Below are 461,373 nucleotides of genomic sequence, written 5' to 3'. Positions count from 1 at the left end.
GCGGCAGGCGGCAAGCTTGGCGGGTTTTCCGCTCCGGGCGGCGCAACCGCCAAGCAGCGGATGCTCGAACTGGAGGGTGTTCGCCTGACGCCGCCAGAACCGGCCCAGCAATCATTATTCTAGCCGCAGCTTCTGGCGCTCCCGGAAGCTGCCGTGTCTGGACGGATTGCATGGCGCGGGTGGCACCGGGCGAATAACGACACAGTTGTTACTCACCCCGATGCTGGATCTGATGCCAAACTCATTCGAGAGCAGCAGTGCCCATGGCTTTGGGGAACTGCGCTCGGTTTCGAGTGGAGATACCAAAGGAGGTCCATGTCATGACCCAGTCGACAAGCCAGACGGAGAGCCCCGCCATGCAGAAGCCGCCAGTGGTTTCGCCGCAGGAATGGGAGGCAGCCTGGCAGCAAATGCTGGTAAAGGAAAAAGCCCATTCGAGAGCCCGGGACGCACTGGCCGCCGAGCGCCGGCGCATGCCATGGCTGGCAGTGGAAAAGACCTACGAATTCGATGGCCCGAACGGGCGCGCCAGCCTGCTCGACCTGTTCGAGGGCCGGCGCCAGCTGATCGTCTACCGGGCCTTCCACGAACCCGGCGTATTCGGCTGGCCCGACCATGCCTGCCGCGGCTGCTCAATGGTGGCGGATCAGGTTGCCCATGTCGCGCATCTCAATGCGCGCGACACGACGCTTGTTTTCGCCTCGCGCGCGCCGCAGGCCGATATCACGCGGCTGAAGGCGAAGATGGGCTGGGCGAACATTCCCTGGGTTACCATCACCGACGATTTCGACGCCGATTTCGGTGTCGACGAGTGGCACGGCACCAATGTGTTCTACCGTGACGGCGAAAGGATCTTCCGTACCTATTTCATCAACAATCGCGGCGACGAGCAGATGGGCGGCACCTGGAACTATCTCGACATCACGCCGCTCGGACGCCAGGAAGTATGGGAGGATTCCCCGCAGGGCTATCCGCAAACGCCGGCCTACAAATGGTGGAACTGGCACGACAGCTATGAGGCCGGTGGCGAGCCCGACAAGAAATGGGTCGAGATTTCCGATGCCGGAGAGGCCGCGTTCCGCGAAAAATCGACCGGATGAACCCTCAAGCTACCCCAAGCCGCTGATCGACCCGCGCCATGAGCGCGGGTTTCTTCATCGCCGTTCGGCCTCGGTACCGACGCTGCAGATGCCGATCGGGCGCGAACTGGCAGCGGTTTGACTTCATCGGGAATCGGCGTAACTTCGCCGTCGTAATTGCATCGTCGCAGCTTCACGATCTGCCAAAGCACCGAGGCACAGATGTTGGGTGTTCCAAACGGCGAGGACGACAAGCCCGACTACGGTCCCTACCTGACGCGGTTGTGGCCATATATGATCGCGTTCATCGTTCTCGCGGCTGCCGCCATGTATCTTGGGCGGCTGATCGCCAGCTTCTAAGCCATATTCAACGTCATGCTGGCGTGTCCTTGCGCGAGCGAGCCCTCTGCCGCGCCACCATGGCTTCGCGCCAGACCGTGAATATCCCCGCCAGCGTAACGATGATCGATCCGAGGATCGTATTGTAGCTCAGGGTCTCCCCGAACACGGTCACGCCGATGATCGCGGCAAAGACGATCTGAAGATAGGTCAGCGGCTGCACCGCCACGGCGTCGAGAAGATCATAGGCTTTTATGAGCAGATAGTGACTGAGGGCGCCGGTGATACATATCGAGATCGTCCATGCCCAGTCCACCCATGGCATGGTGGTCCAGTAGAACGGGCCGACCAGGCTTATGGCTGCCGCGCCGGCGACGCCCGTATAGAAGAAGCTCGTCAGGGCGGAATCGTCGCGGCTCACCCTTCGCGTGGCGATGATGTAGAAGCCGTAGAGGAATACGCAGACGATCGGCACGATGAGCGTGATCTCGAACGATCCGCCCGAGGGGCTGAGGAGCAGGATGACGCCGGCAAAGCCGATGCAGATCGACAGCATTCGGCGCCATCCCACGCGCTCGCCAAGGAGCGGCACCGACAGCAGCGCCACCAGCAAGGGCGTTGCTGCCAGCAGCGCCTGCGTCCTGGCGAGGCCGACAAGCGCGAAGGAGGTGATGACGGCTGCCACCTGGATCGCAAGGACGGCGCCGCGCAACAGTTGCAGATAGGGATGTTTGGTGCGCATGGCCTGCGCCAGCGACCCGCTCTTGCTGACGGCGATGATGATGGCGAAAACGCCGAAGGCCCAGAATCGGATGGTCGCTATGAAGATCGGTGGATATGACGTGCCAAGATACTTCGATATCGCGTCCTGGATCGAGAAGATGACCAGAGCCAGCAACGCGAATACATAGCCATTATTCTTCAACGTCAATTTCGTCTCCCCGCCTCACGGCCCACCGTCTCGTCCGCGACTGCGCCGATCAGGCTGTAAACCACAGAAACCATAGATCGGCGATCCTCAAAAGAGCCCCTATGCCGACAATGTACCTGCCGGCAGCAACAGGCTTGCGCAGATCACCCATATATGAAATATCTTTTTAAATAAGAACAAATGGCCTGTTGGCCGAAGAAACCAATAGAGGAACGCATGGACGATACTTCATCACTTCCGCTCGAGGGCTTGCTCGTGCTTGACATGAGCCAGTTTCTGTCTGGCCCCTATGCCGCGCTGCGGCTGCTGGATCTCGGCGCCCGCATCATCAAGGTGGAGCGACCGGATGGCGGCGACCTTTCGCGGGGGCTCTACCTCAGCGACACGGAGATCGGCGGCGATTCCACGATTTTCCACGCGATCAATCGCGGCAAGGAAAGTATCGCCCTTGACATGAAGAACGAGGCCGACATGGCCGCGCTCAAGACGCTGATCGGGAAGGCGGATGTGGTGATACAGAATTTCCGGCCGGGAGTGATCCAGAGGCTCGGCCTCGGCTACGAACAGGTCAGGGAGATCAACCCGTCAATCGTCTATGCCAGCATCAGCGGCTATGGCGAAGAAGGGCCGTGGGTCATGCGGCCGGGCCAGGACCTGCTCGCGCAGGCCCGCTCGGGACTGATGTGGCTGAATGGCGACGACGGTCAGGGGCCGGTTCCCTTCGGTCTCGCCGTGGCCGACATGCTGGCAGGTGCAGCCACGGTGCAGGGCATACTCGCGGCTCTGGTGCGGAAGGGCATCAGCGGCAAGGGCAGCCATGTCGAAACAAGTCTGCTGGAGGCACTGGTCGACTTCCAGTTCGAAGTGCTCACCACCCATCTCAATGATGGAAGGCGCCTGCCGAAGCGATCGAATTTCCGCAGCGCTCACGCTTACCTGTCTGCGCCTTACGGCGTATATCCGACGCGGGACGGGTTCATCGCCATCGCCATGACGCCGATCTCGCGGCTCGCCGCGCTGTTGGAAATCGACGAGCTCACGCCCTTCGCGGATGATAAATCCTCCTGGTTCACGTCCCGCGACGAGATCAAGCGGATCATTGCCGAAAAGCTTGCGACGCGGACCACCGATGAATGGCTGCAGGTTCTCGAACCGGCGGATATCTGGTGCGCCTCGGTGCTGAACTGGGAACAGTTGATCTCCAGCGAAGGCTTCAAGGTATTGGACCTGCTTCAGACCGTAACGCGCGAAGACGGCGTTTCCATCCTGACGACGCGATCGCCCATCCGCGTGGATGGTCAGCGCGCCCGCACATCGACGGCGGCGCCGAGGGTCGGCGAGCACAGCCGCGCAATACGCGAGGAGTTTTCCCTATGAGCCCAGTAAAATTGAAGGGCATGACCTGGAGCCATCCGCGCGGCTACGATCCAATGATCGCGGCCGCGAGCGCCTGGATCGAACGCACGGGCGTCGAGATCAGCTGGTCGAAACGTTCATTGCAGGATTTCGAGAGCTATCCGGTCGAAGAACTGGCGAAAGCCTATGATCTGATCGTCATCGACCATCCCCATGTCGGGCAGATTACGGAGGAGGCCTGTCTCCATCCGCTCGATGTGCCGGGCCGGGAGAGCGAGCTGCAGCAGCTGGCGCGGGCCAGCGTCGGCAAATCCTTCATCAGTTACAATTGGCGCGGACGCCAATGGGCGCTGCCGATCGATGCCGCGGCGCAGGTGCAGGCATGGCGGCCCGATCTCCTTGCCGCTGCTCCGACGCAATGGCAGGATATCGTCGAGCTGGCCAGGCGGGGAGCGATCGTCTGGCCGCTGCGTCCGCCGCACGGGTTGATGAGCTTCTTCACTTTGGCCGCCAATCTCGGCACGCCGTGCAATAATGATGGGCAGGAGGAGATCATTGCGCCCGAACAAGGCGTGCAGGTGCTGGAATTGATGCGCGAACTTGCGGCCCTCGTCGATCCGGAGAATTTCCGGCTCGATCCGATCGGCGCGCTCGAACGGCTTGCCGCCGGGCAGAAAGAGGCCTGTGCACCGCTCATCTATGGCTATGTGAATTTTGCCATGGCCGGCTACCGCGCCAACATCGTCCGCTTCGCCGATATTCCGGCCGCGGGCAAGTCCGGCCCCGTTGGTTCTGCGCTTGGCGGCACCGGCATCGCCGTTTCGGCCTTCACGAAACATCGGCGCGAGGCCGAGGATTTCGCATTCTGGGTCGCGGGGGCGGAAGTCCAGGCCAACCTCTATCACGCAGCGGGCGGCCAGCCCGGACATGCCAGCGGCTGGGAAAGCGCTGCCGCCAATGCCACGACATCCGACTTCTATCTTTCGACACGGCGGACATTGGAGGCGGCCTGGCTGCGTCCGCGCCATGATGGCTATATGGATTTCCAGCAGAAGGCGTCGGAACTGATCAATGCGGCACTCATCGACGGCGGCGATCCCCGCCAGGTGATCGAGACGCTGAACAGCGAGTATCGGGCCAGCCTCAAGCGACTCCCTTAGGCGATCCGATGCCGAAGCCGGCCAGGCTTGACAATTGACCGGTGGTCTCGAGCAGCATGGCGATCGTCCGGTCTATGTCCGGCGCATCCGGCGCCAACAGGCTGATATAGGGGCAGGTCAGCGCCGCGATGACGCGGCCGTCGGAGGCAAGCACAGGCGCGGAAAGGTTATGCACGCCGGCAGTCTGCATGCTCGGCATCATTTCATAGCCGCGCTCGCGTATCTGCCCGAAGCGCGCCAGTAGCTCTGCCGGCAACGGCTTGTCTTCCTCTCCGCGGCGGTTTTCAGCGATCATCAGCCGTCGCTCTTCCGGCGTGGAGAAGGCGAGCAGCACATGTCCCGACCCGGTGTTGAACAGCCCGACATGCGACCCGACGCGGATGGAAATGCCCCAGTAATCCGGAGCTTCCTGCTGCGCCACGACCACCACCGAACCGCGATCGAAGACGGCCAGCTGGTTCGCCTGCCTCGATCGTTGAGCGAATTCGCGCATCAGCGGCATGGCATAGGCGACAAGCCGGCGCACCGGCGCATGCAATTGCGCAAGGCCGAAAAGTTTCAGCGTAAGCGCGTAGCGGTCACCGTCGGTGCGGGTCACGTAGCCGCGCCGCACGAGCCGATCCAGCATCCGGTAGAATTCGTTGGGCGTGCGCTGCAAGGCCTTGGCAATTTCGGTTTGCGTAAGGCTGCCGTCGATGCCGGCAAGAAGCTCCAGAATGTCCAGACCCTTGTCGAGGGCTGGTGCCCGATATCGCTCGTCTTCCTCTTCCATCACGGCTCCCCTTTCCCTCTTCATATACGAAAATTCATTTTACGAAGCCTTACTTGAGATTGACAATCACCGGAAAGGAATGTTTGTATATAAATGGATTTCTTATATATGAGAGTCACGGGCGACCTGGGCGCCGACGAACTGGGAGGTTCCAATGAAAAAACTGCTCTGCGGCGTTTGCGCCGGTGTTATCGCACTTACCCTGGCACAGGCCGGCAATGCCGCTGAACTGCCGGGCAAGTTTGACGGCGTCACGATCGACGCCAAGCTGATCGGCGGCCAGCAATATGAGAAGCTTTATGAGCGGATCGGGGAATGGGAGAAGCTGACCGGCGCCAAGGTCAACATCCTGTCGAAGAAGAACCATTTCGAGCTCGACAAGGAGATCAAGTCCGATATCGCCACGGGGAGCATTTCCTGGTGCGTCGGCTCCAACCACTCTTCGTTCGCGCCGCAATATCCTGACATCTATACGGACCTGACCCCGCTCGTTCCCGCCGAGGAACTGGCAGCTTTCGTGCCCAATCTCATCAAGGCTTCGACCCTCGACGGCAAGCTCGTCATGTTGCCGCGCGCCCAGTTCGACGTGTCCGCGCTCTATTACCAGAAGAGCCTCTATCAGGACGAGGAGAAGAAGACGGCGTTCAAGGCAAAATACGGTTACGACCTGACGCCGCCGGACACATGGGCGCAGGTCACCGACCAAGCCGAATTCTTCGCGGCGCCGCCGAATTTCTACGGCACGCAGTTTGCGGGCAAGGAAGAGGCCATCAATGGCCGCTTCTACGAAATGCTGGTCGCCGAGGGCGGTGAATATATCGATGGCGAAGGCAAGCCTTCGTTCAATTCGGAAGCCGGCGTGCGTGCGCTCGACTGGTTCGTGAAGCTCTACAAGGACAAGGTGGTTCCGGCCGGCACCACCAACTATCTCTGGGACGACCTCGGCCAGGGCTTCGCATCGGGATCGGTGGCGCTCAATCTGGACTGGCCGGGCTGGGCGACATTCTTCAACGACCCGAAATCCTCCAAGATCGCCGGCAATGTCGGCGTCAAGGTGCAGCCTGCCGGTTCATCGGGCAAGCGCACCGGCTGGTCCGGCTTCCATGGCTTCTCCGTCACCGAATCCTGCGCCAACAAGGAAGCCGCGGCTTCTCTCGTCTGGTGGCTGACCAACGAGGACAGTCAGAAGCTGGAATCCGCAGCCGGGCCGCTCCCGAGCCGCACCGCGGTCTGGGAGTATAATATCGAGGCTGCCAAGGGCGACGCCTACAAGACGGAAGTCCTGAACGCCTTCCAGGAAGCTTCGAAGAACGCATTTCCGGTACCGCCGCTCGCCGAGTGGATCGAGATTTCGAATGCCGTCTACCCCGAACTCCAGGCTGCGATCCTTGGCGACAAGACGTCCAAGGAAGCGCTCGACGCCGCAGCGACCAAGGCTACGGAAATCCTCGAGGATGCCGGTAAACTTTAAGCTTTCGGATGCACCGGCGCCGCGCCGGTGCATCCTTCATTATGATCAGGGCAATTCATGAAGTCCGTTAAGCTCTCGACGCCGGCGCTGCTGCTGTTACCGGCCTTCATCGTTCTGGCCGCTGTCATCATCGTGCCGCTCGTCTTCTCCCTCTATTCAAGCTTTACCCCCTTTCGCCTGACCAAGCCGGACTCCCTCTGGGTATTCATCGGCTTTCGCAACTATGTCGCCGTCCTCTCCAACTGGGAGTTCTGGATCGCGTTCGGGCGGACCGTGCTGCTCCTGACGATTGCGTTGAACGCCGAGATGTTCCTCGGGCTCGGCCTGGCGATGCTGGTCGAAAAGGCGACGCGCGGACAGCGGATACTGCGCACCATGATGATGTTCCCGATGATGTTCTCGCCGGTACTCGTGGGGTTCCAGTTCAAGTTCCTGTTCAATGACAATGTCGGCTTCGTCAACAATGCCCTGCAATCGCTGGGGCTGACCGATCGGGCAATTCCGTGGCTCATCGACGTCAACCTCGCCATGGTGTCGATCATCATCGCGGAAATCTGGTCGTCCACATCCGTCTTCGCCATATTGATCCTCGCGGGCTTGATGGCCATGCCAAAGGACCCGATCGAGGCCGCCAATGTGGATGGATGCACGCCGTGGCAGACATTTCGCTATGTGATCTGGCCCTATATCACGCCTTTCGCCCTCATCGCGATGACGATCCGCTCGCTGGACGTCGCCCGCGCCTATGACATCGTCAAGATCATGACCGATGGCGGGCCGGCGAAACGCACCGAACTGCTGTGGACGCTCATCGGCCGCACCGCCTATGGCGATGCGCGGATGGGAATGGCCAATGCCATGGCCTATGTCGCCATCCTCCTGTCCATCCTGTTCACGGTCTATTTCTTCAGAAAGCTCGCCGCCGCGCGCCAGCAAATAGGAGCGGAGTGGTAAAATGGACAATAATCAGCTTCACCGCGCCAAGAAGCGCCTGCTCGGCCTGGCTCATTTCGTCGGGCTGTTCATCGCCATGCTGATCATCTGCTTGCCGGGATTCTGGATCGTGCTCAGCTCGCTTCGTCCAACGGTCGAGATCATGGCGAAGCCGGCGATCTGGATCCCGCAGGACCTTTCGCTCGATGCCTACCGCGCAATGTTCTCCGGTGTCGGTGGCGGCGGGATTCCCGTCTGGAGCTACTTCCGCAACTCGCTGATCATCTCGATCACCTCGACGATCATCGCTCTCGCTATCGGCATTTCGGGCGGCTACGCCTTCGCCCGCTTCCGGTTCAAGGCGAAATCGGCGATATTCCTTGCCTTCATGCTGACGCGCGCCGTGCCTGGCATCGCGCTTTCATTGCCGCTGTTCATGCTCTTTGCGCGGACCGGCATAATCGACACGCATTTCGCGATGATCCTGACCTATGTCGCGCTCAATGTCCCGTTCACGATCTGGCTCATCGATGGCTTCTTCCGGCAGGTCCCGAAGGATCTGGCCGAGGCGGCGCAGATCGATGGATGCACGCGCTGGCAGGCATTCTGGCAGGTGGAGTTTCCATTGGCCGGCCCCGGCATAGCCTCGGCGGGCATCTTCGCGTTTCTTACCTCCTGGAACGAATATGCGCTGGCATCGCAGATCACGAGATCGGTCAATTCCAAGACATTGCCGGTCGGGCTGCTCGACTATACGGCGGAATTCACCATCGACTGGCGCGGCATGTGCGCCCTCGCCGTGGTCATGATCATTCCGGCCCTCACCCTCACATTCATCATTCAGAAACATCTCGTCGGCGGGCTTACCTTCGGCGCGGTCAAAGGTTGATCCATGGCTACCGTCACACTCAGGAAATTGATCAAGCGTTACGGCGTGCAGGAGGTCGTGCACGGCATCGACCTCGAAGTGAAGGACCGCGAATTCATCGCCCTCGTCGGCCCGTCGGGCTGCGGCAAATCCACGACATTGCGGATGATCGCCGGGCTTGAGGATATCAGCGACGGCACGATAGAAATCGGCGGCAAGACGGTGAACGACCTGCCGCCGCGCTCGCGCAACATCTCGATGGTGTTCCAGTCCTATGCGCTCTACCCGCACATGACCGTCGGCGAGAACATGGGCTTTTCCCTGAAGATCGCCGGTGTTCCGAAGGACGAAATCAAGACGAGGGTCGCCGAAGCCGCCACGGTTCTCGACCTCACGCCCTATCTGGATCGGCGCCCTTCGCAGCTCTCGGGCGGGCAGCGCCAGCGCGTCGCCATGGGCCGCGCCATCGTTCGAAATCCCGATGTCTTCCTGTTCGACGAGCCACTGTCGAATCTCGACGCCAAGCTGCGCTCGCAGGTACGCACGGAGATCAAGAAGCTCCACGCCAAGGTCAAGTCGACCATGATCTATGTGACGCATGATCAGGTCGAGGCCATGACCCTGTCCGACCGCATCGTCATCATGCGCGACGGCCATATCGAACAGGTCGGCACGCCCGACGAAGTGTTCCAGAACCCGCGTACGAAATTCGTCGCCGGCTTCATCGGTTCGCCGCCCATGAACCTCGACGACGCGCTCGTCGATCATGGGAAGCTCGTCTTCGGCAGCGGCCAGACGTTGCCGGTCCCCGCGCAGTTCCGGGACAGGCTTCGCAATGGACAGCGCGTCTGCTTCGGCATCCGCCCGGACGATGTCTACCCGACCGGGCACGGGCTTCATGCCGGCGCGGCCGAGGATGTCCACGAGATGGAACTGCCTGTCGTCATAACCGAGCCGCTTGGCAATGAGACGCTGCTCTTCGTCAATTTCAATAACAGGGAGTGGGTCTCGCGCATGTTGAACCCACGGCCGCTGCATCCCGGCGAAGCGGTGAAGCTCAGCTTCGACCTGTCGCAGGCCCATCTCTTCGACGCCGAGACCGGCCTGACGCTGGCGCAGAAGGGGGCCTAGGCGATGCAGCGGATGGGCATGGTCATCGGCCTGAAGCCGGACAAGATAGCGGAATACAAGCAGCTGCACGCGGCGGTCTGGCCCGAGATCCTCGCCCTCATAAGCAGCTGCAACATCCGCAACTACACGATTTTCCTGAAGGAGCCGGAGAACCTTCTTTTCGGCACATGGGAATATCACGGCACCGATTTTGCCGCCGACATGGCAAGGATGGCGGCCGATCCGCGCAACAAGGAATGGTGGGCGGTCTGCATGCCGTGCCAGGAACCGCTTCCGACGCGCGGGAGCGGCGAATGGTGGGCGATGATGGAAGAGGTGTTCCATCATGATTGACCTCGACCCACGCGATCTGCAGCAGTTCTGGCCCCGGCCATCGGCACCGCGTCCGATCGTCATCTTCGGCGCGGGCAGCATCGTCAATGACGCGCATCTTCCCGCATACCGGAATGGCGCGATGCCGGTTGCCGGCATCTATGATCCCGACATCGGCAAGGCGCGGGCGCTGGCGGATGCCTGGGGCGTAGCCGCCTATGGCTCGCTCGAGGAGGCAGCCGCGGTAACGAACGCTGTCTTTGATCTTGCAACGCCGCCGGGCCAGCATGCAAAGGTCCTCGCGGCACTGCCCGACAGGGCCTTCGCCCTCATACAGAAGCCGATGGGCAGCGACCTCGCCCAGGCAACCGAGATCCTTAAGCTGTGCCGACGGAAGCGCATCGCGGCCGCGATCAACTTCCAGCTGCGCTTCGCGCCGATGTCGCTCGCCTTGAAGGATGCGGTTCGCAAGGGCTATCTGGGCGAGGTCGTCGATTTCGACGCCTGGATCGCGCTCGACACGCCGTGGACCCTCTGGCCGTTCCTGAAAGGCCTGCCCCGCATCGAGATCGCCATGCACTCGATCCATTATCTCGACCTCGTTCGCGAACTTCTCGGCGATCCGGCCGGCATTCATGCCAAGTCCATCGGCCATCCCTCGCACGACGTGGCGCAGACCCGCACGAGCGCCATTCTCGACTACGGTACGGCGCGGCGCTGCTCGCTCTCGATTAATCACGACCATCGTTTCGGCCGCAAGTTCCAGGCATGCGAGTTCCGCATCTGCGGTACGGAGGGCGCCGCCTACCTGAAACTTGGCGTCAATCTCGACTACCCGCGCGGCGAGCCCGACATATTGCAGATATTCCCGAAAGGCGGATCCGACTGGATCGATGTGCCCCTGCATGGATCCTGGTTTCCCGATGCCTTCATGAGCCGCATGGCCAACCTGCAGCGCTTTGCGGCCGGCGAGGATGCCGCGCTCGTCAGTTCCGTCGAGGATGCCTGGCATACGATGGCGCTCGTCGAAGCGGCATACCAGTCATCCGCAGCGCCGGCGACGCCGCTTGCCGCCAAACCTCAGGATTGAAAATGGCAGAAGAGACCATCTATTTCGAAGATTATCGGCTGGGCGATGTTCGCCTGACGACGGGACGCACCATTACGGAGACGGATTTTGTCGTTCATGCCGGCCATACCGGCGATTTCTTCCCGCACCATATGGATGCCGAGTTCGCCAGGACCTTGCCCGGCGGACAGCGTATCGCCCATGGGACGATGATCTTCGCCATAGGTGTCGGCCTCACCGCTTCGCTGATCAATCCCGTTGCATTTTCCTATGGCTACGACCGCCTGCGATTTGTCCGGCCGGTGCATATAGGCGACACGATCAAGACCAGGGTGACGATCAGCGCCAAGGAGGACGATCCGAAACGGCCCCAGGCCGGGCGGGTCGTCGAGCGTTGCGAGGTCCTGAACCAGCGCGGCGAAGTCGTCCTGGCCGCGGATCACATCCTGATCGTCGAGCGCAAGCCACTCGCTGGCTAAGGGTCAGGCCAGCAGGCCGGCAATGGTAAAGCCGCCATCGACACTCAACGTCTGGCCTGTGATGAAGCCGGACTGGCTGCCATCGAGAAGAAACATCGCAGCGCCGGCTATGTCCTCCGGCATGCCATAGCGTCGTTGCGGCACGGTGTTCATCCAGGCCTCCCTCACCTCCGGCGTATGCACCACCTGCACCAGCGGCGTTTCGATGGGACCGGGGGCGATCGCATTGACCCTTATGCCGTGAGCTGCCCACTCGACGGCAAGGACCTTGGTCATGGTCAGGACACCGCCCTTCGAGGCGCCATAGGCCACGCGGCCGCGATTCCCCTTGATACCCGATACGGAGGCGATGTTGACGATCGAGCCGCCGCCATGGTGCCGCATCGCCTTGCCCGCTTCACGGCAGAGAAGAAAGCTGCCGACGAGATTGACGTCCACGATCTTGCGGAATGTCGCAAGGTCCGTTTCGAATGCCGGCACGTCGCGCGCGATGCCTGCCGAGTTGACCAGCCCGCTTATGCGCCCGAACGTCTCCCATCGCGCCACGCTTTCCACCACCGCTTCCTCGTCGGCGATGTCGATGCAGGCGGTCATTAACGCGGGGCCTGCACCGAGTTCGGCCCTGCATCGTTCGAGTGCCGCCTCGTCACGATCCACGATGACGACCCGCGCGCCGCGGCCGAGAACGGCCTCCACCACCGCCCTGCCTATGCCGGAAGCCCCGCCAGTTACAATGATCACCGAATCCCGATCCATAAGCACCTCCCGAAGCTCATTCGATCCATATAATGGACCATGCAATTCATATGAGTTCCAGTGGACTAGAGGATGAGCAGGTCGTCAAGCTGCATGGCCGTAGAATCGCGATATTTCTGGACATTTGGCGGAAGCACTCTGAGCCTGTCGATCCATATTGTGGAATCGATGTTGCGCGCTCGCAGGAGCGCCCTATCTGGCGGTCCGACTAGCAGCCGCGGCACGGCAATTCCTGAAGTTCGATGTTGCCAAGCCGCTTCTATTGGGGTGTTATTGAACGAGGGCATCTGGAGTTGCGCGCTGCAAGCAGAGCGCGCATTCGAAGAGGATGCTCGGATGGACCCTGCCCGCCGCATAGTCGTCGTTGCGTTCTCCCGGTCTGATTCAGGGGAACTCGTGCCGGACATGGATGCGATGAAATTCGAAACGGAAGCGCTCGCCCTCGAAGCGGCAAGAGAACTGGCGCCGCTTCACCTTGGCGTTGTCGCCTGGGCACGCAGTGCGTGCCGGCATCCGGGCGATTATGGCGCGCCGATGATCCTGTTCCAGTCGGGGGAAGTCCCACCGATCCTGTGATCAGCGGCCTTTCTTCCGGTACAGTATTTCGCCCTTGCCGGACACCGCATTGTCGCCGGCAAACTTGCCTGGTCTCGCGCCCAGCAAGGCGCGATCGGTGATCTTCTCGCTGATGAGATAGCGGTCCAGGAGGCCGGCAAACGGGCTGTCGGGCTCGCCGCATGGCAGGAATGTCGGCGAGAGGTGCTCCGGCTGCCGGTCGAAAAGCAACGTACCGCGCTTCATCAGATAGCCCGGCATGATTCCTGACCGGCCCAGGATGACGATGGTCCCGGCAATCATGCGATAGCCGGGATAATCGCCGCAGCCCTTGCACAGGGCGATCGTGCCGCGGCGCAGGCGATCTCCTGCATAGTCGCCGGCTTTGCCGCGAATGATGAGGACGCCGCCATCCATGCCGGTGATTTCCCCGGCAAGCGGCCCGCCGACATTATCGCCGGCATTGCCCCTTATCTCCACACGCCCGCCGGTCATGCCGGAACCCGCATGTCTGCCGACGCTTCCGTCGATATAGAGCGAGCCGCCGGTCATTGCCCGGGCAATCTGGTTTCCGGCATCGCCCACCAGCCGGATGGATCCGCCGGTCATGCCGGACGCGACCCCGTCAAAACGGGAATGACCGCCCTCGAAGATGATGTTGGCAGGATCGCTGCCGGTGATCTTGAACAGGTCTCCGACCGATGCGGGCCTGCGGCTGGTCCCGATGCGGAGTTTGGCGATCTCGTTCCTGGTCAGTTCTGCGAGCGTGCTCGGCGTCAGTATCGACAGGTCGAGGCGCTCTTCCGGCGGGTTGATCAGGGTGAAGGTCAAGGCTTTCATCAAAGCAGTTCCTTCAGATGATAGTGGAACTTGCCGAGCTTGCCGCCATAATTGCCGGCGCTTATGCGCAGCGCGCCTTTCTGCGGTCCAAGATCGATGACGGCTTTCAACCCGGCCCGCATCGCGGCGGCTACAGCGTCGCTGGTCTCGCCGTCGATGACGATCTCGAGCACCGCATTGATCTCCGGCGTCAGCGCGGATTTGACCACGCCGCGCAAGGTCGGTGCGAAGGCATCATTGGTGGATGCCATCATGCCCTTATATTTGCCGCCGACCTTCGAGCCCGACCGGACGATACCGCCCGGAAAGGGCATGATGGCGCCGGGCACCTTGCCGATCGCCGCAACGGCACGTTCGGCGGCTCGCAGGGCTTTCGTATTGTCCGCCGCAAGCAGAAGAAGATTGCCGCCGCCGACCGCTCCCTTGGTCAGGCCGGTCGTCGCCTCGCACAGGAATTCGCCATCCATGACCGGCACGCGCCAATAGTGCCTGCCGGCCAGTTTCTTCGAGATCTGCCAGCCATCGCCGAAATAGCGCAGTGAATTGCCCAGATCGAGGCGCGCCGGCGCCTCCAGCCCGGCAAAACATGCGCTGCCGGGCGATGTGAGGACGCATTGGCCGAGCCTGCTCTTCAGCTGTTTCTGCAATTCGTCCGTGCCCATGGCGAAGATCATCACCCGGCAGCCCGGGCGTCCATCCGGGGTGCGGGATGCGGGAATATCGACGTCGATGGCGGCCTCGCAGCCGCAGCCGATGACGGATGTGGCATAGCCGGTCATCGTGATCGCCGCCTGCCGCGCCCATTTCAGCGTCGGCGCCGTGATGATGATCGCCGTTGCCCGCATGCCGAAAGCTTCGGCAAAAGTATCGTCGATGGCGACGCCGTTCCGCATCAGCTGTTCCATGGGACCTCCATGAACGGCTCGTCGCGATCGATCGCCGAATCCGGGAAAGTGAACCATTCAAGCGGCAGGCCGTAGCGGTCCTCGTGATAGGCTTTCATCCGCTTGACCATGGCGCGGTCCGGCGGCGGGTTCAAACGGAGCGTTTTTCCCCAGCGATAGGCCGAAACCTTGCCGTTCTTCACGACAAGCTGGCCATTCTTGAACACAAGTGCCGCCTCGCGGAACATTTTTGCGATATCCTTGCCCCGGCGGTAGACCGCTATGTCGGCAATGGCTCCGGCGCCGAGATGGCCGCGATCCTTCAGACCGAGCAGCTTGGCCGGGGACGCGCGTGTCATGATGGCGATCTCTTCAAGACTGTATTCGCGCCGGATGGATGCAAGCGTCGTCATTTCAAGGGCAGCGACATTCAGTTCAACCGCTCTCGCATCGCGGGCCTCGCTGCTCATCAGCAGCTCGAATATCTCGGGATAGGCGGTGAACGGCGCGCCGTTCGGATGGTCGGTCGTGAAAAACACCTGCCAGGGATTGGCAATCAGCAGGAATAGTTCCAGGCCGACCGCCCATTGCAGCGTGCCGTAATAGTTGCGTTTGTAACTGTACGGCACGATGCCACCGCCGCCATTGCCATCACCATCGATGATCACCGATTTTTTCGGGCTGGCTTTGTCTATGGCCGAGAACTGGCGCATGACATCCGACGAGATCGTCACGGTCTGGCCGAACATCACCTGCCCCACATCGATGGTGACATTGGGGTTGGAATTGACCGATTCGGCGAGCCGCGCCGCCTCCGATGAAAATGCCCGCTTGCCCTGCGTGCCATAGCCGTAGAATTGCAGATGCGCCAGGTGCATCGGCACACCTTCCGTTGCCGCGATGGTCACATCGGCGGTATCGGCACTGCCGGCGAGGCCGAGATTGTTGGCGTGAACATGCAATGGATGCGGAATACCGAGCCGCGTGACCGAATGCTGCATCGACTTGACGATCTTGCGCGAGCTCAGCCCGTATTCCGGCACCTCATCGTCAAAGGAAAAGGCGCGGACGTTCTCCTTGAAAGCCGCAGCGGCGCCCGCATTGATCACCTTGACGCCGAGCGCCCGGGTCGAGCCGACCACCCAGGCGACATAATCGTCGATCATGGCTTCCGACTTGCCGTCACGCAGAAGCGAGAGCGTGAAATCATCATTGCCGAGGATGGCGAGCGTCGCCCGGTCGATGATCGGGATGTCGGCAAGTTCGAGGTGGGTGTGCAACGCCGTGTAGGGCGCCATTGCCGGCTCCACCACGGTCGTGAACCCCATCTGGGCGTAGAGACAGCCGGTTTGAAAGGTGGACCAGCCGGCGTTCGACAGCGGTGTCGCGGCCGGCCTCGGCAGATGCGCCTTGTGGTGCTCCGGCAGAAGCAGACGGGCGGTATTCACATTGCCGCCGCCAATATGCGAATGGATATCGATGGCGCCCGCCATGATGATGCAGCCGGAGACGTCGTGCGTCTGGTCCGCCGCTTCACCTTCGCGCGGGTCCACGATCACGCCATCCCTGATCCAGATGTCGCGTATGCCGGTCGCGCCATTGACCGGATCGACGACCTCGCCACCTGTCAGTCTTGTCAGCATATAAGGGTTCCCTTGCCGGGCATCGCCTCGGCCAGCTGCCGCAGGACGGCCGAGACACTCGGCAGCGGCGACGGTTCCGCCGCCCGTACCGCGGTGAATGTTCCCACCCTGCTGGAATAGCGCACGCCATCATGGTCCAGTCCCGCCTCGCCGACGGCAATGGTCACCGCGGCGCCTCGGGCAGGCCTTTCCGTCTTGTCCAGGGCGATCACGGCCGCGCTCCCCCTTTTGGGGGGATCTTCGCCGCCACGCGCGGACATCCAGACATGAACGTCAGCCTCTCGCTCACGTATCATGCGCTGGACGTCCCACCGGACCGGGTCATAGCTTGGGAGGCTATTGATGAAACCTGTGCGGGGTGGAAATCCTGTCATCCATAGTGACGTCAGCACCGTTCCCCAGGCATCGTCGTCGTCCGGCAGGAACAGGCTGCTGAGACGATGCCGACTGTTGAAATCGACGATCAGGTCTTGCAGCATGACGAGGCCGGCCTGGTCGAGCGAACCGCCGCTGAATACGAACACGGGGAATTGCGCCGAGGCCATGGCCTTCTTCAACCGCTCCACGTTCTGCAAAGGTGCCGCAACCATGCGGTCCTGCAACTCGGCGCGCAGTACGGCAAGAGTGGCGTTCAACGACAATCCCTCGCCCTTCAGGGGGACCGCCTTCACCACCGCCTTGCCACGCCGCGTCGGCCGGTCGCTTGCCGACACCTGGAACCAGCGCCGGGGCGCCTTGTCGCCGAGGTCGGGCGAAGAGCCCCCCCAACCCTTGAACAGTTCGGCATGGGCGGGGGCGATATCTCCGACCAGAACGATCAGGCTTGAGCGCCGCCGCACCTCGCCGGGCGTCGTGAACATGCCGCCATGGTCGGTGAACAGCGCGACCTCGCGCGCCACCGCATCACCGGAACGATGGTCATAGGCAGCGCCCAGCACAGCCGCCAGCGCGATCGCGCTGCGCGTACCATGCACATCCGCATCAAGGGAGAAAACGGGGCACCGGCTGGACGCCAGAAGCTTCGCAGCGGTCCGAACTGCATCCGCCAAAGGTACCGGCTGGCTGCCAATCCATGCAACCGACATATTCCGCAACTTTCTGGTGCCGATCCTGAGCTTATCTAATTTTTCTGCGTTGTGAACCCTGCGAGAACGCAAAATTTGCGGTCAGTCATCATATTTGAGATAGGCGAAGCGCTGATCCGTCGCCGGCGTTCCCTCCAGTGAGCCCTGCTCGCGGCCCGGCTGCCATTGCACGACGCTCTCGATCTTTGCCGCCAGCTCGAAATCCTTGTCGGTGATGCCCTTGGCCGCATGGTTCATCAAAAGCACCTCCACCCAGGCATAGGACGCCTTGATGTCGGGATGATGCCAGGCCGCCTCCGCCAGATGCCCGACCGTGTTGATGACCATCAATGTCGATTTCCAGCCATGGGTCTTGTATTTTCGCCTTATCCAGCCGTTCTCATAGCGCCAATGGGACAGTTCCTTCTCCAGCCTGGCGATTATCTCGTCGTCGGAATAGACGCGCTCCCTGCCTTTGTTCGACTTCGTTTCCTGATCCATTGCGACAATCCTCCACGCTTTCATTCAACGGCTTGCGCCGGGATTGAAAGACGATATCATAGTGCAGGGCCCGATTTTTGAGATTGTGTAATTTGCAAATGTCGGAATCCGTCACGATCGAAGTCCCGGCCCGTCTTCACCTCGGCTTCCTCGACATACCGGGCAGCGCCCCCGAGCCCGGCCGCGAGCGGTTTGGCAGTATCGGCCTGCCGATCACCGGCATCTCTACCCAGCTGAAAATTTCGCTGGGCTCGAGCGATCAGGTCGAAGGTGACGAGAGCGATCGAATTTCCCGGCATCTATCGGCTGTCCGTCATCATCTCGGCCTGAATGCCCGGCACAGGATCATCGTCCAACGCACCATTCCCCAGCATGTCGGCCTGGGCTCGGGCACGCAGCTTGCGCTTGCGGTTGCTGCCGGCATTCGCGTCCTGCACAATCTTCCGCTCGATCCCGTCAACGATGCGGGTCTGCTCGGTCGCGGCATGCGCTCGGGCATCGGCATCGCCGCCTTCCGAAGCGGCGGGCTGATCATCGATGCCGGCAAGAGCCCCGCGAGGGCAGCGCCGACGATCGTCGCCAGGCTACCTTTCCCCGAGGATTGGCGGGCGATCCTGGTATCCGATGCCACTACGCAAGGAATCCACGGCGAGGATGAAATCGAGGCGTTCAAGACATTGCCGCCTTTTCCGGCCGCCGCCGCTGCTTCGATCAGCCGCCATGTGCTGATGGGTGTCATGCCCGGCGTGGTCGAACGCGACATAACCCTCTTCGGGCATGCCATCCACGCCATTCAGACAGAGATCGGCAATTATTTCGCCCCGGCCCAGGGCGGCGTTTTTACGAGCAGGCAGGTGGAGGCGGCCATGGGCAGGCTGAGCCAGGCCGGGGCGGTCGGCGTCGGTCAAAGCTCGTGGGGGCCAACGGGCTTCGCCTTTGCCGCGTCCGAAAGCGAGGCGGAACGGATCGTCAATGCCTGCCGTGAGGCGACGGCTGGCGTAAACATTGAGATCGTCGCCGGCAAGAACAGCGGAGCGCACATCCTGCGCCCGGCTGCATCGGACAATTGCGAAGTACCGACCGAAAACATCTTCATTCGACAGGAGCAGATATCTTGAGCCGCAAAACAATCCTGCACATGCTGACACCCCTCCGGCAGATGAGCCCCTTCGATGTGAACATGGCGCTCGACGCGGGCTATGACGCGACCATACCCTATACCGGCGTTGAACTTTCGGATGTCGGCAATCTGGTCCAGGACGCCATCTTCTCGCGCCCGCCCGATGCCGGCGTCGCCACCGGCATATTCATTGCCGGCAAGGATGCGCTTCTTGCCCTGGACATGGTGGAGGCCGCCCGGAGCGCAATGGTGCCGCCCTTCGAAATTTCGGTCTTCGCAGACCCGGCAGGATCGTTCACAACGGCTGCAGCCATGGTCGCGAAGGTCGAAAAGGCCCTGGCCAAGCACCATGGCAGGGATCTACGCGATACCAATATCGCGATCTTCGGCGCTACCGGCGTGGTCGGCTATTGCACGGCGGTGATCACGGCGGAACACGGCGCCAATGTCACCCTTGTCGGCCATGACGGCGTCGAGAGGGTAAATTCCATCGCGGCGACGATAAAGCAGCGCTTCAACGTGACGGTCGAAACGGCGGACGGCTCCACCGAGGAGAACAAGCAGAAGGTGCTGGCGCAGGCGCAAGTGGTGCTGGCTGCGGCCAAGGCAGGCGTTCAGGTGATTTCCGCGGCTCAACTCGGCGAGGCCGGCAAGCTTCTCGTCGCAGCCGATGTGAATGCCGTTCCGCCCGCCGGCATCGAGGGGGTCAAGGTCAACGCCAATGGCGACCCCATCGATGCGACACGCGCCGTCGCCCTTGGTCCGCTTTCGATCGGCAATGTCAAATACAAGACCCAGGCCGGCCTCTTCCAACAGATGATCCAAGCGACGAAACCAGTCATCTTCGATTTTCGGGACGCATTCACCCTTGCTCGCGATCTCGCCAAGTAATGCGGTCTTAATCGCCGCGATTTCCGGACGTTCGCTCGCTGCGGCAGCGCGACGCGCGGGGCTGCGACCGCTGGTGGCCGATCTGTTCAACGATGCCGATACGCTTGCGCTGGCCGACCGGGCGGTAAAACTCTCCGGCAGCCTTGCAACGGGCATCGACGGGACGCAGTTGATCGAAAGCCTGAAGGCTCTCGCCGGCGCCGACAAGCCGCTCGTCATTCTCGGTTCAGGCTTCGAGCGCGATCCGGATATGATCGAGGCCATCTCGCGCGCTTTCCGCCTCGCGGGCAACAGTGCCGAGACGGTGCGCCTCGTCAAAGACCCGGCCAAGCTGGCGGATATCTGTGCCGAGCTTCGTATTCCGCATCCGGACATAAGGTTCGACCGACCGGACGATCCGGACCAATGGGTGCTCAAATCGGCCGGTGCCGCCGGCGGGTCCCATGTGCAGCGGGCCAGCACGCACGCGCTGGATATGGGCCGCTACTATCAACGCTTCGTGCGCGGAACCAACCTGTCCGCGCTGTTTCTCGCCAATGGCGAAACGGCCATCACCCTCGGCTTCAGCAGGCAATGGGTGTCACCATCCCGCTCAAGCCCCTATCGCTATGGCGGAGCGGTGCGGCTGCGGCACTACCGCCGGGACAATGCCGACCAGATCAAGGCCTGGCTGTCCGCGCTGACACGGCGCACCGGGCTGGTCGGCCTGTGCAGCGCCGATTTCATCACCCATGGCGCAACGCAGCACCTCATCGAAATCAATCCCCGGCCGGGCGCGACGCTCGACATATTCGACACGCCGGAGGCCCCCCTGATCGTCGAACATCTCAGGGCGTCGATGGGACATGCGGTGGCCAGACCCAGCTATCGCGGTTCCGCTGCTGCGGCGATCGCCTACACGAATGCCGATATCGGTGCGTTTCCGCACATCGACTGGCCCGATCTTACGGCAGATCACCAGATAGCCGGCACGGCACTCAAGGCCGGCGATCCGGTATGCACCGTCTTCGCCACGGCTGGCTCCGCCAGGGCCGCGATGAAAGCCGTCAAGGAACGGGTCGATCAGATTGCGGCCAATTGGAGAAGGGATTTCCCATGAGAGATGGTCACGCCTATCTCAACAAAAGTGCCGAGGATCTCGCTCGCGCGATGATCCGGGATGCCGACCGGCTGGGCATTTCGCATAGCCGCGGCGAATTGGGCGAGCATCTGATCGACGCGGGCGCGAAGGCGCCGGGCGGCATCGAAGCCGGGTTGCGGCTGATCGAAATCTGCATGGGCGGGCTCGGAACGGCGACCACCACGCTCGGAAGCGGAAAATGGCCCTATGGGGTAACCATATGTTCGTCGCAGCCGGTCCTTGCCTGTCTCGCCAGTCAATATGCTGGCTGGAACCTCTCGCACGAGAAATATTTCGCCATGGGATCAGGCCCGGTGCGCGCGCTGGCGAGAGTGGAACCTCTGTTCGACGAGATCGCCTACCGCGAGCCGGACGCGACCTCCTCCGTCGTGGTGCTCGAGACCTCCTCCCCTCCTCCCCGCGCCGTGGTGGAAAAGGTTGCGAAGGCAACCGACCTCGCTCCCGATGCGCTGACCTTCATCTACGCGCCGACGCAAAGCCTCACCGGCGCCGTGCAGATCATCGGCCGCGTGCTCGAAGTCGCCCTGCACAAGGCGCATGATCTCAAGTTTCCGCTCGAGAATATCGTCGATGGCGTCGGCCGCGCACCCATACCCGCCCCACATCCGGATTTCCTGCGGGCCATGGGGCGAACCAATGACGCCATCATCTATGGCGGTTCGGTACAACTCTTCGTCCGTGGCAGTTCCGACGACGCACGCGCGCTCGCCGAGAACCTGCCAAGCAGGACGTCGCGGGACTATGGGCAGCCCTTCGCGAAGATATTCGAAGAGTTCAAGGGAGACTTCTATGCCATCGACCCACACCTGTTCAGCCCCGCCGAAGTGATTGTAACGGCGATCGAAACCGGCGATACATTCCGCAACGGCGAAATCAACGAAGCCATGCTCGAACAATCCCTGGGTTGAGTGGAATGACCGGAACCATACTGATACTATCGGATCGACCGGACAAGCAGGTGAGGCAGTTGCGCGCTTCGCTACGCTCCCTCGGCTACAGTTCCGAGACGATGCCCATCGCCGATATCGGCTTCGATACCCGCCATCCTTCGGGAATCGCCATTCCGCGCTTCAATGGCGCTCTTCCGGCCGCAGTCATCGTGCGCTCGGTTTCTTCCGGCAGTTTCGAGGCGATCACCCGGCGGCTCGGCATTCTCCACGCACTCGGTCATCTCGGCGTGCCGGTCTGGAATTCGGCCAAGGCGATCGAGCGCTGCGTCGATAAATCCACCACGACGTTTCTCCTGGCGCAGGCGGGCCTGCCGACACCCGAGACTTTCGCCGTCGAAAGCCTGGCCAACGCCGCGGCCGTGGTGGAGCGGGAAGCGGTCAATGGCCCCCTCGTGCTCAAGCCGCTGTTCGGCTCGCAAGGGCGCGGCCTGCGATTGATCCGCAGCGTGGCGGATTTGCCGGCGCCGGACGAGGTCGACAATGTCTATTATCTCCAGCGCTTCGTCGCCCGGGCCGGTCCGTCCTATAGCGACTACAGGGTCTTCACCTGTGCAGGAGAGGTCCTCGGCATGATGACCCGCCATGCGGAGGGCTGGATCACCAATATCGCCAAGGGCGCCAAGCCCCAACCGGTGACCGGGACTATCAGGGACGAACTGGAACGGCTCGGACTTGCGGCATCGGCTGCGATAGGTACCGATTTCGCCGGCATCGACATCATCCCCGCAGCGGACGACCGGCTGCTGATCCTCGAAGTGAACAGCATGCCGGCCTGGACCGGCCTGCAATCGGTGGCGCCGGTCCGCATCGCCGATTGCATTGCCGCGGCGCTGGTCGGCCAGATCGAGCGCGAGCTCCACGAGAGGCCCGCGGCGTGACACCGACGCGGGAACAGATCCGCCGCGCCTATATCGACGCCTGCCATGACGAAATCGAAGCGCTGAAACCCGGCAATGTCCACCGCTTCGCCGATGGGCACGGGATGAGCGCCGCGCAGTTCTTCGACAGTGCGCAAATATCGGCCGGCGCTGTCAGCGACGCCGCGCAGCCCACCGGAAAAGGCATATTGTCGGCGGTGGATGCTACCCGGCAGAAGGTGGGTACGAACACCAATCTCGGCATCGTCCTGCTTTGCGTGCCGCTGGCCAGAGCCGCAGCGCTCGAAGGACGCGACCTGCGCCAGGGCCTGATGCGGACGCTCGACAAACTCGACGACAACGATGCCCGCGACGTCTTCGCCGCCATCGTGCTGGCCAAGCCTGGCGGCCTCGGCACTGCATCCGAACATGACGTGGCGGAACCACCTGTCGTGCCGCTTCTCGAAGCGATGCGTTCTGCTGCCGATCGCGACATGATCGCCCGGCAATATGCCAATGGCTTCGCCGATATTTTCGAGGGCGGTCTGGCGGCTCATGCCGACGCCGTCCTGAACGGCGAAGATGCCATGTGGCCGGCCGTCTTCGTCTACCTGCATTTTCTCTCGAGCTTCCCCGACAGCCACGTCATCCGCAAGCATGGCATCGCCGCGGCTGAAAGCATCATGCTCGAGGCCCGCGAAATCCAGGCGCGAATCCTGCAAATCGGCGACGGGCGTGAGCGGGAAAAACTGCTGCTCGCCTTCGATACGAGGCTGAAGGGGCAGGGCTTCAATCCCGGAACTTCGGCAGACCTTACCGTCGCCAGCCTTTTTGCATCGAAGCTCATCAAGCTCTTGCATAATGACGATGTAAGTGCTTGAATTTCGCCAGCGGATTGTCCGCTGCTATCTGGCCAACCGACCCATTGAACCGAGGGTGCTGTGAACAAGGATAGCTGTCCATCGAGCGTCGTGTCTCGAGGTACGGCGTCTTTGGACAAACACTTGGAAACGGTTAGGGAGGTATTTAGCTGTGGGTAAAATCAACAAGGTCATGGTTGGCGAGTCGCTTGTCGGCGACGGAAATGAAGTTGCGCATATCGATCTTCTCATCGGACCGCGCGGCAGCGCGGTTGAGACTGCTTTCTGCAATGCGTTGACGAACAACAAGGACGGTTTCACCTCCCTGCTTGCAGTCATCGCGCCTAATCTGGCCTGCAAACCCAATACCATCCTGTTCAACAAGGTCACCATCAAGGGGGCCAAGCAGGCGGTACAAATGTTCGGCCCGGCACAGCATGCCGTCGCCAAGGCCGTGCAGGACAGCGTCGCGGACGGAACCATTCCGGCCGATGAAGCAGATGACGTCTTCATCTGCGTCGGCGTCTTCATCCACTGGGAAGCAGACGACGACGCCAAGATACAGGACTTCAACTACCGGGCGACGAAGGAAGCTATCGAACGCGCCGTGTCGGGCAAGCCGACCGCCGCGGAGGCAACCGCCCAGAGAGACGCCGTCAAGCATCCATTCAGCGCTTAGACAAGAAACAACCCCGCACAGAGCGAACCCTCTGTGACATCGGATGGACTGTTGCGCCGGTTGGCAAAACGTCTGGGCATATGAAACAAACCAAGGAAGGCTTCATCGCCATCCTTGGTTAGCCCATGCTTACATTACCTGACATGAACGAGCGGATGATTTCGGCGGACAGCGAACCATTGTGAAGGGACGTCGAAACCAGTGCGGCATCGATGCCCATCGCCTCCAGCCGTTCCAGATCGGCCGGGCCGCGAATGCCGCCCGCCGCAATGATTTTTCGGCTTCCGGCGCGTTGCTTCACCGTATCCAGGCGATCGAAATCGGGACCGCCGCCGGCTCCGATGCGGCCAAGGGTCATGACGATCACCCGTGCCGGCCACCGCTCCGCATCGTCCAGAATCGCGGGCGGGCCAAGAAATTCGTCGCCGCGAAAATCCAGCGACAATACGAGACGCGGCTCCCGGTGCAATTGTTCCAGCACAGAGGCATTTTCCTGGGATTCGGAGCCGAGTACGGGCCAGAGACGGTCCGCCGCCAGCGCCGCTTCGAATTCGGACGATCGTGCGAAGCCGGCATCGATGAACACATCCACCATCTCCAGAAGGGGCTCGAGCAGATCGATCGTCCAGTTTTGCCGACCATGCTGGATCGCATCGAGATCGGCCACGTAGTAGGCGGGAAAGGGATAAAGCTGCCGCAGCCCCCGCGCCACGTCCATGGGATCGGCGCTACGGCTCAGAGGCGTGGCGATCGGCCGATAATTGTCGCGATCGCCCCTCAGCGCCGCCACGACAAGCCCGTCTTTAATGTCCAGTACCGGAATGATATGCACGAATGCCGAATCCAAGGAACGAAGTGCCCATGAAACGCCGATTTTCCACTGAAGGGAAGCCCTCCATCACCGGTTGGGACCTGGGCGGCGCCCATCTCAAGATGGCGCGGTGCGAGGCCGGGCAGATCACTTCCGCGCGGATCATCAAGACACCGCTGTGGCTCGGCCTGGACCAGGTGCGGGAGGCGGTGCGCGACCTCGCATCGCTGGCCCATGAGGGCCCGCATATCTTCACGATGACGGGAGAACTGTCCGATACTTTTGTATCACGCGACGAAGGCATCGCGCATTTGCTGGATTTCATCGCCGAGGAGTTTGGCTCAGACACATTGATCTATGCCGGCCGGGCCGGAATATGCGACCTTGAAACAGCCCGCTCCCTTGGAGAGGACATCGCATCGGCAAATTGGCATGCAACGGCGTCGCTTGCCGCCAGGCTGGCGGGGACGGGCCTGTTCGTCGACATGGGGTCCACGACGACCGATATTCTCGCCTTCAGCGAGGGCAAATTGCTGAATGACGGCTATTCCGATGCGGAGCGGCTCCTGTCGGGCGAGCTCGTCTATACGGGTTTTGCGCGCTCGGCGCTGATCGGCATCGCCAAGCTTGTTCCGGTGCGAGGCCATATGACGCCGCTGATGAACGAGTACTTCGCCAATACCGCCGATCTCGGGCGCGTGCTTGGCACGTTGGACGAAGCGGACGATCTCTATCCGTCAGCCGACAGGCGGCCCAAGACGATGGCAGGTTCCATCCAGCGTATTGCGCGGATGGTCGGCCTCGACAGCGATGCCCTGGAAGAGAAGGAATGGGTCGATATCGCGCGCTGGTTCAGCGAGTACCAGTTGCGGCTGATCCATGATGGCGCGTTTCGCGTGGCAAGGGCCATTTCCGCCAATGCCGCTGCGCCAATCGTCGGCGCCGGCATCGGAAGGCCGCAGATCCGGGCGCTCGCGAAGCGGATGGACCGGCCCTATGTCGATTTCGGCAGCTTGATACCGACGACGACCGAAGCCCGCGACGATGCCAGCAAGGCCGCGCCGGCAGCCGCAGCAGCATTGCTGGCCGTCTCACGGCTTACGGATCAACTGCCGCCATCGGCATCATGATTCACCGCCTGGCTCTTTGAATCGCGCTGATCCTGATAGTCCTTCACGCGCTGCATCAGCCATGTCCATGCCTTCAACTCGTCCGGACCCGCGGTCTTCTCTATTGCTATCGTGAGATAAGCGATCTCGGATTCGATCTTCTCCGGCGGCAGCATGTGGAGACGGCTTGCCAGAATGGCAAGCTCCAGCACCGCCGCCTTGGCGCGGTTGAGCCCACGAAAGGGAGCATGGGTTTCCTCGCGCACCACCTTGCAGAAGTGCCGCGGACGCATGCCGTCATCATCGACGGAGACAACCTGCAGCACGGCGTGGCTCAGCGCGGAGCGAAGACGCGGAACGGGGCAATCATCGACAGGAACAGTCGGCCAATCCTTCCGGCCCGTCAGGCAGCCGGCGAAGACCAGGACATCATCGGTATAGTTCACCACAGCGACGCCGGTCTCGGCGAGATTGTCGAGCGTCCGCGAGGGGCGAAACGGCGCGATGACCCAGCCGTTGCCCTCCTGGATTATCCCGAGCGGCGCAATATGCACGTCGCCCGCTCGGTTGACAGTCGTCACGATGGTCTCGCTGATATAGCTCAATTCGTGGTGTCTTTCCTGGCTTTCAATGTATGTCCTGCCTCTTTCAGCCTCAGCCGGTCCGCTTCCTTTTCCGGGGCGGCCGCTCCCCACTGCAGAGGTTCGTCTTGCGTATAGCGCTTGCCCAGCTTCCAGGCTGTTTCGGCTTTGGTGAGTTCCGAGCCAAGATAGAATGCGTGGCCGCCATCATTCTCAACGCCGAGATGCGGAAAGAGTTCAAATGCGTCCCGAGCCACCCTGTGCGTCTTGGCGTTGAAGACATGAATCCCGTCCGGCGCCGTCATGATGCGGTAATTGCCGTCGCGCACATCCGCCGCCAGCGCATCGATGTCATCCAGGCTATGCGGATATGGCTTGCGGTCGTGAACCTGCAAAAGGGCGCTGTCATAGCCACGCGGCAGCGCATTGTCGGCTTTGGCAGCATACATGATGCGCCGGGCCCGGTCATGTTCTTCCACCGTGCGGATCGTATGCGGGCTGACATTGACGACGAGGACATTCTCGATCGACAGTTCGGAGCAGATGCCCGTCAGCATCGCGGTCATACCCGACGAATCCGCATCGGTGAGCTCGGTGAGATTTCCGGTTCCCATCATCATCGGCACGTCAGGCCAGCGGCGGCGCGCCTCCAGAAACCGGCCCAATGACGCGGCGAAGCCGAAATGGATGGGGTCCAGCACCGGATCCGCGATGAAGCTGATCCCTGACTTCAGCGCGGCATCGATGGCGCGGCCGAGCGAATCCAGATCGCCGGCGAGCGCCGGGATCAGGATCGGGACAGCGCCGTGATCCAGCGCAATATCGATCGTCTCTTCGGTGAGGCTGAGCAGGTAGTCGGCGCCGGCGCGAGCTCCGACCCGCAATTCCTCGACATTGGCGGAATCGACACTGACGCTCAGCCCGTTGCCTTTCAGGGTTTGGACCGCCTCCGCGAGATGCGGGAACGGGGTATCCGGAAGACAGCCAATGTCGATGACGTCAGCCCCGGCGCGGGCGTAATGCAGCGCCCGCTCCGTCAAGGCCTCGACGGACATGGCCGACGCATCGACGATCTCCGCGAATATCCGCATATTGTGCCTCGTAAGGTCCACCGGCTTTCCCGCTCTTCCCAGGAACGCCGGCAGATCGGCAATTTCGTCGGGCCCGCGATCGAACGGAATGCCGAAATGCTGGCTCAGTCGGTCGAGATCGCCGCGAAACCGGCCCGGCAGGATGATGCGGTCGGCCGCCGGACCTTGCAGCCGGCGCAGAATGATCTCTTCGCTCATCAGCGCGGCGACTTTCACGCCGATGTCGACGATCTCATAGCTGAACGGCGGATCGGCCATCTCACCGAGCAGGCGCTCCAGCCGTGAACGGGCCAGATGTCCGGTCAGGAACAGGTAATGTTCAGCCATCCCCGGCGATCTCGCTGGACCGCCGCGCAATGGCGGCCCTCAGTTCTGCGATCGATTCAACCACCTCCGTGCGCTCGTACGTCTTCAGCCGTTCCGTATTCTCCAGGTCTATCGGCCGCGGATAGACTTTCACCATTCCGCCCGGCGCCCTCGTCATAAGTTCCGGCGCCGTGTCGCATGCGTAGACGATCGACGGCACCAGGCATTTTCCCGCCTGGGCATAGACATTGGTCGGCAGCGTGTCGGATATGCCGGCCACGCACTTGGCCACGGTGTTCGAAGTCGCGGGAGCGATGACGGCCGTGTGGTAGATGCCATTGTAGAACCCGCCGACCGGGACGGAGCTTGCGGTCTTGTCATGCAATACCCGCGTCGTCTCGGGAAAGTCGAGCTTCAGCTTGTACATGCGCAACACCTCGTCGGCGGCTTTCGATACGAACACGTCGCAATGTTCAAGCTCGCGGATCAGCTCGAAACTTTCGATGAAGAAGTGACCGGAACCGGTGAGCGCCCAGGCCCATCTGGGAGTATGCAAACGTGTCATGGAGCTTCCGCTGTTTCGGCCTGCCTGTCATGTATCATCACGCGGCCCGGAGCCGTTGCCAAGGGCAATGTCAACGATCGCGCCAGAGCGGGTCCGGCGATATGGAGCGTGATCGACGGATCGAGCATCCGCGGCAACATGTTGTCGACGATGCCCGCCGCGGCGAGGGCATCGACGCGGTCGAATGTGTCGTATTCGTCCGTCTGCTTCACCAGCAGCAATCCGGTCGCTCCGATCTCCCGGGCGAGCCAGGCGCTGAGGCTATCGGAAGTCACGTCCCAGCCGACGGGGATATCGCCTCGCCCGATTGCCATCAGCGAGGGCAGCCATACCGGAACGAGACCGCGCCGAAGCGTCTGGCGCATATCGTCCAATGTCCGCACTGGCTGCATCCGCTCATGACGCTCCGCCATGGCGATGCCGAGCTGGTCCATTGCAAGGATAGCCATCTCATGTGCGGCCGCATCCGAATAACCGAGTTTCGTCTGCGACGACCGCACCTGGTCGGCAAAGGGGCCACCGCCCGGGACGACGATGATCGGAAAGGTCGCGGTGACGAAAGCGTTCAGCCACAGCTGCATTTCGCCATGGCCTGCGGTACTGCCGCCGAGCTTCGCGACCAGCGGCGTCATGAGAACTTTCGGTCCATATAGGCTTGCGGCGTGTTGAGCCTCGAGCTTTTCATATCGTTCGTACGCTCGATCTCCACGCCCACGCCGCCCGGTCCAAGTTCGAGCTTTTCGGCGCGAACGACGACACGGGTCACGCGCGGGTTCTTCAGGATGAAGGTCGCGATCTGTTCGGCCAGGGTTTCGGCCAGTTCGACATGGCCTTCGGCGATGATGGCTCGTATGCCATCCATGATCAGATCGTACGACACCACATGGCGCATGTCTTCGGGATTGCGCGTCACACGCAAGACGTCAGCCGTGACGTCGAAGCGGACGTTCTGGGGCTTCCCATGTTCGAAACTATAGGCGCCTATGTTTACCGGCAGGACGAAATCGCGGACGAATATCTTGTCGGTGCCGAGGCCAGCTTCGGCGGGGTCCGGATAATACCCGCGGGCGGCGAGCAATTTGTAGTCCACGGTCGCCGGCCCGGTGCCTTCCGGCACATCGGGTATGAGGGCGCGTATCTTCGCAGTCGCTTCCGCGTCGATCGCGGCCTTGCGATCGAGATCGGAGCATAGCGCTCCCCTGAACCCGAGAAAGTCGGGTTCATAGGGCAGCAGGCGCGATACGTCCGGGGCTTCCAGCGAACCGGCCAGGCCGACCATTAGCCGGTGTTCATGGGCGCTCTTGACGAACCGGCCCGTCTGCTCCGGCGAAATATGCTTGAGCAACCGGCCCTTCGACTTGTCGGCAGTATCGACCATCACCCCGTGGAAGCCGCTCCCGGCGAGGCGCTCCAATATGTCGGCATCATATTGATGCCACTCGTCGGCAAACAAGACGGCAATCAATTTCCCGTGTGAGGACAGTGGCTTCAGCTGCTGCAGGCAGGCATTGAGCCGTGCCGACGCGACCAGGCCGATCTTGACGTAATCGACGCCGGCGGCGAGCAGTTCCCCGACCTTCCGGACGATGGCCTCGGGATCCATGGGAAGATCGCCACATGCCGCACTGACAGGACGCCGGCCGGACAGAAACGCCTTTACTTCCAATATCTTGGGCAATTCGACGGCGCCGAGCGCGCCATTGGCCGGCTCCTTCAGATCGATGATATCGGCACCGTTCTGGAAGGCAATCTCGGCCTCCCCGCGGTCCCTGACACTGGCCAGCATTTTCGTCATCAGCTTGCATCTCCACGGCGCAATAATTCAACGCTTTGCGTTAACGAAAAGCTGACATTGAGGGTTGAGATTGTCGCGACGTTGTTTAATAACACTATGGGCACCTCTGTTCTTAATCACCCGCCATTCTTGCGATGGCGGCGGGGACTATGGTCTGAACATGACGAGTACGGTGCCAAATACTCTCACTTTCCTATTCGGCTTTTTTTTGTTGTTCGTCAATGCGTCTCAGCCCCTGGCGCAGGAGGCAAACAACAATGCCGCAGCAAAGCCGGTCAAAGAAATCCGTATCGGCTATCTGAGGGCATATGAGCCTCAACTGGCGCTTTCGGTGCTGGATATTCCACCGCGCGACGAGGGCGTCGCGGGCGCGGACGTCGCCATCAAGGACAACAATACGACGGGTAAGTTCCTCGGGCAGCAGTTCCTGCTGGAAACCAGGGAAACCAAGTTCGACGAAGATGTGGTGCCCGCGTTCAAGGAGATGGTCGCAAAGGGCAGTCGCCTCATATTGACCGATATTTCCGCCAAACAACTGCTCTCCGTGGCTGACCTTGCCAAGGAATCGGGCGTGCTTCTCTTCAATGTGGGCGCTACTGACGACGCGCTGCGCGAGGAAGAGTGCCGCAGCAATATCTTCCACACCGCGCCGACCCGCAGCATGCTTGCCGACGGTCTCGCGCAATATCTCGTTTGGAAGCAATGGCGCAAATGGGTGCTCCTGTACGGTTCGCACGAGCGCGACAAGCTCTATGCCGAGGCGATACGCCGGGCCGCAGCCCGCTTCGGCGCGACGATCGTGGAAGAGCGAGAGTATGAAGATCGCGGCACGGCGAGGCGGACCGATAGCGGCGTCGTTCTCGTTCAACAGCAGATGCCGGTTTTCACGCAGAACCTCCCCGAGCACGAAGTCGTCATCGTCGCCGACGAAAGCGAAGTCTTCGGCAGCTATGTGCCCTACAGGACATGGACGCCCCGGCCCGTCGCCGGAACCTCGGGCCTTGTCGCATCGAGCTGGCATCCTGCGAGCGAGCAATGGGGCGGCGTCCAGATACAGAACCGCTTTGCCAAGACGACCGGGCGACGGATGCTGTCGAAGGACATGCAGGCATGGACTGCCGTGCGCATCATCGGCGAGGCCGCGACGAGGTCGCAGAGCGCCGAGCCGAAGGACATGGAGACCTATATAAAGTCCGACCAGTTCTCGATCGCCGCATTCAAGGGCCAGAAACTGAGCTTCCGCAACTGGAACTGGCAATTGCGCCAGCCGATCCTGGTCGGCGACGGCCATAGCGTCGTCTCGACCTCGCCGCAGGCAGGCTTCCTGCACCAGACGTCCGAACTCGATACTCTCGGCGTGGACCGGCCGGAGAGCAAGTGCCAGCTGAACTGATCAGAAAATAAATGGGAGGGAAAAATGCGACAACACATGTGCCTGCTCGCTGCGACCGCCGCGCTGCCGTTCCTCGTGCAGCCCGGATGGGCCAATATGGTCTATGTCTCGAATGAGAAAGGCAATTCGGTTACGGTCGTCGATTCCAAGACGATGGAAGTGGTGAAGACGATCGACGTCGGCCAGAGGCCACGCGGCATCACCATCTCTCCTGACGGCAAGACCGTCTATGTCTGTGCGAGCGACGACGACACCGTCGAGATGATCGATACGGCAAGCGGCGAGGTCGTCGGATCGCTTCCATCCGGCCCCGATCCCGAGCTTTTCGTGCTCTCGCCGGACGGAAAGCGGCTCTATATCGCCAATGAAGACGACAATCTCGTTACCGTGATCGATCTGGAGTCGAAATCGGTGCTTGCAGAGATTCCAGTCGGCGTCGAGCCGGAGGGCATGGGCGTGAGCCCGGACGGAAAGACGATCGTCAATACCTCCGAAACGACCAATATGGCGCATTTCATCGATGCTTCGACGCATGAGATCACCGACAATGTGCTCGTGGATTCGAGGCCGCGCTTTGCCGAATTCAAGCCGGATGGTTCCGAAGTATGGGTATCCGCGGAGATCGGCGGCACCGTATCGGTCATCGACAACAAGACCCGCGCCATCACCAAGAAGATCACGTTCGAGATACAGGGCCTGCGCGCCGAACAGATCCAGCCGGTCGGCGTCGCGATCACCTCTGACGGGAAGAAGGCCTATGTCGCGCTGGGGCCGGCAAACCGCGTCGCCGTGGTGAATACGGAAACCTACGAGGTCGAGAAATATATTCTCGTCGGCCAGCGCGTCTGGCAGCTCGGCTTTACCCCGGACGGCAAGTCGGTCATCAGCACCAACGGCCTGTCGAACGATATTACCTTCATCGACACGCAGACCGACGAGCCGATCAAGTCGGTAACGGTCGGCCAATTGCCTTGGGGCGTGACGGTCGCGCCAAACTAGCTCATAACAATGTTCAAAGGGAGGAATTAAATGTCGAATATCAAGACGATTGCACTGGCAGGTTTCCTTGGCCTGGCGCTCATGCCGGCGTTCGCGTTTGCGCAGGCCGACGATGATGACGATGACAATGCGGCCGGCGAAACCAAGGCCGCCGCGAAAGCAGATGCACCGGCCATCACCAGGGCAAGCAAGACCGTTCCCGAGCTGATCCTTGGTTCGAAGGACGACGAGTTCACGGTCAACCAGAAGGATTTCGAGCTCGTCGCCGGGCAAGGCTACCGTTGGAAGATCACGTCGGCCGCCGGTCTCGAATACAAGTTCATGACCGATCTTTTCCGCAATGTCTGGATGAACCAGATCGTCATCAACGATCTCGAGGTGCATATGAACGGCGCGCCGGCATGGCTGGAATTCGATTCGCCCGGCACCATCAATGTGCAGTTCACGGCGGTGCGTCCCGGAAAATATACCTGGTCGGTGCCGGACCTTGCCGACAAGGGCATGAAGGGCACGATCACCATCAAGTAAGGGCAATGGACATCAGGAAAGCATAGGCAGATGGGCGAGAGAGCCACGCTCAAGAACAATGTCGGCCAGATCGCGAACGACAGCCCGGTGGCGGCGCTGCGGCTGGCCGACGTGAACTATTCCTATGGTGCAAGGCGCGTGCTCCAGGACATTTCCTTCTCCATAGGTCCTGGACGCTTCGCGGCGCTTCTCGGGCTGAATGGAGCCGGGAAGACGACATTGTTCTCGCTCATCAGCCATTTGTTCGCGACGCCGAGCGGCAGCATCCAGGTCTTCGGCAACGATATCAACCGCAGGGCTGGAGAAGCCCTGCGCCACCTTGGCATCGTCTTCCAGGCAAGGACGCTCGACCTCGATCTGTCGGTGAACCAGAACCTTTCCTATCACGCCGCGCTGCACGGCATCCGTTCCGCCGATGCGAGGAAGCGCATCGAGGAACTGCTGCATTCGATCGACCTGCACGATCGCATCAACGACAAGGTGCGCAGCCTGTCGGGCGGCCAGATCCGCCGGGTCGAGATCATTCGCGCATTGTTGCACAGGCCATCGCTATTGCTGCTGGACGAGGCGACAGTCGGCCTCGATATCAAATCGCGGGCTGCAATCCTTGCCGATATAAGGCGCCTCGTCGAGGACACCGGCATCAGCGTATTATGGGCCACCCATCTGATCGACGAGATTGGCCAGGCCGATCAGGTCCTTGTCCTCAGCCAGGGCAGGCTCGTGGCGGACGGAACGGTGCAGGACATCGTGAACGAGGCCGGCGCGACGACGATCAATGAAGCGTTCTCGCGGCTGACGGGCGTTGTTCCTCTGAACCCAGGTAGCCGGCCATGACGAACGCGACCATATCCGCCGAAACCTATCAGCGTCATGGCTTCGGCCTGATGCAGTATCTCGTATGCCTGAAGGGCATTCTCGTCCGGGAGGGCCTCCGTTACCTGCACCAGCGCGAGCGGTTCGTTTCCTCGCTCGTGCGCCCGCTGCTGTGGCTCTTCATCTTTGCCGCCGGTTTCCGCCAGGTCCTTGGCGTGTCGATCATACCGCCATACCAGACCTATGTGCTTTATGAGGTATATATCACACCCGGACTGTGCGGGATGATCCTGCTGTTCAGCGGCATGCAATCCTCGCTCTCGATGGTCTACGACCGCGAGATGGGCAATATGCGCACGCTCCTGGTCAGCCCGTTTCCGCGCTGGTTCCTGCTTGTTTCCAAGCTTCTCGCCGGTGTCGTGGTTTCGATCGTCCAGGTCTACGCCTTTCTCTTGATCGCCTGGTTCTGGGGCGTCAAGGCGCCGGCCATCGGCTATCTGCTGATCCTGCCTGCGCTGTTCCTCGGCGGCATGATGCTCGGCGGCCTCGGCATGCTGCTCTCGTCGATGATCAAGCAGTTGGAGAATTTCGCCGGTGTCATGAACTTCGTGATCTTTCCGATGTATTTCGCCTCATCCGCTCTCTATCCCCTGTGGCGCGTGCAGGAGGCGAGCCCTCTTCTCTACAAGATCTGTCTTTTCAATCCGTTCACCTATGCCGTCGAACTCGTGCGATTCGCCTTCTACGGCCAGATCGAATGGGTATCGCTGGCCGTCGTTTGCGGATTCACCCTGCTTTTCATGGCTGGCGCGATCATCGCCTATGATCCGTCGCGCGGCCTGACGGTCCGAAAACAGGAAGGAGCACCGAATTGACCCGAACTCGCGCCATCGCGGCGAGTATTGTCGCCTATCTTGCCCTGTGCGGCACCGCATCCTCCGCCATACAGACGGATCCGACCTGGCCCTGCGTGCAACGCAAGGTGCCGGAATTGTCGGTCGCGCAAGTGTGGACCGGACCGGAACTTCCGGAATCCGCCGATGATTGGGACGACGATCCGCAGCTCCGGGCACTGGTGGATGAACTGGCGGCGCGGCGCAATCCGCTGGAAGACGCGCAACGAAAAATCGTCGAATTTGCCAAATCCCTGCCAAAAGATCAGGCAAATGCGAAACTTCTGCATCTGTTTCGAGGTGTTTTCGATACGCTCGACGGGCAGCGCAGGCAGATCATCTCCGGCATTGCGCGCTATGCCGACAAGCAGCGCGAGCTCGCCGATGATCTGCGCACCGAATCCTCGAAGATCGACGCCATGCGCGCCAAATCGGACGTTGATCCCGACGATCTCGACCGCGCCAATGAGCGGCTGACCTGGGAGACCCGCATCTTCGAGGAGCGGGTTCAGTCGCTGACCTATGTCTGCGAGGTACCGACGATCATCGAGCAGCGGCTCTACGGCCTGGCGAAGACCATCGAGCAATCGCTGCACAAAGACTAGACCGATCAGGCAGGCAGCGTGACCTTGCCGATGCGGCGATAGGTGAATTCCTCCGGCGCCCCGGCTTGCGTCGCATCGTCGATGAGCGCGGCCATGCGGGCATGGAGCGGCGACTTTATGCAGGCAGGATCGGTTGCGGCGGCATCGCCGGCGATCGCCATCGCCTGGCAGCGGCACCCGCCCCAGTCTATCTCGCGCCGGTCGCAGCTGCGGCACGTATCCGACATCCAGTCCGTTCCCCTGAAGGCGTTGAACGCCGGCGAATCCTGCCAGATCCGGCTCAGGCTCCAATCGCCGAACCGCTCGAACCGAAGGGTCTTTATCGTGGCGGCGGCGTGGCAGGGCAGAACCGTCCCGTCCGGCGCCACCATGAAGGCGTCCCTTGCCCAGCCACCCATGCACGGCTTCGGATAGACCGCGAAATAGTCGGGCGTCACGAAGTCGATCGCCATGATGCCCCGCAGCCGCTCCTTCGCATTCTCGACGATTTCGACCTGCCGTTCGACCGCCTCCCGGTCCGGCATGAGCGCCCGCCGGTTCAGCAGCGCCCAGCCCGCATATTGGACATTGGCGATTTCCAGGCGTTCGGCATCGAGGGAAAGCGCCAGCTCGATGAACTGGCCCACTTCCTCCATATTGTGCCGATGGATCGGCGCATTGATCGTCAGCGGCAGGCCGGCGGCACGAACGCGGCGCGCCGTATCGAGCTTCTTTTCATGTGCGCCCCGTGAATTGCCGATCTTCTCGGTCGTCGCCGCGACGGCGCCCTGGAAACTGAGCTGGATATGATCGAGACCGGCCTCCGCCAGTTCCTCGATGCGGCCTTCGGCAATGCCGACACCTGCCGTGATCAGGTTGGTATAGACGCCGCGGTCGGCAAGACAGGCCACGAGTTCCGCAAGATCCGTGCGCAATGTCGGCTCGCCGCCGGAGAGGTGCACCTGCAGGACGCCAAGCTCGGCCGCCTCGCTGAACAATGCGGTCCAGCCGGCGGTATCCAGCTCCATATTGGCTTTCAGAAGTTCCACCGGATTGGAGCAGTAGGCGCACTGCAACGGGCAGCGATGCGTCAGCTCTGCCAGCATTCCGATCGGCGGCAATACGGTACTTGTCATAGCGACACCAAAAACTTGTCGGACCATTCCTGCAGGAAACCGGTCACGTCAGGGGCAATCTCGTCTGCTTCCGCTGCATATTGCTCTGCCAGCACGGCAATCATCTCGCCGACGTCCCGATGCCCGTCGCAGAGCCGCAATATATCGAGACTTACCTCATTTGGCCAAAAAACCTTCTCGGGAGAGAGCAAGGCCCAGGCTGCGCGTATATTATCATATTGAAGCCGTACATGCGGCCGCAATCTCGGCCTCGACCGGGACGTGACAATGGCTCGGGCGCGGGCAGTGCCGGTCATCTCACCTCCGGCACGAAAGCGCCCGGCGGGACATGGCCATTCTCGCCATAGGCCTGCTGCAGCGCATCCAGCATGGCCCACAACACATCGCACTTGAAGACGAGGGCATCGATGACGCTCTGCTGCTTCTCGGCATTGTTCGCGTGTTTCATCACATAGGCGAGCGCAAAATCGGAATCCCGCGACGCCTGCTCCGGCCGCTTGTCGAAATAGGCGAGGATATCCCTGGTGACATAGTCATATTTCGCCAGCATCGCCGGAACGCGTTCGCCTATGATGACCGGCGAGAACAATTCGGTAAGCGAGGAGGCGACAGCCTCGAGGAAGGTGCGATTGACGCAAAAGTTTAGATAGGCACCGACAGCAAATCGCGTGGCCGGAAGAACGAGCCGCTCGCTTTTCACGACATCGATGTCGAGCCCAAGCCCGGTAGCAAGCTTCAGCCAGCGCGCGATGCCGCCATTCCAGCCATCATTGCCATCATGATCCTCGATGCGCTTGCGCCACTCCGCCCGGAACTCCGGATCTTCGGAGCGCATGATGATCGCCGCATCCTTGCGCGGGATGACCGACTGATAGGAATAGCGATTCAGCGCCCAGGCCTGCATCTGCCCCTTCGTCAGCGCACCGCTCATCATCTGATGGTGGAACGGATGACGATTATGATAGCGCGCGGCGCCGACGCTTCTCAGCACCTCTTCCAGTTGAGAGGGTGACAATCCTCCACGCGCGGCATCGCCGAACTCACTCAAAGCCAAACCTCCATGCCATCGAATGCAATTTTCCATCCCGCCTCGACGACCTGCGCATGCTCGGCCGAAGCGTCGTCGAGAACCGGATTGGTGTTGTTGATATGGACGAAGATCCTGTTGGCTATCGCAAGGTCCGACAGCGCGGCGATGGACCCGTCCGGGCCGCTCATGTGCACATGGCCCATGCGCGCTCCTGTCTTGGAGCCTATGCCGGCCTCGATCATCTCGTCGTCCGTATAGAGCGTTCCGTCGAAAAGCAGGCAATCCGCCCGCTGCAATCGCGCCTTGAGCTCGTCGTCCACACGGGCGCAACCGGGAATGTAGAATGCCGCCCTGTCGCCCTCATCGAGCGAGAGCCGCACCCCGACCGTATCGCCCTTTTCCGTGCCGAAACCCGTATCCGCCTTTGCCGCGTCCTCAAGGAACAGCGCCACCTTGCCCGGAACGTTGAAGGTTTCGACGACAAGGCCGGTCGGCGTCCCGGACGCGTCGAGCAGCTCGGTGACGGCGCCGATCTCGAGTTCGCGCCGCTGCACGACCGATGTGTCGAGGACGTTGAAGACGGAATTGGAGCGCAGCACGTCGAGGACGCGGCGGGTCGCATATAGCGCGAAAGGCTCCCGCTCCCGCAGGCTCAACAGGCCGGCGATGTGATCGACATCCGCATTGGTCAGAACAACGGCGCGTATGGGCGTCGACCGAAGCGGGCCATCGGGACGAGGTTGTATTTCCGGCGTTGCGGCAATCTGCTGCCTGATATCGGGTGAAGCGTTGAAGAGAACCCAGTCGGTGCCGTTCGCACTGGCCGCGAGACTGGACTGGGTACGGGGGCGAAATGCAGGATCGCCATTCCAAGCGCCGCGGCTGAGCCTGTAGTTGCAATTCCATTGGGGAAACCCGCCGCCAGCAGCGGAACCAATGATTTTCAAACGCAGCATGAGCTCATCTCCAGACGGCGAGCGTCTGCTATGCACTAGATCGCAGGTCGAGGCGAAACGCCCTGCGCGGGATACCACGCAGGGCGAGAGCCGGAGTCTATTTCTTTGCCTTCAGTTCAGCGGGCATGTAACGGGTGAGTTCCATACCAGCTGCAACCTGACACATGGTCGGCTTTGTCCAAGTCTTCTTCATGCGAGCCTCCTTCTACCAATGAATCACCGAGGTGATCCGCCATCATACGCCTCGTGGCGCAAGATCAAAATCACAAGGGTTTGTTCACCCTGGTGTCCTGCCCGGCTGCGATCCAGCCATCTGTACCCAGCGGATACCAGAACACGGCGGTGTAACCCCATTCGACTGCCCGCTTGGCCGCATTCCACGACATCCAGCAGTCCTTCATGCAATAGAACAGAACTTTTCGATCCTTGTTCCGTCCGAGATGCGCTTCAAGTCCATTGCGGAAATAGGTTTCCATCTCCTTGTTCAGAACCCCGTAGCCGACATTGGCGAGCCAGATGCTCCCCGGAATATCGCTGCGCACCTTCTCCTTCCACACGGTACCCACCGGCAGCTTGGCCGGTTTCGGATCATGCGGCAGGACGTCCACGAACAACGTTTCGCCCTTCTTCCACAAATCGATCGTCTCTTCGGTCGAGACGACCTTTGCCCCCTTCAGCGTAGCCGGAACCGGTGCCCGGTACGCCTCCATCCTGTATCCGTCAGGCTCGGCCGCTTTGTCGCTGCCCGCCAGTGCCGGACCGCCATTGAATGCGACCAGGAATAGTGCCGCAACAACATGATGCCTCGCGCATTCCCTCCCGCGCCTATTGTGTGATCGGCTTGTCATTTTCATCGATAAGCGGCACATGGAAGTCGAGCAGGATGCGATTGATCTCCTGCTGGTTCTCCCTGATGACCTTGTTCAACGTGCGTTTCCACTCCTGGTCCGAAGGGCGGACGCCCATGGTGATCCGGTAGATCATGTGGCCGCTCTTTTCCTTCGCCAGCGACACCACTGCCAGCTCAGGGTCCATCTTGTGTGCGTAATAGCCCGCCATCGGCCCCCAGAGGATGGCAACGTCTATCTCGCCCTTCAGAAGATCCTTGATCATGGCCTCGGCCATCGAGGGCGCCAGCCGCGTATCGACCATCAGCGGGTATGGCTGGACATTGCGCATATAGCCCACCTTGGCGAGATTGGCCGCGGGCGGGGTTCCGGCAACGACACCGATCCTCTTGTCCGCCAGTTTCCTGTCTTCAATGGTGGCCACATCGTCGAGACCCGCGCCCTTCTTGAAGATCATCACATAGGTCGAGCGGTAATAGGCATTGGTGTTCTGCACCAGCTCGTCGCCCTGCGCATAGCCCATGATGATATCGCAGCGGTTCGAGCGCAGCGTATTGCGCACGAAGCCGGTTGCCATCGGATACCAGGTGTAGCTGACCGACTTTCTTCCCGTCTTGGCGGCAACGAGATCCGCCAGTCTGTTCTCGAACCCGCCGCCGGACTGATCGGAGAAGGGCATGTTCGACGGATCGGCGCAGACGCGCAGCACATTGGGATCGACCAGTTCGCCGGCTGATCCGAGGCCCGCTCCCTGGGCCGACGCCGCGGTGGCTGCGGCAGCGGCCATCGCGGCCGCGAAAAGAGCGGAGAACAATGTCCTGGCGAGACTGTGCCGACGCGTCATTCTAGCCACCCATACATGATTTTTCCGCCTCTTTGGCGGCTTCCGGCTTGTCGGCATGCTTTGCCGGGCGGCCCCGCGGCAGATCGCCGACGGCGCGCGCGCGCAGATAGACGTAAAGATCGTCCATGTAGCAGTAGACGTTCTTGTTGTCGCCGAAGGCCGGCATCACCTTTTCATTGCCGCTGCTGAGGTTCTTGCGTCCCCCCGCGACGATCGACATGAAATCCGCATAGGGCATGTTCTTCAAGGATTCCGCCAATGCCGGCGCGAACGACGATCCCGCCCCATCGGCACCATGGCAGACATTGCATTCGGAGTTGAAACGCCGGTAACCGCTATAGGTATACCAGTCGACCGACCCGTCGCCGTCAATCTTGAATGTCGGGTTTCCTTCCTTGTCCGCATGCTTGCCATTGTCCTCGGACACCGCAGCAGCGGCTTCCTTGTCATCGGCCAGGACACTGCCTTGCGTAGCAAGCATGGCAATGGCCGCGGCTACGGCAAGTAGTCTTGTTCTGATCGGCATTCCGTATCCTCGCATTCCACCGTCAAGCAACGTTGAGCGATGCCAGTCCAGCGGTTGGTTTGATCGACATTTTCCCGGTGACACAAAGGGGCCCGGCATCAAAGCCGGGCGCCTTGTTCTCGCGCCTTCAGTTCCCGATCAATCGGGAACCGTGAATACGGTCAATTGACCGCCCAAGGCCGTATAGTCGGAAAGTCCGGCATAGCCACCGACGGCACCGAGACCGTCCGTGCCCTTTGTCAGGCCGGCGGCAAGACCAATTCCCGCCCATCCGCCAACGCCGGAAAGAACGGCAACATATTGCTTGCCCTTGTGCTCATAGGTCGTCACGTTGCCGATGATGCCGGAAGGAGTCTTGAACTTGTAGAGTTCCTTGCCGTCCTTATCGACCGCCTTGAGGTAGCCTTCAAGCGTGCCGTAGAACACGACATCGCCATCCGTCGCCAATGCCCCGGACCAGACCGAGAACTGCTCCGGCTTGGACCAGACGATTTCGCCTTTCGCCGCATCCCATGCGATGAAATTACCCATGCCGCCATGGCTGTTCGGTGCCGGGTACATGGAAAGCGTCGCGCCGATATAGGGCTGTCCTGCCGTATAGCTCACGCGATAAGGCTCGTAATCCATGCAGACATGGTTGGTCGGTACGTAGAAGAGCTTGGTCTTTGGCGAGAAGGTGGCAGGCTGCTGGTCCTTGGTGCCGAGAGCAGCAGGGCAGATGCCTGTCGTATTGACGTCTTCGCCCTGTTTCGCGGTCGAGTACTTGTCGACGACGGTAGGCCGGCCATAATCCTTGCTGCTCTTGTCCATGACGACCTCGGTCGCCCAGTTGACAGCAGGGTCATACTTCTTGGCAACAAGCAGCTCGCCGGTTTCACGATCGAGCGTATAGGCGAAGCCATTCCGGTCGAAGTGAACGAGGACAGCCCGATCTTTCCCGTCGATGGGAATATCGGCCAGGATCATCTCGTTGACGCCGTCATAATCCCACTCGTCGTGGGGCGTCATCTGATAGAGCCATTTCGCCTGACCGGTATCGGCATCGCGCGCCATGATGGTCATCGACCATTTGTTGTCACCGGGACGCTGGCTCGGGTTCCATGTGGACGGGTTACCCGTGCCATAATAGATCAGGTTGAGCTTCGCATCGTAGGAGTACCAACCCCAGGTTGTTCCGCCGCCGATCTTCCACTGGTCGCCTTCCCAGGTCTTGGTGCTGGAGTCCTTGCCGACCGGCTTGCCGAGTTCCGTGGTCTTTTCAGGATCGATCAGAGTCTCCTCGTCCGAACCCATGGACCATGCGCGCCAGGCCTGCTTGCCGTCCTTGATGTTGTAGGCGGTCAAAGCGCCGCGGACGCCGAATTCGCCGCCGGAGATACCGACGATGACCTTGTCCTTGACGACCATCGGGGCGGAAGTTCCCGATTCACCCTTGCTGCCGTCGGCTGCTTCGCCGTTTTTCACCGACCATACGGGCTTGCCTGTTTTCGCATCGAGAGCGACAAGCGTCGTATCGGCCTGGTAGAGGAAGATCTTGCCATCGCCATAGGCGACGCCGCGATTGACCGTATCGCAGCACATGATCGGAATGACGTTCGGATCCTGTTTCGGCTCGTACTTCCATAGAATCTTGCCGTCATTGTTCAGGTCAAGCGCATAGACCGTGTTCGGGTAGGGCGCATGAACATACATGATGTCGCCGATGATGAGCGGGCCGCCTTCATGGCCACGCAGCACGCCTGTAGAGAACGTCCAGGCGACCTGAAGATTCTTGACGTTATCCTTGTTGATCTTATTGAGCTTTGAGTAACGGGTATTCGCATAGTCGCCGGTCTGGATTGCCCAGTCCTTCGAATTCGAGATCAGAGCCTGCAGATCGTCATTGGCCAGTGCACCTCCCGCCAATGAGACCGACATGGTACAGACTGCCAGCGCTCGCATGAAATTCTTGTGTACACGCATTTTGAATCCTCCCTATGTTCACATCAATGAACCATCGGACGGAGCTGGTTTTAAAGCAGCGGTCCGCTCCATTAGCTCACGCAAATGGGGAAGTATTTCCGGCAGCGTGTCACGACCTAAGCCAGGCGCGCAGAGGGCACCGTTACTGCCCACCCCGCTTGGCCTACGAAGACTGTCACCACTCCCTTGACGGTAACGTCCTTGAAGCCGGAAACAAGATGACGATAGGAGAAAGATTTAGATTAGGCAAGCGTGTTTCTTACTTTATATTTTTCGCATTGCGAAATGTATTTGCTGCATTGCAGCATATTGCTGCTGGCCGAGTAAACATTTCGCAGCCTGCCTCGACAACATTAATTGATACTTGAGTGGCCGAAAATTCTTGCCATGTATTATTTGGGTTTGCTATTTATCTGGGAAATTTATGTCTCCTGCCCGGAGGACGCCGATGTCCCATCTTTCTCGTCTTGTCGCGCCGCTTGTGTTCGCAGTAGCAGCAATTCACACGGTTGCTCCGGCCAGTGCGGCCACTGATTATCCGACTTCGACACTGGCGGAATATGTCTATGGCTGCATGAAGGCCAACGGCGAAAACCGCGATATGCTTCAGCGGTGCTCCTGTTCGATCGACGTGATTTCGTCCGTCATCACCTACGATCATTATCTGGCTGCCGAAACCTACAAATCCATGGGCCTGGTCCCGGGCGAGAATGGCGTCCTCTTCCGGGAGAGCGCTCCGGCGAAGGCCTCGATCACCGAGCTCAAGCGCGCCCAGGCCGAAGCGGACATACGCTGCTTCTAGTGAGCCTTTCGAATCGGAAGTTCATCTGACACTGCTGCAATGCTGTCGTGAACTTCAGATTCGGATCACTAGCCTTTCGGGCCATTGATTCGCGCCTTCCGCTCAGAGGCTCGACGTTGCTACGGGCCATTCGTTCTCGAACTTCTTGCCTTCGGTATCCGCCGCCTCGACCTTGATATCCTCGCCCGGCTTCGCATCGAACTCGAAGCGAAAATTCGGGTCTTCGGAGATAGAAATCCCGCCTTCCATCGACATGATCAGCCGGTCTCCCTGAGACACGGTGAGCCCCTGGATGAAATGGGCCGGGATATAATACCGTGTCACCTGATCCATCTGCAGCCCGGAATTGTTCGGGTGCCTTATCATCAGCTGCATGTCGGTGACGCGCGTCATCGATGTGGACGACAGCGTCTTCGACGAGAATACCCGCAATTTCATCTTGCCGAGATTGGCCATGGCCTCGTCGGCATTCTTGGTGGCCGGCGCCGAACAGCCTCCGGACGCCTTCACGAAAGCCTGGGTCATGTGAAGCTTGCCATCCTCGGTCTCGGCGATGGCGCGGACATAGGAATAGGCGTTGACGCGCAGCCGCGTCGCCAGATGGGTCACGCCGGCATCGGGCCCGAACTTGAACACCGCCGCGACCGGCGCGGGATTCTCGTCGACGATCAGCGTGACAGCCTTGATTCGCTGGTCCTTGGCTGTGTTGAAGCGCAGGTCCACCGGCACGATCGCGGCGTCCTCGGCGCGCTTCGGCGCTTCGATACTGATAATTCCGCCGTCATTTCCGATAGGTCGCTGCCCGAAAACATCGCCTTTCAGCGAATTCCAGGTGGCATCGCCCGGACTGGACGTGTCTTCGGCGACTGATGGTTGGGAAACGAGGACACCAGCGACAGCCAAGGCCGCAATGATGATATCGCGGCGCTGCAGGATCATTTTCTCGAACATTCATGCCTCCACCAATAGGACTGGCGGTGCCCGGCTCTGCCCGTCATTGTAGCACTTATCCGGGCGGCGGCAATGGCATCATTGCCATTCAAGCTCCGCATAGGCGGCCGTCGCATTGCGCTGATTATAGTCGTCGAAGAGCTGCCAATTGCCGCGCTCGCTCTCGCCTGCTGTTTTCACTGCCTCCATCATCGGCACTCCTTCGCGGATCGCCTTGCGGACATCGCCGATCAGCACGTCGAAATAGCGCTTTTGCCGCTCGAGCGCGTCCGGCCAGGGCGACGGAACGGGCCCATGGCCCGGCACCGCCATGCTCGCCTCGATGGCCCGCAACATATCCAGCTGCCCGACCCATCCAAGCAGGGAACCGTCAAGCGTCGGCAAGTGCTCGGCAAAGCACAGGTCGCCGGTGAAAAGCACCTTGGTCTTCTGGTCGAATACGGTCAGGTCATTGTCCGTATGGGCCGGCTTCCAGGATTGAAGAGTAAGTTTACGCTTACCTACATCCAGTTCTTCGACGGCGGCCACGAGTCTTGTCGGCAGCACGATGCGGATATCCTGCATCAGCTCGGCGCCCATGCTGCTCCGATAGCTCTCCAGATAATAATCACCGCGGCTTTCGAGGGCCCGGCGCAAATTCCGGTGGCCGACGATCGTCACTTTTTCCGCGTCGAAAGCGCCATTGCCGAAGATATGATCCGGATGCATGTGGGTATTTATCAGATAGCGTATGGGCCTGTCGGTCCGGGCTCTGATGGCATCGATGAGCGCCCTGCCCTCGGCGACGCTGCCACCGCTGTCGATCACCGCGACGGCGTCCTCGCCGATGACGAAGCCGAGATTGCAGATCTCGCCGCGATTGCCGCCATTCATCATCGCCGGCACTCCCGCGAAGGCGAAGACGCCATCCGCAATCTGCTTGACCGGCAATGCGCCCGCCGCGCCTGTCTTCGCATATGCCGCTCCGGTCCCGCACAGGCTGCAGAACGCGGCGACCTTGAGGAAGTCTCTCCGGTTCGCCCGAATCATGATCCGGGCTCCGGTGCGAGGAATTGTTTGCGGAACGACCGCCGCAGATCGTCTCTCGCCTTCTCGTCGCGCTCGCGCCGCGGCACCGTGATATCGAACACGCCGACGACCTTCGCCGGGCGGGGCGACAGCACGATGATGCGGTCCGACAGCATGATGGCCTCGTCGAGATCATGGGTGACCATCAATGCCGTCGTCGGCCGTTCCGACCAGACCGACAGCAGCAGGTTCCGCAATTGCTGCGCCAGCGCCTGGTCCAGCGAGACGAAGGGCTCATCCAGCAAGAGCACGTCAGGCTCGATGGCGAGCGCCCTTGCAATCGCCACGCGGCGCGCCAGACCGAGCGAGAGCTCACCCGGATAAAACGAGCGCAGGTGGTCAAGGCCGAGGATTTCGAGCAACAGGTCGAGATTGGCATCCTTCCGATGCCCGGGCAGCGCCAGCCTTATATTCTGCTCGACGGACCGCCACGGCAGCAGCGTCGGCTCCTGGAACACGGCGCCGACGCGTGGATCAGGCCAGTTCGGCAGCCGCACCGAACCGCCATAGTCACCGTCAAGCCCCATGAGAATGCGAAGTATCGTGGTCTTGCCACAGCCCGACGGGCCAAAGATGCAGGCGAACCTGTTCTCCGGAACATCGAAATGCAGGTCGCGCAGGACGTCGATCCTTTCACCCGTGGCGGAGGAGAAGGATTTCTGCTCGACATGGACTTCAAGCCGCGCGGCGGCGCCAGCGTGTTGATGTGCGTTCAAGGGGTTGCACCACCATCAATTCGATTGAAAGCATCACAGCGACGAATGCCAATGTATAGGCGAGAATTGCCGCAACATCGAAGAGCTGGAAAAAGAGGTTGATCTGGAAGCCGACACCATTGGACCTGCCCATCAGTTCGACGACGAGCACGATCTTCCAGATGAGCGAAATGCCCGACCGAGACGCGGCGGCGATGTAGGGTTGCAGCTGCGGCATGAGAATGTGCCGGAACCGGTCGAAGCCGCCGAAGCGATAGACGCTGGCCATTTCGGCATAGCGCGGATCGAGCGCCCGGGCGCCTTCGCGCATGGTCACCGCGACATTCGGGATCTTGTTCAGCGCCACCGCGCCGATCGCGGCGGCTTCGTTGAGCCCGAACCAGATATAGGCGAGCACGATGATCACCAGCGCGGGAATATTGAGGAAGAGGATGAGCCAGGGATTGAAGAACTGGTCGGCCCGCCGGTGCATGCCGAGAAAAATGCCGATGGCAGCGCCGATGATCATGGCGAGGAGGAACGAAGCCGCCACCCGCCAAAGCGTTATGGCCAGATGGTAAGGCAGGTCGCCGCTGGCCATCTCGCCGAGGAACGTCTGCCACACCAGCAGCGGCGGCGGAAACGAGCGCGTCGGCCAGAGCGTGGCGCCGAGCTGCCATGCCACAAGCAGCGCCGCGAAGGACAGGAGCACCATCCAGATCGGCGCCGCGGCTTGCTCTCCCATCGACCGTCCCAGCGGCCGTCCCAGCGGTTTCTCCTCCGCCATCATTCGCGCGGCTCCCAGAATGTGCCCGGCGCCAGCGATACCGCATCTCCCACCAGCTTCTTGCCTCCGATCTTGGCGAGGACCGCGTAGAGCTTTACGGCATCGGCCTGTTCCTCGATCGTGTTTCGGGCCGGAATGCCTTCCCTGTAGCGGTCGCGCAGCTTGACGAGTTCGTCGCCTTCGGCCTTGACGATGGGGGCAAGGCGTTCCCATTCCGCATCCGAGGTCTTCAACAACGCTTTCGCATCCCGGCTCGCCGCGACGAAACCGGCAATGGCCTGCGGATGCGCCTCGGCCCATTTGTCGTGGAATATATAGCCGATGGCCGAGACTGCGCCCGTCGCGCCCAATGCCTGCGCGGCATCGCTGGTGCTGATCAGCCGGCGGAAACCCGATGCCTCCAGCCGCGCGCAGAAGTTCCAGAAATTCAGCACGGCGTCGAGTTCGTTCTGCCGTGCCTTCTCCGCCAGCAATGGCGGCGTGCCGTAGATGATTTCGTTCTCCTCCACCAGATCCAGCGACATGCTCCTGGCAAAGCCCTGGATAAGCAGCCAGCTCTTGTCGAGCGGCCCTCCTGCCACGCCCAGTTTCTTGCCTTTCAGATCGGCGAGACGCTTGATGGGCGATTCGTTGCGGACCATCATCGCTCCCACCGCGCTCGAATAGGGCACGAAGGTCAGATCCTCCCCCGAGGAACGCTGGCGGGAAACCCAGAGCCAGTCCGAAACGATGATATCGACAGCTCCGGCCATCATGGCGACATTGGTCGCATCCTCGCTGGCGAAGAACTGCACCTCCATGTCCAGGCCGTGCTTTTCATCCAGGCCATGATGCTTGATCGTATCGAGCTCCCAGTTGACCGTGCCGAATTTGAGCACCCCGATGCGCAGTTTTTCGGCGGCCTCCGCCGGTGCTGCTGCCATGGCGGCGATCAGCAGGACCAGCGCCAGCAGCCGCAAGACGATGCGGCGGCGCAACGGGACTGAAACCGCACCTGCCGCCATTTGGGCAACCATTTGGGCGCTCATAGGGTGATCTCGTTGGAGGGGAACTTGCATTTCCAGCGCGCCACCCGCAGCTTCGGGTGCTGATCCGCCCATTTTGCGATCTCGGCAGGCGCAAGGAACATGCAGTTGAGAAGATTCGACCTGTTTTCGAAGCGCAGGCGCTCTTCCCTGCAGCTGGAAGGATTGGAAATCAGACAGACGGTCAGGATGAGCTCAACGACATTCACTCGGCACCTCCAATCCCTATCTGTTCCATCCCTGCGCGCCATGTCCGGCATCGGAAAGGCGGGGGACGAAGTGTCGGTCGGATCTCTCACGGTGCCCAATGAGAAACGCATTCCCAAACTACGAGCACGCCAGCTTTTCGTCAATCATCGGGGCGGGGAAAACGCAAACGTGATGGTGCGACTTTATTTTCCGGGACGGGCAATTGACTTATGGTTTGGGGCAGGTAACGTTTTCACCGGTGATGCCAATGCATGGAGAATTGGCACCAGTCTTCGTCTAGGGCACCCTTGGCGAATATGAGGAAATGCCATGCGATACCCTGTAATACTGATTGGTTTGTCAGTTGCAGTCCTGTCGGTTGTTGGAGCCCGTGCGCAAGACGCGGGCGATGCAACGGCTGGTGCAACTGTGTTCAAGAAATGTACCGCCTGCCATGTGGCCGATACCGACAAGAACAAGGTCGGGCCGTCCCTGAAGGGGATTTTCGGCAGGACCGCCGGCACCCATCCCGGCTTCAATTATTCACCTGCGATGAAGGCAGCCGGTGCGGGCGGTCTCGTATGGGACGCGGCGTCGCTGCGTGACTATCTTCACAATCCCAAGGCCAAGGTGAAGGGCACGAAGATGGCGTTTCCGGGCATGAAGGACGAGACGGAAATCTCCAATCTCGAAGCCTACCTCAAACAATATTCGAACTAGCATTTCGGCCGCCGGTTGAACCGGCGGCACGAAGCCGCGTGCCGATAGCCTGGCGATATTACGGATTTTCACGCCATTTTATCGAGCAGCCGACGGAAGCGACCTGCTCTCGCGGCCCCTCTCCGGTCTCGGCTATCTGCAACATCGCCTCGAACAGGTCGCGGCGCAGCCCCGGCTGGTCCTTCTCCTTGCGCGAGGCATCGAGCCGGCCGCGATATTGCAGTTCTCCCCGGCTATTGAAGCAGAAGAAATCCGGCGTGCAGACGGCTCCATAGGCGCGGGCGACGGTCTGGTCCGCATCGTGGAGATAGGGAAACGGCAAGCGGTTGTCCTCGGCAAAGCGCCGCATGTTCTCATAGGAATCATCCGGATAGGCCTCGGCATCGTTGGAGTTGATGGCAACGAAGCCGATCCCGATGGGCGCGAGTTCCTCGGCGTCGCGCACAATGCGCTGGATGATCGCTTTGACATAGGGGCAGTGATTGCAGATGAAGGCGACGACCAGGCCCTTCGGCCCGGCCTGCTGCAGGATCGAATGGGCTTTTGCGTCCGTTCCCGTCAGAACCGCGTCCCTGGCCTTCCAGCCGAAATCACAAACTGGTGGTATCGCGGCCATGTCGCCTCCCTATGCTGCGCGCGCCTGCCGGGCGCTCTCGGCAGCCTGCCGTATCGCGCCGATATTAGCCGCATAGGCGGCCTTGCCGCTACCCTTGAAGATCGCCGACCCTGCGACGAGCACATTCGCGCCAGCTTCCGCGACGAGCGGCGCGGTCTCGGCGGTGATCCCGCCATCGACCTCGATATCGATCGGACGGGCGCCGATCAGGCTTTTCACCCGCCGGATCTTCTCGACGACCGACGGAATGAACGCCTGCCCGCCGAAGCCGGGATTGACGGTCATCAGCAGCACGAGATCGAGCCGGTCGAGCACATATTCGATGACGGATTCCGGCGTCGAGGGATTGAGCGAAACGCCGGCCTTCTTGCCGAGTTGCCGGATGGTCTGCAGGGAGCGGTCGAGATGCGGACCCGCCTCCGCATGGACGGTGATGATGTCGCAGCCTGCATCGGCGAATGCGGCGAGGTAATTATCCGCCGGGGCGATCATCAGATGGCAATCGAACACCGCGTCGGTGCGGTTTCGGACCGATTTGACGATCTGCGGCCCGAATGTGATGTTCGGCACGAAATGTCCGTCCATCACATCCAGATGCACCCAGTCCGCGCCGGCGGCGATGACGTCCTCGACCTCCTGGCCGAGCCTCGAGAAGTCGGCTGAAAGAACCGACGGTGCTATGAGCGTATCCCTGGTCATGACGATTGCTCCTCCTCCACCCGTGGCTGGGCAAACACGCGGCTGCCCTTGATGTCGTCGACGGTGATGCGCGACAGCGTATCCGCATCGATCGCGCCGCTGGAATTCTCGAACAGCCGGTTGGCCTGGCGCAGCCGCGCACGGTCGAGCGCATTGCGGATGGAGCGGGCATTGGCGAAATGCGGTTGCCGCCGCCGCTGTTCGATATAGTCGGCCATGATCCTGCGGCCTTCGTCGTCGAAATGATAATTCTGCTTCGACAACATGATTTCGGCGATCTGAAGCAATTCCTCCGGACTATAGTCGGGGAAATCGATGTGATGCGCAATCCGCGAGCGGAATCCCGGATTGCTGGCGAAAAACTTGTCCATCCGGTCGCTATAGCCCGCAAGGATGACGACGAGGTCCTCGCGCTGGTTCTCCATGACCTGCAGGAGAATCTCGATCGCCTCCTGGCCGTAGTCGCGTTCATTCTCCTGCCGGTGCAGGTAATAGGCCTCGTCGATGAACAGCACGCCGCCCATCGCCTTTTTGAGGATTTCCTTCGTTTTCGGCGCCGTATGCCCGATATACTGGCCGACGAGATCGTCGCGCGTCACCGAAACGAGATGACCCTTGCGGATATAGCCGAGCCGATGCAGCAGATCGGCCATCCGCAGCGCCACCGTGGTCTTGCCGGTGCCGGGATTGCCGCTGAAGCTCATATGCAGCGTCGGCGTCTCGTGGGCGAGGCCCATCCGCCGCCGCGCCCGTTCAACCAGCAGCAGGGCGGCGGTCTCCTTGATGCGCTGCTTGACCGGACGGAGCCCGATCAATTCGCGATCGAGCTCCTCCAGGACCTCCGCGACGCCGGAATCGACATATTCCGCACGCAGGTCAACGGTCTTCGGCACATCTTCCGCCACTGTGGCGATGGTGTCGGCGCCGATGTCAGCCATAGCGCTGCCCCGCCGGCTTGTCGGCTGCATAAGCGCGCGTCGTATAGCGGATCACGCGGCCCGGCGCCTCCTGGCGGGAAAGCTGGAAGCCAGGCTCCTCCGCCGGGCGGTTGACGATGAAGGACAGTTTCACCGACTCCCAGCCATGGCTGTTGTCGAAGGCCACCAGGCGGATATAGCAATGGCCATAGACCTTGCGGCATTCCTTCAGCTCCATGAGCAAGGCGGCCGCATCCGGATTGTCGAACATCGGATGGCCCCACATCTCCCAATAGGTGTTGCGGGGATGCGGGTCGTCGGTGAATTCGAGGCTGACCGCCCAGCCATTGTCGATGCAATACTGCGCCTGCCGCGCAATCTGCTCATCCGTCAGGTCCGGCAGAAATGAGAATGTTCCCTGGGTGATGCGCATGTCATTTCTCCTATTCGGCTGCTGTCGCGGTCGGAACGAAATCCGGCGAGTCGGTTGAGGTGTAGTTGAAGGTGACGTCCTTCCAGACTTCGAGCGCCTGCTGCAGCGGCTGGCAGTTGCGTGCTGCCGTCCGCAATATTTCCGGCCCCTCGCGCACGATGTCCCGGCCCTCGTTGCGGGCGAGGATCATACATTCGAGCGCTACCCGGTTGGCCGTCGCGCCGGCGGCAATGCCCATCGGATGGCCGATCGTGCCGCCCCCGAACTGCAGGACGACGTCCTCGCCCAGAAGATCGAGCAATTGATGCATCTGGCCGGCATGAATGCCGCCCGAGGCCACGGGCATCATCTTGTTCAGCGACCCCCAGTGCTGGTCGAAGAACACGCCGTTCTCCAGCCGCATCGGATTGAAGTCGTCGCGGCAGATGTCGTAATAGCCGCGCGTGGTGGCGGGATCGCCCTCCAGCTTGCCGACGACAGTCCCGGCATGGATGTGGTCCACGCCGGCGAGGCGCATCCATTTGGCGATGACGCGGAACGAGACGCCGTGCGACTTCTGCCTCGTATAGGTGGAATGACCCGCCCGGTGCAGATGCAGGATCATGTCGTTGCGCCTGGCCCATTTTGCCATGGACTGGATGGCGGTATAGCCGATGACGAGATCGATCATGACGATGTTCGAGCCCAGTTCCTTGGCGAAATCGGCGCGTTCATACATGTCTTCCATCGTGGCGGCGGTGACGTTCAGGTAGCTGCCCTTCACCTCGCCCGTTGCCGCCTGCGCCTTGTTCACGGCCTCCATGCAATAGAGGAAGCGCTCGCGCCAGTGCATGAAGGGCTGGGAGTTGATGTTCTCGTCGTCCTTGGTGAAGTCGAGGCCACCCTTGAGCGCCTCATAGACCACGCGGCCATAATTGCGCCCGGACAGGCCGAGCTTCGGCTTCACGGTTGCGCCGAGCAATGGCCGGCCGAACTTGTCGAGCCGTTCGCGTTCGACGACGATGCCGGTCGGCGGGCCCTGGAACGTTTTGACATAGGCCACCGGCAGGCGCATGTCCTCCAGCCGCAGCGCCTTCAGGGGCTTGAAGCCGAACACATTGCCGATGATCGACGCCGTCAGGTTGGAGATCGAGCCCGGCTCGAACAGGTCGAGGTCATAGGCGATATAGGCGAAGTATTGCCCTTCGCCATTGGGAACCGGATCGACCCTGTAGGCCTTGGCGCGGTACTTCTCCGTCGCGGTCAACCTGTCGGTCCAGACGACGGTCCAGGTCGCGGTAGAGGATTCGCCCGCAACTGCCGCCGCCGCTTCGATCGGGTCCACGCCGTCCTGCGGCGTGATGCGGAACAGGGCGATGATATCGGTGTCCTTCGGCTCGTAGTCGGGCTCCCAATAGCCCATCTTCTTGTATTCCATGACACCGGATCTGTAGCGTTCCTTCCCCGTCACTGTTTCTGATTTGTTTGACATTGTACGTCCTTTCTCGCTGATGGGGCTTCAGGCAGCCTTCGCTGCGGCAAATTGCGGGTCGAGCTTTCCTGCGGCGTATCGTTTCGCCATCTCGTCGAGGCCGAGAGGCCTGATCTTCGAGGCGTGGCCGGCCGAGCCGAAGCGTTCGAACCGATCGCGGCAAAGATCGCGCATGGCGTCGAGCGCCGGCTTCAGGAATTTGCGCGGGTCGAATTCCGCCGGATTCTCCAATGCGATCTTGCGGAACTGCCCCGTCATCGCCATCCGGCAGTCGGTGTCGATATTGACCTTGCGCACGCCATGGCGAATGCCGCGTTCGATCTCCTCGACGGGAACGCCATAGGTCTGCGGCATCTCGCCGCCAAACCGGTTGATGATGTCCTGCAAGGGCTGCGGCACCGATGACGAACCGTGCATGACGAGATGCGTGTTCGGCAGCTTGCGGTGGATCTCCTCGATGACGCCCATCGCCAGGATTTCGCCATCGGGGGCACGGGAGAATTTATAGGCGCCGTGCGACGTGCCGCAGGCGATCGCCAGGGCGTCGACATGCGTCCTCTGCACGAAATCCACCGCCTGGTCCGGATCGGTCAACAGCTGCTCATGGCTCAGCTTGCCGCTTGCACCATGACCATCCTCGGCTTCCGCCTCGCCGCTTTCGAGCGAGCCGAGCACGCCGAGCTCGCCTTCCACCGACACGCCCAGCCAATGGGCGATGGAGGTGACGCGCCGGGTGATCGCGACATTGTATTCGAAGGATGCGGGCGTCGCCGCGTCGGCCTCGAGCGAGCCGTCCATCATCACGGAGGTGAAGCCGTGACGGATGGCCGTCATGCAAGTGGCCTCGTCATTGCCGTGGTCCTGGTGCAGGCAGATCGGGATGGCTGGATACATCTCCACCAGCGCATCGATCATCCGGGCGAGCATGACGTCCTTGGCGTAGGACCGCGCACCGCGCGATGCCTGCAGGATGACCGGCGCATCACAGGCCGCCGCCGCTTCCATGACCGCGAGGCCCTGTTCCATGTTGTTGATGTTGAAGGCGGGGACGCCGTATCCATGCTCTGCCGCGTGGTCGAGCAATTGCCGCAATGTAATCCTGGCCATCCTCAATACTCCTTCTCGTTGATGAGCTTGCGCGCCGTGGCGACGATATGTTCGGGTGTGATTTCGAAATGCCGGTAGAGCTCGGGCGCCGGCGCGCTGGCGCCGAAACCCCGCATGCCGATGAAAGCGCCGCGCTCGCCGATCCAGCGATCCCAGCCGAGCCGGGCCGCGGCTTCGATGCCGATGCGCGGGGCCGCGGCGAGAACCGACCGCCGATAGGCGCCGGGCTGCGCTTCGAACAGTTCCCAGCACGGCATCGACACCACCGCGGCGGCGATGCGGTGCTGCGCCCGCAATATGTCCGCCGCGGTACAGGCGATCTCCACCTCGGAACCGGTCGCCAGCAGCGTGACCGCACGCGGTTCCGCCGTTTCCCGCAGGACGTAGGCGCCCCGCGCCGAGCGGCAATCCTCCGAATGTGCCTGCCGAAGCATGGGCAGGTTCTGGCGGGAAAGGACGATGACGCTCGGCCGGTCCCGCTGCTGCAGCGCCAGTTCCCAGCACTCCGCCGTCTCGATGATATCGGCCGGGCGGAACACGTTGAGATTGGGCGTTGCCCGCAGCATGGCCAGATGTTCGACAGGCTGGTGCGTCGGGCCATCCTCGCCGAGGCCGATGGAATCATGCGTCATGACATAGATCACCTGCTGGCCCATCAGGGCCGAGAGGCGCATCGCCCCGCGCGCATAATCGGCAAAGGCGAGGAATGTACCGCCATAGGGGATGAAGCCGCCATGCAGCGCCAGCCCGTTCATCGCTGCGGCCATGCCATGCTCGCGGATGCCGTAATGGACATAGCGGCCGGTGAAATCGTCCGGGGTGATGCTCATCATCCCCTTGGTCAGCGTCAGGTTCGAATGGGTCAGGTCGGCCGAGCCGCCAACCGTCAGCTCCGTCTGTTCGTTGACGACGCCCAGCACCATCTCGGATGCCTTGCGGGTTGCGACCTTCGTCGCATTCTCCGCATGGTGGCGGCGGAACTTCGCCAGTTCCTCGGCCAATGTCGGCGGAAGCTGCCGCTGCATCGTCTGCCGGAACTCCTCGCCCAGCGGCGATGCGCCTACCCGCACGCACCATTCGCGACGTTGATCGGCGCCGCGCCGCGCCACATCGCGCCAGGCCTCGACGATCTCCTCCGGAACGATGAAGGGCTCGTGCTGCCAGCCGATCGCCTGCCGTGCCGCCGCGATCTCGTCGGCGCCGAGCGGCGCACCATGGACCTTTTCGCTGCCCTGCAGGTTTGGCGCGCCCTTGCCGATCACCGTGCGGCAGGAAATGAGCGACGGGCGGCTTGTCGTCCGGGCGTTCGCGATGGCCTCGCCTATCGCCTCGTGATCGTGTCCGTCCACCTCCTGCACCTCGAAACCAGCCGCCTTGAACCGCTCGAGCTGGTCCGTCGAGGTCGACAGCGAGGTAGGACCGTCGATCGAGATGGAATTATTGTCCCAGAGCACGATCAGCTTCGACAGATTGAGATGGCCGGCAAGATCGATCGCCTCGTGGCTGATGCCTTCCTGCAGGCAGCCGTCGCCGGCAATCACATAGGTGAAATGATCGACGATCTCGGCGCCGAACCGGGCGGCCAGCATGCGCTCGGCAAGCGCCATGCCGACGGCGGTGGCAATGCCCTGCCCGAGCGGGCCGGTCGTCATCTCGATGCCCTGCGCGTGGCCGTATTCGGGATGTCCTGCCGTCCTCGCGCCCAGTTGGCGGAAGCGTTGCAGCTCCTCTATCGGCATGTCCGGGTAGCCGATGAGATAATGGATGGCGTATTGCAGCATCGAGCCGTGCCCGGCCGACAGGATGAAGCGGTCGCGGTCCGGCCATTGCGGATGCAGCGGGTCGAGCTTGATGAACCTGTTGAACAGCACCGCCGCGACGTCGGCCATGCCCATCGGCATGCCCGGATGGCCGGAATTGGCCTTCTGTACGCTGTCCATGGCCAGGGCGCGGATGGCATTGGCCATGTCGCGTTCCGCGACGCTCTCCCTGTCCGGGCTTTCCTTCAGCAAAGCTTGTGTCTGCATGGTCGTCTCCTCACGAGGCTCTGTTTTTGCGTTCGATCAGCTGCATGATCAGCGGCGTCAGGATGAGTTGCATCGCCAGGTCGAGCTTGTTTCCCGGTACGACGATCGAATTTGCCCGCGACATGAAAGAATCGTGGATCATCGAAAGCAGGTACGGGAAGTCGATGCCTCTCGGCCGGGCGAAGCGGATGACGAGCATCGATTCGTCAGGCGTCGGTATCCATCGCGCGATGAACGGGTTGGACGTATCGACGATCGGCACACGCTGGAAATTGATGTCGGTCAGCGTGAACTGCGGCGTGATGAAGCGCACATAGTCCGGCATGCGGCGCAGGATGACGTCCATCACGGCCTCGGTCGAATAGCCGCGCGTCGCGCGGTCGCGATGGATCTTCTGGATCCATTCGAGGTTGATGACCGGCACGACACCGATCTTGAGATCCGCATGGCGCGCGAGATCGATGCCGTCGGCAACCGCGCAGCCGTGCAGCCCCTCATAGAAGAGCAGCGTACTTGGCGGCAGGTCGCGCCATTCGGTGAAGGTGCCGGCCGGCGTGTCGTAGAGCCTGGCCTCCTCCTCGTCATGGACATAGGTGCGCGTCTTGCCGGTGCCCCTGCGGCCATATTCCTCGAACACCTCCTGGAGCTTCAGCAGTTCGTTGGCGTCGGCATTGAAATGGGTAAAGTTGGGATTTCCCTTCTTCTCCTCTTCGGCAACTTTCTCCTTCATGGCGTTGCGGTCATATTTGTGGAAGGCATCGCCTTCGATGAAGGCGGCTTCGATCTGTTCGCGGCGGAAAATCTGCTCGAATATGCGCTTGACCGACGTGGTGCCGGCGCCCGATGAACCGGTGATCGAGATGATCGGATGCTTTGTCGACATGATGCCCCCCTCAAACCCTGAACAGGCCGCGATTGCTGAAAAGCGGCGCCCGTTCTCCGATATTGCTGGGATCGGTGTGATAGCGTCCGATGCGCGCGACCTCCCGCGCGGCGCCGAAGACCAGCGGAACGCGCTGATGCATCGCATGCGGAACGATATCCAGTATCCTGTTGACGGTATCGGTCGCCGCTCCACCCGCCTGCTCGATCAGGAACGCGATCGGGTTGGCCTCGTAGACCAGCCGCAGCCGGCCCTCGCCATAGGTCTTGCGCTTGTCGCCGGGATAGAGGAACACACCGCCGCGCGTCAGGATGCGGTAGGCCTCGGCAACCAGCGAGGCAATCCAGCGCATGTTGAACTCGCGCCCGCGCGGCCCCTCGCTGCCCTTCAGGCAGTCGTCGATATAGAGCCGGACGGCCTCGTCCCAATGCCGGTAATTGGCGGCATTGATCGCAAATTCATGCGCCCTGCTTTCAATCGCGACGCTTTCATAGGCCTGGACGAAAGTGCCCAGCCGGCTCGAAAACACGAAGATATGCGTGCCGCTTCCAAGGGTGAGCACCAGGGCAAGCTGGGGCCCGTAGATGAAGAAGCCGGCGGCGAGCTGGTTGCTGCCCGACTGCAGGAACGAGGCGAGCGGGTCCTTCTCCGGGTCACCGACGACCGGCAGTATCGAGAAGATCGTGCCGATGGAGACGTTGGTGTCGATATTGGATGAACCGTCGAGGGGATCGATCGCCAGTGCCAGCCGCGCGTCGGTTGCAAGCACCGCCGGCGTCGGCAGTTCCTCCGAACCATAGAGGGCGACCGGCGCTTCGCGGACCGCCTGCAGGAACATGTCGTCGGCAAAGACGTCCAGCGCCTTCTGCGTGTCGCCATCGGCATTGACGGAGCCGCCGCCATTGGAGAAAGCCTTGCCGAGAGCGCCCTGATTGATGAACCCGCGGATTTTCACGGCCGTCAGGGCCAATTGGCGCACGACCGAGGAGACACTCACGCGCGAGGGGTCTTCATCCTTCGCATAGGAGCCGAGAAAGGCATCGAGCGTTGCCGTGGTCATCATCTTTCCTCCCGCACCCGGCGTGCGTGCCGGGCTTGCGAATAGAGGACCATCCACGCCGCAATAAGTAAAATTTATTTAATTTACTGATCCGGTAAAAAAATCTAAGCTCTATCCATGCGCAACCTCAACCTCAAGCAATTGCGGGCAGTTCAGGCGATCAAGCAGCACGGAACCATCGTCGCCGCCGCCAATGCACTCGGCCTGACCCCGCCGGCGGTGACCATCCAGCTCAAGCTTCTGGAGGAGGATGCGGAAATCGTGCTGTTCGACCGCACCAATGAAGGGCTGCGCCCGACGGCTGCGGGCCTTGCCTTTCTCGATGCCGCCCAGATGATCGAAGAGCGGCTGCGCCTGCTCAATGACGAGATCGACGCGCTGAAAGGCCTCCGGACCGGATCGCTGTCGCTTGGTGTCGTATCGACGGCGAAATATTTCGCGCCGCAGATGATGGCGACCTTCGCCAAGGATCATCCCGATATCGCGGTCAAGCTCATCATCGGCAACCGCGCCGAGATCATCGAGAGCCTGAAAAGCCATTCGGTCGATCTCGCGCTGATGGGCCGGCCGCCGCGCGACGTTCCGCTGCGGTCCGCCGTGTTCGGCGATCACCCCCTCGTCATGATCGCCGCTCCCGACCATCCCCTGGCCAGCAGCCGCGACATCACCAAGGAGCGTATTGCCCGCGAGAATTTCCTCATTCGCGAATCCGGCTCCGGCACGCGCATATCGCTCGAAATCTTCCTGAGCGAACTGCCGGGACGGCTCGACGATCTCGGCACGGAGATGTCGTCGAACGAGACGATAAAACAGGCCGTGATGGCAGGGCTCGGCGTCGCCTTCATCTCCGCCCATACGATCGCGCTGGAACTGGAGGTCGGCAGGCTGGTGATCCTCGACGTCATCGGCATGCCCATCCGCCGCCAGTGGTTTTCCGTCGTGCGCACGGACAGGACCATGTCGCCGGCGATGCAGGCCTTCCAGAATTTCCTGGCGAGGAAGGGAGCGCAGTGCCTGCCTTCGATCGACAGGCTCTATCCGTTCACGGGCACTTGAGCGGCATCAGCCGGCAAGCCGGCCCTTGAGCGTTCCCGCCCGCCTCGATCCTGCGCCGGCCTTCTTTTCCTGCAACAGATTCTGGGACTGCGACAAATTCTGGATGATCGGGCAATCCGGGCGATTGTCGCCATGGCAATGCGCCGCCAGATGGCGCAGCGTGTCCGCCATCTCCTGCAATTGCAGCATCTTCTCCTCCAGCTCGCGAACATGCCTGAGGGCGATGGTCTTCACGTCGGACGATGCCCGGCTGCGGTCGCGCCAGAGCATGAGCAATTGGCGGATATGGTCGATGGAGAAGCCGAGATCCCTGCCGCGCCGGATGAAGCGCAAGGTGTCGAGATCGTCACCGCCATAGACGCGGTAACCGGATTGCGTTCGATCGGCCGGCTCGATGAGGCCTATCGATTCGTAATGACGGATCATCTTGGCCGATACGCCGGAGGATGCAGCTGCCTCGCCAATATTCATGGACGCTCTCCTTTCGCCTCGTGCTCATATTTGTGCATTCCGGCCTGCATTACCAAGGGGCGCCCTTGAGTTTTCGACCGCGAGGCACTGGCGCGAGCGAAGGCGCGATGCCCATTGCATAAATTGCCGCCCGCACCTAAACCAGCTCTGTATATCGCGGCGGGAGACATGCAATGGAAAAGGCCAAATATCATACCCAGCTCGGCGGGCTGCCGGGGCAGACGGAGCTGCTGTCGAGCAAGGCGGTTTTCACCACCGCCTATGCCGTCATTCCGAGGACTGTCATGATGGACATCGTGACCAGCCTGCTGCCGCATTGGGACAATACCCGCGCATGGATACTTTCGCGGCCGCTCACCGGCTTTTCCGAGACATTCTCGCAATATCTCATGGAAGTCGGCCCCGGCGGCGGCAGCCAGCGGCCGGAACCGGACGCGAGGGCCGAGGCAGCGCTGTTCGTGGTCGACGGGCAATTGACCATCGAGACCGAAGGCCGCGCCCATGCCTTGCGGGCGGGTTCCTTCGCCTTCATACCGGCGGGCTCGTCCTGGACCGTGCACAATCCCGGTGCCGAGGCAGCGCGCTTCCATTGGGTCCGCAAGAAATTCGAGGCGGTCGACGGGCTGGAACCACCCCCGGCGGTCTTTGCCCATGAGGACGATGTCGCCCTGTCGCCCATGCCGGATACCGATGGGCGCTGGGGCACGACGCGATTCATCGATCCCGACGATGTGCGTTACGACATGCACCTCAATATCGTGACCTTCGAGCCCGGCGCCACCATTCCATTCATGGAAACCCATATCATGGAACACGGGCTCTATGTCCTCGAAGGCAAGGCCGTCTATCGCCTCAACCGCGACTGGGTGGAAGTCGAGGCCGGCGATTTCATGTGGCTGCGCGCCTTCTGCCCGCAGGCCTGCTATGCCGGTGGCCCCGGGCGCTTCCGCTACCTTCTGTACAAGGACGTCAACCGCCACCCCAGGCTGTGGTGATTGCATCACCGACGCCTTCAGGGCAGCGAAATCTCTGCAACGAGGCCGCCGCCGGGCCGATTGTAGATCCGCGCTTCACCGCCGATCACGGCGGCAAGCTGCTGCGCTATGGCCAGGCCGAGACCCGTGCCGCCGGTATCGCGGTTGCGCGAGCTCTCCAGCCGGAAGAACGGCTGCATGGCGGCGTGCAGCTTGTCGTCGGGAATGCCGGGGCCGCGATCCAGCACCAGGATGGCGATCGAGCCTGCGCCCCGGCGTTCGACGCTGATTTCGGCGGCGCCGGCGAATTTCAGGGCGTTGTCGATGAAATTGGTCAGGATGCGCCGTAGCGCGTGCGGCCTGGTCAGCGCCGTGCCGTGGACAAGACCGGCAACGGCGACGGCCTTGCCCATGTCCTGGTAGTCATAGGCGATACTGTCGATGAAGGATGCGAGATCGATACGCGCGGCCTTCTCGCCGCTGCCATGGGAGCTTCGCGCATAGGCGATGCCATCCTGCACCAGGCGCTCGATCTCGCGCAGGTCGCCGATCAGCTTTGTCTTCTCCGGCGTATCTTCGGCCATGTCGGCCCGCAGCCGCATCCGCGTGATCGGGGTCTGCAAGTCATGGGAGATCGCCGCCAGTATCTGCACGCGCTCTTCGAGGTAGTGGGCGATACGCTCGCGCATGGCGTTGAAGGCGCGGGCCGCATCAGCGACCTCGCTCGGGCCGGTCTCGCTCAGCGGCGAACTCTTCCTCTTCGGATCGAGGGCATCGGCCGCGGCGGCGAGAGTGCCAAGCGGGCGAACCGCCTGGCGCACCGCAAGCCATGTGCACAGAACCAGCAACAGCATCTGCGCGGCAAAGACATAGGGCAGCCACTCGGCCAGCGGCATGACACCGCGCGGCGTGACATCGATGGTCAGCGGCGAACCGTCGGAAAGCGTCAAATGCGCCTGCAACCGCTTTCCGTCACCCGGAATGGCTTCGACCCGCAGCGGGAACCTGTTGCCTGCCGCCTCTTCGATCCGCTCGGCGATCTCCGCGCCGCGGCCCGACATGTCGGGGACCCCCGGCAGGCCCGGCCCGAGGACGAGCTGGTAATTGCCGCGGCTCAGCCGGTCCAGCCAATCGGCTCGCTCATTGGCGGGCAGCCTGTCGATGACCGCAATCGACGTCGCAAGGTCGCTTTCCAGCGTCCCCAGCATGACCGCCTTGGCGGACATGTAGCGTTCGGCGAAGAGAATGCTGAACGACAGGCCATAGGCGACAGCCAGGCCCGCGAACAATATGAGGAAGAGCCGGGCGCGCAGCGAGCTTGGCCAATGGAAGGAACCGGGCCACTGGAAGGTGGGCCAATGCGAGACGCTTTCCCTCATGTCCGTGGCACCGAAATCTCGACCGGCACGGAAAACACATAGCCCTCCGCCCGCACCGTCTTGATATAGGTCGGCTCCCGCGCATCGTCGCCGAGACGCTGGCGCAGGCGGCTTACCAGCAGGTCGATCGACCGGTCGAACAGTTCGGCGTCGCGGCCCTGCGTGAGGTTCAATATCTGGTCACGATTGAGCACGCGCTGGGGATGATCGATGAAGACGCGCAACAGCCGGTATTCGGCGCCGCTGAGCGCGATCTCGGTGCCGTCCCTGTCGAGGAGGTGCCGGCCGACCGTATCGAGCCGCCAATTGCCGAATGTCAGCAACTGCCCCGCCTCGCTGATCTGCAGATTGGGCGGCAGCATGCGCGTGCGCCGCAGCACCGCCTTTATGCGCGCCAGCAGCTCGCGGGCCGCGAAGGGCTTCGGCAGGTAATCGTCGGCGCCCATTTCAAGGCCGATGATGCGGTCCATCTCGTCGTCGCGAGCGGTGAGCATGATGACGGGCGTCGCCTTGTGCCTGCCGGCGCGAAGCTCCCGGCAAAGCACCAGCCCGTCATCGCCCGGCATCATCACGTCGAGGACGATCAGGTCGACCGTGCCCGTTTCGAGGAAACTGCGCATCTGCCGGCCGTCGGCCGCGACCGTGGTGCGCAAACCGTTCTTCTTCAGGTAACTCGACACGAGCTCGCGAATTTCACGGTCGTCATCGACGATCAGTATGTGATCCACATGCTCCATTTTTCATCTTTCAGCAGTCCGAAGCTGGCCGTGCGGCCGGCGACATTAATTCCGTTTCAGCGCGCGCGAGTAAAGCGGTTTCTCCACCGCCGCCCCGGCTCAGAACTTCGCGACGTCGAGGATGGCCCGGGCGAAAGCCTGCGGCGCCTCCTGCGGCAGGTTATGGCCGATGCCGCCGGTCAATGTCCGGTGCTCATACTTGCCGGAGAACTTGCCCCTGTATGCCGAAGGCTGCGGATGCGGCGCGCCGTTGGCATCGCCCTCCAGGGTGATCGTCGGGATGGCGATGACCGGCGCCATTGCAAGCTGCTTCTCGTACTCGTCGAATTGCGCCTCGCCTTCCGCCAGGCCGAGCCGCCAGCGATAATTATGGATCGTGACCTCCACATGGTCCGGATTGTCGAATGCCGCCGCCGAGCGATCGAAGGTCTCGGCGTCGAACTTCCATGTCGGCGACGCGGTGCGCCAGATCAGCCTGGCGAAATCATGCGTATTGGCCTGGTAGCCAAGCCGGCCGCGCTCGGTTGCAAAGTAGAACTGATACCACCAGGACAGCTCCGCCGCCGGCGCGAGCGGCTTGCTGTTCGCCGCCTGGCTGCCGATGAGATAGCCGCTCACCGAAACCATCGCCTTGCAGCGCCCCGGCCACAGCGCGGCCATGATATTGACCGTCCGCGCGCCCCAATCATAACCGCCGAGTATCGCCTTATCGACGCCGAGCGCATCCATGAAGGCAATCATGTCGGCCGCCAATGCCGCCTGCTGGCCGTTGCGCGGCGTCTCGTCGGAGAGAAAGCGCGTCGTGCCATAGCCGCGAAGATAGGGGACAAGCACGCGGTAACCGGCATCGGCAAGCAGCGGCGCGACATCGACATAGCTGTAGATGTCGTAGGGCCAGCCGTGGACGAGCAGGACGACCGGACCATCGGCAGGGCCGGCTTCCGCATATCCGATGTCGAGAACGCCGGCCTTGACCTGCTTCAGCGCCGCGAAGGATTTATGGCCACCGGCTGCGGCCGGCGCGGCGGTGGATGATTGCGCATGTCCGATCGCGCTCATGCCGAACTCGGCGGCGGCGACGGTCATGGCGGCGATACCGAAAAAGCGGCGGCGCTGCGGGTTGAATTCGAGGGTCATCATTTCTCTCCATCTCGGTTGTCTGCTGACGCCGAGAAAGCCAGCCGCATGTATCGCCGGTGTGTCGTGTCCGATCCGCAATTGCATGCGGATGTAACGGGAAGCCACCTTGATACATTGCGATACAATTCGCCTGGTGCAGCGCATCAGGAGGAGTTGCATTACCCTGCGTGCTTCGTGGTTCGACGAGCACGCAGCAACACTTATCCCACTTTTTTGGATTAACCGGCTGTTTGGGGATGAATTTCATGGGTCAAAAAAATATTTTTGACGCCAGATGCCCTGCAAGCCACTGATTTCGCTTGCAGTGAGCGCGAAACGACCCGCCAAAATGCGGGGGGATAAATGGAAACTTATCCCACCACTTTGAAACCGGGTTATTTTGTACAAATCCTTTCCAGTGGGGGAGCAGCTTCCGGTGCTGTTTCGATTGCTGGGAAAGGGTGGCGTTGCCGGACGGTCGGAAGTGACAACCCCGATTGACCGGCAAACTGCAGAAGGAAACGGAGGTGGCGCTTCGTTTTCCGGGTTGTTGCGTCTGACAAACGTAACAATGGCAGGCAAAGACGTCGCGGGCGGTCTTCGGACCTCGACCCTGATACCACTACTGACGCGCTGAAGACCGCCCGTCTCCCCCTCATTTCAATGACCAGACGCGATTTTCGCGGGCGTGGTGAGGATTTTCTGTATTCAGCATCTGCACAAGGGATTGCACCCCACCTGCTTCATGCCAAACACCCACCTCCCTCATGCTGAGCTTGTCGAAGCACGCACTATGCTTTTGCAATGCTCCAAAGAAGGATCGCACAAACGTTGCTGCGTCCTTCGACAGGCTCAGGATGAGGGAGGGAGGGATTTGCAGGGTTCTAGTTCTGCAAGGTTTCAGACACAGCATGAGGGATGTAGTGGGTGGCCCGGAAATGCTTACGCCGTAGATTCCGGCATGGTTGCCAGCACCCGCACGGCGCCGTCGTCGATGACGTTCCGCATCGATCGCTTGGCGGCGCGGACATTGCCGTCCCGGATCGCATCGGCGATCGCCCGGTGGCGTGCCACCGTGTAATCATGCCTGTGGGCATTGGGTATGGGCGAGCTGATCGTGAAGGTCGTCACCAGCGCCACCTCGATCAGGGTGCTGATCGAGCGCATGAACGGATTCTGCGACGCATCGGCGATCGCCATGTGAAATTGCAGGTCGCTATCGACGAAATTCGACACGGACTGGCCGGCCTCCGCCATTTTCCCCACCCAGTGATAGAGCTTGTCCAGCTGCGGAGCGGTTCTGCGAAGGGCGGCGAGACCCGCCGCCTCCGGTTCGAGCGCCAGACGCATCTCCAGCAGGCTCATGAGGAATTCCGGCGTCGGCCCGGCCTCGAAATGCCATACCAGTATGTCCGGATCGAACAGGTTCCAATGCGACCTTTCCAGCACGCGGGTGCCGATCTTGGCGCGGGGCTGGATCAGCCCCTTGGCCGCCAGCGTCTTCAAGGCCTCGCGCAAGACGGTTCGCGAAACGCCGAACTGCTCGAACAATTCCGCGTCGCCCGGCAGGATGCTGTTCTCGGCATAGGCGCCGCTGACGATATTCAGCCCCAGCGCCCGCATGACGTGGCCGTGCTGGGTGTGCGACTGGCCGGCCGTGCGGAAATCGTAATTGCTGAGGTCGTGTCGTGGCAAATCATCCCCCAGTCGGCGCCGCGGATCGCCTGAGCGACAGGACCACCAGCACCCGCTGCAGTCCGATGAACGAGAAGAGCAGGACGCCGACGACGATCTTCGTCCACCAGCTGGAAAGGGTGCCGTCGAAGACGATATAGGTCTGGATAAGGCCCTGGATGATCACCCCGACAAAGGTGCCGGCGACATAGCCGACGCCGCCCGTCAGCAGCGTGCCGCCGATGACGACGGCTGCGATGGCATCGAGTTCGACACCGACCGTCGCGAGCGAATAGCCGGCCGACGTATAGAGGGAGAAGACGATGCCGGAGAGGCCGGAGAGGAAGCCGGACATGGCGTAGATGCCGATGGTCGTGCGCGCCACCGGCACGCCCATCAGTTCGGCGGAGCTGCGATTGCCGCCGATGGCATAGATGTAGGAGCCGAACTTGCTGAAATGCGCAATGATCATGCCGACCACGAACACGGCTACCATCAGGCAGCCGATGAAGGTCAGCCTGCCGCCGCCGGGCAGGCGGTAGAACACGCCCTGCAAGGCGGCATAGAAGGGATGGTCGATCGGAATGGAATCCGTCGTCATGACGAAGCACATGCCCCGGGCGAGAAACATGCCGGCGAGCGTGACGATGAAGGCAGGCACCTGCAGATAGTGGATGATGATGCCCATCGCCGCGCCGAAGGCGGTGGTGATGGCCAGCGCGACCGCAAAGGCAACGAGCGGATGAACGCCGTGCTGGGTGATGAGCACGGCGAGCAGGACCCCGGTGAAGGCAATGACCGAGCCGACGGAAAGATCGATGCCGCCGGAGAGGATGACGAAGGTCATGCCGACGGCGGCGATGCCGAGAAAGGCATTGTCGGTGAGGAGATTGCCCGCCACCCGCGTCGAGAACATCGCCGGGAACTGGATCAGGCAGGCGGCATAGGCGATCAGGCAGATCAGCAGCGTCGCATAGAGAGGCAGGAGGCGGGTATTCATTGCTGTCTTGTCCCTTTTGCGCGGAATTCCCCCTTGAGGAACGCCCATCCGCCCAGGGATGAGAACGACTGCGCCAAGAGGATGACGATGATCACGAGCGCCTTCAGGATGAGGTTGTATTCCGGCGGAAAGCCCGAGAGCAGGATGCCGGTATTCATGGCCTGGATGATGATCGCGCCGATGGCGGACATGATCAGCGAGAAGCGGCCACCGAACAGCGAGGTGCCGCCGATGACGACGGCGAGAATGGCGTCGAGCTCGAGCCAGAGGCCGGCATTGTTGGCGTCGGCGCCACGAATATCGGCCGCGATGATGATGCCGGCGAGCGCGGCGCAGACGCCGCAGAACCCGTAGATGACGAGCAGGAGCAGCTTGCTGTTCAGGCCCGCATAGCTGCTGGCGCTCCTGTTGACGCCGATGGATTCGATGAGCAGGCCGAGCGCGGTGCGCCGCACCAGCACGATCGTGACGGCGAGGAGGCAGGCGGCGATCAGGATGGGGACGGGTATGCCGAGAATGGCGCCGCTGCCGAAGAAGATCAGCCCGGGCTCGTTGAAGGTCACGATGGAACCTTCGGTGATGAGCTGGGCGATGCCGCGCCCGGTTACCATCAGGATCAATGTCGCCACGATGGGTTGCAGGTCGAAATACGCGACGAGGACCCCGTTCCACAGGCCGCACAGGAGGCCGACGCCGATGGCTGCGATGACGGCGACCGGCACCGGATATCCCGCTACCGTCATCGTGGCGGCCAGCGCGCCCGAAACCGCCATGACCGCGCCGACGGAAAGGTCCACGCCGCGGCTGGCGATGACCGCCGTCATGCCGATGGCGAGGATGATGATCGGCGCACCGCGGTTGAGCACGTCGACGAGGCTGCCATAGAGCCGCCCGTCCTGGAACCGGATCTCGAAGAAGCCGGGAAATGCCAGGTAGTTGAGAAACAGGATCAGGGCGAGCGAGCCGAGCTGCGGCGCTGCCCGCGCCGCCGCCGGAATGAACATGTTCTTCATGCGGGAACTTCTCCGGTTTCCGTCGCGATCATCTGCATGATGTTGGAAGTCGTGATCTCGTCGCCGGAAAGTTCGCCGAGATGCGTACGATCGCGCAGCACCACGACGCGATTGCTATAGGCCACGATCTCGTCGATTTCCGAGGAGATGACGAGGAGTGCGAGCCCCTTGTCGCAAAGCTCGTTGATGAGCGTGATGATTTCCGCATGCGCGCCGACATCGATGCCGCGCGTCGGCTCGTCGAGGATGAGGAAGCGCGGATTGGTGGCGAGCCAGCGGGCGAGGATCACCTTCTGCTGGTTGCCGCCCGAAAGCAGCTTGACGGGCTTTTCGATATCGGTGGTGCGGATGTCGAGCGCCTTGACGAAGCGGTCGGCCATGGCTGTCTGCTCGCGCTTCGGCAGGCGATTGAACCAGCCGCGGTGCGCCTGCAGCGCCAGCGCGATATTCTCGCGGATGGAGAGATCGCCGATGATGCCGTCGGATTTCCGGTCTTCCGGGCAGAGGCCGAAGCCGAGGGCGACCGCATCCTGCGGCGTGCGTATGCGAACCGCCCTGCCGTCGATCCAGGCTTCGCCCTTGTCGGCGGCGTCGATGCCGAACAGAAGCTTCGCCGTCTCGGTGCGGCCTGAGCCCAGGAGCCCGGCCATGCCGATGACCTCGCCCTCGCCAATGTCGAGGTCGAATGGAGCGATGCTCCGGCTGCGCCCGACGCCCTTGAAGGAGAGCTGCCTCTCCTCGGGCGGCGGCCGGTGGCGCCGGTCGCCATGGGTGGCCACGGCAAGCGTGCGGCCCAGCATCATCTTGACGAGATCGAGCTTCGGCAGTTCGGAAGTCGGCGCGCTGCCGGCGAGCTTGCCGTTGCGCAGCACGGTGACATGGTCGCAGACCTCGTAGACCTGATCGAGGAAATGCGTGATGAAGACGATGCCGAGGCCGCGGGCCTTCAGCCGCCGGATCATGGCGAACAGAATCTCGACCTCATGGCGGTCGAGGCTGGCGGTGGGCTCGTCAAGGATGAGGATACGGCCGGACATGTCGACCGCGCGGGCGATGGCGACCAGTTGCTGGATCGCAACGGAATAGCGCGACAGGTCCGATGCCACGTCGAGATGCAGGTCGTATTGCGCCAGTACCTCGCGCGCCCGCCGTTCCATCAGCCGCCGGTCGATGAAACCATATCGCGTCGGCTGGCGGCCGATGAACAGATTGTCGGCTACCGACATGTTGGGGAGCAGGTTCACTTCCTGGTAGACGGTGCCGATGCCGAGGCTTTGCGCATGATGCGTATCGCGCACGTGCACCGGCTGCCCGTCGAGGCTGATCACGCCCGCATCGGGCTGGTGTACGCCGGTAAGCACCTTGATCAGCGTCGATTTCCCGGCGCCATTTTCGCCGAGCAGCGCATGGACCTCGCCGGCCCTTATCGAAAAGTCGACGCCGTCGAGCGCCTTGAAACCGACGAAGGACTTGCCGATGCCTTCGACGGCGAGCACATTGGCTTTGTCCGTCATCACGCCCTCTCCCGCGAGCGAATTCCAAGAAAGGCCAGCCGCCCCGGAAAGGGCGGCCGGCGCGACGGGCTCTATCAGTAGCCGAGGCCCTTTTTCTCTTCGTAGACCTTCATCGGGTCGTCGGCCTGCGTGAAGAGTTTCGACTCGGTCTGGATCCATTTCGGCGGGGCCTTGCCGCTGTCCTTGAATTCCTTCAGCGCATCGAATGCGGGACCGGCCATATTGGGCGTCAGCTCGACCGTCGCATTGGCTTCGCCGTCGGCCATGGCCTTGAAGATATCCGGGACGGCATCGACCGAGACGACCAGAATATCCTTGCCCGGCTTCAGGCCAGCTTCCTTGATGGCCTGGATGGCGCCGACCGCCATGTCGTCATTATGGGCGTAGAGCGCGCAGATATCCTTGCCGCCATTCTCTGCCTTGAGGAAGCCTTCCATCACTTCCTTGCCCTTCGACCGGGTGAAATCACCTGTCTGGCTGCGGACGATCTTGATGTTCGAGGCAGAGGCAATGCCCTCTTCGAAGCCCTTCTTGCGATTGATCGCCGGGCTGGAGCCGACGGTGCCCTGGAGCTCCAGCACCTTGCAATCCTTGTCGGCGACGGTCTTGGCCAGCCATTCGCCCGCCACCTTGCCTTCATGCACGGTATCGGAGGTCACGGCCGTCAGATAGAGGCTGTCATCGGCGGTCTCGATCGTGCGATCGAGCAGGATGACCGGGATATCGGCTTCCTTCGCTTCCGCAAGCACCGTGTCCCAGCCGGTCGCGACGACCGGCGCTATGAAGATGGCATCGACGCCCTGAGCGATAAAGCCACGGATGGCCTTGATCTGATTTTCCTGCTTCTGCTGCGCATCGGCGATCTTGAAAGCGATACCGCGCTTTTCCGCCTCGATCTTCGACACGGATGTCTCCGCGGCGCGCCAGCCGGATTCCGAGCCGATCTGCGAAAAGCCGACCGTCAGGTCGGCAGCACTTGCCGTTCCGAAACCTGCCACTGCGAACACACTGGCAAGCAAAATTCTCTTCATGGAAATCATGATTTCTCCTCCCGAAAAACAATTCAATGCGAAAGATCCTCCCAGATCTGATTCAGTTATTATAATATAGTAATACAAATGGCAAGCGTGGTCAGAGACCTTTTCGCGCGGCGGTTGCAGCACACCCATGGGCCGATCAAGCGGACGGAGGAACCAGCCAGCCAAACGAAAATGGCCCGCTCGGAAGCGGGCCATTTTCTGGTCCAGTCGATGCTGTCGCTCAGCCCTTGACCCCGGACGAGATCATCACGGCCTGGGTCACCCTCTTCTGGAAGATCAGATAGGCGACGGCGACGGGCATCGCTCCGAGCAGTGCCACCGACATCAGGCGCGCATAGAACACGCCGAACGCGTCCTTGACCTGCGTGATGCCGACGGGAATCGTCATCATGTCTTCCGTCGTCACCGCGAGGAACGGCCAGAGGAACTGGTTCCAGGCCATGATGAAGGTGATGATGGCGAGCGCGGTCGTGATGCCCCAGTTCAGCGGCAGATAGATCTTGAACAGCAGCGTGTAGTCGCCGCCGCCATCCAGCACCACCGCCTCGCGCATCTCCTTCGGCACCGCGTCGAAGAACTGCTTGTAGACGATGATGACGACAGGGACGATGAGTTGCGGCAGGATGATGCCGGCCCACGTATTGATGAGGCCCATATCGTTCATCAGGATGAACTGGGTGACGACGAGGGCCTGCGACGGCACCATGAAGCTCGCCAGCACCACGCCATAGAGAATGCGCCGGCCCGGAAACCGCATCTGCGAGATGGCATAGGCGCACATCATGCCGGAGACGATCACCGTTACGGTGATGATGAGGGCGGTGCCGATCGAATTGATGTACCAGTTGACGAGATTGCTGTTCCAGAGGATGTCGACATAGGAGGAAAGGTTGAATTCGTCGGGCATGATGCCGGCGGCGTCGGACACCACGCGTTCTTCCGAACGAATGGACGTGATGAATGCCCAATAGAGCGGAAATATCCACAATGCCGCGGCGAGGAAGGTGCAGGCCGTCAGCACCGCGTTTTCGATTTTCCTGATCGATCTCATCGCCGTCCTCCCGCACGAAGCAGCTGGAACTGCAGGATCGACAGCATGGCGATGATGACGAACAGCACCAGCGCGATCGTCGAGGCATAGCCGCCATGGTTGAGCTGGAAGGCCTCGCGGTAGACCATCAGCAGCAGCACATAGGACGAATTGAACGGACCGCCGCTGCTGAGCAGGTAGACCTGGTCGAAGATCTTCAGCTGCAATATCAGCTGCAGCGTCAGCACCAGCGCCGTGACCGGCCAGAGCAGCGGCCAAGTCACCCTGGCGAACAATTGCCAGCGCGTGGCACCGTCGAGCTGCGCCGCCTCGTAATAATCCTTCGGGATATTGCGCAGGCCGGCGATGAACAGCAGGACGTTGAAGCCATTGGTCCACCAGATCGTCACCGCGGCGACAGTCGGCATGACCCAATAGGGATTCTTGAACACGGGAACAGGCTTGCCGGTGAAGAATTCGATCATCGGCTGCAACACGCCGAACTGGAAATCCAGCATCCATGTCCAGATCTGCGTGACCACCGACACCGGCAATATGTAGGGCAGGAAGAATATGGCCAGCGCCAGCGCCTGCAGCGGCCCGCGCAAACGGGTGATCATCAGCGCGATGCCGAGCGCCAGCGCCGTCGTCGGAACCACCGTCAGCAGCACGAAATAGCCATTGTTCTTCAGCGATGTCAGGAACAGCTTGTCGGATAGAAGCCGTACGAAATTGTCGAGCCCGATCCACTCGCCGGGGCCGATAAGCGGCGAATTGGTGAAACTCAACTGCACGAGCCGGATCGTCGGGTAAAGGAAGACCAGCGCGAATATCAGTACGAACGGTGCAACGAGCGAGACGGCAACCGCCACCTCCTTCCGCCGGTTTGTCAGCACAGCCACGTCAGAAACCTCCCAGTATGCCCAGTGTGCCCAGTATCGATGCGAGGGGCCGCGCGCGAACGCACGGCCCGACAGCCGCTTATTTCAGCCGATCCTGCAGATCCTGCTTTATCTGTTCCGCCGCCTGCATCGGCTCGGCATAGCCGTGGATGGCGGGAGAGATGACATTGATTGCCGCGTCATAGGCCGGCGATGCGACGCCGGCGATCGGCGAGCGCGGATCGTAGGAGGCATTGTTCGCCAGCGCCGAATAGGTGGCGTTCGGCTCCATCTTCTTGAACGCCTCGCCCTCGGCCACTTCCTTATAGGCCGGGATATGCCCGGCTTCAGCCCAGGCGAGCGAATTCTTCTCCATCCAGCCGATGACGGTCATGACCGCCTTGCGCTTTTCCGGCGACATCTTGTTGTTGGCGGGGATGGCGAAAGCGTGCGAATCCGCCCAGGAGGTCTGCGTGCCCATGAGGTTCGGAACTTGCACGGCGCCCCATTCATAGCCGAGCGTGCCCTTCTTCTCCATGTCGATCATGGTGGGCACTTCCCACACGCCATTCAGCGAGAAAGCCGATTTTCCGGCGGTGAACAGCGCGACCGAAGCCTCGTACTCCGCCTGTTCCGGCTGCCAGCCATTGCCGGCCCACCGGGTCATGACTTCGATCGCCTTGGCGGCCTTTTGCAGATTGTCGCCGGCCAGGACTTCCTTGCCCGTGATCAGCTCCCCGCCCTGCTGGCGCAGCAATGTATAGAAGACGCGGAAGGTGCCGCCATCGTCGCCCGTCGCGTAGGAAACCGGCGCTTCCGCGCCCTTCTCCTTCGCCAGCGCCAGCGCCTCTTCGAAATCCTGCAGATTGTTGATGCCGGTCAGCTTGCCATCGGCGTCGAGGAACTTCGTGTCCTTGAGATAGGACTTGTTGTAGTAGAGCACGATCGAGTGGATATCGAACGGTACCGCATGGAGCTTGCCGTCATCCGAGCTCGCGGCCTTGACCGAGGCAGGGAAGAAGCTTTCCTTGGTCACGCCGGCATTCTTCAGGTCCTCGTCGGTGATCTCGTCGAGCACGCCCTCCTCCAGGCCGAGCGGCATGCGCGACAGGTGATAGGTCATGACATCCGGCCCCTGCCCGACGGCAACGGAGGTGCGCACCTTCGTATAGAAGGGGATGCCCCATTCGAGCGTGGTGCCGGTGACCTTGATATCCGGGTGCTCCTCGTTGAAGCGGGTGATCAGCGCCTTCATGCGGACGCCATCGCCGCCGCTGAGGAAATCCCACCAGGTGACGTTTTCCACCGCCCAGGCCGGAATCGTCATGAGCGCCATCGCCGTGGCGGCAAGCAGAGTTTTGTATTGCATCAGAATTCCTCCATCATGTGAGGCCACCTCACTCCCGTCGGTGGCTATTGACCCAACTCCATGAAAGCGTCAGCGCAGCCGACGCCCATTCTCCGCAAAAACAAGGACGTCTTCCGGCGCCGCTCCGACCGCTATGGCCTTTCCATCGAGGCTGTTGCGGCGGCCGCGCATCTCGACGACGATGGGACGCCCGTCGGACAGGCGCGCATGCAGATAGGAAACGCCGCCGAGATCTTCCTCCATTTCAACTGTCGCCGGAATACCGCCATCGACCGGTTGCAGATGCTCGGGCCGCAGCCCGATCCTGATGCCGGTGCCGGCGGCAACCTCCGTGGTCACTCTTGCCGTCAGCTCCTGCCCTATTGCGTCGAGGCCGATGCGCAGCAGGCCGTCCTGCTGGCCGAGGGCCCGCCCGGCGAGAAAGTTCATGGCCGGCGATCCGATGAACCCGCCGACGAACTGATTGTCGGGATCGTCATAGAGCTCGAGCGGCCTGCCCGCCTGCTGCACCACGCCGCTCTTCAGGACGAAGATGCGATCCGCCAGCGTCATCGCCTCGACCTGATCATGGGTGACATAGATCATCGTCGCGCCGATCTGCTTGTGCAGCCTCGCAAGTTCCAGCCGCATCTGCACGCGCAGCTCGGCATCGAGGTTCGACAGCGGTTCGTCGAACAGGAACACCTTTGGCTGCCTGACGATGGCGCGGCCGATGGCGACGCGCTGGCGCTGCCCGCCCGACAATTCGGAAGGCCGTTTCTTCAGGTGGTCCTCGAGATGCAGGATGCGCGCCGCCTCCTGCACCATGTCGTTGATGCGCGCCTTCGGCGTCTTCTTCAATCGCAGGGAAAAGGCCATGTTCTCGAAGACGGTCAGATGCGGATAGAGCGCATAGGACTGGAACACCATGGCGACTTCGCGCCTGGCCGGTTCCACATGCGTGACGTCGCGGCCCTCGATGGAAATCGTGCCGCCGGTCGTATCCTCAAGCCCGGCGATCATGCGCAACAGCGTGGACTTGCCGCATCCCGAGGGTCCCACGAAAACGGCAAAGTCTCCGGTCGGAATTTCCATGCTGACATCGTGGATGACGTCGATGGGGCCGAAGCTCTTTTTCACATTGTTCAGAGTGATCCCCATGTCGCCGCCTCAATTCATCTTGAGGCGGAAGACATGATAGGAAAGCGGTGCGATGCTGCCCTTCAGATTGCCGTCCTCGACATCGACGCCCGCGCCCTGCCTTGGCACGACATGATCCGGCCGGTCGGGGCCATTGGTATCGTTGAGGCCGTAGCCTTCCATCGCATGATGCTCGAACAGCGCCGCCTTGGCAAAGCCGGTCAGGCTGACATCGAGCTCGGCCTTTTCGGTGAGATGCCTGTTGACGACGAAGAGCGTCAGGACGCCCTCGCCCCGGTCATGGACCGCGGCAATGTCGAGATAGGACACGTCATCGGCGACACGGCAATCATAGGTCGGCGCATCGACGGCGACGTTCAAGGCTTCGCCGCGCCCGTAGATCGAGGCGAACCGATAGGGATGATAGATCGTCTGGCGCCAGGCGGGACCGTTCTTCTCGGCGCGAATGGGGGCAATGACGTTCACCAGCTGCGCGATGCAGGCGATGCGCACGCGGTCCGAGCGGCGGATGAATTCATTCAGCAGGCCGGCGACGAACAGCGCGTCCTCGAAATTATAGGTTTCCTCCAGCAATGCCGGCGCCTCCGGCCAGTCCCATGTCCGCCAACGCTGGCTGTCCTCTTCGCGGATATGGTACCAGACGTTCCATTCGTCGAAGCAGATATGAACGTCGTTCTTCGCCCGCTTCTTCGACTTCACGTAGTCGATCGTGCCGGCAATGGTCTGGATATAACGGCCGGTCTCCTCGATCTTGCCGAAATAGTTCAGCGTGTCCTTGCTCTTGTTGCCGAAATATTTGTGCAGCGAGATGTAGTCGACATTCTCGTAGCACTCTTCGAGCACTTCGCGCTCCCATTCGGGATAGGTCGCCATGCCGTCATTGGAGCTGCCGCAGACGATCGCCTCGATATCGCGGTCGAAGCTCTTGAACGCCTTGGCCGTCTCATTGGCGAGGCGGCCATATTCGGTGGCGACCTTGTGGCCGATCTGCCAGGGGCCATCCATCTCGTTGCCGAGGCACCACATCTTGACCTGGTAGGGATCGGCCTTGCCATGCGACTGGCGCAGGTCGCTCCATGCCGTGCCCGACGGGAAATTGACATATTCGAGGAAGTTGCGCGCATCGTCGAGACCGCGCGAGCCGAGATTGACGGCCAGCATCATTTCGATGCCCGCCATCTTGGCCCAGTCGGCGAACTCGTTGACGCCGATCTGGTTGCTTTCCTTCGAGCGCCAGGCAAGGTCGAGGCGAACCGGGCGCTGGTCCCTCGGACCGATGCCGTCCTCCCAGCGATAGGCCGAGACGAAATTGCCGCCCGGATAGCGAATGGCCGGAATGCGCAGGTCCTGCACGAACTTCAGGACATCCTTGCGAAAGCCCTGTTCATCGGCCTGGGGATGGCCGGGTTCGTAGATCCCGCCATAGATGGCACGCCCCATATGCTCGATGAAGGCGGAGTAGAGCCGCTCATCGATATCGCTGATCTTGAAATCCCTATGGACGGCCGCGCGAGCCTTCATTCTGCTTCCTCCTATATCCACGAACACGATATAAATCGTATTTTTGGATATAGACAGGCCAGCCGGTGGCACTTGTCAATGGCTAGAATGTGCTGCAGCGCACAACGCAGCGCCGGCTTCCGAACTAGGGCCTTGTTTTCAAACGTAAAATAATATCCTGGTCGTAATTGCCAAAACCGCGGCCAAATATGTTGATGCCGCCGGGGTGGCGGCTATCCGCCTTGACCTCGACGCGCAACCGTATCGAGCGGTGCTCGTCAAGCGCGAGGTCGTCGGTGGTGACGTCGGATATCCTGTGGCCATCGACGAAGGTGCCCGTCGGGCCGACGGACCACGTCTTGAGCATTCCGTACTGCGATCCCTTCAGCTTCCACCAATCGGGCGTGTAGGTGCCCCTGCGGTCGCCATAATCGCCGGGCGAGGTCCAGACGCCGATCTCCCTGCCATTCACAGACAAGACGATATCGGATGGCCAGTTCGCCAGGGTTCCCGGAACCTCCGAGCTGACTTCCATAGCAATTTCAATGGCTTCTATACTATGACCGCGCAATTTCGCATTGTTGGGAAACTGATATTCGACAAAGCCGCTGGTGAACCAGAGCAGGCTCGTCTTCATGCGCTCCGGATCCATGAAGGTTTCCGGCACGTCGAGAAGCCCGATTATTCCATTCACCGAACAGATGCCGCAGGGGCCTGTCACCGCATTGTTGGTATAAAGACCCAGCGGCATCGCTACTTCCACGATATCCGACGACAGCGCGGGCCGGGTCGGATTGAACGTGACGACGAGTTCGTCATAGACCGCAAAGCACATCTTCTGGTTGCCCTTGCGCGCTTTCTGCATCTCGGTGCGGACAAGCCCCGCATTTTCCAGCACCTGGAGATGCGCCGAAACGGATGATTGCGGCAGGCCGGATGCCTTTGCCAGGTCATTGACGTTCATGCCCGGCAGCCTGGACAATTCCTTCAAAAGCCTGATGCGCGGCATCGATGAGACGCCCTTGATGACGGCCAGGTCTTTTTCGGGGTCTATTACGAGAAAGTTGGAGTCCATTTTGCGTACCGACTGATCCGAGATTTACGCTTCATATCGGATTTATCGATTCAGATAAACGGATATTATCGATTTCTGCTGCTCCGGGCCGGTCAAGCCACAATCTGATACAGTTTCGGCCATTTCCTGAAACATTCGGGATACGCCGCTCCTTCATAAGCCTCCGCACCGATGTCGCACCCCGCGACAGCAACCATGGAGCGTCTCATGAAATATTCCCGTACGGATATCAGTCGCAATCGTCTCGCCGGCCAGGCCCTTGCCATCGCATTGGGCGCGGTGTTTCTGGCCCCTGCCGCCTATGCGCAGGCCTCCGGCAGCGCAGCCGTCAGCGCCGGGACCAAGGCCGCCAGCGAAAGCATACGGCCTTTCAGGATCGAAGTTCCCCAGCCGCAGCTGGACGAGCTTCGCCGGCGGATCGCTGAAACGCGCTGGCCCGACAAGGAAACGGTGGGCGACCTGTCGCAAGGCATCCAGTTGTCGCGTGTCCAGGATCTGGTTCGCTATTGGGGCAGCGATTACGACTGGCGCAAGGCCGAAGCCCAGCTCAACGCCCTGCCGCAGTTCATCACCACCATCGACGGCGTGGACATCCAGTTCATTCACGTGCGATCCCGCCACCCCAATGCCCTTCCCGTCATACTCACCCACGGCTGGCCGGGATCGACATTCGAATTCATCAAGGCGATAGGACCGCTTACCGATCCGACGGCCTATGGCGGCCGCGCCGAGGATGCGTTCGACGTCGTAATTCCCTCCATCCCCGGCCATGGCTTTTCGCAGAAGCCCACCGGGCCCGGCTGGGGTCCCGACCGCGTCGCCGCTGCATGGGACGTGCTGATGCAGCGTCTTGGATACACGCATTATGTTTCGCAGGGCGGCGACCATGGCTCCGTCATTTCCGACGCGCTTGCGCGGCAGGCGCCGAAGGGGCTGCTGGGTATCCATCTCAACATGCCGGCGACGGTTCCGGGCGCGCTCATGAAGGCGATCAACAGCGGCGATCCCGCGCCGGCGACGTTGTCCGAGGCCGAGCGCGAGGCCTATCAATCGCTGAGCACGTTCTTCGGCAGGAACGCCGCCTACGGTGCAATGATGGTGACGAGGCCGCAGACCATCGGCTACTCCCTCGCCGACTCGCCCGCAGGCCTGGCCGCATGGATCTACGAGAAGTTCGCCCAGTGGAGCGACAGCGGCGGCGTCCCCGAGCGCGTTCTCTCCAGAGACGAGATGCTGAACGACATCACCCTGTACTGGCTGACGAATAGCGGGGCGTCATCGTCACGCTTCTACTGGGAGAACAACAAAAACAATTTCAGCGCCGACGCGCAGAAAACGAAGGACATCAAGGTTCCCGTCGCCATCACGGTCTTCCCCGGAGAAATCTATCGCGCTCCCGAGAGCTGGAGCAGGCAGGCCTATCCTTCGCTTCAATATTACCACCAGGTCGAAAAGGGCGGTCATTTCGCCGCCTGGGAACAGCCTGAACTTTTTGCCGGGGAGCTGAGAGAAGCCTTCAGGCCGCTGCGCCGATAAATCACCAACACAGACCAGCACCAACCATTCCGAAAGGACAAGACCATGAAACATATCCGCCATCTGGCAGCCCTGGTCCTCATCATGACCGCCGCCGCCTCGCTGCCTGCTTCGGCCGACCAGCCTCTGAAACGCACCGATCTGGTGCAGGGCGACATCGACATTCCCGGCCATGAGGCCGCACAGGTCCGTGTCGATTTCGCTCCGGGCGTGCTCGCACCGAAACACACCCATCCGGGCGAGGAGATCGCCTACGTTCTCAAGGGCACGATCGTCTATGAGCTCGAAGGCCGCGATCCGGTGACGCTTACCGAAGGGCAGTCGCTGTTCATTCCCTCCGGCGTTCCACATTCGGCGCGGAATATCGGCAAGGATACTGCCTCGGAACTCGCCACCTATATCGTCCGCAAGGGCGAGACGGTCTTCGTCCCCGTCAAATGAAAATGCGGGGTGGGACGCGGGAAAACCGCCCCCACCCTCACCTGAAGGCGAGATTGGGCAGCCAGAGCACCAGGCCGGGCACGAACAGCAGCACGGCGATAAGGGCGACGATGGCGGCAATGAACGGGATCGATTCGATTGAATATTCCTCGATCGAGACATTCATCAGCGAGCATACCGCGAACATCGCCGAACCGCTGGGCCAGGTCATGCCGCCGAGAGTGACGATCGACATCATCAATATGCCGAAATGGACGGGGTCCATGCCCAGCTGCACGATGATCGGCACGAATATCGGCGTCAGCAGCAGCACCATGACGGTGCTGTCGAGGGCGAGCCCCGCCACCAGCAGGAAGACCAGGATGACCAGCACGATCAGGTTCGGATCGCTGATCCCGGCCAGCATCCAGCCGGCGAGTTCCTGGGGCACCTGCATATAGATGGTGGCATAGCCGACCATGCCGCTCATCAGGATGATGAGCATGATCAGGCCGACATCCGAGGTGGCCTGCCCGAAACTCCGCCAGACCTCCTCCAGTGTCAGCTGGCGATGGGCGAAAAAGCCGATGACCAGCGCATAGACGACGGCCGCCGAACCCACCTCGGAAGGCGTGAACAACCCGCCCCGGATGGCCAGAACCAGCGCCACGGGAAACAGCAACGCCCATTTGGCATCCCAGCAGGCAGTTCCAAGCGCCCGCAAGGTCGGCCGCGTGCTGTCGGCGACGACATACTTGCGCTTCTTGGCAATGAGATAGGTCGTGAGCATCAGGACGGCCATCATCAGGAAGCCCGGGACTATGCCGGCGAGGAACAGCCGCCCGATCGAGACATTGCCGACGAAGCCGTAGAGGATCAGCCCGATCGACGGCGGAATGGTTGCGGTGATCAGCGAGCCGACGGCGATGGCCGCGGCCGAGAAACCCTTGCCATAGCCCTTCGCCACCATTGTCGGGCCAAGGATGCGCGCTTCCATGGCGGCATCGGCGACGGCGGAACCCGAGACGCCGCCCATGAGCGTCGACAGCACGATGGCGACCTGCGCCAGCCCGCCGGACATCCAGCCGACGGAAACCAGCGCCACCTTCAGGAGGCGCGAGGTGATGCCGCTTGCATTCATCAGGTGCCCGGCAAGCACGAAGAACGGCACGGCGAGCAGCGGAAAGCTCTGGCTCATCGAGGCGATCTTCTGGACGCCGATCGACATCGGCATGCCCGGCGTGGTCATGAAGAAGATGAAGCCGGCTATCCCCGTCGCGAAGGCAACAGGCATGCCGACGACCATCAGGATCACAAAGACGATTGTAATGAGCAGCATGATCAGAGTTCCAGCGTTGGGGCGGAGGCTTCGATTTCCGCAGGGGTGCGGTTGTAGATGAGCAGTTCCTCGCGCTGGCCGCGGAATGCCCGCACCATGTTATGGACGAGCGTCGCGCCCAGCAGTACGCATCCCACCGGCACCGCCACGGTGACCCAGGCATAGGAAAGCGTACTGTCGCCGAAAGTGCGCTCGCGATTGAGCCAGGTAAGCCTCCACCCTTCCAGCGCGAGAACCGCGAGAAAGGCGATGATGATCACCGCGCAGATCACTTCGAGCCAGAAGCGGCGCTGATAGCGGAGACGCGATACGAGCACCTCCATACCGAGATGCGACTTCTCCCGCATGGCCTTGTTGGCGCCAATGAAGCAGAGCCAGATGAACAGCAGCTGAGCCATATCGACCGACCAGATCAGCGGGTGGCCGAAGAAGCGCATGATGGCGGCAACGAAGACGAGGCCGGTAATGCCTGCGAGCAAGGCGAAGCAGATCGCCAACTCAAGTTGAACCAAGCGTTTGAGCATGATGTCCCCAGATCAAAGACGGCGGCCCGCAGAGGCCGATTTTCAATTGTTGGTTATCGCCTGCAGTTCCTGCCGCAGGGCGCCGTAGCCGAGCTTGTCGTAGACGACCGCGGTGGCCTCCTTGAAGGGCGTCACGTCGATCTCCTTGACCGTCATGCCGGCAGCGACCAGATCGGCCTCGATCTTGGCCAGCGAATCCTGCGTGCCGTGCGATGCGATGTCGCCGGCCTTCAACGCCTCTTCGCGCAGCATGGTCTGCAGCTCCGCCGGTAGGCTGTCGAACCACGGACCCGAGGTGACAAGGCCGGTGATGAGATTGATGTGGCCGGTTTTGGTCAGCACTTTCGTCACTTCAGGCAGCTTTGCGCCGAGACCCGCCGGCAGCTGTGCCTCGACCGAGTCGATAACCCGCTGTTCCAGCGCGGAATAGACTTCGGCAAACGGCATCGGCGTCGGTACCGCGCCCATTGCGGACACTGTTTCCACCCAGACCGGCGCGCCGGGGGTCCGCATGCGGTTGCCCGCAAGGTCGGCCGGCACCTTGACTTCCTTGCTGGTCCACAAATGCCTTTCGCCCTGCCACCAGTTGAACGACAGGACCTGGTGCCCGGACGCGTCGTGCAGTTTCTTGACCCAATCCTCGAACTTGTCCGAAACCACCACTTTACGGATGCCGTCATAGCCCGAGGCGAGATAGGGGGCGCCGAGGACGCCGAATTCGTTCACGAATGCCGCGAGCCGTCCGCCATCGACGATGACGGCGACCGGCGCACCGGCGCGGGCCTGCTCCAGTACGTCCTCGTCGGCGCCGAGCTGCGAGTTCGGAAACAGCTTGATTTCCATCGCGCCATTGGACGCCTTGGCGACATTGTCACGGAAGGCTTCAAGACCCTTGTATAGCGGGTCCGAAGTCGTCAGCGCCGTGTTTATGCTGAGCGTATAATCCGCAGCCAGCGCCGGCGATGCCAGCGAAATCGTGGCCGCCACGACCGCCCCTGTCCAGAATTTCGAAACAAAGCTCATTTTGTCCTCCCAAAAGCCATTGGCCCTCCAGCCTCTTTGCAAGACTAGTATGGTAGTATATGTAGTGTCAACATGACGGCGAATTTCAAACTTGCGGCTCTCACACCCGATACCACGCGTGCCCGGCAGACCAGTGTCGGCGGCCAGGTCTATGAGGTGGTGCGCAATGCGATCGTGCAGCTGCAGCTGCGGCCCGGCGATGCGGTTTCCGAATCGGAGATCGCGGCACAGCTCGGCGTCTCGCGCCAGCCGGTACGCGAAGCTTTCATCAAGCTGAGTGAGGCGGGCCTCGTCGAGATACGCCCGCAACGGGGAACATTTGTCCGTCTCATCTCCGTGCAGGAGGTCGAGAACGCCCAGTTCCTGCGCGAAGCCATCGAAGTGGCGGTTGTGCGCAAGGCCGCGCTGCAGGCATCGGCGGCCGGGATCGCCCAGCTTCGGGATATCATCGAGCAGCAGCGCAGGGCAGCCGCAAGGGGCGATCATTCGGGGTTTTTGCGGCTGGACGAAGCCTATCACCAGGCCATTGCCGGAAGCGTCAATTGCGATGACGCCTGGCGGGTCCTGGACAGCCTGAAGGCGCAGATGGACCGCGTGCGCTATCTGTCATTGCCCGAGGCAACACCCCTGGACGCCATCATCGACCAGCATGCGACGATCGTCGAGGCGCTCGAAACCGGATCGCCTGAGACGGCCGAATCCGCGATGCATATCCACCTTCGCGAGATACTTAAATCATTGCCGAAACTTGCGGCGGAAAACCGAAGTTTTTTTGCCGATTGATGCCTGGCTCGCAATGTGTGAGATGAAACGAGCTTCCGATGGCTGGAAGCTGCCGAGACCGTTGTGGAGGGCGCCGGCGGCTGATCGACAAGTGGCGCTTGCCGAATTATCTATTAAACATGAACAGGAAATCAGAAGAGACCGTGGCGGCGCGCATCAGCCGCCATCTGGCAGACCGCATCATCGCCGGTGAGATCGAGCCGGGGGCGCGGTTGCGGCAAGATCATATAGCCGAGGAGTTCGGCGCAAGCCACGTGCCGGTGCGCGAGGCGTTTCGGCGTCTGGAGGCGCAAGGGCTGGCCATCAGCGAACCGAGGCGTGGCGTCCGCGTTGCCGCTTTCGATCTTTCCGAGGTCAAGGAAGTTGCGGAAATGCGGGCCGCGCTCGAAGTGCTGGCATTGCGGCACGCCGCGCCGCATCTGACTTCAGCCATTCTCGATGCCGCCGAAGAAGCGACGAAGGCCGGTGATAATTCACGCGACGTCCGCTCCTGGGAGGCGGCCAACCGCCGTTTTCATCGCCTGATCCTCGAGCCCTGCCGGATGCCGCGTCTCATGGCAACGATCGACGACCTGCATGCGGCGAGCGCCCGTTTTCTCTTCGCTACCTGGCAATCCGACTGGGAGACGCGGACGGACCACGATCATCGCGCCATTCTGGCGGCGCTGCGCAAGGGCGATGTCGAAACCGCCTGTGCGACGCTTGCACGCCATGTCCAGTGGATTGGGCATCGTCCCATCACGCGGGGCGGCCGCAAGCGCGATGTTTTCGCGATTGTCGGATAGAATTATCTATATTCCGCTTGCAATTCATGCCCGCTTCTGGATTCATTATAGATATTATATAATTTTATCTATAAAACGAGGATCCGAATGCACCAAGCAGCCGCTGTCGACAAGCTCAATTTCCGATCATCCTTCAGGATCGCCGCCACCATCGTCATCGGGGTGGCCTTGATCACCGCCGCAGCGAAGATCCATGTCCCTTCCTGGCCCGTGCCGATGACGCTGCATACCCTGGCCGTCATGGCTATCGCGCTGGCCGTTGGGCCGCGTCTCGCCACGGCGACCTTTCTTGCCTATCTCGCCGCCGGTGCGGCGGGGCTGCCGGTCTTCTCCGGCACACCCGAGCGGGGCATCGGGCTCGCCTATATGGCCGGTCCGACAGGCGGCTATCTGCTCGGATATCTGGTGGCGAGCTGGCTGACCGGAACGCTGGCGCGCGGACGAAAGACGGTGGGCAACATCATGTCCATGCTGGCGGGCCTTGCCGTGACCTATGCCATCGGCCTTCCCTGGCTTGGTTTCTACGTGCCATTCGAGCGGATCATCGCGCTTGGCTTCACACCCTTCATCATCGGCGATCTGATCAATATTGCCGTGGTGGCTTTCGGTGCGGCGCTTGTTCCGGCCCGCCTTTCCAGGTTGATCGGCGAATGACGGCCTCAAGCCTCGCTATCGACCTGGTCGAGGATACCGCCGAACCATTGCGCGCGACCTGGACACCGGCTGATGCCCGCAGGATCTACGATCTGCCATTTCCGGAATTGCTCTACCGGGCGCAAACCGTCCACCGCCGCCATTTCGACCCGACCGAGATCGAGACTGCGACGCTGCTGTCCATCAAGACTGGCGGCTGTCCCGAGGATTGCGGTTATTGCTCCCAGAGCGCGCATTGGAAGACCGGCATCAAGGCAACCAAGCTGATGGAGGTCGAGCGCGTGCTGGCGGAAGCCCGCCGCGCCAAAGCCGGCGGCGCCACTCGATTCTGCATGGGGGCTGCCTGGCGCAGTCCCAGGGCTCGCGACATGGATGCGGTCTGCGCCATGATCGAGGGTGTCAGGGCGCTCGGCATGGACAGTTGCGTGACGCTCGGCAGCCTGACGCCCGGGCAGGCCGCGCAATTGGCGGAAGCCGGGCTCGATTTCTACAATCACAACATCGACACTTCGCGCGATTTCTACGCCGAGATCATCACGACGCGGACCATGGACGATCGGCTGCAGACGCTCGAACATGTTCGGGCCAGCGGCATCAAGGTCTGCTGCGGCGGCATCGTCGGCATGGGCGAGACGGTGGATGATCGTATAGCCATGCTGATCACGCTGGCCACACTGGAACGGCCTCCGGAAAGCGTGCCGCTCAACATGTGGAACGCCGTCGAAGGCACGCCTGTCATGGACAAGGCGAAGCCGGTCGAACCGATCGCCTTCGTGCGCCTCGTCGCGCTTGCCCGCATCCTGATGCCGCGCAGCGTCGTGCGCCTCTCGGCTGGAAGACATGCTATGAGCGACGAATTGCAGGCCCTGTGCTTCCTTGCCGGCGCAAGTTCGATCTTCACCGGCGAGACTTTGCTCACCACCGCCAATCCCGGCCGGGACAAGGATGCCGATCTGCTGGCGAAGCTCGGCATGCGTGCGGCTGCGATGCCCGCCGGAGGATCGGGCGAAGGTCGCGGTTCTCGGGCGGCTCCCAATGATCTAGCCGCTCGATAGCAACTCTCTGCGGAAGCCTCGGCCTCAGGCCTGCTCACGGACCTTGCCGATCAAGGGCAGTTCGGCAAGCGCTTCGCGCAGCGCAATCGCGTCCCACGGCATATGCTCGGTAATGCCGAGGCCAACCACAGCGACCTCCTTGGCGACGTCGGCCAGCAAGCGGACGATCTGCGGAAGGGTCATGCGGCCAGCCTGAATATCGTCATCCGTCGGCGCCGGTCGGCCGGGCTTCGCGAATGTCAGCGACCGGAACAAATTGGCGTCGAGGACATCGAGATCGAAATGCACCGCGACATGTTTCGCGCCGGTCGCGCGCAACCAGGCGAGCACCGGCTGGCTGTCGCCCGCCAGTTCTTCCGGCCCAACTCTCCGAATATCCATGCGCTCGGCGAGAGCGTTCTCGAATTCCTGCAATTCCGAAAACTTGTCCGGAAGCGGGCGCCAGCCCGCAATCAACGCGTTGCCGGGCTTGATCGGTAGCTTGACCGCGGAAAGAAATTCCGGGTCGCCCTGCCCCATCAGGCTGCCGAGCACATGGGCGTGGGAATTGGCAAAGACCTTGTCCGAGAACAGGTCGCTATGTGCGTCGATCCAGAGCACGGCGAGCTCACCGTCATACCGCTCGTTCAGATAGGCGAAGGGCGCCAGATCGACGCCGCAGTCGCCACCGAGCACGACGATCCGGTCCGGCCGGTGGTGATCGATGCGGCGGCGGGCGTCTCGGAACTGGCTCACCACCACGTCACGCGCCAGGATTCCGTCAATGACCTGCAAGGGCTCGCCGTCGGGCTCGGCCACGGTGACTTCCTCGACGGGTCCATCCGCCTCGGGCGCAAGCCAGGCCAGCATTCTCCCGCCGAACATGTAGGACGGATCGCCTCCGCCCTGCCATTGCGGAAAAAGCAGGCGAAGGGTTTTCTGGTGTTGCATTGGCTGTCACTCCGAGACGATTTTCGATTTGCAACAGGTGGTGATCGTCATCGCCGCGCGCCATGGCTTGGCGGCGACAAAGTTGCGTCCCGAAATCAGGCAACGCCCGTCATCGGCGTCTGGTACACGACGATCGGCGCATGGTATGGCACGCGCCCGTAGAGATCGACGATGTCATGATTGATCAGACGCACGCAGCCGGACGACACCGCCTTGCCGATCGACTGCCATTCGGGACTGCCGTGGAGCCGGTAGAGAGTGTCCTGCCTGTTCTGGAAGATGTAGAGGGCGCGCGCGCCGAGCGGATTGGACAGGCCCGGGTCCATGCCGCCATTGGCAACCGAATAACGTTCCAGTTCGGGCTGCCGGGCGATCATCTCGCCGGGCGGCTTCCACCGCGGCCAGGGCTGGCGCCAGTGGATATAGCCCTGGCCTTCCCAGGCGAACCCATCCCGTCCGATTCCGACGCCATAACGCATTGCGCTGCCGCCTTGTTCGACCAGATAGAGGAAGCGCCTCGGCGTATCGACGACGACCGTTCCCGGCGCCTCCCCGGTGGGGTCAATTACCCGCTGGCGCAGGAATTCCGGGTTCATCTTCTTGTACGGAACTGCCGGCACCAGATGGCCGCCATCCTCGAAGGCAGCATAGCGTGCCTCGAGTTCCGTAGTCTCCGGCGCAGCCGGCGTGGCAGCGGGTGACGGCGCGGCGCCGCTGTCGCCGGTCGTCATACATCCGCTCAAAAGCACGGGCGCGGTCAATGAGCCGGCGAGGAAACACCGGCGGGAAATCAAGCTCGGAGGATTCTGCATCTGGGTAGGTTCGCGATCCATATGTTTGACGCCGGCATGCCGGCTCTGCTCCAACATAAGCCTGTGAACCCGCCAGTCTTCCATAGGTGGATCGGTGATGCCCTGGATAACCGAAGGTTATGACCCCTAGTCGAAGACGCCGGGATCGCGCGAAATTCCCTTGATGGCCCGCAGTCTCGGAATGACGAAATCCGTAAATGCCCGCACCACCGGCCGCATGAATTTCGTCGACGGATAGGCAAGATATGCCTCGGTGGGCTTCAGCGCGTATTCCGGCAGGACGCGGACGAGATCACCCTGGTCAATCAATTCGGAAACGAGGTTTCTCTGAACCAGACCGACGCCCCGGCCGCGCAGGAGAGCGCTGATCATGACCTGTGCATTATTGGTCTTCAGAACCGGCCTGATAGCAACTTCTTCCATCGTCCTGTCCGCATGCACCAGCGTTACCGTATTTCGGGGCGACAAGGTCTTGGAGGTCGCAACGACATCCAGCTCGGAAAGTTGTTGCGGATCGTGGATGTCGCCAATTTTATCGAGATAGATCGGCGAGGCGACGAGAAAGCGCTGCACCCAGCCGACCTTGCGGGCGACGACCTCCTGGTCCTCGATCCTGCCGTAGCGGAGGGTGAGATCGAAATTGTCGTAGACCAGGTCGACAGTGCGGTCGTCCAGTGCGAGCTCGATCATGACAGCCGGGTGCTCGTCCTGGAAATCTGCCACCATCCCTTGCAGGTGCCTGGCGCCGATACAGGACGGCGCGTGAATGCGCAAATCACCCTCGATCTCTCCGGCATTGAGACGGACACCTTCAAGGGCGGCATCGATCGAGGCGATCGCGACACGGCTAGCCTCGTATAATTCGAGACCATGCACGGTTGGGCGCACGCTTTTGGACGATCGTTCCAGGAGCCGCGTGCGCAGATGCCGTTCGAGGTTCAAAAGGTGCTTGGTGACCGCGGGCTGCGAGACGCCGAGGTCGCGCGCGGCGCCGGTTATCGAGCCCTTCTCGACGGTGCGGATGAAGGCTTTCAGGGCGATGTTGATATCCATCGATAGCTCTCGGTTATGGTTTGGCCAGATCATAACTCACGGCAATTGTGGCGCGATGATGGACGGCCTTCCATGGTTCAGTCGCGCGGTGGTGCACGGTCGCTTTCGCCCGGCACCAGTTCGACCGCGAAACCGAACTCGCCGTGTGAAGCTGCCCGCCAGCCTTACGCCTTGTTTTCCGGCATCAGCGTTTCTTCCGGCAGGTCGTTCATGGCATCGGCAAATTTCCGCATAAGCCGTACCAGTTCCTCGACATCGTGCGCATCCCAGCTCTGGAAGGTCGAGCGGACGATCCTTTCCCGCGCCGTGTCGATCTTGTCGGTCATCGCCTTGCCCTTCGGCGTCACGATGGCTTCCGTCACGCGGCGGTCGGCTTCGCTCTGCCGGCGCGCGGCGAGCCCCAGGCTTTCCAGTTTTGCCACCTGGCGGCTGACCGTCGTGTAGTCGCGGCCGGACCGGTCGGCGAGTTCCACAATGCCTATGGGCCCGAGCCGCTCGATCCCGACCAGCAGCGGAAACAGCGCGCGGTCAAGCGCGATTCCGGCCTCCCGCACCATCTGCTCGTCGCGCTGCGGCCGGTTCATGACGCTGACGATATCGATCAGCGCACTGTGAAGCTGGCGGATCTGGTTGCTGCTAATATGTGTATTTTTCACATTTCTCATTGACTGCCCTGCCACTTTGCTATTATGTGCATCTTACACACAAGGAGATACAAATGACAAATGGTTTTGCGGCAGATGTGCTCATCTGCGGTGCGGGAGCGGCTGGCCTGACGCTGGGAATCGAACTTGCGCGACGCGGCGTGTCTTTTCGCCTGGTCGAGAAGAATGGCGAAGCTTTCGCCGGTTCGCGCGGCAAGGGCATCCAGCCCCGGACGCAGGAGATTTTCGAAGATCTCGGCATTCTCGACAGGATCGTTGCCGCCGGCGGTCTTTATCCTGCAGTGCGCGAGTATCGCGACGATGGCAGCTTTGCCGAGAAGCAAACCGGCGAGCACGCCGATCCCACACCGGCTGAGCCCTACCAAGCCGCGCTGATGATCCCGCAATTCCTCACGGAACGGATCATGCGCGCGCGGCTGGCCGAGCTCGGCCAAAGGGTGGAGTTTGGCCGTGAGCTGGTCGGCTTCGAGCAGGACGAGGACAGCGTCGCCGTACGCCTTTCGGGTCCGGATGGCGAGCAGACCTTGCGCGTCCGTTACCTTGTCGGGGCGGATGGGGGGCGCAGCTTCGTCCGCAATGCGCTCGGCATCGACTTTCCCGGCAAGACGCTGGGCGTGCGGGCAATCGTGGCGGATGTAACCCTGACCGGGCTCGATCGCGACGCCTGGCACCGTTTCAATGGCGGCGATAGCGACCGGATGGTCGCGATCTGCCCGCTTGCCGGCACCGACCTGTTCCAGATACAGGCACCCATTCCGCCCGAAGGCGAGGCCGATCTGTCGGCCGAGGGCCTCGAGCGGATGGTCGCCGAGCGGACGGGTCGCAGCGATGTGCGGGTCGGGTCGGTTTCCTGGGCGTCCGCCTATGCGATGAATGCCCGGCTTGCAGACCGCTACCGCGTCGGCCGCGTCTTCCTCGTCGGCGATGCAGCCCATATCCACCCGCCGACCGGCGGCCAGGGCCTGAACACCAGCGTGCAGGATGCCTATAATCTCGGCTGGAAACTCGCCGCCGCGCTCGGTGGTGCCGACGGGCGCCTGCTCGACACCTATGAGGCGGAGCGGCGGCCGATCGCGCAATCCGTGCTCGAACTTTCCACCCGGCTGCTCGGCACGGACAAGCAGGGCCAGATGCGCCGTGACCGCGAAGTGCGGCAGCTCGATATCGGCTATCCGGACTCGCTGCTGTCAAGACAGCTCGGCAAACGCAGCGGCATGTTGCAGCCCGGAGACCGGGCGCCCGACGCCCCGGTCGAGGGTGCCGCCGGCCAGGCAACGCGGCTGTTCCAGCTGTTCCAGGGGCCCCATTGGACGCTGCTCGTCGATGAAGCGGCCCGCGGGACGATCACGCCGCGTCCCGGCCTCCATGTGCATCACATCGGTCCGAAGGGCGATATCGTCGATAGCTGGGGCCATGTCGGCGACGCCTATGCACTCGAGCCGGGCGAATGTGCCCTGATCCGCCCGGATGGCTATGTCGGCGCGATCCTGATCCTTGGCGAAGACCGGACCGCGAATCTCGAAACCTATTTCGACCGCGTGGCCCTGTTTCAGCTCGAAAATGCTTCAAAATGAGCGCCGGCGCCAGTCTGAACGGCGTATCGGATCGGCTGGATTGGCAATTGATGCTGCCGCTGTTCGCCATTGTCGCGCTTTATGCGGCTGGCGTCGGGGCGGTGCTGCCTGTGCTGCCGTTCTATCTGCGTGCCATGGGTGCGAGCCCTCTGATCTTCGGCCTCGTCCTTGCCACGGAGGCGATCAGCCAATCCGCAGCCTCGCCCTTGCTCGGCCAGTTGTCCGACCGTTTCGGACGCAAAAGGGTGCTTCTGGCGAGCCAGTTCGTGGCGGTGGCGAGCCTGTTGCTGCTCGCCGTGGCGCAGAGCATCTTCATCGTCATGCTCGCCCGCTTTCTCTTCGGTCTCACCGCCGGCAACTTCTCGGCCGCAATCGCCTATGCAGCGGACAAGAGCACGGTGGCGACACGGCGTCAGGCGATCGGGATCGTCAATGCCGGCCTCGGTCTCGGAGCAATCGTCGGCGCCGGTCTTTCGAGCATCCTGTCGGAAATTTCACTGACCACGCCGATCTATCTGGCGCTGGCCCTGTCGATTTCCGGCATCATCGTCACCACCTTCTGGCTCAAAGGCGACACGGTAGTGCGGCCATCCGCCGGCGAGCCCGATCCTGCCAAGGTGTCGCTATGGGCGATAACCGCCTCTCCGGTAGTCCGCATTCTCCTCATCGTCATGCTGTGCCATTTCCTCGCCTTCGGCATGTATACGTCGCAGCTGCCGCTGTTCCTTGCCGACAAATTCGTCTGGAACGGCCATGCGCTGGGAGCGCGCGAGTTCAGCTACGTCATAGCAGCGGACGGCGCGATCAACGTCGTGGTCCAGCTTTTCCTGATACGATGGTTCGGCCGCGTCTTCTCGGAACACCAGCTGATCATCCTGATCTTTGCCCTCATCTGCACGGGCGTCATCAGCGCCGGGGTAGCCAATTCCGTCCCCGTGCTCGCCTTTGCCGTCCTCTGCATCAGCACGGGCGACGCTCTTGCAAAGCCAACCTATCTGGCGGCGCTCTCCCTCCACATTCCACCCGGCAGGCACGGGGCCGCCATGGGAGCCGGCCAGGCACTGGCCGCGGTAATGGATATTGCTTCGCCGGTTTTCGCCGGGTTCATCCTGGGATGGGGACTATATGGGGTTTGGATCGGTACGGTCGTGGCAATCGCCATCATCGGAGCCATTGTCGCGGCGACGCTCCTTCCCCGCCACGCCAGCCAGGCAAGTCAGCCTGGCTGAACCAGGCCGCTTGTCGAAGGCTCTCAGGCCGCCGCCTTCTGCCCTTCATACCGTTTGCCGGTTTCCGGATCGAACAGATGCAGGTCGCGCGGATCGACTTCGATGCCGATGGTTTCACCTTCCTTGACCGCCGTCGAGGCGGGAAGGGCAATGCTGATCTCGTGGCCGTCATTGCGCAGGGTCACGAGCCTCGTCTCACCGTGGAACTCGTTGCGCTCTACCCGGCCCCGATAGCCGCCGGCTTCGGTCAAGCGGAATGATCCCGGGCGGATGCCAACGGTTACGGCACCCGGCCTGACCGCAAAGGGCGCCTTGAACAGGACCGAAGAATCGCCAATTCCCTGCTCCGACGCCTGCAATTGCAGGAAGTTCATGGGCGGCGTACCGATGAAGCTGGCGGCGAACAGGGTGGCCGGAGCTTCGTAGATTTCTTCCGGCGTTCCCATCTGCTCGATGCGGCCATCCTTCATCAGGACGATCCGGTCGGCAAGTGTCATCGCTTCCAGCTGATCATGGGTGACATAGATGCTCGTCGTCTGCAATTCGCGATGCAGGCGGGCGATCTCGACCCGCAGGCTGCCGCGAAGCTTGGCGTCGAGATTGGACAGCGGCTCGTCGAACAGGAACACCTCCGGCGTCTTGATCATCGCACGCGCGATAGCCACACGCTGCTGCTGGCCACCCGAAAGCTCCGTCGGCTTGCGCGTCAGGTAGACGCCGAGGCCGAGCGCCTCGACCACCGGCGCGAGCCGCGCCTCGATGGCACTTTTGGCAATGCCGGCGCGCTCCAGGCCGAATACGATGTTCTCCCGCACGGTCATATGCGGATAAAGCGCGTAGTTCTGGAACACCATGGCTATGCCGCGATCACCGGGATCGCGGTCGTTCATGCGCTGGCCGCCGATCAGGAGATCGCCGCCGGTTATCTCCTCGAGCCCGGCAATCATGCGTAGCATCGTTGATTTTCCGCAACCTGAGGGGCCGAGGAAGACCACGAATTCATGATCGTCGATATCGAGGTTGAAGTCGCGCATCACCTCCACCGATCCGTAGACCTTGCGGATGCCTCGGCATTCGACTGTCGCCATCAGTGCACCTCCTCGTCCAGGATGATCTGCAGTTTCACATCCTCCGGACGTCCCTCGGCAGCGCGCTCGAAGGCCGCGATGGATTGTTCGAAGGCGAAGGTGCCGGAGATCAGCGGCTTCAGGTCGACCTTGCCCGCCGCGATAAGAGCGAGGGCGCGATCGAACACGTTGGCATAGCGGAACACGGTCTCGATGCGGCATTCGCGCGAGCAGGCAGCGGCAATGTCCATCGGCACCGGTTCAGGCGGCAGACCGACCAGGACCACCGTCCCGCCCGGCCGCACGACCTTGAAGAGATCGGCGACCGCAGCCGGCGCACCCGAGCATTCGAAGACGATATCCGCACCCCAGCCGCCAGTGGCGTCATTGACTGCATCGACAAGGCTTTGCTCTCGCAGATTGATGCCGGTTACGCCGTCATATGTCTCGGCCAGTTTCAGTTTTGGTGCGGAAACATCCGAGATCAGCACCCGCGAGCAGCCACCGGCCAGGGCAGCCAACGCCACCATGATGCCGATCGTTCCGCAGCCAGTCACCACGGCCGTGTCGCCAGGCGTGATCCGCGCGCGGGCAGCGGCCTGCATGCCAACGGCGAAGGGCTCGACCATCGCGCCTTCCGCGAAGGAGACGTTGTCCGGCAGTTTATAGGTGAAGCTGGCAGGATGGATCGTTTCCGGGCACAGCACGCCGTGCACGGGCGGCGTTGCCCAGAAAGTGACGGCCGGATCGACATTATAGAGGCCAAGGCGCGAGGCGCGCGACAATGGGTCGGGAATTCCCGGCTCCATGCAGACGCGGTCGCCCGGCTTGAGATCGGTGACGTTGGCGCCGACCTCGGTCACGGTGCCGGCAGCCTCGTGCCCCAGAACCATGGGTGCGTTGACCACGAAATCGCCGATGCGGCCATGGGTGTAATAATGTACGTCGCTGCCGCAGACGCCGACCGTATGGAGACGGATGCGGACGTCGTCCGCGCCCATATTCCGGGCCAGATCGATATCGCGCAATTTGAGTTCACCGACGCGCTCCAGGACAAGTGCTTTCATGGGATTCAACCTTGATTATTTTTCTTCGAGAATGCTGCATTGAGCCCGCCCGCCAGAACTCCAAGCAGAATGAGAGGTGGCAGCGACAGGAGAACGACGGCGGCGTTGAGAATGCCCCAGGGAACGTTCATTCCGAGCTGGGACATTTCGGATGCAATGATCGGCAGGGTCTTGGCCTTGGACGTGGTAAGCATCATGGCGAGAAGGAACTCGTTCCAGACCAGCACGAACGAAAAGGCGATGGCGCCGAAGACCTGGAAGCGCGCAATCGGCAGCGCGATGCGGAAGAACGTGCCGTATGGCCCCAATCCATCGACCCTCGCCGCCTCTTCGACCTGCAGGCTCACCCGCTCGAAGGCCGGCACCGAGAGCCAGATGGTGATCGAGGCGGTGACGATCAGATAGGTGATGATCAGCGAGACGCGCGTATCATAGAGGTCGAGGCCGAGCCAGATGACCAGCATCGGGATGGCGATCGCCACAGGCGGCAGAAAGCGCAGGGACAGCACGAAGAACTGCGCCTCGGCCGTCAGGCGGTTCTTGAACCTGGCGATGACATAGGCTGCCGGCACGCCAAGCACGGCGCCGAGCACCACGGCACTCGTGCAGATGACCAGCGAATTGGTGAGCGCCCGCGCGACCGAGCGTCGATTGAGCACATAGCTCATATTGTCCAGGACCGGCTGGAAGAACAGCTTCGGCGTGCTGACCAACAGGTCGGCATTGGTCTTGAAGGCGTTGAGCAGGGTCCACAGCAGCGGCAGGACGACGAAGGCGGCGGCCAGCACCAGCAGCAGCCTGAGCAGAAGCGTCGAGACTTTCATCGGTTCAGCCTCTTCCAGGTGACGGTGAATGTCACGACCGTCAACACCATCATGATGACCGCCATCGACGAGGCGTACGAGATCTTGCCGGATTCGATGAAGCCTTGCGAATAGGCGTACATGTCGAGCGTTTCCGTGGAGATACCGGGGCCGCCGCGGGTCATGACATAGACCAGGTCGAAGGAGCGCAGGCTTTCGATCGCCTTGACCAGAAGCAGGCTGATGAGCGGAGCCTTCAGCATAGGCAGCGTGACGAAGCGATGCACTTCCCAGCGTGCCGCGCGGTCGATCCGGGCGGCTTCCAAAGGTTGCGGCGGCAGCGATTCCAGCAGTTTGAGAATGATGACGGCGAAGAACAGGCCCCATTGCCAGACATCGACGAACGCCACCGCCAGCAGCGCGCCCCATGGCGTCGACAATATGTCAGGCGTGCTGCCGGTGAGTTCGCGTACCGGCCAGGTCAGCGCGCCATAGAGGGGATGAAACGAGAATTTCCAGACGAAGGCCGCGCAGACGCGCGGCAGCAGCACCGGGATTATGAAGAGCACGCAGAGAACGTTGCGCATTCTCGGCCCGGCCGCCTCGAACATGGCGATGGCGAGCACGATGCCTGTCACCATGGTGGCGGTGACGCTGAGGATCTCCCACTTGAACGATACCCAGAGCGCATTGAGGAAGCGCGCATCGGAAAACAGCACGACGTAATTGGCGAACCATACATAGTCGGCCTGCGGCTGCGCCAGCGTGCGGTTCTGCAGTGAGATATTGAAGGCATAGATCGTCGGCACGAGCGCCAGCACGATCAGGATGCCCAGGGTCGGACCGAGAAAAACATAGGGCAGCGAACGTCCGCGGCGCATGGTGGATCCTCAACTCAAGATATTTGGCGCGCCAATGGCGGCGCGCCATGTGTCACGGCTCGATTATGTCAGAGCTTGGCGGCAAAAGCCTCAAGTTCATTGAGCGTCGCCTTGATGTCCTTGCGGCTGCCGGTGATCAGCTCTTCCAGCATGATGCCCCATTGATTGCCCAGTTCCTGCCAGCGCGGGTCCTGCCAGAATGTCACCTGGGTCCGGCTGCCGGTCTGCGCCATGGCATCGGCGAGGTTCTGGCCGAATGTCGCGGCATATTCCTTGCTCTGATAGGTGCTGGTCCGGGTCAACTCGCCGGGCTGGCCGGCCGCCAGACGACGCGCTTCCTGTTCCTTGGAAGTCGCCCAGGCGATGAAGAGGCCGGCGCAGGCCTTCTCCTCGTCAGTCGGGTTGGCCTTTGCGGCGATGGCGAAGCCATGGGCATAGCCGGCGCCCGGCAGCGGCGTCGGCGGCACTGCGAAGGCGACCTTGTCCGCCACCTGGCTCTGCGCCTTGTCGACCGACATGCCGCCGAGCGGTGCGGATTCGATGATGATCGCGACCTTTCCGGCACGGAATGCACCGGTGGACTCGTCCCAGGAGCCGGTCTGCGTTCCGGGCGCGGAATATTTGAACAGGTCGAGATAGGCCTCGGTAGCCTTGACCGCCGCATCCGAATTGAACGCGGGTTTGCCGTCCTTGAACCACTCGCCGCCATTGGCCTTGAACAACGGCATCCAGCGCCAGACATTTGCGCCCGAACCGCGCTGTCCGCGCAGGGCCGTGCCGTAGATCCCGTTGTCGGGATCATGGAGTTTTTTCACTGCGGCGAGGTATTCGTCCCAGGTCTTCGGCGGCGCAATTCCAGCCTTCTCCAGAAGGTCGGTGCGATAGACCATCAGGTCGCCGCCACCTTGGATCGGGGCGAACCACTGCTTGCCCTCGTAGGTCGCAGCCGCCCGCATGCCGGCATCGAAATCGGCATAATCATATTCGACCGGATAAAAGCCGTCGAGCGGTACGATCCAGCCCGAGGACGCGAACAGCGCAAGGTTTGCCTCGTCGATATAGTAGACGTCGAAGCTGCCGACGGTGGACGCATCGGCCTGCGACTTCGCGCGGCGGTCGTTCTCGTTGAGATAGCTGATCTCGAAGCCGGCACCGGACAGTTCCTCGAATTCGTCGACATGCTGTTCGAGAAGTGTCAGCCCGTCACGCGGCTGGGCAAGGACGCGCAGATCGTCGCTGCATTGGGCCGCCGCAAAGGCGTTCGACGTCGCAAGTAATGCAATTGCCGCGCAACCGGCGCGAAGCTTGTTGAATGTCATCATATCCTCCCTCGGACGGTCTCCTGCCGTCAACAGGAGCAATTCTGCCCGGATACGCCCTTGAAACTAGCTTGCCCTTGAACCAGAAATGATACTATTTTGACATACATGACCATGATGGCAGCTTAGCAGATGTCAATTGCATCAGATTTTCCTCTGTCGGTAGCAGACACGTTCACCGCCACCCGGGAACAGATCGTCCTGCCCGGCGGCATGTCCTACCTCATCCGCCGCGACGACTATCCGAACCCGATCTGTATCTGGAACTATCATCCGGAGTGGGAAATCCACTTCATCCCCGACGCGCAGGGCTTCGCCTATGTCGGCGACTATATCGGTCCGTTCAAGCCAGGCCACCTGATGCTGACGGGCACCAATCTGCCGCATAACTGGATCACGCCGGGCGCGCCGCATCTGCCGGGGCGCGATCTGGTGCTGCAATTCGATGCCGAGGCGCTGATGGGCGTACGCGCGGTCTGTCCGGAATTCGACGTACTCCACCGCCTGAAGCCGCTTGCCGATCGCGGCATCGAGATCATGGGCCCGGCGGCATTCGATATCGGCAGCAAGATACTCGATCTTCACGCGCGAGAGGCCGGTGGCGGGCTCGGCCTGTTCATCGAAATCCTCAATGACATCGAGGCTGCTCCGCAAAAGCGGCTTCTGGCCAGTGAACATTTCATCTCGGTCTACAACCAGTTGGCCGACAGGCGCCACCGCAGGATCGACCACGCGATCCAGATCATGCAGTCTAGCCCCGGCGCGCAGATGCACGAAGTGGCGAAGCTGGTGGGCCTCGCGCCCTCGGCGTTCTCCCGTGCATTCCGCCGGCTCACGGGCATGAACTTTTCGGCTTACAGCCGCTCGGTGCGGGTCTGGCGCGCCCGCACATTGCTGGCGGAAACAGAAATGTCGATCACCGACATCTGTTTCGAGGCGGGCTTCAACAATCTCTCCAACTTCAACCGCTATTTCAGGACGGAAACCGGTCTGACGCCACGATCCTATCGGAACGCCGCCCGAATCCGCGCCCAGTCGATGATTGCGCCCGGCAGCAGGGCCAAGGCCAGTCTGAAGTCCTGACGATCCGTGCATTTCCCGAATACTCGCCCCAGTTCGCAAACATGGAGGCCCGCCGCCATTGACTCGCCGCCACGATATTACTATTAGTAACTTACTGTTAGTAACAAACCACGGAACGAGGTATCGAAGATCATGGCAAAGAGCATCTCCCCTATTCTCCTGATTGGCGGCACCGGCATGGTCGGCAGCAAGGTGGTCGAGCATATCCGCCGGCTTCACCCCGACCTTCCGCTTGCGATCGCGGCGCGCGATGCGGTGCGTGGCCGAGAGGTTGCTGAGCGAGCCGGCAATGCCGAATTCCTCACCGTCGACCTGACGAGGCCCGACCTTGGCCTTCCAGCAAGGCCGTTCGGTGCGGTTGTTGCGCTCGTCAAGGAAAACACGCTGAACCCGCTTCGGCTCGCCGAGGCCGCATCGATCCCCTATCTCAGCATGGCCGATGGCGCCTTCGAGATCGCACCGGCGGTGGCACGGCACATCTTGCGGCCGCCAACGGTGCCGATGCTGCTGGCTGGCCAATGGGCGTCAGGCGTCACCAGCCTTGCGACGCTCCATTACGCCCGGAAGTTCGAGCAGGTGCACTCCATCGAGGTGACGGTCATCATGGACCCCGATGAACCGGCTGGTCCCATGGCTACCAGCGACGTCGAACAGATCATGCTCAATTCGCCGCGCCCGCTGATGCTTCGCGAGGGCCGGTGGCAATGGGTGGCCGAGCCCCGATCAACCCGCAAGGTCGTTACCGCGGCGGGCGAAACGGTCGAAGTCCAGGCGATGTCGGTGCTTGATACGGTGGATCTTGCCGCCATTACCGACGCGCAGTCCGTCCGGTTCGACTTCGGATCGGCCATGACGGCGGCGAGGAAAGCCGGAGGCCCGGCCGCGCACGAAATGATCATCGTGATCGAAGGCGTGCTGAAGGATGGCCGGACCGGGCAGATGCGGGTGGATATAGAGACATCGCAAGGCGCTTCGGGGCTGACCGCACTCGGCGTGACGCTCGGGCTGGAGCGCCTGCTTGGCCTGGCGGGCGCACCGCCACTGGCACCAGGCCTCTATGTTCCCGAAAGCGTCATCGACCCGGCCTATGCGGTCAAGCGCGTTCTGGAGCTTGGCGGCAAATTGTCGGAGGCGCCGCTCCAGGAAACACGTTCCGCCGCATAGATCGCCATGGACCATCGGAAAAGCGGCTTTGCCGCTAGCCCTGTCGGCTGACCTCGACGACCAGCTTGCCGAAATGGTTGGCGTCGCGGAGCGCGTCATAGGCGAGGTTCGCCTCGTCGAAGCCGAAGACCTTGTCGATCTGTGGCCGGATGCCCGCCTTGACCAGCATTTGCAGGGCCGCGACCGGACCGACATAAATCCCCTGAAGCGTAATCCGCTTCTCAAGAATGGTGGCGGTGTCGATCTTGCCGTCGAACCCGGTCAGTACGCCCATCAGGGATATCCGGCCATCGAAACGGGTCGCCTTCAGGGTCTGGTTAAGCGTCTGCGGCCCTGAAACCTCGACGGCGAGGTCCGCACCCTTACCGTCGGTGAGCCGGAGCACTTCGTTTTCCCAATCCGGCCGCTGGCGGTAATTGATGATCTCGTCAGCACCGAGGGCACGAGCCCGCTCAAGCTTCTCATCCGAACTCGATGTGATGATCACACGGGCACCGGCCTTCTTCGCCAGTTGAAGCGCGAATATGGAAACGCCACCGGTTCCAAGCAGCAGCACCGTTTCGCCGGGCTGTACCGGCCGCCGTTCGAACAAAGCGGCCCACGCCGTCACGCCTGCACAAGGCAGGGTCGAGGCTTCCTCGAACGTCATCGAGTCCGGAATTCGAACGACGCCGGTTGCCGGCACGACGATGCTTTCGGCAAGGACGCCATCCACGCCGGGTGCACCCAGGCTGCCCGCCTTGCGCGCCTCGGTGATATTGCCCTCGACCCAACCCGGCATGAAGCCGATGACGACCCGGTCACCGACCGAAAGCGTCTCGACACCCTCTCCTACCGCCGAAATCACGCCAGAGCCGTCCGACACCGGAACGAAACCCTCAAATCGCTGCGCCACGATCAGGTCGCGGTAATTCAGCGAGGCGGCCCGTATATCGACCGCGACTTCGCCCTTGGCCGGATGGCGGCGCTCGCCCTCGCCGAGGGTTGCCCAGGGGTTATCATGTCCATTGATGATATAGCGCTTCATGACAGTCTCCTTTTCAGGCACCGCAAATAACATTATGCTTCCTGTATTATAAGTACGTACAAAGAGAGCATGTAGTATCATGATAGATAGTGTCACCAGACGCGAGCGACGCAAGGCAGGCCGGACCGGCTGTGCCGTGGAGGCGACGCTTTCGGTGATTGGCGGGATCTGGAAACCGGTGATCCTGTTCCATCTGCTCGAAGGCAAGCTGCGCTTCAACGCGCTTTGCCGCCTCGTTGCCGCCGCAACGCCAAGAATGATGACCTTGCAGCTGCGCGAACTCGAGGCAGACGGGGTTATCCGGCGCATTGTCCATCCAGAGGTTCCGCCAAAGGTTGAATATGAGCTGACGGATCTCGGCCGCACATTGGCTCCGGTGCTGCTCAGCATGCGCGATTGGGGCCAGCGAATACAGGCGGCCGATGGCGGATACCAGCCGACGCCCTGCTAGCTTCTGCCGACCCCTCGAACTCGATGCGCTCGGCCGCGGCTGGCCCCGTCTACGTTTCTGCTCCGATACGGAACTTAACACGCGATTAGCTTTCGTTGTACGGCAATGCTGATCACGCTCCAAGCTCATGAACAAAGTGCCACAAACTCCAGATCATGGGTTTTTCCGTGCAAAGCGGCCGTCAGCATGGGCTCAACCGAGAATTTTCCGCGCTCCGCCCGTTCGATCAGGCTGCGGAAATAGGCTGCCGGTGCTTTGATCGTTTCCGATCGCTGGAGCATGCAGGCGATTATGATCGCCGTGTTCTGATGCCCGAGCACCCCCAGGCTCTTTCCATAGGCTTTTGGCGAGATACCGAGATAGGCTTTGACCTGACCTGCAAGAGCGTAAAACTGCTGCCAGTTCGTAATCTCACGGAGCGAATAGTCGGCGATTTCGGGACAGGCTCTCATGACCGTATCGAGCGAAAACGCCTGATGCAGGGGCTTCTCCACCGGCGCTGGCTTGTCGTGGTTGGCATCGACATTTGCCGCAACGCTCAGCGGACGTTCTTTTATTTGAGATTCTGATTCGAGACTCTGTTGCTGCCGCTCATTCTGACGGTCATTGGTGCTCGGAATCCGATCATTGATGTTCTTTTCCAACAGGATAGTGACTTCGGCCTGCAGGGCCTCCAAGGCCTCCAGAATATGTTGGAGCTGTCCTATCTCGGCGCGGCGAGGGATTGCCTCGACAATGGCGCGAAGCCGGGCGTTCAACATGGTCCAGTCGCCGGCGAATGTCTCGCGGTGTGCGACATCGATGAGTTTGGCAATGTCGCGTCGATGCAGGCTTACACGCTCGCGCAGGAGCTTCAACGCCATCCGTTCGGCCTGGACTTTCGCAGCCGCGCGCTTGAACTCATCGGCCCGCGCGAGCAGCGGCGCCAGCGAGAACCCGAAGGCCTCGACGATCTCGCCTCCCCTGCCCTTGCGCGAATATCGTTTGCCATTGGGGCTGTCCTTGCGGGTAATCAGGCCAAGCTCGAGTAGCGCCGCGAGATGCCGGCGCAATGTTGCACCTGCCATGCCGTGCGCCCGGAGCGATAGTTGCGCATTGGACGGAAAGACGATCAACGGCTCCTTGGACGAGAGTTCGGTCTGGGGCAGGAAGGATAACAGAGCGCTGAGCACGGCCAGTGAACGATCGCTAACCTCCAACGCCTCCTTGCCTTCGCAGAGCCAACGATAGACCTGCCACTTGTCGACGGCGGTATCATCGGTATGTGCGCGCGCCTGCGCTTGTGCCTGGAGATGGCCAAGCGTCATCGTCCGCCGCCCAAAGGGCGTCGTTATATGACTTTCAAGCATCGTTCTTTCACCTTTCAATGAGGCAAAAGATATTCAACCACCGAAACGGTGCCATAAACTCTTGACAGTGATTCGAGGAAATGCGATTCTCAACTTGCTGAGAGATGAGAGAGGCTTCCACGACGGAAACGTTTGGGGGCCTTTTTCTTTTGCTGCGTTACTCCTTGGTATTCTGGGCCTGCCATTCAGCATAGATTTCATCCAGCTTGCCTGACAGAAATGTCCCGAAGCCGACCGTGGCTGCGGTTGCCTTGAGGGAAAGCGAATAGGCTTTCCCGGTGTTCTTGATCCTGGCCGTCAGCTTGCCGTCGCGCGTATGCCACTGGGTGACTTCGCTACTGCCCTTCGGCTGCTGTGCAAGCTTGGCCAGCATGAATGCGAAGCGATCATCCGATGCCAACGCCATGAACTGCTCGGAAGCGGCAGCTTTTCGCAGCCGGTCGAGATGCTGTTCATCGGCGATCTTTTCGGATAGCTCCATCCATTTGCGCCTGCCGATGGAAGGTGCCGGTCCAATCGCGCGCACAAGATCAGCGGGGATCGCCCGCGCCACCGATAGAAGCTTGGATAGCTCCGTCTTGTCGGTGTTGAGCGCCTGCATGATCACGTCGCGACCAAAGCCTTTCGCCTCGAGGCTGAGCGCGAACAAAGCGCGCTCGATGTAGGACAGGTCCTTGCGCGCCGTATTCTCGATACCCTGCGCGACGACTAGCTGTGCATCGGTGAGGGGCCGGACGACCGCACGCACTTTCCGCCCCAGCAGCCGAACGGCGATGAGGCGGCGGTGACCATAGGCCACCTGGTAGCGGCCATTGAGCTCCGGGTGCTGGCGCACGAGGATCGGAACCTCCTGCCCGTTCTCGGCGATCGATTGCACCAGCGGGTCGTCTTCCGTAACGGCTTCATCCAGCCTGTCGCGTACGAACGATATCTCGATCAGCTCCGGATCGAGTTCGACGACCGTATCGCCCGATTGAAGTGCTGCCTGCAGGTCGCGCGCTTCCTGGTCCAGCCGGTCGAGCGCCAGCCCCATCGTGCGAACGGGCCCGGCAAGAACGCGGCTGCGATCATTGGCCTCTTCGGCATCGAGCGAGTTGGCCGCGGCCAACTCTCGGCTTGTATCGGCAAAAATGCCGGTCAATTTATCGCGTCTGCTCATACCCTGCCCCACGCAATCTTCATGCTTTCGAGGATCTCGCCATTCACCGCATCCAGCGATTCGATCGCGCGGTCATAGGTCGTGCGGCGAACCTGGCCGCGTTCGATCTCGTAGAGTGTCTGTTTGGTCAGGCCGGCATCGGCGATGGCCGTCGATTTAACGACGGTCGCGGCCAGGACTTCTTCGCGGAACAGACTTCGCAGCAGGGCCACGATCTGCCCCTGCGGCCCATCGAACGGCTCGTGCCTTGTTATGACATAGCGAATGAAATCATGGTTCAGGTCGCCGCCGGCCTTCCTTACGACTGAAAGAAGATCGGAGGTCATCAGCAGGAACTGGCTCATCGATGCGACGTCCACCATTTGCGGATGAATGGTGATCAGCAGCGAAGTCGCTGCGCACACCGCGCCGAGTGTCAGATAGCCGAGTTGCGGCGGGCAATCGATGATGACGACATCATAGTCCGCCTCGACTTCGGCAATGGCCGAGCCGACGCGCTTGAAGAAAATCTCGCCCTGGGCCGTCTTTCGCTCGATGAGGGCGCGAGGCGTCTCATGCTCGAACTCCATGAGCTCCAGATTGCCCGGCACCAGGTCGAGCCCGGTAAAATAGGTCTTGCGGATAATGTCGCGCAGCGGGCGGCGTTTGTCATCGTAGCGAATGGCGCCATAAAGCGTGTCGCCTTCCGCCAGGTCGAATTCAGGCTGTACACCAAGCATCGATGTCAGCGAGGCCTGCGGGTCAAGATCGACGGCAAGCACGCGGTAGCCCTGCAACACCAGATATTGCGCCAGATAGATCGAGGTCGTCGTTTTCGCCGAGCCGCCTTTGAAGTTGGCGACGGCGATGGTCTGCAGCTTCTCGCCATGCTTGCGCCATGGCAGATAGGTGAGGGCGTCCTTGGGCTTGATCGCCGCCATGTGCTGGCGCAGTTCGTGGATCTGGCCGAGCGTGTAGGAACGCCGCCCGGTTTGGGAAATGTCGGGCGCAGGTCCCTTGCCGTCGAGCGATAGCTGGCGAAGATAACCATCCGATACGCCGACGAGCTGCGCCGCCTCCCCGGAGCTGAATGTCTTCAGCGCTTTCTCGGATGAAGGCGGGAACAGGCGCTCCCGCAGCAGCTGCAATTGCTTTGACAATTGCTTCGCATGATGGGAGATTTTGGCATCGGAAGTAATGCCGACAGCCGATACGTTTTTATTCTGCAACACCGATGTTTTCCTCTCGATGCGCTTTTTAAGCGACATAATCAAAAAAACCGTATTGAAACTGCCATGATTCGGGGCTTATGACAAATAACGCCCGACAGACAAGGGTTTCGCCGAAAAGTTGGCCGCGGCCAACTGGGTTAGGCGAGCTCCAATCGCCCTCACGGCGAGCCGCTGGCGGTGAAGCTGTCGGGCCACGAATCATGCTGGGGCCACTTCACTTATGCAACACACGGCCCTCCGTGGGGGATAAATGGAAACTTATCCCACCACTTTGAAACCGGGTTATTGTGATTCGGTCCTTTCCAGTGGGGGAGCAGCTTCCGGTGCTGTTTCGATTGCTGGGAAAGGATGGCGTTGCCGGGATATCGGAAGTGACAACCCCGATTGGCCAGCAAACTGCAGATGGAAACGGAGGTGGCGCTTCGTTTTCCGGGTTGTTGCGTCTGACAAGCGCAGCAACAGCAGGCAAAGACGTCGCGGGCGGTCTTCGGACCTCGACCCTGATACCACTACTGACGCGCTGAAGACCGCCCGTCTCCCCCCATTTTCAATGACCAGACGCGATTTCGCGGGCGTGGTGAGGGTTTTGCTTATTCTGCGTCTCCAACAAGGGATTGCACTCCACCTCCCTCATGCCGAGCTTGTCGAAGCACGCACTATCTTGATGCAACCAAAAAAGGGATTGCACCAACGTTGCTGCGTGGTTCGACATGATCCCCCATGTGGGCCCAGCCCAGCATGAGGGGAGGGGTACAGGGTGGCGGTTCTGGGAGGTTAAGCAGGGGACCTGGCTGGAAATAGTGCACCAGCGCCCGTCAACCACGCCATTGCGCCAATCCAACTCAATGAAGCAAACCTTCGTTTAGCTTCAAGATAGGGGGTTAGAGCGCAGGTGTGGGTGGTTGTACGACGGCAGGCGACGAGACATCGCCCGAACCCCCTTATAACCCTGACAGCTCAGATATTCAATCGCCGACTGGGCACCGCAATCGGCACCGCAATGTGTGCCGTAACGGCCGGGCCGGGCGCTTTGCTCCCTCGCCCGATCAGGCCGACGCTCCCCTTGAAAGAAATAGGGCGCTCGACCCGTGAGGGGAGCGCCCTATCGAACCCGGACGACCGCGCGCGCAGATCGCTCTGCCGCTGCACTATCGTCTTGTACGGGTGGAAGCCACAGATGGGAGCCGCCGGTTACACTTTCAAGAGGCGCTTTCACTATTGCCGTAAAGCGCCCGCGAGCGCTCCAGGTGTTTGAGGATGGCAGCCTCGGCGCCATCCGCATCGCCGGCCTGCAGGCGCTCGACGATTTCCTCATGTTCGACCAGCGTGAATTTCTCCTTGCCGGTCCAGATCAGCATGTGCACGTGAAACTGCTTCAGCCATGCCAGCATGGCCTCGCTGACGGCGACAAAGATGGGATTGCCGGAAATCTCCGCAATGCGGGTGTGGAATTCCATGTCGGCCGAGATGAACTCCTCGGCATTGCCGAGCGAACGGCGTTGCAGATCGATGATCTGGCGAAGGTCGGCGATATCCTGTTCCGTCGCGCGCTCGGCCGCTTCCCTTGCCATGCCACGCTCGAAGAAGATGCGCGCGCCTTTCAGGTATTCCAGCGAATCGGCGGACTGCATCAGCATGATCTTCGCGGTCAGATCGACCTGCCGCAGGATCGACTGCGCGGTCAGACGCAGCACTTTCGCCCGTTCGCCATGGGTGATGCTGACGAGCCCCTTGCCGGCCAGCGCCTGCATCGCCTCGCGGATCGCCGGGCGGCCAACGCCGAAGCGTTCCATCAGCACCCGCTCCGACGGCATTTCGTCGCCGGGCTTCAGTTCGCCGGAAGTGATCAGCCGTTCCAGCCGATCGAAGACTTCATCGGACAATTTTCGGCGGACGATCTGCTCGACGACTGAGGACATGGTTTCTCGCTGACTCATGGAAATCCTTCCTTAGCACCAACGGCGGCTTGCACAAAGTGCATCGATCTCGGCAGGCCGGCCAGATTTCTGTTGCACAGTTGGAATACTCATTATACCAGTGCGACAGACGACACCATGGCTAATTTGCCGTCGCGGGAGGAGTAGTTGACCACGATCACCCTGACCTACCGGATCGAGACGCCGGGAAGCATCGAGGCGATGGCCGCCAAGATTGCCAGCGATCAATCGACGGGAACCTTTGTGCCGGTGCCGGGCGAAACCGAGGCGCTGAAAGACCGGGTGGCGGCGAGGGTGATTGCAATCCGCCCCCTCGACGATCGTGAGTTGCCGACCTGGCCGGAGGCGCCTGCGGCGGGCGGCGTATTCCACCGGGCGGATGTCGATATCGCCTTTCCGATCGACGCGATCGGAACCGACCTCGCGGCCCTGATGACGATCGCCATAGGCGGTGTCTTCTCGATCAAGGGCATGACGGGCATCCGCATCGTCGGCATGAAACTGCCTGAGATCTTTGGCGAAGTTCATCCGGGCCCGCAATTCGGCATTGATGGAAGCCGCAGGCTGACCGGGGTCGAAGGTCGCCCGATCATCGGCACGATCGTCAAGCCTGCGCTCGGGCTGCGCCCGCATGAAACCGCCGAGTTGGTCGGAAGCCTGATCGAATCCGGCGTCGATTTCATCAAGGACGACGAGAAACTGATGAGCCCCGCCTATTCTCCGCTCGAGGATCGGGTGGCGGCTATCATGCCGCGCATTCTCGATCATGAGCAGAAGACCGGCAAGAAAGTCATGTATGCGTTCGGCATTTCGCATGCCGATCCTGACGAGATGATGCGCAATCATGACATTGTGCTCAAGGCTGGCGGCAATTGCGCCGTCGTCAACATCAATTCGATCGGCTTCGGCGGGATGAGCTTCCTGCGCAAGCGCTCGGGCCTCGTCCTGCATGCCCATCGCAATGGCTGGGATATCCTGACCCGCGATCCCGGTGCCGGTCTCGATTTCAGCGTCTACCAGCAGTTCTGGCGGCTGCTTGGCGTCGACCAGTTCCAGATCAACGGCATCGGCGTGAAATATTGGGAGCCGGACGAGAGCTTCGTCCGCTCCTTTGAGGCGATCAGCACGCCGCTGTTCAAGGCCGCGGATCGTCCCTTGCCGGTCGCCGGATCGGGCCAGTGGGGCGGGCAGGCGCCGGAAACCTATGAGCGCACGGGGCGGACGGTCGACCTGCTCTATCTCTGCGGCGGCGGTATCGTCAGCCATCCCTGCGGCCCGGCTGCCGGCGTGCGCGCGGTCCAGCAGGCATGGCAGGCCGCGGTCAAGGGCATAGCGCTGGAGGACTACGCCAGGGACCATCCGGAGCTTGCCGCATCGATCAAGAAGTTCGGCAAGGCGCAAGCATGATGGCCGAAACGCTGCTCAGTTATTATGGCGATGATTTCACCGGATCGACCGACGTCATGGAGGCGCTCGCTTCCAATGGCGTTGCGACGGTGCTTTTCCTCGGCATTCCGTCGCCGGCAATGCGCCAACGGTTCCGCGATTGCCGTGCGATCGGCATTGCCGGCACCAGCCGCAGCGAAACGCCGGAATGGATGCAGCAGCAGTTGACGCCCGTCTTCGAATGGCTCAAGGGCCTCGGCGCTGCGATCTGCCACTACAAGGTATGCTCGACCTTCGATTCGAGCCCCAAGGTCGGAAGCATCGGCACGGCCATCGAGATCGGCAAGTCCGTCTTCGAACAGGCTTGCGTGCCGGTCATTGTCGGCGCGCCGCAACTCGGGCGCTATACCAGCTTCGGCAATCTCTTCGCCACCTATCAGGGCAAAATGTTCCGCATCGACCGGCATCCGGTCATGAGCAGGCATCCTGTCACGCCGATGGACGAGGCCGATCTGATCGTCCATCTTGCCCGCCAGACCGGCCTGTCCATCGCGCTTGCAGACATCGCGACGCTGTCGTCGCCGGACGCGGCGTCCAGGATCGACGCGATGGCATCCGATGCCGGAATTCTGTTTTTCGACGTGGATTCGCCGCAGACGCAGGCGGCGGCCGGGGACCATTTGTGGCGACTGGCGCGCAAGGGCAGCCGTTTCACCGCCGGGTCGTCCGGCGTCGAATATGCCTTGCTGAATAGCTGGCGGCAGCAGGGCGTCATAGGCGAAAAGCAGCATTTCGCTTCGCCCGGAAAGGTGGAGCGGCTCGCCGTGGTGTCGGGCAGCGTTTCACCCACCACCGCGCGCCAGATCAGCGCCGCCACCGCGGACGGCTTCGACAGTGTCAGCCTTGATCCGGTGGAGCTCGTTTCCGGCGGCGAGGAAGCCGTGGCCAGGGCCGTCGATGACGGCATCCGTATCTTGAAGTCTGGCCGCAGCGTCATCCTCAATACGGCGCTCGGCCCCTCCGCCGATCGCGGTGCGGAGATCGACCGCATTCCCGGCGCGCGGCACAGGCTCGGCCGTTCGCTGGGCATGATCCTGCGCCAATTGGTGGAGCGGGAGAAGCTGCCCCGCGCGGTCATCGCCGGCGGCGACACATCGAGCCACGCGCTGCGGGAGCTTCGCGTCGAGGCATTGACGACATTGCTCCCGCTGCCGCAGACGCCCGGCTCGCCGCTCTGCCTGGCGCATGGCAGCCATGGGCCGACCGATGGCCTGCAGATCGCGCTCAAGGGCGGGCAGATCGGCACCGATGGCTATTTCGCGCAGATCAGGGACGGGCAGGGGGGCTGAACCGGCGCCCGCAAGTTCGTTACGGAACAGGAACATTCAAGGAAGGAATACCATCATGAAGATTGCAATCGGAGCCGACAGCGCGGGCAAGCCGCTGCTGGATGTGATCGCCGCCCATCTCGGCGGCAAGACCGAACTGGTGGTGACGGATATGAGCCAGCCGGGCTTCTACGCCGATCTCGCGCGCGACCTTGCACAAACCATTATCGATGGCGAGCATGAGCGCGGCATCCTCATCTGCGGCACGGGCATCGGCGTGAGCATCTCGGCCAACAAGGTGCCGGGCATCCGCGCCGCGCTGACGCACGACACCTATTCGGCCGAACGCGCCGCCAAATCCAACAATGCCCAGATCATCACCATGGGCGCCCGGGTCATCGGGCCCGAACTGGCCAAGTCCATCGTCGATACCTGGCTGGCCTCGGAATTCGATCCGAACGGTCCGTCCGCATCCAATGTCGCGGCGATCGACCGGCTGGACGGCACCGGCGATGCTGTATAGTGATTGACTCATCATACCAGTTGCTATACGAGCTTGTTTTGAAAAGGTGAGGAAAAATATGACATCGGTTGCTTTGTTCGGTGCTGGCGGGAAAATGGGATACCGGCTCGCCAAGAATTTGAAGGGCTCGCGGTTCGACGTTCGCCATGTGGAAGTCAGCGATGCCGGCAAGGCACGGCTCAAGAACGATCTCGGCCTTGATTGCATTGCGGCGGACGAAGCCCTCGCAGGCGCGGAAGTCGTGATCCTCGCCGTTCCGGACACGGCTATCGGCAAGGTCGCCGCGGGCATCGTCGACAAGGTGAAGCCCGGCACGATGATCGTTGCGCTGGATGCGGCCGCTCCCTTTGCCGGCCACCTTCCGGAACGCAGCGACCTCACCTATTTCGTCACCCATCCCTGCCATCCGCCGATCTTCAACGATGAGACGGACATGCAGGCCAAGAAGGACCATTTCGGCGGCCTTTTCGCCAAGCAGCACATTGTTTCCGCGCTGATGCAGGGGCCGGAGGAGGCCTATGCGCTCGGCGAGGAGATCGCCAAGGTGATCTGGGCGCCGGTCATGCGCTCGCATCGCGTCACCGTCGAACAGATGGCCATGCTCGAGCCCGGACTTTCCGAAACCGTCTGCGCTTCGTTGCTGGTCGTCATGCGGCAGGCGATGGACGAATGTGTCGCGCGCGGCGTGCCGGAGGAAGCGGCCCGCGATTTCCTGCTCGGACACATGAACGTCCTTGGCGCGGTCATCTTCAAGGAAGTCGATGGCGTCTTTTCGGATGCCTGCAACAAGGCGATCGAATTCGGCATTCCGGCGCTGATGCGCGACGACTGGAAGAACGTGTTTCAGCCAAACGAGATCGCGGAGAGTATCCGGCGCATCACATGACATCGCAATTGGTGAGGACATAGAAACCTCACCCGCTCTGCCTGGGAAATAGAGCCATTCAACGGGAGGAAAACCATGAATATGACACGCAGACTGACACTGGCGGCTTTCGCGGCAGCCTTGGCGATGGGCGTATCCGCGCCCGCATTCGCCGCCGATCTCATTGCCATCATCACGCCGTCGCATGACAATCCGTTCTTCAAGGCGGAAGCTGTCGGTGCCGAGGCGCGCGCCAAGGAACTCGGCTACGAGACCCTGATCCTCGTGCACGATGATGACGCCAACAAGCAGTCGCAATTGATCGACACGGCTATCGGCCGCGGCGCCAAGGCGATCATCCTCGACAATGCGGGCTCGGAAGCGTCGATCGCCGCCGTCAAGAAGGCAAAGGATGCCGGCGTTCCCTCGTTTCTCATCGACCGCGAGATCAACGCCACCGGCATCGCCGTCTCGCAGATCGTTTCGAACAATTTCCAGGGCGCGCAGCTCGGCGCCGAAGAGTTCGTTCGCCTGATGGGCGAGAAGGGCAATTATGTCGAGCTCCTCGGCCGCGAAGCCGATCTCAATGCCGGCATCCGCTCGAAGGGCTATCATGACGTGATCGACGAATATCCGGACATGAAGATGGTCGCGCAGCAATCGGCCAATTGGAGCCAGACCGAGGGTTACTCCAAGATGGAGACCATCCTTCAGGCCAATCCGGACATCCAGGGCGTCATCGCCGGCAATGACACGATGGCCATGGGCGCGATTGCCGCGCTGCAGGCAGCGGGACGCAAGGACGTCATCGTCGTCGGTTTCGACGGCTCCAACGATGTGCGCGACTCCATCAAGTCGGGCGGCATAAAGGCGACGGTCCTGCAGCCCGCCTATGCCCAGGCACAGCGGGCGGTGGACCAGGCCAGCGAATATATCAAGACCGGCAAGGCTCCGGCGGAGGAGAAGCAGCTGATGGATTGCGTGCTGATCACCAGCGAAAACGCATCGCAGCTCGAAACCTTCGCCCTGAAGGACTAAGCGTCCCTGACATGGCAGTGGCGGAACAGTCCCCACTGCCATGCGCATTGCATGGAGGCGTCTCATGCCCATGAACCGGACAGGCCTGTTGATGGCGGCGACCCTTGCCGCCGCATTGGCGGGCTGCAAGATCATAAAGACACCGACCCCGGAAGAAGCCGCGGCGACGGCAAGCGGCGGCTTTGATCCGGCGCGTCAGGTGGCGGAACTCTGGGACGCCAAGGCCGTGCCTTTCCTGAACCAGCGCGCCGGAAATTTCACCGAGGTGGCCGCCCTCGCCGGCAGCGATCCGGATGCTGCCGGGGCAAAATATGGTCACAAGGAGGAGCAGGGCAGCGCTCCCTGGACCTTCGCGGCCAAGGTCGCCGGTACGATCGTCAAGGCCGAGACCAGATCCCGCGCTTCCTATCTCGATACTGATGTCGATGGCGACGGCAAGGCCGATGTGCGTATCCAGATCGGGCCGGTCATTCGCGGCACCGCGCTGCGCGACAGCCTCGACTTCGTGAATTTCAATGCGTTCAAGAACCAGATCCAATGGGCCGAATTCGGCAAGGCCTTCAACAGCCATGTCAACTCGGCGACGCTGGAAAAACTGCCGCGCGACAAGATCGAGGGCAAGAAGGTCGAAGCGGTAGGGGCGTATCCGCTGCCCGCCAAGGGCCAGCTGCCGCTGCTGACGCCCGCCACCATTTCGGTCGGAGACTGAGATGGCCGGGATGGATGAAGGCGATGTCGTTCTGAGGCTGGAGGACGTGACGAAGGTCTATTCCGGCATCGTCGCGGTCAAGCATGCCAATCTCGCGCTCAGGCGCGGCGCGGTAAATGTCCTCGTCGGCGAAAATGGCGCCGGCAAATCGACGCTGATGCGGATGATTGCAGGCGTGGAACGGCCTTCGCTCGGCCGCATCCTGCTCGAGGGGCAGGAAGTCGAGTTCAATTCGCCCGCCGATGCGCAGAAACATGGCATCGGCATGGTGTTCCAGGAGCTCAACCTGTTCGGCAATCTTTCGGTCGCCGAGAATATCTTCGCCACCCGCGAAATCGTCCGCGGCATCCGCGGCATCGATCACCGGGCGCAGGTCGAGAAGGCCAATGCGTTCCTGGCCAAGCTCGACGCCGGTATCGACGCGGAAAGCATGGTCGACGACCTGCCGATCGGCCAGCAGCAACTGGTCGAGATCGCCAAGGCCATTTCCCTCGACACGCGTATCCTCATTCTCGACGAGCCCACTTCGGCGCTTTCGGCGGCGGAAGTCGATATCCTGTTCAAGGTGATCGGCGAGCTCAAGGCGCAGGGCGTCGCCATCGTCTATATTTCCCACCGGCTCGAGGAGTTGATGCGCATCGGTGACTACATCACCGTCCTGCGCGATGGCCAGATCACCGGCCACGCCATGGTTTGCGACATCGATACCCGCTGGATCGTGCGGTCGATGATCGGGTCGGACGCCAAGGATTTCGCCAAGTCGATCTCGCACAAGCTCGGGGGCGAGGTGTTTCGCGCCGAGGATATCTGCCTGCCGCGCAAGACCGGCGGACTTGCCGTCGATCATCTCTCCATATCCGTCCGGGCGGGCGAGGTGCTCGGCATTTACGGGCTGATGGGAGCCGGGCGCAGCGAGTTCTTCGAATGCGTCATGGGCCGGCATGTCAATTCCACCGGCAGGATCTACATCGACGGCGAGGAAATCGGCTCACGCGATACCTCCACCCGCATCAAGCGCGGCCTTGCGCTGATCCCGGAGGATCGCCAGCGCGAAGGGCTCGTGCAGGTCCTGTCGATCGCCGCCAACCTGACGCTGGCGAGCCTCGAGCGGTTTACCCGTTTCGGCTTTCATATCCGCGACGAGAGGGAGCAGGGCGCCATCGCGCAGGCGATCCGCGACCTGGCGATCAAGGCGCCCAATCCGGATTTCGACATTACCTCCATGTCCGGCGGCAACCAGCAGAAGGTCGTCATCGGCAAGGCGCTGATGACCAACCCGAAAGTGCTGCTGATGGACGAGCCGAGCCGCGGCATCGACATCGGCGCCAAGGCCGACGTGTTCCGGACGATGCGCCGGCTTGCCGGCGAGGGCCTTGCGATCCTGTTCTCCACCTCTGACCTCGAGGAAGTCATGGCGCTCTCCGACCGCATCGCGGTGATGAGCAATGGCAAGGTGACACGGATCATCGACCGCGAGGAAGCAAGCGAAGAAATTATCGTCAAGGCCGCCTCTGTCGGCCATAGATCAAGGGAAACTGCGTCATGACCACGGCAACCACGACCAAGGGCCTCGCAGGCGGCAATGGTTCGATGCTGCTGACGCTGATGAAGCTCCGCACCTTCATAGCGCTCTTTGCCGTCATCGCCTTCTTCGCGATATTCGCGCCCAATTTCCTGTCCGCCGCCAACCTGATCCTGATGTCCAAGCACGTCGCGCTCAATGCCTTCCTGGCCATGGGCATGACCTTCGTCATCATCACCGGCGGCATCGATCTTTCGGTCGGCTCCATCGTCGGCCTTTGCGGCATGGTGGCCGGCGGCCTCATCCTCAACGGCATCGATCTGCAATTCGGCTATACGATCTATTTCAACGTGTTCGAAGTGTGCCTGATCACCCTCTTCGTCGGCGTCCTCATCGGCGCGATAAACGGCCTGCTGATCACCAAGCTGAACGTCGCGCCCTTCATCGCGACGCTTGGAACGCTCTATGTCGCCCGCGGCTTCGCGCTGCTTTCGTCCGATGGCCAGACCTTCCCCAACCTCGTGGGCAAGCCCGAGCTTTCCACCACGGGGTTCGGCTTCCTCGGCTCCGGCAGGCTGCTCGGGCTTCCGGTCTCGATCTGGATACTCGTCGTCGTCGCGCTGGCTGCCGCCTATGTCGCGCGCTATACGCCGATCGGCCGCCAGATATTCGCCGTCGGCGGCAATGAACGCGCCGCGCGCATGTCGGGCATCCGCGTCGACCGGGTGAAAATGTTCGTCTACATGTTTTCCGGCCTCTGCGCCGCCATTGTCGGCGTCGTCATCTCATCGGAACTGATGGCGTCGCATCCGGCGACCGGCAATTCCTTCGAACTCAACGCCATTGCGGCGGCGGTGCTCGGGGGAACGTCGATGTCGGGCGGACGCGGCACGATCGGCGGGACCATCATCGGCGCCTTCGTCATCGGCATCCTGTCGGACGGGCTGGTGATGATGGGCGTTTCCTCCTTCTGGCAGATGGTCATCAAGGGTATCGTCATCATCGTCGCGGTAGTGGTGGACCAGGCGCAGCGCAGGCTGCAGCAGCAGGTTGCCCTGAAGCAGCTCGCGGCCAGGGAGTAATAACGGATGGCGCAGTTTCGCGGAGCACTGATCGGCTGCGGCTTCTTTGCCGTCAACCAGATGTATGGATGGCGCGATGTGGAAGGCGCCGAAATCGTCGCCATCTGCGACCGCGACCCCGAGCGGCTGAAGATCGTCGGCGACACGTTCGGCATCGAACGGCGCTATCTCGACGCGAGCGAGCTCTTCCGGGATGGCGGCTTCGATTTCGTCGATATCGCCACCACCGTGCGCAGCCACCGGCCGCTGGTGGAGCTGGCGGCGGCCCACCGGCTGCCGGCGATCTGCCAGAAGCCGTTCGCGCCGACGCTCGCCGACGCCAAAGCCATGGTGAAAGCCTGCCGCGATGCGGGTGTTCCGCTGATGGTGCACGAGAATTTCCGTTGGCAGACGCCGATCCGGGCGGTGCGCGAGGTGCTTGCAACCGGCGCGATCGGAACACCGTTCTGGGGCCGCTTCTCCTTCCGCTCCGCCTATGACGTCTTCTCCGGCCAGCCCTATCTGGCCGAGGGCGAGCGTTTCATCATCGAGGATCTCGGCATCCATACGCTTGACATTGCGCGTTATATTCTCGGCGACGTGACGTCGCTCACCGCGCGGACCCGGCGGGTCAATCCGCGCATCAAGGGCGAGGATGTCGCGACGATCCTGCTCGACCATGACAGCGGCGCGACCTCCATCGTCGATGTCAGCTATGCGACGCGGCTTGCCGACGAACCATTTCCCGAGACGCTGATCGAACTCGATGGCAGCGAAGGCAGCATCCGGCTCTACAAGGGCTATCGCCTCGAAGTGACGAACGCCGCCGGGACGACGACGAGCGACGTGGCTCCGGCGCTGCTGCCATGGGCCTCGCGGCCCTGGCACAATATCCAGGAGAGCGTGCTTGCCATCCAGCAGCATTGGGTCGAGCAGCTGCGCTCCGGCGCCGAAACCTCGACATCCGGAGCCGACAATCTGAAGACCTTCGCCCTGGTCGAGGCAGCCTATGCGAGCGCCGCGACCGGCCAGCCCGTCGATGTGCGGAAATTGCTGGCATGAGCGTCGCCGATCCGTTTCTTCTCTACGGCACGCATGAGCGCGAGGCGCCGCCGCTTCGCCTCGTCGCCGGGCTGCTGGCGGCCGATTTCGCCGACGGCAATCTGCGCACGATCACCTATGATGGCGTCGAGGTGCTGCGCTCCATCTCATATCTGGTGCGCGACCGTGACTGGGGCACCTACAGGCCGCGCATCGAGGACCTGTCGGTCAGGCAGGATGATGGCCGCTTTGCCCTGACCTACCGCGCCCATTGCCAGGGGCCGGAGCATACGGCGCTCTCGGTCGATGTCAGCATCGAGGCGGGCGATGGTGCGCTGGTCTTCAAGGCGAAAGCCGTTTCGACGACCGGCTTCGACACCAATCGCTGCGGGTTCTGCATCCTGCATCCCATCATCGGCGTGGCCGGCGGACCGGTTGCCGTGGAGCATGTGGACGGCCGCCGCGAAGAGACGGTCTTCCCCGATCTGATCGAACCCTGGCAGCCATTCAAGGATATGCGCGCGATCACCCATCCGGTCATGGACGGCGTATCGGCGACGTGCCGCATGGAAGGCGATGTCTTCGAAATGGAAGACCAGCGCAACTGGTCCGACGCATCCTACAAGACCTATGTCCGCCCGCTGGCGCTGCCCTGGCCATACCGGATCGAGCCCGGCAAGCCATTCGAGCAGACGATTGCGCTGACCATCGAGGACGGCCGTCCCCATGGCCGACCGGCTGTGGCGGCGGGTGCGCCGGTAACGATCCGGCCCGGCAGCCGGCGCGGCATGATGCCGAATATCGGCCTGGTCATACGTCCGGAGGACGCAGCATCCACCTTGCAGGCCGGTCATCTCCGCGGTGAGATCGGCGCGCAGGAACTGCTTTTCCATTTCGACCCGCTTGCGGGCCACGGCAAGGCGGCGCTGCAGGATTTCGCGGCCATTGCGCGGCTCCACCGGGGACGCACGGTGCTCGAGATTGCGCTTCCCTGCGACAGGCAACCCGACGACGAATGCCGCGAGATCGCGGAGGACATGCGCTCGGCCGGCCTCCAGCCCGATGCGATCGCCATCTCGCCCGCAGTGGACAGGCAGTCGACGCCGCCGGGCAGCGAATGGCCGGAATGCCCGCCATTGGAGGTGGTCTATGCGGCGGCGCATGACGCCTTCGCGGATATTCGCCCGGATGTTCGCCCCAATATTCGCCCCAATATTCGCATTGGCGGCGGCATGCTGAGCTATTTCACCGAATTGAACCGCAAGCGCGTGCCGCCGCAACGGCTGGATTTCGTGACGCATTGCACCAATCCCATCGTCCATGCGGCCGACGATCTGAGCGTGATGCAGACTTTGGAAGCATTGCCCTTCATCACGCGGTCCGTGCGCGCGATCTATGGCGACATGCCCTATCGCATCGGTCCCTCGACCATCGCCATGCGGCAGAACCCCTATGGCAACCGCACCATGGACAATCCGCATGGCAGCCGTATCGCCATGGCCGATCGCGATCCGCGCCACAATGGCCGTTTCGGCGAAGCCTTCGCCATGGGCTACGCGATCAGGACGCTGGAGGCAGGCCTCGAATGCCTGACGCTTTCGGCGCTGACCGGGCCTTTCGGCCTCGTTGCGGGCGAAGGCGAGCCGTCGGCGCCGGGTGCCATGCGCCCGATCGGGGCAACCGTCCGCACATTGGCAAGCCTCGCCGGATCGACATGGCAGGAAATGGTGTCTTCTTCGCCGGGCGCCGTCCTTGCCTTCGCCGCGATCACGGATTCGCGCCGGACGCTCCATGTCGTCAACCTGACGCCGGATGAACAGAGCGTGCATCTCGACGCCCAGGAAGGCGCCGCGCCGCGGCGCATCCTCACGCTCAGCCCCTACGAGACCCGCTGCATTGGCGTTTAGCCCGTCACTTCGCGTGCGCGGGGTCCGGGGCGGCCTTGGCAAGGGCCTTCACGGCGAAGATGCGCGAGCCCTGTCCCTTGTCCCAATCATTGCTGAAGATCAGCATTTCGTCGGTGCCCGGGCGTATCACCATCGAGGTCGATCGCAGAAAGTGACCCTCGTCGCGTCCCGGCAGCAGATATTGGCCGACCGGGAAACCCAGCGGGTTGAACGCCATCACCTTTCCCTGCCCATAGACCGCCACATAGACATTGCCTTCGGCGTCGATGCGGAGGGAATCCGGTCCGCCACCCGTGAAGCTGTAGACGATGGATGAGCCGAACGGCGCGACGGTCGTCGGATCGGCCAGCGCTATGCGATGCAGATTGCCGCCGGCGAGTTCGGTCACCCACAATGTCTTGCCATCCGGGCTGAGGCCGATGCCATTGGCGATCTTCAGGTTGGGTACGACCAGAACCGGCTTGCCGCCATCCGGGCCGACATAATAGACGCCGCCCGTCGGCACGCTCGACCCGCCCTTGAAATCGGTGAAATAGAAGCCGCCATTCCTGTCGAAGACGAGATCGTCCGGCAGGAAACCGGCATCCCTCGATACGATCCTGCGCATGTCGGTCCCGTCGGGCGCAAGGCTGACCACCGACCCCCTGGACTGGAAGTCGCCAAGCTCGGCCATGTAGATGCGCCCATCCTTGTGGACGGCAAGGCCGGCCGGCCGCAATTCTGCGTCGGGCAGGAAACTCGTCAGCTCCTTTTGTGGTGTCAGGCGGAACAGGCGCCCGCCGAAGACTTCGCAGAACAGGAGATCGCCGGCCGCGTCGAAGGTCGGGCATTCGAGTTGCAGCGCCTCGTCGGCGACCTTGAAATATTCCTTCGCCTCGACGGATGGCAGCTGCGAGTCCGCCATGGGGAGAGGCACGACGCTTCTCAGCTCCTTCGGCAGGTCGAGCGCCGGGAGATTCCCGGCGCTCTCGGTCGCCTGGGAGGCGGTGGTTGCCGATAGTGGACCCAGTATCGAGCCCATGATGAAGGCGAGGCCCAGTGCCTGGCTGAGAGCCCGGCTGCGGCTATATATGTTCATGACTGTTCTCCTCCCTGACTTCGTTCGACCTAACTGAAAAGTTTCAGTATGGCGGGAACGCTGAGGATCGCAGCGTAGTAGCCCATGAACTGGACGCCGGTATTGATGCCGAGCACCCGGTAGAGCAGCCCGCCGATGAGGCCGACAGTCAGGATGACGAGCAGCGCGATCATGCCGCCTTCCCATATGCCGATCACCAGTATCAGCCCGACGAAGGTGGCGATGATCGCCTCATGGCTGATATATTTCGCCACGAAAGCCGCAGCGCTGCGCGCATGGTTCATGGCGAAGGGATAGGCGATCGCCGCGGCGATGAAGACGGAAACCAGGCCCCAGACCAGGAATTCCGGCACCGACAACATCGTATGGAGGTTGTTGACCGCACCCGTCGCGGTATCGACGGTGAAGCGTGGCGGCGCGTTGAACAGGGGCGCGGCAGGACCGGCGGCGACAGGGCTGAGCGGCAGGCCGAACGCAATCAGCGGGATCAGGGCCTCGGCGATATAGGTCGATTCCGTCACGCCGTTGCGCACGGCGAGAACGGAGGTCAGCCGGTGATAGGCATGCTTGATCCGCGCGCCGACGATCTCGCCGGCGATCACGGTGACGGCGACGGGGCTGAACACGAATGTGGCGCTGGTGATGGCCGCCGCCGTTGCGGTCGTCGTCGCCTGGCTGCGGTCGAGAACCTTGAACGGGTTCGGGAAGTAGCCGCCCCAGCTCTTGACGTCCGGCGCCAGCGTGGTCTGGCGCAGGTCGTTGCGGTTCATGCGCTTCTGTTCAAGCGGCGAAAGCGACGATACCAGTTCGGCGACCAGCGGCCCGATGGCGATGCCGAGGAAGTAGCTGACGCCGAGCTTCACATTGTGGTCGGCGGTGAAGGCCTGCATGGCGACGATCATCAGCGTGAACGGAACAAGCGCCACCACCGAGGCCCAGCGGCCGGCCGAGAAATAGGCGATGATGACCGCCGCGATGATGAAGAGCCAGGGCGCCGATGCGGTGATATAGGAGCCGAACGGGGCGAGGATCACCGCGAACAGGACGGCCAGCGGCACGGCGATGAACGCCGATATGACCGAACCTGCCAGCATCTTGCGCAGCGCCACATGCGGCGCGCCCAGATTGCGCAGCGCCGTCGCCTGCTGCAGCAGCGGCAGGGCCATCGTATCGCCGGGAATGCCGAGAAGCGCTGTCGGCACCGCATGCGTCATGTGTTTCGAGATCGCCGCGCACATCCAGAAGGTGAAGACCGCGGCCGGTGGCGCGCCGAGCAGGACGACGAGCAGCGTCACCGGGGCGAGCGTCGTCGTTTCGTCCGTGCCGGAAATCAGGCCGATGGCCGAAAACAGCACTGCGCCCAGCAGGCCGAGTGCCAGGGCGATCATTATTTCGTAAAGCAGACCGTCCATATCACACCCCCGGCCTGTCTGGGCCACGTTCCGATTCATGGTTCCTGAAGATTTCGTAGAGCCCGACCTGGCGCATCTCCTCGGCGACGACGGGCGGCAGATCCTGCACCCGGCCGATGGGACCGCCATCCTGTTCGAGCTGTTCCAGAACTTCGGTGAGCCATGTGCTGCCGGCCGCTAACTGCTCGACCACCACGCGCTTGGGTGGAAAGATGCGGGCGCAGATGGCGCCGCCGACAACCGACGCGACGATGCCGGCCAGCATGGCCAGCGCCTTGCCGATGGCAGGCGTCGCCGCCAGCGGCGTGATCAGCTGAAGTGCAATGAAATAAGCCGCCACGCTGAGCACGGCGCCGATGATCATGGCCTTGCCAAGCTGGGGCCGTGAAATCACGTCACCCCAGACTTCGGCCAATTGGCCATGCCTTCCTGCCGATGGGGCAGGGGTCATATCTGTCATCATAGTCCTCCCACATATGTGCAGGCGGCGAAGCTCCCCCTTCGCCGCGTGCAGGAAATCTTATTTGCGCAGTTCCGCCAGGATTTCCTCGGCCCGTGCCGCGCGCACGTCATGATCGGCGGCGAGCCTGCGGGCCACCGCGTCTATCTCTTCGCCCACCGCACCCGCGCCGATCGCGATGTTGCGGGCATGCAGGGCCATGTGGCCGCGCTGGATGCCCTCCGTCGCGAGCGCGCGCAGCGCCGCCATGTTCTGGGCAAGACCGACGGCAACGGTGACCTCCGCGAGCTCCACGGCCGAACGGACGTTGAGGATTTCCAGTGCGGCCTGTGCCGCCGGATGGGTTTTGGTGGCGCCGCCGACAATGCCGAGCGCCATCGGCATCTCGATGGTCCCGACGAGATTTCCCTTGGCGCTCACTTCCCAGGTCGTCAGCGACGTATAGCGTCCCGACCGGGCTGCATAGGCATGGGCGCCGGCTTCGATGGCGCGCCAGTCATTGCCTGTCGCCACGACGACGGGATCGATGCCGTTCATGATGCCCTTGTTGTGGGTGGCGGCGCGATAGGGATCGATTGCCGCGAATTCATAGGCGTCGATGATGCCTTCGATCATGCGGCTGCCGGAAAAATCCTTGGTGGCGAGGGCATCCTCGGTCACTTCAATGCGAGCCCGGGCCAGACGCAGATCGGCGAGATTGGACAGGATGCGCAGCCTGACCGCGCCGCCGGTTATGCGCTCGACGATCGGGGCAATGGCCTCGGCCATGGTGTTGACCGTATTGGCGCCCATCGCGTCGCGCACGTCGACGAGAAGATGCAGCACCACCATCGGACCGCGCGAACTCGCGGCGAACACATGCACTTCGATATCGCGGCAACCGCCCCCGAACTTGACGAGGACGGGATCCTTGGCATTTGCGGCGGCGATGATCTCGTCGCGGGCGGCGAGGATGGCGAGGCGGGCGCCATGCGGGTCGGACGTGCCGAGGACCTGGACTTGCGCACGCATGACCGGCGCCGTGGACGACGTCTGGAAGCCGCCGCAATCGCGGACGATCTTCGCCATATAGGACGCGGCGGCGACGACGGAAGGTTCTTCCACGGCCATCGGCACCAGATATTCGCGGCCATTGACCAGGAAGTTGGTGGCAACGCCAAGCGGCAGTTCGAATGTGCCGATGACATTCTCGATCATGCCATTGGCGCGGGTGACGGAAAGGGCATCGGGCGCGGCGAGCACGGTCCGGGCCTGTTCGCTCAGCCCGGCAGCCCTGGCAACCTGCTCGAGGCGTTCTGCGGGTGAAAGGTTTCGCATATTCTCGATACGAGAGGTTGCGGTATTCTTCGTCATGCGGCCCTACTCCAACCAATAGGCAACAAAAGCTTGCGTCGGCTGCAAACTGTCCTAGGATACGGCCACTGATCAAGGGACAGTTGTCTTGAATATTGACGGCACTGTCCCATTTGAAAACTGGGACAATTGCATGAATCTGGTCGATACGATCGTGGCGCAGATAAGCGGGCAGATTGCATCCGGGCTTTACAAGCCGGGCCAGCGGCTTCCTTCGGTGCGCGGTGGCGCCGGGCAGTTCGGCGTCTCGAAGAACACGATGGCCGAGGTCTATGACCGGCTGGTCGCCCGCGGCCTCGTCATTTCCCGGCAGGGCTCCGGATATTACGTCACCAAGAGTCGCCCGGTCGCGCCGCAGAAGAGCCGGCCCTATGTCACCGAGGCGACGAGCATCATGTCGCTGCTGCGCGAGCAGCTCGACCAGAACTATATGACGCGGCCAGGCGATGGCCGCCCGCCGACGACCTGGACCGAAGATGCGGACATGCGGCGCATATTGCGCACCGGCCGCAATGCCACGGCGGAAGTCGATTTCGGCTATGGCAGTTCCTGGGGGCTCGGGATGCTGCGCGACTGGCTGCGCATGAAACTGGCGGAGCGCTCGATTGCGACCGAACCCGATGGCGTGATGCTGACCAGCGGGGTCAATCACGGCCTCGACCTGATCATCCGGCATTTCCTCGAACCGGGCGATACCGTCTTTGTCGACAGTCCCGGCTATTATCCGCTCTTCGCCAAGCTCAGGCTGGCAAAGGCCAATGTCGTTGCCATCCGCCGCTCCGAGGATGGGCCGGATCTCGACGACCTGCAGCAGAAGCTGGCGCTCCACCACCCGAAGATATTCTTCACGCAGAGCCAGGCGCACAATCCCACCGGCTGGACGCTGTCGCCGGCGCATGCCTTCGGCCTGTTGCAACTGGCCGAGGTGCATGACTTCCGGATCGTCGAGGACGACATTTTCGCCGACCTGCTTGCGCCGACCTTGCCCCGGCTCGCCGCGTTCGGCCAGCAGAGGGTGCTCTATGTCGGCTCATTCTCCAAGACCCTGTCCGCGAGCCTGCGCTGCGGCTATGTCGCCGGCGCCCCGGACACGATCCGCAGCCTGGTGGACCTGAAGATGATCACCATGGTGGCGACGTCGCTGCATGTCGAGCGTGTCGTCCTCGAAATGATCGAAAGCGGTCAGTATCTGAAGAATCTGCGGCGCCTGCGCGGCTGGATCGAGGATGGCGCCAAGGCCACGGCCCAGGCTCTCGCCGATGTCGGGCTGGAGGTGAAACTGCCCAAGGTGCAGGGGTTCTACATCTGGGTGCCATTGCCGCCAATGCTGGACGAAGCCGCGTTTTGCCGCCGGGCGGCGGAAGCCAATATTTTCGTCGCCCCGGCCAGCGTCTTCCATCCGGACCGCGACACGCTGGTCCAGCCGGCCATGCGGGTCAATGTGGCCTATGGGGCCGATCCGCGATTCTGCGCGTTTCTGCGCGAGGAAATGAACATGTTTTCGAGAGGTGAAGCGAATAATGGATAATATACGCCTGGTCGAAGTCGGCCCGAGGGATGGGCTGCAGAACGAGGCCCGGCCGCTGAGCGTCGAGGACCGCATCCTCATGATCGAGGGTCTGGTTGCCGCAGGCCTGCGCAGCATCGAGGCGGGCAGTTTCGTCTCGCCGAAATGGGTGCCGCAGATGGCCGGTTCCGCCGAGGTGCTTGCCGCGCTGCCAAAGCGCGACGGCCTCGACTTTCCCGTGCTGGTGCCGAACATGAAGGGCTTCGAAGCGGCGCATGCGGCCGGGGCCGGGGAGATCGCCATCTTCGCTTCCGCATCGGAAAGCTTCTCGCAGAAGAATATCAATTGTTCCATTGCCGAGAGCTTCGAAAGATTCGAACCGGTGATGGATGCCGCGCGCCAGGCCGGCATTCGCGTCCGCGGCTATGTATCCTGCGTCCTCGGATGTCCCTATGAGGGAGAAGTGGCGGTATCGGCCGTGGTGAAGGTGGCCGAGCGGCTCCATCGCATGGGCTGCTACGAGATTTCCCTCGGCGATACGATCGGCGTCGGCACGCCGAAGGCGGCGGCTGCCATGGCGCGAGCCGTGGCGGGAGAGGTGCCCATGGACCGGCTGGCGCTGCACGAACACAATACTTATGGACAGGCGCTGGCCAATATCTACGCTTGCCTCGAAGCGGGCGTGCGGGTCTTCGACGCTTCGGTCGGCGGTCTCGGCGGCTGCCCCTATGCCAAGGGCGCGACCGGAAATGTCGCGACGGAGGAACTGGTCTACATGCTGGAAGGGATGGGCGTTGCAACCGGTGTCGACCTGCCGGCGCTGTGCCGGGTTGCCCTCGATACATGCGCCAGGCTCGGGCGCGAGCCGATCTCGCCCATCACCAGGATCATCGCGGCGAAAGGCTGAACATCATCGTCTCCGCAAGCCTTTAAAAAGGGACGCCCACAATGCAGGGCATCGTGGTTTGGCAGGCTCATCGTGGGGTAGGGGTTTGTTTGCAGAAAAGTAGGGAGCCAGAGCTGAAAGCTTGCAGAACTACCGCCCTGCCACCCACCAACCTCCCTCATGCTGAGCTTGTCGAAGCACGCACTATTTCGATGCAGCTTCCTAAAAAGAGATTGCACAAGCGTTGCTGCGCCCTTCGACAAGCTCAGGATGAGGGAGAGTAGAGTTTTGCAGGGTTCTAGTTCTGCGAGGTTTCAAACCCAAGCTCCCAACCTTACCGCCATCAACCCACCTCCCTCATGGCACGCGGTACATTATTGCCATCGCTTGTTTTCCGGGCCATGAACGGGGGCAAACTGGCCCATGCGGTGGGATAGATTTTCGGCCTAAAAGAATATTTTGCCCTGTAAGCCAATGATTTCGCTCATTCTTCCTTCCGGCACGCAAAAAAACTTATCCCCCCTGTTTGAAGCCGGGGTATTCTGCACAAATCCTTTCCAGTGGGGGAGCAGCTTCCGGAGCTGTTTCGACAAGCTGGGAAAGGATGGCGTTGCCGGACGATCGGAAGTGACAAACCCGATTGGCCGGCAAACTGCAGATGGAAACGGAGGTAGCGCTTCGTTTTCCGGGTTGTTGCGTCTGACAAACGTGACAATGGCAGGCAAAGACGTCGCGGGCGGTCTTCGGACCTCGACCCTGATATAATACTGACGCGCTGAAGACCGCCCGTCTCCCCCCCCCTTTTTCAATGACCAGACGCGATTGCGCGGGCGTGGTGCAGATTTTGCTTATGCAATCAATCCCCTCATGCTGGGCTTGTTCGCCGGCGGAATATCATTCCCTTGTCATCCAATTGATAAACTGACGCGTTAACGCAGTCATATTTGATCGGTTTATTTGAATTTCAGGATATTGATTATGTTTCGGCGATTGAGTGCCATCATACTGGCAGGCTCTGTATTTTTTCAATCTGCTCCGTCTTTGCATGCAAACGACCTGCAGGTTGCCCTCGAATACATCGAAAAGGAACGGGAGGGCTGGTTCAAGTATCTCAAGAAGAAAATCCTGAAGGACTATCCCCTATCCGGGACCAGCTTTGCCGAACTCGATCGCAAGAAAAGCCTGCAATACCAGGCCATACCGGGTGCACGGAAGATTCTCGCCGAGTCGGATAAAGATGAAAAAGAGCCCTATCTCTACCAGAGCTTCCTCCCGACAGCTCTCGGTTCGCTTTCCACCAAGGCGAAGCTCGACCAACATCAGAGCTATATATTCGCCAAAGAGGTGATCGACGCTGCCAACAAATCTTCGGCGTCTCTCCTGAAGGATGAATTCCTGCGGGGACGTCCAAAAGAGGTGCTCGACCGTCAAGGCCGATATAAGAAAGAATATGAGGACATAAAGGGCTCGTCCTTTCCAAGCGGCCATTCCTGGAGAGGTTACGATCAGGCGCTCGCCCTGGCCATCCTGTTCCCCGAGCGCGGCGCGGAAATCCATTCCCGCGGCGATCAATATGCGGAAAGCAGGGTGGTCGTCGGAGCGCATTTCCCGACCGATACCATCGCCTCGCGCATCGGCACCTACAGCACGGCGGCGCAACTGCTCTCCGATGACTGGATGGCCGGCGCTTTCGCGCGGCAAAGCAAAGCGCTGCGACGCGATCTGATTGGCCTGTGCGCGCAGGCGCTGCGCGAGTGTCTTGAACGTGAATCTACGCCGCTTTTCAACGAGAACGCCAAAAGCGGGTTCCCGATGGGCTCCTATGGCGCTTCGACTGCGACGCCGGCGGCCTTGTTGCCCGGCCAGCTGCCAAAGATGGCGGCAAATCTGCTCCGTCTCCGCTTTCCCTATCTGAACGAGCAGCAGAGATTGGAAATCCTGGCAAGTACCGCATTTCCCGAAACGTCGTCGGCCGGATGGCTGGTCACCAAGAAACACCCGGATTCCCGCTGGGGCCTGATCAATCTGGCTGCCGCGCATCATGGGCCGGCCTATTTCCGCGAGACGATGATCGTGGACCAATCGATCGATCCGAAACTGGACGTGGCGGATTTCGGCGCAAGGGATAGATGGAAGAACGATATTTCCGGCCCCGGAGGACTGACCAAGCGCGGGCCCGGCACGCTGGAACTGTCCGGTAACAACAGCTACTCCGGCAGCACGACGATCGAGCGCGGGGCCCTGCGAATATCGTCGGACAGCAATCTCGGCGCAGCTGCCGCGCAGCTCGATATGAAGGACGGCGGACTGGAGGCACGCGGAAATTTCTCGATGGGCAGAAATATCGCGATAGAAACAACCGGGCTGTTCGACGTTAGCCGCACCGACAGGCTGGACCTGACCGGCGCGGTCACCGGAGCGGGGACGCTGATCAAAAGCGGCGGCGGCGTCCTGCATCTCGGGAACACCGGCAACAAATATGCCGCGACGATCGTCCGGGGTGGCACGCTCGAGGGCGCGGCGGGCTCGATCGCGGGAGATATCGCCAATGCGGGGACGGTGATATTCGAGCAGTCCGGCAACGCAATCTTCGGCGGTGACATTACTGCCATCGATGGTGCGCAAACCGGCAAGATCGTCAAGAAACAAGCCGGAAAGATGGTCAAAAAGGGCGTCGCCGATCTGGCGCTCGAGGGTAGCTCGGCGTTGGATTGGTCGATAGAGCAGGGAAAGCTTCTGGCCGATGCGGGCAGGTTCCACGGCAATGTCCAGATCGGTGCCGCTGCAACACTGCAGATGGATCAGAAGCAGGCTTCCGTCTATTCAGGGCGGATCGCCGGCGCAGGCAGTTTCGTCAAGCATGGCCAGGGAGCTCTGCTGCTCGATGGCGATAGTTCCGGATTCAAGGGAGATACATTGATCGCCGGCGGCAGCCTGCTTGTCGGCGATCCGGCAAAACCGGCTGTTCTCGGCGGGCGCCTCAAGATAGCCGAAGGTGCCGTCCTTGGCGGTTCCGGGCAGGTCGGCAGCATACGGCTCGAGCGTGGAGCAATGATCGCGCCGGGCAATTCGATTGGAACGCTGACCATTGCCGGCGATCTCGACAGCCGGGACGGCGTCGTGCTGCTGGAAACCGCATTGTCCGGCGACGATTCGGCGACCGACAGGCTGATTGTCCGTGGCAATACGTCCGGCTCTTCGACGGTTCGCGTAAGCAATGCCGGCGGAATGGGCGCGAGGACAACCGAGGGTATCGAGATCATCGCCATCGATGGCGCGTCCGAGGGCATATTCGCCCTCGAGGGCGACTATGTGGTGGCCGGCGCCTACACATACCGGCTGCACAAGAACAATGCCTCCGGCACCGACCCGAAGGATTGGTATCTGCGCTCGGCGGCACTGAAAGCCGATGCGGCGGAGAGCGCCACAATCGCACCTGAAGTGCGTGTGCATCAGGTCCTTGCGCCTGAAGTGCCAGCACCTGAAGTGCTTGCGCCGGAAACGCGTGCGCCTGAAGTCGCCGCGCCCGACGCGCCTGCACCTGAAATTCTGGTATCTGAAACGCCTGTGCCCGAAGTGCCTGTACCCGAAGTGCTTGCGCCGGAAACGCATGCGCCTGAAATCCCTGCGCCCGACGCGCCGGAAGCGCCCGTATCGGAGGCGGATGTGAACGCCGGTTCCGACGCCGGTCCGAGCCCCGTGCCGGCTGCGGAAGAGCCGCAACCGGCTTCCAGTCCGGAGATGAGTCCCGAACCGGTCTCCGCGCCGGAATATCACGTCGGATCGCCGGCCTATGAGGCCTATCCGCAAGCGCTGCTCGGGCTGAACGGCGTCGGCACGTTGCAGCAGCGTCTGGGCGGCCGCTTCCAGGCGGAAGGGAGCGACCGCACCGAAGATGCAGGCGCCCATGGCAGCGGCCATCTCTGGGGCGGCATCGAAGGCGGGCGGGAACATATCGCGGCCCGGTCGTCGATCACCGCAACCGGTTTCGAGCAGGATATGCTCAAGTTGCAGGCCGGCATCGATGGCATGATGATCGACAACGAACATGGGAGCATGACCGGCGGCGTGTTCGTGCACTATGTCCGCGGCAATGCGAGTACCCGTTCGGGCGCCTATGCCGATGCCGAAATCTCGACCGAGGGCTATGGCTTTGGCGGCACGCTGACGTTCCGGGGCAATGGCGGCTTCTATGTCGACAGCCTGGCGCAGGTGACCTGGTACAATACCGACCTGACGACATCGGCTCGCGGCGGCGGGCTCATCGACGGCAATGACGCGATCGGTTTCGCGCTATCGCTGGAAAGCGGCAAGCGCTTCGCAATCGCCGGGCGCTGGTCGGTGACGCCGCAGGCCCAGCTCACCTATTCGAGCGTCGATTTCGACGATTTCAAGGATGGATTCGGCTCGAACATCAGGCTTGAAATGGCGCGCAGCCTGCAGGGCCGCCTTGGCATTTCCGTGGATCATGAGCGCTCATGGCAGAACGACCGCGGCCTCGCGGACAGGGTACAGTTCTCCGGCGTCGCAAACCTCTATTACGAGTTCCTTGAGGGCACGAACGTCAAGATCGAGAATGTCAGCTTTGTCTCGGGGAGGGACGATCTATGGGGCGGCATCGGCCTCGGCGGTTCGTTTGACTGGGACGACGCCCGATATTCGATCTTTGGCCGCGGCACGGTCAATACCAGCCTTGACGACATCGGCGGCAGCTATTCGCTCACCGGCAATGCCGGCTTCAAGGCCATATGGTAATCGCATTGAACGGCGCCGAGCCAGGTTCAAGGCGGCGATACGGGCGCTGCCGAAATGCCAGCCCTATGCGGAATTCGGTTTGAAGGGCCAATTTCACTTGCCGTTTATAATCCAATAGGCAAGCTCATGGCCGAGCCCGGATGCAGGAGCGGCGTCCAGCCATTCTGACGCCGCTGGTATCGGCCCGGCGAGCCTAGATCAGCTCGTCTGACGCGACGACTTTGCCATAGGCAAAGCCAAGGGCCGCTAGAAAGGCTGCATGGGTGTCGGCGGCCGGGATCGTTTTTCCGCCAAACTCCACGTCGCGGCTGGCGGTCGCGTCGTGGGCAACAAGCACGCTGTAGCCGAAATCAGCAGCCGCGCGAGCCGTTGCATCGATGCACATATGCGTCATGGCGCCGACGATCGCCACTTCCTTGATGTTTTCCGCATCCAGGAGAGCCTTGAGGTTCGTATCCCGAAAGGCGTTGGGATAGTTTTTCGTCACCACCGGCTCGCCGTCTCTTGGCGCCACGGCCGGAATGATTTCCGCACCACTGGTTCCGGCGACGAAAAACGGAGCGTCCGGCCCGCTCTCGTGGCGAACGTGGACGACGGGCGTTCCTGCGGCGCGCGCCGCGGCAACGACCCTGGCGGCGTTATCCACGGCGGCTTCAATCCCCGCCAGCGCCCATTTGCCGGAAGGGAGATAATCGTTCTGGAAATCGACGATGACGACGGCGCGGCGGTTCATGGAAATTCCTTTCTGATCGATGCGAGTCGAGTGATGATACAGGCAGCGACACAAACCGCCAGAGCCATTCAGGCATAATCCCATACGGTCGGAGAAGTATGATGACTGCCACACAGTCATACTTTTTTGTTCCCCGACCAATTGAGATCATGTAGTTTGATGCCAAACAATGGAGTGCGGATGGTTATGGCGGACAGCATGGGTGCCAAAAAGACGCTTGCCTGGAAAGTTGCCGATGAGTTGCGCAGGCAGATCGAAGGCGGCGATTATGCGCCGGGAGACAAATTGCCGATCGAACCGGTGCTCGTCGAAAAATTCGGCTTCAGCCGCACCGTCATTCGCGAGGCGATAGCGGCGCTCCGGGCAGACGGACTGCTGGAATCGCGCCACGGTGTCGGGGTATTCGTGCTTGGCCCGAAGCAACCCTCCGAGACCCTTGCGCTCTTCACCGCCGCCACCGACAAGATTTCCGATATTATCGAGGAACTCGAGCTGCGCATCGGCATAGAGGTCGAGGCGGCGGGGCTTGCGGCGCTTCGCAGTTCGCCGGCCCAGGAGGCCGAAATACAGGCGCAGCTGGACATTTTCGCCCAGCTTGTCGCCGATGGCGAGTCCACCGACGAGGCGGATTTCCATTTCCACATGGCTATCGCCAGCGCAACGAACAATGTCAGGTTCAAGACGTTCCTGGCGCATATAGGCCGCCGGATCATTCCCCGCGTGAAGTTCCGCAAGGCGATGGGTGGAATCGATCCGTTGCCCAACCGCGACCGTATCCTGCTCGCCGAACATGCGGAGGTGGTGGATGCCATCCTCGCACGGGACCCCGAGCAGGCGCGGGACGCGATGCGGCGGCATCTTCTCGGCGGCATCAAGCGCTATCGCGGACTGGCGAGCCGAAAGATCGTCTGACGCAAAGCCAGTTGACAGTTCCTCCCGTGTCATAATATGACTTGTCGCAAGACATCTTATCTATAACGGGAGTTGAAATGTCGCCAGAAGAAATCAAGTTGCGGCTGTCGTCAGGCTTGCTGTCATTTCCGGTCACGCACTTCGACAGTGACCTTCGGCTGAACCTTGCCAGCTACCGCGAGCACGTGGCCTGGCTGTCCAGCTTCGATGCCGCAGCGCTTTTTGCGGCGGGTGGCACCGGCGAGTTCTTTTCCCTGTCGCCGGAAGAAGTGGGCGAGGTCACCAGGGCGGCGAAAGAAGTGTCGGGCGATGTGCCGATCATTTCGGGCTGCGGATACGGGATCGAGCTTGCAAAGGACGTTGCGCGCCGGGCCGAAAAGGCGGGCGCGGACGGGCTGCTGCTTCTGCCGCATTACCTCATCGGCGCGCCGCAGGAAGGCATCTACCAGCATGTGAAAGCCGTCTGCGACGCGACGGGCCTGGGCGTGATCATATATAACCGGGCCAATTCCGTCGCCAATGCGGACACGGTGGCGCGGCTCGCCGACGCATGTCCCAATCTGATCGGCTTCAAGGACGGAACCGGCAAGGTCGATCTCGTTCGCAACGTCACGGCGAAGCTTGGCGACCGTCTTTGCTACATCGGCGGCATGCCGACGCACGAGCTGTTTGCCGAGGCATTCAATGCCGTGGGCGTCACCACCTATTCGTCGGCCGTCTTCAACTTCGTGCCTCAGCTGGCGCAGCGGTTCTACAGGGCCATGCGCGCCGAAGACCGGGCGACGATGGCAGCCATTCTCGATGGCTTCTTCTTCGAATTCGCCAGGATCCGCGATCGCGAAGTGGGCTATCCGGTTTCCATCATCAAGGCGGGGGTCGAACTCATCGGCAGGACGCCGGGGCCTGTGCGGCCGCCCCTGACCAATCTCAGGCCCGAGGAAAAGGACATGCTGGCAAAGCTCATAGAGAGCGCAGGCGTTTAACCGCAGGAGGGAGCCTGCGGTACTTCGGCTCGGTCGAAAGGCAGCACGATGTGCCATTCGAAAGTTTGAACACAATGGGAGGAGACAGTATGAAAACGAGGCACAGTATCGCTGTCATTGCCATGGCGCTCATGGCTACGACGTCCGGGATGGCATATGGCCAGGAGGCCGGGAAAGCGATCAAGATCGTCCTGCCGGAGCAGCCCGCCAATCTGGAACCCTGCGGCACGATCATCACCAATGTCGGGCAGATTCTAAGCCAGAACGTCACGGAAGCGCTGACCGTCATCGATGCCGCGACGGGCCTGCCGCAGCCAAAGCTGGCGACGGAATGGGCCCGCACCGACGACATGACATGGCGCATCAAGCTCAGGCCGGGCGTCAAGTTTCAGGACGGAACGGCCATGGACGCGAAAGCGGTCGCCTTTTCCATCAAGCGCATGACCGGCGGCGCACTGACATGCAACAACATGGCGAAATTCGGCGACCGGAAGCTCGAGGCAACGCCGGTCGACGACCTCACTCTCGATATCAGGTCCGACCGGCCTGAACCGATCCTGCCGACGCTGCTCAGCGTGGTGATGGTGGTTTCGCCCAATACGCCGGTAGACAAGCCCGTCAACGATCCTGTCGGCACCGGTCCGTTCAAATTGGCCTCCTTCGATACGCAAACGGTCACGATGGACCGGTTCGACGGCTATTGGGGCGAGAAGCCTGAAATCGAAAAGGCGACCTATGTCTGGAGATCGGAATCGTCGATCCGGGCGGCGATGGTCGAAACCGGCGAAGCCGACCTGACGCCATCGATCGCCACCCAGGACGCGACCAACCCCGAGACCGATTTCTCCTATCTGAACTCGGAAACGACCGCGATGCGGATCGACATGTCCAAGCCGCCGCTCGACGATCTGCGCGTGCGCAAGGCGCTCAATCTGGCGATCGATTGGGATGGCCTGAAGGCGTTGTTCGGCGTGGACGTCAAGCGTGCATCGCAGATGGTCGTGCCGGGCATCAACGGCCACGACGACAGCCTGCAGGCCTGGGAGTACGATCCGGACAAGGCGGCCGAACTCGTCGCGGAGGCGAAAGCCGCCGGCGTGCCTGTCGATACGGAAATAGTCCTGATCGGCCGCAATGGAATCTATCCCAATGGCGGCGAGGCCATGGAGGCCATGGCGGCGATGTGGCAGGCGGCCGGGCTCAATGTGAAGCTGACCATGCTCGACGTTGCCGACTGGATTCGGTATCTGCAGAAGCCCTATCCTGAAGAGCGTGGCGCGACCCTGTTGCAGATGATGCACGACAACAACAAGGGCGATGCCGCATTCACCATCCCGATCTTCTACCGCTCGACCGGCCAGTATTCGACCGTATCGGACCCCGCCCTTGATGCGGAAATCGACAAGGCGCTGGCCGCCACGGGGGAAGACCGCATGAAGGCTTTCAAGGCGATCTTTACCAAGGCGCGCACGGATGTCGTGTCCGACATCCCGATGTTTCACATGATCGGATATACGCGTGTCGGCAAGCGGCTCGACTGGAAGCCGGACATTACGACCAACAGCGAAATTCCGCTCGCCCATATCCGCATCAGGGACTGATACCGGCGGGAGCGCGGGCCGTCCGGACCTGCGCTCCCGGTTTTTCCAGCTACAGCCGAAGGCAAGGTCATGTTAAGTTTTATCGGCAGGCGCGCATCGCACAGCATCATTTCGGTCATGGGCCTGCTCGCGCTGGTCTTCTTTCTCACGCGTCTGACCGGCGATCCCTCATCGCTGTTCCTGCCTCTCGATTCGACGGCCGAAGCGCGGGCGGCATTCGCCAGGCTGCACGGGTTCGATCAGCCTGTCTACTGGCAGTTCCTGCAATATCTGCGCGATCTGCTCAGTCTCGATTTCGGCGAATCCGTCCGCCAGAACCGTTCGGCAATGGCGGTCGCGCTCGAGGCTTTCCCCCAGACGCTGAAGCTTGCCGTCGTGGCGATGGCTCTCTCCACCATCCTCGCGCTCGTCGCCGGGTCGCTCGCTGCCGCGAGGCCGGGCGGCCTGTTCGACCGCGCGGTGACGCTCGTCTCCCTTTCGGGCGCCAGCGCGCCGGATTTCTGGGTCGCGATCGTCGGGATACTGGTCTTTGCCGTCACCTTCGAGCTGCTGCCGACATCGGGCACGGGCAGCTATCTCCACTGGATCCTGCCCATCTTCGTGCTGATGCTCCGGCCTTTCGGATTGCTGGTGCAGGTCGTTCGCGGCGCCATGCTCGCGGCGCTCGCCTCTCCCTACATCAAGACGGCGAGGGCCAAGGGCCTGCCCCGGCAAAAGATCATCTTCGGGCATGCGCTCAGGAACTCGCTGCTCCCCGTCATCACCGTCGCCGGCGACCTCACCTCGGGCCTCATCAACGGCGCGGTCATCGTCGAAACCGTCTTCGGCTGGCCGGGCATCGGCAAGCTGATGATCGACGCCATCATCCAGCGCGATTTCGCCGTCGTCCAATCAACCATTCTGGTCACCGCAACCGCGATCTTCATCCTGAATATCTGCATCGATATTCTTTACGCGGTGCTCGACCCAAGAATCCGGTATTAACCCATGACCGCAATCACCAACGCAGCATCAGCCTCCGATCCGGCAGGGCGCGCCCGGACCTTCTTCAACTGCCTGAAGCGCGACAGGCTGGCTCTGGCAGCCGCCATATTTCTGGTGATACTGGCCATAGCGACGCTCGCCGGACCACTGCTGATCGGTGACATGGCGGCGAAACTCGGTTTGCGCCAGCGCAACCTGCCGCCGTTTTCCCTCGACCATGGCTGGCTCTATTTCCTTGGCGCCGACACGCTTGGGCGTCCAATCCTGGCGCGGCTGGTTGTCGGCGCGCAGAACACCCTTGGCATCGCGCTTGCGGCGGTCGTGACTTCCATGCTGGTCGGCGGCGTGCTTGGGCTGGTCGCCGGCTACAGCGAACGCTGGTACAGCCAGGTGATCCAGCGTCTGGCCGATATCATCATGAGCTTTCCGTCGCTGCTGCTCGCCCTCATCGTGCTCTATACGCTCGGGCCAAGCATTTCCAACCTGATCATCGTCCTCGCCCTGACGCGCATACCGATCTACCTGCGGACCACGCGCGCGGAGGTGCTGGAACTGCGTGAGCGGATGTTCGTAAGCGCGGCGAAATCCATGGGCGCCCGGCCGCTTCGGATCGTTCTCCGCCACATCGCACCCATGGCGCTGCCGACGCTCCTGACCATAGCGGCAATCGATTTCGCAACGGTCATCCTGGCCGAATCCTCGCTGAGCTTCCTCGGGCTGGGCATTCAGCCGCCGGAGTTCACCTGGGGCGCCATGGTCGCCAATGGCCGTGGCTATCTCGCCACTGCCTGGTGGATATCGTTCTGGCCCGGCCTGGCGATCCTTTTGACCACCCTTTCCCTCAACCTGCTTTCCAGCTGGGCGAGAACCATGGCGGACCCGCAGCAGCGTTGGCGTCTCCAGAGCCTGAGAAAGGCGTCCAGATGAACGAGTTGGCACCCATTCTTTCCGTTGAGGACCTGACGGTGGATTTCCTCTCCGACGGAGCTCCGGCGAGGGCCGTCGACGGTGTGTCCTTCGAGGTCAGGCGCGGCGAAACACTGGTGATCCTCGGCGAGAGCGGTTCGGGCAAGAGCGTCAGTACCAGCGCGGTGATGGACCTGATCGACCGGCCGCCGGGCGATATCGTGCGCGGACGCATATCCTTCGACGGCGCCCGCATCGATGGCCTGCAGGGCGAGGCGCGCCGGGTCATCAATGGCCGGCGGATCGCGATGATCTTTCAGGATCCGCTGGCATATCTCAATCCGGTCTACACGGTCGGACGGCAGATCTGCGAAATATTCGAGAGCCATGGCGTTGCCAGTGGCAGAGCGGCCCGCGAACGCGCCATGGATCTGCTGAAGCGCGTCGGCATTCCCGAGCCCGAAGCCAGGATCGACCAATACCCGCACCAGTTTTCCGGCGGCCAGCGGCAACGCGTGATGATCGCGATGGCGATCGCATTGCAACCGGACCTGCTGATCGCCGACGAACCGACAACGGCGCTCGATGTCAGCGTTCAGGCGCAAATCCTCGATCTGCTGCGTGATCTGCAAGGCGAGACGGGAATGGCGCTGATCCTCATTACGCACGATCTGGAGGTTGCCGCCTCGATGGCCGACAGGGTCATAGTCATGAACCGGGGCACGATCGTCGAGGCGGGAGAGGCAAGAAAGGTCTTCACCAAACCCCGTCACGCCTATACGCAGAAGCTGATTTCGGCGTTGCCGCATGGCGACGCGGCGGAAAGCTCGAACCGGCGTTCCACGACGAATTCGGGAGAAACGGTTCTGCGGGTTGAAAACCTGACGAAGGAATATGTCGTCTCATCCGGGCTTTTTGGCAGGAAGAAGTCATTTCTCGCCGTCAAGGATGTGAGTTTCGAGGTCAGCAAGGGCGAAACGCTCGGCATAGTCGGCGAATCCGGGTCAGGCAAATCCAGCGTGGCGCGCATGCTGCTGAGGTTGAACGAGCCGACCGCCGGCAAGGCCATTTTCAATGGCGAGGACGTCTTTGCCATGGAGGAGCGCGGCCTGCGCGCCTATCGCCGCAAGGTCCAGATGGTGTTTCAGGACCCGTACGGTTCGATGAACCCGCGCATGACCGTGCGGGCGATCATCGCCGAACCCTGGTCCATCCATGCCGACATCCTGCCGAGGGCCAGATGGAGAGATCGCGTCGCCGAGCTGCTCGAACTCGTCGGCCTGAAGCCGGAACATGCGGATCGCTATCCGCACCAGTTTTCCGGCGGCCAGCGGCAAAGGATCGCGATCGCCCGCGCACTTGCAAGCGAACCGGAACTCGTCATCTGCGACGAAGCGGTGTCTGCGCTCGATGTTTCCATCCAGGCCCAAATCATCGACCTGCTCGCCGACCTGCGGACCCGGCTCGGCCTGTCCTATATCTTCATCACCCATGATCTGCCGATCGTACGTCATTTCGCGGACCGTATTCTGGTCATGAAACAGGGCGTGGTCGTCGAAGAGGGGCCAACTTCGACCATCTTCGGCAATCCGAGCCAGGCCTATACGCGCAGTCTGCTGGACGCCACGCCGGTCCCGAAATGGCTTGAAACAGCCTGATCTATTGAGCAACCTGCCGCTGCCTGATCGAGGCGAGGCGTGAAGCGATCATCTCGGCGATCGGAATGGCTGAAGTCGCGGCCGGGGAAGGGGCGTTGCAAACATGCAGCATCCTGTCCGTCTGGGCAAAAAGGAAGTCGTGCACAAGCGTGCCGTCACGCTTGACGGCCTGTGCGCGGATTCCCGCTTCATGCGGGAGCAGGTCGCCTGTCTCGAGGCCGGGGCAATAGCGCCGGCACTCGGCAAGATATCCCGGCTTCCACAGGGAGTTCCGAAGTTCGGCGGCAGCGGAACGGCGGTTGGCGAAGACGGTCTTCCAGAAGCCGGGGAAGAATGCGTAATCGCCGAGATCCGCCAGGTCCAATGAAAGCCGGGCATATCCTTCCCGGGCAAACCCGATAACCGCGTTCGGGCCGACGGTAACGCTGCCGTCGATCATCCGGGTAAGATGGATGCCGAGAAAAGGCAGCGCCGGATCGGGAATGGGGTAGATGAGATGCCGGACAATGTCGTTCTTGTCGGCGGGAAGGCGATAATATTCTCCGCGGAAGGGCACGATCCGGTGATCGATGGCGAGACCGGCGAGCCGCGCCAGCCGATCGGACTGCAATCCGGCGCACACGACAAGCTCGTTTGCCCGCCAATCGAGATCGTCGCTGCCGATCTCGACGTGATCGATCTTTTCGCGAATGCTCGTCACCCGGGTGGAAAGCCGGACTTCGCCGCCAAGCGCCGTGATGCGCTCTCCCATCGCCGCGCAGATATCGAGATAGCTGACGATACCCGTCGCAGGCACGAATAGCGCGCCCTTGCCGACAATGTTCGGCTCGCGCTCCGCAAGTTCGCCAGCGGAGACCCGGTGCACCTCTATCGTGTTCTGCTTCGATCGCTCATAAAGCGCATCCATGCGGGCCACTTCCACGTCGGTCGTGGCGACGAGAAGCTTGCCGCAGATCTCGTAGCGGATACCGTTCTGCTCGCAGAATTCCTTGGTTGCGGTGGCACCCTTGCGGCAGAGCTCGGCCTTGAGACTGCCGGGCGGATAGTAGATGCCGGCGTGGATGACGCCGCTATTGTGGCCGGTCTGGTGTTTTCCGAGCGCGTCTTCCTTTTCCAGCACGATCAGGCTGCTGCCCGGCCGGTTCTCCAGAAGCCGCATCGCAGTGGCGAGGCCGACGATGCCGCCGCCGATTACGCAATAGTCGTATTTCACGTTTCCCCCCGATGCCTGCGAGCGTACAAAGCATCGCGGCCATTGCGCAATACGTCAATCCAGCACGCCAATCGGCGTCAGGCGTCGAATTCACGCAGCAGTTTTTCGCTTTTCTCGACTTCTGTCCGGAAACGGGAGATCGAATATGGCGCAAGATCGACGGACGGGTTCTGATCGCAGATGATCTGCGCCAGGCACTCGCCGACTGCGGGCGCGATCTGAAATCCGCCGCCACTCGCGCCGAAAGCATGGAAAAGCCCCGGCGTGGTCTGGCTTTCGCCGACGACCGGCAGCATATCGGGCAAATAGCCCTCGACACCCGACCATACCCTGATGATATCGGCGTTTCTCAGCGACGGAATATGGGTCGCGACGGCACGCATGCCGTTCAAGGTTTTGTGAGGCGGTACGAAAGTATGCTCGCCGTCCTCGTTGGCCAGCGTGCGCGGATAGCCGGCAAAAATATAATTGCCGCGCGGGATCTGGCGGATGATCATATCGCCCTCGATCGCGTAGACGGAAGGCTTGAGCGTGTAGGGCAGGGGCTCGGTGACGAATTGAGGCGGTCCTGCGGAAAACAAGGGCACCGCTTCGTCGAACTGTTCGCATATGGCCTTGGCCCAGCCGCCCGCGGCATTGACCAGCTTCGATGCGGAGATTTTCCGGCCATCGCTGCATTCCAATGTAAAGAGGTCGCCGGCGCGGGTCGTCCTGACGATCTCGGTGTGCTGGAACAGGGTGCCGCCATGGCGCAGCATCGCCCGGGCGACGGCGGGGGTCGCCAGCCTCGGATTGGCAACGGCGCAGCGCGGCGAATGGGAGGCAATCACGGCCGTATCGGCAAGCCATGGCAGATTTTGCTTGAGTTCCGCACCTTCCCAGATCGATATGTCCAACCCGCATGCGCGGGAGGTCGCCGCATAGGCGAGCAGCCTCTCCTTGCCGGCTGGCGTATGGGCGAAATAGACCATGCCATTCCGGTCGAACTCGCAGCCTTCGCCGATGAGTTCGTCGAAATCTTCCCAATGGGTCTGTGCAAGGAGCGACAGGGGATACTGGCTGAGGGATCGACCCTGCAGGCGCAGGCCGCCGAAGTTTGCGCCGCTCGATTGCGCGCCGACATGACCGCGTTCGACGATCGCCACCCTCTTGCCCATGCGGGCAAGAAAGAAGCCGCTGAAGCAACCGAACAGGCCGCCACCGACAATCGCAACGTCATAATGTGCGGCGTTCATGGCTGAACCGTTTCCGGCTGGCTGGCAGAGATGGGGATCGGCTTGACCGGCGCCTGCGCGCGAATGCGGCCGACATCGCTGACCGGCAGGTCAGCGGTTGCCGCCGTCAGTTCCTGCAAGGTCTGGCTGCAGAAGCGCCCCTGGCACCGGCCCATGCCGCAACGGGTGATGGCTTTCACGCGGTTGATCTCGGCGGGCCCGGCAATCTTGCGGATTGCCGCCCGAATTTCACCGGCATGGACGCGTTCACATCGGCAGACGATGGTATCGTCGGGCAATGTGGCGGCATATTCGTGCGGCCATCGAAATGCCTTCGCCATATGGGTCTGGAATTGTCTCAGCCGGACGATGGATCGGCGCAGAGCCTCCCGATCGGTTGATTGTGGAAGCTCGCCGCGCGCTTCCAGCATGGAAAGGGCAGCGAGGCGCCCGCTCTTCGCCGCCGCGACCCGTCCACCGGTGCGTGCACCGTCCCCGGCCAGCCAGAGACGGGGCCCGGCGCGTCCGTCGCTGTCGATGACGGGAAACCAGTTGCGCAAGACCGGATCGAAGCGGAATTCTGCGCCGGCGAGTTCTGCCAGCTGGGTTTCCGGCCGCAGCCCATGGCCATAGGCGACGGCGTCGCAGGAAATGCGCTCGACAGTACCGTCGGAGCGCCGGATTTCCAGCGCTTCCGCCCGCTCTTCGCCGATGATGCGCCGCAGGCTTGCTCCGGTGATCGTCCGCACGCCGAGACGCCGCAGTTCCAGCAAAAGCGATATGCCTTCGAGCAGGGTGCCGGGCGCGGTCAGCGCCATGCCAAGGCCAGCCTTGAGCTTGTCCCTTGTCGATGTCGTGTCAACGACCACGAGGCGCTTGACGCCCATGCGGGCATATTGCGCAGCCGCCAGATAGAGCAGGGGGGACGAGCCTGCCATGACGACCGATTGCCCGATCAATGCGGCGTGGTGCTTGAGCGCCACTTGCGCGCCGCCGAGCGAATATACGCCCGGCAGCGTCCAGCCGGGCAGCGCCATGATACGATCGGTCGCACCGGGGGAAATCATCAACTGGCTGAATTCGAGACTGTCGTGAACGCCATTCCGCAGCATCTCGAGACGATTGCCGAAGACCCCCCAGACAAGACTTCCCGGACGCCAGTCGCATGCGCGCAGAATGTCATCCTCGTCACGTTCCCGGCGTGCCGTTCGTGCGGTCGCATTGCCACCCATCAATCGCTGCGACATTGATCGCATCGCCGGTGCCAGACGACGCGTGCCCTGGCCGCCGGGCCTTGCCGCCTCGTCGAGAATGATCGGGCGCAGGCCCGCCTTGACGAGGGTCGCCGCACTTGCCAGTCCCGCCGGGCCTGCTCCGACGATGACGGGAGGAAGTTCGGCGTCGCTCACGTCAATGCCTCCCGCGCCGCGGCAGCGGAGGAGCATAAATCAAGGCCCGGTGTGACCTCCACCATGCACGCCCGCAAGCGACGCCCTGCACGGGTCCACACGGTACAATCCTGGCATGCCCCCATGAGGCAGAAACCCGCGCGCGGCGCCTGGTCGAATTCGGAACGCCCGGTCGTCAACCCGGCGCAAAGCAGGGCTGTAAGCAGCGTTTCGCCGGCACAGGCAGCAACGTCCTGGCCATCGAAACGAATGACAATGTCCGGTCGACGGGTGTTTATCGGGTGAAGGAGCGGTGCAGCGATCATGCCGGTTTATTGCTATCCAATAAGTTATATCGCATAAAGTGAAAGCCAAAGCCGGGTGCTGTCAATCCGAATTCGGCTGGCCGAATTTGGCTAGCCGAAATTGGCTAGCCGAACGAGATCGACCTTGCCGCCGCGATGACCAGTTTCGGAAATGTGTCCAGAATGACCTCGCGGCTGAAGCGCGCCAGCGGAACGGCGACGCTCACGGCTGCGATGACATTGCCATCCGGCCCGGTGATCGGCGCGGCAATCGATGCGTCGCCGTGGTAGATTTCCTCGAATGCCGCGGCAAAGCCCTTGTCGCGGGCTTCGTTCAGGAGCGCGACGACCACCTCGGGTGATGAAGGCGTCGATGGCGTGTACGCCTTGAACTCGGTGTCGGCGAGAATGTTGGCGACGTCCGTCTCCGGCAGTCGGGAAAGAATCGCCCTGCCGGGCGAGGTGCAATAGGCCGGCAGCCTCGATCCGGTGATGACATCCGTGGCGAGCATCTGCCGGCTCAAATAGCGCGTGACGAACACGATCTCGGTGCCGTCGAGAATGGTCAGGCTGACCGCCTCTTCGGTCTCCTTGCTCAGGTGCTGCAGGGCCGGCATGGCGCGATCGACCAGCCGCGAACTGCGGGTGTAATGATAGGCAAGATCCAGGGTCTTGATCGTCAGCTCGAACTGGCGCGAAACCGGATCCTTGCGCAGGTAACCCAGTTGGGTCAGCGTGTGGGTGAAACGCTGGGCCGTGCTGACATCCATGTCGGTGAACTGCGCGATCTGCGACATCGTCAGGGACGCGTGCCGCTTGTCGAAGACGGTGAGCACCTTGAACGCCTTGGCGACCGACTGCACCATCAGCGGATCCGGCCTCTTTGGCTGGGCGGTCTTGTCTTTCATGCAATTTCCTCCGTCCGAATCGCTGCCCACGCAGTCGCTCGCCACTCAAGCCGATCATGGTGCGGCTTGGCAACTCGACCTGCCGGGCGATGGCCTCGGCGACCCTTCAAAAAGCTCCGGTGAAATTTTTACCTTGACCTATCTTCGCTGCACAGTATCATTATGCAATAATAATTATTGCTATGCAATAGGAGAATCTTGTTGGAACAGTTCGTAATTGTGGAAACGATCGGCCGTGTTCGTCGCCTGACCCTAAATCGCCCGGACAAGCTCAATGCCTGGAACACATCGATGCGGGACCGGCTGATAGCGGCCTTGAAGGCGGCCGAGGCGGATGCAGAAGTAGGTGCCATCGTCCTGACCGGCGCGGGCGACCGAGCCTTCGGCGCCGGGCAGGACCTGTCGGAGAGCAAGAGCTTCGATGCCGACCGTGCGGAGTCATGGATGGCCGAATGGAAGGCGCTCTACAATCTGTTCCGGCATGGCTCCAAGCCGGTCGTCGCAGCACTCAACGGCATCGCCGCCGGTTCGGCGTTCCAGGTTGCCTTGCTATGTGATCTCCGGGTCGCGCATGCGGGGGTCAAGATGGGCCAGCCCGAGATCAATTCAGGCATCGCGACCGTTACCGGCAGCTGGATCATGCGGGAAATCATCGGGCTTGCCCGTACCATCGACCTGACCCTGACGGGCAGGATGCTCGAGGCGAAAGAAGCATTCGAGTTCGGACTGATCTCGCGTATCGTGGACGCCGACAAAGTGCAGTCCGAAGCGCTCGAACTTGCCGAATATCTGGCCGGAAAGCCGCCCGTTGCCATGCGCTTGAACCGTCGACGCTTTGCCGAGCTGACGGAGGCCGGCTTCGAGAACGCCATGAGTTCGGGCGTCCGCATTCAGCGCGAAGCATACAGCTCCGGCGAACCGCAGGCGATGATGGAGAAATTCCTCGCCGAGAGAGCCGCCCGAAAAGCCTGATTTTCTACCAGTCGTCGCAATGGGAGGCGACTGCCATCTGCCAACCTAACAGACACCGTCGAAACGGTGCGCCAACCTTCAGAGGAACACAGTATGTCCAGGCCCGGTCTTTTGAATCTCAACCGCCGCACACTCCTCGCAGCAGGCGCGGCCGCTCTTGCCACGCCCGCATTCCTGCGCCGGGCGTGGGCCGATCAATCTCTCGTCATTGCCGATCCGGGCGGTCCTTTCACCGACGGCTATCGCAAGGCATTCTACGAGCCGTTCACGGCCGCGACCGGTATTGCGATCACCGGCGTCGCGCGTGACGCAGAACCGACGGCGCAGTTCAAGTCGATCGTGGAGACGCGTTCCTATATCTGGGATGTCTGCACGCTGACATTGTCCGCGCGGCTGATTCTCGAGGAACAGGACCTGCTCGAACCCCTGAACCTCGACCAGGCCAAAGTTGCCGACGTCATGCCCGAGGCCGTGCATCCGAACATGCTCGGCACCGACGTCTATTCGACGGTCCTTGCCTACAATACCGATACGGTGACCGAGGCTCCCACGGGCTGGAACGCGTTCTGGGATTTCGAGCGCTTTCCGGGCCGGCGCTCGCTGCGCCGCAACCCGATCGACACGCTGGAAATCGCGCTCATGGCGGATGGTGTCGACGCCAAGGCCCTCTATCCGCTCGATGTCGAGCGGGCGTTCAAGAAGCTCGATGAAATCAAAAGCCGCATCGATGTGTGGTGGACGGGCGGCGCGCAATCGACGCAGCTGCTCGAAAGTGGCGAAATCGACTTGATTGCCGGCTGGAATGCTCGTTTCCAGGCCGCGATCGATGGTGGCGCACCCGCAAAGATCGTCTGGAATGGCGGGCTCTATTCCATCGAGGGCTGGGGCGTGCCCAAGGGAAATCCAAAGGCCGACATGGCGCGCGAGTTCGTCGCGTTCTGTGCTCAGGCCGATATGCAGGCGAAGTTCACGGACGATCTCGCCTATGGCCCGACCAATCTGCGTGCCTATGATCATATCGCACCGGAACGCGCTGCGATCCTGCCAACGGCGCCCGATAATCTCAAATTGATGTCGCTTGCGTCGGAGCCCTATTGGCGGGAGCACCGCGCGGCTCTCAGCGAACGGTTCAATGCCTGGCTTCTGGCCTAGCATTCATGGCGGTAGGGCGGGCCTGGTTCAAGCCTTCCTGCCTTACCAGTACCAGGCATCAATGAAGCAGCGCGTTCGCCCCGGCGAACGTGCATGCGATCCTGTTGAATTTAGGAATGACAATGACAGCGGACCAGCAGCAAGCCAAACTCGTCCTCGAAGGACTGTCAAAGCAGTATGGTAATTTCACTGCGCTCGAACCGACGAGCCTGACAGTTCGGAACGGGGAGTTTCTGACATTGCTGGGCCCTTCGGGCTCAGGCAAGACAACCCTTCTGCAGATGGTGGCAGGACTTGCCGAGCCAAGTGCCGGCCGTCTGCTGGTCGATGGCGCGGACTGGACCTACCGGCCCGTCAACGAGCGCGGCATGGGCATGGTCTTCCAGCACTATGCGCTGTTTCCTCACATGACGGTTGCCGAAAACGTGGCGTTTCCCTTGCAGATGCGCAAGCTTTCGGCAGCCGAGGTGCGCAGCCGGATCGAGGAAACCTTGCGCAAGGTGCAGCTCGAAAAGTTCTCGCACCGGTTTCCCAAGGAATTGTCCGGCGGTCAGCAGCAGCGCGTCGCGCTCGCAAGATGCTTCGTCTTCAATCCGAATGTGATCCTCATGGATGAGCCGCTCGGCGCGCTCGACAAGGCGTTGCGGGAGCATATGCAGCTCGAGATCCGGCGCCTGCACAAGGAATATGCCACGACAGTCATCTATGTGACGCACGATCAGGAAGAAGCGCTGGTCATGTCGGACAGGATCTGCGTGATGAACCATGCGCGGGTCGAACAGCTGGGCAGCCCGCACCAGATTTATGCGAATCCGGAAACCCTTTTCGCGGCGACGTTCATCGGCCATTCCAACGTGCTGAAGGGAAAGCGTGACGGAAGCGACGGCGAGTTCGCCAGGGTGCGGACGGCAGGCGGCACGTTTTGCGGACGCGACATGTCGCGCAACCAGGCGGGGGAGGTTGCCCTTGTGGTGCGGCCGGAACACATGCGTATCGGCGAGACGACGAGCGCCGAGTTCGACAGCGTTCGCGGCCGTTTGACGGATCTGGTCTATGTCGGCGTAGAGACACGGTTGCTCGTCGCCCTGCCCGACGACAGTATCCTGACGCTTCGCCATGATGCGGCTGGCGAAATACCTTCTATCGGGCAGGAGATCGTAACGCATTGGCCGAAGGCGGCCGCGAGGGTCGTCGCATGAGCATTTCCCACGCGAATCCGCGTCCTGCGGCCGTGCGGCTGGGGCCGATCTGGCTCGCCGTTCCTGCCATCGCGCTTCTGGCGGTGTTCTTCCTGTTTCCGATGGCAAGGCTGTTCGTTCTTGGCATTCAGGACGGCGCAACCGGCGGCCTCACGACGGAGCATTACCAACGGCTCCTGACCACGCCGGTCTATTGGAGCATACTCGGCATCACGTTCCGAATTGCCATTCTCACGGCGGTCTTTTCGGTGTTGCTCGGCTATCCACTGGCGCTGTGGCTCTCAAGGATGCACAGCTCGCGCCAGACGATCATGGCCTTGCTGGTGCTGCTGCCCTTCTGGACGTCCTATCTCGTCAAGACCTTCGCCTGGATGATCCTGCTTGGCAATCGCGGCGTCCTCAACACGCTTTTCATGGATATTGGCCTCCTCGATCGGCCGCTGCGGATGATGTATAATGAGCTTGGCGTGATCATCGGCATGGTACATGCGATGATGCCGCTTGCGGTCTTGACCATGCTGCCGGTGATGAACGGTATCGACAAGCGCCTCACGCTGGCGGCGGGGACCATGGGAGCAGGTCGTTCCGAACGGTTCTGGCTGGTCTACTTCCCGCTTTCGGTTCCCGGAGTTGCCGCCGCCGGCCTGCTGACTTTCATCACCTCGCTTGGTTTCTTCATCGTTCCGGCGTTCCTCGGCGGCCGTGGCCAGACCATGCTTGCCCAGACCATCATCACGCAGGTCCAGGAACTCGTGAACTGGGCGTTCGCAGCGGTGCTCGCAAGCCTCATGGTGGTCGCGGCGCTGGTCGCGATCTGGATCTACAACCGGTTCTTCGGCCTGTCGACGATTTCAGGAGGCGGATCCGACAGCACGACACCAGGCAATGGCCCATTGCGCGTCGCCGGCCAGAAAATACTGAGGACCATGGCGATCCTCTCCCGCCCGTTCGACCGGTTCGACACCCGTCCGGGAGCGACGGAGCGCGGCTTCAGGCTCTATCCGGTGCTGATGCTGACATTTCTGATCGCGCCGATCTTCGTCGTCTTTCCCATCGCCTTCACCTCGGCCAGTTCGCTGCAATTTCCTCCCCCCGGCTACTCGCTTCGCTGGTTCGAGCAATATCTGACCTCCCCGGTCTGGCTTTCCGCAACATTGCGCTCGTTCGGCGTCGCCTTCGCGACGGCACTCTTCGCCACCGTCCTGGGTGGGCTGGCAGCCCTTGCCCTGGCGCGCAGCCGTTCGCGGTGGAACGGCGCCATCTTTGCGCTGATGCTTGCTCCGATGGTGGTGCCGCGCATCGTCATTGCCGTGGGCCTGTTCTACCTGATGGCGCAGCTTGGTCTGGTCGCGACCAATACAGGCCTCGTCATCGGCCACACGCTCCTTGCCATTCCCTACTGTTTCATAACGGTGGGAGCAGTGCTGAAAAGCTATGACTGGCGCCTGAACCAGGCTGCCGAAACGCTGGGTGCGGGACGCCTGACGATCCTGCGCCGTGTCACCCTGCCATTGCTGCGCGGTGGCGTCATTTCGGCAGCCCTGTTTGCTTTCGTCACATCGTTCGACGAGTTGACGGTCGCAATCTTCATTTCGGGCGGCCTGAAGACGACGCTTCCAAAACAGATGTGGGACGACATGTTCCTGCAGCTCAATCCGACACTGGCCGCAGTATCGGTCGTGGTGATGCTCCTCGTCATGCTCATCTTGCTCGCAGCCCAGAAGATTCAAAAGTGAAATGTGTCAGGATCGCCCTGCCGATCCGCTAAATATCAAGGTTTTCGTTGAACATGCAGATCCAAGGATTGGCCCGCCGCCTACAAGCCCTCGCTCGCGAGACACCCAACCGAATTTTCGCCAATACCAGCTCCGGCCCGGTAACGTTCCAGACCCTCGCAACCGCCGCGGAAGGCTTTGCCCAGCGCTATCATGATCGCGGCCTGCGCAAGGGCGACAGGGTCGTCGTGATGATGGCAAACAGCCTGCCGTCTCTCGCCATCATTCACGGCCTGCTGCGCGCCGGCCTGGTCTGGGTGCCGGTCAATCCGGCCCTGGTCGGGGCATCGCTCGCCCATGTCATCCGCACCGTGGGGCCATCGCTCATCATATGTGACCACGAGGTCACGGCACGCCTTTCCGAATGCGCCGAGGCTGAAGGCATTCCGGTCGATCCGATGCAGAATGACGAGCTGCCGGCTGCAGCACTTCCCGTTTCGGCCGAATTTCCCGAGCCCGGCGACCTGGCATCGATCATGTTCACCTCCGGTACGACCGGCCCGGCGAAGGGCGTGATGGTCAGCCATATGATGCTTGAGCTTGCGGCCCAGGGCGTGGTGCTCTGCGGCGACATGAAGACCGGCGACAACCTGTTCGTGTGGGAACCATTCTATCATATTGGCGGCGCGCAGGTGCTGATGGTGCCGCTGTTGCGGAACGTGCATCTGACGATTGCCGACCGCTTCAGCGCGTCGCGCTTCTGGCAACAGGTGGCGGAAGCGGGCTGCACGCATATCCATCACCTTGGCGGCATCATTCAAATTCTGCTCAAGCAGGCGGAGAGTCCGTGGGAGCGCGCCCACAAGGTGCGCATCGCCTGGGGCGGTGGCTGCCCCCCGATAGCATGGCGCGCCTTCGAGCAAAGGTTCGCTGTGCAAATCCGCGAATGCTACGGCATGACCGAATGTTCGAGCCTGACGACGTGGAACAATGATGGCGTGGTCGGCTCCGTCGGGCGCGCCATGCCATGGTTCGAGATCGAGTTGAAGGACGAGAACGGCCGTACCCTGAAGCCCGGAGAAGGCCCCGGCGAGATCGTCGTGCGCACCAGTCTGCCGGGTGCGATCACGCAAGGCTACTACGGAAACCCCGAGGCAACTGCCAAGGCCCTGCAGCCGGACGGGTTTCATACGGGTGATCTCGGCTCGTGGGACGATGACGGCATGTTGTTCTTCCTTGGGCGCATGACCGACTCGGTGCGCTGCAAGGGCGAAAACGTCTCGGCATTCGAAGTGGAGACCGTGGCCAATCTTCATCCGGAGGTCGTAGACTCGGCCATGGTCGGCGTTCCGGGCGAAGTGGGGGAGCACGACATACTGCTTTTCATACAGACGCATGACCAGTCCACGATCGACCTCGATCAGCTATGGCGCTGGATGGCGGAGCGTCTCGCTCCGCATCAGCGGCCGCGCTATTTCAAGGTCGTGAACGAGTTTCAGCGCACACCAAGCCAGCGCATCCAGAAACATCTCCTGCCGACGGGGCAGGAGGGACGATGGGATGCCGCCCAATTGAAAAAGGCACCATGAACAGGGGAGAGCCATCGATGGGCCATGATGTACTTATCACGGGCACCGGCATGTTTGCCGGGCGAATCGCGCTGGATATCGCGGCGACGGCAAAGACGCCGGTCACCGTGATGATCGCCGGACGCAACCGGATGCGCCTCGACTGGTTGCGCACCGCCGGAAATGCACGCGCCGCGATGTTCGGAACCCCGGCGCGTTTCGAAACGCATCAGATCGACCTGCTTGAGCCCGGTGCGAGCGAAACGCTTCTGGCGCTGTGTCGGCCGCGACTGGTGGTGCAGGCGGCATCGATCCAGACTTCGACGGTGATTTCCGACCGCGGTTCGCGCTGGAGCGATCTCGTCGCCGATGGTGGCCTGAGCGCCACGGCGGTGTTTCAGGCGCTCATCAGCTCACGGATGGCGAAGGCCATCAGCGACAAATCGCCCGATACCAGGCTTATAAATTGCTCTTTTCCGGATGTCGTCAACGGCATGATCACCGCCATGGGATACAAGGTCCTGTGCGGCACCGGCAATGTCGCGATCCTGTCGAACGTGTTCGACGGTGAGCGGGCGCACCTTCCCGCCGGCCAGCTGCGGGTAATTGCTCATTATCAATGCCTCGCGCCGTGGCGCTTGCGCCACGAGGAGCGGGCCGGACACCCGGCGCCGCGCGTCTTCATCGAGGACGAAGAGATCGAAGATCCGTTCGCCGCCTTCAAGGACTGTCAGCTGACACCGGAGCCTGCAATCGAGATATCAGGCGCGTCAGGTGTAACGCTCATTCTCGCGCTGATTGGCGGGCAGGAATGGCGCGGACACGTGCCGGGGCCCAGCGGGCTTCCCGGGGGCTATCCCGTTCGGCTTGAAGGCGGCGAACTCGTGCTCGATCTGCCGGGCGGTATCACTGCAGACGAGGCCATTGCCTGGAACGAGGCATTCGAACAGCGCAGGGGACTGACCGTTCATGGTCGGGCAGCGACCTATCATGGCAGGTTGCGGGAGCTTCTCGTTGAAGAAGGCTCCGTCCACGCGGATGGTTTCGACCTCGACGATCTGGAAAGCGTGTGTTCCGATTTTCTGCAACTGCGCGATCGACTCATCAAACTTCCCAGCGTGAAATAAAGCGTGGGGATATCTGTCACAAAGACGCAATATAGGTACGATATTCCCGTATTCTCAAGGTAGTCGGCGGCTGGTTCAGGCCGCTGCGCGAATGATTGGAGGCCAAGCCACAGTTTCGCTGTCGTTTTCGGTGAGCGCTGCAGAAGCTGAGTGAAAACACGCTCTGAGCAAAAAGTCCGGATCCTGCATGCAACGTCCGATCAAGATTGCCAATCCCGCCCGCGCTGCTGTTGAAGCCGTTGCATGGTCTGCCGCCGTGACGGCCGCCAAGACAGCGGCAAAGGCGGTGACCAAGTCGCCGTCGCCTTCTCCGGCACCCGCCGCTCCACAGTCTGTCTTCACTCCCGCGCCTGCCCGCCAGCAGACAACTCCAGCCAGCAGGAATGCCTCGCAGACGCTGCCCTTCGGCCAGCAGACAAGTACGGCACCTCTCGCCTTGACGTCAGGCATCAATCCGGCGGACTTCCTTCTCAATGGCATCACCGTGCCGCAGGAAAACGACACGCCGCCGCCATATATTCCGACGAACAACGTGCCGGTATCGGCGGAAGAAGCAGACGAAACGGAAGCTTCCGCCATCGTCGACCAGATGACGTCCGGACAGAGCATCGACCAGATTGCCGAAGATCGCGGCCTGACGCGTCAGCAGATACTCGATACGCTGGAATCAGGCGGCATGACCGTCGACGAAAACGCGCCGACCAGTGACAACGGGGACGTCCAAACCACCGCCGTCACACTGGCAAACGGCGAAACGGTCAGCGAGTATTACGATTACCAGCATGATGCCTATCACACCGAATTAACGGGCGCGGACGGAGAACCGGTCGACGAAACGCCGATGCGCGACGGCAGTGGCCGGGCGATGAGCACGAGCTATGACGCCGAGACCGGGCAGACGTCCACGATCTATGAGGACGACCTTGGCGACGGGACCGTCACCGAGGACATCCTGATGCCCGACGGCACCTCGGTCGAAACGGTCGTCAACGGCACCGATGCAACCGGAGCCGGGATAGTGCCGATCACGACGGTGACGGTTCCGGGCGGCCAGCCGATTACCCTGGATTCGAGCCAGGACCCGGGCGGTCAATCGACCCAGGCAATCCAGGACGCCCTGGCCGAGGGCCAGTCGATCGACCAGATTGCCGAGAACCGCGAGCTTACGCCCGAACAGGTCCGTGCGGAGTTGCAGGCCGCCGGCTATACGGTGGAGACGACCGACCCGTCCAGTGACAATGGCGACGTGCAGAACACGACGCTGACCAACGCCCACACGGGCGAGGAAATCGCCTACACGCGCGATTGGCAACACGATGTGACGACGACCACGTCCACTGATGGCGACATGGTGACCACGCATTCCGAAACCGGCGATGGCGTCGTCACGGACCGTACGGAGAATACCAGCACAGGCGAGGTCGAAGAGGTCGTCTTCGATTCCGTCAACCAGATAATGACCACCACAACCATCGACGCCGATGGACGCGAAACGGTGAAGACCGACGATATCCAGGGCGACGGTGAGCCGAACGAATATGTGGTAGAGGAAGGCGACAACCTCACAGCGATCGCGGAAGCGAACGGGATGACGCTCGATGAGCTCCAGGAGCTCAATCCCGGGTTCTTCGCGGGGCGCGATCCCGATTTCATCAATCCCGGCGAAATCGTGATGGTGAACGATCCGGTCGAGACGACGGTTGCAGTTACCTTCAACGGATATGAAGTCACGACCGCCCCGAACGGCGAAGTCACCGTCAATAATCTCGAGGACAATTACAGCGTCACGTTCGAGGAGGGCAGCGCCGGTGCGGACATGGCTCTGCTCGTGACGGAGGTCGATCGCAACAGCGACGATCCGGAAGAGGCGATGCAGGCGGAGGTCACGCTCAACCAGCTTGACTCATATTTTGCCAGCGAGGCGGCGCTGCAGATCCAGCAGGACCTCGATCTGCAGGAAGTCGAAGGCCTTGGTCTCGTATCGGCGAATACGAGAGCCGCCGTCGACGAATACGGATCGGGGGTGATGGCCCAACCTTCGGTCGACGAGGATGGCGTTCCCGACCCCGTTGGCGAGCGCCCCGAGGACGTGCCCGGCAACTGGGTGCCCATCGACTGGCAAGGGACTTACCGCTGGGTTGCGCCGGAAGTCGCGGATGCGCTTACCGATGACGCGGCCGCGATGTCCAAACTCGGCGAATTGTCCAGCATGATCGACGTTGGCGGCGCGCAGGCCGATGTCTATGCACTCGATCCAGCCTATAATGAGGCGCGGGAAGGCGCCGAGGACCTCCTGAACGAGAGACTCAATCCCCACGGCTATGAGGTGACCCTGGGACGGCCCGACATGACAGCCGAGGATGCGCAGGCGCGTCTGGACGAGGCAGAGGCAATTCGGGATGAGGCATCGGAGGTGGCAGGCCTCTATGAGGAAGCCAATTCTGTTCTCGATGAAGCGATTGAAGCGAACAATGTGCTGAGCACGACGACGCCGGTCGAAGCGCCAGGCGCTGACAATCTGGATCAAGTCGAAGGCACCCAAACCTGGACCGATGCCTATCAGAATGAGGAATACGCCAATTATCGGGCCCAGGTAGCGGATACTGAGGCGCTCTTCGGCCAGTATAATCAGTTGATTGCCCAGGGTGATCGGGGGTCGATCGATCTGGCCGTCATGCGCAATGAGGCGGCCGGCATCGATGCGAACAGCCCTGAACATCAAGCGCTGCTCGATATGCAGGAGGGGTTTGCTACAAGGGCAGAGCTCGCCGAAGCTTACTCGCAATATCTCGATGCCGAGAGCGAGCTGCGCAATTACGAAGCGGAAACCGCGCAGCAGCTGCGTCAAATGTTTGACGAATGGAACAGCACTTCCGGTGATACGCCCACTTATGTCACGGTCTACGCCACCGCCGAAGGGCAGGGGATGCTGGATCTCTACTATGATGAGGCGACATTCGAGGCGGAATACGGATCTGACCGTGCCCAGGCCAATGTTACGAGCGGTCAATCGATCCGCCTGAGCGTATTCGGTACCGAGAACGAGACGCCGCCCGACTGGATCAACGCGGACCTGAACGATGCGTGGAACGCACATCATGCTGACGGTCAAGGCGAAGGTGTCCATGGGGGCAGCTTCATAACAGCCCGCGAGAATGCTGCTGCCAGATGGGGTGAATTGCAGGCAGGCCAACTCGATGCAACCATAGAACAATATCAGACAGACCTGACTGACCTTAATGCGGCCTACGACACGCTGCTCACCGAACACGGCCCGGGTACCGCAGAGCTTCCCGAAGGTGCGTTCCCGGACGGGATCGAGCCGGTGACAGTGGAAGTCGCCGGGCAGGACATTCTTGTCACCCCCGAGGCCAAGGAACAGATCGAGGCGGGAAACTGGGATGGCGTGATCGAGGCTGGCGCGCCGGTCAGGCTCGCGCTTGACGTGGATGGCGACGGCGAAACGGAAGAACGCTGGGTCGCGCCGGAGCTCGCCCTTGTTGCTCTGCAGATACAGGAGTCCGAGACGCAGATCGGTTCCTTGCAGGGTTATCAAGACTATCTGAATGGCTGGGCGGGAAGGCACCGCGACGACGCCAGCAACCCGTATAATTATTACGCAGCCGACAACGCCGATTATGAGGCGCTGACAGGCGACGAGGGGAATGCCCTCGACGCAAATTTCCAGCATCAGTTTCAGGCATTCCACGAGCAGGGTTATGATGGCTCCTTCAATCCGGTCAGCAGCGGCGACCTGGATCAGACCGTGGCCGATGCCCTCGGACTCGACCCGGAAGATGAGCAGCATGCCGAGATCATCGACTCGGTAACGGAGGCAATCCAGGAGGAGGGCGGCGAGAATCCGGAACTCGCAATGTCGCCGATATTCCATGTCGACAGGAACGGCACGACGCAAACGATGCTGTTCGCCGTACACAATAGTGACGGCGAGACGGTCTACATCGACATCACCGGCAAGACATTTACCAGTGTCGAGGATTTCCAGGACCATAACGACCAGTTCAGCGAAGAAGGCCGGATCGTTTTCGCCGAGAATTTCGATATGACGGCTGGTGAAGACGGCCAGGTCAATATCGATGCCGGGCAGGCCCGGAACATGTCGTTCCTGGAATCGACGGTCGATCCAGCAGTCGGCGTGATTACCGCCGTTGCCACTGTCGGTTCGTTCATTCCGGGCGTCAACGTCGTTGCGGCACCCATCGCTATTGCCGGCGGCTTCTATCTTGGAGGCCGGGCGGTCGCCAATCAATATGAGCATATCTCGCATGGCGGCGAGTGGAACGATACTCAGTCCGTCATGAACATGGTCGGTGCGACGACCGCTGTTCTGCCCGGGGCCTCGGGGGTTCTGCGTACCATCGGTATGGTGCGCGCGGGCCTGCCGGGTGGAACGGCCGCAATGGCGAGCATTGGTGCGGTTGGCAGGAACAGCGCCTATGCGGACGACGTCGCGGGTTTCATGGGTTCGGGAGCGATGACAAATCGTATCGCCTATGGCGCCGACGTTGCTTCGCTGGCATCCGGCACACCGGCGCTCGTTGTTTCGGGTTACGATCTTGCCGTCAATGGCGGCGAGATGAGCGGGCTGGAGCTCGCCGGCGCTCTGGCCAATCTTGGCGTCGGTGTGCTGGGAACGGGCATGGGTATACGCGGCCTTCGCGTGGTTCCTGGCAGTACCGTTCCTGGCAGTAGCGGGGCGCCCGGAACCACGGCGCCATCAGGTGAGGCGTCCCGGGCAGTACCTGAGGCACTTGTGGCCGACAGGCTTTTGTTGCCGGTACCAGAGGCTGCCCAGGGGGCAGGTGCTCCGGCCCTTGATCCTGCAATGGTGCGACCAGCGGCCGTCCATGAACTGGGCCCGGATGGGGTCTACCACCCAACCGGGGAGGTGGTCGATCTGGGTGCGGACGGATCTCTCATCGCAGGAGAAACGATAGATGCCGGCGGCAGTGGCCGGGGCGGCGACGAGTCCGAACCGGTCATCATCGTGGAGGAGGATGCACCCGGCAGTGCGTCGACAGGCCAGCCTGCAATTGATGCCGCACCCAACCGTCTCGCAATCGAGGCAGCGCCCGTCAACGAGTTTACGCTGGATCAGCTATTCCATATGTCTACCGCAGAGCGTGGTGCGGCAGCCGAGACCTATATAAGACGACTCCACAATTCGTCGGAACACAACATTCTCGACGGCACTGATGCGAGCTTCGCCGTGCCACAGAATACAGGCCTGAAAGTTCGCTCCCGCCGGGATGTCGATGCGGCGGTAGAAAACCGCTGGACGCAGATCATCCAGGCGCTTGAAGTCAAGAATTGGCGGCTTTGGGCAAATCGGGGCAACGGGAACGAGCGCCAGGAGGTGCCGCTCAGCAGTCATATCCAGGAACAGATCAATGCGGATATCGCGCTTCGCGATGCGCGTTCGGATTATCTGCCACGCTGGATTTTCATCGACGCCCCTCCAAGCCCGGCCTTGCTGACAGCGCTCAATGCGGCCCGCATACCTGCCAATATTTACGGGCGCGTTCCTCCACTTGTGGATGGATCAACATATGTGCCCGGTCCCGACAACAACCTGATCGCGGCCAGGCTGGATCCGTCGCTCGGTCGGGGTTCATCCGACATGATCCGCCTTAATCCGAACTATGTGTATCGGCCAGGGGCGGACGGGGTCGTGCCGACAGCATCGGCCCTGCGTAACAGCGGCAAGCTTGGCGTGCTGATCACGGATGCCGATGGGCCTGTCGTCGTTGCCCTGGGTGATGCGCGTCTGCCGGGCCGCTCGGAAACCCAACCTGCGGCGACGCAAAAGGTGACACCGGTCGCGAATGCGCCGGAAGGATACCTTGCGATAGAAGCCTCCCCGCCACTGGCCGCGCTGGAGCCGGCGGCTGAACCGAATGCGGCCACGTCGCCGGAGAGCGGGACGGATGGCGCGGTCGATGTTGCAGCAGGCAACGAAGCGCCGGCGGGGCACGATGAGGACATTTCATTGTCGCCCGACCAGCTTAAGGCGCTGGACAGCAGACAGCTGTGGGCGCTCAGTGCGGAACAAGTCGCCATGCTTTCCCCTGAGCGCCTTGAAGGGATCGCTCCCGGCAAGATAGGCAAGCTCGATCCCGCGGGCGTCGCTCAATGGAATACGGCCCAGATCGAAGCGCTTTCGCCGCGGCAGGTCTCGCGCTTGAGCGTCGACCAGATCAAGGCGATGAGTGCCGAACAGTTGAGCCGGTTCAGCGATGATCAATGGAGCAGTCTCAACGAGGCGCAGGGCAAGGCCCTGACCAGCGAGCAGCTCGTCCTGGTCAGCGAGGATCATTACGCGCGAATCCCCGACAAGGCGCTTTCGAAGATCCATCCGGATGCGATCGGCCGCCAGGACGTCCAGTATATCAGCGACTATTCGGCCGATAAGCTGAAGGCATTGAGCTTTGAGCAGATACGGTCGCTATCGCCTGAACAGGTTGCGGCAATCGATCCTGTGCAGCTTGGGCGCATGCGTGCGGATCATATACGAAAGTTCAGCGCCGAGCAGTTCACGTGGATGACGCCGAGGCAGCGCGCGGCACTCAGCACCGAACAGGTATTGTCGCTGCGCAATACCAACAAGAACACACTTACGGAGACGCAGAAGGCCACGCTCAGCGCCCGGGAACAGAAGGCGCTGCTCAAGTCGCGCAATGGGAGCCTTACTAACGAGCAGGCACAATTGTTCCGCGACACGTTGAAGGCGGCGAAAAAGCGGGAACTGGGCTACTTCGCCAGCTTCGCCACCGGCACGACGGCGGGTATCGGCCTCGTCCATGCTACGCTTCCTCCCGAGTTGAGTGCGCCGGTGGCTGCTGCCGGTCTCCTCGTGCGAGGCAGTGTCACGGCCGCCCAGGGCATGTTCAAGAATGCCACTTACGACAATACGATGCTGGGACGTATTCTGAACGGCGTCGCTGGTGCCAGCTACCTGGCAACAGGCCAAGCGGGCTTGCAAAACCCGGCAGCATCGGCGCCATCGCTGGCGACCAATTTTCTCAATTCGCCCAAGGGCATGATCCGGTCTGTCACCGGCCAGACCATGTTACGAACATGGTCGACCCGTGTTACCGATCCGGCCGCCGTTGGCGTCGGCGTGAACATCATGGTGAACAATCCGGACAATCCAGTGGCCTTCGGGGCCGGCGCGTTGATCAGCCTGGCGAACACCGAGAGCATCATCCGGGGCATCCGTACAGAACGTGTCTGGAATATGCCGCACCCGACGGACAAACAGGGTGCCGACGAGCTCGAAGCCAGCAACAAACGTTGGGATCGTTCGAAATTTGCCGCTGGCTTCGTCGGTCTTGTGGGGGCTGGGGGCGTTGTGACCACCCTGCTCACGAAGGACGATCCGCAGAACGCCGACGAGCCGGATTTGCCAACCGAGGCGCCAGGCCCGTCCACAATCTTGGCGCCGTCCGCTGATCCCGTACCGCTGCCGCCAATCGCCGACAGTTCCACGCCTGCGCCCTCCGACCCGAACCTGACGCAGCCTTGGGAAATGGGCGCGCCGCAAATGCGGCCGGAGCCGGCTCCAACCTATTCGCAGTTCATGGTGGAGCCCGCGATTGGGCTCAATCTGAGGTCGGAGCCCGATGCCGACGCTATGATTGTGACCGCTTTCTCGCCCGGCACCGTTCTTGACCAGATCGGCGAAGTGGAGACAGACGCAGACGGCAGGCGCTGGACTCCGGTCGAAGGTGTCGGGCAGGATGGCGCTCCGGCCACAGGCTGGGTGGCGAGCGAATATATCACTTCTCATACGGCATGAACCGACCCTTGAACCGACCCTTGGGGCCGCTGCAATCCTGAACGCGATTGCGGTTGCCGACGATGCCGATGCGGTAGCACTTGATCCTCAACTGTCCGCAAGCTCTCTGCTTTTCGCGATTCAATCCGCGACAACCCGTCAAAATTGTTGGCTGGGTAAATATGGCGGCTTGATTGTTGCCGCGCTTTCTTTTCGGCCGGGAAAGAGTCATCATCTCACGAATCATGACTCTGGTGAAATAAACCGAAGTGCGTGTCGGACAAAGAAGGAAAATAGATGCCTAGATACAAGGGGCAACTCGAACAAAGTGTTGAGTTGGCTATTTTTCAGACGCGGCTGGCAGCCGTCTTGAATGAAATGCGGAGGAACCGTCTGTTCAAGCTGAAGGATCTGGCAAAACATGTCGGCGTCTCCAATACCTACATGACAAAGATCATGCGTGGTCAGGCGAATATTTCCCTGAGCCTGTTATATTCTTTCTGCCGGGAATTGGACGTGACGGTGGTCGATCTCATTGGTCTCAGGGCCGATGATTCCACTGAAATGCCGAAGGGTGCCTTTACCCAGCTTAAGAATCCCGACGAAAGCACCACATAGCGGCCGCTTGGGCTCGTCACCTCAGTACATAGGTTATGCGGACCGTCGTCCCTAGACCGGCTGCCGAAGTGATCTTGAGTTTTCCTGCCATGGTTTTTACCAGACTGACGCAGTTTGTGAGCCCGAGACCGACATGAACACCGGCTTTCGTCGAAAAAAACGGCTCATGGGCCCTGACAAGAAACGACGACGTCATGCCGACTCCATTGTCGGATACTGTGGTAATCAGCTGAGTGCGGCGCCAGAGGCGGCGCTTTAACTCTGCCTTGATCGTAATCCGGGGGTCATTCGATCCAGCAACCGCATTGACTGCATTACCCACGAGTTCATCGATGAGCAGGTGAAATTGCGAGGCGGGGACGACAGCTGCGTTCGCTTCCTCGTCGATTTCCATTTGCAGTTCGAGCGGGCAGTTTTTTTCGATATCTACGAGCAATTCCCCGAGGGTGGTCGTCTTGGATCCGACTTTCGCATGCCCCATCGTCATCATGCCTTCATTGATACTGTCCAGTTCCGCGATCGTGCTGCGCGCCGCCTCGACGGATCCGGGGGAAGGAAGCCGGTCTTCGGCAAGATAATCGAGAAACAGCCGCAATGCCGCGATGCGCGAACGGGTCATATGTGCGAACAGGGACGCAAAGGACCGGACGTGCTCGTCCTTGCGCCGGGCAAGCAGGCTCCTTTGAAAAATCAAAAGAAACGCAACTCCCAGGACGAGAAGAGCGCAGGCGAAAAGAAGCTTGTTGCGCATCGCATTCGCCTCGATGGCTGCCGTGGCTCGCAATGTCAGGCTGTGGGCCAGCGTAGCGCCCGAAATGCGGAAAATATCGGCTTCGAACGTCGGGATCGATTCGAGAGCCTCTTTTAGCTGATCGTTCGCCTTGATATGCGGCAAGAGCGAAGTTTCGATGGCGGCGACGGTACGGTGCAATACATCCAGTTCGGGAACGTCGAGGAAGCGATCGACGTAGTCCAACTTCGCCAAGGCTTTCAGATTGAAGGACAGCAGCATGGTTTCCGCCAGGAGCCGCGGCTGGGGTTGTTGCGTTGCTACTGCAACGATCAGATACCCTTTGATATTGGCGAGTTTTTCCCGGGCCTGTGACGCCCGATCCTGAATCTCGAAGGTCTGGCTCATGATCTCGTCTGTCTGCACGCGGTAATTGTCGGCACGCAGGAACGACAAGAGACAAAAGCCAGCACCGAGCAGTAGCGCTCCGTAAAGGGCCGCGGTTATGTATTTCCGCCAGTTCATGTCTAGTCGGCCGCCCGCATCTTGACGACAAACCAGACCCAGATCGAGTTGCGGCCGGGTACATAGGCCTTCGGGAGCTGTTCCAATGGCCAGATAATGTAATAGGGCCCGCCATCATCCAGCGAGAGCGGCTTGTAATCCTGGCCGGAACTGCAACCATCGCTTGATCTGTCCGCTTCGGTACAGGCTCTCTCCACGGCCAGTATGGGCGAGTATGTGCTGATCTCCTCGTTTGTTATCTTGGTGATATAATTGTCGAAAGCGGTCACCTCGACGGCGGCGCGACCGTCTATGCCGTTCTTTGCGATGATGTCCTTGAGGCGTGGCCCCCGATATTGGAACTTTTCGCCACCCTTGCTCCATGGCGTGGCCGTTTCGATCATATGTTGCGGAAAATCCTGCCGCAGCTGCTCAAGAGAATACGAGACCGATGGTTCCCCGGGCTGACGTTCGATATGGACTTCCGCCGGATCGGTCCCTGCCGCAAAGGCCGGAATGGCGGTGAGCGCAACAATGCAAAGCGCGGCCGGAAGAAATCTAGGCAGCCGCATGGATGTCCTCCGCCTCATAGCTGCGTGGATCCGTATTGCGGGAAAAAAGCACGCAAGGGCCGCTCGACCCCCGCGGATCATAGGCAAATCCTTTGTCTGCCATGGCGCTCGTGAGATGCCGGATGCCTTCCAGACCATAAAGATGGTCATGGAACTCCAGAAAGACCCTCTCGACGCCTGGCAACTCGGCGCCCTTGAGCAAATCCAGCTCGGCACCCTCGATATCCATGACGATAAGGTCGATATTCGCCTGACGGATGAACTCGTCAATATTCGTGGATTGTATCTTGATGGTCTTGAGATAGGGGCCCTGATGCTCAAGCAATGACGACATCCACAGATCTTCCCGCACATAGAAGGTGAAATCTTGCGGCGGGCCGGCTGTCAGCAAGCCCTGTCTCAATTCCACATTGTTGCGGTTGTTCGCCCTGATGACTTTTTCGGCCAGCGTGACGGTATGCGGGTTGGCCTCGAACGCCATGACCTGCGTGCCGTCGACTGCCGCCAACAGGGACGTGATCACGCCAATGCCACTGCCGAGTTCAAGAATACGGTCCTTGGGCCGTGCGGCCTTCACCGCCCATCGTGCTTCTTTTGCTTCGTAGCTGCCATCGCGCAGCGCCGACCATATGATGTCGGACACTTCGTCGGGCATGATCGGGACGTCTATACCGTGCAAATGGAGCGTGTTCTTCATCATAATCCTTTCGGCAATATTCCGGTCTTCAAGAGCTTCGCACGGGCGCGTTTATAGTATTTTTCCGCAGAATCGGGATCAATGCCGATGCGATGGCCGAGTTCCTCATAAATCTGGCGCCGGCTCTTGCCTTCCGGACGTTGTCGCATCCAGTTGATAAGTTCCTGTTCGCGAGGCGTCAGTCCGGAATAGACGAATTCCGGAGGTGCCATTGCCTCGTCGGCAAATCGCACGCTCAAACCCTCATTGGCAAAATCGTCCAGGACCTCGATCATTGATCCAGGCCGGATGTGGTTCTTGGCAAGGTATGCGGATACGCCAAGTTTCTGCATAGCCCGCCATTCCTCGTCAGAATCGGAGCCCGTAATGACAAAGTGAATGGCATTCGGTGACATTTCGACGATGGTCTGCACAACCGCGAGGCGGTCGGATTGCGATCGAGGATCAAATCCTGGCAGGCCGGGATCGATGATGACTAGATCGAAGAGATTAGTTTCCAGCATATCCATGGCCTGGGACATGTTGGCGGCGCCCTGGACAAAACATGTTGTCAATGCGCCCTTCAATTCATCGACGAGAATGGTCCTCATCAAATGCTGATCCTCGATAATCAGCACGTTCTGCACATGTTTTGACTGAGTTCCCAACATCGCTGAGCTCATATTGCCGATACCGAACCGTATAGCCTGCACCATCCAAATGGAAGTGCTCGGCGATGCGAAGTCAAACAGGGACAGCACTGTCCCTGTTTCACATAATCTCTTCGAATTACTGTCGCGAGACAATGAGAAAATCTGCAGGGTGAGGAAAAGCATGTCATTAGCGCTTGTCGCCACAAACAGGATTGGCACTAAGGCTGCTGACGGGCAGCAATCGATGCTGGAGGTCATCCGACGCCACAAGACCGCGCTGAAGCAACACGAATCGCTGATCGAGCGCTGTGAGGAAGCAAGCCTGGCCGGAGAGGAGTGCTCGAAACTGGAGCAACGCCTGCTCGCAGCAGAAATTGCCGAGCAGCACGCGCGCGCCGCCTTTTTCAGCCACCCGGTCAAAACGATGGAAGACGTTGCGGCGAAGGCAAGACATGTGCGATCGTTCCTGCACGAGGAAGAACCGGATAAATCCGAAATCGACATGCTGATGAGATCGCTGGAGTTTCCGGCGATGGCAGCTTCCCGGAAAAAGCAGCGATCGAGGTGCGCATAGCCAATGCCCGACTGGACACTTTTCGATCCCGAGGCAAATACAGGATTGTTCACGGGAGCCGATGCGGTTTTCAGAGCGAAGATCAGGCCGCTCATCGTTCTCTTCGACAGGCTGCAATCATGCCTCGATGACTTGGAGAAAAGCGCGGATGCGGCGAAAAAACGAGCGTGCTGGGCGCGGGCGGAAGGCATTCATCGGGAAATCATGACGAGATGGCGCCTGTCATTTTTCCTGGCCCGCAGAGCGGTCGACGCACATCTCGCGAAGATGGGACTCAATTCATCGCTCCCCGAGCACGAGTCATTGCGAAATGCCGTTCACAAAAAATGCCGCCCAACGACCAAGATGGCTTCTATCCTCCTGCAGTTTGACGATCTCCGCTCCAATAGGCCGATGACATCGGCAAGGCGAAGCTGATCGGGTATGATGAGCTTGGTGTTTTTCTCGTAGTCCGCGATATCGGAATCGCTCCAAGGCTTGTCGTCAATCCATGCAAGCGAGGCCCCGTCATCTCGATCAGAGGCGCTCGCCCACCAGATAGGCATATTGGAATTTCGTCGCGTAATTGGGGATTGCATCCGCTTGCGGTCCATAAAGAACATCGGGCGTCAGGATTGTGCCGACGTCCTTTGTCGTTGGAACCGTGCCAAGCAGATGGATATCGCGCGACAGGAACATCTGATTGCCGAACGAATTAGCGACGGCATAATTGACCTGCACGACAAAGACGGAATGCTGGTTGCGCAGCAGTTGCTGATTGATCTTGCCTTGATTGGCCTTCAACCAGTTCTTCAGCCACACACTGAGCGACGCTTCATTGATACCGCCGGCGATATAGGAAACCGCAGCAGCGACGCCCGCGCCCGCGGCCATCCGGCTGTTGTATTGGCGCGGACCATTGGCATAGGTCAGATATTCGAGGCTAGGACCGCGGCGCATGCTCTGTACCGGCGGCAGTTCGTTCTGGCTGACCGGTCGGACGCGAAATTGCGACGTTGTGACATTAAAATTAGGCATGACGGCTCCCTGCGGAAAACGGGTTCATTCTTCAACGGTCGCCGATCCGCCGGGTTGGCGGAAAGGCGAGAAGATGCCGCGCAGCCGCGGCACCTGGTCTTGGAATGATCGGCCTCAGGCCGCTTTGGTTGTCGCGAGATCGTAAGATGCGATCAGCGGCGACTGCGGCGACTGGTTCTCGTCGAACGGCGTGTATTTCACTTCCAGCTTGGTGAAGTTCAGCTTGATTGTTTCGACCGGACGGTCGCCGTTGGAATCAATCGAGTAGCTGGCGAGCAGCGTATTGGTCAGCGAATATTCGATATAGGTCTCGCCGGGATTGCCGGTGGTGACCAGATGAATGACCGCGCGCTTGCCGGTGCGGCCCGAGCAGGCCTCCTGGAAAAGCTTGGTCGAGGAAGAATCGCTGACCTTGGTCAAAATGACTTCCGAAACGGTGGGCTCGGAAGCTTCGCGGTTGGCGGCCGAACCGGCCGACGTGTTCATATTGCGCGAAACATTCCAGTGGATCGCTTCGATGTCCATCCACTTGCGGTGCTGTTCCTGGGTGGCGTCCCCCTGGATGCCATCAATCTGAAGGTAAATCGGCACGGTTGTGGTCTCTCCTGTTGGTGGTTGATTTTTTCCTGAGTGGTATCAAGGCACCTTTGCCTTTCGGGTCGTTGCCGCATCCGAATGGTTTTTGCCTCCATTCGGGGCTGCTCTATCCGCCAGCTGGTCGTCCAACCCGGCGAATTCCTTCATGCCGACCGCAGGGTCGGCATCGATGCTGAAGCGGTGGTCGTCATAGCCGATCGTGATTGTCGCGATCTTCCGGCCCTCGGCCACGGCGTCGAGGAAGAACGTCGAAAGCGTCGGAAGAAGATCGCGGGCGATCATGGATTCGATGGCGCGCGCGCCCATCTCGCTGGACACGGCTCGCGCTATCAGCGCCGCGCGCGCGTCAGGTGACAAGCCTACCTTCGTGCCATAGCTGGCGTTGACGCGGTCGCGGATGCGATCGATCTGAATATCGACGATATCCGACAGGGCGTCCTTGCCAAGCGGCATGAATGGCAGAACGACCGTGCGGCCAAGGAATGCAGGTTTGAAGTGTTTTTGCAGTTCCGGCAGCAGGAGTGTCTCGAGTGCTGCGGCGTCCGGCATGGTATCAGGATCGGCGGCCAGCGCGGCCAGCAGTTCCGAGCCGGTATTGGCTGTCATGACGATCGTGGTGTTCTTGAAGTCTATGTCGCGGCCTTCGCCGTCTCGCAACGTTCCCTTGTCGAAGACCTGATAGAAAATTTCCTGTACGCCGGTATGCGCCTTGTCGATTTCATCGAGCAGAAGCACGCCATAGGGCCGACGGCGAACGGCCTCGGTGAGAACCCCGCCCTCGCCATAACCGACATAGCCGGGCGGAGAACCGAGGAGCATCGATATCTTGTGCTCTTCCTTGAACTCCGACATGTTGATCGTCGTCAGGTACTGGCTGCCGCCATAGAGCAGATCGGCGAGGGAAAGCGCTGTCTCCGTCTTGCCGGTGCCAGACATGCCGACAAGCAGGAAGACTGCCGATGGTCGGCGCGGGTCCGACAATCCCGCGCGCGCCGCACGCATGGCCGAGGCGATACGCTCGATGGCCGCTTCCTGCCCGACGACGCGCTGCTTGAGGCGCGCATCCAGCGATTTGACCGTCTCGACCTGATCGGAAAGCAATTTGCCGACCGGAATGCCTGTCCAGCGAGCAACGAGGCTCGCGATAACCTCCTTGTCGACCGCACGCGGCATCAGCGGGGTTTCACCGGCGACGCGTTGAAGATTGCGCTCGGTTGCAGCGAAGGCAATGCGGGCATTGTCCGGCGTGGTCCCATGCCCTGGGAACTGGGCCACATTGCTTTCGTCCGCTTCGCCCGTCGCAGACTCCTGCGTTTCAATTGCCTCGTCGGGCGAGAAGACCGCTTCCAATCGGTCGGCCTCGCGAACAAGGCGACGTTCCTCGTCGAATTTCTTTTCCAGGACATCGATTTCGACGGCCAGTTGCGTCGATTTCGTTTCGATCTGAGCGCGTCGCTCCTGAATTTCGCTTGTTTGGGGCTCGTTTTCGAGCCACGCCGTCTCGGTTCTGAGCAGATCGTGTTCCTTGCGCAACGACGTCAGTGCCTCGGGGACGGTCTGGCGACCAAGCGAGACGGCCGCGGCGGCGGTGTCGATCAGGCTGATCGCCTTGTCGGGCAGCTGCCGCGCCGGTATGTAGCGCGCCGACAATCGCACGGCTGCGGCAAGCGCCTCGTCGCGAATACGAACCTTGTGATGTGTCTTGAACGCGCCGGCGACACCGCGAAGCATGCGGATGGCGGTTTCTTCATCGGGTTCGTCCACCTTGACCGTCTGGAAGCGGCGGGTGAGGGCGGCATCCTTTTCGATGAAGCGTTTGTATTCGCTCCAGGTGGTCGCCGCTATCGTACGCAACTCGCCACGCGCCAGGGAAGGTTTCAGGATGTTGGCAGCATCGCCCTGTCCGGCCTGTCCGCCAGCGCCGATCAAGCTATGAGCCTCATCGATGAACAGGATAATGGGAACGGCAGAGGCTTTCACCGCATCGACGACACCGTGGAGCCTGCGTTCGAACTCGCCTTTCACGCCAGCCCCCGCCTGCAGCAGGCTGAGATCGAGCGAAAGCAATCGAACCTGCTTGAGCATGTCGGGAACAGCGCCGGCTGCAATTTCGATGGCGAGCGCCTCTGCGATGGCTGTCTTGCCGACCCCGGCCTCGCCGACGAGGATCGGATTGTTCTGCCGGCGACGCATCAGGACATCGATGACCTGTCGCAATTCACGTTCGCGCCCTATCACGGGATCGATACGGCCTGCGCGGGCGTCGGCCGTCATGTCCTGAGTGTAGAGCCGCAGGAACTCATTGCCGTGCGGGGCAGCACCGGCCTCGGAGCTGGAAAATGACGCCGGTTCGGTGTCGTCCAACACCGCGGAACTCAGCTCTTCCTCGATCGATTTCAGATTGATGTCGCGCAGCGACGGCGCGATGGAGCGGGCGACGATCCGCACGGACTGTTCCGTTGAAAGCGCCATCAGCAAATCGCCGAGCATGACCTGTGTGCGGCCATATTGGAGCGAAGCAATCAGCCATGCCTCGCGTGCGAGCGTGAGCACGTTCTGGGACAATGTCAGCTGCGTTCCGTCCTCGCGAGCCATGTCCGCGATGGCGAGGCCCAATTCCTGGCGCAGTGCCTCGGCAGGCACGCCCGCCCGCTCGAAGCCGGGCGCTACGGACGCGATGTCGAGCAAGGCATACAACCAGTGCGCGATCTCCACCGAGGCGTGTGCATTGCGTGCAGCAATGCCGGCAGCTGCCTCAAGACCGACGCGCAAATCAGGTTGCAGCGTTCGGATCAGGCGGTTGAGATCGATATTCTGCACTGGCAAAAGCCCCCTGTTCCTCGACCGTTGTCTACCTCGGCCCTCCAGAAAATACAACTAGGGTGTTATTAAAAAATACAACTAGGGTGTTATAAAATATTGACAAGGCCGTGACGCGGCAACACAATAAGGACCTAGGTGGATTTAGTTTGGGGCTGTTGTGCAGTTGAATGTCAGCGAGATCATCTCTCCATTGGGACCAGGTCTTCCATGCGGAGAAGACATTCGCGTAAGCCCGCAATTCAAGGAATTGTACTTCACGATCAAGGATGCCCGTAACTCGGCACGCAGCGCGGAAAGAAGCATTGCGCCGGGCGAACCGGTGCGTCTCACGCAATCCTGGCACGAGGTCAATGATCTCGGTTTGCAGATCCTTGTTTCGCAGAGCAAGGATATCGAAATTCTGGCGTGGCTGGCAGAGGCGCAACTTCGGCTTCGGGGGTTTGAAGGGTTGAAGGATGTTTTTGCCGCAACTGCCTCGCTGCTGGACAATTACTGGGACGAACTCCACTCCATCGGCCACGACGATGTCGCGGAAAAGCTCGCGCCCCTTGCCGGGCTCAACGGGATAAGCGGGGAGGGGGCCCTGATCCCGGCAATCCGCCTGTCTCCCCTGGTGCCGAACGTGCCGTTTGGCCAGCACACGCTCTGGGATTATCAGCTGGCGCAGCGAGCCAATGAGACCGGGCGCCGCAACGCGCTCTATGAGGCCGCGAGCGAGGCGGGCGTCGCGGCGATGTCAGCCCATCTCGGCATCTTGAATGAATGTATGGCCGCCTTCGACAATCTCGTGTCGGTCCTCGATCGTCGCTGTGGCGACACGGCGCCGCCGAGTTCCAACACCCGCAATGTTCTTGCCGAGGCGGCATCGGCGATCCGTGTACTTGGCGGCATCACCGTTGATGTACCGGTCGATGCCGTACAGGAAGAGCATATTGCCGACGGCAATGGCAGCGCGGCTTTGGCAGCTGCGCCGATCTCCGCCCGGGCGGTTGCCATCGGCACGAGGGAAGAGGCATTCGAGGTTCTGCTTTCGGTCGCGCGCTATTTTCGCGTCACCGAACCGCATTCGCCCATTTCCATGTCGATCGAGACATTGGTGCGGCGCGGCCGCATGGATTTCTCCGAGCTTTTAACCGAATTGTTGCCGGAACCGCAGGTGCGGATGGCTGTCATGACGGCTGCGGGAATTCAACCCGACGTCGAGAATAAAGGGAATTGACCGGCGCGTTCACGCCGGCCGTGCGGGACCGGTCGGCCAGGACCGGCTATTGCAACGTGGACCAACAATCGCGCTAGGCGCACGAAGGAGAGTTTGATGGCAAGTGTTCATGAAAAGCTGGAGAGGGTTCGCAAGCCGCGAGTCCATATCAAGTATGAAGTCGAGACCGAAGGCGCAATGGTGGTGAAGGAACTGCCATTCGTCGTCGGTGTCCTCGGTGACTTTTCAGGCGATCCCACGCAGCCCCTCAAGCCTTTCGGGGAGCGCAAATTCGTGCAGATCGATCGCGACAATTTCGACGACGTCATGCGCCGGATGACACCCGGTCTCAACATTGCCGTCAAGAATACGCTCCAGGATGATGGAACGGATCTGGCTGTTTCGCTCAAGTTCGAAAGCATGGAAGATTTCGAGCCCGGCGCAGTCGTCAGCCAGGTGCCGGCTCTGAAGGCATTGCTGGACGCCCGCAACCAGCTCCGCGACCTGATGAGCAAGGCAGATCGGTCCGAGGATCTGGAAAATATGCTCGAAAACATTCTGCAAAATGAAAGCGACCTGAAGAAACTGGTCGGTGAACTCGATGGTCGCGACGGTCGCGACCCGAAAAATTGAACGCAGCAACGGGAAGGATCGGGTGATGAGCGCCAAGACGCAACTGAAGCCGGAAGCTGGTATTGAACTCGAGCAAGAGGAAAACCTTCTCTCCAAGGTCGTGGCCGCGACACGCCAGACCGAACCGGACCGTGCACAGCATCTGCTGCGCACGCTGACCGACCAGGCACTGAAGGGCACGGTCGTCTATGATCGCAATTTGACCGTCACGCTCAACAACGCGATCGCCGAGCTGGACAAGACGATTTCGCGCCAGCTGGCGGCCATCATGCAGTCGCCCGAATTCACCAAACTCGAAGGCACCTGGCGCGGCCTGCACTATCTTGTGAAGAATACCGAAACGAGCGTGAACCTGAAGATTCGCGTGCTCAATGCCTCCAAGCGCGAACTGTCGAAGGATCTTTCCAAGGCGGTCGAATTCGATCAGTCGCGCCTGTTCAAGTCGATCTACGAGGACGAGTTCGGCACGCCCGGCGGTGAGCCGATGGGCGCGCTTGTCGGCGACTATGAGTTCGACAATTCGTTCGAGGAAGTACAGCTGCTTCAAGGCATCTCGTCGATTGCGGCGGCCGCCTTCGCCCCATTCATATCCGCAGCCAGTCCGCGCATGTTCGGCTTCGAAGATTACCGCGACCTTGCCCGGCCGCGCGATCTGGAGAAGATTTTCGAGACGGTGGAATATGCCAAATGGCGCTCGATGCGCGAGAGCGACGACTCGCGTTTTGTCACGCTTGCCTTGCCGCGCGTGCTCGCACGCATGCCCTATGGCCCCAAGACCAACCCGATCGATGAATTCGTCTTCGACGAGACGGGTGGTTCGAAGACCGGTGAACTGCCGCACAATGACTATTGCTGGATGAATGCCGCCTATGTGATGGGCGCGCGCCTGACCGACGCTTTCGCCAGGCATGGCTGGTGCACGGCGATCCGCGGTGCCGAGAATGGCGGCAAGGTGGAAAACCTGCCGATGCACATCTTCTCCAGCGACGATGGCGACCTCGATCTGAAATGCCCGACCGAGGTCGGCATTACCGACCGCCGCGATGCTGAACTTGGCAAGCTCGGATTTCTGCCTTTGTGCCACTACAAGAACACGGACTATGCCGTCTTCTTCGGCGCCCAGACTGCACACAAGCCCAAGGTCTACGACAAGCCGGAAGCAACGGCCAATGCTGCCGTGTCGGCTCGACTGCCCTACATGATGGCTACGTCGCGCTTTGCCCACTACCTGAAGGTCATGGGCCGTGACAAGATCGGCTCCTTCATGGAAGCCGAGGATTGCGAGGCCTGGCTCAACCGGTGGATTTCCAACTACGTCAATGCCAATGACGAGGCAGGCGAGGAATCGCGAGCCAAGTATCCACTGCGCGAGGCGAAAGTCACGGTTCAGGAAGTCGCTGGCAAGCCGGGCTCCTACAATGCGGTGGCATGGATGCGCCCTTGGCTGCAGATGGAAGAGCTGACGACCTCGCTTCGCATGGTCGCCCGCATTCCGGCCAAGAACTAAGCATGCGCACACGCGCGGCCCGGGCCTCGCGTGTGCCCCAACATTCTGTGAACGCGCAATGACGAAGGGTCCGAGCACATCGTGGCGGCGCAGGGCAGATCAGCTCATTGCATTGATCGACGAGGCCCTGAACCGCCAGGTCAACGCTATTTTGCATCATCGCGAATTTCAGGCGATGGAGGCGAGATGGCGTGGCCTTGCAATGCTGGTGCATGCTGCCTCCCGCGGCAGTGACGTCAAGGTCAAGGTCCTGAATATCAGCTGGGCGCATCTTGCGCGCAGCATGGAACGGGCGACCGACTTCGACCAGAGCCATGTCTTCGAACTCGTCTACAGTCACGAATTCGGAATGCCGGGCGGTGAACCCTACGGGCTGCTTGTCGGGGATTACGAACTCTCCCCGACCGGTCACGGCGGTGGCGAAACGGTGAGTGCACTGACGGGACTTGGCATGGTGGCCGCAGCGGCCTTTTGCCCTTTTATCGCCGGTGCCTCGCCGGGCGTGATCGGGCTTGACAGCTTTCACGATTTGAACCGCGTGCACGATCTGTCGGAATTGGCGGACGATCCGTCGCGTATTCGCTGGAACAGCCTGAGGGCGCGGGAAGATTCCCGTTTTCTTGGTCTCGTTGCCCCGCGTGTTCTGGTGCGCGCGCCCTACGAGCCCTACTCCAGACGGCGCGATGACGGGTTCCCGTTTCGGGAGGACGTATCTGCCGATGGCGATACCCTGCTGTGGTGCAACGGAGCGTTCGCGTTTGCGACCATCGTCATCCGCAACTTTGTCGAATCCGGCTGGTTCGCGGATATTCGCGGGGTCACACAGGATGCCATGGACGGCGGAATCCTCAGTCCGGACGAACTTGCACCCTATGACTTCGGAACGGAAAGCGCGGGCTTGTCGGCGCAGGCCCCGGTCGAAGTCCGGCTGACCAGCGCCCAGGAACAGCAGTTCTGCGACCTCGGGCTTATTCCGGTCGCTACCAGCTTTTTATCGGCGCTGGCCATCTTCAACTCAAACCAGTCGCTGCATGCGCCTCGGCACTATTCGAATGAGAACGCCCGCCAGAATGCGCGGCTCGCGGCCATGCTGCAATATGTACTGTGCGCCTCGCGCTTCTCGCATTACCTGAAGGTCATCATGCGCGATGAGGTGGGCAATCTTGCAGATGCCCTTTCAATCGAACGCAAGCTGGAAGACTGGTTGTCGCGCTACACCCTTGGGAACGACGACGCGGACCTGCCGCTGCGCACACGGTTTCCCCTGCGCTCGGCGGGCATCAGCGTCCACGAGATACCAGGCAAGCCAGGGACCTTTTCCTGCACGGTCCGCCTGCAGCCTCATTTCCAGCTCGATGACGTCTCGACCAGTTTTCATCTGATCGCCGAGACAGCCCTGCCGCCAACCGGGCGCAGCGATATCTCACCTGTTTCGCAAAGGATGACCGCATGACGCTTTCCGCCAGCATTGCCAGATTGCTCGCCGACGACGCTTTGACTGATGCGCTTGAAGCTGCCAAGGCGCATCTGAAGACCAATCCCTCGGATAAGGAGGCGCGGCACATCTATATCGATCTCCTGATCGTTCAGGGCGATTACGAGCGTGCCGATGCGCAGAGCGCGCTGGCAATGACACTGACCGGGGAAGACCTTGTCGGATTTGCGCTCCTGCGCAACCAGCTGCGCGGCATGGCGGCACGGGATGCCTGGTTCACGGCAGGGGCCGTTCCGGAATTTCCGCAAGGGCCGAGCGAACTCGACAAGGCGACGCTCAAACTCAATATCGCGCATCGGTCCGCCTTGCGTGAGGAGAGCACTGCCGCACTCTCCGCGCTGGAACAGGCGCGCGGTGAACGGCCGATGGTATGGAACGGCAAGTCCGTGGCCGATTTTCGCGACCTCGACGATCGTATCCCGCACGCTTTCGAAGTCATCATGTCCGGCGGGGCCTATCTTTGGATCGACTTTGCCAAGATCGCTTCCGTTGCACTCGAGCCGATCGCGCGGCCCCGCGATCTTGCCTTCCGGCGCGCTGAACTGGCGCTGATCGACGGAGCTACCGCGTCCGTCCTTTTGCCGGCGATCTACCATGGAAGCAGCGGCGATGAGCGACTGCTCCTTGGGCGGGAAACCAGATGGGTGGACGAGGATACCGGCATAACGACAGGGCGCGGACAACGCTGCTTCCTGGCAGGCGACGATTTCATTTCCTTCCACGAGGCCGAGAATATTGCGGCCGCCGCGTTCCCTGGAGAAAGGAAGGCAGCCAATGGCTGACCCGCTCGACCGCTACAGATCACGCGACCGGGTGCTGTCACGATCGATCCTGGATCGGCTGCTGGACCCCAATCCGGATATGCAGCAGGACGGGCCGTTGAGCCTGGTCGAGCAAGTCAGGGAAATGCGCGAGTCGATCCGGCGGGATCTGGAAGCTCTCTTGAATACACGTCGCTGCCCGACCGCCCCACCAGGCGCCCTGGTCGAGCTCAAGGATGCCCTCGTCTCCTACGGCGTGGACGGCGTAGTCTCGGCCAATCTCGTTACAGATGAATCCAAGCTGCGGCTGGCGCGCGCCATCGAGCGGCGCATCGTCATGTTCGAGACCCGGCTTTCCGACGTGCGGGTGACGATTCTCAAAAGCCGAACCGCGGGCGAGCGGGCGCTGCGCATGCGGATACAGGCAATGTTCCGACTGCATGACGGCATGCCGCCGATAAGTTTCGAATCGACCATAGACCCCTCGACACAGCGGTTCCTCGTGGAGGCCGCCAATGGCTGATGGCTTCCTGCAACGTTATAACGAGGAACTGTCGGCGTTGCGCCGCCGCGCATCGCGGTTTGCCGATGCCTTTCCGAAGATTGCCGGGCGTCTCCGCCTGACCGCCGACGTCGCCGACGATCCGCATGTCGAGCGCCTTATCCAGAGCTTCGCCTACTCGGCTGCCCGTGTCCGGCAGAAACTCGACGACGAGTTCCCCGAACTGACCGATGGACTGCTCGAGACGCTCTACCCGCACTACCTTGCGCCGATCCCCTCAATGAGCATCGTACGCTTTTCCCCCAGCGAGACGCTCAACTCGGTCCAGACGGTCCCGCGCCACACGGAAATACTCACTGAACCGCTTGCAGGAGAAACCTGCCGGTTCCGCACGACACAGCAGGTCGACGTCGCGCCGGTACAAATCAAGGCCGCGGTACTCACCGGCCAGCCGATCCAGGCGCCGCTGTCGCCCTTTGCGGGTGCTGCGGCGTGCCTTCGAATATCGATCGAACCCCAGAATGGTCGCAGCCTGTCCGAAACAGGTCTGGAGCGGCTGCGTTTTCACATTGCCTCGCCATGGCGGCAGGCGAGCGCTCTTTATGAGCTCCTTGTCAACCATACGCTCGGCATCGCGCTTGCACGTCATAGCGATGACCAGAACCCGGTCTTCCTGCCGGCGGCGAGCCTTTCCCCGGTCGGCTTCGATACCGAGGAAGCGATGCTTCCATATCCGAACGCGAGCTTTGCCGGTTATCGCCTGCTGACTGAATTTTTCACGATGCCGCAGAAGTTCCTTTTCTTCGACATCAACGAACTGCATCGCTGGCGGAGCGAAAAGCTGGAGATATTTGTCTATCTCGATACGGCGGACAGCAAGCTGGAGCGGACCGTTACCGCTCGCGATCTGACGCTTCATGCCACGCCGGTCGTCAATCTCTTCCGTCAGGCCTGTGAGCCGGTCCTCATTGATGGAACACACACCGAATATCGTCTGCTTCCGGACTCGCGTCGACAAAAGACGCGAGAAGTCTATGCCGTCGATCGTGTGCTGCTGTCCGGACATGGCAGCGACGAATATCTGTGCCAGCCATTCTTCGGGCGCTCCCAGCGGGGCGGCAGCAGCAAGTCATGTTTCTGGCAGGTCAAGCGCCGCTTCAGCGAGGATGATGGCACATGCGACATCGACATCGCTTTCGTCGACCGGGATCGACATATCATCGGCAAGGTAGACGCGGTGGCAAGCGTGGACGCATTGTGCCTCAATCGCAACCTGCCTGAGCGATTGCCGTTTGGCGGTGGGCATCCATATCTCCAGCTGGCCAACGGAAATGAAGCCGTCGCTTCCGTGGAAGCGCTCTACCCGCCAACGCCTGCCGTACGAACCAATGACCAGAATGGCCGCAACTGGCGTCTGATGTCCCATTTGCTGCTCAATCACCTGTCGATCTTCGACAATGACGGGGCGGCGCTCAAGGATATTCTGTCGCTCTACGCGTTCCGCGACATGCCGGAAACCAGGCAACTCGTGGATGCGATCAGCAAGGTCGAAGCGAAAGCCTCGACGGCGCGTCTCAAGGGCGGGGGCATGGTCCCAGGCACGGACATTCTCATCGAGTTCGATCCCGCTGCAATAGATCGGCCTTCCGCCTTTCTCTTTGGATGCGTGCTCGACCGTTTCTGTGGGCTTTATACCTCGGTCAACAGTTTCACGCGGCTCACCGCGACAATCAAGGGACAGTCGAGGCCTGTCGCGACGTGGCGCGCGCGTGCCGCCGAACGTCCGCTTTTGTGAAGAGGATTTTCACCACCACATGACCCTACCTGCCGACAAGAACCACGACAGCCTTGCTGATCTGCTGGAGCGCGACCCCGGTCGGTTCGAGCCGACGACGGCTTTTCGCGTCGCGCAGGCCGCCGACGAAGGGACGGCGATCACCTCGCCGTTCGGTGTCTCGGCCTCGTCATTGCCTGTAGCCGGGTTTCGGCGCAAGGGCGGCAAGACCAGTTTGCGCAGCGTCCTTGGCGGAATTCTTGGACCGCTCGGCTCGCTGCCGCCCGCCTATAACGAACATGTCATGCGGGAGGAACGCAACAAGTCAGGCGCGCTTGCGGCATTCCTCGATATTTTCAGCTCCCGCATGGCGGAGCTCTTTGTGGATGCTTGCGAGAAATACAGGCTTGCCCGCCTCCTGCGCTGGGACGCGGGACGCGGGCGAAATGCGTTCAGCACGGCTCTTTTTTCGCTCATAGGCTTCGGAACGAAGGGAATGAGGGAAAGGAGCGGCCTGGATGACGACGTTCTGTTGCGCTTCAGCGGATTTCTGGCATCGCGGACACGCAACGCCGCAAACCTGAAGGCTTTGTTGAGCGAATTCTGCGGCCTGCCTGTCGAGGTTGAACTGTTCCGCGGCCGCTGGCTGTCCGTGCCTGAGGACGAGCGCAGCCAGATGGGACGAGCTGCGGCCGTTCAGCTTGGCGTCAATGCAATGGCCGGGACGGCAATTCGCGATTTCAGCAGCAGCTTCCGCCTCGTCCTCGGTCCCCTCGATTATCCAGATTATCTTTCGCTCGCGCCTGGCAGTGCCAATGTGGAAGAGATCTTTGCCTTGACGCGGCTGTTCGTTGGACCCGGCCTCGACTTCGACATTCAGCTCGTTCTGAAAAAGGAACAGGTGCCGTTCTGTCAGCTCGGCCAGACCGGCGATCCGCCGCGACTGGGCTGGAACAGCTGGGCAAGGGTCACGCCGGCGGTCCGGGACAGTGGCGATGCCGTCATCGTTGCTTCACAGCACAATCTGCGAAAGGCGGCATGATCATGCGGCTTGAGCTCAAAAATGCCCAGGAACCGGGAACAGGCAAGGGGGCAATTCAGGGTTGGTATTTCGAGCATGGTCGTCGCACGATCGGCAGATCGAGCAATTGTGACTGGCAGATACCCGACGCACCACGCTCCGTCTCCAAGCTTCATTGCACGATCGAACGAGACCGTGAGGGCTTCCTGCTGCGCGACGAAAGTGCCAACGGCACTATCGTCGACGGAGTTGTCGTGCTGGAAGGGGAGACGGCTCGCTTGTCCAGCGGTTCGAAGCTCGAATGCAGTGGATTCGCCTTCCTGGTGCAGATCTCGGGCGAGAACAATCCTGACCTTGGGGACCCCGATCCGCGACTGCCGCTCAGCGATGAGAACCTGACCATTTCGGCTATCCTGTCGGACATAGCGCCGCATGGACAAACGGCAACCGGTATCGTGGGGCGGTTCGCGACCGGCGACGCCACGGACCATCCCGTACGCCCAACGCCGAGGGCTGGCATTGAAACGGCGCCTTCGTCCCGCAATGTGGAAATCGGGTGGAACGGGCCGCCCGAGACCGCAGGCATGAAACCGATCCTGCCAAGCGACTGGAACGAGAATTTCGACTATGGCAACAAGCTCGAGCATGCGCCTGCACCGCATGTCTCGATGCCGGCGACAAAGCCCCGCAGGCAAGCGGAAGCCTCAAAGCCATCTTCTCCAACTGCTCCGGTCCTGATCTTCGGCGGCACCCAGGAAGCGCGTCCCGCAACGGGTTCCGTTCAGGATCTATTGAGGCGTATCGAACCCCTGCTTGAACGATGCGATGAAGCCTCGCGGTCGTGTTTTGCAGTTCTTGATATCGAACCCGGCATGCCGGTCGATACTCCACACCTGCCTTCGGCGAGCCAGGAGGAGATTGTCCTCGCACGGCTTGAAACCCTGCTTGCACGACAATCGGCCCTGAATACCGCCCTGGAAGGGCTGCTCAGGCACGCCAGCCACGCGATGGAGCCGCGCATCGTCGAAGCGCGTGTCGATGCGGAACCAAGGCGATTGCCGTGGCGCACCGATCGATCCTACTGGCAGGCCTATCGCCAGCAATTTGACAATGATGGCAACGACATCCCCGTGCACGGGCTCTTCCGCCGGGCAATGCTGCGCGCGCTTGCCATTGCCGGGGATGATGAAGCCGATACCACAGAGAAAGAGAGCCCTATCCGATGAGAAGCGAAAACAGGGTCGCCTGGAGCGAGGGCATGTTTCTTCGCGTTCAGCATTTCCAGCAGGCCGATCGCTGGACGGAGCGATTGGTGCGGATGATGACGCGGGAACTCGCTGCTTACCCTTGGGGCATTGCCGAGATCAGCATCGATCGGAGCGCGCTTGCAATCGGCCAGTTCGCGATCGCCAGTCTGCGCGGGATCTTGCCCGATGGCACGCTTTTCGAAGCGCCGATAGATGCCGATCTGCCGCCGCCGCTGGATCTCGATGAAACGACAAAAAACACCATGATCTATCTTGCCCTGCCGGCCCGGCGCCCCGGCAAGGCAGATGTGGCAATGGCCGGCGGGGCATCCGTCAATGGCGCCCGCGTCATCGCCTCGCACTATGAAGCGCCGGATGCCAATGTCGAAACCGATTTCATGGCGCCTATCGATGTCGGTCGGCTTAGCCTCCGGTATCTGAAGGGCGGAGACGAACTGGCAGGCTACGAGCTCATCGGGCTTGCGCGGGTCATCGAAGTGCGTTCCGACAAGGCCGTCATTCTCGACCCCGACTACATCGCGCCAAGCCTGAACTGTGCTGCCGAACCGCGATTGAACGAACTGATCACCGAATTGCTCGGCATCGTACGTCATCGCGCGCAAGCGATTGCGGATCGTATCGGTGACCCCAGCATTCGCGGCACCGCCGAAGTCGGCGACTATTTTCTGTTGCAGCTGCTTAATCGTGCCGATCCGATGCTGCGCCACATTTCTGCAAATGCAACACGCATGCACCCGATGGCGTTTTACGAACAGTGCATCCAGCTTGCGGGCGAACTCGCCACCTTCACCATGGATTCCAAGCGTGCCAGCGATTTTCCGCCCTATCGGCATGAGGATCTCAAGGGAACGTTTGCCGCCGTCTTCGACGATCTGCGTACATCGCTTTCGGCCGTACTGGAACAGACGGCGGTCGCAATTGAACTCGTCGAGCGCCGGCATGGGGTACGCGTGGGAACGATCAACGACCGCACCCTGCTGAAAGATGCAGGCTTCGTGCTCGCCGTGCGCGCCGAGATGCCCGCCGAAGACGTTCGCCGCAAGCTGCCGGCGCAAATCAAGGTCGGACCTGTCGAGCGTATCGCGGAGCTGGTCAATGTCGCGCTGCCGGGCATCCCCGTCCGGCCGCTGCCGGTACTGCCGCGGCAGCTGCCTTACCGTTCCGGAACGCTGTATTTCGAACTCGACACGAAGAACCCGCTTTGGAAGCAGCTCGATACGTCGGGTGCCCTCGCGCTTCATCTCGCTGGCGATTTCCCGGGCATCGAGATGGAACTTTGGGCCTTGAGAGAATGAGGAAGCCAGGCGAATGAGCAAAGGACCAGCCAATCTCTGGCAAGACCTGCCCACGGTCGTTGAATTGACCGAGGAGGGAGTGCGCAAGGACAAATCTGCCCGCAAGATCGCGGAAATGCTCGATGACACGCTGGACGACGGGCCGCTGGGAGAACCTGTCAAGGCAGCGGGCTGGTCGGTCGAGGCACTCGTGCGCGACTTCCACTTCGGTGGCGACGAAGTGCCGACCATTGTCGCCTCCGCAGCACCGTTGCTCAATCTTGCACATATCCTGCGTCACACTGACGAGCAGCCAGACATCGAACAGCTGCGTCGCACCACGATCGATGCAATCGGCCGCTACGAACGCGATCTGGCGGGTGCTCGCATCAGTCCGGAAAGGGCGCGTGCTGCCCATTACGTTGTTTGCGCCACCGTCGACGATGTAGTGCTGAGCAAGCCATGGGGCGTGCGGGCAGGCTGGGCCCGTTCCGGACTTGTCTCCACATTCCACATGGACGTGACCGGCGGCGATCGTGTGTTCGATCTTCTCGACCACTTTCACCAGAGTCCCGGCACCAACAAGGATCTGTTACTGCTGATCTATCTCTGCCTGTCATTGGCGTTCGAAGGACGAACCCGTGTTTCCCAGCGCGGCCCGCTGGAGCTTGGTCGCGTTCGCGACAGCCTCTACAAGACCTTGCTTGGTCAGTACGGAGTCTTCGAACGCGAGCTTTCGCCCCATTGGCGCGGCGTCTCGGCGCGGCACAAGCCGTTGCACACGGCAGTCGCGCTCTGGACGCTTCTTTCTGGGCTGATCCTGTTCTTTTCGCTCGGTTACCTGTTCTTCACCCTCTCGCTCAATCGCTCCTCGGATGACACTTTCGCGCGACTGGCAAACCTGCCGCCGCGTGAATCTCCGAGCGTCTTCAGGCAGCCTCCTCAACCCGCTGTCGTAGAAGCGCCGCGGGTCGAGACAAAGGTCGAAGAACCGGTGGTACTGGCACCGAAGCCGCCGAGCCGTCTGGAGAATCTGATGGCATTTCTGCAGCCGGAGGTGGACCGCAAGCTGGTGACGCTTTCGGACTCCAACGGCAGGCTCTTGGTCCGCATCAACAATTCCGGCCTCTTTTCGGTGGGAAGCGCCGAGGTCAGCCCGCAATTCCGCGACCTCCTCGAGCGCATAGGCGGCGCTCTTGCCGCCGAAAAGTTCCGTGCGGTAGTCGTCGGCTATACGGACAATGTTCCCATCCGTACCCTGCAATTCCCTTCGAACTGGCATCTGTCGGAAGCGCGCGCCAGCGCGGTCGGCAAGATTCTGTCGGCCTATACGGGACCTGCGGCCATTCTGACCGAAGGGCGCGCCGACAGCAATCCACTGGCGAGCAACGACACGAGCGAAGGGCGGGAAACCAACAGGCGCACTGAAATCCTTGTGCTTACCGATCCGAGCGAAAAACTCGATGCGATCGGCGTCGTGCCTGCCTTGCCGGACAACAGTGCCGACAAACCTCAAGCAGAAGGGGCATTGCCGTGAATCCGCTCAGCTATTTCTATACGCTGCGTTCATATGTCGATTCCTATGCGGGAATAGTCGGCCGGCGCTTTGTGTCCGTAATCTGGGTGGCGGCGATCTGCGTCGTCATCTGGTTCTACGGCTACCTGATTGGATATGGCGAGTTCAAGCCGCTCGAAAGTTCGCGCAACAGGATAATCACCATCGCGATCGTGCTCGTGGCATGGGCCGCCTATATGGTGGTCTCGACCATTCGCGCGCGTCGTCGTGACAAGGTACTTGTCGACAGTCTCGAGAAAGATGCCGAGGCGGAAGCCGCGGCGAGCCAGACAGCGGAAGTCAGCGAAATCCGCAACAGGCTGAAAGAGGCTCTGGCGCTGTTGCGCCGTGTCACCAAGAAGCGATTTGGCTATGTCTATGAATTGCCCTGGTTCGTGATCTTCGGCGCGCCGGGTTCCGGCAAGACCACGGCCCTGACCAATTCGGGTTTGAAGTTCCCGCTCGGCGACGCGCTTGGCTCCAATTCGGTGCAGGGCATCGGCGGTACGCGAAACTGTAACTGGTGGTTCACCGACGAGGCCATTCTGATTGATACGGCTGGCCGCTACACGACGCAGGACGATCTCAACGGTGCGGCCAAGGCGGGCTGGGAAGGCTTCCTGAAGCTGCTGAAGAAGTATCGCCGTTCCCAACCGATCAATGGTGTTCTGGTAACGCTGTCGATCGGCGATATGCTGTCCCGGGACTCAGCTGCGCGGCTTGAGGAGGTGCGTGCGATCCGCCAACGGCTGTCGGAACTCGACGAATTCCTGCAGGCGCGGGTGCCGGTCTATCTCGTGCTGACCAAGGCGGATTTGCTCACCGGCTTCGTCGAGTTCTTCGATGGTTTCAGCAAGACCGATCGGGAGCAGGTCTGGGGCACGACTTTTGACCTTGACGAGAGCTACAAGGCGGAAGACCTGCCGGAACGTTACCTGGAAGAATTCGCGCTGCTTCAGGAGCGTGTCGGTGCCATGCTGATCGAACGGTTGCAGCAGGAGCCGAGCAGTCACCTTCGCGGACGCATCTTCCGGTTCCCGGCCGAGCTCGCCGCCCTGAAAGAAAGGCTGCATGAGGTCCTGGCCGAACTTTGCGCCGGCTCGACACTGGTCGAGTCCCCGCTCGTGCGCGGGGTGTACTTCGTCTCCGGCACGCAAACGGAAGCACAGGCACCAGCCGGACAGCAGGCCGGCGCGCCGCGTTTGCGGCGAAGCTATTTTCTTTCGCGGCTCTTCAAGCAGGTGATCTTCGAAGAAGCCTCGCTCGTTGCACGCGACAAGAGATTGTCGCGCAGGCAGATCCTGTTGCGTCGAACGGCCTATGGTCTGGCGACCCTGCTGTTGGCAATCGTACTGACAAGCTGGACGGCGACCTATTTTCAGAACACCAGCGCCCTGGCCCGGGCCGATGAGCGTATCGCAGCCTATGAGCAGCTGGTTCGAGGCATACCCATTCGCGATGTTTCCGACGCCGATTTCCTGCGTATCCTGCCGGCCCTCGACAATCTGCGCGATGTGGTAACCGGTTTCTCGGACAATCGCATCTGGCCCATCAGTTTCGGGCTCGATCAGGAAGGCAAGATCGCCAGCCGTCAGCGCGCGGCGTACCAGCGCGCGGCCAACTCGCTGCTTCTGCCCCGCCTCCTCGTTCAGCTCGAGAAGACGATAAATGACAACGGGGATTCCGGTCGGACATTCGATGCGCTCAAGCTCTACGGAATGCTTGGCGGTCTCGGGCCAATCGACCCGGAATTCGTTTCGTTGCAGGCGGAAGACATGTTCATGTCGCTCTATCCGGGCGAAGGTCGAGCCGCAGTCCGGCGTGCGCTCGTAAGCCATGTCGACAGCATGGTTTCGGCGCCGCTGACAGCGGTTGACCTCGACGCGCCGCTGATTGCCAAGGCACGCGAGATTGCCCGCGACCAAAGTATCGCCGCGCGGGCCTATCACATCTTGAGCAATGAGCGCGAGGCGCGTGCGCTTGCGCCCTGGATACCGGCCGACGCCCTTGGTCCGTTAGGCGAACAGGCATTCGAACGGTCTTCCAAGGCATCATTGCGTGCAGGCATCCCCGGTCTTTTCACCGGTGAAGGCTATCGCACGGTCGTGTTGCCGCATGTCATGGATGCCGCCCGCAAGGCGCTCGACGAGCAGTGGGTGCGTGGCGACCAGCCGGTCGCCGGCAGCATGACGATCGACGCCGTGGCTCAGGCAGCGCTCCAGCTCTATTTCAACAACTTCGAGCAGCAATGGTCGGGTATGCTGACGGACATGCGGGTTCGTTCCTCGCAGACATTGGCTGACGCGACCGAGACCGTCCGCGTCCTCGCCAATGATCCCGGTCCCATCGAGGCCGTCGCCCGTGCCATTGTGGGCGCCACGGATCTCCGACCGCAGGGAAGCGCCGAAATTGCCGCTGCCGACAGCGTTCCCCAGGGCGCAATGACGCTTGCGCTCGCGGGCGCGGTGAATGCCCCGGATCCCTTCGGCCGGCTCCGCGAGGCCCTGGAAGCTCCGAAATCGGCGGAATCGCAGTCAGGCGAAAAGCCGCTCTCTCAGCTTGGCGCGCTGCAACCGATCCTGAAGACCATCTATGGCCAGCTCTCCCGCGCCAGCACCTCCACCGCGGAAGTGTCCAAGGTATTTGACGTCGACAGTCAGCTGACGGAGTCGAACCAGGCCCTGCTTGAGGAGACAAGACGATTGCCGGCACCCGTGGATAGCTGGATGGCCGGCATGACCGCTGATATAGGATCGCTGGCCGTCAAGACGGCCCGGCTGCGTCTCGGAAACCTCTGGGCGGTCGATGGCGAGCGCCTGTGTACCAGCATTGTCGTCGGAAGATATCCGTTCGATCGCTCGTCCGCGCGTGATGTGACCATGGCCGATTTCATCCGCCTGTTCGGACCAAGCGGCCTGTTTCACAGCTTCTTCAAGGATCGCCTCGAAGCTTTCATCGATACAAGCACCACGCCATGGAGGTGGCGGGGCACATTTGGAACCGAGGGGATTCCAAGCCAGGCAATCGCCCAGTTCGAGAATGCCGACAAGATCCGGCGTGCCTTCTTTCCTGCGGGCAGTGAAAGCCCGGCGATCTCCATCAACGTCAAGCCGGTTTCTCTCAGTGAATCGGCGGGAGCCGTCATCATGGAAATCGGGGGGGAACGCGTACTTTATAATCACGGCTGGGTGCTGTCCAAATCCATCGCGTGGCCATCGAAAGAGGCTAGCAATGTGTCCTTCATCGCCTTCCAGCCGGGCGGCTTGCAGCAGGCCCTCACCGAAAATGGCGACTGGTCGGCCTTCAGGCTCTTCGACAAGGCCGACATAAGCAGCAGGGGAGACGATCTGTTCCGGGCGCGTTTTGCAAATGGCGGCAATGAGGCGGAATTCGACGTGCAGTTCGGCTCGGTCCTCAATCCATTCCGCCTCAAGGCGATTTCCGATTTCGCATGTCCGGCCCAGTTTTGAGGAAAGCCGAATGAGTGAGCGCATATGATCGATACGCCAGGAACTGAGGTCGACCGTATCGGGTTTTTCGGCAAGGTGCCGACGAATGGCGATTTCATTTCTACCGGTCTCGGTCGCACCGTTCAGACCGAACTCGACAATTGGTTGCAGTCAGGATTGCGGGCCAGCGAACATGCGCATGGAGCCGAATGGGAACCATTGTTTCGCGCTGCGCCGCCCTGGCGGTTCGTCATCGAGCGCTCGATCTGGGGTCGATCCACCATAGCCGGCGTGCTGCTGCCCAGCACGGATCGCGTCGGACGGAGCTTCCCGCTGGTCATAGCCGCCAAACTTGGCAGCTTCAATGACAATCCCCGTCTGCTCTGCTTCGATGACACCTGGTTTACGGCCGTCGAAGCCCTGGCCGAGACGTCGTCTGCACGAGACTTCGACATTGCCGGTTTCGTCGCCGGTCTGAAGCGCCTCCGCCTGCCGCATGCCAAGCCTGTTCCAAGATATGAGGTCTCGAATGGTGGCGGGCGCGTTTCGATCTGGTGGACGATCGATGTCGATACGCGTCGGGCCACCGGCTTCAAGACCGAGGGCCCACCCCAGGCCGAGCATTTCGTGAAGCTTCTGAACAGGCAAGGCGCAGAGGCTTCTCCATCGGAACCGGAAACAGCACCCGATCCCATGCGCGCGGCTCGGCCCGGCGCCGCCGAAGAGCAGTCGGTTCCTTCCAGCCGGTTTGCAATTGAGAAAAGCTATGCAACCCATGCCGGCACGCGGCTATCCATCAATGCCGATGCCTTGCTGGTCTGCGAAAAGCCGCGCCTGTTTGCGGTGGCGGATGGTGTTGGCGACGGGAGCGGCGCTGTGGATGCGGCCAAAGTCACGACCAACGCGCTTGCCGATGTGTCGCTCCACGATACGCTTGCGGGGATCGTGCAGGACATGAAAGGCAAGCTGGGCCGAGCGCACGGACTTTTGCAGTCCGTTCGCACTGGATTGTCAAATGCCAGTGTCGTTGCCCTGGCCATGCACGATGATGCGTTCGCCGTGGCATGGGTGGGAAATGCTCGCTGCTACCTGGTCCGCAATGGCACGATGCGGTGCCTTACGCGCGATCACGTCGAGGTGGGGTTGCGATTTGCATTGTCGCGCAGCATTGGCGCGCAACAGCAGCTGATGCCGGACGTTCTTGTCGATACCGTCGAAGCTGGCGACCAATTCCTGCTGTGCAGTGCGGCACTGGCCCGGACGCTCGACGAACGCAGCATCGCCGAGACGCTGCTTGAACATCCCGTCAGCGAAGCGGCGGAAGTTCTCATTCAAAATGGACTGATCGCCAATGCCCGCGACAATCTCAGCGCCATCGTGGTCGGCGTCGGCCCGCAATGAAGCCGGATGAATCGCCCGATCCGTTGCGGACGATTGCCGCCCGCTACTCCGCCTTGTGGCAGGCCCTCAGCCGGGATGGCGATACCCCGCGCGCAGATGACGATGTCCGCTTGCTCGTAGACCGGGTTCGCGATGCCCTGGATCGCCGTCAGGCGCGCATCGAAAACAGGGATGTGACATTCATCGCCAATTCGTTCCTGCTGGAACAACTGGTTCACGATGGCTCGACAACGCAGGTCCATCGCATCCGGCACCGCGACCTCGGAAGCCTGCATGCCATGAAGACGCTTCGCTCGTCTGAGGGCGACAACGTTTCGGCAAGGGAACTGCTGCTGCGCGAGGCGCGGCTGGCGACGACGTTCAATCACCGAAATATCCTCGCCCCGCAGATCCTGCTTCGTCTCCCGGACGGGCGCCCGGCGCTCATATCCGACTGGATGCCGTTCACACTTTCCGGTCGCCTGAATGGCGATCCATTGTCGATTGAAGACATACGGGACGCGATGGCAGGCATGGTTTCCGGCCTGCAAGCCATTCATATGGCCGGGCTCGTTCACGCGGACATCGCACCGGACAACCTTCTGCTCAAGGACCGGCAGCTTTCGGGCCTGAAAATCTCCGATTTCGGCATCGCGCTCAAACGAGGGCAACGGCACGCGGACCTTGAGCTCGCAAGGGCCGGACACGCGGAATTTTCAGCGCCGGAACAAGTTGATGGCGACGTGCTCGATGGCCGAGCCGACCTTTATTCTTGCGGCCGGATATTGGAGCTGCTGATGGCGCGCTGTCCTGTCGATGATGGTGCAACCCGGCAGCTGTCAGCCCTGGCGCGTGATCTGACGGCCCAAGATCCGGGAAATCGTCCCCAAACCGCCGCCGCTGTCAGCGAACGGCTGAGGGACATGGATCGAAGCGATCCGCCGTCAATTTGAACCCGCGCCAGGCTGTGGTGCCGCCGCGGTGGGGGCACTTTTCTGGAATACCGTGATCAGCTTCGCGGCATTCACAAGTCCGGCATTGCTTGCATAAAGCATATCGCCATCCTGCATCTGAAATTGCTGCATGAGGGAGAAGTTGGACACATCGCGCAGGTTGACCCGGTAGATTACCGGTTTGGATGCAACAAATGGCGCGCCCGGGTTCTTTCCGGCGCTGGCGGCTTGCGTGCCGGAATGCACTGCCTGGTTGCGGAACAGATAGAAATTGCGCGCGTCTGCGCGATCGTCGAGCAAACCGCCAGCCCGACTGAACGCCTGGGCCAGCGTAAGCTTGCCCTTTTCGAATTCGAACTCGCCGGCGCTCTTGAACGCGCCGAGCGCCATGAAACTTGGTGCATCGCCTTCCAGCAGAAGCTGGTCATTGGGCAGCAGGTAGATGTTCTGGCGGTCGTCATTCATGATTCTATCGAGCTGGGTACTCACGCGCTGCTTGCCGCGGATTACCGTCACCGTCGTCCCGGTGGGCGCGCCGGAAGCCCCGCCCGCAAGTGCAATCGCGTCGAGAACGCGCTCCTTGCGGGCTGTCAGCGGAAAGCGTCCGGGCGCACGCACGTCACCATTGACCGTGATGCCGTTCGAGGGCTTTTCAACAACCGTCACCACCGCCTGCGGATTGACGGCTGAACCGCGCAGGCCGCTGACGATACGCGCTTGCAGAGCCTCCGGCGAGGATTCGAGCACGCGCTGCTTGCCTACGAAGGGAAGTGTTACCGAACCGCTCTCGTCGACGGTGAAGCGACCGAGATTCAGCGTCTTGCTATTGGTAGCGGAGAGAATGCCCTCTTCGCCGGAATCGAGGATCGTCACGTCGATGACATCGCCGCGACGGAGCCGGCTGTCGATGTAACCCTGAGTTCGAAGGCGGCTCAGCCCCGTATCGCCGGCAGCATAGGACGTCATGGCTGCGCCCGTCAGTCCGAGCGGTGCATCGGCAAGTTCGAGGACCGGGATCTTCTCGTTCGAATTCGGCAGGGAAGCATTGCGGATATTTGTGGCACTGGGGCCGTCCGAGGGGCTGGCACAGGCGCTGAGCGCAACAAGCAGAATTGTGGGTACCAGCTTCCGCATCGCGAATCCTTTGATGAGACATATGCAACTCTAGTGATACTGACCCGCCACATTTCAAACAACATCACCGGGATCGAAATCATGCGGGCGATGAGCGTTAATCCATAAATTGTGGCCCATCTGCAACTATCGCGCTGTCAAGCGTTGCAGCGGCAAGGACGTCAGTGTTCCAGGGGCAGGCCTCGCCTTAAGGTTGGTGGCGGTGATCCATCACAACCTCGCGAGCAACCGGATTGACGATTGACATATGGACAGCCCCTAATTAGTTAACCATCCAGTCGGAAATAAAAAGAAGAACCGAGATTTCGTATGGGCCGCAAGCGCGTCATCGATCAAAAGGACATCCTGGACGCTGCGGAATGCGTGGTCGTGCGGGATGGCGCTGCGCGTCTCACGCTTGATGCCGTTGCCGAGCGGGCCGGCATCAGCAAGGCCAGTGTCGTATACGACTACAAGTCCAAGCAGGCGTTGATCCAGGCCGTCATCGAACGCCGCGTGGCCCACGACAAGGCCTTTATCCAGGAACTGACGGACGGGCTTGGCGACATGCCAAGTGCAATCATGCGCGGTCGCGTTCTCGCGGCGTCCACCCCGCTCCAGGACGATGTGCGCGCCGTTGCGCTCAATCTGTGTTCGGCCCTGGCGCAGGATGCGCAATTGCGATCCGGAATTCAAAAAGAACAGGCGACAATTATCGCCCAAGTCATGGAAACGTCCGCCAGCCCCCGGGGCGCCCTCCTTGCCTATCTGGCGCTGGAAGGCCTCAAGCTCCTCGAATATCTGGACCTTCACAGCTGGCCGGAGGGAGAACGCAGCCGGATCTTGCGTGAAATCAACTGGTTGATCGACGTCAAGCCGGAAGCAGCCGAGAAATTGCCAGAGATAAGGGCCTCCTCCTAGACGTCATCCCAAGCTCCCGAAGCACTTCCTTCCAACGTCATCCTCCCAAGATGAGTATCACGGAAAGCAACCTATGAACGCGACACGATTTGCCTTTGCCTTGTTTCTTCCTCTGCTTGCCGCTGCCTGCAGCGATTCGCAGAGCTCAGCTGAAAAGGCTGCCCCTCCGCCCTCGCCGGTAAGCTTCATTGCGGTGAAGGCGGAGCCCATCCCGATCAACAACGAGCTTCCGGGCCGTATCGCGCCCACGCGCATCGCCGAGGTGCGCCCGCGCGTATCCGGCATCGTCGTGGAGCGCGTCTTCGAACAGGGCAGCCTCGTCAATGAGGGAGACGTGTTGTACCGGATCGACCCTGCGCAGTTCCAGGTGCAGGTCCAGAGTGCGGAAGCCACGCTTCTGCGCGCAAAATCCGTGCAGCTGCAGTCCCGCCAGCAGGCCGACAGGCAGCAATCGTTGAAGTCCAGCAACTTTGCCAGCGCCCAGGCGCTGGATAACGCGGTTGCGGCGGTTGCCCAGGCCGATGCCGATGTGGCGGGCGCCGAAGCCAATCTGGCCGCCGCAAAGCTCAACCTGCAATATGCCGACGTCCGGGCGCCGATCAAGGGTCGTATCGGCCGGGCTCTGATTACGGAAGGCGCGCTCGTCAGTGCCAACAGCACCGAAAATCTCGCGACGATCCAGCAGCTCGATCCGGTCTATGCGGATTTCACCCAATCGTCGAACGAGCTGATCCGCCTGCGCAAGGCGCTTGCGGCGGGCGCCATCGCCAGCGCCGGGGAAGGCGCGGCGCGCGTAAAGCTCAAGCTCGACGACGGCAGCGAATACAAGCATGCCGGCAAGCTGCTGTTTTCCGAAGCGGCCGTGGATGAGACCACGGGACAAGTGACCCTGCGCGGCGAATTCCCCAATCCCGACGGCGATCTGCTGCCGGGAATGTATGTCCGCGTCGAGATCGAGCAGGGCGTGCAGCAGAATGCCATCGCTGTTCCGCAGCAGGCCATTCAACGCGACACCGGCGGCAATGCCCAGGTCTATATCGTCGGGGAAAAAGACGTTGCCGAACTCAGGTCGGTTCGCGTCGGCCGTGTCGTCGGCGAGCGCATCATCGTCGATGAAGGCCTCGAGCCCGCAAACCGTGTCATCGTCGAAGGCTTCCAGAAGATAAGGCCCGGCGCCACCGTTGCTCCGTCAGAATGGGTAAAGGGGGGTGCGGCTTCGGTCGAAAACGACCGCTCCAAGACTCCGGCAACAAAGCCACGCCAAGGTTAGAGGCCCGATCCAATGCCACAGTTTTTCATCGAACGGCCCATCTTCGCGTGGGTGGTCGCAATATTCATCATGCTTGCGGGTGCGATCTCGATCCCGTTCCTGCCGATCGCGCAATATCCGGATGTGGCCCCGCCCCAGATTTCCGTTGGCACGACATATCCCGGCGCCTCGCCGGAGGACATTTACCAGAGCGTGACCAAGCCGATTGAGGAAGAACTCAACGGCGTCGAAAACCTGCTCTATTTCGAATCGACATCCGATTCTGCGGGCCGCGTCAGCATCAACGCCACCTTCGCACCAGGCACCGAAACGGGCCAGGCTTCCGTGGACGTTCAAAATGCGGTTCGGCGGGTTGAACCGCGACTGCCGCGATCCGTCATCCAGCAAGGTATCCGCGTCGACAAGGCGGGAACGAGCTTCCTGATGCTGGTCGCCCTGAGTTCAAAGGATGGCTCCGTCGACGCCGTCGGCCTCGGCGACTATCTCAGCCGCAACGTGCTCAGTGAGATCAGGCGCATCGACGGTGTCGGCAATGCCCAGCTTTTCGCCACCCAGCGCGCCATGCGTGTCTGGATCGATCCCGACAAGATGCTCGGCCTGAACTTGACGGCCGACGACATAACGCAGGCCGTCACCGCGCAGAATGCACAGGTAGCCGCCGGCCGTATCGGCGCGCAGCCCAACCCGATCACCCAGCAGATATCGGCTACGGTTCTCGTACGCGGTCAGTTGACCTCGGCCGAGGAATTCGGCGCGATCGTGCTTCGTGCCAATCCGGATGGCTCGTCCGTCCGCCTGCGCGACGTTGCGCGGATAGAAGTCGGCGCAGAAAACTATACGTTCTCCACGCGCCTCAATGGCCAGCCCAGCGCGGCAATCGGCGTGCAGCTTTCCCCCACGGGCAATGCACTCGCCACCGCGACCGCCGTCCGTGACAAGATGGAGGAGCTCTCTCGATATTTTCCGGCAAACCTCGAATATTCCATTCCGTATGACACTTCGCCCTTCGTCGAAGTTTCCATCGAAAAGGTGATCCACACGCTGCTCGAAGCCATCGCCCTCGTCTTCGTGGTGATGTTCCTGTTCCTGCAGAATTTTCGCTATACGGTCATTCCCACGCTGGTCGTGCCGGTGGCGCTGTTCGGGACCTGCGCGGTCATGCTGGCGACGGGATTCTCGATCAACGTGCTGACGATGTTCGCCATGGTCCTTGCCATCGGCATTCTCGTGGACGACGCCATCGTCGTCGTCGAAAACGTCGAGCGGATCATGGCCCAGGAGGGGTTGCCGCCGAAGGAAGCCACCAGGAAGGCAATGAAACAGATCAGCGGCGCCATTATCGGTATCACGCTGGTGCTGACGGCAGTGTTCGTGCCAATGGCGTTCTTCCCCGGCGCCGTCGGCGTGATCTACAAGCAGTTCAGCCTGACGATGGTCGTATCGATCCTGTTCTCCGGTTTCCTGGCCCTGTCGCTGACACCGGCGCTTTGCGCCACCTTCCTCAAGCCGATCCCCAAGGGCCACCATGAAAAGAAAGGCTTCTTCGGCTGGTTCAATCGCGGCTTCGATCGCACATCGCACAAATACTCGTCCACGGTCGGCTGGCTGATCGGACGTTCCGGGCGCTTCATGATCATCTATCTGGCGCTGCTGGTGGGGCTTGGCTGGACGTTCATCCAGTTGCCCTCCGCGTTCCTGCCCAACGAGGATCAGGGCTTCGTGGTCGTCGACATGCAGACGCCAGCCGAATCGAGTTCCAACCGCACCCGCACTCTCATCGAACAGGCGGAGTCCATCTTCAAGAAGGAACCGGCTGTCGATCGCATGGTGATGATCAGCGGCTTCAGCTTCTCCGGCGCCGGCGACAATGCCGGCCTTGCCTTCGTCACCTTCAAGGACTGGAGCGAGCGCGATGCGGACAATACCGCTGCTGCAATCGCGGGCCGGGCCAACGGCACGTTGTCCCAGATAAAGGATGCCATTGCCTTCGCCTTGTCGCCGCCTCCAATCCAGGGGCTCGGCAACTCCAATGGCTTCACCTTCCGTCTTCAGGATCGTGCCGGGCAGGGCACTGCCGCCCTCCTTGCCGCCCAGGAACAGCTTCTGGCGGAAGGGGCGAAAAGCAGCATCGTCACCGGGCTGCGCGTCGAAGGCATGCCTTCGGCGGCGCAGGTCAACCTCGTCATCGACCGGGAGAAGGCCAATACGTTCGGCATAACCTTCGCCGACATCAACTCGACGATATCGACCAGCCTCGGCTCGTCCTATGTCAACGACTTTCCCAATGCCGGCCGCATGCAGCGCGTGACCGTCCAGGCGGATGGCAGCAATCGCATGAAGACCGAGGATCTCCTCAAGCTCAATGTGCGCAATGCCAATGGCGGCATGGTCCCCCTGTCGGCATTCGCCAGCGTCGAATGGTCGAAAGGCGCGTCTCAACTTGTCGGCTATAATGGCTATCCGGCCGTGCGTATCGGCGGGCAGGCGGCTCCGGGCTATTCCTCCGGCGCGGCCATCGCCGAAATGGAACGTCTCGCGGCAGACCTGCCGCCAGGCTTCGGCTATGAATGGACCGGCCAGTCACTCCAGGAAATCCAGTCCGGCTCGCAGGCGCCATTCCTGATCGCGCTCAGCATCATCTTCGTCTTCCTGCTGCTCGCGGCGCTTTACGAAAGCTGGTCCATTCCGATCTCGGTCATCATGGTCGTTCCGCTCGGCGTTATCGGCGCGGTGGCGGCGGTGATGCTGCGCGATATGCCCAACGACGTCTACTTCAAGGTAGGCCTCATCGCCATCATCGGCCTGTCGGCAAAGAACGCCATCCTGATCATCGAGTTTGCCAAGGACCTGCGTGCGGAAGGCAAGTCCCTGATGGAAGCAACCATCGAGGCATCGCATCTGCGTTTCCGGCCGATCATCATGACGTCGCTGGCTTTCACGCTCGGTGTCGTGCCGCTGGCGATTGCATCCGGCGCAAGTGCCGCCAGTCAGAATGCGATCGGCACCGGCGTGCTCGGCGGCATGATCTCCGCAACGATCCTCGCCATTTTCTTCGTGCCGGTATTCTTCGTCTTCGTGATGAAGCTGTTTGGCGACGGCAAGGAGAAAAAAGCACATCCGGCATCGGCTGAAGCACCAGCGCCGGCAGAGTAGAGACGATGGCGGCATCTGCTCACGAAAAGCGCAAGGCTCCCAAGTGGCGAACGCTCAAAGGCAATATTCGCCAGGAGAAGCTGTTTTGCGCCGCGCTGTGCGTTGCACTGGAACAAGGCTTCGGCCATGTCACCCTTGCATCTGTCGCCAGAAAGGCCGGCATCAGCAAGGGAGGCTTGCTTCATCACTTTTCGACGAAAGGTGATCTCATTGCGGGGATGTTGAAATACTATAGTGAAAATCCAAAAATAACCGCAGACATGACCATCGACCCGCTCGCCGCGACAGCGTTGATCGCTGCCGCGGAGAGCCCGGCGCTGTTGTCGCCGCTCATGGACTATCTGGATGGCGAAGCGTCCCGGGCCAATTCGATTTCCATGTCGGACAGTTCGCAAAATTACGCCGAAAGGATGCGAACGCTCATAAGGATGCTGCACCTCAAACCGACGGCGCCTCTCTGAACATGCCGGGTTTGACCCTGGCATGTTCAGAACCGACGCTCTCAACCATTCTACAACGGCACGGGAATCAATCACCTCGGCCAGGGTAATCCGCCCAGATCTCCGTGCCGATCGGCACCATATGCTTCGACAGCCCGGGGCCCAGCATGAGCGGAATGCTGCCCGGATCAGGCGGAGACAGCATTTCAAAGCCGCCGACGACGGTGCGCAGTTCCGTCGCGTCGGGCAGTTTCAGGATGAGAGGCATGCCGATTTCCAGCCGCCATTTGCCGGCCCGGGGAACGCCGGGCCCAACGACGACCGAGCTTCTGCCCGCCAACTCGAAAACGACTTCTACGATGGATAATAGTCTGATCACTCTACGCCCTCGGCCGCAACGGGGTCGTTCTATCGCGGAGATCTGACCGCCGTTCTGGCCAGATTATGCTGAAATCATTGATAAAGGCCAGCAACAGCGAGTTTGGAAGCCCTTTCCGTGGCTTTTCGGTCGAAGTGCCATTGGTCAATCCAAGGTTCGGTAACCGCGCCTGCATTTGGCCCTGAACAGTTGGGTGAAACGGGCCTGCGCGTCATCTTCGCCAGCAAATGTCTGGATCTTCACCTGTCCGGCCGAGCCGATACGTCCCCGGTTGCGCATCAATGATACCTCGCCAAACAGGTTTTGCTGGATCGACAGGTGATAGAAGCGGCGCATATTGTGCTCCGGCTCGATGCGCTGCATGTAGGTCTGGAATGGCGGCTGTTGTGACATGGCGGAATCTTCGCCGGCACGAGCCCGGAAATCCAACGACTTTTTTGAATCGATTGGCCGCGATTGATTCATCCGCGTGATGAATGGCGAGGCCCGCTAGGGAACGTTTCGCCACCCGGGCATTTGCTCGAAGCATTGCAGTTTGCAGGATGATGCCATATATTATGCGAGTAAAATATGGTAGTAGATATGACAAGGTGATGCCGATGGCCGAGGCGATGAAAATTCCGATCGAGAACGAGTCCCTGGTTCTGTCCTATATGGATCGGGCTGGAAAGATTGCAATCAGCCGGCTGGCGGACGGATTTGGCATGTCCAAGACCCAGCTTGCCGAGACGGCGGGGCTTGCACGCGAGACGCTCTATCGCGTGGAGCGGAGCGGTGCGCCGAAGACGCAGGGGCGCTTGCGCGAAATGCTGGAGATCATCAGTCGGGTCACGGAATGGGCGGGCGGCAAGGAGCAGGCGATGGCCTGGTATCGTGCCCAGCCCTTGCCGGCATTTGGCGGGCGAACTGCCGAGTCGCTTGTGAAGGAAGGCAAGGCAGCGGCCGTCCGCGACTATCTCGACCACATGGCTCTTGGCGGATTTGCGTGAGATTTGTAGGGACGTGCTATCGGGCACATGATCCGCGATGGGCGTTCAAGCCGATATCGGGCGATGGCGCGGCGATCAGGGGAGCCCGGTTCAACCCGAAGGGCGTGCCGGCGCTTTATCTGGGTCTCGGTATCATGACGGCAGTCAAGGAGGCCAATCAGGGCTTTGCGCACCGGATAGACCCCTGCGTGCTGTGCTCCTACGAAGTGGACTGCGAGAATGTCGCGGACCTTGCGACGGAGCAGGGAAGGGCCGAGCATTCGGTCGATCTTGGCGAGATGGCTTGCGGATGGGCAATGGCCCTTGCGCGCGGCGAGCGCCCCGCCTCATGGTCGATATATGACCGTCTCAAGGCCAGCGGCATTGCCGGCATACTCGTGCCAAGTTTCGCGCCCGGCGCCGAGGAAGACGACACGAACCTCGTGCTCTGGCGGTGGGGGCCGGATCTGCCCCACAAGGTAACCGTGTTCGATCCGAGCGGCCGCCTTCCGAAGGACCAATTGTCCTGGCGCTAGGCTTCGACGATCTGCGAGATTTCAATCACTGGCTCCCAACCTTCCTGCAATCAAACCCAACCCCTCATCCTCAGCCCTCATGGTGAGTTTGTCGAACCACGAAGGGCGCAGCAACGTTTGTGCAATCCTTTTTTGTTGCATCAGCATAGTGCGTGCTTCGACAAGCTCAGCATGAGGGAAAATTATTGATGGCGGAAGTGGAGGGAGCCAAGGTTTGAAAACCTCGCAAAACTACCGCCTTGCAATCAAACCCAACCCCTCATCCTGAGCCTGTCGAAGGACGCAGCAACGTTGCTGCAGCACCTGTTAAATACGGAAAATCCGCACCACGCCCGCGCAATCGCGTCTGGTCATTGAAAATGGGGGGAGACGGGCGGTCTTCAGCGCGTCAGTATTACAATCAGGGGCGAGGTCCGAAGACCGCCCGCGACGTCTTTGCCTGCTATTGTCACGCTTGTCAGACGCAACAACCCGGAAAACGAAGCGCTACCTCCGTTTCCTTCTGCAGTTTGCTGGATAATCGGGGTTGTCACTTCCGACCATCCGGCAACGTCACCCTTTCCCAGCTTGTCGAAACAGCTCCGGAAGCTGCTCCCCCACTGGAAAGGACCGAATCACAATAACCCGGTTTCAAAGTGGTGGGATAAGTTTCCATTTATCCCCCACGGAGGGCCGTGTGTTGCATAAGTGAAGTGCGTGCTTCGACAGGCTCAGCATGAGGGAGGTTGGCTCACTGGCACCCTTGTCCCCGCCATGTGGGCTTCGGCGTCGGCCAGATCCTGTTGCGTGTCGATGTCGGAGATTTCGTCCAGACGGCAATCGACGAATGCTGCCTCGCCGAGCAGCGACCTTGCACCGCCTTCGCCGCTTGCCGGCAGGTATGCCAAGGCACTGAGCGGGAAGATCGCCGGCGGGCCGCGATGGTCGCCCGCGCGCGATGCGACGACCTGGCCGCGCCTTTGGGCGGCCTTGGACAACAGCCGTTCTATGTGCTCTCGTCGAATGAACGGCATGTCTCCAAGGCAGACGAGGACGTTTTCAAGGCCGCTCGCTTCCATAACACCGCGTCGCAGGGATCCGAGCATGCCTTCCTCGGGCGCATCGTTGTGCACGATCGAGTAGCCATCCTCCCGGAAGGCCGCGGTCCAGTCCGTGCTCTGCCTGCAAACCAGTATTTTCCTGGCCCATCGGAACGGCTGCAGCGTGCGCAGCACATGATGGGCGACCGGCGCGCCGCCCAGCTCGGCACCCAGCTTGTCGTCACGGTGAAAACGGGAACCCGATCCCGCGCCCAGCACGAGAACGGCCGTCGAGTGCGATTCCGGAAGGTCGATCATGGTCTTCGCGATTCGAGCACGGACATGATCTCGGCAAGTACGGAAACGGCAAGTGACCGTGCTTCCCTGGCCGGTCCGAACAGGCCGATGGGTGCGCGAATACGGTCGAGCTGTTCGGGCGAGTGTCCGTCTTCGAGCAGTCGCTGGCGTCGGTTGGCATGCGTTCGCCGGCCGCCGAGACAGCCGATATAGAACGCCGGCGACGCCAGCGCGTGCCGCAACACCGGCAGTTCCTTCTCGATGTCATGATGAAGCAGGACGATCGCAGATTCGCCATCGGCCTGCCTTGCGATATCATCGGCGTCGATCGGAACGATCTCGAGGCCGGCCGCGGTGGCAATGTCGGAAAATACGCGGCTTTCGATGCCCTTTCCGGCAAGAAATATCCGAGGATCGGGCCTGTAAGCCGTCACCAGGCGATCGTCTTCCCAGCCTGTCGCGGACAGCCCCGCCCGAACGGACAGCCGCTGGCCGCCGGGATCGTAAACCAGGCTGACGGGCTTGCGTGCGACGACCATTTCGTCGAGGAGATGGTCGATGGTCGCAGCCTCTCGCAGGACATGGATCGTCAGGCTGAGCCCGCCTCCGCAGGGCAGGACAATGTCGAAAAACGGTGAACCCTTGCCGAGGCGGCAGACACGGTCGGCGTCTTCGGCGATCGCTTCGAGAGCTTCGCGCGCAACCGCGGCTTCGATGCAGCCGCCGGACACGTAACCGCAATAGCGGCCGTCCCCGGTGACCGCCATATGCGCGCCGAGGGCGCGCGAGGCACCATCGGTGATCTCGGCCAACGTCACGAGGGCGCATCGCTGCCCGTCCGCAACGGCGTCGCGAAGGAATGCGAATATCTCCCTCGAACGGTCAACCGGTGCGACCGGCCGCAGTTCGATTTCTGCGAGGTTTGAATAGCGATTTACTGCTCGCATCGGCGACATCCTGTCCTGGAGCTGATTTCGGGCTTGCCGAAAGTGCAACATACGCGGCAAGATAGGTGCTGGGCAATGCGTTGAATAGTCGACTGAACCGGCGCACGCAGTCACATTTATGTGCTGCATCGATAAGTTCAATCAGCTTTCCGGCCCTTACAAAGAAACGCCGGCCGCGTTATATTTCGACGACCGTCTCACTGTTTGAACGCGGGCGGGATCAACCTGGATCATCACGGCAGATGGAGGCGAGTTCATGGCGACATTCACCATCAACGGATCAGCTCACACATTTGATGGCGACCCGGAGATGCCTTTGCTTTGGTATCTTCGCGACGTTGCAGGAATGACGGGTACCAAGTTCGGCTGCGGGCAAGCGCTTTGCGGCGCCTGTACGGTACATGTCGAAGGAACCGCGGTTCGCTCCTGCCAGACCTTGATGGGTGACATCGAAGGTCAGGCCGTCGTGACGATCGAGGGACTTTCTCCGGACGGAATGCATCCGTTGCAGAAGGCGTGGCGCGAACTCAATGTCGCCCAGTGCGGCTATTGCCAGGTCGGCCAGATCATGCAGGCGGTCTCCCTCCTCAACGATACGCCGAACCCCACGGATGCCGATATCGATGCGGCGATGAGTGGAAACATCTGCCGGTGCGGCGCCTATCCCCGCATTCGCGCGGCGATCAAACTTGCAGCCGGGGGGGCGTGAACCATGACCATCAACATACCGACGAGCGAAGCATCCGGGGTCCTTAACCTCAGCCGTCGCTCACTGCTGCTCGGGCTCGGCGCCGGCGCCCTGGTTCTGGCGATCGGATCGCCTTCCGCTCTGGCGCAGGAAAAGCCGACGAAATACGGCGGCGATGCAATGGAAGGTGGTCTCAAGGACGATCCTCGAATCTTCCTGTCGATCGGGGATGACGGAACTGTCACCCTGCTCTGCAATCGAGCCGAGATGGGACAGGGGGTGCGAACCAGCTGGGCGATGGTGGTCGCCGACGAACTGGAAGCAGATCTGGCGCGCGTGACGGTGCTTCAGGCGCCGGGTGACGAGACGCGTTTCGGCAACCAGAATACCGATGGTTCGCGAAGCATGCGCCATCATTATGAGCCGCTGCGCCGCATCGGCGCCGCCGCCCGGCAGATGCTGGAGCAGGAGGCGGCCGCACGCTGGAATGTCGCCGCCACCGAGGTGAAAGCGGACAATCATGAAATCGTTCACGCGGCGAGTGGCCGCCGTCTCGGTTTCGGTGAACTCGCCGACGGAGCCGCGAAAAGAGCAGTCCCGGCCCAGGATACGCTCGCATTCAAGAATCCGGAGCAGTTCCGCTATATCGGACGCGACAAGATTTCCCTGGTCGACAATTTCGACATCACGACGGGCAAGGCTGTCTACGGCATGGATGTTCGGGTCGAGGGCATGGCCTATGCCGTCGTCGCCCGGCCTCCGGTCCTCGGAGGCAAGGTGCGGAGCGTTGTCGACACCGAGACCTTGAAGGTGCCGGGCGTCCTCAAGGTCGTGCCGATCGACGCACCGGGAATTCCGTCTGCATTCCAGCCCCTTGGCGGCGTTGCGGTGGTGGCGGAAAACACCTTTGCCGCGATCAAGGGGCGCTCCCTGCTGAAGATCGAGTGGGATGACGGCGCGAACGGGAGCTACGATTCGGTCGAATACAGGAAAACCCTTGAGACGGCCTCGACAACCAAGGATGGCAAGGTCGTGCGCAATGACGGCGATGCCTACGCCGCCCTGGAAAGCGCCACGAAACGGCTCGACGCATCCTATTACATCCCCCACCTGGCCCAGGCGCCGATGGAGCCGCCAACGGCAACTGCGCGCGTGACCAGTGACGAATGCGAGGTCTGGAGCAGCGTCCAGGCGCCGGAGGCGATCCGCATCGATCTTTCCAAGCGGTTCAACATTCCGCTCGAGAAGGTCACCGTCCACACGATGCTGCTCGGTGGCGGGTTCGGGCGCAAGTCCAAGCCGGACTTCGCGAGCGAGGCCGCAATCCTCTCGCGGGCGATGGAGGGCCGGCCGGTCAAGCTGGTCTTCACCCGCGAAGACGATATCCAGCACAGCTTTTTCCATACGGTATCGGTGGAGCGGCTGGAAGCGGGGCTGGATGCGGACGGAAAACCCGTCGCCTGGCTGCATCGTACTGTCGCGCCATCGATCACATCGATTTTCATGCCCGACCCCAAGCACGAGTCGCAATTCGAGCTTGAGATGGGCGCTGTCGATGTGCCCTTCGCCATACCCAACATACGGATCGAGAATCCCGAGGCGCCGGCCCACACGCGCATCGGCTGGCTCCGGTCGGTTTCCAACATTCCCCACGCCTTCGCGATCCAGAGCTTTGCGGCCGAACTCGCCGCGGCTGCCGGGCGCGATCCCAAGGATTATCTGCTGGAATTGATCGGGTCTGACAGAAGCGCCTTCGAGAATTCCCCGCTGGCGTGGAACTATGGAGAAGATCCGAAGCGGTACCCGTTCGAAACCGCGCGTCTGCGGCAGGTCGTCGAGCGGGTGGCGAAGGAAGCCGGCTGGGGTCGCTCATTGCCGGCCGGACGCGGCTTGGGCATCGCCGCCCATCGCAGCTTCGTCAGCTATACGGCGGTCGTGGTCGAGGTTGCCGTGGAAGACGGCGGCGCATTCACGGTTCCCCGGGTGGACATCGCCTTCGATTGCGGACCGGTGATCAATCCCGACCGTGTGAAGTCGCAACTCGAAGGCGCGGTGTTGCAGGGCATCAGCCTTGCGACGATCGGCGAAATCACCTTCAAGAACGGCCGTACCGAACAGACCAATTTCGACGGCTACGAGGTGACGCGGATCGATGCGGCGCCGAAGGAGATACATGTCCATCTGATGGAGTCGGATTACGACAAGCCGCTTGGCGGCGTCGGCGAGCCCGGACTGCCTCCGGTGGCTCCGGCGCTGACCAACGCCCTCTTCGCGGCGACGGGCAAGCGAATAAGGGCACTGCCGATCCGCGACCAACTCGCATAGGGGCGCACGACGCCTGTTTCGACAACAAGCCGGAGCGATCAGATCGCTCCGGCTTGTTGTTGCTGGCCGTGACCAGAGGCTAACCGGGGAAACATTCGATGAGCATCTCGGTGAGGATTCTCACTTTCCGGGAGGGATACTGGCTGGGCGGCCGGAGGACGAAGATGCCGGCCGGCGGGATCGGATGATGCGTCATGATCGGCACCAGCGCGCCTGACCGAATATGATCGGCGACGAGCGGCTCCGGCAGATAGGCGACGCCGACCCCCTCCAGGGCAGCCGCGACGAGCGATACTCCGTTATCGGCCACGAAACGTCCCTGGGGACGTATCAAGACGATCTTGTCGCCATCCATGAATTGCCACGTCTCGGTGGGCCGCATCACGGTCTGGTGGTTCATGATATCGTCCGGTGTTGCGGGAATGCCGTGCGCCTCGATATAGGCGGGGCTCGCAACCAGCTTGCCGAAGATCGGTCCGACCCGCCGCGCGAGGAGGTTGGAATCCGGCAGATGTCCCACGCGAATTGCGCAATCGAAACCCTCTCCGACAAGATCCACGAAGCGATCAGTATAGGAGGAATCAATGTGCAGTTGCGGATGCCGCAGCGCCATCCGGGAGAGGACGGGCGCAAAATGCGTCGGGCCGAACGAGAGTGGCACGGCTATGCGCATGCGGCCGCGAAGCTCGCCGGCAGGGAGGATCGTTTCGCGCGCCACATCCAGTTCGGCGGAAATCCTGGCTGCGTAGTCCCGGAACGTAGCGCCTGCCTCCGTGAGCGCTATGCCGCGGGTCGTTCGCGAAAGCAATTGCGCACCGAGCTCCGCCTCGAGCTGGGTGATCCTGCGGCTGACCACCGATTTGGAGATGCCGAGCCGCAGCGCCGCTGACGATACGCCGCCCGCATCGGCAACCTCGACGAATATTTTCAGGTCCTCAAGTTCCACTTCGCGTTCCGTTTCTTGCAACAGGGCGTTACGCGACCGGGGACTACCCGGTGGCAGGCGAGAATGACAGGTTCGCCGCGGATGGCTCTCCGATGAGGGTGTCCTCACAAAATGCCTCAACGAACCGCCAATAAAGGATATATTCATGACCTTTCGTAACGGCCTCAATTCTCTGCTTCGTCCCGAAGATTCCGTCCTCGTTCTGATCGATCATCAGGCATACCAGCTGGCCAACCTCAATAGCCATGATCCTCAGGCCGTCGTCAACAATGTAACCGCGCTGGCAAAGCTGGCAAAAGCGTTCAATGTCCCGACGATCCTCACCAGCGTGATCGCGGATCGTGGTGGCAAGCTCTTCAAGCAAATCACCGATGTCTTTCCGGAGCAGGAAGTGATCGACCGCACCTGGGTGAATACCTGGGAGGACGAGAAGGTGGTGGACCTGGTCAAGGCGACCGGCCGCAAGCAATTGATCATCGCAGGCCTGTGGACCGAGGTTTGCGTGGCGATGCCCGCGATTCAGGCCGCCGGCGAAGGCTGGGACGTGACCGTCATCACCGACGCATCGGGCGGAAGCTCGACCGAGTCTCACCAGGTCGCCATCCAGCGGATGATCGCTGCCGGCGTCAACATGATGACCTGGATGGCGCTTGCCGGCGAATGGCAGCGGGACTGGGCGCGCCTGGAACACGTCGAAGAGCTTACGGAAGTGCTCATTTCGCACATGGGCGGCAGCGGCATCGCCTATCTGTGGGAGCAGCAATTGCTCAACACGCCGATCCCGACGACCAAGGGCGGGCACTAGAACCTGGCCGGGACGACGAGGATATCGATGAATGCGTCGCATGATTGCGGACGATCGGTCCATTCTCGTCGTCCCTCCCGGAAGCTTGCTCTATCCCTGGCAACACTTGCCCTCTTTCAGATCGACCACGAAGCGGCCTTCGCGAACGACGCATCAACGCAGGAGAGGCCCTCGATAAAAACCGACCGGTCGCAGGAGGACTGGTCGCTTCTGGCCGATCCGAAACTGCGTACGCAACCGCTGGACAGCCTCAAATACATTCCGCTGTTTTCGTCCAATCCCGACAGCTACATCTCATTGGGACTCAACCTTCGCGAAATATTCGAAGTCAGCGACGCGCCGGCTTTCGGAACCGTGCCTGCGAATCCCGCCGATTCCTATTGGTTGCAGCGCGCGCAGTTCCATATCGACGTTCACCTGAATGAAAACTGGCAATTGTTCACGCAGTTCGAGGATGTGCGTGCCTTCGACAAGACGGTGGTCGGCCCCAATGACGCAAACCGGTTCGACCTTCGGCTGGCATTCATCGGCTACACGCAGGAGACCGACGCGGGAACGTTCAGGGCGAGGATCGGCCGCCAGGACTTCGCGTTTGACCTCGAGCGCTTCGTATCGTTGCGCGACGGGCCGAATGTCCGTCAGTCGTTCGATGCGATCTGGGCTGGATGGGAGACGGAGGCATGGCGCTTCTACGGTCTCGTCAGCCAACCCGTCGAGAATCGGGATGATGATCCGTTTGACGATCGCTCAAGCGGCGATGTGCTGTTCAGCGGCGCGCGCATTGAATGGCAGCTTTCGCAGGATATCGAGGCCTCGACCTATTACGCGCTTTATCAGCGCAAGGACGCCGCTTTTCTCGCCGCGTCAGGTGAGGAGGACAGGCATATGCTCAATATCCGCACGGCCGGCAAATATGCCGGCTTCGACTGGGATGTGGAGGCAATGGGCCAGGTCGGCAAGGTCGGTTCGGCCGATGTGCTGGCCTGGGCGGTGGGAGCGAGAACAGGCTATACGTTCCAGAATATTGGCTGGTCGCCGAGGATCGGCCTGCAGTTCGACATGGCATCAGGCGACCGGGATGCGGACGATGGCAGGCTTGGCACGTTCAATCCGCTGTTTCCAAACGGCTTCTATTTCTCGCTCGGCGGCCATACCGGATACGCCAACCTCGTCCACCTCAAGCCATCGATCACCGTCCAGCCGTCAGAAGACCTGACCCTGATGGCCGGAGCCGGGCTGCTGTGGCGCCTGACGACGGACGATGCCGTCTATACCATGCCGAGTGTCCCGGTCGCCGGAACCGCTGCCGGGGGTTCGCCGTGGACCGGGGCCTACGCCCAAGTGAGGGCCGACTACAGGTTCAATCAAAATCTCACGGGCTCGGTCGAAGCGGTCCACTACCGGGTCGGCTCGACGCTTCGCGACGCCGGAGGCCGCGACAGCAACTACTTCCGGGCGGAACTGAAATTCGCCTGGTAGTGTCGGGCCTATCGATCAAAGCCCGGCGGCTCGACCATAATCCTCGTCCGAAACCTTCTCCATCCAGGTAACGGAGGTTCCGTCCCTGGCCTCGGCCACGGCGAAATGGGTCATCGCCCCGGCGCGGGTTGCGCCATGCCAGTGCCTGACGTTCGGCGGAATCCAGACCACGTCTCCGGGACCGACCTGCTGGACCTGTTCGCCTTCCTTCTGCACCCAGCCGTTTCCGCTGACGATGAACAGGGTCTGCCCGAGCGGGTGCGTGTGCCAGGCCGTGCGTGCGCCCGCCGTGAAGGATACGGTTGCCCCGCCGACACGCGCAGGCGCGTCAGCCTGGTGGAGGCCGGAAATCTCGACCTTCCCGGTGAAATACTGCTCCGGTGCCGACGCAGCGCCGCTTCCCGCCGGCGTGATCCTGAGGTCTGCCTCGGCTGCGTTCACGGCGGTGCCTTTCCTGCTTTCGAAGACCTGCTTGAGCACCGGCACGGCGGACATGGCTCGCGGCCAGCCTGCGTAGAACGCAACATGGGCCAGGACTTCGGAAGCTTCCGTCTGCAACAGGCCATTGTCCATGGCGCGGTTGGCGTGGAACGGCAATTGCTCCGGCTGTCCGATGGCTATCAGCGCCGACATCGTCACCAGGCTGCGGTCGCGCGCGGCAAGGTCGGGACGCTGCCACAGATCGCCGAACAGGACGCGATTGGTGAGTTCCGCAAGCGCCGCGGCCGTCGGGGCAACCGCATTGTCGACCGCTGTCCGGCGGGCAGCCTCGGCTGCGGCCTCCAGTTCGATGCGAGCGGCCTTGCTGTCGCCGACGGGTGCGATACCGCGTTCGTCGAACAGCTTCTTGGTCTCGGTCACGGCCGAGATCGCATTCGGCCAGCCCGAATAGAACGCGAGCTGGGTGATCAGTTCGCCGATCTCCTCCGGCTTGACGCCATTGTCCAGCCCGCGGCCGACATGCGAGCCGATCTGCGCAGTTTTGCCTGTCGATATGAGTGCCGAAAGGGTGACGAGGCTGCGGTCGCGCGGAGCCAATTCCCGGCGCTCCCAGACTTCGCCGAACAGGACATCGTCGGTGAAATGCCCGAGGCCGGGCGCGACGTCGTAGACCGCCGCCGGGGCAACCCGCCTGCGGTCTTCCTGTGCGTCGACACCCGTGGCGGCGAGCGCCGATATGGCAATGCTTGCGGCGATTTTCTTCATCTGTGGGTTTCCCCTATCTGTATCAGGATGGCTGTATCAGGATGGCCGTCTTTGCTCGCGTCAAAGTTCCTGGGCGGTCGGCCGGAACAGGATCTCGTTGATTGCGACATCTTCGGGCTCGCTGATCGCAAAGGCCACCATTCGGGCGAATGTCCCGGCCGGCACGCCGACCTGGCCCACATAGTCCTGGTTCGCCTGCTGCACGTCCTTTTCGCTGATGTGATCGAGCAGTTCCGTCTTGACGGCGCCGGGAGAGATGATCGTGGTGCGGATATTGTAGGCAGCCATCTCCTGCCGAAGCCCCTCAGACAGCGCCCGCACGGCAAATTTGGTGGCGGAATAGACGGCCGAGCCGCCAAAAAGCTTGTGGCCCGCCACGGAGGCGAGATTGATGACGTGGCCGGATTTCTGCTCCTTCATGTGCGGAAGCGCGGCAGCGATGCCGTAGAGGACGCCCTTGATATTGACGTCGATCATCTGGTCCCATTCGTCGACCTTCAGCCGATCCATCGGCGAGAGCGGCATGACGCCGGCATTGTTGATGAGCACGTCGACACGTCCATAGGTCGCGACTGCGGTGTCCACCAGCTTCCGCAGGTCCGCCTGCCTCGTGACATCGGTAGCGACGGCAATGGCCTTGCCGCCGGCGGCGTCGATCTCGGCGGCAAGCGCATCGATACGGTCGGCCCGGCGCGCGCCGAGGACGATTTTCGCGCCCCTGGCGGCGAGATGGCGCGCGGCAGCGGCGCCCATCCCGCTTGATGCGCCGGTGATGACGATCGTCTTGCCAGCAATATTGTCGGTCATTTCATGTCTCCTGGTTAAGAGGGTCGAGCAAGGGACGACGACTGCGCACCCTGCGCCGGTCGCCGCCGCGATGAGTGGCTTCGCCTAGGCCAGGTGCTGGCCGAAGAACGCCGCGATCCGGTCGAAGGGGATTTTGTCCATGCGGTCGTAGAGGTCGGTGTGGTTGGCGTTCGGGATGATCATCAGTTCCTTGGGCTCCGCTGCCGCCGCGAAGGCTGTTTCGCTGAAATATCGCGAATGGGCGTTCTCACCGTGGATGAGCAGGAGCGGGCGCGGGGAAATCTCGGCGATATAGGTCAGGATCGGCATGTTCATGAACGACAGCGGCGTCGTCTGCGACCAGGCATTGCCGGAATTGACCGCGCGGGGATGATAGCCACGCGGCGTCATGTAATAATCGTGATAGTCGACGAGGAACTGCGCTTCGCCGCCCTTGAGTTCGTTATATGGCGGCTGATATGCCGGCGTTCCTTTCTCCGCATCCGCCCAGCGCTGGAGGCTCAACTGTTCGAGCGTTCTGGCGCGCGCCTCCGGAGTGACGCTGTCATTGTAGCCTTTCGACATGGCGCGGGTCATGTCGTACATGGTGCTTGCAACGACCGCCTTGACGCGCTTGTCCACGGCGACGGCATTCAATGCCATGCCGCCCCAGCCGCAGATGCCGATCACGCCGATGCGCTCGCGGTCGATTTCCGGCCGCAGGCCGATGAAATCCACTGCGGCACTGAAATCCTCGGTATTGATGTCCGGAGACGCAATGTTGCGCGGCTCGCCGCCACTTTCGCCGGTATAGGAGGGGTCGAAGGCAAGAGTTGCGAAACCGCGCTCCGCCATGGTCTGAGCATAGAGGCCCGACGATTGCTCCTTCACCGCGCCGAAGGGCCCGCTGACGACAATAGCGGGCAGCGCTGCGTTGCCGCCGTTTCTCGGCTGATAGAAGTCGCCCACCAGTGTGATGCCGTAGCGGTTTTTGAACGACACCTTCTGGTGATCGACATTGTCGCTCTTCGCAAAAACCTTGTCCCATTCCGGGGCCTGCGCCAGCGCTCGTGTTGCGGTCGCGGCGGGGACCATGCTGGCCGCGACGGCGAGGCCCGCTCCCTTTATCAGGCTGCGCCTGCTGGTATTGCAGGTATTGTCACTATCGATGTGCTTGCTCATGGCAGGGTCTCCTTACCCATTGAAGTTGTGATGTATCGGATGCTCGGCTGATGCCGGACCATCGCGGGCGGGAAAATTTCGGTCCTGCTCATCTTCCGCTCCGGATCGCACGCCATGCGGCGAAGGAGGCGAGCGAGGAACCGCCCAGAAGTGCGGCGCTGAGCACGAAGGTCGATTGCCAACCCGCAGCGTCGAAGAGAAGCCCGCCGAGAGACGCTCCGGCCGTGATGGCGAGCTGGATCACGGCGACCTGCAGGCCGCCCCCGGCTTCGGCATCGTCGGCAAGAACGCGGCTCAGCCAGGTGCCCCAGCCCACGGGCGCCGCGGTTCCGAGGAAGCCCCAGCCGATCAGGGACATGAACACCGGGACCGGCATGTCGCCGAATGCGATCATCGCCAGGGCGATAAAGGCCATGAGGAAGGGGATGGCTATCAAGATGCTGAACAGGCGATGGTTGAGCAGCCGGCCAACGGCCCAGGTTCCGGCTGCTCCCGCCAGTCCCATCAGCAGAAGGACGAGCGACAGCGTTTCGATGCCGAGTCGCGTCACCTGCTCCAGGAACGGCCGCAGATAGGTGAAGAGCGCGAACTGGCCCATGAACAGCATGAGGATGGCCACCATGCCGATGGCGACCGGAGGACGCCCCAGCAACCGGAAGACGTTCGAGCTTGCCGGGTCGCGGCGCGGCGGAAGCGTCGGCAGGCTGATCCACTGCCAGAGGAGCGCGAGCAGCCCGACAGGGACGATGAGGAAGAAGGCGCCACGCCAGCCGATATAGAAACCAAGCAGGCTGCCCAAAGGTGCGGAGACGGTCGCCGCGATCGCATTGCCGGCATTGAGCAGGGCAAGCGCCTTCGGCACCTGGTCTTGCGGTACGAGGCGCATCACGATCGACGTCGACATCGACCAGAAGCCGCCGATGGAAATTCCGAGCAATGCCCGGCCCAGCATCAATACGGGATAGGAAGGCGCGAAGGTGACGGCGATGCCCGAGAGTATCAGGAGTAGCGTCAAGGCCAGCACGACCACGCGCCGGTCGAGGCGGCGGGCGAGCGCGGCAATGCACAGGCTGGTCAATACGGCGAAAACGCCCGAGATGGAGATTGCCTGCCCGGTGTTTCCCTCGGATACGCCGAGATCCGCGGCAATCGGCGTCAGCAGGCTCACGGGCATGAATTCCGACGCGATGAGCACGAATACGCATAATGTCATGGAGGAGACAGCGCCCCACGCCGAGCGTCGGTCGCGAATGGTCTCGTCATAGGTCAGTGTCATGTGCCTCGATCCTGATTGGCAATTGCTTGCTGATGGGCACAAGGTAATGTTGCGAGACTTTGTGGACTATCCGTGCTAATCCACATGAACTTATCTATTTTCAATATAAGTCAGGGTATAGGCGATGCAGCGCGAGGATATGAGGGACCTGCTCTGGTTCCTGGAGGTGGCGAGGGAGCAAAGCTTCACCAAGGCTGCGGCAGCGCTTGGAACGTCGCAGCCGACGCTCAGCCATACGATCAAGCAGCTGGAGACCCGCCTCGGCGTGCGGCTGCTTACAAGGACGACGCGAAACGTGGCGACGACAGAAGCGGGCGAGCGGCTGTTCCAGTCCCTGGCTCCACGATTTCAGGAGATCGAGGCGGATCTGGCAGCCCTGGTCGCCTTTCGCGAGAAGCCGTCCGGCACCATTCGACTGACATTGTCGGACCATGCCCAGCAGATGACGGTGTGGCCGAAGCTGAGCCGCGTTTTGGCGGACTATCCGGATATAAGGGTGGAACTCTACAGCGATAACGGCATGCGCAATATCGTGGAGGAACGCTTCGATGCGGGCGTGCGGCTTGGGGAGAGCGTCGACAAGGACATGATCGCCGTGCGCATCGGCCCGGACTGGCGGCTCCGGGCGGTGGCTTCGCCGGAATATTTCGCCCGGCAGGGCATCCCGCTTACGCCGCAGGATCTGGTTCGGCATGTGTGCATCAATACGCGCCAGGCGACGTGGGGCGGGTTCTACTCATGGGAATTCGAAAAGGACGGAAGGGAGCTGCGGGTCAGGGTCGACGGGCAGCTCAGCTTCAATTCCTCGATCGCCCAGATCGATGCGGCGCTGAAGGGTTATGGGATCGCCTATATTCCGGAAGACCTCGTCGAAGAAGACATTGCCGCGGGGAGGCTGCAGGCCGTGCTGGACGACTGGAGCCAGCCCTTTACCGGCTATCATCTGTACTACCCAAGCAGGCGCCAGATGTCCCCGGCGATGACCGTGATCGTCAACGCACTCCGGCACCGAGGCTGAACCGGCCAGGCTGGTTCCGACGCCGGCCAGAGCCGATACGGTCTATTGCTTTGCGGATTGCGGAGGGGTGGGATTTGCCGGCTGCGAGGGGGCTGGGTTGGCTGGTTGCGAGGGCGCGGGGTTGGCCGGCTGTTCGCCTTGCGGCGGCGCACTTGTTGCGTTTGCGGGAAACAGATAGGTTGCGAGCGCGCTCAGAATGATCGTGGCGGCGGTCTGGATCTCGGGCGATGTCAGGCTTTGCGGTAGTGCATATTTCGAACCGAGCCAGCCGATGACGCCGCCGACGATCGATCCGATCAACTTCGAATAATTGCCCATTCGTCTTTCCTTCGCTTGCTATGCCGTCTTTCGATCATCCGCCAGCATCTGCTCTGCTGCCGGTCCGCAATAATCGGCCAATGAGCGCCGAAGGTCAAATCCGGCCGGCCGATGCCTTGACGAAATCGATGAACGCGCGCAGCGGGGCAGGCACGAGACGCCGCCCCGGATAATAGAGAAATGGTCCCGAAAACGCCTGCCACCAGGGTTCGAGGACGGGTTCCAGCACGCCGCTGGCGAAATGGGGGCGCAACCAGTCCTCGAACAGTGCGACGATGCCGGTGCCGGCAATCGCAGCGTCGACGGCGAGGTCCACGCCGCCGCCGAGGCCGACGATCAGCGGCCCCGTCGGATCGATGCGCACCACTTCGCCGCCACGCTCGAACTCCCATGGCGTCATCAAGGCGCCGCTTGGAAAGCGGCCATTCAGGCAGGCATGGCCCAGCAGGTCGCGCGGGTGCTCGGGCCGGCCGTGGCGGTCGAGATAGGCGGTGGAAGCTGCGGTGGCGAAGCGCTGGACGCGCGGGCCGATCGGCACGGCAATCATGTCCTGCTCCAGCCGTTCCTCGTAGCGGATACCGGCATCGCAGCCAGCGGCAAGGATATCGACGAAACTCTCCTCGGCGACAATTTCAAGCCGGATGCCCGGATAGGCGGCGAGGAAGGGCGGCACGATGCGCGGCAGCACCAGGCGGATGGCGCTGACGGGTACGTTGATCCGCAACGATCCGGCCGCCTGGTCGCGGTAGCCGTTCACCACGTCGAGCGCCGCTTCCACCTCGGTCAGGGCCGGGCCCAGTCGTTCCAGCAGGCTGCGGCCGGCTTCGGTGGGCACCACGCTGCGCGTCGTCCGGTTCAACAGCCTCACGCCGAGCTGTTCTTCCAGCCGGCGGACGGCTTCGCTGAGGCCGGAGGCGCTGGCGCCGCTCATGCGCGCGCCGTCGCGAAATCCCTTGGCGCGCGCCACCGTCAGGAATGAATTCAGGTCACCAAGATCGATCGCCACTGTTCGCTTCTCCGTACAGCCTGTACCGATTGTAGCGACTTATTGCACGCCGGGACAATGCCCATCTTTGCCTCGTTAGAGAAAGGATGCGATCATGAACACCATCGACAGCGAAACATTCGCCCTTGGCGAGCATAGGGTGAAGCGGCTCGGCTATGGCGCCATGCAGCTGGCGGGGCCCGGCGTCTTCGGACCGCCGAAGGATCACGGCGCTGCCCTGGCCGTCTTGCGCGAGGCCATTGCACAGGGGGTCGATCACATCGACACCAGCGATTTCTACGGGCCGCATGTGACAAACCGGCTGATCCGCGAAGCGCTCGCGCCCTATCCGGACGACCTTGTCATCGTCACCAAGGTTGGGGCCCGGCGCGGAGAGGATGCGGCATGGCTACCGGCGTTTTCGGCCGGGGAACTGACGCAGGCCGTGCACGACAATTTGCGCAACCTCAAGCTCGACGTGCTGGACGTGGTCAATCTGCGCATCATGTTCGACGCATTTGCCCCGATGGAAGGGTCGATCGAAGCGCCATTGACCGCGCTGGCCGAGCTTCAGCAACGCGGGTTGATTCGCCATATCGGCCTGAGCAACGTCACCGCGACGCAGGTCGCCGAGGCAAGCCGGATCACACGGATCGTCTGCGTGCAGAACCTTTACAATATCGCCCGGCGTGCCGATGATCCGCTGATTGAAGCGCTCGGGCGCGATGGCATCGCCTATGTGCCGTTCTTCCCGCTTGGCGGCCTGAACCCGCTGCAATCGTCCATTCTGTCGAGCGTTGCCGAGCGTCTGGGCGCTACGCCGATGCAGGTTGCGCTTGCATGGCTGTTGCACCGGGCGCCGAATATCCTGTTGATCCCGGGCACGTCTTCCATCGCCCATCTGCGGGAAAACCTGGCTTCGGCCCGACTCGCCCTGCCGGACGACGTGCTGGCGGAACTGGACGGCATCGGCAATGGAAATGATGGTAGCGGGCCGAACCACGCTGCCTGAAGCGCTTCGCCGCAATAGAGCGGCGAGGCAACCTCGCCCCGCCCATCTGCCATCTCTGGGTGTGGTCAGGATATATTTCTACCTTTACTCTACTAATTTAGTAGATATTTGCTCCCCAAGCCCCGCTTCCGCCCCATAGGATCATCGCCAAGACCGATGAAACCCCGGGGAGTCGATGATCGATCCCACCAATGATCCTGCCGCACGCGACGGTTCGGGCTGCCTATCAGCCCGGCCGCGATCGCGCTCACCCATTGACTGACGAGGACCTGCCCGAATGTCACAGACGCTTTATTCATCGCCGAAATCATCTCTCCATTCATCCCCCCATGTATCCACGGCGGGCACGCCGGTGGCTGGAGTCCGGCACGAACCCGCCAATGCGGCGCCGGGATTGAAGCAGGCGATGCGCCATCTCGTCGGCGGCGTCTGCGTCGTCACGGCGGGCATCGGCGAGGCGCGTACCGGCGCCACGGTCACGTCGGCGCATTCGCTTTCGGTCGAGCCGGAAACAATGCTCGTCAGCATCAATCTCAGCTCGTCGACCTGGACTGCGATCAGGGCGCACCGGCATTTCTGCGTCAATCTGCTCGGCGCCGATCATTCGGCCATCGCCGATCGCTTTGCCGGGCGCGGCGGCCTCAAGGGGCCTGCCCGCTACGAAGGCGCCCGCTGGCTGCCGCTCGAAACCGGGGCGCTGGCTCTCGATGGCGCCCTCGCTGCCATCGATTGCGAGGTCGAACATGTGGTCGAGCGCCACAGCCATGCGTTCATCTTCGGGGCGGTCCGCGCCATCCGGCTGGGCGAGAGCGGCCCGGCGCTGGTCTATAGCCAGGGACGCTATGGCGCCTATGGGCGCAACGAGCCGGTGATCGTCTAGGGCGATGGTCGAGATCGCGCGCCTCCTCCTCGAACGGCAATGGAACCATGGCTGACATCGCTTCTCCCTACCAAGAAATTGCTGCACCGAAACCCGCAAGGGCCGGCTTCCAGAACAAGGCGCTCTACCCGTGGCTTTCGTGGCTGATGCCGGTGGTCATCCTGTGCGTCTGGGAAACCGCGTCGCGGCTGGGCTGGATCGCGCCGCAGGTCATGCCGGCACCGAGCCGCGTCGCCGAGACGGCATGGGAACTGGCGCGGACGGGCGAATTGTTCGTGCATCTCGGCGCTTCCCTGCTGCGGGCCGCGGGCGGCTTCGTGCTCGGCGGAACGATCGGTTTCGCGCTGGCCCTCGCGGTGGGTTTCTCGCCGCTCGCCCATGCGCTGCTGGACCGCTCGATCCAGATGATCCGCGCCATTCCGTTCCTGGCGCTGCTGCCGCTGGTGATCGTCTGGTTCGGCGTCGACGAGAGCGGCAAGATCTTCCTCGTGTCGCTCGCCGTGCTCTTTCCCGTCTATATCAACACCGTACTGGGCATCCGCCAGATCGACCCCAAGCTGCTGGAACTCGCCAAGATCACGGGCATGCCGTGGTTCGCCGTCGTCAGACGGATCATCATTCCCGGCGCCATGCCGTCGGTGCTGACCGGCGTTCGCTATGCCCTGGCGCATGCCTGGCTGGCGCTCGTGGTGGCCGAGACGCTGGCGACGACGCGGGGCATCGGGTTCCTCGCCATGGATGCGCGTGAATTCCTGCAGACCGACGTCATCCTCCTGTCGATCATCATCTACGCCACCATCGGCGTCGGCGCGGATTCACTCGCCCGGCTGCTCGAGACGAGATTGCTCGGCTGGCATCCCAATTTCGCGAAAGGAGCGCGGTGATGAACCTAGCTGCAATCCAGACCGGTCTGCACGACCATTTGCCCGACGACCTGTTCGCAGGTTCGCCCCTGGCCGTATCGGTCAGCGGATTGCAACGGCGCTATGGTGAGCGCCTGGTCATCAAATCCGTCGACCTTGACATCCGCGAAGGCGAGTTCGTCGCGCTGCTCGGCGAAAGCGGCTGCGGCAAGACCACGCTCCTGCGCGCACTTGCGGGCCTCGACAAGCCCGATGCCGGAACCATCGAGGCGCCCGGCGCTCCCGGCGTCGTGTTCCAGGAGCACCGCCTGCTTCCCTGGGCATCGCTCTGGGCGAATGTGGCGCTCGGCCATGAAAAGACGATCGGACGGGCCGGCGCGGTTCGTGCGCTGGCGGAAGTCGGCCTTGCCGGCCGCGAGGAGGATTGGCCGCGCAACCTTTCCGGCGGACAGGCGCAGCGCGTGGCGCTGGCAAGGGCGCTCGTGCGCGATCCGAAACTGCTGCTGCTGGACGAGCCCTTCGCCGCGCTGGATGCGCTGACGCGGATCAAGATGCACGCGCTGGTGCGCGAACTCGTCTCGCGCCACCGCCCCGGCGTGCTGATCGTGACGCATGATGTCGAAGAGGCGATCGGCCTCGCCGACCGCATCCTCGTCATGCGCGACGGCCAGATTTCCGCATCTCACCGCCCCATCGATCATGATCCGGTGAAGCTCAGATCATTGCTGCTGAGCGAGCTCGGCGTGATCGCCTCCCGGGCTTCTGCCCCGGGCGCGTCTTCCAAACCAGACAAATTGAAATCAAGGACCGACAAATGACGACTGTCGATCAGCGACGGCGCCAGCTCCTGCAGAGCGGCGGCATGCTCCTGGCAGGCGCAGCCGCGGCCGCAGCCGGCGTTGCGCCTTCCTTCGCGCAGGAACCGAAGAAGCTCACGCGCAATACCGACGTGGTGCGGCTCGGCTGGGGCCGGGGCGGCATCCCGCTCATCGCCAGGCAGCGCGGCGTCCTCGAAAAGGAACTCGCCGACAAGGGCATCAAGGTCGAGTGGGTCGGCCCGTTTCCGAACCATGCGCCCTCGCTCCAGGCGGTGGTCGGCGGCAGCGCGGATTTCGGCTTCTGGGGATCGACCACGCCCGCCCTTGCCGCGATGCTGGCCGGCTCGGAACTGGTCTTCAACGGCTTCAACATCTATTCGCCGCGCTCGACGGCGGTGATCGCCAAGAAGACGAGCGGCATCAACAGCGTCGCCGATCTCGTCGGCAAGCGCGTGGCCGTCAACAAGGCGGGGCTCGGAGAGTTCCTCGTCGTCGCCGCGCTGGAACAGAACGGCATCGACCGCAGCAAGGTCGAGTTCGTCTATCTCAACCCGCCGGATGCGGCGCCGGCCTTCGCGCAGGGCAAGGTCGATGCCTGGTCCATGTGGTCGCCGGGGGTCGATATTTCCCGCTTCGAGAATGATGCCAAGGATGTCTTCAACGAGGGCCGGGACATCAAATTCCTCGTCGATTACAGCTCCCTCGTCTCGACGCGGCAATTCTCGGAAGAGAATTCGGAACTGGTGCGCGCCGTGCTCGACGCCTACTACAAGGAAGGCGAATGGCAGTCCGGCAATCCGGCGGAAGCCGAGCGCATCGCCCAGGGCGAGGGCAAATATGCGGATGAGGTCCGCGACTATCTCGCCAGCCTGAAGCGCGTGAACCAGTTCTACGAGCCGAAGGACACGGAGTTCGTGCAGGAGTTCCAGCGCGCCGCCGATTGGCTGGCCGACCGCAAGATCATCAAGTCGCATCTCAAGGTCGCCGATCACAGCGTGCAGGTCTAGGGAGGTATTCCGATGTCACGAAACCATATCCGTCTCGGCGTCAACGTCCTCGCCTCCGGGCGTCACGATGCCGCCTGGAAGACCTTCGAGGACAAGCGCCATCTCGCAACGGACATCGGCCATTTCGTCGCCATCGCGAAAGCGGCGGAGCGCGGGCTGATCGATGCGATATTCCTCGCCGACAATCCCGGCGGCCTCGTCACCGAATCCCACACCCGCCCGTGGCGCGCGCTCGATCCCGCCGTGCTCGTCGCCAATCTCGCGGCGCATACGGAACATGTCGGCCTCGTCTGCACCACGACGACGCTTTTCGGCCATCCCTATACGATCGCCCGGCAGATCGCCTCGATCGACCATATCAGCGGCGGCCGCGCCGCGTGGAACATCATCACCTCGCAGAACCCGCCCGCGCTCGATGCCTATGGTGTCGGCAAGGGCTGGGACCAGGCGGAGCGCTACAGGCGCGCCGAGGAATTCGTGCAGATCGTCACCGCCTTCTGGGACAGCCTGCCCGACGATGCGGTCGAGGCCGATGCCGATACCAGCGTCTATCTCAATCCGGCCCGCCTGCGGCCGCTGGATTTCGCCGGCACGCATTTCAATGCCCGCGGCACCTCCTCCGTGCCGGAGACGCCGCAAGGCAGGCCGGTGATCTTCCAGGCCGGCCAGTCCTCCGACAGCCGTGCATTCGGTGCGCGCCATGCGGATGCGCTGTTTACGGGACAGCGGCTCATCGAAAGCGCGCGGTCGTTCTATTCGGAGGTGAAGACGCTGGCGAAGAGCTTCGGCCGCAACCCGGATCATCTGCTGGTGATGCCCGGCCTGTTTCCGATCCTCGCTTCGAGCGAAGAAGAGGCGAAGCGCCACAAGCGCAGCCTCGACGACCGGCTGGATTCGATCTCCCTGCGCGCGGAACTTGCGCGGCATCTGGCCGTCGACGCGGCGTCGCTGGCCGATCTCGATGCGCCGATACCCTATGCCGAAAGCGAGGCCAACGCGTCGCTCGTGCCGCTGGCGTCGCGCTGGCACCGGGCGGAAATGCTGAAGGAAGCGCGGCAATATGGCTGGAACATCCGCGAATTGCTGTTCTCCAACATCACCGGCGGACACCGCGTCTATGTCGGCACGCCGGAAGGCTTCGCCCATGACATGCTGCACTGGATAGACACCGGGGGCGCCGACGGGTTCAATCTGAATATCGACGTCCAGCCGGTCGGTCTCGACCTGATCGCCGACGAGGTCATCCCGGTGCTGCAGAAACTCGGCCGCTATCGCACCGCCTATGAGGGCAGGACCCTGCGCGACAATCTCGGCCTGCCGCGGTTCGATGCCCGGACGCAGAACAGCCTCGCGGCCGCCGGCTGAGCGTCACCCACAGGATTGAACGACATGTTGCACAGTGCCAGCGCCGGCGAATTCTCCCGGCTCGTATCGCCCCGTTCCCGCTCGCTCGGCCTTGCCGGCACCATCGAGCGCATCGCCCGGCTCGCCGTCGAACGCGAGGTCGAGCATCGGCATCCGCATGATGAAATCGCCGAACTGAAGCGGCTCGGCTTCGGCTGCCTGCGCCTGCCGGCCGAAGAGGGCGGTGCCGGGATTTCCCTGTCGGAGCTGTTCGAGGTCGCGCGCGATATCGCCGCGGCGGATTCCAACATCGCCCATGCCTTCCGCAATCATCTCTGGCAGGTGGAGGCCGCCCTGCGCCGGCGCGAACATCCGTTCCATGCCGGGATATTGTCGCTTGCCGGGCAGAAGAAGACCATCGGGCTGAGCTTCACCGACAGCGACGCCACCGCCGCCGGCGCATTGCCGTCGAAAGTGCTGTCGCGGCTCGAATGGGACGAGGCGAACCAGGTCTATCGCGGCTCGGGCAGGAAGGTCTATGCGACGGGCAATCTCTATAATGATGCCTTTGTCGGCAGCGCGATCGAGAACCGCCGCAACAGCACCGTCCAGTATATTCTGGAGCGCGGCGAGGGCGTCTCGGACGAGGACGACTGGGACGGCTTCGGCCAGAGGCTCACCGGCTCGGGCACCGCCGGTTTCAGCTCCGTCGCCATTGCGGCAGACCGGGTCTATCCGCCCGATCCCGCCCCGCATGAAGGCGCCGCGCCGTGGCGCTTCACCTTCCATCAGGTCTACCTGACCAATTGCATCGCCGGCGTCGCAAGGCGGATCGCCGTCGACGGCGTCGACGTGCTGCGCCGGCGCGGGCGCAACTTCTACCATGGCGAGGCGCCGGACCCGCTCGACGAGCCGGTGCTGCAATCGCAGCTCGGCCGCATCCGCGCCTATGCGGCCTCCATCGAGGCGACCATCGACCGGGCGATCGCGGCCCTGCAGGCGGCCTGGGACAGTCATGGCACGCCGGCGGAACATGATGCCGTGCTGGCCGCCACGCTCTCGGCCTGCGAAGCGAAAGTGGTGATCGACGATCTCGCGCCGCAGGTCGCAAGCTGGCTGATCGATCTTGGCTCCGGCTCGGCCGTGTCGAGCAGGCGCGGCCTCGACCGGCACTGGCGCAACATCAAGGTCATCGCCTCGCATAATCCCCGGCTCTACAAGGAGCGCTTCCTCGGCCAGAACCTGCTCGACGGGCGGTTGCCGCCCACGGGCGCGTATTTCTGAGCAAAACCCCATCGCTGAAAACCCTGCCCATCGCTGAAAATCCTGAAAGCACCGACATGACCAAGCCATTGCCCGCCGATATCCACTCCACATTCCCGACCCGCTCACCGGCCGAGGTGCGCGCCGAATTGCTGGCCCGGCGCGAAATATTGTTCGCGGACCTGCGCGAGGAAGCCCAGTTCGCCGAAGCCCATCCGCTCTGGGCCGCGAATTTGCCGCTCAGCAAGCTGGAGCTGGAAGTCCGGCGGCGGGTACCCAACCCGGACGTCCTCATCGTGCTCTATGGCCATGACGGCTTGCGGGACCTTGCGCCGATTGCGGCGCAGAAGCTCAGGGCGTGGGGATATGGCAATGTCCACCTGCTGGAGGGTGGGCTCGCCGCATGGCAGCAGGCGGGTTACGAGACCTTCATCGACGTGAATGTTCCGTCCAAGGCTTTCGGCGAGCTCGTCGAGGGCCTGCGCCATACGCCGCTGCTGCCGGCCGAGGAGGTGCAGAGGCTGATCGAATCCGATACGCCGCCGGTCATCCTCGATGCCAGGCGGTTCGACGAATTCAACACGATGAATATCCCGACGGGAACCTCCGTGCCGGGCGGCGAGCTTGTGTTGCGGGTGCGCGATCTCGCACCGGACCCGCGAACGACGGTGATCGTCAATTGCGCCGGCAGGACGCGCTCGATCATCGGCACCCAGTCCCTCATCAATGCGGGCATTCCCAACCCGGTCGCCGGCTTGCGCAACGGCACCATCGGCTGGACGCTCGCCGGGCTCTCGCTCGAACATGGCGCCACCCGCCGCTTCCCGGACGAGACCTCGACCGTCGCGCGCAAGGCTGCCCGCGAGAATGCGCGCGCCGTGGCGGAGCGCGCCGGCGTGCGCCATATCTCGCTGGTCGAGGCAGGCAGGCTCATCGCGCCCGGCAGGACGGTCTACCGTATCGACGTGCGCACGGCGGAAGAATTTGCCGAGGGTCATCTGCCAGGGTTCCAGAATGTCCCCGGCGGGCAGCTGGTGCAGGAGACCGACCACGTCGCTCCCGTCCGCGGCGCCGCGATCCTGCTGGCCGACGATGATGGAACCCGCGCCGACATGGCCGCGTCCTGGCTCATACAGATGGGCTGGGAGACCTATGTGATCGACGCCGAACCGGGCCAGCAGCAGGCGGACAGCGCCAGTACCGCAGCGCTTGCCCCGCATGCGCCGGATGTCCCGGAGGTCGATCCGCAAAAGCTCGAGGAATGGCTGGCAGCCGGAACGGCGGCGGTCATCGACGTCACGGCGTCGGCGAGACATGTGAAGGGCCATATCCCCGGCGCGTGGTGGGCGCTGCGGTCGCAGCTGCAACAGGCCTTGCAGGCGATCGGGCCCGCGCAGCGCTATGTCGTCACCTGCGCGACGGGAGCGCTGGCGCGATTTGTGGTGCAGGACCTGCAGGAGCTCGGTTTCGCCGAAGCGTTCCTGCTTGCCGGCGGCACCGAGGCATGGGCCGCAAGCGGGCGCGCGCTGTCATCCGGCGAGGAACGGCTGGCGTCGCCGCGCATCGACCGCTATCGCCGACCCTATGAAGGGACCGATGCGCCGCGCAAGGCCATGGAAGACTATCTCGAATGGGAATATGGCCTTGTCGGCCAGCTGGACCGCGACGGCACGCATTTCTTCCATGTGATCTGATATTCGGTGTGGTCCGGTCGTTCTCCGGCTGGCCCGCGGTTTGCAGGCCTCCGGAACGACCTTCATGCTGGCGTTTTCACGCCGCAAATCGGCCTACTTGCAGTTGAATTTTGTGCGGATTCTCAACCGGGGCTCTTCACATGGATCGCGAGTCTGCAAGTGCAATGTCCTCCTATCAGGCATGGAGGCGGATCGTTCTGGGCATCATCATCGCCCTGATCTGTCTCTTTCTCGTGTTCACAGGTTCACTCAATGACGAGCCGACGCATGAGCGCATCGAAATGCTGGGCCTTGCCCTCATGTTGACCGGGATTGGCGGGCGGTTGTGGTCGACGCTCTATATTGGCGGGCGCAAATCGGCGGAGGTCGTCACCACCGGGCCCTATTCGATCATGCGCAACCCGCTTTATTTCTTCTCGACGCTGGCATCCGTCGGCGTCGGCGCGCAGACCGGCACCCTGGCGGTCACGGTGATCGTGCCTGTCCTGTGCGCCTGCGCATTCTACATCGTGACGCTGCGCGAAGAGCGCTATCTGACTGCAAGGCTCGGCGCTTCGTATCGGTCCTACCGGGCCTCCGTGCCGCGCTTCTTCCCGAAGCCGTGGCTTTTCAGGGATGACGACCACGTCACGTTCAGGCCGCACCTTCTCAACAGGACGCTGCTCGACGGCCTGGTATTCCTGCTTTCGATACCGTTTTTCGAGCTGATCGAGCAAGGACAGCAGGCGGGCTGGATCCCGGTTCTCTTCTGGATCCACTAGCAGGCGCTCGCTGGGCGCGACATTGAACGCATCACCCGGAACCTGCGGCGCGTCCCGAGCGGAGCGGCCCTTTCCGTAATGCTGCGGCAATCTTCATTACGGAAAAGAACCGAACGGACGGGCGGGCACAATGAGACTTCTGCTGATAGAAGACGAGAAAGAACTGGCGGCGGCGCTTTCGGTCGCGCTGAAGAAGCACGGCGTCGTCACAGACCATACGATGCAGCTGACCAACGCTTTCGAACTGACGCTGCAGAATGATTACGACGCGATCCTGCTCGATCGCCGCCTGCCGGATGGCGACGGGCTGACATTCATTCCGAAGCTCAGGCGGGCTGGTGTCAAGTCCGCCATCATCATCCTGACGGCGCGCAACGAGCCGCTCGAACGGGTAGAGGGCCTGAACATCGGCGCCGACGATTATCTCGGCAAGCCGTTCCTCGTCGAAGAACTGATCGCGCGGGTGCGGGCGGTGCTGCGGCGGCCGGCACAGCTCGCCGAGCCGAGCATCGCGGCGGGGCACATGGTGATCGATCCGCTGCACCTGAACGTCATGCTGGATACCGCCGTGCTCGACCTGCCGCGGCGCGAGCTGCTCGTGCTCGTGGCGCTGGCGAAGCGCAAGGGCAGGACCGTCCTCAGGTCCACGCTCGAGGCTGCGGTCTATAATTACGAGGAAGAGATCCAGTCCAATGCGCTCGACTCGCATATTTCCCGGCTGCGCAAGCGGCTACAGGACGCCAGTGCCGGCGTGGCGATCCACAATATTCGCGGTGTCGGCTATCTCCTGAAGGAAGAGTGACGCGCATGGCAACAATGGCGAACCCGTCGCTTTGGTGGAAGCTGAGCTGGCGGCTCAGCCTGGTGATCACCGCCGTCGTCGCCGCGGTGATCGTCGGCCTCTGTTTCTGGGCGACGACGATCAGGTCGCCCAATTTCGCCGTGGAACGCGAGATCGGTTCGGTGATGGCCGAGGCGGTGCAGCGCGACGGCAAGGGCGGCTTCGTCATCGCCGACACACAGGCCCTGCGCGACCTCAAGCGGCGCAACAGCCGGCTCTGGTATGTCGTCGCCACCAGGGACGGCGCCTCGGTCTCCCATGGCGTCATCCCCGCGCCCTATGCCGGGCTCGCGGCGCTGGCGCATGTGTTCCAGGCGGCGGATATTCGCGGCGCCACGGCGACCGACGAGATCGCCTCGGTCGAGCGCGTCGATACGGCGGCGGGCGAAGTGCGGATATTGTTTGGCGGCTTCGCCCACCAGGGCTGGCCCGTCCTCGCTTTCCTGATCGCCAGCTATCCGATCTATGTTCCCCTGATCGTCCTTTCGCTGCCGGCGATCTTCCTGACCGTGCCGAGGATCGTCAGGCGGTCGCTCGCAAGGGTGGACGATGTCGCGCGCAAGGCAGCGGAGATCGAGCCGCAGCGCCATGGCGCGCGCCTTCCCGTCGAGGGCATCCCCCGGGAGGTCGCTCCGCTCGTCGTCGCCTTCAACGGTGCGCTGGATCGGCTCGAGGCCGAATTCGAGAAGCGCCGGCGCTTCCTCGTCGATGCCGCCCATGAGCTGCGCACGCCGATCGCCATCATGCAGACGCGCATCGACGGGATGGCGGAGGGAGCGGCCAGGACGACGCTGCTGAAGGACGTTGCCCGCCTGGCGGAGACGGCCGAGCAACTGCTCGATTTCGAGCGCAACGACCAGGGGACGGACCAGCATGAACTGGTCGATCTCGTCGAGATCGCCCGGATGGTCGTCGCCGATCTTGCGCCCCTGGCCATCGCCGGCGGCTACCAGATATCGTTCCAGAGCGAGGTCGAGCGATTGCAGCGCATGGGCAGCCCGACAACCCTGCCGCGCGCGATCGGCAATCTCGTGCGCAATGCGATCGAGCATGGCGGCAATGCCGGGACGATCACGGTTGCGGTTTCGCGCGGCGGCGAGATCGAAGTGGCCGACGAGGGGCCGGGCATAGCGCCGGAGCATCGGGAACTCGTGTTCGAGCCCTTCTACCGGGTTGCGCCGAAGAGTATCGGCGCCGGCCTCGGGCTCAGTCTCGTCAAGCAGATCGTGGCGCACCATGGCGGGCGGATCATCCTCGAAAGCGGTGCCGCCGGAACGCGCGTGGCAATTCGGATCCCCTGAATACGCATATGTTTCAAGCCGTAATGTTGCGGCAATTCTCGGCTCGCAAGGTCCGCCCGATCATTCGTGACGGAGGCCACAGACGTGCCCAACAACCCACCAGTTCCAGTCCCGGTTCCATTCCCGGTTCCATTGTTTCGACGTTCCGCCCATCGGTCGCTCATGCGCTCGCTCCGCCCGGCTTTTCCCCCCCTCTGCCCGGCCTTGCCCCTGGGCCTGGCCTTGTCCCTGAGCCTGGCGGTCGCCGGCTGCGCCTCGGTGCCGCTGAAGGAAGGCGGAACGCTGACCTCGTACAGCAATCTCGGCGCGCCCAAGGGGAAGATCGCCAAAAAGCGCATCTATGTCGACGGGCCGGCGCTTGCGGCGGTGAAGACCGCCAGCATCATGCCGACCACCTATGCGCCCGGCGCCGCATCCGATGTCAGATCGGCGGCTGACCGCGCCCTGGTGACCAATGTCATGGATCGCGCGCTCTGCGTCGCGCTCAGCGACAAATACCGGATGGTCCAGCCCGGCCAGCCGGCGGATATCGTCATCCGTTCCGTCATCACCGACGTCGTTCCCACCAACAAGGCCATGGCCGGAATTTCCGCCGCCGTGACCGTCGGCAGCGGCTTTGCCATGCCGAGCAATATTCCCGTCAGCGTGCCGCGGCTGCCATTCGGCCTTGGCGGGCTGGCGGTCGAGGCGGAAGCGGTCGACAGCGTCGGCGTCCAGCGCGCGGCGATGGTATGGGCGCGGGGCGCGAATTCGATCCAGGACAATCCGCGCTATTCGGAAGTCGGCGACGCCTATGGCCTCGCCACCAAATTCGCCTCCGACTATTCGAAGATGCTCATCGCCGGAAGGGAGCCGAAAGCGTTCTCCATGGCGCTGCCGTCAAGACAACGCGTGCGATCCTGGCTCGGCGGCAAGCCGAAATATGCCGCCTGCGAATCCTACGGCCGCGCGCCGGGACTGCTCGGTGTCGTCGCCTCCAATTACGGCCTGCCGCCGCAATGGACGGAGAAGAAGCCGAAAACATACTGATCGAGGACCAGTTAGCCGAGATACTGGACGAGGGGCCGCGCGTGATAGGGCGATTGCTCGACGCGGGCCTCGACGGAGAAGACGTCCCGGAGCAGGCGCTCCGTCAACACCTCTTCCGGCGTTCCCGACGCGACGATCTTTCCCTGCTGCAGGATGAGCAGCGTGTCGCAGAAGACGGCGGCATGGTTCAGATCGTGCAGCGCGATGATGCTGGTGATCGACAGGCTCGATACGAGGCGCATGAGGCCGAGCTGGTGCTGGATGTCGAGATGGTTGGTCGGCTCGTCGAGGATCAGCTCGTGCGGCGCCTGCGCCAATGCGCGGGCGATGTGGGTCCGCTGCTTTTCGCCGCCCGACAGGCTGGACCAGGGGTCATTGCGCTTTTCGGCCATGCCGGCCCGCTCAATGGCGGTCGCGACGGCTTCCTCGTCGCCGGGCGACCAGCCGGAAAACATGGTGCGATGTGGAAAACGGCCGAGGCGCACGACATCGACGACGCGCAGATTGGCGGTGGTGGTGGCATGTTGCTCGACGAAGGCGACCCGCCTGGCCAGCGCCTTGCGCCCGATCTGGCCGATATCGGTGCCGCCGAGGCTGATCCTGCCGGAATGCGGCCGCTTGAGCCCGGCGAGCAGCCGCAGCAGCGAGGTCTTGCCGGAACCGTTCGGCCCGAGCAGGCCGAGCATCTTGCCCGGCTGCGCCTCGAAGCTGATGCCGTCGAGGATCGTCTTCCTGCCGATTTTCCAGGTGAGATTGTCGGTCTTGAAGCTCATGATGCGCGCTGGAACCGGTAGAGGATGACGGAGAAGAACGGCACGCCGACAAGCGCCGTCACCACGCCGATGGGCAGCACCTGCTGCGGCACGATGGAACGCGAGCCGATATCGGCGAGGACCATGAAGATCGCGCCGCCTATGGCGCAGGCCGGCAGCAGGCGCATGTGCAGCGGCCCGGCGAAAAAGCGCGCGACATGGGGCACGACGAGGCCGACGAAGCCGATCGATCCGACCATGCTGACGATGGTCGCGGTCATCAGCGCGGTCAGGGCGAAGAGCGCCACGCGCGTTCTGCCGACATTGACGCCGAGCGAAGCCGCGGCTTCGTCGCCGAAAGCGAAGGCATCGAGCACGCGCGCATAGAACAGGCAGGCGACGAGGCCCGCGCCGATGATCGCCGCGACGAGGACGAGTTCGGGCCAGCGCACGCCGCCGAAGCTGCCGAGCAGCCAGAACATCACGTCGCGCGCCTGCTGCGCATTGCCCGAGGTGGTGACGATATAGGAGGTGGTGGCATTGAACAGCTGCGACGCGGCAACGCCGGCGAGGATCGTGCGGTCGTTGCCGCCGCGGGTGCCGTTGGAAAGCAGGGCCACGAACAGGAATGCCGCAAAGGCGCCGGCGAAGGCGCCGGCCGACAGCGAGACCACGCCGGCGCCAAGGCCGAAGATGAGGATCGAAACCGCGCCCGTCGAGGCGCCGGCCGAGATGCCGAGCACATAGGGTTCGGCCAGCGGATTGCGCAGCAGCGACTGCATGATTGCTCCCGACAGCGCCAGTCCCGCACCGCAGAAGGCCGCGACCAGCGCCCGGCTGAGCCGGTAATCCCAGATGACGGCCTCGTGGATGCGGTTGAGTTCTGCCGCCGTCCAGCCGAGACGGTTCGTCACGGCGAGGAATGTCGTCGCCAGCGGTATCGGCAGGTCGCCGATGCCGACGCTGATGCCGACGACCAGGGCGATGGCTGCGAAGGCGGCGGCGAGCAGGGCGCCGAGGGCGGCCGACCGCCGCAGGATCTGGCTGGCGCGCGTCACTTCAAAAGGCCGAGCGCCTTCAATTGCTGCGCCACCTGCTCGGCGCCATAGATGGTCCTGACGGTGGGGTTCATCGCCTGGCCATCCATCACCACCAGCGCCTTGTTCCTGACGGCGGCAATCTGGCTGACCACCGGATCGGTCGTCAGGAACTTGATCTTGGCCTCGGGCTTGTCCAGCTCCCAGCGATTGCGGTCGAGGCTGGCGACGACGATGACGTCCGGATTGGCGGCGATGATGCCCTCCCAGCCGACCGTCGGCCATTCGGCCTCCGCCGTGATCGCATTATGGCCGCCGAGCACGTCGGCGATGAAGCCGGATGCGCCGTTCTTGCCGCCGAGATAGGCGTCGGCGGATGGGCTCGGGCTGGAGAACCAGAAGACATAGGACAGGTCCTTGCCATCCTTGGAAACGCCGGCGCGAAGGGCGGCCTCGCGCGCCTTGAAATCGGCGATGAGCGCCTGGCCGCGATCGGCAACGTCGAAAATCTGCGAAAGCTCGTCGATCTCCCTGTAGAGCAGGTCCATGTTCCACAATTGCGCGCGGCTGCCATATTGATCCTTGACCTCGGCGGTGCTGAGGCAGGTGCTCGGCGAAAGATAGGTCGGGACGCCGAGCTTGTCGAAATCCTCGCGCTTGGCGACCTTGCTGGTCGGCCCAAGCAGGCTCGGCAGCGCGGCGGCGACGAAATCGGGCTCTTCGGCAAGGATGGATTCGAAGGTGGGGAATTCCACCGTGAGCAGCTTCACCTTGGCATTGGCCTCGGCAAGCGCGGGGAGAACCTTGCTCGGCCAGAACGCGGTTCCCGCCATGCGGTCCTCCAGTCCGAGCAGCAGGAGGATTTCCGCGCTGTTCTGGCCAAGGCCTATCGCCCGTTGCGGCGCCTTGGCGAAAGTGACCTTCGCGCCGCAATTCTCGATGGTGAGCGGATAGGCCGTCGAAGCGGCATTGGCCGGAAGGGCTGCGTGCATGAGGATGGCACAGAGCGCGGCAGCGACGAGGAGGGGTCTCTCAAACACGGATATACTCGCTTTGTCATTATGGAAGCTGTCGCGCCGTATATCCCCCGCCGTTCAAGATAACAAGACAAGGCTGCTCATGTTTCGAGCGAGCGGGATTGCTACATGCGTTCGCCGGGCAGCAGGCTCGCCTGCCTGACCCAATCGGCGAACCTCGCCTCGTCCAGTTCGTCATCCTCATAAATGTCGAGATAGCGCACGTCCTTCTGCTTCGACGTGCCGGGCGGAACGGGATCGAGCGCTGCGCCGCGGAAAAACGCGACCTTCACATAGCGGGCGAAGCAGTGAAAGCTGAGGAACCAGCCTTCGCCCTCGATGCCATAGAAGGGCGAATTCCACTTCACCGCCTTGTGCACGTCCGGCACCGTGCGGGTGATGATCTCGTCCAGCCTGCGCCCGAGACCGGTCTTCCAGCCGGGCATGGCGGCGATATAGGCCTGGACTGGCGCATCGCCATAGGCCTTGGCAATCTGCGGATTGCCGCCGGAAAGAAGCACCGGCTTGCCGTCGCCTCCGGCTTTCGGGGATTTCGACGTTTTCGCAGGCTTTCTGGTCATGGCGTCTTACTCCATCTGTTGCCCGAGCACCCGGTCGAGATCGGCGAGGAACTTCTGCCAGCCGGCCATGGCGCCGCCATAGGCCTGTTTCTGCTCGGGCCCGAACCCGGCCTGTTCCATGCGCAACTGCGTTCCCGCCGGCGTCGGATGAAGCGTGAATGTCACCGTGCTCTGCAGGGCATAGGCTGCATCCTCATGCGCGTGATCCCAGCTATAGGCCAGCCGCCTGTTCGGCTCCACCTCGAGAACCTCGCAATCGAGGATGCCGCCCCACTCGCCGCGCAGCTTGAAGCGATGTCCGACGGCGAGGTTGAAATCGTTCTTCATCAGCCATTCCTCGATCAGGTGCGGCTGGGTGAGGGCCCGCCACACTTTTTCGGGCGGATGCGGAAGCTCGCGCTCGACGATGACGGTGCGCAGTTCGGCTGAAGTCCGGGTCATTGGTCCATCCTGTTGAGCAATGTTTCGAGATCGTCGAACCGGCTTTGCCAGAAGCCGGCCATGTCGCGCGTCCAGTCGGATAGCGGGGCGAGGGCGCCCGGCTGGGCACTGTAATGGGTCTGGCGCCCCTCATGGCGGTCACTGACGAGGCCAGCACGCTTCAGCGCCGCAAGGTGCTTCGACACAACCGGCTGCGAGACGCCGGCCCCGGCCGTCAGCACGCCGACCGTCTTTTCGCCGTCGCGGCAGAGCCGTTCGAACAAGGCGCGCCGGGTGGGATCGGCGAGGGCCTTGAAAAGGAGATCATGTTGGGTCTGCACCGTATCCATACCTCTGTGGCTATGGATTGTTATATAGCCGCATGGCTATGAATAGTCAACAGCTTCGTCGCGCGCCAATATGCTCATGGCCAGATCGACCGGCCAGATCGACTGGCCAGATCCACTTGCCAGGTCCACTGGCCAGATCCACTGGCCAAATCGAAGGAGTGCATTAGATTGGGGCGCATGACTTCAGGGGAGAAGCCGATGCAACTCATCCGCATCAATGACAGACTTTCGATCGCACCGCAGCCGGACACCGGGGAATTCGGCGATCTTCGCAAGCAGGGCTTCGCGGCGCTGATCAATGCCCGCCCCGATGGCGAGGATGCCGACCAGCCCGGCACGGCGGCCGAGGAAGCCGCGGCGAAAGCGGCCGGCCTCTCCTATGATTTCGTGCCGGTGACGCTGCGCAACATCACCGAGGCCGACATCCGCGCCTTCCGGGACGCCATGGCGCGGGCGGATGGCCCGGTTCTCGCCCATTGCAAATCGGGCGTGCGCGCTTTGACGCTGCAAGTGATCGGCGATGTGCTCGACGGGCGGTTGGCGCTGGCGGAAATCCCCGTCCTTGGCCAGCGGCACGGGTTCGACCTCGGCCCGGCCAGTGCATGGCTGGAGAAGCATTTTTCCCGCCGCCCGCATGTTCGCGCCTTCTTCGAAAGCCGCAGTTCCAGCATCCAGTATGTCGCCGCCGATCCGGCGACCGGCAAATGCGCGATCATCGATCCGGTGCTGAACTTCGACGAGAAGTCCGGGGCGATCTCGACGCGAAGCGCCGACGAGATGCTCGATTTCATCGCGGCGAACGGGCTGGAACTTGAATGGATACTCGACACCCATCCCCATGCCGATCATTTTTCGGCGGCGCATTATCTCAAGGGCAGGACCGGCGCGCCCACGGCCATCGGCGACAGGATCGGCAAGGTCCAGGAAATCTGGAAGCAGATATATAACTGGCCGGAGCTGGCGACGGACGGCTCGCAATGGGACCATCTCTTTGCCGATGGCGAGACGTTCAGGCTCGGTTCCATCGACGGTCGCATCATGTTCTCGCCCGGCCATACGCTGGCTTCCATCACCTATGTCATCGGCGATGCGGCATTCGTCCACGATACGCTGTTCATGCCGGATGGCGGCACCGCGCGGGCGGATTTCCCCGGCGGCAGCGCCGCCATGCTGTGGAACTCGATCCAGTCCATCCTGGCGCTGCCGGGCGATACGCGCCTGTTCACCGGCCATGACTACCAGCCGGTCGGCCGGCATGCCCGCTGGGAAAGCACGGTCCTCGAGCAGCGGCAGAACAACCCGCACCTTGCCCTGTCGGAACAGGAATTCATCCAGCGGCGCAGCGAGCGCGACAAGACCCTGCCGATGCCGAGCCTGATCCTGCATGCGCTGCAGGTGAACATCCGCGGCGGGCGCCTGCCGGAGCCGGAGGAGAATGGCAGGCGCTACCTGAAATTTCCGCTCGACGCGCTTTAGAGCTGTCGACAGGCGAAGTCGAGCTGTGCTATTACCGCCTTGGTCCCATTGTTGGACCAAGGAAGCAGGATGAACCGCAACAGCACCGTCCAGAACATCGTCGACAGCATTCGCAGCGACATTCGGCAGAATTATCGGCCGGGCAGTCTTCTGCCGAATGAACGGCAGATCGCCGAGCGGTTCGGCGTCGGGCGCAACACGGTTCGGGAAGCGCTCATCCACCTTGAAGCCTTCGGGCTGATCGAGAAGACGCAGCGCGGGCCGCGCGTCTGCGCGCCGAATGTCGCGGCGGTCTTCCATGTCATGGACCAGTATTTCGACCGCAGCCTCAAGACCTGCCAGGACCTGCTCGATTTCAGGCGGATGATCGATATCGGCGTGCTGCAAGGCGTCGTCGAGAACATCACCGACGCGGATATCGCCGCCCTCGAAGAGCAGGTGAGGCGAATGGGCGACGCCCTGACGGCGCATGAGGCGGCGCTGGCGGATTATGCCTTTCACAGCGAGATCATCCGCATCTCGGGCAATGGCGTGCTGGCCAAGCTCTACAAGGTGCTCGAGCACACGCTGGTCTTCTACATGGAGATCGGCAAGAGCGGCAATGGCGCCAGGACGTCGGCGCAGCACGGAGCGATATTGGAGGCCCTGCGGCAACGGTCGTTGCGCGCCGCGCGGCAGGCCTTCGACGAACATTACGGATATAGTGAAGCCAACCTCCTTTCGGCCTACCGGAAGGATCAGGGCCAGGATGCAACAACGGAAGCGATATGAACAAGGTACTGAGAATAGTCGAAGAGAATCTGGCGAAGTTCTATTCCGTGGAAAGGGCGCCGATGGGCGAGGAGGATGTCCGCATCGCCGTGCGCCATGTCGGGCTTTGCGGCAGCGATCTCAATACGTTCAAGGGCCTCAATCCGCTGGTCCAGCTGCCGCGCATCCCGGGGCATGAGATCGGCGGGGAAATCGTCGCCGCCGGCAGCAGGGTCGGCCCGGACTATCGCCCCGGCCGCCGCGTCATCGTCATGCCCTATACGTCCTGCGGAAAATGTTCGTCCTGCCGCAAGGGACGCACCAATGCCTGCCGCTACAACAGGACGCTCGGCGTCCAGCAGGATGGCGGGCTTGCCGAGGAAATCGTGCTGCCGGCCGACAAGGTCATCCTGAACGATACGCTGCAGCCGCGGCATCTCGCCCTGGTCGAACCGCTCTCCGTCGGGTTCCATGCGGTCGAGCGCGGCCGTGTCGGCGCAGGCGATACGGTCGCCGTGATCGGCTGCGGGATGATCGGCATGGGCGTGATCATCGGCGCGGCGGCGCGCGGCGCCCGCATCATCGCCATCGATCCGAGCGATGAGAAACTGGCGCTGGCGCAGGCCTTCGGCGCGCAGCACGTGCTGCCCGCCGGCGGCGAGGAGCTGGTCGCCAGGGTCCATGAACTTACCGCCGACGATGGCGTCGACGTCGCCTTCGAAGCGGTCGGGCTGCCCGCGACATTCACCCAGGCGATAGATCTCGCCGGATTTGCCGGCCGCGTCGTCTATGTCGGCTATTCCAAGGCGCCCGTCACCTACCAGACGCAGTTCTTCAATCTGAAGGAACTCGACATCATGGGGTCGCGCAATGCCACCCTTGCCGATTTCCGCAACGTCGTCGCCCATATGGAGAAGATGGGCGATGCCGCCGACCGGCTGATATCGCGGGTATTCGCATTCGACGATGCGGAACAGGCCTTGCCCTATTGGAGCGGCAACCGCGACGTCCTCAAGATCGTCATCGAACGGGGATGAAGCCTACTTTCGGCGGTTGCGGAATCGGCGATTTGAGGAAAAGCTGATGCCGATTCGATCAACGCCGGGGGGAGATGTCCGTGGCCGCCAATTCACCTTACGAAGTTCATGATCCGCGCTTCAATGCGCTGATCGTCAAGACCGCCGAGCTGGAGGAGCTCTATTCGGGCTGCAGGTGGGCGGAGGGACCGGTGTGGTTCTCGGACCTGAATTGCCTGCTCTGGAGCGATATCCCGAATGAGCGCATGCTGCGCTGGGTGCCGGAGGGCGGCGTTTCGACATTCCGCTCGCCCTCCAACTTCGCCAATGGCCATAGCCGCGACAGGCAGGGGCGGCTGGTCTCCTGCGAACATGGCCCGCGCCGTGTCACGCGCACCGAGCCGGACGGCAGCATCACGATACTGGCCGACGCCTATCAGGGCAGGCGCCTCAACTCGCCCAATGACGTCGTCGTCAAGTCCGATGGCTCGATCTGGTTCACCGATCCCACCTACGGCATCCTGTCGAACTATGAAGGCTACAAGGCGGAACCGGAACAGGCTTCCCGCAACGTCTACCGGCTGCAGCCGGATACGGGCACGATCGAAGCGGTGGTGAGCGATTTTACCCAGCCGAACGGCCTCGCTTTCTCGCCGGACGAATCGAAGCTCTATATCGCCGATTCAGGCGCCAGCCATGACGGCACCGTGCCGCGCCATATCAGGGTGTTCGATGTGGTCGATGGTACGAAACTAGCCAATGGCAGGGTGTTCTGCACCATCGACAACGGCAATCCCGATGGGATGCGGGCGGATCTCGACGGCAATATCTGGACGAGCGCCGCCGATGGCGTGCATTGCTTCGCGCCGGACGGCAGCCTGCTCGGCAAGATATTGGTGCCCCAGATCGTCTCCAACCTCACCTTTGGCGGCCCGCGCCGCAACCGGCTCTTCATCACTGCGACCCGATCGCTCTATTCCGTCTATGTGACGGCGACCGGGGCGCAATATCCCTAGTTCGATCCTAACTGGGCCTCAGGCGGTCTTGCCCTGGCGCTCCAGCCGCAATGCCGCGGCGCGCCGGTGCCCTTCCATGCCCTCGGTGCGGCTCTGGCGAACGGCCGGCGGCGCGACGGCTTCGACGCCGCGCTCGTCGAGCCATTGGTGGGTGCATATCTTGACATAGGACCCGACCCAGAGCCCGCCGGTGTAGCGGCCCGCCGCCATCGTCGGCAATGTATGGTTGGTGCCGCAGCATTTGTCGGAATAGACCACGCTTGCCAGCGGGCCGACGAAAAGCGAGCCGTAATTGCGCAGTTTCAGCGCGGTTTCATGGGCGTCGCGCGTGTGGACCTGCAGATGTTCGGCGGCAATATGATCGGAATAGGCGATCATCTGCGCCTCGTCATGGCAAAGGGTGATCTCGCCGAAATCGCGCCATGCCGCGCCGGCGACATCGGCGGTGGGCAGGGTCTGGAGCTGCCTTGAAATCTCCGCCAGAACCGCCTCGGCCAGGCTCCGGTCGGTGGTGATGAGGCCGACGCGCGTGCGCACATCATGTTCCGCCTGGGCGAGAAGATCGGTGGCGATCATCTCCGCATCGCCCGTCTCGTCGGCAACGGTGAATATCTCGCTCGGACCGGCGAGCTGGTCGATGCCGACCCGGCCGAATACCTGCCGCTTGGCCTCGTTCACATAGGCATTGCCGGGGCCGACGATCTTGTCGACGGGCGGGATGGTCTCGGTTCCATAGGCCATGGCGGCGATGGCCTGCGCACCGCCGACCTTGAAGATCCGGTCCGCGCCCGCCATGTGGCAGCCGGCGATCATGGCCGGGTGGGCATTGGGCGGCAGGCAGGCAATGACATTGTCGCAGCCCGCGACCTTGGCCGGCACCAGCGTCATCACCGGGGCCGAAAGTATGGGATAGCGGCCGCCCGGCACATAGGCGCCGATCGTCTCGATCGGGATCACGCGGTGGCCGAGATGCAGGCCCGGCAGCGCATCGAATTCGAGCGGCAGGATCGTGCGCAACTGCGCCTCGGCGAAGGCGGTAACGCGCTCGATCGCGAATTCGGTATCCTTGCGGGTCTGCGGATCGAGCGCCGCAAGCGCCGCGTCGCGCTCGGCGCTGCCGACTTCGAATGCCTCGATATCGACCGAATCGAACCGTTGCGCATAGTCGCGGACGGCGGCGTCGCCGCGATCCCGCACATTGGCGATGATTTCCTTCACCAGGCCTTCGATCGCGGCAGTGTCTGCCACCGCATCGACGCCGGGTCGCTTGATATATTCGACAGTGTCGATCGCGTTGCTGCTGGGGGGCGTTGCCATGCTGTTCTCATCTTGCCTGTGAAACCTGCGTCACATTCAGTCAGCCTCGCCTTGACTGCAATCGGGGGTAGCGGCACTGTTCATTATGCTCACCAGCAGCAAAACTGGCCGGGCATTGAAAACCGACAGGAGAGAGGGAGCTGTTCATGCCGAAGATCGGCAGCAAATTGCGCGAGATGCGGCGGCGTCGCGACCTGAGCGTGCGCGAACTGGCGGGGCGTTCCGGCATTTCGCATTCCACCATCTCGCTGATCGAGCGCGACAAGATGAGCCCTTCGGTCGATACGCTCGGGGCGGTCCTCGATGCCCTCGGCACGACCTTGCCCGGCTTCTTCAGCGATCTGCAGTCGAGCCTGCCCTATACGCCGTTCTACCAGGCGGAGGAACTGGTGGAGATCGGCAAGGTGGAGACCGTTTCCTACCGGGTGATCGGGCTCAACCACCCCAACAGGCAGCTCCTCATGCTGCACGAGACCTATGCGGTCGGCGCGGATACCGGCGAGGCCTTCTCCCACGCGGCGCAGGAGGCGGGCATGGTGATCAGCGGCGCGGTGGAGGTGACGGTCGGCGGCGAGAAGAAGGTGCTCCGCAAAGGCGATGGCTACTATTTCGACAGCCGGCTGCCGCATCGCTTCCGCAATGTCGGCACGGAAAAGAGCGAAATCCTCAGCGCCATCACGCCGCCGACCTATTAGCCGGCCCCGATCGGTGATTATTCTCACCGCCGACCGGAAATGTGCTTTCAATCCTCTCAAACTGTGGTTTTCTTGCTGTTCATCATAATAAAAAGGGGAACGACGATGAAGCTTCTGAATGCAACCTTGATCATGCTTGCTCTGACCGCCGGCAGCGCGGCGACGACGGCGCAGGCCCGCGACCTGACGGTGGTGTCCTGGGGAGGCAACTATCAGGACGCCCAGCGGAAAATCTATTTCGAGCCTTTTTCGAAGAAGCTCGGCAAGCCCGTGCTGGACGAGAGCTGGGACGGCGGCTACGGCGTCCTGCAGGCCAAGGTAAAGGCCGGCGTGCCGAACTGGGATGCCATCCAGGTCGAATCCGAGGAACTGGCGCTCGGCTGCGCCGATGGCATCTATGAAAAGATCGATTGGGAGAAGCTCGGCGGGGAAGCCAAATATCTGCCCGCTGCCGTCAACGAATGCGGCGTCGGCGCCATCGTCTGGTCCACCGGCATTTCCTATGATGGCGACAAGCTCAAGGACGCGCCGAAATCCTGGGCGGATTTCTGGGACACGACGAAATTTCCGGGCAAGCGCGGCCTGCGCAAGGGCGCCAAATATGCGCTTGAATTCGCACTGATGGCCGATGGCGTCGCAGCCGGAGAGGTCTATTCGCTGCTCGCGACGCCGGAAGGCGTCGACCGGGCGTTCAAGAAGCTCGATGAACTGAAGCCGAACATCGTATGGTGGGAGGCAGGCGCGCAGCCATTGCAGCTGCTTTCTTCCGGCGAGGTGGTCATGACCACCGCCTATAATGGCCGCATCAGCGGCCTGAACCGGACCGAGGGCAAGCATTTCGGCTTCGTCTTTCCGGGCAGCATCTATGCGATCGACAGCTGGGTCATCCTGAAGGACAGCCCGAACAAGGACGCCGCGATGGATTTCATCGCCTTTGCCAGCGAGCCGGACAACCAGTCGAAGCTGCCGGAATATATCGCCTACGGCCTGCCGAATACCGAGGCGGGCAAGCTCGTGCCGGAAAAGTACCAGGCGGAGCTGCCGACGGCGCCCGACAATCTGAAGGACGCCATCGCCCTCGATGTCGATTTCTGGACCGACAATTCGGAAGCTTTGACCCAGAGGTTCAACGCATGGCTTGCACAATGACGATCCGCACGGAAGAGCGCTGACCGCTTTCCCTTCGCCGACGCAACGGTGCGACGCCGCACCGTTGCGGGACATTGTACAAAGTCAGGACCGACATCGATGAGCAACCCATTCATCCGCTTGGAGGGCGTTACCAAATCTTTCGGCGCGCTTACCGTCGTCGAGGGGCTTGATCTGGAGATCGAACGGGGGGAGTTCGTCAGTCTGCTCGGGCCTTCGGGTTCCGGCAAGACCACCATCCTGATGATGCTGGCGGGTTTCGAGAATCCGACAAGCGGCACGATCTGGGCCGATGGCAAGCGGATCGACGGGCTGCCGCCGCACAAGCGCAACATGGGCGTGGTCTTCCAGAATTATGCGCTGTTCCCGCACATGACGGTGTCGGAGAATATCGGCTTCCCGCTGAAGATGCGCGGTGCCGCCAGGGCCGAAACGGCCGAGCGGGTGAAGAAGGCGCTGGACATGGTGCAGATGGATGCGCTGTCCGACCGGCGTCCGTCGCAATTGTCGGGCGGCCAGCAGCAGCGCGTGGCGCTGGCGCGGGCGCTGATCTTCGAGCCGGAAGTCGTGCTGATGGACGAGCCGCTCGGCGCGCTGGACAAGCAGCTGCGCGAGCAGATGCAACTGGACATTCGCGAGCTGCACCGCCGCCTCGGCCTGACGATCGTATTCGTCACGCATGATCAATCCGAGGCGCTGACCATGTCGGACCGGATCGCCATATTCAATCGCGGCAAGATCGAGCAGATCGGCGGGCCTGCGGAAATCTACGATCATCCGAACACGCGCTTCGTCGCGGAGTTCATCGGCGAGACCAACCTCGTCAACGGGCCCATCCGGAAATCCGATGGCGGCACGGCGCGGGTGGAACTGGCGGGCGGCCAGGAGATCATGGTGGAATCGAGCCAGGATTATGCGCCCGACGAGCGCGTCTGCCTGTCGATCCGTCCCGAGCGGATCAAGCTGCGGCCCGCCGCCGGCCCGGCGAACACCCTGCGTGCGACGGTCTCCGACATCGTCTATCACGGCGATCACCTGCGGTTGCTGCTGTCCTGCGAGGGCGCGTCCTTCGTCGCCAAGACCGATCGAAGCGCGCAGCCGCCGGCTGTCGGCGCCGCGGTCGACCTTTCCTTCCAGCCGGCCGATTGCTGGGTGATCCGGCAATGAAGCCGCGCTACGGACGCCTGGTCCCGCTCTTGCTGGTGGCGCCGCTGCTGCTGTTTCTTGTCGTCTTCTTCGCCATGCCGCTGGCGACGATGATGAAATCGGCCGTTTCCGATCCTGTTGCGGCCCGGGCCCTGCCCGAAACGGCCAGCGCCGTCGCCGGCTGGGACAATTCCAGCCCGCCGACGACCGAGATGCAGGCGGCGCTCGCCAATGATATCCGGCAGATCGAGGACGACCAGCTGTTCGGCGATCTCGTCCGCCGGCTCAACAGCGCCAAATCCGGCTTTCGCACGCTGATGGGCAAGACCCGCACGGCGGTGAAGGAGAATGCCGACAATGCCGATCTTGTCGGCATCGACAAGCGCTGGGCCGACCCCGCCTATTGGCGCGCCGTCAGCGTTGCGGCAGCTTCCAGCATAACGGACCGCAATCTGCTCGCCGCCGTCGATCTGCAGCGCGATGCTTCCGGCGAGATCGAGGCGCTGCCGGCCGGTGCCTCGGCCAACCGGGCGATCATGCTGCGCACTTTCCTGATGGCGCTGACGGTGACCATCGCCTGCGCGCTGATCGGTCTTCCCTATGCGATGATCGCGGCGTCGGTCGATGGCTGGAAACGCCAATTGCTGCTCGGGGCCGTCCTGCTGCCGCTGTGGACCTCGCTTCTGGTGCGCACCGCCGCCTGGTTCATTCTGCTGCAGGACAGGGGGTTGATCAATTCGGCATTGATGCAGCTCGGCATCGTTTCGGCGCCGCTGCCGCTGATCTTCAACCGGGTCGGCGTCGTCATCGCCATGACCCATGTGCTGCTGCCCTTCATGGTGCTGCCGATCTTCAGCGTGCTGATCGGCATACCGCGCAATCTGATGCCCGCGGCGGCGTCGCTCGGTGCCCATCCGCTGCGCGCCTTCTTCCATGTGCTGCTGCCGCTGTCGCTGCGCGGCGTGGTGTCCGGCTCGCTTCTCGTCTTCATGACCGCGCTCGGCTATTACATCACGCCGGCGCTCATCGGCGGCGCCAAGGACCAGATGATCAGCTCCGTCATCGCCTATTACGCCACCGGCGCGGCGAATTGGGGCATGGCGGGAGCGCTCGGCCTGGTGCTGCTGGTCGCCACCATGATCCTCTACGCCATCTACCTTCGCCTTTCGTCCGAAAGGGAGGCGCGGGCATGAAGACATTGCCTCTTGCACGGCTCATATTCGGCGCGGCGGTGATATTCTTCCTGATCGCGCCGCTCATCGCCATCCTGCCGCTGGCCTTTACCGACAGCGTCTTCCTCAACTACCCGATCCCGGCCTATTCCACCCGCTGGTTCGAGGAACTGGTCACGGCGGATGTGTGGCGCCGGTCGATCGTCAACAGCCTGATCATCGGGCTTGGCACGACGCTGCTCGCCACCCTTCTCGGCACGGTCAGCGCGCTCGGCCTGAGGGAGAAACGGCTCTCGCTCCTGCTGGCCACGATCAAGACGCTGTTCCTGCTGCCGCTGGTGGTGCCGGCGGTGGTGCTCGGTGTCGGCATGCAGCTGATGTTCGCGCAGTATAGTCTCACCAACAGCTATATCGGCGTCATCGTCGCCCATACGGTGGTGGCGGTGCCGTTCGTCGTCGTCAATGTCCTCGCCGCCCTGCAGGGGATCGACCGGCGGCTGGAACAGGCGGCGGCCAGCCTTGGCGCTTCCCCGACGACCGTATTGCGGAAAGTCACCCTGCCGCTGGCCCTGCCGGGCATATTGTCCGGTGCGGTCTTCGCCTTCGCGACCTCGCTCGACGAGGTGGTGCTGACGCTGTTCGTCGCCGGGCCCAATCAGCGGACGCTCGCACGGCAGATGTTTTCGACGATCCGCGAGAATATCAGCCCGGCAATTGCCGCCGTGGCCTTCGTGTTCATTCTCGGCACGATCCTGCTTGCGCTCATCATGCGCTTTGCGCGCGGCATGCGGCAGGGCCAGGCCTGAAGCCCGGCTGCGTCAGTGCAGCATGATTTCTCCGTCGACCTTGCGCCATTCGTTCGGCCCGATCAGGCGCTGATGCGTGAAACGGATCGAATGCAGCGGTCCTTCCAGTTTTTCCTGCCAGAACTCCAGGAATTTGCGCATTTCCGGGAAATCCGGGGCCAGATCGTAGTCCTGCCAGATATAGGTCTGCAGCAGGGATTTGAAGTCTGGCCGCCGATAGAGGATATGCGCGGTGGTCAAGCCATATCCCTGCAATTGGCGCTCGAAATTCGACGTGAAGCTCATCAGGAACAACCTCCATTGCCAATGGATGAATCGTGCCAACTTCCAGCGATTCGATCAAGAAAAACTTGGCCGACGAACGAGTAATTCATGTTGTTTATCAGCATGTTGGCAGCATTCCGAGGCGAGTGCTAATTTTTCCTCGCCAGGCTCTTGAAATCGAAACATGGCCAAACCAGATCACCTGCGCCGATCGCTTGCACAAGGATCGGCGGCCCTTCGGAGAACCGGCAGGATCTCGGAGGGCGATGTTCATTATTGTTTGTCCAGGAGGAAAACATGACGTTCCAACCACTTCACGATCGCATACTCGTCAGGCGGGTCGAATCGACGTCGAAATCCGCCGGCGGAATCATCATCCCCGACACGGCGCAGGAAAAGCCGCAGGAGGGCGAGGTGATCGCGGTCGGTCGCGGCGCTCGCAATGAATCGGGTCAGGTGCAGCCGCTGGACGTGAAGGCGGGAGACCGCATCCTGTTCGGCAAATGGTCCGGCACCGAGATCAAGCTCAATGGCGAGGACCTGTTGATCATGAAGGAAAGCGACGTGCTTGGCATCATCGATGCGGAAGTCGTCGGGCAAAAGGCCGCTTGAGAACAGGACAGTCAATATTGCTGCCAAAGAGGAGTGAAAAATGGCTGCTAAGGAAGTGAAATTCAGTACGGAAGCGCGTGAACGGATGTTGCGCGGCGTCGATACCCTCGCCAATGCGGTGAAGGTCACGCTTGGCCCGAAGGGCCGCAATGTCGTCATCGACAAATCGTTCGGTGCGCCTCGCATCACCAAGGACGGCGTTTCGGTCGCAAAGGAAATCGAGCTCGAAGACAAGTTCGAGAACATGGGCGCGCAGATGTTGCGCGAGGTGGCGTCGAAGACCAACGACCTTGCCGGCGACGGCACGACGACGGCGACGGTGCTGGCGCAGGCGATCGTCAAGGAAGGCGCCAAGACGGTGGCTTCGGGCATCAATCCGATGGACCTGAAGCGCGGCATCGACCTGGCTGTCGATGCGGTCGTCGCCGATCTCAAGGGCAATGCCCGCAAGATATCGAACAATTCGGAAATCGCGCAGGTCGGCACCATTTCGGCCAATGGCGATGCCGAGATCGGCCGCTATCTCGCCGAGGCGATGGAGAAGGTCGGCAATGAAGGCGTGATCACCGTCGAGGAGGCGAAGACGGCGGAGACCGAGCTCGAAGTGGTCGAGGGCATGCAGTTCGACCGCGGCTACCTCTCGCCCTATTTCATCACCAACCAGGACAAGATGCGCGTGGAGCTGGAAGAGCCCTATGTGCTGATACATGAGAAGAAGCTTTCGAACCTCCAGTCGATGCTTCCCGTGCTCGAAGCCGTCGTGCAGTCGGGCAAGCCCCTGATCATCATCGCCGAGGACGTCGAAGGCGAGGCGCTTGCGACGCTCGTCGTCAACAAACTGCGCGGTGGCCTGAAGATCGCGGCCGTGAAGGCGCCGGGCTTCGGCGATCGCCGCAAGGCCATGCTCGAAGACATCGCCATCCTGACGGGCGGTACCGTCATTTCCGAAGACCTCGGCGTGAAGCTCGAGAATGTGACGCTGGAAATGCTCGGCCGCGCCAAGAAGGTCGTCATCGAGAAAGAGAACACCACCATTGTCGACGGTGCGGGTTCGAGAGCCGAGATCGATGGACGCGTGGCGCAGATCCGCGTGCAGATCGAGGAAACCACCTCCGACTACGACCGCGAGAAGCTGCAGGAGCGGCTGGCGAAGCTCGCAGGCGGCGTCGCCGTCATCCGCGTCGGCGGCTCGACCGAAGTCGAGGTCAAGGAGAAGAAGGACCGCGTCGACGACGCCCTCCATGCCACCCGCGCTGCGGTGGAGGAAGGCATACTTCCGGGCGGCGGCGTCGCGCTCCTGCGCGCGGTGAAGGCGCTCGAGGGCCTCGCCGCGGCCAATCAGGACCAGAAGGTCGGCATCGACATCGTTCGCAAGGCCATCGAGGCTCCGGTGCGCCAGATCGCCGAGAATGCCGGCGCGGAAGGTTCGATCGTCGTTGGCAAGCTGCGCGAGAAGAACGAGTTCTCGTGGGGCTGGAATGCCCAGACCGGTGAGTATGGCGATCTCTTTGCGCAGGGCGTTATCGACCCCGCCAAGGTGGTGCGCACCGCGCTGCAGGATGCGGCCTCCGTCGCCAGCCTCCTCGTGACGACCGAGGCCATGATCGCGGAGAAGCCGAAGAAGGAAGCGGCACCGGCGATGCCCGGACCCGGCGCCGGCATGGACTTCTGATCACCGGAGAGGCCCGTTCGCGGGCCTCTTTTCATCCTATTCGCCGGAATTCCTGCGTAGCACGTTCCCGAACAGGTCCTGTCCGGCAATATTGTCGGCAATATCCGTCAGTTTCGGGAACAGGCGGCGAAACGTGTCGCCGCCCGGGGTCCAGTTCCGCATCACCGCGATATAGAGGTCGAGTGCGCTCGGGTCCGAGCCGAGGAAATACGGCGTATCCGCCACGTCCTCGACCTGCCGCCAGAGGTCGAGGCGATGATCCTCCAGCGCCTTCCGGTAGCGCTTGTGGTTCGCTTCCGGCAATTGCCACCGCGCGGGATCGTCGCTGTAATTCCACGTCGGATAAATTTCGCTGACGATGAAGATCAACCATCGCAGGAACGCCGGCCGCTGCTTGTCCGCAACTGAGGGTGCAAGTTCGGCATCGGGAAATGTGTCGGCCAGGTGGAGTATGATCGCGGCGCTTTCCGTCAGGATTTCGCCGCTTGGCATGATCAGCGTCGGCACCTGTCCGAGAGGGTTCAGCTCCAGCAATCTGTCGCGATCCGGCCCCGGTTCGAGATAGGGGATCTCCTCGAGCTCATACTCCGCACCCGCCTGCAGCATGGCGAGTTCGATGATGGCGGAGCCGCAGCCCCGGGAGCCGATCAGGACATATTTTCCCATTTGCAATTACCCTCGCTGCGGTTCGATCGCGCCGGCTTGCGCGCGCCGTGGCCAGCCTATTTCCGCTCCGGCTTGCGGTCCAGCGGTTCCTCGGTCTTGTTGGCAGTATGCTGGTGATATTGCTCGGTCTCGATCCACTTTCCATCCGCACCCCGTTCGCGCGAGTGCTGCGCCTTGTCACGATTCGACAGGACCGTATTCGGCGCGATCTCGGTCACGTCCTGCTCGTCGGTCATCGCGCCGCCGCCGGTGCCCTTGCCTTGCGATCCGCGGCCGGAGTGTTTCTTGTCGGCATGTGCCATGGCCTGCTCCTTCGTGCCTCAACTCCTGTCTGCAACCGGCGCCGCGTCGAAATGTTCCCGGCGATCCGGCGCAGGCACGATTTCTGCTGCCGATGATGCTGGCCGATGGCGGCCATGTGGATTGGTCAGACGCTGGTGCGTCCGCTGCTGCCTTTCCCCCGTCCCATCCAGGGCAGGACGGCGTCGGCATCCTCCAATATGCCGGCGCGCTTGGCAAAGCCTTCAAAGGCGTGGCGCGCGACAGGCAAGGGCTTGTGGCCATCGAAAACATCGCAGCAGGCCTTCCAGGCGGTCTGGTAGATAAGGCCACGATCGGCTTCGGGCCAGTGGTCGAGAAAATCGAGCGCATCATCGAGCGAGGCGACCTCGCGTACGATGAAAGGGCGCTCCCGGACAAAGACGGGCCGGTCAAATATTCGTTCGTTCATCATATCCTCCGCATGGGTGAACGGGCTGTTCCTGGGAATTGCCGGACACGGCGACGCAGATATTTGTTCGCTTCACCCTTTGTTCAAGACCATAGCAGCCGAACGTCATAGCCTTGTGACGAAGCCCTCGTTTCGTGCGATGGGGAACCAGTATCCGCCATCGCGGTTGTACCAGACAGACGATCTGGAACTCAAAGGAGGCTCCAATGAGCAATTCGGGTACCACAACCAATCGCGGTACTATTCGCAAATGGGCCGAGTCCCGGGGCGGCCATCCTTCGGTGGTCCGCGCCGAGGGCGAAGGCGGCATCCTGCGCATCGATTTCGGCGAGCCGGACGAGGAATTCGAGCGCATAGACTGGGATGAATTCTTCGAGATATTCGACAGGAACAGGCTCGCCTTTCTCTACCAGGAGCGAACGGAGGATGGCTCCACCAGCCGTTTCAACAAGTTCGTCAACCGTGGCTAGCCCACGGCGCCGGGACCGATACGCCGCTGACTTTGCGGCGCGGCCGCCAGGTGGTATGAGTCGGCTAAAGGAATCTCGCTCGGCCGGATAGACGACCAGGTCAAACGGGCCCGGGCCCACCCGGGCCAGATCCGATCCGGGCGCCCAAAGGGAGACGCGCCGCTCATGCTAGGCTGGTTTCGCGCATTGCTGCCACGGGAAGATCGGTTCTTCGATCTTTTTGCACTTCATTCGAAGACGGTCGTGGAAGCGGCCGACGCGCTGCAGGCCCTGCTCGCCGGCGAGGGCGATATCGACGGCCATTGCGCGCGCATCGTCGAACTCGAGGACGAAGCCGACGAGATCACGCGGCAGGTGCTGCAGGCGGTGCGCCGCAGCTTCATAACGCCGTTCGATCGCAGCGACATCAAGGACCTCATCCAGTCGATGGACGACGCCATCGACATGATGCACAAGACCGTCAAGACGATCCAGCTATACGAGCAAAGGTCCTTCGATCCGCGCATGCGGGCGATGGGCGAACTGATCGCCGCCGCGGCGCGGCTGATCGCTGAGGCGGTGCCGCTGCTCGTCCGCGTCGGCACCAATGCCGCCCGTCTCGGCGCCATTGCCGAGGAAGTGGTGAGCCTCGAGGACAAGGCCGACCATCTCTACGATGCGGGCCTGAAGGATCTCTATCAGCGCCATGGCAAGTCCGATGCCATGGCCTTCATCATCGGCAGCGAGATCTATGGCGAGCTCGAAAAGGTCGTCGATCGCTTCGAGGATGTGGCGGACGAGATCAGCGGTATCGTGATCGAGAACATCTGATGGACGCGGCCCTCAGCCTGCCTTTGTTGATCGGCCTCGTCGGCATCGCGCTGTTCTTCGACTTCCTGAACGGGCTGCACGACGCGGCGAATTCCATCGCGACCATCGTCTCGACACGGGTGCTGCGGCCGCACTATGCGGTGGCCTGGGCGGCCTTCTTCAATTTCATCGCCTTCCTGTTCTTCGGCCTGCATGTCGCCGAAACGCTCGGCACCGGCATCATCGATGCGGGAAGCGTCACGCCGCGGCTGATCTTCGCGGCCCTGATGGGAGCGATTTCGTGGAACCTCATCACCTGGTTCTTCGGCATTCCGTCCAGCTCCTCCCATGCGCTCGTCGGCGGGCTCGTCGGCGCCGCCCTTGCCAGGACCGGGTTCGACGCCATCGTCTGGACCGGCCTGCTGAAGACCGTCAGCGCCATCTTCCTGTCGCCGGCCATCGGCTTCTTCCTGGCTCTGATGCTCGTCCTGCTCGTCTCCTGGCTGTTCGTACGCCAGACGCCGTTCGCGGTCGATCGCACGTTCCGCGGCCTGCAATTCGTCTCGGCATCGCTCTACTCGCTCGGCCATGGCGGCAATGATGCGCAGAAGACGATGGGGATCATCGCCGTGCTGCTGTTCTCCGAGGGCCATCTCGGCGGCGAGTTCCACGTGCCGTTCTGGGTGGTGATAACGTGCCAGTCGGCCATGGCGCTCGGGACATTGTTCGGCGGCTGGCGCATCGTTCACACCATGGGTTCGAGGATAACGCGGCTCAAGCCGATGCAGGGCTTCTGCGCCGAAACCGGCGGCGCCATCACGCTTTTCGGCGCGACATGGCTCGGCATTCCGGTGTCCACCACGCACACGATCACGGGCGCCATTGTCGGCGTCGGCGCGGCGCGGCGCGTTTCAGCCGTCCGTTGGCAACTCGCCGGCAATATCGTCGTCGCCTGGGTGCTGACGATGCCGGCGGCAGCGCTCGTCGCCGCCTGCTTCTACTGGCTGGGCGGTGTGGTCTAGGCTTCCGATGCAACGTTCCAAAGAGGGACTGCACAGTTGAATGCAGGAAGTCCGCACCACGCCCGCGAAATCGCGTCTGGTCATTGAAAATGGGGGAGACGGGCGGTCTTCAGCGCGTCGTAGTGGTATCAGGGTCGAGGTCCGAAGACCGCCCGCGACGTCTTTGCCTGCTATCATTGCGTTTGTCAGACGCAACAACCCGGAAACCGAAGCGCCACCTCCGTTTCCATCTGCAGTTTGCTGGATTATCGGGGTTGTCACTTCCGACCATCCGGCAACGCCATCCTTTCCCAGCAATCGAAACAGCACCGGAAGCTGCTCCCCCACTGGAAAGGACCTGCACAGAATAACCCGGTTTCAAACAGGGGGGATAAGTCTGTGCAATTTATTTTGGTTGCCGGAAGAAAAAAGAGCAAGATCAGTGGCTTGCAGGGCGAAATATTTTTTGAGGCCGAAAATCTATCCCACCGCGTGGGCCGAGAGGTGCAATAAACTCCCACGGCAGGCCCCTCGCTTCGCGTGAGGGAACAATGCACCCGCGTCCCCATTGAGTCTATTGCAATGGAATGCGAGGACGGGATGAAACACGCTGTAATCCTGCTCGAAGAGCCCAGGCAAGCCTGGCACAAGCACGCGACCCTTGTCAGTATCGGGAAACGGCTTGCGAAGCTGAAAGGCTGCGCGCTGATCGAAGATCCACCCGGCGACCATTGGGCGGACCGAGCCGGGAACTACTATCTGCCTGCATCGACATTGTCGCTCGACAGCTTGCCGGGCGACGGGCCGGGCTGGACACCGGCCGACCTTTTCGGCGGCGTGGTGCCGCATACATTCATGGCCAGCAAGATCATCACCCATCCGCTTCTGGGGCTCGGCGCGAGCGGTCCGGACGGCTGGAGCCATGTGTTTCCGCAGAAGGTCGGCGACGTGGCGCTCAGGGGCTTCGCCGTGTTCAGCCGCGCCGACCTCGTCGCCGCCGGCGAGCGGCTGCTGCGTTTTGGCCCGATCCGCGTGAAAGCCGGCCAGGCGGATGGCGGCAAGGGCCAGTATGAGTTCACCGAGGCGCGTGATCTCGCGAGCTGGGCCGGCGAAATCTCCGAACAGGCGTTCGAGGAAGGCTTCGTGCTCGAGGAGAACCTCGCCGAGGCGCGCACGTTCAGCGTCGGCCAGATCATCCTGGACGGGATGATGCTGACCTATATCGGCAAGCAGCGGGCGACCCGGGACAAGCGCGGCCGGGAGACCTATGGCGGCACGACGCTCTATGCCGTCCAGGGGGACTGGGATGCGCTGATCAGCCGGACCACGACTGCCCTCTCGCGGGAAATCATCGCGGCGGCCCGGTTTTATGACGATTGCGCCGCCAATATTCTCGGCATCGTGGCATCGCGCAGGAATTACGACGTGATCGTCGGGCAGGATGCCGGGGGGCGGAGACGGGTTGCCGTGCTGGAGCAGTCCTGGCGAACCGGCGGCGCCACGCCCGCCGAGATGCTGGCCCTGGAAACCTTCGCGCGGGAAGCGGATGTGGTGGCCGTGCGGGCGTCCTCGCATGAGGTGTTCGGCGCTGTCGGGACAGGCGATCCCTCGCATCGCATCTTTTGCAGCGGCGTCGATCCTGTCGAAGGGCCGATCACGAAATATGCAAAACTGGAGGTGAAATATCATGCACAGCAGCAAGATTGACATCGATGTCGATGCCCAGCGCATATCGGGAACCTTTGCGTTTCCGGATACGGGCATGCCCGGCGTGCTGTTTCTGCATGGATGGGCCGGAAGCCAGGAGCGCGATCTGCGGCGCGCCAAGGACATCGCCGCGCTTGGCAGCGTCTGCCTGACATTCGACATGCGCGGTCATGCGGCGACACTATCGCAGCAGCGCTACGTCACGCGCGGGGACAATCTCAACGATGCCTTGGCGGCCTATGACAGGCTGGCGGCGCATCCCGACATCGATCCGGATGCGATTGCGGTGATCGGCAGCAGCTATGGCGGCTATCTCGCCACCATCCTGACCTCGCTGCGGCCGGTGCGCTGGCTGGCGCTGCGCGTGCCCGCATTGTACCGCGATGCGGATTGGGATGTGCCGAAATATGCGCTCGACAAGGCGGACCTTGCCGAATACCGCTCGACCATCGTCATGCCGGCAGACAATAACGCGCTTTCCGTCAGCCGAAGGTTCAAGGGCGATGTGCTCATCGTCTCGTCGGAACATGACGAGATCGTCCCCCATGCCGCGATAGCCAGCTATCGCGCCGCCTTCATCAATGCGCGCTCGCTCACCGCGCGCATCATTTCGGGTGCAGACCACGCCCTCAGCCAGCCGGAAGGCCAGCGGGCCTATGATTCGCTGCTGCTCGAATGGTTCCGCGAGATGATCCTCGGTGCGCGGCGGTAGCGCCGCCAGTCGCCGCGGAACAATCGGGGCGACTGCCGGTTGGTGAACCACGGTTCGAGTTCGCCCCGACAGTCACAAGCCACCAGGGCACAAACCATCAGGGTACAAACCATCAGGGATCGACGACATGAGACGCCTCCCACGCGCTGTAATCATCATGATGCTGTTCGTGCTCACGGTGTTCGTCGCGGTCGTCGTCTTCTTTCTCACGGCCGCCATGCCGCCGGACCTGGAGAAACTGTCGTCGCCGGCCGTGCCCGCCGAAACGGCCGAACGCGTGGCCTGACGGACTGCTTGAACGCTAAGCTGTACTTGGACATGCAAAACCCCCGAAGGTTGATGTCCAACTTTCGGGGGTCAGTTCATCGAAGCGGGCTCCGGTATTGTCGCGGCGCCGGCCTAGTTCAGCCCGAGCTTGCCGCGCAGGGTGGAGAGATCTTCGGCGAGGGTATTTACCGCCGCCGCGAGCACGGCGCGATCGTCCTCGCTGAGCTTGTCGTAAAGCTCATAGCCTTCCGCCGTCTTGTACTTGCCGAGGGTCTCGTCGACCTTGTCGAAATTGGCCGAAACCTTGGTGATGAAATCACCTTCGTCCTTTTCGATCAGCGGACGCACGAGGTCGAATATCTTGCGCGAGCCGTCGAAATTGGCCTTGAAGTCCCAAAGATCGGTGTGGCTGTAGCGGTCTTCCTCGCCGGAAATCTTGGTGGCGGCAACTTCTTCCATCAGCACCGCCGCACCGCCGACGACCTTTTCCGGCGGAAGCGTCAGGTCGGTGATGCGCTTGTTGAGGTCGGTGACATCCGCCATGAGCTTGTCGGCGAACGGCGCCAGGTCCTTGGTGCTGTTCTCGGCGAAAAGACCATATTCGATGCGATGGAAACCGGTGAAGCCCGGGTCTTTCTCCGCCTTTTCATGATCGTCGGCGCGCGAGTCGATCGATGCGTCGAGATCGCTGAACAGTTCCGCGATGGGCTCGATGGCTTCATAGCTCATGCGCGTCGAACCGAAGAGCGATTTCGCCTTGTCGAGGTCGCCGGCCTTGACTGCATCGGTGAACTGCCTGGTATCGGCGACGAGCTTCTCGAGATTTTCCGACACGTAGATCTTGTAATCTGCGATCGGGCCGACCAGATCGAGCGGCGATACTTCCGCCCTCGCACCGGAAGAACCGGCGAGAACGGCAAATGCGAAAAGACTGGTCGACAGGATTCTGCTTGGTTTCATCGTGGTTCCTTAGGTTCTGGTGCCAGCCATTTGATGGCCAGCGGCTTCGAGAAGGGTGCGTCCGAGAAAATCTCTCTCGTCCCGGGCGCCGGGCAGCGCATAGAAAAACCCGCCGCCGATCGGTTTGATGTATTCTTCCAGGGGTTCGCCATCGAGCTGCCTCTGGACGGTGATGAACCCCTTTTCCAGATCGGCCTGGTAGCAGATGAACAGCAGGCCCTGTTCGAGCTGGCCGGATTTGCTGACGCCATTGGAATAGTTGAACGGACGGCGCAGGATCAGGTTTGCGTCGGAGCCCTTGCTGCGCTTGTTCGCCAGGCGGATATGGGCGTCCAGCGGCGTGATCGTGCCCTCGGGATCGCCGGCATAGTCGGGCAAATCCGCTTCCACCTTGCCGCCGAAGGGTGCGCCGGAGGCCTTCCTGCGTCCGATTATGCGCTCCTGCTCGCCGAGCGGCGTGCGGTCCCAGCGTTCGACGAAATTGCGGATGATGCGCACGACCTGATAGCTGCCGGCGACCGCCCATTGCGGTTCGCCGCTCTCGGCGGTGACCCAGACGATCCTGTCCATCAGCGCCTTGTCGTTCGCATCGGGATTGGCGGTGCCATCGCGGAAACCGAGGAAGTTCCGGGCTGTTTCATGGCTGCCATCGGGCTTCGGCGGCAAGACGGGCACCGAGCCCTCCTGTTTCCACCGCAGGACCATCAGGTCGGGCAGGTTCTTCAATATGTCGCGCAAGGCGTGGATATTGGTATCGGGCGTGTTGGAGCTGATCTGCAGCAGCAGGTCGCCATGGCAGAGATCGGCGTCGAGCGCATCGTTCGGCGATGCCGCCATGCGCGACAGTTGGACCGGCCTGTGCGCCGCAAGCCAGGAACGCTGTTCGAAGAAGGATGCACCCAGCGAGACCGTCATGGTGAGGTTGTCCGGCGGGATATCGGGGCCGAGCAGGCCGGAATCGGCCGGTGGCAGCTTGTCGTCGAGCTGGGGCGGGGCGCCGCCCTGCATGAGGAACGCTATCCGCTCCGTCAGCAGCCTGAACAGCCGCTCCACCTCGGTCGGCGACTTCGCCAGGACGTGAAACGCCGCCACCATGCCGGCGGCCGGGCGCGGCGTGACTATTCCCGGCTGGTGCAGGCCGTGAAATGGCTGGCGTTGCTGCGTCTTGTCGCTGACCGGAGCGTCGGTCACCTGTTCCCTGCCGATTTCGACGGCATGCGCTGCCGGAAGCTGGGCCGTCGCCAGCAGGCCACCGGCTCCGAACAGAACCTTGCGTCGGGTGGTCGCGAAGTTATCGCCGTCCTTTGCCATCACTCAAGTCCCAATGCTGCATTCAGCTTGCCAATGGAATCGCCGACCGCCCGCGCCTTGCCGGCGAGAGCCTGCCTGTCGTCCGCAGCCACCGCCGCGTAAGCCGGGAAGCCGTCGGAGCCGCGCAGCGCCGCCAATGCGCCGGCCATCTCGGCCGTGGTCTTTTCGATATCCGCCACGGCGGCGGCATTCGCTTCGATCGCGACCGGCCGGAGCAAGGCCATCATTCGCGTCACGCCATCGAGATTGGCGGAGAAATCGGCAAGGTCGGTCTGCGAGTAATGATCGTGCCCGCTCGCAATGCGGTTCTCGCCCAGCATCCGCATCAGGCGCGCCGACCCTTTTGCGATCTGTTCGGGCGGTATGCGCAGGCCGCGCAGCCGGTCCTTCAGGGTGGCGATATCTGCGACGAGCCTGTCCGCGACGGGCGCCAGCCCGTCCGTGCTGTTCTGCGCAAAAAGCCCGTATTCGAGGCGATGAAAGCCCGTGAAAGCGGGATCGGCCTCGCGTTTTTCAAGATAATCGGCAACGGGATCGATCATATTGTGCAGGTCCGCGAACATGTCGGCCATCGGCTCGATCGCTTTGTAGGGAACCCTTGCCGCCTGGTAGGCCGCTCTGGCGCCATCGAGATCGCCGGCCTTGACGGCCTCGTCCAGCGCCTTGCTCGCCTTGGCGAGCGTGTTCACCTGGGTGACGAGGAATACCTGGAGTTCGGCCAGCGGACCGATGAAGGCCGAAACCGACGGCCGCGCCGCCTCCGCATCGGACTCGGCCGATGGCGTCACATGCAGGCTGCCGCGCGGGCTGCTCAACAGGCCGCAGGTGATCTCATAATCGCCGGCCCGCAGCTTGGCCTCCATCGTCTGGCTGAAGCCCGGAACGATGTTCTCGCGCTCTTCGACGACCATGACGCCATCGAGGATTTCCCATTCCAGCGCGCGGTCGGATTCGTTGACGATCTTGAAGGTCGAGCGCCCGGCAGGCACGGTAATGTCATTGGGCGTGCACGCACCATCCTTGATGGTGACAAGGATGGCATTGCCGGCGCTTTGCCCGGCAAGCTTCGCGGAGGCAAGGTAGAAAGCGACGCCGCCTGCAACCACCAGCAGTGCGGCCCCGGCAACCGCGAGACGCAGCAGCTTCGATGACGGGGCGGGCGAGGGGGGCTGCTGTTGCATGGAGCGCTTTCGTCAATTCGTTGCGGTTGGGGACTGTGCGACACGCTTGCCGGCACTCGGAGGCCGAAGAAACAGATAGAGGCTGACGACGAGGAAACCGGCATAGCCGATCGCCTCTCCGAGCGTCGGCGTGTCGTTATATCCGAATATGCCGGAGAGAACGGTGCCCAACGGACCACCGGCCGGAAGCACGTTGCTCAGGTCGAAGATCACCGTCTGAAGCCCGTTCCAGACGCCTGCCTCGTGCAATTGGCGGATGGCGCCCGCCAGGATGCCGGCGGCGACGACGAGGATGAAAATGCCGGTCCAATAGAAGAAGCGGCGCAGATCGAGCCGGATGCCGCCCGCATAGATGCCGTAGCCGATGACGACGGAGACGACAATGCCGAGCAGCGCGCCGAGCGGGGCATGGCCGCTGGTGCTCTGCTGAAAGATCGCCAGCAGGAAGAACACGGATTCGAGTCCTTCCCGCGCCACGGCGAAGAACACCATGCCGATCAGGGCCGTTGCGCCGCCCTTCGAATGGCCAAGCGCCGAATCGATCGAAGCGTGGAGTTCGTGCCTGATCGAGCGCGCCGCCTTCCGCATCCAGAACACCATGGAGCAGAGTATGATGACGGCGACGATGCCGATGATCGCCTCGAAAAGTTCCTGTGCCTTCTGGGGGAATTGAGCGCTGGCGAGCTGCAAGGCAGCGCCGGTGAACAGGGACAGCGCGACCGCCAGAAGAATTCCGACCCAGATGGCGGGTAGCCATGCGCCGCGTCCCGTCTGTTTCAGATAGGTCGCAACGATGCCCACTATCAGGGCAGCTTCGATGCCTTCACGAAGCATGATTAAAAACGGAACCAACATTAGTATCTCCGGCGCTCAAAATACCCGCAATGCCGGGCCGCGCCGCAGAACTCATAGCTGTTCAGAGAAAACGAAGCAATAACAATATATTAGAAGAATTCTAATTCACAATGCCAGCATTTTTCGCAGTGTTTTCCGCATGTTGACGGCAATAGTCATGATTTATTGTCGGCAGATCCGCGGCGGGCGGCAGGAAACCGCCCGCGCGATGGCGGCGCGGTCAACCCGTGCGCGCCACCTGCAGCCGCTGCAGGGTCGAGTTCGCCCAGTCCCAATCGGGGGCGAGCTCGGTTCCGCGAAGCGCGGCCTCCGCCGCCTTGTCGCGATCGCCGCCGATCTCATAGAGCTGCGAACGCAACAGGTAGATTTCGGCGCGCTGGCGCGCCTGGAACAGGCTTTCCAGCAGGCGATCGGTGGCGAGGATGCCCTGTTCCGGCCGTGTCTTGGTCCGCACCCGCAGATTGGCGAGTTTCAGCAAGGGCCAGGTCCATTCCGGCTTGGCATCTGAAGCGCGGGCGAATGCCTCGGCGGCATCCTCCGTGGCGTCCAGCGCTTCGTGGCAGCGTCCGAGCAATTGCCAGGCATCGGCCGAGTCGGGCCGCCTGGCGATGTATTCACGCAGGATATCGACGCATGGTCCGTAATTCTGCTGCCGGAACAGCACCTGCGCCAGCTGGTAGCTCCACCAGTCGACGCTGCTGTCGAGCTCGATCGCCTTGCGCAGCTGCGCCTCCGCCTTTTCAGGCTGTTCGAGGCGCATGAAGGTAAGAGCGAGCTGATGACGCGCCCGGGCGTTCCAGGGCTGCGCGGCGACGGCTTTCTCGGCAAACACCTTCGCCTCGTCCAGATTTTCGCCGAGACGCGACAGTTCGACGGAAATCAGGTGCTGCGCCTCGGGATTGGCCGGATGAACGCGTTTCAGCTCGGCGAGCAGCTCGGCGCTGACGGACTTGCCCATATGGGCGCTGAGCAGCGCCTCATAGATCGGGCGCACCGGCAATATGCGCTTTTCGGCAGCGACGGTCTGCTGCGAGGCCGCGGCAAGGTCGTCCTTGGACAAAAGCCGCAGCTTGCCGCGGACCACCGACGCATAGGTGAAATAGGGCGTGTCCACGGGTGGCTCGATGAGGAAGCGCTCGACGAATTCGGACAGGACCACATCGGGCCGGTATGCCTCGATGAGCTCCCGGTCGAAGGATTTGCCGTAGATGTAGACGAGCGTGCTGAAGCTTTCCTTGAGGTAGGGAAGCAGGTTGCCGCCGAAGGAATCGCCGAACATGACGCAGCGCGGCAGGGTGCTGTCCTTGTTGACGAACACGCGGATACGGCCGCGATTGGGAATGCGATTGTCGAATTCCATCTTGCCGGCAGGATTGGCGATGCGTGCCGACAGGGTCGGAGCCGACACCGGAGGCTCGAACTTGACGCCGAGATCGCCGACATAGGGCACTTCCTCGAAGGATACGCGCGAATTCTCCAGCCGCAGCGGCTCGATGCCGGCGCGCGAAAGCCCCTCGCAGATGGCCTGGTAGCCGACATAGGCGCCATAGCCGCTCCAATGCGTATCGGTCTTGGGGTAGGTGAGACCGCCGGCCTTCGCCGCCTTGAGCGCCTCGAGCGGATAGATGATGCGCGACGCGCGCTGCGGGGTGAGCGCACGCAGGATCTGGTTGATGGGCCGCTTTTCCGAAAGCTCCACCCAGTCCGGCAATTGCTCGTCATAGACGAGCTCCTTGTTGGGGGCGACGAAAACCAGATGCTGGGCGCCAAGCGCCTCCACATAGGCGTCACGCTCGGCAATCAGGTTGCGCCATGCCTCGACGCCCTGGGCGTCCAGGCTGTGACGGCCGGTGATCTGGTCGATCACCCGATTGGAATCGTGGTCGAGGAAAATCCAGCCGTCCTTGCCGAGCAGGTATTTCTTGCTCTTGTCGGCCCGCGAGGTTGAGGTGAAATCATCGGTCATGAACATCTCCAAACTGGCGATTGCTGCCATTCGGTATTCTGAAAGACGCGGATACTACGAATTGAGGTAGCCGCGCCGTTTACGTCCCCGTCATCCTTGCCTGCGAAAGAGGCAACTGCATTGCTGAACAGAAGTTGGGCGGGAGTATGGGCGAAGTCGTTGGGCGCTTCGAATATCTTCCGGTCGTCGAAGAAGAACTGGAACTGGTCCTCGCTCCACAGCATCGCATAGCGGTGGAAGTCGTCGGCCAGCTTGCGCCGCGGCCGGAACTTCGTCGACAGCACCTTCTTGATCGGTAGCCACTGCCGCGCCGTCACCTGCACCACGCTTGGATATTTCGCCTCCACGACATCGAGCTCGAAGCGTTTGTCGCCCTCGCTCTCCGGCACGGAAGTCAGCCAGAACGCATTGTTCACGCCCGGCTCATTGGCAATGCGCATGTCGCATTCGAAATAGCCATAGCATTGGCGGAAGTCCCGCGTGCGCACATAGCCGCCGGTAAAGGGCCGCTTGCCCTGCTTGTCATTGTCGTTGCGGCCAAGCTTCAGGGAAAGGCCGGAACTCGACAGGGCGACGTTTGCGGGCTTGCGGACGGATTTCGTCTCGCCGCCACTGTCGGTCACCTTGATCCAGCGCTCGTCGAAGCCGGCATTGTCGTTGAAACTGTCATTGAAGGATATCTGCCAGTGGCCCGGCACCCCCTGCAGGACTGTGGGGACGTCCGTACAGAGGGCGCGGGCGAGGCTGGGCCGGGCAAGCAGCCCGGCCGACGCGATCCCGAACCCTGCCAGGCCGAGGAAGGAGCGCCGGCTGAGCTCGCTGCGGCCCTGCCTCATACGGCAACCTTGTTCTGCTGCGCCTCCTTGAGGCTGCGCAAGGTCGTTTCGAGGTTCCAGGCGCGGTTGCGCAGGACTTCCACTTCACCGGTCATGAAGTCGATCTCGCTGCGGAACCAGGACACCGCTTCGTGGATGTTGTGCGGCACCTGAACGAGATTGGGCACCGAAAGCGGCTTGTCGGCCGGCGTAGCCACGGGCTTCGGCAGCACGTGGTTCAGCTTGTTCTCGGTGAGGAAGCGATGATATTCCGCGAAGTTCTGGCGATAAATGTGCTGAACCTTGGTGAAATCCGCGCGCTCGAGCAGTTTTTCGAGGTTGATCGGCAGATAATCCTCGATCTCGACGGAAGGAATTGCGAAGAGCGAAGACAATTCGCGGATGCGGGAATCATAGGTGAAGAAGATCGCCGGAATGCCTTGATGCAGCGCGATGACGTTGCCATGCAGGCGGAAGCCCACCATCACATCCACATTGGCCGCGGCATCGGCAGCCCATTCGTCGATGTCGAAGAAGGCGCTCATCCGGTTGTTCAGCATCTCTTCCGCTTCGGCATGGCCGAGCAGATTGAACTTGGTCAGGATCGCCTTGATGTTGTCCTGCTTCTCCTTGTCGCTGGAGAAGATGGCGAGTGTTTCCTCGCGCTCGCCCTGCGAATAGAGCTTGCTCGATGGCCGCTTGGCGACGGCGTCGATCAGGGCGCGCTGCATGCGGTTGGTCTTCGTCGCATTGCTGGCATAGTCGGCCGAGAGATATTTGTTCAGCGTCAGGCCGATACGAGCCTGGGCCGGGTCGATCGGCTTGATCGTGATCGAGGGCTTCAGCGAACGATAGAAGCTCGGGCAGCCGATGACACGCACGTTCTTGATGCCGAGATCGTTGAAGATTTCGGCGCTGTAGAAACCGCGCACGCCGATCGTCTCGCACTTGTCGGCGATGATCTTCCACGCTTCCACGGTGCCTTTCGGCACTTCGAGCTTCTTGTACTTGCCTGCCTGGGCGCCGACGCCGATAGCGACGACCGGACCCTTCAGCTTCTTCAGCAGCGGGACCACATGGCCGAGATCCACCGTTTCGGTCAGGTAGTTGGAGCCGCGCACAACAGTGGCGTCGTAGCTGCCATCTTGCGGCCACAGCTTCTCATTGCCCGCATGCGAGAACTGCACGTTGCGGATTTCGTCATAGGCAAGCGCCTTGAGCGTGGCGTCATAGACGAGAACGTCGCCCGTGTTGATGCCGCCCTTGTTGAAGGCTGCGAGCGGGTCTTCAAATTTCAGATAAGCGGCCTTGTTGCCGGGCTTAACTGCTGCACCGCCATTGAGAACGAAAAGTTTCTTCATCACTAGTTCCTCAGATTATTCATATTGGCTGACCCGGCAGCAGCGATCTGCCGCGGCCTGATTTCGGTAATTTCATCGCGTTGGGTTTCGTCACGCTGATTGCGCGGGAAGGTGGAGGGGCGCGGCGACGAAGCTGGCGGCGCGTGCTCCACCACCTTCAATTCCGGTTCCGGCGCGGAAACGAAACGATCCGCGAACCAGGCCTTCAACTGCTTGACAAAGGGTTCGACGCTCAACTCCCAGGCAAGCGCACCGCCGCGCTGCGCTGCCGCTTCGGAAAGCCTGCCGAGGGCTTCGGTATCCTCGGCAAGCGCCGCGATGGCGGCGGCGAGTTCGCGGCTGATGACGGTATCGTCGGTGGAGTGGATCAACAGGCCATCGACGCCATGGTCGATCAACTCTTCCACCGCGCCGACGGCAGTCGCTATCGGAACGCAGCCGAGACGCTGGGCCTCGATGATGGTCAGCGGCGCGCCTTCCCAGCGCGACGGCAGGACGACGACATCCGCCCATGCAAAGGCGCGGTTGAGGTGACGGCTCGAAAATACCGGCGGCTCGACCTGGACGCCGATCTCGGCGAACCGCTCTTTCCACGATCCTCCGGCACCCGCATCCATCACGTCGCTGCCGATGATCTTCCAGTCGACCGGCGCCGAGGCTTCGTTCAGATCGCGCACCGCCGCATAAAGACGCTCGATGCCTTTCTGCGCGTCGAGACGGCCGAGGAACAGCACGTTGAGCCTGCCCTTGGCCGGACGGCTCTTGCGCGCCGCCAGCAGCGTCTCGCGCTCCTTTGGCGCAAGCGCATAGCTTGCGGCATTCTGGATATGCATGAGCTTCTGGTGCGGAACGCCCATGCCATGCAGCCATTCCACCATGTCCATCGAACAGGTGAGGATCGTGTCGTAGACATGTTCGAAGGCGAGCGTCAGATAGGGGTGGCCGGCGTCGCGGCCCATCTTCGACTTGTCGAGCACATGCACATAGTTGACGACCTTGACGCCGCGCCGGCGCAGGTCGCCCAATAGCGCATTGACCGGTGCCACCTGATTGTTGATCACGACGTCGAGGCCCGACAGGAAGCCCATGATCTGCTCGGCCTTGGCGGCCTCGTCATGCCCCATCAATATATCGTGCCCGGCAAACTGATTGGGGCCGCCCCAGAGCGGATAATCGTCGGCGAGGAAATTGATTGTCTTGAACACGCCGTCATTCTCGGGAATGCGGTTGTAGACGGCCTTGCCGAAAATATAGAGATGGACTTCGCAGCCGGCGCTCTTGAGCGCCTGCGCCGCGGCATAGGCCACCTTTTCGACGCCGCCGAAGCTGGCGATGGGCAGCAGGAAACCGACGCGGATGGGATTGGCCGGCTGCGGCAGGCGCGGCATTACCGGCTTTGCGCCGACCGCATGGCGCAGCAATTCGAAATAACGGCTGCGATTGGGAAAATAGACCGAGCGCCACAGCCAGCGATCCTTCGGCCGCGACCGGTAGCCGGAATCGCGCAGGGCGCCGAGCGTCGCAAGCAGCGCATTGGTCGAGGAGAGTGCCGTGCTCTGCATCTCGCGCGCGGTGAAGGGTGCGCTGATGACGATCTCGACGACATTCGGGGCCGGAACCGGCTTGTTCAACGATCGCGCCCAGTCATCGGACGTATCGTCCGCGCATGTGGAGAATATGTCGAACGTGCACATCCAGCCGAACGGCTTGTCCGCCAGCGGTTCGTTCTCGCCGATGTTGCGGATATCGATGCCGACCTTGGCATTGCTGCGCTCGAACCGTATGGCGATGAAGTGATGCTTCTGCGCCAGCCGCTCGCCGATCCACAGCAGATTGTGTATGAGGCCGAGGCGCGTCAGTGCTTCCCGGTGCGCCGCCGTCATCCACAACATGAAGGGCGGCACGCCGAACGTCTCTGGCTCGGCCTTCGCGGCCCAGAACCGCGTCACGAAATCTTCAAGGCTGCACTTGTCGTAAGGCGAAGCCGGGTCGGTGAACATGTCCACCGCATAGGCGCCCATGCCTATCGCGGCATAGCGCGGCGCTTCGCTATGTTCCCATTCGAGCAGGGTTTCCGCCGCGAACAGCTTCTTGTGCTTCTGGCGGATGTAAGTGAGGATGCCCTCGCGCGTACGGTTTGAATCGCGCAGCATGCTCTCGGCGCGCTGCCGGTATTCAAAGCCGAAAAACGGATAATTGGCGCCGAGAAAGCCGCGCCCGATGGCCTGCAGCCAGAAGTCCCAATCCTCGAAGCCGGACTTCATGGCTTCGTCGAAGCGTATTCCGGCGTCGAGCATCCTTCTCGATACCAGGCTGCCGGCCTCGCAAATATTGTCGAAGGTTAGATGCAGCAACCGCGAGTATTGGGTTGTATAATTGCCATTCCACTCGATGCCGAACTTGTCGATATTGGGGTATATCCAGTCGACCTTGTCGTTGGACTTCATGTAGGCAAGGATGTCGCGAAGCGCGGTAGGCGTTATGCGATTGTCGGCGTCGAGGAAATATACCGCTTCGAGTTCATCGAAGTTGCGCAGGGCGAATTCGATCCCGTAGTTTCGCGCCGAGCTCAGGCCGCCATTGGCCTTGCGCAGATAGAACACATTGTCATGCGCGAGCGCGTAGGTGCGGCCGACTTCCGCCGTTTCGGGGAATGGGCAGCCATCATCGACGATGAGGATCGCAATGTCATAGGGCGCCTGCTGGGCCAAAGCGGATTCGATTGCTTCCGCCAGAAGAACCGAATGCTTGAAAACCGGAATGATGACAGCGATTCTTGGGCGAAATGGCCCCTCCGCATCGCCCTCTTGGGTTTGCGTGGCGTTCTGATCGCGCAAGCGGCTTATCTGGTCCAGCATGAAGTTATCCATTAACCATGAGGCTGATGTTGCGGAATTTCGCCCATGCGAAATTGTTGTCGCCGGGATTCTTCATCCGCGTTGCGAAATAGATGTTCTGCCAGACGCCGATCTGCTCGTTGATGAAGGTGCTGACGCGCCCGGGCTCCTTCGGGCTGACATTGATCCAACCGGAGAATCCTTCGCCGATCGCGGCTTCGCGATCTTCCGCGAAGAGTTCACGAGCGCTTTCGAGACTGGCGGCGATGACCATCGCGAATTCGACATCCTGCGATTCTTCGTTGTCGACGACCGCATCGGATGAAATGCGCAGGATCTTGGGCGGGCAGGCGCCCGGAATCTGGCCGATCGTCACGCCGATTGACGGCGGATGGCAACCCACGGCCTTCTCGTCGGGCAGCGGCAATATGGCCGCGAATTCGAACGAGATTTCATCCGTATTGGCGAGTGTCGCGAGGTCGAGAATGCTTGGCTGGACCGGAAATTCACGGAAACCACCCTCGCGCACCTTGTCCGATTGCGCCGGAAGATAGTTCGCCCAGTTCGGCAGGACGACGCCCGGCATGCCGCACCAGACCTGCAGCGCAATGCTGTTCTTCAGGATCGGCACATCATTGCCGGCATCCCTTACCTGGAACATTTCAAGCGGCTGCAAACCGCCCAGCGACAGGATGGGCAGTTCGTCATCCGCACCCTCGATCTGGATGCGCAGGCTGAGCGTGCGCCGCAGGCCGGCAAGCGTGCGCGTCAGGCCGAGATAGTTCCAGCCCTGCTTCAGCTTGGAGACGGGGATGGACCAGCTCTCCACCATGCTCATGTCTTCAAGCGTCACAAGCTCGGCGATCAGGGTCGCCTCGTCACGGCTTGGAACCCGGTCGAAATGGATGGCGATGGCGCTGACGCCCGAACTGGCGACCGGCAGGATCTGCGAAACGCCCTCGTAGGAGGCGTCGGCCAGGACGTTGGTGCGCGAGGAACTGCGCACCGGATCGTTGGAAAAGGCCAGCTCGAAGGGCTGCATGCCCTTGCGATCGACGAAGCTTTCGACCGCCGCAAAGCGGTTCTGCAGATTGTCGTTGAGCGTCCTCAGGGAGAGGAGCTCGCGATTGGACTTGGCGATACGCCGGGCATCGGCGACGAGCATCGAGGCAAGCTTGCGGATGAGCAGTCCGGCAGTTTCGATTTCGCTGCCCTGGCGCCATTCGAGGATGAGCGGCTCATCGACGATCCCACGGCTTTGCAACCAGTCGAGCAGGCGCTGTTCACGTCCGCGATGGCTCGGATTGATCAAGACCGCGAGGATACAGAGCGGCGCTTCGAAAGCCTCCGTCTTGCTGCCCCGGCCGTCCGAGAGGACAGCACATTCATCCTTGACGCCCTCAAAACCAAAAACCGTGACGGCATTGGAGAGGCCCGACGGCAGATCGTCGTGCTCGATGCCGATCCGCAACAGGATCGGCTCCTTGAGCAGGTCAATATTCTTGGAAGATTTCGTAGCTGGCGCGAGCTTGTACGAAGTCTGTAGCGTCATATCCTGGACCCTTGATCGAATGCTAAGGTATTAATGGGGTTCTATGCATCTAAAATGGCAACTTCATGAAATTTGTCACATATTTCTATTGCAGCGCAACAATAAAATTATTTCCTCGCTTTCTCATTAGACTAATAGGAATGTAGATACATTATGGGTTCAACTTGGGAATATTATACGCGTAAAATACTTTGATATTTGAAGTATTTTACGCGCGCCAGAAGCTGGCCGATGATCGATCACCGGCCAAATCCGGGCTTCCCCTATCCAGCTGAAACTCCTGGTTAAACCGCCTCAAGCTGCGCTTCTTTCTCGCGCACGGTCTGCAACTGGCGCTCCCATGCGAGCGCATCGCCGACGATCAGATCGAGGTCGGCGCGCCGCGGCACGAAGCCGAATTCATTGCGGACACGTTCGTTTCCGGCAACGAGAACAGCAGGATCGCCGGCGCGCCGCGGTGCGAGCTTCACGGTGAAATCCGTCCCCGATACCCGTTTCACGGCATCGATGATCTCAAGAACGGAATATCCGTAGCCATAGCCGCAATTGGCGGCCGTGCTCTTGCCGCCGGCTTCGAGATAACGCAGTGCGCACAGATGCGCCTCGGCCAGGTCGCTCACATGAATATAGTCGCGGATGCAGGTGCCGTCGGCCGTCGGATAATCGGTGCCGTAGACTTCCATATGCGGTCTTTCGCCCGTTGCCGCCTGGCTGGCGATCTTGATGAGGTGCGTCGCGCGCGGGAAAGACTGGCCGGATCGCAGCTGCGGATCGGCGCCCGCGACGTTGAAATACCGCAGTGCAACATAATTGAACTCCGGATGGGCGACGGCGGCATCCCGCAGCATCCATTCCGTCATCAGTTTCGATGTGCCATAGGGGGAAATCGGCTGATGCGGCATGTCCTCGGTGATGGGCGTGCGTTCCGGTTCGCCATAGACCGCGGCAGTGGACGAGAAGATGAAATTGCGGATGCCATTGGCGATCGCGGTTTCGATCAGGCCACGCGACTGGACCGTGTTGTTGCGGTAGTAGAACAGCGGATCGCGGACCGAATCCGGAACGACGATCGAACCGGCGAAGTGGAGAATGGCCGTGATGCCATGCTCGCGGATGATTCCGGCGACCAGCGCCTCGTCGCCGACATCGCCCTTGATGAACGGCACGCCTTCCGGCACCAGCCATTCGAAGCCACAGCTCAGATCATCGAGCACCACGACGGGGCGGCTGGCGTCCTTCAACGCCAGCACCATGTGACTGCCTATGTACCCTGCACCACCTGTAACGAGAACGGTCATTGATCACTCCTGGGATAGCGATTGTTGTCAGATATGATTGTTTGCCAATTGCGGAATTCGATTTAGACAGGCTCAGGCAACCTGCCGAACGGCGGCGCCGTTGCTGCCGGTCTCCTTCATCTTGTGATCGACATTGTTTTCCGTGAGGAACGCGTACATTTCGCCATAGGTCTTGTGCCAGGCGCGATTGTAGCGGTCGAAAAGCGACTGGTCCCAATAGTCTTCCAGCCGGAAGGTACCGCCGCTGAAGACGTCGAAACGCGGTATCTGATAGGTCTCGGCAAATTCCGTCGTCCGGCTGTCATAGGTGAAGTAGATCGACGGAACGCCGTTCGCCAACGCCATCAGATTGCCATGGAGACGGTAGCCGAGGACAAGATCCTGTTTGCGGGCAAGCTCTTCATAATCGGCCACCACATCGGAATAGAACAGGCGGGACCGGTAGAGCGCTTCGATCTCGTCGTCGAAATACCAGTCGGCGGCCCATTGATTGGCTTTCAGCGCCGCAATGGCCTCCTCCTTCTGCTCCGGAGTGCCGAAGACGATCTTCTTTTCCTCGACTTCGCCCTGAGCCATCAGGGTTGCGTCGAAATATTGCGCCATCCGTTTCACCAGATCGCGGTGGAACGTCAGATAGCGCTGGATATTGCGCGCATAGGTGGGGGAAACCTCGCGGCGGATGGTTACGCCGACATTTCGAACCTGGTCGAAGGAGGGCAGGTTCACCTTGAGGTCGGGATCGTTGCGCCGGAATGCCGTCGGGCAGCCGACGATGCGGACATTGTCGATGCCGATATCCTTGAGAACCTGCGCCGAATAGGCGCCCCTGACGCCGATCGAGGCGGTCGAATCCGCTATGATCCGCAGAAGCGTCTTCAGGTCTTCGGGCAACTGGAGTTCGCCTTCCACCGGGGCCTGCGCGCCGATGCCCCAGGCTATGACCGGCAGTTTCAGGCGCTTCAGCACGTCGATGGCGTGCGGCCAGCCCATGTGCTGATGGATATAGTTCGACCCGCGCAGGACGACATAGTCGAATTCGTCGCGCAGGCGGTCGATCCGGTCGAAATCGGGCTCGCCGAGCGGCAGTTCGCCCAGGTGTTCGAAGTTCATGAGCTTCAGGGAGGAATCGAAGACGAAAGCGTCGCCGATATTATGGTAATGATCGATATGACGCTGGATATCGCTGTACTGATACCATCGGACGCTGTCATGGTCGTAGATCTCTCCGGATGGGCTCATTACGAGGACGCGCGCCATTGATTATCCCTTCTGACGGTTGTTCAGCTTGCTTGCGACAGCTGGGCGTCTGCACCGGCGCCGGAGGCAACCTGCCGCTTGCTGTCGAGAACGCCGGCATAGAGCGCCATGTGATCGCCGGCACAGTCGAGATGATTTCCCGGCTGCCGGATGCTTTGATGCAGTTCGTCCCATAGGGACGGGTCGCGAAGCACCTCGGTGAACCGATCGGCGAGGTCTTCCGCGCTTCCGGCCCGGAAATGCAGCCCATCCTGGCCATCCCTGACCTTCTCGGCCATTCCGCCGATATTGGAGCATATGATCGGACGGCGATGATGCAGCCCTTCCTGGATGACGATCGGGGAATTCTCCCACCAGATGGACGGCATCACGACCCAATCCACCGATTGCATCAGACGCGGTATTTCGCCATTCTGGTAGGCGCCGTGGAAGCGGACGCGCGAACCGGCCTCGGCGATCAGTTTTTCTATCCGTTCGCGAAATTCCGCGGGCTGCTTCTCGAGATTGCCGCCGAAGATCATCAGCCTTGTATCCTCGCCCCAGACGTCTTCGGGAACCCGCGAGACGGCATCGATAAGCACATCGACGCCCTTGAACGGGGTGACCTGGCCGAAAAAGGCGAACCGGTTGCGGCGCGGGGTGGGGCCGGTCAGCTCGCGCGGCGGGGCGACGGGCTGTATCGCCAGGCCGTTCTCGATGACATGCAGCCTGTCGGCGCCGATACCCCACTCCATGTAGCGGCGGGCGAGAAATTCGCTCGGCGCCACGAAAGCATCGGCGAGCTCGAGCATGTTGCGTATGAACCGCTCCCGTTTCAGGAAGCGCGCGGGCGGTATTTCCGGGTAACAGGCATGGCAATCTATGGGAGATGCTTCATTGCACAGCTTGCCGGTGCCTCGCTTCACCATCTGGCCGTCATTGTTGCAGATCGCCAGATATTCATGGAAGGTCAGCACGATGGCGCTGTCGGGCAGCGCCTCCCTTATCGCGTAGAGCGTTTCCACGCCAAGGCCGAGCAGATGGTGGAAGTGAACCACCTGCGGGTTGAAATCCCGGACGAAGCGCAGCAGGTCCCGGCGGATCTCGTCCGTATTGGTGTTGGACATGTAGAAATGGTCATACTGATCCGCGTGGAAGAGAATCTCGTCGCTGCTGCGGCGCAGGCTCATCAATGCCGTCGTGCCATGCCTCGGCACCGGATGGGCGGCGCGGGCGAGATAGACGGATTGCACGTCCGGCAGCGTGTTCAGTCCCTTGTGCAGATTGTAGGAGGCAATTTCGCCGCCGCCGAGGGACACGCTCGGATGGGCATGGGAAACCACGAGGACCCGCAATGTTTCGCTCATCATGCCGCTCCTTTTGGCGCCGATTTCGAACGGGCCGGGCCGGAACCCCAGCGCGCATCGAAAATCTGGCGGTCGATGCCTTCGATCAGGGCTATCGTCGTCGGCTTGTCCGTGGCCGATATATCGTCCGAGCCGAGCATCTGCGCCGATGGCAGCCAGTAGGACTTCAGACCCGCCTTCTTGAGTTTCATGCCGAGATCGAGGCCCTTCTCGTGCGTCCCGAGATAGCCGCGCGTGAAACCATTGACCGAAAACAGGGCTTCCCGCGGCATCACGCAGCACTCGAATGTCGCGGCCGCAACCTCCATCGTTCCCATGCGGGCGACGGCATCGATGGGATATCCGGCATAGCGGCTGACGAGCGCGCGGTCGGATTGCTCGCTTGCAAGCCATGTCCCCGCCCAGCGGATGGAATCGTCTTCATAGGCAAGGGTCGGCGAAAGGACGCAATTGCCGCGTTGCTCATAGGCTGCCAGCAGCTTGCTCAGCCAGCCCGGGCCGCGCGGCAGAAGCGATGCGGCCAGAAAGACCACGGTCTCGGTCGATACGGCGCGGCTCCCGACTTCCAGCGCATCGTAGAGATCTTCGGAGCCACTGGCCGAGACCAGACGCACCCGAAGCTTGTAGAACTCAGCCAGCCGGCGCACCTGCACGCCTATGCGGTCGGCGATATCCGTCGCTGCAGCAATGACGATCGGCGCCTGGCGCGTCTCCGGATCGAGCGCCAGGAGGGCGAGCAGCGGGCCGATTTCCTCGACGCGCTCATCGACGCCGATAATGATGGCCGGACCCTCGGCATCTTCGAAGCTGCCGAAATCCACGACGCCGAATATGTCCGGCGCCGGCCGCTTGACGCCGCTCAGGAGCGGCACGAGCTGTTGCTCGACGATGTGCCGCAGGGCCCAGGCCTCCGGATCGATTGCCCGGATCTGCCTGACCACAGCCTCGCGCGAAGTCACGCGCGTCGGGGTGAGAGGCAGGAATGCGCGCCGCTCGCCGCTGAAGCCGAATTCGAGATAGAAGGGCGCAGTGCTGTCGCCATCGAGTTCCGGTGCGAAGACGACATAGCCATGGGCGTGCTTGTTGGGGTCGAGGCCGGCGTGGAAAGGCGCGCGATTGTCGTATTCCGCCGTCACATCGGGCCGGTCGACGCGCGTCCAGCCCCGGTCGATCTGGCATTCGCCGCGGTGACGGCGCAGCTTCACGCTTTGCACATGATTATCGGGATCGAGCAGCCAGCCGCAGATGAGCAGGCCGCTGCCATCGATGCGATAGACGCTGTCGATGCCGGCGCGGACTGGGATTGGCAGCGCCGATACGGTTTCCGTACCGTCGAAGCGGTTGGCGGCGGAGCGCATCCGCAGCAATATGTCGGCCGAACCGCGAACACGCGGCAATATCGCTCGCACATGGGTCGGCGTTTCCCGCGCCCCGACGACCAGCCGGCGGTCGTAGACCTCGGTGAACCGCCAGCCGCGGCGGCCGCGGAACAGAAGGCGGTCGATATCCGCAGGCTCGATCGGTTCCGGAGAAAGCAGCAGGCCGGCGAAACCGGAGGAATTCTCGTCAAGGTCGGGCCGCGCGAAAACGGAAATGGCGCTTTCCGCGAGCGAGGAGACCCGGCCGCTGATGACGACCCGCGTGACAGACGCGGTCAGGTCCTGGGCCCAGCCCTGCACGAAGATCTCGCCTTCGTCGCTTCCGCCGATCAGTTCCACGCAGCCGTCGGAACGGGCGCCGGCCTGCAACAAGGTCGTGATCGCGGCGAGCTTGCGCCGGCCGATCGGCCCCGAAATCAGCGCTTCGACCAACCCGTCGATGACGGCCGGCAGATTGGGACCGGCAAGATCGGTCACCATGGAAATGAGATCGCCGGTGGACGCGGCGCGGCTGACGAAGGTATAGCGCGTCACCTTCGTCTTGTGCTGGAACATGATCGTCTTGAACGGTGCGCGCCGCAGCATTCCGGTGGGCACCACCGCCACGAAACCATGGGTGCCGCGCGGCGACGCATCCTTCAGCGGCCAGCAGACAAGCGTGACCTTGAGGTTGAGCGCGGGATCGCCATTGAGGAATATCGAGACCTGATCGGCGTTCAGGCTGCCGATGCCCATGACGAGCACGAGCGTATCGTCGACCGGGCTGCCGACGACCATTTCGCCGTCCATCAGCAGCGAGTGACGCTCCGGCTGGCGGCTGCTCGTCCTCGCTATCGGCAATACGTTCCTGTCGTCACCATGCATCGGCTCGTTCCGCTGCCAGTTCTTAAAGGATCGACACGGCGGCTATGGCGCCCGCGGCGAAACCGACCAGGACGAACAGAAGCAGGATCAGCGGCTTGACGTCACCGCCCGAGCGCTTCTGCAGCGACTCTATCCGCTTTTCCATGCCACCGACGACACTGTCCATGCGCATCAGATGCACGTCGAGTTCCGTCAGGCGCTGGCTGACCTCGCCGCGCATGGCTTCGACCGCGCTGCGGACGTCGCCGCCCTCGCTTGCGGTCTCGCCGCTGGCGCCATCAAGCACAGGGGTGGGGCGCTGCAAGGCGCGCTGGCTCACCTGCAATTGTCGCTGGGCGGCCATGAGCATGTCGAGCTTGTCGAGAATGCGGGTCATCGGCGCCGCGATGAGCGCTTCCGCCGCTTGTTCCGCCGGTTTCGGGACACGGAGCGATTGCTCGACGCCCGCCTCGTTGATGGCGATGACGACGAGTTCCGCAGCGCGGATGGCGGCGAATTGCGGCAGCATGACCTCGAAGGCGTGCGAGCCATCGCCGATGCCGCTGCGCTTCAGGTCCGGCCGGTCCCGGTCGGCGACCGCCTCGGCGATCGGCTTTCCGTCGAGTAGGACGCGAATGGTGATGCGCTTCGTCGGTGTCGCCGGATCGAAGGCCCAGCCGAACAGGCGGCCGTCATCGATCGCATCGACCCTTCCCTTCATCGGCTCCGCCGCCTTGGGCGGTGCTGGAGTATTGTTCTGCACGGGCGGCGCTGTCCTTGGTTGAGGCGCGGCCTGCGGCGGTACTTGTGTCACAACAGTCATGACTGTTCCTTTCAGGCGGCTTCGACACGATCGGGGCGCAATGTCTCGATGAGAGCCATGTATTTTGCCGCGGTCGTTTCAATTGTGTCCGGAGCGCGGGCCGATCCAGCCAGGCGTTGCCGGAATTCCGGATCGGAGGCGATCCGGCGCATTGCCGAGGCCAGGGCGACAGGATCATTGGGCGGAACCGTAAGCCCGTTCACTCCATGCTCGATCATCTCCGCCATGCCGCCAATATTGCTGGTTATGACGGGACAATTCTGCCCCTGCGCTTCCTGGATGACGAGGGGCGCGTTTTCCCACCAGATGGAGGGCATCACTGCACAATCCACGGAAGCGACGAGCCCCGCTATATCGTCGCGGCGATAGCTGCCGCGGCGCTGCACGGTGGGCGAGGTTTCCGCGAAAAGGCGATCGATCTCCGCCACGAATTCCTCGCTCTGGAAGGGAGCGGCACCGTGGATTCGCAATTCGAAATCCAGGCCTTCTGCGATCAGCAATTTCGCTGCTTCGAGCAGGACCGTCGTGCCTTTCCATGGATTGAGATTGCCGAAATAGCCGAATACCGGCTTCCCGGCGCCGAATTCTTCATTTCGCGCGGCCGCGGGTCGCTGTGGCTGGCCATTGGGAATGACGCTGACCAGATGTTCCGGCAGGCCCCAATCGACATAGCGCTGCTTCAGGAACTCGCTTGGCGAGACGAAACCGTCGACGGTGCTCATCAGCGATTTGAGATGACGCTCGCGCAGGACGAACTTGTCCAGCGGGATATCCTTGAAGCAGGCATGGCACCTGTCCGGCGTCGCGCCATGGCACAACTCGCGGTTGGAGGTACGAACCATCAGCCCGTCATGATGGCAGATCGGATAATAATCATGCAGCGTCATGACGATGCGGCAGTCGGGCAGAACGCGGCGCACTATATGCGGAAACTCCGCTCCGAGAAGCAGGAGGTGATGGAGATGGACGATGTCGGGACGGAAATCGTTGAGCAGTTCCACGATGTCCGGAACGATGCCGTAGAGATCGACCTGGCTCATGAAGAAACGGTCGAAATGCCCTGACCACAGCAGGATTTCATCGCCCTTGGTGCCGATGCTCTGGAAACTCGTGCCCGGGCGCTCCTCGCGGTGGATCTTGTTGGTCGCGCCGAGAAACAGCGCCTCATGACCATCGCGCTGATAGGCGCGGAACAGGTCATGGGCGAATATCTCCGTCCCGCCCGGGTGAAGGGAGGGATGATTATGCGCAGCGACCAGGACGCGGGATTTCATCGCGTTGCCCCATCATATTCGGCGATGAAGAGGTCCTGGTAGTGGTCGGACGGCGTGCCGCGCCAATGGCCGAAGGACTTCGTCGTCGTCACCAGCCCGGCGCCTGTCAGCGCCCGGTCGATGAAGCCATCATCGAAGCCGACGGCTGCCAGCGGCGGCAATTCCGGCACGAACCAGCAGGGGCCATCGTCGTAACGTTCGAAGGCAAGGCGCGGATCGCGCTTCTGGGAGGCGTTTTCCCGCGCCACCTTGTCAACGATAAAGGCGGTCATGAACAGGCGACCGCCAGGAGCAAGCAGCCTTTCGATCTCGCGCAGATAGGCGATCACTTCCTCGTCGGGCAGATGCGTGACCACCGAAGTCATGATGATGAAATCGAACTGTCGCGGCTCGAACGGCAGGGAGAGTTCGAGGCCGTTGACCTTGCCCTTCGGATTATAGAGGTTGTGGGCAATGTCGACATGGGTGAAGTCGAAATTGCCGTACCTGGCGCTGATATTCTTCTTGCACCATTCGATGCCGCCGGAGACGGGATCGACGCCGCAATAGCTGCCATTGTTGAAATCGAGATACTGCGTCAGGGGCACGGCCATGCGGCCGATGCCGCAGCCGATGTCGAGGACGCGGTTGGTCTTCCGCAGGCCGCCCTTGCGGATGAAATGGCCGAGGAATTCCACGCCGACCGCCTGGAAGCTGCCATCGCCCACGAATATGTTCTCCGGCTCCGGAGCCGGGAGAAAACGGTTCTTGAGGACGGATTCCATCAGCCATTCGACGTGATCATTGTCGAAGAGGTTCACTTGTTCGCTGGGTGCTTTCTTGAGTGCGATGACCTCGGTCAAGCGGCGCTCCTTTCGGATTTCTTGCTAACGAATGGCGCGACCGTGTCTTCCACGGCCTCATCGCGGTAACTCGCCATCAGATCGATGATATCGTCGTTCCAGCGCTGGGTATGGAGCCAGGAATTGTACTGGCTGGCCAGACCACGCATGTAATCCGAACTGCGGCGTATCGAGCGGCGTTCGAAATGATACAATTCCACGCCGGGCTCATAGGCAATCTGAAAGCCGATCTGGCGGATTTTAAGGCAGAGATCGCTGTCTTCGTAGTCGCCGATCACGTAATCATCGGTAAAACCGCCGACGAGGTCGTAGATGTCCTTGCGCGTAACGAGGCATGCGCCCGTCACGGCCGGGACATTGCGAGCGATCTGCGCCGGGGCGTAATTGCCCGGCATGCCCTTGTAGAAATGATGATTCAGCCAGACGCCGCGGCGATCCCTGGCGAAATAGAGGCCGGCATGCTGGAGCGAGCCGTCCTCGAAAAGCAGCTTCGGGCCGACGGCGCCGAGCTTCTTCTGCTTGAACAGCGGATTGATCAATTCATCCAGCCATCCCGCCTTGCAGGGCACCACGTCCGAATTGAGCATTACCAGTATTGTGCCGGTCGCCTGGCTGGCGCCGGCATTGCATGCCCTTGCATAGCCGCCATTGCGGTTCATGACGACGAGCTTCATCGGCAGATCATGCAGTATATGAAGCCCGCCCAGCATATGTTCCGTATCGTCCTGGATTTCGGGTGAATCGAGCACGAAGATGATCTCGGCATTGGCGACGAGCCATGGATCCGTGGCCATCGCCGATAGCTGGAAGCGCAGGAAGTCGAGGTTCCGGTAAAGCGGGATGACGATCGACACCAGTGCATTGGCCAAGGGCTCGCCGAATTCCTTGACCTCCGCGATCTTGGTCGCCTTGCCGAGCTTCGCTTCGACCTCACGCAGGGCAGGGGCGAGAATGTTGCGGAAGACCTCGTCCTTCGCGTGCTGCGGCGGGACCGAACGCAGAATGCGCATGCGCTGGGCCGATGGCTCGAAGGGTTGAAGCTGGGGTGTCAGCGGTGCAGTCGCGCCCGAAAGAAGCCGCATCTGGAACCGCGGCTGAAGCAGCGGTCCGAGATTCTTGATCTGGGGGAGCCAGGCGGCAAAGCCCGTCACGTCCGCGCCGGGACCTTCCGCCTTCTTGTCGGTCTTGCCGGGGAATTGGTAGAAATGCGGCTCCAGCGGGATGGCTGCGCCTGCCTCGGTCAGATATTCGATACCCGCGAACATGCCGACCGGATCATTGGTCCAGCCGCCGACGAGCAATCCGCCGTCCAGCGCCAGCGCCAGGTCGATCTCTGCCGCGGGCTGGGTAGCGCTCCTGGCAATCTGCCGCACGGGCATTGGCGTGCGCATTTGCAGGTCGATGGCCGTCGCAGCGCCGACTGGCTGGATCTTCGCCAGGTGATGCACCAGAAAATCGCGCAGTCGTGGCTCGTTCTGGCGCTTCGTCCACCATTTCTGGAAGCTGGAGGGGGCCGGATCTTCAGCGAGCCTGCGGACGGCTATGCCGTTCTTGCCCGATATCGCGAAACGGTAGGATGCCGGCAGGGTCTTGGCGGATTCGATGAGAAAGTGCAGCGATCGCGCGCCTTTCTTCTCCTCCGGCCCGATGACCATCTTCATCGGCAGCGATATGACCGATTGACTGCCTATCCCGTAGATCGCGTTCACCTTGCCGAACTCGGCATCGATGCTCGTTTCGAGCAGGTGATTGTTCTCGAGCGGCTGGCCGCAATTGCGCATCTCGCGAGGCTCGGGGGCGAGCGACGCCATGATTTCCCGGACGATGCCAGCAAAGACGGGATCCTGCGACAGCCTGAAGGCGCTGCACCAGGTGCTGAGAACATTGTTGAGAAGCTTGATGTGTCCGGCCGGGCCGATATTGTTCAAGGCATGGTCGATATCGAGCGGGCCGAGCTCTTCGGCCGGGTAGAGCGTCACCTGCTCGCTCGGGCCGGATGCAGCGGCCGAAAGGCGGAGCGTTACCGGCTCGTCCTTCGTGCGCATCGCCCAATATATGCGTTGCCCGCCGGTTTCCAGAGGTACGGAAAGGCTGACGAGGGGCACAAGCGGTGCGGAGGATTCGAGCGAGGATTTTGCCAGAACCTTGCTCTTGCTCGGAATGTCCCAGATCAAAATTGCAACATCGGCGCACAGTCTGGAGATCAGGACGCCTTCAATATGCTCTGCAATATCCGTTGAATGGTTCAGGTCCAACAAATTGTCCCTTCGCTCCAACCAAAATATGAAAGAAAAGGGCGTGCTGGCCCCAAAGCCAGCACGCCCCGTCCATTATCAATGAACGACGAAGTAGTCGCTTGGGTTAGCAAGCACGTCGTCGGCATTCACGTTCACGAGAGTGACGGAATCGCCATTGCCGAGATCGACAACAACGTCGCCACCAACCTGCGTGACATGCGAGGCGACGTCGTCGGCCGACTGGATGTCGGAACCGTTGATGCCGCTCGAGATCTGGAGGTGATCCTGGCCGGGAGTGAAGTCCAGAACCACGTCATTGCCGCCACCGCCGCTGAAGACGAAGACGTCGTTGCCTGCACCGCCGATGAGCGTGTCATCGCCGGCACCACCGGAAAGGATGTCGTTTCCAGCGCCGCCGGAAAGGATGTCGTTGCCCTGGTCGCCGTACAGGATGTCATTGCCTGCGCCGCCGAGAAGAACATCGTCACCACGACCGCCGAAGAGGACATCGCTGCCTTCGTTGCCGGTCAGTACGTCGTCTCCATTGTCTCCGAAGAGGATGTCATTGCCGGTGCCACCGAAAATGGAATCATTTCCGTTGCCGCCAAACAGCAGGTCGTCCCCTTCATCGCCGAATACCGTGTCACTTCCGTTCCCGCCGAAAACGACATCATCACCACCACTGGCATGGATGAAATCGTCAAAACGGGAGCCAAACAAAACGTCGTCGTAGGCGCCGCCTTCTAGAGTGGCCATCTGCTTCTCCTTTGTTGTCCTGCATTGATATTACACATAGCCGGAAATGTTCCGGCGACGATGCTCTGACGATTGTGCGCTGCACCAAATCGAAATGCAACCTAGATTAGGAATATAAATATGGCAATCCATAGTAACAATTTATTACATTAATGTATTGCGACAAGTTTATGAAATACATATAATTGTTGATTAAATCGAATATAGATAAGTTATACATCATTATTGGCCACAATTTATTTTGAATTTTGAATTAACGTTGAAAGTGCCTGCTATTACAGGCACTAACGCTAATCTTCTCTGAAGGCTCGGTTGAAGCTGTCGGAGATCGGCGAGATGATGTAATCGATCGCGCGGCGCTCCTTATGGACGATCAGCACTTCGGCCGGCATGCCGGGGTAGAGCTTGATCTCGGAATTTCCGGCCAGGGAGGACGGCGAAATCTCGGCCCTTGCCACAAAGTAGGCGGTATCGTTCTTCTCATCGACCAATTGATCGGCGGCCACAAACGTTACCTTGCCGTCGAGCGGCGCCATGGAGCGCTGATTATAGGCGGTGAGCTTGACCTGGACCGGTGAATTGACCGCGACGCCGTCAATATCGCGCGGGCTGATCTTCATCTCGACGACCATGGGCTCGTTCTCCGGAACGATGTCCATTATCGGCTCGCCTGCCGCGACGACGCCCCCGGGCGTCCGCAGGCGGATATTGTCGACGATCCCGGCCTGGGGAGACCTGATCTCGACGCGACGCATCACGTCCTCGGCCGCGATGATACGATCCTCGGTATCGGCAAGGTCGTTCTGGCTCGAGGTTATCTCGCCGGCGATTTCCGACTGGATGTCGCTTTCGATGCCGGCAAGCGCGAATTCCGCTCCAGCCTTGGCCTGTTCGGCCTTGGCCTTGTCGCCTGCATATTCGCCGCGGTCGCCGGCAAGCGCGCTGAGCCGCGTCTCGATCTCCGTCAGCTTGGATTTCTCGGCGTAACCCTTCTTGACCAGCCCGGCGATCGCCTGTCTCTGCTCGTTGATCAGCGCGATCTGCCGATCCGTGGCTTCGATCTGGGCCGCGGATGCCTTGGCCTGTTCCGTATATTGCTCGATCGTCTTCTGCTGGACGTCGATCTTGCTCATCTTCTGCGAATAGCGCTTCTGGAAGAAGATGCGCTCCGCCTTCATCGCATCCTCGGCGACGACATTGGCCTTGGCGACGAAATCGGAGGGGAAGGTGATCTCCCTTTCGCCCCGCTGCTCGGCCCGCAGGCGCGTCAGCTTGGCGATAAGGCCGATGCGGCGGCTCTGCAGGGATTGGAGCTCGGACCGTGCCCGCGTATTGTCGAGCTTCACGAGCGGCTGGCCGACCGTGACGACATCGCCCTCCTGGACGAGAAGCCGGTCGAGGATTCCGCCTTCGAAGTGGCTGATCGTCTTGCGCTTGGAATCGACGATGACGGTGCCAAGCGCAACGGCGGCACTGCCGAGTTCGGCCGAATAGGCCCAGCCGAAAAAGCCGCCAAAGGCTATGCCGACTGTCGTCACACCGGCGATGATCAGCTTGCGCAGCGGCGAACGCTGGTCCTCCTGCTCGAGATCGAGCACCCATTCGGGCTTCACGGAGCCGAATTTGGTCGGAAGATTGCCGGCATCGGTAGTTGCGGAGCGCGGCGTCAGGAGGTTGCCGATCCGCTTGGGAAGATTTGTCTTGCTCATGATCCTGTCGCCCCCATCTTGGGTCCGGTCGGGGTTATCGAGGCCACGACATCCGTCCGCGGGCCGAATTGGGTGATCCGGCCGTCTTCGAGGACGAGCAGCTTATCCGCGACCTGCATAATCGTGGGCCGGTGCGCGATCATGATGACGATCGCCCCGTCATCCCTTGCATGTTCGATGGCCCGCATGAGCGCGCGCTCTCCTACCGCGTCGAGATTGGCATTGGGCTCGTCGAGCACGATCAGGCGCGGCCGGTTATAGAGGCAGCGCGCAAGGCCGATGCGCTGTCTCTGGCCGCCGGATAGCGTCAGCTTGCCGTCGCCGACCGGCGTGTCGTAGCCGAGCGGCAGCCGGCCGATCATCTCGTGGACGTCGGCGAGGCGGGCGGCTTCGAGCACCCGGTGCGGATCGCTATCGCCCATGCGCGCGATGTTGTCCTTGATGGTGCCTTCCAGCAGTGCGACAGATTGCGGCAGATAGCCGGCGATCTCGCCGAAGGACCCGCGCTCCCAGAGATAGACATTGTTGCCATCGAGGAACACGCCCCCCGAAGTGGGCTTCACGATGCCGATCATCAGGCGCGCCAGCGTGGATTTACCAGCGGCGGAAGGCCCGACGATGCCAAGGACTTCGCCCGGGGAGAGCGCAAAGGAAATGCCCTTGATGATCGGCATTTCCACACCGGGGGCCGCATAGACCAGGCGATCGACGATCAGGTCGCCATGCGGGCGCGGCGTCGGCATCGTCTGCCGAACAGCCAGGTTCTGCGCCAGCAGCGCCTGGATTCGCTGCCAGTTGCCAATGGCGTTCACCCATTGCCGCCAGGTTTCCACGACCTGGTCGAACGGCATGAGCAGGCGGCCGACGATGATGCTGGTCGCGATCATCGCACCCGGAGAAATCTCCTGCTCCATCGCCAGGAGCGTACCGGCGCCGAGCGTTGCGATCTGGATCATGAATCGCAGCGTGCGTACGATCGTCGACATGGCGCGGCTGCGGCCGCCGCCAAGGTCCAGCATGTCCAGCGCGTTCATCTGCAGCCCCCGCCAGCGTCGAGCCAGGGCCGGCAGCATGCCCATGGCCTCGATCGCTTCGGAATGGCGCAATGTGGCGCTGATCTTCGAAATCGCCTCGATATTCGCCTGATTGGCTTCCTTCAGCAGGCCGCGCGTCAGCAAATCGGTGATGACGCCGCAGCAGACGAGGATGATGACAGCGACGACGCCGATGATGCCGAGCGTCGGGTGCAGGAGGAAGAGCACGCCGAGAAAGATTGGCGACCACGCGGCATCGAGCGGCGCGCTGACGGCGGAAGAGGTGAGGAAACTGCGCAATTCGGTGAGGTCGCGCAGCGATTGCGTGGCTTTCGGCAGGCCCTGATCGACCGAGGCCTGCACCGCAGCCGTCAAAACCGGCAGATTGAGCCGGCGAACCAGCGCGCTTCCCATGGCCTGAAACGACAGCGCCCGGATGAACTCCAGTATGCCGTAGACGATCAGGGCTCCGATGGCCAGGACCGTCAACATCAACAACGTGTCCGTGCTGCGGCTGTTCAAAACACGGTCATGAACCTGGAGCATATAGAGGGGAACCGTGAGTTGCAGCAAGTTGATGCAAGCGCTCAATAAAACCGCATAGAGGAGGCCAGCGAGGAAGACCCTGCGAGCTCGATAAATCAGCGCCTGTGGGGTCGGCACAGCGGGCCCCGCGGGAAATTTTCCAGCGGGGCTCTTGCCATTCTCACTAATTTGACGAGTATCAGTCATGTATATTCTGCCTTGGAAATGACACAGCCGCGGGTTAGCCCGTACGACCTTGGTCTATGGCTGTAGACTAATAAAGTAATACTGCGCAGAATGTGACAGAAAAAAGTTCTTTCGGTGGGGAAATAAACGAAGGAGAAATGAAAACATACTCGTAACTTACTTCAATTTTTGAAGTAAACTGGATGATGGAGAACGAGATGATACAGAAACTTCTACACGAAGGAGTGGAAGTCGAAACATCTATTGACGGCTATGATGCCGTCGATTTCCCAGAAATAACTGCAGAAAAACAGGGACATAAACCGCCGGTTCATACTGTCGTCGTGACGCATTTTGAACTTGCGAGGATGATTGAGAGGGTTAATCGTCGATTCTCCAGCCTGCTCAGGACGGAGATGACGAAGCTCGGAGTCGAAGATGTGGGACCGGCTCAGGCAATGGTGCTTCTGGCGATCGGCGATGTCGAATTGTCGGTCGGGGAACTTTTGGATCGCGGACATTATATCGGATCCAACATTTCCTACTACCTGAAGCAGCTGGCCGATGGCGGTTACATCGACCGGGTCGCATCGCAACGGGACAAGAGGTCGGCGCGTATCAGGCTGACCGAAAAAGGCGAGCGGCTCTGCGCCAATCTCCGCGATGCGGGTGGTGCCTATAATCGTGTATTGGCCAGGGATGATGACGATCTGCGTAACCTCGAAATTGCATTCCAGACGCTACACAGGCTCGAACTGGTGTGGGGCAATGCCGCACGCTACGGCATCTGATCCTTTGCCGAACTGCCAAACCCTGCCCGGACAGGCCTGAATCATGCATGTGGCATTTGTACACAGACGTGGTTTTGGTCAATTTTCTGCCCTGGCTGAACATCTTGCCTCCAGCGGGCACAATGTCAGCCTCATTTGCGAGACCGTGGACCGTCGCCTCCCAGCAGTCCGCGTCATCAAGCACAGGGCAGAATCCGGACCCCGTTCCGATACTCAGATGGCCAGGCATCTGGGTATCCCGGATCATCACATCCGAATTGGCCACCGCGTGGCCGAAACCTTCGAGGCCATGATTCGTCAGGGCGAGCAGCCCGACCTGGTCATCGGCCATATCGGCTGGGGCAGCATGATATTCACGAAGGACGTCATGCCCAAGGTCCCCGCCATCGGCTATTGCGAGTTCTTCTATCGCGCGGAAGGTGCCGATGTCGGCTTCGCGCCGGACGATCGACCCGACGCGGAAACCCGCAAGCGGCTGCGGCTGAGGAACATATCCCAGCTCCTGTCGTTCGAAAGCATCGATGGTGGCATCAGCCCGACGCAATGGCAGAAGAGCCTCTATCCCGCCTCGGTGCAGAACAGGATAGCGGTCTGCCATGAGGGCGTCGACCAGGACCGGTTCAAGCCGGACAAGAACGCCTCGCTGCGCCTGCCCGATGGCCGCGTCCTCAAGGCGGGAGACCCGCCGATCATAACATTCGTGGCGCGCGACCTCGAACCCTATCGCGGTTTCCCCCAGGCACTGGAGGCGGCAGCGCGGGTCGTGGCGCAGAATCCCGATGTCCTGTTCATCTTCGTCGGCGGGGATGGCGTGAGCTACGGCAAGCCACCACCCGGCGGCGGCTCATGGAAGGACAAGCTGCTGGCCGAATATAACCTGCCGCAGGACCGGGTGCTTTTTACCGGGCCGATCTCCCATGATCTGCTGCGGCAGCTCTATCAGATTTCGACGGCCCATATCTATCTGACCTATCCGTTCGTGCTCTCATGGTCGGTCGTCGAGGCGATGGCATGTGGTGCGCTCATCGTCGGTTCGGATACGCCTCCGGTGCGGGAAGTGATCAAATCGGAGAAGAACGGGCTTCTCGTGCCGTTCTTCGACACAGCCGCGCTGACGGAAACGCTGCTGCGCATCCTGCGCAAGCCCGACGATTTCATTCCGCTACGGGCAGCCGCGCGCCGAACGGTGGAGCATCGTTTCAAATTGTCGGATTGCCTCGCCAGGCAGAAGGCATTGATCGGGTCGGTATTGCGCGGCGGGTAACGGCTTTTCGCCGAACCGCAAGCACTTAACGGTTCTTGCCCTGCCGGGTGATGGACGCGTTGCGGTCCTGTAGATCGCGCATCGCCGTTTCGGTGCCAGCATATGAACTCGCATGTGAGCCGGAATATGACGTGGCCGATCCGGCCGAGCGGCTACGGGCGCCACGGCCGGACGGGAACTGCTCTCCCGCCCGGTGGGCCGAGGCCCAACCCATCCGCGTCGATTGGCCTTCGACCCAGCCTTGCGTGCCTGCGGCAATACGCGCTGTGAAAGGGAAAATCCGCGTCAAGAGAAAGAATCCGGCCATGCAGATCGCCACGAAGGGGGCGACATCCTTCATTGCGGGGCTGTTGGTGGCATTGACGCTGTTGATGAGGGCGAAAATGCCGTCCTGCGCGCCAAGGAGGTAAAAGCTGAGGAAAGTCGAGAGGAACACCGGAATCAACATGGCCTGGACAAGGCCGCTGAGCCAGCCCCAGAAGAACCGCGATGGCGCCTGGAAGATCAATGAAATGATCGCAAGCGGCGCCAGGGCAAGCATCACCCAGAGCGCCAGCTTGGCAAAGAGCAGCAATGCCAGTGCGTATCCGGCAAATATTGCCGCGGCGATCCAGACAATGGCGGCCGACAGGGGAGATTGCAGCGGCGCGGCAAGCAGGGCCTCCTTGGTCGCGTTCGTCGGTGGTGCCGTCTTTTGCGGCTGCGGCGCCGGAGCGCCGCCATTGTCCGGCGGCGGCACTGGGACAGCTGCCTTGGCCACGTTGTTTTCGATTTTCACCGCTGCGATCAGCGCATATTCATAGATGGTCGAAATATCCCGCGCCACGGTCGCCATGCCCATGGCCTTGCCGTTGCGCGGGTTAACGATGTTGTTCAACATGACGCCGCTGATCATATAGGGAATATTGGTCACGCCCTGGTAAATGGCGATCTGTATCTGGCCCCATTGGGTCGCCATGGCGAATATCATCGCGATGCGAAGGAGCTTGAAACTGATCGCGACGATGTTCGTATCGCCCGTGCCCTGCCAGAAGCGAAAGCCCCAGAAGATCAGATAGAGCACGAAAAGGCCGGATGCGACTGGCGTCATATGGGCGGAAATCGCGCCATAGGTCGCAGCGGTGAAATCCTTGCCGAGCGCATCGACATTGCTGAGCAGCGCGGCGAGTTCGTTCATTGCGGTGCCGGCGGTGCAATGCTGGCGAATGGCTCGTTTACCGGACGCAACGGGCCGCAATCATCCTCGGCATAGGACAAGGCTCCGCCGGGGAGGGAGCAGGGATGTCGCAGCCCGTCAAAACTCATGCAGCCGCTGCATGCCAGCGCGATGATGAGCATGAGCCCGATTGCCGGCAGTTTCATTCTGTATCCTTCCGCCCGCAAAAGACAGGCAACCAATCGGCCGGGTTGTCGCCAAGCCGTTCGCGCAATGATGTCAGTTCCTGGATAGTTTCTGCCCGGCCCGACAGGACCTTGAGCAGGTCGTCCATGTCATTGAGGCGAAGCCGGGCAATGACCGATTCCTGTCCGTGCTTGATCAGGAAGCTACGGCTGGACGGGTCGGTCGTCCGGATCCATTCGACTTCCCTTTGCGACAGACGCATGCCGCCGGCATGGCTCTCCATGTCCGCGCGCGGATTGGGGAAGAAGATATGTGTCGCGCTTTGCTCGATCAGCGTGTTCGCGATTGGCGAATTGACGATGTCCGACGCGCTCTGCGTCCCAAATCCGATGATTCCGTTGAACTTCCGTATCGTCTTCATCTTGTTCTTGATGAACGCGGCAAAGACCTCGTCTTCGAGCAGCCGCCAGCCTTCATCGAGGAAGATCAGTATGGGACGGCCATCGAAAAGCTCTTCGATGCGGTGAAATATATACATCAGCGCCGCGCTGCGGGTGAGCGGATCGTCGAGAATGCGCGTCATGTCGAAGCCGGATATGGCGGACCACGAGAAAGTGTCGTCGGCATTGTTGAACAGCCAACCGAGCTGTTCCGGACGCAGCCATTTATCGAAGCGCGACAGCAGATCGTCGGTACCGGACGGATTGCGTCCCCGCAGCAACGTCGCGAACAATGGCAGCGACCGCGAAGCCCGGTCCGCCGACAATATGTGGGCGATTGCGGCGCGCAGCACGCCTTCTTCGCTGGCGGACAGGGCCTGGCCGTCCGGGCGGCGGAGCATGAGCGAGAAAAGTTGAAACAGAAAATCCCTGTTGGCGCCGCTATCGGGCAATTGCAGCGGATTGAAGCCGCTGGCCATGTCCGGTTGCAGTTCCCGATAGGTGCCGCCGAGCGCGCGAACGAAGATTTCGCCGCCGCGATCCTTGTCGAAAAAGATGCAGCGCGGCGCCGGAGAAAGGCGCTGCGATTGCGCCATGAGAAACGACAATGCCACGGTCTTGCCTGAGCCCGACGGGCCGATCATGGTGAAATTGCCGAGGTCACGTTCGTGGAAATTGAAGAAATAGGCGCTCTGGCTGGTGGTCTCGAGCAGCGAAATGGCGCTGCCCCAATGATTATCGCGGGATTTTCCGCTCGGAAAATTGTGAAGTGAGAGAAAACCGCCGAAATTCTTCGAGGAAATCATCGCCGAGCGCGCGATATAGGAGAAATTGCCGGGCAGTTGCGCCCAGAACGCCGCCTCGCAGTTCAGGTCCTCGCGCAGCCAGATGATCGATTGATCCGTCAGAGCGGTTCCAACGCCGCGGATAGACCGGTCAAGCTCCTGCTTGTCATCGCCGATGCACATCACCGTCAGATGGTGTTCGCCGAAGATAGAGCGCGAGCTCAACAGTTCGTCGCGGGCGCCGGCGAGTTGATCGCCAATGATCGAACCGGCCTCGTCGGCAACGGCGATCTGGCGCGACACTCTCTCGATCCTGTTCTGGGCGACCGCCCTGTCAATGATCGAAAAGCTCTGGCTGACCACGAATTCATGCGGCACCTTCAACAATCCGTCGAGCAGGAGCGGGCCGGTATAGGAGGGATATTCCCGAATGGACAACATCGCACCGAGGCGTGTGTCACCCGGAGGAGTGGCGCCAACGAACTCCAGGGCGTTGCGGCCGAAATTGATCCGTTTCATCGCCAGCGCGCCGTCCAGCGGCATGCGCGGCAGGCGCATCGCCACGGGCTTCAGACCGTTCAGCAGCTGGACGAGGAATTCGAGCGGCTCGGAGAATGCAATGCCCGCAGCATCATTGCGGATGCCCAATATTCTTGCGCCGTAGCTCTCCAGGATCTGCCGCACATCGAGAGCGGTACTGCGAAGTTCGCGAAGGTCATCGTCGGATACGCCGCTATCCCGGGTCTTGTCGCTGCTGCGCCGGAACAGAAACCTGCTCAGGCCGTCCAGAATTTTCACCTGGCCCTGCAATGGCCGGCGGACGACGCTGATATACATCTCGTTGACGAACATCCGCCTTTGCCGGAGCTGCGCCATGTAGCGCGCGTTCAGGTCCCTCGCAAAAGGAGTTTCGAAACTGCCGCCGAGTTCCGGTTCGAGCCGCCGCCGCACCAGATGGCCATAGACGGCATAGCGGCTGCTGCCGAGGGCCCGCAATATCGTGTTTCGACCTTCGAGCCTGCCATTGATATCGGCCATGTCGGCCGTTTCGAAACAGAAGCCGTCGAGCTTGAGGAAGCTCACGAGCATTCCGTCCTTCGTGCGCAGAACGCTGTCTTCCACGTGCCGCAGATAGGGAATATGAGCGGCGACGGAACGTTCGCGCGCGCCGACCGAGCCGAAGCGCATCTGGCTGCGCACGCCCGGCGAAATCACCGCGTCTCTCCCGCAGCGTAGCTCTTCACGCCCCAGACCGATTTCGACTGCGGCGGCGTCTTCGCGCCGCGGATCCTGAGAACGCTGAAGATCTGTTCGTCACGCAGGGTGAGGAAGTAGCCGAACATATGGATCGGCACGATGAGAAACAGCGCCAGCAGTCCCTTGGTCGCCAGGAATATGACCGCCGTCACGACCATGTTGAACATGGCGTACATATAGGGCACGCCGAACAATGTCGGCGCACGCGTCAGCGCCTTGACCAATGGCGTGATGTCCGGGGCCTGTTCTTCCCGCATGTCAGTGTCCGAGCGCGCCTTGGAAGAAGGTCACGATCTGCGTCGAGCCGAAGACAAGGACGATGCCGAGAATGACTGAACCGGCAATTCCCCAGGTGAGCCGCCCGCTCCAGGCCAGAAACCCGCAACCGATGACGGCGAGGATTGCCAGCATCGACGCTATCGGCCCGGTGAGGATCGATATCAGCGTTTCGAGAACGCCGGTGACCGGCTGGAGGCTTTGCGCGCTCGCAGCGCTGGAACAGGCTACAGCCGCAACGGATATGGCAAAGAAAAGCGCGCGCCGGTTAATATTCATTGGTCTACTCCATGTGCAAGACGAAGCCCTGCGACCATTCCCTGGCGCCGCGGGGCTGCTGAAAATCGATTGTTGCGGGTTTATTCTCGCTGCGACGGGCCTGAAGCGGCTTCCAGCCGTAGAGATCAGTCAATACAGCGGAGACATAGGCGACGGTTTCCGGGTACAGCGGAACGCCGTTGTTCTTTGCGACCGCCGCCTCACCGGCATTGTAGGCGGCAAGAACATAGATCGGATTATCGTATTTCTGCTGCAGGACGCGCAAATAGCGCACGGCGCCCCGCACATTGTCTTCCGGGTCGCATGGGTCCACCGAAAACCGTTTGGCCGTTTCGGGCATGAGCTGCATCAGCCCGATGGCGCCCGCGCTTGAGACGCTGTTCATCCGGAACCCGCTTTCCCGCCTGGCGATCGCCAGCAGCAGGTCCTTGTCGAACCCCTCCTCGGCCGCGATCTTCTCGATCACGGCCCTGCCTTGCGCCGCATCGTCGTTCGGGTCGAACCGGCAAGGCTTGCCGGTCGCCGGCTCCGGGAGGGGCGCTTCCGGCATCACGGTCACCTTGATCTCCGGCCGCGCGGGTTCCGCCGCCGCGATGCCTGCGACGAACAATGCGCAGATCGGTATCAGGCTGAAGATATGACGGCAGAAGTTCATCGCTGCAGCCTCCGCCCATCGCCGAAGACTTGAACGACCGGATGCGGGCTTGCGTCGCCTTGCATGTCGGCCCAGCGCAGGAACGGCTCATAGAAAATCTCGGTGACGACGCCCGGCCGGCCGCCAACCCGCGCGATCTGAACCGTGAGCGGGAGGGCCTGCTGCAGCGCATTGATCATGTCTGTCTGATTGAGGCCTGCGCCACCGCTGGCCTGCATGATCAGCAGCGCTAGCCGCAGATAGGCGCCTTTGGGCGAATTCGCATGGACGGTCGAAAGCGAACCGGGGTGACCGGTATTGATCGCCTGCAGGAAATCCATCGCCTCGGAGCCGCGGATTTCACCCAGCAGCAAACGGTCCGGGCGCATGCGCAGCGAAGCTTCGACAAGATGGCACGGATCGACATTCGCGATGTTCTGCTGTCCGCGCGTCGCGATCAACCGCACATGATTTGGCTGGGCATGGGAAATTTCAGGCGTATCCTCGATGGTGATGAGCCGCTCGGAACGCGGAATTTCCTGCAGCAGCGCGTTGAGGAATGTGGTTTTTCCCGAACCAGTGCCCCCTGAAACGAGAATCGAGACGCGTCGCTGCACCGCTTCCGAGAAGAATCGCTCCAGGTCACCCTTGTCGAGCAGATGGCAGAGATGGGCTTCGTCCTGAGTGAGGATTTCGGCGCTGTCGATGATGCGCGCCCCGGCAAGCGCGCCGGTTCTGCCATAATCCGCGAGCGTCAGCCGCGACGAAGTCTGCCGCCTTATGACGATTGCACCGCCATCCAGCGCCGCGGGCGGCAGCACGGCCTGGACCCGCTCGCCGTCCGACAGGGACGCCGAAAGTATAGGCTCCTCATCATTGACGAATTGGTGGCTGGCGGCGGCAATGCGTTCGGCCATGAACCGGATTCGTTCGGCTGTAAGTTCCGGGATGGCGTGTTCTTCCATGCCGGTCATTTGCCCGGACGAGCGTTCCACGAACACGCAGCCGGGCCTGTTGACGCAGATTTCCACCACATCCGGTGATTGGAGGAAAGGATTGAGCGGGGCGAAAGCCATGCCGACAAGATCGGGCAGCGATGCGGCAAGCGTCATGACACGCCTCGCCATGACCTATTGGAGAGAATGCTATTCGCCATGACCGCGCCCTCCGCGCTTCAACTCGCGCAGCTTCTGTGCGACGGGGTCGGGGTATAGATCGGAGAAATCCAGATCGCGCCGAACGAAGATCGCGACGGCCGTCCCTTGGCGGATACGGATCGTCGGCTGAATGGCGATCGACGATTTCAATGCCTCTTGCGCCACATTCGATAGACCTTGTGCCAAGGCGGCGGCGCCTTTCCCGCCGAGGTCAGCGCCGATCGCGTCGTCCTTCTCGTCTGGATCGATCGTCGTCTGCGTCGTCTTACCCGTTGCAGGATCGGTGGTTATGGTGGTGATTGGGCCGGATCGCCTGCGCCTGCGCAATTCCGGCCGCGGATCGGCCGCCAGTTGCGCACCGGCGGACAGTGCAGTCAGCATGATCGCCGAACCGAACCGCTGCAGATGATGATTGTCGACCTTGCCGCCCGAACCGGAAACGCCAAGTTCGTCCGTGCCCGGCGATGCAAGGTTCAAGGAAACGCCGTCGGTGCGCAGCAGGCGCGTCCAGACGATGAATGCCCGCTTCTGGCCCTGCATCAGCCCGGCATTATACTCGCCGACGATGCGCGAGCCGGCGGGGATGAGGATTCTCCGCCCATCGAAGGACCAGATATCATCGGTGGTCACCGCCCGGACCATGCCGGGCAGATCGGTCTCGACAGCTGTTTCCAGGACGCCGCGTATCATGGTGCCCTGCGGCACCAGTGCGTCGATCCGCTCGTTCTTCTGCGCCTTGGCGACTTCCACGGCTTTGGCGGACAAGGCACCCAGGAACTGCGTGTTTGCGTTGGATTCCTGGAACGTCGCGTCGCTTTTTTCCGCCTGTTCGGCCGATTTTGTTTCACCTTGTCCGAGATCGACACCGTCAGTCGGGCTTGATTCGGAAACGACCATGGGGGAACGGTATCGCTGCCATTTCTCCTCATCCGTGCTCCCGGCATCAGCCTCGGCGCGGAGCTTCTGTGCCTCGAGATCGGCAATTCTCTGCTGCAGGGCCTGCAACTCGGCCTGATCGACGGACGAGGCATTGGTGGTGCTGGCGTCAGGTTGAGTTGCGGATGGATCAGGCAGCGCAAGCCGGACGTCCGGGACCGCCAGCGTTTCGTCGCTCCGTACCAGCTCGGCCGCCGGTGCAGGCGTGTTCGGCCGCCAGTAGGCGATGGCGAGTGCCGCTTGCACGATCAGGGCGAGGCCTATCGCAAGCGGCCAGATGCTGCGCTTGCGCTTGCTTTCGGCCAGCGCCGAATGCGCACCGGCTTCGAGCTCTCCGTGATGACGAGATGCGCTGCCGATATCACTCATGATCGGCAACCAGTTTCGGCGCTGCGCTCCGCCGCAGATTGAAGAGGCACAATGCCTGTTTTCCGCGTCGCAGCATCCATTGATCGGCGATCTTGTCGACCACGATATAATCGCCCTCACGGCGGAAATTGGCGAGGATCTCGGTCTTCCCGCCTTCGACGACGAAGATGGCCGGAATATCGCCATCGAAACGGAACCAGGTCTTCACGCCATCGTCGAAGGCGTTTCGTGGCTTCAAGCCTGCATCGCCGCGAAACCGGTAATCCGTGTTGGCTCGGGTGAAGTCGAATGCGTCGCGGTTCGGCTCGGAAACGAGCTTGCGCGCCTTGGCCAGCAATTTGGCATCGACCTCCTCGTCCGGATAGCGGAATTTGACCATGAATGTCTGCTCGCCGGCGGATTCGGGATGGGCGCGCAGGATGAATGTATAGACGTGCTTGTTGCTGACCACATTCATGTTGGTGACGGTCTTCGGCTCGACCGGCTTCAGGAAGATGATATTGCCGCGCTTGTTCGGTTCGATCTTCCACGACATGCTGTCGCCGACGGCCACGGTCTCGATCTTCTCGTCATCGCCGAGGACGACCATCGTCGATACGCCGTAGGTTGCATCAACCGAGACGACATTGGTTGCATTATAGCTGACCGATCGCACCCGCGGATCGGCAGTGCCCGGACGTGGCGCGATCTCGGCATGCGCGCTTGCGCAGAACAGCGTTGCAAGCAGCAGCAGGACGAGGTGAAGGAGAGCATTGCGCGGGCGTATCATCCACCACCGCCTTCCGACACGAGTTCCTGGTCGCGCCGGTAATCCGTCACCTGGAAGCCGAGCGGATTGTCGAAGCGCAGCTCGTTCGACATTGCACCCTGCGAATAGCGAAAATGCATCAGCGCCACCCAATGCGTATCGGGCGCGGCCTTCTGGCCAATATTCCGGGTGGAAAAACGTATGATCGCCGTGCGGTCGTCGGGAACCTGCACCGACTTTATGACCGGCAGGACCTTCGTATCGCGGCCGTAGAGATTGACGGGATTAGCGGGATTGGACGAACCATAGGCGGCAAGGATGTCGCGCCCGGCCTCGCCGGTGGACAGGAGCCTGGCCAGATCGAAATTCTGCTGCACGGCATTGGGATCGTAGGTTTCGCGAGCCCGCAGGAACCGGACCACATTCATCCGGGTGATCGCTTCATTCTGGGTCAGGTCGCCATCGGCCAATGGCCGCTTGATCTCCATGAAACCCGTCGTCTTGTCCACTTCGATGACATAGGCCTCGAAGCTCTTCAACGGAACCAGCATCAACAGGCAACCCATGGCCATGGCGGCGAGGGTCGCGCTGATGGCGGCGATGATCCAGGCCGTGGCACGCGATCGCTTCACCGAGCGGATGACGTCATTTTCCCAGCGCACTGCCTCGCTGAAGTAGCGGCCGTCGGTGAATTCTTCCCGCGCATCATCCTGCATGTCTCAGCACCGGCCGGACTTGCGGACTTTTAACGTGATTGATGAGGAAAATGATGCGATACGCAATACAATGCTTTCAAATACTTGCAGTTGAACAATGATTCGGAAAAATATCGATGGCGCCGAGAAATAATTCGGCCTTGGTCACATAGAGCCACCGCCTCTGCCGAGTGTCAATGCTACTTAAGTTTGAGGAGCGCTACGAACAGGGGACGAGTTTTCCAACGCGGCCAAACGTGATACGCCTTCGCCAACGATCGCGAGCACTCCCATGGACGATTCCAAACTGGTTGAAATTGAGGCCTGGCTCGATACGCAGGGTCTTTCGGGCACAAGCGAAACGGACCTGATGAACGGGTTCTGCGCGCGCTGTCTCGATGCGGGCATAAGGCTGGAGCGTGCGAATTGCTTCGTCGACACGTTGCATCCGATCTATGAGGGACGGGTGTTCCTCTGGCGCCGTGAAGGGCAGGTCGAGCGCGCCATCATCGAATACGGTTCGTCGCAGCAGGGTGAAAGCGCGGATAACTGGCAGAGTTCGACGTTTTATCGCATGCTTCAGCGCAACGAGGACGAGATGCGCCAGTTCATCGGGCAGATAGACACGCCGGAATTCCGCCACCTCGTGACGCTCAAATCCGAAGGCTGCACCGACTATCTCGCCTTGATACACCGCTTCTCGAACGAGGGCAGCATCGGCGAGATGGATTGTTTTTATTCGCAATGGTCGACCGATGCGCCGGATGGCTTCAGCGAGGAGGAACTGGCCGCGATCCGGCGTCTGGTGCGAGGCCTCGGCCTCGCCATCAAGTGCACCTCGCTTTCCCGCATCGTCCAGACCCTCGCGGACGTCTATCTTGGCCATGATGCCGCGCGCAGGGTCCTCGCCGGCCGCATCAACCGGGGCGCGGCCGAGCGGATGGAAGCGGTGCTGTGGTATTCCGATCTGCGTGGCTATACGCGCATATCCGATACGGCTGCCCCGGACGAGATCATCCCGATGCTGAACGACTATGCCGAGGCCGTGATTTCTTCCATCCATGAGGCCGGTGGCGATGTGCTGAAGCTCATCGGCGACGGCACATTGGCGATCTTCACCAATCCGCGCTCGGCGGCCGCCTGCGCCGCTGCACTCAAGGCGGAGAGGCTGCTGCGCAAGAAGTTGAAGATTTTGAACCAGAGGCGCCGCGCAGAAGGCTCGCCCGCCACCGACGTCTATCTCGGCATGCATATTGGCGAAGTCTTCTACGGCAATATCGGCAGCGATACGCGGCTCGATTTCACGGTCGTCGGGCCGGCGGTCAACGAGGTGAGCCGCATCGCCTCGATGTGCCGATCAGTCGACCAGACGGTGCTCGTATCCGATAGTTTCGCCGCAGCGCTGCCGGCGAAGAAGCGCCAGGCCCTGGTATCGGTCGGCCGCTTCGCCCTGCGCGGCGTCGGCAGGGCCCAGGATTTGTTCACGCTTGAACGGACTGTTGCCAAGCCCGCCGGATGATGTAGCCTCGAACCGGATAGCGCGCCGCCGGCCGCCCGAAAAGGAGAGTACCATGGATGCAGTCACCGCCCTTGCAAGCATAATCGCGGCGATCGCGGTCGGGGCGATCAGTCCCGGTCCGAGCTTCGTTCTGGTGTCCAGAATGTCGCTGTCCACAACCCGCTCGCACGGCCTTGCCGCAGCGCTTGGCATGGGCACAGGCGGATTGATATTCGCCACGCTCGCGGTGCTCGGGCTCACGGCTCTGCTCATGAAGTTCGAATGGCTTTATTTCGCCTTCAAATTCGTCGGCGGCGCCTATCTGCTCTACATGGCCTACGGAATATTCCGGGGTGCGCGCCAGCCGATAGAGGCCACGGGCATTTCTCGCGGGTGGAGCGAACTGAGCCTCGCGCGTGCCTTCGGCATCGGGCTCATGACGCAGCTCAGCAATCCCAAGACCTCGATCTTCTATGCGAGTATCTTCGCCGCGATCATGCCGCCGGCTCCGTCGCTCTGGTTGCTGCTGGTCTTGCCGCCAACGCTGTTTCTGGTCGAGGCGGGCTGGTATGCCATCGTCGCACTGGCCTTTTCCGGCGGCCGCGTGCGCCGTGTCTATGCCCGGCTGAAGCAATGGCTGGATTACACGGCGAGCGCGGTCATGGGCGCTCTCGGCGCCAAGCTGATCATGGAAGCCGTGCAGAGAAAGCTCTGATCCCGGCTGAAACGAAAGACGGGACGGGCCGTGGCCCATCCCGTCGCCCCTCAGCGCTATCGCCGTTATTATTTGCCGCCAGCCTGTGCCGAATAGACATAGCTGTCATAGCTGTATTCGGCGACGCGGAACCATTCGAAGGATTCATCGCGGAATTTCTTCCAGGCCGGATAGATCTTCGACCAGCTCGGGTGCTTTTCGCCATATTCAGCGTAGAGCTCGAACGTCGTCTTGTAGGCGGCGTCCATCACGTCGCGCGGCAGCGGGCTGAGCTTGACGCCCTTGCCGACGAGCGAACGGATCGCCGCGGTGTTCTTGACGTCGTAGAGAGCCTGCATGTTGACGTTTGCAGCCTTGCATGCGGTGTCGAGTGCCACCTTGTACGCTTCCGGCAGGCCTTCATACTGCGCCTTGTTGATGAAGAAGTGGATCGTGAGACCGCCTTCCCAATAGGCCGGATAATAGTAATAGGGCGCGATCTGGTAGAAGCCGAGGCGTTCGTCATCATAGGGACCGACCCATTCCGCCGCGTCGATCGTGCCGCGCTCGAGCGCGGGATAGATGTCGCCGCCCGGCAATTGCTGCGGAACGACGCCGAGACGCGACATGACCTCGCCGGCAACACCGGCAATGCGCATCTTCACGCCCTTCAGATCGGCAAGGTTGGTGATCGGCTTGCGGAACCAGCCGCCCATCTGCGCGCCCGAGCCGCCGCCCGGCTTGGCCACCATTCCGTAGTCGGCAAGGAACGCGTCATAGAGTTCGTTGCCGCCGCCGTGATAGAGCCAGGCGTTCTGCTGGCGCGCATTGAGACCGAAGGGGATGGTCGAGCCGATGGCGAATGTCGGGTCCTTGCCGGTGAAATAATAGCCGCAGGTATGCGCGATCTCCACCGTGTTCGCCTTCACCGCGTCCAGGGCCTGCGGGCCCGGCAGAAGTTCGCCGGCCTGGAACACCTGGATCTGGAACTTGCCCTCGGTCATCTTCGACAGGGCCTCTGCCATGACGACCGCGCCGCCATAGATGGTGTCGAGATTGTTCGGGAAGCCCGAGGTCAGCCGCCATTTGATGGTCGGCAGTTCCTGGGCGATGGCCGGCTTGGCCAGCGCCGCGCCGGCGACTGTGGCGGCGCCGCCGATCGCCCCCTTGGTCAGGAAGTTACGTCTGTTGAGACTGTTCGTCATTATTCTCTCCTCCGGATTATCGATTGCCCGTGCCGCTACCGGCACCGGGTTTAGTTTTTCGGTGCCTCTTGCGGTTGAGCACCAAAGCTGGGTGTCGGCGAACCGAAATCGGGGGCAGGGGGCGCGCCGAACGAGGGGGCTGCGGGCTGTCCTTCAGAGGGTTCGGGCGCTCCGAAGGGCTGTGCCGGGGTGCCAAAAGGATTGGCGCCATCCGCTCCGGGCATTGGAACATTCAATTTGATCGATGCGGGATCGACGATGGTCTGGCCCGACTTGTAGTGGGTCACCAGCGGCGGGAAGGCGATCACCAGGGCGACCATCGCCAGCTGGATTCCGAGGAACGGCAGGGCTCCCATGTAGATCTGGCCGGAGGTCACTGGCTTGATCGTCTCGCCGGTCACGCGGTCCTTGTAGGGGCGCGTCGGAGCAACCGAGCGCAGGTAGAACAGCGAGAAGCCGAAGGGCGGGTGCATGAATGACGTCTGCATGTTGATCGCCAGCATGACGCCGAACCAGATCAAGTCAATGCCGAGACTGTCGGCGACCGGCGCCAGCAGCGGAATGATGATGAAGGCGAGCTCGAAATAATCGAGGAAGAACGCCAGGAAGAACACGAGAAGGTTGGCGACGATCAGGAAGCCGACTTCGCCGCCGGGTATCGAGGTCATCAGATGCTCGACCCAGACATGCCCGTTCACGCCATAGAACGTCAGCGAGAATACACGGGCGCCGAGCAGGATGAAGATGACGAAGGAGGAAAGCCGCGCCGTGGAATAGAGGGCGGATTTCACCATGGTCAGGTCGAGGCGGCGATTGACAGCGGCGAGCACCAGCGCTCCGACCGCACCCATCGCGCCGCCTTCGGTCGGCGTGGCGAGGCCGATGAAGATCGTGCCGAGCACGAGGAAGATCAGCACCAGTGGCGGCACCAGCGAGGTCACGACCCGGCCGGCGAGTTTCCAGCCCCGCAAGGTGCGGGCCTGCGCCGGCAGTGCCGGGACGCTGGCGGGCTGCAGCATCGACATGACGATGATGTAGGCCGCATAGAGGGCAACCAGCAGCAGGCCGGGAATCAGCGCGCCCTTGTACATGTCACCGACGGAACGGCCGAGCTGGTCGGCGAGAATGATGAGGACGAGGCTTGGCGGTATGATCTGGGCGAGGGTGCCCGAAGCGGCGATCGTGCCGGCGGCGACGCGCCTGTCATAGCCGTAGCGCAGCATGATCGGCAGGGAAATCAGGCCCATCGAGATGACCGAGGCGGCAACCACGCCTGTCGTTGCCGCGAGAATGGCGCCGACGAAGATCACGGCGAATGCCAGGCCGCCCCTGATCGGGCCGAACAATTGGCCGATCGTATCGAGAAGGTCTTCCGCCATGCCGCTTCGTTCGAGCACCAGGCCCATGAAGGTGAAGAACGGAATTGCCAGCAGCGTTTCGTTCGACATCTGGCCGAAGATGCGGTCGGGTATGGCGCCGAAGAGATTGATCGGCAGCAATCCCATTTCGATGCCGATGAGGCCGAAGGAAAAGCCGACAAAAGCGAGCGCGAACGCCACCGGATAGCCGAGAAGCAGCACGACTATCAGCGAAAGGAACATGATAGGCGCAAGGTTTTCCGCGAAGAATGCGAACATGACTGGGGTTCCCGGCTTAGAGTATCTGGGCTTCGGCGTCTGCGATGGCTATCGCATCGGGCATGTCGCCCCGAAGTATCGCCACGCGTTTTATCAGTTCGGAGAGGCCCTGGAGAGCCAGCAGCCCGAAGCCGATGGGAATGCACAGCCAGACAGGCCAGAGGACCAGGCCGCCGGTATTGTTGGAGATTTCTCCGCTGACATATTTTGCGACGACGATCGGCCAGGAGAGGTAGATGGTGATGAGGCAGAACGGGAAGAGGAAGAAGATGGTGCCGAGAACCTCGATCCAGAGCTGCGTGCGGCGGCTGAGCCGGCCGTAGACAAGATCAACCTTCACGTGTTCGCTGTGCAGGAGCGTCCAGGCGGCCGCAACGAGGAACGCTGCGGAGAACAGGTACCACTGCGCCTCCAGCCAGGCATTGGAACTGAGATTGAACAGTTTTCGCGTTGTCGCGTTGATGGCGCTGATCAATACGGCGGCCAGCAACAGCCAGGAGACGGCCTTGCCGAGAAATGTATTGATGGCGTCGATGGCGCGCGACAGGGACAACAGACCTGACAATGTGAAATCCTCCCGAGATCCAGCTGTTCGACAGCCGTGTCATTAGTTCCGCGTGTTATGGCCAAACAGCCATTCCGCGCAAGCCCGCTCTTACGTCTATTTACATTACTCTACCCACTTGTGGGTATATGTAATTTTCAGGATTCCGGCCGTGACAGGCCCTTTTCCAGGGCGAACCGTATCAATCCGGCGGTACTTGCGATCCCGAGCTTCTTCTTGATGTTCTTGCGATGGGTCTCGGCGGTCGCTTCCGTAATGGCAAGGGAACTGGCGATGTCGCGGTTGCTCTTGCCACCGGCCAGCAGCAGCAGAACTTCCTGCTCGCGTGCGGTCAGGTGAACATCGCCCTCGCTCTCCTGGCGCTCCAGCAGCACTTCCGAGACGCCCGAGGAGAAGAAACTCTTGCCCGCGGCGACCGTCTCTATCGCCGTCACGATTTCGTTGGTGGAGACATCCTTGAGCAGGTAACCCGATGCGCCGCGCATGACCGAAGTCGAGATATATTCCTTGCTGTCATGCATGGACAACATCAGGATGCGGGAATTCGGCAATTCGTTGCGGAACAGTTCTATGGCATCGATGCCGCTGAGCTTGGGCATGTTGATGTCCATCAATATGACCGCCGGCCGGGTTTGCCTGGCGATTTCCAGCCCCGTCTGCGCCAGCGCGGCGGTTCCGACGATCTCGATGTGACCGAAGGTTTCGAGGACGGCGCGCAGCCCGTCGAGGACCAGCGGATGGTTGTCGATCAGCAGGACCTTTATCTTGTTGCCGTCCGTCATGCCGCCTCCAGTCCGACATCCACGCTTGCGGCCGCCGATCTTGGCAAGGTTGCGATCAACGTCGTGCCCTGCGCTGCCGTCTTGACCACCAGCAATCCGTCGAAATGAGCCATTCGTTCCTGCATGTTGCGCAATCCGAGACCGCCGCCGGCGTTCCTGTCCTTGCCCGCAACCTCCTCGAAACCATTGCCATTGTCTTCGATGGTCATCCTGATACGGCCGCGGTCGCTCCACAGCCGGATGGCAGCGCGCGAAGCACCCGAATGCCGCTCGATATTGTTCAGCGCCTCCTGCGCAACGCGATAGAGCGCCGTGCTCGCTTCCGCCTTCGGTCGGGTGTCGAAGGCGGAAGCGTCCAGCGATGTCTCGATCCCGGTCCGCTCGGCGAAATTGCTGCTGAGCGCCTGCAGTGCGGAAGTGAGGCCGAGATCGTCGAGCACGCGCGGCCGCAAATCATGCGAAAGACGGCGAACTTCCTTGATGGCGACGTTCAGCGCGTCCGCTCCCTTGTCGATGGCGCCGGCGGCATCATCGCCGCCATTCCTGACCTTGCGGCTGGCAAGATCGATCGCATAGCGGACACCGACCAGGTTCTGCGAGATGCCGTCGTGAAGTTCCCGCGCCAGTCGCGCTCGCTCTTCCTCCTGCGTGTCGATGATACGCTGCGTCAACTCCTTCAGCTTGCCATCCGCCATGCGCCGCTCCCGCAGGGTCAGCAGCATGCCCGTTGCGAAGACGATGAGCACGGCCGGGACGGCGATCATGATCACGACCTGGAACGTCTTGCGGATATTGGCGCGAAAATCGGCATTGGCGGTAGCAGTCTGGACATAGACGTCGTCGAGATAGACGCCGGTGCCGAGCATCCAGCGCCATTTGTCGAGGCCGACGGCGAAGGAAAGCTTGTCGCCCATGGTGCCCGATGACGGCTTCTGCCATTTGTAGCGGTGCATGCCGCCGCCCTGTTTCGCCTTGTCGATCAGGTTGGCGATCACCTTGTCACCGTCAGGATCGACGAGATCGAGCCAATTGTGCCCGGGGCGGAACGTCTGGCGCGGGTGGACGATATTGTTGCCGTCGTAATCATAGACGAAGAAATAGCCGTCCTGGCCATAGTCGAGCGAAGTGAGGATGGCCCGCACGCGTTCCTTGGCTGCTTCGTCGCCAGCCTGTGCATTCTCATAGACGTCGTGGATCGCCGAAAGCGCCAGATTGGTAAGGTTCAGCAATTCCGTTTCCTTGGCCTTGAGCATGTTCTGCTCGAACGTACCAATGCTGCTTCGAACCAATGTGGTCGATTGCCAGGTGATGAAGGCTGTCACGGTCAATATCGCCAGCACGAGCGGGACGATGGCCAAGGCTACGATCTGGTGTCTTAAATTCATCGTTGCTTTCCCGATGGCTGCCGCGCGTCAGAGGTTCAATTTCAGGCCTTCATGGCTCGCTGTAAATCCCAGCTCTTCATAAAAGCGGATGGCCTCCGGCCGGGCCTTGTCCGATGTCAGCTGAACCAGCCGGCAGTTTCGCGCCCGTGCGAGGTCGATCGCATGCCGGATCATGCGCCGGCCGATCCCTGCGCCGCGATGGCTGGAGGCGATGCGCACGCTTTCGATCTGGCCACGCCACATCCCGAGGCGCGACAGGCCGGGAATGAAGGAAAGCTGCAGGCAGCCAACGATCGCGCCGGCATCATCTGCGACGACCAGGGCCTGGTTGCGATCGGCCTCGATGGCCTCGAATGCAGCCTGATAGGCTGGATCGACGGGATCGGAGACGCGCTCGCGGCTCTTTCCCAGTTCGTCATCCGCCAGCATTGCGACTATGGCCGGAAGGTCTGCTCGTTCTGCTGTCCTGAATCGCGGTTCAGTCATTTGATACTCCCCAGCCGCGCTACGAAACGCTGTTCAAAAGACGCCGCGCCTTACCACAAAAGAACGAAATGTCCTATATAGTGGCGGTTACGGTTTAAGGAGAGAGAATTGGCAAAACGATCCGGCAGTGCCGATCTGCCGCTGCATGGCGGGCGCGTGCCCCATTGGCTGGGTAACCGGATGACCCGGATCGGCACGCTCATCTGCCAGGCCATCGCGGAACATTACGGCCGGGATGAATTGCTGCGGCGCCTTTCACATCCGTTCTGGTTCCAGTCGTTCGGCGCGGTCATGGGCATGGACTGGCATTCGTCCGGTATCACCACCAGCGTCATCGGCGCGTTGAAACGCGGGTTGAACCCGATTTCGGGCGAACTAGGGCTGCATGTCTGTGGTGGTCGCGGCTCCCATTCCCGCAAGACGCCCGACGAGCTTGCGATCATCGGCGACCGGGTCGGTATCGACGGTGTCGCGCTTGGACGCACCAGCCGGCTGGTGGCAAAGGTCGACAGCGCCGCGGTGCAGGACGGGTTCGATCTTTATCTGCACGGCTTCATCATTGCCGATGACGGCAAATGGGTGGTGGTACAGCAGGGCATGAATGGCGACAGCCGCCAGGCCAGGCGATATCACTGGTTGTCGGAAGGGCTGAGCAGCTTCCTCGACTCGCCGCATTCGGCGATCGAAGGGCAGGGTGGCGGCGAGATCGTCAACCTGGCGGACAAGCGGGCGGCGCGTTCCCGATCGGCGCAACTGGACCTGCTGGGCTCCTTTGGCCCATCGGGCGTGGTCAGGGAGCTTGCCCGGCTGAACGAAGTCGAGCCCACGCCGTCCGATCAGCTGGTATTGCCCCATCTCGTCATGCCGGCGCATCATGATGTGCGGCAGGAGGATGTGGTGATGCGTCGCCTGCATGGCAATCTGGCGGCTGCCGCAGAAGCCGGCCCCTCGGATTTCGAGGATCTGCTGCTGGTGCCGGGCGTCGGCGGGCGTACCGTCAAGGCGCTGGCCATGGTTGCCGAGATCGTCCATGGCGCGCCCTGCAGATTTTCGGATCCCGCCCGATTCTCGCTGGCCCATGGCGGCAAGGACCGTCACCCCTTTCCCGTGCCGCTGAAAGTCTATGACGAAACGATCAATGTACTCAAATCAGCGGTCAGGAAGCACAGGCTTGGCCAGACCGAGGAACTCGAAGCGATCAGGCGTCTCGACGTGCAGGCGCGCAAGCTCGAGGCCTATGCGACGGGACCCAATCTTGATGAATATGTGGCTGGCGAGTTCCGCGATTCAGCCGGTTTCGGCGGCCGGAGCGTCTTCGGCCCCGAATAGGACTTCGCGCTCGGCCTTTGTCCGGTCAACCGCAGCGCGGGCATCGGCGGCGCGGAACTCCAGCCTGGCAAAGAGCGGGAGATGATCCGAGGCCGTGCGGGCTAACCGGCTTTGCAGGACGCCGATTTCTCGCACATGGATGGTCCGATCGACAAAGATATGATCGAGCCGCAGGAGCGGCAGCCGCGCCGGAAACGTTCGCGCGGGCCTGGCGCCGGTGGAGCGCCAGGCGTCATCGAGCCGTGCGGCAATCTGGCGATAGGCGAGCGACGATCGCACCGCATTGAAGTCTCCGAGCAATATTCTCGGCGAGGTGCAATGGGGGTGGCCGAGCCATGCCGGCCCCAGCAGTGCGCTCACCTGGCCGGAGCGGTCGCGCCTGGAAAGACCGAGATGCGTGTTGATGATCTGGATCCGGCGTCCATTCCATTCCACCTCGACCCAGAGCGCACCGCGCTGCTCCGCCAGCGAAGGAAGCGGCGCCGATTTGACCAGGCGCATGTCCAGCGACGTCAGGATGGCATCGCCATATTGCTCCTCGGCGATGCGAATGGCGGGGTTGAAATACATTTCCATGCCGAGATGTATCGCGATGGATCGAGCCTGGTCGATCGCTCCTGTGCGGCGACGGCCGACATCGAGTTCCTGCAGCGCAACGACATCGGCGCCGCAATCGGCAATCACCTCGGCGATACGCTCCGGCGATGCTTTCGCATCGCTGCCAATGCAGCTGTGGACGTTGTAGGTCAGTATCTTGATGCCGTTCTCCCTTGAATGCCTAAGGAAAGGAACTTCTGCCGACACCTTCCGTTCCATTTCTGTTGGATATGGACGAGGTTCGATGCGAATACGAAGAATTGTGCTCAATCTGCTTTTCGTCGCAGCGATCTGTCTGGCGGGCTGGCTGCTCATCCGCAATGTCGACAGTTACAGCATGGATGAGATCGTCGAATCCCTGGCGCAGATACCGTTCTGGCGGCTCGCCGCCGCGGTAGGCTTCGCCTTCGCCAGCTATGCCTGCCTGACTGGCTTCGATGCGCTCGGCCTGCTTTATGCCGGCAAGCCGCAGCCCTACTGGCGCGCGGCGCTCACATCCTTCGTCAGTCTTTCCATGGGCCACAATATCGGGTTGGCGGCGCTCAGCAGCGGTGCAATCCGTTACCGCTTCTATTCCCGCTGGGGACTGTACGCCGAGGACGTGGCGAAAGTGGTGCTCTTCTCAGGCATGACGGTCGTCGTCGGCCTGGTGGCGCTGTGCGCCATCGCCATGTTCATGGGACCGGACCGGGCCGCGGAAATCACCGGCATCGATGCTGGCAATGTACGGATGATCGCGCTTGCGCTGATGGCGAGCCTCGTCCTTTACGTGGTTCTGTGCTGGCTGATCCGCCGCCCGCTTGCCTTGCGGACGTGGCGATTGCGGCTGCCATCCTTTCGTCTGGCGCTGGCCCAGATAGGGCTCGGGACCATCAATTTCGGCCTGATCGCCGCTTGCCTGCAGCAATTGCTGCTCGCCCATCAGCCGGTCGGATATTGGGACACGGCGGCCGTCTATGCGATCGCCAACGGAGCCGCGACGGCAAGCCATGTGCCGGGCGGTCTTGGTGTTCTCGAAGCGACGATACAATTCCTGATGCAGGGTTCCGCCGGAATCGGGGCGATCATAGCCTTCAGATGCGTGTATTTCTTCCTGCCGCTGGCACTCGGCTTCCCCCTCTTGCTGCTGTCCGAGCACTTTCTGCGACGGGATGGCAACCGATCATCCTCCGCTGCGGCGCAGGCGTCGTCGTAGCGCCCGCACGGCGCGCATGGCCCAGCGCATGGGAGCCATCGCCTTGGACGGATCGAATACCGAAGTCAGCAGCACTTCATTTTCGGCCTCGTTCCCGGCTTGTATGGGCTTCAGCCGGCGCCGGCCGGTGACGCGACTGTCGACCAGGGGCAGCAGCGAACCTGCCTTCTCGCAGGCGGTCATGACGGCAGAAGCCTCCATTCCGAGATGTTCGGCGAGCAATCTCCCCCGCAGGCGGCGTATCGCTGCTCGGGTCTGCGGTTCCACCGCCTCCACCGCGACGTCGCATTCCGTATCCATGCCGCGCGAGCGATTGTTCAGGTTGGACGATCCGACCCGGATATAGCGGTCGTCGACGATCATCACCTTCGAATGCAGGAAAATGTCGGTTTCGGGTTCGTCGCCGGAGGCGATGGCAGAATAGAGCACGCGCAGCCTGTTGAATTTGTCCGCCTGCTTGAGCCGGCTGATCAGCCGGCGGCCATTCCCGCCCATGAACATGGCCTCGAATGTGCCATGGCACTCCTTCGGCGTAAGAACCACGATCTCCGGTCCATCGGGCTCGGCAAGCCGCTGCGCCAATAGCCTGCCCAACCTGCGGCAGGTGAAATACTGCGTCTCCACATAGACGCATCTTGCAGCAGCGGCGATGGCAGCTTCATTGAGGCGCTCGATCTCGCGCACGCCTCGCCTCGAGAACGTGGCGGGCAGGGTGCGCGCTATGGCGACCTCCACCTCGCGCATATCCGCCTTGAGGCCGCGCGGCCAGACTTCTCCATCGGAGCGAACCGCCTGCAGCTCTTCGCCTGTGCATGTCTTCCAGCGTGCCCGGGCGATGTCCGCGAGGGCCTTGGCGGCATCGCCATCCACCGCAATCTGAACATCGTGCACCGGCGGATAGGCCCTGCCGGAAGGATCGGTTCGCCTCGGATCATCGATGGTATGGAGCTGGGTATCCCAACGCTCTATCGTAAGGTCGATGCCACCGCAAAAAGCCATCCTGTCGTCGATGCAGACGATTTTCTGATGATGGCAGCCGCGCAGCGGATGGCTGCGATCATAGCAGAAACGGATGCGCGGATGTTCGGCCCACGTCTCGTGCGGGAAGAACCGCATCTGGCCGGCTGAATAGATCGGCCCGGCGGACCAGATGAGGACGTGGATGTGAAGGTCGGGCCGCTCCTCCGCCAATCGGCGCAAATAGGGCCCGAGCTGGGGTGATCTCGCCTGGTCCGGCCGCAGATGGATGCGGCCGTTGAAATCCCATCCGATGATGAATATCGATCGCCGGGCCTTCGCCAGGGCACGTTCGAGCCAGCCGTAATATTCGGCGGCATCGACAAGCATGGAGACGCGGCGGGCGTGCTCCCGGCGCCACGCATTGACGCCGGGGACTATGATCCTTGAAAGGGCACGGCTCTTCTTCGATCCAATCCGGGCGACGGAGATATCCACCGTGACAGCTCCTTTCGGCTCACTGCTTCAAAGCATATCTCCAATGTGTCGGCGTCTTGTTTGTTCCCGAAGCGGCGGAGGGCCGTCACGTCCCAAGGGACGCATCCGGCCACGCCAGCGGCTGAACGGGGTCGCGGTTCAGGATATCGTTTCGACGTCCGGCCCGGGATCGCCTCCGGCGGCGGCTATGGACAGCCTGTGCAGATAATGGTTCCAGCCCTTCTCATGATCGGCGCGTTCCTGCTCGTTCGGCAGGCCGGCATGGGTAAAGCGTACCAGGGTTCCGCTGCCCTTTTCGACGAGGTCGATTTCGATGAGGCTCGATCCCGGCGGCACGCTGTCATTGCCCTCCCAACCGAAACTGTAAGCCAGGCGATGGATCGGAATGACTTCGGTGAACTGGCCGCGCGCCGTGTATTTGTCGTTCAGGCTGACGAGATAGATGCCGCCCGGATGCGGCTCCACCGTTGCCGACACGCCGATCCAGCGCATGATCTTCTCGGGATCGGTGAGGAAGGCGAATACGGTCGCCTGCGGGGCCGCGATCTCGATCTCACGGTGAAGAGCCTCGGTCATTGGCCAGCCTCCCAAATCAGGACCATTGTCTCCGCCAGCAATCTAAGCCAATGATGCACCGGCGCAAGGAACAAATTCCATGACCGGCCCGATGCAATTGCCTTCCGCCTTGTCCTTCCTGATCGATGAGGCGATCGACCTGTCCGAGGGCGATGTTTTCCTCACCACGCTCGCTGAAAGGCTGATCGCCGACGGTGTACCGCTGATCGGGGCCATGCTGACGCAGGCAGCGCCACACCCGGTGATCGAACGGCGCGCCTGGCTCTGGCGCAGTGACACCGGAAAGGTGATCGAGGCTCTGGGCTTCGGACCGCCGATGGCCGAATCCGGCCATGGCGAAATGGCTGTCGAATGGCTCAACGGGCTGGGGGCAGGGGCGGTGCGGATAGATCAGGTGGGGAGCTTGCCCGATGCCGCGCAGCTGGGTTGGGCCACCAGCCGTTCGCTTGACGACGGGGAGCTGGCCTTGCTGGCAGATGTAGCACGTTTCGCCGCCACGCCGCTGGCCCTGCTCGCGGCGCGCTCGGCGCTGAGCGGCCTGCTCACGGCATATCTCGGCCGTCGCAGCGCCGGGCAGGTGCTGGATGGCCGATTGCGCCGGGGTCCCGGCCAGACGATCACGGCGGCCGTGATTTTCGCCGACCTGCGAGGTTTCACCGAATTATCGGAGACTGGCGCTGCGAATGAGGTGATTACGGCGCTGGATGCGTGGTTCGACCGCATCGCCGGCGCTGTTCATGCCTTTGGCGGCGAGGTGCTGAAATTCATCGGCGACGGAGTCCTCGCCATATTCCCGATCGGCGAGCGCAATGCGGCCGCTGCATGCGACGCGGCGTTGCGGGCGGTTTCCGCCGCGTGCGCGGGCATGGAGCACCTCAATCGAACCCGGGCCACGCAAGATCTGCCATTATTGTCGTTCGGCGCCGCCCTTCACCTCGGGGACATGTTGTGGGGCAATATAGGCACGGCCGACCGGCTGGATTTCACCGCGATCGGTCCCGCCGTGAATCTGGTGAGCCGTCTCGAAGGCCTGTGTCGTCCGCTGGGTCGAACGGTGCTGCTGTCCGGTGCTTTTGCGGCGGAAACGACGCAGCCGCTCGTGCCGCTGGGCGAACACAAATTGCGCGGCATTGCTGTGCCCTGTCAGGTGTTCACGCTGCCCTGACGGGTCTCATCGGTGCGCAGCAGCTGCTTTACCGTGTCGATGAAGGCGCGCAGCTTCGGCTGTTGCTGGGCACGTCGCGGGAAATAGAGGAAAAGCCCGGGCGTTGTCGGCGAACAGGCTTCCAGAACCCGCACCAGCGATCCGGCGCGGAGCTCTGCCTCGACGGCAATGTCGGCGACATAGGAGAGGCCGAGATTGCTGACGGCGAATGACGCGAGCAGCGCGCCGTCATTGACGACGATGCTGCCCGGCGGATCGACGACGACGGACGCGCCCTCGCGCTCGAATTCCCAACGATACACGACGCCGGACGACGGAAATCGGTAGCGTATGCACTCGTGCGTTGCCAGTTCTTCAAGCGTGGCGGGCACGCCGCGGGCGGCGAGATAGGCCGGCCCTGCGACCACCGACCAGCTGATATCGCGCGTGAGCTTGATGCCAACCATGTCCTGTTCGACATATTCGCCGATGCGAATGCCGGCGTCGAACCCGCGCCCGAGCAGATCGACCGTTGCGTCCTCGATGGCTATTTCGACGGCGACCTTGGGATGAGCCTGCCGGAAGGCTGGCAATACGGGATCGATGATGAGAGGCACCGCCATGCGCGGCACGGTGAGCCGGAGCAGACCCGATGGTTCCTGCTGCGTCGCGGCGGCGCTCGTGATGGCGTCGCTGATCTCGGCGGCAGCGGGGCGAACGCGCATGAGCAGCGCTGCTCCGGCTTCCGTCAGGCGGACCCGCCGCGTGGTCCGGACGAATAATGGCGTGCCCAAGCGCGCCTCCAACGCCCTGATCGCCTGGCTTGTAGCCGCCGGTGAAACACCGAGCCTGGCGGCGGCGGCGCTGAAACCGGCCGTTTCGGCCACGGCCAGAAAGGCATTCAGCCCGGAGAAGGGGTCGGAAGGCAGTCGCATGATTATAAACTTAAACTAATTAGTCCTGAAATCCAGACGGCATTTATCGATGGAATGAGGTGGTTATCATCCCTTGAGTTCAACAGGGATCAACGCCATGACAAACGTCCACGACGAAACCCCGTCATTTCCGCGCCGGCATGTTCTCGCCGGTATGATTGCTGCTGGCGCGATGGCCGGAAATACCGCTGCCGAAGCCGCGTCGGCCGCCACGCCTGCGCTCTTCGATGGCAAGACGATCATCGTCACCGGTGGAACATCCGGCATCGGGGCAGCGACCGTCGCAGCCTTCGCCCGTGCAGGCGCCAAGGTGGCATTCAACGGCCGCAGGGACACGCTTGGCCGCGAGGTTGAAAAGGCACTGCGCGCCGAAGGCGGTGAAGTCAGTTATTTCCAGTCGGACGTGCGCGATGCCGCTCAGATGGAGCAGTTTGTGACGAATGTGGTCGAACGGTATGGCGGGCTCGACGTCGCGTTCAACAATGCCGGCATAGACCTGCCGCCAGCGCCCATCGCCGAGACTGATCCGGCGGGTTTCGACGACCAGATCGCCACCAATCTGCGCGGCGTGTTCCTGTCGATGAAGTATGAACTGCCGCATCTGGTGAAGTCGGCGGGCGCCATGATCAACATGGCGTCGATTGGCGGACGCCACGCTTTCCCGAATATCCTGGCCTATGCGGCTTCAAAGGCAGCAGTCTCTCACATGACCCGCTGTGCCGCGCAGGAATATGGTCGCAATGTCCGGATCAACGCCATCGCGCCGGGCGCGATCGAAAGTCCGATGCTCGAACGCGTTCGCCGTGATTGGAAGGTAACGAACGAGCAGCTGGTTGCTCCTTACCCGATGCGCCGCGTCGGCACGCCGGAGGAGGTCGCGGCGCTCGTCATGTTCCTCGCCAGCGGCCAGAGCTCCTATATCAGCGGTCATGTCATCGGCATCGATGGCGGTGACCTCCCGTAGAGGCCTCCGCCAGTGAAGCCGATATGCCGCTTGAATCAGGCCGCCTGTTTCAGGAGATCGCGCTCCTGATTGCTCCAATCCGCGTACCATTTCTGGAACAGGTCGAGCTGAGCCTCGCAATAGCGACGCTGGCTGTCCGACAGCTTGTCGGTCTCGTTGAAATGCAGTTCATATTCCGGGTTGCCGGTCAGCACCATCATGTGCTTGTAGAAGAGCACGAGATCCGGGCCCTCGTCGAAGGAGGAGAGCACGCCCAGAGCCGCTTCAAGCTCGAGCGCGAGTTTGCGCGCCGCGGCATTGCCCGCTGCGGCAGCCTTCGACAATGAAACCAGAAGCTGCACTTCCTTGGGCAGCACGTTGCCGATGCCGGTGATCGCGCCTGTTGCACCGCAATTGACGAATCCATGGAAGACATTGGTGTCGACGCCGACCATGAGCGTGACGTTCTCATCCTTGCTGGTGATGTTCTCCGCGGCATAGCGCATGTCTGAACTGCCGCCAAACTCCTTGAAGCCGATCAGGTTCGGATGTTCGGCGCGAAGCGCGAAGAACAGGTCGGCGCGGGTTGCAAAGCCATAATACGGGCTGTTGTAGATGACGGCGGGAAGGTCTGGAGCGGCCGTCAGGATCGCCTTGAAATGGGCCTTCTGCGCCGTGACGGAAGAGCCGCGCGACAGAACGCGCGGAATGACCATCAAACCTTTCGCACCCACCTCCTGTGCGTGCCTCGCATGGGCCACTGCAACTGAAGTGTTCACAGCGCCGGTGCCGACGATCACGGGGACGCCGGCCTTGACCAGGGCCTCTACACCGGCCATGCGCTGCGCATCTGTAAGAAGCGGCCAGTCGCCCATCGAGCCGCAATAGACCACCGCGGACATGCCGCTGGCGATCAATTCCTTGCCCTTGCGCACGAGCGCGTCGAAGTCAGGGGTGCGGTCGTTCTTGCACGGCGTCATGAGCGCTGGGATGCAACCTGAAAAGATAGTGTCGGTCATGATTTCTCCTCGTCCTGCCGCCAGTCCGCCGTGGCGGTTCCGCTGCATGATCTATCTGAACTGCAAGCAATATATAACATGTATTCTTTTTGTCGACATCTTTTATGCGCTGAGGCAGAATGATGGTGGAGGACGGGAGGCGGGCGCCGAATGCGCTTGATCCCAAGGGTGCTCTTGCCTATTCCTAGGCTTACATAGAAGGACATGCGATGAACCAGAAACAGGCGCTCCCGTCACCGGACCGGAAGAAGGGCTCGGGGGCCAAGTTCGTCTACGACATATTGCGGGACGAGATCATCAGCCTGCAATTGCCCCCTGGAAGTCCGATCGATGAAAACCAACTGGCCGAGCGCTTCGAAATGTCCCGAACGCCGATCCGCGAAGCGCTGGTTCGGCTGGGCAGCGATGGCCTGGTGATCGCGCTCCCCAATCGGTCGACAGTGGTGTCGAACATCGATTTCCTCGGGCTTCCAGCATTCTTCGACGCGATGACATTGATGTATCGCATGACGACGCGGCTGGCCGCGCGCAATCGCACCGCCGACGACCTGCAGATCATCCGCGCGCATCAGGAAGATTTCGCCCGCGCCGTTCGCGAGCAGAATGCGCTGAAGATGATCGCCACTAATCGCGACTTCCATGCTGCCATCGCCGATGCCGGCCGCAATCCCTATTATGCCAGCCTCTTTGCCCGTCTCCTCGACGAGGGGCGCCGGCTGCTCCGGCTCTATTATTCTTCGTTCGCCGACCGCCTGCCCGAACAATATGTGGTCGAGCATGAGGACATGATCCGCGCCATCGAAGAGCAGGACATCGATCTCGCCGACAGCCTCGCCAGCGGACATGCGGACCAGATCGTCAACCAGATCCGCAAGCTCATCACGGAAGACCGCCGCGAGCAGATCAGGATCTGATCGCCGCCGACAACTCCAATACTGCCGATCACGCCGCGCCACGCGACAGGTGCAGGCGTGGCTTTGCCGTCACGCTGGCGGACTGACATCGCCCGGAACCCGCTTTGAACGGCTGCTTGCACGAAAACCGTTGACAGCTCCCGATTGTGTATACTTATAATATACACCAAAAATGCAAAGGGGAATGCGCATGCCTATCGTGGACGAAAGTCCGGCCCGCAGGGGCTTGGCCGACAAGATCACGGCCATATCTCAAGCGGTCCTGAGCCTGGAGAAGTTTCTCGCCGGCGTTTTCATCACCATCCTGCTCGTGCTGATCCTCACCAATGTCGTGACGCGCTTTGCCAAGATGCCGATCTACTGGATCGACGAGGCATCGATATTCTCGATGATCTGGCTGGGCTTCATCGGCGCGTCGGTCATGACGCGGCTGCGCATGGATTTCGCGGTGACGCTGCTGTCTGACAGCCTGCCGCCGGCATGGGTCGGGCGATTGCGGGCCCTGGCCACCGGGCTTTCCCTGTGTTTCGCAGTGGGCTTCATCGTGATGTGCTGGAACTGGATGGACCCGATCGGCATCGCGTCGCATGGTTTCGATCCCAAGGCCTTCGCCGCCGAAAGCTTCAATTTCCTTTACTCCGAAAGGACGCAGACGCTGGAATGGCCCACATGGGTCGTCAATCTCATCCTGCCGATCTTCTCGGTGACATTGACCCTGCACTGCCTCGCCAACCTGCTGGAAGACCTCGGCTTCGCCGAAAAGCGCAAGCAGATGGCTCTCGCCAATGCCGAAGGAGCCGCATGATGATTACCTTTTCGGCAATGGCATTGCTGATGCTGATCGGATTGCCGATCTCGATCGTGCTGTGCCTGACGGCTGTTGCCTATATCTGGCAGACCGACAATTCTGTTCTGTTCGTGTCGTTTCCGACCCAGATGTTCACCGGTCTGGACAGTTATGGGTTGATCGCCATCCCGCTCTTCATTCTCATTGGCGAAATCATGAATGGCGGCGGCATCACCCGCCGCATCATCGACATGGCCATGGCCTTTGTCGGCGCGCTGAAAGGCGGGCTGGCCTATGTCAACCTCCTCGCCAACATGTTCGTCGCCTCCATTCTCGGCTCGGCTGCGGCGCAGGTGGCCCTGATGTCGCAGATGGTCGTGCCTGAAATGGAACGGAAGGGCTACGACAAGACTTTCGCCGCAGGTCTGACCGCCTATGCGGGCATGCTCGGGCCGATCATCCCGCCATCCATCATGTTCGTCGTCTATAGCGTCATCGCGCAGGTTCCCGTCGGCACGATGCTGGCGGCAGGTATCATTCCGGGCCTGCTGCTCTCCGTCGCCTTCTGCGCGATCATCGCCCTGATGGGCTTCATCTACAATTATCCGCGCGGCGAGCGCCTGGCCTTCAAGCGCCGCGTCGAGATCGTGGTGAGCGCGCTGCCGACATTGACGATTCCGCTGATCATCGTCGGTTCCATCGTCACCGGCATTGCCAACCCCACCGAGGCGGCCGCCATGGGCGTCGTCGCTGCCATATTCGTCGGCCGCTTCGTCACCAAGGACCTCAGCCTCGACAAGCTTCCGGCCATGTTCGTCAAGGCTGGCGTGCTTTCCGCCGGCATATTGTTCCTGATCGCCGCTGCGGCGGTCTTCTCCTGGGTGCTCGTGTACGGCATGGTGCCGCAGCGCGTGGCCGCATGGATACAGACCATCGCCAGCGATCCCATCATGTTCATGCTCCTGGTCAACGTCATTCTGCTCGTCATCGGTACGGTGATCGACGGGGCGCCGGGCCTGATCATGACGGTGCCGATACTGCTCCCCATCGCCACGGGCGTCTATGGCATCGACCCGGTGCATTTCGGCGTCGTCGCGGTGATCAACCTCGTGCTCGGCTTTCTGTCACCGCCTGTCGGCCTGAACTTCTTCATCGCTTCGGCGGTAACCGGCGCGAAGCCGGGCAAGATGTTCATCGTCACGCTGCCGTTCTTCTTCATCAGCTGCATCATCCTGGTGCTGCTGTCGATCTTCCCGGTTCTTTCGACCTATTTCTCATAACCACACGCGACAAGGAACAAACCAATGCCATTCACTCGGCGCTCATTCATCAAGGCGGCATCGCTCGGTTCGGCGGTGGCGCTTGCTACACCTTCATTGCTTCGTGCCCAGGAAGCCAAGGTCTATCGCCTTGGCATCACCACGCCGCCCGGCCATCCCTGGAACATTGCCGCCGAGGCTGTGGGCAAGCGTCTCCAGGAAGAAAGCAATGGCCGGCTTTCCATCCAGGTCTTCCCGTCCAACCAGCTCGGCAATGAAGGCGCAATGCTGCAGCAGATGCAGTCGGGGGCGCTCGATCTCGCCTGGATCATGACCGCGGAGCTCGGCTCGCGCATTCCCCAGATTGCCGCCATCAATGCGCCCTGGCTGGTGACGAGCACCGAAAATGTCGCCAAGCTCGTCCGTCATCCCGTCGCCATGAAGCTGCTCGAGGTGCTGCCGGTCGAGACCGGAACGATCGGCCTCGGCTATGGCATCACCACGCTCCGCGTCGTGTTCACCGGCAATGTGGTCAATGGTATCGAAGACATCAACGGCATGAAGCTGCGGATCAACACCACCCCGGCCTATCGTGACTTCTACCAGTTGCTGGGTGCTGCGCCGACGCCGATTCCCACACCGCAGGTATTCGACGCGATGTCCAATGGCCAGGTGGACGGCCTCGAGGCGGATCTCGATCTGTCGTGGAACCAGCGCTACGACAAGGTGGCGAAGACGATGCTGCGCATGAACGCCATCTTCATGCCATGCGTCGCACTGGTTTCGGCACGGGTCTGGAAGAACGTACCGGAAAGCGACCGCACACTGATCACCCGCCTGATCCAGGAAGAACTGGCGAAACAGGTGGATGCGACGGTGGCGAACGAGGCGGCCTTGCTGCAGAACTTCAAGGATACCGGCATCAAGATCGTCGATGTCGACCTGAAGAACAGCGCCGATATCATCAAGGCATATGATGAAATCTGGCTTCCAAAAGCGCCGATCCTGAAGGAGATTCGCGAAGTGGGCGCCTCGCTCTGAACTGAATGCGAATATCGAGGTCCCGGCGCTTCCGGACCTCGATTTCGGTTCGCCCCTGATTGGCCGTTACTGGTAGAGCGGCTTGGCGCGGCTGTTCACATTGTCGCTCTGCGGCGGGACCGGCCCATACTGGCGCACGGTTCCGTAGCGTTTATTGCGCACTTCGACGCCACCGCCTTCAAGGACCGTATAGACGACGTCGCCATTCTGCGAGGTGACGCTTTCACCGGGCGTGCCTTCGCCGCGGATGATCTTGTTTATCCTGTCGAGAGTGGAAAGTTCAGCTGAACGCTTTGGTGCCGCATGGGCATCGACGCCGGCAAGGGCGCCGTACACCAGCGACACCGCGAATATGGTACTGATCACCTGTCGCATGTCTGGTCTCTAGAATCCGGAAAGTTGCGGATACAACCATATCGTCAGCTTGGTTGCATAGCCATAGCGCAGACGTACACATGCGGCTCGCCATGGTCATCCTCCTTAATCGTGGGCCGCAATCAGTGGACTGCAATCAGTGGGCGGCGACGCTCGCCTCGTCGATATGGGCCGTCGCATAGACCTTGCGTGCTATGGCCGCCAGTAGCAGCAATGTTATGGTTGCGACGGCGCAGCAGACGGCAAAGCCGAGCGAGAAGCCTGTCCGCGCCGTTTCCAGCCAGGCCGGAGCTACGGCGTTGCCCATGGTCTTCGCGACCTCGACCGCACCCGTCAAGGTGGTCGATACCGCCAGCGCCTGCGCGCTGCTCAGCCCCGCGAGATCGACGCCTTCCATCGTCATGCGATAGACGATGGTGCCGATGCTTCCAAGGACAGCAACACCCAGCGCGCCGCCGAATTCCGCGCCGGTTTCGGATATGGCCGAGGCAGAACCCGCACGCTCGGGCGGAGCCGTGCCGACGATCAGGCCGGTCGTGGTCAGGATCACGGGCACGAAGCCGAGGCCGACCAGCATGCTTGCACCAAGGACGCCCAGCAGGCTCTCCGAATAGGCGGCCATCGCCATGACTGCGGTGCCGAGGGCATTGACCACCAGGCCAAGCAGAATGGTCTTGACCTGCCCGAAGCGATTGACGACGCGATAGGCCTGGAGCGACATCACCGTGAATACGAGCGCCGACGGCACGGACCAGAGCGCGGCCTCCAGCGGCGACAGGCCCAGCACCAGCTGCAGGAACAGGTTCTGGAACAGGAACACGCCGAAAACGAAGAACACGCCGGCGAGATTGACCATCAACGAGGCCGTGAATGCCGGTATGCGGAATAGCGCAAGGTCGATCAGCGGATGCGCAAGCTGTTTCTGCCGGCGGACGAACCAGACGCCAACCAGCACGCCAACCGCGATCGGCACCAGCTGCGTTGGCTCGAAGCCATAGGCGGCCATGTGCTTGAAGCCGTATATGACCGGCAAGACCGTCGCCAGCGAGAGAACAACGCTGAGAAGGTCGAGCTTGCCGCCTTCGTCATTCTTGTATTCCGGCAGCAGGAACGGTGCCGCGATGAGCAGCGCGGCCATGATGGGGATATTGATCAGGAACACCGAACCCCAATGGAAATATTGCAGCAGGCCGCCGCCGATCAGGGGTCCGACCAGGCCGCCCAGGGCGAAGGCCGTGCCCCAGATGCCGATGGCGCGCGTCCGTTCGGCCTCGTTGTGGAAGAGGTTGACGACCAGCGACAGCGTCGAGGGGGCGATCGTCGCGCCGGCAATTCCGAGCAGCGCCCTGGCGATGATCAGCTGCTGAGCCGTACTGGAAAAGGCGGCCAATGCCGATGCCACGCCGAAGGCGAAGGCACCGACGAGCAGGACGCGCCTTCTGCCTATGCGGTCTCCGAGCGTGCCCATCGTGACGAGGAAGCCGGACACCATGAAGCCGTATATGTCGTTGATCCAAAGCAGTTCCGACGCAGATGGATCGAGATCGGCCATGATCGCGGGCATCGCCAGGAAGAGCACGGACAGGTCCATGGAATAGATCAGGCAGGCGATGGACAGCACGCAGAGGCCGATCCACTCGCGGCGCCCCGCAAGTTGTTCGCTTCTGGCTTTCAGGTTCTCATGCATGAATCGCCTCCCGATTCTCGAATATTGCGGTTCCGCGAACCGATGCCGGCATTCGGCGCAGCATGGACATGCTGATTCGCCCGGGCCGTCAATCGCTATCGCGATCCTTGTCGATTGCCAACCGGCCTATCGTGCGCGCACGAGGCCGGCAGGCTGGGCTGCCTTTGCGGAAACAGGCTGCGAGCGGAACGGAAAGACCGCCCTCAGGCCGGCATCGCGCAGCCACAGGCCGCCCCACATGAACAATCCGAGATAGAGACTGAAGAATACATGGCTGAACAGCGGGCTTTCGGCCCTGATCTGCGTTGCCATGGCTCCGCCCAGGATGCCCATCATCAGCACGGCTCCGAGAACGCTCGTGCGCGGTATGAGATAGAGCACAAGACAGCCCAGTTCGATAAAACCGATCAAATGGGAATAGCCCGCCGGCCATCCGAGCTGCGCCAGCGTCTCTTCGGCGACGGGCAGGCCCAGCAATTTGGGCGATATGGACGCCGCGAGCATGAACAGGGCAAAGAGCCCTGTCAGAATTCGGCCCGACCAGAGCATGGTGGATGCGTTCATGATCTTACTCCTTGAAGTGCAGTGATGCGGTCGGGCCCGTGGCTCGCGCAATGCGTGTTTCGGTTGGGTATCAGCTCGCGTCGGCAGGCATGCCCGCAGGATCCATCCAGACCAGTTCCAGGACATGGCCATCCGGATCCTCGACGGCGCGGTTGTACATGAAACCGAGATCCATCGCGGCGCGCACGTCGATCTTGCCGCCGGCGGTTTTTGCCGCCTCGGCGAGCCTGTCGACGTCCTCGCGACTATCCAGGGAGAGGGCGATCATCGCCCCGACGGCGCCGTGCGGATCGGCGATGGGCTTGTGGCTGAACGACTTGAAATAGTCGCGGGTCAGCAGCTGGAACGTGATCACATCCGACCACATCATGCTCGATGCGCGCTCGTCGCTGAACTGTTCGTTCTTCTGGCAGCCCAGTATCTCGTAGAAGCGGGTTGCGGCAGCGATATCTTCAACAGGCAGGTTCAGGAAAATCATCTTCGGCACGGTAGCTACTCCATTTTGCGTTTCGTTCTGCAACCAGTGACCCGAATCTGAAGTTCACGACATTATTGCAGCAGGGTCAGATGAACTTCAGGTTCGAGGGGGTCACTAGCAACCATATGTTTCCAGTGTGGTTTCGGAATTGAGATATGCTCCGGCACCAGCGCCCTAGAGAGACATATTTCAATTCCATCACACTAGGACGGTCGAGGGAGCGCCGATCCTACATATGTGGAAGATTATTTCGAAAGATTGCTGCCGCAGGCGGAAAAGTGCCGCGAGAAGCGTTATCCGCTCACGGAAGTCGAGCAGGGAGTGTCCGAAGCTTTCGCCTCGGAGGCCCGGGGTGCCGGTGCGGTGCCAGCCGGTCGCAGGGCGACGGTTCTGTCGGGAGCTCTTATTTCAGGCTGGGCGATGGGCAGGTCGTTGGCGATGGACCGAAACAGTTTTCTTGCCGGCGTCGCGCGCCATTCAACCCGGCCGGGCTGGACCGCCGAATAGCGCCACGGCGTGGTGATGAACTGGAAATGCTCGACCGACAGCAGGGAAAAAGCCAGCTGCCTCATCACGCCGGGGGTCATTCCGGGGTCGGTGCTGATCGAACGCGCGACGGCATTCAGGAACCCGACCAGCCGTACCGGATTGAAGAGGACGCCGCTGCGGACCCTTTTGACGATGGCGGCGCCGAAGGCGTGCTGCCGCTGTATCCTGCCGATATCGGTGCCATCGCCGATGCCATAGCGCGCCCGCACATAGCCCAGCGCCTGTTCGCCCCGGAGGGTTTGCCAACCGGCGGGCAGATCCAGCTGGCTATATTGATCCCGCACCGCTTGCGGCAGGCAGACGCTTACGCCGCCAACGGAGTCCACCACGGACTTGAATCCATTGAAATCCACCATTGCCGCATGGTCGATATAGACCCCCGTCAGCTTCTCGACCGTCTTCCAGAGGCAGCCGACGCCGCCCGAACTGAACGAGGAATTGATCATGCCGAGATGCTTCTTCTGCCCCGACCAGCCATCGCCTGATTGGCAGGCCGGCAGCTGGATCAGAAGATCGCGCGGGAAGCTGACCACCGTCGCCTCGTGGCGCTGGCTCGAAACATGGGCAAGCATGATCACGTCGGCGCGCTCGCCATCATAGGCGCCATATTCGGCATTCATGCCGTCGCGTTCATCCGAGCCGATCAACAGGATGTTCAGCGAATTGGTGTCGGTCTTGACCGGCCGGGCATCACCAAGGTCCTCGGACACAAGCGCGATATGACTGAGATTGGCCGTGATCGAAAGATATATGCCGCAACCGGCAAGAAATATCGCGAGCATCGCGACGCCGGCAATCGCGAGCGACAGGCGGAGCCGGCGTCTTCTTTGGCTGGAAATGGCCGGATTTGTGGATTTCGATGGTTCGCCGGTCGACTCGCTCGTCACATTGTTCTCCAGCACGGGGCCGACGACACCCGGTGCAGCAATATTCGCCGGGGGCGGTTACCCTGCCGGCTGGAATACTAAACATACCTCAATGAAAGGCAAGATCGCTGGGAAAGGCAAGACAACCGGGAAAGGCAAGACAACCGGGAAAGGCCAGATAACCGGGACAGGCAAGATCACCCGCAAGCCGTTACGATTGCACTTCCCCGTCGGACAGGGTCGCACCTTGACGGTAGAGCATGACCGGCCGGACCTCATAGGTTGCGGTCGGATTGGCGCGGCGAAGCTGCCGTGCCACGTCGATTGCGGCATCGAGCGACGGACGCTCCACGACATAGAAGCCGAGAAGCTGTTCCTTGGTCTCCGCAAAGGGACCGTCGGTTATGAAACCTTCGCCCTTGCCGCGCAGCGTCGCGGCTTCGCGCGTCGGTCCGAGCCGGGCACAAGGGCCCATGGTCTTGTCGCCGATCAGGCGTTGATTGACCTCGAGCAGTTCCTCCATGAGCGCGGAATCCTCCTCTTTGGTCCAGGATTCGACTATTTCTTCCTCGTGATAGGCCAGTATCGCATAGAACATGAATTTCCTCCCTCGCGGTACGACGCTCCGCCGTCCGATATTGGCGCCGACTCCAAACTGATCCTGCCGCGACCGTCAACCCGTATTTTGGCGGCATTGATGCGCCGCACATGCGTCCGCCGCCCTCAAAGTTTCAAACATTGGTCACAATGCAGACCAACGGCTGTCATCAGCTGGCAGTAGCTTGCTGCCACACAACATGATGAAGGATAGCGACGATGGCAAATTTGGACCCGACACTGGATGAATTGCTGGACGACCCGATCATCCGCCTGGTCATGCAGAGCGACGGGGTCGCGCGCGAAGACGTGCGGCTTGCAATGAACGCGGCGAAAATCAGGTCCGCCATCGCAGACGCCGGCATATCGGACGCCGCCTTGCGCTACTCCAACAGCGCCATCGTCTCTGCCTGCTGCTCCTTTCGTTGATAGAGATCCGGCGAGCATTGCGCCGGCCCTCGAGGTCCATCGCTGTCCGGCCTGAGCCCGGATAGGCCCGCTTGATCGTCGTCATGCCGGTTGACGGCTTTGTGAACGGCCGCACAGCCGGTGAAGTGCTAGGAATGCCCCCGGCGATTGCGTCGAGAGGGGGCGCCAATGATAAATAACCAGATGCACCGGCAGGTATTCCTGCTCGCCACCGCGCAAGCACTGTTCCAGACTGCATCGGTGCTGGTCGTCACTGTCGGTGGTCTTGCGGGCGGAGCGATCACCGCCCGGCCGGAACTGGCGACGCTGCCGGTAGCGGCCATGTTGCTTGGCACCGCCTGTGCCACCTTTCCAGCATCGATGTGGATGGCGCGGGTAGGCCGGCGCACGGGGTTCATTACCGGCGCCGCTCTCGGTGTTGCCGGCGGCGTGCTTGCCGCACTCGGCATCTGGCTGGGCTCGCTGCTGCTGCTGTCATTCGGAACCCTGCTTGTCGGCGCCTACCAGGCCTTCGCGCAATTCTACCGCTTTGCCGCCAGCGAGGTCTCCGACGAAGCTTTCAAGTCCAGGGCGATATCGATCGTTCTCGGCGGTGGCGTAGTCGCCGCCCTGGCAGGACCGATGCTCGGCCAGATAGGCGGGCCCATCCTGCAGCCGGAATATGCCGGTTCGTTCCTCCTTCTGTCGCTTGTCTCGCTGATCGCCGCCTGCCTGTTGATGGGTTTGAGGGTACCGGCGGTGCAGGCCGTGGCCGAAAACACCGGTCGCGGCCGGCCGCTGGCTCAGATCGTGTTTCAGCCCACCTATTTCGTCGCGCTGTTCGGCGCTGTCACGGGCTATGGCATCATGATCCTGGCGATGACGGCGACACCCATCGCCATGACGCATCATGATCATGACCTGGCAAGCACCGCGACGGTCATCCAGTTGCACGTGCTCGGCATGTTCCTGCCGTCCTTCGTCACCGGATCGCTGATAGCCCGGTTCGGTGTCCTGCGCATCATGCTTGCCGGCCTCGCCCTGCTTGCAGGACACGTGCTCATGTCGCTCAGCGGAACCGGCTTCAGCTCGTTTGCGGGTGCTCTCGTCCTCCTGGGGATAGGCTGGAACTTTCTTTATATCGGCGGAACGGCCCTGCTGACCGGCACCTATACGGCTGCCGAGAAAGGGCGCGCCCAGGCGACCAATGATATGACGATCTTTGTCGTTGGCCTTGCCTGTTCGTTCGGCTCCGGGGTCCTGCTGCAATATGTCGGGTGGCAGGCGCTGAACATGCTGCTCCTGCCATGGATGGCGATTGCCGCGCTGGCATTGCTCTGGCTCGGCTATCGCCAGCGCCGTGTGATGGAGCCGGCCGACGCCGGCTGAACAGAGGCAGCGATTGCTGCCGGTCGGCTTGCTGCACGCTTACAGCTGCCCTCCAGTCTCAGAACCGCACTGCAACCTCTGCGGTGATGGAATTGTCGTTGGCGCCAGTGGAATAGCGGCCGGTATAGCCAAGGCCGAGTGTCGTCCGCCTGCCTATGTTGACGTCCAGTCCCGCTTCGAGGTTGAGCGCATCCTCCGCGATTGGCAGGCCGCTGACGGTGAACGGCGCGCCCCCCGCAAAGGCGTAGCGGCCGGTTGGCACGACATCCCCCAATGAATGCTGCCAGCCGAGCATGCCATGGCCGACAATGCTGATCATGTCATTGACCGCGAAAGTCCGCGAGGCCCGGAGGCCGAGTGTCGTCGTCGTCACGTCCGACGTGCCGGGCAGACCAGACAAGGCCGTGGGGCCGCCCTGTTCGGCAAAGCCCTCGGTCTTCATGTGCGCACGGCTGACGCCGGCAAATGGCTCGAACACGGCAAATGGCGTGGCGATCGTGTAACCGACCTCGCCGAAGAACTGAGCCGTCTGCGCACCAAAGGCGGCCTCGTTCTTGTCGATAATGCCGAACCATTGGGCCGTGCGGCTGCTCTCGATGTCATGCTGTGCCAGATTGACACCAAAGCGAAGGCCAAGCGCGTCCCATTGGGTGCCGGCATAGACACCCATCTGGTAGCTGTCCACATTGGCATTGCCCCTGGCCGAATTCAGCGATGTGTTGCCGTATCCAGCCATGAGGCCAAGCCGCCAGGTGTCGGCCACGATGCCATCCAGACCGGTAATGAGCCCGCCGCTTCTGCCCGTTTGACCGGAAGCATTGCCGTCGCCATCGACACTGGACCAGGTTCCGTAAGCCTCTCCCCAAAGCGTGACGGTGCCAGCGGGCCTGTTCTTCGGGTCGATGCTTGCGAAAGCCTGTGCCGACGTGGCGCCTGGAAGAGGCGCATAGGCGAGGGGCGCGGTCGTCGGTTGTTCTTTCGCTGCAACGCCACCGAAAGCGCCGCGGACCCGGTTCGTCACCGCGTCCGATGCGAAATGACCCGCCGTCATCACCGCCCCGCCTACCGTGGCGTTCACTTCGCCGCTGAGCAGGTCGTAATTGGCCGCATCTTCGATCTTGGAGAAGAGCAACTTGTTGAACAGCGGATTGCCGAGGCCGAGCGATTTGACGGCCTCGCCGACCGCATTCTGATTTTGGCTGTCGGCACCGGCCAAATTCAGTTCCTGCGCCCCGGCGATTTCTTCCACCGGGTTCTGTTTCTCGTTGTCTATGCCGGCCACGGCCGGCTCCTGCACCAGGTGGAATCCCAGCAGCACGTCCTTGTCGGTATAGTCGAGCTTGGCGCGGACATATCTGTATTGGGGCGTGACCGTTTCGAACGTGCCCTTCAGTTCGCCCGCGGTCAGAACGGCGTACCGATTATCGAACAGTCCCTTGATCTGGTCCTCGCTCAGCAGCGCCGGTTCATCGACCATCCGGACAGCCACCGTTCCACCGTTGATGGTGGCTGTCTTGCCGACCAGGATGCGATCGGCTGTGGTCTTGTCGGCGGCAATCTCGATATCGAGCGTGCTGCCCGATTCAAAGATGGCGTCATCCCGCACGTGGAACTCGCCGACCGAATTGCCGGGTGAAACCGTGCCGCCGCGGGAGACATGCAGTCCGGCGACGGTGCCGACGCCGTTCAAATGGCTGCGCACATCCACAAGCCCGCCGAGCGTGCCATTGACGGTAAGCATGCCATCGCCCGCGACCGTCGTGCCGGTGAAGCTCTGTGCAAAATCGCCATCAACCGTCAATCGTCCAGGTCCGGCCTTGAACAATTCTCCGCTACCGGAGAGTCCGCTGGACAGGGTGACATTGTTCGACTTGTCGCTGATATCCAGCGTCCCGCCGCCTGCTTCTATTGCCAGATCCCGGCCGAGACGGGTAAATTCGCTACCGTCGATGCGCAACTTCCCCTTGTCCAGGCGCAGCTTGGCGCTTGATGGACCGAGGGCGGCATCCTCGGTCACAACCACGGTACCATTGTCGGCGACGAGGACTTCGTCGATGAAGCTGTGATCGTCGATGCAATAATCCTGTACGGACTTGGCGTAACGCGCATTTCCGCCGGCGCAATCGAGTAGCGTCTTCTTCTCCGCCTCTGTCAGGTCTTTCAGCTCATTCGGGATGATCGGAAGCGGCGGAGGATTCGACGAATCTTTTTCCACGATTTGCCCCAGATAGACGTCCCGGCGCAGATTGTTGCGTGTCAGATGGAAGATGCCGGCATTTTCGGCAAATGTGGAAGCATTGCCGTTCCAGGCCAGGCGAACCTTGTATTGCTCGCCTTCGGCGGTTTCGTCATATTTCTGCAGGATAGGCCCAACCCAGCGCAGATTATGCGCGAAAAGAGCATGATCCGATAATTTACCGTCGCGTTCCGGCTTGTCGATGATGCCGACATATTGGTCGTCCGGCCGATCGTTGATGACATACCATTTGGCGAAAGGTCTCGCCGGCATGATATGGTCGATCTTCACGCGGTCCCACCCATTCCAGCCTTTTATGTCACCATCGCCCGCCATGGTTGGCCAGGTATAACGTCCATCCTGCAATGCGTGGCTCTCAAACAGCTCTCGCTCGCTGTCCGTCTGGACGAGCTGATATTGGTGCTTGAAGGTATTCAATGTTGTCGGTTCATTGCCTGCCTTGGGATAGGTGGCTCCTTGCGGCAAGCCCTGCTCTGAAACGTCACCCGCATTGAAATCGCCAACAAGAAAAGTGGGCAGTTTCCTATCGCCAGCCCACGACACGAGCTGCCTTGCCTGATCGAGGCGGCTTGTTGGTCTGCCTGGGTTGAGGTGGACCGAAACCATCGTCGTTTCCGGCCTTTCCTTGGTTCCATCAACAATAAAATGACGTCCGTCCCCAAACGTTGACGCCCCGGGCGGTGTATTGGTGCCTATGATGCCGGGCAGGCGACTGATAACAGCGTCACCCGAGGCCGGTTGCGCACCCCGATAGGTATGGACCGATTGTGCTTCGTTCAAAGCCGTTTTCATCGACGCTAAGATATATACTTCCTGCAGCGCGATCACGTCGAACTTGCCGTTGAGAAAGAAGGTCACGATCTCTTTCAACGGGGCCGTTGCGAAAAAGTCCACATTATAAGTGAGGATCTTAATCGAATCCTCGGCACTATTGCCGTGCGTTATACCTGCGAGGAATGAAAACAATATCGTCGTGCAATAAAGAATATTATTCTTTTTCATAATGAAACCTGAAAACAATAAAATATAAAAATGCAGGGAAAATCTGCCGTCGAAACTATCGCTCGTTCCTAGCGCAGGAATGTATAAGTTTAGTGACAGTCCGCTCCGACGCCGGACAAACCGCTCGGCGTTTGACGAGCGAGTGGGATTCGTCGATATGCCGCGGCGTGTCGTCCGGGCACCCTCGACGCTGCGGTCAGTTCCAGTCGCTAGTCATGCAGCCGGGCTTCGATAGGCGGCCCTATGACGAGATCGCTGAACGTGACCTCGAAACCCTCGCGCTGCGGAGAACAGCCCATGATGCCGACGCAAACCGTTGCCGACGGGGGAAAATATGCAAGGCGCACGGGCATCCAATGCCCGGTGGCGGCATCGAGATATTGCACGCGCACGGCTTCCCTGTGGCGGGTGAGCCTTATCCTGACGTCGGCGGTGCTGGCCGGGATCTGCACGAGCGACCAGTCGGAAGCATCATTGGTGACGACGACGGAGAGATACATGGTGCCGTCGGTGAATTCGATGCCGGCCTTGATCCAATGCGTCTCGCTCAGCCGCATCATCAGGCCGGCCTGATCGTAAAGGGCCTCGTACTTGCCGTTTATGGTCACTTCGGCGGTGAAGTCGCCACTCACCGCCCTATGGAGGAAATGACCATTGTCGCGCCAGAAACCATAGAAGGTCTCGCGCCAGAAATCCGTGTCCTTGCCGGTCCTCATCTCCAGTGCGTCGCCCGCGATCCGGTAATGCGGCGGTTCGTTCAACCAGGTCAGTTCTTCGAAAGGGCCGGGCATTTTCATCTCCAGGGCTGCGCTCGATGCTTGCGGCCCATCTTGGATCAGCGCCTGATGGCCCGCAAGGGCGCGAAAGCCGGTCGATCACGCCCTGTCACTCTCATTAATGTGAGTTGATGCGCCATTGCCGCCCGGTCTATGGTTCTGCCTCACTTCTGGACGGCCGAATGACACTTTTTGTTATCACATTGCTGAGTTTTATCGCCCTTGTCTGGCTGGGCTCGCTCTACATGCCGAATTGACGCCGGCAACGGCTCTTCCTGCGCTAAGGCAAATCAGCGGCACAGACATCGTTGTATTCCACGATCCAATCGAGCATGATGCTGCAATGCAGCGCCGTTGCCGCCGCGATGGCAGGCGCCGGGAACCTATCGATCGGAAAGGAATGCCTGATGATGACGAATGCAGCCGGGAACAGCGCCATCGTCAAAGGGGAGGCTATCCTCACAGTCGAAAATCTGACCATCGATCTTCCGAGGGGAATGGAGCGACGCCACGCGGTCGAGGACATTTCCTTCGAGCTCCGTTCAGGCGAAATCCTGTGCATCATCGGCGAGTCGGGTTCGGGAAAGTCCGTTACCGCGAATGCCATCATGGGCCTGCTGCCGTCGTCGATCCGTCCCAGCAGGGGCGCGATCCGCTTCAAGGATATGGACATCCTCAAGGCGAGGGAGGAGGATGTGCGCGCACTGCGCGGCCGCGCCGTCTCGATCATTTTCCAGGACCCGCTCTCCGCACTCAACCCGCTGATGACCATCGGCTCGCAGATCGCCGAGGTCATGGAAGTGCATGGTGTCGGAACGCCGCAAGGCCGGGCACAGGCGGTGCTCGATCTGCTCGATGAGGTGGGGCTTCCCGATCCGCTTCTCATACAGCACCAGTATCCGTTCCGGCTGTCGGGCGGACAACGGCAGCGGGTGATGATAGCCATGGCCCTCGCGCTCGGCCCGGACGTGCTGATCGCCGACGAACCGACGACGGCGCTCGATGTGACGACGCAGGCGCAGATCCTGGAGCTGATCCGCAAGATCCAGCGCGACAAGCATATGAGCGTCATGTTCATCACGCACGATTTCGGGGTTGTCGCCGAGATTGCCGATCGGGTCGTCGTGATGGAGAAAGGCAAGATCGTCGAGCAGGGAAAGGCGGATGACGTGCTCAATCATCCAGCGCATCCCTACACGCAGCGCCTCACGGCCGCCGTTCCGCGGATGCGGGACAAGGACAGGCTCAGCGATGCGAAATCGCCCGTCGTGCTTGAGGTGCAAAAGCTCAACAAGATCTATACGAGCGGCGGCAGTTTCTTCACGAAGGGGCGCCGGGTCCATGCCGTGAACGATGTGAGCTTCAGCATCCAAAAAGGCCGCACGCTCGGCGTCGTCGGCGAGTCGGGTTCCGGAAAGTCTTCGCTCGGACGCGTCCTCCTCAAGTTGATGGACGCGGATGGCGGCAGGATATTGTTCAACGGGCAGGACATTGCCCCGCTGGACGCCAATCAATTCCGGCCGCTGCGGCCATATATACAGATGATTTTCCAGGACCCGTTCGCGTCGCTCAATCCGCGCCACACGATCGGGCAGATTCTTGTCGTCGGGCCGATGGCGCACGGCGTCAGTGCCGCGGATGCAAGAGCGAAGGCGCTTGAACTTCTCAAGCTCGTCGGTCTGGATGAAGGCGCTTACAATCGCTATCCGCATGAGTTCTCGGGCGGGCAGCGGCAACGGGTCGGCATTGCACGCGCGCTGATGTTCGATCCCGCGCTTCTCGTTGCCGATGAAGCCGTATCGGCGCTCGACGTTTCAATTCAGGCGCAGATCCTCGAATTGCTCACGAAGGTCCAGAAATTGCTCGATGTGGCGATGATCTTCATCACTCACGACCTACGCGTGGCAAGCCAGATCTGCGACGATATCGCGGTGATGTATCGCGGTCAGATAGTCGAATTCGGGCCGCCGTCGCAAATCTTCCGCAACCCCGCGCATGCCTATACCCGCCGGCTCGTCTCGGCGATACCGGGCAGCCAGTGGGAACCTGCTGCCTGATCTTTGCGCTTGGCGTGCACGTCCGGCGCGCGTTTCGCCTAACGAACGGGCAAGTCCGTTCCTGACATCATATTCCTGCTGGCTTGGGCAAAATAATAGTTGCATTTGTCCACTATTTGCCGAAGCATGCAAATTGAAAGCTGCATAACAAATTCAGAGCCCTGGAAACCCGGACGAGTGAGAGCGTGTCGGGCGCAGCGAAGGAATTTGCCCGATGCCGGAGACAGCGCGGAAACCGACGACGATTGAACATGTCGACCTCGACGTGCTCGAGAACACATTGAGCTTCTACATCCGTACGATGAATATCGCAGTGTCGCGCGACCTGGACGAGCGTCTGGAGGGATGCGATGTGGCGCGCGGCACCGGAAAGATCACCACGCTGCTTCTTGTCGACAGTCATCCCGGGATCCGGCCGTCGGTCATTGCCCAGATCATCATGAAAGACCGTTCCGCCATGGGGCGCCTTATCGATCAGATGATCGACCATGGCCTGCTGATCCGGAAAACGTCGGAACGCGAACGCCGGGCGCACGAACTGTTCGTGACGCCGAAAGGCGCCGAGCTTGCCGCGGCCATCCGGCCGATCGTCACCGAACAATCCAGACAGTTCTTCTCGTTCATTGCCGAGGACGAGCAGGCCCAGGTCATGGACATATTGCGGCGCGCATACCGGAGGATGGTCGGCATGCCGGGGGAGCAGTGATATGAGCGAAGAACGTGTCGCCCTTATATCGGGAGCGAGCAGAGGCATCGGCGATGCCATCGCCCGGGCGCTTGGCGCCGCGGGATGGCGGCTGTCGCTGGGTATGCGCAGTCCGCAATTGCCGCACTGGGCCGACCAGGACCGTGTGCATCTCTTCGAATATGATGCCAATGATCGATCGGCCGAGGCGGCATGGGTCGAGCGGGCTCTATCGAAGTTCGGACGGATCGACGCGATCGTCGCCAATGCTGGCATCATGATCCCGAAGAACGTCATCGAAGCGGATGACAGCGATCTCGATGCGATGCTGGCCGTCAACGTCAAGGCTCCGCGCCGGCTGGTTGCAGGAGCCTGGGACGCCCTTGGCAAAAGCGGCAGGGGCCGCGTGGTCATACTCGGGTCGCTCTCCGGCAAGCGCGTCAAATCCGCGGGCGCCGGGCTCTACTCCATCTCCAAGTTCGGCGCCGTGGCACTGGCCCATGGCATTCGCCACGCCGGTTGGGACCTCGGCATTCGCGCAACGGCGCTATGTCCCGGGTTCGTCGCAACGGACATGGCGCGGGCCCTGACCGATCGCGCCGACGATCTCATGACCGATCCCGAAGACATCGCCCGAATTGTCGCGATGCTGCTCGACCTGCCGAATGAGGCGAGCGTCGCCGAATTTACCGTCAATTGTCAGTTAGAGGAACTCTATTAAAATGCCCGGTCCCTATGTGGTGCGCGTTCATGGCGACGAAAACCTGCCCGAGAAAGTCGACGTCGTTGTTATTGGCGGGGGTATCATAGGCACCTCGACGGCGCTGGAACTCGCCGAGCGCGGTCAAAAGGTTGCACTGTGCGAAAAGGGCGGCATCGGTCAGGAACAGTCCAGCCGCAACTGGGGCTGGGTGCGCATCTCGCGGCGCGACCCGCGGGAAGTGCCGCTCATGGCCGAAGCGCTGCGCATCTGGTCCGGTTTCGACAAAAGGCTCGGCCGCGATACCGGCTACAAGCGCGCCGGCATCATATTCGCCTGCCCGGACGACAAGTCCTATGAAGAGCATGAGAACTGGGGCAAGAATCTGGAAGGATACCAGCTGCCCAGCCGCATGGTCAGCGGCAAGGAGCTCGACGAACTCCTGCCGGGCGGCAACATGAAACTCAAGGGCGCCCTGTACACGCCGGCCGACGGCCGGGCGGAACCGCAAAAAGCAGCCCCCGCCGTCGCCGAAGCCGCGCGCGACAAGGGTGCGGCCATCCTCACCGAATGCGCCGTACGCGGCATCGAGACCTCGGGCGGCAAGGTTTCCGGCGTCGTTACCGAACGCGGCCGTATCGCCTGCGACGCCGTCGTACTGGCTGGCGGCGCATGGTCCAATCTCTTCTGCGGCCTGTACGGCATCGATCTGCCGCAACTCAAGGTGATGAACACCGTATTGCGGACGAAACCGCTGGAAGGCGGACCGGAATCCGCCCTCTGGTCCAAGGATTTCGCCATTCGCAAGCGCCAGGACGGCGGCTATACCATCGCCTCCGGTCACGAGAATATCGTCGATATCGTGCCGAAATCGTTCCGCTACGCGCGGAATTTCCTTCCCGCCCTCAAAATGGAGTGGGGTTCTCTCTCGTTTCGCCTTGGCGGTCGCTTCTTCGACGAAGCGCGCATGCCCACGCGCTGGAACATGGATGAAGCAAGTCCGTTCGAATATAACAGGGTGCTCGATCCCAAGCCTTCGCTGAAAATGTCGGACAAGGCCTTCAACGGCTTGAAAGCTGCCTTTCCGGTTTTCAACAAGGCCGAGATCGCCCAGCGTTGGGCGGGCTATATCGACGTGACGCCCGACGCCATTCCCGTGATTTCCGCCGTGGACCAGGTTCCGGGCTTTCACATCGCGACGGGGTTCTCAGGACATGGCTTCGGCATCGGCCCGGCGGCGGGCCGCCTGATGGCCGATATCGTCACAGGCCGCCCGCCTGTCGTCGACCCCGCGGAATTCCGCTTTTCCCGCTTCAGCGATGGCTCGAAGGTGCGACCGCTCAGCGGGTTCTAGGATCGGCGTGGTTGAGGAGCCACGCGATGACGAGAATGCTCTGCCGATGGGCAGATGGAATGCAGACTGGAACATTGAACGAACCAATAAGAAGGGAAACACAATGTCTGACAAGCATCGAAATTCAATTCTCCATCCCAACCGACGCCAGGCGCTGGCGATGATGGGTGCCGTGGGCGCAGCCGGACTCGTCATGCCGGGCGCGCTCGGCCGCGACAAGGCTTATGCGGCTCCACCATCGGCTCCCAAGGGCCAGGTCATCATCGGCTTCTCGCAGGAACCCACGGTCTTCAATCCCCACCTGCTGCATATCGAAGTGGATGAGGGGATTCACTTCAGCGTCTTCGACCCGCTGTTCAACGTGGACCCGGAAGGAAAATTCACGCCGGCCCTCGCCGTCGAGGTTCCGACAGTGGAGAATGGCGGTATCTCCGCCGATGGTCTCAACTGGAAGGTGAAGCTCCGCGACGACGTGAAGTGGCATGACGGCAAGCCGTTCACCGCCGAAGACGTCAAGTTCACGCTCGACCTCGTCGTCGACCAGGATTTTCGCAGCGCGCGGCGGGCAGGGCACGACCAGGTTCGCGACATCAAGGTGGTCTCGCCGACGGAAATCACCTGGCGGATGGAAAAGCCATATGCGCCCTATGCGTCGATCCTGGCGGCGACCTTCATCGTTCCGAAGCATATTCTCGAACCGGAGAAAGACAGAAACACCGCACCGTTCAACAATGCGCCTGTCGGTACGGGTCCGTTCAAATGGGTCGAACGGGTCGCGGGCGACCACATCGAACTTGCCGCCAATACGGATTACTATGGCGATGGTCCCTATCTCGAGCGGGTGATCTACAAATATATTCCCGATCTCACGGTGCTCTACACCCAGTTCAAGACCGGCGATATCGACGTGACCGGCCTGCAATGGATCACGCCCGACCACTATGACGAGGCAAAGGCGCTGGAAGGAAAGACGGTCCAGACGGTGCCCGGCGGGACTGTCGAGTCCGTTACCTTCAACATGGAAAAGCCGCAGTTCAAGGACCCTGCCGTTCGTCAGGCGCTGTATTATGCGCTCGACAAGGCGACCATCATCGATGCGCTGTATTACGGGCTGCCCACCCCGACAGAAACCTACATGCCGCAGCAATCGTTCTATTTCAATCCCGATCTGCCCAAGCACGAATTCGACATCGAGAAAGCGAAGAAACTGCTCGACGATGCCGGCTGGCAACCGGGCGAAGACGGGATCCGCGCCAAGGATGGGGTGCGGCTTTCGTTCTCGAATTCGACCACGGCGGGCAACCATCTCCGCGAACAGCTGCAGCAGTTCATACAGCAATCGTTCAAGGACATCGGCGTGGAAATGACCATCTCCAATTTGCCCCCGGCAGTGATGTGGGGCGAATACTGGATGCAGTCGAAATTCGATTCCGTTGTCGTCGGTCTCGACTTTCTCACCGGGCCCGATCCCGACACGTCGGACTATTTCGCCACGGGTTCGATCAACGCCAAGGGAGGAGCGGGCCAGAACACGTGGCAATACTCCAACCCGGAAGTCGACAAGCTCTTGACGGAGGGTGGACAGGTTTTCGTGCCGGAAGAGCGCAAGAAGGCCTATCTCAAGATACAGGAGATCATCCGCGCCGAACTGCCATTCCTGCCGATCTATCAGTACGCAACGATACGCGGCCGCAAGAAGGGCATGACCGGCTTTACCCCGAATGTGAACAACCGCATCGATACCTGGAACATCGGGTCCTGGTACTGGGAAGAGGCATAGGACCGGAACGGGCCGGGCGACAGGCCCGGCCCTCAGTGCCGTCGAATCCGTATCGGAGATCGATAAAATGACACGCTACATATTGAACAGGCTTGGACAAAGCCTCGTGCTGCTCGTGCTGGTATCCATGATCGGCTTCGCCGTGCTCAATCTCGCACCGGGCGGTCCATTATCGCAATTCGCGCTCACTCCGGGCATGACCCAGGCCGACCTCGACCGGATCTCGGCGCAGATGGGCCTCGACCGGCCGTTGATCGTGCAATATGCCGACTGGTTCTGGCGGCTGCTGCGCGGCGACTGGGGCCGCTCGTTCCGCGACGGCCGCCCGGTTCTCGACGTCATCAGCGGCCATTTCGGGGCGACGCTGCTGCTGATGGGAACCGCAACCGTCATCTCGGTGACGATCGGCACCTGGGTCGGAATCAAGGGGGCGACCAAGCGCTACTCCATCTTCGACTATGCCGCGACGGTCGGGGCCATGGTCGCGTTGTCGATCCCGACATTCTGGTTTGGTCTGGTCGCGATCTACATTTTCTCGCTGAAGCTGGGCTGGCTGCCGGCAGGCAACATGTACACGGTCGGCGACGGTTCGTTGCTGGACTATGCCATTCACCTGATCATGCCCGCCATGGTTCTGGCGTTGGTCGATGTGGCGGTCTGGAGCCGTTACATGCGCACGGCCACGCTCGAGGTGATCAATCAGGATTTCGTTCGCACCGCCCGCGCCAAGGGCATGACGCAGCGCCGCGTGCTGATGAAGCATGTGGTAGGCAATGCCTTGCTGCCGATGATTACGCTGGCCGGCCTGCAGGTGCCGACGCTGCTCGGCGGCGCTCTCGTCACCGAAACAGTCTTCACCTGGCCGGGGATGGGCCGGCTTTTTCTCGACAGCCTCGGCTATCAGGATTATCCGGTGGTGATGGGCCTGCTGATGTTTTCGGCCATTCTCGTTCTTCTCGGCAATCTTGCGGCAGACTTGCTCACGGCGCTCGTCGATCCGCGCATCCGATTGACATAGGGGGAGAGCAATGTCCGTTTCTGCAACACCCGCCACCCGTCCCGCCCGGTCCCACTGGTGGAACAGCCGTACCTTCCGGCGTTTCGCCCGGCACAGGCTTGCTGTCCTTGGCGTCGTAATGGTCGTCATTCTGACGCTTGCCTGTATCGTGGGGCCCTACCTGCTGCCCTACACCGACCTCTACATCGATCTTCGCGCGCGTTTTTCACCGCCGCTGACGGGATATCATTTTCTTGGCACCGATCCGCTCGGACGCGATCTTGCCGCCCGCCTGTTGATGGCGGGCCGAATCTCGATGCTCGTAGGGTTCGCCGCCATGGTCCTGAGCACGCTGATCGGCACGACGATCGGCGTCGTCGCGGGCTATTACGGCGGACGGATCGGCACCGTCCTCATGCGCTTCGTCGATTCCGTCCTGTCGTTTCCCAGCATCTTCCTGCTGCTTGCCCTGGCCGCATTCATCAAGCCCAGCCCGATCATGATCACGGTCATCATCGCGATCACCAGCTGGATGGAGGTCGCGCGTATCGTCGAGACCGAGGTGCGGTCGCTGCGCGAGCGGGATTTTATCGTGGCAGCGCGCATGCTTGGCCTTAGCCACCGCTGGATCATGTTTCGCGAACTTCTGCCCAATGCCATGGGCCCCATCATCGTCGCGGCGACGCTGACCGTGGCAAGGGCGATACTGCTCGAAGCCTATGTGAGCTTTCTCGGCTACGGCATTCAGCCGCCGCTGCCGAGCTGGGGAAACATGCTCAACGGCGCGCAGCAATATCTGCAATCGGCGCCGTGGCTGGCCATTGTTCCGGGCGTGGCGATCGCGCTTGCGGTGACCAGCGTCAACTTCATTGGCGACGGCCTGCGCGATGCGCTGGATGCCCGCAGCGATCTGAACTAGGGGAGGCGGCATTGCCGAAATTCTCCCCATTCGACGCTACGCTCTGGTACGCGACGGCGGCACCTGCGCCGGACACCTCGCCCTTGGCCGGCACGATCAGGGCGGACGTGTGCATCGCCGGCGGCGGTTATACGGGTTTGACGACCGCGCTGGAACTTGCGCGTTCAGGTGTGAAGGTCGTTCTGCTGGAGGCGCAGGAGGTCGGGTTCGGCGGTTCGGGCCGCAATGCCGGACACTGCACCCCGACATTCACGCATTACGCCCTGCCGGAGCTTCGCGAGATGCTGGGCGAGCCATGGGCCGAGCGGCTGATACAGCGTCAAACCCGCGCCAATGACCGCGTCTCCGCGATGATTTCGCGTTATGGGATCGAATGCGAGTGGCAGCAGAACGGCTATGTGATGGGCGCGCACACCCCGAGTGCAATGGGCGGCATCGAAAAGAAGGCGCGCGAATACAATGCAGTCGGTGCGAGGACGCGTGTCCTGGACAGGCGCGAAGTCGAGGCGATGACCGGCAGCCCTCGCTTCCACGGCGGCTGGTTCCACTCCGAGGCCGGACATCTCAATGCGCTCGGCTATGCGCGCGGACTTGCGCGCGCCGTCATTTCGGAAGGCGGTGCGATCCATACGCAATCGGCGGTGACAAAGGTCGAGCGGCAAGGCGGGGGATGGGCGGTCAAAACGCCGGCGGGCCAGGTGATTGCGGACAAGGCGATCTTTTGCACCGGAGCCTATACCGTCGGCGGCTGGCCGGGCCTCGACAGGACGTTCAAGATTCAGCGCGTCTTCGTCGCGGCAACGGAGCCGCTGCCCGAAGACATGCGATCGAGCGTGCTGCCGCAAAACACCACGATCCATGACGGGCGCGGAGACATCTTCGTCTACAAATACGATGCCGATGGACGCATAGTGGCATCGATGTTCCCGATGGGTCCGCGGGGCAGGGATATCTCCTATACGAAGCAGGTGATGACCGACCGGCTGAAGTGGCTTCATCCACAAATCCGCCAGGACCTGCGCTGGGATTTCTTCTGGTTCGGCGAACTGGACATGCAATATCGGACCATCCCGAGATTGTACGACCTGGCGCCCGGCATCGTCGCTCTCACCGGGCTCTCCGGACGTGGCGTCCCGACGGGGAGCATGCTTGGCGGCGTGTTGTCGGAATGGGCACTGGGCGTGCCTGAAAACGAGCTGGCGCTCAGGCTCGAACCCTTGACGGCGACGCCCTCCTACATGAGCTTCGGCCCGCAATTGATGCTTCGCTACTACCGCGTGAGAGATTGGCTGACTGCCAGGCGGGATGGCGCGGAGCTGCCCCCGCACGCCTGATCCGTCTGCGAGGAACAGGCAGGCCAGCCCGGCCCGCCTGATCTTGCAACCCGTCAGATGCAGTTGCCCTTGTAGAGATATTTGACGATACCCGGCTCGCCGATGTTCGCCTTGGTGGCGGTCACGGTGCCCGTGCTGATCGGCGTGGTGATCGGCTCGCCCTTGACGGCCGCAACCGCCTGTTTGAAGCCCATGTAACCCATTTCATAGGGTTGCTGGATCACCAACGCGTCGAGCAGACCTTCGTTCAGGGCCTCGATCTCGCTATCGTCGGCATCGACCGCTATGGCGGCTACGGTCTCGGCCGTCTGGGTGGAGCGTATGCCGCCTGCGACACCGATCGCCGGATTGTTGGATTGGGAAACCACGCCGATCAGGTCGGGATTGGCGCTCATCAGAGAGACGAAGGCCTGCTGCGCCTTGGGTATATCCTCGCTGGCAAACTGATTGCCGATATAGGTGAGGTTGGGATAGTTCTTGATCTCCTCCTCGAAACCCTTGATGCGGGCATCGACGGTGGAGATGCCGGGAATGCTGTTGATCTGGGCCACCTTGCCCGACTTGCCCTCCAGCGCCTTGGCGAGCGCCTTCGCCGTTTCGCGGCCGACAAGTTCATTGTCGGTGCCGACGACGGCCGAAAGTACCGACGGATCATCGAGCGTGGTATCGACGGCGACGATCTTTGCGCCATTGGCGGCGGCTTCCATCAGGGGCGCGATAAGGGCGGTGGAGCTCGTCGGATCCAGTACTATCGCCGACGGGCTCGTTGCCATCACGGAGTTCAGGACCGGGATCTGCTCGGAGGCCGAATAAGTCGGCGCAGCCTGGATCTTGACTGCCACGCCGAGTTCCGTTGCGGCAGCGCGCGCGCCGCAGGCAATTGCTTCGTGGAAGCCGCTGTTGCGCTGGCCGAGAACCAGCGAGATGCTGACGTCGTCCGCCGCCCTGGCAACACCTGCCGTCAGGGCGGTGGCAGCGAGAAGAAGCCCAAGTTTCTGCATTGTTTTCGTCATTGTTCCCTCATTATGGTTGGTGTTCGGTAATCAGGATGAGCGCGAGCGTCGGCGGTACTGATCGAGCAGGACGGCAGCGAGAAGAACCATTCCGACGGCTACTTCCTGCCAGAAGCTCGGCAGTCCGACGATGATCAGGCCGGAAGCGAGCACGACGGGGATGAACACGCCTGCGGCAGTGCCATACATCGAGCCGATGCCGCCAAAGAGGCTCGCGCCACCCAGCACAACGGCGGTGATCGCTTTCAGATTATCCATCGAATGGCCGGAAATCGTCGTCGAGGAAAAGCGGGCGAGGGTAAGGTATCCGGCCAGACCGGCGCACAGGCCCGAAATCACATAAACGATGATCAGGTGTCGCTGGAGTTTGACGCCGGCGCGCCGCGCGCCCTGTTCGTTGGAGCCTATCGCATAGGTGTAGAGCCCGAAGCGGGTCATGTGGAGTACGACGCCGCCAATGATCGCAAAAATGCACGCAATCAGCACGATGACGGGAATGCCGCCAATGCGGCCGATGCCGATCGAGTTGACGATCGAGCGGGGAACGCCGGTGAGGTCGATGCCGCCGGTCAGCAGACGGGCAAGGCCAAGCGCAACGCCCATGGTGGCGAGCGTTACGATCAGCGGCGTCAGGCGTGCGCGTGCAATCAGGATACCGTTGATCAGGCCCCAGGCTGCGCCCGACAAGAGCGAAACGACCAGGCCGAGAACAGGTACCCAGGCCGCATCGGAACCCGTGGCGCGCATGGTGATGACGGAAACGACACTGGAGAAGACGAGAACCGCGCCAACCGAGAGGTCGATGCCGGAGGTGACGATCACATAGGTCATGCCGACCGCCAGGATCATCATCATGGATGCTTCGATCGCCATGTTGCGCAGGTTGATGCCGCTGAGAAACGCGGCCGGCGCCATTATCATGAAAATAACGATGATCAGGATCAGCGAGCCGAAGATCATCAGTTCCGGACTGTCGAGGAGCTTGCGCAGGAATGGCGCCGGCGGCGGGGTGTCATGCTGCATCGGAGATTGTTCCCTGGTCATTTTGGCAGAAGTCGCAGCGTGGATCGTCATGCGGCGGCCCCTTCAGGTTCGAGGGCGCCGGTCATCGCGCCGACGAGATCGTCGGATGTGATGGCGCTCGTGGTATAGGTGGCGACGCGGCGGCCATGGCGAAGCACGGTGACGCGATCGGAAACGGCAAGCACGTCCGGCATGCTGTGGCTGATGAGGACGACGGAAACCCCGGTGTCGCGAACGCGGCGAATGAGCTCGAGCACGTTCCGCGTCTGGGCGACGCCGAGCGCGGCAGTCGGCTCATCCATGAATACCACTCGCTTTGCCCACATCAGCGCACGGGCAACCGCAATGCCCTGCCGCTGGCCACCGGAGAAATTTGCAACGGCGGCACGAATGTCGGGCACGCGGACACCCAGTCGGCTGAACGATTCCTGCGCGTTGATGCGCATTCGCGACTTGTCGAGAAAACCAAGGCGGCCAAGGACCCCGGGCGCCGCAATCTCGCGGCCCAGATAAAGGTTCTGGACCGCATTGAGGTCCAGCGCCAGAGACAGATCCTGGTACACGGTTTCGATGCCGTGGGACCGGGCATCGAGTGGGCTGCCAAAACTGACGAGCTTGCCATCCACGTAGATCTCGCCACTATCGGGCGCGAGCACGCCGGACAGAATTTTGGTCAGGGTGGATTTGCCGGCGCCATTGTCGCCGATCAGCGCCACGACTTCACCCTTGTGGATATCGAAACTGGCGCCCTGCATGGCGCGCATCTGCCCGAAACTCTTTTCGATGTTGCGGGCAGAAAGGATGGGGATGGTCATACAAGTCTCCAAGACGCTTGGTGATCAGGGCGATGAACTGACGACTGATAATTTAGAACCGGCAATATCGGGCCGGGCTTGTTGCCCGCCGATGGGCGGGCGGCATTGCAGGCCGCCATCAATCGGCGACGCCGCACCATTCGATGATCGCACGGGCATAGATGCGCGCGCATTCGCGCCACTCGCGCAAGTTGATGCGTTCGTCGACGGCATGGGCGTAGCGAATATTGCCGGGTCCGAGCACGACGGCCGGAATGCCCTGGGCCTGAAGGAACGATGCGTCGCTTACCGCATTGAACGAAGCCGTCGGCGCGCGCCCCGACGGTGTCCGGCCAAGCACCGCCGCACGGGCATTGATAAGCACGCCGACAAGTGGGTGGTCGCTGGGCACGTCTGCGGCCGGCCAATTGCTGTGCCAGGCAAACGTCGGCGGATTTTCGCGAAGCCAGGGATCGAGTTGGGCGGCATGGTGCACATGGCGCTCGATCTCGGTCTTGACCGTTTCCGGGTCTTCCTGCGGCGCGTACCAGACGAGATAACCGACATAGGCGTGGTCTGCCATATAACCCACGCTCGGAACGCCGACATCGCCGTGAAAGACGCCGGGAACGAGGGAGAACAGGCCAGCCGGGAAGGCGGGATGGCTCTTGGTGATACCCCATTCATGCTCGAGTTCCTGCAATGCCTGCACTATCTTGATCAGTTTCTCGACGGCATTGACGCCAGCGCTCGGGCCTTCGCCACCGGCGCGAATAGCAGCGCCCCGGTTGCCGGCGTGGGTTCCATGACCCTTGACCGAAATCTCCAGATTGAAATTGCCGGCTGATACCGGAGCAATCGTCAGTGGTTCGGGCTGGGAGGAGGGCTCGGCGACGATGGCGGCATCCGCGCGAAAACCAGCCTTGACGACGGCGGTCGTGCCGTTCTCGTGATCCATCGTTTCTTCACCGACGACGGCATGGAGCTGCAAGTCTCCCTTGAGCCGGATGCCTGCTTCATTCAGTGCAGCAATGGCAAGGCAGGCGGCGGCAAGGCCGCCTTTCATGTCGGTTGAGCCGAGGCCGAACAATTCCTCGCCCTGACGGATCGGTTTCCATGGGTCGCCCGAAGCCCAGGTGTCGGGCTTGAAGGGTGCGACTGTGTCCACATGACCATTGAAAAGCAGGGAACGGCCGCCGCCGGCACCTTTCAGCACCGCTGCCAGATTGATGCGTTCAGGATCGATCGCGACTTCGTTGAGTTCGAAGCCCAGCTTCGACAGGTAGCTGCCGATCCGGCGCGTGCAGGCGGTTTCTCCGCCGATCACGTCCTTGCGGGCAATGCCGGGGAAGTTGGGATTGATGCTGTTGGTGGCAACAAGTTCTTCAAGCAGCTGTTCCGCTGCCGGAGCAAGGCTTTCGATCGCAGCATCGATTTCAGCCGAAAGGCGAGAAATCCGTCCGTCTCTTGCCGGTGTATCCATATTCGTTCCCAAGCTTTGTTCCCCACGCCGCTCTTTGTCGGCCGGCGCCATATGGCTGTCGCCCAGGCAGGCAACATTCACGTCTCCAAAAATGTGAGATATTGTCAGACATCTGTCAACTATCTAATCAAAAAATTGTCCATTCACCACATCCATGCCGGTTACGTTATAAATGACAGGCATGTGCATGGTTCGGAGCAAGGCTTGCTTGCGCGTCAAATTGGCGGAAAACGCCGTATCGGTCCGGCGCCGTCACGCGGGATATCTGCAATGCGGTGGGGGAAGTCTATAAAAGCAATATGCGCCGCGAATGGGCCCGCCCAGGACATTGCATCTTGATGGTGGCTTGATGGGGCTACTTGTCTGACAAATGCCGGAAGGCTTGAGCCTTATGCCGCGTCGCCTCCGGAATTGGCCGAGGCGCGGCGAACACGCGGCACGATCAACGGTGTATCCGTTACCGGATCGGGGATGACGACACAGGGGAGGCCGAATACATCCTCGACCAGCCTTTCGGAAATGATCTCCTTCGGCGTTCCCTGGGCAACGACAGCGCCGTCGCGCATGGTGATCAAGTGGGTGGCATAGCGGCAGGCATGATTGAGATCGTGCAGGACTGCAACCACCGTGCGGCCATCGGCATTGATGTCGGCGAGAAGATCGAGCAGTTCCATCTGGTGGGTTATGTCGAGAAACGTCGTTGGTTCGTCGAGCAGAAGGATCGGGGTCTGCTGCGCCAGAACCATGGCAATCCAGACCCGCTGTCTCTGTCCGCCGGAAAGCTCGTCGACGAGGCGTCCGGCCAGCTCGGTAATGTTGGTTGCCGCCATCGCTGCGGCGACGGCATCCTGGTCCGCTGCAGACCATTGGCGGAACATCGACTGGTGGGGATAGCGCCCCCGCGCAACGAGATCGCCAACAGCAATTCCATCCGGGGCGAGCGAGCTCTGCGGCAGCAGTCCCAGCCGACGCGCCACCTCCCGTGCCGGCAACCTGTCTATGCTGCCGCCATCCAGGACGACATCCCCCCGCGAGGGCGGCAGCAAGCGCGACAAGGCCCTGAGGAGGGTCGACTTGCCACAGGCGTTCGGCCCGACGATGATCGTGAATGAACCGTCCGGGATTGCGACAGACAGATCCCGGGCGATGACGTTATCCCGGTATTGCAATGTCACTGCATCCGCATGAAGACGCGACTTCGTCATTTGCGTCCCTCCCTGGTGAGCAGCCAGATGAAATACAGACCGCCAATATTGAACGTCATCACGCCCACCGGCAGCTCGAAGCCAAGCGCATGCTGGGCGGCCCAATCGCCCGCAAGCAGCAGAAGTCCGCCCATGAGGGCCGAAGGCATGAGCGCGATGCCCGCCGTTCGGGCCGAGCGCCGGGCGAGCTGCGGCGCTGCAAGGGCAATGAATGCGATGGGGCCGGCGGCGGCGGTGGCGAGAGCAATCAGGGCTACGCCGACGATCGCCAGCAAGAGGCGAACATGATTGGGCGATACGCCCGATGCGGTGGCGGCATCATCACCGAGTTCGAGCTGGCGGAGCGGGCGCGACAGGGCGAGCGCCGACGGCGCGAGCAGCGACAGGGCAAGGCCAACCGGGAGCAGCCGTTCCCAGCCGAGACCGTTCAGGGAACCGGCCGCCCACATTGCTGCGGACATTGCCACCTGAAGCTCGGCCTGGCGGATCATCCATACGTTTGCCGCTGAAAGCATCGCGGCAATTGCGATACCGACGATGATCAGGCGGAATCCCTCGACGCCTTGCCTGTAGGTCAGCAGGTAGACGGCGATGGCGGTGGCCATGCCGCCGATCAGCGCGCCGGTCGCCGTTTCATAATATCCACCGGACATCACCAGCATGGCGACGAGCGCGCCCGTATGGGCCCCGGTGGAGAACCCGATGATATCCGGCGAGCCGAGGGGATTGCGCGTCAGCGACTGGAAGATCGCCCCGCTGATCCCAAGCGCCGCACCAAGGAGGATGGCGAGAAGCGCCCGGGGCAAGCGCCACTCCAGAACGATCATCTTCAATGTCTCGTCGCCCTGGCCGGTCAGCGCGCGCGCCACGTCGGAGAGGGGAATGCCGTAATCGCCGCTCGTCATGGACATGACGACAAACAGCAGGATGAGCAGAAGCATGGACATACAGGCAGCGAGCGTACGCCGGCTTACCCGCATGGAAAGTCCGCCCCCCGGGCCGTCCCTCGGCACGCGGACGACCAGAAACCTGTCTCCGAAGTCTGTCGGCCGATTCACAGACCGCTCGCTTTCGCCCGCCGCACGAGCAGGATCAGAATCGGAGCGCCGAGAAAGGCAGTGACGATACCCACCTCAAGCTCACCGGTTTGCAGCAGAAAGCGCCCCATGATGTCTGCTGCCAGCAGCAGGATCGGAGCGAAGACCATTGTTCCCGCAACGATCAGCCGCTGGTCCGGTCCGAGCAGCCAGCGCGCGACATGCGGCGCCATCAGGCCGATGAAACCGATCGGGCCGGCGGCAGCCGTTCCCGCGCCGGCAAGCAGGGTGACGGAGATCGCAGCCAGCAGCCGGGTGCGATTGATGTCGGTGCCGAGCGCACGCGCATTGTCGTCGCCAAGCGCGATCGAGTTCAGGGCCGGAGAAATGAGCGCTGCGATGACAAGCCCCGCGATGATGAAAGGCGCAACGGTCAGCACGACATTCATGTCGCGTCCAGCCAGCGTACCAAGCAACCAGACGCGCATGCTGTCGAAGGCGACGGGATCGAGAAGCGTGATGGCGGAGCCAATGCCGCTGAGTATAGACGTTACCGCAACGCCCGCCAGCAGCAGCCTGATCGGCGTCGATCCCTGCCGCCCGCCCGATCCGATGGCATAGACCAGCACCGTTACGACGATGGCGCCGAGAAAGGCGAACCAGAGCTGGGCGCCGGTCGACTGCAGGCCGAGAAAACCCGCGGCAAGCGTCACGAAAAATGCGGCTCCCGCATTCACGCCGAGAAGACCCGGATCGGCAAGCGGATTACGGGTGGTGGCCTGAATCAGCGCTCCCGACACACCAAAGGCCGCGCCGCAAAGAAGACCGAGCAGGGTACGAGGCAGCCGATAGTCGCGAACGGCGATATGTTCGGCGGAACCTGCATCATAGGCGATCAGCGCATGGAAGACCGTTGGGACGGAGACAGGGCGCGTGCCCGCCGCAAGGCTGAGCAGAACGAGCAGGACGAGGGCCAGGCAACTTGCCATGAGGATGGCGCGTCGGCGCAAAGGCCAATGATTTCCTGCCCCTTTGACCACGTTCGCAAGCATCAAGGGACAAGTCCCGCGCGGAGAGCCGATTGTACCTGCGTCACCGGATCGCCATCGATGGCGGCCGCGATATCGGCTTCAAGTTCGGATGCGGCGAAGGGCAGCGACAGAGCGCTGCCAAACGATATTGCCGCTGCCAGAACTCCGCTTGCGAATACCTCGCGTCCTTCACTGTGTGCCTTCAATGTGCGCCGCATCGGAAGATTGACGATATCCGGCGCTTGGTCGAATGAAGAGACCCAGAAAAGCAGGTCGGCTTCCAGCGCCGAGAGGTCTTCCGGGGAAAGTTTCTGGTAGAAGCTCTTGGCCTTGTCCAGACGCGCGGTTTCGGCCGTCGGTTGAAAGCCGAGTTCCTTGAGGAAGCGGCCCCGCGCATCGGCAGAAGCGAATATTCCGGTCTCGCCACCATAGTGGTAGGCCGCCACGGCCGTGCGGCCGGCCCAGTCCGGATGCCGCTGGCGCAAGGCGGCAAGGTTCCGGCTGGTCTTGACGATGAGTTCGTTGGCAAGCTGGTCCTTGCCGACCGCACGGCCGATCAGGCGCATCAGCGGTTCCCACGGCATTCCATAGGCGGGAAATTCCGGCGGACTCATCAGGACCGGCGCAATGCGGGAAAGAGCGGCATATTCCGCCTCTGTTATTGCCGAGCCGACGCCGACGATCAGGTCCGGCTTGAGCGTAGCGACCATCTCGAGACTGATGGTTCCCTTGATCAGCGCGGGTTTGGCGTCCTTGAGGTAGGGCGTCGCCCATGGCCAGACACCATAGGGCTGATCGCCGAACCAATAGCGTATGCCGACAGGGACGACGCCGAGCGCCAGGAGGGTGTCCTGTGTCGAGAAGCCGAGCGACACGACGCGCTCGGCAGGACGCGGCAGCTCGGTCACGCCGAACATATGGGGAAAGCGCAACGGGTCTTCGGCTGCCGCCGCGGTTGGGCGGATTACCGCCGGGGCGAACAGAGCGCAGGCCAGGCCGAGCAGAACTTCACGACGGGGGGCGAATAAAGCCAAGAAACTCTCCTAAAAATCCTTCGAAGCCCACGCATGAGCGGCGAATTGCCGGCAGGATTACCACGTGGCGCGCAAGGTGGCCTTCACCGTGCGGCGGTCGCCGTAATAGGCCGTTCTGCTGAAATCGTCGACGCTGGTGATATATTCCTTGTCGAAGAGGTTCGTCGCGTTGACGGCGAGGGCGAGGTGATCGCTGATCTTGTAGTTGATCGCAGCATCGACCACGGTCCTCGACGGCAGTTCGATCGCATTGGCCACGTCTCCGAAGAGTTTGCCGACATGGCGGGCACCGAGGCCAAGGGTCAGGTCGCCGCGTATGCCATTGCCGGGAATGGTATAATCGACCCAAAGCGACGCCAGATGGTTCGGAACGAGCTCCGGCATGTTGCCGATCAGGGTGGGATCCGCGTCGTCCTTGATCTCTGCATCCAGGTAGGAATAGGCGGCGGTCAGGTTGAGGCGGTTCGTCAACGCCACCTTGGCCTCCAGCTCGATGCCGCGCACATTGACCTCGCCGACCTGAGTCTGGAACGAATAATCCGACGACCACTGCGCCACATTGGTCTGGGTAAGATCGAACAGCGCCACGGTGAACAGCGCGTCCATGCCCTCCGGCTGGTACTTGGCGCCGATTTCATATTGCCTTCCCTCCTGTGGCTCCGGCTCACCCGTGAAGAAGGCGCGATTGGCCGATACCGGCAGAAAAGATTCCGAATAATTGGCGTAAAGCGACAATTCGTCGGTTGCCTTGAAGGTCAGGCCGGCACGCTTGGAAAAATTCTCGTCGACGGCATCGTAATAGGTGCCGCTGGAAACCGCCTCGGATTCGGCATGATCGTAACGGCCGCCGAGCGTCAGGATCCAGCGATCGTCAAATGTCAGCTCTTCCTGGAGATAGACGCCCTTGGTTGTCAGATCTTCCTCGGAGATCAGCGCTCGGGGAAACGAGACACAGCTGCGACCGCAATAGACCGGATTGCGCATATCACGGAGGCCGCCAGCCGTTCCATCGCGCCGCGTTTCATCGCTGCTATCATGGCCATAGTCGAAACCGACCAGGGTGCGGCTGTCAAGGCGGCCCAGGCTGACATCATACTGCAACTGATTGTCGATGTGGAAACGCGTGGACTCGCCGTCGACCGCAAGCGCGCTGCGACTTAAACCCGGATCGCCAACGCCGGGATAGACCGATTCATAGGTCAGTTCGAGCTCGGTGTAGCGGGCGTTCTGGCGGAACTCCAGGCCATTGCCGAAATTATGGCGAAACTGATAGCCGATGCTCTTCTCGATCGTGTCCATCTTGTCGAAGTCCGGCTCGCCAAGATAGCTCTCCGAATCGATGCCGGATCCGAGCGGAATTCCGTGCGAGGTGCTGCCATTGCGCTTGTTATAGTCCATGAGCAGGGTGAACGAGGTGTCTTCATCCGGCGACCAGGTCAATGCCGGAGCGATATAGAGCCTGTCGTCATTGGTGTGATCGATGCCGGCATCGGCATTCTGCCACTTGCCGGTAAGACGATAGCTCCAGACGCCTTCCTTATCGATGGGCCCGCCAAAATCGACGCCGGTTTCCGCGTGCTCGTCGCCGAGGGTCGTATAGACCTCGCCGAATTTCTGATCCTGCGGCAGCTTCGTGACGGCATTGACGATGCCGCCAGGACCGGAGAGACCGAACAGGGAGGAATTCGAGCCTTTCAACACTTCGATCCGCTGCATGCCATAGGGCTCGAGGCGGCTCGTCGTAAAATCGCCGGTCACGTAGACCGGCAGACCATCGCGATAGCTCCCGTTCGTCGTCTGGTAGAAGCCGCGGATCATATAGAAGTCGTAGCGGTTGTCGGAGCCGTAAATGTCGCTGTAGACGCTCGGCGTATAGGCCAGTGCCTCGTCGAGCGTTGCGACACCGCGCTGCTTCAGTTCCTCCTCTGTTATGACGGAGATGGAAGCAGGTGCGTCGAGCAACGGCGTGTCGGTCTTGCTGCTGGTGCGTGAGCTCTTGGCCACGATGGAATCATCCGGTCCAACGGCAGAATCGCCGGAGATCGTGATCGTGTCGAGCGCGATGTCGGCGCTTTGGCTGGTAGCCGATTGCGCCAAGGCGTATGAGGCGGCAAATAGCGATGAACTTGCGAGAAGGGCGACCAGCAAGCGCTTTTCACCGGCAGTTCGCGCTCCGGTGGCGTTGACCGATGTCGTGTCGGGTCTGTTTGATCGAGGCGCCACTGCATGCTTCCTTTCGTCCATGGTCGCGCTGTTCAAGCGCGCAATCCGGCTGCTCATGTTTGGGAGGTAGTCTGTATAAAGATGACTTTACTAGTCATCTTTGGGCCGAGCGCCAAGTCCAAAGTCGATTCCGCAACGGTTTTTCCCCGACAAGAACCCTGCAATGCCCACCGCCTTCATGCTGAGCTGTTGAGCTTGTCGTACAACGAAGCACGCGGGAGATTATTTGCACCTCATGGCCCGCGCGGTGGGATAGATTTTTGGCCTCAAAAAATATTTTGCCCTGCAAGCCACTGATTTCGCTCATTCTTCGCCCCGGCACGCAAAAAAACTTATCCCCCCTGTTTGAAGCCGGGGTATTCTGTGCAGGTCCTTTCCAGTGGGGGAGCAGCTTCCGGTGCTGTTTCGATTGCTGGGGAAGGATGGCGTTGCCGGACAGTCGGGAGTGACAAACCCGACTATCCGGCAAACTGCAGAAGGAAACGGAGGTAGCGCTCCGGTTTCCGGGTTGTTGCGCCTGACAAACGCAACAACAGCAGGGCAAAGACGCCATGGGCGGTCTTCGGACCTCGACCCTGATACTATAGACGCGCGAAGACCGCCCGTCTCCCCCCTTTCAATGACCAGACGCGATTTCGCGGGCGTGGTGAGGGTTTCCTGCATTTAATCCACCTCGCTTATGCTGATCTCCACCACCCTCATGCTGAGCCTGTCGAAGCACGCACTAATTCGATGTAGCGTTATGCGTCCTCATACTGCGACGAAGCCGCCATCGACCATCAGTTCCTCGCCGCCGATGAAGCTGCCATAGTTCGATGCGAGAAACAGCACCGCCTTGGCAACCTCCTCGGACTGGCCGAGCCTGCCAAACGGAATGGCTTGTTGCATCCATTCCTCGGCGCCGGCATTTTGCTGCAGATATGACTGCATTGCCGGGGTGAGGACCATGCCGGGTGAAACGACGTTGACGCGAATATTCCGGGTTTTCAGGTCGGTCGTCCATGTCCTTGCAAATGAGCGGATCGCCGCCTTCGTGGCGCTGTAGATGGACAGGCTGGCGAAGCCCTTGCTGCCCGCGCCCGAGCCCATCAATACGATAGCGCCGCCGGCGGACATCAGCGGCAGGGCCTTCTGCACCGTGAAGACCGTGCCCTTGACGTTGATGTCGAAGACGCGATCGAAATGGTCTTCCTCGATGCCGCCGATGGGCGCGGACTCCGACACGCCGGCATTGGCGAATACCACGTCGACCCGGCCGTGATCGTGCTTTATCCGCGTGTATAGCCGGTCCAGGTCGGCAAGCATACTGACATCGCCCTGAACGCCAACGGCGCCATTGCCGATTTCCCCGAGCGCCTCGTCGAGGCGGTCCTGCCGACGGCCCGTGATGTAGACGCGGGCGCCCGCCGCCGCAAATGACCTGGCCGTCGCCAGGCCAATCCCGTCCGTGCCGCCCGTGATCACCACGACCTTGTCATCGAATTGCCTTGTCATGTCGTATGCTCGCTTTCGTAATAAGTGGAGGATTGCTCCACTTAACATATGGAGGTATCCTCCACTTAGCAAGTTCCAATGAGGCAGGTATTTGACTGACGAGACCGCATTACGGGCCGACGCCCAGCGAAACAGGGAGCGTATCCTCGCTGCCGCCGAGGAGGTGTTTCTGGAGCGAGGCGCCGGCGCCTCGCTGGAAGACGTTGCAAGGCGGGCCGGGGTCGGGATCGGAACGCTCTACAGGCGCTTTCCGACACGAGACGAACTTCTGGCTGCGACCTATAGCTCGCGATTGGTGGCTTTTGCCGAGACCAGCAGATCGAAGGACACTGGCGAGGACCCGCTGGGCGCGATGCGCTCCTATCTTGAACAACTCGTCCAGCACACGAACCTCTATCGTGGTCTAGCCGCCTCGCTCGGAACAGTCTTGCAGGTCGGATCGCCCGGCTGCGCCGCGACGAGTGCGGAAGGTATCAGGCTTCTGGACAATGCGCAGGCTGCCGGGGTCGTTCGCCCGGACATCAGCTTTGACGACCTTGTTTGCGTCGTGACCGCGGTTTCGCTGGCTACCGAGCAGGACAGCGCACCAAAGGCGCATATCGCGCATCTGGTGGGCGTGTTTCTGAACGGCATCGTTGCAGGCTGAGATGTCGCCTGTCGCCTATCGAAGCAGCGGCAGCAATTGTTCGCCCTGGCGCTTGATCTCCTGCAGATAGGGCGTGTCGGACAGGATGAAATGCGTCACGCCGAGAGCGCGGTACTTGCGAAGCGAGGCGGCGACATCCTCCGCCGATCCGACCAGCCAGGTGGTGCCGGCGCCGCCGCCGCCGAATTTTCCGGGCGCCGTGTAGAGATTGTCGTCAAGCACCTCGCCGCGTCTGGCGAGATCGAGCAGGCGCTGCTGGCCGACCGCACCGGCCTTGTGATCGTTCCAGTTGCCGCTCTTGCCCTCGGCCATGGCGGCGACGCGCGCCTGCGCATCCGCCCAGGCTTGCTCGGTCGTATCGCGAACGACGGTGGTGATGCGCAGGCCGAATTCCAGCGGCGGCAGGTCCCGATCGAGCGTCCTGCTGAGATTGCGCAGCCGCTCGATCCGCTCCCGGATCCCATCCAGCGGTTCCCCCCAGAACAGCTGGACGTCCGCTTCGGTTGCCGCAACGCGCTCGGCAGCTTCCGAAGCGCCGCCGAAATAGAGCTTCGGATGGAGCCTTTCACCGCGATTGTCGAGGCGCGGCGCCACGGTCGAATCGGTCACGCTGAAATGCTCGCCCCTGAAGGTGACATGCTCTTCGGTCCAGAGCCTGCGGATCAGCCGCATGAACTCCCTGGTGCGCGCATAGCGTTGCGCCTGGTCGCCTTCCTGGTCGCCATAGGCGGCCAGTTCGTCCTGGCCCGACACGATGTTGACGCGCACGCGGCCGCCCGTCAGCTGGTCCAGCGTGGCGACCGACGCGGCGAAGTTTGCCGGGCGCCAGTAGCCCGGCCTGGCCGCGATCAGCGGCTCGAACGTCGTGGTGCGGGCCGCCAGCGCCGTGGCAAGGGTAAACGTGTCTGGACGACCCCAGCCGGTGCCGATCAGCGCGCCTTTCCAGCCATGGTCCTCGAGCGCTTTCGCCTGCTCGGTCAGCGTATCGAGGCGGTTGTGGTTTGCCGCCGCCGTATCGCCCCGGTGGCCGGCCTTAACGTCGTTGGGGATGTACCATAGATAGTTGCTATGATCGGTCATGGTCCTGCCTCGAAATGTTCAAATCAGTCTGGCACCGGGTCACTCCGTCACCCGGTTTCGCAATCGCCCCTCGTCGAGCAGAATGCGCACGGTGCGCGCCGCATTGGTGCGCATCTCGGTCACGGCATGGTCGGAATAGAAGGCATTGTGGGGCGTGATCACCAGCCGGCCGGCAAGCCAGTCCTCGCGGTCGCGCCAGGCGGCGAGGAGCGGGTGATTGCCGGGCGGTTCCTCGGCCAGCGTGTCGATCGCCGCCGCCGCCAGATGGCCGCTTCGCAGGGCCGCCTCCAATACATCGAGATCGGCGAGCAGTTCGCCGCGCGCCGTATTGACCAGGATCGCGCCGGGCTTCAATCGGGCCAACCGGGCGGCATCGAACATGCCCCGGGTCTGCGGCGTTGCCGGGCAGTGCAGCGTGACCACATCGGACCGGGCGAGCAGGTCGTCGAGCCGGTCGACGCGCTCGTAGCCGACGGCCTTCTCGTGTCCCGGCGGCTGGCCGGGATCGAAGCCGATGATATGGAAGCCGAACGGCTTCAGGCGATTGACCACCGCCGTGCCGATCCGGCCAACGCCGACGAGACCGACAATCGTCCGGTTGGAGCGGGAGAGCGGCTTGAGGCTGTGGACCTGCCATCCGGATGCGTAGCGGCGAGCCCGCGCATCGTGCTCCCACAGACGCCGGTGCAGCGAGAGGATCATCGCCACCGCGTGATCGGCCACTTCCTCGGTGCCGTAATCCGGATTGTTGGCGAAGGGAATTCCGGCCTTGGTCAGTGCCGCGACATCGATCTTCTCATAGCCGACGCCATAGCGGACAACGCCGCGACAGCGGGTCAGATGGGCAATGCTGCGCGCTCCCAGCCGCGCGCCCCAGACCATGAGGGCATCGAGGCGCGCCAGCCGTTCCGGGCTGAACCGGCTTTCGTCGGTCGTCGCGAAGAAGTCGACCTCGACATCGTCGCCGAGAATATCGGCCTCGAGGTCGGGCGTGTCGATCATGTGATCGGTGACGCCCACCACGTATCTGCCTGCTGTCGTCATGACGTTCCGCCCAACCTATTTCGTCATGCCCCATCTGAGGATCGTACGCTGTTCGATCTGCCGGAACAGCACGTTCTCGACGATCAGGCCAAGCAGGATCACGGTGATGAGGCCGGCGAAGACGCGGTCGGTATAGAGTTCGTTGCGGTTCTGGAAAATGTACCAGCCAAGCCCGCCGCGCCCGGACGAGGTGCCGAAGACGAGTTCTGCCGCGATCAATGTGCGCCAGGCAAAGGCCCAGCCGATCTTCAGGCCGGCGATGATCGAGGGGAGGGCCGCCGGCACCAGGATAAGGAAGACGTAGCGCAGCCCGCGCAACCCGTAATTGCGCCCCGTCATCCGAAGCGTCTCGGGAACGCTGGTGAAGCCGGTATACATGTTGAGCGCCAGCGGCCACATCACCGAGTGGATCAGCACGAAGATCAGGCTGCCCTGGCCAAGCCCGAACCAGAGAAGGCCAAGCGGCAGCAGCGCGATCGGCGGCAGCGGGTTGAACATGGATGTCAGTGTCGACAGCACGTCCCGGCCGAACCGGCTCGATATCGCAAGCGTGGTCAGGACGAAAGCGAGCACCACGCCGCTGAGATAGCCCTTCAACAGCACGTCGATGGAGTTTGCCGCACGGCCGGGAATGACGCCATTCGCGATGTCCTCGTAAAAGGCGCGGATGGTCTGGCCGAACGACGGCAGCATCAGGTCGTTGCCCTGGATGCGCGCAACGACCTCCCAGAGAACGGCAAGCGCGACGAGGATCAGGCCCTTGCGCAACCAGGGCTGCTGCAACAGACGCTGCGGCAGCGGGATCGTGCGGGCAATGCTGGCCCCGGCAACGGCCTCCGGAGCCCGTTCGTATTCCGGCCGAACCGGCGGCGCCGGCCGGGCCGCTGCTGGTGACAGGAGGCGGGTTTCACTCATGTCGGATTGCTTTCGTCCGGCGGAACGTCTTCGAACAGCAGGCGATGCACGCGGTTTGCCGCCGCCTGGAATTCGGCGCTTCCGCCACCATGCAGGTCCCATTCATGGGCATTGAGTTCGGCACGCATGCGCCCCGGATGCGGCGAGAGAAGCGCGATGCGGTTGCCGACCACCAGCGCCTCCTCGATGGAATGCGTCACGAAAAGCAGGGTGAACCGCACCTCCTCCCACAGCGCCAGAAGCTCTTCCTGCATCTTTCGGCGGGTCAGGGCGTCCAGCGCGGCGAAAGGCTCGTCCATCAGCAGCACGCGCGGCTCCATGGCAAGCGCCCGCGCGATCGCCACGCGCTGCTTCATGCCGCCGGACAATGCGTTCGGATAGGCGTCGGCGAAGCGGCTGAGCCCAACCTTGTCGAGGTAGTAATCCGCGCGCTCTGCCGCGCTCTTGCGGTCAAGTCGCCCGGAAACCCGCACCGGAAACGCCACATTTTCGCGGACCGTCTTCCACGGCGGCAATTGGTCGAATTCCTGGAACACGACGACGCGGTCCGGTCCGGGACCGTCGACCGGCCGGCCATCGAGCAGTATCCGTCCCTCGCGGGGCTGGATAAACCCGCCGACCGCCTTCAACAGCGTCGACTTTCCGCAGCCGGATGCACCGAGAAGAACGAAGCGATCGGCCTCCCATACGTCGAAGCTGACATTCTGCGTTGCGCGCACGATCTGGCTCGCCCCGGTATATTCCAGCGTCACGCCTTCTACGCTGAGAAGCGCCGGCGGCAGGGTCGCGGGGACTTCGCTGTCGTTCGCTGTTGCGGTCAGGCCATCCATGATCGTTTCCAGAAATGATGCGCGCGACTTGCCGGCCGCGCGCCGATATCGATGGGTCGCCCGGCCAACCGATCAGCTGCCATTGTCGGCGTGGGCTTCCGGGAAGAAATAGTCCTTCCAGGATGCGGCCTCGTTCTTCAGCACGCCGAGCTTGTGAAGTTCGGTGGCGTAGACGAAGGTGTTTCTCGGTACGATGGAGAAATCATTCTCGGGATCGTTGATGATCTGCAGCACCAGTTCCGGCGACAGCTTCGATTTCTGCTGGCGGATGAAGGTGTCGGCGGCCTTCGCCTTGTTGGCATTGATCCAGTCCGCCGCTTCACGCAGGGCCGCGTAGAAGGCGGCATAGGTTTTCGGGTTCTCGTCGTGAAAGGCGGTGGTCGCATAAAGCGCGTTGAAGCTCGCCGGGCCGCCGAGGATGTCGTAGGAGCTGATGACCTTGTGCACCGCCTTGTTGCCCTGCAGCGCCTGGTAGTAGAACGGCGCCGACGAGAAATGTGCGTTCACCTCGGTTCCGCCGGAGATCAGCGCCGCCGTCGCGTCGGGGTGCGGCAGGCTGACGGTGATCTCGTCCAGCTTCTGGAACTTGTCCTGGCCGAACACCTTGGCCGATTCGATCTGCAACGTTCGCGACTGGAAGCCGACCCCGGCGGCGGGGACCGCGATGCGGTCGTTCGCGCCGAAATCCTTGAGCGAATGGACGTCCGGATTGCTGCTCAGCAGATAGTTCGGCTGCGAGCCGAGGGTGGCGACGAGCTTGACTTCCTGGCGGTCCCGGGTCCGGTCCCACATGTTGAGCGCGGGCGGGACTCCGGCCGCCGCGATGTCGAGATTGTCGGACAGCAGCGCCTCGTTCATGGCGGTGGCGCCCGAAACCGTCGCCCAATCGACGGCGATGTCGAGACCGGCTTCCTTGCCGTGCTTCTCGATGAGCTTCTGGTCGCGGACGACGTCGAGGATGAGATAGGAGATGCCGAACTGCTGGGCGACGCGGATCGTACCTTCCGCAGCCGCCGGGCCGGGCAGAAGGCTCGCGGCGATCGCCATTGCAGCACTCGTCGCCGCGGCGAAAATCTGGCGTCTGGTCGCGCCCAAAACTTGATGCCGCATGATGAAGGGGCTCCTGCGCCTGTATGATTGGATACGCAATGAAACTATTGTTCACAGCAAAATCCATCAATGCGCTGGCATTTCGTTTCACGGCTGAATTGCAAACTATCGTTCTCACTCGCGGCGATAGTTTCGAATATTGTTTTGCCAGCCGCCATGCCGCGAGGCAATTGACCTCGGTGGCCCCTCTCGCGGGTAAAGGCGCGGGAACGGGACGCCCGCGCCATCTTTAACGCTGCCGATCGTCAGATGATGCCGGGCACGACAAGGACGAGCCAGGCAATGATCGGGCCGATGATGGCAATCAATGCGCTGTAGACGAGCAGCTTGCGCAGGACGTCGTCGCGCTCGCCTTCGGACGCATTGGCCACCACGAGAGCGCCATTGGTCGAGAACGGGCTGGTATCGACGATCGTGGTCGAGATCGCGATGGCGGCGACGACGCCGATGGCGCTGATATGCCCCTGCATGAGAAAGGGCACCGCCAGTGGAATGATCGCGCCGAGCAGCGCCGTCGAGGAGGCGAAGGCCGAAACGACCGCACCCGTGAAGCACAGGAGCAGGGCGGCCAGGAGCGGCATTCCCAGTCCCGAGATGCCGGATGCCACATAGTCCACCGTGCCGGCTTCCTGCAGCACGCCGACATAGGTGATGATGCCGGAAATCAGCAGCACCGTCGACCAGCTGACCTTGTCAATCGCCGCCTTCTGGGTCTTGGGCGACACCAGCGCCAGCGCGACGGCGACTGTGATGGCGACGAGGCCGACATTGAACTTGAAAGCCAGGGCGCCTACGGCGAGCGCCGTCAGGCCGATCAATGTCAGCAGCCGTTCGCGGGTCAGGCCCTCGCTCGTTGGAATATGCGCGCCGGAGGGCGAAACGTCGCTGCGGTGATAGGCCGGCGAGGCGGGTGTACCGCCATGGCCGACAATGGCGCGCGATGCTCCCGCCAGGTGCGTGTCCGGATCCGGCCCCGAAGCGGCGGCGTGCTCGCGCAGGCTCTTCCAGCCGCCGAAGACGAAGAAGACGACGATTGCGATGGCCAGGTTGAAGAAGAGGCTGGACAGGAACAGCGTCGTCGGCCCATAGGGCAGGCCCGCCTTTTCGACGATCTGGTTGGTGATGCCGCCATAGACGCTGATCGGCGAAAAGCCGCCGCCCTGTGCGCCGTGAATGACCATCAACCCCATCATGACCGGACTGATGCGGTATTGCGCGGCGAAGCGCAGCGCGACCGGAGCAAGGATCGCGACAGCCGCCGGGCCGAGCGCGCCGAAGCCCGTGATGACTGCGGCGACGAGGAACATCACCCAGGGTATGAGTGCCATATGTCCGCGCACCAACTGGACGGCCTTCTCGACCAGCCAGTCGATCGTCCCGTTGTTCTGGGCAATTGCAAACAGGTAGGTGATGCCGACGAGCGTCAAAAACAGGTCGCTGGGGAAACCGGCGAAGATGTCCTTGGAAGGCAGGCCCATGATCAGGTCGCCAACGATGAAGGCTGCCGCGAAGGCAAGCGCACCCATATTGATGGGTAGAATCGTCGCAATGACGAACATGCCAATCAGCACAAGAATGGATAAAATCTCGATATTCACGGCAAATTCCTCCCTCTACGGCGCGCCAGAGGACGGCCGTCTTTTCCTCATTGATGCGGCGTGAGTTCCTCCCTACGCCTCTTTCGCGGCTGTCATCCTCCCGATGGCAGCGCTGAATGCTTCAGATCATCGCCCGCGCGAGCGGTATAGAGATCGCAATACCGTTCGCGCAGGACGTTTTTCTGGACCTTGCCCATCGTGTTGCGCGGCAGGTCGTCGACAAAGATGATCTGCTTCGGCTGCTTGTAGCGTGCAAGGCGATCCCCGAGCGCATCCCGAATGGCCCGTTCGTCAAGGCTCGAGCTGGGCTGCTTGACCACGACTGCGGTCACCCCTTCGCCGAGATCGGGATGGGCCACGCCTATCACCGCGCATTCGACGACGCCGGGCAACTGGTCGATCTCACCCTCGACTTCCTTTGGGTAGATGTTGTAGCCGCCGGAAATCACCAGGTCCTTCTGGCGGCCGATGATGTGGACATAGCCTTGCGCGTCGATCTTGCCGAGATCGCCCGTGATGAAGAAGCCATCGTCGCGAAACTCCGCTTTCGTCTTTTCCGGCATGCGCCAATAGCCCTTGAAGACATTGGGCCCTTTCACCTCGATCATGCCCGTCTCTTCGCGCCCCAGGATCTCGCCGGTTTCGGCTTGGCTGACACGTATGGTGACACCGGGAAGCGGGAAGCCGACGGTTCCGGCCCTGCGCTCGCCATCATAGGGATTGGACGTATTCATGTTGGTTTCCGTCATCCCGTAGCGCTCGAGGATGGCGTGGCCGGTGCGTTCCTGAAACGCCCGGTGGGTGTCGGCCAGGAGCGGCGCAGAACCGGAAATGAACAGCCGCATATTGGCCACGGCCTGACGGTCCAGCCCATCATGCTGAAGCAGCCGGACATAGAAAGTCGGAACGCCCATCAGCGTCGTGGCGCGCGGCATCAATGCCAGGACCTGCGCCGGATCGAACTTCGGCAGAAGAAACATCGACGCGCCGGAAATCAGAATGACGTTCGTGCCGACGAAAAGCCCGTGGGTGTGGAAGATGGGGAGTGCATGGATCAGCCGATCGTCCGGCGTAAAGCGCCAGGTATCCTTCAGGGTCTGGGCATTCGACAACAGGTTTGCATGGGTGAGAATCGCTCCCTTCGACCGGCCGGTCGTTCCGGAGGTATAAAGGATGGCCGCGGGATCATCGGCCATTCTGGCGGCTTCGACAAAATCCGGCGATTCATCATTCGCGAGTTCGAGCAGGGTTCCGCCGCCGTGTTCGTCCAACGTTTCGACGAGCGCACCATGTTTCGAGGCGATCGTCCTGATGCCGTCGGCAGCCTTCGGGTCCGCAACGACAAGGCGAGGCTCCGCATCGCCGATGAAGTAGTCGAGCTCGGCCAGCGTATATGCCGTGTTGAGGGGCAGGTAGATCGCCCCGCACCGGATACAGGCAAGGTACAGCATCAAGGCATGCGCGCTCTTCTCCACCTGCACGGCGACGCGATCGCCGGGCCGCACGCCCAGCGTATCGATAGCGCCGGCGATCCGCCCGGACCATTCCAGCATGTCGCCATAGGTCCAGCGCCGCTCCGCGGTTTCGATGAAGACGGCGTCATCGGCAGGAATGGAACGGCGAATGGCGTCAAACAGATGGTTGCTCATGAACTGAATTCCTTGCTGTCCGCCTTGTCGTCGTGCGGCTGTTTGTCCTTGTTTGCTCCCTTCGCGGCGGCAAGGCCGCGCAGCAGTTTTCTGACGGCCGGCGCGGCCACGATCTCGTTGCGCTGGGCAAATGCCTCGTGATTGGTCTCGATGTCGTCGAGCTTGTAGAGGTAATTGACCATCAGGCCATGCGCCTGCCGCATCGCGCGGCTCGACGTGTCGCCAAGAAAATTCATCCGCTCCAGCCGCGCACCATTTCCAAGGTGAAAACGGGCAACGGGATCGATCGGGCGTCCGTCCGCCGTGCGCCCTTGCAGGAAATAGGCGGCGGCGGCGGGCATCAGAACGGCCTTCACGGCCGCTGACACTGCCGGATCGCTTGCCCATTCGGCGTCGTCCAGCGCGGCGAGGGTAGCCCGGTCGGCCGCGCTCAATATCTCCGAGTTCTCCTTGCGCCGCTCGCGCGTCAGCCAGCCGGAAAATCCCGGAACCGGCGAGAGCGTGACGAATGTGTCCAGCCTGGAATGGTCCCGGCGCAAATCCTCCACCACCTGCTTGATGAGGAAATTGCCAAAGGAGATGCCGCGCAGGCCGGCCTGGCAGTTTGAAATCGAATAGAAGACGGCCGTTCTCGCATCCTGTGCCCGAATGGGCGCGCGCGTCTCGTCAAGGACGTCGGAGATGCTCTCGGGAATGGATTTCGTCAGCGCCACTTCCACGAAAATGAGCGGATCATCCGCCAGTTGCGGATGAAAAAAGGCGAAACATCGCCGGTCGGCAGGTGCGAGCCGCCGGCGCAATTCGTCCCAATTGCCGATCTCGTGCACCGCCTCGTAGCGAATGATCTTTTCCAGAATATGAGCGGGCGTCGACCAGTCGATCGGGCGCAGCATCAGAAAGCCGCGGTTGAACCAGGAGGCGAAGAGGTGCGCGAAATCGGCATCGACGGATTCAAGGTCCGGCGTGTCGGCCTTGAGGCTCAACAGCCGCTCGCGCATGCGGACAAGCGTGGATATGCCGCTGGGCGCAAGGTTGAGCCGCCGGATCAGCTCCTGCCGGCGGGGTTCCGCGGCCTGATGCAGTTCAAGCACTGCCCGCGAGGTGGGCGCGGCGCGGTAGGCCTCGATCGCTGCGTCGAGCCTTTTCGAATCCGGCCCGAACCTGTCGTACAGCAGCTGCATGAACGCGCGCTGTTCTTCATCGCCGAGGCGCGACCATTGCTGCAGGATCTCGGCGGCCAGCGCCATGCCCGAAGCCTCGCCGCGGCTCGACAGCAGCGATTCACACAGGCTTTCCAGACCCGCAATGCCGGAGGGAAGCCGTTCCGCACGCGGGGTGAAGGACCACAGTTTCCGGCCCCGCTCCGTTATCGTCTGCACCATGTCGCTGAAGAAGGTCGTACCCGTCATTGTATGACTCCGATCCGCGGGATTGTTCAGTTAGCAATGAGGTTGCATCCATATCTTCCCGAACACCTCTGACACTGCCGGGTTCCGCCCTGCATGAACGGGATAATCCGGCAGCGTTTGCATGGCCGGTCCTTGTTCCTTCGCTTGTTCCACTCCATGCTGAGAATGATATATAATGTTTCACCCATCTTGTGTGCATAGTCAACTAATTTGTATACAAGAGCGGACGGCGTGCATTTTGACGAGGGATTATGGCTGAAAACATCGTACAGAAACTGCGGGACGACATCGAAAACGGTATCGTCACCAACCAATTCGCTCCTGGCGACAGACTGGACGAAATGCAGTTGGCCAAGCAATTCGGCGTTTCGAGAACGCCTGTCCGCGAAGCATTGATGCAGCTCAGCGCCATCGGCCTCATCGAGATTCGTCCCCGGCGCGGCGCCGTCGTCGTCGAGCCCGGGCCGCACCGGATCTATGAGATGTTCGAGGTGATGGCGGAACTGGAAGGAATGGCCGGGTCGCTCGCTGCCCGCCGCCATACGGATGCGGACCGGGCCGACCTGCTAGCCTCCCATGGCCGCTGCGAACAATCGGCGAAGGCCGACGATGCCGACACCTATTACTATGACAATGAACTGTTTCATCTGGCCATTTACACCGCGAGCCACAGCAGCTTTCTCGTCGAGCAATGTACTGCGCTGCATCGACGCCTGCGGCCCTATCGCCGGCTCCAGCTTCGGGTGCGCAATCGCATGAAAACGTCGTACAGCGAGCATGCGGAAATCGTCGAAGCGATCCTCGCGGGCGAAGCCGAACTGGCCCGCACGCTGCTGCGCCAGCATATCGCCGTGCAGGGTGATCGCTTCAGTGACCTGGTTGCAACGCTGGCGCAGCGATAGGCGCCGCAAATGCGGTTGAAGTTTGGCTCTCCGGTGCTATATGTAGGTAATTACCTACATGGAGGCATGCCGTGGGCATCACCACCCTTTCGAGCCGAGAGCTGAACCACGACGTGAGCAGCGCCAAGAAGGCAGCCAAAGGCGGCCCGGTGATCATAACCGACCGCGGCAAGCCTTCCCACGTGCTGATGACCTATGACGAATTCGAACGCTTGACAGGCAGGCACCGCAGCCTTGTCGACGCTCTCGCCATGACTGGCCTCTCGTCGATCGATTTTGGGCCGCACCGCATTGAAATCGAACCGCGCGACGTGGATCTGTCTTGAGGTACCTCCTGGATACGAACGTCGTTTCCGAGTTGCGCAAGGTCGGCGACGGCAAGGCCGATGCCAATGTGGTGGCGTGGGTCGGAGCGGAGGATGCGACGCGCTTCTTTCTTTCGGCCATCACCATATTCGAGTTGGAGCGCGGTGTGCTCGGGGTACAGCGCCGTGATGCCGCGCAAGGCGCCCGGCTGCGTTCCTGGCTCGACAGTCACGTGCGGCCGGAATTCGCCGGCCGAATCCTGCCGGTTGACGATGCGGTTGCGACGCGATGCGCGCATTTGCACATCCCCGATCGGCGCAACGAGGCCGATGCGCTGATTGCGGCGACGGCTCTCGTCCATGACATGGTCGTCGTGACGCGAAACGTAAGAGACTTCGAAGGCACTGGCGTCGTTGTTGTCGATCCCTGGCAGGGCTGAACCGCACTGCTTGCGCCGCGACTACCTCCCTTCGCCTATCCAAAGAGCTGCCGTTCGAGCAGCGCTTCAAGCCAATCGGCGAAGACCTGTAGTCGCCGCGACAGGTGTTGCCTGTGCGGATAGAGCAATGTCATGGGCATGGGTTCAGACCGGTAATCCGGCATGATTTCGATGAGTTCGCCCGCTTCGAGGTGATGGCGGACATCATAGGCCGGGATCTGGATGAGCCCGAGGCCTGCCAGGCAACAGGCGATATAGGCTTCCGCGCTGTTGACGGTGACGCGGCCCCGCAGTTGCCGTGCGTGCAGGGTTCGATCGGCCATCCACTCCCAGTCCTCTACCCTGCCGCTGGAAGGTGAGGCGTAGTTGACAGCCATATGGGCGCCGAGATCGTCGGGCGATTGCGGTGTACCGTACCGCGCCAGATAGGACGGGCTGGCGACATTGATCAACGGCAGCCTGCCGAGCGGCCGCGCGATCAGGCCGGAATTGCTCAGCGGCCCGACGCGCAGCACGCAGTCGACACTGTCCTCGATCAGGTTTACCGCCCGGTCGGTGACGCCCAGCTCGATGTCGATCTGTGGATGCAGGTCGAGGAATTCAGGCAGCGCCGGCGCGATGATGCGCCGTCCAATGCGGCCCGGGACATCGATCTTCAGCTTGCCCGACGGTTGCGCGGCCGACTGCCGGAAAAGGTTTTCCGTCTCCTCGACATCGGCGATCACCTGCAGGCAGCGGTCGTAGAAGGCGACGCCGTCCTGCGTAGGGGAAACCTTGCGCGTGGTGCGATGCAGCAGCCGAGCGCCGACGCGGCCCTCCAGTTCCTGCACGGCCGCCGATACGGAAGAGCGCGGGATGCCGAGCGTGTCTGCGGCGCGAGTAAAACTCGAACTTTCGACGACACGGGTGAAGACGCGGAACAGGTCAACGCGATCCAATTTGGCAGCGATCCTTTATTGTGCTGATTTTCTGACAGGTGATGTCAGAATGATCGTCTTTATCATCCAATCCTAGACGATATGTTCCCTTGACGGAAGCGGCCCCGACGCGGTCGCCATATTGGCAAAAGGAGGCCACCTCATGACTGACCACAGCATCAACGGCAAAACCGTCATCATCGCTGGCGGGGCCAAGAATCTCGGCGGTTTGATCGCGCGCGATCTCGCCGGGCAGGGCGCAAAAGCCATCGCCATTCACTACAACAGCGCCTCGACCAAGGCCGATGCCGACGCGACCGTCGCCGCGGTAAAAGCGGCCGGCGCCGAGGCCGTCGCCTTGCAGGCGGATCTGACCACGGCAGGTGCGATGGAAAAGCTCTTCGCCGATGCGGTCAGTGTCATCGGCAAGCCGGACATCGCCATCAACACGGTGGGAAAGGTGCTGAAGAAGCCGATCGTCGAAATCACCGAAGCGGAGTATGACGAGATGACGGCGGTGAACGCCAAGACTGCCTTCTTCTTCATCAAGGAAGCCGGCAGGCATCTCAACGACAATGGCAAGCTCGTGACGCTTGTCACTTCGCTGCTCGGCGCGTTCACGCCTTTCTACGCCGCCTATGCCGGCACCAAGGCGCCGGTGGAGCATTTCACCCGGGCGGCCTCCAAGGAATTCGGCGATCGCGGCATCTCGGTGACGGCTATCGGCCCGGGGCCGATGGATACTCCCTTCTTCTACCCGGCAGAGGGCGAGGATGCCGTCGCCTACCACAAGACTGCAGCGGCGCTCTCCGGCTTCTCCAGGACAGGCCTGACCGATATCGAGGACATCGTTCCCTATGTCCGCTTCATGGTTTCCGATGGCTGGTGGATGACGGGGCAAACCATTCTCGTCAATGGCGGATACACCACCAAGTAGGAATTCGGGCAGGCTGGTTGAACGCGCTCAAGGCTGCGCGTTCTTCAGCCGGGAGACGCAAGCCATCAGCACCACCAACCCGTCGCGCCATCTTGCCGGTGGCGTTTCGGGACCTCCTGCGTACTCGCCTGCATCGGTCAGAATTTGAATTCCGCACCGTCATAATCGGTCAGGACTTCAATTTCGCCGGCAACTATCTTTTTGCTCAGTCCCGCAATTCCGGCTTTCACCTCATCGGATACGCCCGGCGACAGCGCCAATGATACCGCTTCGGGATCTTCCAGCCCTATCTTGATGATCTCACCGGATTTCCAGTCGCCGTCGGCCAGGTCCTTGGCCGCATGAAATGCCGCCAGGCTTACATTCGCTATTGCGGACGCGACGAATACATCCGGATGGTCTGAATACCAGTCCCGGACATTTCCGATCTGGCGCACGCCACGTTCCCGCATGGCCTCGATGGAACCGGCACGGCCAGCATTCAGCATCGTGAAGATGATATCGGCGCCGGCGTCAATTTCTGCCGCCGCAACTCTGCGCGCGAGTTCGACGTCGTCCTGATCGCCAGCGAACACCGTCAGAAACCTGGCTCCGGGATTGGTATTCATGAGGCCATGATAGAAGGCGGCACGCCCTTTCAGTCCCGGCGGCACGCGAATTCCCGAAATGTGGCCGACGACATTTGTCTTGGTGAGAAGGCCTGCCGCTGCGCCGGCCAACCAGGCAGACTGTTCCTGCAACACTTCGTAGCTCGAAACATTCTTGCCTTTCGTGTTTCCCTGCACGACAGCGAACTTTATGTTCGGAAATTCCGGCGCGACGGCTTCGACTGCCTTGCCGTTCTGCCCGCCATGGGCGATGATCAGGTCGGGTCCGTCCGCCGCGAGTTTTCGGAGCGCGTCGGACAAGAGCCCAATCTCCGGCTTGATGTTATCGATATAGCTCGTCTCGATGTTGAGGTCTTTCTTGATCCGCATGAGGCCGTCATAACCGGCCTCCATGAATCCTCCATCGTCGATTCGACCGGGGATAAGCATGCCTACCTTCAGATTATCGGCGAAGGCGGCATGGGATGCCAACAGTGCGGCGAGGCAGATCACAAGGCGATATGTAATTTTCACGAGAGACGTCGGCATTCGGTTCCCCTGTTTTACTTGTAATTCCGAGTTTGTTTCCGAGTATTCGTTGGCTCCAATTGCCTGCAGATACGATCGAACCTTGCAAAAAATTCTGCATGGTGGAAGCTATCAAACACGGCGATTCTACCTGATTCCACAAGGGAATTCCGCTTGTCGGCAGGTACGACGCGCCGGAACAACAATAAGGGGAATCACCACGATGTCGTCAACCACACATCCCGTGGACGAGGTGCTGCCAGTGCCCCGTCTTGCCGTGCTCGGCGTGCAGCACGTCCTTGTCATGTATGCCGGCGCCATCGCCGTTCCGCTCATCATCGGCCGCGCATTGAAGCTGGAACCCGAACAGGTCGCCTTCCTGATCTCTGCCGATCTTTTCGTCTGCGGCATCGTCACCATCATCCAGTCGCTCGGCGCGACGCAATGGTTCGGCGTAAGGCTGCCGGTCATGATGGGCGTCACCTTCGCCTCGGTGGGGCCAATGGTGGCGATGGCGAACGCCATTCCCGGCAGTGACGGCGCACGCATGATCTTTGGCGCCATCATCGGCGCCGGCATTGTCGGCATGTTGATCGCACCACTGGTCGGCCGGATGCTGCGATTCTTTCCGCCGGTGGTGACGGGAACGATCATCCTGGTAATCGGCGTTTCACTGATGCGGATCGGTATCAACTGGATCTTCGGCAATCCGGTCGGCCCGACTGCGCCGAAGCTCATTGCGCCGGAACATGCGGCGTGGCTGAAGGCAGTCACCGAAGTTGCGGGCGCCGCAGGTTCGAGCCTGCCGGCAGTACCGGAAAAGCTTGCCCTTGCCGCGACCGTCCCGAATGCCGCCTATGCACCGGTGTCGCACATGGCGATATCGGCTGCGGTTCTGCTGTCGATCCTCGTCATCGCTCGCCTCGGCAAGGGCTTCGTCGCCAATATCGCCGTGCTGCTGGGCATCGTCATCGGCGCAGTCATCGCTGCCTCCCTGGGGCTGATGCATTTCGACAAGGTCGGTAGCGCCGGCTGGTTCGCATTGGTGACGCCGTTCCGCTTTGGCATGCCGATATTCGATCCGATCCTGATCCTCACCATGACCCTCGTCATGATTGTCGTGCTGATCGAATCGACCGGCATGTTCCTCGCGCTGGGCGAGATGACCGGCAAGCGGTTGACGCTGCCCGTGCTTTCGGCCGGCCTGCGCACCGATGGTCTCGGCACGGTGATCGGCGGCGTTTTCAACACTTTTCCCTATACGAGCTTCTCGCAGAATGTCGGGCTGGTCGGCGTCACCGGCGTCAGGAGCCGGTTCGTCTGCGTCGCTGCCGGCGTGATCCTCATGCTGCTTGGCCTGATCCCGAAAATGGGCGCACTGGTGGAGGCGCTGCCGACATTCGTGCTCGGCGGCGCGGGGCTGGTGATGTTCGGCATGGTCGCTGCCACTGGCATCCGCATCCTGTCGGCGGTCGATTTCAAGTCGAGCCGCAACAACCTGTTCATCGTGGCCGTCTCGCTGGGATTGGGCATGATCCCCCTCGTCGCGCCGGAGTTCAAGACATGGCTTCCCCACGCGATCCATCCGCTGGTCGAATCCGGCATCCTGCTCGCATCGGTCTCGGCGGTTCTGCTCAACTGGTATTTCAACGGAGCGACCGGCGATGCCGAGCATCTGCGCGAGGCAGCCATGACCGCCGAAGCCTGAACGGATTGCCCTCAACGAATTGTCACGGGCCTGACCGGCACCAAAGCGCCGGATCAGGCCCCGTCATTCTGGAGACGGCCCCCTAGAGTTCTTCCAGTATGTCGCCGAAAGCTTCAATGTCGCGGAGGCGCCTGCGGCCTGTCACGCCTGCCTTTTCGATCGCACGCGTTGTCAGCAGATGGCAGAGCGCCATCACCGCGACATGGTTGAAAAGCGGGCCGGCCGCGACTGTCTGGCAGTGGAAATGCCATTGGGCGGATGCGCGGAAGGGCGCGCCTTCATCGGTGATATAGAGCAGTTTCGCGCCACGATTTTCGATAAGCGTCAGCAGGTCGTCCATCTTGGCGATGCGGCGGCGAAGAGCAAAGACAATGACCAGATCGCCGGATGCGATGCTCGCCATATATTCGCCGAGCGTCTGGCCGGGACCGGGAACGGCGACGATATTGTCGACGACCTGCATCATCTGCCACTGCAGATAGGCTGCGAAGGGCTGACTGCTGCGAAAGCCCAGGACCCAGGTCCTGCGTGTGCCAAGAAGCGTCTCCACCACCGCATCGACCTGCGTTTCGCGGATGGTCAGAAACGTCTTCTCCAGATTGGCTATGCCCTGGCCTATGTGCGTCGAGAGCGATTGACCCGCCGCGGAGTCCGTAGCGCTGGAAAGAAACAGCCTTGAGCCCATCTGTTTTTCTTCCCGCGCGTGCCGGCGCGACTCTTCGTATGATTCATAGCCGAGCTTGCGGACGAACCGGGTCACGGTAGCATTTGACACGTGGGCTAACGCCGCAAGCTCCGACGCGGAATAACTCGCCATCTCCCCGGGGAAATCGCACACGAATTCGCCCAGTCTTTTTTCAGCGGGGGGAAGGTCTTCCAGCACATCTCTCACACGGGAGAGAAAGGATCGTCCGGTGGCATTCATGGGTGCTCTACTGAAACTCAGTTTTCATGTTGCATATTTATTAGCAGATTCTGCCTATTTGCGCAGCTTATTTGATGAAAGATTAGGCGATTTATCTATTTGAAATCTATACTTAAAAAACTACTTGTCAAAATGTATTTTCTGGCGCTTCATTATGAAAAAATAATTTCATACGGCTGAATCAAAGGAGTTGGACCGTTATGGCAGGGGAACAGATAATCCAATCCGGCGCAACGTCGCCGGCCAACAGGCAGATGGAACAGGCACTGGGAACCATCGGTGTCACGGGTGCCCACAAGCAAATCCTGGCACTTGTGCTTATCGGATGCCTTTTCGATAGTTTCGAACAGAATACCATCGGTCTCGTCGCGCCGATTTTGCGCGAACAATGGGGCCTGACGGGAGCCGACATTGGCTTCTTGAATACCGTTACCTTCGGAGCTGCCGCCGCCGGTCGACTTCTGTCCGGCATTCTCGGCGACCGTTACGGGCGGCGGGTGATGTTGAGCATCAATCTGCTTCTCTTCACGCTAGGCTCTGCGGCTTGTGCGCTTGCGCCGAATTTTGGCTGGCTTCTGGTTGCGCGTGCCATCGTTGGTTTCGGCGTTGGCGGTGAAATATCGACTGCCGTTACGATACTGGCGGAGTTCTGTTCGCCCAAGTTTCGCGGTACGGCGGCGGGCCTCGTAAATGTCGGGGCAGGGGGCTTTGGCAACTTCCTCGCGCCGGCCTTTGGCCTGCTGATCTTTGCGCTGTTCCCGGGTGAGAACAATTGGCGCTGGTTGTTTGCGGTCCTCGCTGTTCCTGCATTCCTGGTGGTCTTCTTTCGCCGCTATGTTCCGGAAACGCCGCGTTTCCTGGCGTCGCAGGGCAAAATCGACGAAGCCAACAAGGTGCTATCCATTCTCGCTTCGGGGACGTTGCGCCCGAGGGACCTGAAGGTCCGGGACTATCTGTCCAAGCCGGAAGACGGTGACGTCAAGCCAGCCAAAGGCGGCTGGAAAGAACTGTTCCGTCCGCCCTTCATCGGACGCACCATTCCGGTAGCGATAGCCATCCTGATGAGCTATGGCGCGCAGCTTTCCGTCCTGACGCTCATGCCGATGATTTTCGTATCGATGGGCTACACGCTCTCCGGCAGCCTGCTCTACAGCATGATAATCCAGAGCGGCAGCGTTCTGGGCGCCATCGCCGCTTCCGCGTTCGGCTATTACTTCCCACGCAAGAAGGTGCTGACTGCCGGTGCTGTCTGTGCCTGCATTGCAGCGCTGGCTATCGTTTATCTCGGAACGAACATCTATCTGGTGCTGTTCTTCGGCGCGCTGTTCCAGTTCTTCGTCCTCCTTCTCAATACCTCGATCTGGATCTACGCGCCGGAGCTCTATCCAACCCGTATCCGCGGCTTTGGCGTGGCCCTGATCCTTGCGAGCGGTTCCGCTGCCGGTTCATTCGTTCCGACCATCGCCGGAGCGCTATTCGACAGCTTTGGCATGATCGGCGTATTCGGTCTTGCCGCTTCGATGTATGCTGTATTCGCCTTCTGTATCCAGATTGGACCGGAAACCTATGGTCGTTCGATGGAAGATCTGACGCAGCCAGCGGATGTCATCGACACCTCGATGCCGATCCTCGACACCGTAAAAGGACGGGCATGAGAATGACTGTGCCATCTCCTTATGTCTTGCTGATCAATCCCAACAGTTCGCAAGCAACGACGGAGATGATGCTCGATATTGCACGGCGTACGGCCAGCGGGCGGCTTCGACTTGTAGCCGCCACGGCGAACCGTAGCCCTTCGATGATCGTCAATGACCTGCAATTGGCTGAATCTGCGGCGCAGGTCATAGAGATCGGCCTTGCCCATGAGACCGACTGCGCCGGGATCATCGTCAGCGCGTATGGAGACCCCGGCGTTCTGGAGTTGCAGGAAAGCCTGGCGGTGCCAGTCATCGGCATTTGTGAGGCATCCATGATCGCTGCCTCCCAAGGCGGCCGCAAATTCGGCGTCGCAACGGTGACGCCGAATTTGGCTGACGCGATTGCTGCGCGGGCGGCAAGCATCGGACTTTCGCATCTTTATACCGGAATTCGCTGCACGGCTGGCGATCCGGAAAAACTTGCCGGTGAAAGGGATCGGCTGCGTATCGAACTCGAAGCGGCCATCAAGCTCTGCATCATCGATGGTGCGGATGCCGTCATCATCGGAGGCGGGCCACTGGGTGAGGCTGCCGAACATCTGCGGACGCTGTTCGATATCCCGATCATCGCGCCGATCTCGTCGGCGGTTGAACAGATGGTCGTAGCGTTGGGAAAAGACGCTCTTGGCGAAAAAGAACGAGCTTGACGGCCTGCCCTGCTCAAGAGCAGCGCCTGCATCGCTGCCAAGCGAGCCGCCAATGACGGCTAGAAGAGCGCGCCGATAGAACAGTTAACGATAGTACAGAATTTCAAAGTATATTCGGGATACTTTGCAGACAATATATGTATAAAAATATTGATTGGCTGATCCTGATTTTTGTAGTTCACTACCGCTGGATAACCGCATTTATTTAAGAGCGCTGCCTGACTCTGCTGGATATGACGGCAGTGATGGCCTTGCTGTTCAGCAAGCATACTGGCCGCGCTGTCGTCGCGGATGATTTGATCTGGCGGCATGCGGCGGAGGAATGATTTTGACTTGATCAGATCCGGGAGGAGGATTTCATGGCCAGGATAGAACTCAACCTGTCGTCAACGTCCGACAGGCCGGGGTGGATACCCGACGAGACTTCACATAGTGCCTATTGGAGGGATTTCGCCACAAGCTATACCTATACGACGGCGGTCAATCCAAACCCGGTTCGATCGGCCGAAGGCAGTTTCGATTCGGACGCGGGCGACACGGAGATCGGCCTTGTCGAGTTTCCTCAAACCCAGGTCGGCGAAGATCCCGACACGGGCGCTTCGGCGATCAGCATCGACTGGCAGGACGACGACAGCGTCGATATCGCGCTGAACCGGGCCTGGAATACCATCAAGAACATCGAGATTTCGGAGTTCACGGGCTCGGCGCTCAGGGTCTCCAACTTCGTCGATGCGTGGGTGCACCTGACTGGCGATGCCGACCGCGACATCGATATCGACGGGGTAAAGCGGGCCGAGGTGACGACCGGCGGCGGCGATGACCATATCAGGCTCGGCATCGACAGCAATACGGGTGATTGGAGCAACGAGATACGCATCGACACCGGCGCGGGCGACGACCACGTCGATATAGCGAGGGCCAGCCGGGACTATACCGGCGACGGCGAAGCCACTCCCGGATGGGCAAACGGCCAAATTTCCCTTGGCGCGGGTGATGATTCCGTCGGCGTCAATAACGGCGGCAGCTATGGCGACTACACGATCGATGGCGGCGACGGCTCTGACAGCCTCTACGGCGGGTACGGAGATGACGTTCTCCTGGGCGGCAACGACACGCTGAAGGGCAATGATGGCGAGCCTTACGAAAATTATTTGGGCGGCAATGGCGGCGACGACACGTTGATCGGCGGCCAATGGGCCACCAATCACTTCAGCTTGAGTGACTACAACGTTGGCGATCACGTCATTGGCGGCTATCTGACCGATTCATTATTCGAAACCTATCAAAGCGCGGAATATGCGATTGCCGCGGACGCTAGCAGGATCAACATCAACGGCGCCACCGTGGAGGGGGTTGAACGTGTCGGCTTCGACTTCCTCGAAATGGCCCGGGTGACGATCGATGGTGACTTCTCGTCCGGCGAACTGGAGACTATCTCTGTCACCACCTATGGCGGCAACGCTCCCCATCACACCATTTTCGACGTGGATGCCAGCAACGCCGTCGGCGTTAATATCGAACTCGGAATTTGGGATGGTCACGGCACCTTCCTCGGCGGTGGCGGAGACGACCAGATCGATGTGACCCCGATCGACAGCAGGGATGTGTTCGACGGCGGCGGCGGCACCGATAAATTACACTTTCGAGGTCTGGAAAATGCCTTCGACATGACCATCGCGGGAAACGGTTCCTCGATCGATATCGACGGCGCCCGCGTCAGCAATATCGAGAACATCAGCATCAGAGGTACAGGTGAGGACGACCACGTCACCGTCTCCGGCGACCTGGCGGAATCCGGCCTTCGCAGTATTGAATACTCCTCCGGGGGCAGCACCACATTCGATGCCGGCGCCTCGACCAATGCCGGCATCGGCTTCAATCTCACCGGCTCGTTCGAGGCCGATACTCTTGTTGGGGGAGCCGGCGACGATACCCTCGTCGGTTTGAACGGCGCCGACATTCTGACAGGCGGAGCCGGCGATGACAGGATTACCGGCAATGGCGGCGATGACCTCACGGGCGGCATCGACCATTTCGTCTTCGCCTCCGGCAGCGGCAATGACAGCATCGTCGGCTTCCAGGCGGGAAGCGGCGACGTCCTCGACATTGCCGGTTACGGATTCTCGGGCTTCGCGCAGCTCGAGGCGGAAGGCAGGATCACCGTTACCGATGACTACACCCAGATTGCCTTGAGCGACGACGACTCGATCCAGGTCCACGAGACCGGGTTGACGGCCGAAGATTTCCTCTTCGCCTGAGGCGGGTTGACTGGAGTCATCTGCCAGTTTGAGAATTGTTGTGCACGGTCCGCCTCTCCGGAGGCGGTCCGGCCGCTTCCCTCAAGCGGCGGTTGCGAGGTTCAGCTGGTAGCGCGTCGTCTTGCGCTCGCCGGTGCGCAGCAATGCGCCCTTTTCCACCAGGTCGGAAAGGTCGCGGGTCACCGTCGAAGGCGGAGCGCCGGTAATCGTGGCATAGTTGCCGGCGCTCAAGCCGCCGGTGAAGCCTTCAGGCCCCTCGGCGCCATGGGTTATAAACTCCGCATTTATCGCTCACAATGCCCCGAAAATGTGGGCGATAAAAGCGATTTGTTTCGCTCACCGCCTGCTGATACCCGGTATGTGGCCTATCTGTTCGGCCAGATAGTCGATCAGAAGGCGGACGCGCGCCACATTGGCACGTTCCGGCACGATGAGCATGCTGAGCGGCGTGGTCGTCAGCGAATAGTCGGGCAACAGCACTTCGAGTTGATTGTCCGCAAGCAAATCGTCGACCAGCCAGCGATGCGCCGGACCGATACCACGACCGGCCCTAAAGGCTTCCCTCGCCGCAAGGCCATGATCGACGCGCAAGTCGCCTGCCACGGCCACGGCATGCCTGCTGCCATCCGGTCCGGTGATCGCGAGCGTCTCGCTGCCCATGACATTCGACATGCGGATGATATTGTGCGTCGCAAGGTCGGCCGGCCTCGTCGGTCTTCCATGCGCAGCAAGGTAGCCCGGCGCGCCGACCAGAAACCGTGTGCTTTCGCCGAGACGGTAGAGCTTCATCGAACTGTCGGTGAGGGGCCCTAGGCGCAAGGCGATGTCGACACCTTCCTTGACCAGGTTGATCTGTTCATCGTTGAGACTGAGATCAACATGAATATCCGGATATTGCGTCTGAAACCCGAAGACGAGGCGAAGCATGTGCTGGATGCCGAGCGCCGCCGTACAGGACACGCGAACGGTGCCCGAGGGCGCTTGACGGGTGTCCCTGATTTCCGTGGTCGCCTGTTCGACCAACCGGAGAATCTGGAGGCACTGGGCGTGATAGCGGCTGCCTTCCTCGGTCAATTCGACGCGGCGTGTCGTCCGGCTCAACAATGCGGCGCCGAGGGCCTTCTCCAGCTCGTTCAGGTGCCGGGTGACGGTGGACTGGCCAGTGCCAAGCTCGCGTGCCACCGCTGACAGATTGCCGCGCTCCGCCACGCGGACGAAGGTGCGCATTCGCTCGAGAGTGACATCCGATCTATCCATAATCCGGCACTATCATATCCATTCTCGATATATAGCGGAATAGTTCGGGCAAGGCTATCCTGCCGGTCTATGTCGAACTCCATCCGGACGGTTTCCATGAAGATCCTTCTCGTATTTGCTCACCCCGAACCGAAATCCCTTGCAGCATCGCTGCGCGATACCGCGATCGCCGAGCTCGAGGCATCAGGCCACGAGGTGCGGGTGTCGGATCTCTACGCCATGGGTTGGAAGTCCGAAGTCGATCGCCTGGACTTCCCCGCGCTCGCCCCCGAAGAGCGATTGACGGTTGCTGCCGCGTCCGGCCAGGGATTTGCGGCCCGGGCGCTCACCGACGATGTGAAGGCCGAGCAGGACAAGCTTCTATGGGCCGACACGCTGATCCTCCAGTTTCCCTTGTGGTGGTATTCGATGCCCGCGATCCTCAAGGGTTGGGTCGATCGCGTCTATGCCTTTGGCTTCGCCTATGGAGTCGGTGAGCACAGCGACCGGCACTGGGGAGATCGTTTCGGGGAGGGGACGCTCGCCGGCAAGCGCGCGATGCTCATCGTCACGACAGGCGGCTGGGAAGAACATTATTCGGCCAGAGGGATCAACGGACCTATCGATGACCTCCTGTTTCCGATCAACCACGGGATTCTCTACTATCCCGGTTATGATGTTCTGCCGCCCTTCGTCGCCTATCGGGTCGACCGGCTCGATGCGGAAGGGTTTGAGGCCGTCGCTTCGGCGTTGCGAGACAGGATGCGGTCGCTGGAAACGACCGAGCCGATCCCGTTCCGGCGGCAGAATGGCGGTGATTACCTCATTCCCAGTCTAGAGCTTTCTCCTGACCTCGCTGCTCCGGGAGCAGCGGGCTTCGCACTCCATCAGCGCTCTTCCGGGTGACCGGCGCTGCGACATGGCTCTTCGTCACGCCGCCTCTTCGTGCCGGCCATGCCGCACACCGAGCCAGCTCAGGAGCCGGCCGCGCAGAGCCGCAAATTCCGGATCGGCGACATCGCGTGGCCGATCCAGCGCGATCCGCTCTTCATGCGCGATGATGCCGTCCTTCATGACCAGCACACGGTCGGAAAGCAGCAGCGCCTCCTCCACGTCGTGAGTGACGAGCAGCACCGCGCAGCCATGGCGCTGCCAGAGCTCGCCCACCAGTTCCTGTGCCTTGATCCGCGTCAGCGCATCAAGCGCGGCAAAGGGTTCGTCGAGCAATAGAAGGTCGGGCTGGCGCACCAGCGCACGGGCCAGCGACACCCGCTGCGCCTCGCCGCCGGACAGCACCTTCGGCCATTGGTCGGCGCGGTGGCTGATGCCGACTTCATCGAGCGCCGCAATCGCCCGTTTCCTGTCCGGCGCGTCCGGAAGGCCGAGAACCACATTGCGCCAGACCCGCTTCCACGGCATCAGCCGCGGCGCCTGGAAGGCGACGGAGCGGCGCAGCGGCACCTCGACCTCGCCGGAAATGTCCCGGTCGAGATCGGCGAGGATGCGCAACAGGGTGCTCTTGCCGCAGCCGCTGGCGCCGAGCAGGGCCACGAATTCGCCCGCCGCGATTTCGAGATCGAGGTTCTTGAGAACCTCACGTTCTCCGAAGCGCCGGGTCAGCCCGCATACGTTCACCACGGAGGGCGTCGCGGATGGCCTTTCGGTCGTCACGTTCCGCTGAATGCCGGTCGCCATGACAGGAATATCCTTTCGAGCGTTCTGACGATGAAGTCGACCGCGAGGCCGAGGAAGGCATAGACCGCGAGGCAGACTACGATGACGTCGGTCTGGAAGAATTCGCGGGCATTGGCCATGAGATAGCCGATACCAGCGGTCGCATTGATCTGCTCGCCGAAGACGAGAGCCAACCATGCAATGCCGAGCGAGTAGCGCAGCCCGACCAGCGCCGAGGGCAGGGCGCCGGGCAGGATGATGTGACGGATCATTGCCAGGCGGGAAAGGTCGAGCGTCCTGCCCGCTTCGATCAGCGTGGCATCCACGTTGCGGATGCCCGCATAGACGTTGAGATAAAGCGGGAAGGCGGTGCCGAGCGCGATCAGCGCCACCTTCGGCGCCTCGCCAATGCCGAACCAGATGATCAGCAACGGGATCAGCGCCACATTGGGGACGGTGCGCAACATTTGCACGGTGGAGTCGATCAGGTCCTCGCCGAGTCGGAAAAGACCGGAAAGCACGGCGAGCAGGATGCCGACAGTGCCGCCGATCGCAAGCCCCGTCAGCGCACGGCCGAGCGAGACCCAGATCGCCTGTTGCAATTCACCGGTCTCGATCAGCTTCGCCGCACTGCCGATCACCACGGAAGGTCCTGCCAGCACCTCCTCCGGCAACAGGCCGGTGGTGGAGGCGAGGTGCCAGAGGAGAACAAGAAGCACCGGGCCCGCCCCGCGCCTGAGCCAGCGCGGCACGCCGCGGCGGGACGCCGACAACGGCTCGATGCGCTTCAGGTCGACAGCTGGCAATGGCGCCCGGCGGTTGCCAGGCCCTGCATCATGCAGTTTCTCGGCTGTTTCCAGTCTTATGGTGGCAATGCTGTTCATCGGCCGGTTCCCATGGATCAGTTGGTCGGCAGGTCGCGATAGACATATTTCGACAGGTCGAGGTTGCCGGAGAGCACGCCCGCTTCCTTCCAGGTCGCGAAAACGTTCTGCAGCGAAGCGGTGAAGGCATCGTCCAGCGGCACACGTTTGAACGCCGCCTCGTCGTCATAGGTTTCGGCGATGATCGACTTGTCCTGCTTCGAGAAGGCGGCATAGAAATCGATATAGGCATCCTTGTTTTCGGCCGACCATTTGTAACCCTGTTCGATCCGGGCGGCGAAGTCGGCGATCGCCGCTACCTTGCCCGGATCGGCAAGCGCGCTGTCGGTGGCGCTGAGCACGCCATGGCCGGTATTGATGCCTTCGCCGTCGATCAGCACGCGGGCCTTCTGTATCCCGACCGTGCGGGCGAGATAGACGCCCCATATGCCCCAGGCATCGATGCTGCCTGTCTGAAACGCTGCACTGGCGTCGGCCGGCGTCAGAAAGGCCAGTTTCGCTTCACCTTCCTTGATGCCCGCTTTCTTCAACACGCCAACCGTCAGGTAATGAGCGACACTGCCTCGCGTCGTTGGCGATATCGTCTTGCCCTTCAGGTCCTCGATGGTCTTGATCGGACTGTTTTCCGGGACGAGCAGCGCCGTGCCGCGCCCGCCATTGGAAAAGGCGGCGACAACCTTGATCCTGGAACCGCCGGCGATGGCGCTGACAGTCGGGCTGTCGGCGGCCGAGCCGATATCGACGGCATCGGCTTTCAACGCCTCATGCAGGTTGACGGCTGCCGCATAGACGGACCATTCGATCGTGTAGGGCACGTTCTCGAGCAGGCCGGCCGCCTCCAGCTTGGCGCGCACCACGCCGGTCTGATCGCCGATGCGGAGCGTGACGTCCGACAGGTCCTCGGCGAAACTAGCCGAAAGCGGTGTTGCGAGGCAGAGCGCGGCCAACCCGCCGGCGAGGACATTGAATAAGCGTCTGGAAAGAATGGTCATGAATCACCTTGCTCCGGTCGGGCTTCTTGGGGGATCATTCGGCGGCGACAGGAACCTCGCTTGCCGCATGGCGGTTGCGCGGCACGTCTAGGCCGAGATTGCCGCGGAAGGTTTCCGATTCGTATTCCTCGCGGAAAATGCCGCGCTTCTGCAGGATCGGGATCACGGTTTCGACCAGCACTTCAAGCTCCTTCGGCAATGAGACGTTGATGACGAAGCCGTCCGAACCGCGCTCGACCAGCCAGCGCTCGAAAGCATCGGCGACCTGCTCCGGCGTGCCGACGAAATCGCTGCGCGGCGTGGCGAAGCGCAACGCCACCTCGCGCAGCGTCAGATTGCCGGCGCGGGCGACTTCGATGATCCGGCTCGACTGGCTCTGGTTGGAATTGACGCCATGGGCGGCAATGTCGGGGAAGGGCGCATCGAGATCGTGCTGCAGGAAATCATAATCGTTGAACGGCCGGCCGAGCATGGAGAGCGCGTTCTCTATCGATGTGAGATTTGCAAATTCCTGGTACTTCCGCTCGACCTCCGCTTCCGTGGAGCCGACGACCGGACGGATGCCGGGCAGGATGAAGAGCTTGTCCGGGTCGCGGCCGAAGCCCGCGGCACGCTGCTTCAGGTCGTGATAATAGTTCCGGCCCTCTTCGAGGCTGTCATGATGGACGAAGATCGCGTCGGCGCGCCTCGCCGCGTAATTCCGGCCATCTTCCGAAGCGCCCGCCTGGAAGATCACCGGCTGGCCCTGCGGCGAGCGAGCGATGTTGAGCGGTCCTCTGACCTCGAAGAACTCGCCCTTGTGGTTCAGCGTATGCAGCTTCTGCGGATCGAAGAAGACGCCGCGCGCCTTGTCGTGAACCAGCGCATCGTCTTCCCACGAGTCCCACAGGCCCTGCACGACATCGAGATATTCGTCGGCGAGCCGGTATCGCACGTCATGGGCGAGATGCGCCTGCCTGCTGAAATTGGAAGCGCTGCCCTCCAGCCAGGAGGTGACGACGTTCCACCCGGCACGGCCGCCGCTGATATGATCGAGCGAGGCGAACTGGCGGGCGACGTTGAAAGGCTCGCTGTAGCTTACCGTCAGCGTGCCGACCAGGCCGATATGCGACGTGGCACCGGCGAGGGCGGACAGTATGGTCAGCGGCTCGAAGCGGTTGAGATAATGTGGGCTCGACTTCTCGGTGATGAAGACGCTGTCGGCGACGAAGAGAAAGTCGAACTTTGCCGCCTCGGCAAGCTGGGCCTGACGCTTGTAATAGGCAAGATTGGTGCTGGCCGTCGGATCCGCATCCGGATGGCGCCAATCGCCCCATCCCATGCCGACGCCGTGAAGCATGAAACCAAGTTTCAACTGCCGTTTTCCGGTCATCCGATCCTCCGACGAAACGCTGCCGCGACAATTGCGGCATGGTTTGCAGTTTCGTCAGATTATGAGCCATGCGACCCGTGCAATAGATAATTTATTGCGAATTGCCGCCCGCAGGTGAGAAAGAATTTCCGTTCATTGCCGGTTTGGCCGCATCGAAAAGAGCGGCGCCACGATGGATTGTGCTCCGGTGAAAGCGACGATTTTTGTACGTCGGGACCTGCCTATTCATGAAACCCAGATACCGCAGGCACGTTGACGATTAATCAATGTGACAGCTGCCATGAATAACTTGAAGGATGTCTGGCCGTCGCCCACCAGTGCGGGCAGTTCCTTCCCCGGGCAGAAGGGAAGAACGGTCGTGTTGCCGCTGAGACGCGTCCACCTTGGATAATAATGTCGAACATATCGCGGTCGTGCCCCTAATATCACTCATCTGTCGTGATGGTTTAAACCATCACGAACAGGGCGGTCGTAACTGTCGGACCAGAAGCTTTTCGGCAGGTCGAGCGATGTTCGCAGGCCGGAGCGGTCCAGCATGATCTGGCATTCTACCTGGCTGGCCGAGAGTATTTCAGCCTGCTGGGCAACCTGCCGGTTCTCCATCATTACCTGCCCGTCCACTATAACCGTGTCGATGTCGCTGGCATTGGCGTACATGAGAAGCTGATGAAGCGGCATGACCGAGGGTTGCAGATGTGGTTTTTGCGTATCGACCAGAATGATATCGGCCCGCTTCCCCGGCTCAATCGACCCGACCTCATGATCTATCCCGAGCGCTCTGGCGGTTTCGATCGTGGTCAGGGAAAGCGCACGGCCCGGCGGAAGAATATTGGGATTGCGGCACATGGAACGATGGTAGCGCATTGCGCCGCGCATCACGTCGAACATGTCTGTTCCACCATCGGGTGCCAGCCCGTCACTCGATAAAAATACCCGGGCCCCAGCAGCAAGCAGCTCTACCAAAGGGCAGCGATCCCATGTGCCGCTTGCCGAAACAGCGTTATTGGATACGACCGCACCAAGCTCCGCGATCAGCGCCACTTCGTCTTCTTTCAGTCCAATCGCATGCGAGAGCAGAGTTCGATGATCGAGAATGTCCAGCCCGTTGGCAAAGGCGACAGTTCCCTCGCGGTGGCCGTCGATCATGAGCAGGGTATCGTATTTCCGTGCAAGGTCTTTCATGGTCTGCGCCATCTCGCAGAGCATGCGAAAATGCCTGTCCCGATGAATGGCGGGATTTATGACCGGCGCAGTAAAGGCAACCCGAGTTCGCGCCCCCGGCAGAATCCGCGCAACCTCCTCACAGACGGAGAGCTGTCGATCGAAGTTCACTTCTACCGTTTGCGCCCGATCTCCCCGAAAATGGGTGTAATGCCGTGGAAACGGTGGCCTCGTCGGGCCAATGCCCAGGACCAGCTTCATTCCAACACCGCAGAACGCGGCTGCGTAAGTGGTCGCAACTTCTGGTGTGTCGGAGCGGTTGTTCTCGTCCCCACCTCCAAGATAGAGCGTTGCCGTGGTAACGCCTGCCTTGAGTCGTTCGAGAGCCGACAGGCGAGCCTCCGCGGCCCAGAAATCAAGCGACGCTGACTCCATGTAGACCTTCCGGCATGCCTCGCGAAACGCTGGGAAGTCATCGCTGCCCATTGTTCTTATCAATCCGTGGCCAGCGTGAGAGTGCCCGTCGATAAAGCCGGGCATGACAATCGCGTGATTGCCGCCCACTGTCTTCAAAGCAGCATACCGTTGAGAAATCGCATCTCTCGGTCCCACCGCGAGAATTTTCCCGTCATTGACCGCCACTGCACCATCCGTGATTAGGCTGCGACCCTGATCCATCGTGACGATCAGGCCGGCCATGACGATGAGATCGATCGTGCTATCCATCGTGGATACCTCTCACATGCTCGCATTGAGGGTTAGATCCGACTGCCGATCCGGCCCGCGATGCTCGATCCAGTCGGCAAGCGATTGCGGCAGACCAACCGTAACCTTGGGGCCCGGCCGCGCAAACCGTCCGGCACTGGCCGCCTTTGGTTTCATCCTTGCAAGCGTTTGGGCCTGACTGACTGCAGCGACCAGAGGATCGACCAGCGGCACCGGTGAACGATGGGCTATGCGTTGCGCGAGACCTGCCAGCGGCGCACCGGCGAGTATCAGTACGTCGGCGCCATCTTCCTTCACCGTCCTTTCAGCCAGTGCGACGATTTCGTTTTCCAATTCGTATTGAACTGTCGATACCGACTTGAAGCTAACGTCCGGCACACGGATCGCCGCGCAACGATGGGTCAGTCCGGCCAACGCCACCGCATCCTCGTACCAGGCAACCAGCGTTCGGGAGAATGTCAGCATGGCAAAGCGCTCGCCCAGCATGCAGGAAGTCAGTATGGCGGCCTCGGCCATGGCAGTAATCGGGATTTCGAAGAGTTCGCGTGCTGCAATGAGACTTGGATCGCCAAAGGCTGCGATGACAGCGGCGTCGCAGCCGTGATGATGTTCCGCCAGCATTTCGAGCGTGATATTGCCCGCAATCATCGCTTCAGCTCTGCTTGCAATGTAGGGGAAACCCCGTGTCGCCGTATGAGCAATCAGCTCTGTGTCGGGCGCAAGAACGGACTGCGCGGTTGCAATCATCCGGTCCGTCATCTCGGTCGATGTATTGGGGTTGATCATCAATATCTTCAACACTGTCTCCTTCCGGTTAAGCAACCGGGCCTGCAAGAATCGTTTCAAACTGCGCTGCCGCTGCCAGTACAAATGTGTCCGCGCCGGCGGGTCCAACGATCTGCATGCCAACCGGCAAACCATTGCGGTCAGAGCCGCACGGTAAGGAGAGGGCTGGCAGACCGGCATGATTGAAGCGAGGGGTCAGGGCAGCATGATCGCGGGGTGAGACGGGCTTGCCGCCGATGGTCTCGGGACCAAGGCGGTCATGGGGCCAGGGGCCGCAGGGTGTCGTCAAGCCGATGAGTAGATCGTACTGGGCAAATATATGGTCCAGGCAACCGCGCAGCCTGTGTGACTGATCAAGGGCTCGGGCAACTGCGACGCCCGGGAGCGACAGGCCGCGTTCGATTTGAGATCCGATATCGGGATCAAAGAGGTCTGGTTCGTGCTGCCAGCGCTCCCCATAGAGCATGGCAAGGCCAGCATGCTGAAGCGGCATGAGTACTTCTTCATTGGTTCCCTCGGGCCAGGCCATTGTCACTGCATCCATCTCCACACCCGCCGCCAAAATTCGTCTGCGTGCCGCTTCAAAAGCTGCAGCAACATCAGCGTCGACGGCGGCATCAATACCGAAGGTGGGATGGTAACCGAGACGCAACGGGCGCTGCGGAGCAGGTGTATTGCCGGTCAATGCCTCGAATAGTAGCGCACAGTCATCGACCGTCCGGCCCATTGGCGCGATGACTGAAACGCCCCAGAACGGCTCGGCAAATCCCGGTCCATAGGGGATCGCGTCCTGGCTGGGCTTGAATCCGACGATGCCGCAATGGGCTGGTGGGCGACGGCTCGATCCGCCGGCATCTGTTCCGAGTGCCAACGGTGCCATGCCGGCAGCAAGCGCGGCTGCATTGCCGCCCGACGAGCCGCCGGGCGTCAGGGAGTGAGCCAGCGGGTGTCGGGTCGTGCCATAAAGCGGCGTTGCTGTAACGCCTTTGGCAGCGAATTCGGAGCAAGCGCCGATCCCGACGATGACGGCTCCAGCCTGTCTCGCCAGCCTGACGGCCTCGGCATCGCTGTCAGCGATGAAATTGGCGAAAAGGCGCGAACCCTGAGTTATCGGCCAATCCTCTACCCATATGTTGTCCTTGACGATGATCGGCACGCCGGCAAGCGGAAGACATTCCCCGCCGCCTATGCGCTCATCGACAATACGCGCCTGTTGCAACGATTTCCCGCTATCAATGGCAACAATCGCATTCAGCGAAGGGTTCCGCTCCGATATGATGGCGAGATGGGCGCGAACAGCGTCTATGGCGGACAGCCTTCCGGTGTTTACGGCAGCCGCTATTTCTCGGGCGCTCATGGTTATGACGTCTTCATATAGTTGCATCATTAGCTCCAGCCGGCTGAAAATCAGGCAGGCCCGTAGCTCGCCGCCAATGGGTAGCAATCTGGGCACGTGTGGCGAACCAGATATTGCCGCGTGCTGCAATCGCCTCCAGCAATGCCTCAAGAGCGCCGATGCGAGCCGGGCGGCCGATGATGCGCAGGTGCAACCCAATGCTCAACATGCGCGGCGCACCGGCGCCCTCCTGCCACAGCCGGTCAAAGGCAGCCAGGCAATAGCGGCTGAAATCCTCCGGATGCACGAACCCGCCGCCCGGCTGGAAGCGCATATCATTGGTGTCGAATGCGTAGGGAAGGACTACATGCGGCCCGTTGCCGACGGAGACGACGTAGGGTGCGTCATCATCATAGGCGTCGGAATCGTAAAGGAAGCCGCCGTGTTCAACGAGCAACCGTCTGGTCTCCGGCGTGGAAGCCGAGCGTGTATGCCAGCCGCTTGGTGCCATGCCGGTCACGTTCCGGATCGCTTCGAATGTTCGAGCGATATTTCGCCGCTGCTCGTCCTCTGTCATGCCCGCCAGGCTCTCCCATCGCCAGCCGTGACAACTTACTTCGTGGCCGCGAGCTATCGCGTCTTGAACCAGCCATGGCGACCGCACTGCCGTCCGGCCACAGCAGGAAAAGGTCGCTGGCACGCCATGCTTTGCAAGCACATCGACTATGCGACGATAACCGGCACGCGGACCGTAGCCATAATGGCTCTCCATGCACGGGTCCGGTACGCCTATGACTTCTTCGCGCGCCTCGTAGACGCTTTCATTGCGCTCGTCTCCATCGGCGATCGAGAGTTCCGATCCCTCCTCGACGTTGACGACAAGGGAAACTGCGAGCTGCGCACCTCCCGGCCAGTCGACGGCGGGATATCCATCGCGATAACCAATGAAATCTCGTCTATCGGCCATTATTGGATCATCCGGTTAAGGCCGACAGTTCTGGAGCCTATGACCAATGCCGTCAGGGCGAGCACGATGAGGCCGGATGAAACGGCAGCGATCGTCGGATCCGGCGCTTCCTCGAGATATTGCAGCATCTTGATCGGAAGTGTCTTGTTCCAGGCGTCTGTTAGAAAGATCGAGATCGGATAATTGTCCATCGACGCGAGAAAAGCGAACATGCCAGAGGTTAGAAATGCGGGTGCCAGGCCCGGCACCATGACTTTGATAATCGCCCGGGAATATGGAAGGCCAAGTGTCTGGGCAGCATCGATCAGGGAGAAGTCGAACTTTTCCAGCGCCGCGACGAGCGTGCGCACGATATAGGGTAGGGTGATGACGATATGGGCCAGCAAAAGGCTCCAATAGGCATCGCGCAAGCCGAGATCGCGGAAGAACTGCAGCAATGCGACACCGATAACGAGCCCTGGCATCATCAGCGGCGACACTGTCACCGTGGCCAGTATTTCGCGCCCCGGAAAGCGGCCGCGTACAATGGCAAGCGAGGCGAGTGTGCCAACCACCAGCGCGATTATCGTGGAGATCGACGCAAGATTGACCGAAAGCCACAAGGCACTGATCAAATCATGCTTGCGCGCCATGGTTTCGTACCAACGCAATGACCAGCCTGGCGGCGGTAGCGTATAGACGCTGGAAGAAGTGAAGGACACGATCACCGTTATGATGAGTGGTGTCAGTAAATAGATGCAGACCGCAAGCGCGACAATCCAGCTTGCAACGGTTGCAATTCTATCGGTGAGGGTCATGCCTGCCTCCCGGAAAGTCTCTTCAGGATGACGGACGAGACGATGACGATGAATGCCGCAATCGCAAGCAATATGGTTGATATGGTCGACCCCATTTGTTCGTTCCGAAGATAGAGAAAGGACCTGGCGATCAGCATGGACAGGGTCTGCGTGCGTTCGCCGATGATCAGGTTGGGTATCACATACATCGCCACCGCCATTGAGAAGACAAAGGCGGCGCCCGCGACGATACCAGGAAGCGTCAGTGGCAAGGTTACCCGGAAGAAACAGAACAACGGCCCGGCACCCAGCGTAGCCGCAGCTGAGCGAAGGTTTGGGTCGGTCTGGCGAATGACCGCGTAGATTGGTAACACCATGAACGGCAGGAATATATTTGTCGCACCGATCACCAGGGCTGTTTCGGTGAAAAGCAGCCGCAAGGGTTGGTCGATGATGCCAAGACCGAGCAGTGTTTTGTTGATCACGCCGTCGGTACGGAAAACGATAGACCAGGCAAAGGCCTTGACGATCACGCCGACCGACAGCGGGAGGATCATCGCTATGAGTATGATTGTCTGGGTAAATCCGCGAGCGCGTGCCAGAGCAAAGGCGGTAGGATAGCCAAGAAGGAGTGTCAGGAGTGTGGTTTCTATCGCGACCACAATAGTACGGCGAAGTGCCGTCAGCATGAAGGGATCGGAGAAAAACGCGACATAAGTGGCAATCGATAGATTGCCCGTCGTGTCCCTGAAACTTTTCACGAGCAGGAAGACGATCGGCAATACAAACAGCATGCCAAGCAGACAGAGCGCCGGAACAGCCAGAAGCAGGAATGGATCAGTTCGTCGGCCAGGCGCGGCTGCGGCTCCGTTGAATTGGCTCATTGCACTCCCTCCGCCGGATAGACCAATGTCTGTTCCACGTTCCAGGAGAGCGTTACCGGTTCGCCGGTCGAAGGCAGGCCCTGCTGGGCGGCGCCCGATTGCTCGCAGATGATGCGGTCGGCGCCCGAAGCGGTGGCGTGAACAAGTGTCTTCGCCCCGAGGCACATGACATCGCTGAGTGCCACGGTTATGCTGTTGCTGCCGGCAGCACCCGGCACGGGGTCGAGATGTTCCGGCCGAACACCGAGAAGGACCTTCGCGCCCTGGATAAAGTTACCCGGTGCAGTTACCTCCCCATAGGCCGTCGAGATCAGCAGCGAACGACCCTCGACCTTCTTGACCGTTCCAGCGATACGGGTCGACATACCAACAAAATCGAGGACGAAACTCGTTGCCGGGCGGGAATAGAGCTCCATCGGTCCGCCATATTGCTCAATCCGCCCACGGTTCATGACGGCGATCCGATCGGACACGGCGAGCGCCTCTTCCTGATCGTGGGTTACGAAAACAGCCGTAATGCCGCGAGAGCGCAAGAGAGCCTTGAGTTCGACTTGCATGGTTTCTCGCAATTTGCGGTCGAGCGCCGAAAAAGGCTCATCCAGCAACAGCAAATCAGGGGCCACGACCAGTGCGCGGGCGACGGCTACACGCTGTTGCTGCCCGCCTGAGAGTGCCGAAATAGGTCGGTCGGCGAATTGCTCCATGCGCACCAATGCCAAAGCTTCTTCGACCGGGGTCCTTTGCTCTGCCTTGGAAACTCCGCGTGCGGCCAGGCCGAACCCGACATTTTCAGAAACATTGAGATGCGGGAACAATGCGTAGTTCTGAAAGACCACCGAAACGTTGCGTTTATGGGCCGGCAATCCGGTCACATCGCGTTCAGCCAGCCGTATCGTGCCATGATCCGCCGTAACCAGGCCTGCTATCATGCGCAGCAAGGTGGTTTTTCCGCAGCCTGAGGGGCCGAGCAGGGATACCAGCTCGCCCCTGGCAACCGAGAAATCGAGACCGTCAAGGACGGTGTTGTCCCGATAGCTCTTGATTATACCTTTTACGTCCAGATACATTCCGCTTCCCTTTGTGGAGGACGGGCGTGGACGGCCCGCCGTCATTTTGCCGAGAAAATTAGATCGCCATCATGCGATCGAAACGATCGATCCAATTGGCGCGGTTCTTCGATACGAATGCCCAGTCCGGACCGAAAACCTCGATACCTGCCGGCGCGATATCGACACCCTTCACTTCGGTGTTGGCGGGAAGAGAGTATGTGGATTCCGCCAGGATGCTCTGCAGTTCAGCGCCCAGCATCTCGTTTACATAGGCTGCCGCGAGCTCGGGATTGGGGCCATCCTTGACCAGGCAAATGCCAGACGGCATTGCGAAGATGCCTTCCTTTGGAGCAGCAAGGTCGATAGTCGCCCCCTCCGTCACCCTCGGAATGGTGTAGGAGGAGAACTGTCCGGCCAGCATGGCAATTTCGTTCTGCTCCAGAAGGTTGAAGGATTGCGTCAGGACGGCATAGACGTTGAGAAGGTTCGGCTTCAGTTCCTCAAGCTTTGCGAATGCGGCATCAATCTCATATTGCGCCTCGGCCAGTGGCTTGCCCGTGGCAAGATGGGCTGCCATGAACAATGTCCACATCCCTTCCGTGTTCTGCAGGGATGGGATGACTACCCTGCCTTTGAAGGCCGGGTCCCAGAGCTTGGTCCAGCTGTCCACCCCGCTCACCGACTTGTTGTAAGCGATACCCGCCCAGGGCTGGACGTAATTGGCCCACATGCCGTCCATATGGACCGTACCCTGACGAAGCTTTGCGACATTTGGCGCAAGTGCCGGCGTGATCGGCGTCAGCAGGTTCTCATTGACGGCCATGATCATGACCGGGTCGTCCATCTGCACCACGGACAGATACGGTTTGGCCTTGTTCGATTGCATTTTTTCAAGATTTACGAGTGATTTCGTACCCTCGAAAATGATCCGCGCGCCATATTTTTTTTCGAAGGCCGGGGCGACGATTTCCTCTACCCATTTGGTGTGGCTTGCCGCCCCGCCGACGACCAGCTCCTTGGTCTCGGCACGCAGTATTCCAGGTGCAGCCAGCAGCGTTGCCGTCGCCGTAGCGCTCTTCAGGAAGCTTCGACGGGTAAGGTCTGAAAATCCATTCTTGGTCATGGCGATCTCTCTCGGTTACGTGGAATGACGAATACGCCACTAACCAAGCAAATTGCATGCCATTTCAAAAAATTCTTTATTTACATCATATTATATATGAATAATTATCACACTTGGTGATCCTGCTGCCTATATTGGTGGCTGCTGCACATAATTTCCTCACACTGACTATCGGAGACACTGATGCCGAACACTGCCGCCCAAGGAGCCCGATTTGATTTGCTTGTCGAGAATGTTGCGATCGTAACATTTGGAGAAGCCATCGCACGAGATATGGCCGTAGGGATATGCAATGGCGCGATTGCCGCCATCGGCCCGGCAATAGAGTTGCGAAAGAGTCTCGCAGACAGGCGCATTGACGGACGTGGCGGCATGTTGATGCCGGGCTTCGTCAATACCCATAATCATTCACCGCTGATGATCGTGCGCGGCATGGTGGAGGATATTGGTTTTGCCCCGGCCTATACCAAGGGTGTTCCGCAGGGACACTGGCTCTCCGATGAAGAAACTCTGGCGTTGTCGCGCCTTGGCCTCCTCGAGATGGTTCGCTTCGGGTGTACCTCGATCGTCGACTACTATCGCAAGCCTCTTGCTCTGGCAAAGGCTGCAACCGAGGCGGGCGTTCGTGCCTTTCTCGGAGGGCGTGTGATGGATGTTGATACTGCGGCTCTTGCCGAAGGTCGGTTCCAGCCAGACGTCGCACTGGGAAAGGAAACGCTTGCGGACAACCTGACGCTTATTGACGATTGGGATGGCGCCAACGGAGGACTGATCCGTTGCTTCTACGCACCTCACGCGCCGGATACGGTATCCCGGGATCTTTTCAAGCTCATCGCAACAATGGCGGAAAAGGACGGCCGTCAGGTTCACACTCATCTCGCACAGTCGCGTATGGAGATCGCCCACATGAAGGCCCGCGAGGGTATGCGCTCCAGTGACTTCCTGGACGATCTCGGCCTTCTGAACGAGCGGCTTGTTGCTGCCCATTGCATCTTTCTGGAGGAAGACGAGGTAAACAAGCTTGGGAATTCGGGCATTCAGGTCGCTCACGCGCCCATAGGAAACGCTGCTTTTGGAGCGGCGGCACCCATCGCTGCGCTTGCGGCCGCGGGTGCCAACATCACGCTCTGCACCGATACCAAGTCCGGAGATATGTTCGAAACGATGCGCATGGCGCTCGCTTCGGCGCGACTGCGAGCGAAGGAGACCTTTGTGTTCGACGCACACACGGTATTTGGCTGGGCAACGGTGAGCGGGGCGCAGGCACTAGGCGTGGCCGATCAAGTCGGACGCGTTGCTGTGGGCTACCGGGCGGATATGGTCCTGCTTGATTCCAGCGCACCCAATCTCCATCCGGTTGTGGATGGCTTCGGCGTAGTCGCGCATCTGGGCTCGGGCGCCAATGTCAGGACGGTGATCTGCGACGGCAAGGTACTGATCGATGACGGCCGTGCGACCTGGGCCGACCAGGACGAAATCATCGCCACGGCCCAAACGGTCGCCGATCGTCTCTGGAAACGCGCTCGTGCCGCCTGATCAGCCGCTGGTCTCCGCCAGTTGCTCCAAAAGAACGGAACAGACCGTATCGCCCGTGTGATTGAGGTGCAGCTGCCAAATGCGGCGCGCGGCAGAGGCATCACGGTTGCGGAGTGCTTGCATCAGAGCCTCGTGCTCCGCTACCGACTCGTCCCACCGTGACGGTTTCATGATAGCCATATAGCGACCGCGACGGGCTCTCAGCATGAGCCCCTCATGGGTCGCCCTGAGGATGCTGTTGCCTGAAAATTCGACAATCAGATCATGGATCTGATTGTTGACTGCAAAATAGGGATCCTTGTCATGGTTGCGATGATGGATCAGCATGGCCCCGTGCAACTCTTCCAGTCTTTCCAGTTCTACAGGTGTGATGCGGCGAGCGGCGAGCTGGGCAGCAAGGCTCTCCATGCCTGCGATGACCTCGAAGAGCTCTCGTGCCTCGTTTACAGTAAAGGACATCACGCGGGCGCCCCGGTTCTGCAAGATTTGAACGAGGCCGTCACGCTCGAGAAGCTTCAGAGCTTCTCGCAGCGGTGTTCGCGATATTTTGATCGTCTCGCTAAGCGTTCTCTCCGGGATGCGCGAGCCGGGCGCCATTTCACCTCGAATGATCATCCCACGTATTGTCGATGCCGCCTGTTGGGCAAGAGGTTCTCGCTTCGACAGCAGCACCTTGGGCGGGCGGCCCCGTTTGGCTGGCTTGTCTACGTTGGGCGCCATTTTCAACTCACTCGTTTGCTTTCTTCTATGTGTGCGATGATACCTCGCCTAGAATCTGGGCCTGCGCAATAGCCCGTGGCCGGCGTTTACCTTCCGGAGGGTGGTGGTGGCCCTACCGAGCCGCGTTCTATAATCGATGTCTGGAGCACCACCCTTTCCGGCGGCCGTTTTTCCCCTTTCAACCGCCGGATAAGAAGTTCCGCCACCATCTTGCCGAGGGCGTAGACCGGCTGGTCGATGACCGTGATCGGCGGGCTCGTGACGCTCGTCCAGTCAGCATTGTGGAATGTGATGAGTGAAATATCCCTGGGGATGTGTAAGCCCATGTAACGAATGTGCCTGAATATCTCCAGGGCAACGAGACTGTCAGACGCCAGAATCGCGGTCGGCCTGTCAGCTTTTGACAAAAGCGCTTGGATGATCGTACGCGTTTCCTCGGGGCTGGTCGCGCCAAGCCGGACGAGACGTTCAGGCGTCTCGATACCAGCCTCCCGGCACACTGAGAGGAAACCTTCGACGCGTTCTCGCACCGAGGACGTATAGACCTGTTCGAGGTCACGATACTCGTGCCGGTCGGAATCGACCGCTGTCACATAGGCGATGTCGCGGTGGCCCGCGGCCGTCAACATCCGTGTCGCCCGCATCGCTGCTTTCCGGTCATCTACCGTGACGGTATCGACCTGGAGATCGGGCAAGGCGCGGTCGAGCAGGGCCAACGGCCGACCGGAGCGATGAATATCGCGCAGATGCGCGATGTCACGAGACTCCGCCGGCGTCACGATCAACCCGTCCACGCGCTTTCCCATCAGCACGCGCACGGCGCTCTTCTCCGCCTCGATCTGCTCCCCCGAATTTGCCAGAATGACGTTGAGGCCGGCGGCGCGCGCCGCATCGCTGATGCCGCGCACGGCGTAGCTGAAGAACGGGTTTTCGATATCGCCGACGACCACACCAATAATCCCCGACTTGCCGGTCGTCATACTGCGAGCAAGCTCGTTAGGCCGATAGTCCAACGCTTGGGCCGCGGCCATGACTTTTTCATATACTTTTTCGCTGAAAACCCCGTAGCCGCCAAGAACACGTGCGGCCGTCGCCTTCGAGACCTTCGCCTCGCGCGCAACATCGCTGACGGTAACGGAGCGGGCTTTGCCTGAATCTTTCATGTATCGAAGCACTACAGGAGACATTGACGGCAGGTCAATCAAGAACTAATAATTGATAATGAGACCGGTATCAATCGTGATGAGACCGGTCTCATTATATAAAAATAACAGGGTTTCCAGAGGAGAAGAACATGAGCAAAATCGGCATTTTCGCACCCTTGCTTTCGCCCATTCGTAGCGGGGTGATGGCGTTGACGCTTCTATCCGTTAGCTTCGGAGCGGTCGCACAAACCCCTGCCGCCGAAGGCAATCCCTACAATCTGATCGACCCAAAGGTGATCAGCGTCGGCACGATGGGAGATTCCAAGCCTTACGCCTTCACTACGGCAGAGGGGGAATTCACCGGCTTCGATATCGAGTTCTTCCTCAATGTAGCCAGCCGCCTTGGATTTCAGAAAGATCAGGTCATCTTCACCGGTCAGGAATTTGCGGCGCTCCTGCCTTCCGTGGCCAATGAGCGCTTCGATGTCGCCGTTGCCGCGATCGGTACGACCGACACGCGCAAGAAGACCGTCGATTTTTCTGACGGCTATCTCGCGGGTTATCTCTCGGTGCTGACGCCGGATACAACGATCACCTCCGCCGATGGCCTGAAAGGCAAACGGCTCGGCGTGGTGCAGGGAACGCTGCAGGAAACATATGCTGAGAAGAATTTCGGGGAAGCCGACATCGTCAAATTCCCCGATAACAATTCCGCCGTTTCGGCTCTCAACAACGGGACCATCGATGCGCATTTTCTCGATTATGAGGCTGCCAAGCAATATGGCGACCGCTATTCCGATCTGAAAATCGCGGTCAATATTCCGTCTTTCGACGCTCCCGCCGGTTTTGTCGTGCGCAAGGGGAATGAGGCATTTCGTGAGGCACTGAACGGCGCCCTTCATGCCGCGATGCAAGATGGAACCTGGAAAAACCTGTATGAAAAATGGTTCCCCGGCTCGCCGATGCCGGACGCTTACCTTCCCAAGCAATAGACTCATGCCGGTCTTTGCCATGGGCGGACGCAGGACCAAGCGATAGCTCGTCCGCCCGCACAGGGCACTTGGGGCACGACAGTAAAGGGGATTAAATGAACTGGCTTGAGAACCTGCGCCGCAGTTTCCTCGACTGGGAGGCGATGGCGGCGGTACTGCCGAACATGATCACCATCGGACTGAAAAACACGTTGATACTGGCAGCGGCCTCCACCGTGCTTGGGGTGGTCATTGGCATGGTGCTCGCTGTGATGGGGATCTCGCAGTCGCGATGGCTGCGGATACCAGCTCGTATCTATACCGACATCTTCCGTGGGTTGCCCGCGATCGTCACCATTCTTCTGATCGGCCAAGGCTTCGCTCGCATCGGTCGCGAACTCTTCGGACCGTCACCCTATCCGCTCGGCATCCTTGCACTTAGCCTGATCGCCGGTGCCTATATGGGAGAGATATTCCGCGCGGGCATCCAGAGCGTCGAACGCGGGCAGATGGAGGCGTGCCGGGCGCTCAGCATGAGTTACGGCCAAAGCATGCGACTGATCGTGATACCGCAGGGGATCCGGCGCGTGCTGCCGGCGCTCGTCAATCAATTCATCGGCAACGTAAAGGATTCGAGCCTCGTCTATTTCCTTGGCCTGCTTGCATCCGAACGCGAGATCTTCCGTGTGGGACAGGACCAGGCGGTCGTCACGGGCAATCTGTCACCACTGCTTCTGGCCGGCGTTTTCTATCTCGTCATCACAGTGCCGCTGACGCATCTCGTCAACTATATTGACGACCGCCTGAGGCTCGGCAAGCAGCGCGGAGGTGGACCCATCACGAGCGGTCTTGCCGAATTAAGCGAATTGGACGATTCCGGCGCCAATGCCACGGGTCAAATATCCGGGCACCGTAGCGAAACCCGACCCCAGTTCAAGGGTGGCAGCCTCCAGATCAGCGATCTCGCTATGGCTTATGGCGATGTTGAAGTATTGAAAGGCGTCAATCTTACCGTCAGGCCGGGCACCGTGACTTGCATCATCGGTCCGTCGGGTTCGGGCAAATCGACCTTGCTGCGGTGTATCAACCGGCTAGTCGAGCCGAGGGCCGGCGACGTGCTCCTCGATGGGGTGAGCATTCTGGCTATGAAGCCGGAAAGACTGCGCCGGCGTATCGGGATGGTATTCCAGCACTTCAACCTGTTTCCGGACCACACGGCCCTTCAGAACGTCATGCTAGCGCTCGTCAGGATCAAGGGCATGCCCCGGCAGGAAGCCCAACGGATTGCCGAGGCGCGGCTTGCCGATGTGGGGCTCGCTTCCCGCCAGCACCACCGACCTGGCGGCCTTTCGGGCGGCCAACAGCAACGCGTGGCGATTGCTCGTGCTCTGGCGATGGATCCGGAAGTCATCCTTTTCGATGAGGTAACGAGCGCGCTTGACCCCGAACTGGTAAAAGGCGTGCTTGACCTGATGGCAGATCTCGGGCGGCAAGGCATGACCATGGTCGTCGTCACGCACGAGATGGGCTTTGCCCGAAAGGTCGCTGACCAGGTCGTCTTCATGGATGAGGGCCGGGTAATCGAAGCCGGCACGCCATCCGCCATTTTCGACAATCCCGGCAGCGCACGGCTAAAACGCTTCCTGGCCGAGGTCCTCTGATGAACCAGGCCGTGATGATCTCACGAAAACCGCATAGAACGACAGAATGAAAGTACACGACATGAATTCACTCTCTCCAACGTCGAAGCCCGTTTCCAGAGTCATCGTCATAGGAGGCGGCATTTTCGGCATCTCATCGGCTGTCCACCTTGCCCGCCTCGGCATCCCGACGACGCTCGTCAATAATGGCCCCGTCGCGAACGGTGCGTCGGGGCGCTCGCTCGCCTGGCTCAACTCGTCGCGCATGCGTTCGGAAGCGTATCATCGTCTGCGCATGGTAGGGATCGACCGCTATCGGACATTGGCCGCGAAATATCCCGATGCGTCGTGGCTGCGCTTCGAAGGAGGACTCACATGGGACGCCGATGACAGCACCAATGAGATCGCCGACGTTTATGCCCACGAGCGGCTCATTGGATATGACGCACAGCATGTCGTGCCGGACGGAATCGCGGCGGTCACTCCCGGCGTCGATGCCCGGGCTGTGACGCGGCAAGGCGCTCTATTCAATCCCGGCGAAGGCTGGGTCGATCTGCCGTCGCTGATTGAGCTTTTACTGGAAGAATTCCTGGCGCGCGGCGGCAAACTCGTCTCCGATTCCGGCCGTGCCGAGGTGGTGATCAAGGATGGACGTGCCAGCGGGGTTATGACTGCCAGTGGAGCGAGCTTCGAAGCGGATGCCGTGTTGCTGGCGACGGGTCCGGATGTCCCGCGCATGGTGAAAAAAGCAGGACAGCACATTGCCGATGCCACACCGATCGCGCTGCTCGTGCGGACGACGCCGGGCCAGCACGACTTGCGTGCGGTCCTCAACACGCCTCGCGTGGCGATCAGACCGACACCGACAGGCGGCCTCGCGCTCGATTCCGCCTGGTCAGAAGAAGAGGTAGTCACGCGGCCGGACGGTAGCTATGAGGTGAAAAACTCGACGCTGCAGGGCTTGCTTGATGAGGCCTCGAAAGTCCTGCAAGGCAATCCGACACTGGAAATTGAAAGCTATGGCGTTGGCCCCAAGCCTATTCCGGGTGACGGCGATCCGGTTTTCGGGGAACTAAAAGATATTCCGGGCTACTACGTCGCATTCAGCCACAGCGGAGCCACGCTTGGGCTTATCGCCGGAGAGTTATTGGCCGGGGAGATCGCCAGCGGCAACCGGCATCCACTTCTGGATAGCTTTCGCCCCGAACGGTTCGGATAACGCGAATTCGGGGCCAGGTATCCAGGGTTCTCTGGTCCGGCCAACCACCTGAAAATCGAACTTTCAGGTGGTTGGTGGTGAAAAGATCGAGATTTTTTGGCGGGGCGAACAAGTCCTGCTTCCAGATATCCCGCTAGGCTTCTTCGGGTGTTCGTGCGGGGCGGGTGGTGCGATAGACCTCTTCCAAGCTCATCATGTTTGAAAGGTCGACGCTCATGGGAGCCCCGTGACCGAAGGCACCGCGCATCAGGCACGTTTGCGCGGCGGCTTCCGCGGCTTTTGTTAAGACGGCCTCTGGCTGGACGCCGTCAAGTAGGCCGACGAGGACGTTGGCAATATAAGTGTCGCCGGCTCCCAGCGTGTCGATAGCATCGACCGGCTCAGCCGGAACTTCTACGATGCCAGTTTCGCCGGCGAGAAGAGCGCCTTCGACGCCGCGGGTGACGAGGCACCAGCGGGCCCCGGCGGTGCGGGCACATTCAGCCAGCACCAGCGCCTCCTTGCGGGTGGCGCTGCCGGCGGAAAACGCGATCAGGAAGCAATGCGGTGCCACTTGGGCGATACGTTCGGGATCGTGGACAGTAGCGAGATCGTACGAGATCTTTGTCAATTCGGCAAAGCGGGGCAACCAGGCGTCGACATGGCTCGATCGGCCTGTATGAACGGCATCGAAATCCGAAAGCCGCGCCAGGTCGGCCCGCGACGGCGCGATTATCGAGACGCCGAGATTGGCGCCAACGAAGACGCGGTCGCCGTCTTGTGTCTCGATCACGCAATAGGCGGTCTGCCCGGGTTCAATCCGCAGCGATGCCACGTCAACGCCTTCGTCGATCAGGGCCCGTCGGATCAGGGAACCCGCATCGTCATCGCAAACGGCTCCCACATAGGCCGTTTCGGCGCCGGCGCGGTGGGCAAACACTGCATGGTTGATGCAGTTCCCGCCGGGAAACATCAGGTTCTGGTCGCGATAGCAATCGACAACATTGTCACCGAAAGCGAGAATTCTAGCGGGACGCGGCATCGGGAGGACCTCCTGAGAACAAAACTGAGAACGTTCTCAATTACCGAGCTACATCGAAAAAGGCAACTGGTTCCTACACGGGGTGCGCCGAAAGTGGGCGTGAGTGCTGGAGAAGGAAGGGAACGGTCCGCGCCTGTCGGAAGCAAGCCGCTGGTGCCGCCTTTCCGAGAAGCGTTGAACAGAAACGGCATCGGCCTTCACGCGCAGGTTCAATTCTGTTCCCGTTGCGTCTTGCCGGATCAGAGTTGGGTGACGGAGCCGCGTTTGATCAGTTCAGCGGGCATAAGTACGGTGCGCGGCGGATAATCCTCGCCGTGGATGCGCTCTAGGAGCATGCGCGCGGCGGCTTCGCCCATGGCGAGCCGTGGCTGCGCAACGGTGGTGATGCCAGGACGGTGAAAACTCATCCAGTCGAGATCATCGAAGCAGACGATCGAGACATCCTGGGGAATCGAGAGCTTCAGGTCGGCCAGCGCCCGCATGGTACCCTCCGACATGGTGCCGTCGGTGGTGAAGAGGGCGGTCGGCGCCTCGGGGGCTGTCATAAGGCCGGGCACGACGGCGTGCGCGGCCAGGGCGGAATAGCTCCCGGCCCTAAGCGTCAGGCGCGGATCGATGGCCAAACCCTCGATCCGGTGCGCGCGGACATAGCCGAGAAGACGCTGCCAGCTCGGGTAGAGCATCTCGCTTTCGATGGGATCGCCGGCGATGGCGCGGGTGAGGAAGGTCTCCAGCCCGCCGTCTTTCTCGTCCACCAGTTCCGCCACGATGCCGATCCGGCGGTGGCCGGCGGCGATCAGGTGGCGCACGGCCTGTTCGGCCGCCGCGATGTTGTCGGTCGCGACACGATCGACCATCAGGCCGGCGACGGCGCGATCGATCAGCACGAGTGGAACGCCCATGGCCTTGAGATTGTGCAAATGCCGCGCCTTGCGCGTGTCGCTCGGGGTGACGATCAGCCCATCCACCTGTTTCTGAGCGAGAAGCTCCACCGAACGGACTTCCTTGGTCTGGGCTTCGTCGCTGTTGGTGATCAGCAGGCCGAAGCCGTTGGCTTCCGCGACGTTGGAAATACCGCGCAGGACCGAAGCATAGAACGGGTTCTGGATATCGCCCGCGACGACCCCGAGCGTGCGGGTCTTGCCGGTGATGAGGCTGCGCGCCAGCGCGTTGGGCCGGTAGCCGAGGCTCTGAGCGGCCTTGAGCACCTGTTCTTTCTTGTCATCGCTGGTATAGCCGTAGCCGCCGAGCACGCGCCCAGCGGTCGCCGTGGAAACGCCGGCTGCCCGCGCGACATCCGTAATCGTTGCCTTGCTTTTCGGAGCCACGCGGCAATTCCTCTCACATTTTTGCCCTGCCGAAATGAGAATCTTATCATGTCCGGTTCGGAGAAAATGGCAGCACTTTTTAGGTGTTACCAGATAGGCGGCGATTTTCAATGCCTATAACCGCCGTTACGTGCGAAAACGGTGCTTGACGGGGAAGCAATGTCCGTGTCTCATATGTGAGAACGTTCTCGTGACTTTTATAAGGGGAACCGGAGAGCGCCATCCCGAGCCCGCTGGGTTCGCTAAAACAAGGAGGTCGTCATGTTGAAATCCATTCTGGCCGGATGCGTCCTGAGCGCGATCCTGGCGATGCCGGCGCTGGCCGATGTCATTCCGGCTTTGCACGATGCGCTGCCGCAGGAATACAAGGACAACGGCATCAAGGCCGCCGTCTTCAACGACTGGGCGCCGGACGAGTATCAGGATGCCGACGGCCAGCTGAAGGGCTGGAGTGTCGATATCGCCAAGGAGATGGAGCAGCGCCTCGGTGTGACATTCACGTTCGAGGGCACGAGCTTCGACGCCATCGTTCCGGGCTTGCAGTCCAAGCGTTTCGACGCTGGCTTCTCGTCTTTTGGCACCACGGCGGAGCGCCTGAAGACGCTCGATTTCGTCTCGCAACGCCGTATCGGCACCTCCTTTGCCTATCCGAAAGACAGCACGCTCGACATCAAGTCGGCCTCCGACGCCTGCGGGTTGACGGTCGCGGTACTCAACGGCTCATGGGATATCGGCCTTCTCGAAAAGCTGAACGCCAATGAGTGCAAGAACAAGCCGGTTGTCATGCAGACGCATGGCACGCAGGCGCAGGCAGAGCTTGCCGTGCGCTCCAACCGGGCGCAGGCGACCGTGGGCGGATCGGTGAAGCTTACCTATATGGCAAAGCAGACCGGCGACCTCAAGGTATCCGATCTGGTCCTGTCGCCGGTCAACAGTTGCATCGGCGTGCGCAAGGGCGACCCACTCGGCCAGGTGCTGACGGACACGATCCAGTCGATGATCGATGACGGCACCTACGAGAAGATCATGACCAAGTGGGGCCTGAACGACAGCGGCATGCTGAGCAAGGCACTGTTGATCACGGAAGAGCATCCGGCCGATCTCTGAAACAATTGTCTGCCCTATGCAAAACCACTTCTGGCGAAGCCTGTTTCGGGCCGGATCGGACAGCTCAAGACGACAGCAAGGAATGACGATGTCTGAAAAACCACACTCGCGCCCCTCCATCCATGATGTGAAGCCTATTGCGCTGCCAAAGGTCGGCCACTGGATCGGCGGTGTGGTGCTTGCGATATTCGCCGTCGTCTTCCTGCAGGTGCTTGTCACCAACAAGAACATGCAGTGGAACGTCGTCGCCGAATATATGTTCAGCCCAGCCATCCTCTCCGGTCTCGGCATGACGCTGCTGTTGACGGCGCTCGCCATGGTGCTGGGGCTTGCAATCGGCGTCGTACTCGCCATCATGCGCCTGTCGGCCAGCAGCGTCTTCCAGTCGGTCAGCTGGGGCTGGATCTGGTTTTTCCGCGGCGTGCCGCCGCTGGTGCAGATGATCTTCTGGTATAATCTGGCCTTGCTCTTGCCGGAGATATCGATCGGCATTCCTTTCGGCGGGCCGAAGCTCTTTTCCTGGAATACCAACGAGCTCATCACGCCGTTCAGCGCCGCCATCATGGGCCTTGCCTTCACCGAGAGCGCCTATGCCGCGGAAATGATCCGCGCCGGCATCCAGGCGATCAATGCCGGCCAGACGGAAGCCGCCGCCACCCTCGGGATGACCCGCGGCCAGACGCTTCGCCGCATCGTGTTGCCACAGGCATTGCGCATCGTTATTCCGCCCATCGGTAACGACACGATCTCGATGCTGAAATTCACCTCGCTCGTTTCCGTACTGGCGTTGCCCGATCTGCTCTATTCCGCCCAGATGGTCTATGCGCGTACCTATCAGACGGTGCCGCTGCTATTAGTCGCCACCGTCTGGTACCTCGTGCTCACCACCGTCCTGACGGTCATCGAACATGCCGTCGAGCATCGATTGAAATCCGAACATCACGCGGGCAAGAAGAAATCCGGCGGCATGTTCCGCCTGTTCGCGCACCAGCAGGAGACCCTGTGATGAACACCGAGCCGACAGTCCAACCCCTGCTGAAGGTCGAGCGCCTGCGCAAGAGTTTCGGCACCCATGAGGTGCTTCGCGGCATCGATGTCGCGGTGATGCGCGGCGACGTGACCTGCATCATCGGCCCTTCCGGTTCGGGCAAGAGCACGCTGCTGCGCTGCCTCAACTATCTGGAAAAACCTACGGGCGGCGCGGTCTTCCTCAATGGCGAGCCCGTCGGCGTGCGCTGGAAGGGCGACAAGCTCCTTGAGATGAGCTTCAACGAGCTTGCACGCCAGCGCCAACGTATGGGCATGGTGTTCCAGGGGTTTCATCTTTTCCCGCACAAGACCGTGCTTGAGAACGTCATCGAGGCACCGTTGCTCGTCAAACGCGTGCCGAAATCAGCGGCGGCGGAAGAGGCGATGGCACTCTTGGAGCGCGTCGGCATGAAGGAGCGCGCACACTATTATCCGGCGCAGCTTTCCGGCGGACAGCAGCAGCGTGCGGCGATCGCTCGCTCGCTGGCGATGAAGCCCGATGTCATGCTCTTCGATGAACCGACCTCGGCGCTCGACCCGGAGCTTGTCGGTGAAGTTCTCGCCGTCATGCGCCAGCTTGCCGACGACGGCATGACCATGGTCGTCGTCACGCACGAAATGGGCTTTGCTCGGGATGTCGCCGACCACCTGATCTTCATGGATGGTGGGGTGATCGTAGAGCAGGGCCGTCCGGCGGACGTGCTGACACGCCCGCAGCATGATCGCACGCGAGCTTTCCTGGCGCGGGTTCTGGCTGACGCGTGACGCGTCAGCCGAGTGTTTGCGAAAGCGCGGCGGCGGTGAATAGGTCGAGATGCGCGCCGCCGTTATTCTTGAACACAGTGATCTGATCGGCGCTGGTGCGGCCTTCTTTCTGACCCTGCACAAGTTCGAAAAGGTCGGCTTTCACGGCGTCCCAGGTGATCGCGCCTGAAGCGACGGCCTGCGAAAGATCGCCGCCGCCCTGCATGTTGTTGCGGCTGTCGACGAAGATCGTGCCACGCGTCAGGGCCGCATCGTCTGCTTCCCGAAGCGTGGGCAGATAGGCCCCGACAAGATCGAGATGGGTGCCGGGTCGCAGCAGCGCACCCTTGATCAGCGCCGTATCCGACATGGTGACGCAGGATACCACATCGGCGCGGCTGACAGCGCCATCGAGGTCGTCGCTGACCGTCGCGTCAAGGCCTTTTTCGCGGAGCTGGGCTGCGACGGCCGCGGCGCGCGCCGTGGTGCGGTTCCAGATCGTGACGCGGCTGAGCGATGGGCGTGCCGCCAGATGCGCCGCGGCAAAATGCGGCGCAAGCGCACCGGCGCCGACGATCAGAAGATCTTCCACGTCCTCGCGAGCGAGAATGGCGGCGCCGAGTGCGGAGTCGGCGGCCGTCTTGCGCGCCGTCATGGCCGCACCGTCGGCTGCAAGGAGCGGTCCGCCGGTTTTACCGTCAAACAGCGCCACAAGCCCTTGAACGGCCGGTTGCGGTGGTTGCAGGTCTGCGTTCTGTGGAAAGACACCCACCATCTTCACGACGATCGGTCCGCCCGGCGCCCAGCCGGGCAGGGTGACGAACTGGGCGCCGCGGCCTGCGGGATCGGACTGCACCACAACCTCGGAGGCGGGCATCGGCCCGAGATGCGCCTTGCGCAATGCCTCGATCAGAAAAGGCCAGGGGAGTGCCGCGTGAACGGCGGCGGCGTCAAAGATGTGCATGTCGAACCTTTCAGGACTTGATCGTGTAGGTGACCAGATGGCTTGGAGTGATGAGTTGCGACAGGGCGAGCGGGCGCTCTTCGGCGTCGGTGACGATCTTTTCGATCCGGTAGACCGGCTGGGTGGCCGTCACGGCCAGAATGGCTCGCTCACTGGCCGAGGCAAACCCGACATCGATCTGCCGCTCCGCATGGGCCGGCTCGATGCCAGCCTTGTCCCGCAAGGAGGCGAAGAAGGAGCCTCCGGCGGCAACCGGTTCGATCACCTGCGAAAAGCGCAACGGGTCGAACCAGAGCGTTTCGAGCGTCATCGGCAGCCCGTTATCCTCCAGCAATCGGTCGAAGCGGATCAGTGCTCCGGCCTGCAACCGGGCTTGGATGGCCGGAGCTTCGGGGTTGTCGACGCGCGCGAGGATGCGGTGGCTGGCCTTTCGGCCGAGCCCATCCATGGTCTCCGAAAAGCCGGACAACGAGACGAGCGTCTGGCGCATCTTGCCCGGCATGACGATGGTGCCGCGGCCCTGCTGTCGCTGCAGGCGGCCATCGGCGCAAAGCTCGCCGATCGCGCGCCGCAGTGTGATCCGGCTGACGCTATAGCACGCCATCAGCTCTGGTTCGGCGGGCAGGAAGCTGCCTTCCGCGAACTGGCCGGTTTCGATGCCGGCCAGAAGCGAGCGGCGGACCTGTTCATAGAGCGGCAAAAGGTTTGATTGGTCTTTCATCCGCTCTTCCAGGCTTTCTCAGTAGGTGATCTTCTTCATGTAGCGCCGCGCCTCAAGCATTTCGTGATTGCGCAGCTCAGCAATCTTATAGGCGAAACGCCAGAGCGTGTCGAAGAAGATCAGCGGCACGACATTGCCCTGGAATTGCGGATCGATGCCCGAAAGATCAAGCTTTTCGGCGTCGAGAACCAGAATGTTCTCAGCCGAACCGAAGCGATGCAGGAATTCGTCGGCGCGTTGTTCCAGCGGCCGTGTGCTGTCGAGACCCTTCATGAGGATGAAGGCGCGATCCTTATCGAGCACCTCGAAGGGACCGTGGAAAAACTCGTTGGCATGGATGGCCTGGCTGTTGATCCACTGCATCTCCATGAGCACGCAGATGGCGAAGGAATAGGCCGCGCCGTAGCTCGCACCGCTGGCGACCGTATAGACCACGTCTTCCTTGGCGAAGCGCGGCGCATAGTCTTCGAAGACAGGCGCGAAGGTGGCATGCGCACGGTCGATGGCAGGCTGCAGGGCGGCAAGGCTACCGATCAGTGTTTCGGTGAGATTCTCGCCGCCGGTGAGCGCAACGAGGCCCATCACAATCTGATATATCCGCGAATAGTTGCTGTTCTTCGCGTCGATCGGCACGCCGGTCGTGTAGGGTGCCTCAAAGCCGACCACATGATCGACGGCCCTGCCGAGCGGGGAGGCAGGCTCGACCGTCAGTCCGATCGTGGTGGCGCCCCTCGACCGGGCAAATTCGGCCGCAGCTGTGGTTTCTTTCGTGGTGCCGGTCATCGAGCAGAGAATGACCAGCGAATTCTTGTCGAGCGACCGCGGTGCGCGGGCGACGAACTCAGCACCATTGTAGACATCCGAGGGCAGCGGTGCGTGCTGGTCGAGGAGGAACTTGGCCGGATACATGATCGACAGCGAACCACCGCACGCGACGAAGAAAACATGTTTCAGCGAATTTGCATCGAGGGCGGAGAGCGCGGCGGTGACGCCGGCGTCAAAGGCGGAGGGGAGGGGCATGGTCGAACCTTTCTATATGACGTTATAATACGTATTATATTTCTCAAGGTAACGTCAAGCGGACTTGACACCATCGGTAAAATTTTGCGAACGTTCTCATATTCTGCGTCAAAGAATGGTGCGCTTCGGCGTTGGACGGGAGTTGAGCGTGACCCAGATTTACGACACCGTGGTTGTTGGCGGCGGCATCATTGCGGCGGCGGCGGGCCAGCATCTGGCGGCGGCGGGCTATCGCACGCTGCTTGTCGAGCGCAATGACTATGGCTCTGGCACCTCCAGCAAGTCGTCACGATTGCAGCACTGCGGGCTCGGCTATCTCTCGGCTGCCAGCGGATCGCTCGCTGCGTTTTTCGCCCGGCCGCGCAGCGCGATCGAGTGTCTGAGCCTCATGCGCCGCTCGATGCAAGGGCGGGCGGAGTTCGTGCGCATGGCGCCCGAGCGGGTAAAGCCCGTCACCTTCATTGTTCCGCTGACGCCGGAAAACGCCATTCCCCGCTGGAAGGCGCGGCTCGCCTTTCGCCTGATGGCGGCGAGCGACGGCGGTCAGGTGCCGCTCAATCTTCGCATCCTGTCGGCGAGAGAAGCACGGGCACATCCGGCGCTTCAGGGCATGGCTGGGCTGCAGGACATTCGCGGGGCGATGAGTTTTACCGAATACCAATATCATTGGCCGGAGCGCATCGTCGTCGATACGATCATGAAGGCGCGGGCAATCGGCATGGAGGCGCTGAACCATACGGCAGTGACGGGGCTGGCGCGGCAAGGCAGCCTCTGGAGGGTGACGCTGACGACCGCCGGGGGTTCGCAAGATGTTCTGACCCGCGCAGTCGTCAATTGCGCCGGTGTCTGGGTCGATGAAATCACCACTCTCGCCGGGGCGCCACATCTGCGCAAAAATACTGGCGAGAAGGGCACGAACATCGTTGTCCGCCTGCCAGAGAGCCTGCGCGGCTTCGGTTTCGAGACCGTGACCGCGGCGGGCGCCCCTTTCTACCTGATCCCCTGGGGCGAGCTTCATTATGTCGGGCCATGGGATGCCGTCTCGGATGGCCGGCCGGAAGGGTTTCGCGCGACGGAGGCGGAGATATCAGCCATTCTCGATCAGCTCGGCCGCCTGTTTCCGGGTTTCGGTCTGAACCGCGAAGACGTGCTCTATGCCTGGGCCGGCGTGCGGCCGCGCAGCCTTGCCAGGGACGGCAGGAGTTCCGCACCAACCGTCCGCGAGCATGATCTGACCGATGAAGGCCTGCCGCATGTCTTCACCTTCACCGGCGGTCTGCTGATGACACACCGCGACGCCGGGCGACGGCTGACGCGTGCCGTGCATCGCCGGCTGCAGCCATCCGGCCCATCGCATCCGCTCGATACGCCATTGCCGCCGCTTCCGAATATGGATCATGTCACGGAAGCATCTGTCGCCCATGCTGTCCTCAATGAGCAGGCGCGCACACTTTCAGACATCCTGCGCCGCCGCCTTTCCGTGGGCTGGGAGGCGGATCTTGGCCGGCGCCACGCGGAACTGGCCGCGGAATTGGCCGCGCCGCATCTCGGCTGGAGGCGGGAAGAGGCGGAGGCGCAGGTGGCCGCATTCATCGAGGAGACGACGACCGAATTCAGTCTTCGGATGCCGTAAGGCGGCAACAGTACTGGAAGGCCTGCAATTCTGAAAGAGAACGTTCTCATAAAACTGGCGAAAATCACCGCATCGGCGGCACTGGAGGAGTACGAATCTTGGCACTCAATGAACGCAGTATCAGCGTGATGAATTTTCACTATGTCAGGCATACGCTGGACCGGTTTCTGGCCGATGTCTGCGAGGCCGGTGTCTCCCGCATCGAGCTTTGGGCCGCCGCGCCGCATTTCTATATCGGCGATAAGACGCTGGCCGACGCACGTATGTTGGGACGAAAGGTGCGCGGAATGGGCCTCGACATTGTCGCCTTCACGCCGGAGCAGTGCATCTACCCCATCAACATTTCAGCAAAGGAACCGGAACTGCGCGACCGCTCGCTGCGCTATTTCCTCGAGTCGATGGAATTTGCCGTCGAATGTGGTGCTCCGGCGCTGCTGGTGACGGCAGGCGGCGGCTATCGCGACGAGCCGGTGGAGCAGGCGCTGGAGCGCTGCGTCGATTCTATGGGCACGCTTTGCGACCGCGCCCGGAAGCTTGGCATCAATCTGTGGATGGAGTCGTTGCCGGATTCCTTCGCAAACATCGTCCGCTCGGCCAGGGAAATCTGCGAACTGATGGACAAGCTGGACAGTCCCGTGCTCCACGCGGTCTATGATGTGGCTGGCGCAGTGATGACCCATGAGACGCCGCAGGATTATTTCACCCATCTCGCCGGCCGCGTCGCCCATGTGCATTTCACGGATTCAGATGCCGGCGGCAGCCATCTCGCTTGGGGCGACGGCATAATCGATCTCAACCAACTGGTAGCCTATCTGCGCAGCCAGAACTACGAAGGCTCGCTGACGGTCGAGCTGACCAACTGGAAATACAATGTTGATCCCACGCCCCCCTTGAAGCAATGCGTCGAGGCCATGCGCAAGGCCCTCGGTCCGGCATAGGCGGCGCGGATATGGAGAAGGAAAATCCAGCCGCCGCGCCAGCAGGGAAGGCCGATCCTTTGCTGCGGCCGCTGCAACTGGGGCCGCTCACGCTGCGCAACCGGGTCATGAGCACCAGCCACGAGACCGCCCTCGACGAGGGCGGACATCCGCTGGACGCCTATCAGCGCTATCACGAGGAGAAGGCGAAAGGCGGACTTGCGCTGACGATGTTCGGCGGCTCTGCGCGCATCTCCGCCGATACCAGCTGGGGCGGCACGCAGCTCGACATATCGAGCGATGCGATCGTCCCAGTTTTCCATGCTTTCTCCGAACGCGTCCATCGCCACGGTGCGGCGCTGATGTGCCAGATATCCCATGTCGGCCGGCGGGCCAACGCAACTGTCGGTGCCTGGCTTCCAGCGCTCGGCCCCTCCCATTCGCGCGAGGATTATAACCGCAACTTCGCCCATGAGATGGACCGCCATGATATAGCGCGCATCGTGCGCGACTTCGGCCAGGCGGCGCGCCGAGCGCGTGAAGGCGGGCTCGATGGCATCGAGACGATGACCGGCGGTCATCTGATCGGGCAGTTCCTGTCGCCAATGGTCAATCACCGCACGGACGAGTTTGGCGGCTCGCTGGAAAAGCGCATGCGGTTCCTGCGCATGGTGCATGAGGAGATCCGCCGGGAGGTCGGCAGCGATTATCCGGTCGGCATCCGCTATACGATCGATGAGGACCACAGGGACGGCTTGAGTTTCGCCGAGGCAGTTGCGGTCGCCAATCGGCTGGAGCGCGAGGGGCTGGTCGATTTCTTCAACTGCATCTTCGGCCGGTTCGACACGCGCCTCAACCTTCTGCTCTACAACATTCCCGACATGACGGCTGTCTCCGCACCGTGGCTACATCAGGTGGGGGCCTTCAAGGCGCAGACGGGTCTGCCGGTATTCCATGCCGCCAAGATCGCCGATGTCGCAACGGCGCGTTACGCGATCGATGCGGGGTTGGTCGATATGGTCGGCATGACGCGGGCGCATATGACTGATCCACAGATCGTCAACAAGCTCCGCTCGGGCCGTGAGCAAGAGATCCGGCCCTGCGTGGGCGCTTCGCACTGTCTCTACCGCCCGGTCCACTGCATCCACAATCCGGCAACAGGCCGCGAGACCTGGTTGCCGCAGGTGATCGAGCGCTCGCCGCAGGCGGGCCGCCAGGCGGTCGTCGTCGGCGGCGGGCCGGCGGGGCTGGAGGCGGCGCGGGTGCTGGCCGAGCGGGGACATCATGTCGTGCTGCTGGAGGCGACCGATCGGCTTGGCGGGCAGCTGGTGCTGGCCGCGAAAACACGGCTTCGCCGCGACCTGATCGGCATTGTCGACTGGCGCGTCGCCGAACTGGAACGGCTCGGCGTGGAAATCCGGCTTAACGTCTATGCGGAGGCGGCCGAGATTCTCGCCGAAGAACCCGATCTCGTCGTTGTCGCCACCGGCGGCGTTCCGGATTTCGGTCCTGTTGCGGGCCACGAGCTCTGCCTCAGTGTCTTCGATGCGCTCGGCAATCCGACGCAGATTGTCGATGACGTGCTGATCTACGACGCCACAGGCCGCCATTCCGCGCCTTCGGTCGCTGCCGAAATGGCTGCCGCGGGAAAGCGCGTGACATTTGCTGCCCGCGATCCGTCGGTTGCGCCGGAAATGGAACATCATTCGAGCATCACGTACCGCAGGGCGCTCGCCGAACGGGATGTTCGGGTGCTGCTGGAATACGAACTGGTTTCGGTAAGCATGCGGGATGGGCGACGCGAGGTGGTGTTACGCCACCTGCTGACAGGGCGGGAAATCCGCGAGACCCATGCGCATGTCATCGTCGAGCACGGCACCGTGCCAGTAAACGACGTCTTCGACGAACTGCGCCCGCTCTCGCTAAATGATGGCGCCACGGACATCGAAAGCCTGCTGGGCGCGGCGCCTTTGCGTGCTCCGCCAGCCGCCGGCTTCGAATTGCATAGAATCGGCGATGCCGTCAGCAGCCGGTCGGTCCATGCCGCCATGCTGGATGCCCTGCGGCTCGCGGTACTGTTCTGAGGATGCTTTGATGTTAAACGGGAGTTCATAGCCCTCGCAGCATAATTACGTCCGGAGTTAAGGCGCGCTCGGTGCTGAGCGAATTTTTGCAACAGGGCCAGACTGATCTCGTTCATCTGGTGGTGCGGGCGGTTAGCTACCCCCGTACCGAGGCAAATCGTAGCAAATTCGAAAGCCAATATTGCTGGCGGACGAATTGGCACTGGCTGCGGTGCGGGCGGCGATGCGATAACGGTAGCAATAGCTCTTATGGCAGAGGAAGGAGCCGCCTTTCATGACCCTTTCGTCATCACGGCCGGCCTGATCGTTGCGCTGTCGCGCCGCCTTGCTCAAAGAGCGTATGCGAAACGCGTCCGCAGTCCATTCCCAAACATTGCCGGCCATGTTGAAAAGTCCTTTGCCGTTCGGCGCAAAGGCATCGACAGGAGCAGTCCCGGCAAATCCGTCTTCGACCGTATTGTGATCGGGGAAGCGTCCCTGCCAGATGTTGCAGAAGACCTCTCCGTCGTTCGGTTCTTCGTCACCCCATGGAAAGCGTGGATCTGCGAGGCCACCGCGAGCGGCATGTTCCCATTCGGCTTCCGTCGGCAACCGGCCACCAGACCAGGTGGCAAATGCTGTCGCATCCCACCACGAAACCTGTACGACCGGGTGGTCGGCGCGATCGTATATGGAACTTCCCGGCCCTTCCGGCGAATGCCAGCAAGCCCCGTCTACGCGATGCCACCAGGGGATATGGGGACTGACGGGGAAGCGAGATGCGCTGATCGGCAAAAGCCCCTCAAAGACAGGCGCCCAGCCAAACTTTTCCGCCTCCGTTGTATAGCCGGTTGCAGCGACGAACGCAGCGAAACGTGAATTTGTCACGGCAACGGTCTCGAGTTCGAAGGGAGCAAGTTTTACTGCTTTCCGCGGACCTTCGCCGTCGGCATGGATGAGTGGCAGATCAGTTCCGACATGGCTGCGGCTGGCATGAAAGCGCGCCCGCGCGACGGCGGAGGCCGTACCGACCGAAACGGGTGCGGATTGCGGTCTGCCAACGTCCAGCTGCCCGCGTCTTGCCCCAAAATCAGAACAGCAACTCACTGATCAGGCCGCCACGATGGAACGTCTCGCCAGCGCCTCTGCGGTGACATGCTCGGGAATGTCGCCGATCGCCGCCATCCGCCCATCGAGCTTGGCCAGCATATCCTGGAACACACTGAAATAGGCGGGGTCATTGGCGCGATTGTGGAGTTCAAACGGATCCTTCTCACAATCGAACAATTCCCATTCCGGCGGCTCTCCTCCCGGATAGGCTCCCGGTTGGTTCAGCGGATCATTATACCAGTATATCAACTTATAGCGTGCGTCGCGCACGCCATAATGGGCGAAAGCATTGTGAAATTCGTCCTTGTGCATCCAGTAGCGATGGTAGGCCAAACCAATGTCATCGTTTTCCCTGGTCTGCTCCAGGATCGGACGCATGCTTTCCCCCTGCATATAACTGGGGAAGGGCAGACCGGCATAATCGAGAAAGGTCGGCGCAAAATCCACGTTGGTAACGATATGGCCGGATCGCGTTCCGGCCCTGATACCATTCGGGTAGCGGATCAGGAACGGCATCTGCAGCGACTCTTCGTACATGAACCGCTTGTCGAACCAGCCGTGCTCGCCAAGGAAGAAGCCTTGATCAGATGTATAGATGACAATCGTGTTGTCGCTAATGCCTTCCTCATCGAGAAAATCGAGCATGCGACCCACGTTTTCGTCAACCGCGGCGATGGTTTGCAAATAGCGCATCATGTAGCGTTGATACTTGAAGAGGGCTAGTTGTTGTGGATCCGTGAAGATATGGTTCTCGCCTGTCAGCGCATCGACCAGCTGCAGCTTCTCTCCGGGTTCGATTTCCGGCACTTTTCGTTGCGTCCAGCCAGGCACCAGAAGCTCGCCGACTTCATCGCCGCCCTCAGGTTGTACAAGCCCCAGATCCTTGTAGGTCATGTCCGAACGGATGCGCATCTTCGCCGCTGCTGCGGCGGCGGCCCGATTGGAGAAATCGTCGCAGAACGTCTCCGGCACAGGCAGCGTTCCATCAGCGTAAAGATGCCGGTGGCGCGGATGAGGCTCGAAACTGCGATGTGGCGCTTTGTGATGACACATCAGGAAAAACGGCCGGGTGGGGTCGCGACGCCTAAGAAAGTCGAGACATTTATCAGTGATGACGTCGGTGGCGTAACCCTTTTCGGTCCTGGAACCGGCGTCGTCGATCATCACCGGATCGAAGTACTCTCCCTGTCCCGGTACGACTGACCATTCGTCGAACCCGGTCGGTGAATGAGCCTTGCCTTCACCCAAATGCCATTTTCCAAAGATGGCTGTCTGGTAGCCATCGGCGCGCAGGTGCTTGGCGACATTGGGCAGACGGTTGTCGATATGGGTATCAAGCGTCGTCACCATGTTCACATGATTGTAAGTACCTGTCAGGATCGCCGCACGGCTCGGCGTGCAGATCGAATTGGTGACGTAGCAGCGATCCAACCGCATCCCCTCGTTCGCGATGCGATCCAGGTTCGGCGTGCTGTTCAAACCGGAGCCATACGCCGATATCGCCCGAGCGGCATGGTCGTCGGACATGATGAACAGGATGTTGGGCTGCTTCGTCATCGTTATCTCGATCAGATAGGGGCCATAACAGCAAGCCGATAAACCCGGATAATCCTGTTGGCGAACGAGTTGGCCGGTGTTGCCACCGGCCTGCACCATCAGGCACTCGTGAAGAGGTCGGCGGTGTAGAACTGCTCCGAAGGGAGCGGTTCTTTCACCGTACCAAATTCCTGGAACATCTTGTTGAAGTCCGTCAGCCACTTGTTGACGGTCCCGTCCTTGGTGAAGGCATCAAGTTCCTTGGAAGTCAGCATCTTGCGGCTGCGCGCAACCTTCTCGGTTGCCTCTGCCGGCGCATTCAGGAATGCCGTAGTGATCTGGATCGAACGATCAAGATTCGCCGCCCGGTAATCCATCGCCTTCTTCATCACGCGCAGGAATTTCTTCACGATGTCGGGGTTTTGCTGAACGATTTCATTACGGGCCACGAAGGTGTTGATGAACGACGTCTGCGGATAGAAATCCTGGTTTGAGGCGAGCTCCTTCATATCCGGCACGCGCGGCTTGATCGTGTCGATCAGCGGATACCATATGCCGGCGGCGTCAATCTGTTTCGAGGTGAAGGCGGCGACCACTGTCGACGGATCCATCGGCACCACCTGAATATCGCCCACCGTCATGCCGGCCTTCGTCAGCGCCATGCGCAGGATCATATCGCCGGACGTGCCCTGCGGCACCCCGACCTTCTTGCCCTTCAGGTCCTTCATTGAATTGATGCCGCCTTGCGCGATGACGCGGTCCGAAAAGCCGATATCGTTCACGCCGATGACTTTGGCCTTGCCGCTGGCTGGAAGCCAGAGCGCGCCGGGACCAATCGTGCCGAAGTTGAGGCTGCCGGCGCCCATGGCCTGGATCTGGATTGGCCCGTTGGTGAAGACTTTGACCGACGGCGCAATGCCTTCCGCTTCCCAAAGCTTCAGGTCCTGGGCAATGGCCAGGACGCTGGCATTCGGAAAGTCGGCGATATAGCCGATGGTCATGTCGGCCGACTGTGCGAGAGCCCTGCCGCCAATGGAGAAAACTCCCGCGGCAGTCAACGCTGCAGTTGTCTTCAACAGATTTCGTCTCGTCAGCATGTTTGTTCCTCCTTTAACAGCCGATCGCAGGGCAAACGTCAGGTGGCAGCCGGGTGATAGACCGAGCGCCAGACCTCGTTGCGCAAAGCAGAAAATTCCGGTGAAAGGCGCATCTCCTCCGTACGGGGATATGGCAGGTCGACCTGAACAATCTTATGGAGCCGACCGGGACGGGCCGCCATGACGACGACGCGGCTGGCGAGGTAAACCGCCTCGTCCACATCGTGGGTGATGAACATCACCGTACGCCGTTCCTTGCTCCAGGTAGCCAGCAACTGATCCTGAAGCTGCACGCGCGTCAAGGCATCCAATGCTCCGAATGGCTCGTCCATGAGCAAAATCTTCGGGTTGACCGCGTATGCGCGGGCGATGGCGCAGCGCTGCTTCATGCCGCCGGACAGGGTCTTTGGCAGGGAGTCCGCGAAGTCGCTGAGGCCGACAAGGGCGATGAAGTGGTCAGCGATCCTGCGCCGCTCCGCCTTGGGATGTTTAGAGATCTGCAGGCCGAATTCGACATTCTGGCGCACTGTCAGCCAGGGGAACAGCGCATATTGTTGGAAGATGACGCCGCGCTCCGGTCCCGGTCCCTTGACCGGCACATTGTCGACAAGGACCTGTCCAGAGGACGGATCGGTCAGGCCTGCGGCGATATTCATCGCGGTCGACTTGCCGCAACCGGAGGGACCGACGACGGTGATGAATTCGCCGTCCTCAATATCGAGGTTGAGCGCCTGCAGGGCGTTGAAAGAGGTCTGCCCGGCGATGTTGAACGTCTTGGTGACGTTCTGGAACGAGATCTTGGTGCTCATAGCTTTTCCTGCCAGGCGGTCAGCACCGCATCGATGGCCTGGACGATCCGGTCCATGATCAGGCCCAGGATACCGATCGCGATGAGGCTGACGAAGATTGTCGGAAGGTCATAGTAAAGCTGCGCCTGCTGCATGCGAAAACCAAGGCCGGACTGCGCGGCAATCAGTTCTGCGGCTACAACGGTCGCCCAGGAGGAGCCGAGACCGATGCGGACGCCGACCATGATGTATGGTAGAGATGCCGGCACGATGACCCGCCGAAAGATGGTAAAGTCGTTGGCGCCAAGCACGCGAGCGGCATTGACCAGCGTTTTGTCGACGTTGACGACGCCTTGGTAGGTCGCCACGACACTCGACAGGAAGGATGCCAGGAAGATGACAAAGATCTTCGGCGTCTCGTCAATGCCCATGGTGACGATTGCGAGTGGAATTATGGCAAGCGGCGGAATGGTCCGGAAGAACTGCACGTAGGGCTCGATGATGCCGCGGGCAAGCCGGTACCAGCCCATCAGGAAGCCGACGGGTATCGCCACCATGATTCCGAGCGCAAAGCCAGTGAAGACGCGGCCAAGGCTGGAAATCGCATCAGACAGGAGAAGGCCGCTCTGTGCCTGGATGACAGCCTGCTTCGCGACGGCCAGCGGTGTCGGGAGGCCCACCACCCCTTGTGCGGTGACAAACGCCCAGAGCAGGATGCCGATGACGATGGCGGATGCGTTGACAGCCAGCATGCCGAACGAATGAGACAGCAGCGATTGCCGCACGGTTTCGGGCTTTTCTTCGGTCGTTACAATGGACAAGCTCATGCCTCCCCTGCGAATGCGCGCCGGCGTCCAACGTTCGGCCGGCTCATCGCGCACCTGCCATCACGTCGCGCGTCTTGAAGTTTGACTCGATCAGCCAGTCGCGCATGACATCGAGAAGTTCCCGTTTCTGCCCGGCGTAATCAGGATCACTCCAAAGGTTCTTCACCTCCTTTGGATCGTTCTCGAGATCGAAAAGCTGCCCGTCGGCGGAACCCTTGAAGTGCACGAGCTTCCAGCGGTCGCTGCGCACGCCGGTCATGAACTCGACACTTCCGGCCATTGCCACGTCGCCCATCTGCTCGCAGAACACATGGGCGCGCGGTGTCCAGTCCTTGCCCTCAAGCGCCGGCTTCAGGCTCTGCGCCTCGAAAGACGGCGGCGGCGTGATGCCGGCATATTCGAGGATCGTCGGACCGAGATCGAAGAGCTGACACAGTCCTTCGATCGAACGTCCGCCTGGGAAGCGGTTCGCCGTAGACCATATGACAGTCGGAACCCGGGTGACGATGTCATACATCGACCATTTCTGGATCAGGCCGTGTTCGCCGAGACATTCGCCATGGTCCGAGGTGAAGATGACGATTGCGTCTTCCAGATAACCGCGGGCCTTGAGCGCCTCCAGGAGCTCGCCGACTTTCTCGTCGATCAGCGTGACGTTGCCGAGATAGTGTGCCCAGAGCCGTTGCAGCTGGTCAGCGCTCGGATCAAGGTTCCAGACGACGGAGTCGTGATCGACCTCGACATCGTGTTGGCGCTTGTCCTTCAGCTCCTGGTGCAGCGAATCCAGTTCTTCCTTTGACGGGTTGGGCAGCGGCAGGTCGTTGCGCTTGAGATAGGGCTCGGTATAGCGCGCTGGCGGATCGAATGGCGGATGGGGTCCGGGGAAGCCGACCTGCAGGAACAGTGGCTCGGTGGCCGGATAGGTCTCTACCCACCACTTCGCCATGTTGCCGACGAAGGCATCGGAATGCAGTTCCTCGGGCAATTCCCAGTCGAAACAACCCAGCCGCTCGCGATAGTCGTCGAGCTTGCGGTAATGTTCGCGCTGCTGCTTGACAAGGCCATTGGCGGCAAGCGCCTTGTCCCACTCGTCAAAATACCAGCGGCCCTCCATGTAGCGATCCTTGTTTTCCACGACGTAACGCTCGTGGAAACCCGAGTCTGAATTGTAGGGGATGGTATGCATCTTGCCGACGTTGACGCAGCGATAGCCCGCATCGCGCAGCTGCTCGACCCAGGTTCGCTGCCATCCCTGGCCGTTTGCCAGAACACCCGTCGTATGGGGGTAATAGCCGGTAAAGAGGCTCGCACGCGACGGAACGCAGCTCGGCGCCGTAATATGACAATTAGTCAATGCCACGCCTTTTTCGATCAAGGCATCGATATTCGGCGTGACGGCATAAGGGAATCCGAGCGCCGCGATCGAGTCGTAGCGTTGCTGGTCCGTCATGATCAGAATGATGTTCGGCCTTTCGACCATCCTATTGCTCCGCATGCCGATTGTTCGGCTCCATCTATTTTGTCAGGTGAGTAGAACCCGTCTCTACTTGCCTCTTCTCCAAAACGATGGCACAAAGTGAACGTTAACGCAACGATCACTCAAACAGGTTCGGTGCTTTTGGAATAAAGATGCGCAGCTCATTCAAAGACAGGAAGAACATACCTACACTCGCGTCAATCGCAGAACGGGTCGGTGTTTCCGTCAACACGGTTTCGCGCGCCTTGAGGGCCCCCAACACAGTCCGGACCGAGCTTCGCAGCCGCATCAATGCTGCGATGGACGAGTTGAACTACGTGCCGAACCGTCTCGCGGGCGGACTTTCCGGGACACGCTCGGACATTGTCGGCGTGGTAGTGACGTCGCTGTACTACTCTGAATTCGCAAGCATCATCGACACATTGCAATCGTGCCTTCTTGAACACGATCTTCAAGTCATGCTGGCGAACACTCGCTACGATGCCGATCAGGAACTGCGGCTTGTCCGATCCATTCTCAGCTGGCGCCCTGCCGCGGTGGCGATCATCGGCGTGGATCATCCGCCGAAAGTCGCCGAGTTGCTCATGGCGTCGGGAATCCCGATCATCGAGATGTGGGATACAAGCGGCCCTGTTATCGATACGGCCGTTGGTTTCGATCATGCACAGGTCGGTGCGGCTCAAGCCGAGCACCTGATCGCGGAAGGCTATCGGCGGCTAGCCTTTCTTGGCAGCGTCCGAGAAAACGACCTGCGCGCCCAGAAGCGCCTGAAAGGTGTCAAGGCAGCCGCAGCCGCAGCCGGCCTTCCAGAACTTGTCACGCATACGGCGCAACAGGGCGGCAGCCCTGTTCTCGGCGAACGCTTGGCGATCGAACTCATGGAGCAGCACCCGGACATCGATGGTATCGTGTGCAATAGCGACGTTGTTGGCTTCGGGGTCCTCCGCGCACTCAAGACGCTTGGCAAGCAGGTGCCGAATGATGTTGGCTTGATCGCTTTTGGCGATAACGAGGCTGCCCGGTATCTGACCCCTTCACTGACGACAATTCGTCCAGACCGCGAGCAGATCGGCAAAGCGACGGCCGCGGCGATTATTGCCCGGATCAATGGCTCGGAACCCGGCACCACCCGCGTCAACTGGAGCCTGGAAAAGCGCGAAAGTACGCGCCGTCAGAACGATTTTTTCACAGGTCGTGAGTAGTGAAGCCGCTGGTGCGAGGCGCTATTCACCGGCTTCCGATCCGGCCAGCTTCGTCTCCAGCCGGCCGAGCAGGGCCATCGCAGCTTTCAGTTCGGCATCGCCGAAGTCGCTCATCAATTCGGCGCGCAGCACCGCCAGGATGCGCTCGATCTCGGTCACGCGCACCACGCGCTCGCTGCAATTTCCCGGCTATTATGGCGGCATGAATTGGGGCAGCGCCTCGATCGACGAAGCCAATGGCTACCTGATCGTCAACGACATCCGCATGCCGCAATTCGTGGAATTGCTGCCGCGTGCCGTCGCCGACAATTATGGGCCTTCGGCAGCGCATGACGGCCTGGGAACACAGCTCGGCACGCCCTACGGCGCGCTCAAGAACGGCTTCATGTCGCCACTCGATGTCCCCTGCCATCAGCCGCCCTATGGCACGATCAGCGCCATTGACCTGAAATCGCGCCAGCTCGTCTGGCAGGTGCCGGCGGGCACGCTGCAGGACACCGGCCCGCTCGGCATGAAGACCGGTCTGCAAATTCCGATCGGCATGCCGTCGCTTGGCGGACCGGTCACCACGGCGGGTGGCCTCATCTTCTATGCCGGCACGCAGGACTACTATCTGCGCGCCATCGATGTGGCCACCGGCGAGGAACTCTGGAAGGGTCGCCTGCCGGTCGGCGCGCAAGCGACGCCGATGACCTATGTTTCTCCCGAAAGCGGCCGCCAGTTCGTCGTCATCTCGGCGGGCGGCGCGCGCCAGTCGCCGGATCGCGGCGATTACATCATCGCCTACGCCTTGCCGAAATAGGACGACGCATACGACACCTGATGCGCCGCTGATTCTGCTCGATGCGATTTGTTGAGGGCGATTGTTGCCGGTTGATGGCGTGAAGCAGACGGGCAACCCATCCCGTCTACGCCATCAGAGCCAACAATAGTGATGTCGAACTAACCGTCGTCGGGATTATCGACCTCACAGCCCATGCCATGGCAGCCGGTGTAATTGCCTTGCGTGTCGAAGTTCGGATTGCCGTCCCTGTCAAACTGCGGCCGCGTGTCGATTTGACTCTGTTCACGGCGCCGCCGTTCTTTCTTGCGCTCATGTTTACGCTCGCGCCGCTCTTCCAGCACGTCCATATAGCGCCGCCTTTCGTCGTCGTGACGCAAGCCCTGTTGCATCATGCAGTTGGCAAAGGCGTCCGTACCTGGCCGGAACCCATAGGACGAGCAATTATTCTGATCTTCTTCCTCTGCGGTAATGCAACCGGCAACCGCCAGCGGAACAAGTGCAAGCAATAAATATCTGAGTTTCAGGGTCGTCATGGGATACTCCGATTGGGGAAAAGTTCTGACAGGATCACGGTTTTAGTCTTGATGGCTGCGCCTATGGCCGAAGGCCTTGTCATCGGCGTCAGGTACAAAGGCCGGACCTGGGATGCGGACCAGGCGAGATAGGGCAGGGCGCAGCGTTCGATCCAGAAGCCTGTTCAGAAACGCGCACCAATCAACTGACCACCCGCAACACCTCCCACGGCTCAGGCGAGGAGGGCATTCCGGTTTACGCCGAGATCAGAACCGCGTGCGATTCTGCCGACCAAAGACCCAGCCAACAATTGCGCAAGCATTGGAATAATGTGCCTCCTCACTAATAAGTCGCGCACTGCGTTGGGAAGTATGATTAACCGGAGATACTCATGAAACGGATAAGAACATAAGTGCGCTTTGCGATACACATAAAATAACATAGTCATTATGCTTGCAAGCCCCCGTTTCTCCATAATCAATATTTTTGTCTTAACGTTCGCACCAATATTGGCAGCTATAGTTGAATAGTGCCTCACCATCGATGATATGATTTAGCTCTTGAATATGGTTGGATTGCGCAACCAACAGCATTCTTGGCGTTCCGTAGAGATGTAATATTATCAATCCACATCTGTCGCTAGCAATAATAAATCTACCCGCCACTATCTGCTTAACTATCTGATCTATCGTTATTTAATAATATTATTGTTATCAATATGTAATGCCTAACATGTGTAAGCACAAAGTTAGAATGCCCTGTTACTGCAAAGTAGAAATGTCATCCTGACAGGCGCAGATGCGCGTCGCCGGGCAGGGCGGAGACCTTCTCGGCCAGCTTCTCGGCCGCCAGGCCTACCTTCGCTTGCAGCATCTGCGAAACAATCCGGCGTTCGTCAATCGTCAACTGCGTAAAATTGCGGGGCATTCCATCCTCCTGAAAACAAAGAGGGTTTTGTACATGTCGCATTTGAAAATAGAATGTGCCCCCGTCGGGCATCAAAGTCGCATAAGGTTCGTTATGGAACTTACTCTTGGCGCGGGGTCCGGCCGTTCCGGCTTCGGCCTGGAATGTTACCGGGACAAGTCTCGCATTGCCACATGCCGTGCTCGGCCCGTAAAATCCGGCTTTCGACCTCAACGGGACTGGAACGACCTTGTATACGCCGCCATCCTTCGCCGAACTCGACCGTGACGCCATCCATGCGATGATCGACGAGTTCAAACTCGCCCAGTTCATCACGGCAACGGAAGCTGGTCCGCTGTGCACGCCGCTTCCCATGTTTCTCGACCTTTCCGAAGGCGAGTCCGGCGTGCTTTACGGACATCTGGCGCGGCCCAATCCGCAATGGCAGACGCCGTGCCTCGGCGATGCGCTGGCGGTGTTTTCCGGGCCGGACGCCTATATCACGCCCTCCTGGTACGCATCGAAGGCCGAGCATGGCAAGGTGGTTCCAACCTGGAATTATTCATCGGTGCAGGTTTCGGGACCGGCCGAATTCTTCGACGAGCCGGACCGGCTTCATGCCATCGTCACCCGGCTGACCGAACTGCATGAAGGCCGCCGCGAGCGGCCATGGCGCGTTGACGACGCGCCGGCCAAATTCGTGCAGGCCCAGCTTCGCGGCATTGTCGGCGTCAAGATGACGATCAGGACGCTCAAGGGCAAGCGCAAGCTCAGCCAGAACCGCAGCGAAGCCGACAGGGCCGGTGTCGTCCGCGGCCTGGCCGAGAGCAGCGATGCCATCGACCGGATCGTCGCCGGGCAAATGAACGCGTCCGGCTGACAGCAACTCCCTCCCGGCAGCCTTGTGGCGCCGTGCCTCAGCCAGGCCGGTCAGTCGTGGAAGGGCTCCACCAGCTTGCGCTTGCCGAGCAGGAAAGCATCGGCGACATGGCGCAGCGGCGCGATATCGACGTCGGATCTGCCGGCTGCGATGAGCGCGGCGAAGCGGCTGTAGAGCGAAAAATACTCCTGTTCCGGCTCGACGGAACGCAGCTCGCCGCCGACCGACAATTTCGATCCGCCCTCGGAAAGAACCATCTGCCCGGCATCGGTTTCGGCCAGTATGTCCCAGGTCTGCCGGCCGGTCTGGCGCCAGTCGAACACGGCGCGGATCGGCCGTCCCTCGGCGTCCTCAAGCTGCAGTTCGGCGGCGATCGGCGCATCGCGATTCTCCGGAAACTCCAGCGTCGAAGCGGTGATGAAGGCCGGGCGCGGCAGGATATGGGTCATGATCGACAGCGCGTTGATGCCCGGATCGAAGACGCCGAGCCCGCCCGCCTGCCAGATCCATTCCTGGTTCGGATGCCAGTGGCGCACATCCTCCTTCCAGATGATCTCGACGCTCCGGACCGTCGTGGAAGCAAGGAACGACCGCGCCGATTCCACCGCCGGCGCATAGCGCGAATGCCAGCTGGCAAAGAGCGAAACGCCCTTGTCGCGGGCCATTGCATCGAGGTCGGCGACCTCCGACAGCGTGGCGCCGGGCGGCTTTTCGAGGAAGACATGCTTGCGCGCCGACAGCGCCTTGCGCGCCGCCTCGTAGCGGTATTGCGGCGGCATGCACAGCGACACCGCCGCGACATCGGCCGCCTCCAGCATCTCGTCTATGGTCTTGTAGGCGTCGACGCCTTCGACCGTGCCATGCCGGCTGGCGGTGGCGACGAGGCGGAAATCCGAGCCTCGCGCGATCGACGGCAAATGCTGGTCGCGGACGATCTTGCCGACGCCGACAATGGCGAGATTGATTGGTGGCATGTGTGAAAACTCGCTGTTCTGGAAAGCTGCTGGACAGGATGGCGCGACGCTAGCATGGCGGCTTCACCGGCCGCAAGATTTCAATTGCGGTCGCGAAATCCGTGCCGGAATCGACCATCCATGTGCCAGTTCGGGCCAGATGCCCACCGGATAGGTGCCGAAAAGGTGCCGGAAACGCCGTTTTTTCCGGCGTTTCCCTGCCAGTTAATTGAACGAGCGTTCAATTAACCCCGATATCCGACCCTTGCTCAACTATAGGCTGCCATCGGCGGGCATGAGCACACCAGGTTGCGGTCGCCGGCGACATTGTCGACGCGCGAAACCGGCGGCCAGTATTTGGCTCCGTCCTCGGCGATGCCGGCCGGCATGCTGGCGACCGCGCGGCTATAGGGATGCGACCAGTCGTCGGCCAGCACGTCCTCCGCCGGATGCGGCGCGTTGACCAGCGGATTGTCCTCGCGCGGCCATTCCCCCTTCGCCACTTTTTCCGCCTCGGCGGCGATGGCGATCATGGCGTCGCAGAAGCGGTCGATCTCGCGCTTCGATTCCGATTCCGTCGGCTCGACCATCAGCGTCCCGGCGATCGGCCAGGACATGGTCGGCGCGTGGAAGCCGTAATCGATGAGCCGCTTGGCGATGTCCTCGACCGACACCCCTGCCCTCTCCTTGAGCACGCGCGTGTCGAGGATACATTCATGGGCGACGCGGCCATTGCGACCCTTGAACAGCACCGGATAGACCTCCTGAAGCCGCTGGGCGATGTAGTTGGCGTTGAGGATCGCCATCTCCGTCGCGCGCTTCAGGCCGGCGCCGCCCATCATGCGGATATACATCCAGGTGATCGGCAGGATCGACGCGCTGCCATAGGGCGCCGCCGAAACGGCAAAGCCCGAACCCGACGCCACATGCCCGGGCAGGAACGGCGCGAGGTGCGACTTGACGCCGATGGGCCCGACGCCCGGACCGCCGCCGCCATGGGGAATGCAGAAGGTCTTGTGCAGGTTCATATGGCAGACGTCGGCGCCGATATCGCCCGGCCGCGCCAGCCCGACAAGCGCATTCAAATTGGCGCCGTCGAAATAGACCTGTCCGCCATGGTCGTGGACGATGGCGCAGATATCCTTGACGCCCTCCTCGAAGACGCCATGGGTCGACGGATAGGTGATCATCAGCGCCGCCAGATTGGCGCCGTGCTGCGCCGCCTTGGCCTTCAGGTCGTCGAGGTCGATATCGCCCTCTTCCTCGCAGGCGACGACCACCACCCGCATGCCGGCCATATGCGCGCTGGCGGGATTGGTGCCATGGGCCGATTCGGGAATGAGGCAGACGTCGCGATGCGCATCGCCGCGGTCGAGATGATAGCGGCGGATGGCCAGCAGGCCGGCATATTCGCCCTGGCTGCCGGCATTGGGCTGCAGCGAGACGGCATCGAAGCCGGTGATCTCCGCCAGCCAGTTCTCGAGATCGTCGGTCATCGCCCTGTAGCCGAGCGCATGCTCCGCCGGGGCAAAAGGATGGACGTTGGCGACGCTCTGCCAGCTGACCGGCAGCATCTCGGCCGCGGCGTTCAGCTTCATCGTGCACGAACCGAGCGGGATCATCGCCCGGTCCAGCGCCAGATCCTTGTCGGCAAGGCGGCGCAGGAAGCGCATCATCTCGGTTTCCGACCGCTGCTGGTGGAACACCGCCTGGGTCATGAAACCTTCGGCCGGCCGCGAGGAAGGCAGCTGCGAGCCGGGATCGTTGGAGAGGCGCGCGCCGAACAGCGCCGCCAGCGCCTCGATATCCGCGTCGGTCGTCGTCTCGTCGAGCGTGATGCCCAGCCGGTCGGCATCGATGCGGCGCAGCAGGCGCTCGCCCTTCTCGGCCTCGGCGGCGATGGCGTCGGCGCGGCCCGGAACGCTGACCGTCAGCGTGTCGAAGAACTGGCGGCCGGCAAGCTTCAGCCCCGCGGCTTCAAGCCCGGAGGCGAGGCGCGCCGCCTGCGCATGGATGCGGGTAGCGATGGCGCGCAGGCCCTGCGGCCCGTGCCAGATGGCATAGGATACCGCCATATTGGCCAGCAGCGCCTGCGCGGTGCAGATATTGGAGGTCGCCTTGTCGCGCCTGATATGCTGTTCGCGCGTTTGCAGCGCCAGCCGGTAGCCGGGCCTTCCCTTGCTGTCGACCGACTGGCCGACCAGCCGCCCGGGAATGAGCCGGGTGAGGTTTTCGGCAACGGCGAGATAGGCGGCATGCGGGCCGCCATAGCCGATCGGCACGCCGAAGCGCTGCATCGAGCCGGCGGCGATATCGGCGCCGAGCGAGGCCGGCGTCGCCGTGATGGTCAGCGCCAGCGGGTCCGCAACCGCGATGACGAGCGCGCCGGCAGCCTTCGCCGCCTCGATCGTCGCGCCATGTTCGCCATAGACGCCGAAACTGTCCGGCCATGGCACGATGACGGCGGCCGTCTCCGCGCCGATGGCTTGCTCGTCGACGGTCAGCCCCAGCGGCTCGGCGCGGGTACGCACCACGTCGAGGATCTGCGGATGCACCGCGCCGGCAAGCGCGATATGGCTGCGCTTCTCGCGGTGATGGCGATAGGCGATGCCCACGGCCTCGGCGACGGCTGTCGCCTCGTCGAGCAGCGAGGCGGAGGCGACGGGAAGCCCGGTCAGTTCGGTCACCAATGTCTGGAAGTGGAACAGCAGCTCCAGCCGGCCCTGGCTGATTTCCGACTGGTACGGCGTATAGGCCGTGTACCAGGCCGGGTTCTCGAACAGATTGCGCTGGATCACCGCCGGCACATGCGTGCCGTGATAGCCCTGGCCGATGAAGCTCTTGAACGTCCTGTTGCGGCCCATCTTTGCCGCCAGCTCGCCGAGCGCCGCGGCCTCGTCGACGGCCTCCGGCAGCGCCAGCTTCTGTTCGAGGCGGATGGATTTCGGCACGGCCTGCGCGATCAGCGTGTCCAGCGAAGGAATGCCGAGCGCGGCCAGCATCGCCCGCGAACCTTGCAGGCTGGGGCCGATATGACGTTCCGTGAAGGGAAATATGGTTGTCATGTTTGAAGTCATGTTTGAACCTTTGTGACGGCACCCGATCCCGAAACCGGACGGTGCCAGAATAACAAGCCGGATCGTGCTTGCGCGGTGCGATCTAGTGACCCGAATCTGAAGTTCACTCCATTATTGCAGCAGCGTCAGATGAACTTCAGATTCGATAAGGTCACTAGCAACTTTATGTTTCTAGTGTGGTTTTCGGAATTGAAATACGCTCCGGCCCTGTCGCCATAGTCAGGCGTATTTCAATTCGACCACACTAGCCGATGATTGCCTTGTAGCCTGCCTCGTCGAGGAGATTGGCCAGCTGGCTCTCGTCCGCGAGCTTCATCTTCCACAGCCAGCCATCCGAGCTTGCAGCGGAATTCACCAGCGCCGGGTCGCTCGCGGTGGCCTCGTTGACTTCCGTCACCTCGCCATCGATCGGCGCATAGACGTCGGAAGCGGCCTTGACCGATTCGACGACGACCGCCGCATCGCCCTTGGCCAGCTTCTGGCCGACATCCGGCAACTGGACGAAAACCAGATCGCCGAGCTGGTCCTGCGCATGGTCGGTGATGCCGACCGTGGCAACGCCGCCCTCGACGCGGATCCATTCATGATCTTCGGTAAAATAGGTAGTCGCCATCTGACTTTATCCTTTGTGGTAGCGATGTGGTGTAAATGGAAGCGGGTGGATGTGAACCGGGATGCGATTGCCCCGCAGTTCGGCAAAGATCGGCAGGTTGCCGTCGATCGCGGCGCGCGCCACATAGCCCATGGCGACCGGATGCCCGGCCGAGGGGCCGAAGCCACCGGAAGTGACGAGGCCGATTTCATTGCCGTCGGCATCGATGAGAACCGTCTCGCCGCGCACGGGCTGGCGCCCGTCCGGCTTGAGGCCGACCCGCTTGCGAACCGTGCCGGCGGCGAGCTTCGCCCGTAGCGCCTCGGCGCCGATGAAGCCGCCCTTCTCGCGGACCGGCTTGCCGATGGCCCAGGTGAGCGCCGCCTCGACGGGATCATGGTCCGGCGTGATGTCATGCCCGTGCAGGCAGAGCCCGGCTTCGAGCCGCAGGCTGTCGCGCGCCGCAAGCCCGATCCAGGCCAGCCGCTCGTCGGCGAGGAGCGCAGCCACCAGCTCGCGCGCCTCCCCGGCGGGAAGGCCGATCTCGAATCCATCCTCGCCCGTATAGCCGGACCGGCTCATGAACCAGCCGGGCTTCGGCTCGAAACCATTCATGAAGGCAAGCTCGGTGCCGGAAAGCCCGGCCATGCGCAGGATATCGGCGGCCTGCGGCCCCTGTATGGCCAGGAAGACGCGCGGCAGCGCCTCGACGCGGCAATCGAACCCGGATGCGATATGGCGCAGATGCGCCTCGTCGGCGGCGGCATTGCCGGCATTGGCAACGACCATGTAGCGGTCGCCGCCGCTATCTCCCCCGGCCGTACCATCCGCACCGGCGGTACCGAGGCGCGTCACGATGAGATCGTCGAGAATGCCGGCCTGCTCGTTGAGGAAGAAGGTATATTTGGACTGGCCCTGTTGCAGCGCCGCGGCATCCAGCGGGCAGGCATGCGAAAGCAGGGCTGCGGCCTCGCGGCCCGACAGCTCGAACAGCTGCATGTGCGAAATATCGAACAGGCCGGCCTTTTCGCGCGTGTGCAGATGTTCCTTCATCACCCCGAGCGGATAGGTGATCGGCATGTTCCAGCCGGCAAACCCGCCAAAGCGCGCACCGGCGGCTTTGTGCAGATCGTCCAAAGGCAGGGATTTCAGATTTTCGTCGGTGCCCATTTAAACTCCAGAGTCGTGCAAAGACCTCCGCCGAAATTGGCGGTCGGTTCCTTGCCCCTCTGTCGGAAGCCTGAGAGACTCGCGCAGCACGAATGAACGCGACTGCACTTACACCTTCGGCGCGAGGTTGCCCCCGACTTTCCAGAGTTGTCTTACCTGCGCGCGGTTCCTGGTACCTGAGAGATTTCGGGCGATTTCCCCTTCGGCGGTCCTGACGCCTTGCGGCGACGGGACGCTCTCCCGCGAGCTGACAGGGGTCTCGACCTTTGATCGATAACCCTCGACAGGCGGAACCATAGCCGAGCAAAGCCGCGCTGTCATCGCCCCCCCGGTCGAATTTGACGCTTAATGAACAAAATTTGTCGATAGCGGAATATGAGTTGGGCCGGCGTGCCTCGTGGCGGGGCTTACCGGGTGGATTGCAGGAATGTCGTTGCACGGAGCACGCATTCATGAATACCATCGAGCACCGTTGGACTTCCGGTCGCAAAGCTCCTATTTGTCTCGACAGGCAGGCTGACTTTCGAGGTCGCTGTCATGTCAACGCAGGATGACATCTTGCGTCTCGTACACCACGGTAATGGACATCCAGTTTTCGAGGCTCAGCCAAGGCTGGGCCTCATTCATTTGGGCTCACGATTGCCTTTGATGCCGGGTGGTGGTCCTGCAAGATTTCAACACCGCCAACATCTCAGAATCACCACCCTGCAATCAATCCCCTACCCTCATCCTGAGCTTGTCGAAGGGCGCAACAACGTTGGTGCAATCCCTTTGAAGCGCTGCATCAAACCAGTGCGTGCTTCGTGCTTCGACAAGCTCAGCATGAGGGGTGTGGGCTCAGCATGAGGGAAGTTGGTGGGAGGCAGAGATTGAATGCAGAAAATCGTCACCACGCCCGCAAAATCGCGTCTGGTCATTGAAAGGGGGGAGACGGGCGGTCTTCAGCGCGTCTATAGTATCAGGGTCGAGGTCCGAAGACCGCCCATGGCGTCTTTGCCCTGCCGTTGTTGCGTTTGTCAGGCGCAACAACCCGGAAACCGGAGCGCCACCTCCGTTTCCTTCTGCAGTTTGCCGGCCAATCGGGGTTGTCACTTCCGATATCCCGGCAACGCCATCCTTCCCCAGCAATCGAACAGCACCGGAAGCTGCTCCCCTGGGAAGGACCGAATCACAATAACCCGGTTTCAAAGTGGTGGGATAAGTTTCCATTTATCCCACCGGACCATGCGCGGGTGGGATCGCCGTTGCGGGGTCTTTCCACAGGTTCAGGATGAGGGAGGTTGAATGGCGGGGAATGCAGGCCTGTGCTACTCGCTGCCCTCGAGATAGCGCGCGATGAGCCCTGTCCGGCCCGTCATGGCAGCGGTGATCGAGTCGACCAGCTGCGGCGGGAATCCCTGCGGCAGCTCATCGACAATGGTCGAGATCGTCTTGCCGGCGGTTGCGGCGAGTTCTTCGAAAATCGCCTGCAGCGCGGCCTTCCCCATGCCCGCCGCGTCGGCGGTCTGCTGGAAATGGCGCGGGACGATCTCATCGACGGCATAGTGATTGTTGCTGCCGACCGACATGGCGAGCTTGAATTTCCGGCGCGGGATCTGCCCGCTGTCGAGGCTCGGCTGGGTCGTCAGCACATCGTAGAGCGGCGTCATGCGGAAGCGGCCGCCGGGTGCGAGGAAGATGCTGAAATTCTTGGCATGTCCGTCCGTCGCGCCGATCAGCCAGAACAGGATGCAGGCGCGCATGAAGGCGGCAATATCCTCGTCCGGCCGGTCGCTGGCCTTGAGCATCTGGATGATGTCGCGCATGCCCGGACCGCCTTCGGACTGGTATTTTCGCGTCGGCGAAATGGAGAGCGCCTGGCAGATGTCCTCCTGCGGCAGGCGCAACAAGCGGTTGTCCCTCGTCCAGCGACGATCGAAACGCTCGACGACCAGGGTGCGGCGCGCGCCGAAATCGGCGATCTCGGCATTGGCGGCCGGGAGCCCGAACGCCTTGAGCAGCTTGAGGCAGAAATATTCGTTCTCGACGCTGTCCGAAAGGTCGAGCCCGTTTGCGATCTGGCCGATCTGCGGCTTGAGTATATGCGTGGTCGCCGCCGTGCCGGAGGGCTTGAACCAGCGGCCATCCTTGAACAGCAGCGCCGTCTTCTCCTGCACGCCGGCAAGCGAGATCCGGAAATCCCGGTCGTCACCCATGCCGAGCGGCGCGCTGGCGAGATTGGCAAGGAGCGCGGCGATTTCATCATCGCTCACCGCCCTGCCCTCGGCGCTGCCCGCCGGACCGGGCTCGCTGCCATCCGGCAGGAATTGCAGCGCGCCGACGCAATCATGGCCGAGCGCGGCCAGCAGGCTGTAGGCGTCGATGCCCTCCGCGCCGACCCGCTCGGCCACGCGCCTGCGAATGGATTCATTGTCCGGCAGCAGATTGTCGAAGACATTGGCGACCGGCGCGCCGATATAGCGGTCTTCCCGCAGCGGCAGCGACAGCGACACCGGGAACGTGTCGCCCCAGTCCAGCCAGGCGCGCGCATAGGTGAAATCGATGGCGCCGGACGGCTCCCGGCGCAAAACGCCAACAAGGCGGCCGTTCAGAAATACGTCGAGAGGCACATGCGCCTTGCGCCGTGCCATCAGAACAGATCTTCGATGTCGGCAGCGCCGGCCTGCGTCCGTGGCCGGATCACCAGTTCGAGCTTGAGCGCGGAGAGCGTTTCCATCAGCGTGCGCAACTGCACGGCAGGCTCCCCTGCCTCAAGCCGCGAGATCGTGCCCTGGCGCAGATGGATCAGGTCGCCAAGCCCGCCCTGGGTCAGGCCGGACTGCTTGCGGACGCGGCGGATGATGGCGCCGAGCTGTTTTTCGGTGCGGGCAATGGCTTCGGTCATGTTGCCTCCGATATACGCAATAGCGTATAAATCCTGAATATACGCATTCGCGCTTAAAAATAGATTATACGCGAGTGCGTTTAAAACACAAGTATACGCAACTGCGTATACTTGATCGGAGGCAGCGCTAGCCGGCGACCGGCGCCATGGCGGCGGGTTCGGGCTCCGCCACCGGCACCGGCGAGCGGCGCAGCGCCATGACGCCGAGCGACTGGCCCTTGCCGCGCAGCGCGTGGTTGCCGAGATAATCCGTGCCTATGCCGTCCTTGAAATCGATCCGGCCGGCAAGGTCGCTGGAGATCAGCACCGGCTCGTTCAATGTGCGGCACAGGCCTTCCAGCCGCGCCGTCGTATTCACCGTGTCGCCGAAATAGGCGATCTTGTGGTGATCGACGCCGATCTCCGCGGCGATGATCGGACCGCCATGCAGCGCGGCGCGCAGGCGCGGCACCCGGCCGAATTTCTGCAGCCATTTTTCCCTGTCCGCCTCGATCGCATCGAGGATCGAGAACACGCAGCGCACGCAATTGCCGTTCTTGATGCCGTTCTTCATCGGCCAGGTGATGATCGCCGCATCGCCGATATAATCGTCGATGGCGCCGCCATGGCGGCGGACCGGGGCGGCGAAGGCGGCGAACAGGGCGCCGAGAAACTGCTGGGCGCGCAGGTCGCCATGTTCTTCGGCAAAGGAGGTGGAGCCGGCGAGATCGACGAAGAGAAACACCCGCTCCTCCTCGATCGGCTTGCGGTATTTGCCCAGCAGCAGGCTGGTGAAGACATCCCGGCCGAGCAGTTCGCGCACGCGGGCGACGAAGCTCAGCACCGCGGCGATGACGAGGGTCGAGAAGAAGGCGCTCGGCGGCAGCATCGCGATCTTCGTCCAGTGGTCATAGGTCTGGTAGCCGAGGAAATTCAGCAGCATGCGGCACAATGCCGAGCCGAAATAGATCAGCACCGAATAGAGCAGCAGCGTCGCCATGATGTAGAACGGCGTCGGCAGCACGGCCAGGCGCGAATAGAGGCGCGGGAACAGCGCGCCGCGCTCCAGCGCGATCAGCGGCACGCAGGTGAACAGCGCGAAGATTGCGCCGATCATGGTCGGCTCGTCATAGACCACCCAGCTGAAGACGACGCCGCTCATCGAAACGACGGCGAGGACGAATATCCAGAAGCCGATGGAATATCTGTTCATGCTGCGCTTCCCCGGAAATCCGACGCGCGCAGACCCGCGCGCGCTGCAACCTCAGATCGTGTCTGAAGCCTGTCTCTTCAATAGACGAGTGCCCGTGAAATGAATCCAAGTGAAATTGGGGACGAGTGCAAGTAAAAATTGCAGGGCTTGACGGCGCGCGTTTCATGTATCATACGTTGTTACATGAAACGCAACAGCAGACTATCCGCCATTCTCCACGTCATCCTGCACATGGCCGAGCGCGGCAAGGCCATGACGTCGGAGGAGCTGGCCCTGTGCATGCAGACCAATGCCGTCGTGGTGCGGCGGACGATGGCGGGGCTGCGCGAGGCCGGTTTCGTCACCTCGCAGAAGGGCCATGGCGGTGGCTGGGTCATCGCCCGCGACCTCAGGGACATCACGCTGCGCGACATGTATGACGCGGTGGGCGCGCCGGAGATGTTCGCGCTCGGCAATCGAACCGAGACGCCGCAATGCCTGGTCGAGCAGGCGGTCAACCAGGCGCTCGACGGCGCTTTCGCCGAGGCCGAGGCCCTGATCATCGAGCGGCTGGGCAGCGTGTCGCTTGCCGATCTTGCCGCCGATTTCCACCGCCGCTTCGCCGCCCACGCCCAACATGGAAACAGCCATCATGCAACATGAAGTCATCATCATCGGCGGCAGCTATGCCGGCATGGCCGCCGGGCTGCAGCTGGCCCGGGCGAAGCGCCGCGTGCTCGTCATCGACGCCGGCGAAAGGCGCAACCGCTTTGCCTCGACCTCCCATGGCTTCCTGACGCAGGACGGCGTCGATCCGGCGGAAATCGCCGAGCGCGCCCGCCGGCAATTGCTGGCCTATCCGACGGTGGAATGGCTGGAGGGCCGCGCCGGGACGGCCGATGGCGATCTCGACGATTTCACGGTCCACGCCGCGGGCAAGGCCCATCGCGGCCGCCGCCTCATCCTGGCCTTCGGCGTCAGCGACCAACTGCCCGACGTGCCGGGGCTGAAGCAGCGATGGGGCCGCAACGTGTTCCACTGCCCCTATTGCCATGGCTATGAGATCGGCGAGGCGCCGATCGGCGTCCTCGCCACCGGGGCGATCTCGATGCACCAGGCGATGATGCTGCCGGACTGGGGCAGCACGACCTTCTTCACCAATGGCACATTCGAGCCGGATGCGGACCAGCAGGCGGCGCTGGCGCGGCGCGGCGTCAATGTCGAGACGCAGCCGGTGCGCGCGCTCGGCGGTTCCGGCGACATGGTGACGGTCGAGCTTGCCGATGGCCGCAGCGTGGCGCTTGGCGGGCTGTTCACCGCTCCGTCGACGCGGGTTGCCGCGCCGCTTGCCGGGCAATTGGGCTGCGACTTCGATGACGGGCCGCTCGGCGCCTATATCCGCGTCGATGCGCTGCAGATGACGAGCCGGGCCGGGATTTTTGCCTGCGGCGATGCGGCCGCCATGGCAGGCTCCGTGGCGCTGGCGGTGGGCGATGGCACCAGGGCCGGCGTCGCCGCCCATCGTTCGCTGATGTTTCCCGAGTTCCTCGCCGCCTGATCACTCCGCCTGCACGGCGGGGCGACGCAATTGCGTTGCCGCGAGCGCGACGACGAAGATCGCCGCCATGACGAGGACGATGGTCGGCGCCGGCGCGCTGTCGAGGATGGACGAAAGCACGACGCCCGCCAGCGATGCGAAGACGGCAACCGCCAGCGCCACGCCGAGCATGGAGGCGAAGCGGCGGGTGAGCAGGAACGCGATGGCGCCCGGCGCGATCAGCATGGCGATGGCGAGGATGATGCCCACCGCCTTCAGCGCGGCGACGATCGTCAGCGAGATGAGGCACAGGAGCCCGTAATGCAGGAGCCGGACATTGAGGCCCGACACCCGCGCCTGCGCCGGATCGAAGGCATGCAGGAAGAAATCGCGCCATTTGACCAGCAGCACGGCGACGATGAAGGCGGCGATGACGCCGGTCTCGACGATGTCGCGCATGGTGATGCCGAGGAGGTCGCCGAACAGGATATGGTCGAGATGCACGTCCGGCCGGATCGCCACATAGAGCACCAGCCCGGCGCCGAACATGCCCGAAAACACCACGCCCATCACCGTATCCTGCTTGATGCGGCTGTTCTCCTTCAGATAGCCGGTCGCCAGCGCGCAGGACATGCCGGCGATGAAGGCGCCCACCGAATAGGGCAGCCCCACCACATAGGCGAGGACGACGCCGGGGAAGACCGCATGCGAGATCGCATCGCCCATCAGCGCCCAGCCCTTCAGCACCATGAAGCAGGAAAGCAGCGCCATCGGTATGGCGACCAGCACGGCGATGATGAGACCCTTGACCATGAAGGGCAGGAACAGCGCTTCCCAGATGCTCATGCCGCGCCCTCCTCTTTCAGTGCGCCCAATGCGCCCTTTTCATCCAAGGCGCGCGTCGCGCTCTCATCTTTCAAGGCGCGCGTCGCGCGCCGGTGGGCCGCGAGCAGGCCGTGCTTGGGCGCCGTGACGAACACCACGAGGAAGACCAGCGCCTGCAGCACGACGATGATGCCGCCGGTGGCGCCATCGAGGAAATAGCTCGCATAGGCGCCGAGGAAGCTCGTGCAGGTGCCGATCACGACCGCGATGGCGATGAGGCGCGGGAAGCGGTCGGCCAGGAGATAGGCGGTAGCGCCGGGCGTGACCACCATGGAGATGACGAGAAAGGCGCCCACCGTCTGCAATGCGGCGACCGTCGAGGCCGAAAGCAGCGTGAAGAAGACGAGCTTCAGCAGCGGCGGGTTGAGGCCGATCGAGCGCGCATGGCTTTCGTCGAAGAACACCACCATCAGGTCCTTCCACTTGGCGAGCAGCACGACGAGCGAGACGAAGCCGATAATGGCGATCTGCAGCGTGGCCTCCGGCGTGATCGCCAGTATATTGCCGAGAATGATCGTCTGGATGTTCACCGATGTCGGCGACAGCGACACCATGAACAGGCCGAGACCGAAGAACGACGAGAAGATCAGGCCGATGATCGCATCCTCGCGCAGCTTGGTGCGATGGTTGAGGAACAGCATCGCCGCCGCCGCCAGCCCGCCGGAGAAGAACGCGCCGATGGAGAACGGCAGGCCGAGCATATAGGCGCCGGCGACGCCCGGAACGATGGCATGCGAAAGCGCGTCGCCGATCAGCGACCAGCCCTTGAGCATCAGATAGGCGGAGAGGAAGGCGCAGACGCCGCCGACCAGCGCCGAAACCCACATGGCATTGACCATGTAGCCATAGGTGAAAGGTTCGAGAAGCGTTGCCATGCTAGCGCCGGCCCTTATCCGTGCTGTCGGGTTCGGAGGCAGCGGGCGTGCGGGAGATGAACGGCCGCTCGTCGTCGCTGATGATGCTCACCGCATCGCCATTGCCCGCCTTGTCGAGGCGGAACTGCCGCAGCACGCCGCCAAACGCCTTTTCGAGATTGGCCTGGGTGAAGACTTCCGCCGTCGGCCCCGCGGCCAGCACCGTGCGGTTGAGCAGCACCGTGCGGTCGCAGAATTCCGGCACGCTGCCGAGATTATGGGTCGATACGAGGATCACCCTGCCCTCGGCGCGCAAACCCAGCAGCAGCGCGACGATGGCCTCCTCGGTCTTCACATCGACGCCGGTAAAGGGCTCGTCCAGCAATATCACCTGCCCGTCCTGCGCCAGGGCGCGGGCAAGGAAGACGCGCTTCTTCTGCCCGCCCGACAATTCGCCGATCTGCCGCTTGCGATAATCCGTCATGCCGACGCGGGCCAGCGCACCGTCGACGGCGGCCCGGTCCGCCGCACGGGCGATGCGCATCATGCCCATATGGCCGTAACGGCCCATCATCACCACGTCCTCGACGAGAACCGGGAAGTTCCAGTCGATCTCCTCGCTCTGCGGCACATAGGCGATGAGATTGCGCTTCAGCGCCTCATGCACAGGCCGGCCGAGCACCGCGACGCTGCTCTCGGACGCCTTTACGAAACCCATGATCGCCTTGAACAGGGTGGATTTGCCGGACCCATTGACGCCGACGAGCGCGGTGATCGTGCCCTTCGGAATGGCGAAGCTGACATTGCGCAATGCCGTATGGCCGTTGCGGTAGGTCACGGTGGCATCGCGCACGGCGATGCCCTCCCCTTCGCCGGAGGGATTCAATGGCGGCTGTGGTGGCAGCTGGAATGGTTCGCCGGTACGTGCGTTCATCGGGCAAGTCCCGCCGCTATCGTGCTCGTCGTTACGCGCAGCAGGTCGAGATAGGTCGGCACCGGCCCGCTTTCATCGGTCAGGGAGTCGACATAGAGCACGCCGCCATATTCGGCGCCGGTCTCCCGCGCCACCTGCCTGGCCGGATCGGCCGAGATCGTGCTCTCCGAAAAGACGACGCCGATCCTGTTGCTCCGCACCGCGTCGATCACCTTGCGCACCTGCTGCGGCGTGCCCTGCTGATCGGCATTGATCGGCCAGAGATAGAGTTCCTTCAGGCCGAAATCGCGCGTGAGATAGGAGAATGCGCCTTCGCTCGACACCAGCCAGCGCTTGTCCTCCGGCACGGCGGCGAGCTGCGCCTTGATCGGGTCGATCACCGCCTTGAGCTTCGCCTTGTAGGCCTCGGCATTGGCCTTGTAGACCTGCGCATTGGGCGCATCATATTTGACCAGCGCATCGCGGATATTGTCGACATAGAGCAGCCCGGCAGCGGGCGACATCCAGGCATGGGGGTTGGGCTTGCCGTCATAGGGGCCTTCGGTGATGCTCATCGGCTCGACGCCGGCGGTCACGACCACGCCCGGCACGTCTTCGAGGCCGGCAAAGAACTTCTCGAACCAGAGCTCGAGCCCGAGACCGTTCCACAGGATCAGCTTGGCGCCCTGCGCGCGCCGGATATCGCCGGGCGTCGGCTGGTAATTATGGATCTCGGCGCCGGGCCTGGTGATCGATTCCACCGTTGCCGCATCGCCGGCGACATTGCGCGCCATGTCGGCAATGACGGTAAAGGTCGTCACCACCTTGAACTTTTCAGCAGCGGTCGCCCCCTGGCCCCCCTGGCCCATGACCAGGCCTGCCAGTATCGCCATCATCAGAACCCGTCTTGCCGCCGGCCAGCCCTGCCCCTGCGGGGACGGCAGCCGCGCCGGCACGGAAAGCACCGGGCCCGCGAGATACGGACCCCGCCGCGCCATTGCCACAACCAACCTCGTCATCGGCACAACCCGCCGCGCCGCCAGCATCGCCCACCTTGCGAACATATCCGCTCCTTCTGCAATTGATTTGCAACTGCATCTTTAGCACGCACCAAACCTTTTGCAAGTGCGAATTATTTGCAACTAGGATTTGGGGAGCGGGCTTTGGAGACATGCGAGCGTGAGGGAGACATGAGGGAGGCGTGAGGGAGGCGTGGGTGGCTACTGATTGACGGCCGCGGGCTCGGTGGCCCCGACGAGAATATCGATCTGGGCAGGTCTACCGCCTTGCTATCAAGTCAACATCCATATCGTGGACCAATCGTGCTGATGCACCTCCCCCATGCCGAGCTTGTCGAAGCACGCACTTCATCGCTGCAAACTCGGTGAACATGGGGCTGCAGCAGCCTCCCTGCGTCCTTCGACAGGCTCAGGATGAGGAAAGTGGGGGGATTTGCAGGAACGTCGGATTTGTGAGCATAGAGGTCATTATATTTTCCATTCATTAGCATGGGTTGTCAAATGACAACCACGTCGATATATGTATTTAAGGAGATAAATGGTGCGTAAGCCGCATCCCAAGAAAGATATTGAAGAAGCCATAAGATACGCAGAAGCAGCAGGATGGCGCATAAGCGTTGGCGGGAGCCATGCCTGGGGAAAGATGTTCTGCCCATACAAGGAGGACACATGTCGTTGCGACGAGTTCTGCATAACCAGCATTTGGAGTACGCCGAAAAACGCCGGCACCCATGCCAGGGCGTTGCGCCGGGTCGTCGACAATTGCACGACGCACACTGCCGCCAAGGCAAAAGCAGATAAGGCGTGACTACAATGCAAGAATATAATTTCACTCTGAAATACCGGTTGGCCGCAACCGATGCGGATCAGGACGACATTGTGGAACGGCTTGGGGAAGCGGGCTGCACGGATATGCTTGTCGGCATCGGCATTGCCGGTCGCCTTGCATTGCAGTTCGACAGGGAGGCGGACGGCGCCCGGAACGCCATTCGCACGGCCCTTGAAGACGTCAAGGCGGCACTGCCGACCGCGATGCTGGTCGAAGCCCACCCCGACTTCGTCAGCGCCACCGAGATCGCGGACCTTGTCGGCAAGAGCCGCCAGAATATTCGCAAGCTCATGGTCTCCAATCCGGATTTTCCGAGCCCGGTCCATGATGGACCATCGGTTACGCTATGGCACCTTTCGGACGTCCTCGAATGGCTGGAGGCACGCAAGGAATATAAACTGGACAAGAGGTTGCAAGAAACGGCTCATGCTACTCGTGAGGTCAACGTTGCGAGAGAGGCTGCGCGGCTCCCGTCGATTGCTCGCGAGCTTGAAATGCTCGTGGCATAGCGGTGTCTTTCAAGGGTTTGGCACAGCCTCAGTTCAAGACGCGGAAGTCGGCCGGGCGCGATTTCTCCAGCACCAGTTCCGCATTGGGGATATCGTTCGACAGCGCGCGCGCCTGGGCGGAGCCGACATTGTAGCCATAGCCCAGCCAGCGCTGCACCAGCCGGTTCTCGAGCTCGGTGCGATCGACCTCGAGAAACACCGACAGGTCGAAGAGCGGCTGCAGCCTGTCCCAGGGCGCCTGGTCCAGCAGCAGGTAATTGCCCTCGACCAGCAGGATGCGCGTCTGCCTGCCGACGATGGCCGCCCCGGCGCGGGCGAGATCGAGCTTGCGGTCGAACAGCGGAATGACCACGTCGTCGCCGCTCGCGCGCAGGCGCTGCAACAGCAGTTCGAGCCCGGCGCAATCGAATGTCGGCGGCGATCCCTTGCGCTTGCGCATGTCCATCTGGTCGAGAATGGCATTGTCGAGGTGGAACCCGTCCATGGGAACCACCGCCGCCGCATCCGGCTCGATCGCGTTGATGGCCTCGCACAGGCTGGCCGAGACCGTCGACTTGCCAGCCCCGGGAGGGCCGGCTATGGCGACCACGAACCGCTGGCATCCGGCCGAGCGGCCGAGGATTTCGGTTGCGAGGTCCTGCAGCGCGATCAGGCGAGCCATTTGTCGTAGTCGGATACCAGCAGGTGCAGCGGCGCCTCGTCTTCCTCGATCGAGGAGAACCGGCCGATCGGCTCGCGGAATATATTGTCGGTCAGGTCGTCATTGACGGTCGATACTTCGCCGATGAGCACGTCGCCGCCCTCGCCCCAGAAGGCATGCCAGTTGCCCGGCAGCAGCGTGACGCTTTCGCCCGGCTGCAGCTTGAGCAGTCCGCCGGCCGCAAGCTTCACGATCCGCCCGTCCGTCGCCACCTCGACATCGGTCGCCTCGTCGACGCTGCCATCCTCGCGCGAATTGAACAATTCGAGGACCAGCGTGCCGCCGCCGCGATTGATGATGTCCTCGGCCTTGACGATATGCCGGTGCATCGGCGAAAGCTGCTTCTCGCGCGAGATCATGATCTTCTCGGCATAAAGCATGCCGCCGCCCTTCTTCAGGTCTTCCTGATTGCCGTTGCGGGTGGTGAACAGGAACAGGCCGAGCTCGTCGAACTTGCCCTGGCCGTAATCGGTGATGTCCCAGCCGAGCCTTGCATCGAGGATCGCCTTCGAATCGCCGGCGGTGCGGGCCTTCAGTTCCTCCGGCGTCCAGTAGGCGAAGGGCGGCATGACATAGCCGAACGAGCGGATGAACTTGTCGCTCTCGCGGATGATCCTATTGATCTCGGAACGCTTCATTATCGAAATATCCTTGTGGTTGAAAATCTGTTCGTCCGCAACTCAATTGCCCGGTGAGGGCGCCGGCTTGGCGCCTGTCATGAAGGCGACTGCGTCGGACATCGTATACTCTTTCGGGTCGATCACGGTAAGCCGCTTTCCGAGCCTGTGGATGTGAATTCTGTCCGCAACTTCAAAGACGTGCGGCATGTTGTGCGAAATCAGCACGATCGGCAGGCCGCGCTTCTTCACGTCCTGGATCAGCTCCAGCACCCGGCGCGATTCCTTGACGCCGAGCGCCGCCGTCGGCTCGTCCATGATGACGACCTTGGAGCCGAAGGCAGCCGCGCGCGCCACGGCGACGCCCTGCCGCTGGCCGCCGGAAAGCGTTTCCACCGTCTGGCTGATATTCTGGATGGTCATCAGGCCGAGCTCGGAAAGCTTGTCGCGCGCCAGCTTCTCCATGGTCTTGCGGTCGAGCATGCGGAAGAGCTTGCCGGCAATGCCCGGCTTGCGCAGCTCGCGCCCGAGGAACATGTTGTCGGCGATCGACAGCGCCGGCGACAATGCGAGGTTCTGGTAGACCGTCTCGATGCCCGCCTCCCGCGCTTCCATCGGCGAGCGGAAATTGATGGGCTTGCCGTCGAGATGGATCTCGCCTTCGTCCGGATGGATGGCGCCGGAAATCGCCTTGATCAGCGAGGATTTGCCGGCGCCATTATCGCCGATCACCGCGAGCACTTCGCCCGGATAGAGGTCGAAATCGGCGTGGTCGAGCGCGGTGACGCGCCCGTAGCGCTTGACGAGGCCCCGCGCGGTCAGGATCGGGGCGGCGGATGGTGTTGGTGTCGTCATCAGCTTGCTGCCTTTCTGATCCACTGGTCGATTGCCACGGCGGAGATGATCAAGAGGCCGATTATGAGATAGGTCCACTGCACGTCGGTGCCGATCATGCGCATGCCGAACGAGAACACGCCGACGATCAATGCGCCGAAGAGCATGCCCATGATCGAGCCGCGGCCGCCGAAGAGCGACATGCCGCCGATGACCACTGCGGTGATGGATTCGATATTGGCGAACTGGCCGACCTGCGGCGAGACCGAGCCGTTGCGCCCGATCTGGGCCCAGCCGGCCAGCGCGCAGATGAGGCCCGCCAGCACATAGACGGAAACGAGGACGCGCTTGGTGCGCACGCCGGAAAGCTGCGCCGCCTCGGGATCGTCGCCGATCGCGTAGAGATGCCGGCCCCAGGCGGTATAATTGAGGACATACCAGAGGATGGCGATCAGCACGATCATGGCGAAGACGCCATAGGTGAAGGTCGCGCCGCCGAAGGAAAGCTTCTGGCCGAAGAATTGCAACAGCGGCGCCTGCTGTTCGATTTCCTGGGCGCGGATCGTCTCGTTGGCCGAGTAGATATAGGTGGCCGCAAGGAAGATCTGCCAGGTGCCGAGCGTGACGATGAAGGGCGGCAGCTTGATATGGGCGACGAGCACGCCATTGACGAAGCCGCACAGCGCGCCGAGCGCCAGGCCGCAGGCGACGGCAACTTCCACCGGCAAACCGTAGCGGAAGGTGAACTGGCCCATCACCACGGAGGTAAGCACCATGATGGCGCCGACCGAAAGATCGATGCCGGCGGTGAGGATGACGAGCGTCTGCGCAGCGCCGACAATGCCGACGATAGCGACCTGCTGCAGGATCAGCGTCAGCGCGAAGGGCGTGAAGAACCGCCCGCCGACAATGGCGGCAAAGGCAGCCAGGGAAAGCACGAGCACGATGAGGGGCACGGCCGCAGGGCTCGAATGAAGATAGTGCCGGATGCGTTCGAGCGTGCTCTTCTCATTGCTGTCGAAGCTGGCGACATCGGCGGAGCTTTGCGTCAGGACGCTTTCAAACTCCTGCTTTTGATGCGTGGTTCGCTCAGTCTCTGTCATGGATGACCTCCCGGAGGTAGTTGGATCGGCAGGCTCCGTCCGCGGCTTTCGCCCCTTGAACGCAGCTCGCTCTCGCCCTGGCGCCTGTTGTCGCCGCTGGATGCCGGCACTGGCCGGCGAATGCGGGCAGGCAGGCGCTCCCTTGTCGGGAGCGCCCGCCCGTTAAAGGCTCAGCCCCAGCACTTGGCCAGGCCATCCTTGACGCTGATCGATTCGACGCCGTCGACCGGCTTGTCGGTGACGAGCGCGACGCCGGTATCGAAGAAGTCCTTGCCTTCGGTCGGCTTCGGCTTTTCGCCCGTATCGGCGAATTTCTTGATCGCCTCGATGCCGAGCGCCGCCATCATCAGCGGATATTGCTGCGACGTCGCGCCGATGATGCCTGCCTCGACATTCTTCACGCCCGGGCAGCCGCCATCGATCGAAACGATGAGCACGTCCTTCTCCTTGCCGACGGCCTTCAACGCCTCATAGGCGCCGGCGGCGGCCGGTTCGTTGATCGTGTGCACGACGTTGATCTCGGGGTCCTTCTGCAGAAGGCTTTCCATCGCCTTGCGGCCGCCTTCCTCATTGCCATTGGTGATGTCGTGGCCGACGATGCGCGGGTCCTTCTCATCGCCGATCTTGTTGATGTCGGCAACGTCGATGCCGAAGCCCTTCATGAAGCCCTGGTCGCGCAGGACGTCGACCGAAGGCTGCGACGGCGTGAGGTTGAGGAACGCGACCTTGGCGTCCTTGGCCTTGTCGCCGAGGGTTCCCGCCGCCCATTTGCCGACGAGTTCGCCGGCAAGCAGGTTGTCGGTGGCGAATGTGGCGTCCGCCGCGTCGACAGGATCAAGCGGCGTGTCGAGCGCGATGACGAGGACGCCGGCATCCCGCGCCAGCTTGACCGACGAGACGATGCCGGCCGTGTCGGAAGCGGTGATGAGGATGCCCTTGGCGCCATCGGCGATGCAGGTCTCGATGGCCGCGACCTGGCTCTCGGTATCGCCATCGATCTTGCCGGCATAGGCCTTCAGCTCGACGCCGAGTTCCTGGGCCTTGGCCTGCGCGCCCTCCTTCATCTTGACGAAGAACGGGTTCGTGTCGGTCTTGGTGATCAGGCAGGCGCTCACATCGGCAGCCTGCGCAGGAACGGCAAAAGCGCCGAGCGCCATGGCCGCAGCACCGAATACCGACGATTTCAGAAAACTTACTCTGTTCATGCAACTTCCTCCTCTTGGGACGGCATGGTCACGCCTGTCCGCGCTGACGCCAGTTGACCCGGCGCCCTGTTAATCTCTCAACACCTCGGACAGTTATCCTCCCGGCCAAGTGCTGCATCAAGGAAATACCACCCCGTGCCCGCTGTCAACATTAATAAATCACTCTGATTTAATATTGACAGGGGCCATTGCCGCCGCCATTGTCCCGCTGACGGATGGGAGGAGACCATTGAGCACCCGTATCTCGGAGCAAGGCACCCGGCGTGCGCAGCTTCACCACGGCACGAACCAGAGCGGAATGCGCGACCACAATGAGCGGGTCGTGCTGTCGCTGCTGCGCCAGCATGGCAGTCTCGCCAAGACCGCCATTGCGCGCATGACGGGTCTCTCCGCCCAGACCAGCTCGATCATCATGCGCATGCTGGAAGCGGACGAACTGCTGCGGCGCGAGGCTCCCCTGCGCGGACGGATCGGCCAGCCGCTCGTTCCCATGGCCCTCAATCCCGAAGGCGCGTTCTTCTTCGGCCTGAAGATCGGGCGCCGGAGCGCCGATCTCGTCATGATCGATTTCGTCGGCAATATCAGGGCGATGCGCCATGTTCCCTATGATTATCCGGCGCCGGACAACATCCTTGCGATCGCCGAGGCCGGCATAGAGGAAATGCTGGCGGGGCTGGCTCCGGGCCAGCGGGAAAGGCTGGCGGGCCTCGGCATTGCCGCGCCTTTCGAATTGTGGAAGTGGGCCGATACGGTCGGCGCGCCGCAGGACGTGCTCGACCAGTGGAAGGGCTGCGACGTCAGGCAGCTGATCCAGGATATCTGCCCGTTCCCGGTCTATCTCCAGAACGACATGACGGCCGCCTGCGGCGCCGAGCTCGTCTTCGGCCAGAGCAAGGACATCAGCGATTTCGTCTATTTCTTCATCGGTTCGTTTATCGGCGGCGGCATCGTCATCAATGGCAGCCTCTATGCGGGGCGCAGCGGCAATGCCGGGGCGCTGGGTTCCATGCCGGTCCCCGCGCCCGGTAGTCCCAAAGGCACCCCCCAGGGCAACCATGTGCGCCAGCTGATCGATGTCGCCTCCATCACCACGCTGGAGCGCGTCGTCACCGGTCTTCGCCGCGATCCCTCGCCGCTGTGGACCTCCCCGGAGGACTGGGGCACGATGGGGCCGGAACTGGACGAGTGGATCGACAATGCGGCGCGGGCGATCGCCCATGCGGTCGTTGCCTCGGCCTCGGTGGTCGATTTCGAAGCGGCGATCATCGATGGCTGGATGCCGGCCGACGTGCGCACGCGGATCGTCACCGCCATTCGCGGCCATGTCGAAACCTTCGATCTCGAGGGCATCGAGCTGCCGGTGATCCTTGAAGGAACGGTCGGCATTCACGCGCGCGCTCTCGGCGCCGCCAGCCTGCCGCTTGCCGACAGGTTTCTCCTCGGCCAGAAGATATTCAGGAAGGTCGACCAGCCATGATGCGGGCCATGACGGGACCCATGACGCGCCCCATGGCGCGGGCCATGATGCAACCGGCACAATCCACGGAGCGGCCATGCTGATCGGCATTTCACCCCTGCTCGGGCCGGAACTGCTCGCGACCCTGCGCAGCATGGGCCATGGCGACGAGATCGCGCTCGTCGATGCGAATTATCCGGCGCAGACGGATGCGACGCGGCTGGTGCGCGCCGACGGCATTCCGCTCGTTCCGCTCCTCGAAGCGATCCTGCAGATATTGCCGGTGGACGATTTCGTCGCCGAACCGCTGTTCAGGGCCTCGGTTCGCGGCGAGCCGGAACTTTCCGACCCGGTTCATGATGAAATGAACCGGATCTGCGCAAAATATGCGCCGGGCGCCAGGCTCGTCGCCTTGGCCGGTGCCGATTTCTACGCCCGTGTGAAAACGGCACACACGATCGTTGCCACGGGCGAAACCCGCCTTTATGCCAATATTATCATCCGCAAGGGTGTCATTTATCCAAGAGAGATTGTTCAATGATTTTATGTTGTGGCGAAGCCCTTATAGACATGCTTCCGCGCGTGACCGAGGCCGGCGAAACCGCCTTTTCCCCCTATGTCGGCGGCGCGGTGTTCAACACCGCCGTCGCCCTTGGCCGGCTCGGCGTGCCGACCGAATTCTACTCCGGGCTTTCCTCCGATTTCTTCGGGCAGATGCTGCGCGACAGTCTCGCGCAGAACCATGTCGGCAGCCGCTACGCGCATATTTCGCCGCAGCCGACCACCCTCGCCTTCGTAAGGCTGGTCGATGGCCAGGCGAGCTATATCTTCTACGACGAGAACAGCGCCGGCCGCTCGCTGGCGCCGGAGCACCTGCCCGAACTCGACGCCAATGTGACCGCGCTGCAATTCGGGGCGATCAGCCTCATTCCCGAGCCGTGCGGCAGCACCTATGAGGCGCTGATGGCGCGCGAACACGCGAAGCGCGTCATCATCCTCGACCCGAACATCCGGCCGGGATTCATCCCGGACAAGGAAAAGCACCTCGCGCGCATGCGGCGGATGATCGCCATGTCCGACATCGTCAAGGTTTCCGACGAAGATCTCAACTGGTTCGGCGAGGTGGGATCGCTGGAAGACGTGGCGCGCCGCTGGCTGGTCGAGGGCGACGCCATCGGGCCGAAGCTGATCCTCCTCACCCATGGCGCCGATGGCGCCACCGGCTATACGAAGCGGCAGGCCGTGCAGGTCCCGGGGCAAAGGGTGGCCGTGGTCGATACGGTCGGCGCCGGCGATACGTTCACCGCCGGTGTTCTGGCTTCGCTGCAGGAGAACGGCGCACTGACGAAAGCCGGACTTGCCGAACTGACCGACCGGCAGATCGAGGCGGCGCTGACGCTCGGAATCAAGGCCGCCACGGTGACCGTTTCGCGCGCCGGCGCCAATCCGCCCTGGCGATCGGAACTCGCCGCCTGAGGGCGAGTGCTTCCGGCTCCCCATGGCAAGCCATCGAACGCACGATGCTTTTGCAGGCACCAGAACAAGGGGATCATTGCAAAACTGTCGTGCGTCCTTCGACGAGCTCAGCATGAGGGAGAGTGATCTGATTGCATGGTGATAGCCCTGCCGCGTTGGCGGGTATTGAGCTCACAGAACCAGAACCCTGCCACCCCCCAATTTCCCTCATCCTGAGCCTGTCGAAGGACGCAGCAACGTTTGTGCAATCCCTTTTTTGGTTGCATCAGCATGGTGCGTGCTTCGACAAGCTCAGCATGAGGGTTTGATTTGTTTGCAGAAAGGGGAGAGCCAGCAGTTGAAAGCCTCACAGCATCTGCACGCTCTCAGGTTCGCCAGCCTGCAAAACTCTACTTTCCCTCATCTGAGCCAACCACCCTGGAAAAGAGATTGCAACACTGTTGTTGCGTGCTTCGACAAGCTCATCCACCCACAGCATCAAATGAAAGAACCACCCGGCGGTGACGGCGGGTGGTTCGAAATCAATTCAGGTCCGGCGGCAACCCGCCGGCATGCGCTGGCGCCTAGACGTCCGATTCGGCGGCGGCGCGCCGCTTCTTCACTTCGGCGACGATGCTGGCCGGAGACAGATCATTGGCCGCCTCGGCACGCGTTGCCGGCGACGGCTCGTCGCCATTGCCTTCCTCGGCCCGTGCCTCGCGCGGACGCGACGGGCGACGGCCACGGGTCGAGCGCCTTGCCGGCTTCGGCGCATCGGCGGCCTCGTCCGCTGCCGCGGCAGCCTCGGGCGCTTCGGCCTGTGCCGGCTGTGCCTGCGGCTGGCGCTGGCTGGCCGTGTCGTCATCATAGGCGACCTCGGCGGGGGTGCCTTCGATGACCGGCTGCGGGCCGCTGCCATTGATGGCGTGGTTCACCCGCGGCTGCCTGTCCTGTCGCTCCGGCCGCTCTTGCCGTTCCTGCCTCTCCTGCCGATCCTGGCGCTCGGGCCGTTCCTGACGCTCGGTCTCGGCGATCGGACCGTCATCATCATAGGAACCGTCATCATCCTGGTCCTGGTCGTCGCGCTGATACTGGACCGGCGCGGCGGCCTGGGCCGCGAGAATGATGCGATTGTAATGTTCGGCATGCTGGAGATAGTTTTCCGCCATCACACGGTCGCCCGCGCTTTGGGCGTCGCGTGCAAGAGTGGCATATTTTTCGGCGATATGCTGGGCATTGCCACGGATCTTCACGTCCGGGCCGTTGCTTTCATAATTGCGCGATAGTGGATTTGGTCCCTTGCTGCGGTTGTTGTTGCCGCGTCCGCGCATGCGCCTATTCTGCTGTACTGGCCTCATACTTATCTCTTTTCAGAAAATCAGGGGCGCTTGTTTGCTCACCATTTGAGTCAAAAAGCTCGCTTTTCAAATGCCGATCTGAAGCACGCCCCGCGCTTCGATCGCATCCAAAGTTCAAAAAACTTTTGTGCTTCCGCAAGAAACGCTTTCTCCAGAACACCATCGAGGAGAACTCAAACTCTGGGGATTTCCGATCAATCGCTTGATTGGCAGAACCAGTGTCGTCGGTTTAAAGCGGTACCCGGAAACTAGCGATCTTCTGCGCAGATTCCAAGCCTTTTTTCCATTATTTTTTAGCCCGGGCAAAGAGAAGTGCCCGCTCGTGCCCGCCAAGGTCGTGGCGAAGCCCATCCGGCACGAAACCCGCCTCGGCGAAAATCCGCTCGACATCCGCCCTTTGTCCCGCGCCGATCTCGAGCGCCACCCTGCCCTCTTCCGCAAGATGCCGCGACGCGCCCTGCGCAATCTTGCGATAGGCGTCCAGTCCGTCCGCCCCGCCATCGAGCGCGCGCGCCGGATCGTGGATCGAAACTTCCTTCTGCAGCCCCGCTATCTCCGCCGATACTATATAGGGCGGATTGGAAATTATCATGTCGAATGAACCACTTATCCGCGCGAACCAGTCCGATTGGATGGCGGCGAAGCGGGCCGACAAACCGGCGCGTTTCGCATTGCCCCGCGCTGTCGTCAGCGCGCCTGCGGATATGTCCACGCCTATGGCCTGAAGCCCCGGAACATGCTGGAGCAGGGCAAGGGCGACGGCCCCCGTTCCCGTACCGAGATCGACCACGACCGCATTGCCGTTGCGCCCGGCCCGCAAGGTCAGCCAGCTCAATGCCAGCTCGACCAGGGCCTCCGTATCGGGGCGTGGTTCGAGCGTATCCGCCGACAGTTCGAATTCCATGCCGAAGAATTCGCGCCATCCCATGATCCGATGCACCGATTCCCCGGCGATTCGCCGCTCGACCGCCCGGTCGATCCGCTCGACCTCTGCCATGTCGGCTTGCCGATTCGGCTCCCGCACCATGGCGAGGCGGTCGCAGCCCGTCGCCCACTCCACCAGCAGCCGCGCATCGAGCTCTGCCGACGCAATCCCCTGCCGTGCCAGATGGTCCCTCGCCTGCCGGATGAGGTCCGCAAGTTTCCGGCTGCGCCCGGTCATTCAGTGGCTCTCGTTGAGCTGGGCGAGCTGCGCCGTCTGGTAATCCGATATCAGCGCACCGATCAATTCGCCGAGATCGCCTTCCATGATGCGGTCGAGCTTGTAGAGCGTCAGGTTTATGCGATGATCGGTGACCCGCCCCTGCGGGAAATTATAGGTGCGAATGCGCTCGGACCTGTCGCCGGAACCGACCTGGCTGCGCCTTGCCTCGGATCGTTCGCTGTCGGCCTTCTGCCGCTGCATGTCGAAGAGGCGCGAGCGCAGCACCTGCATGGCCCGGGCCCTGTTCTGATGCTGGGACTTTTCCGCCTGGACCACCACGATGCCGGAAGGAATATGCGTGATGCGCACGGCCGAATCGGTCGTATTGACGTGCTGCCCGCCCGATCCCGACGCCCGCATCGTATCGATGCGGATATCTTCGGGACGAATGTCGATATCGATATCCTCGGCTTCGGGAAGCACCGCCACCGTGGCGGCGGAGGTGTGAATGCGGCCGCTCGCCTCGGTATCGGGCACGCGCTGGACGCGGTGGACGCCGGATTCGAATTTGAGCTTGGCGAAAACGCCCTTGCCGGTGACCATGGCGATGACTTCCTTGTAGCCGCCGGCCTCGCCCTCGCTGGCGGAAATCAGCTCCACGCGCCAGCCATTGTCGGCGGCGTAGCGCTCATACATGCGGAACAGGTCGCCGGCGAAGAGCGCGGCTTCCGATCCGCCGGTGCCGGCGCGGATTTCCAGGATGGCGCTGCGGTCGTCGGCGACGTCCTTCGGCAGCAGCAGCACCTGGATTTCCTGTTCCAGCCCGTCGATGCGCTCGCTCACATCCGGCAGTTCGGCCTCGGCCAGTTCGCGCATGTCGCGATCCGTCGCCGGATCGTCGAGCAGGCTCTGCAAGCCATCGGCCTCGCTCTGCGCATCGAGCAATTCGCGGATCTTGAACACGACGGGCTCCAGCTCCGCATATTCCGACGCAAGTTTGACATAGGTGTCTGAATCGGGATTGCTGGCCATCTGCGTTTCCATCAAGGAAAATCGCTTCAGCAGCTGATCCATGCGATCCTGCGGAATGGACGTCATTCAAACCTCACAAAGAAATGCCCGCGCGCTCCGCATGCTTGGTCAGCACATGCCGCAACGACCCCATGTCGCCATGGCCATTCATCGCCTCGGCCAGCTGCACGCTGAGCTCGCCCACGTCGAGTGATCCGAGCATGGCCTTGATCGGGCCGATCGCGGCGGGCGACATGGAAATGGAGCGAAAACCCAGACCGAGCAGGGCCATCGCGGATATCGGCTTGCCCGCCATCTCGCCGCATAGGGTGACATCGGTATTGTTGCGCTGCCCCGCCTCGACGATGTGCCGGAGCACGCGCAGGAAGGGCACGGACAGATTGTCGAAACGGTTGGCGATGATGGAATTGCCCCGGTCGACGGCCATCACGAACTGGAAGAGATCGTTCGAACCGACCGACACGAAATCGACCACGGACATCAGCTCGTCCAGTTGCCAGAGCAGCGACGGCACTTCGACCATGGCGCCGATCTTGACGCGCGTCGGCAGATCATGGGCGAAGCGCGACAGATGCTGCACCTCGCGGCTGATGAGTTCGCTCGCCTTGCGCACTTCCGCCACTTCGGTGACCATCGGCAGCATCAGGCGCAGCTCGCGCCCGCCCGCCGCCTTCAGCAGCGCGCGCACCTGGGTGCGCAGCAGGCCGGGCCGGTCCAGCGTCAGCCGCACCGCCCTCCAGCCCATGGCCGGATTTTCCTCGTTGGCGGTGTTGCGGAAATAGGGCAGCACCTTGTCGCCGCCGATATCCAGCGTGCGGAACGTGACGGGCCGCTCGCCGGCGGCATCGAGCACCGAGCGATAAAGCCGCTCCTGCTGCTCGGCGCGCGGGAACGTCGATGCGACCATGAATTGCAGTTCGGTGCGGAAGAGCCCTATGCCCGCCGCGCCGGCCTCGGCGAGCTGCGGCAGGTCGACGAGCAGGCCGGCATTCATCAACAGGGTGATGGGCACGCCGTCCTTCGTCACCGAGGGGCGGTCGCGCAATTCGCGGTAGAGCGCCTGGCGCTTGGCGCGGAAACGGACCTTTTCCGAATAGGCCGCCTCCACATCCGCCTGCGGGCGCAGATGGACGCGGCCGTCATCGCCATCGACGATGACAGGATCGTTGTTTTCGGCCATGGAGACGACGCCCTTGACCTGGCCGGCAACGGGAATGCCCATGGCGCGGGCAACGATCACCACATGGCTGGTCGCCGCGCCGTCTTCGAGAACGAGGCCCCGCAGGCGTTCGCGCGGATAATCGAGAAGCTCGGCGGCCCCCATGGACCGCGCGATGATGATCGCATCCTTGGCCAGCGAGCCCGCCATGGTCTTGACGTCGCGTCCCATCAGCTGCCGCAGCAGGCGGTTGGCAAGATCGTCGAAATCGCTGAGGCGCTCGCGCATGTAGGGATCGGTCAGGTGCATCATGCGCGCGCGCGTGTCGCTCTGGACCTTTTCCACCGCCGCTTCGGCGGTCAGGCCGTTGCGGATGGCCTCCTCGAGACGCCGCACCCAGCCGGTATCGTGGGCGAACATGCGGTAGGCTTCGAGAACCTCGCGGTGTTCGCCCTCGAAGGCGACGTCGCGGCGCGAAAGCATGTCGTCGATGGAAATGCGCAGCGAGCCGAGCGAATTCTCCAGCCGCTTGACCTCGGCATCGATGTCTTCATTGAACAGGTTGGTCACGACGATGCGCGGCTCGTGCAGCACCACATGGCCAAGGCCGACGCCATCATTGAAGGCGGTGCCGCTGAAGCTCATGGGCTTGCCCATGTCGAGCTCGACGCCGGGACGCGCCAGCCGGGTCAGGCCGCCTGCCGCCACCATCTCGGCGAGGACCATGGCGGTCGTTTCCAGTGCCTCGACCTCGTCTTCGCGGTAGACGCGCTTGGTCTTGTTCTGGACGACGAGAACGCCGAGCGTGCGCCCGGCACGCAGGATCGGCACGCCGAGGAAGGAATTGTAGATCTCTTCCCCCGTTTCCGGCAGGTAGGCGAAGGCGGGATGGGTCTGCGCATCGGTCAGGTTGAGCGGCCGCGCGCTCGCCGCGATCGTACCGACGAGACCCTGGCCGAGGCGCAGTTGCGCCAGATGGACGGCCGAGGGATTGAGGCCTTCCGTCGCATAGAGTTCGAGCACGCCGTCCGAGCGCAGCACGTAGATGGAACACACTTCCGCAACCATATTCTGCGCGATGTCGCGCACGATACGGTCGAGCCTGTCCTGCGGCTCAAGCGCCTCCGCCATGAGTTCGCGAAGCCGCTTCAGCATCACGCGGGGGCCGGTAGTCTGTTCGCGTGTGGGCACCCATTCGCTCCTACTGGGCGCGGGAACAGCCAAGCCGCCTCCCCCGCCAACTCTTGCAATTCAACCGCGCCTCTGGCCGGTTCTCAATTCAGATCATTCCAACAATCATTCCCGACAATCGTTCATCGCCGAAAATGCCCTTAGACGGCAATCAGAATCAATGCTTATCCAGACCGTACACGGAATGCAAAGTGCGCACAGCAAGTTCCGCATAGGGACCGTCGATCAGGATGGAAATCTTGATCTCCGACGTGGTGATGGCGCGGATGTTGATGCCCTTGTCGGCGAGCGCGCGGAACGCCGTGGCCGCGACGCCGGCATGGCTGCGCATGCCGATGCCGATGACCGAGACTTTCACCATGCCGGCCTCGGACTGGATCACGTCGAAGCCGATATCGGCCTTCACCTTCTCCAGCACCACGAGCGCCTTGTCGAGGTCGCCGGAAGGGACCGTGAACGTCATGTCAGTCTTCGACCCATCCTCGGAGACGTTCTGCACGATCATGTCGACATTGATATGGGCCTCGGCGAGCGGGCCGAATATGCCTGCCGAAATGCCGGGCCGGTCCGCCACGCGCCGCAACGAAATCTGGGCTTCGTCCTTGGCGTAGGCAATTCCTGTAACAACCTGCTGTTCCACGATTTCTTCCTCATCGCAAATTAGAGTACCGGGCGGATCGATCAGATCGCCCATGCCCGGCGCATCGGGATCATCGAAACTCGATCTTACGAATGTGCGCACTTTATGCACCATGGCAAGCTCGACCGAGCGCACCTGCAGGACCTTGGCGCCGAGCGATGCCATTTCCAGCATTTCCTCGAACGAGATGCGGGCCAGGCGGCGCGCCTTCGGCTCGATGCGCGGATCGGTGGTGTAGACGCCGTCGACATCCGTATAGATGTCGCAGCGGTCCGCCTTCACCGCCGCCGCTATCGCGACCGCGCTCGTATCGGAGCCGCCGCGGCCGAGGGTGGAGATGCGGTTGTCAGGGCCTATGCCCTGGAAGCCGGCGATGACCGCGACCTGGCCCTCGCGGAAGCGCTCGATGAGGAACGATCCGTCGATATCGGTTATCCTTGCCGCGCCATGGGCATTGTCCGTCTTGATCGGTATCTGCCAGCCCTGCCAGGAACGGGCGTGGACGCCCATGCCCTGCAGCGCGATCGCCAGCAGGCCGGCGGTCACCTGCTCGCCGGAAGCGACGATCGCATCATATTCGCGCGCGTCGTGCATCGGCGAGGCCTGGCGCGTCCAGGCGACCAGTTCATTGGTCTTGCCTGCCATCGCGGAAACGACGACTGCCACTTCGTGCCCGGCATCAACCTCGCGTTTGACATGCCGGGCCACATTGCGGATGCGGTCGATATCGGCCACCGAAGTGCCGCCGAATTTCATCACGATGCGTGCCATGGAAACTACCGTTCTGGAAGGCCTGAAATGTAAGTGGGGAAAAGAAACGTTGGCCCCAACGCTCCCTGTCCGCAGGATCGGTTTCCCATAAACAAAATACGGTCTGACTGCAAGAACAGGGGCTTGCGTGAGGGGCGTTTTGATTTTGTCCGGCCCGGCGGCGCAGCGCCGCATTTACGCCCGACCGTGCCGATAGGTCTTGACTTTCCAGCCCGGAGAAGGCCTGTCGGCACTGTGGATGAGGATGAGGCCAATGACTGACGCACAACGTACGACGATCGACGCTGACGAAGTTGCCCGGTTCACGCGCATGGCCGCGGAGTGGTGGAACCCCGAAGGGAAATTCCGCCCGCTGCACAAGTTCAACCCGGCGCGGCTTTCATACATCAAGGAAAAGGTCTGCGCGCATTTCGGCCGCGACCCGAACGAGCATCGGCCGCTCGAAGGCTTGCGGCTGCTCGATATCGGCTGCGGCGGCGGGCTGCTGTGCGAGCCCATGGCGCGTCTCGGCGCGGCGGTCGTCGGCGTCGATGCCGGCGAGACCAATATCGAGGTGGCGAAGCTGCATGCGCAGCAAAGCGGGCTCGACATCGATTATCGCGCCTCCACGGCCGAGGCACTCGCCGAAGCGGGCGAGAAATTCGACGTCATCCTCAACATGGAAGTGGTGGAGCACGTCGCCGATGTGGAACTCTACATGTCCGCCTGCGCGCAGATGGTGAAGCCCGGCGGGGTGATGTTCGTCGCAACGATCAACCGCACGCTCAAGGCGCTCGGCCTGGCGATCTTCGGTGCCGAATATGTGCTGCGCTGGCTGCCGCGCGGCACCCATCAATATGAGAAGCTGGTCCGGCCGGAAGAGCTCGAATCGATCCTGACCGGCAACGGGCTCAACGTCGTCGAGCGCGTCGGCGTCACCTATAGCCCGCTGACCGGCCGCTGGAACCGCTCGTCCGACACGGATGTGAACTACATGGTGCTGGGCGTCCGCATCTGAACGGCCGCAGGGCGGCCCGCCTGCGGGTCGCCCTCCGGGAGTGGTCTCCGATCGCTGTCAGGGGATCATCACCACGCGGCCAAGCGGCTTGGCCGTTTCCGCATATTCATGCGCCTTCGCGGCGTCGCGCAAGGGAAATACGCGGTCGATCACGACTTCCAGTCGCTTTGCCGCCGCCGCATCGAGAAGTTCGTCAACGGTCTTTTTCACGGCTGGCTGCCCGAAGAGCGGGCCCATGAAGACGCCGTGCAGCGTCTGGTTGTTCTGCATCGGCTGCCAGAGATCGACCGCGAGATCGCCGCCGCCGGCATTGCCGACGAAGACGAGGCGCCCCTCGGCAGCCAGTGCGGCCAGCGAGGCTTGCAGCGTCGAGCCGACCGGATCGACGACGAGATCCGCCCCCTTGCCATCGGTCAGCCGAAGCACTTCCGAGACGACGTCCTGCTTCAGGCGATCGATCACATGCGATGCGCCGAGCTCGATCAGCCGCGGCTGCCGTTGGCTGCCGCTGGCCACAGCGATGATCGTCGCTCCCCTTTCCCGCGCCAGTTGCACCGCCGCCAGGCCGACACCGCCGGCTGCAGCCTGGATCAGCACCGTTTCATCGGCGCCGAGGCCACCCTTGGTGACGACGCAATGATAGGCGGTTGCGAACGAAATCGTCAGCGAAGCGGCCTGTGGCAATTCGAGCCCCTCCGGAACCAGCCATGTGCGGACGGCGGGGACGGCCCAGAGTTCCGCATGCGAACCCTGCATGTCGAAGGCAGCCACCTTTTCGCCGACTGCGCGGTCGCGAACATTGGCGCCGATCGCGACGATGGTGCCGGCGGCGGCATAGCCGACGATCCAGGACGGTTGCTGCGGGGTCAAGCGACGATTGATCAGATCACCGCCCTCGATCGAGATCGCCTCGACGGAAATCAGGACATCGTCCGGCCCGCAGGCGGGATCGGGCACATCGGCATATTTCAGGACCGCGGGAGGGCCGGGATTGTCGTAGACTGCGGCTTTCATTGGCTTTTCCTTTGCGCAAGACAAAAGCGTACCGCCCGACATTGCGACCATGTGCCTGTCGGCGCATCTCGCGGCTCGCTGCCTGGCGGCACGTCACCCGATGCGATGTAGTATCTGCCGGCGTCCATTTCGACCCCCGCCCGCCGCCTGGTGGCTCAGACGACCGCAGCCGCCTCCCTTCCGCGTTCCGGCCGCCTCTGCGCAACGCGGGGTCGGAAGGGCCTGCAATATGATGCCTCGGCCAGTCTCGTGCGACCAGCCCTGCAAATCCCCCCTTCCTGATCCTGAGCCAACCTCCCTCATGCTGAGCCTGTCGAAGCACGCACTATTTCGATGCAGCGCTCCAACAAAGGGATTGCACAAACGTTGCTGCGCCCTTCGACAAGCTCAGCATGAGGGAGAGTAGAGTTTTGCAGGGGGATAGATCTGCGAGGTTTCCAACCTGGGCTCCCTGCTTTTCTGCAATCAAATCAATCATCCTCATCCTGAGCCCCTCATGCTGAGCCTGTCGAAGCACGAAGCACGCGCTCTATTTATGCAACACACGCCCCTCCTGGTGGGATAAATGGAAACTTATCCCACCACTTTGAAACCGGGTTATTCTGTGCAGGTCCTTTCCAGTGGGGGAGCAGCTTCCGGAGCTGTTTCGACAAGCTGGGAAAGGATGGCGTTGCCGGATGGTCGGAAGTGACAACCCCGATTGGCCGGCAAACTGCAGAAGGAAACGGAGGTGGCGCTTCGTTTTCCGGGTTGTTGCGTCTGACAAGCGCAGCAACAGCAGGCAAAGACGTCGCGGGCGGTCTTCGGACCTCGACCCTGATACCACTACGACGCGCTGAAGACCGCCCGTCTCCCCCCATTTCAATGACCAGACGCGATTGCGCGGGCGTGGTGCAGATTTTGCTTATTTAATAGGTGTTGCACCACCGGTATTGCGTGCTTCGACAGGCTCAGCATGAGGGAGGTGGTGGGTGGCAAGGCGGTAGTTCTGCAAGGTTTCAAATCATGGCTCCCTCCGCTTCCGCCATCAATAATTTTCCCTCATGCTGAGCCCTCATGGTGAGTTTGTCGAACCACGAAGCACGCACTATTTCGATGCAAGCAAGCAAGGGATTGCACAAACGTTGCAGCGCCCTTCGACAAGCTCAGGATGAGGGATTGGGTTTGATTGCAAGGAGGTAGTTTTGAGAGGTTTCAATCTCGGCCCCCTCCGCTTCCGCGATCAACAATTCTCCCTCATGCTGAGCCTGTCGAAGCAGGCAATCGCGTTTGAGCAAATCTCCTCTTTGAAGCTGGCACGAGGATGGTGCCTGCTTCTTGTCTGGAACTGGCGGTGTGTGGAGTTGGGGATGAGAAGCTGGTTTCGGGGTTTGTGCTGGGCGCTTGCGCCAGAAGCCCGCCGGCTTCATGGGCGAGACGGCCGCGCTCGAAGCGCTGATGGGACAGGGCACGGTTTCGGAGGCCCGGAAACGCCAAAAGCCCCGTGCGGGGCTTTGTCTGGCTTGATGCCTGCTGGCTTGTCTGGTTTGGTTGCGGGGACACGCAACCATCTTTACTTGCGATCATCGCGATCATCCAATACCCTACTAAAAATCCTTCTTGCCGGCAACCGTTGCGGTCTATTTCGCACTGCGGCGTAGAATGTTGTAAACAGAATAGACTCCGAGACACAAAGCTCAGGCGAACCCAAAAGCGGATTCGGAAGCATAATGTAGCATATCGACCCAGACGCCGATCACTTCGTCCTACTGGCTCTGATCGGAATCCGATGGCTGCGCCCCCGCGTCAGTCAGGTGAGGCCTGTGGCACCGCAACCACTGGTAACGGCTCCTCGGCAGCGCCACTAATTTCCGATCCCGCGCTCGGCGTGACCACAGGGTTCGGATTTGACGCGGTTAACGAAGATTGAGCCGGAATGGGCGACGAAACCGAGTCTCCGGTAGGGATGAGTGCCACGCTGACTGCGACCACGAAAGTAACCGCCACCGCGATACCGCCGACCCATGACACGACCTTCAGGATGCGCTCAGCGTCTTGGCTGGGCTTCACCACGAGCTTGGTATAGTCCTCTTGCGACAAAAAGCGATAAATCTGGTTGCGCCAGACGTCCCGCAGTTCCCGCTGCAAAGCAACGAAGCTGTGGCCCGAATAGATGACCACAAAAATGTAGGCGCTGACAATTGTCATCACGGCCACAATAAGAAGCGACGGGGCGTTGGCGGCGATCCGCGCTGTGATCAAACCAATCCCGATTCCAAGAGCCGACGCGACGGCCGCAACAACCTGCCGAGTGGCATCCGTAATCTTGCCGGTCTCTTCGGTCACCGCCTTGCGCAAATCAGCGAGCGCTTTGAGATTGTCAGCACTCACCTTCGTCAATGACATCTGATAGGCGATTTTGGCACCTTCCAGCGCAAAGCCGAGATTCTCTTTGACGCATTTGATCGTGTCAGCTTGGTTTCCACCGGTTCGGGCTAACTCGGTTGCGAAAAGCGTGTGTCTGGTTTCTGCTTCACGCTCCAGTTCATAGACCCATCGTGCGGCTGCCTGAAGGTCGGCGAAGCCTTGCCTGCCCAATTCGGGAACCAGGCCCGCATGGACGGCTGGCGTCGGCAGCGCAAGCCGCGGTGGCCCCTTAAACACGAGCGCGCCAGTGTTCTGGTCGATCTCATTGGCCAAGGAGAGCAGGATGGCTGGAATTGCATGCTCAGCCCACAGGCGGAACCGATCGGATGCATGCCAGGTCTCAGAATTCGACAGGAGCCAGCGTCCGACCGACTGCGGCACCACGCGCTGCGCGTTGTATTCGCGCACCAACGTGCGCGGACTGCGCAGCGTCACGGCATTCTCGACAACGGCAGCGTTCGCCTCCGCAGGCACGAACTGCGTACCCTCGGTGGCGATGACCTCGTCGAGACCAACCACGATGACGACCGTGGATTGCACCGGACCAGCGAGCCAATCGCGAAAACCCGATGCCGTTAGCAATAGAATCTCGTCTGCTCTTTGCGGCGGTTTCTGCGCGGTGACGCGATAAGGGCCGAAGTCGTTGTCAATGTCGTCGGGCTTGGTTTCCGCATCAGCGCCATCGAACACAAGGCTATGCCAGGCAACTTCAGCGAAGCCCTGCGCGACCTCTCGCGCCGACGTCGCCGACAACTCGGACACGATGATGCCATCGACGGTTTCGTGGACGAAAGAGCCATCCGCGACGAGACTATCTAGCGCTGAGGCGAGCGTTCTCAGGGACAATGCGGTCATCGGTCACCTTTTTCGTATGAATGGTGATGACTTCACCGCTACCATTGACCCTCTCCCGTGAGACGGTCGCGGCAGAAGCATCGTCGGGATAGACGATGAGCACGCCCTCTGTAGTCCTCAATTGCCGCAGCCCAGGCTTCTTGAGGATTTTCCGGTTCGGCGCAAAGGACAAGCCTCCCAGCTTGGAGCTCTTGAGCTTACGGCGCAGGCTTTGGTCGAACCGACCAATCGTTTTCTCGTCCTCGGGATTGCCGGCGGCGGCGAGAAGCGCATCGCGTATCGACTCTTCATTGACGACGGTCCGGTCGTGCAGATGCGCCTGAGCGTGCTTGAACGCCCGAGCTACATCCCTTTCGAGTAGGTCCTCCTTGCGCTCAGTCAGAATGTTGCGCAAGACGTTAACAACCTCACGGTTGAGCTCGTCGTCACTGCGGGTACGCTTGACGTGCAGATAGCTTGCAAAGTAGTCGCCGATGTCAGCGCCGGGCTTCATCCTGTCAGTCGCGCAGAGAGCCATCTCTGACTTGCCGTCCACCACTCGGACGAGTGCGGCCTTCTGGATGGAGCGTTTACCGGCGACGAACGCCTGCACTATCAGCCGTAGAGCGTCTCCTGGTTACCCTCCGTCTGCTCGACCACCTCTTCGTAGTCGTATTTGATGAGGCTGTAGATCTTCGTCTTCAGCACGTCGGTGGCGAGCTCGAAGATGAAGAAGGCGCCCTTCCGGCTGGTGCCATCGTGGAAGCGGGCAAACTCACGCGCCAGGTTCTGCGCGCCGGTCTCGAAATCATCTTCACCCTTCGCAATCCGTTCGATCTGCGTCTTAGTGAGAGATTCCTCTTCAAAGCTGAACACCGCAGCGGCGTCAGTCTCGCGAATGCGCTCTACGAAGAAATCCGCCTGCTCCACCTCACGGGCCGGCTGCGGCATGAAAACGTCATCGCTCACCGCGTGCAGGGCCATGTTCTCTATGCGCAGCGAACTCAATTCATCTTCAGTAAGAAACCCCAAAAAATTCCCCTATCGAATTCCAATATGATAGCCCCATGAAAGCAGTCGGCAGCAAGGGGTCAAATAAACTCAGGCACTATCCCCTTGGGCTTCTTACTCGAAACCTTCCCGCCGAAATTACGTTCACTATTTGTTTCAATAATAGTGATCCCCATTGGTTGTCAATGGTAGTGTGGTTCCGATGGTCGCGACCATGCGCGACTCGTAGTAGATTATCCAGTCTCCGACGCAGGTCCTGCTCCCTGACGGCTTCACAGGCCGAATGATCAGCAATTTAGAGTTCGTTTACCACATGGCCTTAGCAGGCCACCCCCGCATCAGTGATGGTGGAAAACACGAACTTAAAGGCTGCCATGAGAAACCAAACTACTTCATCTCTTCATTTTCAGCGTAAAATTTCCGAATTCTGCGATCTCCGAATCGCGCCGTTGGTCTCAAAACGCACCCTGGACAACATCAAGCCGTACCTCGCCAGCCTGATCATCTACCGCAAATACCCGCCCATGCGGACCGGTCGTATGGACTGGCAGTCAATCTCTGACGCCTGCGGCTTGGAAGAAGAGATGACGGCAATGCTCAAGAAGAACTTGCAATGCGGTCTGGAAGCGATCAAGCGCTGGATCGATAAGGAGCGGTCGAAAGGTGATGATCGCCCCACGCCTGCCACGGTGACCAAAAAGCCAGTCAATACATCACGGGTGTCAACCACACGACCGAAGAGCTCATCCCCTACTCGTCAAACGCCGGCATCGGCTTCCACGAAAGCCAAGACCGGCATGGCGCCAAAGCCGGTTGAAGAGTTTCTGAAGCCGCTCTTCGATTGGACGGATGATCCGGCTGAATTTCAGCAAGCCCTGATTTATCATATGCGCCGGCATGGGGACACGTATTGGCACCTCCATCGCGCCGTTGCCGATGAGAACGGGACCTTCGATCGCACGACATTGTTGAGCTGGACCAGAGGTATCAAGGTGCCCCGGTCGCTGGACAGTCTCGATACTCTTTCCAAAATCGAGCACCGCTATCGTTTGCCGAGTGGCTATTCAAGGGGAAATTGCCCCATCAATCTCGGTCGGCTTCAGGGCATGACATAGGAAGCGATGTCAGTGCCGCCGAACGCCGCCGGCTCGCCTGGCATCTGCCGGACGACTTCAATACCCTTCCCTTCAGCAAGCGCGAAGAAATTCTGGAGTGGGTTCGCCGCGTGCTCATTTCCGGTTCCACCGATTATCGACGCTTTCAGGCGGCAGCAATCAGACAGCGATACGCCATTCGTTTTCCCGCTATTTCCTATGGCGGCACACTCTCATCTCGATCCATCACGAGCGCCCTTGATTGTAGTGAAAACGCCGACAGTGAAACGATCGAAGATCCTGATCTGCTTGCCGGCGTTGTCGATGCCCCTCCCCGGCTGGCAATGGAAATCGCAAACCTGATCCGATTCAAGACGGCTACGCTGACGACACTCGGATTTCAACGGAACGGCGTGTGGGGCGAAGAGACTGCATCGCAAAAGATCGAGCATCTCGGGTTAATGTTCGGTGCTCTGGCAGCATCGGCGAAAAGTATCGTGAAAGGGTACGGAGTACCACTTGGCCAGTTGACCTTTGGCCTGCTCGTCTTCCCGGGCATTTGGGACTGGTACCTGCAATGGCGCGAAAGGCGCCGCGGCTTCTATACCAAATGGGAAGAGGACATGCTGAGCGTTCTCCTCAGCATGGTCCGACCGGACACCGGCTGGATATGGCAGCATCCGGAGTTGGTTCAGAATGTAAAACCAATTCCGGGCTTGATCACGGCGACCGAGATCGAATTCGCTCAGAAGGATTGGCACGCAGCCTGCGACGTCTGCTTTAAACATGCTTCACAGCGTTCCAAGGAAATTCAGCGGGTGGCACGTGTTCATCGCGATCCGTTCGAACCGATCATGTGTATTCTCGAAGCGGAAAGCCCACTGGCCGAATACCGCAAGATCACGGATGAGATCATCAAGCGCATGCCGGACGAACATCGATATCCCCGCGCCGCGGCGGAAGCAGTCCGGTCGTTCCTGATGCTGCGCCTTGGACTTCATCTCGGCCTGCGCCAGAAAAATCTCCGGCAGTTGCTCGTCTGCCCACGTGGTCACTTCCCAACGTCCGAACGGCGATTGGAGGACATGAAACGAGGAGAGATCCGCTGGAGCGAGCGAGACCGGGGCTGGGAGGTATTGATCCCCTCCAACGCGTTCAAGAACGCCAATTCATCGTTCTTCGGATCAAAGCCGTTTCGGCTGATTCTGCCGGACCTGCAGGATCTCTACCACTATCTCAACGCCTACATTGACCGCCATCGCGGCGCCCTGCTCGCTGGTGCCGAGGATCCAGGCACGTTGTTCGTAAAGACGGTGAAGACCACCAGCAAGGACGCGTCATATAATCAGACGACCTTCTATGAGGCGTGGCGTTTGGTGATCCAGCGCTATGGTATCTTCAATCCTTATACCGGCCGCGGCGCCATCAAGGGACTGCTTCCTCACGGGCCGCATAATGTCCGGGATGTTCTTGCTACCCACATCCTGAAGCTAACGGGCTCCTACGAGCAGGCGAGCTACGCAATCCAGGACACGCCAGAAATGGTGGCCAATCACTATGGTCGCTTTCTGCCGCAGGACAAGGCTGCACTGGCGGCGCGCATTCTCAATCAGGTCTGGGAAGCGGCGTAATCCAACCGCCGCATTTCTGGTATGCATGAATTTTTAATGAAAATGCTTGCATAATCCGCGCCATGCCCTATTTTGAGGGCAGGTGAAAAACATGACCAGATTGGACGAACTGAAACAGCATCTTGTCCCGGGCAAGGTTTATCGCAGGGCAGACCTGACGCGATGGACCAGCTCTGTGGATCGGGACCTTCGGAAGTTGCTGGATGCCGGCGAGCTGACAAAACTCTCCGGCGGCGTCTACATGCGCCCGAAAACCACCAGCTTCGGGCGCGCGCCAGCCAGTGACCGCGACCTCGTGGAAGCGTTTCTGAAGGGCAAGCGGTTTCTGTTGTTGACGCCAAATGCCTATAATGCGCTCGGCGTCGGTGCGACACAGCTTTATAATGAAGCCGTTGTGTATAACCGGAAGCGCCATGGCCGCTTCAAGCTTGGAAGCCGGGTTTATGATTTCCGGATGAAGCCCGAGTTTCCAGCAATCTCAACCAAAGAGTTCCTGTTGGTCGATCTGGTCAACAACCTCAAACGGCTTGCCGAAGACGAAAGCCAGGTGCTGGAACGCACGAGGGTGGTAGCGAGAGAACTCGATCAGGAGGCCCTGCGACAGGCCGCCGAAGACTATGGCGGCGTGCGGGCGAAGAAGTTCTTCAGAGACGTACTCGCCGAGATGAAAGCTATTGATGGCTGATTACCTGCACCGACACCCGGAGTTCGCAGACCTGCTCCGCATCGTCGGCGAAGAGATGGGCATTCTGCCTGCCCTCGTCGAAAAGGACTACTGGATCATGCATTGCCTCTTCGGCCTGAAGCAGGCGGGGTATTCCTTCGAGCTGAAAGGCGGCACATCCCTTTCGAAGGGCTTCGGAATTATCGACCGCTTCTCCGAAGACATCGATCTTCGGATAAATCCGCCCAGGGGAATGGCTGTCGCCGTCGGCCGCAATCAGGACAAGCCGAAACAGATCGAAAGCCGGCGGAATTTCTATGACAGGCTGGCAGAAGAAATCTCGATCGACGGAATAACCAGTATCGAGCGGGATCATGTCTTCGATGACGAGAAGTTTCGAAGCGGCGGCATACGCCTGCATTATCCCACCGCAACCTCCGATGAAACGGACCTGAAGGAAGGCGTTCTCCTGGAGCTTGGATTCGACGATATCACACCGAACCGGCCGGTCGACATCAGTTCATGGGCCTACGACTTTGCCGTCGACAAGGTGGACCTTGCCGACAATCGCGCGCTTGGCATCGTTTGTTACCATCCCGGCTACACGCTGGTGGAAAAACTTCAGACGATCTCCACGAAATTCCGCAAGCAGCGCGAAACAGGAGAGTTTCCCGCGAACTTCTTGCGTCACTACTATGATGTCTATGCGCTTCTCGGAAATACCGAGGTTCTCGGGTTTTTGGGCAGCGACAGCTACTTCGCTCACAAGGAAAAGCGGTTCCGGTCTGAGGAGCGGGATCTGACGGTCAATCCGGCCTTTAACATCACCGACGAGGCCGTCTTCGCTGAATATCAGGTAGCCTATCGCAGTACGAGGTCCCTTTATTATCGAGAGCGCCCCACCTTCGAGAAAATCATTGAGCGCATAAGTGAATTCGCGACAAGCCTTTGAATGGGCACCATTGCATTGAAAGGAGTCGAACCATCAATCCGGCGCCGAAGGTAGCTAATGCTCTAAAATCCATAGATGTCCGGAGGGGACAAGCAATCGGCTTAATCTGGGCTCCACGAGTGTGTCGTCTCTTCTGTACACCTCGAATCGGGTTATGATACATTCCATGTACTTTCTATCGTATCGGGGAAACGTGGGGAAATTCAACGCGCGTCGCAACCTCTGCTAGCTGGATCTCAGCCTCCTGTGGTATGCGTGAACGTTCTGATCGGAGAATGTGATGCCTGACGCGTCCTATTTTGACTACCATGCCCACACGCCTCTCGATCCAGAGGTGCGTTCGGCGCTTTTCGAGGCATATGCCGGCTTGGATGCCAATCCTCATTCTCAATCGAAAAGAGGTGAAGCCGCACGCTTGGCAATTGAGTCAGCCCGTCAAGCCACGGGTGCGCTTGTCGGGTTCGCACCCGCTGATGTCATTTTTACATCCGGTGCGACTGAGGCGAATAACCTAGCCATCAACGGTATTTTGGACCATCTCAGGCAGGTTGGCCGCACCCAGATCCTGGTCTCGGCTGGCGAGCACGCCTCCATTCTCTCCACAGTGGCCGCGCTCAAGGCAGAGTTCGATATTCGTGTCCTTCCCCTATTGCGGACCGGGCGCATTGACCTGGATGCCCTGGCAGACACAATCGGCCCTAAAACCGGGCTCGTCTCGATTGCAGCGGCAAATCATGAGATCGGGACCCTGCAGCCGATCAGCGAAATCACCGGGATTGCGAAAGCTCAAGGTGCGCTTGTTCACTCCGATCTCGCGCAAGCGGCCGGCAAGATCCCGCTGGAACTCAGTCAAGTCGATCTGGTGAGTGTCACCGCGCACAAGCTGTATGGCCCGATCGGTATTGGGGCGCTATGTGCCCGAAGACCCGTTCGGCGACTTTTGACCCCTTTGCTTCGTGGTGGCGGGCAAGAAGGCGGGATACGGTCCGGAACGGTCCCTGCTCCATTGGCGGTTGCCTTTGGTGCCGCCTGTTCAATCGCCGCCGACCGGCTTTCGGTCGAACCCTTGCGGGTTGCAACCCTTCGCGACCGCCTTCTCGAGCGGATTGCGGCTTCGGTCGAGGTGTTTGTGAATGGAGACATGGACAACCGTCTGTCCGGTAACCTCAATCTTCGATTTTCTGGTGTTGACGGAGAGGCGCTTGTGATGCGAGTTCGGGAAAATCTCGTTATTTCCACAGGTTCGGCTTGCTCCTCGAAATCGCTCGAGCCGTCGCACGTTCTTCGGGCAATTGGCCTGACGCGGGACGAGGCAGAATCAGCTATAAGGATCGGAATCGGCCGGTTCACGACGGCGGACGAGGTTGATCGTGCGGCTGCTCTTTTGTGCGCTGCCGTGAATGATTTGAGAGCGATGAGTGGAAGGTTGCGCGCGTCATGACTTCATTTTCCTTAGGCGAGCTTCCCGCGCTTGATACTGCCGACAAACTTGCCGCTGTCGCCGCGGATCTTCGAGACGAGTATCGACAACCACACACAACGCCGTGGATCCTTGGGTTTTCGGGCGGCAAGGACAGCACACTGCTCTTGCAGCTCGTTTTGGAAATGGTTCTCGATCTCCCGCCGCGCGAGCGGTCCAGGACAATTCATGTTGTTGCCAATGACACGCTTGTGGAATCTCCCGTTCTTGCGCGCCATCTCGACATTGTTCTGGAAAAGCTCTCAGCCGCCATCAGCCCCTTGCGCCTTCCGTTGATTGTTGCCAAGACGACGCCCCAAAATGACCAAACCTTTTGGGTCAACCTGATTGGGCGAGGGTACCCATCACCGAGTAAAATGTTTCGGTGGTGCACTGATCGTATGAAGATCCGACCCACAACGCAGTATATTCGTGACCAGGTCAGTGCGGCTGGAGAGGCGATCCTCCTCCTCGGTGTGAGGCGCTCGGAGTCAATGCAGCGCCGGCGAAGCGTGGAGCGCCATGAAAATGGACAGCGCTTAAACCCACATACGAGCTTGCAAGGATGCATGGTCTACAAGCCTATCGTTGAACTCGACACCGACGAAGTCTGGCAAACCCTGTTGCAATCTCGGCCCCCCTGGGGCGGGACGCACCGGGATCTGGTGACGATCTATCGCAACGCCGGAGGCGCCGAATGCCCTCTCGTGACCGACAAAAGCGATGCGCCCTCTTGCGGAAGCACATCGTCGCGCTTTGGATGCTGGACCTGCACGGTCGTGGAGAAGGACAGGAGTGCCGCAGCCTTCGTCGAAGCGGGTTATGAGGACGTAGAGCCGCTCCTGGAATTTCGCGACTGGTTGAAGGAAATTCGGGAACGTGGCGATATGCGCATGGCCGTGAGGAGAAACGGGACATTGAACTTTGTCGGCGAAGGCCGACTGATCCCCGGCCCTTTCACCTTGGAGGCGCGCAATACAATCCTTACACGTTTGCTCAAGGTTCAAGATGAGGTGGACTTTCCATTGATCCACGCTGATGAAATCCAGGAAATCAGGCGCATCTGGGCGGAAGACTTCAAAGAAACGGCCGGACGAGCGGATGCCTGATATTAACGACTTCGTTTCTTCCAGCATAGATTTGGCCGAGCTCGTCGCCGCTTGCGAGAATTACCATCTCCCCATCGAGAAGCTCGCCATGCTTCTCGATGCTCGCAGGCGTTTCGAAGGAAGCGGCAATCGCCGGCCCCTCTTTAATGCCTTCGACACGCTGCTAGCAGATGAGGTCGGCGGGCAAGATGGTGCTCGGGTGACGGAGCGCCTTCCCGCGAAGGGCCTTGTGTCACTTCGCCAGGTCTCCCTCAGAAACTGGAAAGTGTTCGGCAATACGACAATCAACCTTCCCGGCCTGGACCCATCGAGGCCGGTGATCTTGATTGGCGGCAAGAACGGCTATGGCAAAACCAGCCTACTCGAGGGCATTCTATTTTGCCTCTTTGGCAAGTCAGCATTGAGCGAGAGGTCACATTTCCTGGGGGAAAGCTCCGCAGTTGGGACGCGCGGTTCGGCTTATCGTCAATTCATCCAAAATTCCTTTCATCAACCTGCGAAGAATCGCGGCGAGACCAGCGCCGCCGTCCGTACGGAATGGGAGACCCCCGAGGGTATTCTTGTGGTCGAGCGGCGTTGGTACTTCAACGAAGCAGGAGCGATGGAGGAAGACGGTGAAACGCTGACGCTCTACGTGGGCGAAGACGGCAACATCCTGCCCGCCCCGCACGATGTCGATACCACCGAGTTCTACCAAGCAGAAGTCGATCGCCGTCTGATGACTGTCGGGGCCGCTTTCTTCTTCCTGTTCGACGCCGAACAGACGTCTACCTTCTCTGAAAGAAACCTTGATGAGCAGGTTCTGGCAATCACTGAAAGCGCCTTTGGCCTATGGCGCTTCCGGGCGATCGTCGATGATTTGCGCAGTTATTCTCGCGATCGCGCTCGCCGACAGGACAAGGTCGGCGATGATCACAGCAAGATCGTTTCGGATCTGCTGTCCGCGCGAAATGTCCGGCGGGGGGTTGCCGAGGAGATTGAAAGCCTCGGCATGGCGCTTGAGACTACACGTGAAAAGCGAGACGCCAGTCTAGCTCGGCTGATGAGCCTCCAGAATGGAGGAACCTATGAATCGATGCATGAACTCCTGGAGCAACGCCAATCACTTGCTCTCGAACACACACGCGCCGTTCACGCGTTTGCCGGACTTGCGGCCACGACACTGCCGGTCGCGCTGGTTGGCAAGAAGCTCCGCGACACGGTCATGACGATGCTCAACGCCGACGACCTGGGCGACGATGCAACAGGCGGTGTATTTCAAAATGATGCCGCGCTTCGACGGCTGCTCGATGCCATAGAACAATTGGGTGGCGATACGCAATCAACCCGTGAAGACGTCTCAACGGCTTGGAATGCTCTGTCAAAGGGCGTCTCCACTCAAAGCGACGCGTTGCAATTTCCCCACCTTACAGCGGTGTTACGCAAGAGTGTGACCGACCGGTTGAGGCGCCATGAAGACGAACGCGTTGTTCTGGCAGAAGCCGGAGAATACGTCTCTTCGCTTGCGGCCGCAATGAGGGATACGGAAGCCGCGATCGATGAGGGAAACCGACGCGATGACGCTATCAGAGGCGCTCAGGGCGTGATCGCGGTCGCTCAATCGGAGGTCGAGCAACTGGAGCGCAGTCTTTCCAATGCAACAGAAAAACTGACTTCGATCGAAGCCGAAATCGACAGGTTAACGGCGACGCTCGATGGTGCTGACGCCGCCGAAGGTGGTATTCCCGGACAGAGGCGGCCGCTTGACCAGGCGCTTAATCTTGCCGACAAGATCGAACTCGTCACCAACGAACTGTTGCCCGGCTGCTTCGAAAAGATCAGCGAGAAAGTTACAGAGATCTACGGCGTCCTGGCTCACAAGGGCACCATTGCTCGCATTGTTGTGGCGTCGGATGGGCATGTCTCGTTGTTCGATCATGCCGGTCAAGATGTCCGCTCGCTCGATCGTTCGGCTGGAGAACGCCAGATCTTTGCGATGGCGCTGATTGCAGCTGTCGGACAGCTGTCGGCAGTCCAGCTGCCGTCGATCGTTGATACCCCGCTTGGTCGTTTAGATTCCGATCATCGCGAACGTCTTTTGCGGTACTTCTCGACGAGAGCCGTACAAACCATTCTCTTGTCTCAGCCGGAGGAGATCAATGGCAGGTATCTCGAAATGATACGAAACAAAATTGGAGGAAGCTTTATCCTCGATCATCGCTCCCAGGCCGCCGGCATCGGAAACAGCGTTGCAAAGAGCGGGTATTTTGATGAGGCTGCGGCATGACCAGCTTATCGTCGCTTCAGCTTGGTGACCTGTTCCGTGCCGATTTTCGGACGTCCCAGTCGAGCGATGCGATCAACACCGCTTTGCAAAAGTCTCTCCTTTTCGACTATCGCTATCAGCCGGCCCGTATTGCGATTGGCCTTTCTTTGGCGCAATCAACAGCTCCCCGTCCCTCCTCCGATACCTTGGGCAAGCCAATCAGAGGCGAAACATTGTTTGGTCAGGAGGAGAGCGAAATGGCTCTTTGGGTCACACTGATTTGTGCGCAGGCGGATATTCGTGCGCCTTCGCGAAAGCAGTTGTTCGAACTCGTGGCGGCTCACTGGGCGCGGGGATTGGACTTGCTTGAGAAGAAATTTAAAGTTTATGACGGAGAGCCACACAACTTTTTAACGAGCCTTTGATCGTATAGCTTTACTGACAAACCCGGTTGCTGGTTAGAGAGAATTGGAGGGGACATTTGGACCATGATACGCGCCAAAGATTGGTCGCTCGCGTTTCTGCGGCCAACAATGTCTCTGGATCTCTGCTGGAGAAGCTACTTGATCTGGAAGAAGAGTTTTCCAATCTGCACGCTTGGGGCATGCGCCCCGCGTTGAGACGACGCATTGCGTCTGTCGTTGACGAAGAACTGCGGGCCTCCGGTATCAGCGACAAATGAAGTTTATCTCCATTGAGCTAGAAAATATTTTTGCCTACCGCAGCCAAGCTAGGGTCGAGCTTGCCCCGGAGGATGAGGAGAAGAATGTCTTCTTGATCTGGGGGCGAAATGGCGTTGGAAAGACAAGCTTTCTCAACGCGGTCAAACTTCTTTTCACGGGCATAGAAAGTGGTCAGGCTAGGCAAGTTGGCTTTCCACCGCAGACCTTGACTCCGCAACGCTATGTCCTCGGCGATACCGGTAATTGGTATGGGGTGATTAATCGCCAGGCACTCAAGAGAGCGCGAGCAGATGGGGCTCCCGTAACTGCAAGGGTCACTGCCGTGTGTGAGAGCGGCGGCAGACGTTTCAAGGCTGAACGATCCTGGACGAGCGACGACGGGCTGACTTTCCGAGAGCAACTTGTCGTTATCGATGGAGAGGACCGCCTGACCAACGATGAGGCGGAGGAGCGTCTAGAGTCCATACTGCCGAAGGATTACGTTGGGTTCTTCTTCTTTGATGGCGAAGAGGTCAAAGCCATCTCAGAGAGAGTCGATCGTCAACCTGTCGATTTTGACCGACTTTTGAAGATTAGCTTTGTTTCGGAGCTGTCCGCCGAACTTGAAACAATCGCCAAGGAAAGGGAAAGAAGGAACCTGAACGCCGCGCTTCTCGACAAGATAGGGGCAGCGGAAAGCACTTTGGCGCGCGCCACCCGTGGCAAGCAGGCTGCAGAACACGTTCTCACCGAGATCGAAGAACACCTTTCGGTAGACATGCCAGAGTTGAGACGATTGCAGGCGAGACGAGAGAACCTTTCCTCAGGGGCCTCCGAAAGCCAGCGCGCCGAGCTCGACGCGCGGAAGAAGGAGATCGAAGGAAATCTCGAGGATGCGCGTGACAAGGTTGCTGAAGACGTGCCATTCTTTGCGCCGCCGCTCGCAAATTTTCAGCTCTTGCACCAGGCTATGCAGTCAATCGAACAACGCCTCTCGTCGGTAGGGGCGCCCGAAGCGATTGTCGTGCGCAAGGTCACCGAAGCGCTACCCTCCTGGCTTGAAGAACTAGCATCCGATGATCTTTCGAACGAATCGAGGGCCCGTTTATCGTCGGGACTTGCTAAAAAGGTCGAAGAAATCGTTCGCAATCCGACCCCGGAAGGCTTATTCGCGGGATTGGAACTGGCTCGTGCCGAACGTCTTCGCCGCATGATGGTTAGATTGATCGAGTCGGGACCGGACCGGCAAGCCTTGCAGCTGGCGCGCCTCAATGAAGTGTCCCGTCTGAAGTTTGATCTGTCGCAGGTTACCGACGCCTTGCTTCGCATCGAGGTAGGATCTCAGGCCAACCTAGATGAGTTTCGTCACGTCACAGCAACAATTGCTGAGCTCGAGGCTCGTATCGCTGATGCACATGAACGCAGGGGCCATCAACAGACGCGGCTGGAGGATGCAATTCAAGAAATCGCTCAATCCAAAAAGACCCTCGATCAATTGGGAGCATCCCAAGCGCAGGCAACGAGGAACTCTGAAGAGGCGCGCGCTATCAGAAAGATCGCCAAAACCCTCAATGATTTGCGAGAGGCAATGAGGGTCGAGACACGCGAGCAGATTCAGGAGAGGATTAATCAGCGCCTGCTCGAATTGATTTACGAGCATCCGCTGATTGCCCGTGTCGAACTCGACGACAATTACGTTATGCACTTCATCGATGGGGCCGGCGACCGGATCGGACGATCCAGCCTGTCAAGTGGTCTGCGCCAGCTTGCTGCCACCGCTTTGCTCTGGGCGATGAAGGATGTCGCCGGTCACGACGTACCAGTCATCATCGATACACCGCTCGGCCGGATAGACCGGGAAAATCAGTTCAACCTCCTGACCAACTATTATCCTAAAATCTCGCATCAGGTAATCATTTTGCCGACAAACTCCGAGCTTGAAGGCGCAAAGCTCGCCAGGTTGAGGCCCCATATTGCCCGCGAATTCACCATCAGAAACGACCGCGGTGACATGGGAGGAATTGAGCTCGGCGGGTTACTTGAGGAGGGGCAATGGTAGATCGTATCCAGTTCTCTAAGGTGGAGAGGGAACTCTTACGCCAAATCATGGACATTGGACTTCGGGCCCGAGACATCGACCAGTGGACAGCCGCCCGGCTTGGTTTCGCGCGATCGCTGCAGAACCCGGAGCCTCCCAGCCCCGTCACATTCAAGCGGCAGAGCTCTCAGCCGCAGGGCTCGACGATTCATTCAAATCAGATGACCGGGGAAGGCAAGGGAGAAGCCGAGGATTTCACGGATCTCTATCGCGCTTTGTTGTCGGTCTATGAAGGCCGCAATCTATTTGATGATGATGACGCCTTTCATGATGCTCTCCAGCAACACGTCCGCCGCGGCATCGATTCCATTTGCAAAGAATGGACGACCGATGCCGACTTCCATCACTATCTCGCAACCCAACTGTTCGCTGGCGTGGCAAGCCGGTTTGATGCCCCTGATCTGGTTGATGACGATATTGGACCACGGATAGAACGGGTCCTCGGCCAGCTTGGGGTCGGCGCCAAAATCCTTGAGACTGTTGACGGCCCCAGGGTTACACGCTTCACCCTTGTACTCCACGAACTCGACGATCTGGATCGCCTCAGAAAAGGGGTATCGAAGCTCTCGTTCGCACTTGGCTTCGGCGAGGCTTCGGTGTCGGTCGCGCTGGCGGCGGCCGAGCGCCAGGTCTACCTTATTGTTCCGCGTCCAGTGGCGTCGTGGCGGATAACTACGTGGGCCGAATTAAGATCGGTCTTGAGCGAGCCCGAAATACGAAAGATGGCCCTGCCGATTTGCCTCGGAACCGACATTCTGGGCAAACCCTTCGTAATTGACCTGGCGGACGCCCCTCACCTCTTTGTCGGTGGTACGACGGGCAGCGGCAAGTCAATGTGTCTCCACTCCATTTTGCTATCGCTACTGGAGAACCCTGCCGCCCCGCAACTGGTGCTTGTCGATCCTAAGGCGGTCGAGTTTTCTGCTTACGTCAATTCGAAAAGACTAAGGGGCCCCGTCACAACATCCTCCGACGATGCACTTGGCGTGCTCAACGGTCTAGTAGAGGAAATGGATCGGCGCCAGGAAGCGATGCGCAGGCTCGATGCTCGAAATCTCATGGAAGCTCGGGCCAATGGCGCGGACATGCCACATATCGTGGTGGTTATCGATGAGCTTGGAGATTTGATCTTGACGCGGCGCGAGGTGGAAACGCCGCTTATCCGCCTCGCTCAGAAGGCTCGGTCCGCAGGAATTCACCTCGTTCTGGCGACCCAAAGACCGGAGGCCGCGACATTCCCAGGGCTTCTGCGCTCCAGTACGCCGAGCCGCATTGCCCTAACCGTCCAGAAACAATCGGAATCCCGCATCATTCTTGATGAAGGCGGCGCAGAATCCTTGCTCATGCGCGGCGATATGCTGGTGCGGTTTGCCGGACGCAGCACGGTGAGAGCACATGGTTGCCGTGTCGATCAAGCCGATATTATTTCAGCAATAAGGTCATCATGACAGATCTAACGATTTCCGATTGGAAGCTATTGAAGCTTACCCTCGACCAAACGGGTCCATTTCAGGATGCGGTCAGAACGGTGAATTTCACCGGTGTGCGATCTGAAGACGTCACAGACCCGCCGCCGGCTAATCTGTTCATGATCCTCGCGAAGAATGGTCACGGGAAAACGACCATTCTGGAATCGGTTCATGGGCTTTTTGGTCTCTTGTCAAATCCGCCGACTGGCCGCTTTGCGGAGCGGCGGTCGCGCGAGCGCGTTCAGGCAGATCTGCGTGCCACGTGGACGATCGGCGGGAAAACCCAGACGGTGCTACTTTCAATCTGGACAGGTATCGAAGTACCGCTTCTGGACTGGACGCCGGCAATGCTCGATGAGGACGCGCAGGCCTCGGAATGGGCGAGGATCTACGTCGACAGCAACGGCAATATTAAAGAGGCTGATGCGCTCGGTCAGCTGCTGCTTGACGGCATTCGATCGGCTCAGGGAAGCGCTCCGACTGCGATCTTCGGTGAAAGTCAGGAGTTGCCAACCGTCTTGTTTTTCCCGGCCGATCGTCGGCTCGTCGCTCCAACCGGAGAAAGATCGGTCACAAGGCCGAAGAACTTCGGCTATGCGCCGGCGCAACTGTTCGGATCTGATGGACCGGAGTGGTCGACCTCGATCGATAACCTGCTCGTCTGGCTCGAATGGCTCGACGATGGACGTCTTGACGGCCTTTTGAAGTATGTGAATGAGGAATTATTCAGTGGTGAAGACAAGGCTCTCCTTCCGCCGCGGCGGGCCGACCTTCAATCTGTGATTTCCTCGTCATCCGGCGAGCACCCCCTGTCGCATCTCAGCCACGGGGAACGTGCGCTTTTGCAGCTTTATGTTCGCGTTGCCTGCCATATGACGCGCAATACAATCATCCTGATCGATGAAGTCGAAACACACCTTCACTCCAAGTGGATGCACCGCGCTTTTCAAGCGCTCAAGCGTTTGTTGGTTCTCCATCCGCAGCTTTCGATCGTGTTTTCGACCCATAACCGGGAGCTCTTAAAGGCGTTTGATCACCAGCGTTTGGAAGCAGGTCTCGTGAAGGGCGGGCATCTGATCGAGGAAGGCGTTTGATACCGTGACGGACTTTTCAGACATTGCAGACATCGAGCAGCTCGATAACCGATACGTCGACAAGGTGATCGTCTATGTTGAAGGTGATCCTGACGAGAAGTTTTACCAGAAACTGCTTGGACCGAATGTCGGCCATTGCCTTGAGCTAAAGGTACCACCCACAACGGGAAACGAGGGCGTCATAGCTCAGGTGGCCGAGGAACGTCCCACGAATCCGAAAGTTTTCGGCCTTCTCGATGGCGAAGAAGCTGCAATGTTTGGTGGGATGGGCCAGTTCATAGAGTGTGAGGTGCCGATCTTTGAGATTCCGGGTGCCGACGGCTTGCTCTTCCTGTTCGGGCACGAGCTGGAGAACATTCTAATCCTGCACGGTGACCTCTGCGAACACATCAGCGATGACGTTCGAATGCACGAGCTCGGAAAGCTAGCTGTCGAGGACGTTGAAGGCATGTTGCGTCATTTGAAGCAGCGTTTTTTTGCGGCGGCACTATACAAGTATACGGCAAAAGAGATCAGACGGGCGGGTTCCAACTGCAAGATCATCGATGTCGGCCGCTTTCAAGGTAAGGTCACCGCATCGTCAGTGTTTCGCGATATCCGAAACGAACTGGTTGCAGAGGGAGTCGATTGGGCATTGTTTCGTACGACGCTTCAAAACATCATCGAACAGGTGCGAAATCGCTTCGAAGGCGAGGGGTTCGAGGTCGCTAGACGATCGACGGAAATGGTACGGCTGGCGGATGGCAAGCAGCTGCTGAACAAGATGAGGTCGCACTACAACAACACCGGCAGATGGGAAGGACATCTGACCAAGACTGTAACGAAGGGCCAGTTCGCTGTCGACTTCCGAGCTCTCTTGCTCGAAAAGACTGGTGCGAATGCTTGATAAGTCAACGCAGAGTCCAGTTCTCGACTGGTTGTGGGCAATAAGAACGTGTAACATTCGCCTAGAGCATCAAGCAGCGACTGCTGCAGGCTTCCCCGCACCGCCTGCGGCGTCACATTGGGCGTCTTCGCCATCATCCGGACCGACACCAATGGCTTTGCCATGACGAGCTCGACCAGTCCCGGCAATCTCGAAGACGTTCGTCTTCCCCACCAATTTCCGTTCCATCACCTGCCGAGCCGGCCCCAGTCCGTCATGTTCTTTCGTTCCGGTCTCGGCGGTTGCCAAGAAACCGTGGGCGATGGCGAGCAGTCGCGTCTCCCGCTCGCGATGCCGGCTTGACGCAGGGTCGAGGCGCAAAACAGCCGACTGAACCAAGGGGCATGCTGAAGCCCCGGACAGCTCGTTCCAGGCATCGAGGGCGATGATCGCCTACAGCACCGCCGCCATTATGCCGCGAGACAATACTCGTTGTATGACATTCCTTCTCGCACGGGCGTCTATGGCATCATCGGGAAGATATGCAGTCGGCGTTGGCGCTTCCGGCCTACAAGAGAAACGCCCTTGACCTGCTGCCACTATCGGACACGCGCATGATCAGCGCTTACGGCCAGCCCACCGCTTTGCACCTGTTGATTTTGGAATTTATGTTATGTGTCGGGGATTTAGCGTTTGATCGCAGTGCTCTGGCGCAGTGTATCGTAGTTTTGGGCTACTGCCGGATAGCATGGCGTACTGTAGAGTGGTTGCGGGGGCAAGATCTAATCTTTACTTACTGCCCGAGCAAGTAAAGATGGTTGCGGGGACAGGATTTGAACCTGTGACCTTCAGGTTATGAGCCTGACGAGCTACCGGGCTGCTCCACCCCGCGTCACCAAGATTTGCGGCGAATGCCGCTGGCAGCCCGGATTTCCGGGTTTG

Annotated in this window: 422 protein-coding genes, 1 tRNA gene, 5 pseudogenes and 1 riboswitch (1 of these 429 only partly in view); of the genes and pseudogenes, 191 read left to right on the top strand and 237 right to left on the bottom strand. The window is 61.4% G+C overall.

Translation table 11 applies throughout. The features are described 5' to 3' along the window. From M8997_RS13640 to M8997_RS13630, 3 genes are all read left to right on the top strand, one after another. A protein-coding gene (locus M8997_RS13640) for a methylated-DNA--[protein]-cysteine S-methyltransferase (protein WP_250018870.1) crosses the window boundary here: on the top strand, nt 1-123 show its 3' portion. 438 nt of this gene lie to the left of the window's left edge; only the last 123 of its 561 coding nucleotides appear in the window; its start codon lies off the left edge, out of view; the stop codon is at nt 121-123. A 197-nt stretch (nt 124-320) separates the two neighbouring features. Next, nucleotides 321-1,100 carry a DUF899 domain-containing protein gene (locus M8997_RS13635; RefSeq protein WP_250018871.1) on the top strand — a complete coding sequence of 260 codons (780 nt, stop codon included), beginning with the start codon at nt 321-323 and terminating at the stop codon, nt 1,098-1,100. 201 nt (nt 1,101-1,301) lie between these two features. Next, nucleotides 1,302-1,439, top strand: coding sequence for a hypothetical protein (locus M8997_RS13630; RefSeq protein WP_250018872.1), 138 nt, complete (start codon nt 1,302-1,304; stop codon nt 1,437-1,439). 13 nt (nt 1,440-1,452) lie between these two features. Here the strand turns inward: M8997_RS13630 and M8997_RS13625 are convergent, their stop codons facing one another. Further along, on the bottom strand, nt 1,453-2,349 hold the full coding sequence (locus tag M8997_RS13625; protein ID WP_250018873.1) for a DMT family transporter: 897 nt from the start codon (nt 2,347-2,349) through the stop codon (nt 1,453-1,455). Between the two features lie 216 nt (nt 2,350-2,565). On the opposite strand from M8997_RS13625, the gene M8997_RS13620 reads away from it, so the two are divergent. Beyond that, nucleotides 2,566-3,726 (top strand): CaiB/BaiF CoA-transferase family protein, encoded by a 1,161-nt coding sequence (locus tag M8997_RS13620; protein WP_250018874.1) that lies wholly within the window; start codon nt 2,566-2,568, stop codon nt 3,724-3,726. Beyond that, on the top strand, nt 3,723-4,865 hold the full coding sequence (locus tag M8997_RS13615; protein ID WP_250018875.1) for an extracellular solute-binding protein: 1,143 nt from the start codon (nt 3,723-3,725) through the stop codon (nt 4,863-4,865). The genes M8997_RS13620 and M8997_RS13615 overlap by 4 nt, the downstream gene beginning before the upstream one ends. Here M8997_RS13615 and M8997_RS13610 read toward each other — a convergent pair. Further along, nucleotides 4,849-5,637 (bottom strand): IclR family transcriptional regulator, encoded by a 789-nt coding sequence (locus M8997_RS13610; RefSeq protein ID WP_256473284.1) that lies wholly within the window; start codon nt 5,635-5,637, stop codon nt 4,849-4,851. The two genes, M8997_RS13615 and M8997_RS13610, sit on opposite strands and share 17 nt — an antisense overlap. A 154-nt stretch (nt 5,638-5,791) precedes the next feature. Here M8997_RS13610 and M8997_RS13605 point away from each other — a divergent pair, with 154 nt between their 5' ends. Genes M8997_RS13605 through M8997_RS13575 form a run of 7 tightly spaced genes read left to right on the top strand, consistent with a single transcriptional unit; the run spans nt 5,792 to nt 11,900 of the window. After that, complete coding sequence (locus tag M8997_RS13605; protein WP_250018876.1) at nt 5,792-7,108, top strand: sugar ABC transporter substrate-binding protein; 1,317 nt, start codon at nt 5,792-5,794, stop codon at nt 7,106-7,108. A gap of 57 nt (nt 7,109-7,165) precedes the next feature. After that, nucleotides 7,166-8,062, top strand: coding sequence for a carbohydrate ABC transporter permease (locus M8997_RS13600; RefSeq protein WP_250018877.1), 897 nt, complete (start codon nt 7,166-7,168; stop codon nt 8,060-8,062). A 1-nt stretch (nt 8,063) separates the two neighbouring features. After that, nucleotides 8,064-8,930: a carbohydrate ABC transporter permease gene (locus M8997_RS13595; protein WP_250018878.1), complete on the top strand. Its 867-nt coding sequence runs from the start codon at nt 8,064-8,066 to the stop codon at nt 8,928-8,930. A 3-nt stretch (nt 8,931-8,933) separates the two neighbouring features. Then, nucleotides 8,934-10,040 (top strand): ABC transporter ATP-binding protein, encoded by a 1,107-nt coding sequence (locus M8997_RS13590; protein WP_250018879.1) that lies wholly within the window; start codon nt 8,934-8,936, stop codon nt 10,038-10,040. Nucleotides 10,041-10,043: 3 nt separating this feature from the next. Then, entirely contained in the window at nt 10,044-10,373 is a 330-nt protein-coding gene (locus tag M8997_RS13585) for an L-rhamnose mutarotase (RefSeq protein WP_250018880.1), read from the top strand. After that, on the top strand, nt 10,366-11,442 hold the full coding sequence (locus M8997_RS13580) for a Gfo/Idh/MocA family protein (RefSeq protein ID WP_250018881.1): 1,077 nt from the start codon (nt 10,366-10,368) through the stop codon (nt 11,440-11,442). Before M8997_RS13585 ends, M8997_RS13580 begins: the two co-directional genes overlap by 8 nt. A gap of 2 nt (nt 11,443-11,444) precedes the next feature. After that, the gene (locus M8997_RS13575) at nt 11,445-11,900 is read left to right on the top strand and encodes a MaoC/PaaZ C-terminal domain-containing protein (protein WP_250018882.1); all 456 of its coding nucleotides are present in this window, start codon (nt 11,445-11,447) and stop codon (nt 11,898-11,900) included. Between the two features lie 3 nt (nt 11,901-11,903). Here M8997_RS13575 and M8997_RS13570 read toward each other — a convergent pair whose 3' ends face one another. Then, entirely contained in the window at nt 11,904-12,656 is a 753-nt protein-coding gene (locus M8997_RS13570) for an SDR family NAD(P)-dependent oxidoreductase (protein WP_250018883.1), read from the bottom strand. 336 nt (nt 12,657-12,992) lie between these two features. Here M8997_RS13570 and M8997_RS13565 point away from each other — a divergent pair, with 336 nt between their 5' ends. Next, on the top strand, nt 12,993-13,232 hold the full coding sequence (locus tag M8997_RS13565) for a hypothetical protein (protein WP_250018884.1): 240 nt from the start codon (nt 12,993-12,995) through the stop codon (nt 13,230-13,232). Here M8997_RS13565 and M8997_RS13560 read toward each other — a convergent pair whose 3' ends face one another. The 5 genes from M8997_RS13560 to M8997_RS13540 all read right to left on the bottom strand — a co-directional run bounded on the left by M8997_RS13560 (nt 13,233) and on the right by M8997_RS13540 (nt 18,143). Continuing rightward, the gene (locus tag M8997_RS13560; protein WP_250018885.1) at nt 13,233-14,051 is read right to left on the bottom strand and encodes a formylmethanofuran dehydrogenase subunit C; all 819 of its coding nucleotides are present in this window, start codon (nt 14,049-14,051) and stop codon (nt 13,233-13,235) included. Then, entirely contained in the window at nt 14,051-14,956 is a 906-nt protein-coding gene (fhcD, locus tag M8997_RS13555; RefSeq protein ID WP_250018886.1) for a formylmethanofuran--tetrahydromethanopterin N-formyltransferase, read from the bottom strand. The genes M8997_RS13560 and fhcD overlap by 1 nt, the downstream gene beginning before the upstream one ends. Then, complete coding sequence (locus tag M8997_RS13550) at nt 14,944-16,578, bottom strand: formylmethanofuran dehydrogenase subunit A (RefSeq protein ID WP_250018887.1); 1,635 nt, start codon at nt 16,576-16,578, stop codon at nt 14,944-14,946. Before M8997_RS13550 ends, fhcD begins: the two co-directional genes overlap by 13 nt. Beyond that, nucleotides 16,572-17,663, bottom strand: coding sequence for a tungsten formylmethanofuran dehydrogenase (locus M8997_RS13545; protein WP_250018888.1), 1,092 nt, complete (start codon nt 17,661-17,663; stop codon nt 16,572-16,574). The genes M8997_RS13550 and M8997_RS13545 overlap by 7 nt, the downstream gene beginning before the upstream one ends. An 81-nt stretch (nt 17,664-17,744) precedes the next feature. Then, nucleotides 17,745-18,143: a 4a-hydroxytetrahydrobiopterin dehydratase gene (locus M8997_RS13540; RefSeq protein WP_250018889.1), complete on the bottom strand. Its 399-nt coding sequence runs from the start codon at nt 18,141-18,143 to the stop codon at nt 17,745-17,747. 98 nt (nt 18,144-18,241) lie between these two features. On the opposite strand from M8997_RS13540, the gene M8997_RS13535 reads away from it, so the two are divergent. The 7 genes from M8997_RS13535 to fae all read left to right on the top strand — a co-directional run bounded on the left by M8997_RS13535 (nt 18,242) and on the right by fae (nt 24,641). Beyond that, nucleotides 18,242-19,261 carry a beta-ribofuranosylaminobenzene 5'-phosphate synthase family protein gene (locus M8997_RS13535; RefSeq protein WP_250018890.1) on the top strand — a complete coding sequence of 340 codons (1,020 nt, stop codon included), beginning with the start codon at nt 18,242-18,244 and terminating at the stop codon, nt 19,259-19,261. Further along, nucleotides 19,258-20,154 (top strand): NAD(P)-dependent methylenetetrahydromethanopterin dehydrogenase, encoded by an 897-nt coding sequence (locus tag M8997_RS13530; RefSeq protein ID WP_305884373.1) that lies wholly within the window; start codon nt 19,258-19,260, stop codon nt 20,152-20,154. The genes M8997_RS13535 and M8997_RS13530 overlap by 4 nt, the downstream gene beginning before the upstream one ends. Nucleotides 20,155-20,227: 73 nt before the next feature. Beyond that, the gene (locus M8997_RS13525; RefSeq protein WP_250018891.1) at nt 20,228-21,253 is read left to right on the top strand and encodes an ATP-grasp domain-containing protein; all 1,026 of its coding nucleotides are present in this window, start codon (nt 20,228-20,230) and stop codon (nt 21,251-21,253) included. After that, nucleotides 21,250-22,203 (top strand): methenyltetrahydromethanopterin cyclohydrolase, encoded by a 954-nt coding sequence (gene mch, locus M8997_RS13520; protein ID WP_250018892.1) that lies wholly within the window; start codon nt 21,250-21,252, stop codon nt 22,201-22,203. Before M8997_RS13525 ends, mch begins: the two co-directional genes overlap by 4 nt. Nucleotides 22,204-22,208: 5 nt before the next feature. Then, on the top strand, nt 22,209-23,123 hold the full coding sequence (locus M8997_RS13515; RefSeq protein WP_250018893.1) for a RimK family alpha-L-glutamate ligase: 915 nt from the start codon (nt 22,209-22,211) through the stop codon (nt 23,121-23,123). Beyond that, nucleotides 23,120-23,983, top strand: a complete 864-nt coding sequence (locus tag M8997_RS13510) for a triphosphoribosyl-dephospho-CoA synthase (protein WP_250018894.1) — start codon at nt 23,120-23,122, stop codon at nt 23,981-23,983. Before M8997_RS13515 ends, M8997_RS13510 begins: the two co-directional genes overlap by 4 nt. A gap of 151 nt (nt 23,984-24,134) precedes the next feature. After that, entirely contained in the window at nt 24,135-24,641 is a 507-nt protein-coding gene (gene fae / locus M8997_RS13505) for a formaldehyde-activating enzyme (RefSeq protein WP_250018895.1), read from the top strand. 118 nt (nt 24,642-24,759) lie between these two features. Here fae and M8997_RS13500 read toward each other — a convergent pair whose 3' ends face one another. Beyond that, complete coding sequence (locus M8997_RS13500; RefSeq protein WP_250018896.1) at nt 24,760-25,473, bottom strand: HisA/HisF-related TIM barrel protein; 714 nt, start codon at nt 25,471-25,473, stop codon at nt 24,760-24,762. A gap of 29 nt (nt 25,474-25,502) precedes the next feature. Between M8997_RS13500 and M8997_RS13495 the strand changes: the two genes are divergently transcribed. Beyond that, on the top strand, nt 25,503-26,582 hold the full coding sequence (locus tag M8997_RS13495) for a hydantoinase/oxoprolinase family protein (RefSeq protein ID WP_250018897.1): 1,080 nt from the start codon (nt 25,503-25,505) through the stop codon (nt 26,580-26,582). On the opposite strand, the gene M8997_RS13490 is transcribed toward M8997_RS13495, so the two are convergent. Genes M8997_RS13490 through M8997_RS13470 form a run of 5 tightly spaced genes read right to left on the bottom strand, consistent with a single transcriptional unit; the run spans nt 26,558 to nt 30,899 of the window. Continuing rightward, on the bottom strand, nt 26,558-27,166 hold the full coding sequence (locus tag M8997_RS13490; protein ID WP_250018898.1) for a DUF447 domain-containing protein: 609 nt from the start codon (nt 27,164-27,166) through the stop codon (nt 26,558-26,560). The genes M8997_RS13495 and M8997_RS13490 overlap by 25 nt on opposite strands. Further along, complete coding sequence (locus tag M8997_RS13485) at nt 27,163-28,560, bottom strand: DUF6513 domain-containing protein (protein WP_250018899.1); 1,398 nt, start codon at nt 28,558-28,560, stop codon at nt 27,163-27,165. Before M8997_RS13485 ends, M8997_RS13490 begins: the two co-directional genes overlap by 4 nt. After that, nucleotides 28,553-29,104, bottom strand: coding sequence for a flavoprotein (locus tag M8997_RS13480; protein WP_250018900.1), 552 nt, complete (start codon nt 29,102-29,104; stop codon nt 28,553-28,555). Before M8997_RS13480 ends, M8997_RS13485 begins: the two co-directional genes overlap by 8 nt. Next, nucleotides 29,101-29,736, bottom strand: a complete 636-nt coding sequence (locus M8997_RS13475) for a dihydroneopterin aldolase (RefSeq protein ID WP_250018901.1) — start codon at nt 29,734-29,736, stop codon at nt 29,101-29,103. Before M8997_RS13475 ends, M8997_RS13480 begins: the two co-directional genes overlap by 4 nt. After that, a complete protein-coding gene (locus M8997_RS13470) occupies nt 29,733-30,899 on the bottom strand; it encodes a (5-formylfuran-3-yl)methyl phosphate synthase (RefSeq protein WP_250018902.1) in 1,167 nt (388 codons plus the stop codon). The genes M8997_RS13475 and M8997_RS13470 overlap by 4 nt, the downstream gene beginning before the upstream one ends. Nucleotides 30,900-31,110: 211 nt before the next feature. On the opposite strand from M8997_RS13470, the gene M8997_RS13465 reads away from it, so the two are divergent. From M8997_RS13465 to M8997_RS13440, 6 genes are read left to right on the top strand one after another with little or no spacing between them, the layout of a single operon-like run. Beyond that, nucleotides 31,111-32,292 (top strand): ABC transporter substrate-binding protein, encoded by a 1,182-nt coding sequence (locus tag M8997_RS13465; RefSeq protein WP_252597203.1) that lies wholly within the window; start codon nt 31,111-31,113, stop codon nt 32,290-32,292. Nucleotides 32,293-32,316: 24 nt separating this feature from the next. Next, nucleotides 32,317-33,291, top strand: coding sequence for a YVTN family beta-propeller repeat protein (locus tag M8997_RS13460; RefSeq protein WP_250018904.1), 975 nt, complete (start codon nt 32,317-32,319; stop codon nt 33,289-33,291). A gap of 30 nt (nt 33,292-33,321) precedes the next feature. Continuing rightward, nucleotides 33,322-33,819, top strand: coding sequence for a hypothetical protein (locus M8997_RS13455; RefSeq protein WP_250018905.1), 498 nt, complete (start codon nt 33,322-33,324; stop codon nt 33,817-33,819). Between the two features lie 30 nt (nt 33,820-33,849). Next, nucleotides 33,850-34,656 (top strand): ATP-binding cassette domain-containing protein, encoded by an 807-nt coding sequence (locus tag M8997_RS13450; RefSeq protein ID WP_250018906.1) that lies wholly within the window; start codon nt 33,850-33,852, stop codon nt 34,654-34,656. Continuing rightward, nucleotides 34,653-35,510, top strand: a complete 858-nt coding sequence (locus M8997_RS13445) for an ABC transporter permease (RefSeq protein ID WP_250018907.1) — start codon at nt 34,653-34,655, stop codon at nt 35,508-35,510. The genes M8997_RS13450 and M8997_RS13445 overlap by 4 nt, the downstream gene beginning before the upstream one ends. Further along, nucleotides 35,507-36,133 carry a hypothetical protein gene (locus M8997_RS13440; protein WP_250018908.1) on the top strand — a complete coding sequence of 209 codons (627 nt, stop codon included), beginning with the start codon at nt 35,507-35,509 and terminating at the stop codon, nt 36,131-36,133. The genes M8997_RS13445 and M8997_RS13440 overlap by 4 nt, the downstream gene beginning before the upstream one ends. A gap of 5 nt (nt 36,134-36,138) precedes the next feature. Here the strand turns inward: M8997_RS13440 and pqqE are convergent, their stop codons facing one another. The 9 genes from pqqE to xoxF5 all read right to left on the bottom strand — a co-directional run bounded on the left by pqqE (nt 36,139) and on the right by xoxF5 (nt 43,393). Beyond that, on the bottom strand, nt 36,139-37,248 hold the full coding sequence (pqqE, locus tag M8997_RS13435; RefSeq protein ID WP_250018909.1) for a pyrroloquinoline quinone biosynthesis protein PqqE: 1,110 nt from the start codon (nt 37,246-37,248) through the stop codon (nt 36,139-36,141). Further along, a complete protein-coding gene (gene pqqD / locus M8997_RS13430; RefSeq protein WP_250018910.1) occupies nt 37,245-37,544 on the bottom strand; it encodes a pyrroloquinoline quinone biosynthesis peptide chaperone PqqD in 300 nt (99 codons plus the stop codon). Before pqqD ends, pqqE begins: the two co-directional genes overlap by 4 nt. Beyond that, nucleotides 37,541-38,296: a pyrroloquinoline-quinone synthase PqqC gene (gene pqqC, locus M8997_RS13425; RefSeq protein ID WP_250018911.1), complete on the bottom strand. Its 756-nt coding sequence runs from the start codon at nt 38,294-38,296 to the stop codon at nt 37,541-37,543. Before pqqC ends, pqqD begins: the two co-directional genes overlap by 4 nt. Next, on the bottom strand, nt 38,293-39,234 hold the full coding sequence (gene pqqB, locus M8997_RS13420) for a pyrroloquinoline quinone biosynthesis protein PqqB (protein WP_371929574.1): 942 nt from the start codon (nt 39,232-39,234) through the stop codon (nt 38,293-38,295). Before pqqB ends, pqqC begins: the two co-directional genes overlap by 4 nt. A gap of 97 nt (nt 39,235-39,331) precedes the next feature. Continuing rightward, nucleotides 39,332-39,427, bottom strand: coding sequence for a pyrroloquinoline quinone precursor peptide PqqA (locus M8997_RS13415; RefSeq protein WP_250018912.1), 96 nt, complete (start codon nt 39,425-39,427; stop codon nt 39,332-39,334). Between the two features lie 70 nt (nt 39,428-39,497). Continuing rightward, nucleotides 39,498-40,082, bottom strand: coding sequence for a PQQ-dependent catabolism-associated CXXCW motif protein (locus tag M8997_RS13410; RefSeq protein WP_371929573.1), 585 nt, complete (start codon nt 40,080-40,082; stop codon nt 39,498-39,500). Next, on the bottom strand, nt 40,060-40,926 hold the full coding sequence (locus M8997_RS13405; RefSeq protein ID WP_250018913.1) for a substrate-binding domain-containing protein: 867 nt from the start codon (nt 40,924-40,926) through the stop codon (nt 40,060-40,062). The genes M8997_RS13410 and M8997_RS13405 overlap by 23 nt, the downstream gene beginning before the upstream one ends. A gap of 1 nt (nt 40,927) precedes the next feature. Further along, nucleotides 40,928-41,407: a c-type cytochrome, methanol metabolism-related gene (locus tag M8997_RS13400; RefSeq protein ID WP_250018984.1), complete on the bottom strand. Its 480-nt coding sequence runs from the start codon at nt 41,405-41,407 to the stop codon at nt 40,928-40,930. 183 nt (nt 41,408-41,590) lie between these two features. Further along, nucleotides 41,591-43,393 carry a lanthanide-dependent methanol dehydrogenase XoxF5 gene (xoxF5, locus tag M8997_RS13395; protein WP_250018985.1) on the bottom strand — a complete coding sequence of 601 codons (1,803 nt, stop codon included), beginning with the start codon at nt 43,391-43,393 and terminating at the stop codon, nt 41,591-41,593. A gap of 469 nt (nt 43,394-43,862) precedes the next feature. On the opposite strand from xoxF5, the gene M8997_RS13390 reads away from it, so the two are divergent. Then, nucleotides 43,863-44,216 (top strand): hypothetical protein, encoded by a 354-nt coding sequence (locus tag M8997_RS13390; protein ID WP_250018914.1) that lies wholly within the window; start codon nt 43,863-43,865, stop codon nt 44,214-44,216. 102 nt (nt 44,217-44,318) lie between these two features. Here M8997_RS13390 and M8997_RS13385 read toward each other — a convergent pair whose 3' ends face one another. The 6 genes from M8997_RS13385 to M8997_RS13360 form a co-directional block, all read right to left on the bottom strand. Continuing rightward, nucleotides 44,319-45,167 carry a quinoprotein dehydrogenase-associated SoxYZ-like carrier gene (locus M8997_RS13385; protein WP_250018915.1) on the bottom strand — a complete coding sequence of 283 codons (849 nt, stop codon included), beginning with the start codon at nt 45,165-45,167 and terminating at the stop codon, nt 44,319-44,321. A gap of 78 nt (nt 45,168-45,245) precedes the next feature. Beyond that, the gene (locus tag M8997_RS13380; RefSeq protein WP_250018916.1) at nt 45,246-46,196 is read right to left on the bottom strand and encodes a quinoprotein relay system zinc metallohydrolase 2; all 951 of its coding nucleotides are present in this window, start codon (nt 46,194-46,196) and stop codon (nt 45,246-45,248) included. Continuing rightward, nucleotides 46,193-46,951: an ABC transporter ATP-binding protein gene (locus tag M8997_RS13375; protein ID WP_250018917.1), complete on the bottom strand. Its 759-nt coding sequence runs from the start codon at nt 46,949-46,951 to the stop codon at nt 46,193-46,195. The genes M8997_RS13380 and M8997_RS13375 overlap by 4 nt, the downstream gene beginning before the upstream one ends. Further along, on the bottom strand, nt 46,911-47,645 hold the full coding sequence (locus M8997_RS13370) for an ABC transporter permease (protein WP_250018986.1): 735 nt from the start codon (nt 47,643-47,645) through the stop codon (nt 46,911-46,913). The genes M8997_RS13375 and M8997_RS13370 overlap by 41 nt, the downstream gene beginning before the upstream one ends. Nucleotides 47,646-47,716: 71 nt before the next feature. After that, nucleotides 47,717-48,733, bottom strand: coding sequence for an ABC transporter substrate-binding protein (locus M8997_RS13365; RefSeq protein WP_250018918.1), 1,017 nt, complete (start codon nt 48,731-48,733; stop codon nt 47,717-47,719). Nucleotides 48,734-48,741: 8 nt separating this feature from the next. Beyond that, nucleotides 48,742-48,951, bottom strand: a complete 210-nt coding sequence (locus M8997_RS13360; protein WP_250018919.1) for a hypothetical protein — start codon at nt 48,949-48,951, stop codon at nt 48,742-48,744. A gap of 310 nt (nt 48,952-49,261) precedes the next feature. Here M8997_RS13360 and M8997_RS13355 point away from each other — a divergent pair, with 310 nt between their 5' ends. Next, nucleotides 49,262-49,651 carry a cytochrome c family protein gene (locus M8997_RS13355; protein ID WP_250018920.1) on the top strand — a complete coding sequence of 130 codons (390 nt, stop codon included), beginning with the start codon at nt 49,262-49,264 and terminating at the stop codon, nt 49,649-49,651. Nucleotides 49,652-49,709: 58 nt separating this feature from the next. Here the strand turns inward: M8997_RS13355 and M8997_RS13350 are convergent, their stop codons facing one another. From M8997_RS13350 to M8997_RS13310, 9 genes are read right to left on the bottom strand one after another with little or no spacing between them, the layout of a single operon-like run. After that, nucleotides 49,710-50,267: a thioredoxin family protein gene (locus M8997_RS13350; RefSeq protein WP_250018921.1), complete on the bottom strand. Its 558-nt coding sequence runs from the start codon at nt 50,265-50,267 to the stop codon at nt 49,710-49,712. 9 nt (nt 50,268-50,276) lie between these two features. Next, nucleotides 50,277-50,966, bottom strand: a complete 690-nt coding sequence (rpe, locus tag M8997_RS13345) for a ribulose-phosphate 3-epimerase (protein ID WP_250018922.1) — start codon at nt 50,964-50,966, stop codon at nt 50,277-50,279. Then, nucleotides 50,963-51,904 (bottom strand): CbbX protein, encoded by a 942-nt coding sequence (cbbX, locus tag M8997_RS13340; protein ID WP_250018923.1) that lies wholly within the window; start codon nt 51,902-51,904, stop codon nt 50,963-50,965. Before cbbX ends, rpe begins: the two co-directional genes overlap by 4 nt. Next, nucleotides 51,897-52,316, bottom strand: a complete 420-nt coding sequence (locus M8997_RS13335) for a ribulose bisphosphate carboxylase small subunit (protein ID WP_250018924.1) — start codon at nt 52,314-52,316, stop codon at nt 51,897-51,899. The genes cbbX and M8997_RS13335 overlap by 8 nt, the downstream gene beginning before the upstream one ends. A gap of 10 nt (nt 52,317-52,326) precedes the next feature. Continuing rightward, the gene (locus M8997_RS13330) at nt 52,327-53,787 is read right to left on the bottom strand and encodes a form I ribulose bisphosphate carboxylase large subunit (protein ID WP_250018925.1); all 1,461 of its coding nucleotides are present in this window, start codon (nt 53,785-53,787) and stop codon (nt 52,327-52,329) included. Nucleotides 53,788-53,814: 27 nt separating this feature from the next. After that, the gene (fba, locus tag M8997_RS13325) at nt 53,815-54,894 is read right to left on the bottom strand and encodes a class II fructose-bisphosphate aldolase (RefSeq protein WP_250018926.1); all 1,080 of its coding nucleotides are present in this window, start codon (nt 54,892-54,894) and stop codon (nt 53,815-53,817) included. Nucleotides 54,895-54,896: 2 nt separating this feature from the next. Beyond that, nucleotides 54,897-56,921 (bottom strand): transketolase, encoded by a 2,025-nt coding sequence (gene tkt, locus M8997_RS13320; protein WP_250018927.1) that lies wholly within the window; start codon nt 56,919-56,921, stop codon nt 54,897-54,899. Nucleotides 56,922-56,931: 10 nt separating this feature from the next. Beyond that, nucleotides 56,932-57,804 carry a phosphoribulokinase gene (locus M8997_RS13315; protein WP_250018928.1) on the bottom strand — a complete coding sequence of 291 codons (873 nt, stop codon included), beginning with the start codon at nt 57,802-57,804 and terminating at the stop codon, nt 56,932-56,934. 10 nt (nt 57,805-57,814) lie between these two features. Then, on the bottom strand, nt 57,815-58,864 hold the full coding sequence (locus M8997_RS13310) for a class 1 fructose-bisphosphatase (protein ID WP_250018929.1): 1,050 nt from the start codon (nt 58,862-58,864) through the stop codon (nt 57,815-57,817). A 117-nt stretch (nt 58,865-58,981) separates the two neighbouring features. On the opposite strand from M8997_RS13310, the gene M8997_RS13305 reads away from it, so the two are divergent. After that, nucleotides 58,982-59,920: a LysR family transcriptional regulator gene (locus tag M8997_RS13305; protein WP_250018930.1), complete on the top strand. Its 939-nt coding sequence runs from the start codon at nt 58,982-58,984 to the stop codon at nt 59,918-59,920. Between the two features lie 6 nt (nt 59,921-59,926). Here the strand turns inward: M8997_RS13305 and cueR are convergent, their stop codons facing one another. Next, nucleotides 59,927-60,391: a Cu(I)-responsive transcriptional regulator gene (cueR, locus tag M8997_RS13300; RefSeq protein WP_250018931.1), complete on the bottom strand. Its 465-nt coding sequence runs from the start codon at nt 60,389-60,391 to the stop codon at nt 59,927-59,929. 173 nt (nt 60,392-60,564) lie between these two features. Here cueR and M8997_RS13295 point away from each other — a divergent pair, with 173 nt between their 5' ends. After that, nucleotides 60,565-61,386 carry a bifunctional allantoicase/(S)-ureidoglycine aminohydrolase gene (locus M8997_RS13295; protein WP_250018932.1) on the top strand — a complete coding sequence of 274 codons (822 nt, stop codon included), beginning with the start codon at nt 60,565-60,567 and terminating at the stop codon, nt 61,384-61,386. Between the two features lie 17 nt (nt 61,387-61,403). Here M8997_RS13295 and M8997_RS13290 read toward each other — a convergent pair whose 3' ends face one another. The 14 genes from M8997_RS13290 to M8997_RS13225 all read right to left on the bottom strand — a co-directional run bounded on the left by M8997_RS13290 (nt 61,404) and on the right by M8997_RS13225 (nt 77,836). Beyond that, entirely contained in the window at nt 61,404-62,744 is a 1,341-nt protein-coding gene (locus M8997_RS13290) for a HAMP domain-containing sensor histidine kinase (protein WP_250018933.1), read from the bottom strand. Beyond that, nucleotides 62,741-63,481, bottom strand: coding sequence for a response regulator (locus tag M8997_RS13285; RefSeq protein WP_250018934.1), 741 nt, complete (start codon nt 63,479-63,481; stop codon nt 62,741-62,743). The genes M8997_RS13290 and M8997_RS13285 overlap by 4 nt, the downstream gene beginning before the upstream one ends. 99 nt (nt 63,482-63,580) lie before the next feature. Next, a complete protein-coding gene (locus M8997_RS13280) occupies nt 63,581-64,618 on the bottom strand; it encodes an alpha/beta fold hydrolase (protein WP_250018935.1) in 1,038 nt (345 codons plus the stop codon). Between the two features lie 924 nt (nt 64,619-65,542). After that, nucleotides 65,543-66,295, bottom strand: a complete 753-nt coding sequence (locus M8997_RS13275; protein ID WP_250018936.1) for a FadR/GntR family transcriptional regulator — start codon at nt 66,293-66,295, stop codon at nt 65,543-65,545. A 1-nt stretch (nt 66,296) separates the two neighbouring features. Beyond that, the gene (yjfF, locus tag M8997_RS13270) at nt 66,297-67,274 is read right to left on the bottom strand and encodes a galactofuranose ABC transporter, permease protein YjfF (RefSeq protein WP_250018937.1); all 978 of its coding nucleotides are present in this window, start codon (nt 67,272-67,274) and stop codon (nt 66,297-66,299) included. Then, on the bottom strand, nt 67,271-68,287 hold the full coding sequence (locus tag M8997_RS13265) for an ABC transporter permease (RefSeq protein WP_250018938.1): 1,017 nt from the start codon (nt 68,285-68,287) through the stop codon (nt 67,271-67,273). Before M8997_RS13265 ends, yjfF begins: the two co-directional genes overlap by 4 nt. After that, nucleotides 68,284-69,804, bottom strand: coding sequence for a galactofuranose ABC transporter, ATP-binding protein YtfR (ytfR, locus tag M8997_RS13260; RefSeq protein ID WP_371929572.1), 1,521 nt, complete (start codon nt 69,802-69,804; stop codon nt 68,284-68,286). The genes M8997_RS13265 and ytfR overlap by 4 nt, the downstream gene beginning before the upstream one ends. 71 nt (nt 69,805-69,875) lie before the next feature. Then, nucleotides 69,876-70,832 (bottom strand): galactofuranose ABC transporter, galactofuranose-binding protein YtfQ, encoded by a 957-nt coding sequence (gene ytfQ / locus M8997_RS13255; RefSeq protein ID WP_250018940.1) that lies wholly within the window; start codon nt 70,830-70,832, stop codon nt 69,876-69,878. A 229-nt stretch (nt 70,833-71,061) separates the two neighbouring features. Continuing rightward, nucleotides 71,062-71,892, bottom strand: a complete 831-nt coding sequence (locus M8997_RS13250; protein WP_250018941.1) for a carbohydrate ABC transporter permease — start codon at nt 71,890-71,892, stop codon at nt 71,062-71,064. Continuing rightward, nucleotides 71,889-72,767: a carbohydrate ABC transporter permease gene (locus M8997_RS13245; protein ID WP_371929582.1), complete on the bottom strand. Its 879-nt coding sequence runs from the start codon at nt 72,765-72,767 to the stop codon at nt 71,889-71,891. Before M8997_RS13245 ends, M8997_RS13250 begins: the two co-directional genes overlap by 4 nt. Nucleotides 72,768-72,852: 85 nt before the next feature. Further along, nucleotides 72,853-74,124 (bottom strand): extracellular solute-binding protein, encoded by a 1,272-nt coding sequence (locus M8997_RS13240; RefSeq protein WP_250018987.1) that lies wholly within the window; start codon nt 74,122-74,124, stop codon nt 72,853-72,855. A gap of 66 nt (nt 74,125-74,190) precedes the next feature. After that, the gene (locus tag M8997_RS13235) at nt 74,191-75,261 is read right to left on the bottom strand and encodes an ABC transporter ATP-binding protein (RefSeq protein ID WP_250018943.1); all 1,071 of its coding nucleotides are present in this window, start codon (nt 75,259-75,261) and stop codon (nt 74,191-74,193) included. 9 nt (nt 75,262-75,270) lie between these two features. Further along, on the bottom strand, nt 75,271-76,782 hold the full coding sequence (locus tag M8997_RS13230; protein WP_250018944.1) for an alpha-N-arabinofuranosidase: 1,512 nt from the start codon (nt 76,780-76,782) through the stop codon (nt 75,271-75,273). A gap of 124 nt (nt 76,783-76,906) precedes the next feature. Beyond that, on the bottom strand, nt 76,907-77,836 hold the full coding sequence (locus tag M8997_RS13225) for a transcriptional regulator (RefSeq protein WP_250018945.1): 930 nt from the start codon (nt 77,834-77,836) through the stop codon (nt 76,907-76,909). Nucleotides 77,837-78,043: 207 nt separating this feature from the next. Here M8997_RS13225 and M8997_RS13220 point away from each other — a divergent pair, with 207 nt between their 5' ends. Both M8997_RS13220 and M8997_RS13215 read left to right on the top strand, forming a co-directional pair. Continuing rightward, nucleotides 78,044-79,372: an epoxide hydrolase family protein gene (locus M8997_RS13220; protein ID WP_250018946.1), complete on the top strand. Its 1,329-nt coding sequence runs from the start codon at nt 78,044-78,046 to the stop codon at nt 79,370-79,372. A gap of 54 nt (nt 79,373-79,426) precedes the next feature. Continuing rightward, entirely contained in the window at nt 79,427-79,813 is a 387-nt protein-coding gene (locus M8997_RS13215) for a cupin domain-containing protein (protein ID WP_371929581.1), read from the top strand. Nucleotides 79,814-79,850: 37 nt separating this feature from the next. On the opposite strand, the gene M8997_RS13210 is transcribed toward M8997_RS13215, so the two are convergent. The 3 genes from M8997_RS13210 to M8997_RS13200 are packed head-to-tail and all read right to left on the bottom strand — an operon-like array spanning nt 79,851 to nt 82,678. Beyond that, a complete protein-coding gene (locus tag M8997_RS13210; RefSeq protein WP_250018948.1) occupies nt 79,851-81,131 on the bottom strand; it encodes a TRAP transporter large permease in 1,281 nt (426 codons plus the stop codon). 2 nt (nt 81,132-81,133) lie between these two features. Then, nucleotides 81,134-81,655 (bottom strand): TRAP transporter small permease, encoded by a 522-nt coding sequence (locus tag M8997_RS13205; RefSeq protein ID WP_250018949.1) that lies wholly within the window; start codon nt 81,653-81,655, stop codon nt 81,134-81,136. Between the two features lie 42 nt (nt 81,656-81,697). Next, nucleotides 81,698-82,678, bottom strand: a complete 981-nt coding sequence (locus tag M8997_RS13200; protein ID WP_250018950.1) for a C4-dicarboxylate TRAP transporter substrate-binding protein — start codon at nt 82,676-82,678, stop codon at nt 81,698-81,700. A 72-nt stretch (nt 82,679-82,750) separates the two neighbouring features. Here M8997_RS13200 and M8997_RS13195 point away from each other — a divergent pair, with 72 nt between their 5' ends. The 4 genes from M8997_RS13195 (at nt 82,751) to bioB (ending at nt 85,955) form a co-directional block, all read left to right on the top strand. Beyond that, on the top strand, nt 82,751-83,461 hold the full coding sequence (locus M8997_RS13195; protein ID WP_250018951.1) for a GntR family transcriptional regulator: 711 nt from the start codon (nt 82,751-82,753) through the stop codon (nt 83,459-83,461). A 119-nt stretch (nt 83,462-83,580) separates the two neighbouring features. Further along, nucleotides 83,581-84,246: a GntR family transcriptional regulator gene (locus M8997_RS13190; RefSeq protein WP_250018952.1), complete on the top strand. Its 666-nt coding sequence runs from the start codon at nt 83,581-83,583 to the stop codon at nt 84,244-84,246. A gap of 87 nt (nt 84,247-84,333) precedes the next feature. After that, nucleotides 84,334-84,900 carry a biotin transporter BioY gene (locus tag M8997_RS13185; protein ID WP_250018953.1) on the top strand — a complete coding sequence of 189 codons (567 nt, stop codon included), beginning with the start codon at nt 84,334-84,336 and terminating at the stop codon, nt 84,898-84,900. Continuing rightward, nucleotides 84,897-85,955: a biotin synthase BioB gene (gene bioB / locus M8997_RS13180; RefSeq protein ID WP_250018954.1), complete on the top strand. Its 1,059-nt coding sequence runs from the start codon at nt 84,897-84,899 to the stop codon at nt 85,953-85,955. Before M8997_RS13185 ends, bioB begins: the two co-directional genes overlap by 4 nt. 24 nt (nt 85,956-85,979) lie before the next feature. Here the strand turns inward: bioB and M8997_RS13175 are convergent, their stop codons facing one another. The 4 genes from M8997_RS13175 to M8997_RS13160 all read right to left on the bottom strand — a co-directional run bounded on the left by M8997_RS13175 (nt 85,980) and on the right by M8997_RS13160 (nt 89,415). After that, nucleotides 85,980-86,885 (bottom strand): arginase family protein, encoded by a 906-nt coding sequence (locus M8997_RS13175; protein ID WP_250018955.1) that lies wholly within the window; start codon nt 86,883-86,885, stop codon nt 85,980-85,982. 95 nt (nt 86,886-86,980) lie between these two features. After that, the gene (locus M8997_RS13170; RefSeq protein WP_252597202.1) at nt 86,981-87,718 is read right to left on the bottom strand and encodes a L,D-transpeptidase; all 738 of its coding nucleotides are present in this window, start codon (nt 87,716-87,718) and stop codon (nt 86,981-86,983) included. Nucleotides 87,719-87,823: 105 nt separating this feature from the next. Then, a complete protein-coding gene (locus M8997_RS13165; protein ID WP_250018956.1) occupies nt 87,824-88,750 on the bottom strand; it encodes a LysR family transcriptional regulator in 927 nt (308 codons plus the stop codon). A gap of 164 nt (nt 88,751-88,914) precedes the next feature. Continuing rightward, nucleotides 88,915-89,415 (bottom strand): MarR family winged helix-turn-helix transcriptional regulator, encoded by a 501-nt coding sequence (locus tag M8997_RS13160; RefSeq protein WP_250018957.1) that lies wholly within the window; start codon nt 89,413-89,415, stop codon nt 88,915-88,917. 53 nt (nt 89,416-89,468) lie between these two features. Between M8997_RS13160 and M8997_RS13155 the strand changes: the two genes are divergently transcribed. Then, the gene (locus M8997_RS13155; RefSeq protein ID WP_250018958.1) at nt 89,469-90,989 is read left to right on the top strand and encodes an FAD-dependent oxidoreductase; all 1,521 of its coding nucleotides are present in this window, start codon (nt 89,469-89,471) and stop codon (nt 90,987-90,989) included. Further along, nucleotides 90,986-92,218 (top strand): MFS transporter, encoded by a 1,233-nt coding sequence (locus M8997_RS13150; RefSeq protein ID WP_250018959.1) that lies wholly within the window; start codon nt 90,986-90,988, stop codon nt 92,216-92,218. Before M8997_RS13155 ends, M8997_RS13150 begins: the two co-directional genes overlap by 4 nt. A 23-nt stretch (nt 92,219-92,241) precedes the next feature. Here the strand turns inward: M8997_RS13150 and M8997_RS13145 are convergent, their stop codons facing one another. From M8997_RS13145 to M8997_RS13125, 5 genes are all read right to left on the bottom strand, one after another. Continuing rightward, nucleotides 92,242-93,306: an ABC transporter ATP-binding protein gene (locus tag M8997_RS13145; protein WP_250018960.1), complete on the bottom strand. Its 1,065-nt coding sequence runs from the start codon at nt 93,304-93,306 to the stop codon at nt 92,242-92,244. Then, nucleotides 93,306-94,352: an NAD(P)-dependent alcohol dehydrogenase gene (locus tag M8997_RS13140; protein WP_250018961.1), complete on the bottom strand. Its 1,047-nt coding sequence runs from the start codon at nt 94,350-94,352 to the stop codon at nt 93,306-93,308. Before M8997_RS13140 ends, M8997_RS13145 begins: the two co-directional genes overlap by 1 nt. Nucleotides 94,353-94,357: 5 nt before the next feature. Then, the gene (locus M8997_RS13135) at nt 94,358-95,176 is read right to left on the bottom strand and encodes a carbohydrate ABC transporter permease (protein WP_250018962.1); all 819 of its coding nucleotides are present in this window, start codon (nt 95,174-95,176) and stop codon (nt 94,358-94,360) included. Beyond that, nucleotides 95,173-96,036 carry a carbohydrate ABC transporter permease gene (locus M8997_RS13130; RefSeq protein WP_250018963.1) on the bottom strand — a complete coding sequence of 288 codons (864 nt, stop codon included), beginning with the start codon at nt 96,034-96,036 and terminating at the stop codon, nt 95,173-95,175. The genes M8997_RS13135 and M8997_RS13130 overlap by 4 nt, the downstream gene beginning before the upstream one ends. Nucleotides 96,037-96,104: 68 nt before the next feature. Then, nucleotides 96,105-97,355, bottom strand: coding sequence for a sugar ABC transporter substrate-binding protein (locus M8997_RS13125; RefSeq protein WP_250018964.1), 1,251 nt, complete (start codon nt 97,353-97,355; stop codon nt 96,105-96,107). Between the two features lie 132 nt (nt 97,356-97,487). On the opposite strand from M8997_RS13125, the gene M8997_RS13120 reads away from it, so the two are divergent. Both M8997_RS13120 and M8997_RS13115 read left to right on the top strand, forming a co-directional pair. Continuing rightward, nucleotides 97,488-98,438 (top strand): AraC family transcriptional regulator, encoded by a 951-nt coding sequence (locus tag M8997_RS13120; RefSeq protein WP_250018965.1) that lies wholly within the window; start codon nt 97,488-97,490, stop codon nt 98,436-98,438. 132 nt (nt 98,439-98,570) lie between these two features. Then, nucleotides 98,571-99,602, top strand: coding sequence for an NAD(P)-dependent oxidoreductase (locus M8997_RS13115; protein ID WP_250018966.1), 1,032 nt, complete (start codon nt 98,571-98,573; stop codon nt 99,600-99,602). A 34-nt stretch (nt 99,603-99,636) separates the two neighbouring features. Here M8997_RS13115 and M8997_RS13110 read toward each other — a convergent pair whose 3' ends face one another. Then, nucleotides 99,637-100,629 (bottom strand): NAD(P)-dependent alcohol dehydrogenase, encoded by a 993-nt coding sequence (locus M8997_RS13110; protein ID WP_250018967.1) that lies wholly within the window; start codon nt 100,627-100,629, stop codon nt 99,637-99,639. A 79-nt stretch (nt 100,630-100,708) separates the two neighbouring features. Between M8997_RS13110 and M8997_RS13105 the strand changes: the two genes are divergently transcribed. Next, nucleotides 100,709-101,080 (top strand): helix-turn-helix domain-containing protein, encoded by a 372-nt coding sequence (locus M8997_RS13105; protein WP_250018968.1) that lies wholly within the window; start codon nt 100,709-100,711, stop codon nt 101,078-101,080. A 125-nt stretch (nt 101,081-101,205) separates the two neighbouring features. On the opposite strand, the gene repC is transcribed toward M8997_RS13105, so the two are convergent. The 4 genes from repC to M8997_RS13085 all read right to left on the bottom strand — a co-directional run bounded on the left by repC (nt 101,206) and on the right by M8997_RS13085 (nt 106,718). Then, entirely contained in the window at nt 101,206-102,429 is a 1,224-nt protein-coding gene (gene repC, locus M8997_RS13100) for a plasmid replication protein RepC (protein ID WP_250018969.1), read from the bottom strand. A 157-nt stretch (nt 102,430-102,586) separates the two neighbouring features. Beyond that, nucleotides 102,587-103,588, bottom strand: coding sequence for a plasmid partitioning protein RepB (gene repB, locus M8997_RS13095; protein WP_250018970.1), 1,002 nt, complete (start codon nt 103,586-103,588; stop codon nt 102,587-102,589). Further along, nucleotides 103,585-104,796, bottom strand: a complete 1,212-nt coding sequence (gene repA, locus M8997_RS13090) for a plasmid partitioning protein RepA (protein ID WP_256473302.1) — start codon at nt 104,794-104,796, stop codon at nt 103,585-103,587. Before repA ends, repB begins: the two co-directional genes overlap by 4 nt. A 1,202-nt stretch (nt 104,797-105,998) precedes the next feature. Next, nucleotides 105,999-106,718: a transcriptional regulator NanR gene (locus tag M8997_RS13085; protein ID WP_250017821.1), complete on the bottom strand. Its 720-nt coding sequence runs from the start codon at nt 106,716-106,718 to the stop codon at nt 105,999-106,001. Nucleotides 106,719-106,883: 165 nt separating this feature from the next. Here M8997_RS13085 and oiaX point away from each other — a divergent pair, with 165 nt between their 5' ends. From oiaX to M8997_RS13035, 10 genes are all read left to right on the top strand, one after another. Further along, nucleotides 106,884-108,143: a 3-oxo-isoapionate-4-phosphate decarboxylase OiaX gene (oiaX, locus tag M8997_RS13080; RefSeq protein ID WP_256473282.1), complete on the top strand. Its 1,260-nt coding sequence runs from the start codon at nt 106,884-106,886 to the stop codon at nt 108,141-108,143. Next, a complete protein-coding gene (locus M8997_RS13075) occupies nt 108,143-109,471 on the top strand; it encodes a four-carbon acid sugar kinase family protein (RefSeq protein WP_250017825.1) in 1,329 nt (442 codons plus the stop codon). Before oiaX ends, M8997_RS13075 begins: the two co-directional genes overlap by 1 nt. A gap of 55 nt (nt 109,472-109,526) precedes the next feature. Continuing rightward, a complete protein-coding gene (locus M8997_RS13070) occupies nt 109,527-109,973 on the top strand; it encodes an RpiB/LacA/LacB family sugar-phosphate isomerase (RefSeq protein WP_250017218.1) in 447 nt (148 codons plus the stop codon). A 58-nt stretch (nt 109,974-110,031) separates the two neighbouring features. Continuing rightward, nucleotides 110,032-110,859: a phosphogluconate dehydrogenase C-terminal domain-containing protein gene (locus M8997_RS13065; RefSeq protein ID WP_250017219.1), complete on the top strand. Its 828-nt coding sequence runs from the start codon at nt 110,032-110,034 to the stop codon at nt 110,857-110,859. Between the two features lie 75 nt (nt 110,860-110,934). Continuing rightward, entirely contained in the window at nt 110,935-111,876 is a 942-nt protein-coding gene (locus tag M8997_RS13060; protein ID WP_250017220.1) for a D-ribose ABC transporter substrate-binding protein, read from the top strand. 64 nt (nt 111,877-111,940) lie between these two features. Next, a complete protein-coding gene (locus M8997_RS13055; protein ID WP_250017221.1) occupies nt 111,941-112,585 on the top strand; it encodes a DUF2291 family protein in 645 nt (214 codons plus the stop codon). A 1-nt stretch (nt 112,586) separates the two neighbouring features. Next, entirely contained in the window at nt 112,587-114,131 is a 1,545-nt protein-coding gene (locus M8997_RS13050; protein ID WP_250017222.1) for a sugar ABC transporter ATP-binding protein, read from the top strand. After that, nucleotides 114,128-115,189 (top strand): ABC transporter permease, encoded by a 1,062-nt coding sequence (locus M8997_RS13045; RefSeq protein WP_250017223.1) that lies wholly within the window; start codon nt 114,128-114,130, stop codon nt 115,187-115,189. Before M8997_RS13050 ends, M8997_RS13045 begins: the two co-directional genes overlap by 4 nt. 6 nt (nt 115,190-115,195) lie before the next feature. Next, nucleotides 115,196-116,230 (top strand): Gfo/Idh/MocA family protein, encoded by a 1,035-nt coding sequence (locus tag M8997_RS13040; protein WP_250017224.1) that lies wholly within the window; start codon nt 115,196-115,198, stop codon nt 116,228-116,230. Then, entirely contained in the window at nt 116,227-118,116 is a 1,890-nt protein-coding gene (locus tag M8997_RS13035; protein ID WP_250017225.1) for a hypothetical protein, read from the top strand. The genes M8997_RS13040 and M8997_RS13035 overlap by 4 nt, the downstream gene beginning before the upstream one ends. A gap of 4 nt (nt 118,117-118,120) precedes the next feature. On the opposite strand, the gene M8997_RS13030 is transcribed toward M8997_RS13035, so the two are convergent. The 4 genes from M8997_RS13030 to M8997_RS13015 are packed head-to-tail and all read right to left on the bottom strand — an operon-like array spanning nt 118,121 to nt 122,419. Then, the gene (locus tag M8997_RS13030) at nt 118,121-119,194 is read right to left on the bottom strand and encodes an SMP-30/gluconolactonase/LRE family protein (protein WP_250017226.1); all 1,074 of its coding nucleotides are present in this window, start codon (nt 119,192-119,194) and stop codon (nt 118,121-118,123) included. A gap of 29 nt (nt 119,195-119,223) precedes the next feature. Beyond that, nucleotides 119,224-120,606 carry a tripartite tricarboxylate transporter permease gene (locus M8997_RS13025; protein WP_250017227.1) on the bottom strand — a complete coding sequence of 461 codons (1,383 nt, stop codon included), beginning with the start codon at nt 120,604-120,606 and terminating at the stop codon, nt 119,224-119,226. Between the two features lies 1 nt (nt 120,607). After that, nucleotides 120,608-121,066 carry a hypothetical protein gene (locus tag M8997_RS13020; protein WP_250017228.1) on the bottom strand — a complete coding sequence of 153 codons (459 nt, stop codon included), beginning with the start codon at nt 121,064-121,066 and terminating at the stop codon, nt 120,608-120,610. A gap of 60 nt (nt 121,067-121,126) precedes the next feature. Next, entirely contained in the window at nt 121,127-122,419 is a 1,293-nt protein-coding gene (locus tag M8997_RS13015) for a hydroxymethylglutaryl-CoA reductase, degradative (protein ID WP_250017229.1), read from the bottom strand. Nucleotides 122,420-122,552: 133 nt separating this feature from the next. Here M8997_RS13015 and M8997_RS13010 point away from each other — a divergent pair, with 133 nt between their 5' ends. From M8997_RS13010 to M8997_RS13000, 3 genes are all read left to right on the top strand, one after another. Then, a complete protein-coding gene (locus tag M8997_RS13010) occupies nt 122,553-123,947 on the top strand; it encodes a PLP-dependent aminotransferase family protein (RefSeq protein ID WP_250017230.1) in 1,395 nt (464 codons plus the stop codon). Next, nucleotides 123,937-124,833: a hydroxymethylglutaryl-CoA lyase gene (locus tag M8997_RS13005; protein ID WP_371929580.1), complete on the top strand. Its 897-nt coding sequence runs from the start codon at nt 123,937-123,939 to the stop codon at nt 124,831-124,833. The genes M8997_RS13010 and M8997_RS13005 overlap by 11 nt, the downstream gene beginning before the upstream one ends. 1,020 nt (nt 124,834-125,853) lie before the next feature. Continuing rightward, a complete protein-coding gene (locus M8997_RS13000) occupies nt 125,854-129,567 on the top strand; it encodes an autotransporter outer membrane beta-barrel domain-containing protein (RefSeq protein ID WP_250017236.1) in 3,714 nt (1,237 codons plus the stop codon). Between the two features lie 193 nt (nt 129,568-129,760). On the opposite strand, the gene M8997_RS12995 is transcribed toward M8997_RS13000, so the two are convergent. Next, a complete protein-coding gene (locus M8997_RS12995; protein WP_250017827.1) occupies nt 129,761-130,300 on the bottom strand; it encodes a cysteine hydrolase family protein in 540 nt (179 codons plus the stop codon). 198 nt (nt 130,301-130,498) lie between these two features. Here M8997_RS12995 and M8997_RS12990 point away from each other — a divergent pair, with 198 nt between their 5' ends. The 6 genes from M8997_RS12990 to M8997_RS12965 all read left to right on the top strand — a co-directional run bounded on the left by M8997_RS12990 (nt 130,499) and on the right by M8997_RS12965 (nt 137,344). Continuing rightward, the gene (locus M8997_RS12990; RefSeq protein ID WP_250017238.1) at nt 130,499-131,212 is read left to right on the top strand and encodes a FadR/GntR family transcriptional regulator; all 714 of its coding nucleotides are present in this window, start codon (nt 130,499-130,501) and stop codon (nt 131,210-131,212) included. Nucleotides 131,213-131,289: 77 nt separating this feature from the next. Then, complete coding sequence (gene kdgD, locus M8997_RS12985) at nt 131,290-132,195, top strand: 5-dehydro-4-deoxyglucarate dehydratase (RefSeq protein ID WP_250017240.1); 906 nt, start codon at nt 131,290-131,292, stop codon at nt 132,193-132,195. 89 nt (nt 132,196-132,284) lie between these two features. Then, nucleotides 132,285-133,796 (top strand): ABC transporter substrate-binding protein, encoded by a 1,512-nt coding sequence (locus M8997_RS12980; RefSeq protein WP_250017243.1) that lies wholly within the window; start codon nt 132,285-132,287, stop codon nt 133,794-133,796. 69 nt (nt 133,797-133,865) lie between these two features. Then, complete coding sequence (locus M8997_RS12975; RefSeq protein ID WP_250017245.1) at nt 133,866-134,780, top strand: ABC transporter permease; 915 nt, start codon at nt 133,866-133,868, stop codon at nt 134,778-134,780. 3 nt (nt 134,781-134,783) lie between these two features. Continuing rightward, nucleotides 134,784-135,707 carry an ABC transporter permease gene (locus M8997_RS12970; protein WP_250017247.1) on the top strand — a complete coding sequence of 308 codons (924 nt, stop codon included), beginning with the start codon at nt 134,784-134,786 and terminating at the stop codon, nt 135,705-135,707. Then, on the top strand, nt 135,704-137,344 hold the full coding sequence (locus M8997_RS12965) for an ABC transporter ATP-binding protein (protein ID WP_250017249.1): 1,641 nt from the start codon (nt 135,704-135,706) through the stop codon (nt 137,342-137,344). The genes M8997_RS12970 and M8997_RS12965 overlap by 4 nt, the downstream gene beginning before the upstream one ends. 1 nt (nt 137,345) lies before the next feature. Here the strand turns inward: M8997_RS12965 and lhgO are convergent, their stop codons facing one another. From lhgO to M8997_RS12940, 5 genes are all read right to left on the bottom strand, one after another. After that, complete coding sequence (gene lhgO, locus M8997_RS12960; protein WP_371929571.1) at nt 137,346-138,557, bottom strand: L-2-hydroxyglutarate oxidase; 1,212 nt, start codon at nt 138,555-138,557, stop codon at nt 137,346-137,348. A gap of 77 nt (nt 138,558-138,634) precedes the next feature. Next, nucleotides 138,635-139,792: an FAD-binding oxidoreductase gene (locus tag M8997_RS12955; protein ID WP_250017251.1), complete on the bottom strand. Its 1,158-nt coding sequence runs from the start codon at nt 139,790-139,792 to the stop codon at nt 138,635-138,637. Next, on the bottom strand, nt 139,789-141,180 hold the full coding sequence (locus tag M8997_RS12950; RefSeq protein WP_250017253.1) for an FAD-dependent oxidoreductase: 1,392 nt from the start codon (nt 141,178-141,180) through the stop codon (nt 139,789-139,791). Before M8997_RS12950 ends, M8997_RS12955 begins: the two co-directional genes overlap by 4 nt. Further along, a complete protein-coding gene (locus tag M8997_RS12945; RefSeq protein WP_250017256.1) occupies nt 141,177-141,485 on the bottom strand; it encodes a (2Fe-2S)-binding protein in 309 nt (102 codons plus the stop codon). Before M8997_RS12945 ends, M8997_RS12950 begins: the two co-directional genes overlap by 4 nt. A 104-nt stretch (nt 141,486-141,589) precedes the next feature. Then, entirely contained in the window at nt 141,590-142,372 is a 783-nt protein-coding gene (locus M8997_RS12940) for an IclR family transcriptional regulator (RefSeq protein WP_250017266.1), read from the bottom strand. Between the two features lie 201 nt (nt 142,373-142,573). Between M8997_RS12940 and M8997_RS12935 the strand changes: the two genes are divergently transcribed. The 8 genes from M8997_RS12935 to M8997_RS12900 all read left to right on the top strand — a co-directional run bounded on the left by M8997_RS12935 (nt 142,574) and on the right by M8997_RS12900 (nt 158,521). Then, on the top strand, nt 142,574-143,344 hold the full coding sequence (locus M8997_RS12935) for an enoyl-CoA hydratase/isomerase family protein (protein WP_250017268.1): 771 nt from the start codon (nt 142,574-142,576) through the stop codon (nt 143,342-143,344). Between the two features lie 93 nt (nt 143,345-143,437). Continuing rightward, nucleotides 143,438-144,496 (top strand): ABC transporter substrate-binding protein, encoded by a 1,059-nt coding sequence (locus tag M8997_RS12930; protein WP_250017279.1) that lies wholly within the window; start codon nt 143,438-143,440, stop codon nt 144,494-144,496. A 122-nt stretch (nt 144,497-144,618) separates the two neighbouring features. Beyond that, the gene (locus M8997_RS12925) at nt 144,619-145,695 is read left to right on the top strand and encodes an ABC transporter ATP-binding protein (RefSeq protein WP_250017282.1); all 1,077 of its coding nucleotides are present in this window, start codon (nt 144,619-144,621) and stop codon (nt 145,693-145,695) included. After that, nucleotides 145,692-147,431, top strand: a complete 1,740-nt coding sequence (locus tag M8997_RS12920; protein WP_250017284.1) for an ABC transporter permease subunit — start codon at nt 145,692-145,694, stop codon at nt 147,429-147,431. Before M8997_RS12925 ends, M8997_RS12920 begins: the two co-directional genes overlap by 4 nt. Nucleotides 147,432-147,499: 68 nt before the next feature. Then, nucleotides 147,500-148,999 carry a class I adenylate-forming enzyme family protein gene (locus M8997_RS12915; RefSeq protein ID WP_250017295.1) on the top strand — a complete coding sequence of 500 codons (1,500 nt, stop codon included), beginning with the start codon at nt 147,500-147,502 and terminating at the stop codon, nt 148,997-148,999. Between the two features lie 17 nt (nt 149,000-149,016). Continuing rightward, on the top strand, nt 149,017-150,105 hold the full coding sequence (locus tag M8997_RS12910; RefSeq protein WP_250017297.1) for a hypothetical protein: 1,089 nt from the start codon (nt 149,017-149,019) through the stop codon (nt 150,103-150,105). Between the two features lie 187 nt (nt 150,106-150,292). After that, nucleotides 150,293-157,924, top strand: coding sequence for an SH3 domain-containing protein (locus tag M8997_RS12905; RefSeq protein ID WP_250017310.1), 7,632 nt, complete (start codon nt 150,293-150,295; stop codon nt 157,922-157,924). A gap of 276 nt (nt 157,925-158,200) precedes the next feature. Continuing rightward, the gene (locus M8997_RS12900; RefSeq protein ID WP_250017321.1) at nt 158,201-158,521 is read left to right on the top strand and encodes a helix-turn-helix domain-containing protein; all 321 of its coding nucleotides are present in this window, start codon (nt 158,201-158,203) and stop codon (nt 158,519-158,521) included. Nucleotides 158,522-158,537: 16 nt separating this feature from the next. On the opposite strand, the gene M8997_RS12895 is transcribed toward M8997_RS12900, so the two are convergent. The 4 genes from M8997_RS12895 to M8997_RS12880 are packed head-to-tail and all read right to left on the bottom strand — an operon-like array spanning nt 158,538 to nt 161,914. Next, nucleotides 158,538-159,776, bottom strand: a complete 1,239-nt coding sequence (locus tag M8997_RS12895; protein ID WP_250017331.1) for a HAMP domain-containing sensor histidine kinase — start codon at nt 159,774-159,776, stop codon at nt 158,538-158,540. A gap of 2 nt (nt 159,777-159,778) precedes the next feature. Continuing rightward, the gene (locus tag M8997_RS12890; protein WP_250017333.1) at nt 159,779-160,327 is read right to left on the bottom strand and encodes a hypothetical protein; all 549 of its coding nucleotides are present in this window, start codon (nt 160,325-160,327) and stop codon (nt 159,779-159,781) included. Beyond that, nucleotides 160,314-161,024 carry an FkbM family methyltransferase gene (locus M8997_RS12885; protein WP_250017335.1) on the bottom strand — a complete coding sequence of 237 codons (711 nt, stop codon included), beginning with the start codon at nt 161,022-161,024 and terminating at the stop codon, nt 160,314-160,316. Before M8997_RS12885 ends, M8997_RS12890 begins: the two co-directional genes overlap by 14 nt. Then, nucleotides 161,024-161,914, bottom strand: a complete 891-nt coding sequence (locus tag M8997_RS12880; RefSeq protein ID WP_250017337.1) for a response regulator transcription factor — start codon at nt 161,912-161,914, stop codon at nt 161,024-161,026. Before M8997_RS12880 ends, M8997_RS12885 begins: the two co-directional genes overlap by 1 nt. On the opposite strand from M8997_RS12880, the gene M8997_RS12875 reads away from it, so the two are divergent. Both M8997_RS12875 and M8997_RS12870 read left to right on the top strand, forming a co-directional pair. Continuing rightward, the gene (locus M8997_RS12875; protein WP_250017340.1) at nt 161,901-162,230 is read left to right on the top strand and encodes a hypothetical protein; all 330 of its coding nucleotides are present in this window, start codon (nt 161,901-161,903) and stop codon (nt 162,228-162,230) included. The two genes, M8997_RS12880 and M8997_RS12875, sit on opposite strands and share 14 nt — an antisense overlap. A 3-nt stretch (nt 162,231-162,233) precedes the next feature. Next, nucleotides 162,234-162,647 (top strand): hypothetical protein, encoded by a 414-nt coding sequence (locus tag M8997_RS12870; RefSeq protein ID WP_250017342.1) that lies wholly within the window; start codon nt 162,234-162,236, stop codon nt 162,645-162,647. 99 nt (nt 162,648-162,746) lie between these two features. Here M8997_RS12870 and M8997_RS12865 read toward each other — a convergent pair whose 3' ends face one another. The 3 genes from M8997_RS12865 to tssH form a co-directional block, all read right to left on the bottom strand. Next, nucleotides 162,747-163,247: a hypothetical protein gene (locus M8997_RS12865; protein WP_250017344.1), complete on the bottom strand. Its 501-nt coding sequence runs from the start codon at nt 163,245-163,247 to the stop codon at nt 162,747-162,749. Nucleotides 163,248-163,361: 114 nt separating this feature from the next. Next, nucleotides 163,362-163,838, bottom strand: a complete 477-nt coding sequence (locus tag M8997_RS12860) for a type VI secretion system tube protein Hcp (protein WP_250017346.1) — start codon at nt 163,836-163,838, stop codon at nt 163,362-163,364. A 45-nt stretch (nt 163,839-163,883) separates the two neighbouring features. After that, nucleotides 163,884-166,664 (bottom strand): type VI secretion system ATPase TssH, encoded by a 2,781-nt coding sequence (gene tssH, locus M8997_RS12855; protein WP_250017349.1) that lies wholly within the window; start codon nt 166,662-166,664, stop codon nt 163,884-163,886. 166 nt (nt 166,665-166,830) lie between these two features. Between tssH and tssA the strand changes: the two genes are divergently transcribed. The 14 genes from tssA to M8997_RS12785 all read left to right on the top strand — a co-directional run bounded on the left by tssA (nt 166,831) and on the right by M8997_RS12785 (nt 185,437). After that, the gene (tssA, locus tag M8997_RS12850) at nt 166,831-167,886 is read left to right on the top strand and encodes a type VI secretion system protein TssA (protein WP_250017831.1); all 1,056 of its coding nucleotides are present in this window, start codon (nt 166,831-166,833) and stop codon (nt 167,884-167,886) included. 96 nt (nt 167,887-167,982) lie between these two features. Beyond that, the gene (gene tssB / locus M8997_RS12845; RefSeq protein WP_250017351.1) at nt 167,983-168,498 is read left to right on the top strand and encodes a type VI secretion system contractile sheath small subunit; all 516 of its coding nucleotides are present in this window, start codon (nt 167,983-167,985) and stop codon (nt 168,496-168,498) included. Between the two features lie 25 nt (nt 168,499-168,523). Continuing rightward, nucleotides 168,524-170,005, top strand: coding sequence for a type VI secretion system contractile sheath large subunit (gene tssC, locus M8997_RS12840; RefSeq protein ID WP_250017353.1), 1,482 nt, complete (start codon nt 168,524-168,526; stop codon nt 170,003-170,005). Between the two features lie 58 nt (nt 170,006-170,063). Next, a complete protein-coding gene (tssC, locus tag M8997_RS12835) occupies nt 170,064-171,458 on the top strand; it encodes a type VI secretion system contractile sheath large subunit (RefSeq protein WP_250017355.1) in 1,395 nt (464 codons plus the stop codon). Then, on the top strand, nt 171,455-172,282 hold the full coding sequence (locus tag M8997_RS12830) for a type VI secretion system accessory protein TagJ (protein WP_250017357.1): 828 nt from the start codon (nt 171,455-171,457) through the stop codon (nt 172,280-172,282). The genes tssC (M8997_RS12835) and M8997_RS12830 overlap by 4 nt, the downstream gene beginning before the upstream one ends. Next, nucleotides 172,275-172,784: a type VI secretion system baseplate subunit TssE gene (gene tssE / locus M8997_RS12825; RefSeq protein WP_250017360.1), complete on the top strand. Its 510-nt coding sequence runs from the start codon at nt 172,275-172,277 to the stop codon at nt 172,782-172,784. Before M8997_RS12830 ends, tssE begins: the two co-directional genes overlap by 8 nt. Continuing rightward, nucleotides 172,777-174,558: a type VI secretion system baseplate subunit TssF gene (tssF, locus tag M8997_RS12820; RefSeq protein WP_250017362.1), complete on the top strand. Its 1,782-nt coding sequence runs from the start codon at nt 172,777-172,779 to the stop codon at nt 174,556-174,558. The genes tssE and tssF overlap by 8 nt, the downstream gene beginning before the upstream one ends. Before the next feature lie 19 nt (nt 174,559-174,577). Continuing rightward, nucleotides 174,578-175,579, top strand: a complete 1,002-nt coding sequence (gene tssG, locus M8997_RS12815; RefSeq protein WP_250017364.1) for a type VI secretion system baseplate subunit TssG — start codon at nt 174,578-174,580, stop codon at nt 175,577-175,579. A gap of 2 nt (nt 175,580-175,581) precedes the next feature. Next, nucleotides 175,582-176,784 carry an FHA domain-containing protein gene (locus M8997_RS12810; RefSeq protein WP_250017366.1) on the top strand — a complete coding sequence of 401 codons (1,203 nt, stop codon included), beginning with the start codon at nt 175,582-175,584 and terminating at the stop codon, nt 176,782-176,784. Beyond that, entirely contained in the window at nt 176,781-178,121 is a 1,341-nt protein-coding gene (tssK, locus tag M8997_RS12805) for a type VI secretion system baseplate subunit TssK (protein ID WP_250017369.1), read from the top strand. The genes M8997_RS12810 and tssK overlap by 4 nt, the downstream gene beginning before the upstream one ends. A gap of 13 nt (nt 178,122-178,134) precedes the next feature. Next, nucleotides 178,135-179,637: a type VI secretion system protein TssL, long form gene (tssL, locus tag M8997_RS12800; RefSeq protein ID WP_250017381.1), complete on the top strand. Its 1,503-nt coding sequence runs from the start codon at nt 178,135-178,137 to the stop codon at nt 179,635-179,637. Beyond that, nucleotides 179,634-183,125, top strand: a complete 3,492-nt coding sequence (gene tssM / locus M8997_RS12795; RefSeq protein WP_250017383.1) for a type VI secretion system membrane subunit TssM — start codon at nt 179,634-179,636, stop codon at nt 183,123-183,125. Before tssL ends, tssM begins: the two co-directional genes overlap by 4 nt. Nucleotides 183,126-183,149: 24 nt before the next feature. Next, complete coding sequence (gene tagF, locus M8997_RS12790; RefSeq protein ID WP_250017385.1) at nt 183,150-184,505, top strand: type VI secretion system-associated protein TagF; 1,356 nt, start codon at nt 183,150-183,152, stop codon at nt 184,503-184,505. Next, entirely contained in the window at nt 184,502-185,437 is a 936-nt protein-coding gene (locus M8997_RS12785; RefSeq protein ID WP_250017387.1) for a protein kinase, read from the top strand. Before tagF ends, M8997_RS12785 begins: the two co-directional genes overlap by 4 nt. On the opposite strand, the gene M8997_RS12780 is transcribed toward M8997_RS12785, so the two are convergent. Then, nucleotides 185,429-186,571, bottom strand: a complete 1,143-nt coding sequence (locus tag M8997_RS12780) for a polysaccharide biosynthesis/export family protein (protein ID WP_250017389.1) — start codon at nt 186,569-186,571, stop codon at nt 185,429-185,431. The genes M8997_RS12785 and M8997_RS12780 overlap by 9 nt on opposite strands. 309 nt (nt 186,572-186,880) lie before the next feature. On the opposite strand from M8997_RS12780, the gene M8997_RS12775 reads away from it, so the two are divergent. The 4 genes from M8997_RS12775 to M8997_RS12760 all read left to right on the top strand — a co-directional run bounded on the left by M8997_RS12775 (nt 186,881) and on the right by M8997_RS12760 (nt 192,355). Continuing rightward, nucleotides 186,881-187,471: a TetR/AcrR family transcriptional regulator gene (locus M8997_RS12775; RefSeq protein ID WP_250017391.1), complete on the top strand. Its 591-nt coding sequence runs from the start codon at nt 186,881-186,883 to the stop codon at nt 187,469-187,471. Between the two features lie 73 nt (nt 187,472-187,544). Beyond that, entirely contained in the window at nt 187,545-188,741 is a 1,197-nt protein-coding gene (locus M8997_RS12770; RefSeq protein WP_250017394.1) for an efflux RND transporter periplasmic adaptor subunit, read from the top strand. 12 nt (nt 188,742-188,753) lie between these two features. Beyond that, nucleotides 188,754-191,894 (top strand): efflux RND transporter permease subunit, encoded by a 3,141-nt coding sequence (locus tag M8997_RS12765; RefSeq protein ID WP_250017396.1) that lies wholly within the window; start codon nt 188,754-188,756, stop codon nt 191,892-191,894. A gap of 5 nt (nt 191,895-191,899) precedes the next feature. After that, nucleotides 191,900-192,355: a TetR/AcrR family transcriptional regulator gene (locus tag M8997_RS12760; RefSeq protein WP_250017398.1), complete on the top strand. Its 456-nt coding sequence runs from the start codon at nt 191,900-191,902 to the stop codon at nt 192,353-192,355. A gap of 67 nt (nt 192,356-192,422) precedes the next feature. Here M8997_RS12760 and M8997_RS12755 read toward each other — a convergent pair whose 3' ends face one another. Continuing rightward, nucleotides 192,423-192,713 carry a hypothetical protein gene (locus tag M8997_RS12755; protein WP_250017401.1) on the bottom strand — a complete coding sequence of 97 codons (291 nt, stop codon included), beginning with the start codon at nt 192,711-192,713 and terminating at the stop codon, nt 192,423-192,425. A 144-nt stretch (nt 192,714-192,857) separates the two neighbouring features. After that, the gene (locus M8997_RS12750) at nt 192,858-193,106 is read right to left on the bottom strand and encodes a WGR domain-containing protein (protein ID WP_250017403.1); all 249 of its coding nucleotides are present in this window, start codon (nt 193,104-193,106) and stop codon (nt 192,858-192,860) included. Between the two features lie 206 nt (nt 193,107-193,312). On the opposite strand from M8997_RS12750, the gene M8997_RS12745 reads away from it, so the two are divergent. Both M8997_RS12745 and M8997_RS12740 read left to right on the top strand, forming a co-directional pair. After that, nucleotides 193,313-193,702 (top strand): antitoxin Xre/MbcA/ParS toxin-binding domain-containing protein, encoded by a 390-nt coding sequence (locus M8997_RS12745; RefSeq protein ID WP_250017405.1) that lies wholly within the window; start codon nt 193,313-193,315, stop codon nt 193,700-193,702. Continuing rightward, entirely contained in the window at nt 193,699-194,217 is a 519-nt protein-coding gene (locus M8997_RS12740) for an RES domain-containing protein (RefSeq protein WP_250017407.1), read from the top strand. Before M8997_RS12745 ends, M8997_RS12740 begins: the two co-directional genes overlap by 4 nt. A 710-nt stretch (nt 194,218-194,927) precedes the next feature. Here M8997_RS12740 and M8997_RS12735 read toward each other — a convergent pair. Together M8997_RS12735 and M8997_RS12730 are read right to left on the bottom strand one after the other, a co-directional pair. Further along, nucleotides 194,928-195,554 (bottom strand): NTP transferase domain-containing protein, encoded by a 627-nt coding sequence (locus M8997_RS12735; RefSeq protein WP_250017409.1) that lies wholly within the window; start codon nt 195,552-195,554, stop codon nt 194,928-194,930. Continuing rightward, nucleotides 195,551-196,480: an XdhC family protein gene (locus M8997_RS12730; protein WP_250017411.1), complete on the bottom strand. Its 930-nt coding sequence runs from the start codon at nt 196,478-196,480 to the stop codon at nt 195,551-195,553. Before M8997_RS12730 ends, M8997_RS12735 begins: the two co-directional genes overlap by 4 nt. 256 nt (nt 196,481-196,736) lie before the next feature. Here M8997_RS12730 and M8997_RS12725 point away from each other — a divergent pair, with 256 nt between their 5' ends. Both M8997_RS12725 and M8997_RS12720 read left to right on the top strand, forming a co-directional pair. Next, the gene (locus tag M8997_RS12725) at nt 196,737-197,189 is read left to right on the top strand and encodes a (2Fe-2S)-binding protein (RefSeq protein ID WP_250017413.1); all 453 of its coding nucleotides are present in this window, start codon (nt 196,737-196,739) and stop codon (nt 197,187-197,189) included. 3 nt (nt 197,190-197,192) lie between these two features. Continuing rightward, nucleotides 197,193-199,493: a xanthine dehydrogenase family protein molybdopterin-binding subunit gene (locus tag M8997_RS12720; RefSeq protein ID WP_250017416.1), complete on the top strand. Its 2,301-nt coding sequence runs from the start codon at nt 197,193-197,195 to the stop codon at nt 199,491-199,493. Between the two features lie 79 nt (nt 199,494-199,572). On the opposite strand, the gene M8997_RS12715 is transcribed toward M8997_RS12720, so the two are convergent. Then, nucleotides 199,573-200,439 carry a LysR substrate-binding domain-containing protein gene (locus M8997_RS12715; protein ID WP_250017418.1) on the bottom strand — a complete coding sequence of 289 codons (867 nt, stop codon included), beginning with the start codon at nt 200,437-200,439 and terminating at the stop codon, nt 199,573-199,575. A gap of 145 nt (nt 200,440-200,584) precedes the next feature. Here M8997_RS12715 and M8997_RS12710 point away from each other — a divergent pair, with 145 nt between their 5' ends. Further along, entirely contained in the window at nt 200,585-201,244 is a 660-nt protein-coding gene (locus tag M8997_RS12710; RefSeq protein ID WP_250017420.1) for a hydrolase, read from the top strand. 27 nt (nt 201,245-201,271) lie between these two features. Next, entirely contained in the window at nt 201,272-202,723 is a 1,452-nt protein-coding gene (locus M8997_RS12705) for an alginate export family protein (protein ID WP_250017423.1), read from the top strand. 15 nt (nt 202,724-202,738) lie between these two features. Here the strand turns inward: M8997_RS12705 and M8997_RS12700 are convergent, their stop codons facing one another. From M8997_RS12700 to M8997_RS12685, 4 genes are all read right to left on the bottom strand, one after another. Then, complete coding sequence (locus tag M8997_RS12700; protein WP_250017425.1) at nt 202,739-203,929, bottom strand: carboxymuconolactone decarboxylase family protein; 1,191 nt, start codon at nt 203,927-203,929, stop codon at nt 202,739-202,741. Nucleotides 203,930-203,989: 60 nt separating this feature from the next. After that, nucleotides 203,990-204,736: an SDR family oxidoreductase gene (locus M8997_RS12695; protein ID WP_250017428.1), complete on the bottom strand. Its 747-nt coding sequence runs from the start codon at nt 204,734-204,736 to the stop codon at nt 203,990-203,992. A gap of 84 nt (nt 204,737-204,820) precedes the next feature. Further along, entirely contained in the window at nt 204,821-205,897 is a 1,077-nt protein-coding gene (locus tag M8997_RS12690; RefSeq protein ID WP_250017430.1) for an alpha/beta hydrolase, read from the bottom strand. Between the two features lie 88 nt (nt 205,898-205,985). Next, nucleotides 205,986-207,173 carry an MFS transporter gene (locus M8997_RS12685; RefSeq protein WP_250017432.1) on the bottom strand — a complete coding sequence of 396 codons (1,188 nt, stop codon included), beginning with the start codon at nt 207,171-207,173 and terminating at the stop codon, nt 205,986-205,988. A gap of 124 nt (nt 207,174-207,297) precedes the next feature. Here M8997_RS12685 and M8997_RS12680 point away from each other — a divergent pair, with 124 nt between their 5' ends. Further along, nucleotides 207,298-208,191 carry a LysR family transcriptional regulator gene (locus tag M8997_RS12680; protein ID WP_250017434.1) on the top strand — a complete coding sequence of 298 codons (894 nt, stop codon included), beginning with the start codon at nt 207,298-207,300 and terminating at the stop codon, nt 208,189-208,191. 42 nt (nt 208,192-208,233) lie between these two features. On the opposite strand, the gene M8997_RS12675 is transcribed toward M8997_RS12680, so the two are convergent. Further along, nucleotides 208,234-208,509: a hypothetical protein gene (locus M8997_RS12675; RefSeq protein WP_250017436.1), complete on the bottom strand. Its 276-nt coding sequence runs from the start codon at nt 208,507-208,509 to the stop codon at nt 208,234-208,236. A gap of 94 nt (nt 208,510-208,603) precedes the next feature. After that, entirely contained in the window at nt 208,604-209,515 is a 912-nt protein-coding gene (locus M8997_RS12670; RefSeq protein ID WP_250017439.1) for a LysR substrate-binding domain-containing protein, read from the bottom strand. Between the two features lie 94 nt (nt 209,516-209,609). On the opposite strand from M8997_RS12670, the gene M8997_RS12665 reads away from it, so the two are divergent. The 12 genes from M8997_RS12665 to M8997_RS12610 all read left to right on the top strand — a co-directional run bounded on the left by M8997_RS12665 (nt 209,610) and on the right by M8997_RS12610 (nt 222,307). Then, the gene (locus M8997_RS12665) at nt 209,610-210,506 is read left to right on the top strand and encodes an aldo/keto reductase family oxidoreductase (RefSeq protein WP_250017441.1); all 897 of its coding nucleotides are present in this window, start codon (nt 209,610-209,612) and stop codon (nt 210,504-210,506) included. 277 nt (nt 210,507-210,783) lie between these two features. Then, a complete protein-coding gene (locus M8997_RS12660; protein ID WP_371929570.1) occupies nt 210,784-211,386 on the top strand; it encodes a flavin reductase family protein in 603 nt (200 codons plus the stop codon). Between the two features lie 47 nt (nt 211,387-211,433). Continuing rightward, nucleotides 211,434-212,270, top strand: a complete 837-nt coding sequence (locus M8997_RS12655; protein WP_371929569.1) for an ABC transporter permease subunit — start codon at nt 211,434-211,436, stop codon at nt 212,268-212,270. Further along, a complete protein-coding gene (locus tag M8997_RS12650) occupies nt 212,270-213,067 on the top strand; it encodes an ABC transporter ATP-binding protein (protein ID WP_250017443.1) in 798 nt (265 codons plus the stop codon). The genes M8997_RS12655 and M8997_RS12650 overlap by 1 nt, the downstream gene beginning before the upstream one ends. Beyond that, nucleotides 213,064-214,074 carry an NrtA/SsuA/CpmA family ABC transporter substrate-binding protein gene (locus tag M8997_RS12645; protein WP_250017445.1) on the top strand — a complete coding sequence of 337 codons (1,011 nt, stop codon included), beginning with the start codon at nt 213,064-213,066 and terminating at the stop codon, nt 214,072-214,074. Before M8997_RS12650 ends, M8997_RS12645 begins: the two co-directional genes overlap by 4 nt. A gap of 12 nt (nt 214,075-214,086) precedes the next feature. Next, nucleotides 214,087-215,439 carry an NtaA/DmoA family FMN-dependent monooxygenase gene (locus M8997_RS12640; protein ID WP_250017447.1) on the top strand — a complete coding sequence of 451 codons (1,353 nt, stop codon included), beginning with the start codon at nt 214,087-214,089 and terminating at the stop codon, nt 215,437-215,439. Nucleotides 215,440-215,463: 24 nt separating this feature from the next. Continuing rightward, entirely contained in the window at nt 215,464-216,702 is a 1,239-nt protein-coding gene (locus M8997_RS12635) for an acyl-CoA dehydrogenase family protein (RefSeq protein WP_250017449.1), read from the top strand. 56 nt (nt 216,703-216,758) lie between these two features. After that, nucleotides 216,759-218,375 (top strand): rhodanese homology domain-containing protein, encoded by a 1,617-nt coding sequence (locus M8997_RS12630; RefSeq protein WP_250017451.1) that lies wholly within the window; start codon nt 216,759-216,761, stop codon nt 218,373-218,375. Between the two features lie 164 nt (nt 218,376-218,539). Further along, nucleotides 218,540-219,136: an isoprenylcysteine carboxylmethyltransferase family protein gene (locus M8997_RS12625; RefSeq protein WP_250017453.1), complete on the top strand. Its 597-nt coding sequence runs from the start codon at nt 218,540-218,542 to the stop codon at nt 219,134-219,136. 130 nt (nt 219,137-219,266) lie between these two features. Then, nucleotides 219,267-219,938 carry a response regulator transcription factor gene (locus M8997_RS12620; protein ID WP_250017455.1) on the top strand — a complete coding sequence of 224 codons (672 nt, stop codon included), beginning with the start codon at nt 219,267-219,269 and terminating at the stop codon, nt 219,936-219,938. Nucleotides 219,939-219,943: 5 nt separating this feature from the next. Next, nucleotides 219,944-221,278 carry a cell wall metabolism sensor histidine kinase WalK gene (locus M8997_RS12615; protein ID WP_250017457.1) on the top strand — a complete coding sequence of 445 codons (1,335 nt, stop codon included), beginning with the start codon at nt 219,944-219,946 and terminating at the stop codon, nt 221,276-221,278. 162 nt (nt 221,279-221,440) lie between these two features. After that, complete coding sequence (locus tag M8997_RS12610) at nt 221,441-222,307, top strand: DUF3313 domain-containing protein (protein ID WP_250017459.1); 867 nt, start codon at nt 221,441-221,443, stop codon at nt 222,305-222,307. Between the two features lie 11 nt (nt 222,308-222,318). Here M8997_RS12610 and M8997_RS12605 read toward each other — a convergent pair whose 3' ends face one another. The 6 genes from M8997_RS12605 to M8997_RS12580 form a co-directional block, all read right to left on the bottom strand. After that, nucleotides 222,319-223,080 carry an ABC transporter ATP-binding protein gene (locus M8997_RS12605; protein WP_250017461.1) on the bottom strand — a complete coding sequence of 254 codons (762 nt, stop codon included), beginning with the start codon at nt 223,078-223,080 and terminating at the stop codon, nt 222,319-222,321. Then, nucleotides 223,077-224,117, bottom strand: coding sequence for an iron ABC transporter permease (locus M8997_RS12600; protein WP_250017463.1), 1,041 nt, complete (start codon nt 224,115-224,117; stop codon nt 223,077-223,079). The genes M8997_RS12605 and M8997_RS12600 overlap by 4 nt, the downstream gene beginning before the upstream one ends. Continuing rightward, nucleotides 224,114-225,088 carry an ABC transporter substrate-binding protein gene (locus M8997_RS12595; protein ID WP_250017838.1) on the bottom strand — a complete coding sequence of 325 codons (975 nt, stop codon included), beginning with the start codon at nt 225,086-225,088 and terminating at the stop codon, nt 224,114-224,116. The genes M8997_RS12600 and M8997_RS12595 overlap by 4 nt, the downstream gene beginning before the upstream one ends. A gap of 149 nt (nt 225,089-225,237) precedes the next feature. After that, entirely contained in the window at nt 225,238-225,693 is a 456-nt protein-coding gene (locus M8997_RS12590; protein WP_250017465.1) for a DUF1801 domain-containing protein, read from the bottom strand. Nucleotides 225,694-225,699: 6 nt separating this feature from the next. Continuing rightward, on the bottom strand, nt 225,700-226,134 hold the full coding sequence (locus tag M8997_RS12585) for an SRPBCC domain-containing protein (protein WP_250017467.1): 435 nt from the start codon (nt 226,132-226,134) through the stop codon (nt 225,700-225,702). Beyond that, nucleotides 226,131-226,454, bottom strand: a complete 324-nt coding sequence (locus tag M8997_RS12580) for a metalloregulator ArsR/SmtB family transcription factor (protein ID WP_250017469.1) — start codon at nt 226,452-226,454, stop codon at nt 226,131-226,133. Before M8997_RS12580 ends, M8997_RS12585 begins: the two co-directional genes overlap by 4 nt. Before the next feature lie 207 nt (nt 226,455-226,661). Between M8997_RS12580 and blh the strand changes: the two genes are divergently transcribed. The 4 genes from blh to M8997_RS12560 all read left to right on the top strand — a co-directional run bounded on the left by blh (nt 226,662) and on the right by M8997_RS12560 (nt 230,721). Next, nucleotides 226,662-227,939, top strand: coding sequence for a bifunctional sulfur transferase/dioxygenase Blh (gene blh / locus M8997_RS12575; protein ID WP_250017478.1), 1,278 nt, complete (start codon nt 226,662-226,664; stop codon nt 227,937-227,939). Nucleotides 227,940-228,008: 69 nt separating this feature from the next. Continuing rightward, the gene (locus tag M8997_RS12570) at nt 228,009-228,710 is read left to right on the top strand and encodes a FadR/GntR family transcriptional regulator (RefSeq protein WP_250017480.1); all 702 of its coding nucleotides are present in this window, start codon (nt 228,009-228,011) and stop codon (nt 228,708-228,710) included. Further along, nucleotides 228,707-229,726: a zinc-binding alcohol dehydrogenase family protein gene (locus M8997_RS12565; protein WP_250017482.1), complete on the top strand. Its 1,020-nt coding sequence runs from the start codon at nt 228,707-228,709 to the stop codon at nt 229,724-229,726. Before M8997_RS12570 ends, M8997_RS12565 begins: the two co-directional genes overlap by 4 nt. 80 nt (nt 229,727-229,806) lie before the next feature. Continuing rightward, complete coding sequence (locus M8997_RS12560) at nt 229,807-230,721, top strand: SMP-30/gluconolactonase/LRE family protein (RefSeq protein WP_250017484.1); 915 nt, start codon at nt 229,807-229,809, stop codon at nt 230,719-230,721. A gap of 18 nt (nt 230,722-230,739) precedes the next feature. Here the strand turns inward: M8997_RS12560 and hisD are convergent, their stop codons facing one another. Further along, nucleotides 230,740-232,038: a histidinol dehydrogenase gene (gene hisD, locus M8997_RS12555; protein WP_250017487.1), complete on the bottom strand. Its 1,299-nt coding sequence runs from the start codon at nt 232,036-232,038 to the stop codon at nt 230,740-230,742. A gap of 146 nt (nt 232,039-232,184) precedes the next feature. Between hisD and M8997_RS12550 the strand changes: the two genes are divergently transcribed. From M8997_RS12550 to M8997_RS12530, 5 genes are all read left to right on the top strand, one after another. Then, nucleotides 232,185-232,733, top strand: coding sequence for a cupin domain-containing protein (locus tag M8997_RS12550; RefSeq protein ID WP_250017489.1), 549 nt, complete (start codon nt 232,185-232,187; stop codon nt 232,731-232,733). A gap of 105 nt (nt 232,734-232,838) precedes the next feature. Continuing rightward, complete coding sequence (locus M8997_RS12545) at nt 232,839-233,882, top strand: ABC transporter substrate-binding protein (RefSeq protein ID WP_250017491.1); 1,044 nt, start codon at nt 232,839-232,841, stop codon at nt 233,880-233,882. A gap of 99 nt (nt 233,883-233,981) precedes the next feature. Then, nucleotides 233,982-235,049, top strand: coding sequence for an ABC transporter ATP-binding protein (locus M8997_RS12540; RefSeq protein WP_250017494.1), 1,068 nt, complete (start codon nt 233,982-233,984; stop codon nt 235,047-235,049). Then, nucleotides 235,046-236,221 carry an ABC transporter permease gene (locus M8997_RS12535; RefSeq protein ID WP_250017496.1) on the top strand — a complete coding sequence of 392 codons (1,176 nt, stop codon included), beginning with the start codon at nt 235,046-235,048 and terminating at the stop codon, nt 236,219-236,221. Before M8997_RS12540 ends, M8997_RS12535 begins: the two co-directional genes overlap by 4 nt. Beyond that, nucleotides 236,218-237,006, top strand: a complete 789-nt coding sequence (locus tag M8997_RS12530) for an ABC transporter permease (protein ID WP_250017499.1) — start codon at nt 236,218-236,220, stop codon at nt 237,004-237,006. Before M8997_RS12535 ends, M8997_RS12530 begins: the two co-directional genes overlap by 4 nt. A gap of 12 nt (nt 237,007-237,018) precedes the next feature. Here M8997_RS12530 and M8997_RS12525 read toward each other — a convergent pair whose 3' ends face one another. Further along, the gene (locus tag M8997_RS12525; RefSeq protein WP_250017501.1) at nt 237,019-237,291 is read right to left on the bottom strand and encodes an usg protein; all 273 of its coding nucleotides are present in this window, start codon (nt 237,289-237,291) and stop codon (nt 237,019-237,021) included. 276 nt (nt 237,292-237,567) lie between these two features. Here M8997_RS12525 and M8997_RS12520 point away from each other — a divergent pair, with 276 nt between their 5' ends. Then, on the top strand, nt 237,568-237,882 hold the full coding sequence (locus M8997_RS12520; RefSeq protein WP_250017503.1) for a co-chaperone GroES: 315 nt from the start codon (nt 237,568-237,570) through the stop codon (nt 237,880-237,882). Nucleotides 237,883-237,922: 40 nt separating this feature from the next. Continuing rightward, nucleotides 237,923-239,554 (top strand): chaperonin GroEL, encoded by a 1,632-nt coding sequence (gene groL / locus M8997_RS12515; protein WP_250017505.1) that lies wholly within the window; start codon nt 237,923-237,925, stop codon nt 239,552-239,554. A gap of 36 nt (nt 239,555-239,590) precedes the next feature. On the opposite strand, the gene M8997_RS12510 is transcribed toward groL, so the two are convergent. The 3 genes from M8997_RS12510 to M8997_RS12500 all read right to left on the bottom strand — a co-directional run bounded on the left by M8997_RS12510 (nt 239,591) and on the right by M8997_RS12500 (nt 240,950). Continuing rightward, a complete protein-coding gene (locus tag M8997_RS12510; RefSeq protein ID WP_250017508.1) occupies nt 239,591-240,220 on the bottom strand; it encodes a glutathione S-transferase family protein in 630 nt (209 codons plus the stop codon). A 56-nt stretch (nt 240,221-240,276) separates the two neighbouring features. Next, complete coding sequence (locus tag M8997_RS12505) at nt 240,277-240,522, bottom strand: hypothetical protein (RefSeq protein ID WP_250017519.1); 246 nt, start codon at nt 240,520-240,522, stop codon at nt 240,277-240,279. A 125-nt stretch (nt 240,523-240,647) separates the two neighbouring features. Beyond that, nucleotides 240,648-240,950: a DUF982 domain-containing protein gene (locus tag M8997_RS12500; protein ID WP_250017522.1), complete on the bottom strand. Its 303-nt coding sequence runs from the start codon at nt 240,948-240,950 to the stop codon at nt 240,648-240,650. 206 nt (nt 240,951-241,156) lie between these two features. Here M8997_RS12500 and M8997_RS12495 point away from each other — a divergent pair, with 206 nt between their 5' ends. The 6 genes from M8997_RS12495 to M8997_RS12470 all read left to right on the top strand — a co-directional run bounded on the left by M8997_RS12495 (nt 241,157) and on the right by M8997_RS12470 (nt 245,915). Beyond that, complete coding sequence (locus M8997_RS12495; RefSeq protein WP_250017525.1) at nt 241,157-241,420, top strand: hypothetical protein; 264 nt, start codon at nt 241,157-241,159, stop codon at nt 241,418-241,420. Nucleotides 241,421-241,585: 165 nt separating this feature from the next. Further along, on the top strand, nt 241,586-242,230 hold the full coding sequence (locus tag M8997_RS12490) for a DUF47 domain-containing protein (protein WP_250017527.1): 645 nt from the start codon (nt 241,586-241,588) through the stop codon (nt 242,228-242,230). After that, nucleotides 242,230-243,231 carry an inorganic phosphate transporter gene (locus M8997_RS12485; RefSeq protein WP_250017529.1) on the top strand — a complete coding sequence of 334 codons (1,002 nt, stop codon included), beginning with the start codon at nt 242,230-242,232 and terminating at the stop codon, nt 243,229-243,231. The genes M8997_RS12490 and M8997_RS12485 overlap by 1 nt, the downstream gene beginning before the upstream one ends. Nucleotides 243,232-243,810: 579 nt before the next feature. Beyond that, the gene (locus M8997_RS12480; RefSeq protein ID WP_250017531.1) at nt 243,811-244,917 is read left to right on the top strand and encodes a DUF3182 family protein; all 1,107 of its coding nucleotides are present in this window, start codon (nt 243,811-243,813) and stop codon (nt 244,915-244,917) included. After that, nucleotides 244,898-245,629, top strand: a complete 732-nt coding sequence (locus M8997_RS12475; RefSeq protein ID WP_250017533.1) for a S9 family peptidase — start codon at nt 244,898-244,900, stop codon at nt 245,627-245,629. Before M8997_RS12480 ends, M8997_RS12475 begins: the two co-directional genes overlap by 20 nt. 127 nt (nt 245,630-245,756) lie before the next feature. Then, complete coding sequence (locus M8997_RS12470; RefSeq protein WP_250017535.1) at nt 245,757-245,915, top strand: hypothetical protein; 159 nt, start codon at nt 245,757-245,759, stop codon at nt 245,913-245,915. 113 nt (nt 245,916-246,028) lie between these two features. Here M8997_RS12470 and efeO (M8997_RS12465) read toward each other — a convergent pair whose 3' ends face one another. The 20 genes from efeO (M8997_RS12465) to M8997_RS12370 form a co-directional block, all read right to left on the bottom strand. Then, nucleotides 246,029-246,856: an iron uptake system protein EfeO gene (efeO, locus tag M8997_RS12465; protein ID WP_250017538.1), complete on the bottom strand. Its 828-nt coding sequence runs from the start codon at nt 246,854-246,856 to the stop codon at nt 246,029-246,031. Nucleotides 246,857-246,865: 9 nt separating this feature from the next. Continuing rightward, on the bottom strand, nt 246,866-248,167 hold the full coding sequence (gene efeB, locus M8997_RS12460) for an iron uptake transporter deferrochelatase/peroxidase subunit (RefSeq protein WP_250017540.1): 1,302 nt from the start codon (nt 248,165-248,167) through the stop codon (nt 246,866-246,868). Beyond that, the gene (efeO, locus tag M8997_RS12455; protein WP_250017542.1) at nt 248,167-249,348 is read right to left on the bottom strand and encodes an iron uptake system protein EfeO; all 1,182 of its coding nucleotides are present in this window, start codon (nt 249,346-249,348) and stop codon (nt 248,167-248,169) included. The genes efeB and efeO (M8997_RS12455) overlap by 1 nt, the downstream gene beginning before the upstream one ends. A 12-nt stretch (nt 249,349-249,360) precedes the next feature. Further along, a complete protein-coding gene (gene efeU / locus M8997_RS12450) occupies nt 249,361-250,203 on the bottom strand; it encodes an iron uptake transporter permease EfeU (protein ID WP_250017544.1) in 843 nt (280 codons plus the stop codon). Nucleotides 250,204-250,423: 220 nt separating this feature from the next. Beyond that, the gene (locus M8997_RS12445; RefSeq protein WP_250017547.1) at nt 250,424-252,169 is read right to left on the bottom strand and encodes a tetratricopeptide repeat protein; all 1,746 of its coding nucleotides are present in this window, start codon (nt 252,167-252,169) and stop codon (nt 250,424-250,426) included. Beyond that, nucleotides 252,166-253,005, bottom strand: a complete 840-nt coding sequence (locus M8997_RS12440; RefSeq protein ID WP_250017557.1) for a family 16 glycosylhydrolase — start codon at nt 253,003-253,005, stop codon at nt 252,166-252,168. The genes M8997_RS12445 and M8997_RS12440 overlap by 4 nt, the downstream gene beginning before the upstream one ends. Then, the gene (locus M8997_RS12435; protein WP_250017559.1) at nt 253,002-254,345 is read right to left on the bottom strand and encodes a polysaccharide pyruvyl transferase family protein; all 1,344 of its coding nucleotides are present in this window, start codon (nt 254,343-254,345) and stop codon (nt 253,002-253,004) included. The genes M8997_RS12440 and M8997_RS12435 overlap by 4 nt, the downstream gene beginning before the upstream one ends. Nucleotides 254,346-254,347: 2 nt before the next feature. Further along, nucleotides 254,348-257,203: a glycosyltransferase gene (locus M8997_RS12430; protein ID WP_250017561.1), complete on the bottom strand. Its 2,856-nt coding sequence runs from the start codon at nt 257,201-257,203 to the stop codon at nt 254,348-254,350. 4 nt (nt 257,204-257,207) lie between these two features. After that, nucleotides 257,208-258,734, bottom strand: a complete 1,527-nt coding sequence (locus tag M8997_RS12425; protein ID WP_250017563.1) for a DUF6212 domain-containing protein — start codon at nt 258,732-258,734, stop codon at nt 257,208-257,210. Nucleotides 258,735-259,018: 284 nt separating this feature from the next. Then, nucleotides 259,019-260,032, bottom strand: a complete 1,014-nt coding sequence (gene galE, locus M8997_RS12420) for a UDP-glucose 4-epimerase GalE (RefSeq protein WP_250017565.1) — start codon at nt 260,030-260,032, stop codon at nt 259,019-259,021. Nucleotides 260,033-260,104: 72 nt separating this feature from the next. After that, nucleotides 260,105-261,289, bottom strand: coding sequence for a polysaccharide pyruvyl transferase family protein (locus M8997_RS12415; RefSeq protein WP_250017567.1), 1,185 nt, complete (start codon nt 261,287-261,289; stop codon nt 260,105-260,107). 23 nt (nt 261,290-261,312) lie between these two features. Continuing rightward, nucleotides 261,313-262,635, bottom strand: coding sequence for a glycosyltransferase family 4 protein (locus M8997_RS12410; protein WP_250017569.1), 1,323 nt, complete (start codon nt 262,633-262,635; stop codon nt 261,313-261,315). Then, a complete protein-coding gene (locus M8997_RS12405) occupies nt 262,635-264,878 on the bottom strand; it encodes a glycosyltransferase family 2 protein (protein WP_250017571.1) in 2,244 nt (747 codons plus the stop codon). The genes M8997_RS12410 and M8997_RS12405 overlap by 1 nt, the downstream gene beginning before the upstream one ends. Nucleotides 264,879-264,900: 22 nt before the next feature. Continuing rightward, complete coding sequence (locus M8997_RS12400; RefSeq protein WP_371929568.1) at nt 264,901-265,680, bottom strand: hypothetical protein; 780 nt, start codon at nt 265,678-265,680, stop codon at nt 264,901-264,903. Between the two features lie 11 nt (nt 265,681-265,691). Next, entirely contained in the window at nt 265,692-266,954 is a 1,263-nt protein-coding gene (locus tag M8997_RS12395; protein ID WP_250017573.1) for a glycosyltransferase family 4 protein, read from the bottom strand. After that, nucleotides 266,951-267,796, bottom strand: a complete 846-nt coding sequence (locus M8997_RS12390; protein WP_250017576.1) for a class I SAM-dependent methyltransferase — start codon at nt 267,794-267,796, stop codon at nt 266,951-266,953. The genes M8997_RS12395 and M8997_RS12390 overlap by 4 nt, the downstream gene beginning before the upstream one ends. Beyond that, entirely contained in the window at nt 267,793-270,051 is a 2,259-nt protein-coding gene (locus M8997_RS12385) for a glycosyltransferase family 2 protein (RefSeq protein WP_250017578.1), read from the bottom strand. Before M8997_RS12385 ends, M8997_RS12390 begins: the two co-directional genes overlap by 4 nt. A gap of 78 nt (nt 270,052-270,129) precedes the next feature. Next, nucleotides 270,130-270,789 (bottom strand): calcium-binding protein, encoded by a 660-nt coding sequence (locus M8997_RS12380; RefSeq protein WP_250017580.1) that lies wholly within the window; start codon nt 270,787-270,789, stop codon nt 270,130-270,132. A gap of 290 nt (nt 270,790-271,079) precedes the next feature. After that, nucleotides 271,080-272,498, bottom strand: coding sequence for an HlyD family type I secretion periplasmic adaptor subunit (locus tag M8997_RS12375; RefSeq protein WP_256473275.1), 1,419 nt, complete (start codon nt 272,496-272,498; stop codon nt 271,080-271,082). Next, nucleotides 272,495-274,264: a type I secretion system permease/ATPase gene (locus tag M8997_RS12370; protein ID WP_250017582.1), complete on the bottom strand. Its 1,770-nt coding sequence runs from the start codon at nt 274,262-274,264 to the stop codon at nt 272,495-272,497. Before M8997_RS12370 ends, M8997_RS12375 begins: the two co-directional genes overlap by 4 nt. Nucleotides 274,265-274,464: 200 nt before the next feature. On the opposite strand from M8997_RS12370, the gene M8997_RS12365 reads away from it, so the two are divergent. Further along, complete coding sequence (locus M8997_RS12365; RefSeq protein ID WP_250017853.1) at nt 274,465-275,034, top strand: MarR family transcriptional regulator; 570 nt, start codon at nt 274,465-274,467, stop codon at nt 275,032-275,034. A 43-nt stretch (nt 275,035-275,077) separates the two neighbouring features. Beyond that, nucleotides 275,078-276,298, top strand: coding sequence for a glycosyltransferase family 4 protein (locus M8997_RS12360; protein WP_250017585.1), 1,221 nt, complete (start codon nt 275,078-275,080; stop codon nt 276,296-276,298). A gap of 25 nt (nt 276,299-276,323) precedes the next feature. Here the strand turns inward: M8997_RS12360 and M8997_RS12355 are convergent, their stop codons facing one another. The 10 genes from M8997_RS12355 to M8997_RS12310 are packed head-to-tail and all read right to left on the bottom strand — an operon-like array spanning nt 276,324 to nt 285,237. Continuing rightward, nucleotides 276,324-277,475 (bottom strand): type IV secretion system protein, encoded by a 1,152-nt coding sequence (locus M8997_RS12355; protein ID WP_250017587.1) that lies wholly within the window; start codon nt 277,473-277,475, stop codon nt 276,324-276,326. Next, complete coding sequence (locus tag M8997_RS12350; RefSeq protein WP_250017589.1) at nt 277,472-277,660, bottom strand: hypothetical protein; 189 nt, start codon at nt 277,658-277,660, stop codon at nt 277,472-277,474. Before M8997_RS12350 ends, M8997_RS12355 begins: the two co-directional genes overlap by 4 nt. Next, on the bottom strand, nt 277,657-280,080 hold the full coding sequence (locus M8997_RS12345) for a VirB4 family type IV secretion/conjugal transfer ATPase (protein WP_250017592.1): 2,424 nt from the start codon (nt 280,078-280,080) through the stop codon (nt 277,657-277,659). The genes M8997_RS12350 and M8997_RS12345 overlap by 4 nt, the downstream gene beginning before the upstream one ends. Then, nucleotides 280,077-280,379: a type IV secretion system protein VirB3 gene (locus M8997_RS12340; protein ID WP_250017594.1), complete on the bottom strand. Its 303-nt coding sequence runs from the start codon at nt 280,377-280,379 to the stop codon at nt 280,077-280,079. The genes M8997_RS12345 and M8997_RS12340 overlap by 4 nt, the downstream gene beginning before the upstream one ends. A 1-nt stretch (nt 280,380) precedes the next feature. Beyond that, nucleotides 280,381-280,677: a TrbC/VirB2 family protein gene (locus M8997_RS12335; protein ID WP_250017596.1), complete on the bottom strand. Its 297-nt coding sequence runs from the start codon at nt 280,675-280,677 to the stop codon at nt 280,381-280,383. 4 nt (nt 280,678-280,681) lie between these two features. Continuing rightward, nucleotides 280,682-281,332 (bottom strand): lytic transglycosylase domain-containing protein, encoded by a 651-nt coding sequence (locus M8997_RS12330; protein ID WP_250017598.1) that lies wholly within the window; start codon nt 281,330-281,332, stop codon nt 280,682-280,684. Then, on the bottom strand, nt 281,329-282,423 hold the full coding sequence (virB11, locus tag M8997_RS12325) for a P-type DNA transfer ATPase VirB11 (RefSeq protein ID WP_250017600.1): 1,095 nt from the start codon (nt 282,421-282,423) through the stop codon (nt 281,329-281,331). Before virB11 ends, M8997_RS12330 begins: the two co-directional genes overlap by 4 nt. Before the next feature lie 33 nt (nt 282,424-282,456). Further along, nucleotides 282,457-283,773: a type IV secretion system protein VirB10 gene (gene virB10 / locus M8997_RS12320; RefSeq protein WP_250017602.1), complete on the bottom strand. Its 1,317-nt coding sequence runs from the start codon at nt 283,771-283,773 to the stop codon at nt 282,457-282,459. Then, the gene (gene virB9, locus M8997_RS12315; RefSeq protein ID WP_250017620.1) at nt 283,766-284,542 is read right to left on the bottom strand and encodes a P-type conjugative transfer protein VirB9; all 777 of its coding nucleotides are present in this window, start codon (nt 284,540-284,542) and stop codon (nt 283,766-283,768) included. The genes virB10 and virB9 overlap by 8 nt, the downstream gene beginning before the upstream one ends. Then, nucleotides 284,539-285,237 (bottom strand): virB8 family protein, encoded by a 699-nt coding sequence (locus M8997_RS12310; protein WP_250017623.1) that lies wholly within the window; start codon nt 285,235-285,237, stop codon nt 284,539-284,541. Before M8997_RS12310 ends, virB9 begins: the two co-directional genes overlap by 4 nt. A gap of 271 nt (nt 285,238-285,508) precedes the next feature. Here M8997_RS12310 and M8997_RS12305 point away from each other — a divergent pair, with 271 nt between their 5' ends. Together M8997_RS12305 and M8997_RS12300 are read left to right on the top strand one after the other, a co-directional pair. Beyond that, nucleotides 285,509-286,735, top strand: coding sequence for an adenylate/guanylate cyclase domain-containing protein (locus M8997_RS12305; RefSeq protein ID WP_250017626.1), 1,227 nt, complete (start codon nt 285,509-285,511; stop codon nt 286,733-286,735). A 52-nt stretch (nt 286,736-286,787) separates the two neighbouring features. Beyond that, on the top strand, nt 286,788-287,429 hold the full coding sequence (locus tag M8997_RS12300; protein ID WP_250017628.1) for a LysE family translocator: 642 nt from the start codon (nt 286,788-286,790) through the stop codon (nt 287,427-287,429). 68 nt (nt 287,430-287,497) lie between these two features. Here the strand turns inward: M8997_RS12300 and M8997_RS12295 are convergent, their stop codons facing one another. The 6 genes from M8997_RS12295 to M8997_RS12270 all read right to left on the bottom strand — a co-directional run bounded on the left by M8997_RS12295 (nt 287,498) and on the right by M8997_RS12270 (nt 293,468). Continuing rightward, nucleotides 287,498-288,613: a TRAP transporter substrate-binding protein gene (locus tag M8997_RS12295; protein WP_250017630.1), complete on the bottom strand. Its 1,116-nt coding sequence runs from the start codon at nt 288,611-288,613 to the stop codon at nt 287,498-287,500. A gap of 50 nt (nt 288,614-288,663) precedes the next feature. Then, on the bottom strand, nt 288,664-290,250 hold the full coding sequence (locus M8997_RS12290; RefSeq protein WP_250017632.1) for a TRAP transporter large permease subunit: 1,587 nt from the start codon (nt 290,248-290,250) through the stop codon (nt 288,664-288,666). 16 nt (nt 290,251-290,266) lie between these two features. Next, nucleotides 290,267-290,815, bottom strand: coding sequence for a TRAP transporter small permease subunit (locus M8997_RS12285; protein ID WP_250017634.1), 549 nt, complete (start codon nt 290,813-290,815; stop codon nt 290,267-290,269). Nucleotides 290,816-290,952: 137 nt separating this feature from the next. Further along, complete coding sequence (locus tag M8997_RS12280; RefSeq protein ID WP_250017637.1) at nt 290,953-291,597, bottom strand: response regulator transcription factor; 645 nt, start codon at nt 291,595-291,597, stop codon at nt 290,953-290,955. Beyond that, entirely contained in the window at nt 291,594-292,982 is a 1,389-nt protein-coding gene (locus M8997_RS12275) for a cache domain-containing protein (protein WP_250017639.1), read from the bottom strand. Before M8997_RS12275 ends, M8997_RS12280 begins: the two co-directional genes overlap by 4 nt. A gap of 27 nt (nt 292,983-293,009) precedes the next feature. After that, a complete protein-coding gene (locus M8997_RS12270; protein ID WP_250017642.1) occupies nt 293,010-293,468 on the bottom strand; it encodes a GNAT family N-acetyltransferase in 459 nt (152 codons plus the stop codon). 108 nt (nt 293,469-293,576) lie between these two features. Here M8997_RS12270 and M8997_RS12265 point away from each other — a divergent pair, with 108 nt between their 5' ends. After that, nucleotides 293,577-294,797 (top strand): DUF763 domain-containing protein, encoded by a 1,221-nt coding sequence (locus M8997_RS12265; protein ID WP_250017644.1) that lies wholly within the window; start codon nt 293,577-293,579, stop codon nt 294,795-294,797. On the opposite strand, the gene M8997_RS12260 is transcribed toward M8997_RS12265, so the two are convergent. After that, on the bottom strand, nt 294,756-295,613 hold the full coding sequence (locus M8997_RS12260; protein ID WP_250017656.1) for an endonuclease/exonuclease/phosphatase family protein: 858 nt from the start codon (nt 295,611-295,613) through the stop codon (nt 294,756-294,758). The genes M8997_RS12265 and M8997_RS12260 overlap by 42 nt on opposite strands. 25 nt (nt 295,614-295,638) lie before the next feature. On the opposite strand from M8997_RS12260, the gene M8997_RS12255 reads away from it, so the two are divergent. Continuing rightward, nucleotides 295,639-296,589 carry a lysylphosphatidylglycerol synthase domain-containing protein gene (locus tag M8997_RS12255; protein WP_250017660.1) on the top strand — a complete coding sequence of 317 codons (951 nt, stop codon included), beginning with the start codon at nt 295,639-295,641 and terminating at the stop codon, nt 296,587-296,589. Here the strand turns inward: M8997_RS12255 and M8997_RS22260 are convergent. Continuing rightward, the gene (locus tag M8997_RS22260; RefSeq protein WP_250017662.1) at nt 296,557-298,044 is read right to left on the bottom strand and encodes a phospholipase D-like domain-containing protein; all 1,488 of its coding nucleotides are present in this window, start codon (nt 298,042-298,044) and stop codon (nt 296,557-296,559) included. The genes M8997_RS12255 and M8997_RS22260 overlap by 33 nt on opposite strands. Nucleotides 298,045-298,182: 138 nt before the next feature. Further along, complete coding sequence (locus M8997_RS12245; RefSeq protein ID WP_250017664.1) at nt 298,183-298,620, bottom strand: SRPBCC domain-containing protein; 438 nt, start codon at nt 298,618-298,620, stop codon at nt 298,183-298,185. Nucleotides 298,621-298,711: 91 nt separating this feature from the next. Here M8997_RS12245 and M8997_RS12240 point away from each other — a divergent pair, with 91 nt between their 5' ends. Further along, a complete protein-coding gene (locus tag M8997_RS12240; RefSeq protein WP_250017856.1) occupies nt 298,712-299,785 on the top strand; it encodes an adenylate/guanylate cyclase domain-containing protein in 1,074 nt (357 codons plus the stop codon). Here the strand turns inward: M8997_RS12240 and M8997_RS12235 are convergent. Next, nucleotides 299,764-300,699 carry a LysR family transcriptional regulator gene (locus M8997_RS12235; RefSeq protein WP_250017666.1) on the bottom strand — a complete coding sequence of 312 codons (936 nt, stop codon included), beginning with the start codon at nt 300,697-300,699 and terminating at the stop codon, nt 299,764-299,766. The two genes, M8997_RS12240 and M8997_RS12235, sit on opposite strands and share 22 nt — an antisense overlap. A gap of 97 nt (nt 300,700-300,796) precedes the next feature. On the opposite strand from M8997_RS12235, the gene M8997_RS12230 reads away from it, so the two are divergent. After that, a complete protein-coding gene (locus M8997_RS12230) occupies nt 300,797-301,663 on the top strand; it encodes an SDR family NAD(P)-dependent oxidoreductase (RefSeq protein ID WP_250017668.1) in 867 nt (288 codons plus the stop codon). Nucleotides 301,664-301,698: 35 nt separating this feature from the next. Here the strand turns inward: M8997_RS12230 and M8997_RS12225 are convergent, their stop codons facing one another. After that, nucleotides 301,699-302,661: a dihydrodipicolinate synthase family protein gene (locus M8997_RS12225; RefSeq protein ID WP_250017670.1), complete on the bottom strand. Its 963-nt coding sequence runs from the start codon at nt 302,659-302,661 to the stop codon at nt 301,699-301,701. Between the two features lie 209 nt (nt 302,662-302,870). On the opposite strand from M8997_RS12225, the gene M8997_RS12220 reads away from it, so the two are divergent. From M8997_RS12220 to M8997_RS12205, 4 genes are all read left to right on the top strand, one after another. Next, nucleotides 302,871-303,575, top strand: a complete 705-nt coding sequence (locus tag M8997_RS12220) for a GntR family transcriptional regulator (protein WP_250017671.1) — start codon at nt 302,871-302,873, stop codon at nt 303,573-303,575. A 190-nt stretch (nt 303,576-303,765) separates the two neighbouring features. Next, nucleotides 303,766-304,380 carry a TRAP transporter small permease gene (locus tag M8997_RS12215; protein WP_250017681.1) on the top strand — a complete coding sequence of 205 codons (615 nt, stop codon included), beginning with the start codon at nt 303,766-303,768 and terminating at the stop codon, nt 304,378-304,380. Then, nucleotides 304,380-305,642 carry a TRAP transporter large permease gene (locus M8997_RS12210; protein ID WP_250017683.1) on the top strand — a complete coding sequence of 421 codons (1,263 nt, stop codon included), beginning with the start codon at nt 304,380-304,382 and terminating at the stop codon, nt 305,640-305,642. The genes M8997_RS12215 and M8997_RS12210 overlap by 1 nt, the downstream gene beginning before the upstream one ends. Nucleotides 305,643-305,666: 24 nt before the next feature. Further along, nucleotides 305,667-306,662 carry a TRAP transporter substrate-binding protein gene (locus M8997_RS12205; protein WP_250017685.1) on the top strand — a complete coding sequence of 332 codons (996 nt, stop codon included), beginning with the start codon at nt 305,667-305,669 and terminating at the stop codon, nt 306,660-306,662. A 66-nt stretch (nt 306,663-306,728) separates the two neighbouring features. Here the strand turns inward: M8997_RS12205 and M8997_RS12200 are convergent, their stop codons facing one another. The 6 genes from M8997_RS12200 to M8997_RS12175 form a co-directional block, all read right to left on the bottom strand. Further along, entirely contained in the window at nt 306,729-307,037 is a 309-nt protein-coding gene (locus M8997_RS12200; RefSeq protein ID WP_250017687.1) for a hypothetical protein, read from the bottom strand. 136 nt (nt 307,038-307,173) lie between these two features. Next, the gene (locus M8997_RS12195) at nt 307,174-308,724 is read right to left on the bottom strand and encodes an MFS transporter (RefSeq protein ID WP_250017689.1); all 1,551 of its coding nucleotides are present in this window, start codon (nt 308,722-308,724) and stop codon (nt 307,174-307,176) included. 126 nt (nt 308,725-308,850) lie between these two features. After that, nucleotides 308,851-309,288, bottom strand: coding sequence for a DoxX family protein (locus M8997_RS12190; RefSeq protein WP_250017691.1), 438 nt, complete (start codon nt 309,286-309,288; stop codon nt 308,851-308,853). 70 nt (nt 309,289-309,358) lie between these two features. Then, a complete protein-coding gene (locus M8997_RS12185) occupies nt 309,359-309,775 on the bottom strand; it encodes a VOC family protein (protein WP_250017693.1) in 417 nt (138 codons plus the stop codon). Between the two features lie 284 nt (nt 309,776-310,059). Continuing rightward, a complete protein-coding gene (locus tag M8997_RS12180) occupies nt 310,060-311,202 on the bottom strand; it encodes an LCP family protein (RefSeq protein WP_250017696.1) in 1,143 nt (380 codons plus the stop codon). A gap of 190 nt (nt 311,203-311,392) precedes the next feature. After that, on the bottom strand, nt 311,393-311,779 hold the full coding sequence (locus M8997_RS12175; RefSeq protein ID WP_250017698.1) for a YciI family protein: 387 nt from the start codon (nt 311,777-311,779) through the stop codon (nt 311,393-311,395). Between the two features lie 218 nt (nt 311,780-311,997). Between M8997_RS12175 and M8997_RS12170 the strand changes: the two genes are divergently transcribed. Further along, the gene (locus tag M8997_RS12170) at nt 311,998-312,207 is read left to right on the top strand and encodes a hypothetical protein (protein ID WP_250017701.1); all 210 of its coding nucleotides are present in this window, start codon (nt 311,998-312,000) and stop codon (nt 312,205-312,207) included. Between the two features lie 168 nt (nt 312,208-312,375). After that, nucleotides 312,376-313,575: an MFS transporter gene (locus M8997_RS12165; protein WP_250017703.1), complete on the top strand. Its 1,200-nt coding sequence runs from the start codon at nt 312,376-312,378 to the stop codon at nt 313,573-313,575. A 58-nt stretch (nt 313,576-313,633) separates the two neighbouring features. Here the strand turns inward: M8997_RS12165 and M8997_RS12160 are convergent, their stop codons facing one another. Continuing rightward, a complete protein-coding gene (locus M8997_RS12160) occupies nt 313,634-316,834 on the bottom strand; it encodes an autotransporter domain-containing protein (protein WP_250017706.1) in 3,201 nt (1,066 codons plus the stop codon). 209 nt (nt 316,835-317,043) lie between these two features. Next, nucleotides 317,044-317,625 (bottom strand): DUF1349 domain-containing protein, encoded by a 582-nt coding sequence (locus tag M8997_RS12155; RefSeq protein ID WP_250017708.1) that lies wholly within the window; start codon nt 317,623-317,625, stop codon nt 317,044-317,046. A gap of 392 nt (nt 317,626-318,017) precedes the next feature. Between M8997_RS12155 and M8997_RS12150 the strand changes: the two genes are divergently transcribed. From M8997_RS12150 to M8997_RS12115, 8 genes are all read left to right on the top strand, one after another. Further along, nucleotides 318,018-319,667: an ABC transporter ATP-binding protein gene (locus M8997_RS12150; protein ID WP_250017710.1), complete on the top strand. Its 1,650-nt coding sequence runs from the start codon at nt 318,018-318,020 to the stop codon at nt 319,665-319,667. 214 nt (nt 319,668-319,881) lie between these two features. Beyond that, nucleotides 319,882-320,373, top strand: coding sequence for a MarR family winged helix-turn-helix transcriptional regulator (locus M8997_RS12145; protein ID WP_250017713.1), 492 nt, complete (start codon nt 319,882-319,884; stop codon nt 320,371-320,373). 1 nt (nt 320,374) lies between these two features. Continuing rightward, nucleotides 320,375-321,073: an SDR family NAD(P)-dependent oxidoreductase gene (locus M8997_RS12140; RefSeq protein ID WP_250017715.1), complete on the top strand. Its 699-nt coding sequence runs from the start codon at nt 320,375-320,377 to the stop codon at nt 321,071-321,073. 1 nt (nt 321,074) lies between these two features. Further along, on the top strand, nt 321,075-322,406 hold the full coding sequence (locus tag M8997_RS12135) for an FAD-binding oxidoreductase (RefSeq protein ID WP_250017727.1): 1,332 nt from the start codon (nt 321,075-321,077) through the stop codon (nt 322,404-322,406). Nucleotides 322,407-322,509: 103 nt separating this feature from the next. Then, a complete protein-coding gene (locus M8997_RS12130) occupies nt 322,510-324,186 on the top strand; it encodes a peptide ABC transporter substrate-binding protein (RefSeq protein WP_250017729.1) in 1,677 nt (558 codons plus the stop codon). Between the two features lie 67 nt (nt 324,187-324,253). Beyond that, the gene (locus tag M8997_RS12125) at nt 324,254-325,204 is read left to right on the top strand and encodes an ABC transporter permease (protein WP_250017732.1); all 951 of its coding nucleotides are present in this window, start codon (nt 324,254-324,256) and stop codon (nt 325,202-325,204) included. Between the two features lie 10 nt (nt 325,205-325,214). Beyond that, nucleotides 325,215-326,102 (top strand): ABC transporter permease, encoded by an 888-nt coding sequence (locus M8997_RS12120; RefSeq protein ID WP_250017734.1) that lies wholly within the window; start codon nt 325,215-325,217, stop codon nt 326,100-326,102. An 11-nt stretch (nt 326,103-326,113) separates the two neighbouring features. Then, nucleotides 326,114-327,436 carry an FAD-binding oxidoreductase gene (locus tag M8997_RS12115; protein ID WP_250017736.1) on the top strand — a complete coding sequence of 441 codons (1,323 nt, stop codon included), beginning with the start codon at nt 326,114-326,116 and terminating at the stop codon, nt 327,434-327,436. Nucleotides 327,437-327,489: 53 nt separating this feature from the next. Here M8997_RS12115 and M8997_RS12110 read toward each other — a convergent pair whose 3' ends face one another. From M8997_RS12110 to M8997_RS12065, 10 genes are all read right to left on the bottom strand, one after another. Beyond that, on the bottom strand, nt 327,490-328,449 hold the full coding sequence (locus M8997_RS12110) for a substrate-binding domain-containing protein (RefSeq protein ID WP_250017738.1): 960 nt from the start codon (nt 328,447-328,449) through the stop codon (nt 327,490-327,492). A gap of 30 nt (nt 328,450-328,479) precedes the next feature. Next, nucleotides 328,480-329,472 carry an ABC transporter permease gene (locus tag M8997_RS12105; protein ID WP_250017740.1) on the bottom strand — a complete coding sequence of 331 codons (993 nt, stop codon included), beginning with the start codon at nt 329,470-329,472 and terminating at the stop codon, nt 328,480-328,482. 47 nt (nt 329,473-329,519) lie between these two features. Next, on the bottom strand, nt 329,520-330,287 hold the full coding sequence (locus tag M8997_RS12100) for an ATP-binding cassette domain-containing protein (protein ID WP_250017743.1): 768 nt from the start codon (nt 330,285-330,287) through the stop codon (nt 329,520-329,522). Nucleotides 330,288-330,405: 118 nt separating this feature from the next. Continuing rightward, nucleotides 330,406-331,749, bottom strand: a complete 1,344-nt coding sequence (locus M8997_RS12095) for an ArgE/DapE family deacylase (protein ID WP_250017746.1) — start codon at nt 331,747-331,749, stop codon at nt 330,406-330,408. A gap of 389 nt (nt 331,750-332,138) precedes the next feature. Then, entirely contained in the window at nt 332,139-332,954 is an 816-nt protein-coding gene (locus tag M8997_RS12090) for an ABC transporter ATP-binding protein (RefSeq protein ID WP_250017748.1), read from the bottom strand. Beyond that, on the bottom strand, nt 332,951-334,012 hold the full coding sequence (locus tag M8997_RS12085) for an iron chelate uptake ABC transporter family permease subunit (protein ID WP_250017751.1): 1,062 nt from the start codon (nt 334,010-334,012) through the stop codon (nt 332,951-332,953). Before M8997_RS12085 ends, M8997_RS12090 begins: the two co-directional genes overlap by 4 nt. Next, complete coding sequence (locus M8997_RS12080; RefSeq protein ID WP_250017753.1) at nt 334,009-334,980, bottom strand: iron ABC transporter permease; 972 nt, start codon at nt 334,978-334,980, stop codon at nt 334,009-334,011. The genes M8997_RS12085 and M8997_RS12080 overlap by 4 nt, the downstream gene beginning before the upstream one ends. Before the next feature lie 62 nt (nt 334,981-335,042). Next, nucleotides 335,043-336,056 (bottom strand): ABC transporter substrate-binding protein, encoded by a 1,014-nt coding sequence (locus M8997_RS12075; protein WP_250017756.1) that lies wholly within the window; start codon nt 336,054-336,056, stop codon nt 335,043-335,045. 57 nt (nt 336,057-336,113) lie between these two features. Continuing rightward, on the bottom strand, nt 336,114-338,279 hold the full coding sequence (locus M8997_RS12070) for a TonB-dependent siderophore receptor (protein ID WP_250017759.1): 2,166 nt from the start codon (nt 338,277-338,279) through the stop codon (nt 336,114-336,116). Between the two features lie 750 nt (nt 338,280-339,029). Continuing rightward, nucleotides 339,030-339,773, bottom strand: coding sequence for an SDR family NAD(P)-dependent oxidoreductase (locus M8997_RS12065; protein ID WP_250017761.1), 744 nt, complete (start codon nt 339,771-339,773; stop codon nt 339,030-339,032). Nucleotides 339,774-339,864: 91 nt separating this feature from the next. Here M8997_RS12065 and M8997_RS12060 point away from each other — a divergent pair, with 91 nt between their 5' ends. Beyond that, the gene (locus tag M8997_RS12060) at nt 339,865-340,419 is read left to right on the top strand and encodes a TetR/AcrR family transcriptional regulator (RefSeq protein WP_250017764.1); all 555 of its coding nucleotides are present in this window, start codon (nt 339,865-339,867) and stop codon (nt 340,417-340,419) included. A gap of 15 nt (nt 340,420-340,434) precedes the next feature. Here M8997_RS12060 and M8997_RS12055 read toward each other — a convergent pair whose 3' ends face one another. The 5 genes from M8997_RS12055 to M8997_RS12035 form a co-directional block, all read right to left on the bottom strand. Beyond that, complete coding sequence (locus M8997_RS12055) at nt 340,435-341,499, bottom strand: LLM class flavin-dependent oxidoreductase (protein ID WP_250017766.1); 1,065 nt, start codon at nt 341,497-341,499, stop codon at nt 340,435-340,437. Between the two features lie 39 nt (nt 341,500-341,538). After that, a complete protein-coding gene (locus M8997_RS12050) occupies nt 341,539-342,543 on the bottom strand; it encodes a C-terminal binding protein (protein ID WP_250017769.1) in 1,005 nt (334 codons plus the stop codon). A 15-nt stretch (nt 342,544-342,558) separates the two neighbouring features. After that, nucleotides 342,559-343,458 (bottom strand): ABC transporter permease, encoded by a 900-nt coding sequence (locus M8997_RS12045; protein ID WP_250017772.1) that lies wholly within the window; start codon nt 343,456-343,458, stop codon nt 342,559-342,561. Further along, nucleotides 343,455-344,288, bottom strand: coding sequence for an ABC transporter ATP-binding protein (locus M8997_RS12040; RefSeq protein ID WP_250017774.1), 834 nt, complete (start codon nt 344,286-344,288; stop codon nt 343,455-343,457). Before M8997_RS12040 ends, M8997_RS12045 begins: the two co-directional genes overlap by 4 nt. Nucleotides 344,289-344,360: 72 nt before the next feature. Continuing rightward, the gene (locus tag M8997_RS12035; RefSeq protein WP_250017776.1) at nt 344,361-345,398 is read right to left on the bottom strand and encodes an ABC transporter substrate-binding protein; all 1,038 of its coding nucleotides are present in this window, start codon (nt 345,396-345,398) and stop codon (nt 344,361-344,363) included. A 38-nt stretch (nt 345,399-345,436) separates the two neighbouring features. Between M8997_RS12035 and M8997_RS12030 the strand changes: the two genes are divergently transcribed. Continuing rightward, nucleotides 345,437-345,631: a hypothetical protein gene (locus M8997_RS12030; RefSeq protein WP_250017779.1), complete on the top strand. Its 195-nt coding sequence runs from the start codon at nt 345,437-345,439 to the stop codon at nt 345,629-345,631. Nucleotides 345,632-345,643: 12 nt separating this feature from the next. Here M8997_RS12030 and M8997_RS12025 read toward each other — a convergent pair whose 3' ends face one another. The 3 genes from M8997_RS12025 to M8997_RS12015 form a co-directional block, all read right to left on the bottom strand. Further along, entirely contained in the window at nt 345,644-346,996 is a 1,353-nt protein-coding gene (locus tag M8997_RS12025) for an SLC13 family permease (protein ID WP_250017781.1), read from the bottom strand. Between the two features lie 92 nt (nt 346,997-347,088). After that, nucleotides 347,089-348,645 carry a malonyl-CoA synthase gene (locus tag M8997_RS12020; protein WP_250017783.1) on the bottom strand — a complete coding sequence of 519 codons (1,557 nt, stop codon included), beginning with the start codon at nt 348,643-348,645 and terminating at the stop codon, nt 347,089-347,091. After that, nucleotides 348,642-350,054 carry a malonyl-CoA decarboxylase gene (locus M8997_RS12015; RefSeq protein WP_250017785.1) on the bottom strand — a complete coding sequence of 471 codons (1,413 nt, stop codon included), beginning with the start codon at nt 350,052-350,054 and terminating at the stop codon, nt 348,642-348,644. Before M8997_RS12015 ends, M8997_RS12020 begins: the two co-directional genes overlap by 4 nt. 251 nt (nt 350,055-350,305) lie before the next feature. Between M8997_RS12015 and M8997_RS12010 the strand changes: the two genes are divergently transcribed. The 3 genes from M8997_RS12010 to M8997_RS12000 all read left to right on the top strand — a co-directional run bounded on the left by M8997_RS12010 (nt 350,306) and on the right by M8997_RS12000 (nt 351,701). Beyond that, on the top strand, nt 350,306-350,956 hold the full coding sequence (locus tag M8997_RS12010) for a GntR family transcriptional regulator (protein ID WP_250017787.1): 651 nt from the start codon (nt 350,306-350,308) through the stop codon (nt 350,954-350,956). 71 nt (nt 350,957-351,027) lie between these two features. Next, a complete protein-coding gene (locus tag M8997_RS12005) occupies nt 351,028-351,282 on the top strand; it encodes a type II toxin-antitoxin system prevent-host-death family antitoxin (RefSeq protein ID WP_250017789.1) in 255 nt (84 codons plus the stop codon). Beyond that, on the top strand, nt 351,279-351,701 hold the full coding sequence (locus M8997_RS12000) for a type II toxin-antitoxin system VapC family toxin (RefSeq protein ID WP_250017792.1): 423 nt from the start codon (nt 351,279-351,281) through the stop codon (nt 351,699-351,701). The genes M8997_RS12005 and M8997_RS12000 overlap by 4 nt, the downstream gene beginning before the upstream one ends. 35 nt (nt 351,702-351,736) lie before the next feature. Here M8997_RS12000 and M8997_RS11995 read toward each other — a convergent pair whose 3' ends face one another. Continuing rightward, nucleotides 351,737-352,639 (bottom strand): LysR family transcriptional regulator, encoded by a 903-nt coding sequence (locus M8997_RS11995; RefSeq protein ID WP_250017794.1) that lies wholly within the window; start codon nt 352,637-352,639, stop codon nt 351,737-351,739. Nucleotides 352,640-352,781: 142 nt separating this feature from the next. On the opposite strand from M8997_RS11995, the gene M8997_RS11990 reads away from it, so the two are divergent. Then, a complete protein-coding gene (locus M8997_RS11990; protein ID WP_250017796.1) occupies nt 352,782-353,555 on the top strand; it encodes an SDR family oxidoreductase in 774 nt (257 codons plus the stop codon). A 137-nt stretch (nt 353,556-353,692) separates the two neighbouring features. On the opposite strand, the gene M8997_RS11985 is transcribed toward M8997_RS11990, so the two are convergent. Further along, nucleotides 353,693-354,691 (bottom strand): BMP family protein, encoded by a 999-nt coding sequence (locus M8997_RS11985; protein ID WP_250017799.1) that lies wholly within the window; start codon nt 354,689-354,691, stop codon nt 353,693-353,695. A gap of 202 nt (nt 354,692-354,893) precedes the next feature. On the opposite strand from M8997_RS11985, the gene M8997_RS11980 reads away from it, so the two are divergent. Then, nucleotides 354,894-356,378: a nucleobase:cation symporter-2 family protein gene (locus M8997_RS11980; RefSeq protein WP_250017801.1), complete on the top strand. Its 1,485-nt coding sequence runs from the start codon at nt 354,894-354,896 to the stop codon at nt 356,376-356,378. Nucleotides 356,379-356,460: 82 nt separating this feature from the next. On the opposite strand, the gene M8997_RS11975 is transcribed toward M8997_RS11980, so the two are convergent. Then, on the bottom strand, nt 356,461-357,303 hold the full coding sequence (locus M8997_RS11975) for a MurR/RpiR family transcriptional regulator (RefSeq protein WP_250017803.1): 843 nt from the start codon (nt 357,301-357,303) through the stop codon (nt 356,461-356,463). Between the two features lie 200 nt (nt 357,304-357,503). On the opposite strand from M8997_RS11975, the gene M8997_RS11970 reads away from it, so the two are divergent. The 3 genes from M8997_RS11970 to M8997_RS11960 all read left to right on the top strand — a co-directional run bounded on the left by M8997_RS11970 (nt 357,504) and on the right by M8997_RS11960 (nt 361,905). Further along, nucleotides 357,504-358,958, top strand: a complete 1,455-nt coding sequence (locus M8997_RS11970; RefSeq protein WP_250017806.1) for an MFS transporter — start codon at nt 357,504-357,506, stop codon at nt 358,956-358,958. Nucleotides 358,959-358,960: 2 nt separating this feature from the next. Next, entirely contained in the window at nt 358,961-359,647 is a 687-nt protein-coding gene (locus M8997_RS11965; protein WP_250017816.1) for an aspartate/glutamate racemase family protein, read from the top strand. A gap of 359 nt (nt 359,648-360,006) precedes the next feature. Continuing rightward, nucleotides 360,007-361,905 carry a calcium-binding protein gene (locus tag M8997_RS11960; RefSeq protein ID WP_252597200.1) on the top strand — a complete coding sequence of 633 codons (1,899 nt, stop codon included), beginning with the start codon at nt 360,007-360,009 and terminating at the stop codon, nt 361,903-361,905. A gap of 81 nt (nt 361,906-361,986) precedes the next feature. Here M8997_RS11960 and M8997_RS11955 read toward each other — a convergent pair. Together M8997_RS11955 and M8997_RS11950 are read right to left on the bottom strand one after the other, a co-directional pair. Then, a pseudogene (locus tag M8997_RS11955) lies at nt 361,987-362,166 on the bottom strand (DUF4172 domain-containing protein); the annotation flags it as partial. A 75-nt stretch (nt 362,167-362,241) separates the two neighbouring features. Further along, nucleotides 362,242-363,162, bottom strand: a complete 921-nt coding sequence (locus tag M8997_RS11950) for a LysR family transcriptional regulator (protein ID WP_250020022.1) — start codon at nt 363,160-363,162, stop codon at nt 362,242-362,244. A gap of 96 nt (nt 363,163-363,258) precedes the next feature. Here M8997_RS11950 and M8997_RS11945 point away from each other — a divergent pair, with 96 nt between their 5' ends. Continuing rightward, nucleotides 363,259-364,047 carry an NAD(P)H-dependent oxidoreductase gene (locus tag M8997_RS11945; RefSeq protein WP_250020021.1) on the top strand — a complete coding sequence of 263 codons (789 nt, stop codon included), beginning with the start codon at nt 363,259-363,261 and terminating at the stop codon, nt 364,045-364,047. A gap of 24 nt (nt 364,048-364,071) precedes the next feature. Here the strand turns inward: M8997_RS11945 and M8997_RS11940 are convergent, their stop codons facing one another. The 12 genes from M8997_RS11940 to M8997_RS11885 form a co-directional block, all read right to left on the bottom strand. Continuing rightward, a complete protein-coding gene (locus M8997_RS11940) occupies nt 364,072-364,836 on the bottom strand; it encodes an ABC transporter ATP-binding protein (protein ID WP_250020020.1) in 765 nt (254 codons plus the stop codon). Continuing rightward, nucleotides 364,809-365,699, bottom strand: a complete 891-nt coding sequence (locus tag M8997_RS11935; RefSeq protein WP_250020019.1) for an ABC transporter permease — start codon at nt 365,697-365,699, stop codon at nt 364,809-364,811. The genes M8997_RS11940 and M8997_RS11935 overlap by 28 nt, the downstream gene beginning before the upstream one ends. A gap of 17 nt (nt 365,700-365,716) precedes the next feature. Continuing rightward, on the bottom strand, nt 365,717-366,691 hold the full coding sequence (locus M8997_RS11930) for an ABC transporter substrate-binding protein (protein WP_250020018.1): 975 nt from the start codon (nt 366,689-366,691) through the stop codon (nt 365,717-365,719). A 34-nt stretch (nt 366,692-366,725) separates the two neighbouring features. After that, the gene (locus tag M8997_RS11925) at nt 366,726-368,063 is read right to left on the bottom strand and encodes an LLM class flavin-dependent oxidoreductase (protein WP_250020017.1); all 1,338 of its coding nucleotides are present in this window, start codon (nt 368,061-368,063) and stop codon (nt 366,726-366,728) included. A gap of 429 nt (nt 368,064-368,492) precedes the next feature. Further along, nucleotides 368,493-369,950, bottom strand: a complete 1,458-nt coding sequence (locus tag M8997_RS11920; RefSeq protein ID WP_250020016.1) for an amidohydrolase family protein — start codon at nt 369,948-369,950, stop codon at nt 368,493-368,495. Between the two features lie 12 nt (nt 369,951-369,962). After that, the gene (locus M8997_RS11915; RefSeq protein WP_250020015.1) at nt 369,963-370,748 is read right to left on the bottom strand and encodes an aspartate/glutamate racemase family protein; all 786 of its coding nucleotides are present in this window, start codon (nt 370,746-370,748) and stop codon (nt 369,963-369,965) included. A 16-nt stretch (nt 370,749-370,764) separates the two neighbouring features. Next, nucleotides 370,765-372,180, bottom strand: coding sequence for an amidase (locus tag M8997_RS11910; RefSeq protein ID WP_250020014.1), 1,416 nt, complete (start codon nt 372,178-372,180; stop codon nt 370,765-370,767). Next, nucleotides 372,107-373,039 carry a polysaccharide deacetylase family protein gene (locus M8997_RS11905; protein WP_250020013.1) on the bottom strand — a complete coding sequence of 311 codons (933 nt, stop codon included), beginning with the start codon at nt 373,037-373,039 and terminating at the stop codon, nt 372,107-372,109. Before M8997_RS11905 ends, M8997_RS11910 begins: the two co-directional genes overlap by 74 nt. After that, on the bottom strand, nt 373,039-373,836 hold the full coding sequence (locus M8997_RS11900; RefSeq protein WP_250020012.1) for an ABC transporter permease: 798 nt from the start codon (nt 373,834-373,836) through the stop codon (nt 373,039-373,041). The genes M8997_RS11905 and M8997_RS11900 overlap by 1 nt, the downstream gene beginning before the upstream one ends. After that, nucleotides 373,833-374,699, bottom strand: coding sequence for an ABC transporter permease (locus M8997_RS11895; RefSeq protein ID WP_250020011.1), 867 nt, complete (start codon nt 374,697-374,699; stop codon nt 373,833-373,835). The genes M8997_RS11900 and M8997_RS11895 overlap by 4 nt, the downstream gene beginning before the upstream one ends. Then, a complete protein-coding gene (locus M8997_RS11890) occupies nt 374,696-375,766 on the bottom strand; it encodes an ABC transporter ATP-binding protein (RefSeq protein WP_250020010.1) in 1,071 nt (356 codons plus the stop codon). The genes M8997_RS11895 and M8997_RS11890 overlap by 4 nt, the downstream gene beginning before the upstream one ends. A 58-nt stretch (nt 375,767-375,824) precedes the next feature. After that, a complete protein-coding gene (locus tag M8997_RS11885; RefSeq protein ID WP_250020009.1) occupies nt 375,825-376,871 on the bottom strand; it encodes an extracellular solute-binding protein in 1,047 nt (348 codons plus the stop codon). Between the two features lie 183 nt (nt 376,872-377,054). Between M8997_RS11885 and M8997_RS11880 the strand changes: the two genes are divergently transcribed. Beyond that, on the top strand, nt 377,055-378,407 hold the full coding sequence (locus tag M8997_RS11880; protein WP_250020008.1) for an amidohydrolase family protein: 1,353 nt from the start codon (nt 377,055-377,057) through the stop codon (nt 378,405-378,407). Here the strand turns inward: M8997_RS11880 and M8997_RS11875 are convergent, their stop codons facing one another. Next, on the bottom strand, nt 378,408-379,127 hold the full coding sequence (locus M8997_RS11875) for a GntR family transcriptional regulator (RefSeq protein WP_250020007.1): 720 nt from the start codon (nt 379,125-379,127) through the stop codon (nt 378,408-378,410). A gap of 86 nt (nt 379,128-379,213) precedes the next feature. Next, nucleotides 379,214-380,290, bottom strand: coding sequence for a LacI family DNA-binding transcriptional regulator (locus M8997_RS11870; protein ID WP_250020006.1), 1,077 nt, complete (start codon nt 380,288-380,290; stop codon nt 379,214-379,216). A 131-nt stretch (nt 380,291-380,421) separates the two neighbouring features. Here M8997_RS11870 and M8997_RS11865 point away from each other — a divergent pair, with 131 nt between their 5' ends. The 3 genes from M8997_RS11865 (at nt 380,422) to M8997_RS11850 (ending at nt 384,102) form a co-directional block, all read left to right on the top strand. Continuing rightward, the gene (locus M8997_RS11865) at nt 380,422-381,264 is read left to right on the top strand and encodes an ABC transporter substrate-binding protein (RefSeq protein WP_250020005.1); all 843 of its coding nucleotides are present in this window, start codon (nt 380,422-380,424) and stop codon (nt 381,262-381,264) included. A gap of 95 nt (nt 381,265-381,359) precedes the next feature. Further along, on the top strand, nt 381,360-382,904 hold the full coding sequence (locus M8997_RS22200; protein ID WP_305884372.1) for an amino acid ABC transporter permease/ATP-binding protein: 1,545 nt from the start codon (nt 381,360-381,362) through the stop codon (nt 382,902-382,904). Between the two features lie 46 nt (nt 382,905-382,950). Beyond that, nucleotides 382,951-384,102: an FAD-binding oxidoreductase gene (locus M8997_RS11850; protein ID WP_250020004.1), complete on the top strand. Its 1,152-nt coding sequence runs from the start codon at nt 382,951-382,953 to the stop codon at nt 384,100-384,102. 133 nt (nt 384,103-384,235) lie between these two features. On the opposite strand, the gene M8997_RS11845 is transcribed toward M8997_RS11850, so the two are convergent. Continuing rightward, nucleotides 384,236-385,123, bottom strand: coding sequence for a PfkB family carbohydrate kinase (locus M8997_RS11845; RefSeq protein WP_250020003.1), 888 nt, complete (start codon nt 385,121-385,123; stop codon nt 384,236-384,238). 239 nt (nt 385,124-385,362) lie between these two features. Continuing rightward, complete coding sequence (locus M8997_RS11840) at nt 385,363-386,451, bottom strand: LacI family DNA-binding transcriptional regulator (protein ID WP_250020002.1); 1,089 nt, start codon at nt 386,449-386,451, stop codon at nt 385,363-385,365. 261 nt (nt 386,452-386,712) lie between these two features. Here M8997_RS11840 and M8997_RS11835 point away from each other — a divergent pair, with 261 nt between their 5' ends. The 3 genes from M8997_RS11835 to M8997_RS11825 all read left to right on the top strand — a co-directional run bounded on the left by M8997_RS11835 (nt 386,713) and on the right by M8997_RS11825 (nt 389,352). After that, entirely contained in the window at nt 386,713-387,558 is an 846-nt protein-coding gene (locus M8997_RS11835) for an ABC transporter substrate-binding protein (RefSeq protein ID WP_250020001.1), read from the top strand. A gap of 88 nt (nt 387,559-387,646) precedes the next feature. After that, the gene (locus tag M8997_RS11830) at nt 387,647-388,564 is read left to right on the top strand and encodes an amino acid ABC transporter permease (RefSeq protein WP_250020000.1); all 918 of its coding nucleotides are present in this window, start codon (nt 387,647-387,649) and stop codon (nt 388,562-388,564) included. Further along, nucleotides 388,564-389,352: an amino acid ABC transporter ATP-binding protein gene (locus tag M8997_RS11825; protein WP_305884371.1), complete on the top strand. Its 789-nt coding sequence runs from the start codon at nt 388,564-388,566 to the stop codon at nt 389,350-389,352. Before M8997_RS11830 ends, M8997_RS11825 begins: the two co-directional genes overlap by 1 nt. A gap of 4 nt (nt 389,353-389,356) precedes the next feature. Here the strand turns inward: M8997_RS11825 and M8997_RS11820 are convergent, their stop codons facing one another. The 3 genes from M8997_RS11820 to M8997_RS11810 are packed head-to-tail and all read right to left on the bottom strand — an operon-like array spanning nt 389,357 to nt 392,036. Further along, nucleotides 389,357-390,295: an ornithine cyclodeaminase gene (locus M8997_RS11820; protein WP_250019999.1), complete on the bottom strand. Its 939-nt coding sequence runs from the start codon at nt 390,293-390,295 to the stop codon at nt 389,357-389,359. Between the two features lie 10 nt (nt 390,296-390,305). Further along, a complete protein-coding gene (locus M8997_RS11815; RefSeq protein ID WP_250019998.1) occupies nt 390,306-391,016 on the bottom strand; it encodes a GntR family transcriptional regulator in 711 nt (236 codons plus the stop codon). An 18-nt stretch (nt 391,017-391,034) separates the two neighbouring features. Next, nucleotides 391,035-392,036, bottom strand: a complete 1,002-nt coding sequence (locus tag M8997_RS11810; RefSeq protein WP_250019997.1) for an SIS domain-containing protein — start codon at nt 392,034-392,036, stop codon at nt 391,035-391,037. Between the two features lie 148 nt (nt 392,037-392,184). Between M8997_RS11810 and M8997_RS11805 the strand changes: the two genes are divergently transcribed. From M8997_RS11805 to M8997_RS11795, 3 genes are all read left to right on the top strand, one after another. Continuing rightward, a complete protein-coding gene (locus M8997_RS11805; protein ID WP_250019996.1) occupies nt 392,185-393,669 on the top strand; it encodes an FAD-dependent oxidoreductase in 1,485 nt (494 codons plus the stop codon). 98 nt (nt 393,670-393,767) lie between these two features. Further along, nucleotides 393,768-394,607 carry a sugar phosphate isomerase/epimerase gene (locus tag M8997_RS11800; protein ID WP_250019995.1) on the top strand — a complete coding sequence of 280 codons (840 nt, stop codon included), beginning with the start codon at nt 393,768-393,770 and terminating at the stop codon, nt 394,605-394,607. 11 nt (nt 394,608-394,618) lie between these two features. Beyond that, nucleotides 394,619-396,670, top strand: a complete 2,052-nt coding sequence (locus M8997_RS11795) for an FAD-dependent oxidoreductase (RefSeq protein ID WP_250019994.1) — start codon at nt 394,619-394,621, stop codon at nt 396,668-396,670. A gap of 132 nt (nt 396,671-396,802) precedes the next feature. Here M8997_RS11795 and M8997_RS11790 read toward each other — a convergent pair whose 3' ends face one another. The 6 genes from M8997_RS11790 to M8997_RS11765 all read right to left on the bottom strand — a co-directional run bounded on the left by M8997_RS11790 (nt 396,803) and on the right by M8997_RS11765 (nt 403,487). After that, nucleotides 396,803-397,606 carry an SUMF1/EgtB/PvdO family nonheme iron enzyme gene (locus tag M8997_RS11790; RefSeq protein WP_250020033.1) on the bottom strand — a complete coding sequence of 268 codons (804 nt, stop codon included), beginning with the start codon at nt 397,604-397,606 and terminating at the stop codon, nt 396,803-396,805. A gap of 153 nt (nt 397,607-397,759) precedes the next feature. Beyond that, the gene (locus M8997_RS11785) at nt 397,760-399,316 is read right to left on the bottom strand and encodes a sulfatase (protein ID WP_250020032.1); all 1,557 of its coding nucleotides are present in this window, start codon (nt 399,314-399,316) and stop codon (nt 397,760-397,762) included. Between the two features lie 98 nt (nt 399,317-399,414). Next, nucleotides 399,415-400,389, bottom strand: a complete 975-nt coding sequence (locus M8997_RS11780; RefSeq protein ID WP_371929579.1) for an aliphatic sulfonate ABC transporter substrate-binding protein — start codon at nt 400,387-400,389, stop codon at nt 399,415-399,417. A gap of 41 nt (nt 400,390-400,430) precedes the next feature. Then, nucleotides 400,431-401,201 carry an ABC transporter ATP-binding protein gene (locus M8997_RS11775; protein ID WP_250019992.1) on the bottom strand — a complete coding sequence of 257 codons (771 nt, stop codon included), beginning with the start codon at nt 401,199-401,201 and terminating at the stop codon, nt 400,431-400,433. Then, entirely contained in the window at nt 401,198-401,932 is a 735-nt protein-coding gene (locus M8997_RS11770) for an ABC transporter permease (protein WP_250020030.1), read from the bottom strand. Before M8997_RS11770 ends, M8997_RS11775 begins: the two co-directional genes overlap by 4 nt. A 118-nt stretch (nt 401,933-402,050) precedes the next feature. Then, on the bottom strand, nt 402,051-403,487 hold the full coding sequence (locus M8997_RS11765; RefSeq protein ID WP_250019991.1) for a sulfatase: 1,437 nt from the start codon (nt 403,485-403,487) through the stop codon (nt 402,051-402,053). 149 nt (nt 403,488-403,636) lie between these two features. On the opposite strand from M8997_RS11765, the gene M8997_RS11760 reads away from it, so the two are divergent. Next, the gene (locus M8997_RS11760) at nt 403,637-404,686 is read left to right on the top strand and encodes a LacI family DNA-binding transcriptional regulator (protein WP_250019990.1); all 1,050 of its coding nucleotides are present in this window, start codon (nt 403,637-403,639) and stop codon (nt 404,684-404,686) included. A 21-nt stretch (nt 404,687-404,707) separates the two neighbouring features. Here the strand turns inward: M8997_RS11760 and M8997_RS11755 are convergent, their stop codons facing one another. Then, nucleotides 404,708-404,845, bottom strand: a complete 138-nt coding sequence (locus M8997_RS11755) for a hypothetical protein (RefSeq protein ID WP_250019989.1) — start codon at nt 404,843-404,845, stop codon at nt 404,708-404,710. Nucleotides 404,846-404,849: 4 nt separating this feature from the next. Between M8997_RS11755 and M8997_RS11750 the strand changes: the two are divergent. Continuing rightward, a pseudogene (locus M8997_RS11750) lies at nt 404,850-405,488 on the top strand (PQQ-binding-like beta-propeller repeat protein); the annotation flags it as partial. A gap of 140 nt (nt 405,489-405,628) precedes the next feature. Here the strand turns inward: M8997_RS11750 and M8997_RS11745 are convergent. Next, nucleotides 405,629-406,003: a hypothetical protein gene (locus tag M8997_RS11745; RefSeq protein WP_250019987.1), complete on the bottom strand. Its 375-nt coding sequence runs from the start codon at nt 406,001-406,003 to the stop codon at nt 405,629-405,631. Between the two features lie 760 nt (nt 406,004-406,763). After that, the gene (locus tag M8997_RS11740) at nt 406,764-406,910 is read right to left on the bottom strand and encodes a hypothetical protein (protein WP_250019986.1); all 147 of its coding nucleotides are present in this window, start codon (nt 406,908-406,910) and stop codon (nt 406,764-406,766) included. A 229-nt stretch (nt 406,911-407,139) separates the two neighbouring features. Between M8997_RS11740 and M8997_RS11735 the strand changes: the two genes are divergently transcribed. Further along, a complete protein-coding gene (locus M8997_RS11735) occupies nt 407,140-407,769 on the top strand; it encodes an FMN-binding negative transcriptional regulator (RefSeq protein ID WP_250019985.1) in 630 nt (209 codons plus the stop codon). 50 nt (nt 407,770-407,819) lie between these two features. On the opposite strand, the gene M8997_RS11730 is transcribed toward M8997_RS11735, so the two are convergent. From M8997_RS11730 to M8997_RS11700, 7 genes are all read right to left on the bottom strand, one after another. Continuing rightward, complete coding sequence (locus M8997_RS11730; RefSeq protein WP_250019984.1) at nt 407,820-408,743, bottom strand: Gfo/Idh/MocA family protein; 924 nt, start codon at nt 408,741-408,743, stop codon at nt 407,820-407,822. Nucleotides 408,744-408,991: 248 nt separating this feature from the next. Further along, complete coding sequence (gene gcvP, locus M8997_RS11725) at nt 408,992-411,787, bottom strand: aminomethyl-transferring glycine dehydrogenase (protein WP_250019983.1); 2,796 nt, start codon at nt 411,785-411,787, stop codon at nt 408,992-408,994. Between the two features lie 256 nt (nt 411,788-412,043). Next, a complete protein-coding gene (gene gcvH / locus M8997_RS11720; RefSeq protein ID WP_250019982.1) occupies nt 412,044-412,412 on the bottom strand; it encodes a glycine cleavage system protein GcvH in 369 nt (122 codons plus the stop codon). Nucleotides 412,413-412,418: 6 nt separating this feature from the next. Continuing rightward, entirely contained in the window at nt 412,419-413,561 is a 1,143-nt protein-coding gene (gene gcvT, locus M8997_RS11715) for a glycine cleavage system aminomethyltransferase GcvT (protein ID WP_250019981.1), read from the bottom strand. A 153-nt stretch (nt 413,562-413,714) separates the two neighbouring features. Beyond that, nucleotides 413,715-413,814, bottom strand: a riboswitch (glycine riboswitch). A gap of 1,054 nt (nt 413,815-414,868) precedes the next feature. Continuing rightward, nucleotides 414,869-416,191: a type II toxin-antitoxin system HipA family toxin gene (locus M8997_RS11710; protein ID WP_250019980.1), complete on the bottom strand. Its 1,323-nt coding sequence runs from the start codon at nt 416,189-416,191 to the stop codon at nt 414,869-414,871. Next, nucleotides 416,191-416,445: a helix-turn-helix domain-containing protein gene (locus M8997_RS11705; protein WP_250019979.1), complete on the bottom strand. Its 255-nt coding sequence runs from the start codon at nt 416,443-416,445 to the stop codon at nt 416,191-416,193. Before M8997_RS11705 ends, M8997_RS11710 begins: the two co-directional genes overlap by 1 nt. Before the next feature lie 127 nt (nt 416,446-416,572). Beyond that, a complete protein-coding gene (locus M8997_RS11700; RefSeq protein ID WP_250019978.1) occupies nt 416,573-417,637 on the bottom strand; it encodes an adenylate/guanylate cyclase domain-containing protein in 1,065 nt (354 codons plus the stop codon). 183 nt (nt 417,638-417,820) lie between these two features. Between M8997_RS11700 and M8997_RS11695 the strand changes: the two genes are divergently transcribed. Together M8997_RS11695 and M8997_RS11690 are read left to right on the top strand one after the other, a co-directional pair. Next, a complete protein-coding gene (locus M8997_RS11695; protein WP_250019977.1) occupies nt 417,821-418,279 on the top strand; it encodes an Rrf2 family transcriptional regulator in 459 nt (152 codons plus the stop codon). After that, nucleotides 418,269-419,174 (top strand): NAD(P)/FAD-dependent oxidoreductase, encoded by a 906-nt coding sequence (locus M8997_RS11690; RefSeq protein WP_250019976.1) that lies wholly within the window; start codon nt 418,269-418,271, stop codon nt 419,172-419,174. Before M8997_RS11695 ends, M8997_RS11690 begins: the two co-directional genes overlap by 11 nt. On the opposite strand, the gene M8997_RS11685 is transcribed toward M8997_RS11690, so the two are convergent. The 4 genes and pseudogenes from M8997_RS11685 to M8997_RS11670 form a co-directional block, all read right to left on the bottom strand. Beyond that, on the bottom strand, nt 419,175-419,999 hold the full coding sequence (locus M8997_RS11685; RefSeq protein ID WP_250019975.1) for a metal ABC transporter permease: 825 nt from the start codon (nt 419,997-419,999) through the stop codon (nt 419,175-419,177). It abuts the gene before it with no gap. 68 nt (nt 420,000-420,067) lie between these two features. Beyond that, nucleotides 420,068-420,913: pseudogene (locus M8997_RS11680) on the bottom strand (metal ABC transporter permease); the annotation flags it as partial. A 1-nt stretch (nt 420,914) separates the two neighbouring features. Further along, complete coding sequence (locus M8997_RS11675; RefSeq protein ID WP_250019973.1) at nt 420,915-421,826, bottom strand: manganese/iron ABC transporter ATP-binding protein; 912 nt, start codon at nt 421,824-421,826, stop codon at nt 420,915-420,917. Further along, on the bottom strand, nt 421,823-422,701 hold the full coding sequence (locus M8997_RS11670; protein ID WP_371929578.1) for a metal ABC transporter substrate-binding protein: 879 nt from the start codon (nt 422,699-422,701) through the stop codon (nt 421,823-421,825). The genes M8997_RS11675 and M8997_RS11670 overlap by 4 nt, the downstream gene beginning before the upstream one ends. Nucleotides 422,702-423,362: 661 nt before the next feature. Between M8997_RS11670 and M8997_RS11665 the strand changes: the two genes are divergently transcribed. Together M8997_RS11665 and M8997_RS11660 are read left to right on the top strand one after the other, a co-directional pair. Further along, nucleotides 423,363-423,632 carry a hypothetical protein gene (locus M8997_RS11665; RefSeq protein ID WP_252597199.1) on the top strand — a complete coding sequence of 90 codons (270 nt, stop codon included), beginning with the start codon at nt 423,363-423,365 and terminating at the stop codon, nt 423,630-423,632. A gap of 5 nt (nt 423,633-423,637) precedes the next feature. Beyond that, nucleotides 423,638-424,162, top strand: coding sequence for an AlpA family transcriptional regulator (locus tag M8997_RS11660; RefSeq protein ID WP_250020027.1), 525 nt, complete (start codon nt 423,638-423,640; stop codon nt 424,160-424,162). A 28-nt stretch (nt 424,163-424,190) separates the two neighbouring features. Here M8997_RS11660 and M8997_RS11655 read toward each other — a convergent pair whose 3' ends face one another. From M8997_RS11655 to M8997_RS11635, 5 genes are all read right to left on the bottom strand, one after another. Beyond that, nucleotides 424,191-424,823, bottom strand: a complete 633-nt coding sequence (locus tag M8997_RS11655; protein ID WP_250019972.1) for a nucleoside triphosphate hydrolase — start codon at nt 424,821-424,823, stop codon at nt 424,191-424,193. Continuing rightward, nucleotides 424,811-425,500, bottom strand: a complete 690-nt coding sequence (locus tag M8997_RS11650; RefSeq protein ID WP_250019971.1) for a D-lyxose/D-mannose family sugar isomerase — start codon at nt 425,498-425,500, stop codon at nt 424,811-424,813. Before M8997_RS11650 ends, M8997_RS11655 begins: the two co-directional genes overlap by 13 nt. Before the next feature lie 42 nt (nt 425,501-425,542). Then, nucleotides 425,543-426,334, bottom strand: coding sequence for an ATP-binding cassette domain-containing protein (locus M8997_RS11645; RefSeq protein WP_250019970.1), 792 nt, complete (start codon nt 426,332-426,334; stop codon nt 425,543-425,545). After that, nucleotides 426,334-427,416 (bottom strand): ABC transporter permease, encoded by a 1,083-nt coding sequence (locus M8997_RS11640; protein ID WP_250019969.1) that lies wholly within the window; start codon nt 427,414-427,416, stop codon nt 426,334-426,336. The genes M8997_RS11645 and M8997_RS11640 overlap by 1 nt, the downstream gene beginning before the upstream one ends. Nucleotides 427,417-427,586: 170 nt before the next feature. Next, nucleotides 427,587-428,621, bottom strand: a complete 1,035-nt coding sequence (locus M8997_RS11635) for a sugar ABC transporter substrate-binding protein (protein WP_371929567.1) — start codon at nt 428,619-428,621, stop codon at nt 427,587-427,589. 229 nt (nt 428,622-428,850) lie between these two features. On the opposite strand from M8997_RS11635, the gene M8997_RS11630 reads away from it, so the two are divergent. The 3 genes from M8997_RS11630 to M8997_RS11620 all read left to right on the top strand — a co-directional run bounded on the left by M8997_RS11630 (nt 428,851) and on the right by M8997_RS11620 (nt 431,553). Next, nucleotides 428,851-430,098, top strand: coding sequence for an ROK family transcriptional regulator (locus M8997_RS11630; protein WP_371929566.1), 1,248 nt, complete (start codon nt 428,851-428,853; stop codon nt 430,096-430,098). A gap of 76 nt (nt 430,099-430,174) precedes the next feature. After that, nucleotides 430,175-430,618: an RbsD/FucU family protein gene (locus M8997_RS11625; protein WP_250019968.1), complete on the top strand. Its 444-nt coding sequence runs from the start codon at nt 430,175-430,177 to the stop codon at nt 430,616-430,618. Next, a complete protein-coding gene (locus tag M8997_RS11620; protein ID WP_250019967.1) occupies nt 430,615-431,553 on the top strand; it encodes a carbohydrate kinase in 939 nt (312 codons plus the stop codon). The genes M8997_RS11625 and M8997_RS11620 overlap by 4 nt, the downstream gene beginning before the upstream one ends. A gap of 563 nt (nt 431,554-432,116) precedes the next feature. Here M8997_RS11620 and M8997_RS11615 read toward each other — a convergent pair. The 5 genes from M8997_RS11615 to M8997_RS11595 all read right to left on the bottom strand — a co-directional run bounded on the left by M8997_RS11615 (nt 432,117) and on the right by M8997_RS11595 (nt 438,827). Continuing rightward, nucleotides 432,117-432,890: a DUF4167 domain-containing protein gene (locus tag M8997_RS11615; RefSeq protein WP_250019966.1), complete on the bottom strand. Its 774-nt coding sequence runs from the start codon at nt 432,888-432,890 to the stop codon at nt 432,117-432,119. 286 nt (nt 432,891-433,176) lie between these two features. Beyond that, entirely contained in the window at nt 433,177-434,052 is an 876-nt protein-coding gene (gene prmC, locus M8997_RS11610) for a peptide chain release factor N(5)-glutamine methyltransferase (protein WP_250019964.1), read from the bottom strand. Beyond that, a complete protein-coding gene (gene prfA / locus M8997_RS11605; RefSeq protein WP_250019963.1) occupies nt 434,053-435,132 on the bottom strand; it encodes a peptide chain release factor 1 in 1,080 nt (359 codons plus the stop codon). A gap of 7 nt (nt 435,133-435,139) precedes the next feature. Then, nucleotides 435,140-437,380, bottom strand: a complete 2,241-nt coding sequence (ptsP, locus tag M8997_RS11600; protein WP_250020023.1) for a phosphoenolpyruvate--protein phosphotransferase — start codon at nt 437,378-437,380, stop codon at nt 435,140-435,142. Nucleotides 437,381-437,573: 193 nt separating this feature from the next. Further along, complete coding sequence (locus M8997_RS11595) at nt 437,574-438,827, bottom strand: aspartate kinase (RefSeq protein ID WP_250019962.1); 1,254 nt, start codon at nt 438,825-438,827, stop codon at nt 437,574-437,576. Between the two features lie 253 nt (nt 438,828-439,080). On the opposite strand from M8997_RS11595, the gene ubiG reads away from it, so the two are divergent. After that, nucleotides 439,081-439,824: a bifunctional 2-polyprenyl-6-hydroxyphenol methylase/3-demethylubiquinol 3-O-methyltransferase UbiG gene (gene ubiG, locus M8997_RS11590; protein ID WP_250019961.1), complete on the top strand. Its 744-nt coding sequence runs from the start codon at nt 439,081-439,083 to the stop codon at nt 439,822-439,824. 57 nt (nt 439,825-439,881) lie between these two features. On the opposite strand, the gene M8997_RS11585 is transcribed toward ubiG, so the two are convergent. From M8997_RS11585 to M8997_RS11570, 4 genes are all read right to left on the bottom strand, one after another. Continuing rightward, complete coding sequence (locus M8997_RS11585) at nt 439,882-440,838, bottom strand: zinc-binding alcohol dehydrogenase family protein (RefSeq protein ID WP_250019960.1); 957 nt, start codon at nt 440,836-440,838, stop codon at nt 439,882-439,884. Nucleotides 440,839-442,623: 1,785 nt separating this feature from the next. Then, nucleotides 442,624-444,099 (bottom strand): hypothetical protein, encoded by a 1,476-nt coding sequence (locus M8997_RS11580; protein WP_250020328.1) that lies wholly within the window; start codon nt 444,097-444,099, stop codon nt 442,624-442,626. Beyond that, nucleotides 444,056-444,691 carry a hypothetical protein gene (locus M8997_RS11575; protein ID WP_250020327.1) on the bottom strand — a complete coding sequence of 212 codons (636 nt, stop codon included), beginning with the start codon at nt 444,689-444,691 and terminating at the stop codon, nt 444,056-444,058. Before M8997_RS11575 ends, M8997_RS11580 begins: the two co-directional genes overlap by 44 nt. 2 nt (nt 444,692-444,693) lie before the next feature. Then, nucleotides 444,694-445,110, bottom strand: coding sequence for a hypothetical protein (locus tag M8997_RS11570; RefSeq protein ID WP_250020326.1), 417 nt, complete (start codon nt 445,108-445,110; stop codon nt 444,694-444,696). Nucleotides 445,111-445,463: 353 nt separating this feature from the next. Between M8997_RS11570 and M8997_RS11565 the strand changes: the two are divergent. The 12 genes and pseudogenes from M8997_RS11565 to M8997_RS11510 all read left to right on the top strand — a co-directional run bounded on the left by M8997_RS11565 (nt 445,464) and on the right by M8997_RS11510 (nt 460,452). Next, nucleotides 445,464-447,814: pseudogene (locus tag M8997_RS11565) on the top strand (hypothetical protein). 91 nt (nt 447,815-447,905) lie between these two features. Further along, complete coding sequence (locus M8997_RS11560; RefSeq protein ID WP_250020325.1) at nt 447,906-448,499, top strand: hypothetical protein; 594 nt, start codon at nt 447,906-447,908, stop codon at nt 448,497-448,499. After that, nucleotides 448,492-449,430 (top strand): nucleotidyl transferase AbiEii/AbiGii toxin family protein, encoded by a 939-nt coding sequence (locus M8997_RS11555; protein ID WP_250020324.1) that lies wholly within the window; start codon nt 448,492-448,494, stop codon nt 449,428-449,430. The genes M8997_RS11560 and M8997_RS11555 overlap by 8 nt, the downstream gene beginning before the upstream one ends. 280 nt (nt 449,431-449,710) lie before the next feature. Next, nucleotides 449,711-450,871 carry a cysteine desulfurase family protein gene (locus tag M8997_RS11550; protein WP_250020323.1) on the top strand — a complete coding sequence of 387 codons (1,161 nt, stop codon included), beginning with the start codon at nt 449,711-449,713 and terminating at the stop codon, nt 450,869-450,871. Beyond that, entirely contained in the window at nt 450,868-451,998 is a 1,131-nt protein-coding gene (dndC, locus tag M8997_RS11545; RefSeq protein WP_250020322.1) for a DNA phosphorothioation system sulfurtransferase DndC, read from the top strand. The genes M8997_RS11550 and dndC overlap by 4 nt, the downstream gene beginning before the upstream one ends. Beyond that, nucleotides 451,991-454,264, top strand: coding sequence for an AAA family ATPase (locus M8997_RS11540; protein WP_250020321.1), 2,274 nt, complete (start codon nt 451,991-451,993; stop codon nt 454,262-454,264). Before dndC ends, M8997_RS11540 begins: the two co-directional genes overlap by 8 nt. Beyond that, the gene (locus tag M8997_RS11535) at nt 454,261-454,668 is read left to right on the top strand and encodes a DndE family protein (protein WP_250020320.1); all 408 of its coding nucleotides are present in this window, start codon (nt 454,261-454,263) and stop codon (nt 454,666-454,668) included. The genes M8997_RS11540 and M8997_RS11535 overlap by 4 nt, the downstream gene beginning before the upstream one ends. Nucleotides 454,669-454,724: 56 nt before the next feature. Further along, nucleotides 454,725-454,925 (top strand): hypothetical protein, encoded by a 201-nt coding sequence (locus M8997_RS11530; protein ID WP_250020319.1) that lies wholly within the window; start codon nt 454,725-454,727, stop codon nt 454,923-454,925. Then, nucleotides 454,922-456,964 carry a DNA sulfur modification protein DndD gene (dndD, locus tag M8997_RS11525; RefSeq protein WP_250020318.1) on the top strand — a complete coding sequence of 681 codons (2,043 nt, stop codon included), beginning with the start codon at nt 454,922-454,924 and terminating at the stop codon, nt 456,962-456,964. The genes M8997_RS11530 and dndD overlap by 4 nt, the downstream gene beginning before the upstream one ends. Then, nucleotides 456,958-458,451, top strand: a complete 1,494-nt coding sequence (locus tag M8997_RS11520) for an FtsK/SpoIIIE domain-containing protein (RefSeq protein WP_250020317.1) — start codon at nt 456,958-456,960, stop codon at nt 458,449-458,451. Before dndD ends, M8997_RS11520 begins: the two co-directional genes overlap by 7 nt. Next, on the top strand, nt 458,448-459,566 hold the full coding sequence (locus M8997_RS11515) for an AAA family ATPase (protein ID WP_250020316.1): 1,119 nt from the start codon (nt 458,448-458,450) through the stop codon (nt 459,564-459,566). The genes M8997_RS11520 and M8997_RS11515 overlap by 4 nt, the downstream gene beginning before the upstream one ends. 4 nt (nt 459,567-459,570) lie before the next feature. Beyond that, entirely contained in the window at nt 459,571-460,452 is an 882-nt protein-coding gene (locus M8997_RS11510) for a hypothetical protein (protein ID WP_250020315.1), read from the top strand. 95 nt (nt 460,453-460,547) lie between these two features. On the opposite strand, the pseudogene M8997_RS11505 reads toward M8997_RS11510, so the two are convergent. Both M8997_RS11505 and M8997_RS11500 read right to left on the bottom strand, forming a co-directional pair. Further along, nucleotides 460,548-460,884: pseudogene (locus M8997_RS11505) on the bottom strand (helix-turn-helix domain-containing protein); the annotation flags it as partial. A gap of 362 nt (nt 460,885-461,246) precedes the next feature. Further along, nucleotides 461,247-461,323, bottom strand: a tRNA-Met gene (locus tag M8997_RS11500). Nucleotides 461,324-461,373: the final 50 nt, after the last annotated feature.

Origin of the sequence: Phyllobacterium sp. 21LDTY02-6 (assembly GCF_023554255.2) — a bacterium.
Classification (GTDB): Bacteria; Pseudomonadota; Alphaproteobacteria; order Rhizobiales; family Rhizobiaceae; genus Phyllobacterium.
The sequence above is the reverse complement of the archived record's forward strand: the minus strand, read 5'-3'. Positions and strand labels throughout refer to the sequence as shown.

Coding starts and splice junctions, on each gene's coding strand:
- M8997_RS12110 (WP_250017738.1), bottom strand. CDS start 328,449: ATGACGAAAACAATGCAGAAACTTGGGCTTCTTCTCGCTGCCACCGCC.
- M8997_RS12510 (WP_250017508.1), bottom strand. CDS start 240,220: ATGGGAAAATATGTCCTGATCGGCTCCCGGGGCTGCGGCTCCGCCATC.
- M8997_RS12610 (WP_250017459.1), top strand. CDS start 221,441: ATGCGCTCGCTCCGCCCGGCTTTTCCCCCCCTCTGCCCGGCCTTGCCC.
- M8997_RS12140 (WP_250017715.1), top strand. CDS start 320,375: ATGAGCGAAGAACGTGTCGCCCTTATATCGGGAGCGAGCAGAGGCATC.
- M8997_RS13065 (WP_250017219.1), top strand. CDS start 110,032: ATGACATCGGTTGCTTTGTTCGGTGCTGGCGGGAAAATGGGATACCGG.
- M8997_RS11665 (WP_252597199.1), top strand. CDS start 423,363: ATGGTGCGTAAGCCGCATCCCAAGAAAGATATTGAAGAAGCCATAAGA.
- M8997_RS11815 (WP_250019998.1), bottom strand. CDS start 391,016: ATGAAAGACCAATCAAACCTTTTGCCGCTCTATGAACAGGTCCGCCGC.
- M8997_RS13125 (WP_250018964.1), bottom strand. CDS start 97,355: ATGACATTCAACAAGCTTCGCGCCGGTTGCGCGGCAATTGCATTACTT.
- M8997_RS13155 (WP_250018958.1), top strand. CDS start 89,469: ATGACAAATGGTTTTGCGGCAGATGTGCTCATCTGCGGTGCGGGAGCG.
- M8997_RS11775 (WP_250019992.1), bottom strand. CDS start 401,201: ATGAGCACCAAGATCTCGTTCCAGAACGTCACCAAGACGTTCAACATC.
- pqqB (WP_371929574.1), bottom strand. CDS start 39,234: ATGCTGCGTTTGAAAATCATTGGTTCCGCTGCTGGCGGCGGGTTTCCC.
- M8997_RS11965 (WP_250017816.1), top strand. CDS start 358,961: ATGACTGTGCCATCTCCTTATGTCTTGCTGATCAATCCCAACAGTTCG.
- M8997_RS11825 (WP_305884371.1), top strand. CDS start 388,564: ATGAACACCGAGCCGACAGTCCAACCCCTGCTGAAGGTCGAGCGCCTG.
- M8997_RS11810 (WP_250019997.1), bottom strand. CDS start 392,036: ATGCCCCTCCCCTCCGCCTTTGACGCCGGCGTCACCGCCGCGCTCTCC.
- M8997_RS13150 (WP_250018959.1), top strand. CDS start 90,986: ATGAGCGCCGGCGCCAGTCTGAACGGCGTATCGGATCGGCTGGATTGG.
- gcvT (WP_250019981.1), bottom strand. CDS start 413,561: ATGGGCACCGACGAAAATCTGAAATCCCTGCCTTTGGACGATCTGCAC.
- M8997_RS11835 (WP_250020001.1), top strand. CDS start 386,713: ATGTTGAAATCCATTCTGGCCGGATGCGTCCTGAGCGCGATCCTGGCG.
- M8997_RS13015 (WP_250017229.1), bottom strand. CDS start 122,419: ATGACGAAGAATACCGCAACCTCTCGTATCGAGAATATGCGAAACCTT.
- M8997_RS12900 (WP_250017321.1), top strand. CDS start 158,201: ATGCCTAGATACAAGGGGCAACTCGAACAAAGTGTTGAGTTGGCTATT.
- M8997_RS12890 (WP_250017333.1), bottom strand. CDS start 160,327: ATGCGGCTGCCTAGATTTCTTCCGGCCGCGCTTTGCATTGTTGCGCTC.
- M8997_RS13195 (WP_250018951.1), top strand. CDS start 82,751: ATGACGGCGAATTTCAAACTTGCGGCTCTCACACCCGATACCACGCGT.
- M8997_RS13265 (WP_250018938.1), bottom strand. CDS start 68,287: ATGAAGAACATGTTCATTCCGGCGGCGGCGCGGGCAGCGCCGCAGCTC.
- M8997_RS13160 (WP_250018957.1), bottom strand. CDS start 89,415: ATGAGAAATGTGAAAAATACACATATTAGCAGCAACCAGATCCGCCAG.
- M8997_RS12245 (WP_250017664.1), bottom strand. CDS start 298,620: ATGACCGAGGCTCTTCACCGTGAGATCGAGATCGCGGCCCCGCAGGCG.
- M8997_RS13630 (WP_250018872.1), top strand. CDS start 1,302: ATGTTGGGTGTTCCAAACGGCGAGGACGACAAGCCCGACTACGGTCCC.
- M8997_RS12595 (WP_250017838.1), bottom strand. CDS start 225,088: ATGCACGCAGCCCTTCCGGCCAATGCCGCTTCGACGGCCTATCCGCTC.
- M8997_RS11705 (WP_250019979.1), bottom strand. CDS start 416,445: ATGACCGAAGCCATTGCCCGCACCGAAAAACAGCTCGGCGCCATCATC.
- M8997_RS13290 (WP_250018933.1), bottom strand. CDS start 62,744: ATGAGGGAAAGCGTCTCGCATTGGCCCACCTTCCAGTGGCCCGGTTCC.
- M8997_RS12340 (WP_250017594.1), bottom strand. CDS start 280,379: ATGCGGGAAGAACAGGCCCCGGACATCACGCCATTGGTCAAGGCGCTG.
- M8997_RS12540 (WP_250017494.1), top strand. CDS start 233,982: ATGAGCAACCCATTCATCCGCTTGGAGGGCGTTACCAAATCTTTCGGC.
- tssE (WP_250017360.1), top strand. CDS start 172,275: ATGGCTGACCCGCTCGACCGCTACAGATCACGCGACCGGGTGCTGTCA.
- M8997_RS12810 (WP_250017366.1), top strand. CDS start 175,582: ATGCGGCTTGAGCTCAAAAATGCCCAGGAACCGGGAACAGGCAAGGGG.
- M8997_RS11595 (WP_250019962.1), bottom strand. CDS start 438,827: ATGGCACGCATCGTGATGAAATTCGGCGGCACTTCGGTGGCCGATATC.
- M8997_RS12585 (WP_250017467.1), bottom strand. CDS start 226,134: ATGACCCGGACTTCAGCCGAACTGCGCACCGTCATCGTCGAGCGCGAG.
- M8997_RS12685 (WP_250017432.1), bottom strand. CDS start 207,173: ATGACACTGACCTATGACGAGACCATTCGCGACCGACGCTCGGCGTGG.
- M8997_RS11895 (WP_250020011.1), bottom strand. CDS start 374,699: ATGAGCCAATTCAACGGAGCCGCAGCCGCGCCTGGCCGACGAACTGAT.
- M8997_RS12620 (WP_250017455.1), top strand. CDS start 219,267: ATGAGACTTCTGCTGATAGAAGACGAGAAAGAACTGGCGGCGGCGCTT.
- M8997_RS13580 (WP_250018881.1), top strand. CDS start 10,366: ATGATTGACCTCGACCCACGCGATCTGCAGCAGTTCTGGCCCCGGCCA.
- M8997_RS13605 (WP_250018876.1), top strand. CDS start 5,792: ATGAAAAAACTGCTCTGCGGCGTTTGCGCCGGTGTTATCGCACTTACC.
- M8997_RS12660 (WP_371929570.1), top strand. CDS start 210,784: ATGTCACAGACGCTTTATTCATCGCCGAAATCATCTCTCCATTCATCC.
- M8997_RS12425 (WP_250017563.1), bottom strand. CDS start 258,734: ATGACGCTACAGACTTCGTACAAGCTCGCGCCAGCTACGAAATCTTCC.
- M8997_RS12410 (WP_250017569.1), bottom strand. CDS start 262,635: ATGAGCGAAACATTGCGGGTCCTCGTGGTTTCCCATGCCCATCCGAGC.
- M8997_RS12050 (WP_250017769.1), bottom strand. CDS start 342,543: ATGACGACAGCAGGCAGATACGTGGTGGGCGTCACCGATCACATGATC.
- kdgD (WP_250017240.1), top strand. CDS start 131,290: ATGTCGCCAGAAGAAATCAAGTTGCGGCTGTCGTCAGGCTTGCTGTCA.
- M8997_RS13635 (WP_250018871.1), top strand. CDS start 321: ATGACCCAGTCGACAAGCCAGACGGAGAGCCCCGCCATGCAGAAGCCG.
- M8997_RS11695 (WP_250019977.1), top strand. CDS start 417,821: ATGAAACGCAACAGCAGACTATCCGCCATTCTCCACGTCATCCTGCAC.
- M8997_RS12400 (WP_371929568.1), bottom strand. CDS start 265,680: ATGACTGTTGTGACACAAGTACCGCCGCAGGCCGCGCCTCAACCAAGG.
- M8997_RS12445 (WP_250017547.1), bottom strand. CDS start 252,169: ATGACCGATGATTTCACCTCAACCTCGCGGGCCGACAAGAGCAAGAAA.
- M8997_RS13055 (WP_250017221.1), top strand. CDS start 111,941: ATGCCCATGAACCGGACAGGCCTGTTGATGGCGGCGACCCTTGCCGCC.
- tssL (WP_250017381.1), top strand. CDS start 178,135: ATGAGCAAAGGACCAGCCAATCTCTGGCAAGACCTGCCCACGGTCGTT.
- xoxF5 (WP_250018985.1), bottom strand. CDS start 43,393: ATGCGAGCGCTGGCAGTCTGTACCATGTCGGTCTCATTGGCGGGAGGT.
- M8997_RS11555 (WP_250020324.1), top strand. CDS start 448,492: ATGGCTGATTACCTGCACCGACACCCGGAGTTCGCAGACCTGCTCCGC.
- M8997_RS12230 (WP_250017668.1), top strand. CDS start 300,797: ATGACAAACGTCCACGACGAAACCCCGTCATTTCCGCGCCGGCATGTT.
- M8997_RS12925 (WP_250017282.1), top strand. CDS start 144,619: ATGACAGCGGACCAGCAGCAAGCCAAACTCGTCCTCGAAGGACTGTCA.
- M8997_RS11765 (WP_250019991.1), bottom strand. CDS start 403,487: ATGGTCGAAAGGCCGAACATCATTCTGATCATGACGGACCAGCAACGC.
- M8997_RS13105 (WP_250018968.1), top strand. CDS start 100,709: ATGATAGATAGTGTCACCAGACGCGAGCGACGCAAGGCAGGCCGGACC.
- M8997_RS11655 (WP_250019972.1), bottom strand. CDS start 424,823: ATGGCTCGCCTGATCGCGCTGCAGGACCTCGCAACCGAAATCCTCGGC.
- M8997_RS11690 (WP_250019976.1), top strand. CDS start 418,269: ATGCAACATGAAGTCATCATCATCGGCGGCAGCTATGCCGGCATGGCC.
- M8997_RS13040 (WP_250017224.1), top strand. CDS start 115,196: ATGGCGCAGTTTCGCGGAGCACTGATCGGCTGCGGCTTCTTTGCCGTC.
- M8997_RS13010 (WP_250017230.1), top strand. CDS start 122,553: ATGAATCTGGTCGATACGATCGTGGCGCAGATAAGCGGGCAGATTGCA.
- tkt (WP_250018927.1), bottom strand. CDS start 56,921: ATGCAGACACAAGCTTTGCTGAAGGAAAGCCCGGACAGGGAGAGCGTC.
- M8997_RS13355 (WP_250018920.1), top strand. CDS start 49,262: ATGCGATACCCTGTAATACTGATTGGTTTGTCAGTTGCAGTCCTGTCG.
- M8997_RS12965 (WP_250017249.1), top strand. CDS start 135,704: ATGAACGAGTTGGCACCCATTCTTTCCGTTGAGGACCTGACGGTGGAT.
- M8997_RS12655 (WP_371929569.1), top strand. CDS start 211,434: ATGGCTGACATCGCTTCTCCCTACCAAGAAATTGCTGCACCGAAACCC.
- M8997_RS13485 (WP_250018899.1), bottom strand. CDS start 28,560: ATGGCTGAACATTACCTGTTCCTGACCGGACATCTGGCCCGTTCACGG.
- M8997_RS12380 (WP_250017580.1), bottom strand. CDS start 270,789: ATGGCCACTCTAGAAGGCGGCGCCTACGACGACGTTTTGTTTGGCTCC.
- M8997_RS13570 (WP_250018883.1), bottom strand. CDS start 12,656: ATGGATCGGGATTCGGTGATCATTGTAACTGGCGGGGCTTCCGGCATA.
- M8997_RS12175 (WP_250017698.1), bottom strand. CDS start 311,779: ATGTTCTATGCGATACTGGCCTATCACGAGGAAGAAATAGTCGAATCC.
- M8997_RS12225 (WP_250017670.1), bottom strand. CDS start 302,661: ATGACCGACACTATCTTTTCAGGTTGCATCCCAGCGCTCATGACGCCG.
- M8997_RS12990 (WP_250017238.1), top strand. CDS start 130,499: ATGGGTGCCAAAAAGACGCTTGCCTGGAAAGTTGCCGATGAGTTGCGC.
- tssK (WP_250017369.1), top strand. CDS start 176,781: ATGAGAAGCGAAAACAGGGTCGCCTGGAGCGAGGGCATGTTTCTTCGC.
- M8997_RS13415 (WP_250018912.1), bottom strand. CDS start 39,427: ATGAAGAAGACTTGGACAAAGCCGACCATGTGTCAGGTTGCAGCTGGT.
- M8997_RS11710 (WP_250019980.1), bottom strand. CDS start 416,191: ATGGCACGGCGCAAGGCGCATGTGCCTCTCGACGTATTTCTGAACGGC.
- M8997_RS12695 (WP_250017428.1), bottom strand. CDS start 204,736: ATGACCGACAATATTGCTGGCAAGACGATCGTCATCACCGGCGCATCA.
- M8997_RS12065 (WP_250017761.1), bottom strand. CDS start 339,773: ATGACAAGGCAATTCGATGACAAGGTCGTGGTGATCACGGGCGGCACG.
- hisD (WP_250017487.1), bottom strand. CDS start 232,038: ATGGCAACGCCCCCCAGCAGCAACGCGATCGACACTGTCGAATATATC.
- M8997_RS13230 (WP_250018944.1), bottom strand. CDS start 76,782: ATGAAGGCTCGCGCGGCCGTCCATAGGGATTTCAAGATCAGCGATATC.
- M8997_RS12270 (WP_250017642.1), bottom strand. CDS start 293,468: ATGACTGAACCGCGATTCAGGACAGCAGAACGAGCAGACCTTCCGGCC.
- M8997_RS11635 (WP_371929567.1), bottom strand. CDS start 428,621: ATGAACAGAGTAAGTTTTCTGAAATCGTCGGTATTCGGTGCTGCGGCC.
- M8997_RS12975 (WP_250017245.1), top strand. CDS start 133,866: ATGTTAAGTTTTATCGGCAGGCGCGCATCGCACAGCATCATTTCGGTC.
- efeB (WP_250017540.1), bottom strand. CDS start 248,167: ATGGCAAAGGACGGCGATAACTTCGCGACCACCCGACGCAAGGTTCTG.
- M8997_RS11650 (WP_250019971.1), bottom strand. CDS start 425,500: ATGAAGCGTTCCGAGATCAATAGGATCATCCGCGAGAGCGACAAGTTC.
- M8997_RS12725 (WP_250017413.1), top strand. CDS start 196,737: ATGGCGACATTCACCATCAACGGATCAGCTCACACATTTGATGGCGAC.
- M8997_RS13600 (WP_250018877.1), top strand. CDS start 7,166: ATGAAGTCCGTTAAGCTCTCGACGCCGGCGCTGCTGCTGTTACCGGCC.
- M8997_RS12125 (WP_250017732.1), top strand. CDS start 324,254: ATGACACGCTACATATTGAACAGGCTTGGACAAAGCCTCGTGCTGCTC.
- M8997_RS12525 (WP_250017501.1), bottom strand. CDS start 237,291: ATGAGCTTCACGTCGAATTTCGAGCGCCAATTGCAGGGATATGGCTTG.
- M8997_RS11905 (WP_250020013.1), bottom strand. CDS start 373,039: ATGGCCGATAGACGAGATTTCATTGGTTATCGCGATGGATATCCCGCC.
- M8997_RS12200 (WP_250017687.1), bottom strand. CDS start 307,037: ATGCGACAGGTGATCAGTACCATATTCGCGGTGTCGCTGGTGTACGGC.
- M8997_RS12150 (WP_250017710.1), top strand. CDS start 318,018: ATGATGACGAATGCAGCCGGGAACAGCGCCATCGTCAAAGGGGAGGCT.
- M8997_RS12015 (WP_250017785.1), bottom strand. CDS start 350,054: ATGACGGGTACGACCTTCTTCAGCGACATGGTGCAGACGATAACGGAG.
- M8997_RS11625 (WP_250019968.1), top strand. CDS start 430,175: ATGCTGATCGGCATTTCACCCCTGCTCGGGCCGGAACTGCTCGCGACC.
- M8997_RS11585 (WP_250019960.1), bottom strand. CDS start 440,838: ATGAAAGCCGCAGTCTACGACAATCCCGGCCCTCCCGCGGTCCTGAAA.
- M8997_RS12760 (WP_250017398.1), top strand. CDS start 191,900: ATGGCGGCATCTGCTCACGAAAAGCGCAAGGCTCCCAAGTGGCGAACG.
- M8997_RS11520 (WP_250020317.1), top strand. CDS start 456,958: ATGGTAGATCGTATCCAGTTCTCTAAGGTGGAGAGGGAACTCTTACGC.
- M8997_RS12635 (WP_250017449.1), top strand. CDS start 215,464: ATGTTGCACAGTGCCAGCGCCGGCGAATTCTCCCGGCTCGTATCGCCC.
- M8997_RS13060 (WP_250017220.1), top strand. CDS start 110,935: ATGAATATGACACGCAGACTGACACTGGCGGCTTTCGCGGCAGCCTTG.
- M8997_RS11945 (WP_250020021.1), top strand. CDS start 363,259: ATGAAGATCCTTCTCGTATTTGCTCACCCCGAACCGAAATCCCTTGCA.
- M8997_RS13575 (WP_250018882.1), top strand. CDS start 11,445: ATGGCAGAAGAGACCATCTATTTCGAAGATTATCGGCTGGGCGATGTT.
- M8997_RS12310 (WP_250017623.1), bottom strand. CDS start 285,237: ATGCAGGATGATGCGCGGGAAGAATTCACCGACGGCCGCTACTTCAGC.
- M8997_RS13085 (WP_250017821.1), bottom strand. CDS start 106,718: ATGTCCTCAGTCGTCGAGCAGATCGTCCGCCGAAAATTGTCCGATGAA.
- M8997_RS12905 (WP_250017310.1), top strand. CDS start 150,293: ATGCAACGTCCGATCAAGATTGCCAATCCCGCCCGCGCTGCTGTTGAA.
- M8997_RS13615 (WP_250018875.1), top strand. CDS start 3,723: ATGAGCCCAGTAAAATTGAAGGGCATGACCTGGAGCCATCCGCGCGGC.
- M8997_RS12020 (WP_250017783.1), bottom strand. CDS start 348,645: ATGAGCAACCATCTGTTTGACGCCATTCGCCGTTCCATTCCTGCCGAT.
- tssF (WP_250017362.1), top strand. CDS start 172,777: ATGGCTGATGGCTTCCTGCAACGTTATAACGAGGAACTGTCGGCGTTG.
- M8997_RS13480 (WP_250018900.1), bottom strand. CDS start 29,104: ATGACACGTTTGCATACTCCCAGATGGGCCTGGGCGCTCACCGGTTCC.
- M8997_RS12910 (WP_250017297.1), top strand. CDS start 149,017: ATGGGCCATGATGTACTTATCACGGGCACCGGCATGTTTGCCGGGCGA.
- M8997_RS12945 (WP_250017256.1), bottom strand. CDS start 141,485: ATGATCGCTGCACCGCTCCTTCACCCGATAAACACCCGTCGACCGGAC.
- M8997_RS13595 (WP_250018878.1), top strand. CDS start 8,064: ATGGACAATAATCAGCTTCACCGCGCCAAGAAGCGCCTGCTCGGCCTG.
- M8997_RS12215 (WP_250017681.1), top strand. CDS start 303,766: ATGCCTATCGTGGACGAAAGTCCGGCCCGCAGGGGCTTGGCCGACAAG.
- M8997_RS12305 (WP_250017626.1), top strand. CDS start 285,509: ATGGACGATTCCAAACTGGTTGAAATTGAGGCCTGGCTCGATACGCAG.
- M8997_RS12370 (WP_250017582.1), bottom strand. CDS start 274,264: ATGACTGATACTCGTCAAATTAGTGAGAATGGCAAGAGCCCCGCTGGA.
- M8997_RS11845 (WP_250020003.1), bottom strand. CDS start 385,123: ATGCCGCGTCCCGCTAGAATTCTCGCTTTCGGTGACAATGTTGTCGAT.
- M8997_RS12530 (WP_250017499.1), top strand. CDS start 236,218: ATGAAGACATTGCCTCTTGCACGGCTCATATTCGGCGCGGCGGTGATA.
- M8997_RS13405 (WP_250018913.1), bottom strand. CDS start 40,926: ATGACGCGTCGGCACAGTCTCGCCAGGACATTGTTCTCCGCTCTTTTC.
- M8997_RS13025 (WP_250017227.1), bottom strand. CDS start 120,606: ATGGACGGTCTGCTTTACGAAATAATGATCGCCCTGGCACTCGGCCTG.
- M8997_RS12495 (WP_250017525.1), top strand. CDS start 241,157: ATGAGCAATTCGGGTACCACAACCAATCGCGGTACTATTCGCAAATGG.
- M8997_RS12745 (WP_250017405.1), top strand. CDS start 193,313: ATGGCCGAGGCGATGAAAATTCCGATCGAGAACGAGTCCCTGGTTCTG.
- M8997_RS13550 (WP_250018887.1), bottom strand. CDS start 16,578: ATGCTGACAAGACTGACAGGTGGCGAGGTCGTCGATCCGGTCAATGGC.
- M8997_RS12145 (WP_250017713.1), top strand. CDS start 319,882: ATGCCGGAGACAGCGCGGAAACCGACGACGATTGAACATGTCGACCTC.
- M8997_RS12885 (WP_250017335.1), bottom strand. CDS start 161,024: ATGAAGAACACGCTCCATTTGCACGGTATAGACGTCCCGATCATGCCC.
- M8997_RS12995 (WP_250017827.1), bottom strand. CDS start 130,300: ATGAACCGCCGCGCCGTCGTCATCGTCGATTTCCAGAACGATTATCTC.
- M8997_RS13145 (WP_250018960.1), bottom strand. CDS start 93,306: ATGGCGACAGTCGAATGCCGAGGCATCCGCAAGGTCTACGGATCGGTG.
- M8997_RS12770 (WP_250017394.1), top strand. CDS start 187,545: ATGAACGCGACACGATTTGCCTTTGCCTTGTTTCTTCCTCTGCTTGCC.
- repB (WP_250018970.1), bottom strand. CDS start 103,588: ATGAGCAGACGCGATAAATTGACCGGCATTTTTGCCGATACAAGCCGA.
- M8997_RS13390 (WP_250018914.1), top strand. CDS start 43,863: ATGTCCCATCTTTCTCGTCTTGTCGCGCCGCTTGTGTTCGCAGTAGCA.
- M8997_RS13140 (WP_250018961.1), bottom strand. CDS start 94,352: ATGAAAGCACTTGTCCTGGAGCGCGTCGGTGAACTCAAATTGCGCGAT.
- M8997_RS12865 (WP_250017344.1), bottom strand. CDS start 163,247: ATGCCTAATTTTAATGTCACAACGTCGCAATTTCGCGTCCGACCGGTC.
- M8997_RS13190 (WP_250018952.1), top strand. CDS start 83,581: ATGAACAGGAAATCAGAAGAGACCGTGGCGGCGCGCATCAGCCGCCAT.
- M8997_RS12480 (WP_250017531.1), top strand. CDS start 243,811: ATGAAACACGCTGTAATCCTGCTCGAAGAGCCCAGGCAAGCCTGGCAC.
- M8997_RS11875 (WP_250020007.1), bottom strand. CDS start 379,127: ATGGCGCCCAACGTAGACAAGCCAGCCAAACGGGGCCGCCCGCCCAAG.
- M8997_RS11975 (WP_250017803.1), bottom strand. CDS start 357,303: ATGAATGCCACCGGACGATCCTTTCTCTCCCGTGTGAGAGATGTGCTG.
- M8997_RS12710 (WP_250017420.1), top strand. CDS start 200,585: ATGACCTTTCGTAACGGCCTCAATTCTCTGCTTCGTCCCGAAGATTCC.
- M8997_RS13035 (WP_250017225.1), top strand. CDS start 116,227: ATGAGCGTCGCCGATCCGTTTCTTCTCTACGGCACGCATGAGCGCGAG.
- galE (WP_250017565.1), bottom strand. CDS start 260,032: ATGACCGTTCTCGTTACAGGTGGTGCAGGGTACATAGGCAGTCACATG.
- M8997_RS13330 (WP_250018925.1), bottom strand. CDS start 53,787: ATGTCAAACAAATCAGAAACAGTGACGGGGAAGGAACGCTACAGATCC.
- M8997_RS13545 (WP_250018888.1), bottom strand. CDS start 17,663: ATGTCGGTTGCATGGATTGGCAGCCAGCCGGTACCTTTGGCGGATGCA.
- tssC (WP_250017353.1), top strand. CDS start 168,524: ATGAGCGCCAAGACGCAACTGAAGCCGGAAGCTGGTATTGAACTCGAG.
- cueR (WP_250018931.1), bottom strand. CDS start 60,391: ATGAATATTGGCGAGGCAGCTGCATCCTCCGGCGTATCGGCCAAGATG.
- M8997_RS12700 (WP_250017425.1), bottom strand. CDS start 203,929: ATGAAGAAAATCGCCGCAAGCATTGCCATATCGGCGCTCGCCGCCACG.
- gcvH (WP_250019982.1), bottom strand. CDS start 412,412: ATGGCGACTACCTATTTTACCGAAGATCATGAATGGATCCGCGTCGAG.
- bioB (WP_250018954.1), top strand. CDS start 84,897: ATGACGGCCTCAAGCCTCGCTATCGACCTGGTCGAGGATACCGCCGAA.
- M8997_RS13050 (WP_250017222.1), top strand. CDS start 112,587: ATGGCCGGGATGGATGAAGGCGATGTCGTTCTGAGGCTGGAGGACGTG.
- M8997_RS11880 (WP_250020008.1), top strand. CDS start 377,055: ATGCCGAACACTGCCGCCCAAGGAGCCCGATTTGATTTGCTTGTCGAG.
- M8997_RS11925 (WP_250020017.1), bottom strand. CDS start 368,063: ATGACCGGAAAACGGCAGTTGAAACTTGGTTTCATGCTTCACGGCGTC.
- M8997_RS22200 (WP_305884372.1), top strand. CDS start 381,360: ATGAACTGGCTTGAGAACCTGCGCCGCAGTTTCCTCGACTGGGAGGCG.
- M8997_RS11850 (WP_250020004.1), top strand. CDS start 382,951: ATGAAAGTACACGACATGAATTCACTCTCTCCAACGTCGAAGCCCGTT.
- M8997_RS13220 (WP_250018946.1), top strand. CDS start 78,044: ATGAAATATTCCCGTACGGATATCAGTCGCAATCGTCTCGCCGGCCAG.
- M8997_RS12435 (WP_250017559.1), bottom strand. CDS start 254,345: ATGAAGAAACTTTTCGTTCTCAATGGCGGTGCAGCAGTTAAGCCCGGC.
- M8997_RS13210 (WP_250018948.1), bottom strand. CDS start 81,131: ATGCTGCTCATTACAATCGTCTTTGTGATCCTGATGGTCGTCGGCATG.
- virB9 (WP_250017620.1), bottom strand. CDS start 284,542: ATGATACGCCCGCGCAATGCTCTCCTTCACCTCGTCCTGCTGCTGCTT.
- M8997_RS11515 (WP_250020316.1), top strand. CDS start 458,448: ATGACAGATCTAACGATTTCCGATTGGAAGCTATTGAAGCTTACCCTC.
- M8997_RS11700 (WP_250019978.1), bottom strand. CDS start 417,637: ATGAACAGATATTCCATCGGCTTCTGGATATTCGTCCTCGCCGTCGTT.
- M8997_RS13515 (WP_250018893.1), top strand. CDS start 22,209: ATGACCGGAACCATACTGATACTATCGGATCGACCGGACAAGCAGGTG.
- M8997_RS13200 (WP_250018950.1), bottom strand. CDS start 82,678: ATGAGCTTTGTTTCGAAATTCTGGACAGGGGCGGTCGTGGCGGCCACG.
- pqqE (WP_250018909.1), bottom strand. CDS start 37,248: ATGACAAGTACCGTATTGCCGCCGATCGGAATGCTGGCAGAGCTGACG.
- M8997_RS13285 (WP_250018934.1), bottom strand. CDS start 63,481: ATGGAGCATGTGGATCACATACTGATCGTCGATGACGACCGTGAAATT.
- M8997_RS13170 (WP_252597202.1), bottom strand. CDS start 87,718: ATGGATCGCGAACCTACCCAGATGCAGAATCCTCCGAGCTTGATTTCC.
- virB10 (WP_250017602.1), bottom strand. CDS start 283,773: ATGAGTGATATCGGCAGCGCATCTCGTCATCACGGAGAGCTCGAAGCC.
- M8997_RS11830 (WP_250020000.1), top strand. CDS start 387,647: ATGTCTGAAAAACCACACTCGCGCCCCTCCATCCATGATGTGAAGCCT.
- M8997_RS12240 (WP_250017856.1), top strand. CDS start 298,712: ATGCAATTGCCTTCCGCCTTGTCCTTCCTGATCGATGAGGCGATCGAC.
- M8997_RS11740 (WP_250019986.1), bottom strand. CDS start 406,910: ATGCCCCGCAATTTTACGCAGTTGACGATTGACGAACGCCGGATTGTT.
- M8997_RS12440 (WP_250017557.1), bottom strand. CDS start 253,005: ATGAGGCAGGGCCGCAGCGAGCTCAGCCGGCGCTCCTTCCTCGGCCTG.
- M8997_RS13565 (WP_250018884.1), top strand. CDS start 12,993: ATGGACCCTGCCCGCCGCATAGTCGTCGTTGCGTTCTCCCGGTCTGAT.
- M8997_RS13045 (WP_250017223.1), top strand. CDS start 114,128: ATGACCACGGCAACCACGACCAAGGGCCTCGCAGGCGGCAATGGTTCG.
- M8997_RS13250 (WP_250018941.1), bottom strand. CDS start 71,892: ATGAGATCGATCAGGAAAATCGAAAACGCGGTGCTGACGGCCTGCACC.
- gcvP (WP_250019983.1), bottom strand. CDS start 411,787: ATGACAACCATATTTCCCTTCACGGAACGTCATATCGGCCCCAGCCTG.
- M8997_RS12055 (WP_250017766.1), bottom strand. CDS start 341,499: ATGACCGATCATAGCAACTATCTATGGTACATCCCCAACGACGTTAAG.
- M8997_RS11645 (WP_250019970.1), bottom strand. CDS start 426,334: ATGACGACACCAACACCATCCGCCGCCCCGATCCTGACCGCGCGGGGC.
- M8997_RS12675 (WP_250017436.1), bottom strand. CDS start 208,509: ATGGGCAATTATTCGAAGTTGATCGGATCGATCGTCGGCGGCGTCATC.
- M8997_RS13385 (WP_250018915.1), bottom strand. CDS start 45,167: ATGTTCGAGAAAATGATCCTGCAGCGCCGCGATATCATCATTGCGGCC.
- M8997_RS11615 (WP_250019966.1), bottom strand. CDS start 432,890: ATGAGGCCAGTACAGCAGAATAGGCGCATGCGCGGACGCGGCAACAAC.
- M8997_RS12010 (WP_250017787.1), top strand. CDS start 350,306: ATGGCTGAAAACATCGTACAGAAACTGCGGGACGACATCGAAAACGGT.
- M8997_RS12705 (WP_250017423.1), top strand. CDS start 201,272: ATGAATGCGTCGCATGATTGCGGACGATCGGTCCATTCTCGTCGTCCC.
- M8997_RS13205 (WP_250018949.1), bottom strand. CDS start 81,655: ATGCTCAAACGCTTGGTTCAACTTGAGTTGGCGATCTGCTTCGCCTTG.
- virB11 (WP_250017600.1), bottom strand. CDS start 282,423: ATGACGCTTGCCGCATCGCTGCCCGATCTTGTCGGCATGGCTTTCGCC.
- M8997_RS12135 (WP_250017727.1), top strand. CDS start 321,075: ATGCCCGGTCCCTATGTGGTGCGCGTTCATGGCGACGAAAACCTGCCC.
- M8997_RS12355 (WP_250017587.1), bottom strand. CDS start 277,475: ATGAACGAACTCGCCGCGCTGCTCAGCAATGTCGATGCGCTCGGCAAG.
- M8997_RS13450 (WP_250018906.1), top strand. CDS start 33,850: ATGGGCGAGAGAGCCACGCTCAAGAACAATGTCGGCCAGATCGCGAAC.
- M8997_RS12105 (WP_250017740.1), bottom strand. CDS start 329,472: ATGCAGCATGACACCCCGCCGCCGGCGCCATTCCTGCGCAAGCTCCTC.
- M8997_RS11540 (WP_250020321.1), top strand. CDS start 451,991: ATGCCTGATATTAACGACTTCGTTTCTTCCAGCATAGATTTGGCCGAG.
- M8997_RS13305 (WP_250018930.1), top strand. CDS start 58,982: ATGCGCAACCTCAACCTCAAGCAATTGCGGGCAGTTCAGGCGATCAAG.
- M8997_RS12690 (WP_250017430.1), bottom strand. CDS start 205,897: ATGAGCAAGCACATCGATAGTGACAATACCTGCAATACCAGCAGGCGC.
- M8997_RS11770 (WP_250020030.1), bottom strand. CDS start 401,932: ATGCTGGCTGTCAACGCATCCGCCATCGTCATCGGCATCCTGCTCTGG.
- M8997_RS12605 (WP_250017461.1), bottom strand. CDS start 223,080: ATGAGCTTCAAGACCGACAATCTCACCTGGAAAATCGGCAGGAAGACG.
- M8997_RS12490 (WP_250017527.1), top strand. CDS start 241,586: ATGCTAGGCTGGTTTCGCGCATTGCTGCCACGGGAAGATCGGTTCTTC.
- M8997_RS12395 (WP_250017573.1), bottom strand. CDS start 266,954: ATGAAATCCCGCGTCCTGGTCGCTGCGCATAATCATCCCTCCCTTCAC.
- M8997_RS13165 (WP_250018956.1), bottom strand. CDS start 88,750: ATGGATATCAACATCGCCCTGAAAGCCTTCATCCGCACCGTCGAGAAG.
- M8997_RS12650 (WP_250017443.1), top strand. CDS start 212,270: ATGAACCTAGCTGCAATCCAGACCGGTCTGCACGACCATTTGCCCGAC.
- M8997_RS13310 (WP_250018929.1), bottom strand. CDS start 58,864: ATGACCACGGCAACGCTCGATGCCTTTCTCGGCTCCTATGCGAAGGAT.
- M8997_RS12980 (WP_250017243.1), top strand. CDS start 132,285: ATGAAAACGAGGCACAGTATCGCTGTCATTGCCATGGCGCTCATGGCT.
- M8997_RS11685 (WP_250019975.1), bottom strand. CDS start 419,999: ATGAGCATCTGGGAAGCGCTGTTCCTGCCCTTCATGGTCAAGGGTCTC.
- M8997_RS11560 (WP_250020325.1), top strand. CDS start 447,906: ATGACCAGATTGGACGAACTGAAACAGCATCTTGTCCCGGGCAAGGTT.
- M8997_RS13475 (WP_250018901.1), bottom strand. CDS start 29,736: ATGACGCCGCTGGTCGCGAAGCTCGGCGGCAGTACCGCAGGCCATGGC.
- M8997_RS11900 (WP_250020012.1), bottom strand. CDS start 373,836: ATGACCCTCACCGATAGAATTGCAACCGTTGCAAGCTGGATTGTCGCG.
- M8997_RS12750 (WP_250017403.1), bottom strand. CDS start 193,106: ATGTCACAACAGCCGCCATTCCAGACCTACATGCAGCGCATCGAGCCG.
- M8997_RS11920 (WP_250020016.1), bottom strand. CDS start 369,950: ATGGATAGCACGATCGATCTCATCGTCATGGCCGGCCTGATCGTCACG.
- M8997_RS12155 (WP_250017708.1), bottom strand. CDS start 317,625: ATGCCCGGCCCTTTCGAAGAACTGACCTGGTTGAACGAACCGCCGCAT.
- M8997_RS13585 (WP_250018880.1), top strand. CDS start 10,044: ATGCAGCGGATGGGCATGGTCATCGGCCTGAAGCCGGACAAGATAGCG.
- M8997_RS12255 (WP_250017660.1), top strand. CDS start 295,639: ATGCGAATACGAAGAATTGTGCTCAATCTGCTTTTCGTCGCAGCGATC.
- M8997_RS13370 (WP_250018986.1), bottom strand. CDS start 47,645: ATGGTGCTCCTGTCCTTCGCGGCGCTGCTTGTGGCATGGCAGCTCGGC.
- M8997_RS11730 (WP_250019984.1), bottom strand. CDS start 408,743: ATGCCACCAATCAATCTCGCCATTGTCGGCGTCGGCAAGATCGTCCGC.
- M8997_RS12040 (WP_250017774.1), bottom strand. CDS start 344,288: ATGGATGGCCTGACCGCAACAGCGAACGACAGCGAAGTCCCCGCGACC.
- M8997_RS11885 (WP_250020009.1), bottom strand. CDS start 376,871: ATGACCAAGAATGGATTTTCAGACCTTACCCGTCGAAGCTTCCTGAAG.
- M8997_RS13175 (WP_250018955.1), bottom strand. CDS start 86,885: ATGCAACACCAGAAAACCCTTCGCCTGCTTTTTCCGCAATGGCAGGGC.
- M8997_RS12375 (WP_256473275.1), bottom strand. CDS start 272,498: ATGAGCAAGACAAATCTTCCCAAGCGGATCGGCAACCTCCTGACGCCG.
- tssG (WP_250017364.1), top strand. CDS start 174,578: ATGACCCTACCTGCCGACAAGAACCACGACAGCCTTGCTGATCTGCTG.
- M8997_RS13020 (WP_250017228.1), bottom strand. CDS start 121,066: ATGACAGATATGACCCCTGCCCCATCGGCAGGAAGGCATGGCCAATTG.
- M8997_RS13400 (WP_250018984.1), bottom strand. CDS start 41,407: ATGCTTGCTACGCAAGGCAGTGTCCTGGCCGATGACAAGGAAGCCGCT.
- M8997_RS12565 (WP_250017482.1), top strand. CDS start 228,707: ATGAACAAGGTACTGAGAATAGTCGAAGAGAATCTGGCGAAGTTCTAT.
- M8997_RS11970 (WP_250017806.1), top strand. CDS start 357,504: ATGGCAGGGGAACAGATAATCCAATCCGGCGCAACGTCGCCGGCCAAC.
- tssB (WP_250017351.1), top strand. CDS start 167,983: ATGGCAAGTGTTCATGAAAAGCTGGAGAGGGTTCGCAAGCCGCGAGTC.
- M8997_RS11865 (WP_250020005.1), top strand. CDS start 380,422: ATGAGCAAAATCGGCATTTTCGCACCCTTGCTTTCGCCCATTCGTAGC.
- M8997_RS12665 (WP_250017441.1), top strand. CDS start 209,610: ATGAACACCATCGACAGCGAAACATTCGCCCTTGGCGAGCATAGGGTG.
- M8997_RS12080 (WP_250017753.1), bottom strand. CDS start 334,980: ATGGCAAGTTGCCTGGCCCTCGTCCTGCTCGTTCTGCTCAGCCTTGCG.
- M8997_RS12505 (WP_250017519.1), bottom strand. CDS start 240,522: ATGGCACATGCCGACAAGAAACACTCCGGCCGCGGATCGCAAGGCAAG.
- M8997_RS12360 (WP_250017585.1), top strand. CDS start 275,078: ATGCATGTGGCATTTGTACACAGACGTGGTTTTGGTCAATTTTCTGCC.
- dndC (WP_250020322.1), top strand. CDS start 450,868: ATGACTTCATTTTCCTTAGGCGAGCTTCCCGCGCTTGATACTGCCGAC.
- M8997_RS12190 (WP_250017691.1), bottom strand. CDS start 309,288: ATGAACGCATCCACCATGCTCTGGTCGGGCCGAATTCTGACAGGGCTC.
- M8997_RS12485 (WP_250017529.1), top strand. CDS start 242,230: ATGGACGCGGCCCTCAGCCTGCCTTTGTTGATCGGCCTCGTCGGCATC.
- M8997_RS12160 (WP_250017706.1), bottom strand. CDS start 316,834: ATGAAAAAGAATAATATTCTTTATTGCACGACGATATTGTTTTCATTC.
- M8997_RS12920 (WP_250017284.1), top strand. CDS start 145,692: ATGAGCATTTCCCACGCGAATCCGCGTCCTGCGGCCGTGCGGCTGGGG.
- M8997_RS11935 (WP_250020019.1), bottom strand. CDS start 365,699: ATGAACAGCATTGCCACCATAAGACTGGAAACAGCCGAGAAACTGCAT.
- M8997_RS12035 (WP_250017776.1), bottom strand. CDS start 345,398: ATGCGGCATCAAGTTTTGGGCGCGACCAGACGCCAGATTTTCGCCGCG.
- M8997_RS12205 (WP_250017685.1), top strand. CDS start 305,667: ATGCCATTCACTCGGCGCTCATTCATCAAGGCGGCATCGCTCGGTTCG.
- M8997_RS11985 (WP_250017799.1), bottom strand. CDS start 354,691: ATGCCGACGTCTCTCGTGAAAATTACATATCGCCTTGTGATCTGCCTC.
- M8997_RS11930 (WP_250020018.1), bottom strand. CDS start 366,691: ATGACCATTCTTTCCAGACGCTTATTCAATGTCCTCGCCGGCGGGTTG.
- M8997_RS13610 (WP_256473284.1), bottom strand. CDS start 5,637: ATGGAAGAGGAAGACGAGCGATATCGGGCACCAGCCCTCGACAAGGGT.
- cbbX (WP_250018923.1), bottom strand. CDS start 51,904: ATGGCTGACATCGGCGCCGACACCATCGCCACAGTGGCGGAAGATGTG.
- prmC (WP_250019964.1), bottom strand. CDS start 434,052: ATGACCGGGCGCAGCCGGAAACTTGCGGACCTCATCCGGCAGGCGAGG.
- M8997_RS12940 (WP_250017266.1), bottom strand. CDS start 142,372: ATGAAAGACAAGACCGCCCAGCCAAAGAGGCCGGATCCGCTGATGGTG.
- M8997_RS11785 (WP_250020032.1), bottom strand. CDS start 399,316: ATGACGAAGCAGCCCAACATCCTGTTCATCATGTCCGACGACCATGCC.
- tagF (WP_250017385.1), top strand. CDS start 183,150: ATGATCGATACGCCAGGAACTGAGGTCGACCGTATCGGGTTTTTCGGC.
- M8997_RS12875 (WP_250017340.1), top strand. CDS start 161,901: ATGCTGGAGGTCATCCGACGCCACAAGACCGCGCTGAAGCAACACGAA.
- M8997_RS13120 (WP_250018965.1), top strand. CDS start 97,488: ATGTCAATTGCATCAGATTTTCCTCTGTCGGTAGCAGACACGTTCACC.
- M8997_RS13295 (WP_250018932.1), top strand. CDS start 60,565: ATGGAAAAGGCCAAATATCATACCCAGCTCGGCGGGCTGCCGGGGCAG.
- M8997_RS12210 (WP_250017683.1), top strand. CDS start 304,380: ATGATTACCTTTTCGGCAATGGCATTGCTGATGCTGATCGGATTGCCG.
- M8997_RS12120 (WP_250017734.1), top strand. CDS start 325,215: ATGTCCGTTTCTGCAACACCCGCCACCCGTCCCGCCCGGTCCCACTGG.
- M8997_RS13280 (WP_250018935.1), bottom strand. CDS start 64,618: ATGACCCTCGAATTCAACCCGCAGCGCCGCCGCTTTTTCGGTATCGCC.
- M8997_RS13590 (WP_250018879.1), top strand. CDS start 8,934: ATGGCTACCGTCACACTCAGGAAATTGATCAAGCGTTACGGCGTGCAG.
- M8997_RS12165 (WP_250017703.1), top strand. CDS start 312,376: ATGATAAATAACCAGATGCACCGGCAGGTATTCCTGCTCGCCACCGCG.
- ubiG (WP_250019961.1), top strand. CDS start 439,081: ATGACTGACGCACAACGTACGACGATCGACGCTGACGAAGTTGCCCGG.
- M8997_RS11820 (WP_250019999.1), bottom strand. CDS start 390,295: ATGCACATCTTTGACGCCGCCGCCGTTCACGCGGCACTCCCCTGGCCT.
- M8997_RS12955 (WP_250017251.1), bottom strand. CDS start 139,792: ATGAACGCCGCACATTATGACGTTGCGATTGTCGGTGGCGGCCTGTTC.
- M8997_RS11940 (WP_250020020.1), bottom strand. CDS start 364,836: ATGGCGACCGGCATTCAGCGGAACGTGACGACCGAAAGGCCATCCGCG.
- M8997_RS12030 (WP_250017779.1), top strand. CDS start 345,437: ATGAAACTATTGTTCACAGCAAAATCCATCAATGCGCTGGCATTTCGT.
- yjfF (WP_250018937.1), bottom strand. CDS start 67,274: ATGAATACCCGCCTCCTGCCTCTCTATGCGACGCTGCTGATCTGCCTG.
- M8997_RS12570 (WP_250017480.1), top strand. CDS start 228,009: ATGAACCGCAACAGCACCGTCCAGAACATCGTCGACAGCATTCGCAGC.
- M8997_RS13620 (WP_250018874.1), top strand. CDS start 2,566: ATGGACGATACTTCATCACTTCCGCTCGAGGGCTTGCTCGTGCTTGAC.
- M8997_RS13335 (WP_250018924.1), bottom strand. CDS start 52,316: ATGCGCATCACCCAGGGAACATTCTCATTTCTGCCGGACCTGACGGAT.
- efeO (WP_250017538.1), bottom strand. CDS start 246,856: ATGAAACCAAGCAGAATCCTGTCGACCAGTCTTTTCGCATTTGCCGTT.
- mch (WP_250018892.1), top strand. CDS start 21,250: ATGAGAGATGGTCACGCCTATCTCAACAAAAGTGCCGAGGATCTCGCT.
- M8997_RS13540 (WP_250018889.1), bottom strand. CDS start 18,143: ATGGATCAGGAAACGAAGTCGAACAAAGGCAGGGAGCGCGTCTATTCC.
- M8997_RS13135 (WP_250018962.1), bottom strand. CDS start 95,176: ATGAAAGTCTCGACGCTTCTGCTCAGGCTGCTGCTGGTGCTGGCCGCC.
- M8997_RS12590 (WP_250017465.1), bottom strand. CDS start 225,693: ATGACCAGAAAGCCTGCGAAAACGTCGAAATCCCCGAAAGCCGGAGGC.
- M8997_RS12645 (WP_250017445.1), top strand. CDS start 213,064: ATGACGACTGTCGATCAGCGACGGCGCCAGCTCCTGCAGAGCGGCGGC.
- M8997_RS13365 (WP_250018918.1), bottom strand. CDS start 48,733: ATGGTTGCCCAAATGGCGGCAGGTGCGGTTTCAGTCCCGTTGCGCCGC.
- M8997_RS11670 (WP_371929578.1), bottom strand. CDS start 422,701: ATGATGGCGATACTGGCAGGCCTGGTCATGGGCCAGGGGGGCCAGGGG.
- M8997_RS12630 (WP_250017451.1), top strand. CDS start 216,759: ATGACCAAGCCATTGCCCGCCGATATCCACTCCACATTCCCGACCCGC.
- M8997_RS12520 (WP_250017503.1), top strand. CDS start 237,568: ATGACGTTCCAACCACTTCACGATCGCATACTCGTCAGGCGGGTCGAA.
- M8997_RS12280 (WP_250017637.1), bottom strand. CDS start 291,597: ATGACGGACGGCAACAAGATAAAGGTCCTGCTGATCGACAACCATCCG.
- M8997_RS11760 (WP_250019990.1), top strand. CDS start 403,637: ATGCGCAGCTCATTCAAAGACAGGAAGAACATACCTACACTCGCGTCA.
- M8997_RS11960 (WP_252597200.1), top strand. CDS start 360,007: ATGGCCAGGATAGAACTCAACCTGTCGTCAACGTCCGACAGGCCGGGG.
- M8997_RS13460 (WP_250018904.1), top strand. CDS start 32,317: ATGCGACAACACATGTGCCTGCTCGCTGCGACCGCCGCGCTGCCGTTC.
- M8997_RS12220 (WP_250017671.1), top strand. CDS start 302,871: ATGAACCAGAAACAGGCGCTCCCGTCACCGGACCGGAAGAAGGGCTCG.
- M8997_RS12535 (WP_250017496.1), top strand. CDS start 235,046: ATGAAGCCGCGCTACGGACGCCTGGTCCCGCTCTTGCTGGTGGCGCCG.
- efeO (WP_250017542.1), bottom strand. CDS start 249,348: ATGCAACAGCAGCCCCCCTCGCCCGCCCCGTCATCGAAGCTGCTGCGT.
- ptsP (WP_250020023.1), bottom strand. CDS start 437,380: ATGCTGAAGCGGCTTCGCGAACTCATGGCGGAGGCGCTTGAGCCGCAG.
- M8997_RS12260 (WP_250017656.1), bottom strand. CDS start 295,613: ATGGAACGGAAGGTGTCGGCAGAAGTTCCTTTCCTTAGGCATTCAAGG.
- M8997_RS13455 (WP_250018905.1), top strand. CDS start 33,322: ATGTCGAATATCAAGACGATTGCACTGGCAGGTTTCCTTGGCCTGGCG.
- M8997_RS11580 (WP_250020328.1), bottom strand. CDS start 444,099: ATGACCGCATTGTCCCTGAGAACGCTCGCCTCAGCGCTAGATAGTCTC.
- M8997_RS12930 (WP_250017279.1), top strand. CDS start 143,438: ATGTCCAGGCCCGGTCTTTTGAATCTCAACCGCCGCACACTCCTCGCA.
- M8997_RS11950 (WP_250020022.1), bottom strand. CDS start 363,162: ATGGATAGATCGGATGTCACTCTCGAGCGAATGCGCACCTTCGTCCGC.
- M8997_RS12730 (WP_250017411.1), bottom strand. CDS start 196,480: ATGCGAGCAGTAAATCGCTATTCAAACCTCGCAGAAATCGAACTGCGG.
- rpe (WP_250018922.1), bottom strand. CDS start 50,966: ATGACCAGGGATACGCTCATAGCACCGTCGGTTCTTTCAGCCGACTTC.
- M8997_RS11640 (WP_250019969.1), bottom strand. CDS start 427,416: ATGACAGAGACTGAGCGAACCACGCATCAAAAGCAGGAGTTTGAAAGC.
- efeU (WP_250017544.1), bottom strand. CDS start 250,203: ATGTTGGTTCCGTTTTTAATCATGCTTCGTGAAGGCATCGAAGCTGCC.
- M8997_RS12350 (WP_250017589.1), bottom strand. CDS start 277,660: ATGAAACTGCCGGCAATCGGGCTCATGCTCATCATCGCGCTGGCATGC.
- M8997_RS12095 (WP_250017746.1), bottom strand. CDS start 331,749: ATGGATACACCGGCAAGAGACGGACGGATTTCTCGCCTTTCGGCTGAA.
- M8997_RS11745 (WP_250019987.1), bottom strand. CDS start 406,003: ATGACGACCCTGAAACTCAGATATTTATTGCTTGCACTTGTTCCGCTG.
- M8997_RS12640 (WP_250017447.1), top strand. CDS start 214,087: ATGTCACGAAACCATATCCGTCTCGGCGTCAACGTCCTCGCCTCCGGG.
- prfA (WP_250019963.1), bottom strand. CDS start 435,132: ATGACGTCCATTCCGCAGGATCGCATGGATCAGCTGCTGAAGCGATTT.
- M8997_RS12785 (WP_250017387.1), top strand. CDS start 184,502: ATGAAGCCGGATGAATCGCCCGATCCGTTGCGGACGATTGCCGCCCGC.
- M8997_RS12830 (WP_250017357.1), top strand. CDS start 171,455: ATGACGCTTTCCGCCAGCATTGCCAGATTGCTCGCCGACGACGCTTTG.
- ytfQ (WP_250018940.1), bottom strand. CDS start 70,832: ATGAAGAGAATTTTGCTTGCCAGTGTGTTCGCAGTGGCAGGTTTCGGA.
- M8997_RS12625 (WP_250017453.1), top strand. CDS start 218,540: ATGTCCTCCTATCAGGCATGGAGGCGGATCGTTCTGGGCATCATCATC.
- M8997_RS12720 (WP_250017416.1), top strand. CDS start 197,193: ATGACCATCAACATACCGACGAGCGAAGCATCCGGGGTCCTTAACCTC.
- M8997_RS12090 (WP_250017748.1), bottom strand. CDS start 332,954: ATGACGAAGTCGCGTCTTCATGCGGATGCAGTGACATTGCAATACCGG.
- M8997_RS11550 (WP_250020323.1), top strand. CDS start 449,711: ATGCCTGACGCGTCCTATTTTGACTACCATGCCCACACGCCTCTCGAT.
- M8997_RS12870 (WP_250017342.1), top strand. CDS start 162,234: ATGCCCGACTGGACACTTTTCGATCCCGAGGCAAATACAGGATTGTTC.
- M8997_RS12235 (WP_250017666.1), bottom strand. CDS start 300,699: ATGCGACTGCCTTCCGACCCCTTCTCCGGGCTGAATGCCTTTCTGGCC.
- M8997_RS13315 (WP_250018928.1), bottom strand. CDS start 57,804: ATGTCGACAAAGCATCCGATCATCTCGATCACCGGTTCATCGGGCGCC.
- M8997_RS11890 (WP_250020010.1), bottom strand. CDS start 375,766: ATGTATCTGGACGTAAAAGGTATAATCAAGAGCTATCGGGACAACACC.
- groL (WP_250017505.1), top strand. CDS start 237,923: ATGGCTGCTAAGGAAGTGAAATTCAGTACGGAAGCGCGTGAACGGATG.
- repC (WP_250018969.1), bottom strand. CDS start 102,429: ATGCTTGAAAGTCATATAACGACGCCCTTTGGGCGGCGGACGATGACG.
- M8997_RS13535 (WP_250018890.1), top strand. CDS start 18,242: ATGTCGGAATCCGTCACGATCGAAGTCCCGGCCCGTCTTCACCTCGGC.
- M8997_RS11620 (WP_250019967.1), top strand. CDS start 430,615: ATGATTTTATGTTGTGGCGAAGCCCTTATAGACATGCTTCCGCGCGTG.
- M8997_RS11675 (WP_250019973.1), bottom strand. CDS start 421,826: ATGAACGCACGTACCGGCGAACCATTCCAGCTGCCACCACAGCCGCCA.
- fba (WP_250018926.1), bottom strand. CDS start 54,894: ATGGCCAGGATTACATTGCGGCAATTGCTCGACCACGCGGCAGAGCAT.
- M8997_RS13185 (WP_250018953.1), top strand. CDS start 84,334: ATGCACCAAGCAGCCGCTGTCGACAAGCTCAATTTCCGATCATCCTTC.
- M8997_RS12335 (WP_250017596.1), bottom strand. CDS start 280,677: ATGAATATTAACCGGCGCGCGCTTTTCTTTGCCATATCCGTTGCGGCT.
- M8997_RS12895 (WP_250017331.1), bottom strand. CDS start 159,776: ATGAACTGGCGGAAATACATAACCGCGGCCCTTTACGGAGCGCTACTG.
- M8997_RS13115 (WP_250018966.1), top strand. CDS start 98,571: ATGGCAAAGAGCATCTCCCCTATTCTCCTGATTGGCGGCACCGGCATG.
- M8997_RS12780 (WP_250017389.1), bottom strand. CDS start 186,571: ATGCGGAAGCTGGTACCCACAATTCTGCTTGTTGCGCTCAGCGCCTGT.
- M8997_RS13560 (WP_250018885.1), bottom strand. CDS start 14,051: ATGAAAGCCTTGACCTTCACCCTGATCAACCCGCCGGAAGAGCGCCTC.
- M8997_RS12290 (WP_250017632.1), bottom strand. CDS start 290,250: ATGTTCGCATTCTTCGCGGAAAACCTTGCGCCTATCATGTTCCTTTCG.
- fhcD (WP_250018886.1), bottom strand. CDS start 14,956: ATGGAACAGCTGATGCGGAACGGCGTCGCCATCGACGATACTTTTGCC.
- M8997_RS13445 (WP_250018907.1), top strand. CDS start 34,653: ATGACGAACGCGACCATATCCGCCGAAACCTATCAGCGTCATGGCTTC.
- M8997_RS13350 (WP_250018921.1), bottom strand. CDS start 50,267: ATGGCCGCGATACCACCAGTTTGTGATTTCGGCTGGAAGGCCAGGGAC.
- blh (WP_250017478.1), top strand. CDS start 226,662: ATGCAACTCATCCGCATCAATGACAGACTTTCGATCGCACCGCAGCCG.
- M8997_RS12775 (WP_250017391.1), top strand. CDS start 186,881: ATGGGCCGCAAGCGCGTCATCGATCAAAAGGACATCCTGGACGCTGCG.
- M8997_RS11795 (WP_250019994.1), top strand. CDS start 394,619: ATGGAGAAGGAAAATCCAGCCGCCGCGCCAGCAGGGAAGGCCGATCCT.
- M8997_RS13235 (WP_250018943.1), bottom strand. CDS start 75,261: ATGGGGATCACTCTGAACAATGTGAAAAAGAGCTTCGGCCCCATCGAC.
- M8997_RS12330 (WP_250017598.1), bottom strand. CDS start 281,332: ATGAACTTCTGCCGTCATATCTTCAGCCTGATACCGATCTGCGCATTG.
- M8997_RS13030 (WP_250017226.1), bottom strand. CDS start 119,194: ATGAACATATATAGCCGCAGCCGGGCTCTCAGCCAGGCACTGGGCCTC.
- M8997_RS12970 (WP_250017247.1), top strand. CDS start 134,784: ATGACCGCAATCACCAACGCAGCATCAGCCTCCGATCCGGCAGGGCGC.
- M8997_RS12430 (WP_250017561.1), bottom strand. CDS start 257,203: ATGCTGGACCAGATAAGCCGCTTGCGCGATCAGAACGCCACGCAAACC.
- M8997_RS13410 (WP_371929573.1), bottom strand. CDS start 40,082: ATGACAAGCCGATCACACAATAGGCGCGGGAGGGAATGCGCGAGGCAT.
- M8997_RS12415 (WP_250017567.1), bottom strand. CDS start 261,289: ATGGCGCGCGTCCTCGTAATGAGCCCATCCGGAGAGATCTACGACCAT.
- M8997_RS12045 (WP_250017772.1), bottom strand. CDS start 343,458: ATGAGTGAAACCCGCCTCCTGTCACCAGCAGCGGCCCGGCCGGCGCCG.
- M8997_RS11980 (WP_250017801.1), top strand. CDS start 354,894: ATGTCGTCAACCACACATCCCGTGGACGAGGTGCTGCCAGTGCCCCGT.
- M8997_RS13470 (WP_250018902.1), bottom strand. CDS start 30,899: ATGACGAAAATGCTGGCCAGTGTCAGGGACCGCGGGGAGGCCGAGATT.
- M8997_RS12615 (WP_250017457.1), top strand. CDS start 219,944: ATGGCAACAATGGCGAACCCGTCGCTTTGGTGGAAGCTGAGCTGGCGG.
- M8997_RS11870 (WP_250020006.1), bottom strand. CDS start 380,290: ATGAAAGATTCAGGCAAAGCCCGCTCCGTTACCGTCAGCGATGTTGCG.
- M8997_RS13070 (WP_250017218.1), top strand. CDS start 109,527: ATGAAGATTGCAATCGGAGCCGACAGCGCGGGCAAGCCGCTGCTGGAT.
- M8997_RS12550 (WP_250017489.1), top strand. CDS start 232,185: ATGCCGAAGATCGGCAGCAAATTGCGCGAGATGCGGCGGCGTCGCGAC.
- M8997_RS13495 (WP_250018897.1), top strand. CDS start 25,503: ATGAAACGCCGATTTTCCACTGAAGGGAAGCCCTCCATCACCGGTTGG.
- M8997_RS12275 (WP_250017639.1), bottom strand. CDS start 292,982: ATGAATTTAAGACACCAGATCGTAGCCTTGGCCATCGTCCCGCTCGTG.
- M8997_RS12880 (WP_250017337.1), bottom strand. CDS start 161,914: ATGACCTCCAGCATCGATTGCTGCCCGTCAGCAGCCTTAGTGCCAATC.
- M8997_RS12405 (WP_250017571.1), bottom strand. CDS start 264,878: ATGCATGGTGACGACAGGAACGTATTGCCGATAGCGAGGACGAGCAGC.
- M8997_RS12680 (WP_250017434.1), top strand. CDS start 207,298: ATGCAGCGCGAGGATATGAGGGACCTGCTCTGGTTCCTGGAGGTGGCG.
- M8997_RS12765 (WP_250017396.1), top strand. CDS start 188,754: ATGCCACAGTTTTTCATCGAACGGCCCATCTTCGCGTGGGTGGTCGCA.
- M8997_RS11660 (WP_250020027.1), top strand. CDS start 423,638: ATGCAAGAATATAATTTCACTCTGAAATACCGGTTGGCCGCAACCGAT.
- M8997_RS12100 (WP_250017743.1), bottom strand. CDS start 330,287: ATGACCATCCCCATCCTTTCTGCCCGCAACATCGAAAAGAGTTTCGGG.
- M8997_RS12475 (WP_250017533.1), top strand. CDS start 244,898: ATGCACAGCAGCAAGATTGACATCGATGTCGATGCCCAGCGCATATCG.
- M8997_RS11535 (WP_250020320.1), top strand. CDS start 454,261: ATGACCAGCTTATCGTCGCTTCAGCTTGGTGACCTGTTCCGTGCCGAT.
- M8997_RS11990 (WP_250017796.1), top strand. CDS start 352,782: ATGACTGACCACAGCATCAACGGCAAAACCGTCATCATCGCTGGCGGG.
- M8997_RS13075 (WP_250017825.1), top strand. CDS start 108,143: ATGGCCGAAACGCTGCTCAGTTATTATGGCGATGATTTCACCGGATCG.
- M8997_RS12300 (WP_250017628.1), top strand. CDS start 286,788: ATGGATGCAGTCACCGCCCTTGCAAGCATAATCGCGGCGATCGCGGTC.
- M8997_RS12170 (WP_250017701.1), top strand. CDS start 311,998: ATGGCAAATTTGGACCCGACACTGGATGAATTGCTGGACGACCCGATC.
- M8997_RS12735 (WP_250017409.1), bottom strand. CDS start 195,554: ATGATCGACCTTCCGGAATCGCACTCGACGGCCGTTCTCGTGCTGGGC.
- M8997_RS13110 (WP_250018967.1), bottom strand. CDS start 100,629: ATGAAGCGCTATATCATCAATGGACATGATAACCCCTGGGCAACCCTC.
- dndD (WP_250020318.1), top strand. CDS start 454,922: ATGAAGTTTATCTCCATTGAGCTAGAAAATATTTTTGCCTACCGCAGC.
- pqqD (WP_250018910.1), bottom strand. CDS start 37,544: ATGACCGGCACTGCCCGCGCCCGAGCCATTGTCACGTCCCGGTCGAGG.
- M8997_RS12130 (WP_250017729.1), top strand. CDS start 322,510: ATGTCTGACAAGCATCGAAATTCAATTCTCCATCCCAACCGACGCCAG.
- M8997_RS13225 (WP_250018945.1), bottom strand. CDS start 77,836: ATGGACTCCAACTTTCTCGTAATAGACCCCGAAAAAGACCTGGCCGTC.
- M8997_RS12500 (WP_250017522.1), bottom strand. CDS start 240,950: ATGAACGAACGAATATTTGACCGGCCCGTCTTTGTCCGGGAGCGCCCT.
- M8997_RS13130 (WP_250018963.1), bottom strand. CDS start 96,036: ATGCGCCGCGGACGTTCGCTGCCCTATGTTTTTCTCGGTCCGACCCTG.
- M8997_RS12470 (WP_250017535.1), top strand. CDS start 245,757: ATGAGACGCCTCCCACGCGCTGTAATCATCATGATGCTGTTCGTGCTC.
- tssC (WP_250017355.1), top strand. CDS start 170,064: ATGACGAAGGGTCCGAGCACATCGTGGCGGCGCAGGGCAGATCAGCTC.
- M8997_RS12295 (WP_250017630.1), bottom strand. CDS start 288,613: ATGACGAACAGTCTCAACAGACGTAACTTCCTGACCAAGGGGGCGATC.
- M8997_RS12195 (WP_250017689.1), bottom strand. CDS start 308,724: ATGCATGAGAACCTGAAAGCCAGAAGCGAACAACTTGCGGGGCGCCGC.
- M8997_RS13380 (WP_250018916.1), bottom strand. CDS start 46,196: ATGATTCGGGCGAACCGGAGAGACTTCCTCAAGGTCGCCGCGTTCTGC.
- M8997_RS12545 (WP_250017491.1), top strand. CDS start 232,839: ATGAAGCTTCTGAATGCAACCTTGATCATGCTTGCTCTGACCGCCGGC.